The sequence below is a fragment of the Serratia sp. S4 genome (assembly GCF_000347995.1).
Lineage (GTDB): Bacteria > Pseudomonadota > Gammaproteobacteria > Enterobacterales > Enterobacteriaceae > Serratia > Serratia quinivorans.
In genome coordinates this window covers 1900221-2359258 of record NZ_KB661120.1, presented here as the reverse complement: position 1 = coordinate 2359258, position 459038 = coordinate 1900221, and the positions used below count along the sequence as shown (strand labels likewise).

451 protein-coding genes, 7 tRNA genes, 1 other RNA gene, 3 pseudogenes and 1 other annotated feature (2 of these 463 cut by a window edge) are annotated in these 459038 nt (G+C 54.3%); of the genes and pseudogenes, 191 read left to right on the top strand and 271 right to left on the bottom strand.

Translation table 11 applies throughout. The features are described 5' to 3' along the window. Positions 1-279, top strand: partial view of an AI-2E family transporter YdiK gene (gene ydiK / locus SERS4_RS0111870; protein WP_012144907.1) — the 3' end only. It extends 822 nt beyond the left edge of the window; 279 of the gene's 1101 nt are visible here — the last part of the coding sequence; the start codon falls outside the window, past its left edge; it ends in the stop codon at positions 277-279. Positions 280-529: 250 nt separating this feature from the next. Next, an RNA gene (gene rprA / locus SERS4_RS26310) (antisense sRNA RprA) lies at positions 530-641 on the top strand. A 111-nt stretch (positions 642-752) separates the two neighbouring features. Here rprA and ppsA read toward each other — a convergent pair. Next, positions 753-3131, bottom strand: a complete 2379-nt coding sequence (gene ppsA / locus SERS4_RS0111865; protein ID WP_017892648.1) for a phosphoenolpyruvate synthase — start codon at positions 3129-3131, stop codon at positions 753-755. A gap of 533 nt (positions 3132-3664) precedes the next feature. Here ppsA and SERS4_RS0111855 point away from each other — a divergent pair. From SERS4_RS0111855 to SERS4_RS0111815, 9 genes are all read left to right on the top strand, one after another. Then, on the top strand, positions 3665-4486 hold the full coding sequence (locus tag SERS4_RS0111855; protein WP_017892646.1) for a pyruvate, water dikinase regulatory protein: 822 nt from the start codon (positions 3665-3667) through the stop codon (positions 4484-4486). Positions 4487-4680: 194 nt separating this feature from the next. Further along, positions 4681-5727, top strand: coding sequence for a 3-deoxy-7-phosphoheptulonate synthase (locus SERS4_RS0111850; protein WP_012144904.1), 1047 nt, complete (start codon positions 4681-4683; stop codon positions 5725-5727). 301 nt (positions 5728-6028) lie between these two features. Beyond that, positions 6029-6514 carry a glutathione peroxidase gene (locus tag SERS4_RS0111845; RefSeq protein WP_012144903.1) on the top strand — a complete coding sequence of 162 codons (486 nt, stop codon included), beginning with the start codon at positions 6029-6031 and terminating at the stop codon, positions 6512-6514. 168 nt (positions 6515-6682) lie between these two features. Beyond that, positions 6683-6868, top strand: a complete 186-nt coding sequence (hemP, locus tag SERS4_RS0111840) for a hemin uptake protein HemP (RefSeq protein WP_012144902.1) — start codon at positions 6683-6685, stop codon at positions 6866-6868. A 93-nt stretch (positions 6869-6961) separates the two neighbouring features. Then, on the top strand, positions 6962-9046 hold the full coding sequence (locus SERS4_RS0111835) for a TonB-dependent hemoglobin/transferrin/lactoferrin family receptor (RefSeq protein ID WP_017892645.1): 2085 nt from the start codon (positions 6962-6964) through the stop codon (positions 9044-9046). A gap of 63 nt (positions 9047-9109) precedes the next feature. Further along, positions 9110-10144, top strand: a complete 1035-nt coding sequence (locus SERS4_RS0111830; protein WP_017892644.1) for a hemin-degrading factor — start codon at positions 9110-9112, stop codon at positions 10142-10144. Then, entirely contained in the window at positions 10141-10971 is an 831-nt protein-coding gene (locus tag SERS4_RS0111825) for a hemin ABC transporter substrate-binding protein (protein ID WP_017892643.1), read from the top strand. Before SERS4_RS0111830 ends, SERS4_RS0111825 begins: the two co-directional genes overlap by 4 nt. After that, positions 10971-11975 carry an iron ABC transporter permease gene (locus SERS4_RS0111820; protein ID WP_017892642.1) on the top strand — a complete coding sequence of 335 codons (1005 nt, stop codon included), beginning with the start codon at positions 10971-10973 and terminating at the stop codon, positions 11973-11975. The genes SERS4_RS0111825 and SERS4_RS0111820 overlap by 1 nt, the downstream gene beginning before the upstream one ends. Then, complete coding sequence (locus SERS4_RS0111815; RefSeq protein WP_017892641.1) at positions 11968-12753, top strand: heme ABC transporter ATP-binding protein; 786 nt, start codon at positions 11968-11970, stop codon at positions 12751-12753. Before SERS4_RS0111820 ends, SERS4_RS0111815 begins: the two co-directional genes overlap by 8 nt. A gap of 48 nt (positions 12754-12801) precedes the next feature. On the opposite strand, the gene SERS4_RS0111810 is transcribed toward SERS4_RS0111815, so the two are convergent. The 23 genes from SERS4_RS0111810 to SERS4_RS0111700 all read right to left on the bottom strand — a co-directional run bounded on the left by SERS4_RS0111810 (position 12802) and on the right by SERS4_RS0111700 (position 36893). Further along, on the bottom strand, positions 12802-14244 hold the full coding sequence (locus SERS4_RS0111810) for a protein adenylyltransferase SelO (RefSeq protein ID WP_017892640.1): 1443 nt from the start codon (positions 14242-14244) through the stop codon (positions 12802-12804). A 254-nt stretch (positions 14245-14498) separates the two neighbouring features. Beyond that, positions 14499-15236 carry an EAL domain-containing protein gene (locus SERS4_RS0111805; RefSeq protein WP_017892639.1) on the bottom strand — a complete coding sequence of 246 codons (738 nt, stop codon included), beginning with the start codon at positions 15234-15236 and terminating at the stop codon, positions 14499-14501. Between the two features lie 553 nt (positions 15237-15789). Then, complete coding sequence (locus tag SERS4_RS0111800; RefSeq protein WP_026142349.1) at positions 15790-16803, bottom strand: lipoate--protein ligase A; 1014 nt, start codon at positions 16801-16803, stop codon at positions 15790-15792. 57 nt (positions 16804-16860) lie between these two features. Continuing rightward, entirely contained in the window at positions 16861-17325 is a 465-nt protein-coding gene (locus tag SERS4_RS0111795) for an NlpC/P60 family protein (RefSeq protein WP_026142348.1), read from the bottom strand. Between the two features lie 173 nt (positions 17326-17498). Further along, the gene (arnF, locus tag SERS4_RS0111790; protein WP_017892636.1) at positions 17499-17891 is read right to left on the bottom strand and encodes a 4-amino-4-deoxy-L-arabinose-phosphoundecaprenol flippase subunit ArnF; all 393 of its coding nucleotides are present in this window, start codon (positions 17889-17891) and stop codon (positions 17499-17501) included. Further along, positions 17888-18235 carry a 4-amino-4-deoxy-L-arabinose-phosphoundecaprenol flippase subunit ArnE gene (gene arnE, locus SERS4_RS0111785; protein ID WP_012144891.1) on the bottom strand — a complete coding sequence of 116 codons (348 nt, stop codon included), beginning with the start codon at positions 18233-18235 and terminating at the stop codon, positions 17888-17890. Before arnE ends, arnF begins: the two co-directional genes overlap by 4 nt. After that, on the bottom strand, positions 18232-19899 hold the full coding sequence (gene arnT / locus SERS4_RS0111780; RefSeq protein ID WP_012144890.1) for a lipid IV(A) 4-amino-4-deoxy-L-arabinosyltransferase: 1668 nt from the start codon (positions 19897-19899) through the stop codon (positions 18232-18234). Before arnT ends, arnE begins: the two co-directional genes overlap by 4 nt. Continuing rightward, positions 19896-20801 carry a 4-deoxy-4-formamido-L-arabinose-phosphoundecaprenol deformylase gene (gene arnD / locus SERS4_RS0111775; RefSeq protein WP_017892635.1) on the bottom strand — a complete coding sequence of 302 codons (906 nt, stop codon included), beginning with the start codon at positions 20799-20801 and terminating at the stop codon, positions 19896-19898. The genes arnT and arnD overlap by 4 nt, the downstream gene beginning before the upstream one ends. Continuing rightward, positions 20798-22780 carry a bifunctional UDP-4-amino-4-deoxy-L-arabinose formyltransferase/UDP-glucuronic acid oxidase ArnA gene (gene arnA, locus SERS4_RS0111770; protein WP_017892634.1) on the bottom strand — a complete coding sequence of 661 codons (1983 nt, stop codon included), beginning with the start codon at positions 22778-22780 and terminating at the stop codon, positions 20798-20800. Before arnA ends, arnD begins: the two co-directional genes overlap by 4 nt. After that, positions 22780-23760: an undecaprenyl-phosphate 4-deoxy-4-formamido-L-arabinose transferase gene (arnC, locus tag SERS4_RS0111765; protein WP_012144887.1), complete on the bottom strand. Its 981-nt coding sequence runs from the start codon at positions 23758-23760 to the stop codon at positions 22780-22782. The genes arnA and arnC overlap by 1 nt, the downstream gene beginning before the upstream one ends. Next, positions 23747-24901, bottom strand: coding sequence for a UDP-4-amino-4-deoxy-L-arabinose aminotransferase (arnB, locus tag SERS4_RS0111760; protein ID WP_017892633.1), 1155 nt, complete (start codon positions 24899-24901; stop codon positions 23747-23749). Before arnB ends, arnC begins: the two co-directional genes overlap by 14 nt. A 400-nt stretch (positions 24902-25301) precedes the next feature. After that, positions 25302-26057, bottom strand: a complete 756-nt coding sequence (btuD, locus tag SERS4_RS0111755; RefSeq protein WP_017892632.1) for a vitamin B12 ABC transporter ATP-binding protein BtuD — start codon at positions 26055-26057, stop codon at positions 25302-25304. A gap of 25 nt (positions 26058-26082) precedes the next feature. Beyond that, positions 26083-26634 (bottom strand): glutathione peroxidase, encoded by a 552-nt coding sequence (locus tag SERS4_RS0111750; protein WP_017892631.1) that lies wholly within the window; start codon positions 26632-26634, stop codon positions 26083-26085. Positions 26635-26675: 41 nt separating this feature from the next. Further along, complete coding sequence (btuC, locus tag SERS4_RS0111745; protein ID WP_012144883.1) at positions 26676-27683, bottom strand: vitamin B12 ABC transporter permease BtuC; 1008 nt, start codon at positions 27681-27683, stop codon at positions 26676-26678. Positions 27684-27858: 175 nt separating this feature from the next. Further along, entirely contained in the window at positions 27859-28305 is a 447-nt protein-coding gene (locus SERS4_RS0111740; RefSeq protein WP_017892630.1) for a DUF2502 domain-containing protein, read from the bottom strand. 512 nt (positions 28306-28817) lie between these two features. After that, positions 28818-29114 carry an integration host factor subunit alpha gene (ihfA, locus tag SERS4_RS0111735; RefSeq protein WP_004943604.1) on the bottom strand — a complete coding sequence of 99 codons (297 nt, stop codon included), beginning with the start codon at positions 29112-29114 and terminating at the stop codon, positions 28818-28820. Between the two features lie 4 nt (positions 29115-29118). Further along, positions 29119-31506 carry a phenylalanine--tRNA ligase subunit beta gene (gene pheT, locus SERS4_RS0111730; protein WP_012144882.1) on the bottom strand — a complete coding sequence of 796 codons (2388 nt, stop codon included), beginning with the start codon at positions 31504-31506 and terminating at the stop codon, positions 29119-29121. 14 nt (positions 31507-31520) lie between these two features. Continuing rightward, on the bottom strand, positions 31521-32504 hold the full coding sequence (gene pheS, locus SERS4_RS0111725) for a phenylalanine--tRNA ligase subunit alpha (protein ID WP_012144881.1): 984 nt from the start codon (positions 32502-32504) through the stop codon (positions 31521-31523). A gap of 122 nt (positions 32505-32626) precedes the next feature. Further along, positions 32627-32749: a sequence feature (Phe leader region), on the bottom strand. A 116-nt stretch (positions 32750-32865) separates the two neighbouring features. Further along, positions 32866-33222: a 50S ribosomal protein L20 gene (gene rplT / locus SERS4_RS0111720; protein WP_004943595.1), complete on the bottom strand. Its 357-nt coding sequence runs from the start codon at positions 33220-33222 to the stop codon at positions 32866-32868. Between the two features lie 43 nt (positions 33223-33265). After that, a complete protein-coding gene (gene rpmI / locus SERS4_RS0111715; protein ID WP_004943591.1) occupies positions 33266-33463 on the bottom strand; it encodes a 50S ribosomal protein L35 in 198 nt (65 codons plus the stop codon). Positions 33464-33561: 98 nt separating this feature from the next. Next, on the bottom strand, positions 33562-34113 hold the full coding sequence (gene infC, locus SERS4_RS26300) for a translation initiation factor IF-3 (protein ID WP_013812633.1): 552 nt from the start codon (positions 34111-34113) through the stop codon (positions 33562-33564). 3 nt (positions 34114-34116) lie between these two features. Then, positions 34117-36045 carry a threonine--tRNA ligase gene (gene thrS, locus SERS4_RS0111705; RefSeq protein WP_026142347.1) on the bottom strand — a complete coding sequence of 643 codons (1929 nt, stop codon included), beginning with the start codon at positions 36043-36045 and terminating at the stop codon, positions 34117-34119. 221 nt (positions 36046-36266) lie between these two features. Continuing rightward, positions 36267-36893 (bottom strand): hypothetical protein, encoded by a 627-nt coding sequence (locus SERS4_RS0111700; protein WP_017892628.1) that lies wholly within the window; start codon positions 36891-36893, stop codon positions 36267-36269. A 219-nt stretch (positions 36894-37112) separates the two neighbouring features. On the opposite strand from SERS4_RS0111700, the gene SERS4_RS0111695 reads away from it, so the two are divergent. Both SERS4_RS0111695 and SERS4_RS0111690 read left to right on the top strand, forming a co-directional pair. After that, the gene (locus tag SERS4_RS0111695) at positions 37113-37403 is read left to right on the top strand and encodes a hypothetical protein (protein WP_017892627.1); all 291 of its coding nucleotides are present in this window, start codon (positions 37113-37115) and stop codon (positions 37401-37403) included. 127 nt (positions 37404-37530) lie between these two features. Continuing rightward, on the top strand, positions 37531-38220 hold the full coding sequence (locus SERS4_RS0111690) for a MarC family NAAT transporter (protein ID WP_012144877.1): 690 nt from the start codon (positions 37531-37533) through the stop codon (positions 38218-38220). 35 nt (positions 38221-38255) lie between these two features. Here SERS4_RS0111690 and SERS4_RS0111685 read toward each other — a convergent pair whose 3' ends face one another. The 6 genes from SERS4_RS0111685 to SERS4_RS0111660 form a co-directional block, all read right to left on the bottom strand. Beyond that, positions 38256-39383, bottom strand: a complete 1128-nt coding sequence (locus tag SERS4_RS0111685) for an ABC transporter substrate-binding protein (RefSeq protein WP_026142345.1) — start codon at positions 39381-39383, stop codon at positions 38256-38258. A 149-nt stretch (positions 39384-39532) separates the two neighbouring features. Further along, a complete protein-coding gene (locus SERS4_RS0111680; protein WP_017892625.1) occupies positions 39533-40816 on the bottom strand; it encodes a septum site-determining protein in 1284 nt (427 codons plus the stop codon). A gap of 260 nt (positions 40817-41076) precedes the next feature. Continuing rightward, positions 41077-42396, bottom strand: coding sequence for a cytochrome c (locus SERS4_RS0111675; protein WP_012144874.1), 1320 nt, complete (start codon positions 42394-42396; stop codon positions 41077-41079). Positions 42397-42408: 12 nt separating this feature from the next. Then, a complete protein-coding gene (locus tag SERS4_RS0111670) occupies positions 42409-44190 on the bottom strand; it encodes a GMC family oxidoreductase (protein ID WP_026142344.1) in 1782 nt (593 codons plus the stop codon). 2 nt (positions 44191-44192) lie between these two features. Next, on the bottom strand, positions 44193-44918 hold the full coding sequence (locus SERS4_RS0111665; RefSeq protein ID WP_017892623.1) for a gluconate 2-dehydrogenase subunit 3 family protein: 726 nt from the start codon (positions 44916-44918) through the stop codon (positions 44193-44195). A 309-nt stretch (positions 44919-45227) separates the two neighbouring features. Next, positions 45228-45893: a transglycosylase SLT domain-containing protein gene (locus tag SERS4_RS0111660; protein WP_017892622.1), complete on the bottom strand. Its 666-nt coding sequence runs from the start codon at positions 45891-45893 to the stop codon at positions 45228-45230. 109 nt (positions 45894-46002) lie between these two features. Here SERS4_RS0111660 and ghoS point away from each other — a divergent pair, with 109 nt between their 5' ends. The 5 genes from ghoS to SERS4_RS0111635 all read left to right on the top strand — a co-directional run bounded on the left by ghoS (position 46003) and on the right by SERS4_RS0111635 (position 49985). After that, positions 46003-46302, top strand: coding sequence for a type V toxin-antitoxin system endoribonuclease antitoxin GhoS (ghoS, locus tag SERS4_RS0111655; RefSeq protein WP_012144870.1), 300 nt, complete (start codon positions 46003-46005; stop codon positions 46300-46302). Between the two features lie 131 nt (positions 46303-46433). Further along, positions 46434-47378, top strand: a complete 945-nt coding sequence (locus tag SERS4_RS0111650; protein WP_017892621.1) for a metal ABC transporter substrate-binding protein — start codon at positions 46434-46436, stop codon at positions 47376-47378. Then, complete coding sequence (locus SERS4_RS0111645) at positions 47375-48265, top strand: manganese/iron ABC transporter ATP-binding protein (protein WP_017892620.1); 891 nt, start codon at positions 47375-47377, stop codon at positions 48263-48265. Before SERS4_RS0111650 ends, SERS4_RS0111645 begins: the two co-directional genes overlap by 4 nt. After that, entirely contained in the window at positions 48265-49125 is an 861-nt protein-coding gene (gene yfeC, locus SERS4_RS0111640) for an iron/manganese ABC transporter permease subunit YfeC (RefSeq protein WP_012144867.1), read from the top strand. Before SERS4_RS0111645 ends, yfeC begins: the two co-directional genes overlap by 1 nt. Next, positions 49125-49985 carry a metal ABC transporter permease gene (locus SERS4_RS0111635; RefSeq protein ID WP_012144866.1) on the top strand — a complete coding sequence of 287 codons (861 nt, stop codon included), beginning with the start codon at positions 49125-49127 and terminating at the stop codon, positions 49983-49985. The genes yfeC and SERS4_RS0111635 overlap by 1 nt, the downstream gene beginning before the upstream one ends. A gap of 37 nt (positions 49986-50022) precedes the next feature. Here SERS4_RS0111635 and SERS4_RS0111630 read toward each other — a convergent pair whose 3' ends face one another. Beyond that, the gene (locus SERS4_RS0111630; RefSeq protein ID WP_012144865.1) at positions 50023-50472 is read right to left on the bottom strand and encodes a GNAT family N-acetyltransferase; all 450 of its coding nucleotides are present in this window, start codon (positions 50470-50472) and stop codon (positions 50023-50025) included. A gap of 264 nt (positions 50473-50736) precedes the next feature. On the opposite strand from SERS4_RS0111630, the gene SERS4_RS0111625 reads away from it, so the two are divergent. Next, positions 50737-51597 carry a fructosamine kinase family protein gene (locus tag SERS4_RS0111625; RefSeq protein ID WP_017892619.1) on the top strand — a complete coding sequence of 287 codons (861 nt, stop codon included), beginning with the start codon at positions 50737-50739 and terminating at the stop codon, positions 51595-51597. Positions 51598-51646: 49 nt separating this feature from the next. Here SERS4_RS0111625 and SERS4_RS0111620 read toward each other — a convergent pair whose 3' ends face one another. Further along, on the bottom strand, positions 51647-52207 hold the full coding sequence (locus tag SERS4_RS0111620) for a YniB family protein (RefSeq protein WP_017892618.1): 561 nt from the start codon (positions 52205-52207) through the stop codon (positions 51647-51649). Positions 52208-52402: 195 nt separating this feature from the next. On the opposite strand from SERS4_RS0111620, the gene SERS4_RS0111615 reads away from it, so the two are divergent. From SERS4_RS0111615 to SERS4_RS0111600, 4 genes are all read left to right on the top strand, one after another. Beyond that, entirely contained in the window at positions 52403-53683 is a 1281-nt protein-coding gene (locus tag SERS4_RS0111615) for an HdeD family acid-resistance protein (protein WP_017892617.1), read from the top strand. Positions 53684-53748: 65 nt separating this feature from the next. Beyond that, positions 53749-54414, top strand: coding sequence for a hexitol phosphatase HxpB (gene hxpB / locus SERS4_RS0111610; RefSeq protein WP_017892616.1), 666 nt, complete (start codon positions 53749-53751; stop codon positions 54412-54414). 396 nt (positions 54415-54810) lie between these two features. Beyond that, positions 54811-55359 carry a metal-dependent hydrolase gene (locus SERS4_RS0111605; protein ID WP_012144860.1) on the top strand — a complete coding sequence of 183 codons (549 nt, stop codon included), beginning with the start codon at positions 54811-54813 and terminating at the stop codon, positions 55357-55359. A gap of 184 nt (positions 55360-55543) precedes the next feature. Further along, entirely contained in the window at positions 55544-56935 is a 1392-nt protein-coding gene (locus SERS4_RS0111600) for an L-cystine transporter (protein WP_012144859.1), read from the top strand. 131 nt (positions 56936-57066) lie between these two features. On the opposite strand, the gene kdgR is transcribed toward SERS4_RS0111600, so the two are convergent. Beyond that, positions 57067-57858, bottom strand: coding sequence for a DNA-binding transcriptional regulator KdgR (kdgR, locus tag SERS4_RS0111595; protein WP_017892615.1), 792 nt, complete (start codon positions 57856-57858; stop codon positions 57067-57069). Positions 57859-58091: 233 nt separating this feature from the next. Between kdgR and SERS4_RS0111590 the strand changes: the two genes are divergently transcribed. Continuing rightward, positions 58092-59486, top strand: a complete 1395-nt coding sequence (locus tag SERS4_RS0111590) for an MFS transporter (RefSeq protein ID WP_017892614.1) — start codon at positions 58092-58094, stop codon at positions 59484-59486. 48 nt (positions 59487-59534) lie between these two features. Here SERS4_RS0111590 and htpX read toward each other — a convergent pair whose 3' ends face one another. The 4 genes from htpX to SERS4_RS0111570 all read right to left on the bottom strand — a co-directional run bounded on the left by htpX (position 59535) and on the right by SERS4_RS0111570 (position 64073). Beyond that, positions 59535-60413 (bottom strand): protease HtpX, encoded by an 879-nt coding sequence (gene htpX, locus SERS4_RS0111585; RefSeq protein WP_012144856.1) that lies wholly within the window; start codon positions 60411-60413, stop codon positions 59535-59537. Positions 60414-60713: 300 nt separating this feature from the next. Next, complete coding sequence (gene prc, locus SERS4_RS0111580) at positions 60714-62750, bottom strand: carboxy terminal-processing peptidase (protein WP_017892613.1); 2037 nt, start codon at positions 62748-62750, stop codon at positions 60714-60716. A 19-nt stretch (positions 62751-62769) separates the two neighbouring features. After that, positions 62770-63480 carry an RNA chaperone ProQ gene (proQ, locus tag SERS4_RS0111575; RefSeq protein ID WP_012144854.1) on the bottom strand — a complete coding sequence of 237 codons (711 nt, stop codon included), beginning with the start codon at positions 63478-63480 and terminating at the stop codon, positions 62770-62772. Between the two features lie 95 nt (positions 63481-63575). After that, on the bottom strand, positions 63576-64073 hold the full coding sequence (locus SERS4_RS0111570; protein ID WP_012144853.1) for a GAF domain-containing protein: 498 nt from the start codon (positions 64071-64073) through the stop codon (positions 63576-63578). A gap of 246 nt (positions 64074-64319) precedes the next feature. Between SERS4_RS0111570 and yebS the strand changes: the two genes are divergently transcribed. The 7 genes from yebS (at position 64320) to SERS4_RS0111535 (ending at position 72370) form a co-directional block, all read left to right on the top strand. Continuing rightward, positions 64320-65567 (top strand): membrane integrity lipid transport subunit YebS, encoded by a 1248-nt coding sequence (yebS, locus tag SERS4_RS0111565; RefSeq protein WP_026142343.1) that lies wholly within the window; start codon positions 64320-64322, stop codon positions 65565-65567. Continuing rightward, the gene (locus tag SERS4_RS0111560; RefSeq protein WP_017892611.1) at positions 65536-68166 is read left to right on the top strand and encodes a PqiB family protein; all 2631 of its coding nucleotides are present in this window, start codon (positions 65536-65538) and stop codon (positions 68164-68166) included. The genes yebS and SERS4_RS0111560 overlap by 32 nt, the downstream gene beginning before the upstream one ends. A 102-nt stretch (positions 68167-68268) precedes the next feature. Continuing rightward, complete coding sequence (gene rsmF, locus SERS4_RS0111555; protein WP_026142342.1) at positions 68269-69705, top strand: 16S rRNA (cytosine(1407)-C(5))-methyltransferase RsmF; 1437 nt, start codon at positions 68269-68271, stop codon at positions 69703-69705. A 277-nt stretch (positions 69706-69982) separates the two neighbouring features. After that, a complete protein-coding gene (locus SERS4_RS0111550; RefSeq protein ID WP_017892609.1) occupies positions 69983-70522 on the top strand; it encodes a spore coat U domain-containing protein in 540 nt (179 codons plus the stop codon). Between the two features lie 2 nt (positions 70523-70524). Continuing rightward, the gene (locus tag SERS4_RS0111545; protein WP_026142341.1) at positions 70525-71028 is read left to right on the top strand and encodes a spore coat U domain-containing protein; all 504 of its coding nucleotides are present in this window, start codon (positions 70525-70527) and stop codon (positions 71026-71028) included. A 5-nt stretch (positions 71029-71033) separates the two neighbouring features. Then, entirely contained in the window at positions 71034-71582 is a 549-nt protein-coding gene (locus SERS4_RS0111540; RefSeq protein ID WP_026142340.1) for a spore coat U domain-containing protein, read from the top strand. Positions 71583-71605: 23 nt separating this feature from the next. Next, on the top strand, positions 71606-72370 hold the full coding sequence (locus SERS4_RS0111535; protein ID WP_017892607.1) for a molecular chaperone: 765 nt from the start codon (positions 71606-71608) through the stop codon (positions 72368-72370). A gap of 3 nt (positions 72371-72373) precedes the next feature. Here the strand turns inward: SERS4_RS0111535 and SERS4_RS27160 are convergent, their stop codons facing one another. After that, positions 72374-72523, bottom strand: coding sequence for a hypothetical protein (locus tag SERS4_RS27160; RefSeq protein WP_017892606.1), 150 nt, complete (start codon positions 72521-72523; stop codon positions 72374-72376). Between SERS4_RS27160 and SERS4_RS0111530 the strand changes: the two genes are divergently transcribed. From SERS4_RS0111530 to SERS4_RS0111520, 3 genes are all read left to right on the top strand, one after another. Then, positions 72522-74870: a fimbria/pilus outer membrane usher protein gene (locus tag SERS4_RS0111530; protein WP_017892605.1), complete on the top strand. Its 2349-nt coding sequence runs from the start codon at positions 72522-72524 to the stop codon at positions 74868-74870. The genes SERS4_RS27160 and SERS4_RS0111530 overlap by 2 nt on opposite strands. Positions 74871-74888: 18 nt before the next feature. Then, positions 74889-75821, top strand: a complete 933-nt coding sequence (locus SERS4_RS0111525; RefSeq protein WP_012144845.1) for a spore coat protein U domain-containing protein — start codon at positions 74889-74891, stop codon at positions 75819-75821. A gap of 137 nt (positions 75822-75958) precedes the next feature. Beyond that, entirely contained in the window at positions 75959-76198 is a 240-nt protein-coding gene (locus SERS4_RS0111520; protein ID WP_012144844.1) for a YebV family protein, read from the top strand. Between the two features lie 55 nt (positions 76199-76253). Here SERS4_RS0111520 and SERS4_RS0111515 read toward each other — a convergent pair whose 3' ends face one another. Next, positions 76254-76856, bottom strand: coding sequence for a C39 family peptidase (locus SERS4_RS0111515; protein ID WP_012144843.1), 603 nt, complete (start codon positions 76854-76856; stop codon positions 76254-76256). A gap of 1 nt (position 76857) precedes the next feature. Next, complete coding sequence (locus SERS4_RS0111510; protein ID WP_017892604.1) at positions 76858-77250, bottom strand: ASCH domain-containing protein; 393 nt, start codon at positions 77248-77250, stop codon at positions 76858-76860. Between the two features lie 328 nt (positions 77251-77578). On the opposite strand from SERS4_RS0111510, the gene yniD reads away from it, so the two are divergent. Together yniD and SERS4_RS26980 are read left to right on the top strand one after the other, a co-directional pair. Further along, complete coding sequence (gene yniD / locus SERS4_RS27330; protein ID WP_012144841.1) at positions 77579-77686, top strand: small membrane protein YniD; 108 nt, start codon at positions 77579-77581, stop codon at positions 77684-77686. An 18-nt stretch (positions 77687-77704) separates the two neighbouring features. Then, complete coding sequence (locus SERS4_RS26980) at positions 77705-77842, top strand: hypothetical protein (protein WP_017892602.1); 138 nt, start codon at positions 77705-77707, stop codon at positions 77840-77842. A 33-nt stretch (positions 77843-77875) separates the two neighbouring features. Here the strand turns inward: SERS4_RS26980 and SERS4_RS27155 are convergent, their stop codons facing one another. Next, positions 77876-78040 (bottom strand): hypothetical protein, encoded by a 165-nt coding sequence (locus tag SERS4_RS27155; protein WP_012144840.1) that lies wholly within the window; start codon positions 78038-78040, stop codon positions 77876-77878. Between the two features lie 165 nt (positions 78041-78205). Between SERS4_RS27155 and SERS4_RS0111485 the strand changes: the two genes are divergently transcribed. Then, the gene (locus tag SERS4_RS0111485; protein WP_012144839.1) at positions 78206-78415 is read left to right on the top strand and encodes a hypothetical protein; all 210 of its coding nucleotides are present in this window, start codon (positions 78206-78208) and stop codon (positions 78413-78415) included. A gap of 150 nt (positions 78416-78565) precedes the next feature. On the opposite strand, the gene SERS4_RS26295 is transcribed toward SERS4_RS0111485, so the two are convergent. Together SERS4_RS26295 and SERS4_RS0111475 are read right to left on the bottom strand one after the other, a co-directional pair. Further along, on the bottom strand, positions 78566-78778 hold the full coding sequence (locus SERS4_RS26295) for a M10 family metallopeptidase C-terminal domain-containing protein (RefSeq protein WP_256378009.1): 213 nt from the start codon (positions 78776-78778) through the stop codon (positions 78566-78568). 135 nt (positions 78779-78913) lie between these two features. Continuing rightward, positions 78914-80257, bottom strand: a complete 1344-nt coding sequence (locus SERS4_RS0111475) for a 2-hydroxycarboxylate transporter family protein (RefSeq protein WP_012144837.1) — start codon at positions 80255-80257, stop codon at positions 78914-78916. A gap of 488 nt (positions 80258-80745) precedes the next feature. Here SERS4_RS0111475 and pckA point away from each other — a divergent pair, with 488 nt between their 5' ends. The 5 genes from pckA (at position 80746) to aroQ (ending at position 86642) form a co-directional block, all read left to right on the top strand. Then, complete coding sequence (gene pckA, locus SERS4_RS0111470) at positions 80746-82365, top strand: phosphoenolpyruvate carboxykinase (ATP) (RefSeq protein ID WP_017892599.1); 1620 nt, start codon at positions 80746-80748, stop codon at positions 82363-82365. A 343-nt stretch (positions 82366-82708) separates the two neighbouring features. After that, the gene (locus SERS4_RS0111465) at positions 82709-84088 is read left to right on the top strand and encodes an aromatic acid/H+ symport family MFS transporter (protein WP_017892598.1); all 1380 of its coding nucleotides are present in this window, start codon (positions 82709-82711) and stop codon (positions 84086-84088) included. Between the two features lie 24 nt (positions 84089-84112). Then, on the top strand, positions 84113-85375 hold the full coding sequence (locus tag SERS4_RS0111460; RefSeq protein ID WP_017892597.1) for a gallate dioxygenase: 1263 nt from the start codon (positions 84113-84115) through the stop codon (positions 85373-85375). After that, complete coding sequence (locus tag SERS4_RS0111455) at positions 85372-86211, top strand: amidohydrolase (RefSeq protein WP_012006517.1); 840 nt, start codon at positions 85372-85374, stop codon at positions 86209-86211. The genes SERS4_RS0111460 and SERS4_RS0111455 overlap by 4 nt, the downstream gene beginning before the upstream one ends. A gap of 2 nt (positions 86212-86213) precedes the next feature. Further along, positions 86214-86642 (top strand): type II 3-dehydroquinate dehydratase, encoded by a 429-nt coding sequence (gene aroQ, locus SERS4_RS0111450; protein WP_012006516.1) that lies wholly within the window; start codon positions 86214-86216, stop codon positions 86640-86642. Between the two features lie 3 nt (positions 86643-86645). On the opposite strand, the gene SERS4_RS0111445 is transcribed toward aroQ, so the two are convergent. Further along, complete coding sequence (locus tag SERS4_RS0111445) at positions 86646-87872, bottom strand: LysR family transcriptional regulator (protein WP_017892596.1); 1227 nt, start codon at positions 87870-87872, stop codon at positions 86646-86648. Positions 87873-88000: 128 nt separating this feature from the next. On the opposite strand from SERS4_RS0111445, the gene galB reads away from it, so the two are divergent. The 11 genes from galB to SERS4_RS0111390 all read left to right on the top strand — a co-directional run bounded on the left by galB (position 88001) and on the right by SERS4_RS0111390 (position 99827). Beyond that, on the top strand, positions 88001-88741 hold the full coding sequence (gene galB / locus SERS4_RS0111440; protein WP_017892595.1) for a 4-oxalmesaconate hydratase: 741 nt from the start codon (positions 88001-88003) through the stop codon (positions 88739-88741). Further along, positions 88738-89451: a 4-carboxy-4-hydroxy-2-oxoadipate aldolase/oxaloacetate decarboxylase gene (locus SERS4_RS0111435; protein ID WP_017892594.1), complete on the top strand. Its 714-nt coding sequence runs from the start codon at positions 88738-88740 to the stop codon at positions 89449-89451. The genes galB and SERS4_RS0111435 overlap by 4 nt, the downstream gene beginning before the upstream one ends. 1 nt (position 89452) lies before the next feature. After that, on the top strand, positions 89453-90544 hold the full coding sequence (locus SERS4_RS0111430; protein ID WP_017892593.1) for a 4-oxalomesaconate tautomerase: 1092 nt from the start codon (positions 89453-89455) through the stop codon (positions 90542-90544). A gap of 13 nt (positions 90545-90557) precedes the next feature. Further along, on the top strand, positions 90558-91445 hold the full coding sequence (locus SERS4_RS0111425) for an NAD(P)-dependent oxidoreductase (protein WP_017892592.1): 888 nt from the start codon (positions 90558-90560) through the stop codon (positions 91443-91445). A 143-nt stretch (positions 91446-91588) separates the two neighbouring features. After that, positions 91589-92053: a heme-binding protein gene (locus SERS4_RS0111420; protein WP_017892591.1), complete on the top strand. Its 465-nt coding sequence runs from the start codon at positions 91589-91591 to the stop codon at positions 92051-92053. Positions 92054-92087: 34 nt separating this feature from the next. Then, the gene (locus tag SERS4_RS0111415) at positions 92088-92609 is read left to right on the top strand and encodes a sugar dehydrogenase complex small subunit (protein ID WP_017892590.1); all 522 of its coding nucleotides are present in this window, start codon (positions 92088-92090) and stop codon (positions 92607-92609) included. Then, positions 92602-94218, top strand: a complete 1617-nt coding sequence (locus SERS4_RS0111410) for a GMC family oxidoreductase (protein ID WP_017892589.1) — start codon at positions 92602-92604, stop codon at positions 94216-94218. Before SERS4_RS0111415 ends, SERS4_RS0111410 begins: the two co-directional genes overlap by 8 nt. Before the next feature lie 17 nt (positions 94219-94235). Continuing rightward, a complete protein-coding gene (locus tag SERS4_RS0111405) occupies positions 94236-95513 on the top strand; it encodes a cytochrome c (RefSeq protein ID WP_051071225.1) in 1278 nt (425 codons plus the stop codon). 132 nt (positions 95514-95645) lie between these two features. Continuing rightward, positions 95646-96956, top strand: a complete 1311-nt coding sequence (locus tag SERS4_RS0111400; protein ID WP_012006506.1) for an MFS transporter — start codon at positions 95646-95648, stop codon at positions 96954-96956. A gap of 172 nt (positions 96957-97128) precedes the next feature. After that, on the top strand, positions 97129-98388 hold the full coding sequence (locus SERS4_RS0111395) for an MFS transporter (protein ID WP_017892587.1): 1260 nt from the start codon (positions 97129-97131) through the stop codon (positions 98386-98388). Further along, complete coding sequence (locus SERS4_RS0111390) at positions 98385-99827, top strand: glycoside hydrolase family 32 protein (RefSeq protein WP_017892586.1); 1443 nt, start codon at positions 98385-98387, stop codon at positions 99825-99827. The genes SERS4_RS0111395 and SERS4_RS0111390 overlap by 4 nt, the downstream gene beginning before the upstream one ends. Before the next feature lie 51 nt (positions 99828-99878). Here SERS4_RS0111390 and SERS4_RS0111385 read toward each other — a convergent pair whose 3' ends face one another. The 3 genes from SERS4_RS0111385 to SERS4_RS0111375 form a co-directional block, all read right to left on the bottom strand. Continuing rightward, positions 99879-100880 (bottom strand): LacI family DNA-binding transcriptional regulator, encoded by a 1002-nt coding sequence (locus SERS4_RS0111385; protein ID WP_017892585.1) that lies wholly within the window; start codon positions 100878-100880, stop codon positions 99879-99881. Between the two features lie 67 nt (positions 100881-100947). Further along, on the bottom strand, positions 100948-101511 hold the full coding sequence (locus SERS4_RS0111380; RefSeq protein WP_017892584.1) for a HutD family protein: 564 nt from the start codon (positions 101509-101511) through the stop codon (positions 100948-100950). Further along, positions 101511-102881, bottom strand: a complete 1371-nt coding sequence (locus tag SERS4_RS0111375) for a formimidoylglutamate deiminase (RefSeq protein WP_017892583.1) — start codon at positions 102879-102881, stop codon at positions 101511-101513. The genes SERS4_RS0111380 and SERS4_RS0111375 overlap by 1 nt, the downstream gene beginning before the upstream one ends. Before the next feature lie 177 nt (positions 102882-103058). On the opposite strand from SERS4_RS0111375, the gene hutC reads away from it, so the two are divergent. The 4 genes from hutC (at position 103059) to SERS4_RS0111355 (ending at position 107803) form a co-directional block, all read left to right on the top strand. Beyond that, positions 103059-103814: a histidine utilization repressor gene (hutC, locus tag SERS4_RS0111370; protein ID WP_012006500.1), complete on the top strand. Its 756-nt coding sequence runs from the start codon at positions 103059-103061 to the stop codon at positions 103812-103814. A 158-nt stretch (positions 103815-103972) separates the two neighbouring features. Then, positions 103973-105196, top strand: a complete 1224-nt coding sequence (hutI, locus tag SERS4_RS0111365) for an imidazolonepropionase (protein ID WP_017892582.1) — start codon at positions 103973-103975, stop codon at positions 105194-105196. Next, the gene (gene hutG / locus SERS4_RS0111360) at positions 105193-105996 is read left to right on the top strand and encodes an N-formylglutamate deformylase (RefSeq protein ID WP_017892581.1); all 804 of its coding nucleotides are present in this window, start codon (positions 105193-105195) and stop codon (positions 105994-105996) included. Before hutI ends, hutG begins: the two co-directional genes overlap by 4 nt. Before the next feature lie 271 nt (positions 105997-106267). Next, on the top strand, positions 106268-107803 hold the full coding sequence (locus SERS4_RS0111355; RefSeq protein WP_017892580.1) for a serine hydrolase: 1536 nt from the start codon (positions 106268-106270) through the stop codon (positions 107801-107803). Positions 107804-107812: 9 nt separating this feature from the next. Here the strand turns inward: SERS4_RS0111355 and SERS4_RS0111350 are convergent, their stop codons facing one another. Both SERS4_RS0111350 and SERS4_RS0111345 read right to left on the bottom strand, forming a co-directional pair. Then, on the bottom strand, positions 107813-108343 hold the full coding sequence (locus SERS4_RS0111350) for a chorismate mutase (protein WP_017892579.1): 531 nt from the start codon (positions 108341-108343) through the stop codon (positions 107813-107815). A 276-nt stretch (positions 108344-108619) separates the two neighbouring features. Next, the gene (locus SERS4_RS0111345; protein WP_017892578.1) at positions 108620-109078 is read right to left on the bottom strand and encodes an anti-virulence regulator CigR family protein; all 459 of its coding nucleotides are present in this window, start codon (positions 109076-109078) and stop codon (positions 108620-108622) included. 459 nt (positions 109079-109537) lie between these two features. Between SERS4_RS0111345 and SERS4_RS0111340 the strand changes: the two genes are divergently transcribed. Further along, positions 109538-109717, top strand: a complete 180-nt coding sequence (locus SERS4_RS0111340) for a hypothetical protein (protein WP_017892577.1) — start codon at positions 109538-109540, stop codon at positions 109715-109717. Positions 109718-109772: 55 nt separating this feature from the next. On the opposite strand, the gene SERS4_RS0111335 is transcribed toward SERS4_RS0111340, so the two are convergent. From SERS4_RS0111335 to SERS4_RS0111315, 5 genes are all read right to left on the bottom strand, one after another. Next, positions 109773-110654, bottom strand: coding sequence for a nucleoside-specific channel-forming protein Tsx (locus SERS4_RS0111335; RefSeq protein ID WP_026142337.1), 882 nt, complete (start codon positions 110652-110654; stop codon positions 109773-109775). A gap of 396 nt (positions 110655-111050) precedes the next feature. Then, complete coding sequence (locus SERS4_RS0111330; RefSeq protein WP_012006493.1) at positions 111051-111323, bottom strand: hypothetical protein; 273 nt, start codon at positions 111321-111323, stop codon at positions 111051-111053. A gap of 72 nt (positions 111324-111395) precedes the next feature. Next, on the bottom strand, positions 111396-112289 hold the full coding sequence (gene yddG, locus SERS4_RS0111325) for an aromatic amino acid DMT transporter YddG (RefSeq protein WP_017892575.1): 894 nt from the start codon (positions 112287-112289) through the stop codon (positions 111396-111398). 91 nt (positions 112290-112380) lie between these two features. Then, positions 112381-113751 carry an APC family permease gene (locus SERS4_RS0111320; RefSeq protein WP_012006491.1) on the bottom strand — a complete coding sequence of 457 codons (1371 nt, stop codon included), beginning with the start codon at positions 113749-113751 and terminating at the stop codon, positions 112381-112383. A gap of 317 nt (positions 113752-114068) precedes the next feature. Then, positions 114069-115487: a glutamine synthetase family protein gene (locus SERS4_RS0111315; RefSeq protein WP_012006490.1), complete on the bottom strand. Its 1419-nt coding sequence runs from the start codon at positions 115485-115487 to the stop codon at positions 114069-114071. A 239-nt stretch (positions 115488-115726) separates the two neighbouring features. Here SERS4_RS0111315 and puuD point away from each other — a divergent pair, with 239 nt between their 5' ends. From puuD to SERS4_RS0111295, 4 genes are read left to right on the top strand one after another with little or no spacing between them, the layout of a single operon-like run. Further along, on the top strand, positions 115727-116488 hold the full coding sequence (gene puuD, locus SERS4_RS0111310) for a gamma-glutamyl-gamma-aminobutyrate hydrolase (RefSeq protein WP_012006489.1): 762 nt from the start codon (positions 115727-115729) through the stop codon (positions 116486-116488). Then, entirely contained in the window at positions 116485-117042 is a 558-nt protein-coding gene (puuR, locus tag SERS4_RS0111305) for an HTH-type transcriptional regulator PuuR (protein ID WP_012006488.1), read from the top strand. Before puuD ends, puuR begins: the two co-directional genes overlap by 4 nt. A gap of 15 nt (positions 117043-117057) precedes the next feature. Then, complete coding sequence (gene puuC, locus SERS4_RS0111300) at positions 117058-118554, top strand: aldehyde dehydrogenase PuuC (RefSeq protein ID WP_017892573.1); 1497 nt, start codon at positions 117058-117060, stop codon at positions 118552-118554. 11 nt (positions 118555-118565) lie between these two features. Next, complete coding sequence (locus SERS4_RS0111295) at positions 118566-119846, top strand: FAD-binding oxidoreductase (protein ID WP_017892572.1); 1281 nt, start codon at positions 118566-118568, stop codon at positions 119844-119846. A gap of 47 nt (positions 119847-119893) precedes the next feature. Here the strand turns inward: SERS4_RS0111295 and SERS4_RS0111290 are convergent, their stop codons facing one another. Beyond that, positions 119894-120649 carry an SDR family NAD(P)-dependent oxidoreductase gene (locus SERS4_RS0111290; protein WP_017892571.1) on the bottom strand — a complete coding sequence of 252 codons (756 nt, stop codon included), beginning with the start codon at positions 120647-120649 and terminating at the stop codon, positions 119894-119896. 448 nt (positions 120650-121097) lie between these two features. Between SERS4_RS0111290 and SERS4_RS0111285 the strand changes: the two genes are divergently transcribed. Continuing rightward, on the top strand, positions 121098-121778 hold the full coding sequence (locus SERS4_RS0111285; protein WP_012006484.1) for a hydrolase: 681 nt from the start codon (positions 121098-121100) through the stop codon (positions 121776-121778). 403 nt (positions 121779-122181) lie between these two features. Here the strand turns inward: SERS4_RS0111285 and cspA are convergent, their stop codons facing one another. Further along, positions 122182-122394: an RNA chaperone/antiterminator CspA gene (gene cspA / locus SERS4_RS0111280; RefSeq protein ID WP_012006483.1), complete on the bottom strand. Its 213-nt coding sequence runs from the start codon at positions 122392-122394 to the stop codon at positions 122182-122184. Between the two features lie 444 nt (positions 122395-122838). On the opposite strand from cspA, the gene SERS4_RS0111275 reads away from it, so the two are divergent. Then, positions 122839-123237: a hypothetical protein gene (locus tag SERS4_RS0111275; protein ID WP_017892570.1), complete on the top strand. Its 399-nt coding sequence runs from the start codon at positions 122839-122841 to the stop codon at positions 123235-123237. A gap of 35 nt (positions 123238-123272) precedes the next feature. Here the strand turns inward: SERS4_RS0111275 and SERS4_RS0111270 are convergent, their stop codons facing one another. From SERS4_RS0111270 to SERS4_RS0111260, 3 genes are all read right to left on the bottom strand, one after another. Beyond that, a complete protein-coding gene (locus SERS4_RS0111270; RefSeq protein WP_012006481.1) occupies positions 123273-123917 on the bottom strand; it encodes a Qnr family pentapeptide repeat protein in 645 nt (214 codons plus the stop codon). A 132-nt stretch (positions 123918-124049) separates the two neighbouring features. Further along, the gene (locus SERS4_RS0111265; protein ID WP_017892568.1) at positions 124050-124793 is read right to left on the bottom strand and encodes a DUF3658 domain-containing protein; all 744 of its coding nucleotides are present in this window, start codon (positions 124791-124793) and stop codon (positions 124050-124052) included. A gap of 246 nt (positions 124794-125039) precedes the next feature. Beyond that, complete coding sequence (locus SERS4_RS0111260; protein ID WP_012006479.1) at positions 125040-125249, bottom strand: hypothetical protein; 210 nt, start codon at positions 125247-125249, stop codon at positions 125040-125042. 174 nt (positions 125250-125423) lie between these two features. On the opposite strand from SERS4_RS0111260, the gene SERS4_RS0111255 reads away from it, so the two are divergent. Then, positions 125424-125774, top strand: a complete 351-nt coding sequence (locus SERS4_RS0111255; protein ID WP_017892567.1) for a GFA family protein — start codon at positions 125424-125426, stop codon at positions 125772-125774. A gap of 27 nt (positions 125775-125801) precedes the next feature. Here SERS4_RS0111255 and SERS4_RS0111250 read toward each other — a convergent pair whose 3' ends face one another. The 3 genes from SERS4_RS0111250 to SERS4_RS0111240 form a co-directional block, all read right to left on the bottom strand. Then, positions 125802-126974, bottom strand: coding sequence for a Gfo/Idh/MocA family protein (locus SERS4_RS0111250; protein WP_017892566.1), 1173 nt, complete (start codon positions 126972-126974; stop codon positions 125802-125804). A gap of 14 nt (positions 126975-126988) precedes the next feature. Next, positions 126989-127912 carry a TIM barrel protein gene (locus SERS4_RS0111245; protein WP_026142336.1) on the bottom strand — a complete coding sequence of 308 codons (924 nt, stop codon included), beginning with the start codon at positions 127910-127912 and terminating at the stop codon, positions 126989-126991. Between the two features lie 208 nt (positions 127913-128120). Next, on the bottom strand, positions 128121-129158 hold the full coding sequence (locus tag SERS4_RS0111240) for a LacI family DNA-binding transcriptional regulator (protein WP_026142335.1): 1038 nt from the start codon (positions 129156-129158) through the stop codon (positions 128121-128123). Between the two features lie 318 nt (positions 129159-129476). Here SERS4_RS0111240 and SERS4_RS0111235 point away from each other — a divergent pair, with 318 nt between their 5' ends. The 3 genes from SERS4_RS0111235 (at position 129477) to SERS4_RS0111225 (ending at position 131850) form a co-directional block, all read left to right on the top strand. After that, on the top strand, positions 129477-130223 hold the full coding sequence (locus tag SERS4_RS0111235) for an SDR family NAD(P)-dependent oxidoreductase (RefSeq protein WP_017892563.1): 747 nt from the start codon (positions 129477-129479) through the stop codon (positions 130221-130223). Between the two features lie 17 nt (positions 130224-130240). Then, positions 130241-130459: a 4-oxalocrotonate tautomerase family protein gene (locus tag SERS4_RS0111230; protein WP_017892562.1), complete on the top strand. Its 219-nt coding sequence runs from the start codon at positions 130241-130243 to the stop codon at positions 130457-130459. Between the two features lie 269 nt (positions 130460-130728). After that, the gene (locus SERS4_RS0111225; RefSeq protein WP_017892561.1) at positions 130729-131850 is read left to right on the top strand and encodes an AI-2E family transporter; all 1122 of its coding nucleotides are present in this window, start codon (positions 130729-130731) and stop codon (positions 131848-131850) included. A gap of 123 nt (positions 131851-131973) precedes the next feature. On the opposite strand, the gene tolA is transcribed toward SERS4_RS0111225, so the two are convergent. The 7 genes and pseudogenes from tolA to SERS4_RS26975 form a co-directional block, all read right to left on the bottom strand. Then, on the bottom strand, positions 131974-132414 hold the full coding sequence (tolA, locus tag SERS4_RS0111220) for a cell envelope integrity protein TolA (protein WP_017892560.1): 441 nt from the start codon (positions 132412-132414) through the stop codon (positions 131974-131976). A gap of 88 nt (positions 132415-132502) precedes the next feature. Next, a pseudogene (locus tag SERS4_RS26285) lies at positions 132503-132670 on the bottom strand (isocitrate/isopropylmalate family dehydrogenase); the annotation flags it as partial. A 255-nt stretch (positions 132671-132925) separates the two neighbouring features. Beyond that, a complete protein-coding gene (locus SERS4_RS0111210) occupies positions 132926-133804 on the bottom strand; it encodes a hypothetical protein (RefSeq protein ID WP_253275387.1) in 879 nt (292 codons plus the stop codon). 80 nt (positions 133805-133884) lie between these two features. Beyond that, the gene (gene umuC / locus SERS4_RS0111205; protein ID WP_017892558.1) at positions 133885-135153 is read right to left on the bottom strand and encodes a translesion error-prone DNA polymerase V subunit UmuC; all 1269 of its coding nucleotides are present in this window, start codon (positions 135151-135153) and stop codon (positions 133885-133887) included. Beyond that, positions 135153-135575, bottom strand: coding sequence for a translesion error-prone DNA polymerase V autoproteolytic subunit (gene umuD, locus SERS4_RS0111200; protein ID WP_017892557.1), 423 nt, complete (start codon positions 135573-135575; stop codon positions 135153-135155). The genes umuC and umuD overlap by 1 nt, the downstream gene beginning before the upstream one ends. 645 nt (positions 135576-136220) lie before the next feature. Continuing rightward, the gene (locus SERS4_RS0111190) at positions 136221-136919 is read right to left on the bottom strand and encodes a hypothetical protein (RefSeq protein ID WP_037410315.1); all 699 of its coding nucleotides are present in this window, start codon (positions 136917-136919) and stop codon (positions 136221-136223) included. Position 136920: 1 nt separating this feature from the next. Continuing rightward, positions 136921-137214: a hypothetical protein gene (locus SERS4_RS26975; protein WP_026142334.1), complete on the bottom strand. Its 294-nt coding sequence runs from the start codon at positions 137212-137214 to the stop codon at positions 136921-136923. Positions 137215-137550: 336 nt separating this feature from the next. Between SERS4_RS26975 and SERS4_RS0111180 the strand changes: the two genes are divergently transcribed. Next, a complete protein-coding gene (locus SERS4_RS0111180) occupies positions 137551-138483 on the top strand; it encodes a nucleoside hydrolase (protein WP_017892553.1) in 933 nt (310 codons plus the stop codon). A gap of 185 nt (positions 138484-138668) precedes the next feature. Here the strand turns inward: SERS4_RS0111180 and SERS4_RS0111175 are convergent, their stop codons facing one another. From SERS4_RS0111175 to SERS4_RS0111040, 28 genes are all read right to left on the bottom strand, one after another. Next, positions 138669-139796 (bottom strand): contractile injection system protein, VgrG/Pvc8 family, encoded by a 1128-nt coding sequence (locus SERS4_RS0111175; RefSeq protein WP_017892552.1) that lies wholly within the window; start codon positions 139794-139796, stop codon positions 138669-138671. A gap of 3 nt (positions 139797-139799) precedes the next feature. After that, positions 139800-140015 carry a tail protein X gene (locus SERS4_RS26280; protein WP_017892551.1) on the bottom strand — a complete coding sequence of 72 codons (216 nt, stop codon included), beginning with the start codon at positions 140013-140015 and terminating at the stop codon, positions 139800-139802. Further along, a complete protein-coding gene (locus SERS4_RS0111170) occupies positions 139990-140448 on the bottom strand; it encodes a phage tail protein (RefSeq protein ID WP_026142333.1) in 459 nt (152 codons plus the stop codon). The genes SERS4_RS26280 and SERS4_RS0111170 overlap by 26 nt, the downstream gene beginning before the upstream one ends. Continuing rightward, positions 140448-142067: a hypothetical protein gene (locus tag SERS4_RS0111165; RefSeq protein WP_017892550.1), complete on the bottom strand. Its 1620-nt coding sequence runs from the start codon at positions 142065-142067 to the stop codon at positions 140448-140450. Before SERS4_RS0111165 ends, SERS4_RS0111170 begins: the two co-directional genes overlap by 1 nt. Positions 142068-142169: 102 nt before the next feature. Further along, positions 142170-142469: a phage tail assembly protein gene (locus SERS4_RS0111160; protein ID WP_017892549.1), complete on the bottom strand. Its 300-nt coding sequence runs from the start codon at positions 142467-142469 to the stop codon at positions 142170-142172. Positions 142470-142527: 58 nt separating this feature from the next. Further along, the gene (locus tag SERS4_RS0111155) at positions 142528-143034 is read right to left on the bottom strand and encodes a phage major tail tube protein (RefSeq protein ID WP_017892548.1); all 507 of its coding nucleotides are present in this window, start codon (positions 143032-143034) and stop codon (positions 142528-142530) included. Beyond that, entirely contained in the window at positions 143031-144572 is a 1542-nt protein-coding gene (locus SERS4_RS0111150; RefSeq protein WP_017892547.1) for a phage tail sheath C-terminal domain-containing protein, read from the bottom strand. The genes SERS4_RS0111155 and SERS4_RS0111150 overlap by 4 nt, the downstream gene beginning before the upstream one ends. Before the next feature lie 53 nt (positions 144573-144625). Further along, positions 144626-145354 (bottom strand): tail fiber assembly protein, encoded by a 729-nt coding sequence (locus SERS4_RS25970; protein WP_017892546.1) that lies wholly within the window; start codon positions 145352-145354, stop codon positions 144626-144628. Continuing rightward, positions 145351-146697, bottom strand: a complete 1347-nt coding sequence (locus tag SERS4_RS25965) for a phage tail protein (RefSeq protein ID WP_017892545.1) — start codon at positions 146695-146697, stop codon at positions 145351-145353. The genes SERS4_RS25970 and SERS4_RS25965 overlap by 4 nt, the downstream gene beginning before the upstream one ends. Then, the gene (locus SERS4_RS25960) at positions 146697-147845 is read right to left on the bottom strand and encodes a phage tail protein I (RefSeq protein WP_017892544.1); all 1149 of its coding nucleotides are present in this window, start codon (positions 147843-147845) and stop codon (positions 146697-146699) included. The genes SERS4_RS25965 and SERS4_RS25960 overlap by 1 nt, the downstream gene beginning before the upstream one ends. Beyond that, on the bottom strand, positions 147835-148749 hold the full coding sequence (locus tag SERS4_RS0111125; RefSeq protein WP_017892543.1) for a baseplate J/gp47 family protein: 915 nt from the start codon (positions 148747-148749) through the stop codon (positions 147835-147837). The genes SERS4_RS25960 and SERS4_RS0111125 overlap by 11 nt, the downstream gene beginning before the upstream one ends. Further along, complete coding sequence (locus SERS4_RS0111120; RefSeq protein ID WP_017892542.1) at positions 148724-149083, bottom strand: GPW/gp25 family protein; 360 nt, start codon at positions 149081-149083, stop codon at positions 148724-148726. Before SERS4_RS0111120 ends, SERS4_RS0111125 begins: the two co-directional genes overlap by 26 nt. Before the next feature lie 32 nt (positions 149084-149115). Beyond that, positions 149116-149736: a phage baseplate assembly protein V gene (locus SERS4_RS0111115; protein WP_026142331.1), complete on the bottom strand. Its 621-nt coding sequence runs from the start codon at positions 149734-149736 to the stop codon at positions 149116-149118. After that, positions 149729-150283 (bottom strand): hypothetical protein, encoded by a 555-nt coding sequence (locus SERS4_RS0111110; protein WP_026142330.1) that lies wholly within the window; start codon positions 150281-150283, stop codon positions 149729-149731. Before SERS4_RS0111110 ends, SERS4_RS0111115 begins: the two co-directional genes overlap by 8 nt. A 7-nt stretch (positions 150284-150290) precedes the next feature. Continuing rightward, on the bottom strand, positions 150291-150947 hold the full coding sequence (locus SERS4_RS0111105; protein WP_017892538.1) for a hypothetical protein: 657 nt from the start codon (positions 150945-150947) through the stop codon (positions 150291-150293). Position 150948: 1 nt separating this feature from the next. Continuing rightward, complete coding sequence (locus tag SERS4_RS0111100) at positions 150949-151317, bottom strand: head-tail joining protein (RefSeq protein WP_017892537.1); 369 nt, start codon at positions 151315-151317, stop codon at positions 150949-150951. Positions 151318-151326: 9 nt separating this feature from the next. Next, positions 151327-151725 carry a DNA-packaging protein FI gene (gene gpFI, locus SERS4_RS0111095; protein WP_017892536.1) on the bottom strand — a complete coding sequence of 133 codons (399 nt, stop codon included), beginning with the start codon at positions 151723-151725 and terminating at the stop codon, positions 151327-151329. A 53-nt stretch (positions 151726-151778) separates the two neighbouring features. Next, the gene (locus tag SERS4_RS0111090) at positions 151779-152816 is read right to left on the bottom strand and encodes a major capsid protein (protein ID WP_017892535.1); all 1038 of its coding nucleotides are present in this window, start codon (positions 152814-152816) and stop codon (positions 151779-151781) included. 59 nt (positions 152817-152875) lie between these two features. Further along, positions 152876-153208, bottom strand: a complete 333-nt coding sequence (locus SERS4_RS0111085) for a head decoration protein (protein ID WP_017892534.1) — start codon at positions 153206-153208, stop codon at positions 152876-152878. 11 nt (positions 153209-153219) lie between these two features. Then, positions 153220-154497 carry a S49 family peptidase gene (locus SERS4_RS0111080; protein WP_051071224.1) on the bottom strand — a complete coding sequence of 426 codons (1278 nt, stop codon included), beginning with the start codon at positions 154495-154497 and terminating at the stop codon, positions 153220-153222. A gap of 19 nt (positions 154498-154516) precedes the next feature. Then, positions 154517-156118 (bottom strand): phage portal protein, encoded by a 1602-nt coding sequence (locus tag SERS4_RS0111075; RefSeq protein WP_017892532.1) that lies wholly within the window; start codon positions 156116-156118, stop codon positions 154517-154519. Further along, positions 156115-156321, bottom strand: coding sequence for a phage head-tail joining protein (locus SERS4_RS0111070; protein ID WP_026142328.1), 207 nt, complete (start codon positions 156319-156321; stop codon positions 156115-156117). Before SERS4_RS0111070 ends, SERS4_RS0111075 begins: the two co-directional genes overlap by 4 nt. A gap of 1 nt (position 156322) precedes the next feature. After that, a complete protein-coding gene (locus tag SERS4_RS0111065) occupies positions 156323-158248 on the bottom strand; it encodes a phage terminase large subunit family protein (protein ID WP_017892530.1) in 1926 nt (641 codons plus the stop codon). Further along, positions 158223-158777, bottom strand: coding sequence for a terminase small subunit (locus SERS4_RS0111060; protein ID WP_017892529.1), 555 nt, complete (start codon positions 158775-158777; stop codon positions 158223-158225). Before SERS4_RS0111060 ends, SERS4_RS0111065 begins: the two co-directional genes overlap by 26 nt. An 860-nt stretch (positions 158778-159637) precedes the next feature. Then, positions 159638-160096, bottom strand: coding sequence for a hypothetical protein (locus SERS4_RS0111055; RefSeq protein WP_371257889.1), 459 nt, complete (start codon positions 160094-160096; stop codon positions 159638-159640). Further along, on the bottom strand, positions 160018-160452 hold the full coding sequence (locus SERS4_RS0111050; protein ID WP_017892527.1) for a lysozyme: 435 nt from the start codon (positions 160450-160452) through the stop codon (positions 160018-160020). Before SERS4_RS0111050 ends, SERS4_RS0111055 begins: the two co-directional genes overlap by 79 nt. After that, entirely contained in the window at positions 160439-160834 is a 396-nt protein-coding gene (locus SERS4_RS0111045; RefSeq protein WP_172641811.1) for a phage holin family protein, read from the bottom strand. The genes SERS4_RS0111050 and SERS4_RS0111045 overlap by 14 nt, the downstream gene beginning before the upstream one ends. An 85-nt stretch (positions 160835-160919) precedes the next feature. After that, positions 160920-161273, bottom strand: coding sequence for a hypothetical protein (locus tag SERS4_RS0111040; RefSeq protein WP_017892525.1), 354 nt, complete (start codon positions 161271-161273; stop codon positions 160920-160922). A 940-nt stretch (positions 161274-162213) separates the two neighbouring features. Here SERS4_RS0111040 and SERS4_RS0111035 point away from each other — a divergent pair. After that, positions 162214-163101: a DUF6731 family protein gene (locus SERS4_RS0111035; RefSeq protein ID WP_017892524.1), complete on the top strand. Its 888-nt coding sequence runs from the start codon at positions 162214-162216 to the stop codon at positions 163099-163101. Positions 163102-163537: 436 nt separating this feature from the next. Here SERS4_RS0111035 and SERS4_RS0111030 read toward each other — a convergent pair whose 3' ends face one another. The 7 genes from SERS4_RS0111030 to SERS4_RS0111000 form a co-directional block, all read right to left on the bottom strand. Further along, positions 163538-163897 (bottom strand): antiterminator Q family protein, encoded by a 360-nt coding sequence (locus tag SERS4_RS0111030; protein ID WP_017892523.1) that lies wholly within the window; start codon positions 163895-163897, stop codon positions 163538-163540. Between the two features lie 53 nt (positions 163898-163950). Next, positions 163951-164949: a DUF968 domain-containing protein gene (locus SERS4_RS0111025; RefSeq protein ID WP_017892522.1), complete on the bottom strand. Its 999-nt coding sequence runs from the start codon at positions 164947-164949 to the stop codon at positions 163951-163953. Next, positions 164946-165317, bottom strand: coding sequence for a RusA family crossover junction endodeoxyribonuclease (locus SERS4_RS0111020; RefSeq protein ID WP_017892521.1), 372 nt, complete (start codon positions 165315-165317; stop codon positions 164946-164948). Before SERS4_RS0111020 ends, SERS4_RS0111025 begins: the two co-directional genes overlap by 4 nt. Next, positions 165314-165661, bottom strand: coding sequence for a hypothetical protein (locus tag SERS4_RS0111015; protein ID WP_017892520.1), 348 nt, complete (start codon positions 165659-165661; stop codon positions 165314-165316). The genes SERS4_RS0111020 and SERS4_RS0111015 overlap by 4 nt, the downstream gene beginning before the upstream one ends. Next, entirely contained in the window at positions 165658-166701 is a 1044-nt protein-coding gene (locus SERS4_RS0111010; RefSeq protein ID WP_017892519.1) for a helix-turn-helix domain-containing protein, read from the bottom strand. The genes SERS4_RS0111015 and SERS4_RS0111010 overlap by 4 nt, the downstream gene beginning before the upstream one ends. A gap of 198 nt (positions 166702-166899) precedes the next feature. Beyond that, positions 166900-167433, bottom strand: coding sequence for a YmfL family putative regulatory protein (locus SERS4_RS0111005; RefSeq protein ID WP_017892518.1), 534 nt, complete (start codon positions 167431-167433; stop codon positions 166900-166902). A 27-nt stretch (positions 167434-167460) separates the two neighbouring features. Beyond that, complete coding sequence (locus SERS4_RS0111000) at positions 167461-167670, bottom strand: Cro/CI family transcriptional regulator (RefSeq protein WP_017892517.1); 210 nt, start codon at positions 167668-167670, stop codon at positions 167461-167463. A 101-nt stretch (positions 167671-167771) separates the two neighbouring features. On the opposite strand from SERS4_RS0111000, the gene SERS4_RS0110995 reads away from it, so the two are divergent. Further along, positions 167772-168416: a LexA family transcriptional regulator gene (locus SERS4_RS0110995; RefSeq protein ID WP_017892516.1), complete on the top strand. Its 645-nt coding sequence runs from the start codon at positions 167772-167774 to the stop codon at positions 168414-168416. A gap of 297 nt (positions 168417-168713) precedes the next feature. Here SERS4_RS0110995 and SERS4_RS26265 read toward each other — a convergent pair whose 3' ends face one another. Further along, the gene (locus SERS4_RS26265) at positions 168714-169001 is read right to left on the bottom strand and encodes a hypothetical protein (RefSeq protein ID WP_071593008.1); all 288 of its coding nucleotides are present in this window, start codon (positions 168999-169001) and stop codon (positions 168714-168716) included. A gap of 524 nt (positions 169002-169525) precedes the next feature. Between SERS4_RS26265 and SERS4_RS0110985 the strand changes: the two genes are divergently transcribed. The 3 genes from SERS4_RS0110985 to SERS4_RS0110975 are packed head-to-tail and all read left to right on the top strand — an operon-like array spanning position 169526 to position 171496. Continuing rightward, positions 169526-170143: a 3'-5' exonuclease gene (locus tag SERS4_RS0110985; protein WP_026142326.1), complete on the top strand. Its 618-nt coding sequence runs from the start codon at positions 169526-169528 to the stop codon at positions 170141-170143. Further along, positions 170143-170388: an excisionase gene (locus tag SERS4_RS0110980; protein ID WP_017892513.1), complete on the top strand. Its 246-nt coding sequence runs from the start codon at positions 170143-170145 to the stop codon at positions 170386-170388. Before SERS4_RS0110985 ends, SERS4_RS0110980 begins: the two co-directional genes overlap by 1 nt. Beyond that, positions 170369-171496, top strand: coding sequence for a site-specific integrase (locus tag SERS4_RS0110975; RefSeq protein WP_017892512.1), 1128 nt, complete (start codon positions 170369-170371; stop codon positions 171494-171496). The genes SERS4_RS0110980 and SERS4_RS0110975 overlap by 20 nt, the downstream gene beginning before the upstream one ends. Positions 171497-171741: 245 nt before the next feature. Here the strand turns inward: SERS4_RS0110975 and SERS4_RS0110970 are convergent, their stop codons facing one another. Then, positions 171742-174993, bottom strand: a complete 3252-nt coding sequence (locus SERS4_RS0110970) for a hypothetical protein (RefSeq protein WP_017892511.1) — start codon at positions 174991-174993, stop codon at positions 171742-171744. A 55-nt stretch (positions 174994-175048) separates the two neighbouring features. Beyond that, positions 175049-175387: pseudogene (locus tag SERS4_RS27325) on the bottom strand (tyrosine-type recombinase/integrase); the annotation flags it as partial. Between the two features lie 229 nt (positions 175388-175616). Here SERS4_RS27325 and SERS4_RS26965 point away from each other — a divergent pair. Together SERS4_RS26965 and SERS4_RS26255 are read left to right on the top strand one after the other, a co-directional pair. Next, positions 175617-175904 (top strand): hypothetical protein, encoded by a 288-nt coding sequence (locus SERS4_RS26965; RefSeq protein WP_253275386.1) that lies wholly within the window; start codon positions 175617-175619, stop codon positions 175902-175904. Continuing rightward, complete coding sequence (locus tag SERS4_RS26255) at positions 175904-176344, top strand: hypothetical protein (RefSeq protein ID WP_071593007.1); 441 nt, start codon at positions 175904-175906, stop codon at positions 176342-176344. Before SERS4_RS26965 ends, SERS4_RS26255 begins: the two co-directional genes overlap by 1 nt. Positions 176345-176832: 488 nt before the next feature. Here SERS4_RS26255 and SERS4_RS0110965 read toward each other — a convergent pair whose 3' ends face one another. Beyond that, complete coding sequence (locus SERS4_RS0110965) at positions 176833-177732, bottom strand: HNH endonuclease (protein WP_017892510.1); 900 nt, start codon at positions 177730-177732, stop codon at positions 176833-176835. Positions 177733-177965: 233 nt separating this feature from the next. Next, positions 177966-179219 carry an NADP-dependent isocitrate dehydrogenase gene (gene icd, locus SERS4_RS0110960; protein WP_012006449.1) on the bottom strand — a complete coding sequence of 418 codons (1254 nt, stop codon included), beginning with the start codon at positions 179217-179219 and terminating at the stop codon, positions 177966-177968. Positions 179220-179351: 132 nt separating this feature from the next. On the opposite strand from icd, the gene rluE reads away from it, so the two are divergent. From rluE to purB, 5 genes are all read left to right on the top strand, one after another. Beyond that, positions 179352-179978, top strand: coding sequence for a 23S rRNA pseudouridine(2457) synthase RluE (gene rluE, locus SERS4_RS0110955; RefSeq protein ID WP_026142325.1), 627 nt, complete (start codon positions 179352-179354; stop codon positions 179976-179978). Positions 179979-180012: 34 nt separating this feature from the next. Further along, positions 180013-180459 carry an NUDIX hydrolase gene (locus SERS4_RS0110950; RefSeq protein WP_017892508.1) on the top strand — a complete coding sequence of 149 codons (447 nt, stop codon included), beginning with the start codon at positions 180013-180015 and terminating at the stop codon, positions 180457-180459. Between the two features lie 95 nt (positions 180460-180554). Beyond that, positions 180555-181658 (top strand): tRNA 2-thiouridine(34) synthase MnmA, encoded by a 1104-nt coding sequence (gene mnmA, locus SERS4_RS0110945; protein WP_017892507.1) that lies wholly within the window; start codon positions 180555-180557, stop codon positions 181656-181658. Positions 181659-181660: 2 nt separating this feature from the next. After that, complete coding sequence (gene hflD, locus SERS4_RS0110940; protein WP_012006445.1) at positions 181661-182287, top strand: high frequency lysogenization protein HflD; 627 nt, start codon at positions 181661-181663, stop codon at positions 182285-182287. 22 nt (positions 182288-182309) lie between these two features. After that, positions 182310-183680, top strand: a complete 1371-nt coding sequence (purB, locus tag SERS4_RS0110935) for an adenylosuccinate lyase (RefSeq protein WP_017892506.1) — start codon at positions 182310-182312, stop codon at positions 183678-183680. Between the two features lie 51 nt (positions 183681-183731). Here the strand turns inward: purB and SERS4_RS0110930 are convergent, their stop codons facing one another. The 3 genes from SERS4_RS0110930 to SERS4_RS0110920 form a co-directional block, all read right to left on the bottom strand. Then, a complete protein-coding gene (locus tag SERS4_RS0110930; protein ID WP_017892505.1) occupies positions 183732-184433 on the bottom strand; it encodes a GNAT family N-acetyltransferase in 702 nt (233 codons plus the stop codon). Positions 184434-184453: 20 nt separating this feature from the next. Then, entirely contained in the window at positions 184454-184906 is a 453-nt protein-coding gene (locus SERS4_RS0110925; protein ID WP_026142323.1) for a GNAT family N-acetyltransferase, read from the bottom strand. A gap of 123 nt (positions 184907-185029) precedes the next feature. Then, positions 185030-186547: a PLP-dependent aminotransferase family protein gene (locus SERS4_RS0110920; protein WP_017892503.1), complete on the bottom strand. Its 1518-nt coding sequence runs from the start codon at positions 186545-186547 to the stop codon at positions 185030-185032. Between the two features lie 294 nt (positions 186548-186841). Here SERS4_RS0110920 and SERS4_RS0110915 point away from each other — a divergent pair, with 294 nt between their 5' ends. The 6 genes from SERS4_RS0110915 to SERS4_RS0110890 all read left to right on the top strand — a co-directional run bounded on the left by SERS4_RS0110915 (position 186842) and on the right by SERS4_RS0110890 (position 194302). After that, positions 186842-187558: a gluconate 2-dehydrogenase subunit 3 family protein gene (locus SERS4_RS0110915; protein WP_017892502.1), complete on the top strand. Its 717-nt coding sequence runs from the start codon at positions 186842-186844 to the stop codon at positions 187556-187558. Further along, the gene (locus SERS4_RS0110910) at positions 187559-189337 is read left to right on the top strand and encodes a GMC family oxidoreductase (RefSeq protein ID WP_012006439.1); all 1779 of its coding nucleotides are present in this window, start codon (positions 187559-187561) and stop codon (positions 189335-189337) included. Between the two features lie 18 nt (positions 189338-189355). After that, positions 189356-190636 carry a cytochrome c gene (locus SERS4_RS0110905; RefSeq protein ID WP_017892501.1) on the top strand — a complete coding sequence of 427 codons (1281 nt, stop codon included), beginning with the start codon at positions 189356-189358 and terminating at the stop codon, positions 190634-190636. Between the two features lie 325 nt (positions 190637-190961). After that, a complete protein-coding gene (gene phoP / locus SERS4_RS0110900; RefSeq protein WP_012006437.1) occupies positions 190962-191633 on the top strand; it encodes a two-component system response regulator PhoP in 672 nt (223 codons plus the stop codon). Between the two features lie 5 nt (positions 191634-191638). Next, entirely contained in the window at positions 191639-193096 is a 1458-nt protein-coding gene (phoQ, locus tag SERS4_RS0110895) for a two-component system sensor histidine kinase PhoQ (RefSeq protein ID WP_026142322.1), read from the top strand. Positions 193097-193180: 84 nt separating this feature from the next. Continuing rightward, positions 193181-194302 (top strand): cupin domain-containing protein, encoded by a 1122-nt coding sequence (locus tag SERS4_RS0110890; RefSeq protein WP_012006435.1) that lies wholly within the window; start codon positions 193181-193183, stop codon positions 194300-194302. Between the two features lie 51 nt (positions 194303-194353). Here SERS4_RS0110890 and SERS4_RS0110885 read toward each other — a convergent pair whose 3' ends face one another. Then, entirely contained in the window at positions 194354-195442 is a 1089-nt protein-coding gene (locus tag SERS4_RS0110885) for a malate/lactate/ureidoglycolate dehydrogenase (protein WP_017892499.1), read from the bottom strand. A gap of 85 nt (positions 195443-195527) precedes the next feature. After that, on the bottom strand, positions 195528-196757 hold the full coding sequence (pepT, locus tag SERS4_RS0110880) for a peptidase T (RefSeq protein WP_026142321.1): 1230 nt from the start codon (positions 196755-196757) through the stop codon (positions 195528-195530). A 360-nt stretch (positions 196758-197117) separates the two neighbouring features. Between pepT and SERS4_RS0110875 the strand changes: the two genes are divergently transcribed. Both SERS4_RS0110875 and SERS4_RS0110870 read left to right on the top strand, forming a co-directional pair. Beyond that, a complete protein-coding gene (locus SERS4_RS0110875) occupies positions 197118-198677 on the top strand; it encodes a PTS transporter subunit EIIC (RefSeq protein ID WP_017892497.1) in 1560 nt (519 codons plus the stop codon). A 25-nt stretch (positions 198678-198702) separates the two neighbouring features. Further along, a complete protein-coding gene (locus SERS4_RS0110870; RefSeq protein ID WP_012006431.1) occupies positions 198703-200088 on the top strand; it encodes a glycoside hydrolase in 1386 nt (461 codons plus the stop codon). 16 nt (positions 200089-200104) lie between these two features. On the opposite strand, the gene SERS4_RS0110865 is transcribed toward SERS4_RS0110870, so the two are convergent. The 7 genes from SERS4_RS0110865 to SERS4_RS0110835 form a co-directional block, all read right to left on the bottom strand. Beyond that, positions 200105-200818: a MurR/RpiR family transcriptional regulator gene (locus SERS4_RS0110865; RefSeq protein ID WP_017892496.1), complete on the bottom strand. Its 714-nt coding sequence runs from the start codon at positions 200816-200818 to the stop codon at positions 200105-200107. Between the two features lie 114 nt (positions 200819-200932). Further along, complete coding sequence (gene cobB / locus SERS4_RS0110860) at positions 200933-201769, bottom strand: Sir2 family NAD+-dependent deacetylase (protein ID WP_012006429.1); 837 nt, start codon at positions 201767-201769, stop codon at positions 200933-200935. A gap of 11 nt (positions 201770-201780) precedes the next feature. Beyond that, on the bottom strand, positions 201781-202701 hold the full coding sequence (gene nagK / locus SERS4_RS0110855) for an N-acetylglucosamine kinase (RefSeq protein ID WP_017892495.1): 921 nt from the start codon (positions 202699-202701) through the stop codon (positions 201781-201783). Between the two features lie 55 nt (positions 202702-202756). After that, complete coding sequence (gene lolE, locus SERS4_RS0110850) at positions 202757-204004, bottom strand: lipoprotein-releasing ABC transporter permease subunit LolE (protein ID WP_012006427.1); 1248 nt, start codon at positions 204002-204004, stop codon at positions 202757-202759. Continuing rightward, complete coding sequence (lolD, locus tag SERS4_RS0110845; RefSeq protein ID WP_012006426.1) at positions 204004-204708, bottom strand: lipoprotein-releasing ABC transporter ATP-binding protein LolD; 705 nt, start codon at positions 204706-204708, stop codon at positions 204004-204006. The genes lolE and lolD overlap by 1 nt, the downstream gene beginning before the upstream one ends. Further along, entirely contained in the window at positions 204701-205903 is a 1203-nt protein-coding gene (gene lolC, locus SERS4_RS0110840; protein WP_012006425.1) for a lipoprotein-releasing ABC transporter permease subunit LolC, read from the bottom strand. Before lolC ends, lolD begins: the two co-directional genes overlap by 8 nt. A 118-nt stretch (positions 205904-206021) precedes the next feature. Then, the gene (locus SERS4_RS0110835) at positions 206022-206663 is read right to left on the bottom strand and encodes a transcriptional regulator (protein ID WP_026142320.1); all 642 of its coding nucleotides are present in this window, start codon (positions 206661-206663) and stop codon (positions 206022-206024) included. 86 nt (positions 206664-206749) lie between these two features. Between SERS4_RS0110835 and SERS4_RS0110830 the strand changes: the two genes are divergently transcribed. Together SERS4_RS0110830 and mfd are read left to right on the top strand one after the other, a co-directional pair. Beyond that, a complete protein-coding gene (locus SERS4_RS0110830) occupies positions 206750-207733 on the top strand; it encodes a threo-3-hydroxy-L-aspartate ammonia-lyase (protein ID WP_017892494.1) in 984 nt (327 codons plus the stop codon). A gap of 151 nt (positions 207734-207884) precedes the next feature. Next, positions 207885-211367, top strand: coding sequence for a transcription-repair coupling factor (gene mfd / locus SERS4_RS0110825; RefSeq protein WP_026142319.1), 3483 nt, complete (start codon positions 207885-207887; stop codon positions 211365-211367). Between the two features lie 33 nt (positions 211368-211400). On the opposite strand, the gene SERS4_RS0110820 is transcribed toward mfd, so the two are convergent. Further along, a complete protein-coding gene (locus tag SERS4_RS0110820) occupies positions 211401-212501 on the bottom strand; it encodes a GGDEF domain-containing protein (RefSeq protein WP_017892492.1) in 1101 nt (366 codons plus the stop codon). A gap of 200 nt (positions 212502-212701) precedes the next feature. Here SERS4_RS0110820 and SERS4_RS0110815 point away from each other — a divergent pair, with 200 nt between their 5' ends. Together SERS4_RS0110815 and dauA are read left to right on the top strand one after the other, a co-directional pair. Beyond that, positions 212702-213187, top strand: coding sequence for a heme-degrading domain-containing protein (locus SERS4_RS0110815; RefSeq protein WP_017892491.1), 486 nt, complete (start codon positions 212702-212704; stop codon positions 213185-213187). 230 nt (positions 213188-213417) lie between these two features. Continuing rightward, positions 213418-215106, top strand: a complete 1689-nt coding sequence (dauA, locus tag SERS4_RS0110810) for a C4-dicarboxylic acid transporter DauA (protein ID WP_017892490.1) — start codon at positions 213418-213420, stop codon at positions 215104-215106. A gap of 186 nt (positions 215107-215292) precedes the next feature. Here dauA and kdsA read toward each other — a convergent pair whose 3' ends face one another. The 6 genes from kdsA to hemA (SERS4_RS0110780) are packed head-to-tail and all read right to left on the bottom strand — an operon-like array spanning position 215293 to position 220654. Beyond that, positions 215293-216147: a 3-deoxy-8-phosphooctulonate synthase gene (kdsA, locus tag SERS4_RS0110805; RefSeq protein ID WP_012006418.1), complete on the bottom strand. Its 855-nt coding sequence runs from the start codon at positions 216145-216147 to the stop codon at positions 215293-215295. A gap of 33 nt (positions 216148-216180) precedes the next feature. Continuing rightward, entirely contained in the window at positions 216181-216990 is an 810-nt protein-coding gene (gene sirB1 / locus SERS4_RS0110800) for an invasion regulator SirB1 (RefSeq protein WP_012006417.1), read from the bottom strand. After that, a complete protein-coding gene (locus SERS4_RS0110795) occupies positions 216987-217385 on the bottom strand; it encodes a SirB2 family protein (protein ID WP_017892489.1) in 399 nt (132 codons plus the stop codon). The genes sirB1 and SERS4_RS0110795 overlap by 4 nt, the downstream gene beginning before the upstream one ends. 51 nt (positions 217386-217436) lie before the next feature. Next, positions 217437-218273, bottom strand: coding sequence for a peptide chain release factor N(5)-glutamine methyltransferase (prmC, locus tag SERS4_RS0110790; RefSeq protein ID WP_017892488.1), 837 nt, complete (start codon positions 218271-218273; stop codon positions 217437-217439). Beyond that, positions 218273-219358 (bottom strand): peptide chain release factor 1, encoded by a 1086-nt coding sequence (gene prfA / locus SERS4_RS0110785; protein ID WP_012006414.1) that lies wholly within the window; start codon positions 219356-219358, stop codon positions 218273-218275. The genes prmC and prfA overlap by 1 nt, the downstream gene beginning before the upstream one ends. Positions 219359-219391: 33 nt before the next feature. After that, complete coding sequence (gene hemA, locus SERS4_RS0110780; protein WP_012006413.1) at positions 219392-220654, bottom strand: glutamyl-tRNA reductase; 1263 nt, start codon at positions 220652-220654, stop codon at positions 219392-219394. Between the two features lie 716 nt (positions 220655-221370). Here hemA (SERS4_RS0110780) and lolB point away from each other — a divergent pair. From lolB to prs, 3 genes are all read left to right on the top strand, one after another. Continuing rightward, on the top strand, positions 221371-221994 hold the full coding sequence (lolB, locus tag SERS4_RS0110775) for a lipoprotein insertase outer membrane protein LolB (RefSeq protein WP_012006412.1): 624 nt from the start codon (positions 221371-221373) through the stop codon (positions 221992-221994). Beyond that, positions 221991-222857 carry a 4-(cytidine 5'-diphospho)-2-C-methyl-D-erythritol kinase gene (gene ispE / locus SERS4_RS0110770; RefSeq protein WP_017892487.1) on the top strand — a complete coding sequence of 289 codons (867 nt, stop codon included), beginning with the start codon at positions 221991-221993 and terminating at the stop codon, positions 222855-222857. The genes lolB and ispE overlap by 4 nt, the downstream gene beginning before the upstream one ends. A 170-nt stretch (positions 222858-223027) precedes the next feature. Then, entirely contained in the window at positions 223028-223975 is a 948-nt protein-coding gene (prs, locus tag SERS4_RS0110765; RefSeq protein ID WP_012006410.1) for a ribose-phosphate diphosphokinase, read from the top strand. Between the two features lie 185 nt (positions 223976-224160). Here the strand turns inward: prs and ychH are convergent, their stop codons facing one another. Further along, a complete protein-coding gene (gene ychH / locus SERS4_RS0110760) occupies positions 224161-224439 on the bottom strand; it encodes a stress-induced protein YchH (protein ID WP_012006409.1) in 279 nt (92 codons plus the stop codon). 313 nt (positions 224440-224752) lie between these two features. On the opposite strand from ychH, the gene pth reads away from it, so the two are divergent. Next, entirely contained in the window at positions 224753-225343 is a 591-nt protein-coding gene (gene pth / locus SERS4_RS0110755; protein ID WP_017892485.1) for an aminoacyl-tRNA hydrolase, read from the top strand. Positions 225344-225382: 39 nt separating this feature from the next. Here pth and SERS4_RS0110750 read toward each other — a convergent pair whose 3' ends face one another. After that, the gene (locus SERS4_RS0110750; RefSeq protein ID WP_017892484.1) at positions 225383-226912 is read right to left on the bottom strand and encodes a SulP family inorganic anion transporter; all 1530 of its coding nucleotides are present in this window, start codon (positions 226910-226912) and stop codon (positions 225383-225385) included. 331 nt (positions 226913-227243) lie between these two features. Here SERS4_RS0110750 and ychF point away from each other — a divergent pair, with 331 nt between their 5' ends. The 4 genes from ychF (at position 227244) to SERS4_RS0110730 (ending at position 232587) form a co-directional block, all read left to right on the top strand. Beyond that, on the top strand, positions 227244-228335 hold the full coding sequence (ychF, locus tag SERS4_RS0110745; protein ID WP_012006406.1) for a redox-regulated ATPase YchF: 1092 nt from the start codon (positions 227244-227246) through the stop codon (positions 228333-228335). A gap of 188 nt (positions 228336-228523) precedes the next feature. After that, a complete protein-coding gene (locus tag SERS4_RS0110740) occupies positions 228524-229681 on the top strand; it encodes a hypothetical protein (protein ID WP_017892483.1) in 1158 nt (385 codons plus the stop codon). Between the two features lie 65 nt (positions 229682-229746). After that, the gene (locus tag SERS4_RS0110735) at positions 229747-231150 is read left to right on the top strand and encodes a hypothetical protein (RefSeq protein WP_017892482.1); all 1404 of its coding nucleotides are present in this window, start codon (positions 229747-229749) and stop codon (positions 231148-231150) included. Positions 231151-231195: 45 nt separating this feature from the next. Next, complete coding sequence (locus tag SERS4_RS0110730; RefSeq protein ID WP_017892481.1) at positions 231196-232587, top strand: DUF6384 family protein; 1392 nt, start codon at positions 231196-231198, stop codon at positions 232585-232587. Between the two features lie 56 nt (positions 232588-232643). Here the strand turns inward: SERS4_RS0110730 and SERS4_RS0110725 are convergent, their stop codons facing one another. The 10 genes from SERS4_RS0110725 to ebgR all read right to left on the bottom strand — a co-directional run bounded on the left by SERS4_RS0110725 (position 232644) and on the right by ebgR (position 244207). Beyond that, the gene (locus SERS4_RS0110725) at positions 232644-233237 is read right to left on the bottom strand and encodes an ATP-dependent Clp protease proteolytic subunit (protein WP_017892480.1); all 594 of its coding nucleotides are present in this window, start codon (positions 233235-233237) and stop codon (positions 232644-232646) included. A gap of 44 nt (positions 233238-233281) precedes the next feature. Continuing rightward, positions 233282-233620 carry an SRPBCC domain-containing protein gene (locus SERS4_RS0110720; RefSeq protein WP_017892479.1) on the bottom strand — a complete coding sequence of 113 codons (339 nt, stop codon included), beginning with the start codon at positions 233618-233620 and terminating at the stop codon, positions 233282-233284. Beyond that, positions 233617-233931 carry a helix-turn-helix transcriptional regulator gene (locus SERS4_RS0110715; protein ID WP_012006400.1) on the bottom strand — a complete coding sequence of 105 codons (315 nt, stop codon included), beginning with the start codon at positions 233929-233931 and terminating at the stop codon, positions 233617-233619. Before SERS4_RS0110715 ends, SERS4_RS0110720 begins: the two co-directional genes overlap by 4 nt. Before the next feature lie 82 nt (positions 233932-234013). Next, positions 234014-235285 carry a NupC/NupG family nucleoside CNT transporter gene (locus SERS4_RS0110710; RefSeq protein ID WP_026142316.1) on the bottom strand — a complete coding sequence of 424 codons (1272 nt, stop codon included), beginning with the start codon at positions 235283-235285 and terminating at the stop codon, positions 234014-234016. A 125-nt stretch (positions 235286-235410) separates the two neighbouring features. Beyond that, positions 235411-236349 carry a pseudouridine-5'-phosphate glycosidase gene (locus tag SERS4_RS0110705; protein WP_017892477.1) on the bottom strand — a complete coding sequence of 313 codons (939 nt, stop codon included), beginning with the start codon at positions 236347-236349 and terminating at the stop codon, positions 235411-235413. Further along, positions 236346-237464, bottom strand: a complete 1119-nt coding sequence (locus SERS4_RS0110700; protein ID WP_017892476.1) for a PfkB family carbohydrate kinase — start codon at positions 237462-237464, stop codon at positions 236346-236348. The genes SERS4_RS0110705 and SERS4_RS0110700 overlap by 4 nt, the downstream gene beginning before the upstream one ends. A gap of 421 nt (positions 237465-237885) precedes the next feature. Next, on the bottom strand, positions 237886-239376 hold the full coding sequence (locus SERS4_RS0110695; RefSeq protein WP_012006399.1) for an amino acid permease: 1491 nt from the start codon (positions 239374-239376) through the stop codon (positions 237886-237888). A gap of 119 nt (positions 239377-239495) precedes the next feature. Beyond that, positions 239496-239948 (bottom strand): beta-galactosidase subunit beta, encoded by a 453-nt coding sequence (locus tag SERS4_RS0110690; RefSeq protein ID WP_017892475.1) that lies wholly within the window; start codon positions 239946-239948, stop codon positions 239496-239498. Continuing rightward, complete coding sequence (gene ebgA, locus SERS4_RS0110685; RefSeq protein ID WP_017892474.1) at positions 239945-243037, bottom strand: beta-galactosidase subunit alpha; 3093 nt, start codon at positions 243035-243037, stop codon at positions 239945-239947. Before ebgA ends, SERS4_RS0110690 begins: the two co-directional genes overlap by 4 nt. Positions 243038-243226: 189 nt before the next feature. Then, positions 243227-244207, bottom strand: coding sequence for a transcriptional regulator EbgR (gene ebgR, locus SERS4_RS0110680; RefSeq protein ID WP_017892473.1), 981 nt, complete (start codon positions 244205-244207; stop codon positions 243227-243229). A gap of 375 nt (positions 244208-244582) precedes the next feature. Here ebgR and ygjJ point away from each other — a divergent pair, with 375 nt between their 5' ends. Further along, positions 244583-245650: a protein YgjJ gene (ygjJ, locus tag SERS4_RS0110675; protein WP_017892472.1), complete on the top strand. Its 1068-nt coding sequence runs from the start codon at positions 244583-244585 to the stop codon at positions 245648-245650. A 17-nt stretch (positions 245651-245667) separates the two neighbouring features. Beyond that, a complete protein-coding gene (gene ygjK / locus SERS4_RS0110670; RefSeq protein ID WP_017892471.1) occupies positions 245668-248040 on the top strand; it encodes an alpha-glucosidase in 2373 nt (790 codons plus the stop codon). A gap of 50 nt (positions 248041-248090) precedes the next feature. Here ygjK and SERS4_RS0110665 read toward each other — a convergent pair whose 3' ends face one another. From SERS4_RS0110665 to SERS4_RS0110655, 3 genes are all read right to left on the bottom strand, one after another. Next, entirely contained in the window at positions 248091-248516 is a 426-nt protein-coding gene (locus SERS4_RS0110665; RefSeq protein WP_017892470.1) for a universal stress protein, read from the bottom strand. A 171-nt stretch (positions 248517-248687) separates the two neighbouring features. After that, complete coding sequence (locus SERS4_RS0110660; RefSeq protein ID WP_017892469.1) at positions 248688-250079, bottom strand: cytochrome-c peroxidase; 1392 nt, start codon at positions 250077-250079, stop codon at positions 248688-248690. A 334-nt stretch (positions 250080-250413) separates the two neighbouring features. Continuing rightward, entirely contained in the window at positions 250414-250932 is a 519-nt protein-coding gene (locus SERS4_RS0110655) for a hypothetical protein (protein WP_012006391.1), read from the bottom strand. A gap of 285 nt (positions 250933-251217) precedes the next feature. Between SERS4_RS0110655 and SERS4_RS0110650 the strand changes: the two genes are divergently transcribed. The 5 genes from SERS4_RS0110650 (at position 251218) to lhgO (ending at position 257118) form a co-directional block, all read left to right on the top strand. Then, a complete protein-coding gene (locus SERS4_RS0110650; RefSeq protein ID WP_017892468.1) occupies positions 251218-252033 on the top strand; it encodes a MetQ/NlpA family lipoprotein in 816 nt (271 codons plus the stop codon). Between the two features lie 183 nt (positions 252034-252216). Beyond that, positions 252217-253251 carry a TAXI family TRAP transporter solute-binding subunit gene (locus SERS4_RS0110645; RefSeq protein ID WP_017892467.1) on the top strand — a complete coding sequence of 345 codons (1035 nt, stop codon included), beginning with the start codon at positions 252217-252219 and terminating at the stop codon, positions 253249-253251. Between the two features lie 9 nt (positions 253252-253260). Further along, complete coding sequence (locus tag SERS4_RS0110640) at positions 253261-255219, top strand: TRAP transporter permease (RefSeq protein ID WP_017892466.1); 1959 nt, start codon at positions 253261-253263, stop codon at positions 255217-255219. Next, the gene (locus tag SERS4_RS0110635) at positions 255209-255925 is read left to right on the top strand and encodes a FadR/GntR family transcriptional regulator (protein ID WP_017892465.1); all 717 of its coding nucleotides are present in this window, start codon (positions 255209-255211) and stop codon (positions 255923-255925) included. Before SERS4_RS0110640 ends, SERS4_RS0110635 begins: the two co-directional genes overlap by 11 nt. A 2-nt stretch (positions 255926-255927) precedes the next feature. After that, complete coding sequence (gene lhgO / locus SERS4_RS0110630) at positions 255928-257118, top strand: L-2-hydroxyglutarate oxidase (protein ID WP_017892464.1); 1191 nt, start codon at positions 255928-255930, stop codon at positions 257116-257118. A gap of 33 nt (positions 257119-257151) precedes the next feature. Here the strand turns inward: lhgO and SERS4_RS0110625 are convergent, their stop codons facing one another. The 4 genes from SERS4_RS0110625 to SERS4_RS0110610 form a co-directional block, all read right to left on the bottom strand. Beyond that, positions 257152-258069 carry a sugar ABC transporter substrate-binding protein gene (locus SERS4_RS0110625; protein ID WP_012006388.1) on the bottom strand — a complete coding sequence of 306 codons (918 nt, stop codon included), beginning with the start codon at positions 258067-258069 and terminating at the stop codon, positions 257152-257154. Between the two features lie 62 nt (positions 258070-258131). Beyond that, positions 258132-259160 (bottom strand): ABC transporter permease, encoded by a 1029-nt coding sequence (locus SERS4_RS0110620; protein WP_017892463.1) that lies wholly within the window; start codon positions 259158-259160, stop codon positions 258132-258134. Between the two features lie 17 nt (positions 259161-259177). Continuing rightward, positions 259178-260662 (bottom strand): sugar ABC transporter ATP-binding protein, encoded by a 1485-nt coding sequence (locus SERS4_RS0110615; protein ID WP_017892462.1) that lies wholly within the window; start codon positions 260660-260662, stop codon positions 259178-259180. Positions 260663-260739: 77 nt separating this feature from the next. Continuing rightward, a complete protein-coding gene (locus tag SERS4_RS0110610) occupies positions 260740-261669 on the bottom strand; it encodes a sugar ABC transporter substrate-binding protein (protein WP_012006385.1) in 930 nt (309 codons plus the stop codon). 533 nt (positions 261670-262202) lie between these two features. Here SERS4_RS0110610 and SERS4_RS0110605 point away from each other — a divergent pair. The 3 genes from SERS4_RS0110605 to dcuR all read left to right on the top strand — a co-directional run bounded on the left by SERS4_RS0110605 (position 262203) and on the right by dcuR (position 265486). Continuing rightward, on the top strand, positions 262203-263045 hold the full coding sequence (locus SERS4_RS0110605) for a class I fructose-bisphosphate aldolase (protein ID WP_012006384.1): 843 nt from the start codon (positions 262203-262205) through the stop codon (positions 263043-263045). A gap of 122 nt (positions 263046-263167) precedes the next feature. Next, on the top strand, positions 263168-264769 hold the full coding sequence (locus SERS4_RS0110600; protein WP_012006383.1) for a sensor histidine kinase: 1602 nt from the start codon (positions 263168-263170) through the stop codon (positions 264767-264769). A 3-nt stretch (positions 264770-264772) separates the two neighbouring features. Then, positions 264773-265486, top strand: a complete 714-nt coding sequence (gene dcuR, locus SERS4_RS0110595; RefSeq protein WP_012006382.1) for a two-component system response regulator DcuR — start codon at positions 264773-264775, stop codon at positions 265484-265486. Between the two features lie 39 nt (positions 265487-265525). Here dcuR and SERS4_RS0110590 read toward each other — a convergent pair whose 3' ends face one another. Continuing rightward, complete coding sequence (locus SERS4_RS0110590; RefSeq protein ID WP_017892461.1) at positions 265526-266074, bottom strand: nuclear transport factor 2 family protein; 549 nt, start codon at positions 266072-266074, stop codon at positions 265526-265528. Positions 266075-266094: 20 nt separating this feature from the next. Next, positions 266095-267192 (bottom strand): NAD(P)-dependent alcohol dehydrogenase, encoded by a 1098-nt coding sequence (locus tag SERS4_RS0110585; RefSeq protein ID WP_017892460.1) that lies wholly within the window; start codon positions 267190-267192, stop codon positions 266095-266097. Positions 267193-267309: 117 nt separating this feature from the next. Here SERS4_RS0110585 and SERS4_RS0110580 point away from each other — a divergent pair, with 117 nt between their 5' ends. Further along, complete coding sequence (locus SERS4_RS0110580) at positions 267310-268242, top strand: LysR family transcriptional regulator (protein ID WP_017892459.1); 933 nt, start codon at positions 267310-267312, stop codon at positions 268240-268242. A 35-nt stretch (positions 268243-268277) separates the two neighbouring features. On the opposite strand, the gene SERS4_RS0110575 is transcribed toward SERS4_RS0110580, so the two are convergent. From SERS4_RS0110575 to SERS4_RS0110545, 8 genes are all read right to left on the bottom strand, one after another. Beyond that, complete coding sequence (locus SERS4_RS0110575; protein ID WP_017892458.1) at positions 268278-268628, bottom strand: hypothetical protein; 351 nt, start codon at positions 268626-268628, stop codon at positions 268278-268280. A 42-nt stretch (positions 268629-268670) separates the two neighbouring features. Then, on the bottom strand, positions 268671-268979 hold the full coding sequence (locus SERS4_RS0110570) for a hypothetical protein (protein WP_253275385.1): 309 nt from the start codon (positions 268977-268979) through the stop codon (positions 268671-268673). Positions 268980-269006: 27 nt separating this feature from the next. After that, entirely contained in the window at positions 269007-269327 is a 321-nt protein-coding gene (locus SERS4_RS0110565; protein WP_017892456.1) for a hypothetical protein, read from the bottom strand. A 176-nt stretch (positions 269328-269503) separates the two neighbouring features. Further along, positions 269504-269728: a hypothetical protein gene (locus SERS4_RS26250; RefSeq protein ID WP_071593005.1), complete on the bottom strand. Its 225-nt coding sequence runs from the start codon at positions 269726-269728 to the stop codon at positions 269504-269506. 220 nt (positions 269729-269948) lie between these two features. Next, positions 269949-270164, bottom strand: coding sequence for a helix-turn-helix transcriptional regulator (locus tag SERS4_RS0110560; RefSeq protein WP_026142313.1), 216 nt, complete (start codon positions 270162-270164; stop codon positions 269949-269951). 7 nt (positions 270165-270171) lie between these two features. After that, entirely contained in the window at positions 270172-270735 is a 564-nt protein-coding gene (locus tag SERS4_RS0110555; protein WP_017892454.1) for a DUF2975 domain-containing protein, read from the bottom strand. 142 nt (positions 270736-270877) lie between these two features. Further along, positions 270878-272077 carry an enoyl-ACP reductase FabV gene (fabV, locus tag SERS4_RS0110550; protein WP_017892453.1) on the bottom strand — a complete coding sequence of 400 codons (1200 nt, stop codon included), beginning with the start codon at positions 272075-272077 and terminating at the stop codon, positions 270878-270880. 219 nt (positions 272078-272296) lie between these two features. Beyond that, positions 272297-272647: a DUF4377 domain-containing protein gene (locus tag SERS4_RS0110545; protein WP_017892452.1), complete on the bottom strand. Its 351-nt coding sequence runs from the start codon at positions 272645-272647 to the stop codon at positions 272297-272299. Between the two features lie 442 nt (positions 272648-273089). On the opposite strand from SERS4_RS0110545, the gene SERS4_RS0110540 reads away from it, so the two are divergent. After that, on the top strand, positions 273090-273626 hold the full coding sequence (locus SERS4_RS0110540) for a DUF4136 domain-containing protein (RefSeq protein WP_017892451.1): 537 nt from the start codon (positions 273090-273092) through the stop codon (positions 273624-273626). 129 nt (positions 273627-273755) lie between these two features. Here SERS4_RS0110540 and SERS4_RS0110535 read toward each other — a convergent pair whose 3' ends face one another. From SERS4_RS0110535 to SERS4_RS0110530, 3 genes are all read right to left on the bottom strand, one after another. After that, positions 273756-274469: a GNAT family N-acetyltransferase gene (locus SERS4_RS0110535; protein ID WP_017892450.1), complete on the bottom strand. Its 714-nt coding sequence runs from the start codon at positions 274467-274469 to the stop codon at positions 273756-273758. A 447-nt stretch (positions 274470-274916) separates the two neighbouring features. Next, entirely contained in the window at positions 274917-275297 is a 381-nt protein-coding gene (locus tag SERS4_RS27240) for a hypothetical protein (protein WP_156816649.1), read from the bottom strand. A 411-nt stretch (positions 275298-275708) separates the two neighbouring features. Beyond that, the gene (locus SERS4_RS0110530) at positions 275709-275960 is read right to left on the bottom strand and encodes a hypothetical protein (RefSeq protein ID WP_017892449.1); all 252 of its coding nucleotides are present in this window, start codon (positions 275958-275960) and stop codon (positions 275709-275711) included. A 107-nt stretch (positions 275961-276067) separates the two neighbouring features. On the opposite strand from SERS4_RS0110530, the gene SERS4_RS25740 reads away from it, so the two are divergent. Continuing rightward, entirely contained in the window at positions 276068-277129 is a 1062-nt protein-coding gene (locus tag SERS4_RS25740; RefSeq protein ID WP_037410310.1) for an acyltransferase, read from the top strand. Positions 277130-277148: 19 nt separating this feature from the next. On the opposite strand, the gene SERS4_RS26955 is transcribed toward SERS4_RS25740, so the two are convergent. The 7 genes from SERS4_RS26955 to ftnA form a co-directional block, all read right to left on the bottom strand. Further along, positions 277149-277439: a hypothetical protein gene (locus SERS4_RS26955; RefSeq protein ID WP_156816648.1), complete on the bottom strand. Its 291-nt coding sequence runs from the start codon at positions 277437-277439 to the stop codon at positions 277149-277151. A gap of 268 nt (positions 277440-277707) precedes the next feature. After that, positions 277708-277911, bottom strand: a complete 204-nt coding sequence (locus SERS4_RS27440; protein ID WP_017892445.1) for a hypothetical protein — start codon at positions 277909-277911, stop codon at positions 277708-277710. A gap of 2 nt (positions 277912-277913) precedes the next feature. After that, the gene (locus SERS4_RS27435; RefSeq protein WP_261412950.1) at positions 277914-278084 is read right to left on the bottom strand and encodes a DUF2612 domain-containing protein; all 171 of its coding nucleotides are present in this window, start codon (positions 278082-278084) and stop codon (positions 277914-277916) included. Positions 278085-278454: 370 nt separating this feature from the next. Beyond that, on the bottom strand, positions 278455-278796 hold the full coding sequence (locus tag SERS4_RS0110505; protein WP_012006369.1) for a YebY family protein: 342 nt from the start codon (positions 278794-278796) through the stop codon (positions 278455-278457). A gap of 69 nt (positions 278797-278865) precedes the next feature. Next, complete coding sequence (gene copD, locus SERS4_RS0110500; protein ID WP_017892444.1) at positions 278866-279747, bottom strand: copper homeostasis membrane protein CopD; 882 nt, start codon at positions 279745-279747, stop codon at positions 278866-278868. Between the two features lie 3 nt (positions 279748-279750). After that, entirely contained in the window at positions 279751-280134 is a 384-nt protein-coding gene (yobA, locus tag SERS4_RS0110495; protein ID WP_012006367.1) for a CopC domain-containing protein YobA, read from the bottom strand. 323 nt (positions 280135-280457) lie between these two features. After that, complete coding sequence (ftnA, locus tag SERS4_RS0110490; protein WP_012006366.1) at positions 280458-280976, bottom strand: non-heme ferritin; 519 nt, start codon at positions 280974-280976, stop codon at positions 280458-280460. Positions 280977-281350: 374 nt separating this feature from the next. Here ftnA and SERS4_RS0110485 point away from each other — a divergent pair, with 374 nt between their 5' ends. Continuing rightward, positions 281351-281581: a DNA polymerase III subunit theta gene (locus SERS4_RS0110485; RefSeq protein WP_012006365.1), complete on the top strand. Its 231-nt coding sequence runs from the start codon at positions 281351-281353 to the stop codon at positions 281579-281581. 31 nt (positions 281582-281612) lie between these two features. Here the strand turns inward: SERS4_RS0110485 and pip are convergent, their stop codons facing one another. Together pip and dksA are read right to left on the bottom strand one after the other, a co-directional pair. Next, the gene (gene pip / locus SERS4_RS0110480) at positions 281613-282566 is read right to left on the bottom strand and encodes a prolyl aminopeptidase (RefSeq protein WP_012006364.1); all 954 of its coding nucleotides are present in this window, start codon (positions 282564-282566) and stop codon (positions 281613-281615) included. A 172-nt stretch (positions 282567-282738) separates the two neighbouring features. Next, positions 282739-283164 carry an RNA polymerase-binding protein DksA gene (gene dksA, locus SERS4_RS0110475; protein ID WP_012006363.1) on the bottom strand — a complete coding sequence of 142 codons (426 nt, stop codon included), beginning with the start codon at positions 283162-283164 and terminating at the stop codon, positions 282739-282741. Between the two features lie 437 nt (positions 283165-283601). Here dksA and exoX point away from each other — a divergent pair, with 437 nt between their 5' ends. Then, positions 283602-284270 (top strand): exodeoxyribonuclease X, encoded by a 669-nt coding sequence (gene exoX, locus SERS4_RS0110465; protein ID WP_017892442.1) that lies wholly within the window; start codon positions 283602-283604, stop codon positions 284268-284270. A 34-nt stretch (positions 284271-284304) separates the two neighbouring features. On the opposite strand, the gene SERS4_RS0110460 is transcribed toward exoX, so the two are convergent. The 6 genes from SERS4_RS0110460 to SERS4_RS0110435 form a co-directional block, all read right to left on the bottom strand. Further along, positions 284305-286338 (bottom strand): S9 family peptidase, encoded by a 2034-nt coding sequence (locus SERS4_RS0110460; protein ID WP_017892441.1) that lies wholly within the window; start codon positions 286336-286338, stop codon positions 284305-284307. A gap of 68 nt (positions 286339-286406) precedes the next feature. Continuing rightward, complete coding sequence (locus tag SERS4_RS0110455) at positions 286407-287060, bottom strand: tellurite resistance TerB family protein (protein WP_012006360.1); 654 nt, start codon at positions 287058-287060, stop codon at positions 286407-286409. A 169-nt stretch (positions 287061-287229) separates the two neighbouring features. Further along, entirely contained in the window at positions 287230-287817 is a 588-nt protein-coding gene (locus SERS4_RS0110450) for a molecular chaperone (RefSeq protein WP_012006359.1), read from the bottom strand. Positions 287818-287859: 42 nt separating this feature from the next. Further along, positions 287860-288597: a phosphatase gene (locus SERS4_RS0110445; protein WP_012006358.1), complete on the bottom strand. Its 738-nt coding sequence runs from the start codon at positions 288595-288597 to the stop codon at positions 287860-287862. 86 nt (positions 288598-288683) lie between these two features. Next, a complete protein-coding gene (ghrA, locus tag SERS4_RS0110440) occupies positions 288684-289625 on the bottom strand; it encodes a glyoxylate/hydroxypyruvate reductase GhrA (RefSeq protein ID WP_012006357.1) in 942 nt (313 codons plus the stop codon). Positions 289626-289751: 126 nt separating this feature from the next. After that, positions 289752-291254, bottom strand: a complete 1503-nt coding sequence (locus SERS4_RS0110435; RefSeq protein WP_017892440.1) for a peptide MFS transporter — start codon at positions 291252-291254, stop codon at positions 289752-289754. 411 nt (positions 291255-291665) lie between these two features. Between SERS4_RS0110435 and SERS4_RS0110430 the strand changes: the two genes are divergently transcribed. Together SERS4_RS0110430 and SERS4_RS0110425 are read left to right on the top strand one after the other, a co-directional pair. Further along, positions 291666-291755, top strand: a tRNA-Ser gene (locus tag SERS4_RS0110430). A gap of 221 nt (positions 291756-291976) precedes the next feature. Continuing rightward, positions 291977-292066: transfer RNA gene (locus tag SERS4_RS0110425), tRNA-Ser, on the top strand. 57 nt (positions 292067-292123) lie between these two features. Here SERS4_RS0110425 and SERS4_RS0110420 read toward each other — a convergent pair. Next, complete coding sequence (locus SERS4_RS0110420) at positions 292124-292480, bottom strand: helix-turn-helix domain-containing protein (protein WP_012006355.1); 357 nt, start codon at positions 292478-292480, stop codon at positions 292124-292126. A 295-nt stretch (positions 292481-292775) separates the two neighbouring features. Here SERS4_RS0110420 and SERS4_RS0110415 point away from each other — a divergent pair, with 295 nt between their 5' ends. Next, complete coding sequence (locus SERS4_RS0110415) at positions 292776-293963, top strand: efflux RND transporter periplasmic adaptor subunit (RefSeq protein ID WP_017892439.1); 1188 nt, start codon at positions 292776-292778, stop codon at positions 293961-293963. Between the two features lie 23 nt (positions 293964-293986). After that, the gene (gene sdeB, locus SERS4_RS0110410) at positions 293987-297133 is read left to right on the top strand and encodes a multidrug efflux RND transporter permease subunit SdeB (RefSeq protein ID WP_017892438.1); all 3147 of its coding nucleotides are present in this window, start codon (positions 293987-293989) and stop codon (positions 297131-297133) included. An 86-nt stretch (positions 297134-297219) separates the two neighbouring features. On the opposite strand, the gene SERS4_RS0110405 is transcribed toward sdeB, so the two are convergent. The 9 genes from SERS4_RS0110405 to hinT form a co-directional block, all read right to left on the bottom strand. After that, positions 297220-297705: an Rrf2 family transcriptional regulator gene (locus SERS4_RS0110405; RefSeq protein WP_012006352.1), complete on the bottom strand. Its 486-nt coding sequence runs from the start codon at positions 297703-297705 to the stop codon at positions 297220-297222. Positions 297706-297996: 291 nt separating this feature from the next. Continuing rightward, a complete protein-coding gene (locus SERS4_RS0110400) occupies positions 297997-298533 on the bottom strand; it encodes a glycine zipper 2TM domain-containing protein (RefSeq protein ID WP_012006351.1) in 537 nt (178 codons plus the stop codon). Between the two features lie 361 nt (positions 298534-298894). After that, a complete protein-coding gene (locus tag SERS4_RS0110395) occupies positions 298895-300199 on the bottom strand; it encodes an NAD(P)/FAD-dependent oxidoreductase (protein ID WP_012006350.1) in 1305 nt (434 codons plus the stop codon). Between the two features lie 332 nt (positions 300200-300531). Continuing rightward, positions 300532-301074, bottom strand: a complete 543-nt coding sequence (gene ycfP, locus SERS4_RS0110390) for an alpha/beta hydrolase YcfP (protein WP_017892435.1) — start codon at positions 301072-301074, stop codon at positions 300532-300534. 72 nt (positions 301075-301146) lie between these two features. Then, complete coding sequence (gene nagZ, locus SERS4_RS0110385) at positions 301147-302166, bottom strand: beta-N-acetylhexosaminidase (RefSeq protein ID WP_012006348.1); 1020 nt, start codon at positions 302164-302166, stop codon at positions 301147-301149. A gap of 31 nt (positions 302167-302197) precedes the next feature. Further along, positions 302198-303067 carry a phosphotransferase gene (locus SERS4_RS0110380; RefSeq protein ID WP_017892434.1) on the bottom strand — a complete coding sequence of 290 codons (870 nt, stop codon included), beginning with the start codon at positions 303065-303067 and terminating at the stop codon, positions 302198-302200. Next, positions 303048-303635: a penicillin-binding protein activator LpoB gene (gene lpoB / locus SERS4_RS0110375; RefSeq protein WP_012006346.1), complete on the bottom strand. Its 588-nt coding sequence runs from the start codon at positions 303633-303635 to the stop codon at positions 303048-303050. Before lpoB ends, SERS4_RS0110380 begins: the two co-directional genes overlap by 20 nt. 27 nt (positions 303636-303662) lie before the next feature. Further along, the gene (locus tag SERS4_RS0110370; protein WP_012006345.1) at positions 303663-304052 is read right to left on the bottom strand and encodes a YcfL family protein; all 390 of its coding nucleotides are present in this window, start codon (positions 304050-304052) and stop codon (positions 303663-303665) included. 12 nt (positions 304053-304064) lie between these two features. Then, positions 304065-304415 (bottom strand): purine nucleoside phosphoramidase, encoded by a 351-nt coding sequence (gene hinT / locus SERS4_RS0110365; protein WP_026142310.1) that lies wholly within the window; start codon positions 304413-304415, stop codon positions 304065-304067. A 254-nt stretch (positions 304416-304669) separates the two neighbouring features. Here hinT and SERS4_RS0110360 point away from each other — a divergent pair, with 254 nt between their 5' ends. Beyond that, the gene (locus tag SERS4_RS0110360) at positions 304670-305575 is read left to right on the top strand and encodes an ABC transporter substrate-binding protein (RefSeq protein ID WP_017892432.1); all 906 of its coding nucleotides are present in this window, start codon (positions 304670-304672) and stop codon (positions 305573-305575) included. Here SERS4_RS0110360 and SERS4_RS0110355 read toward each other — a convergent pair. Continuing rightward, positions 305572-305949, bottom strand: coding sequence for a helix-turn-helix domain-containing protein (locus SERS4_RS0110355; protein ID WP_017892431.1), 378 nt, complete (start codon positions 305947-305949; stop codon positions 305572-305574). The two genes, SERS4_RS0110360 and SERS4_RS0110355, sit on opposite strands and share 4 nt — an antisense overlap. A 99-nt stretch (positions 305950-306048) precedes the next feature. On the opposite strand from SERS4_RS0110355, the gene SERS4_RS0110350 reads away from it, so the two are divergent. Further along, on the top strand, positions 306049-306795 hold the full coding sequence (locus SERS4_RS0110350; RefSeq protein ID WP_017892430.1) for an SDR family oxidoreductase: 747 nt from the start codon (positions 306049-306051) through the stop codon (positions 306793-306795). Positions 306796-306847: 52 nt separating this feature from the next. Here SERS4_RS0110350 and SERS4_RS0110345 read toward each other — a convergent pair whose 3' ends face one another. Then, positions 306848-308152 (bottom strand): Nramp family divalent metal transporter, encoded by a 1305-nt coding sequence (locus SERS4_RS0110345; RefSeq protein ID WP_017892429.1) that lies wholly within the window; start codon positions 308150-308152, stop codon positions 306848-306850. Between the two features lie 229 nt (positions 308153-308381). On the opposite strand from SERS4_RS0110345, the gene mntR reads away from it, so the two are divergent. Continuing rightward, positions 308382-308852 (top strand): manganese-binding transcriptional regulator MntR, encoded by a 471-nt coding sequence (gene mntR / locus SERS4_RS0110340; protein WP_012006339.1) that lies wholly within the window; start codon positions 308382-308384, stop codon positions 308850-308852. Between the two features lie 56 nt (positions 308853-308908). Here mntR and ptsG read toward each other — a convergent pair whose 3' ends face one another. The 14 genes from ptsG to yceD all read right to left on the bottom strand — a co-directional run bounded on the left by ptsG (position 308909) and on the right by yceD (position 321240). Further along, positions 308909-310342 (bottom strand): PTS glucose transporter subunit IIBC, encoded by a 1434-nt coding sequence (ptsG, locus tag SERS4_RS0110335; RefSeq protein WP_012006338.1) that lies wholly within the window; start codon positions 310340-310342, stop codon positions 308909-308911. Between the two features lie 338 nt (positions 310343-310680). Further along, complete coding sequence (locus SERS4_RS0110325; protein ID WP_012006337.1) at positions 310681-311457, bottom strand: metal-dependent hydrolase; 777 nt, start codon at positions 311455-311457, stop codon at positions 310681-310683. Between the two features lie 14 nt (positions 311458-311471). Continuing rightward, complete coding sequence (gene holB, locus SERS4_RS0110320) at positions 311472-312479, bottom strand: DNA polymerase III subunit delta' (protein ID WP_017892427.1); 1008 nt, start codon at positions 312477-312479, stop codon at positions 311472-311474. Further along, positions 312479-313117 (bottom strand): dTMP kinase, encoded by a 639-nt coding sequence (gene tmk, locus SERS4_RS0110315; protein WP_017892426.1) that lies wholly within the window; start codon positions 313115-313117, stop codon positions 312479-312481. The genes holB and tmk overlap by 1 nt, the downstream gene beginning before the upstream one ends. Continuing rightward, positions 313107-314132, bottom strand: coding sequence for an endolytic transglycosylase MltG (gene mltG, locus SERS4_RS0110310; RefSeq protein ID WP_017892425.1), 1026 nt, complete (start codon positions 314130-314132; stop codon positions 313107-313109). The genes tmk and mltG overlap by 11 nt, the downstream gene beginning before the upstream one ends. A 13-nt stretch (positions 314133-314145) precedes the next feature. Continuing rightward, positions 314146-314943 carry an aminodeoxychorismate lyase gene (pabC, locus tag SERS4_RS0110305; protein ID WP_012006333.1) on the bottom strand — a complete coding sequence of 266 codons (798 nt, stop codon included), beginning with the start codon at positions 314941-314943 and terminating at the stop codon, positions 314146-314148. 178 nt (positions 314944-315121) lie between these two features. Further along, positions 315122-316363: a beta-ketoacyl-ACP synthase II gene (gene fabF, locus SERS4_RS0110300; RefSeq protein WP_012006332.1), complete on the bottom strand. Its 1242-nt coding sequence runs from the start codon at positions 316361-316363 to the stop codon at positions 315122-315124. Positions 316364-316444: 81 nt separating this feature from the next. Beyond that, positions 316445-316681, bottom strand: a complete 237-nt coding sequence (acpP, locus tag SERS4_RS0110295) for an acyl carrier protein (RefSeq protein ID WP_004719003.1) — start codon at positions 316679-316681, stop codon at positions 316445-316447. A gap of 154 nt (positions 316682-316835) precedes the next feature. Continuing rightward, a complete protein-coding gene (gene fabG, locus SERS4_RS0110290; RefSeq protein ID WP_012006331.1) occupies positions 316836-317570 on the bottom strand; it encodes a 3-oxoacyl-ACP reductase FabG in 735 nt (244 codons plus the stop codon). Positions 317571-317581: 11 nt separating this feature from the next. Beyond that, positions 317582-318511, bottom strand: coding sequence for an ACP S-malonyltransferase (gene fabD, locus SERS4_RS0110285; RefSeq protein WP_017892423.1), 930 nt, complete (start codon positions 318509-318511; stop codon positions 317582-317584). 17 nt (positions 318512-318528) lie between these two features. Next, a complete protein-coding gene (locus SERS4_RS0110280) occupies positions 318529-319482 on the bottom strand; it encodes a beta-ketoacyl-ACP synthase III (RefSeq protein WP_026142308.1) in 954 nt (317 codons plus the stop codon). A 6-nt stretch (positions 319483-319488) separates the two neighbouring features. Beyond that, positions 319489-320523 (bottom strand): phosphate acyltransferase PlsX, encoded by a 1035-nt coding sequence (gene plsX / locus SERS4_RS0110275; protein ID WP_012006328.1) that lies wholly within the window; start codon positions 320521-320523, stop codon positions 319489-319491. Between the two features lie 11 nt (positions 320524-320534). Continuing rightward, positions 320535-320702: a 50S ribosomal protein L32 gene (rpmF, locus tag SERS4_RS0110270; RefSeq protein WP_012006327.1), complete on the bottom strand. Its 168-nt coding sequence runs from the start codon at positions 320700-320702 to the stop codon at positions 320535-320537. A gap of 16 nt (positions 320703-320718) precedes the next feature. Next, positions 320719-321240 (bottom strand): 23S rRNA accumulation protein YceD, encoded by a 522-nt coding sequence (yceD, locus tag SERS4_RS0110265; protein ID WP_012006326.1) that lies wholly within the window; start codon positions 321238-321240, stop codon positions 320719-320721. Positions 321241-321381: 141 nt separating this feature from the next. Here yceD and SERS4_RS0110260 point away from each other — a divergent pair, with 141 nt between their 5' ends. Then, entirely contained in the window at positions 321382-321963 is a 582-nt protein-coding gene (locus tag SERS4_RS0110260; protein WP_017892419.1) for a nucleoside triphosphate pyrophosphatase, read from the top strand. Positions 321964-321970: 7 nt separating this feature from the next. Here the strand turns inward: SERS4_RS0110260 and rluC are convergent, their stop codons facing one another. Then, on the bottom strand, positions 321971-322933 hold the full coding sequence (gene rluC, locus SERS4_RS0110255; protein WP_012006324.1) for a 23S rRNA pseudouridine(955/2504/2580) synthase RluC: 963 nt from the start codon (positions 322931-322933) through the stop codon (positions 321971-321973). Positions 322934-323485: 552 nt separating this feature from the next. Between rluC and rne the strand changes: the two genes are divergently transcribed. Then, the gene (gene rne, locus SERS4_RS0110250) at positions 323486-326854 is read left to right on the top strand and encodes a ribonuclease E (RefSeq protein WP_026142306.1); all 3369 of its coding nucleotides are present in this window, start codon (positions 323486-323488) and stop codon (positions 326852-326854) included. Positions 326855-326914: 60 nt separating this feature from the next. On the opposite strand, the gene SERS4_RS0110245 is transcribed toward rne, so the two are convergent. Continuing rightward, positions 326915-327202 (bottom strand): putative quinol monooxygenase, encoded by a 288-nt coding sequence (locus SERS4_RS0110245; RefSeq protein WP_017892416.1) that lies wholly within the window; start codon positions 327200-327202, stop codon positions 326915-326917. Positions 327203-327426: 224 nt separating this feature from the next. Between SERS4_RS0110245 and pyrC the strand changes: the two genes are divergently transcribed. The 7 genes from pyrC to SERS4_RS26235 all read left to right on the top strand — a co-directional run bounded on the left by pyrC (position 327427) and on the right by SERS4_RS26235 (position 332012). Then, positions 327427-328473 carry a dihydroorotase gene (gene pyrC / locus SERS4_RS0110240; RefSeq protein WP_017892415.1) on the top strand — a complete coding sequence of 349 codons (1047 nt, stop codon included), beginning with the start codon at positions 327427-327429 and terminating at the stop codon, positions 328471-328473. 80 nt (positions 328474-328553) lie between these two features. Beyond that, the gene (gene dinI, locus SERS4_RS0110235; RefSeq protein ID WP_017892414.1) at positions 328554-328793 is read left to right on the top strand and encodes a DNA damage-inducible protein I; all 240 of its coding nucleotides are present in this window, start codon (positions 328554-328556) and stop codon (positions 328791-328793) included. A 137-nt stretch (positions 328794-328930) separates the two neighbouring features. Further along, positions 328931-329209 carry a hypothetical protein gene (locus SERS4_RS0110230; RefSeq protein WP_012006319.1) on the top strand — a complete coding sequence of 93 codons (279 nt, stop codon included), beginning with the start codon at positions 328931-328933 and terminating at the stop codon, positions 329207-329209. Between the two features lie 199 nt (positions 329210-329408). Beyond that, positions 329409-329663, top strand: a complete 255-nt coding sequence (gene bssS, locus SERS4_RS0110225; protein ID WP_012006318.1) for a biofilm formation regulator BssS — start codon at positions 329409-329411, stop codon at positions 329661-329663. A 143-nt stretch (positions 329664-329806) separates the two neighbouring features. After that, on the top strand, positions 329807-330922 hold the full coding sequence (solA, locus tag SERS4_RS0110220; RefSeq protein WP_017892413.1) for an N-methyl-L-tryptophan oxidase: 1116 nt from the start codon (positions 329807-329809) through the stop codon (positions 330920-330922). 226 nt (positions 330923-331148) lie between these two features. Then, on the top strand, positions 331149-331775 hold the full coding sequence (locus tag SERS4_RS0110215; protein ID WP_012006316.1) for a LuxR C-terminal-related transcriptional regulator: 627 nt from the start codon (positions 331149-331151) through the stop codon (positions 331773-331775). Positions 331776-331895: 120 nt separating this feature from the next. Continuing rightward, positions 331896-332012, top strand: a complete 117-nt coding sequence (locus SERS4_RS26235) for a DUF2770 family protein (RefSeq protein WP_012006315.1) — start codon at positions 331896-331898, stop codon at positions 332010-332012. Between the two features lie 109 nt (positions 332013-332121). Here the strand turns inward: SERS4_RS26235 and SERS4_RS0110205 are convergent, their stop codons facing one another. Then, entirely contained in the window at positions 332122-333174 is a 1053-nt protein-coding gene (locus tag SERS4_RS0110205) for an AI-2E family transporter (RefSeq protein ID WP_017892412.1), read from the bottom strand. A 425-nt stretch (positions 333175-333599) separates the two neighbouring features. Here SERS4_RS0110205 and SERS4_RS0110200 point away from each other — a divergent pair, with 425 nt between their 5' ends. Both SERS4_RS0110200 and SERS4_RS0110195 read left to right on the top strand, forming a co-directional pair. Further along, positions 333600-334154 carry a cytochrome b gene (locus SERS4_RS0110200; RefSeq protein WP_012006313.1) on the top strand — a complete coding sequence of 185 codons (555 nt, stop codon included), beginning with the start codon at positions 333600-333602 and terminating at the stop codon, positions 334152-334154. A gap of 23 nt (positions 334155-334177) precedes the next feature. Then, the gene (locus SERS4_RS0110195) at positions 334178-334756 is read left to right on the top strand and encodes a YceI family protein (RefSeq protein WP_012006312.1); all 579 of its coding nucleotides are present in this window, start codon (positions 334178-334180) and stop codon (positions 334754-334756) included. A gap of 42 nt (positions 334757-334798) precedes the next feature. Here SERS4_RS0110195 and SERS4_RS0110190 read toward each other — a convergent pair whose 3' ends face one another. After that, a complete protein-coding gene (locus SERS4_RS0110190) occupies positions 334799-335869 on the bottom strand; it encodes a rhodanese-related sulfurtransferase (RefSeq protein ID WP_012006311.1) in 1071 nt (356 codons plus the stop codon). Between the two features lie 175 nt (positions 335870-336044). Between SERS4_RS0110190 and SERS4_RS0110185 the strand changes: the two genes are divergently transcribed. Continuing rightward, positions 336045-337142 (top strand): NADH:flavin oxidoreductase/NADH oxidase, encoded by a 1098-nt coding sequence (locus tag SERS4_RS0110185; protein ID WP_017892411.1) that lies wholly within the window; start codon positions 336045-336047, stop codon positions 337140-337142. Positions 337143-337160: 18 nt separating this feature from the next. Here SERS4_RS0110185 and SERS4_RS0110180 read toward each other — a convergent pair whose 3' ends face one another. Beyond that, the gene (locus tag SERS4_RS0110180) at positions 337161-337322 is read right to left on the bottom strand and encodes a hypothetical protein (RefSeq protein WP_017892410.1); all 162 of its coding nucleotides are present in this window, start codon (positions 337320-337322) and stop codon (positions 337161-337163) included. Positions 337323-337598: 276 nt separating this feature from the next. Between SERS4_RS0110180 and SERS4_RS0110175 the strand changes: the two genes are divergently transcribed. The 4 genes from SERS4_RS0110175 to SERS4_RS0110160 all read left to right on the top strand — a co-directional run bounded on the left by SERS4_RS0110175 (position 337599) and on the right by SERS4_RS0110160 (position 342375). Further along, complete coding sequence (locus SERS4_RS0110175) at positions 337599-338519, top strand: Kdo(2)-lipid IV(A) acyltransferase (RefSeq protein ID WP_017892409.1); 921 nt, start codon at positions 337599-337601, stop codon at positions 338517-338519. 104 nt (positions 338520-338623) lie between these two features. Further along, complete coding sequence (locus SERS4_RS0110170; protein ID WP_017892408.1) at positions 338624-338908, top strand: YciI family protein; 285 nt, start codon at positions 338624-338626, stop codon at positions 338906-338908. Between the two features lie 201 nt (positions 338909-339109). Further along, a complete protein-coding gene (gene mdtG / locus SERS4_RS0110165; RefSeq protein ID WP_017892407.1) occupies positions 339110-340345 on the top strand; it encodes a multidrug efflux MFS transporter MdtG in 1236 nt (411 codons plus the stop codon). A 476-nt stretch (positions 340346-340821) separates the two neighbouring features. Further along, positions 340822-342375: a peptide MFS transporter gene (locus SERS4_RS0110160; RefSeq protein WP_017892406.1), complete on the top strand. Its 1554-nt coding sequence runs from the start codon at positions 340822-340824 to the stop codon at positions 342373-342375. Between the two features lie 48 nt (positions 342376-342423). On the opposite strand, the gene SERS4_RS0110155 is transcribed toward SERS4_RS0110160, so the two are convergent. The 4 genes from SERS4_RS0110155 to SERS4_RS0110140 are packed head-to-tail and all read right to left on the bottom strand — an operon-like array spanning position 342424 to position 343988. Further along, positions 342424-342822: a VOC family protein gene (locus tag SERS4_RS0110155; RefSeq protein WP_017892405.1), complete on the bottom strand. Its 399-nt coding sequence runs from the start codon at positions 342820-342822 to the stop codon at positions 342424-342426. Further along, on the bottom strand, positions 342822-343241 hold the full coding sequence (locus tag SERS4_RS0110150) for a YeeE/YedE family protein (protein WP_017892404.1): 420 nt from the start codon (positions 343239-343241) through the stop codon (positions 342822-342824). Before SERS4_RS0110150 ends, SERS4_RS0110155 begins: the two co-directional genes overlap by 1 nt. 4 nt (positions 343242-343245) lie before the next feature. After that, positions 343246-343680, bottom strand: coding sequence for a YeeE/YedE family protein (locus SERS4_RS0110145; RefSeq protein ID WP_017892403.1), 435 nt, complete (start codon positions 343678-343680; stop codon positions 343246-343248). Then, the gene (locus SERS4_RS0110140; RefSeq protein ID WP_017892402.1) at positions 343677-343988 is read right to left on the bottom strand and encodes a helix-turn-helix transcriptional regulator; all 312 of its coding nucleotides are present in this window, start codon (positions 343986-343988) and stop codon (positions 343677-343679) included. The genes SERS4_RS0110145 and SERS4_RS0110140 overlap by 4 nt, the downstream gene beginning before the upstream one ends. 141 nt (positions 343989-344129) lie before the next feature. Between SERS4_RS0110140 and SERS4_RS0110135 the strand changes: the two genes are divergently transcribed. Continuing rightward, a complete protein-coding gene (locus SERS4_RS0110135; protein ID WP_012006301.1) occupies positions 344130-344891 on the top strand; it encodes a helix-turn-helix transcriptional regulator in 762 nt (253 codons plus the stop codon). Here the strand turns inward: SERS4_RS0110135 and leuA are convergent. Then, positions 344876-346546 (bottom strand): 2-isopropylmalate synthase, encoded by a 1671-nt coding sequence (gene leuA, locus SERS4_RS0110130; protein ID WP_017892401.1) that lies wholly within the window; start codon positions 346544-346546, stop codon positions 344876-344878. The two genes, SERS4_RS0110135 and leuA, sit on opposite strands and share 16 nt — an antisense overlap. 207 nt (positions 346547-346753) lie before the next feature. Here leuA and SERS4_RS0110125 point away from each other — a divergent pair, with 207 nt between their 5' ends. Continuing rightward, positions 346754-347131 (top strand): MysB family protein, encoded by a 378-nt coding sequence (locus SERS4_RS0110125; protein ID WP_012006299.1) that lies wholly within the window; start codon positions 346754-346756, stop codon positions 347129-347131. 65 nt (positions 347132-347196) lie between these two features. Further along, positions 347197-347757, top strand: a complete 561-nt coding sequence (locus tag SERS4_RS0110120; protein ID WP_017892400.1) for a GNAT family N-acetyltransferase — start codon at positions 347197-347199, stop codon at positions 347755-347757. Here SERS4_RS0110120 and SERS4_RS0110115 read toward each other — a convergent pair. The 3 genes from SERS4_RS0110115 to mdoG form a co-directional block, all read right to left on the bottom strand. Then, positions 347748-347993: a YceK/YidQ family lipoprotein gene (locus tag SERS4_RS0110115; protein ID WP_026142305.1), complete on the bottom strand. Its 246-nt coding sequence runs from the start codon at positions 347991-347993 to the stop codon at positions 347748-347750. The genes SERS4_RS0110120 and SERS4_RS0110115 overlap by 10 nt on opposite strands. A 162-nt stretch (positions 347994-348155) precedes the next feature. Then, complete coding sequence (gene mdoH / locus SERS4_RS0110110; RefSeq protein ID WP_026142304.1) at positions 348156-350717, bottom strand: glucans biosynthesis glucosyltransferase MdoH; 2562 nt, start codon at positions 350715-350717, stop codon at positions 348156-348158. Further along, positions 350710-352278 (bottom strand): glucans biosynthesis protein MdoG, encoded by a 1569-nt coding sequence (gene mdoG, locus SERS4_RS0110105; RefSeq protein ID WP_012006295.1) that lies wholly within the window; start codon positions 352276-352278, stop codon positions 350710-350712. The genes mdoH and mdoG overlap by 8 nt, the downstream gene beginning before the upstream one ends. A 258-nt stretch (positions 352279-352536) precedes the next feature. On the opposite strand from mdoG, the gene mdoC reads away from it, so the two are divergent. From mdoC to SERS4_RS27400, 5 genes are all read left to right on the top strand, one after another. Continuing rightward, positions 352537-353667: a glucans biosynthesis protein MdoC gene (gene mdoC / locus SERS4_RS0110100; protein ID WP_017892396.1), complete on the top strand. Its 1131-nt coding sequence runs from the start codon at positions 352537-352539 to the stop codon at positions 353665-353667. 215 nt (positions 353668-353882) lie between these two features. Further along, positions 353883-354899: an acyltransferase gene (locus SERS4_RS0110095; protein ID WP_017892395.1), complete on the top strand. Its 1017-nt coding sequence runs from the start codon at positions 353883-353885 to the stop codon at positions 354897-354899. 318 nt (positions 354900-355217) lie between these two features. Then, positions 355218-355442 (top strand): hypothetical protein, encoded by a 225-nt coding sequence (locus SERS4_RS0110090; RefSeq protein ID WP_017892394.1) that lies wholly within the window; start codon positions 355218-355220, stop codon positions 355440-355442. Between the two features lie 286 nt (positions 355443-355728). Further along, positions 355729-357450, top strand: a complete 1722-nt coding sequence (locus SERS4_RS0110085) for a potassium/proton antiporter (protein WP_017892393.1) — start codon at positions 355729-355731, stop codon at positions 357448-357450. A 274-nt stretch (positions 357451-357724) separates the two neighbouring features. After that, positions 357725-357853: a hypothetical protein gene (locus SERS4_RS27400; protein WP_017892392.1), complete on the top strand. Its 129-nt coding sequence runs from the start codon at positions 357725-357727 to the stop codon at positions 357851-357853. Positions 357854-357934: 81 nt separating this feature from the next. On the opposite strand, the gene SERS4_RS27395 is transcribed toward SERS4_RS27400, so the two are convergent. From SERS4_RS27395 to SERS4_RS26950, 4 genes are all read right to left on the bottom strand, one after another. Next, positions 357935-358066, bottom strand: coding sequence for a hypothetical protein (locus tag SERS4_RS27395; RefSeq protein WP_017892391.1), 132 nt, complete (start codon positions 358064-358066; stop codon positions 357935-357937). A gap of 69 nt (positions 358067-358135) precedes the next feature. Further along, on the bottom strand, positions 358136-358639 hold the full coding sequence (locus SERS4_RS0110070) for a YlaC family protein (RefSeq protein WP_017892390.1): 504 nt from the start codon (positions 358637-358639) through the stop codon (positions 358136-358138). 127 nt (positions 358640-358766) lie between these two features. Then, positions 358767-359066, bottom strand: a complete 300-nt coding sequence (locus SERS4_RS0110065; protein ID WP_012006289.1) for a hypothetical protein — start codon at positions 359064-359066, stop codon at positions 358767-358769. 187 nt (positions 359067-359253) lie between these two features. Further along, positions 359254-359348: transfer RNA gene (locus SERS4_RS26950), tRNA-OTHER, on the bottom strand. A 254-nt stretch (positions 359349-359602) separates the two neighbouring features. On the opposite strand from SERS4_RS26950, the gene SERS4_RS0110055 reads away from it, so the two are divergent. The 4 genes from SERS4_RS0110055 to proP all read left to right on the top strand — a co-directional run bounded on the left by SERS4_RS0110055 (position 359603) and on the right by proP (position 365997). After that, entirely contained in the window at positions 359603-360784 is a 1182-nt protein-coding gene (locus tag SERS4_RS0110055) for an efflux RND transporter periplasmic adaptor subunit (protein WP_017892389.1), read from the top strand. Then, the gene (locus tag SERS4_RS0110050) at positions 360781-362721 is read left to right on the top strand and encodes a MacB family efflux pump subunit (protein ID WP_017892388.1); all 1941 of its coding nucleotides are present in this window, start codon (positions 360781-360783) and stop codon (positions 362719-362721) included. The genes SERS4_RS0110055 and SERS4_RS0110050 overlap by 4 nt, the downstream gene beginning before the upstream one ends. Positions 362722-362724: 3 nt before the next feature. Then, positions 362725-364089, top strand: a complete 1365-nt coding sequence (locus SERS4_RS0110045) for a TolC family protein (RefSeq protein ID WP_017892387.1) — start codon at positions 362725-362727, stop codon at positions 364087-364089. Positions 364090-364494: 405 nt separating this feature from the next. Continuing rightward, complete coding sequence (gene proP, locus SERS4_RS0110040; RefSeq protein ID WP_017892386.1) at positions 364495-365997, top strand: glycine betaine/L-proline transporter ProP; 1503 nt, start codon at positions 364495-364497, stop codon at positions 365995-365997. A 90-nt stretch (positions 365998-366087) separates the two neighbouring features. On the opposite strand, the gene eptB is transcribed toward proP, so the two are convergent. The 5 genes from eptB to SERS4_RS0110015 form a co-directional block, all read right to left on the bottom strand. Next, positions 366088-367740 (bottom strand): kdo(2)-lipid A phosphoethanolamine 7''-transferase, encoded by a 1653-nt coding sequence (gene eptB, locus SERS4_RS0110035; RefSeq protein WP_017892385.1) that lies wholly within the window; start codon positions 367738-367740, stop codon positions 366088-366090. A gap of 230 nt (positions 367741-367970) precedes the next feature. Further along, positions 367971-369332 carry a PTS cellobiose transporter subunit IIC gene (gene celB, locus SERS4_RS0110030; RefSeq protein WP_017892384.1) on the bottom strand — a complete coding sequence of 454 codons (1362 nt, stop codon included), beginning with the start codon at positions 369330-369332 and terminating at the stop codon, positions 367971-367973. Between the two features lie 55 nt (positions 369333-369387). Then, a complete protein-coding gene (locus SERS4_RS0110025) occupies positions 369388-370689 on the bottom strand; it encodes a 6-phospho-beta-glucosidase (protein WP_017892383.1) in 1302 nt (433 codons plus the stop codon). Beyond that, the gene (locus SERS4_RS0110020) at positions 370682-371008 is read right to left on the bottom strand and encodes a PTS lactose/cellobiose transporter subunit IIA (protein WP_012006281.1); all 327 of its coding nucleotides are present in this window, start codon (positions 371006-371008) and stop codon (positions 370682-370684) included. Before SERS4_RS0110020 ends, SERS4_RS0110025 begins: the two co-directional genes overlap by 8 nt. Before the next feature lie 111 nt (positions 371009-371119). Next, positions 371120-371425 (bottom strand): PTS sugar transporter subunit IIB, encoded by a 306-nt coding sequence (locus tag SERS4_RS0110015; RefSeq protein WP_012006280.1) that lies wholly within the window; start codon positions 371423-371425, stop codon positions 371120-371122. Between the two features lie 403 nt (positions 371426-371828). Between SERS4_RS0110015 and SERS4_RS25730 the strand changes: the two genes are divergently transcribed. Together SERS4_RS25730 and SERS4_RS0110005 are read left to right on the top strand one after the other, a co-directional pair. Beyond that, on the top strand, positions 371829-372971 hold the full coding sequence (locus SERS4_RS25730) for a MurR/RpiR family transcriptional regulator (RefSeq protein WP_017892381.1): 1143 nt from the start codon (positions 371829-371831) through the stop codon (positions 372969-372971). A gap of 216 nt (positions 372972-373187) precedes the next feature. Beyond that, positions 373188-373418: a biofilm development regulator YmgB/AriR family protein gene (locus tag SERS4_RS0110005; protein ID WP_012006278.1), complete on the top strand. Its 231-nt coding sequence runs from the start codon at positions 373188-373190 to the stop codon at positions 373416-373418. Between the two features lie 302 nt (positions 373419-373720). Here the strand turns inward: SERS4_RS0110005 and SERS4_RS0110000 are convergent, their stop codons facing one another. The 8 genes from SERS4_RS0110000 to uvrY form a co-directional block, all read right to left on the bottom strand. Beyond that, positions 373721-374014 carry a DNA-binding transcriptional regulator gene (locus SERS4_RS0110000; RefSeq protein ID WP_012006277.1) on the bottom strand — a complete coding sequence of 98 codons (294 nt, stop codon included), beginning with the start codon at positions 374012-374014 and terminating at the stop codon, positions 373721-373723. A 2-nt stretch (positions 374015-374016) separates the two neighbouring features. Then, on the bottom strand, positions 374017-374328 hold the full coding sequence (locus SERS4_RS0109995; protein WP_012006276.1) for a type II toxin-antitoxin system RelE/ParE family toxin: 312 nt from the start codon (positions 374326-374328) through the stop codon (positions 374017-374019). A 220-nt stretch (positions 374329-374548) separates the two neighbouring features. Continuing rightward, positions 374549-374634: transfer RNA gene (locus tag SERS4_RS0109990), tRNA-Leu, on the bottom strand. A gap of 10 nt (positions 374635-374644) precedes the next feature. Further along, positions 374645-374718 (bottom strand) — tRNA-Cys (locus SERS4_RS0109985). 57 nt (positions 374719-374775) lie between these two features. Then, positions 374776-374851: transfer RNA gene (locus SERS4_RS0109980), tRNA-Gly, on the bottom strand. A 145-nt stretch (positions 374852-374996) separates the two neighbouring features. Continuing rightward, entirely contained in the window at positions 374997-375545 is a 549-nt protein-coding gene (gene pgsA, locus SERS4_RS0109975) for a CDP-diacylglycerol--glycerol-3-phosphate 3-phosphatidyltransferase (RefSeq protein ID WP_017892379.1), read from the bottom strand. 58 nt (positions 375546-375603) lie between these two features. Next, positions 375604-377436, bottom strand: a complete 1833-nt coding sequence (gene uvrC / locus SERS4_RS0109970; RefSeq protein ID WP_026142303.1) for an excinuclease ABC subunit UvrC — start codon at positions 377434-377436, stop codon at positions 375604-375606. Further along, the gene (gene uvrY / locus SERS4_RS0109965) at positions 377429-378085 is read right to left on the bottom strand and encodes a UvrY/SirA/GacA family response regulator transcription factor (protein ID WP_012006273.1); all 657 of its coding nucleotides are present in this window, start codon (positions 378083-378085) and stop codon (positions 377429-377431) included. The genes uvrC and uvrY overlap by 8 nt, the downstream gene beginning before the upstream one ends. A 764-nt stretch (positions 378086-378849) precedes the next feature. Between uvrY and SERS4_RS0109960 the strand changes: the two genes are divergently transcribed. Beyond that, complete coding sequence (locus SERS4_RS0109960) at positions 378850-379074, top strand: DUF2594 family protein (protein WP_012006272.1); 225 nt, start codon at positions 378850-378852, stop codon at positions 379072-379074. 77 nt (positions 379075-379151) lie between these two features. On the opposite strand, the gene SERS4_RS0109955 is transcribed toward SERS4_RS0109960, so the two are convergent. Together SERS4_RS0109955 and SERS4_RS25725 are read right to left on the bottom strand one after the other, a co-directional pair. Continuing rightward, positions 379152-379583, bottom strand: coding sequence for a hypothetical protein (locus tag SERS4_RS0109955; protein WP_017892376.1), 432 nt, complete (start codon positions 379581-379583; stop codon positions 379152-379154). Positions 379584-379814: 231 nt separating this feature from the next. Then, entirely contained in the window at positions 379815-380174 is a 360-nt protein-coding gene (locus SERS4_RS25725; protein WP_012006270.1) for a hypothetical protein, read from the bottom strand. Between the two features lie 415 nt (positions 380175-380589). On the opposite strand from SERS4_RS25725, the gene SERS4_RS0109940 reads away from it, so the two are divergent. Next, positions 380590-380946: a hypothetical protein gene (locus tag SERS4_RS0109940; protein WP_012006269.1), complete on the top strand. Its 357-nt coding sequence runs from the start codon at positions 380590-380592 to the stop codon at positions 380944-380946. Between the two features lie 97 nt (positions 380947-381043). Here the strand turns inward: SERS4_RS0109940 and SERS4_RS0109935 are convergent, their stop codons facing one another. From SERS4_RS0109935 to SERS4_RS0109920, 4 genes are read right to left on the bottom strand one after another with little or no spacing between them, the layout of a single operon-like run. Beyond that, complete coding sequence (locus SERS4_RS0109935) at positions 381044-382306, bottom strand: FAD/NAD(P)-binding oxidoreductase (RefSeq protein WP_017892372.1); 1263 nt, start codon at positions 382304-382306, stop codon at positions 381044-381046. After that, positions 382299-382553, bottom strand: coding sequence for a (2Fe-2S)-binding protein (locus tag SERS4_RS0109930; RefSeq protein ID WP_012006267.1), 255 nt, complete (start codon positions 382551-382553; stop codon positions 382299-382301). Before SERS4_RS0109930 ends, SERS4_RS0109935 begins: the two co-directional genes overlap by 8 nt. After that, the gene (locus SERS4_RS0109925; RefSeq protein ID WP_017892371.1) at positions 382550-383674 is read right to left on the bottom strand and encodes an FAD-binding oxidoreductase; all 1125 of its coding nucleotides are present in this window, start codon (positions 383672-383674) and stop codon (positions 382550-382552) included. The genes SERS4_RS0109930 and SERS4_RS0109925 overlap by 4 nt, the downstream gene beginning before the upstream one ends. After that, positions 383674-384621, bottom strand: a complete 948-nt coding sequence (locus tag SERS4_RS0109920) for a 4-hydroxyproline epimerase (RefSeq protein WP_017892370.1) — start codon at positions 384619-384621, stop codon at positions 383674-383676. Before SERS4_RS0109920 ends, SERS4_RS0109925 begins: the two co-directional genes overlap by 1 nt. A gap of 285 nt (positions 384622-384906) precedes the next feature. Between SERS4_RS0109920 and SERS4_RS0109915 the strand changes: the two genes are divergently transcribed. The 5 genes from SERS4_RS0109915 (at position 384907) to SERS4_RS0109895 (ending at position 391190) form a co-directional block, all read left to right on the top strand. Continuing rightward, positions 384907-385752 carry an AraC family transcriptional regulator gene (locus SERS4_RS0109915; RefSeq protein ID WP_017892369.1) on the top strand — a complete coding sequence of 282 codons (846 nt, stop codon included), beginning with the start codon at positions 384907-384909 and terminating at the stop codon, positions 385750-385752. 207 nt (positions 385753-385959) lie between these two features. Next, positions 385960-386880, top strand: coding sequence for a dihydrodipicolinate synthase family protein (locus SERS4_RS0109910; RefSeq protein WP_017892368.1), 921 nt, complete (start codon positions 385960-385962; stop codon positions 386878-386880). 57 nt (positions 386881-386937) lie between these two features. Then, positions 386938-388548, top strand: coding sequence for an aldehyde dehydrogenase (NADP(+)) (locus tag SERS4_RS0109905; protein WP_017892367.1), 1611 nt, complete (start codon positions 386938-386940; stop codon positions 388546-388548). 44 nt (positions 388549-388592) lie between these two features. Further along, on the top strand, positions 388593-390158 hold the full coding sequence (locus tag SERS4_RS0109900) for an APC family permease (protein ID WP_017892366.1): 1566 nt from the start codon (positions 388593-388595) through the stop codon (positions 390156-390158). A gap of 18 nt (positions 390159-390176) precedes the next feature. Then, a complete protein-coding gene (locus SERS4_RS0109895; RefSeq protein WP_017892365.1) occupies positions 390177-391190 on the top strand; it encodes an Ldh family oxidoreductase in 1014 nt (337 codons plus the stop codon). Between the two features lie 46 nt (positions 391191-391236). Here the strand turns inward: SERS4_RS0109895 and SERS4_RS25720 are convergent. Continuing rightward, a pseudogene (locus SERS4_RS25720) lies at positions 391237-391665 on the bottom strand (universal stress protein). A gap of 177 nt (positions 391666-391842) precedes the next feature. Next, positions 391843-392559: an autoinducer binding domain-containing protein gene (locus SERS4_RS0109885; protein WP_017892362.1), complete on the bottom strand. Its 717-nt coding sequence runs from the start codon at positions 392557-392559 to the stop codon at positions 391843-391845. 347 nt (positions 392560-392906) lie between these two features. Between SERS4_RS0109885 and SERS4_RS0109880 the strand changes: the two genes are divergently transcribed. The 5 genes from SERS4_RS0109880 to SERS4_RS0109860 are packed head-to-tail and all read left to right on the top strand — an operon-like array spanning position 392907 to position 398768. After that, positions 392907-394436: a 3-hydroxyacyl-CoA dehydrogenase NAD-binding domain-containing protein gene (locus SERS4_RS0109880; protein ID WP_017892361.1), complete on the top strand. Its 1530-nt coding sequence runs from the start codon at positions 392907-392909 to the stop codon at positions 394434-394436. A 9-nt stretch (positions 394437-394445) separates the two neighbouring features. After that, positions 394446-395657: an acetyl-CoA C-acyltransferase gene (locus SERS4_RS0109875; RefSeq protein ID WP_017892360.1), complete on the top strand. Its 1212-nt coding sequence runs from the start codon at positions 394446-394448 to the stop codon at positions 395655-395657. A gap of 15 nt (positions 395658-395672) precedes the next feature. Beyond that, on the top strand, positions 395673-396884 hold the full coding sequence (gene hemA, locus SERS4_RS0109870; RefSeq protein ID WP_017892359.1) for a 5-aminolevulinate synthase: 1212 nt from the start codon (positions 395673-395675) through the stop codon (positions 396882-396884). Next, on the top strand, positions 396881-398053 hold the full coding sequence (locus SERS4_RS0109865; RefSeq protein WP_017892358.1) for an MFS transporter: 1173 nt from the start codon (positions 396881-396883) through the stop codon (positions 398051-398053). Before hemA (SERS4_RS0109870) ends, SERS4_RS0109865 begins: the two co-directional genes overlap by 4 nt. Then, a complete protein-coding gene (locus SERS4_RS0109860) occupies positions 398046-398768 on the top strand; it encodes an enoyl-CoA hydratase-related protein (RefSeq protein ID WP_017892357.1) in 723 nt (240 codons plus the stop codon). Before SERS4_RS0109865 ends, SERS4_RS0109860 begins: the two co-directional genes overlap by 8 nt. Positions 398769-398872: 104 nt before the next feature. Here SERS4_RS0109860 and SERS4_RS0109855 read toward each other — a convergent pair whose 3' ends face one another. Beyond that, entirely contained in the window at positions 398873-399172 is a 300-nt protein-coding gene (locus SERS4_RS0109855; RefSeq protein ID WP_012006252.1) for a putative quinol monooxygenase, read from the bottom strand. 156 nt (positions 399173-399328) lie between these two features. Here SERS4_RS0109855 and SERS4_RS0109850 point away from each other — a divergent pair, with 156 nt between their 5' ends. Together SERS4_RS0109850 and cycA are read left to right on the top strand one after the other, a co-directional pair. After that, positions 399329-399823 carry a DedA family protein gene (locus SERS4_RS0109850; RefSeq protein WP_017892356.1) on the top strand — a complete coding sequence of 165 codons (495 nt, stop codon included), beginning with the start codon at positions 399329-399331 and terminating at the stop codon, positions 399821-399823. Positions 399824-400511: 688 nt separating this feature from the next. Continuing rightward, positions 400512-401912 carry a D-serine/D-alanine/glycine transporter gene (cycA, locus tag SERS4_RS0109845; RefSeq protein ID WP_026142302.1) on the top strand — a complete coding sequence of 467 codons (1401 nt, stop codon included), beginning with the start codon at positions 400512-400514 and terminating at the stop codon, positions 401910-401912. A 43-nt stretch (positions 401913-401955) separates the two neighbouring features. Here the strand turns inward: cycA and rutR are convergent, their stop codons facing one another. Continuing rightward, positions 401956-402630, bottom strand: a complete 675-nt coding sequence (gene rutR / locus SERS4_RS0109840; protein ID WP_017892354.1) for an HTH-type transcriptional regulator RutR — start codon at positions 402628-402630, stop codon at positions 401956-401958. A gap of 285 nt (positions 402631-402915) precedes the next feature. Between rutR and rutA the strand changes: the two genes are divergently transcribed. The 6 genes from rutA to rutG are packed head-to-tail and all read left to right on the top strand — an operon-like array spanning position 402916 to position 407943. Next, positions 402916-404016, top strand: a complete 1101-nt coding sequence (gene rutA, locus SERS4_RS0109835; RefSeq protein WP_017892353.1) for a pyrimidine utilization protein A — start codon at positions 402916-402918, stop codon at positions 404014-404016. Then, on the top strand, positions 404016-404762 hold the full coding sequence (rutB, locus tag SERS4_RS0109830; RefSeq protein WP_017892352.1) for a pyrimidine utilization protein B: 747 nt from the start codon (positions 404016-404018) through the stop codon (positions 404760-404762). Before rutA ends, rutB begins: the two co-directional genes overlap by 1 nt. A gap of 48 nt (positions 404763-404810) precedes the next feature. Beyond that, entirely contained in the window at positions 404811-405197 is a 387-nt protein-coding gene (gene rutC / locus SERS4_RS0109825; protein WP_012006246.1) for a pyrimidine utilization protein C, read from the top strand. Positions 405198-405221: 24 nt separating this feature from the next. Further along, positions 405222-406025, top strand: a complete 804-nt coding sequence (gene rutD / locus SERS4_RS0109820; protein WP_017892351.1) for a pyrimidine utilization protein D — start codon at positions 405222-405224, stop codon at positions 406023-406025. Between the two features lie 14 nt (positions 406026-406039). Then, positions 406040-406567, top strand: a complete 528-nt coding sequence (gene rutF, locus SERS4_RS0109815; RefSeq protein WP_012006244.1) for an NADH-dependent FMN reductase RutF — start codon at positions 406040-406042, stop codon at positions 406565-406567. A 56-nt stretch (positions 406568-406623) separates the two neighbouring features. Next, complete coding sequence (gene rutG, locus SERS4_RS0109810) at positions 406624-407943, top strand: pyrimidine utilization transport protein G (RefSeq protein ID WP_017892350.1); 1320 nt, start codon at positions 406624-406626, stop codon at positions 407941-407943. A gap of 28 nt (positions 407944-407971) precedes the next feature. On the opposite strand, the gene SERS4_RS0109805 is transcribed toward rutG, so the two are convergent. Then, positions 407972-408889 (bottom strand): DMT family transporter, encoded by a 918-nt coding sequence (locus SERS4_RS0109805; RefSeq protein ID WP_017892349.1) that lies wholly within the window; start codon positions 408887-408889, stop codon positions 407972-407974. A gap of 67 nt (positions 408890-408956) precedes the next feature. On the opposite strand from SERS4_RS0109805, the gene SERS4_RS0109800 reads away from it, so the two are divergent. Continuing rightward, positions 408957-409532: a helix-turn-helix transcriptional regulator gene (locus SERS4_RS0109800; RefSeq protein ID WP_012006241.1), complete on the top strand. Its 576-nt coding sequence runs from the start codon at positions 408957-408959 to the stop codon at positions 409530-409532. Here SERS4_RS0109800 and SERS4_RS0109795 read toward each other — a convergent pair. Beyond that, positions 409529-410452, bottom strand: a complete 924-nt coding sequence (locus SERS4_RS0109795) for a LysR family transcriptional regulator (protein ID WP_017892348.1) — start codon at positions 410450-410452, stop codon at positions 409529-409531. The genes SERS4_RS0109800 and SERS4_RS0109795 overlap by 4 nt on opposite strands. Positions 410453-410519: 67 nt before the next feature. Between SERS4_RS0109795 and SERS4_RS0109790 the strand changes: the two genes are divergently transcribed. From SERS4_RS0109790 to SERS4_RS0109755, 8 genes are all read left to right on the top strand, one after another. After that, positions 410520-411137 (top strand): LysE family transporter, encoded by a 618-nt coding sequence (locus tag SERS4_RS0109790; protein WP_017892347.1) that lies wholly within the window; start codon positions 410520-410522, stop codon positions 411135-411137. A 78-nt stretch (positions 411138-411215) separates the two neighbouring features. Continuing rightward, the gene (wrbA, locus tag SERS4_RS0109785) at positions 411216-411815 is read left to right on the top strand and encodes an NAD(P)H:quinone oxidoreductase (RefSeq protein WP_012006238.1); all 600 of its coding nucleotides are present in this window, start codon (positions 411216-411218) and stop codon (positions 411813-411815) included. 239 nt (positions 411816-412054) lie between these two features. Further along, the gene (locus SERS4_RS0109780; protein ID WP_017892346.1) at positions 412055-412366 is read left to right on the top strand and encodes a hypothetical protein; all 312 of its coding nucleotides are present in this window, start codon (positions 412055-412057) and stop codon (positions 412364-412366) included. 137 nt (positions 412367-412503) lie between these two features. Next, a complete protein-coding gene (locus SERS4_RS0109775; protein WP_017892345.1) occupies positions 412504-413964 on the top strand; it encodes a TrkH family potassium uptake protein in 1461 nt (486 codons plus the stop codon). A 165-nt stretch (positions 413965-414129) separates the two neighbouring features. After that, entirely contained in the window at positions 414130-414927 is a 798-nt protein-coding gene (locus SERS4_RS0109770) for a DNA/RNA non-specific endonuclease (RefSeq protein WP_017892344.1), read from the top strand. 231 nt (positions 414928-415158) lie between these two features. Beyond that, the gene (locus SERS4_RS0109765) at positions 415159-415719 is read left to right on the top strand and encodes a sugar dehydrogenase complex small subunit (RefSeq protein WP_017892343.1); all 561 of its coding nucleotides are present in this window, start codon (positions 415159-415161) and stop codon (positions 415717-415719) included. A gap of 15 nt (positions 415720-415734) precedes the next feature. Next, positions 415735-417390, top strand: a complete 1656-nt coding sequence (locus SERS4_RS0109760) for a GMC family oxidoreductase (RefSeq protein WP_017892342.1) — start codon at positions 415735-415737, stop codon at positions 417388-417390. Beyond that, the gene (locus tag SERS4_RS0109755; RefSeq protein ID WP_017892341.1) at positions 417387-418796 is read left to right on the top strand and encodes a cytochrome c; all 1410 of its coding nucleotides are present in this window, start codon (positions 417387-417389) and stop codon (positions 418794-418796) included. Before SERS4_RS0109760 ends, SERS4_RS0109755 begins: the two co-directional genes overlap by 4 nt. A gap of 107 nt (positions 418797-418903) precedes the next feature. Here the strand turns inward: SERS4_RS0109755 and SERS4_RS0109750 are convergent, their stop codons facing one another. Continuing rightward, complete coding sequence (locus tag SERS4_RS0109750) at positions 418904-419119, bottom strand: hypothetical protein (RefSeq protein WP_012006231.1); 216 nt, start codon at positions 419117-419119, stop codon at positions 418904-418906. Positions 419120-419581: 462 nt separating this feature from the next. Here SERS4_RS0109750 and SERS4_RS0109745 point away from each other — a divergent pair, with 462 nt between their 5' ends. Next, on the top strand, positions 419582-421576 hold the full coding sequence (locus SERS4_RS0109745; RefSeq protein ID WP_017892340.1) for a choline BCCT transporter BetT: 1995 nt from the start codon (positions 419582-419584) through the stop codon (positions 421574-421576). A 328-nt stretch (positions 421577-421904) separates the two neighbouring features. Here the strand turns inward: SERS4_RS0109745 and SERS4_RS0109740 are convergent, their stop codons facing one another. The 24 genes from SERS4_RS0109740 to SERS4_RS0109630 form a co-directional block, all read right to left on the bottom strand. After that, positions 421905-423296 carry a VasL domain-containing protein gene (locus SERS4_RS0109740; RefSeq protein ID WP_017892339.1) on the bottom strand — a complete coding sequence of 464 codons (1392 nt, stop codon included), beginning with the start codon at positions 423294-423296 and terminating at the stop codon, positions 421905-421907. Positions 423297-423358: 62 nt separating this feature from the next. Continuing rightward, on the bottom strand, positions 423359-423448 hold the full coding sequence (locus tag SERS4_RS26225) for a DUF1283 domain-containing protein (protein WP_071593052.1): 90 nt from the start codon (positions 423446-423448) through the stop codon (positions 423359-423361). A 98-nt stretch (positions 423449-423546) separates the two neighbouring features. Beyond that, on the bottom strand, positions 423547-423996 hold the full coding sequence (gene tssE, locus SERS4_RS0109730; protein WP_026142299.1) for a type VI secretion system baseplate subunit TssE: 450 nt from the start codon (positions 423994-423996) through the stop codon (positions 423547-423549). Continuing rightward, a complete protein-coding gene (tssJ, locus tag SERS4_RS0109725; protein ID WP_017892336.1) occupies positions 423996-424541 on the bottom strand; it encodes a type VI secretion system lipoprotein TssJ in 546 nt (181 codons plus the stop codon). The genes tssE and tssJ overlap by 1 nt, the downstream gene beginning before the upstream one ends. Continuing rightward, positions 424519-425604, bottom strand: a complete 1086-nt coding sequence (gene tssG / locus SERS4_RS0109720) for a type VI secretion system baseplate subunit TssG (protein ID WP_017892335.1) — start codon at positions 425602-425604, stop codon at positions 424519-424521. The genes tssJ and tssG overlap by 23 nt, the downstream gene beginning before the upstream one ends. Further along, a complete protein-coding gene (gene tssF / locus SERS4_RS0109715; protein WP_017892334.1) occupies positions 425568-427322 on the bottom strand; it encodes a type VI secretion system baseplate subunit TssF in 1755 nt (584 codons plus the stop codon). Before tssF ends, tssG begins: the two co-directional genes overlap by 37 nt. Before the next feature lie 27 nt (positions 427323-427349). Further along, on the bottom strand, positions 427350-428942 hold the full coding sequence (tssA, locus tag SERS4_RS0109710; RefSeq protein ID WP_017892333.1) for a type VI secretion system protein TssA: 1593 nt from the start codon (positions 428940-428942) through the stop codon (positions 427350-427352). Beyond that, entirely contained in the window at positions 428942-432421 is a 3480-nt protein-coding gene (locus SERS4_RS0109705) for an ImcF-related family protein (RefSeq protein WP_017892332.1), read from the bottom strand. The genes tssA and SERS4_RS0109705 overlap by 1 nt, the downstream gene beginning before the upstream one ends. Before the next feature lie 43 nt (positions 432422-432464). Next, the gene (locus SERS4_RS27235) at positions 432465-432659 is read right to left on the bottom strand and encodes a hypothetical protein (RefSeq protein ID WP_216594073.1); all 195 of its coding nucleotides are present in this window, start codon (positions 432657-432659) and stop codon (positions 432465-432467) included. An 84-nt stretch (positions 432660-432743) separates the two neighbouring features. Then, a complete protein-coding gene (locus SERS4_RS27230; protein ID WP_017892331.1) occupies positions 432744-432986 on the bottom strand; it encodes a hypothetical protein in 243 nt (80 codons plus the stop codon). Positions 432987-433176: 190 nt separating this feature from the next. Continuing rightward, entirely contained in the window at positions 433177-433581 is a 405-nt protein-coding gene (locus tag SERS4_RS0109695) for a PAAR domain-containing protein (protein ID WP_017892330.1), read from the bottom strand. A 174-nt stretch (positions 433582-433755) separates the two neighbouring features. Next, entirely contained in the window at positions 433756-434052 is a 297-nt protein-coding gene (locus SERS4_RS0109690) for a hypothetical protein (protein WP_017892329.1), read from the bottom strand. Between the two features lie 185 nt (positions 434053-434237). Continuing rightward, positions 434238-435464, bottom strand: a complete 1227-nt coding sequence (locus SERS4_RS0109685; protein ID WP_017892328.1) for a hypothetical protein — start codon at positions 435462-435464, stop codon at positions 434238-434240. Between the two features lie 2 nt (positions 435465-435466). Continuing rightward, positions 435467-435961: a hypothetical protein gene (locus tag SERS4_RS0109680; RefSeq protein WP_156816646.1), complete on the bottom strand. Its 495-nt coding sequence runs from the start codon at positions 435959-435961 to the stop codon at positions 435467-435469. A 4-nt stretch (positions 435962-435965) separates the two neighbouring features. After that, positions 435966-436943: a hypothetical protein gene (locus SERS4_RS0109675; RefSeq protein WP_017892326.1), complete on the bottom strand. Its 978-nt coding sequence runs from the start codon at positions 436941-436943 to the stop codon at positions 435966-435968. Positions 436944-436961: 18 nt separating this feature from the next. Further along, complete coding sequence (locus SERS4_RS25710; RefSeq protein ID WP_017892325.1) at positions 436962-439460, bottom strand: type VI secretion system Vgr family protein; 2499 nt, start codon at positions 439458-439460, stop codon at positions 436962-436964. Next, on the bottom strand, positions 439457-442126 hold the full coding sequence (tssH, locus tag SERS4_RS0109665) for a type VI secretion system ATPase TssH (RefSeq protein ID WP_017892324.1): 2670 nt from the start codon (positions 442124-442126) through the stop codon (positions 439457-439459). The genes SERS4_RS25710 and tssH overlap by 4 nt, the downstream gene beginning before the upstream one ends. 172 nt (positions 442127-442298) lie before the next feature. After that, on the bottom strand, positions 442299-442790 hold the full coding sequence (hcp, locus tag SERS4_RS0109660; protein ID WP_012006213.1) for a type VI secretion system effector Hcp: 492 nt from the start codon (positions 442788-442790) through the stop codon (positions 442299-442301). A gap of 3 nt (positions 442791-442793) precedes the next feature. After that, positions 442794-444503, bottom strand: a complete 1710-nt coding sequence (locus tag SERS4_RS0109655; protein ID WP_017892323.1) for an OmpA family protein — start codon at positions 444501-444503, stop codon at positions 442794-442796. Beyond that, positions 444500-445189, bottom strand: a complete 690-nt coding sequence (tssL, locus tag SERS4_RS0109650; RefSeq protein WP_017892322.1) for a type VI secretion system protein TssL, short form — start codon at positions 445187-445189, stop codon at positions 444500-444502. The genes SERS4_RS0109655 and tssL overlap by 4 nt, the downstream gene beginning before the upstream one ends. Next, positions 445186-446526 carry a type VI secretion system baseplate subunit TssK gene (tssK, locus tag SERS4_RS0109645; protein WP_017892321.1) on the bottom strand — a complete coding sequence of 447 codons (1341 nt, stop codon included), beginning with the start codon at positions 446524-446526 and terminating at the stop codon, positions 445186-445188. The genes tssL and tssK overlap by 4 nt, the downstream gene beginning before the upstream one ends. Positions 446527-446541: 15 nt before the next feature. Continuing rightward, positions 446542-448089, bottom strand: coding sequence for a type VI secretion system contractile sheath large subunit (gene tssC / locus SERS4_RS0109640; RefSeq protein ID WP_017892320.1), 1548 nt, complete (start codon positions 448087-448089; stop codon positions 446542-446544). 34 nt (positions 448090-448123) lie between these two features. Next, a complete protein-coding gene (tssB, locus tag SERS4_RS0109635; RefSeq protein WP_017892319.1) occupies positions 448124-448621 on the bottom strand; it encodes a type VI secretion system contractile sheath small subunit in 498 nt (165 codons plus the stop codon). Positions 448622-449442: 821 nt separating this feature from the next. Next, positions 449443-449530, bottom strand: a tRNA-Ser gene (locus tag SERS4_RS0109630). 228 nt (positions 449531-449758) lie between these two features. On the opposite strand from SERS4_RS0109630, the gene yccA reads away from it, so the two are divergent. Continuing rightward, positions 449759-450418, top strand: a complete 660-nt coding sequence (yccA, locus tag SERS4_RS0109625) for an FtsH protease modulator YccA (protein ID WP_004942825.1) — start codon at positions 449759-449761, stop codon at positions 450416-450418. A 111-nt stretch (positions 450419-450529) separates the two neighbouring features. Next, positions 450530-450859, top strand: coding sequence for a sulfurtransferase TusE (tusE, locus tag SERS4_RS0109620; RefSeq protein WP_017892318.1), 330 nt, complete (start codon positions 450530-450532; stop codon positions 450857-450859). 4 nt (positions 450860-450863) lie between these two features. Here the strand turns inward: tusE and yccX are convergent, their stop codons facing one another. After that, positions 450864-451142, bottom strand: a complete 279-nt coding sequence (gene yccX, locus SERS4_RS0109615) for an acylphosphatase (protein ID WP_012006192.1) — start codon at positions 451140-451142, stop codon at positions 450864-450866. A 92-nt stretch (positions 451143-451234) separates the two neighbouring features. Here yccX and rlmI point away from each other — a divergent pair, with 92 nt between their 5' ends. Together rlmI and hspQ are read left to right on the top strand one after the other, a co-directional pair. After that, positions 451235-452425, top strand: a complete 1191-nt coding sequence (rlmI, locus tag SERS4_RS0109610; RefSeq protein ID WP_017892317.1) for a 23S rRNA (cytosine(1962)-C(5))-methyltransferase RlmI — start codon at positions 451235-451237, stop codon at positions 452423-452425. A 61-nt stretch (positions 452426-452486) separates the two neighbouring features. Continuing rightward, complete coding sequence (gene hspQ / locus SERS4_RS0109605) at positions 452487-452804, top strand: heat shock protein HspQ (RefSeq protein WP_012006190.1); 318 nt, start codon at positions 452487-452489, stop codon at positions 452802-452804. Positions 452805-452860: 56 nt separating this feature from the next. Here hspQ and SERS4_RS0109600 read toward each other — a convergent pair whose 3' ends face one another. After that, the gene (locus tag SERS4_RS0109600) at positions 452861-453274 is read right to left on the bottom strand and encodes a CoA-binding protein (RefSeq protein WP_017892316.1); all 414 of its coding nucleotides are present in this window, start codon (positions 453272-453274) and stop codon (positions 452861-452863) included. Positions 453275-453535: 261 nt separating this feature from the next. Here SERS4_RS0109600 and SERS4_RS0109595 point away from each other — a divergent pair, with 261 nt between their 5' ends. Together SERS4_RS0109595 and SERS4_RS0109590 are read left to right on the top strand one after the other, a co-directional pair. After that, positions 453536-454207, top strand: a complete 672-nt coding sequence (locus tag SERS4_RS0109595) for a DUF2057 family protein (protein WP_017892315.1) — start codon at positions 453536-453538, stop codon at positions 454205-454207. A gap of 125 nt (positions 454208-454332) precedes the next feature. Then, a complete protein-coding gene (locus SERS4_RS0109590; RefSeq protein WP_012006187.1) occupies positions 454333-454791 on the top strand; it encodes a methylglyoxal synthase in 459 nt (152 codons plus the stop codon). Between the two features lie 33 nt (positions 454792-454824). Here the strand turns inward: SERS4_RS0109590 and helD are convergent, their stop codons facing one another. After that, positions 454825-456879 (bottom strand): DNA helicase IV, encoded by a 2055-nt coding sequence (helD, locus tag SERS4_RS0109585; RefSeq protein WP_017892314.1) that lies wholly within the window; start codon positions 456877-456879, stop codon positions 454825-454827. A gap of 165 nt (positions 456880-457044) precedes the next feature. Between helD and SERS4_RS0109580 the strand changes: the two genes are divergently transcribed. Beyond that, the gene (locus SERS4_RS0109580; RefSeq protein ID WP_017892313.1) at positions 457045-457497 is read left to right on the top strand and encodes a YccF domain-containing protein; all 453 of its coding nucleotides are present in this window, start codon (positions 457045-457047) and stop codon (positions 457495-457497) included. A 26-nt stretch (positions 457498-457523) separates the two neighbouring features. Further along, a protein-coding gene (gene yccS / locus SERS4_RS0109575; RefSeq protein WP_017892312.1) for a YccS family putative transporter crosses the window boundary here: on the top strand, positions 457524-459038 show its 5' portion. The gene runs 621 nt beyond the window's last position; 1515 of the gene's 2136 nt are visible here — the first part of the coding sequence; it begins with the start codon at positions 457524-457526; its stop codon lies beyond the right edge, outside the window.

The following is a 459038-nucleotide window of genomic DNA, read 5'->3' as shown; positions in this document are numbered from 1 at the left end:
GATACCACCTGGGGCACCGTGCTGTTGGTATGGAGCTGCGTGGTCGCCACGCTCGATAACGTGCTGCGGCCAGTGCTAATCCGCATGGGTGCCGATCTGCCGATGATCCTGATCCTGTCCGGTGTTATCGGTGGCTTACTGGCTTTCGGCATGATTGGCCTGTTTATCGGCCCGGTAGTGTTGGCGGTGTCTTACCGTTTACTCACTGCCTGGATGAATGAAGCGCCAGAACCAACTGCCGACCTGGAAGAAGTTGCCAAAGATCTGGAACAGATGTAACCCCGCTTCTGCCCGGGTCACCGGGCAGAACTCCCCTTTCCCCTCGCTTGCTTCCAGAATTAGAACATCCGCAATAATAAAATTCGCCGCCGGTTTTCACCTGATGAACACTATTTAAACATACCGAATAAATGCATCTTTTTAGCACTGCGGTAAAAATAGCCGCTAGCAAAAATAAATTCCAATACGCCGGTTGATTAAGACGATTCTTAATGACTAATGACGCTTAAATACCTAGTATTATTGCCATATATTGCTTCAAATACCTGATTTAAAGCAAGATTTCCAAACAATGTAATGCCATACATGTGAATTGCTGTGTGTAGTCTTTGCCCGTCATCCTATGATGGGCTTTTTTTTATTCTTTTTTTGACCGCTTTTGTTCACTGCGCCTTTTTATTTACATTCAGAAATAAAAAAGCCGTAACCTGAGTTACGGCTTTCGCCTTAATAATTATTCCGTATCGCGAAAATTATGTTCTCTTCGACAGATTAACCCAGGTTTGCACCACGGTATCCGGATTGAGCGACAGACTGTCAATACCCTGATCCATCAACCATTCGGCAAAGTCTTCATGGTCAGACGGACCCTGGCCGCAAATACCGACGTATTTACCCTGACGCTTGGCCGCCTGAATAGCCATCGACAGCAGAATTTTCACCGCTTCGTTTCGCTCGTCAAACAGCTCAGAGACCACGCCCGAGTCACGATCCAGCCCCAGAGTTAACTGAGTCATGTCGTTGGAGCCAATGGAGAAGCCATCAAAGTGCTGCAGGAACTGATCTGCCAACAGCGCATTGGATGGGATCTCGCACATCATGATCACTTTCAGGCCGTTCTCACCGCGCTTCAGGCCCTGACGTGCCAATTCGGCCACCACCGCTTCCGCCTGCTCCACCGTGCGAACAAACGGCACCATGATCTCAACGTTGGTCAGGCCCATTTCGTTACGCACGCGTTTTACCGCGTCACATTCCATCGCGAAACAGTCACGGAAATTGTCGGACACGTAACGACCGGCACCGCGGAAGCCCAACATTGGGTTTTCTTCATGCGGTTCATACTTCTCGCCGCCAACCAGGTTGGCATACTCATTGGATTTGAAATCGGACAGGCGCACGATCACTCGCTTCGGCCAGAACGCGGCGCCCAGCGTGGCGATCCCTTCCGTCAAACGACCGACATAGAACTCGGCCGGATGGTCGTAGCCCTGCATCAGCGTCCTGATTTCCGCCTGCAGCTCCGGGGTCTGCTGGTCAAACTCCAGCAACGCCTTAGGATGCACGCCAATCATACGGTTGATGATAAATTCCAGACGGGCCAGACCCACACCTTCATTCGGCAAACGCGCGAAGTCAAAGGCGCGATCCGGGTTGCCGACGTTCATCATGATTTTTAGCGGCAGATCCGGCAGTTCGGTCACTTCGGAACTCTGCACGTTAAAATCGAGGATATCGCTGTAGACGAAGCCGGTATCGCCTTCTGCACAAGAAACGGTGACCTGTTGACCTTCTTTGAGCAGATCGGTCGCGTTGCCGCAGCCAACCACCGCCGGAATGCCCAGTTCACGCGCAATGATCGCCGCGTGGCAGGTACGCCCGCCACGGTTGGTGACGATGGCGGCGGCTTTCTTCATGATCGGTTCCCAATCCGGGTCGGTCATGTCAGTCACCAGCACGTCGCCTGGCTCAATGCGGTCCATCTCGCTGATGTTATGGATGACCTTCACCGGACCTGCGCCAATGCGGTGGCCGATAGCGCGCCCTTCCACCAGCACCGGGCTGGTCGCGTTAAGCTGGTAACGCTCCATCGTTTGCTCGTTCGAACGCACGGTTTCCGGACGGGCCTGCACGATCAGCAATTTGCCGGTATGGCCGTCTTTGGCCCACTCGATGTCCATCGGGCGGCCGTAGTGTTTCTCGATCAGCAGTGCCTGATGTGCCAGCCCCTGAACTTCTTCGTCGGTCAGAGAGAAACGATTGCGTTGCTGCTCTGGCACGTCTTCAATTTGTACCTGCTTGCCGTGATCCTGCGATGGCGCATACACCATGCGGATTTTCTTCGAGCCGAGGTTGCGGCGCACGATAGCCGGGTTGCCTCTCAGCAACGTTGGTTTGTGCACATAAAACTCGTCCGGGTTGACTGCGCCCTGCACCACCATTTCGCCCAGGCCGAAGGCGGAGGTGATAAACACCACCTGATCAAAACCGGATTCGGTATCGATGGTGAACATGACGCCGGAAGATGCCAGGTCAGAACGCACCATGCGCTGTACGCCGGCCGACAAGGCCACGCCGCGGTGGTCATAACCCTGATGCACCCGGTAGGAAATGGCGCGGTCGTTAAACAGGGAGGCGAAAACGTGCTTAATCGCCACCATGACGGCGTCAATACCCTGCACGTTGAGGAAGGTTTCCTGCTGGCCGGCGAAAGAGGCATCCGGCATGTCCTCTGCGGTAGCGGAAGAACGCACGGCAAATGACGCTTCCGGCTCGCCGTCGGCCAGTTGCTGGTAAGCCAGGTTAATCTCACGCTCGAATTCCGCATGGAACGGCGTGTCGATAATCCATTGACGGATTTGCGCGCCCGCCTTGGTCAATTGAGCAATATCGTCAACGTCAGTTTGATCCAGTAACTGATAGATGCGCTGGTTAACACCGCTTTGCTCGAGGAAATCGTTAAACGCCTGCGCGGTGGTGGCAAAACCGTTTGGCACGGCAACGCCCAAATCGGAAAGATTGGTGATCATTTCACCGAGGGAGGCATTTTTGCCGCCGACACGGTCAACGTCGTGCATGCCGAGCTGGTTGTACCAAAGCACATTACGCAAGTCTGGGCCATTGTTGGACATCGAGACAATCCTTATTGCTATCAGTAGGGTATAGACGGATTTAATTCGCTTGCTTTCTCAGCGCCGCTAAAACGGTGCCGAGTCAGACTAGCACAATGATCCATAGGAAATGGAAAGGTGAATCGATCAACCCGGTGAAGAAAGTGGATTTTAGGAAAACTTCCTGAAACGCAAAACCGGCCTGGAACCGTTCCCTGTCGCACTAATAGCTTAAATCTCAACAAATTAAGTATTTTTTAAACTTCAGTTTTAAAAACCCTGTTATTTACGCAGTCTTTGGTGGAAATTACGTCATCATGACTAATAATTCCTCACCGAAAATAAACGCCCGCTTTTCATAAAATTTGAAATAGTGTTTTACCCCAGTGTTTCTATCGCCAGCGTTTATTCCCTGACCGACCTGTTTATTCATCGACTCTGCCCGCATTATCACAATTTTTTTGCCCGCCCCTTTACCGTTGAATCATCTGCAGCCCATGATAAGGGCCAGCAGACGTGATAATGACGTCACTATTTCAGCTAAGGAGCCCCGGGTGGAAAGAAGCGTTTTTTATATTTCGGACGGTACGGCGATCACCGCAGAGGTTTTGGGCCACGCGGTGTTGTCGCAATTTCCGGTCAAGGCCACCACCTTTACGCTGCCCTTTGTAGAAACCGAAGCGCGGGCCCGTGGGGTTTGCCAGCAGATTAACGATATCTATCGTGATACCGGCGTGCGCCCGTTAGTGTTTTACTCAATCATTTCGCCAGAAGTTCGCAAAGTCATTACCCAGAGCGAAGGTTTCTGCCAGGACATCGTGCAGGCGCTGGTTGGCCCGTTGCAGGGGGAACTGGAGGTAGAACCTACCCCGGTGCCTAACCGCACCCACGGGTTGACCGCCAGCAACCTCGGCAAATATGACGCCCGTATCGCGGCTATTGACTACACGTTAGCCCATGATGACGGCATTTCGCTGCGTAATCTCGATCAGGCGCAGGTGATCTTGCTCGGCGTTTCGCGCTGCGGTAAGACTCCCACCAGCCTGTATCTGGCCATGCAGTTCGGTATCCGCGCGGCCAACTATCCGTTTACCGCCGACGATATGGACAACTTGCACCTCCCCGCCGCGCTGAAGCCGTTTCAGCACAAGCTTTTCGGCCTGACGATCGACCCGGAGCGGTTAGCCGCCATCCGTGAAGAACGGCGTGAAAACAGCCGTTATGCTTCCATTCGCCAGTGCCGGATGGAGCTGGCGGAAGTGGAAGCGCTGTTCCGTAAAAACCAGATCCGTTATCTGAACACCACCAATTATTCGGTGGAAGAGATCTCGACCAAAATCCTGGATATTCTGGGCATGAGCCGCCGCATGTTCTAGCCTTAACGCGGCGGGCCTGTCTCCTGCCGCGTGTTGTTTATTTCCCCACCGGCCACGTTTTTTGTGCTTTTTTTAGCGATTTTGATCAACAGAACACAGTTTCTCCGGTTGAATTCATCGGTTTTTACGTTATTGTGATCGCCATCACTTCCCGGCACTCCTGCCGCAGCGAAGAACAGTCTTTAGAGAAAATCATGCACAAAACAGATGAACTGCGGACCGCGCGCATCGACAGCCTCGTCACGCCGCAAGAGCTGGCGGAGAAGTTGCCAATCTCGGCGGAAATCGCGGACAACGTGACGGCCTCACGGCAGCGAATTGAAAAAATCCTGACCGGCGAAGATCGTCGCCTGCTGGTGGTGATCGGCCCCTGCTCTATTCACGATCTTGACGCCGCCATCGATTATGCCGGCCGTCTGAATGCGCTGCGCATCCGTTACCAGGATCGCCTCGAAATCGTGATGCGCACCTATTTTGAAAAACCGCGCACCGTGGTGGGCTGGAAAGGCCTGATCTCCGATCCGGCGCTGGATGGCACCTTCCAGGTCAATCGCGGGATCGAAATGGCGCGTAGGCTGCTGCTGGAAGTGAACCAGCTCGGCCTGCCAACCGCCACCGAGTTCCTGGACATGGTGGTCGGCCAATATATTGCTGATTTGATCAGTTGGGGCGCGATTGGCGCACGGACCACCGAAAGCCAGATCCACCGGGAAATGGCTTCGGCACTATCCTGCCCGGTGGGCTTTAAAAACGGCACCGACGGCAACACCCGTATCGCGATTGACGCCATTCGTGCGGCCCGCGCCGGCCATATGTTCCTGTCACCGGACAAGCACGGCCAGATGACTATCTATCAGACCAGCGGCAATCCTTATGGCCATATCATCATGCGTGGCGGCAAGACGCCGAACTACCACGCTACCGATGTGGTCGCCGCCTGCGACAGCCTGCGCGAATTCGATTTACCGGAGCAACTGGTGATCGACTTCAGCCACGGCAACTGCCAGAAATTGCATCGTCGCCAACTGGAAGTGGCCGAAAACGTCTGCCAGCAGATCCGCGCCGGTTCCGTCGCCGTTGCCGGCGTAATGGCAGAAAGCTTCCTGGTGGAGGGCACCCAGAAAATCGTTGCCGGTCAGCCGCTGACCTATGGGCAATCGATCACCGACCCTTGCCTGAGCTGGTCCGACAGCGAACAGCTGCTGGCCATGCTGGCCGATGCGGTAGACACCCGCTTCTGATCCCAGCGCCGGGGCGCCCGCCCCGGTTTTTCTGTCCGCCATCAAGGCATCTATACCCTATAGCTTTCAAGTTGCAACTAGGCGCCCAGCTCGCTCATTCCCAGGCGCTTACTTAAGTAAGTAACTGGGGTGAGCGACAAATCTGTCGGGAACAGATTTGAACGCTGCTTGCAGCGGCCCTGAAAGGGCAAGGACCATGGATGGGCCTTGTAAGCAGGTAACAACGCTGCAGCTTGAAAGATGACGGGTATATACTGGTAGCAATTCTTGTATCCCCCCTGAAAAGGATTTGGAGTCCGGCATGATCCACTCACTGTTATCCATCCCCTGCGTCACACTGCAAGGGGAACACAAAACCCTGGGTGATTTCCCCGCCCGGGCTTATCTGGTGGTCAACACCGCCAGCAAATGCGGATTTACGCCTCAATATCACGGGCTGGAAAACCTGTGGCAGTACTACCGTGAACGCGGCCTGATGGTGCTGGGCTTTCCCTGCAATCAGTTCGGCGCGCAGGAACCCGGCGATCCGCTGGAGATTGCCAACTTTTGCACGCTGAACTATGGCGTCAGCTTCCCGCTGTTCAGCAAGGTTGAAGTTAATGGCCCAGGCGCGCATCCGTTGTTCAATGAATTAAAACGCCTGGCACCGGGCGTGCTGGGCACTCAACGCATTAAATGGAACTTCACCAAGTTCCTGCTGACCGCTGACGGCCAGCGGGTGAAACGCTACGCGCCGATCACCAAACCCGAACGCCTGTTTGACCGCATTGAAACCCTGCTGAAATAACCCTGAATTTTACGGGCTGAGCCATCTCGGCCCGTGCCACATCCCCTTCCTGCAAAAAGCTTCCATTGGTAAGAAAATTTTCCTTGATGTAACCTTTCGTTCACATGATAATGATTCTCACTTTGATATTAATTACTATTTAATGGTCTGTTTTATAAACACATGACGATGGATAATCACCACCACAACACGCCTGCCCAGGCTGCTCACACCGCTGAAAGTGGCCTGGCCACGCCGCCTTGCTACGACAGTGCGCAACTGCTCGATGCCGATGGCGTGGCGATCATCATCCATCAGGGCCAGCGCTATCAGTTACGACAGACCAAAGCCGGGAAATTGATCCTGACCAAATAATTCCCATCCCTTAACGCCAGCCACCCAGATCCTTTTTGATCCAGGCAGCCAGCAAATCTATTGATATGTTTAAAACATACGGAGAGTTGCGACATGCCTCTGATCTATTCCACCCGGCTGCGTTTATCCGCATTGAGTCTGGCGATTGCCTGTACTCTGCCGACGGTGACTTTTGCACAAACCAGCGAAACCCCTTCTTCTTCCTCGGCGACGGCACCGGTTAAAAAGGACAAAGCCAGCGACGAAACCATGACGGTAGCCGCCACCGGCAATGCGCGCAGCAGTTTTGAAGCACCGATGATGGTCACGGTGATCGAGGCCGATACGCCGCAAAGCCAAACCGCCACCAGCGCCGGCGATATGCTGCGCCGCATGCCGGGCATTACCGTCAATGGCACCGGTCGCAGTAATGGCCAGGACGTTTTCATGCGTGGCTACGGTAAAAATGGCGTGCTGACATTGGTGGATGGCATCCGTCAGGGCACCGATACCGGCCACCTTGGCGCCACCTTCCTCGATCCGGCACTGGTGAAACGCATCGAAGTCGTGCGCGGCCCTTCCGCCCTGCTGTATGGCAGTGGCGCACTGGGCGGCGTTATCGCTTATGAAACCGTAGATGCTGCCGATCTGCTGTTGCCCGGCCATAATAGCGGCTACCGGGTGTATGGCACCGCCGGCAGCGGCGACCACAGCCTCGGCATGGGGGCCAGCACCTACGGCAGAACCGACAATCTCGACGGCCTGCTGTCATTTGGCACCCGAGACGTCGGCAATCTGCGTCAGGGCAACGGCTTCGATGCACCCAATGATGAAACCATCAGCAATCTGCTGGCCAAGGGGACCTGGACGCTCGATGAGAATCAGTCATTGAGCGGCGACCTGCGCTATTACAACAACCGGGCGCAAGAGCCGAAAAACCCGCAGGAATCGGCCAGCAGCAGCGGTAACCTGATGACCGACCGCTCAACTATTCAACGCGACGGCCAGCTTGGCTACAAACTGAAGCCTGTGGGTCAGGATTGGCTCGACGCCGAAGCCAAAATCTATTATTCCGAAGTGGAGATCAACGCCCACACCAACGGCAGTGAAGATGAAGCGCGCAAGCAAACCACTCGCGGTGCCAAACTCGAAAACCGCAGCCGTTTGTTTGCCGATACCTTCGCCTCTCACTTATTGACCTATGGCAGCGAGGCTTACAAGCAGGAGCAGACACCGGGTGGCGCGACAGAAAGCTTCCCACAGGCGAAGATCAACTTTGCTTCCGGCTGGTTGCAGGACGAAATTACCCTGCGCGATCTGCCGGTCACCCTGCTTGCCGGGACGCGTTACGATAATTACAAGGGTTCCAGTGACGGTTACGCCGATGTTGACGCCGACAAGTGGTCATCGCGCGGTGCCGTCACAGTGACGCCAACCGACTGGCTAATGCTGTTCGGTTCTTATTCGCAGGCTTTCCGCGCCCCGACCATGGGAGAGATGTACAACGATTCCAAGCACTTCTCTATCCCCATGGGGCCGACCACCATTACCAACAACTGGGTGCCTAACCCGAACCTCAAGCCGGAAACCAATGCCACCCAGGAATACGGTTTCGGGCTACGCTTTGACGATTTGCTACTGGCTGATGACAGCCTGCAATTCAAAGCCAGCTACTTTGATACCAAAGCCCGCGACTACATCACCACGGATGTCACCATGGAGCTGGGTCGTGGCCCTCGTGGCCCTTATTGCATCAGTTGCACCACTTTCTCGACCAATATCGACCGTGCAAAAATTTGGGGTTGGGACGCAACGCTGAGCTATAAAACTGCCATTTTTGGCTGGGACCTGGCGTACAACCGCACTCGCGGCAAAAACGAAAGCAGCGGCGAATGGCTGAACAGCATCAATCCGGACACGGTAACCAGCACGCTGGATATTCCACTGGGTGAAACCGGCCTGTCGACCGGCTGGGTGGCCACTGTGGCCCAACGAGCCACCCGCGTAGAAACCGGCACCGCAGAACAAGGCGGCTACGGCGTCAACGATTTTTACCTGAGCTATAAAGGCCGCGAACGCCTACAGGGCGTGACCACCACGGTGGTGCTGGGCAACGCCTTTGATAAAGAATATTACTCGCCACAGGGCATACCGCAGGACGGGCGTAATGCCAAACTGCTGGTCAGCTATCAGTGGTAACGTTTTAAATCCGGCGGGCATGAAGATTGCCCGCCGCTTGATTCACACACAGGAGAACCCGCAATGAGCAATACCCTATATGCACGCTACCAGCAGGCAAAAATTGATAATCCAGGCAAATATGCGCGTGACCTGGCTGAAATTCTTGGCGTCAGCGAAGCGGAGCTGACCCACGCCCGCGTCGGTCAGGACACCCGTCGTCTGCGGGCCGATGCCCGTACCCTGCTGACCGAACTCGAACAGGTCGGCATCACCAAATCCATTACCCGTAATAGCTACGCGGTGCATGAGCAAATGGGTCGTTATCGCAACCAGCACCTGAACGGTCATGCCGGGTTGATCCTCAATCCGCGTGAGCTGGATCTGCGCCTGTTCCTCAACCAGTGGGCCAGCGCTTTCGCCATGAGCGAAACCAACAAGCGCGGCGTACGCCACAGCATTCAGTTCTTCGATCATCAGGGCGACGCACTGCATAAGGTTTACACCACCGATGAAACCGATCTCCCAGCCTGGATGGCGCTGGTTGAACGCCACCTGAATGCGGAAAACCCGCCCCTGGAACTGCAACCGGCAGACGCCACGCTCAGTAACGCCTCGCCAGATGCCGACAAAATTGACCAGGAATGGCGTGCAATGACCGACGTTCACCAGTTCTTCCAGTTGTTGAGCCGCAACAAACTGACCCGCCAGCAAGCCTTCAGCGCCGTCGGTAACGATTTGGCCTATCGGGTCGATAACAGCGCCCTGAGCCAATTGCTTAACGCCGCGATGGGCCTGCAGAACGAAATCATGATTTTTGTCGGCAACCGTGGCTGCGTGCAGATCTTTACCGGTCAGATTGAACGCCTGATGCCGCAGGAAGGCTGGATTAACGTGTTCAATCGCCGCTTCACCCTGCACCTGATCGAAGATGCGATCGCCGAAAGCTGGATCACCCGCAAGCCCACCAAAGACGGCTTCGTCACCAGTCTGGAACTGTTTGCCGCCGACGGCACGCAGATAGCTCAACTTTACGGCCAGCGTACCGAAGGCCAGCCGGAGCAAACTCAGTGGCGTGAGCAGGTTGCCGCGCTTGAACCCAAGGACGTTGCCGCATGAAACCTTCATTGACCCGTCGTCTGGCGCTGTGCATTGCGCTGGCGTTGCCGTTCACCGCTGCTGCGGCGGAACGTATTGTCTCGATAGGCGGTGACGTCACCGAAATTGCCTTCGCCCTGGGCGCGGGCGATGAAGTGATAGCGCGAGACAGCACCAGCCTGCAGCCGGAAACCGTTAAAAAACTGCCGGACGTCGGTTACATGCGCCAGCTTAATGCCGAAGGTATTTTGGCGCTGAAACCCACGCTGGTGCTGACCACCGAATTGGCCGAGCCGGCGCTGGTGCTCAAACAGCTGGAAGAGAGTGGCGTTAAAGTGGTGCGCATTCCCGGCGATACCACCTTGCAAAGCGTGCCGGAAAAAATCGCTGTGATCGCCAGTGCGCTTCAGCGCACCGAGCAGGGCAAGCAGTTGAGCACCCGTTACCAGCAGCAATTGGCGGCGGTGAAAACCGATGCGTTGCCGGTCAGGGTGTTGTTCGTCATGAGCCACGGTGGTATTACGCCCATGGCCGCCGGGCAACACACGGCCGCCGACGCGGTCATCACCGCTGCGGGTCTGAAGAACGCCATGCAGGGATTCAGCCGCTATCGCCCGCTTTCGCAGGAAGGCGTGATAGCCAGCGCGCCGGATTTGCTGCTGGTCACCACCGACGGCGTAAAAACGCTCGGCGGCGAACAACAGCTGTGGAAATTGCCTGGCATGGCACTCACCCCTGCGGGCAAACAGCATCGCGTACTGGTGGTTGACGATATGGCGCTGCTGGGCTTCGGGCTGGAAACTCCCGCCGCGCTGGCCAAGCTGCGTCATGCGGCGGAGCAAAAGTAATGCGCTGCCGTACCTCTCCCCGCCTGGCGATGACCAGCCTGCTGGTACTGTTGGCACTATTGGCTTTGGGCGCGGCCAATATGGGGGCGCTGACGCTGTCATTCCGCACCCTGTGGCAACAGCCGTTCAGCGACACCTCCTGGCATATCTGGCTGAATATCCGTTTGCCGCGCGTGCTGCTGGCGGTAGTGATAGGTTGCGCGTTGGCGGTGTCCGGCGCCGTGATGCAGGGGTTGTTCCGTAATCCCTTGGCCGATCCCAGCCTGTTGGGGATCAGTAGCGGCGGCGCGCTGTTTGTTGCGCTGATTATCGTTATGCCGCTGGCCCTGCCGCCGGTGATTGCCCTGTATGGCCACATGCTGGCGGCATTTCTCGGCAGCATGCTGGTATCGCTGTTGATTTACGGTATCAGCCGCAGCGGCCACGGCAGCCTGTCGCGCCTGTTGCTGGCGGGTATCGCCATCAACGCCCTGTGCATGGCAGCGATTGGCGTGCTGTCTTACCTCAGTAATGACCAGCAACTGCGCCAGTTTTCACTGTGGATGATGGGCAGCCTGAGCCAGTCACAATGGCCCACCCTGGCCGTTTCCGCCTCGCTGATCCTGCCGGCCACCCTGCTGACACTATTACAGGCGCGCCGTCTGAATCTGCTGCAACTGGGAGATGAGGAGGCGCATTACCTCGGTGTGAATGTTCAGCGTGCCAAATTGCAGCTGCTGTTGTTGAGCGCATTACTGATAGGCGCAGCGGTAGCGATGAGTGGCGTGATTGGTTTTATCGGTCTGGTGGTGCCGCATCTGGTGCGCATGCGCCTCGGCGGCGACCACCGCTGGCTGCTGCCCTGTTCTGCACTGGGGGGAGCCTGCCTGCTGTTGGTCAGCGATACGCTGGCACGCACGCTGGTGGCTCCGGCAGAAATGCCGGTCGGTTTGATGACCAGCCTGATCGGCGGGCCTTATTTCTTATGGCTGGTGATGCGCCAGCGGGAGCGCGTAGGTGGATAACACAGCAAGCCTGACGGCGCAGCAGTTACGTTACAGCCTGGGTTCGCGGCGGCTGATCAACGATGTCTCACTGAGTATCAATAGCGGCGAAATGGTGGCAATTATCGGGCCGAACGGCGCGGGTAAGTCGACGTTACTGCGCCTGTTAACCGGTTATCTGGCCCCAGGCTGTGGCGAATGTCAGTTGCTCGGGCGACCGCTGGAACAGTGGCAACCACAGCAGTTGGCGAAAGTGCGCGCGGTAATGCGTCAACATAGCGATCTGGCCTTCCCCTTTACCGTAGAGGAAGTGGTCAGTATGGGCCGTGCCCCCCACGGTAAACGCGACGCACAACGGGCGGTACAACAGGTAATGGCGCAAACCGACTGTCTCGAATTGGCCCAGCGCGATTATCGCCAGCTCTCCGGCGGTGAACAGCAACGAGTGCAACTCGCCCGCGTGCTGGCGCAGCTTTGGCAACCGCAGCCAACACCGGCCTGGCTGTTTCTGGACGAACCGACCTCGGCGCTGGATCTCTACCACCAGCAACATACGCTCAGGCTGCTGCGTACGCTGACGCGGCAACAGCCGATTGCAGTGTGCTGCGTATTGCACGATCTCAATCTCGCGGCATTGTATGCGGATCGTATTTTATTGATGCATCAGGGGCAATTGGTCGCTACGGGCACGCCGCAGGAAGTGTTGCAGGCAGAGGTCCTCACCCGCTGGTATCAGGCAGATCTGGGCGTGGTTCATCACCCGGAAGTGGCGTTGCCACAGGTCTATTTGCGTCAGTAGTTTCTTTACCGGGCGCGCTGTACCGCGCCCGTCATCTTTCTTCGTCAATCAGCTAGAGCAAGAGATTTCCAGATGTTTTCCCCAGTCCGGCGGCAACGCGGCGAGATCGTCATACTCTGGGTTATCCGCAAACGGCGCCAGTAACGCCTGATGCAAACGCGCCAGCTTAGTGACATCATCTTGTTCGGCGCTTTCTATCGCCTGTTGCGCCAGATAGTTGCGCAGGATTAGCTTCGGATTCACTGCCTTCATCGCCTGCTGGCGCTGCGCGTCACTCACCTGTTCTTGCTGCAGGCGCTGGCGATACTGCTGATACCAGCCATCGAATGCGGCGCGATCGATAAATTCATCTCGCAGTGGCGACTGCGCCTGCTGCTGCTCCGTCTGGCTTAGCAGGCGGAATGTCCGGCTATAGTCCCGGCCCTCTTGCGCCATCAGACTTAGCAATCCGGTCAGCAAATCATTATCCTGCTGCGACTGGGTGAAAAAGCCGAGCTTGGCTCTCATCTGTTCCCCATAGGCACGCATCAGGGCCGGTTCATAGGCCGCCAGCGCATTTTGCAACTGCTCGGTGCTCATCAGCCCGGAAAGGGTTTGCGCCAGGCGGTGAAGATTCCACAGCGCCACCGCCGGCTGGTTATCATAGGCATAACGCCCCTGATGATCGGAATGGTTACAGATATAGTCGGGCTTATAATCGTCAAGGAAGCCGTAGGGACCATAGTCGATAGTGATACCCAAAATCGACATGTTATCGGTGTTCATCACGCCGTGAGCAAAACCGACGGTCTGCCAATGGGCGATGAGCCGGGCGGTGCGTTCGACCACATCGGTAAACCACAGCAGATAGCCATCGCTCTGATCTTTAAACTGCGGCCAGTGGCGGGCAATCACAAAATCAGCCAACTGCTGCACCTGCTCCGGCTGCTTACGGTAATAAAAATGTTCGAAATGGCCGAAACGCACGTGGCTTTCCGCTACGCGTAGCAGCATCGCCCCACGTTCAGCCTGTTCGCGATAGACGGGCTGATCGCTGGTCACAATGGTCAACGCACGCGTGGTTGGAATGCCCAGATGATGCAACGCCTCGGAAGCCAGGAACTCACGGATCACCGAGCGCAGCACCGCACGGCCGTCGCCCATACGTGAATACGGCGTCAGTCCGGCCCCTTTCAGATGCCAGTCCATGCTGCGACCATCCGCCAGCCGCTGTTCACCCAGCAAAATGCCGCGACCATCACCCAATTGCCCGGCCCAGACGCCGAACTGATGACCGCTGTACACCTGTGCCAGCGGCCGCATACCCGGCAGCAGCGTTTCCCCCGCCCAAATAGGGGTTTTATCCTGAGTAAACCAGCTTTCGTCCAGCCCCAGCTCACGCGCCAGTGGCTCGCTGTGATACAGCAGGCGAGTCCCCTTCAACGGCGTGGGGGTCAATTCGGTATAAAAACCGGCTAATTGTTGTTGGTAAGCATTTTCAAACTGCGGCATAGGCCCTCCGTTCCACCTAGTGTAGAGCCTGGGCGCGGGGATTAACACGGAAGAAATGCAGGGAGAACGCATCTGCCTGATACCAGGACAGATGCGAGGGGATTGGCTTTTATGTATACCGATATGGCTTAAAAGCCTTTTTGCGCTGATGTATAAAATACTTTATCAGCGAGAGAATGATAATGAATAACAGTACCGGGATAGCAGCCAACCTCATCCCGACCATTATTGGAACCATTGTGTGTGCAGTACTCTCAATTATTGTTTTTGAACTCATCGGGCGTTACCCGTAACGCTGCCAAATTATCCACACCAACGCTGGGCCATAAAAAACCTTGCAGGCCAAAAACACCGGCGTGTCTGAGCTTATTAAAATATTCCTCCCTCTCTATTCCTTCGACGATGACTCCCTTGCACAGCAGATTGATATTCTTTAATAGCGAGTCAATGACCACGTCATAACCCTGGTGGGTAAACAGCTGCCAGTAAAATCGCTTATCGATTTTCACGTAGTCGAATAGACCATCATACAATGCGGTCAGAGTTGCCTGACCAGAACCAAAGTCGTCCAACCACAGTGAGAATTTCTCACTAAGCAGACGAATTTTTTCATTGTTTTTCCCCGCCGAAAGATTCGGAAAACCCTCGCTGATTTCAAAGGCGATAAATGACCATTGTTTGATCCGTTCGCACAATTGATCGTCAGCAAGAATCAAATCGACCAGGATTTCTTCGACATCAAGCGTCAACATTACATCGTTTTCGACAAACCAGGCGGCATTCTGCTCCGCCAAACTCAATTGTTCATTAAATAACTCAATCCTTTGCTCGGTGGACAATAAATTAATCCCAATGTCAGCCGGCATCGCCAAATCACCGTCCAGGCTATTAAAACGGTTCAAGATTTCCACCGCCAACAGCCTGCCCTCCATTGAGTAAACAGGTTGAAAAACATAGCTACTAATAAAGTCAGCTTCGAGTTGGATTTTCATTTCAATGCCATAGGCTGAATGGCGAACATCTCATCGTATATCAATATATTTTATCGATCAATCCCTGTGAGATTAATCGGAAATATCAATACAGCCAGTCATAACTTATCATTTAATTGATAGATTAAAGCTATATTAGACGGACATAACGCGGATATGAAAACAATTTGGCTTAAGGCACCAACCGTGACCCACGGCATGAATTTGAGAAGTATTTGGCTTATGTGATAAGATAATTCTGAAAATTTGACTTATCGACATTGTTTTAATTAAAGAAATTCCTATTCCGCGTTAAATATCAAATCCGTATCTCTGGCCTATGTACAACGCAGTGAGCTTAACTGATTAAATTTAATAACGCATCAATTCCTGGCGTTATTCCTTGCATTGAATCGGCAAAAAAATGCCCACCTTGATTTTCGGGTAAAATATGCTACCTGAGTGTTTTTACTGCATTTTTTTGCAAGAAAGGATTACGACATGAAGGAGAGGGAAACTCGTGGCATAAAAAAGGGATGAGTTGCCTCATCCCGGAGCATTCAGGATCCGAACGTTATTTGATCGTTTCAAGCAACCATTGTCGCAGCTCGGTTAATTCTGCGGCCTGCTCTGGGTACTGCACAATCAAAGCATCGCAGCAATTAGCCAACGCCTCGCTGCGATAGGTGCAGCCCACCAGCATCTCGGCCAGCCGTTGAAACGGTGCCGGGCTGAGACTGTCGGTAAAAATCTGCGCCCGGCAAATGGCGCCTTTTTCCACGTCAAAGAAGATATCTACCCCACCCCAGACAAACCGTTCATTCAGCAGGTGACTGAAGGCCGGCGCCTTGCCGAAATTCCATTCCCAACTGCTTTGTTTGGCAAACTGCGCGGCAAAATCCGGCAAATCGGGATAAACGTCAGGCGAAATGATTTCTGCTTTCGCAGTCTCACCATAATGGTCAAAGAACGCCTGAGTTATTGCGTCGCACACCTGCTGGTGGCTGATATCGGCTTTAAATTCCGCCAGATTGGCAACGCGAGAACGTACCGAGGTGATGCCCTTGGCCTGCAATTTTTTAGGGTCCGGATTAAGGTAGTCGGCCAGGCGATTGAGATCCGCGTTCAGCAACAAGGTGCCATGGTGGAACCCGCGATCCTGAGTTTCCCGGTAGGCCGAGCCGGAGATTTTACGCACGCCCTCTGCGGTATCAATCACCAGATCATTGCGTCCCGATGCGGTGGCCGCAATGCCCAACTGAGCCAGAGCTTGCAGAATAATGCCGGTTGAGACGGTTTTATCATAACCGGGTTTGCCTGCCATAAAGGTAAAACAGCTATTGCCCAAATCGTGGAATACCGCACCACCGCCGCTGCTGCGGCGTGCCAGACGAATACCATCCTGCTCCATGCGGCGGGTGTTGCACTCTTTCCAGGGGTTTTGTGACTGACCAATGACCACGGTTTCGGCATTGCGCCACAGGAACAGAATTTTCTGCGTGGTCATTTCGCGGAAGATGCACTCTTCCACTGCCAGATTGAACCAGGGATCGTAGGAATCGGAAATCAACAGGCGTAAGTTACTCATGGCGGCCACCGTTAACAATGTGATACCGCCATGATACACCAAATCAAGAGGTTAGAGCTAAATGCGACGCGCCTGCCAGTAGACCTTCTTCCAGTACACGTTGTTCAGCGAGGAACGTATCACGCCGCGGCTGGTTGAGGCATGGATAAACTGATCGTTGGTGTCATAAATGCCAACGTGCAAACCATTTTCGCCGCCACCGGTTTTGAAAAACACCAGATCGCCTGGCATCAGCTCATCGCGCGAGACTTTGGTTCCCAGCGAGGTTTGCTCTTCAGTAGAGCGTGGTAATTGCATATCGAAACGATCGCTGAAGGTGCGATAAACAAACCCGGAGCAGTCGACGCCACCGCGGTCTAACCCGCCGTAGCGATAAGGGGCACCGTACCATTGACGCAGCTGTTCGTTTAACTGAGCGACAACCACAATCGAATCGGCCAATCTGCCGCTAGGTGGCGGCGCATGGCTGCTACAACCGGCAAGAATTAAACTGGCTAATAAAAACCAAATACGCATCCGCATAATATCCCTTCATTGAACAGATTGCCGCTTTATGCCTCCCGCTAAAGCATACCGCCTGCGAGGCAAAGCCGACACCAGCTAAGGAAAGCGCTATTTTGGGCTAATTTATCCCCCTGTAGGGGAAAAAGGCAAGCATGGTGAAGGAGATAATCGAATTGACGCCGTTTTTCGCGCTATTGGGGCGTTTTTACCTTGGCCTGACTGTTAATCAGCCACACGCCAAACAGGATAAACAGCGTGCCCAAGGTTTTCAGCAGCGTGGCGGATTCATTAAACCAGGGCAGGATCACCGCGGCCAGATAGACCAGCGCATAACTTACACTCAACAGCGGGTAAGCACGATTGAGTGGCAAATGGTGCAGCGCGAAGAACCAACACAGCATTGACAGCGCATAGCCAAAAATACCGCCGCTGACCGCCACTAACGGCAACCAATACTGCATAAACAGGTTCAGGGTGACATCGGCAAATGACATCAGTGGGATCTGCGCCATACCCCACTTCATCAGCAACTGTGCCAGCGTGACTAACAGCACGCTGGCCGCGCCCCAGGCATAACCTCTCATGGATTGATACTCATCAGCAGGATCCCCAGCATGATTGAAGCCACTCCGTACCAATGGCGTGCGGTAGTCGGCTCATTAAACAGCCAGCGGGCGGCCAGCGTCACCAGAACAAAATTCAGGCTGAGCGTCGGATATGCCAGGCTGAGCGGCAAACGTTGCAACACATTAAGCCACACCGCCATGCCCAGTCCCAACAGCAAAACGGCCAGCGCCAACCAGCGCAGCGTTACCCCCCGCCTGACTTCGGGAGGTAACTGCCAGCTCAGAGCGGCCTGTTTCTGGCACAGCTGCCCACCACAGGTGAGCAGACTGACCAGTACCACCAACAAATAGCCGACTATCATGGCTGCTGTTGGTACCAGAACAACGCCAGACGATTCATCACCTCAACCTTATCTGCTTTCGGCAGCTTTTGCTGATCAATGCTTTCTCCACGCGACAACTGCAACACCAGTGAGACATCGCCCTGTTTACGCGCCTGTGCCAGCCACTGCGGGAAATCGCTGTCGCTGATGAGATGGCTGCGGGCATCCGGATACTCCAAACCGTAGGACACCTCCCCCTTCTGGTTAAACATCAATACGTCGCTGCGCTTCAACTCCCAGGCCAACCCAGCCGCTACGCCAACGCTGTCGGTCAGCACGTAGCGGCTATGGCCTAATTCAGCCATATTCACCCGGATAAAGTTTTGCGGCAGCTTGGAGTCGGTCACCTGCTGCGGAATGGCGTAACCAATCAACAAACACAGCAACAATGGGCAAGCCGCTGCCCAGCTCCAGCGTTGCGCATTATTACGCACCGACACTACGGCAAACAACAACCAACCGGCAAAGGCGATAATGCCGATAACAATCTTCGGCCACTCTTGCGCGGTAAACAAATGCACTTTGGGTAACAGTCCGGAGCCCAGAACCACCAGCGCCAGGATGCAGATTAAGCCAAACAATCCGTTTAATACGGCGTTAACCTTGAATACCTTGCTGCGCAATGCCGCCACGCAATCTTCGGCATAGGCTGCCATCAGCAATGCCAGGGGTGCCATGCACGGTAAAATATAGGTCGGCAGCTTGCCCTTGGCGATGCTGAAGAAGATCAACGGCATCATTACCCAGCTAAGCAGGAAGAACAGTTCCGGACGCTGAACGCGTTCCCGCCAGCCCTTGAGCAAGGATCCCGGCAGTAGCGCCAACCAGGGCAACACCGCCGCCATCAAAACCGGGACGTAATACCAGAACGGGGCTTTATGTTGCGCGTTGTCCTCGGCGAAACGTTGAATATGCTCCACCCAGAAGAAGTAGTTCCAGAAATCCGGCTCACGCTGTGCGATGGCCAGCGCCCAAGGCAAGCTCAGCAGCACAGCCACCACGATAGCCACTGGGCCGTAGATCAGCAGGTCTTTAATTCGCCGTTGTTGAATGACGATCGGGATCACCGCGATCACCGGTACCGCCAGTGCCAGAAAACCCTTGGTCATAAAGCCCATGCCGCAGGCTAGCCCCAACAGCACGTAGCCGCCCAGCTTGCCTTTGGCCGTGGTCGCTTTCAGCGTCAGATAATAACTGACCATCGCGGCGGCCAGCCACAAGGAGATCATCGGGTCCAACACGCTGTAGGTACCGATACTGAATACCAGAACCATCGACAGGAAAATCAACGTCGCCAGGCTGGCACGGCGCGCATTGCGCCACATCAGCATTGCCAGTGCGAATACCAGCAGCGCCGTCATGCCGGTACTGAATACCGAACCGAAGCGCACCGCAAAGTTGGTATCGCCAAACAACCATTGGCTGATGTTATTGAACCAGTAGCCGGCCACCGGTTTTTCAAAATAACGCAGGCCAAGCAAATGTGGCACTACCCAGTCGCCACGTTGCAGCATTTCGCGGCTAATCTCGGCGTAGCGGGTTTCATCCGGTTGCCATAGCAGGCGACCGTTGAGCGGAATCAGGTAAACCAGAGCAAAAAAAATGGCCAACAAAATGGCCCATGATCCTTTTAGCGCCTTCATGAATCGTCCTTCACATCGGTTTGACAACCCAGCCAACCTTCGCGGCCAGGGAAAGGAGCGCGCTCGACGCGGCCCAATGGCAATGACGCCAAATCTTGAGGCAACAGTGCGCTTAACGGACAGAATTCTATGCCCTGCCGTTGCGCCCGCTGCAGTAACTGCTCGAACATTGCGGCCTGTGACATGCCCTCCACCTCGGTATGAATGGTATACACCGGCACACCACGATCGTTTTCAATCGCCCGCAGAATGTAATCGTTGAAATCATTCATACTCACTTCACTACCTATCACCTCATCAAAGGTAGGCAGCGTGACCGGGATTTGTACGGTTCCCAACCGACCATCGCTTAACACCGGACGGAAGGGATGGGTGCCACGACAGTCGCTGTTGTAGTGAAAACCAAAACGCTGCTTCACTTCCAGCACCCGCGTATCGGCACGCCAACCGGCAACCGCCGAACATTTGACAGGCTGACCGGTACTGTTGGCCAGCGCATCCACACCGAGCTGAACCTGCTGCATCAGTTGCGCTTCTGACCAACGGCCAACCTTGGCCTGCCAACCCTGGTGATCCCAGGCGTGCAGCCCCACTTCATGCCCAGCCTGGGCAGTCAGTTTCATCAACGGCCCCAGGGCACGGGCAATATTACGCCCCGGCCAGGCCGTGCCTGCCAGCAAAATATCCCAGCCGTACAGTGACGCGGCATTGGAGCGCAGCATTTTCCACAGGAATTTCGGACGCAAAAGGCGCCACAAATGGCGCCCCATATTGTCCGGTCCAACGCTGAAGAAGAAACTGGCCTGAATATTGTACTTGTCGAGCAGCTCCAGCAACTGCGGCACCCCCTCTCGGGTGCCGCTGAAGGTATCTACGTCAACTCGCAGACCGACTTTCTTCATGCACCGTCACCTTCCTGAACGGTCGTACGCAGGAAGTAATCCAACGTATCAGCGACGGTTTGCTGCATGGCGATGGTTGGCTGCCAATCCAGCAAGCGGCGGGCATTCTTGATGCTCGGCGTGCGGTGCTCAACGTCCTGATAGCCTTTACCGTAATAGCTGCTGCTTTCAACGTCCTTGAAGCCGGCAAACGGTGGGAAACGGTCACGCAGCGGATGGTTGTTGAAGCTTTCGAGCAGCATTTCTGCCAACTCGCGGATACTGGCTTCGTTGGTCGGGTTACCGATGTTGACGATCTGGCCATCGCACAGGCCATCACGGTTTTCGATAATGCGGAACAGCGCTTCGATACCGTCATTGATGTCGGTGAAGCAACGTTTTTGCGCCCCGCCGTCCATCAATTTAATTGGCGAGCCTTCCACCAGGTTGAGGATCAGCTGGGTAATGGCGCGAGAAGAACCGATACGTGCGGCATCCAGGTTATCCAGACGTGGACCCATCCAGTTAAACGGACGGAACAGCGTGAACTTCAAGCCTTCTTTGGCACCGTAAGCCCAGATCACTCGATCCAGCAACTGCTTGGATACCGAGTAAATCCAGCGCTGTTTGTTGATCGGGCCGACAATCAGGCGTGAGTGGTCTTCGTCGAATTCCTTGTCGTCACACATGCCGTACACCTCGGAGGTGGACGGGAAGATAATGCGCTTGTTGTATTTCACGCAGTCGCGGACGATTTTCAGGTTTTCTTCGAAATCCAGCTCGAATACGCGCAGTGGGTTGCGGGTGTATTCAATCGGTGTGGCAATCGCCACCAGCGGCAGGATCACGTCACATTTCTTGATGTGATACTCGATCCACTCGGAGTGGATGCTGATATCCCCTTCCACAAAGTGGAAGCGCGGGTTACCCAGGAAACGGCTGATGGCGTCAGAACCGATATCCAGACCGTAGATATCATAGCGGTCATCACGCAGCAGGCGTTCGGTCAGGTGGTTACCGATAAAGCCGTTAACGCCGAGGATCAGCACGCGGGTTCTGCGTTTCATCACTGCGTTTGGCTTGGCGGCCAGGCGCACGTCGGTGACGATCCCCATTTCCTGCGCCAGACGGCTGCCTTGCACGTACAAACCGACATCGTTTTGGCCGGCCACAATTTCCAGCGCACCTTCACCGCAGGCAATGATCAGCGGAGAGGTACTGAGCACGGTACCCGGTTGCTTGTCATGCCGGGTATCCAGCACGCGGGCACGCCAGACAATCAGTTTACGCTGGCCAAGGTAGCTGAAAGCACCAGGGTAAGGTTCGGTCACGGCACGGACCAGGTTGTTAATTTCCTGCGCTGATTTATGCCACAGAATTTCACCATCTGCCGCGGTGCGACGACCAAAATAGCTGGCTTCAGCTTCATTTTGCCTGGTGAATGAGGCCGTCCCGTTTTTCAGCTTCGGCAGTTGCTCTTTCAGCAGCGCCTGTGCCGCTTCCAGCACTTTTTTGTGCAGGGTCAGCGCGGTATCGTTAGCGGCAATCGCCACTTTGTGCTGGCCAACAATATCACCGGCATCCGCACGCTTAACCATTTTGTGCAACGTGGCACCGGTTTCGGTTTCACCATTTATCAGCGCCCAGTTTACCGGTGCGCGACCACGGTAATGCGGCAGCAGTGAGCCATGCAGATTGAAGCCGCCTTTTGGCGCCAGTGACAGCAACTCTTCACTCAGCATATTGCGGTAATAGAATGAGAAAATAATGTCAGGCTGCATCTCGCGGATACGTTCGATCCACAGTGGATGGTTAACGTCTTCCGGAGCATAAACCGGCAACTCCAATTCGGCACCCACACGGGCAACGGAGGAGAAAAAGTTGTTCTCACCAGGATCGTCGGTATGGGTGAATACCGCCTGAATATCATAGCCCGCGTCAGTCAGCGCTTTCAGACCAGCGCAGCCAATATCATGGTAAGCAAATACGATAGCTTTCATTATTCTTCTTCCTGAGTATTGTGGTTCGGCTGTTCACCGACCACTTTCTGAACAAAATAACGGGGGCGAGCACGAACATCGGTATAGATGCGACCGATGTACTCTCCCAACAGGCCCATGCCGACAAATTGGGCGCCGATAAAGGTAAACAGCACGGCAAACAGGGTGAACACCCCGCCGCCCGACCATTCAGGTCCCATAATCAAACGCAAGGCGATCAACAGCACCGCCAGCAAAAAACCTGACAGCGCCACCACACTGCCCACCACGCTGAGCAAACGCAGCGGCGTCGTGGTCAGGCAGGTGATCAGGTCATACATCAGGTTAATCAGCTTCATCAGGCTGTATTTGGAATCACCAAACTCGCGCTCCGCATGCAGCACTTCAATTTCAGTGGTGCGGCGGGCAAAGGTATTCGCCAGAATGGGGATAAAGGTACTGCGCTCGTGGCAGTTCAACATCGCCTCGATAATATGGCGGCGATAGGCGCGCAGCATGCAGCCGTAATCCCCCATCGATTTACCAGTGGCGCGTTGGATCATCATATTGATGATGCGCGAAGCGCTTTTGCGGAACCAGGAATCCTGACGGTTGGCACGCACGGTTCCCACCACGTCGTAACCTTCCTCCGCCACTTTCACCAGACGCGGGATCTCTTCCGGCGGGTTTTGCAAATCGGCATCCAGCGTAATCACCAGATCGCCACTTACCTGATTGAAACCGGCCATGATCGCCGAATGCTGGCCATAGTTACGGTTAAGCAACACGGCAATCACGCAGCTGCCCGGCTGTTCGGCCGCGGCGGTCAGCATATCGGCAGAATTGTCGCTGCTGCCGTCATCGACCAGGATAATTTCATAAGGTTGGGTCAGTTGTTTACAGGCGGCGGTGGTACGTTCGAGCAAGGCAGGCAAACTTTCCTGCTCGTTATAGACCGGGATCACCACCGAAACTTTTTTTATCGGTTCAACGCGAGACACGTAACGACTCCACAACAGAAGACAAGGCTTTAACCACGCGATCAACATCGGCGTCGGTCATATCAGGGAATAGCGGCAAGGTGCACAGACGTGCCGAGTTCCATTCGGTATTGGGCAAGGAAAGCTGCGGATAGCGACCACGATAAAACTTCTGGGTATGGGCGGCACGGAAATGCAGGCCGGTACCGATACCCATTTCTTTCAGGCGTTCCATCAACTGGTCGCGATCGATACCGCAGCGTTCAGCGTCAACGCGCACCATAAACAGATGCCAGGCATGGTCGTGCGGATAATCAGGTAATCCCAACGGCAGGAAAGGCGAACCTTCCAGAGCGGTGAGGTAACGTTGCGCCAGCGCCTTGCGGCGAGCATTAAGCTGCGGCAAACGGGCCAACTGCACCACGGCGATAGCCGCGTGGATATCGGAAAGATTGTATTTGTAACCAGGCTCGACCACTTCGGCCTGGGGTTTGCGCCCCAACTGCTGGCGATCAAAAGCATCAACGGCCAGGCCGTGGAACTTCAGACAGCGCAGGCGATCTGCCAGTTGGTCGTCGTCGGTGGCGATCAGGCCGCCTTCGGCACAGGTCAGGTTTTTAATCGCATGGAATGAGAAAATTGCCGTGCCGCGAGCCCCCACCCACTCACCGTTGTAACGGGCGCCCACCGCATGAGCGGCGTCTTCAATCAGGGGGAGATTGTGGCGTTTAGCCACCTCACGCAGTGCATCCATCTGCAACGGTGCGCCGGCGTAGTGCACCGGGACAATGGCTTTGGTTTTCGTCGTAATGGCGGCTTCAACATCACTGGCGCTGACCATCAGCGTATCGCGGTCAACGTCAATCATTACCGGCGTCGCACCGAGCAATTCAATCATGTTGAGGGTAGAAACCCAGGTCTGGGACGGGGTGATAACTTCGTCACCCGGGCCAATGTTCAACGCCATCAGAGTGATATGCATACCTGCAGTAGCGGAACAGACGGCGATGGCGTGTTTACAGCCGAAGGTGGCACAGAACTCACTTTCCAACTGCTGATTTTGCGGCCCGGTGGTGATCCAGCCTGAGCGCAATACCTTTTCTACCGCCGCGATCTCTTCATCGCCAATCGCCGGGCGTGAGAAAGGTAAAAATTGATCCATAGTTAACCCCAAACGTATCAAATTGCTTTAATGACACTGTAGATCTCTTTTATTTAACGAATATTAAACGCCAGAGAGAATCGTTCCTGATGGATTAACTGCCAATGTACGGCCACAAGCTTAACTAAACCTTAAGATGCGATTTATTATCAGCTAACTATCTGATTTGCGGGGGCCATCATCATTAAATTTAATTGATTTCAAAATCAATTAGTTATAGTTATATGTAATTATTTAATTATTCTGTTTGAACTTAATCATCGTAGCACGTCAGCGACGGTTTTCAAGATTGATGCGGTATTTTGGGGAAGCAAGGGGAAATAAAGCCGGTCGTTACCCGGCTATTTATATCAGGTCCGTTTATTTTTCGTTTAAGTCGCATTTTCAATGCGCTAACGCATTATGCCGTCCTGGTCATAATCCAGCGTTGATCGCCTACCGCCTGCAGGTGAAAATCCACGTCATAGATCTGTGAAAGCAATACCGGCTCCATCACTTCCCGCGTGGTTCCCTGCGCGACAAGACGCCCGGCATGCAGCAACCAGACCCGATCGGCCTGCTGCAAGGTATGATTAAGGTCGTGCGCGCAAACCAAAGCGCTACGTCCACTCTGACAAAACTCACGCAGTAACCGATCCAGCGCTACTTTTTGCGCCACATCCAGGCTATTGGTCGGTTCATCCAGCAGCAGCAGTTGGCTATGAGGATTGACCGTCGGCCAAACCTGCAGTAATACCGCGGCCAGGCGCACCCGCTGCCATTCCCCCCCGGACAACTGAGTCAGCATGCGCGGCAGCTTGTCCATCAGTTTAAAACGCTGGCACAGATAAACAATAGTGCTCTCCAGCGCCTGTTCCGTGCTACCTGCAGGCCGGTGCAGTTCCAGATACTGGAATACCGGCATCAGCGCCACTGGCGGCTGTTGCTGGCTTAAATAAGCACGGCGCAGAGCCAGTTCATTGCCCTGATAACCCGCCAGCGGCTGGTCTGCCAGCCGGATCTCGCCCGTGCCAGGCAGCATGCCTGCCAAACACGCCAGCAGTGTACTTTTGCCGGCTCCGTTCGGGCCAATAAGGTGAAACTGCAACCCAGCATCGACCTGTGCTGAAAATGGGGCCAGACGCCCTTCTACCCCAACCTGACTGAGTTGCAGCATTATGAATTATCGCTCCTTCTTTATATTACTTGGCCAACGCCTGTTTGACGGCGGCCACCAACGCAGGATCTTCCGGTGTCATATCTGGAGAGAAACGTTGGATCACATTGCCATCACGCCCGATCAGGAATTTCTCAAAATTCCACAGAATGTCACCGGTTTGCTTCGGTGCCCGGCCTTTACTGCTCATGCGCTCCAGGAATCCACTGTCCTGCGGCACCACGGCTTGCGGTTCGGCGGCAATCAGCGCCTGGTACAGCGGATGACGGTTTTCGCTGTTCACTTCAAGCTTGGCAAACATCGGGAACTCAACGCCAAAGGTGCCACGGCAAAACGCCAGGATCTCTTCGTTGCTGCCAGGCTCCTGCCCGAGGAACTCGTTGGATGGGAAGCCCAATACCTCAAAACCCTGGTCACGGTAGGTTTCGTACAGGGCTTCCAGCCCGGCATATTGCTTGGTCAGGCCGCATTCCGAAGCCACATTGACCACCAGCAACACGCTGCCTTTATATTTGCCCAGCGTGGTGGATTGATTCTCGATAGTGTTCAACGGAATGTCATAAATCGCTTGAGTCATGGAGCTTATCCTCTTGTTTTACTTGCAGGTGAACAGAGAAACTACCTTAAGCTTTTTACCCGGGTCAGTAGCCAGATAAATAGCGGTGCCCCCAGGGTGGCGGTTACCACGCCGATGGGTAATTCAGCCGACAGCAGCGTAATACGCGCCACCACATCGGCCGCCAGCAACACACCGGCGCCAGCCAGTGCGCAGCCCGGCAATAAATATCGCTGATTGGTCAGGCCACTGAGACGCAGCATGTGCGGTATGACCAGTCCGACAAAACCAATCACCCCGGCCAAAGCCACACTGACGCCCACCAGCCAGCCGATGGCCAGCACCAGTAGATTACGCCACAGATGCAGGGAAAGCCCAAGTTGACGCGCCTGTACTTCACCCAGCGCCATAAAGTTTAGCGCCTTGCCCTGGCAACACAGCCAAAGCAGCACCGGTAACAATGCCAGCACCAGCCATTTCTGCCGCCAGTCTACACCGCCAAAACCGCCCATCATCCAATACATCAGCTGGCGCAGGTCCAGGCTGGAACTAAAATACACCGCCCAGGTCATCACCGCGCTACACACAATGCCCAAGGCAACACCCACCAGCAGTAGACGCGCATTGGTCAGACGTTTGCGACGGGCAAAGCTCAGCAGCAGGAAGGTCATGACCAGCGCGCCGGCAATGGCGCTCAGGCTCATAAATGCTACCGGCAGCAGGCCGTTGCCCAGCAGCACCGTTAGCACCAGTGCCACCCCCGCGCCGTTGGCGACGCCCAGCAAACCCGGCTCAGCCAGCGGATTTTCAAACAGCGACTGCATTACCGCCCCGGCCACCGCCAGGCTGGCCCCTACCAACATCACTGCCAGCGCGCGCGGCAGGCGTAGTTGCCAGACAAACAGCTGCGCGGCCTCACCCGACCACTGTGAGGGCCAAAGCCAAACGTCGCCCGCACTGAGGCTGAAAACAAAGGCCACGGCAACGCCCAGCGTTAGCAGCAACAGATGGCGTTTATCGCGATGGCGCTGTTTGTGCAGCAATAAGGTAAAGGTCTGGCTGGCTGGCATAGGCGTGGCGATTCCCTGCTGGCCGCCAAGGCGGCCGAATAATTGACGTCTGGGTCAAATATTAGGGGGTTAGTGCCCGAAGGGAAAGCATTGCATCAGGAGAATCACAGGAAAACAGCAGCTAATCCTGCCGGTCACCCGTAAGTGATGGCAAAATCAGCCGCCGTTGAATCAATCAGCGACGCGGGTCGTTATCGTTTTGCGGGTAAGGTTTGCCATGGCCATTGTCCTTACCACGGTCATTGTTCTTACCACGGTCATTATCACGACCGCCGTTATCATGATGGTTGCCATTGTCATGGCGGTCGCCGTCGTTACGATTATCGCGTTCACCGTGGAACGGGTTACCGCCACGATGATCGTAACCCCGCGGCGGCGAGGATTGCCAGCGGCCACCATCCCAATACATACCCCGTTTGTTGCGTTCCCCCATACCTCGCCCCTGGTGCTCATGCCACCATTGCGGCGGACGCCAGTCATAACCATCCCAATAGTAACCCCGACGGTCCTGATCCCCCAGATGCACCGCCACGCCCGGCACGTTGATATCGATAGAGACATCCGCCTGCGCAGCCACCGGCAGCAACAGCGGTAAACACACCAGCAACAGGATCTTTTTCATTGTACGCTCCGACTTTATTTTCTTGCTGAGTGGGTTATATCAGTGTGCTTATTTTGCGCCTATCTCACCAACGCCTATTTTCGGATCGTTTTCATCTCCCTTACACATTCCATACTTTTTATTTTTTTGAATAAAACAGTCGCTAACAACCTTTAACGAATAGCTAAAAAACCGAATGCCGCACGCTATTTATAAGCACTGTAGTACTGAGCACGGCGCTAAGCGCCTGCTGCTTCGGGCCTCACGGTGGGGGTCATCGTGGCGGTAGCGGACCGGGGCACGACTACAATCACTATTAATCTCCAGGGGCTTCGGTCCCTGATTTATTCCCACCCCATCATAATATAAAATAAATATAAGAATAATCCGCAAGCAATATATTATTTAAGCATGAAGAGATGGCGTCAATTTTATTAGGTAGACGTATTTATTTTCTATGGTCTAAGAATAAACCGAAAATTTCCGCTAAAAAGAAAAAGGCCGCAAAAGCGGCCTTTTTGGTTTCACGCAACTTACTCTTTCGGGCTTGCGTTCTCTACCCGACTTTTCAGTTTTTGCCCTGGACGGAAAGTGACCACGCGACGCGCCGTAATCGGAATGTCTTCGCCGGTCTTCGGGTTACGCCCCGGACGTTGGTTCTTGTCACGCAAATCAAAATTGCCAAAACCTGACAGTTTAACCTGCTCACCGTTTTCAAGAGCACGACGAACCTCTTCGAAAAACAGTTCTACCAGGTCTTTGGCATCCCGTTTGCTAAGCCCAAGCTTTTCAAACAGGTGTTCTGACATTTCAGCTTTAGTAAGCGCCATAGGTTCAATCCCTCAAGGATGCTTGGAATCGCTGTTTTAGAGCCTCTACACATTTTGCAACGGTAACGGCTATCTCCTCTTCTTCCAGTGTACGAGCGGTATCCTGCAATACCAGACTGATAGCCAGGCTCTTATAACCCTCTGCCACGCCCTTGCCACGGTACACATCAAACAAGTTTACGCCAACTACCTGATTTGCGCCAACTTTCTTACACTCTGCCAAAATATCTTCTGCGGGGACGTTTTCAGCCACCACAACGGCAATATCACGGCGGTTTGCCGGGAAGCGAGAAATCTCCCGCGCCTGAGGTACGGCGCGGCTTGCGACCTTGTCCCACTCCAGTTCAAACACCACTGTGCGGCCGTTAAGATCCAGTTTACGTTCAAGTTCCGGATGAACCACACCGATGAAACCTACACGTTCACCCTGGAAATAAATCGCTGCGCTCTGCCCTGGGTGCAGGGCCGGATTAGCCTCTGCCTTGAACTGAATTTCGGATAATTTACCGGTCAGCTCCAGGACAGACTCCAGATCCCCTTTTAAATCATAGAAGTCGACTGGCTTACGCGCCAGATCCCAATGTTCTTCATGCGTATGGCCCGCAATCACCCCTGCCAGCATGACGTCCTGACGGATACCCAGATTTGCCGCAGTATCAGGGACAAAGCGCAGGCCGCTTTCAAACAGGCGCAGACGCGTCTGCTGGCGATTCTGGTTATAAACCACCGCGGACAACAAGCCAGTCCACAGCGACAAACGCATGGCGGACATCTCTACCGAGATTGGGCTTGGCAGGATCAGAACTTCTTCGCCCGGGTGCAGCAAGGCCTGTACTTTAGGATCAACGAAGCTGTAGGTGATCGCTTCCTGGTAACCGTGATCGACCAGCATGGTCTTCACGCGTTTCAGTGTCAGATCTGCTTCGCGATGCTTGGTCATGATCAGGTCAGCGCGGACCGGCACGTCAGGAATGTTGTTGTAGCCGTAAACACGCGCCACTTCTTCCACCAGGTCTTCTTCGATTTCCATATCGAAACGCCAGCTCGGCGCAACCGCCAGCCAGTTATCGCCCTGCTCGGTCACCTGGCAACCCAGACGACGCAAAATGTCACTGACCTGCTCGCTTGGCACCACATGGCCAATCAGGCGATCGAGCTTTTCACGACGTAAGGTAATGGTAGCGCGCTTCGGCAATTCACTTTCGGTGGTCACATCGATAACCGGGCCGGCCTGGCCGCCACAGATATCAATCAACAGGCGAGTCGCACGCTCCATCGCTTTGTACTGCAACGCCGGATCAACACCGCGCTCGTAACGATGGGAAGCATCAGTGTGCAGACCCTGACGGCGTGCGCGGCCGGTAATGGCCAGCGGGTTGAAGAACGCACATTCCAGCAGCACGTCCTGAGTTGATTCATTCACCCCTGAGTGTTCACCACCGAAGATGCCGCCCATCGCCAGAGCTTTCTGGTGATCGGCAATCACTAAGGTATCGGCATTCAGTTTGGCTTCGGTACCGTCCAGCAACGTCAGAGGCTCCCCAACGTTGGCCATACGCACCACGATACCGCCTTCGATGCGGCTCAGATCGAAGGCATGCATTGGCTGCCCCAGTTCCAACAGCACGTAGTTGGTAACGTCCACCACCGCATCTATAGAACGAATGCCGCAGCGACGCAGCTTCTCACGCATCCACAACGGGCTGGCGGCCTTGACGTCGATACCTTTTACTACGCGGCCAAGGTAACGCGGACACGCCTGTGGCGCATCTACGCGGATCGGCAGCGTATCGTTAATGGTGGCAGCAACCGGGCTCATGTCCGGTTCGGTCAGGGCAACCTGGTTCAGCACCCCAACGTCACGCGCCACGCCAATAATGCCCAGGCAATCGGCGCGGTTCGGCGTTACGCTGATTTCGATCGCGTTGTCATCCAGCTTCAGATATTCACGGATATCGGTGCCAATCGGTGCGTCTTCCGGCAACTCAATGATACCGTCGTGATCGTCAGTAATACCCAGCTCGGAGAACGAGCACAGCATCCCTTCCGAAGGCTCACCGCGCAGTTTGGCGGCTTTGATTTTGAAATCGCCCGGCAGCACCGCGCCCACGGTAGCAACGGCCACTTTCAGACCTGTACGGCAGTTTGGTGCACCACAGACGATATCCAGTAAGCGATCGCCGCCCACGTTGATCTTGGTCACACGTAGTTTGTCGGCGTTCGGATGCTGACCGCACTCAACCACATGGCCCACGACGACGCCATTAAAGGCACCGGCTACCGGCTCCACGCCGTCCACTTCCAGGCCGGCCATGGTAATTTGATCGGATAATGCTTCGCTGCTGATGGCCGGGTTTACCCACTCGCGCAACCAGAGTTCACTGAATTTCATGTAATATTCCCGCCTTACTTAAACTGTTTGAGGAAGCGCAGATCGTTTTCGAAGAACGCACGCAGGTCGGTAACGCCGTAACGCAGCATCGTCAGACGCTCCATACCCATACCGAAAGCGAAGCCGGAGTAAACTTCCGGATCGATACCCACGTTGCGCAGCACGTTCGGGTGAACCATGCCGCAGCCCAGAACTTCCAGCCACTTGCCGTTTTTGCCCATCACATCCACTTCAGCGGATGGTTCGGTAAACGGGAAATAAGAAGGACGGAAACGAACCTGCAAATCTTCTTCAAAGAAGTTATTCAGGAAATCATGCAGCGTGCCCTTCAGGTTGGTGAAGCTGATGTCCTTGTCGACAATCAGGCCTTCCATCTGATGGAACATCGGAGTATGCGTCTGATCGTAGTCATTACGGTAAACACGACCCGGCGCAATAATGCGGATTGGCGGCTGCTGCTCCTTCATAGTGCGGATCTGCACGCCAGAAGTTTGGGTGCGCAGTAAACGCGTAGCATCGAACCAGAAGGTATCGTGATCGGCACGCGCCGGGTGGTGACCCGGAATATTCAGCGCGTCGAAGTTATGATAGTCGTCTTCAATCTCAGGTCCGGTCTCTACGGAGAAGCCCAGTTCGCCGAAGAAGGCTTCAATTCGGTCGATGGTGCGGGTTACCGGATGCAGCCCACCGTTTTCCATACGACGGCCCGGCAAAGAAACGTCGATGGTTTCTGCCGCCAGACGCTCATTCAACGCAGCAGATTCCAGCGCATTCTTACGCGCGTTCAGCGCTTCCTGTACCGCCTGCTTTGCCTGGTTGATCACCGCTCCGGCCGCCGGGCGATCTTCTGCCGGCACGTCACGCAGCGATTGCATCTGTAAGGTAAAATGGCCTTTCTTGCCTAAATATTCGACGCGTACCAAATCTAACGCGGCAACATCCTGGGCATCTTCTACGGCTGCCTTGGCATTGGCAACCAGCTCTGCGAGATGTGGCATTGCTTTCCTCTTCCTCTGGCCGATATGGCTCTAAGTAATTGTTATCTATTATTCGAACACGCCTTTGGCTCAACTCCAAAGCATTTTAAGTTATAGCCCGGCGATGACTGGAGATGGCCAAAAACAAAAAAGCCTCCACAGGGGAGGCTTAGGCGCTACTTTTCGTTTCTTCTCTTACGCGCGAAGCCTCCTGAAATCAGGCGCTAAAGTAAAAAAAGAAACGAAAAACAACAGAGTTCATGATTGCGTTACCTTGTCGATGATTGCCCACCAGCGATACGGCGGCGGTCAATAAAAGCCAGTATTTGTAGCTGAAAAACAAAGATTAAAGAGGGAGCAAGCCCCCTCTTTAATAACTGACTTACGCCAGTGCTGCTTTCGCTTTCTCGACCAGTGCGCCAAAGGCCACTTTGTCGAAGACTGCGATGTCAGCCAGGATCTTACGGTCAATTTCAATAGAAGCTTTTTTCAAGCCGTTAATGAATTTGCTGTAAGACAGGCCGTTCACACGAGCAGCTGCGTTGATACGTGCAATCCACAGCTGACGGAACTGACGCTTACGTTGACGACGGTCACGGTAAGCATACTGACCTGCTTTGATTACTGCCTGGAAGGCAACACGATAAACGCGCGAACGGGCACCGTAGTAACCTTTCGCTTGTTTTAAAATTTTCTTGTGACGTGCGCGTGCAATTACACCACGTTTTACGCGAGCCATATGCTCTCTCCTAAAGTCTTATTCTAGATTCAAAAAAAATGGCTTATGCGTACGGCAGGCACGCAACAACCAGGACCATATCGTTTTTAGACACCATGCCTTTCGGACGCAGGTGACGTTTACGCTTGGTTGCTTTTTTGGTCAGAATATGACGCAGGTTAGCATGCTTACGCTTAAAACCACCGCTGCCGGTTTTTTTGAAGCGTTTGGCTGCACCACGTACAGTTTTAATCTTTGGCATTTTAATTAAATCCACTTCGCATTGTTAAACAACGAATCAGTTAGGCGAATAAAACCCACACAACGCAAGCGCTGCGTGAGTTTTATTACTTGGAGGCCTTACTGCCTCTTCTTCGGTGCGAGCACCATGATCATCTGACGGCCTTCGATCCTCGTAGGGAAGGATTCGACAATGGCCAAATCAGAATCTTCACACAGGTCTTTACGGACGCGGTTAAGCACTTCCATGCCGATCTGTTGGTGCGCCATCTCACGCCCACGGAAACGCAGGGTGATTTTGGCTTTATCGCCATCTTCAAGAAAGCGAATCAGGTTGCGTAGTTTTACCTGATAGTCGCCATCATCGGTACCAGGACGGAATTTGATTTCCTTGACCTGAATAACTTTTTGCTTCTTCTTCTGTTCTTTTGTCGACTTGCTCTTCTCGTAGAGGAATTTGCCGTAATCCATGATTCGACAAACTGGCGGTTCGGCATTTGGGCTGATTTCTACTAAATCAACGCCCGCTTCCTCAGCTTTTTCAAGAGCTTCATTCAGACTGACAATACCAATCTGCTCGCCATCGACGCCGGTTAGGCGAACTTCTTGCGCGCGAATTTCTCTGTTAATGCGATTAGGACGCGCCGGTTGAACTCGTTTTCCGCCTTTAATACTTTATTCCTCCAGTTGATGAAGACTACGGCTGCGAATCTCTTTTAGCAGCTTGTCTACGACTTCATTTACGTCCAGGCTTCCCAGGTCTTTGCCACGGCGGGTACGAACGGCAACTTTGCCTGATTCGACCTCTTTATCACCGCACACCAACATGTAAGGAACCCGTCGTAAAGTATGTTCGCGAATTTTAAAGCCAATCTTCTCATTTCTCAAGTCCGCTTTAACGCGAATACCTGCGTCCTGCAATTTTTTGGTCAATTGCTGGACATAATCAGACTGGCTGTCGGTGATATTCATCACCACCACCTGTACCGGAGCAATCCAGGTTGGGTAGAACCCTGCGTATTCTTCGGTAAGGATACCGATGAAACGCTCCATGGAGCCCAAAATAGCACGGTGAATCATTACCGGGACCACGCGATCGTTGTTTTCGCCAACATACGATGCGCCTAAACGGCCCGGTAAGAAGAAATCGAGCTGCACGGTACCACATTGCCATGCACGATCCAAACAATCATGCAGAGTAAATTCAATTTTTGGTCCGTAGAAGGCACCCTCACCCGGCTGATATTCAAACGGAATCCCGTTTTCAGTCAGCGCAGCGGCCAGATCCTCTTCCGCACGGGTCCACATCTCGTCAGTACCAATGCGCTTCTCAGGACGGGTAGAAAGTTTTACCGCAATCTTGTCGAAGCCAAAGGTGCCGTACACATCATAGACCATTCTGATGCATTCGTTCACTTCGGCACGCACCTGCTCTTCAGTACAGAAGATATGGGCGTCATCCTGGGTGAAACCACGCACGCGCATCAGGCCATGCAGAGAACCCGAAGGCTCGTTACGATGGCAACTGCCGAATTCGCCCATACGCAGCGGCAAATCGCGGTAAGACTTCAGGCCCTGATTGAAGATCTGCACGTGACCCGGGCAGTTCATCGGCTTGATGCAATACTCGCGGTTTTCCGACGAGGTGGTGAACATGGCGTCTTTATAGTTTTCCCAGTGGCCGGTTTTTTCCCACAGCACACGGTCCATCATAAATGGCCCTTTCACTTCCTGATACTGGTATTCCTTGAGCTTCATGCGCACAAAGGCTTCCAGCTCGCGGAAAATAGTCCAGCCATCGTTGTGCCAGAACACCATGCCCGGCGCTTCTTCCTGCATATGGTACAGGTCGAGCTGCTTGCCGATCTTGCGGTGGTCACGCTTGGCGGCTTCTTCCAGACGCTGCAGGTAGGCATTCAGCTGTTTCTTGTCTGCCCAGGCAGTACCGTAGATGCGTTGCAGCATTTTATTTTTGCTGTCGCCACGCCAGTAAGCGCCCGAAGTTTTCTGCAGTTTGAAATGATGACAGAAACGCATGTTCGGCACGTGCGGCCCACGGCACATGTCGACATATTCTTCATGGTGATACAGGCCAGGACGGTCGTCATGGCTGATGTTCTCATCCAGAATCGCCACTTTGTAGTCTTCACCACGCGCAGCAAAGGTATCGCGAGCTTCTTGCCAGCTAACCTTTTTCTTGATGACGTCATAATCTTTGTCGGCCAACTCATGCATCCGCTTTTCCAGCAGATCCAGGTCTTCCTGTGTCAGGGTACGGTCAATATCAACGTCATAATAGAAACCATTGTCGATCACTGGACCGATCGCCATTTTGGTGTCTGGCCACAGTTGTTTGATCGCATGACCCAGCAGGTGCGCACAGGAGTGGCGCATGATTTCCAGGCCTTCGGCGTCCTTGATGGTGATGATCGCCAGTTGCGCATCTGATTCGATCAGATCGCCGGCATCAACCAGTTCACCGTTTACACGGCCGGCAATACAGGCTTTCGCCAGGCCAGGGCCGATATCGCGGGCAACATCCAAAGGGGAAACAGGGTGATCGAAATGACGCTGACTTCCGTCAGGAAGAGTAATAACAGGCATTAATAATTCCTTATCTACAGTGGTGACCCACACGACAGATCACATGCAGTACGAAAATTGGGTTGGGATTTAGTCAGTTAGGTTTCAGATCTCGCCCACAATTGCCAGATTGATACCTAACCTGGTACACAGAATGGAAAGCATACCTTCACAGCCAAATTGGCTAAGTGGATACTATCACTAAAATTGTTCCGGATAAATAAACTGCAATTCAGATCCAGTCAGCGAATTGCCACATTACGCGACGATAAATAGCCTTTCAGGTAACTCAGGGTGGCAATCAGGCACAGGGAATACCCCAGGACTTCACAGCCCTCTTCTACCATATTCTTCACCACCCGGTTGTAACCATCGAGCATCAATGTCTGCCACAGTAAACTTATGCCGAACAGCCGTGAAAACACCAAGATACACAGCAGGCCGGCACACATCATGCCGTAGCTCGGGTGCGTCACAAAATGCGCCAGCCCCTGCAATGTGGCCGCGATATGACGTGATGCATACCCCAAACAAATCAGTGCAACCGCCACAGCAAACCAGATCCAGGAGCCATGCCAAAGCATATCAAAGGCAAAATCCATCTCTCGAATCAGCATGCACAGAAAGAACCCACCGATCAACATCCATGCTGGCCGATAAACAGCATCCCTGTATGCCACAATGAAAAAACAGGATGCTATGGCGGCAAGAATCAACTCCTGAGCTATTTCAGTTAACGAGGTTTCATAAACAAAATTATGCAACCAATGCACGTCGATAAAAATCAGGCCCACCAAGCCAGCCAGTAGCAGGCTGCAAAGCAGAAAGTGGCTTGCTTTTCCCAGTAAAATTTGCAGATTATGTTTCATAGTCACTCTCGTTATTATTTAAAGCGCGCCTATGGTATTCGTCTGTACCTGGGGATCGTGGCAATTAATGCGAAATGGAAGCAACTCGGGGCCAATTCGCGGTGAAAGGGCCATAAAAAACAAAAACAACCTGCAAAATACCCTATAACAGTGCCGTAAATCACCGTGCCGGAACACGATAAAAAGAGCGTCGAGGTATTTCCCACTGGCAAATCAGCTATGGCGTACATCATCCGCTCCCGCTATTCTGATGCCACTAACGGCAGAGTTGAGACAGCATCCCGCATCATGAATCGGTTATTGAAGTTACTCGTTGGCGTCTGCATCGTGCTGGTGGCTATTTTTGCATTGTTACACCTGGGGGCAGACCGCCATCCAAGAGCCATTGCGGTAAACGAACCGCCCATCGAGTGTGAATATACGCAGGAGATAACCAGCGATTGTGTGAATGACGATGATGCCAACACTGACGTGCTGCCCGAGCTGACCCCCTCCAGCACTCAGGGATAATGAGCTGCAAATACCATTCCTCTATATTTACAGCTCGCATCCCTGGCGTTGCCGCTGAGCGTGCGGCAAGCTAGGGTATGACTTTATGCTGCGTCACAACATTCACTGAAAACAGGAAGTCTGACCCATGACGAGTATTCTGCAGTTATTCCAGGCCATTGGGCTGGGTTTGGTGCTACTGCTGCCCCTGGCCAACCCACTCACCACGGTCGCGCTGTTGCTCGGTCTTTCGGGCAATATGACGCGCGAAGAGCGCAACCAGCAATCGCTGATGGCATCGGTCTATGTGTTCTTTATCATGACGGTGGCGTTCTATGCCGGCCAGTTGGTCATGAACACCTTTGGCATCTCTATTCCCGGTTTGCGGATCGCCGGCGGGCTGATTGTGGCGTTTATTGGCTTTCGCATGCTGTTCCCGCAGCAAAGTGCGGACGAAGCTCCAGAGGTTGAGAGCAAAAGCAAAGAGCTGCGCAAAAAAACCTCGGCCAATATCGCCTTTGTGCCACTGGCGATGCCCAGCACCGCCGGTCCGGGTACCATTGCGATGATCATCAGCTCGGCATCGAGCGTCAAAGAGAACACCCTGGGATTTGCACACTGGGTGCTGCTGGTTGCGCCAGTGGCCATCTTCCTGTCGGTAGCCCTGATTTTATGGGCTTGCCTGCGCAGCTCTGGCGCCATTATGAGGCTGGTGGGTCAAAGTGGCATTGAGGCGATCTCACGCCTGATGGGTTTCCTGCTGGTGTGTATGGGCGTGCAATTTATTATCAACGGCATATTGGAGATCATCTCCACCTATACCCCAGCCGTTGCCTGACCCATGAATACGGGCGCGACATGCGCCCGCTTCACTTACTTACCTGTTGGCGCCTGCGCGCCTAAAATGCCCTTGCCTTCCGGCACTTCGGTAAAACGACTGAGGATCTCGCTGTAGGTTTTCGCCGGATCCAAATCCTTGAACTGGTTCGGATAGATAAACTTCGCCAAATACTCCAGCCCAACGATATTGTACGGGTGGTTATAGAAATTGTGATAGATGCCGTAGAAGCGGCCGTCTTTCACCGCCGAAAGCTGGGCAAAGCCTGGGCGCTGTTTCATCCGGTTAAATGCAGCATCCACCTGCTGTTGCGTCACACCATAGCCAAAAGGCACCGCGGCGTTGGTTTTACTGGCCCACTGGGAACCGGAGACAATATACGCATCCGGCTTCATGCTGATCACTTTCTCAAGCGATACGTCGCCGGTCGCGCCCGGTAGCAGTGCAGAACCCACGTTGCGTGCGCCTACCGCTTCAATCATCCCACCCCAGCCGACGTGTGCATGGGTGAAACAGCAGGATTCCAGCCCGTTCAGGCCGGCTTTGGCTTCAATAAACACCAGCGGCTTGGGTTCTACCGTTTTGGTTTTATCGAGGATGCTCTGATAGTGCTGCTGATAAAAGTCCGTGTACTGTTTCGCTTCACTTTCACGGTTTAGCGTTTCCCCCAGCAAGGTAATGCTTTTCGGGGTGTTCTCCACCGGTTTCAGCATGGTATCGATAAACAACACCGGGATATTCAGCGTTTGCAGCTTGTCGAGTACGCCAGTCTGGCTCAGAGAAGGTTTAGAGCGTAGCTGCGCCACCATCAGGTCAGGGTGTTTGGCGATAACGCTCTCCAGGTTAATCTCGCCCTTGTCGCTAAACCCCATATCGATAACGTTTTTGGCTGCTGGCCACTTGCTTTGCAGAATTTTCCAGGTTTCACCATCGCTCTTCTTCAGCAGGTTGTTCCACGCCACCAGCCGGGTAAAGGGATCGGCACGGTCAAGCAAGGCCAACGTCAGAATATCGCGCCCATCCTGCACCACAATGCGTTTCGGCTCTTGTTTAATCGTCAGGGTTTGACCAGAGGTATCGGTCAGGGTGAGCGGATAAGTGGTCGCCATCACCTGTGTAGAAAAGGCGCAGGCGAAAGCCAGCAAGGTTATTCGACGGTACACGTAACACTCCTTAGCGTGGGAAATTAATCCAGAAATAATAATGAGAATTGCTCCCATTATCAAAGAGAACGCCGGGCGTGTTTTCGGTTAATTGAAAAGAGATGTGAACAGCAACAAGGTGGTGCGCCGGAACCGGCGCACCAGTCAGGTTAAATCAGGCCGTAAATCAGCGCCGACAGCGCAATCAGCCCCATCACCAGCACAAATACATTGCTCAGCGCGCGGTAACGACGCATGGCGGATACCCTACGCACCGCATACATCGGCAAAATAAACAGGATTGCCGCGATCAGCGGGCCGCTGATGGTTTCAATAATATGCAACGCACTCGGGTTCCAGACCGTCGCCGCCCAGGTCAGCAGGAACAGCAACACGGCAGAAATACGATGTGTAATACGTGAGCTTAGCGGTTTACCGACCGCGCGCGTCAGGCCGTCAATCAGGCTGGTCGCTCCTTCGGTCACCCCCAGTGAGGTGCCCAGATAGGACTTGGCCATTGCCAGCATCGCCATCATCGGCCCCAAATAAGCGATCAACGGGTTGGAAAATTTGTTCGCCAGCGTGGTCAGCACGGTAATGTTTTGATCTTTCGCCTGCTGCATATCCTCGTGGGACAGGCTCAGCACGCAGCTGAAGACAAAGAACAATACGGTGACGCAGATCAGCACGTAGCTGTAGCGCATAATTCGCGCGCAGCGGCGTTCAGCTAGTTCGCCATACAGGCTCTTTTGGGTCGAAGCGAAGGACGAAATAATAGGCGCATGGCTAAAGGAAAACACCATCACCGGCACCGCCAGCCACAACGAATGCCACAGGTCCGGGCTACTGAACTGAGTGTTGGCCAGGCCACTGACGAAATTGGCGGTTTGCCAGGTCGGCATCAGGTACAGCGAAATACCCATCAAAAATACCAGTAATGGAAATACCAGCATGCCCATCGCCGAAACAATGGCGTCTTTACCGCGCAGCAGCACCAGGTTCAGCACCACTACCACCGCCAGGCTCAGCCAGATACGCGGTAGCGGCGTCAGGTGAAACTGATGAGTCAGGAAACTGTCCAGCGCGTTGGTGATCGAAATGCTGTACACCAGCACGATCGGGAAGAACGCCATCAGGTACAGCACCATGATGATTTTACCGGCCAGCACGCCAAAGTGCTCAACCACCACATCATGGATATTGCCGTCACGGCTGGAGCCGGAAAGCACAAAGCGGCTCAGTGCGCGATGCGGTAAATAAGTCAGAGGGAAGGCAAACACGGCCATCAGCAACAGCACCAGTGGGCCGTTTAAGCCGGCATTGATCGGCAGAAACAACGTACCTGCCCCCACCGCAGTGGCGTAGAGACCAAACATCCAGACGGTGTCCGTCTTGTTCCATTTGCCCGGCTGGGCGGAAGCCAGCGTGCCTGAATCGGGAGAAATCGTACTCATAGGAAAGCTTACCTTAATCTGCAGCGACAACGATTGCGCCTAACGGGATATCCTTCTCCGCGAATTTTTAATAATAATCAGTTATTTAACTCAGAATTTCATTCTTATGCCTGGTAAAAGGACGGCAAAGGATAATTAAAAACGTTGCCCAGGTCTATCTTTCACTGGTTGAGTGGCTGTTTCGCGAACAATAATCGCTGTGAAAATCGGCTGAGAAGCACAAAAAACCAGGGCCTCGAATGAGGCCCTGGGAGGATGACTTACTTGTTGGCGTCTGGATGTTCCGGCACCGCGGCGCTGCCCATGTCCTTCTGGTCTTTACGCACGCTGGCCACGTCTGACGCGCTGACCGGCTTGGCGCTGTTACCCCAGCTTGAGCGAATGAAGTTAACCACTTCCGCTACCTGCTGGTCGTTCAGGCGCCAGCCAAACGGTGGCATGGTGAGGTTGGATACCGCTCCCTTCACCGCCGGCGTGGTGTTACCGGTCAGCACGATGTGGATCAACGAGGTTGCATCTTCGGTCTGTACCACCGGGTTGCCCTTCAGCGCCGGGAAGGCACGCTTGTAGCCCACGCCATCGGTACGGTGGCAGGCAGCACAGTTATCGACGTACAACGCCGCTCCGGGCTTGCTGTCGTCACCGCGCCACAGATCCTTGGCTACGCTGTCTTCTACCGGTGCGGCCTGTTGTTTGCCGTCTTTCGGCGGCAGCGTTTTCAGGTAGCGCGAAATTGCCGTCAGATCCTCATCGCTGAGATACTGCAGGCTATGCTCAACCACGTCGCTCATGCCGCCAAACACGATGGACTTATCGTTACGCCCGGTTTTCAGGAACTCGGTCAGTTCGGCTTCGCTCCAGGTTCCCAGCCCATCCTTGTTGTCACCGCGCAGGCTGGATGCCACCCAACCGTCGATCGGCGCATTGCTGCCGGACAGGTAGTTGTCGCCGTCGTTATTGCTCAGCGCTTTTTCCTGCATGGTAATGCTACGTGGCGTATGGCAGGCACCGCAGTGGCCCAACCCTTCCACCAGATAGCGACCCCGTTCAATCACCGGATCGGCCTTGGTGTCCGCCACAAAGTCCGCCGGTGATGGCGCAAACATGCCGCGCCAGATGCTCAGCGGCCAGCGCATTGACAGCGGCCAGGGGATGTCGGAATCCTTGTTGGCCTGCTCTACCGCCGGTACGCCGTGCATGAAGTAGGCATACATGGCACGCATGTCGTCCTCTTTCACCAGCGCAAACGACGGATACGGCATCGCCGGGTACAGGGTGCTGCCGTTTTTGGCAACGCCCTTGCGTACCGCGTTGTCGAAGTCTTCGAAGCTGTAATCACCGATGCCGGTTTTCTTGTCCGGTGAGATATTGGTGGAGTAAATGGTGCCGATCGGCGTTTCCATCGCCAGACCACCGGCAAACTCTTTACCGCTTTTGCCGTTGGTGTGGCAAGCCACGCAGTCACCGGCACGCGCCAGATACTCGCCGCGTTTGATCAACTCGCTGCTGACCGTGGCGTCCTGCGCCCAGACGGAAAAACTCAGTGCACTGAGAACCAGTGCGGGAACAAATGCTTTCATCAGTCGCCGTCCTTATGCCTGCACCAAAGGGCCTGGGTTTTTCAGATACTGCTCGCGAATAGCGCGTGCAGACCAGTAAGCCAACGCGGCCACGGTGCCGGTCGGGTTGTAACCCAGCCCCTGCGGGAAGGCCGACGCGCCGATCGAGAACACGTTATGCACGTCCCAGCTCTGCAAATAGCGGTTCACCGCACTGGTGTTCGGATCTTCGCCCATCACCGCACCGCCGTTCATATGGGTGGTTTGGTAGCTGGTGGTATCGAAATGGCTGTCGGCATTTTTTGGGCTGCCGGAGATCAGTTTCGGGTTCATGGCCTTGGCGATCGGCGCCATTTTCTCGTACATAAATTGCGACATCTTGACGTCGTTTTCCTGCCAGTCGAACGTCATGCGCAGCAGCGGCTGGCCGAACACGTTCTTGTAGGTAGGATCGAGATCCAGATAGTTACTGCGATAAGACTGGTGCGCGCCGTGGGCATCCATCGAGACATGATGGGTATAGGCATCGGCCACCGCCGCTTTCCACTTACTGCCCCAGGTCGGGGTGCCCGGAGGGGTTGGCAAGCCGGAGATCGGTTTGGTGCCCGCCTGGTTGACCCAGAACGGCGAACCGCCAACAAAGCCTGCCTCGGCATGGTCAAAGTTGTCGGCGTTGAAGTCGTCCACACCCACACCGTTACCACCGGCGCCGATGAACGGGTTAGTGAACACGTCCTTGTCGAAGAACGCCTTGATGGTGGTCATGTTCTGATAGGCGAAGTTACGCCCTACCACCCCTTCGCCGGTCACCGGATCGTAAGGTTTACCGATGCCGGACAGCAGCATCAGGTGGACGTTGTGGAACTGGAACGCGCCCAGGATCACCAGTTCGGCCGGCTGTTCAACTTCACGGCCCTGTGCATCAATGTAATTCACACCGGTCGCACGAGACTTGTCGGCGGTCAGGTTCACCTTCAACACGTTGGCGTTGGTGCGCAGCTCGAAGCGTTTCTCCATGCGCAATGCCGGCAGAATATTGACGTTCGGCGAGGCTTTGGAATACATATAGCAGGCGTAACCGCTACAGAAACCGCAGAAGTTGCACGGCCCCATCTGCGCGCCATACGGGTTGGTATAGGAGTCTGAAGTGTTGGCGGAAGGCAGGTTATAAGGATGGTAGCCCACGTCTCGCGCGGCTTTCTCGAACATTTGCGCAGAGAAAGTATTCTTCTGCGCCGGCAACGGGAAGTCATCGGAACGGTCACCGGCAAACGGGTTACCGCCCTTTTGGCCCACTTTCTGGCCTTTGATGGTCCAGGCGGTGCCGGAAGTGCCGAACACTTTCTCCGCTTTGTCGAAGAACGGCTCCAACTCGGCGTAGCTGACGCCGAAATCCTGAATGGTCATGTCTTTCGGGATAAAACTCTTGCCGTAACGTTCTTCGTAGTGACTGCGCATGCGCAATTCAATCGGATCGACCCGGAAATGCACGCCAGACCAGTGCAGGCCTGCGCCACCCACGCCGGTACCCGGCAAGAACGCCGCCAACTGACGGTAAGGCACCGCCGTCTGGCTGGTATTATGACGAATGGTCACGGTGCTTTTTGACAAATCCTGGAACAGCTTGCGGCGAATGTTATAGGTCAGTTCGTCGATCACCTGCGGGTAAGAACCGTCTGGATAGGTATCGCGCATCGGGCCGCGCTCCAGCGCCACCACGTTGAGCCCGGCCTCGGTCAGTTCTTTGGCCATAATGGCGCCCACCCAGCCGAAGCCGACGATCACCGCGTCTACTTTTTTCATTACCGTTGCCATTGTTACCCCCTCTCCCCGCGAATTGATACCGGGGGTAAGGGATAACGTTCCCCTCGCTCAACCCAGTCCATAAAGTCGGCGCGTGCGCCCGGAAAATTAATCAGCTTCCAGCCGACCATGTCTTTATTACCGCCATGGATCGGGTCGCTGAAGAAACCTTCGCGGGTGTTTTGCAGCAGGTAGGAGAAGAACAGCTTGGCAGGCAACTGCGCGAATTCCGCTTCGCCGGACTCAAATTTCTGCAACAGCGCGTCCTGCTGTGCGGCGTCCAGCTCGGCAAAAGGTTTACCGGCGGTTTTCTTGCAGTAGGCATCGGCATCGGCGATACCCAGGTTGTAGATCTGTTTCGGTACCAGCGGCAGTTGGTAACCCATTTCCTTCGGGACATCCGGGTTAAACGGCCCCTGCATATACCAGATGGACCCGGTCGCGTACGGAGTATTCATCTGCCGATCGATAAACTCCGGCACGCCGGCTTCCAGCGCGCCTGGGCCACGATCGTCGGCCGGGATCAGGCGTGCCACAGCCGCTTTGACGAAGGCCCACTCTTCCGGGGTAAAGAAGGTAGGCTGGTAGTCGCTTGGTTTTGGGGTGTCTGTTGCCGCGACCGCCGGTATTGAGGCTGTCAGCGCGCTAACGCCACTGCCGCCAATCACCGCTGCGGGGATTAAAGTCATCGATTTCAACAGGAAATCGCGCCGTGAATTGTTAGTTTTATCGTCCGACATATCACATTCCATCCAAAGATAATCACAACTATTTAACCTCAACCTTGCGGTCGATGCGGGTTTTAAACATAAATTGTTACTTATTTGTATATTTATTGAAGCCCACAATGTGACCAAATGCCACGATGTTACCGGTAACTTATTGAATGAACGTAAAGATTTGCGGGTTAATGTAAAATTAACTATTCGTGCGGTTTTTTAGGTAACAGGATGGGAAATAACGAAAAATGAGAAGTGCATCGCGATTTCACCTCGCGCCAATAAAAAAACCGGCCCCATTAAGAGGCCGGTTTAGCAAAGAAATCTGAACTAGGGTGACATTGCCTGGTAGGCGGTGGTCACCTTCCATAAATAGCGCGGCGCCTGCGGGGCCGGATGCTTTTTCTGGATATGCTGATAGAACTCATCCGGGCTCATCTGATTGATACGATTCACCGCTACGCGCTTGTCCGATGAGAAGGTCCGTAGCATGGCGCCCGCTCCATTCACATAAGAAACAATGGTGGCGTAACGTAACGTCTGTGGATCGTTGATCCCGGCTAGCTGCTGGCTTTGAAGAATATTGATATAGGCCGTTCCCAGATCAATATTAACCGCCGGATCCTTCAACTCACGCGAGCTTGGCTGCCCGCTTCTTCCTTTCAGACGATAGGCGTCACGCCCGGCGGTTGAAGGTTTCAGCTGCATTAATCCCACTGCGTTTGAGGTGCTGACTGCATTCGGGTTAAACCCGGATTCCACCTGAATAATCGCTTTAATCAGCGTTTCGTCAACGCCATAGCTGTTAGCGGCCTGACGAATGTAATCGTTATAGGCTATCGGTGTCCCTGTACGGTTAACCGGAGCCTGCGGGGGGGTCTTTAACCAACCGCCACGCGATGTGCCACTGCCTGAAATATTGGTTGCTGTTTGCGGGTCTTTGGCACAACCCGACAAAAGCAAAATTGCCGTCAGGCAACCTATTTTTGTTTTCACAGAATCCCTCACTCCTTTCAATGAGTTGCGTAGCATATACAACTTGTAAGGACGCCTGTACGCTTTTTTTGGTCTAATCTCAAGCTACTCGTATACCAAGAGGTGATTTATGAGTCAATCTGCAACAACGTGTTTTGTGGTGACTTTTCGCTATCAGGAAGAAGGATTAGCTGATTTGGCCAAGCTGACAGGACAATTAACCCTTCAGGGATTTGTCACGTCGGTGGCAGACGAAAATGGCGTTCCGCACGAACTGGGCAGCAACAGTTTTGCGCTGATAACCCCACTGGATCAACAGGATGTCCAGCTACTGGCACAGAAGCTTGGGCAGGTCGCGTTGGGTAAGACTCCGGAGGTCGATATTGTCACCTACGACGATTACGCTAAGCGGTTACATACTGATACATAAAATGCTATAACTCACCGGGTGGTATTATTTTTTCCATTGAGTAAATAACCGGCAGTCGGCCGGCAGGTGACGCTTGACTTTGCTCTAGTTGATATTGATAATCATTTTCATTTGAGCCAGGAGATGTCACCATGTTTATGAAACAAAGCGCTTTTCCCCGCCTATCCATTATTAAGCCCTGCGGCTTTTTCCGCCCTGTCGCCCTGCTGTGCCTGTTACTGACTGCCGGCCTCGCCAGCCAGGCCGCATTGGCAGAAAAAAAACTGCGCGTGGTAACCACCTTTACCATTATTCAGGATATCGCCCAGAACGTGGCCGGTGACGCCGCCGTGGTAGAGTCGATCACCAAACCGGGCGCAGAAATCCATGATTACCAGCCGACGCCGCGCGATATCGTCAAGGCGCAGCATGCCGACCTGATCCTGTGGAACGGCATGAATCTGGAACGCTGGTTCCAGCGCTTCTTCGAGAACATCAAACAGGTGCCGGCTGCGGTCGTCACCGAAGGCATCACCCCACTGCCGATCCGCGAAGGGCCTTATAACGGTAACGCGAATCCTCACGCCTGGATGTCCGCCAGCAACGCGCTGGTGTATATCGAGAATATTCGTAAGGCGCTGGTGCAACACGACCCGGCCAATACCGAGACCTATAACCGCAATGCCAAGGCCTATGCCGCCAAAATTGCCGCGTTGGACGCACCGCTGCGCGAACGTCTGGCACGCATCCCGGCAGCCCAGCGTTGGTTGGTGACCAGTGAAGGTGCCTTCAGCTATCTGGCAAAAGACTATCAGTTGAAAGAAGTGTATCTGTGGCCAATCAACGCCGATGAGCAAGGCTCGCCGCAGCAGGTTCGCCGGGTGATCGACGCCGTGCGCGCCAACCACATCCCGGTGGTATTCAGCGAAAGCACCATTTCCGACAAACCTGCCAAACAGGTCGCCAAAGAGACCGGTGCAAAATACGGCGGCGTACTCTATGTCGATTCACTGTCTGCTCAGGGTGGCCCGGTGCCGACTTATATCGACCTGCTCAATGTCACCGTACAAACCATTGCCAAAGGATTTGATCAATGACCACCGAGGTTTTTGTCCGCCCTGAATTGAGCGTGGACGACGTTACCGTCACTTACAACAACGGCCATACCGCGATCCACAACGCCAGTTTCACCCTTAGTGGCGGTGCCATCTGCGCGCTGGTTGGCGTCAACGGCAGCGGTAAGTCAACCCTGTTCAAAAGCATTATGGGGCTGGTCAGGCCCACCAGCGGCCGCGTACAGCTCAACGAACAGCCGGTCGCGCAGGCGCTGAAGAAAAACGTGATTGCCTATGTCCCGCAAACCGAAGAGGTTGACTGGAATTTCCCGGTGTTGGTGGAAGATGTGGTGATGATGGGCCGCTACGGCAAGATGAACTTCCTGCGTATTCCTTCCAAGGAAGACCGGTTGCGGGTCGATAAGGCGCTGGAGCGCGTTGGCCTGAGCGAACTGCGCTCTCGCCAGATTGGTGAGCTTTCCGGCGGGCAGAAAAAACGCGTCTTTCTGGCGCGGGCGCTGGCTCAGCAAGGCACGGTGCTGCTGCTGGACGAGCCCTTTACCGGCGTCGACGTCAAAACCGAGAATGCCATTATCGACCTGTTGCGTGCGTTGCGCGATGAAGGCCACCTGATCCTGGTTTCCACCCATAACCTGGGCAGCGTACCGGAGTTTTGCGATCGGGTGATCCTGATTAACCGCACGGTGCTGGCCGCGGGGCCGACCGAAACCACCTTTACCCAGAGCAACCTGGAACAGGCCTTCGGCGGCGTACTGCGCCATATCAACCTGTCCGGCCCGGATCTGCACGACGACAACGATCCGCGCACCCTGACGGTGTTGACCGATGACGAGCGCCCGGCGGTGTTCTACGGCCATACCAAGAGTGACCCACCTGCGCAAAGCCAGCCAAAGGAGAAACAACCCTGATGCTGGAACTTCTGCTGCAACCCTTCAGTTACAACTACATGGTCAAGGCCATCTGGGTCAGCGCCATCGTCGGCGCCGCCTGTGCGTTCCTGTCGGCTTACCTGATGCTGAAAGGCTGGTCGCTGATGGGCGACGCGTTGTCGCACTCGGTGGTGCCTGGGGTCGCGGGTGCCTATGCGCTGGGCCTGCCCTACGCCGCGGGTGCCTTCTTTACCGGCATGCTGGCCGCGCTGGCGATGACGCTGGTGCGCCACGTCACTCGCCTGCGTGAAGACGCGATTATCGGCTTTATCTTTTCCACCTTCTTCGCCGTCGGCCTGCTGATCGTTTCGCTCAACCCAACCTCGGTTAACGTGCAGTCGATTATCTTCGGCAATATTCTCGGCATCGCCGACGAAGACGTGTTGCAGGTCGAGATTATCATCGGCGTATCGCTGCTGATCCTGTGCCTGGTGTGGAAAGATCTGCTGGCGGTGTTCTTTGACGAAAACCACGCGGTGTCGATCGGCCTGTCGCCGCTGCGGCTGAAGATCCTGTTTTTCACCCTGCTCAGCGCCTGCACCGTGGCGGCATTACAAACCGTCGGTGCGATTTTGGTGATCGCCATGGTCATCACGCCGGGGGCAACCGCCTATCTGCTGACCGACCGTTTCAGTCGGTTGGTGATCATTGCCATCGTGATCGGCGCATTGACCAGCAGCTTCGGGGCCTACCTGAGCTTCTTCCTCGACGGCGCGACCGGTGGGGTGATCGTGACCCTGCAGACGCTGGTGTTCCTGGCCGCCTTTTTCTTCGCTCCGAAACACGGCCTGCTGGCATCCAAACGCCGCGTAGCGCGTGAACAGACCGGAGGCCACTGATGGAAACTCTGTATCAACTGCTCAGCGAACCGTTCGCCTATCCGTTTATGCAACGGGCGATCCTGGCCGCTATCGTCACTGGCGTAGTCTGTGCGGTACTGTCCTGTTATCTGGTGCTCAAGGGCTGGTCGCTGATGGGCGATGCCATTTCGCATGCGGTGCTGCCCGGCATCGTGCTGGCGTTCGTGCTTGGTATTCCGGTGGTGATCGGCGCGTTTTTCTCCGGTATTTTCTGCGCGGTCGCCACCGGATACCTGAAAGAAAACAGCCGGGTGAAAGAGGATACGGTGATGGGCATCGTGTTCTCTGGCATGTTCGCCTTCGGGCTGGTGTTGTTTTCGCGCGTCGATACCGATCAGCATCTGAGCCACATTCTGTTCGGCAATATGCTGGGCATTACCGATGCCGAACTGAAACAGACGCTGTTGATGGCCGGTATTACCCTGTTGGTGGTGCTGCTAAAGCGCAAAGATCTGATGCTCTACTGTTTCGATCCCAACCATGCCAGGGTGATTGGCCTGCCGGTGAAGCTGTTGCACTACGGGTTACTGTGCCTGCTGGCGCTGACCATTGTCGCTTCGCTGCAGGCGGTGGGGGTGATTCTGGTGATTGCGATGCTGATAGCTCCAGGGATTATTGCCTTTATGCTGTGCCGCAGCTTCGATCGCATGTTGATGGTCGCCACGGTGGTTTCGGTGTTCTCCTGCGTGCTCGGCACCTTGATCAGCTTCCACATCGACGGCGCTACCGGCCCCTGCATTGTGATCGTTCAGGCGATTCTGTTTGTGGTCGCCCTGCTCTACAGCAAGTTCAGGCCGTTACAACGTCACGATAACGATTTGCTCAACGCCAAGTCCTGAAACAGGCGGCGGTGCCCAAGAGCACCGCCGCCTGATGTTACTGCTGCTGGTAGATATCCGGCCGGACAATGTGCCAGACAAAATCCTCACGATTCACCGCTTCATAACCCACTTTCTGATACAGCCACGGCGCAGTGCCGGTCACCAACATTATCCGCCGCAGCCGTTGCAGCACAGGGTGTTCCAACGTGCAATCCATCAGCCAACGCGCCAGCCCTTGCCCCTGGTAATCCGGCGAGACAAACACATCACACAGGTAGCCAAAAGTGGCGTAATCCGTAACCAGACGGGCAAAGCCAATCTGTTGTTGCTGATGATACAAACCAAAACACAGGCTGTTGTCGATGGACAACTGCACCGTCGCCAGCGAAATGCCACTCGCCCAGGTCGAGGTGGTCAAAAAAGCGTGGGTAAAGACGATATTTAATTCACTTTTATCACTGTTGATTCGGTATTCACCGCGTTGCCACTGCTGGTTTTGCTCCATTAATTTCTCATCTCATTGATAGTAAAAGACATCAATAAAAACCCCCCTTGTCTCAGCCGCAGCTGGCCTGATAAACATCGCCCTCCCGCCGGCAAGTTGCAACATGCGCCGTACTTAAATTAATCAATAGCGTATATACTTTGAGCAAACGCGGGTGGCGAGAAAATCGCCAATTGTTGGTGCCAGCTGTGCGCCAGGTCGTGTTTTCTTCAGGCTAAAGACGCTAACCTAATGAATTCGCAGGCAACACAGAGGGGGTGTACCATGTGGCAAGCCGTTAGCCGTCTGTTAAGTGAACATCTTGGCAGCGCAGAAATCCGCGAAAGAACCGAACTGCCCGGGGGCGATATTCACCCGGCATGGCGTGTGAATTACGGCGAGCACCAGGTGTTTGTCAAATGCGATGCCCGGGAACTGTTGCCGATCTTTACCGCCGAGGCCGACCAGTTGGAGTTACTTGCCCGCAGTAAAACGGTGCGGGTGCCGCAGGTGTACGGCGTCGGCAGCGATCGCGACTACAGCTTCCTGCTGCTGGAATACCAACCCCTGAAACCCTTTGATGCCCACGGCGCCTACTGTCTTGGCCAACAACTGGCTCATCTGCACCAATGGAGCGAACAGCCGCAGTTCGGCCTCGACTTCGACAACGATTTGTCCACCACTCCGCAACCCAACGCCTGGCAGCGCCGCTGGTCTGAATTTTTTGCCGAGCAGCGCATTGGCTGGCAGTTGCAGATGGCGGCAGAGAAAGGCATGACCTTCGGGGATATTGATGAGATTGTTGACGCGGTGTATCTGCGCCTGCAGCACCATCAGCCGCAGCCTTCACTGCTGCATGGCGATTTATGGCCGGCCAACTGCGCTTTAACCGCCAACGGCCCCTTGCTGTTTGATCCGGCCTGCTATTGGGGAGACAGAGAGTGTGATTTGGCGATGCTGCCACTGTATCCGGAGTTGCCGCCGCAGATTTATGACGGCTACCAGAGCGTCTGGCCTTTGGAGAATGGATTTATCGAACGTCAGCCGCTGTATCAGCTGTATTACCTACTCAACCGCAGCAATCTGTTTGGTGGCCAGCATCTGGTCAAGGCCCAGCGCGCGGTAGAAGCCCTGCTGCATTCCTAACCGCAATAAAATCGAGGCGCTGAACCCAGCGCCTCAACCTCATCTCACCTTAAGCCGCGCCGGCCAGTTGGCCCAGCAGTTTGATCACAAACCAGGCGACTACCGCAATCACCACCGGCAAAATGTACAGCGGGAAGTATTGCAGCAAAATGGTGTGGTGCGGCAACGTGATACGTTCTTCCAACTGCGCGCGGGTGTGCCCCTCGCTGCCCTTGGCCTGTTCGAGGATCATCTGGTCTTCCAGGCCTTCGCGAATAAACTTCACCTGACGCGACATGCGCGCACCTGAAGCCTGTAGAGCCAGCCCGACGAAAATCAGAATATAAATCACGATAAACATGAAATTAGCGCCGCTGAACAGGCTTTTTTCTACGTCAGGAACCGGCGAGTTATACCAGAAGATATTCAGGAACGGCGTATTGAAGCGCACCATATCGACCATCACGTGGACAAAATCCAGCATTACCGCATTGATGCCTTTAGTCTTTTCGCTGTGCTGATAAACAAACATCAACATTGAGATCAGCGTCGACAGTAACGCAGGGATAAAAACCACCCAGCCAAGAATACGTTTGATAATGGCGATGCGCCCAGCCTGTTGATACGTCATGTGTTCCCCTTGTAAGCGACGTAACCGTAATTGGCTAAGTCTACCTGTAGTTACTGAAACTCGCCCACCGTTTTCTTCACCGTTACTGTGCTACAAGCGTAGCCGGGATTATCCGAAATCAACAGCTTAACGATGACCGCGCGTTACCATTAAATAGTTATATAGTTAAATCAATCCGTTTAAACAGGAGCCGCCATGATTCGGCTGATTATCTTATTGCTGGGCGCACAGGCGCTGCACGGCCAGCGCCGTCTGCTGATGCTGTTCGGCTGGTTGTGGATCTGCGTGGGCGTACTGATGCTGTTTGATGTGTTGCAAGATGGTCGTTCGGTGCTGGCGTTAGATGCCTTGGCGGTAATACTGGCGCTGGAGGGGCTGGTGGCGATATCCGCCGCGTTGGTGATTGGCTCTGCCGCCAGCCGACCGGTGCTGCTGAAAGGGCTGAGCTTCTTGTTTATGGCCTTTTTGATACTGGACGTGCCCGCAGACGATAACATCGTCGCCACGCTGGTGTTTGGCAGCGCACTGCTGCTTGACGGTGCGGTACGTATCGCCTCCTCCACGGTGATCCAGCACAGCCGATGGAAACCGGTAGCGCTGGCCGGCAGCGGCGAAATTCTGCTGTCGCTGATGATTTTCGTCGGCTGGCCGGTGCCGCACCGGATGACGGTACCCTTTTGCCTTGGCGTAATGATCCTGCTTTCCGGTTGGGCGCTGCTGCGTATTGCTCGGCGACTGGAAAGCTTTTCGCTGAATCAGAATCAGGGTCAGCCCGAATCACAATGGACGCATGATATCACCCCGCTCAACGTGTACGTCTGGACGCCAATAGGTTCGGCAAAGGACGCGCGCCGACGTTATATCGTCGACCGCTACATCGCTGCGGTAGACGGCGGCGGTAATATTTCCACCGGTCATGCCGCTCTGGCGCTCGAGCCGGATCTGTATATTAGCCACTATCCGCTTAACGATATCAGCCACTCCGCACAGGATTTTCGCCAGTTGCTGCATTCCGGCGAGCAAAACAACGTCGACGGCCGTTTTCTGCCGGGCCTGCCACAAGAGGTGGCGGCCTGGTGCCCACCGGACAAAAAAATCCAGTTTCACCGCTATAACCCGACGGCGCTGCGCACTTTCTGGCAGCACTATCAGCAGGACACCACCTACAACCTGACCCGTCGCAACTGTTCCACCACGGTGATTCGGGCACTCGACAGCGCGCTGGAGGGCGTTCTGGGCGATAAACATTTGTGGCGCCGTTTTCTGTTGCTGGTGCTCGATCCCAACCTGTGGATGCTGGCGGTGCTGCGCAGCCGTGGCGAAAGCATGACCTGGACGCCAGGATTGGTGCTGGACTATGCGCGCATGCTACAGCAGGTTACCGAGCGCCAACATCAGCGTTGGTGGTTAAAACTGCGGGAAATGTGGCGTATCCTGCGCTTTGGCCGGGCTCAGCCCGGCAGGCAAAAGTTTTAGTCTCGCCGTCAGCGATGATAAAGTGTTGGCCACATTCACCGGCGCCGGCAAGGAGTTAACCGCTAATGGCCTATTCGCAACGCATTGAAACCGCTATTTTTGATATGGATGGTTTATTGATCGATTCAGAACCCCTGTGGCTACAGGCGGAACTGGATATCTTTGGCGCACTGGGGCTGGATTTGTCTGACCGCCACAAGCTACCGGATACCCTGGGTCTGCGCATCGATCTGGTGGTGAAAATGTGGTACCAGGCCATGCCGTGGCAAGGGGTTTCGCAGGAAGAAGTCTCCGCGCGGATCATCGAACGCGCCATAGAACTGGTACGTGAAAAACAGCCGCTGTTGCCGGGCGTGCAGCAGGCGCTGGAGCTGTGCCGCAGTCTGGATCTGAATATCGGCCTGGCCTCAGCTTCGCCGCTGCACATGCAGCAACAGGTTCTGCAGATGTTTGGCCTTGAAGGCTACTTTGACCAATTGGTTTCCGCCGAATATCTGCCTTACAGCAAGCCGCACCCCGAAGTGTATCTGATTGCCGCCGAACGCCTCGGCAGTGATCCACTGCGCTGTATCACTTTAGAAGATTCATTCAACGGCATGATTGCCACCAAGGCCGCCAGAATGCGTTCGATCGTTATCCCGGCGCACGAGTATCGCAACGATGCGCGCTGGGCATTGGCCGACCATAAGCTCGAAACGCTGGAACAGCTGACACCTGAGCACCTGGCCTAATCTTCACGGCATCGGTCTGCTCCCGGTGCCGTTACTCATCCCCTTTAAGCCCCCATCAGCGCTTGATTTCAAAATAACGCACTGCGTCATAAAATAAATAAAACGTTATTTCATTTATATTGAGTTAGCCTGCCGCTCTCTCTATGCTAGGGCAATAAGAAAGCGCCGGGCGATCGGCACAGGCTGTCACTGCCACGCAACCTCACCCTGTCACCCGGTGCTTTCCCCCATTTTTTCAACAGGCCCTCTCAAAACGCACAACGATTAACCGCTTACGATAACAAGCCGTTGTAAAACCGTATAAAATAAACAATTGGTTACAGGGTAACTGCTTCCACTACTGTTAATTTTCCCATATACTGGATAAATTAACAGTTTATCAGCCGGAACTGCAGTATGACCGCGGAAGGACATCTTATTTTCTCTGTCGCTTGCGCGATTTTCGCCAAGAAGGCTGAGGTGACACCATCGCTTGCTACCGGCGACTGGTGGCATATTATCCCCGCCGCTCTGCTGACTTCGTTGCTGCCTGATATCGATCACCCCAAATCGGTGTTAGGCCAGCGCCTGCGCTGGATCGCCATTCCTATTTCACGCGCCTTCGGCCATCGCGGTTTTACCCATAGCCTGCTGGCGATCGCCGGTGGCATGGCACTGTTCCAGCTTGACGTGCCACGCAGTTGGCCGATCCCGCCGGATGTCCTGCACGCGATGATTATCGGTTACTTCAGCCACCTGTTGGCAGATATGCTCACCCCCGCAGGCGTACCCTTGCTTTGGCCCTGTCGCTGGCGTTTTCGCCTGCCGCTGCTAAATTCTCAGAAAGGCAACCAACTCGAGCGCGCCCTGTGCCTGTGTCTGGTGGCTTTTGCTATCTACTGGCAAGGCGGTTGCACCATTCCTGTGCAGTCCTATTTTGAACAAATAAAAAATATCAGACTGTGATCACAAAAAAATGGCCATTTAATATCCGTAAAGATTATTAATTAAACAAAATCACCAATAAAGTTATATAAAATTCCATTTGGATATAAGTGAGCCGTTACGCAAACTGTTACGATATTTAGTATCGCTACGCCTTGGTGCATAGCCATTTTTATATAATAAAAAATTATTGGAGACATTGGGGATGAATCTTCCGCTGGTTATTAACGTGGTGATTTTTGTCGCCCTCCTTTTGCTGTTGGCGCAAAGCCGTCATAAGCAATGGAGCCTGGCGAAAAAAGTACTGGTCGGCCTGGTCATGGGCGTGGTGTTCGGTCTGGCGCTGCAACTGGTGTACGGCTCGGACAACCCGGTACTGAAAGAATCCATCAGTTGGTTCAACATTGTCGGCAACGGCTATGTGCAACTGCTGCAAATGATTGTGATGCCGCTGGTGTTCGCCTCAATTCTGAGCGCGGTCGCCAAGCTGCACAACGCCTCTTCTCTGGGGAAAATCAGCTTCCTGACAATTGGCACCCTGCTGTTCACCACGCTGATTTCGGCGCTGGTGGGCGTGCTGGTGACCAACCTGTTTGGTCTGACCGCCGAGGGTCTGGTGCAAGGGGCGCAAGAAAGCGCGCGTCTGTCAGCGATCCAAAGCAACTACGTCGGTAAACTGGCCGACCTGACCGTACCGCAGATGGTGCTGTCCTTTATTCCTAAAAACCCGTTTGCCGATCTGACCGGGGCCAGCCCAACCTCAATCATCAGCGTGGTGATCTTCGCGACCTTCCTCGGCGTGGCGTCGCTGCAGTTGCTGAAAGACGACAAGCCTAAAGGCGAACGCGTGCTGGTGGCGATCGATACCCTGCAGGCCTGGGTAATGAAGCTGGTGCGTCTGGTGATGAAACTGACTCCGTACGGCGTACTGGCACTGATGACCAAAGTGGTCGCCGGCTCTAACGTCCACGACATCATCAAACTGGGTAGCTTCGTCGTCGCCTCCTATCTGGGTCTGGCGATCATGTTTGCCGTGCACGCCGCCCTGCTGGCCTTCACCGGCGTTAATCCGTTGAAGTTCTTCCGCAAAGTATGGCCGGTGATCACCTTCGCCTTTACCAGTCGCTCCAGCGCCGCCAGCATTCCACTGAACGTGGAAGCGCAGACCCGCCGTTTGGGCGTACCTGAATCCATCGCCAGCTTCTCGGCCTCGTTCGGTGCCACTATCGGCCAGAACGGCTGTGCCGGTCTCTACCCGGCCATGTTGGCGGTAATGGTAGCCCCAACCGTCGGTATTAATCCGCTGGACCCGGTGTGGATCGCCACCCTGGTCGGTATCGTCACCATCAGCTCTGCCGGCGTTGCCGGTGTCGGTGGCGGTGCGACTTTCGCCGCGCTGATCGTGCTACCGGCGATGGGCCTGCCAGTTACGCTGGTTGCGCTGCTGATCTCGGTTGAACCGCTGATCGACATGGGCCGTACCGCACTGAACGTCAACGGCTCTATGGCTGCCGGTACCATCACCAGTCAGTTGATGAAGCAAACCGACAAGTCCATTATGGACAGCGAAGACGAAGTGGAACTGGCTCACCAGTAAATTTCGTCGGCATTAAAAAACCGGGGCTGAAGCAGGCCCCGGTTTTTTTACGTCTGAAAAACCGCTAAATCTAAAATAAAAAAAGCGCTGCCCATAACTGGCAACGCCATGAATTATTCGAACCCGCGGGATCAGAATGGGTAGTGGTGATAACCCATTTGCTCGGAAATGTTGCGGGCGGCGGTATGCAGACGTTTGACGTAATCGGCTTTGGCTTCTTCCGAGTAACGAATGGACGGGAACGAAATACTCAGGCCGGCGGTTACCACGCCAAAACGGTCAAACACCGGCACCGCAATGCAGCGCAACCCTTCTTCCTGCTCTTCGATGTCTTCACCCACCCCCTGCTCACGCACCTGCTCCAGTTGCGACATCAAGGCCGCGGCATCGGTCAGGGTGTTCGGGGTGCTGCGGGTAAACTCAATTTTTGACAGGATTTGCGCCACTTCAGCCCAGTCGCGCCAGGCTAACAGCACTTTACCGATCGCCGTACTGTGCAGCGGGTTGCGACGACCAATACGCGAATACATACGCAGGTTATACATCGCATCGATTTTATGGATATAGACAATACTGTCCTCATCCAGCGCCCCGAGATGAATAGCTTCGCGGGTGTGGCTCGACAGTTCGCGCATCTGGATATCGGCGCTGCGGATCAGATCGACGCTTTGCAGTGACTTGGCCCCCAGTTCAAACAGCTTGAGCGTGAGCGCGTATTTTTCCGACTCCCCCTCCTGCGAAACATAGCCCAATGACTTCATGGTCTGCAGAAAACGGTAGACGGTGCTCTTGGACATCATCACCCGCTGGGAAAGTTCAGTAATGCCAATTTCGCGTTCCTCACCCAGCGCCTGCAGGATACCGAATACCTTCAGTACGGATGAAACTGCATCCGGTTGTTTATCTGAGTCTGCGTTAACCATAGTCAATATCCTATCGGGCATTTTCTGTTTTAAGAAATTTGAACAAGGGTTTCAGTATACGCGGTACCCCGGAAAGCACGCAATCTGCCCTGGGGATAAATGCCTGAGAAGGAAAGAATTGAGCGCCCAGCTCTCATCGGTTATTACAATTGAGCGGGAATCTGTGGATGCAATCGCAGACGAATATGATTAGCATGGTAATACTCCCCCGAATTAATACCTTCGAGATCAACATGCGTTCTTGTACTGACGGCCTGCCCGTCCCACAACGCTATGGGGCTATCCTCGCCATTGCCCTGGGCATCACCGTTTCGGTACTCGATGGCGCGATTGCCAACGTGGCACTACCGACCATCGCGCGCGATCTGAATGCCAGCCCGGCCAGTTCCATCTGGGTGGTGAACGCCTACCAGTTGGCGATCACCATTTCACTACTGTCGTTGGCCTCACTCGGCGACCTGATTGGCTATCGTCGCATCTATCAGGCAGGCCTGTTGGTGTTCAGCATTACTTCGCTGTTCTGCGCCCTGTCAGACTCGCTGACGACGCTGACCATTGCCCGCGTGCTGCAGGGCTTTGGTGCCGCCGCCATCATGAGCGTCAACACGGCGTTAATCCGCATTATCTATCCGCAGCGGTTTCTCGGGCGCGGTATGGGCATCAACTCGCTGATTGTCGCCTTCTCCTCGGCGGCCGGGCCTACGGTTGCGGCGGCTATCCTGTCGGTGGCTTCCTGGCAATGGCTGTTCGCGATTAACCTGCCGATTGGTATCGTCGCGTTGCTGCTGGGGATGAAGTACCTGCCCGGCAATAGCCAAAAAAGTACTAATCAGCGCTTTGATCCGACCAGTGCGGTGATGAATGCCCTGACCTTCGGGCTGCTGATCACCGCCATCAGCGGCTTTGCCCAGGGCCAGAGCCTGACGCTGATATTCAGCGAAATCGCCGCGCTGCTGGTGATTGGCTTCTTCTTTGTTCGCCGACAGCTGCGTCAGGAGTTCCCACTGCTGCCGGTGGACCTGCTGCGCATCCCGATTTTCGCCCTGTCGATGGGCACCTCGGTTTGTTCATTCACCGCGCAGATGCTGGCGATGGTATCATTGCCGTTCTTTCTGCAAAGCGCGCTGGGCCGCGACGAGGTCGCCACCGGGTTGCTGCTGACGCCATGGCCTTTGGCGATAATCGTCATGGCACCGCTTGCCGGACGCCTGGTGGAGCGCATTCATGCCGGATTGTTAGGCTGTATCGGTCTGGCGGTGTTTGCCCTGGGCCTGTTTTTGTTGGCGCTGCTGCCGCAAAACCCTTCAGACCTGGATATCATCTGGCGTATGGTGCTGTGCGGTGCCGGTTTTGGGCTGTTTCAGTCACCGAATAACCACACCATTATTTGCGCCGCCCCGCGCAACCGCAGCGGAGGTGCCAGCGGCATGCTGGGCACCGCCCGGCTGTTGGGACAGACCTCGGGAGCCGCGCTGGTGGCGTTAATGTTCAACCTGTTCCCCACCTCCGGCACTCATGCCTCATTGATTCTGGCCGGTACCTTCGCCACACTGGCGGCAGCGGTCAGCAGCCTGCGTATTACCCAGCCGCGCTCGCAGCCGGAGCCAAGCAGTCAGCAAGCCAAATAGCGGACATAAAAAAACCCCGGCGAGCCGGGGTTTTTTACTTTCTGAAGGTTACTTCAGGTACTGACCTGAACGCAGCGCTTCGATACGTTTATCGAGCGGCGGGTGCGACATGAACAGTTCGCTGAACGACTTGGATTTGCCGTTGATGCAGAACGCCATCATGTTGCCCGCTTCCTGCGGTTCATAACTGGTTTTCAGCCGTTGCAGCGCCGCGATCATCTTCTCGCGGCCCACCAGTTTGGCGGAACCTGCGTCGGCGTAGAACTCACGGTGACGCGAGAACCACATGGTGATAATGCTGGCCAGGATGCCGAATACCAGCTCCAGAACCATCGACACGCCGAAGTAGATCATCGGGTTGCCGTTGCCTTCCCCTTCGCCGTCACGGTTGCCCAGGAAGCCGGCGGCCGCCTGTGCGATCAGTCGTGAGATGAAGATCACGAAGGTGTTCACGATGCCCTGGATCAGCGTCATGGTGACCATGTCGCCATTGGCAACGTGGCTGATTTCGTGGGCAATAACCGCTTCCGCTTCATCACGGCTCATGCTTTGCAGCAGGCCGGTGCTGACGGCGACCAGTGACGCATTACGGCGCGCACCGGTGGCGAAGGCGTTAATGTCTGGTGCGTGATAAATAGCCACCTGCGGCATGGCAATGCCTGCCTGCTGCGACTGACGGCGTACCGTTTCCAGCAGCCAGTTTTCGGTCTCGTTACGCGGTTGTTCAATCACTTCCCCGCCGACGGAGCGCAGCGCCATCCATTTGGACATCAGCAGTGAAACAAACGAGCCGCCGAAGCCGAACAGACCGGCCATGATCATCAGGCCCTGAACGCTACTGGATTGGATTCCTGTCAGGCTGAGCACCAGCCCGAAAACCAACATCACCGCCAGGTTGGTGAGCAGGAACAGAGCTATACGCATCATAAAATGTTTACTTCCTCATAAATGTTAACAAAACGCTGCCTCGGATACCCTAGATGGTATGGGCATTCGTCACAGTTTCAAGAGTTGCACGCCATTAACCTACTAAAAATACGAAACTTTACAAAAACGGCGCTCAAGCAATACTTTTCAAATTGTAAACGATTGTTGCGCAAAACGGTGGGAATTTTTTTGCGTAAAAATAACTGTGTGGGTTATTCAATACCGCCAGAAGCGCCCATTAAAAAACGCACCCGAAGGTGCGCTTTTCATTTACTGAGACTCTACTGAGACTCGGCTGCGTTATTTCGCCGCCGCCGGCTGCGCCTGATCAAGGTGCGCCAGATCCAGTGCGATGTGCACGGTTTCATCCAGATATGGGTCAGGTTCCTGGTAATCCTTCGGCAAATCTTCCAGGGCCTTCAGCGGCTTTTTACCGGCGCGCTGCAGGCGATCATTAACACGTTGCAGACGGGTAGCGTCATCATCGTGGTTCTCTTTCTCGCGCTGAACCAGGTTGAGAGAGACGATGTTACGCTTGTCCTTCAGCGCCTTGTAATGAGCGATATCCTGCGCGATGTACTGGAACTCGGGATCCTTGGCGATACGCTGCTCATGATCCTTCAGCAGTTCAGGCTCAAACGGCTTCATGTCACCGGTTTTGGTGTAGGTCGCCGCATTGATGCTGTCCCACGGCATAGCGTTATCTTCAAACGCTTCACCGGTTTCCGCCGGATCAATGCCGCTCGGCATCAGGATATCCGGGGTAACCCCCTTACGTTGGGTACTGCCGCCGTTAACGCGGTAGAACTTCTGTATGGTGTATTGCACCGACCCCAACGCCGGCCACTCCGGACGCAGCATCTGATCGTAAATGCGGTTCAGCGAGCGATACTGCTGCACGGTGCCTTTCCCGAAGGTCGGTTCACCGACGATCAGCGCGCGACCATAGTCCTGCATTGCCGCGGCGAAGATCTCCGAAGCCGAGGCGCTGAAACGGTCAACCAGTACCACCAGCGGCCCCTTGTAATAGGTCACGCCGTCGGTGTCCGCGTCTTCACGCACTTTACCGTTGTTGTCACGTACCTGCACTACCGGGCCGCTCGGAATGAACAGACCGGACAGCGAAACCGCTTCGGTCAGTGCGCCGCCGCCGTTAGTGCGCAGGTCGATGATCAGGCTCTTGACGTTCTGCTTGGCCATCTTCTGCAACTGAACTTTCACGTCATCGGTCAGGCCCACGTAGAAGCCCGGAATGTCCATCACCGCGACTTTCTCTTTGCCGACGGTCTTGATGGTCATTTTCACCGCGCGGTCTTCCAGACGGATACGCTCACGGGTCAAGGTGACCACTCGGGTTTTAGTGCCCTTGCCGGCCGGCAGGATCTCCAGGCGCACCTTGCTGCCCTTCGGCCCTTTAATCAGGGAAACCACGTCGTCCAGACGCCAGCCGATCACATCGACCACAGGCTTGCCCGCCTGGCCAACGCCGACAATACGGTCACCCACGGTGATCGCCTTGCTCTTCGCCGCCGGGCCACCTGGCACCATGGAGTTGATCAGGGTGTAATCGTCATCCATCTGCAACACCGCACCGATACCTTCCAGTGACAGGCTCATCTCGGTATTGAACTGTTCGGTATTGCGTGGGGAGAGATAGTTGGTATGCGGGTCGATTTCATGCGCAAAGGCATTCATCGCCAACTGGAAAACGTCTTCGCTGTTGCTTTGCGTCAGGCGCTTGATGGCAAACTGATAGCGCTTGGTCAGCGTTTCACGAATTTCCTTGTCGGTCTTGCCGGTCAGCTTGAGGTTCAGCTCGTCATATTTGACTTTCGCATTCCACAGCGCGTCCAGTTCGGCCTTGTCTTTCGGCCACGGCGCTTTGCTGCGGTCGAGATCAATAGTGTCGTTGCCGGTGAAGCTCATTGGCTTTTCCAGCAGCGACAATGCATAGGTGTAACGCTCAAAACGGCGTTTCTGCGCCAGATTGTACAGCGCGTATGGCGTATCCAGCTTACCGTTTTTCAGTTCTTCGCCCAGCTGATTGCGCTTGTTGGCGAATTGCGCCACGTCGGAGGCCAGCAGCACGTTATGGCTGTAGTCCAGCATATTCAGGTAACGATCGAAGATCTTGCCTGAAAAGTCCGCGTCGAGGCTAAACTGACGGTAATGAGAGCGAGTGAAGCGCGAAGTTACGCGCTCACTCACAGTTGCATGTTGCGGTTCCTGCTGCAGCTGAGGCAGTTGATCGATGCGGATGTTGGCTGGTTCCGCTCCGTAACTGACACCCGCCCACAACAGACCCGCGACTGCTGTTAATCTGACAAATTTGTTCATGCCTTGGTTGGCCTCCGTATCAGAACTGCAAGTGTTCTGCGCGCACAATCATCGCCAGACCGGAAGAGAGCTGCACACGTACGCCATCTTTGGCGATTTCAAGTACGGTTGCATCCATCGCACTCTGGCCTGCTCTGACTTTGATTTCCTGGCCAATTTGCAGTTTAGAGATATCCGTGACTGGCACACGACGCTGCTGGCTTTCCTCTTTGACTTCACGAGGTTGGCGAGCGGGCTGTGGGCGAGTTTGTGGGCGCGGCTTGCGGTTCTCCGGAGCGGCTCCGCCTTCGCGACGTGCAGCAGGTTTTTTACCGGCTGGACGTGGACGACGAGGTTCCGCAGCGGCTGATTCACCGGCAGCTTCACGTTTTTTGGCGTTTTGCTCGGCACGCTGTGCCTGAACTCGCGCTTTGGCTTCTTCAAGCTGTTGACGGGCATGATCGACATGCTGCTGTTCCAGCTCACCGCACGGGTTGCCGTCCAAATCAACGCGCTGTGCGCCAACTTTGACGCCGTACAGGTAACGCCAGCTTGAGGTGTACAGGCGCAGTGCAGAACGCAATTGCGTTTTGCTTAGGTTTTCTTCCCCCTGAACACGCTCGACCAGATCCTGAAAAATACCGATTTTCAACGGGCGAGCTTCGCCCTCGGCGCTAAAGCAGAGCGGAAAACGCTCGGCAAGAAAAGCAATGACTTCTTTACTAGAGTTCAACTTAGGTTGATTTTCCATGAAATTTCCTGATTACAACGGGTTTGCCAACCAGCGCAGGCATGAACAGGCGTCATTATAATGACGCCATCGGTAAATGCCACGTTAACCGTAGATCAACTTGCCGTTACAGTGACATATTTCGCACTATCACACTGTTCCAGCTGCGCGCAAAGCCCCGCCACCACTGCTTCCAGGCCCCTTTCGTCCTGTTCGTCGAAACGTTGATAAACTGTGCTGTCGATATCGAGAACGCCGATAATCTGACCGCCAACGTTGAGCGGCAGCACAATTTCTGCATTACTGGCCGCGTCGCAGGCGATATGACCAGGGAACTCATGGACATCACCAACGCGCTGCACGCGATTTTCCGCCACGGCGCTGCCACATACGCCTTTGCCTACCGGAATGCGCACACAGGCGATTTTTCCCTGGAACGGACCCAGCACCAGTTGGGTGCCATCCATCAGGTAAAATCCAACCCAGTTCACGTCGTCAAGGCGCTCGTTGATCAGCGCACTGGCGTTGGACAACGCGGCGATAAAGTTGGTTTCCCCGTCGAGCAGCGCGCACAAATCACGTTTTAATTCCGCGTAGAATTGTTCTTTTGTCATGTGTTAACCATTAATACAGTGAAGAAGGCCACTAGCCCAAGTCTTAAGCCCTATAAAATAAGCATTAAATGCGTATAGCCACAAGGTTAATCATCTGTTGCTTCACAAAACCCTACCGGGCAGGGTATGTTTGCCGCTCAGAAACCCTGTTTTGCCGCCCGGTGCTTGGCCCTATAAGGCACGGACAGATTTATTTTTCAGCTACGCTAATCGATACGGCGAGCTCTGGGGCAGTTTTTTGTCATGATGAAAATACACGCGATCACCGGCCCGCTATCCAAAGCACGCCACCAACGCTGTTGCGAATGCGACCTGCTGTTTGTGTTGCCGCCACTGAGCGGCAAACAGGCGGCCTATTGCCCGCGCTGCGATGCCAAGGTGGTCAGTGGCCGTGACTGGTCGATGACCCGACTGACCGCCATGGCGGTCACCATGCTGCTGTTGATGCCCTTCGCTTTCAGCCAGCCGCTGATCAGCATCCGCCTGCTGGGGGTGCGCATTGACGCCAGCCTGCTGGAAGGCATCTGGCAGATGAGCCACCAGGGGGACCCTCTCACCGCCAGCATGGTGGCGTTTTGCACTATTGGCGCCCCGCTGACGCTGGCGTTGTCGCTGCTTTACCTGCGTTTCGGCCACGCACTGGGCATGAACCTGCGCCCGGTGCTGCTGATGCTCGATCGCTTGAAAGAGTGGGTGATGCTCGATATTTACCTGATCGGCATGGCGGTGGCGACAATCAAGGTAAAAGAATACGCCGATATCCAGGCCGGCAGTGCGCTGATCGCTTACCTGGCGCTCACCCTGCTCAGCATCCTGACGCTGATCCACGTCAATCTGGAACAGCTGTGGGAGCGCTATTATCCGCAGGAACAGCCGAAAGGCCTGCCAACGGCACTGCATATCTGCCTGTCCTGCCATTTCACCGGTTACCCAGACCAGCGTGGGCGTTGTCCACGATGCCACATTCCGATGTGCCATCGGCAGCCCTACAGCCTGCAAAAAACCTGGGCGGCGCTGATTGCAGCGATGATTTTACTGATCCCGGCCAACCTGATGCCGATCTCCATCATTTACGCCAATGGCGCACGAATGGAAGACACCATCTTCTCCGGAGTGGTCTCACTGGCGACCTCCGGCAATGTACCGATCGCCGCCATCGTGTTCATTGCCAGCGTACTGGTGCCCTTTACCAAGGTCATCGTGCTGATCACCTTGCTGCTGAGTATTCATTTCAAGACCTCGCACAGCCTGAGAACGCGTATTCGCCTGCTGCGCCTGGTCACCTGGATCGGCCGTTGGTCAATGCTCGATCTGTTTGTTATTGCTTTAATGATGTCGCTGGTGAATCGCGACCAATTGTTATCTTTTACTATGGGGCCGGCAGCCTTTTATTTTGGGTCTGCGGTTATTTTAACTATTCTTGCCGTAGAGTGGCTGGATAGCCGATTGATTTGGGATGCACATGCAACAGGAAACGCCGAATACACCGACTGAAGCGCGGGTCAAAAACAAGCGCCGTATTTCGCCATTCTGGTTACTGCCGTTTATTGCCCTGCTGATCGCGGGGTGGCTGGTCTATAACAATTTCCAGGAACGCGGCACCACGGTGACCATTGATTTCCAGTCCGCGGCGGGCATTGTCGCCGGGCGTACTCCGGTACGTTATCAGGGGGTGGAAGTGGGCACCGTACAGAGCATCAGCCTGAGCAAGGATCTGCGCAGTATTGTGGTCGAAGCCAGCATCAAGAGTGACCTGGAAGATTCCCTGCGCGACGGCACCCAGTTTTGGCTGGTCACGCCCAAAGCCTCGCTGGCGGGCGTGTCTGGCCTGGATGCCCTGGTGGGCGGCAACTATATCGGCATGATGCCGGGCACTGGGAAACCTCAGACCCACTTCACCGCGCTCGATACCCAGCCCAAGTATCGGCTGAACACCGGTGAGCTGATGATTCATCTGCACGCTGACGATCTCGGCTCGCTCAACACCGGCTCGCTGGTGTATTACCGCAAGATCCCCGTCGGTAAGGTCTATGACTACACCATCGCCGAAGGCAATAAGGGCGTCACTATCGACGTGCTGATCGACCGCCGCTTTGCCAATCTGGTGAAGGGCAGCAGCCGTTTTTGGAACGTCTCGGGCTTCAAGGGTGATTTCAGCCTGGCGGGCGCCTCGGTGCAGATGGAAAGCCTGGCCGCGCTGGTCAACGGCGCCATTGCCTTTGACTCACCGCTAGATGGTCAGCAGGCCAAGGCCGATCAAAGCTATACCCTGTATCCGGATCTGGCACACAGCCAGCGCGGCGTGAATATTACGCTTGATCTGCCGAGCGGCAATAACCTGAGTGAGAACCGCACGCCGCTGATTTATCAGGGATTACAGGTGGGTACCCTGACCAAACTAACCCTGCAACAGGACAGTAAGGTCACCGGTGAGCTGACCATCGACCCGTCGGTGGTGGATTTAATGCGCAGCGGCACGCGGATTGTCATGCGCAGCCCACGCCTGAGCCTTAACGACGCCAAACTCAGCCAGTTGCTGACCGGCAATACGCTGGAACTGGTACCGGGCGAGGGTGAACCGCAGCAGCATTTCAACGTGCTGGACAGCAGCGAAACCCTGCTGCAACAGCCGGGCGTACTGACCGTAACGCTGAACGCGCCGCAGAGCTACGGCATTGACGTCGGCCAGCCGCTGGTGGTGCATGGCGTTAAGGTCGGTCAGGTGATGAGTCGTGCCCTGACGGACAACGGCGTGGTATTTACCGCCGCCATCGATGCCCAATATCGCCGCCTGCTGCACAAAGACAGCAAGTTCGTGGTCAACAGCCGCGTCGACGTCAAACTGGGCCTGGACGGCATGGAAGTGCTGGGGGCCAGCGCGCAAGAGTGGCTGGACGGCGGCGTGCGCATCATCCCCGGCAGCAAGGGCGAGCCTGTCGGGCAGTATCCGCTGTATGGCAATAGTGAAAAGGCCGAGGCCGGTATTATCGGCAACAGCCCTACGCCAACCCTGACGTTGACCGCCGTCAGCCTGCCGGACGTACAGGCCGGATCGGTGGTGCTGTACCGTAAATTCCAGGTGGGCGAGATTGTTAACGTGCGTCCAAAGGCCAACGAGTTCGAAGTTGATGTTTATATCAGCCCGGAATACCGCAAGCTGCTGACCAGTGAAAGCATTTTCTGGGCCGAAGGCGGGGCCAAGGTGCAATTGAACGGCAGTGGCCTGACGGTGCAGGCTTCACCGCTCAACCGGGCGCTGAAAGGGGCTATCAGTTTCGATAATTTGCAGGGCGTCACGCTGAGCAAAGGCGCCAAACGCATGCTGTACGCCACAGAAACCGCTGCCCGCGCGGTAGGCAGCCAGATAACCCTGAAAACTTACGACGCCAGTAAAGTGTCGGCAGGCATGCCACTGCGTTATCTCGGTATCGATATCGGCCAGGTCGATTCGCTAAAATTGGCGCCAGAGCGTAATGAAGTCCTGGTCAAGGCCGTGCTGTACCCGGAATACGTGCAGACCTTCGCCCGTCTTGGCAGCCGGTTCTCCATAGTATCACCGGAGATTTCCGCCGCCGGGGTCAGCAACCTCGACACCCTGTTGCAGCCCTATATTAACGTGGAGCCAGGCCGTGGACGCGAGCTACGCAGCTTTGAGCTGCAAGAGGCCACGATCACCGACTCGCGCTACCAGGACGGCCTGAGCGTGATCCTCGACGCCGCCGAAACCGGCTCGTTGCAGATTGGGACTCCGGTACTGTTCCGTGGGGTCGAAGTGGGTACCGTGACAGGCTTCTATCTGGGTGCCATGTCCGATCGCATCCACGTCGCGCTGCGTATCAGCAAGAAGTACCAGTATCTGGTGCGTAACAACAGCGTGTTCTGGCTGGCTTCCGGCTACAACCTGCAGTTCGGCCTGACCGGCGGCGTGATCAAGAGTGGGACCTTCCAGCAGTTTATTCGCGGCGGCATTGCTTTTGCCACTCCGCCGAGTATTCCGCTGGCGCCGAAGTCAACGCCGCACAAGCACTTTATGCTGAATGCGGAAGAGCCAAAAGACTGGCGTGAATGGGGCACCGCCATCCCTAAAGAGTAAATTCCTCACCCTCTCAGGGGCTCGGCAATGCCGGGCCCCTACTTTTTTCGGTTTGTGGTAAACTCCCGCCCTTATTTTGATAGCTGCCAGAGAGCTCACCCCGTGGCCAAACCCGCCTGCGTTTTTTTGCCGCCCGCCTTTCTCGAGGCGACGCGCGCCATCATGCCCGCCGACCTGTCGATGGACGATTTCATTGCTGCCTGCCAGCGCCCGCTGCGCCGCAGTCTGCGAGTTAATACGCTAAAAATCAGCGTCACCGACTTTCTGACGCTGGTGCAGGATTATGACTGGCGTCTGGAGCCCATCCCCTGGTGCGCGGAAGGCTTTTGGATCGAACGCGGGGACGAAGAACTGCGGCTGGGCAGCGCTGCTGAACACCTGAGCGGCCTGTTTTACATTCAGGAGGCCAGCTCAATGCTGCCGGTCAGTGCGCTGTTCGCCGGGGCCGAAGCACCAAGCCGGGTACTGGACGTAGCGGCCGCACCAGGATCCAAAACCACCCAGATTGCGGCGCTGATGAACAATCAGGGCGGCATTGTCGCCAATGAATACTCCGCCAGCCGGGTCAAGGTATTGCACGCCAACATCAGCCGCTGTGGCGTGAAGAATGTGGCCCTGACCCATTTTGATGGCCGGGTGTTCGGCGCTGCGTTGCCGGAAAGCTTCGACGCCATCTTGCTCGATGCCCCCTGCTCTGGCGAAGGCGTGGTGCGTAAGGATCCGGACGCCATGAGTAACTGGTCACCGGAAAGCGTGACCGCCATTGCCGACACCCAGCGTGAGCTGATCGACAGTGCCTTCCATGCTCTGGCGCCCGGCGGCGTGATGGTTTACTCCACCTGCACGCTCAACGCGCAGGAAAACCAGCAGATCGTCAACGGGCTGCTGGCGACCTACGGCGACGCGGTCAGCATTGAACCGCTGGGTGACTTGTTCCCCGGTGCTAAACAGGCGTTAACCGCCGAAGGTTTTCTGCATGTGTTCCCGCAAATCTACGATAGCGAAGGCTTCTTCGTGGCGCGGTTGCGCAAGCACCACTCCGTCCCCCCGCTGGCAAAGCCAAGCTATAAGCTGGGCAAATTCCCGTTCACTCCGCTTTCCGCTAAGGATTCGGCCGAGATCGCTCAGGCCGCAGCGGCCTCCGGATTAGCCTGGGATAAAACCAGCCGTCTGTGGGCTCGCGATAAAGAAATCTGGCTGTTCCCTGCCGAACTGGCAGCGCTGGTTAATAAAATTCGCTTCTCGCGTATCGGGCTGAAACTGGCCGAGCGTTTCACCAAAGGCTACCGCTGGCAGCATGAAGCGGTTATCGCGCTGGCGGTTGCCGACGGCAAACAGCGTTTTGAACTGGACGCCACGCTGGCGCAGGAGTGGTTCCACGGCCGTGACCTCTACCCGGAGCCACCGCCGCAGACCGATGAATGTATTGTCACCTACCAGCAACAGCCGCTGGGTATCGCCAAACGCATCGGCAGCCGGATCAAAAACAACCTGCCGCGCGAACTGGTTCGTGACGGCGTGTTGGATTTCCATCAATAATCCCCTGTCACTGGCCGGAAAACTCCGGCCAGTTAATACCGCTAATAATATTCCGACAGGAGAATATTATTATTCTAATCATTTTCCCCTCTGGGTATTCTCGCCCTTTCCATTGAGAAGATAACGACGCCTTTCAAAATAAAGAAAATTTTCAGCCTCCCACCAAGACAATTCCGGGTTCTTACTCTATTAATTAAACTGTAAATACATTAATGCGTTTATCCATTTCCGGATGGCGTTTTTTGGGGCTCACCTTTAACACGGCAAGGAAAAAGACATGAAAAAAATTCTGATGGCATTGACCTCGGCAGCCACCTTGCTGTGCGCGAGTGGTGCAGCCAACGCAGCTGGCACTATTCAGGGTAACCTCGGGGTAACCTTAACCATTGGCGCAGGTTGCGTGGTCGGCGGCGGTAACAGCGCGGGGAGCGCCAACGACTTTGGCTCTATCGACTTCGGTACCTATTCTTCCCTGTCCAACATTATCGACGCCAGCGCAACCGGTTCCGGCGGTGCGGGGACTTTGTCGCTGACCTGTACCACAGGGACCGCCTACACCGTGGCATTAAACAACGGTTTGCATGTAGGTGCCGGTAACCAGCGCCAAATGGCCAGTACGGCGGGTTCCTTTATCAAGTACAACCTCTACCAGGATCAGGCCCGCGCTACCACCTGGTCCAGCGGTGCCAACGCCCTGACCGGCACCGGTACTGGCGCAGCGGTTCCGTTGATTGTCTATGCCCGTGTCCCGGCGGCGGTCACCACGCCCGATCCTGATACCTACAACGATACGGTGACCATGACGGTAACCTGGTAACAGTGCGGCAGGTTGTTTTGGGCTGTGGATTGCTGGCGTTAAGCCTGGCGGTAAATGCCGATAGCAAAACCGCCACTATTGGCGTCAGCGCCACCTTGTTGAAGGCATGCGAAGCCGGCAGCAGTTCGGGTGGCAATGTCAGTTTCGGCTCACTGGACTTCGGTACGGTCTATTTCCTCACCACCAGTGTCAGCGTAGCGGGTCAGCAAAACGCCGGAGCCATTCGCGTCAAATGCAACAATGGCACCAGCTACAATGTCCTGCTTAACGGGGGGCAAAGCGGCAACACCGCTGCCCGCTATCTGAAAAGCGCCGCCGGCCAGCAGGTGAACTACAACCTGTATACCAACAGTTCGCACAGCATCATCTGGGATAACCTGACCGGGGTGTCGCAAACCGCCAACGGTCAGGACAACTGGTTACCGGTGTACGGCATGATCCCGGTGCAATCCACCCCGCCGATCGGCAGCTACACCGATACCGTGCAGGTCACCATCAATTGGTAATGGCAATGCGTATTTTAAGCGGTGGTTTACTGCTCTGGATGATAACGCCACCGGTATTGGGCGACACCGGCGTCAACGATCAGCAAAAGACCCAGGCAATGACCGTCAATGCGACGGTGGTTAAAGGCTGCATCCTGGGTAGCGGCAGCAGCGACGTCACCACTTTCGGCAACCTCAGCTTTGGTCAGGTCTCTTCGTTAGCCAGCAACATCAGCATTGTTTCCAGCTCCGGGGCCGGTTCCGTGCTGTTTCGCTGCAATCCTGGTCTGAGCGTCACGCTGGCGCTTGGCATCGGCAACAACGTCACCGGCTCCATCTCCGCCGGACGCAAATTAAAAAACACCCTGACTCCAGAAACCCTGATTTATCAACTCTATCAGGACAGTAACTATTCCACCATTTGGGGCGATGGCACCAACGGCGGCAGCACCGAGATCGTCGCTGCCACCGGTAGCACCCAGGAAATAAAAGTTTATGCCCGTTTGTTCTCGACCAGTACCCTGCCCACCAGTGGCACTTACAGCGATACGGTCTTACTGACGGTCACTTATTAGTATTTTGAAATAAGGATTTAGCCATGCGTATACCCTTCCGACTGCCATTGACGGCAGCGCTGCTGATTGTCGGCCAACAACAGGCGCTTGCCGCCGCCTCGATCCTGATTTGGCCCATTGACCCGGTAATTGAAGATCAACAGCCTGCTACGGCACTGTGGCTGGAAAACCGCGACACTAAACCCGTCTATATGCAAGTTCGCGTACTCGGCTGGAAACAAACCGCCGGCAAAGACGATTACAGCAACCAGAGCGAAGTGATCGCCAGCCCGCCGGTAGCCTCTATTGCCCCAGGCAAACGCCAACTGATCCGGCTGGTTAAGCAAACCCCGCCGCCTGCCGGCCAGGAGCGTGCCTACCGTATTCTGATTGATGAAGTCCCGGTGAAAGATTCAGGCAACCCATCCGCACCAGATGGCGCACAAATGGGATTGAAATTCCAGATGCGCTATTCGGTACCGCTGTTTGTCAGCGGCAAGGGCGTCTGGACCAAGCAGGATTCAGAGAAGCCGCGCGATTATGCCACCGCCAGTCAACCGCAACTCAGCTACCGGCTGTTGCAGCAAAGCAGCCAGCGCTGGCTGGAAGTACGCAACCAGGGCACGGTGCACGCGCGCATCTCCAAAGTGACGATACAGGGGAAGACGCTCAATGCCGGCCTGATGGGTTACGTGTTACCCGGCTCGCAGATGCGCTTTGCCATACCGGCCTCTGGCAGCTTCAGCAGCGGTCAACTGCAAGCCACGGTCAACGACAATAAACAGCCAATAACCCTGCCTGCTTACTGAGTGTCAGGTGCCGTTAACCAGGATAGCGTCACCCAGGCGTAACGGGTTCGGGCTCAAACCGTTAGCCTTCGCCGTACTCTGCGCAGTGGCCACACCGTGGTCACCGTACGCCTGCGCCGATGATTTACCGCCCCCGCCCAGCGCCATCAGCATGCCGGACACCACTTTGTACCTGGAGCCGGTGGTCAATGGGCGTCAAACCGGAAAAGTAGTACCGGTCAACTACCGAGGCGGCCACTATTACCTTACGCCGCAGCAGTTGCTCGATGCAGGTCTGCCGGTGGCGGATAAACAGGCGAAAGAAATTGCGGTCGACCAATTGGAGAAAGTAGACGTCACCTACAGTGGCGACACTCAGCAGTTGATGATCAACGTCCCCAACGACTGGTTACCCAATCAGAAATTCAACGCTCAAAACCCGCTGGATCGCCTGCCGGCACAAAGCAGCCTCGGTCTGCTGTTCAATTATGATATTTATGCCAGCCAAAGCAGCGCCAACGGCCAGCCGGGCTATCTTTCCGCCTGGAGTGAACAGCGGCTGTTCGACGGCTTTGGCGTGGTGTCCAACACCGGTATTTTCCGCGGCAGCTTTAACGACGGTGCCAACAACAGTGACCAGGGCAACCGCTATATCCGCTACGACAGCCAGTGGCGCTATAACGATGATGAACGCCTGCTCAGCTATACCGCCGGCGATCTCGCCACCGGCGCTCTGACCTGGAGCAGCTCGGTGCGTATCGGCGGCGTCCAGCTGGCACGTAACTTTGCCTCACGCCCGGACCTGATCACCTATCCGCTGCCGCAGTTTTCCGGTCAGGCGGCACTGCCCAGCAGCGTCGATCTGTATATCAACAGCTATAAAAACAGCAGCACCAGCGTTAACCCTGGCCCTTTCACCCTCAATACCGTGCCTTACATTAACGGCGCCGGGCAGGCCACGGTGGTGACTACCGACGCGCTGGGCCGCCAGGTCAGCACCGTGGTGCCGTTTTATGTCGCCAGTAATCTGTTGCAGGCCGGCATGAGCGATTTCAGCCTGTCCAGCGGCGCGTTACGGCGCAATTATGGTATTAATTCAGCGGATTATGGACAGTGGGTGGCCAGTGGCAGCGGGCGTTACGGTGTCACTGACTGGTTAACCCTGGAAGGTCGAGCTGAAGGAGCCGCAGAGTTGGCGGTGGGTGGCGCAGGGGCCAATATTCGTGTTGGCCAGTGGGGGGTGTTCAATGCCTCTTACAGCTACAGTCAGGCCGGCGACAATGCCTTTAACGATTATCAACCTTCGCAGCAGCGCAACTACTACGATCCGCTGACCGGTCAACCCATCCCTCAGCCCGATCCGCAGCCGATCTATCAGTACAGCACCAACCATGGCGATCAGAGCAGCATCGGCTACACCTATAGCAATCGCTATTACAGCCTGAATGCCCAGCGCATTCTGCGCAGTGCGGGTTTTGGCGATATTTCGGTGTATAAAAGTGACTATCGCCTGAGCCGCCGTACCGATCAACTGACCGGCAGTATTGGTCTGAACCGATTCGGTAGCATCGGGGCCGGCTATTTCGATGTACGCGATGCCATTGGCCTGCGCACTCGCCTGGTTAACTTCTCTTACAGCATTTCACTGTGGCGCAATACCAGCCTGTATGCGTCAGTGAACCGCGAAATCGGCAGCAGCGGCTACAGCGCCCAGCTGCAACTGTCTATCCCCTTCGACAGTTGGGGGACCGCCAGCGTCAGCGCCTCTCGTGACAATGAAAACCGCTGGAACCAACGCGTCAGCTACAGCCGCGCCGCGCCGACCGACGGCGGTTTGGGCTGGAACCTGGCCTATGCCGATGGGCAAAGCAGCGAAAGCTACACCCAGGCCGATATCACCTGGCGCACCCGCCTGCTCGAAGCCCGCGGCGGGATGTACGGCAACAGCGATGATTACACCCGCTGGGGTGAAGTGAGTGGTTCGCTGGTGGCGATGCAAGGCGATCTGTACGCCACCAACACCATCAACGATGCTTTTGCATTGATCTCTACCGACGGCTATCCGGACATTCCGGTACGCTATGAGAATCAGTTAATCGGCGTGACCAACGCCAAAGGCTATCTGCTGGTGCCGACCGTCACCTCCTATTACCACGCCAAATTCCAAATCGATCCGCTCAATCTGCCGGCGGACGTGGCGGTTCCCAGCGTGGAGAAAACCGTGGCGATCCGCGATCACAGCGGCTTCCTGGTCGATTTCCCTGTCCAGCAAATCTCCGCCGCCGACATCAAACTGGTCGACGCCCAGGGGAAACCGCTGGCCAACGGCAGCGAAGTCGCGGTTATCGGTAGCAAGCAGCAAAGCTACGTCGGTTGGGATGGCATGGTTTATGTGGATCCGGTGCAACGGCAAAACCGCCTGAGCGTCATTCCGGCCGACGGCAGCGCCCCCTGTCAGGCGCAATTTAGCCTGACCAAAACCCAGGGGATCCAAAGCATCGGCCCCATTGTTTGCCAGTAATTCATGATGGAGAAAAATATGATTAGTGGATCCAAAGCGTTATTACTGGCGCTGCTGCTGCTCATCGGCCGACAGGCGCTGGCCGACTGCACCACCGCCAACGGCAGCGTCACCTTGCCAGGCAGCAGTACTTTCGCGGTTTACAATGGCTCGCTCAGCGCGCAGGGCACTGCCGGACTCAACTGCAGCGGCCTTGGCCTGTCATTGCTGACGCAAAATACCGTGACGGTAAAAATTAACTCCACCACGCACAATATGGCGCTGGCCAATGCCGACGGTTCCGGCGATACCATTCCCTATCTGATTTACCCCGATGCGAATTACCAATATCCCTATAGCGTCGGGCAAACCATCGATTACAGTTCATTGAACCTGTTGACGCTGATCCTTATCTCCCCAAACGTCAACTTTCCGCTGTATATCAAGACCACCGCCGGGGCTAACGTCCGTTCCGGCACCTATACCGATACCGTCAATCTGGTCTGGAACTACCATATTTGCGGCCTGGGTCTGATTGGGTTGTGTATTTGGTGGGATGGCACCAATAAGCCCAGTACCGTAACCATTAGCCTGACGCTCACCAAAGACTGCCTGTTTGGCACCGCGCAAAACGTCAACTTTGGCAGCATGGCGCTGGTCGGGCAGTTTAACCCGGTGAACCAGAGCATCACCCTCACCTGTACCAAAACCGAGGGCTACAACACCTACTTTACCGACGGCAATAACCCGGTGACCGGCTGGCGACGCATGAAAAGCGGCACCAGCAACTATATGCAATACCAAATTTACCTGCCCAACAGCACCACGGTATGGAACAGCACCAACAAGCAAGCCGGGGCGGGTACCGGCTTGGCACAAAGCATTCCTTACCTGGCGCGAATCAACCCGGCGCAAACCGAAGTACCGGTAGGAACCTATCAGGACAACATCAGTTTTGTGGTGGAGTATTAAGCCCGGCCGCTAGCCACGGATTGCCAATGTTGCCAGCTTGTATTTTTTATGTGGCATTTTTTGCTCATTTGACTATGCTGATGATGACGGCCTCAACTGGTCACACCTCATACCAGCAGATCAAGCAAGGAGTTCCAATGGGCAAAACCGTGGTAAAAATAGGCAGTTTCGAGGTCGACGATGCGCATTTGTCCTCCTCGCCCGAGCAGGCCAGTACGCTGGCGATCCCTTGCAAGTCGGATCCCGATCTGTGCATGCAGTTGGACGGTTGGGATGAGCACACCAGCATCCCGGCGATACTCGATGGCAAGCAATCGCTGCTGTATAAGCAACATTACGATCGGCAAAGCGATGCCTGGGTGATGCGATTGGAATGAACGATGACAAACTGAAGAACGCGCGGTGTCCCCACAGGAGCACGGCGCGTTTTTTTTATCTGATAGCAATACCACGGCCGGCGAAGAAACGACCAAAATGGCTCAGCGGCAAAGTCACCTGTTGGCGCGTAGCCGGGCTGTCACCGGAAGGATTATGGAAGGTCACGCCATTGCCCTCAACCGCGGTAACCAATACCAGATGGCCGCCCCGCTGCGGTGGCGTCTGTTCGGGCCGGCGAATGCCGGGATGTACCGAAGCGATAAAATAACGCCGCTGCGCCAGTAGCTGCGGCAACGTTTCTACCTCAACACCGACCCGCACCTCGGCCTCCAGCGCAAACTGCTCACGCACATAGTCGACAAATGGCGCGTAAATCAGCCCTTTGATACGTTCACCTTCCCGCACGTAAGCACCGTACGGCAAACTGCGGCGTGCCAGTTCCAGCAGTGGCGGCGCATCCCCGTCGCGATGGGTCAGCACCATTTTCAGGCAGGCCATGCCACAGACGTGATTGGCCCACTCGATATATTCCGCCCGATCGCGTGCGCCACTGAGCGCCCAGTTGGCATCATCGGCCAGCGTCGCTCGACCGGCAATCAGCGCCGCCGCCAGTTCGGGCGTCGCCCATTGACAGACGTAAGGGACCGAGGAGCTCAAATCAGAAAGTCTCTGCCACTTTGAAATTCATCAGCACCAGCGTCATATCCGGTGAGAACAGCTCATATTCTTCGAAGAAGCTTTGCAGCTCTTTGCGCCAGTAGGCCAGGGAACGGTCACCCTCACCTTCAGCAAAAGCATGGGCTTCATCAACCTGATCGTAGGTTTTCATTTCGACCGACGTCAGCTCTACCGCACACACCGGGTTGCCTTTACCATCAACCACCACAAACACATCACCGGCCAGCGGGATGCCTTCGCCGTCAAGATTGGCGCAGGTGGCCGTCTTGGTACCGTTGAGGATCAGTTTGACCACATCATCGGCCTGCTGCTCGGTGTTGCCAAACGCCCAACGTTCGGTGTTTTCGTATTTCTTCGGAATTTCGTTCGCCATTGCCATACCTTATTGAATGAATCATTGTGCAGACAGAATAGTACAACGTATTCCCCGCTGCCTGCACCTGCCGAATTCACCCTCAATCTTCTAATCCCGCAGCTTTACAGGCTATTTACGGTAAATCCCTGTGCCTATGTCGGGACAACAGGCATACTATGAACGCAATTTACTCCATGGCTATCAGCCCGGCGGCAAAATGAAGCATGACGACCAAAATTCCGATGACACCTTCAGCGCCTTATTAAAGGTGCTGGCAGTGGTGGTGATTGCTATCTTTATTATCGCCGTCTGGTATTTCATCTGATCGGCAAAACAGGAGGTCACATTGGCAACCAAACGCATGCGTACCAAGCACTGGAAGATGTTTTTGATACTGTTGCTGATCTGTCTCGCCCTGCTGTTATTGCGCTGGGCGGCGATAGTCTTCGGCTAATGGCAGGGAGCAAAACAGATGGCAAAACGAAACGGCAACGGGGTACAGATCGCCTTACTGCTACTGGCGCTGGTGATTTTGGTCTGCGGTATTTTAATGATCACCACTGAGCTGGGTCATCAGGTACTCGAAGAGATCGAAGATATTCTCGAATAACACCAGTCCGGCCGGATACTGGCTCACATCACCTTATCCTCGTTCCGCGGGTTGTTTGGTTTCCGGTTCCAACAGCTCGCGCAAATAGGCAATCCGCGCCTCTCCTTGCGGCAACCACAGACGACGCAGCCACTGTGGCACTTCTGCCGGCTGGCTCCGGCGATGGTACTCAGCCAGTTGTTCAATCAGTTTCATCATTCACCCTCCACAGTTTCGACACTGTCAGTATTGGGTGAAAAAACCAGAAGAAATACTGATGGCTTATCTTTTATGCTTCCTGATTTAATATTGTGCGATCGGTACGGTGGCGAACCCCAGGCTCAACTGCTACATTGACCAAAAATCACCCAGCCGAGGTAAACGATGATGTTCTCGGAGCAGGAGATAAAACCCGTGTGGGACGAAGTGGCGCGCTTGATCGGCGACAGCGTGATGCAGTTACGCCATCGTGGCGAGGTTTTATCGGTAGAAACGTTGGCGAAACATCTGGCGCAGCAACTGGCCGACAGTCACGATATTGAACGCCGGATCCTGATTGGTACCGCGATCAACATGCTGAAAGATGGAAAATGAATCGCCAACCGGAAAGGTTGGCGATTCTGCAGAAGCCCGAGGTATGCAAGCCCGGCCTTCTGTGCGCAATTATGTCAGGCTAACATGACGGAATTAATAGGAATTGTCGGGTTTTTCCTCAAAATACCGAATTTTTATTGCCATCTGGCCTCAAGCCAGCACGAAATCACTGGTTTCCAGCGGCTGCCCCACCACTTTCACCAGAAAATCGCTAGCGTCAAACCCACCGCCCAGATTGATGGCTAAATCGCTGACGTGCGCCTGCGCGTCGTAGCTCAGCATTGCCTCACCCGCCTTGCCGCTGAACTGGCTGACAAATTCGATGCCGTTGCTGCTGCCGGTATTAAACAGCGACAGATCAATTTCATCCTCATACAGAATTATCTGATAAAAAATAATCTCGGCAATTCTGACTCCATTTCAATGCTTATTATTAATCGATGACATAAATAAAAAAACCGGGGCAATCCACCCCGGTATCCATAATTCAGTCTGGACTCAGATTAACCAACCCAACAATAGCGTGGCGCCAATCACTGTGGACGCACCGCCGATACGGGTGGCGATTTGCGCAAACGGCATTAACCCCATACGGTTGGACGCGGATAGGATCGCCACGTCGCCAGTCCCACCTAACCCACTGTGGCAGCAGGTGACGATCGCCGCTTCAACCGGGTACATTTTCAGGTATGGCGCAATCAGGAAGCTCACCAGCCCCATCGACAGCACCACCGAACCGCAGACCACCACATAGCCTACCGAGAACACCGCCACCACGCTTTCCAGCGGTACGTACAGCATGCCCAGGCCAATCATCAGCGGCCACACCAGCGCGGTTGAAACAAACTTATAAAAACTGTGCGCACCGGTTTCCATTGAGGTCGGGATCACCCGGCAATATTTGCACAGTACCGCAAACAGAATCATCAGCACCGGGCCGGGAATATGAACGATGTGTTCGAACAACCCGCCGACGATAAAGAAGGCGCAGATCACCAGCAGCCCGCCGCCCATCAGTTGGAAATCCACGTTGCCGGTGCTTTCCTTGATGGCAAACACCGCGTTGTCCTGCGCCGACCGGATCAGCATACCGTCACCGCTTAGTGCCTTGCGCTTCATCCCCAGACGGGCCAATACGCCTGCCGCCACAATGGCGAAGATATTGCCCAGCACCGCTGCCGGTGCCAGTTGCGCCACGTACACGTCCGGCGTCGATCCAAGGATTGCTGAATAAGCCAGCGACAGCGGTAATATGCCCTCGCCGATACCGCCACCGATAATCGGCACAATGATAAAGAAGAAGGTGTGATAGAAGGTAAAACCAAACAGTTTGCCCACCAGCAACCCGGTCACCACCGCCGTCACCGTGCCGACCACCAAAGGCACGAACATGCGGATCATGCCCTGGATCAGGATCACCCGGTTCATGCCGAGAATGCTGCCGACCACCAGGCTGGCGATAACAAAATACAGCAGGTTGGCGTCTTTCATCAGCAGATGAACGGTACCCATCACGTTCGGCTGGAAGAAATTAAAATAGACCAGCACCGAAGGCACCATCAGGCACAGAATCGCCGGCCCACCGATATCACGCAGCACCGGGATGCTTTTGCCCAAATGCGCCAGCGCAAAACCCAGCGTCATAATCACCGCCAAACCGCCGATCATATTCTTTGGCAAGAAGTTGGCATAAGCCGAAATGGCAACAATGGCACAAATGGTAATAAACAACGCCACCGGCACGGCACCGATATTCATTTTCCGGATTTGATTAATCAGCCCTGATGAATCAGGCGACAACGCCTGTTTATCACAGGCCATTTCTGCATTTATCTGTTTCATTGTTCACCCTGCTGACAAGTGTTCAGTACGGAGCGGATCGCCCAACGATTTATGAAATAACTTAAACGGTTAAAAAAGTTCCATCATAAAACGATGAGGGGTTTTATTATTTATAATTAATTAAAATAGTAGACAGCCATGACGATATGATAAAAAATAAAAACACCAAACTAAATTCCGTCTTATTAATCCAATATTGTGAACTTCCACCGATGTTGGTTTTAATTAATTATCGTCAGCGTTTTGTAATTAAAATAATCAGGCTTGAATTCGCTGCTATGCTATAGATGGAAGTAAAAATCCGTGCGTTTATTAATGAGAACCGGAGCGGTAATTAGCTGAATCCGGTCAGCTGTACCCGAGCCTGCCCATGCACGCGGCACCGTGCAGAAAACAGGCAATAATATATGCCCCATGGCTTTCAGATTGTCGCCGACAGCGCGGCAGCCCGAAAGTCTGCAGGCATAGAACTAAGAAGGAAGTAGGATATGTCTTCAATCGCGATTACCCCACAAACACTGGCCCGTTACGGCATCCATCAGGCTACCGAAATCGTCCATAACCCAAGCTACGAGCAACTGTTTACCGAGGAAACCCGTGCCGACCTGCCAGCACTGGAACGCGGTACGGTAACAACGCTGGGCGCGGTCAACGTCGATACTGGTGAATTCACCGGCCGTTCACCGAAAGATAAATACATCGTGCGTGACGACACCACGCGCGATACCGTCTGGTGGTCCGATAACGGCACCGGCAAAAACGACAACCAACCGCTATCGCCAGAAGTCTGGCAGCATCTGAAAACGCTGGTGGGTAACCAACTTTCCGGCAAGCGTCTGTTTGTGGTGGACGCCTTCTGCGGCGCCAATGCCGACACCCGCCTGAAGGTGCGTTTCATCACCGAGGTGGCCTGGCAGGCGCACTTTGTCAAAAACATGTTTATCCGCCCGACGGATGAAGAACTGCAGAATTTCGAACCGGACTTCGTGGTAATGAACGGGGCCAAATGCACCAACCCGGACTGGCAACAGCAGGGGCTGCATTCAGAGAACTTCGTTGCCTTTAACCTGACCGAACGTATCCAGCTGATCGGCGGCACCTGGTACGGCGGCGAAATGAAGAAGGGCCTGTTCTCAATCATGAACTACCTGCTGCCGTTGCAGGGTATCGCCTCAATGCACTGTTCGGCCAACGTCGGCGAACAGGGTGACGTGGCGGTGTTCTTTGGCCTGTCCGGTACCGGTAAAACCACCCTCTCCACCGATCCCAAACGTCAGTTGATCGGCGATGACGAGCACGGCTGGGATCATGACGGCGTGTTCAACTTTGAAGGCGGCTGCTACGCCAAGACCATCAAACTGTCGCCGCAGGCCGAACCTGAGATCTATCAGGCTATCCGTCGCAACGCACTGTTGGAAAACGTGCAGGTGCTGGCCGATGGCAGCATTGATTTTGATGACGCCGGCAAGACTGAAAACACCCGCGTTTCCTACCCGATTGAGCACATTGAAAACATCGTCAAGCCAGTGTCCAAAGCAGGCCATGCGAAGAAAATCATCTTCCTGACGGCGGATGCCTTCGGGGTATTGCCGCCGGTATCACGCCTGACGCCGGAACAGACTCAGTACCACTTCCTGTCTGGTTTTACCGCCAAGCTGGCCGGTACCGAGCGCGGCATCACCACGCCAACCCCAACCTTCTCCGCCTGTTTCGGCGCCGCGTTCCTGACGCTGCACCCGACGCAGTACGCCGAAGTGCTGGTGAAACGTATGGAAGCGGCCGGAGCGCAGGCCTATCTGGTGAATACCGGTTGGAACGGCAGCGGCAAGCGTATTTCCATTAAGGACACGCGCGGCATCATCGACGCCATTTTGAACGGGGAGATTGAACACGCCGAAACCTTCACCCTGCCGATCTTTGGCCTGGAAGTCCCGACCGCGCTGCCGGGAGTTGACCCTTCCATTCTCGACCCGCGTAAAACTTACGCGGACGAATCGCTGTGGCAAGAGAAAGCTCAGGATCTGGCGCAGCGCTTTATCGATAACTTTGCCAAATACACCGTGACACCGGCGGGTGAAAAACTGGTCAGCGCCGGCCCTAAACTCTAACTAGCCTGCAGGACGCGCCAATGCCCTGCAGACCATCAAACTGAATTTACCGTATTATTGATCTATACCTCCATTCTCAGGGTGCCCCATGGCACCCTGTTTTTTTATCCAAATAAACAAAACTCATACCTCGTTAATCATTTTCCGGCAGACACCGGCAGCCACAGTCCCTAACGTGGTAACTGAGTCGTCAGTCAGGAATCACACAATTAGCTGTTTTTTATAAAATAAATGATATAAATATTCTGACAATGCCCACTGGCGCTCATTCAATACGTTTCCGGCCTGCAACCAAAGTTTTAATCCGATCACATATTAATAAAAAAAACAGAGAGCGTACCCGATGAGCAACCGCAACATTGTCGACGTCAAAGCGTGGATAGACTCCCGCCCGATTTCCCGCTATCAGTGGCTGGTATTAATTCTGTGTTTCGTGATCATCATGTTTGATGGTTATGACGCCGCGGTGATGGGTTTTATCGCCCCCGCACTGATTGAAGACTGGGGTATTTCGCGCGCCGAAATAGGCCCGATCCTCGGTGCTGCGATGTTTGGCGTCGCTTTGGGAGCGCTGATTGCCGGCCCCTATTCCGATCGTTTTGGCCGCAAGAAGGTGCTGCTGCTGTCCATTCTGTGCTTTGCGTTGTTCAGCCTGCTGAGCACCTTCGCCCGCACCCCGCTGGAAATGGCCTTGCTGCGTTTTCTTACCGGCCTGGGCTTGGGCGCGGTGATGCCCAACTGTGTCACGCTGGTGTCAGAGTATATGCCCGAACGCCGCCGCGGCCTGATGATCACCCTGATGTACAGCGGCTTTAATATTGGTTCCGGTGCCGGCGGGTTTATCGCCGCCGCCATGTTGCCGCACTATGGCTGGAAGGCGGTGCTGTTCCTGGGCGGCATCATGCCGCTGCTGATGTTGCCGCTGCTGATTTGGATCCTGCCGGAATCGACGCTGTATATGGTGGTGCGCAACCATCACAAAGAAAAAATTGCCCAAATCCTGCGCCGCGCCGGTGGCGTGTTCAGCGCCGGTACCACCTTCATACTGAAAACCCCGGTGATCCCAAAGAAAGCCCGCGTGCTGCAACTGTTCAGTAATGGTTACGCCAGGGGCACCCTGGTGCTGTGGCTGACCTATTTTATGGGGCTGTTCGTGATTTACCTGCTCAACGGCTGGCTGCCGACCATCGTGCGCGGCGCCGGTTTCTCACTGGAGCGCGCCGCGATAATCGCCGGTCTGTTCCAACTGGGCGGTACCCTGGGAGGCCTGCTGGTGGGTTACCTGATGGACCGCTTCGTCGCCAAACGGGTGATCGGACTGTTTTATCTGATGGGCATGTTCTGCCTGCTGTCACAGGGTATCTGGGGCTTTGGCCCGACGCTGTTGGCGGTGTTGGTCTTTGTTAGCGGCATGTGTATCAACGGGGCGCAGACCGGTCTGCAGGCATTCTCACCGGTATTCTACCCCACTGAAATGCGCGCGACCGGCGTCAGCTGGATGCACGGCATCGGCCGCAGCGGCGCCATTATCAGCTCGTCAATGGGTGGCGTATTGCTGGGTATTTTCCCCGGAGCCACCAGCATTTTTATCATTCTGGCGATCCCGGCGTTGCTGGCGGCGATCACTATCATTAATCATCAAAAGGCACATCCGGCAGAAATGGTTAAGGGCATCGACATCACCGATCTGCCCGCGTTGTCACGCACCATGAATAACCGGTAATTCTTATTAATACAGAGGTAGACGATGGCTAAGATCATTGGCGGATTGGCGGTGTCACACACCCCAACCATCGGTTTTGCAGTGGATCACAACAAGCAGAACGAAACGGCCTGGGCGCCCATTTTTGACGGTTTCGCCCCGATGCAGCAATGGCTGGAAGAGAAAAAGCCAGACGTGTTGCTGTATGTCTTCAACGACCACGTGACCTCGTTTTTCTTCGATCACTATTCGGCATTCGTGCTCGGCATTGACGACAGCTACGCGGTGGCCGACGAAGGTGGCGGCCCGCGTGATTTGCCGCCGATTCGCGGCCATGCGGCGCTGTCGCAGCACATCGGTGCCAGCCTGATGGCCGACGAGTTTGATATGTCGTTCTTCCAGGATAAGCCGCTCGATCACGGGCTGTTCTCTCCGCTCTCCGCCCTGCTGCCGTGGCAGAACGGCTGGCCGATGCAGGTGGTGCCGCTGCAGGTCGGGGTGCTGCAGTTCCCGATCCCTTCGGCTCGCCGCTGCTACAAGCTCGGTCAGGCGCTGCGCCGGGCAATTGAAAGCTTCCCGGAAGACTTGCGCGTCGCGGTGGTGGCCACCGGCGGCGTCTCGCATCAGGTGCATGGCGAACGTTGCGGTTTCAATAACCCGCAGTGGGATGAGCAGTTTGTCGACCTGCTGGTCAATGACCCGGAGCGCCTGACCGAAATCACGCTGGCAGAGTACGCCACCCTGGGTGGGCTGGAGGGCGCGGAGGTGATCATGTGGCTGATTATGCGCGGTGCCCTGTCGGCCAACGTCGAAAAACTGCATCAGGCCTATTACCTGCCGTCCATGACCGGTATCGCCACGCTGATCCTGGAAAACCAGGCGCGCGAGGCACCGGTAGATGTCCATCAGCGCCAGCGCGACAAAATCAACCTGCAACTGGCTGGGGTTGAGAAACTGCCGGGCACCTATCCCTTTACCCATGCGCGCAGCCTGAAAGCGATCCGCATCAACCGTTTCCTGCACCGGCTGATCCAGCCGGCCTGGCGCGAACGCTTCAATAACGCCCAGCAGGCGCTGTTCGACGAAGCGCAGCTCACCACTGAGGAACAGCAGCTGCTGCGCGAGCTGGACTGGCGCGGGCTGATCCATTACGGCGTCAGTTTCTTCCTGTTGGAAAAGCTCGGGGCAGTGGTCGGGGTATCCAACCTGCATATCTACTCGGCGATGCGTGGCCAGACGCTGGATGAGTTCCAGCAAACCCGCAATCAGCAAGTGTTGTATTCCGTTGCGGGGAAAGCGCCAAAATGAATATTTTTGACCAGCCGAAAATAGACTGTCACCACCATATTTTCGACCCACAGCGCTTTCCCTACGTGGCGGACAGTGGTTACAACCCGGAAGGCCACGAACTGGCAACCCTGGAACATTATCGCGCGGTGATGCAGGCCTACGGTATTCGCCACTCGTTGATTGTCGGCCCGACCTCGGCTTACAACACCGATAACCGTTACCTGCTGGCGGCACTGGCCGGTGGCGAAGGCCGTCACAAAGGCATCGCCGTGGTGCCGCGTGATGTGGACAGCCAAACTCTTGCCGGATTGCAGTCACAGGGCGTGGTCGGCATCGCGCTGAATGTGGCGATGCTCGGCGTCGAACCTTTCTTGCAGTTGGATCGGCTAATGGGGCAACTGGCAGAGCTGGAAATGTTCGCGCAAATCCAGGTGCAGGACGACCAGTTACCGGCGCTAATGCCGCTGCTGGCACGCACCCGCACCCGGCTGCTATTCGACCATTCGGGTCGGCCGGACGTTAGCGCGGGTCTTCAACAACCGGCGTTTCAGGCTCTGCTGTCGTTGGCGCAGCGTGAGCACACCTACGTCAAGCTTTCCGGTCTGGCCAAGTTTTCACGCCAACAGTATCCGTTCCGCGACGGTCAGCCTTACCTGCTGGCGCTGCTGGCGGCCTACGGCGGTGAGAAATGCATGTGGGGATCGGACTGGCCTTTCCTGCGTGCCACCGAACGCATGGATATGGGCACGCTGCTGATGCTGGCCGAACAGATGTTCCCCGACGCACCAACGCGCCGGCAAATTTTATGGCAGACGCCGCAGCGGCTGTTTGGTTTTAGCGAGTTATCGGAGTAAAGATGAAAACCATTTACGTGCTCAATGGCCCGAACCTGAACCTGTTAGGCACCCGCGAGCCTGAGACCTACGGCACAGATACGCTGGCGACCATCGAACAACTGTGTCGCAGCACCGCCGCCGAGCTGGAGTGCCGGCTGGAGTTTCGCCAGACCAACCATGAAGGTGAAATGATTGACTGGATCCAGCAAACGCGCGGCAAGGCCCATGCGCTGGTGATCAATCCGGCAGCCTGGACGCACACCTCGGTGGCAATACGTGACGCCGTCACGGCGGTAGCCTTGCCACTGTTCGAGGTGCACATCACCAACGTGCACAAGCGCGAGCCGTTCCGCCATCACTCTTATCTGTCCGACGTGGCCAACGGCGTGATTTGCGGCTTTGGCATTCAGGGATACCGGTACGCACTGATGCAGGCGGCACGGTTATAATCGCTACAGGTTAACCGCACAGACTTCCCGCAGGCAGGCGATCAGCGCCTGCGCCGCCGGGGAGTGCAGGCTGCCGGTGCGGCAACTCAGACCGATGGCGCGTCCGGTATTGGGCAGCGCTATCGGTAACTGAACCAGTTCACCGGAGGCCAGCTCATATTCCAACTGGTGGGCTGACACCGCCGCCAGCATGTCTGAATTCAGCAGCAACCCTCTCACCAATGCCAAATCGCCGGTTTCCACCACCGGATTAGGTACCGGAATATTCATCGCCAGGAAGCAATCGTCCAGCAAGCGTCGCGCCGGCGTGGCGGAGCGTGGTAAGACCCAGCGCGCCGCTCTCAGCTGTTCAGGCCTTAAGCCTGGTGTCGCCAGTGGGTGATCGCGGCGCGCCAGCAGCACCATATCCTCGGTAAACAGCGTTTCACTGTACACATCGGCGGCATAATCGCTGGCGCGCAGGGCACCAAAAATAAAATCGATATCCCCGGATCGCAGCTCGGTGGCCAGGGCGGCAAAGGCGCTTTCGTTGGTCACCACGCTGACGCCCGGATAGCGGGAGGTCAGTTGGATGATGGCCTGCGGCAACAGCCGGGTACGTCCCAACGGTAATGCCCCCACCCGCACACGCCCCTCCAGCACCCCGCGGCGAGCAGCGATATCCGCGGGAATATGTTGCAGCTCATTCAGCGCACGGCGAACGTTAGCCTCGATTTCACGGCCGGCCAGCGACGGTACCATCCCCTGTGGGGTGCGCTCCAGCAACGGCACCCCGGCACCGTTTTCCATCACCTTGAGCGCAGCACTGATCGCCGGCTGGCTTAGTCCGAGCAGCGTGGCGACGGTTTGCATATGCCGGGTTTCACACAGGCAGACGAAAATCTGCAGTCGTCGCACATTGAACAGGTACAAGGGTTCGGGATCGCCGCGCGTCTGCCCCCCCTTGCCCTGTAAGCGCTTTAGCAGCGCCGGTATCTGGTGCAATTCATCAATCGCCCGCCGGGCGCGCGGCAGCACGCATTTGCCAAAGTCGGTCAGCAGCATGCCGCTGGCATGGCGTTCAAACAAGGGTGCCGCCAGCTGCTGCTCCAAATCGCGGATTGAGCGGGTGACTGCTGACTGGGTTCGGAATAGCTCATCGGCTGCACGTGAGACGCTTCCCTGGGTCACTACCTGACTGAATGCCCTGATTTGCATCAGGTTTGTCAGCATATTCTCATCATAGTCCATCGCGTCATCTCCTTTCCCCGTGGCTGGCAATATAAATAAAACGCATACCTGCTGCAATCAAATGAATTATCCGTCACCCGCCTGAGCTGACAGCATGAAGTCATTACACCGACCCAAGGAATCCGATGATGACGAATACAGCCTCAAACAAAACCGCCCTGGTAGTCAGCGCCCATTCCGCCGATTTTGTCTGGCGTGCCGGCGGCGCGATCGCCCTGCATACCCAGCTCGGCTATCAGGTCCACGTGGTTTGCCTGTCGTTTGGCGAGCGAGGTGAATCCGCCAAGCTGTGGCGTAAAGGCCAGATGACCGAGGACAAAGTGAAAGCCTCCCGTCGCGAGGAGGCCCACGCCGCCGCCGAGATCCTGGGCGCCAGCATCGAATTCTTTGATATGGGTGACTATCCGCTACGGGCCGATAAAGAGGCGCTGTTCCGCCTGGCCGACGTATTCCGAAAAGTACAGCCGCACTTTGTGCTGACCCATTCGCAAAAAGATCCGTACAACTACGATCACCCGCTGGCCAGCCATCTGACTCAGGAGGCCCGTATTATCGCCCAGGCAGAAGGCTATCGCCCAGGTGAAACCATCGTCGGTGCGCCGCCGGTGTACCTGTTCGAACCGCATCAGCCGGAACAGTGCGAATGGAAGCCGGACGTGCTGCTGGATATCACCGAAGTATGGGACAAAAAATACCAGGCGATCCAGTGCATGGCCGGTCAGGAACACCTATGGGAATACTACACCCGCGTCGCCCAGCAGCGCGGCGTACAGGCCAAACGCAACGTCGGCATCACCAGTAGCAAAAACATCGTTTACGGCGAAGGCTACCAAAGCATCTTCCCGCGCGTGACGGGAGAACTGGCATGAGCCTGATCGGTAAAAAAGGCGTGGTGATCCGCAATATCCCACGGGCAAACGCCAATACTCTGGATGCCCTGGCCGAATTTGGTGTAGCCACGGTGCATGAAGCGCAAGGCCGCAAAGGCCTGCTGGACCCGGCAATCCGCCCGATCCAACAGGACCACGGCATTGCCGGCAGCGCGGTGACGGTGTTGGTCGCACCCGGTGATAACTGGATGTTTCACGTGGCGGTTGAGCAGTGTCGGCCCGGCGATATTTTGGTGGTCGCCCCCACTTCCCCCTGTGGTGACGGCTACTTCGGCGATTTGCTGGCCACCTCACTCAAAGCACGCGGCGTGCGCGGCCTGATCGCCGACCTCGGCGTGCGTGATACTCGCACCCTGCGGGCAATGGGCTTTCCGGTCTGGTCGCGGGCGGTGTATGCCCAGGGCACGGTGAAAGAGACGCTCGGTTCGGTCAACGTACCGCTGGTCTGCGCCGGGCAACTGATTTACCCCGGCGACGCGATGATCGCCGATGACGATGGTGTGGTGGTGGTACGACAAACCGAGGCAGAACAGGTACTGGCGGCCAGCCGCCAGCGTGCCGAGCTGGAGGAGAGCAAACGTCTGCGCATGGCCAACGGCGAACTGGGGCTGGATATCTACCAGATGCGCCCACGGCTGGCGGAAAAAGGCCTGAAATATTACGACTCACTGGATCTGCTGGAGGATTAACATGCGCCAACGCCGGATCCCCTGTTTACTGATGCGCGGCGGCACCTCCAAAGGGGCCTTCTTTCTCGCCGGGGATTTACCCGCCGACCCGAACCAACGCGATCGGGTGCTGCTGGCGGTGATGGGTTCCCCCGATCTGCGGCAGATTGACGGCCTCGGCGGCGCCGATCCGCTGACCAGCAAGGTGGCAATCGTCAGCCGTTCACCGCGTGACGACGCCGATGTCGACTACCTGTTCGCCCAGGTCAGCGTTGACCAACCGCAAGTGGACTACGGCCAGAACTGCGGCAATATCCTGGCGGCGGTGGCTCCGTTCGCCATTGAGCGCGGGTTGGTTAACCCCGGCCCGACGTCGACCGAAGTCCGGATCTTTATGCAGAACACCGGCCAGATTGCCCTGGCGCGCATCGCCACCCCCAATGGAGAAGTGCAATACGACGGGGACCTGGCCATTGATGGCGTACCTGGCCGCGCGGCTGAAATCGTACTGACCTTCAGCGATATTGCCGGTTCCAGCTGCGGCTCGTTGCTGCCGACAGGCAATCCGCAGGACAGTTTTGACGGCGTGGCGGTGACCTGTATCGATAACGGTATGCCGGTGGTGTTGCTGCGTGCGGCGGAGGTCGGCCGCAGTGGCTATGAAACCCGCGAACAACTGGATGCCGATCAAGAACTGAAAGCCCGCCTGGAGAGCATCCGCCTGCAGGCCGGGCCAAAAATGAACCTCGGTGATGTCAGCCGGCGCACGGTGCCCAAAATAACCCTGATTGCCGAAGCGCGTCACGGTGGCACCCTCAGCAGCCGTACCTTCATTCCGCACCGCTGCCATGCCTCGATCGGCGTACTGGGCGCGGTCAGCGTCGCCACCGCCTGCCTGATCCCCGGCAGCGTCACCCAGGGGCTGGCCCAGATCGGCGACGGTGCGGAACTGCGTCTGAGCGTTGAACACCCCAGCGGCGAGTTCGGCGTGTTGCTACAACGCGATCCAACCCGAAGCGGCGCCGCCTCGCTACTCGGTGCCGGTTTACTGCGCACTGCACGACTGATTTTTAGCGGTGAAGTCTGTATTCCCGGCGCGGTATGGCCTCAATAATCAAGGAGCATCCATGAGCTTAGCTCTCCCCTCGGTAGCGTTAATCGGCTTTGGCGAAGTCGGCGGCATTCTGGCGCAGGAGCTACGTGCGCAAAACATTGCCGTCTGTGCCTTTGACCCACAGTCTTCGCTGGCCATGGCGCAGAAAGCGGCCGCCTGCGGCGCCCACTTCGCCTCAACGCTGGTGCAGGCGCTGGAAGGTGCAACGCTGGTGTTTTCCGCCGTCACCGCCGCCAATACGCTGGCGGTTGCACAACAGTGCGCACCGTTGCTGCGTCCGGGCCAAACCTTTCTCGATCTCAACTCTGCGGCCCCCAATACCAAGCGCGCCGCCGCCGAGGCGATCAACGCCAGCGGCGCGGTCTACGTGGAAGTGGCGGTGATGGCGCCGGTGCCGCCCAAACGTTTGAAAACGCCCCTGCTACTGGGCGGAAACGGTGCCATATCGGTTAGCGCCCAGCTCAACGCCCTGGGGTTCAACAGCCAGGTCTACAGCCCTCACATCGGGGAGGCCTCGGCCATCAAAATGTGCCGCAGCGTGATGATTAAGGGGCTGGAAGCCCTGACCGCCGAGTGCCTGCTCGCCGCCCAGCGTTACGGTGTCGAACAGCCGGTGCTGGATTCCCTGCACGCCAGCTTCCCGTCACTGGGTTGGGACCAGCAGTTGCCCCACTACCTGATCAGCCGGATCGCGGAGCACGGCAAACGCCGTGCCGAGGAGATGCGTGAAGTGGTGCAAACACTGCGAGACGTTGGCATTGAGCCACACCAAAGCCTGGCGACCGTCGCCAGCCAGCAGGGGCTGATAGACGCCATGAACGCCCAAAGGCTGGCCTATTCGGAACTGACGCCTTTCGTTTGGCAAACCGCATTGAGCAAAATTTATCCGCTCGATGATTAACATCAAAAAAACCAAAATATTTCACACGCCGAACATTGTTAACAACCTGATAACGGCGTATTTTGTACCAAATGATTCATAGCAAGCTAATCATATACCTCTTCGGGGGCTACGCCGCCCCCTTTGCACTGGAAAACACTGTGATGAAACGTCTCTCTGCCCCCCTCTGCGCCCTGGCCTTACTGGCATTAGCCAACACCGCCACGGCAGCCCAAGCTCCGCAACTCAATAACACCCAGGCAAATCAGGTGATCGCCAGCGTGCAGTCAACGCTGAAAACGCAAAACAGCTTCGGCTGCGTGGCAGTGGTCGACAGCAGTGGCACGTTGCTGGCCTTCCAGCGTTTCGACGGTTCCCCGTTGGGTTGCGTCGATGCTTCCATCGGTAAAGCGCGAGCCTCCGCGCTGTATCGTGCACCCACGTTGAAATTTATGCAGCGCCTGCAAAACGGTGAAATCACCGTACTGAGCATTCCGCACGTGGTGGCGCTGGGCGGCGGTTATCCACTGACGCTGAACGGCGAAGTGGTTGGTGCTGTCGGTGTCAGCACGCCAAAACAGGAAATCGACAACCAGGCATCGCAAACCGCCGCCGGCGCGTTGAAATAACCGCGGCCTGACCTTCCCGTTCGAGGAACTCATCATGATTTCAATTTCACGCCGCCGGCTGGTGCTGGCTTCGGCGAGTCTGTGGGCGGTTGGCGTTGTCGGTCAAAACCTGCTGGGCCGCGCCGCATTTGCTCAGTCGCAACCTGGCACGATGCCGGACAACTTTCTGGCTATTTCGCGCCTGCTGACCGACATTCCACTACCGGATCCGCACCTGGCGCTGCGCCTTTATGTCGCGTTGCAGCCCCTGTTCCCACAGCTTGAGCAGCAGGTTGACACGCTGGCTACTTTGATGGCGCAGCATACCGATCTGGCCGGCGAAGCCTTCCACGCACTGATTCAGAGCCAGCCTAAACCCCTCGCTGCGCTGTACCAGTCACTCATCAGCGGCTGGTATCTCGGCGTGATCGGTGACCCGGCCAGGCCAATCTGTATCGCCTTTGAAAATATCGTCAGCTACCAACGGGTGCGCGACGCGTTGCTGCCGCCGAGTTATTGCCCCGGCGAACCCAATTTCTGGACTCATCCCCCGCGTAAGGAGACGGCGCATGTCTGATTCATTAAATGCCGATGTTGTGGTAATTGGCGCCGGTATCGCCGGTTCGCTGGCGGCATTGAAAATGGTGCAGGCCGGCGCTTCGGTGCTGATGCTGGAGTCCGGCCCTGAAATCAAACGCGACGAGGCAGTCGAGTTGTTTCGCAACTCGCCGTTCAAAGGCGATTTCACCGAACCCTTCCCGCCCGAACCCTGGGCACCACAGCCGAAATTTATTCCGACGGACAACAACTATCTGATCCAGAAAGGCCCGGATCCGTACCGCGCCCAATATCTGCGCGGCGTTGGCGGCACCACCTGGCACTGGGCCGGGCAGGCTTTTCGCCTGCTGCCAAACGACATGCGGATGAAAACCCTGTACGGCGTCGGCCGCGACTGGCCAATCGGTTATGAACAGTTGGAGCCTTATTATTGCGAGGCGGAGTACCAGATGGGGGTGTCCGGCGACAGCGAACTTGACTCGCCGCGCTCCCGCCCCTACCCGCTGCCCGGCATCCCTCTGCCTTACGGTTTTGAACGCCTTAAGCAACGCATAGCCGGGTTGGGTTACGAGGTAGGTATCGGCCCGCAGGCGCGTAACAGCGTGCCCTATGACGGCCGCCCGGCCTGCTGCGGCAATAACAACTGCATGCCGGTCTGCCCGATCGACGCGCAGTATCACGGCGGCATTTCGGCGAATAAAGCCCTGGCGGCCGGGGCGCGTATTATCGCCAATGCGGTCGTGCACCGCATCGAGGCCAATGACCAGGGACAGATCGTGGCGGTGCATTATCTCGACCGCAACAAGGTCAGCCACCGCGTTACCGGCAAGCGCTTCGTGCTCACCGCCAACGGTATCGAAAGCCCAAAAATTCTGCTGATTTCCACCAGTGAACGCTACCCGAACGGCATCGCCAACAGCTCCAGCATGGTGGGCCGCAACCTGATGGACCACCCCGGCAGTTCGGTGGAGTTCTACGCCGATGAACCGGTCTGGTTTGGCCGCGGGCCAATGCGCCCGGGTAGCATCAACAACCTGCGTGATGGCGCCTTCCGGGCTGAACGCTCAGCGCTGCGTGTTGACGTGTCCAATACCTCACCGGTGCGTTATCTGACCGAAAGACTGATCCGCCAGGGTTACTACGGCAAAGCGCTGAACGACAAACTGGCATTCCAGTCCGAACGCTATGTGCAGCTGAAATGCCTGCTGGAAATGCTGCCGGAACCGGAAAACCGCGTCCAGTTGAGTAAAACCGAGAAGGACGCCTGGGGCATTCCCAGACTGGAGGTGTACTACAAATTCCCGGAGTATGTTCACCGCGGCTACGACCAGTCGATGCTCGACTTTCAGCGGATCGTCAAGCAGATGGGCGGCAGCGAGGCGATTTACAGCAAACGTGGCCTGTATGACAACAACCAGCATATTACCGGCACCATGATCATGGGCCGCAGCGGCAGCGACTCGGTGGTGGATGGCGACTGCCGCAGCCACGATCACCCTAATTTGTTTATCGCCGGCACCGGCGTGATGCCCTCGGCCTCGACCGTTAACTCCACCCTGACCGGCGTCGCGCTGGCGCTGCATATGGCCGATCGGGTGTTGGACAGCCTGAAAGGAGGCATGGCGTGAAAAAAATCTTAACGGCGTTGCTGCCACTGTTGTTCAGTAACCCTCTGTGGGCTCAGCCTAATGGCGCAGACCTGATCAAGCGCGGCGAATATCTGGCGCGCGCCGCCGACTGTACCGCCTGCCATACCGCGCCGGGCGGCCCGGCGTTTGGCGGTGGCTATCCGGTGAATACTCCGTTCGGCGTGATTTATGGCACCAATATTTCCGCCAATAAACAGTTTGGTATCGGCAACTGGAGTGATGATGAATTTGTTGCGGCGGTGCGTGACGGCATCGGCAAAGATGGCGGCCAGCTATACCCGGCAATGCCTTACGATGCCTTCACCAAAATGACCCGCGACGACGTGCTGGCGATCAAGGCTTATCTGCTGTCACTGCCAGCGGTAAAACAGGCCACGCCGAAAACCGATCTCTCCTTCCCGTTCAACCAGCGCTGGGGAATGCGTTTCTGGAAATGGTTCAACTTCGACCAGGGTGAGTTAAAACCCGATCCGGCACAGAGTGCCCAGTGGAATCAGGGCCGTTATCTGGTCGAAGCCCTGGCCCACTGCGGCACCTGCCATACTCCACGGAACCTCACCATGGGCATGGACAGCGACAAAGCCTTCGCCGGTGGCGATCTCGGAGCCTGGACCGCCTATAACATCACCCCGGACAAAAACGCCGGTATCGGCAGCTGGTCGCAGCAGGAACTGGTCAGCTACCTGAAAACCGGCTATGCACCGGACCGTGCGTCGGCGTCCGGCCCAATGGCCGAAGCAATCGAACACAGTTTGCAGTACCTGCCGGAGACGGATCTGCAGGCGATGGCGGTTTATCTGCGCAGCGTACCGGCCATCGCCGATGCCCAACAAAGCAAGCCGCGTGATAGCTGGGGCACGGCGTCACAGGATTATCTCGACCGACGCGGTCGCGATAACAATCCGCAGGACGGTGCCGCGCTGTTTAACGGCAACTGCGCTGCCTGCCATGGTGCGGATGGCGGCGGCATCGGTAAAGGGTTCCACGCCTACCCATCGTTGTTTAACCATGGCAGCACCGGCGCGGCCGCAGGGAATAACCTGGTTTCGGTGATCCTGGGCGGCGTACACCGCAACATGCAACAGGGGGACATCCTGATGCCGTCATTCGCCAGCGAACTCAGCGACTCGCAGATTGCCCAGTTGAGTAATTACGTCAGCAAACAGTTTGGCAACCCGGCGGCGGCCAACGTCAGCGCCGAACAGGTGCAAAAACTGCGCGCTGACGCCGGACTGCCCCAGCCACCGGTGGTTTTACAGGGCGACAAACCCTGATTCCAACCCCACCAGGGTAATGCCGCTCTTACCCTGGTGATCCCCCCTCACAGTTCCTGCTGAAAATAATTGATTGTTTTGCCATAAGAATTTAGAACGGAGTAACAATAATTCAAATACCGGGGAATGGGGATGAGCACACCAACGACGGTGATTGACGCACGTCAGTCGCGGCAGGCATTACTGGCCGGATCGGTCGGCAACTTTATCGAGTGGTATGAATTCGGCGTTTACGGTTTTCTCGCCACCGTGATCGCCGCCAACTTTTTCAGCCTGCAGGGCGAAAGCGAAATCACCAGCCTGATCCTCACCTACGCCGCTTTTGCACTGGCCTTTTTCTGTCGGCCGATCGGTGCGGTGATTTTCGGCCGCATCGGCGATCGCATTGGCCGCCGACCGACGCTGATCGCGGTATTGCTGCTGATGACGGTAGCCACGGCGCTGATCGGCGTGATGCCCACCTATGCCTCTATTGGCGTCGCCGCCCCGCTGCTGCTGACCCTGTTGCGCATGTTCCAGGGGCTGTTTGCCGGCGGTGAGTTCGGCGGCGCGGTGTCGCTGATGACCGAGTTCGCGCCCAAGGGCAAGCGCGGCCTGTTCGGCGCCTGGCAATCGCTGACCGTCGCGTTCGGGCTGCTGGCCGGTGCCGGGTTGGTGGCGCTGTTGGCCGCGTTATTGACGCCGGAACAGCTGCACGACTGGGGCTGGCGCATTCCCTTCCTGCTGGCACTGCCGATGGGCGCGGTAGCATTGTGGCTGCGGTTGAAACTGCAGGAAACGCCGACCTTTACCCAGGCGCAGCAAACCCGTAGCTCGACGACGCAGCCACCGGCGGTAAAACTGAGCGGCGTAGCAAAAACCATTGCCCTGGGCATTGGCCGCATGATGGGCTGGTCCGCCGCCGGTTACACTTTTTTGGTCGTCATGCCCTCCTATCTGCAAACCTCGCTGCACGCCACCTTCCAGCAGGCACTGGTCGCCACGGTGCTGGCCAACATCGGCTTCGCTCTGACCATTTTGCCCGCCGGTATCCTCAGCGATAAGCTGGGACGCAAAACGGTGATGCTGACGGCAGTGGTGGCGGTTATCCTGTTTACCTTCCCGCTGCTGCACCTGTTGCAGGACCCGCAAAGTTCACTGCTGACCAAAGGCATCGCGGTGATGATTGCCGGTGCGGTGGTCGGCTTGCTGGCCGGCCCCGGCCCGGCGATGCTGGCAGAAATGTTCCCCACCCAGGTTCGTTATACCGGTTTGGGGCTGGCCTACTCGCTGTCCAATGCGGTGTTCTCAGGCTCCGCCGGGCTAATTATCACCGGGCTTATCAAGCAGACCGGCAACCTCGATATCCCGGCCTACTACGTGGTAGCTACCTCAGTGGTCAGCCTGTTCGCGCTGATGACTCTGCGCCGCGACGATCATCTGCGTTCACTTAACGAATCTTGATCCCTTTGGGCGCCCAGTGCGCCCTGTTTCCCCTTCGGTGATTTCGATCACACCCGCAAAATGTTAACGTTAACTTTTGTGATTAACATCGCAATCCCTCACTTTGATGGCTTTATCTGGTTTAAAGTTAACGTTAACAATAGTGCCAATTTCATCCATCAGGGCATTCCACATGAACCGCGAAACAAAAAAATATTATGTGCTTCTCAGCGGCCTGTTGTTTTTCTTCTTCTTTACCTGGTCATCCAGCTTTTCACTGATCTCCATCTGGCTGAACCAGAAAATCGGCCTGAAAGGGACTGAAACCGGGCTGATCTTCGCGGCAATGTCGATCATGGCGTTGTGCGCCCAACCCTTGTACGGTTTTATTCAGGACAAGCTTGGGCTGCGTAAGCACCTGCTGCTGTTTGTCGGCGTGCTGCTGTTGCTCACTGGCCCGTTCTTTATCTATGTCTACGCCCCGCTGCTGCAGAGCAACCTGGTGATCGGCGCACTGGTGGGCGGCGTGTTTGTCAGCCTGGCGTTCAATGCCGGTATTGGCGCGCTGGAATCCTATACCGAACGAGTCAGCCGCATCGTCGGTTTCGAATTCGGCCGGGCGCGCATGTGGGGGTCATTGGGCTGGGCCAGCGCCACCTTCTTTGCCGGCTTTAACTACAATATCGACCCCAATATCAACTTCTGGATCGCTTCGGCCTCGGCGGCAGTGTTTCTGCTGTTGCTGTGGCAAGTGCGTGAGCTGAAACCCAACGCCATGGCCGGTCTGGAATACGGCAAGCCGGAAAACCTGAAGCTGCAGGACGCACTGGCCCTGCTGCGCCTGCCGGGGTTCTGGGCGCTGGTGGTGTTTGTGCTGGGCACCAGCATCTACGGCGTGTTTGACCAGCAGTTCCCGGTGTATTTCGCCTCGCAGTTCCCCACCCACGAAGAGGGCAACCGCATGTACGGTTTCCTTAATTCGCTGCAGGTGTTTCTGGAGGCCGGAGGCATGTTCCTGGCCCCGCTGCTGGTTAACCGCATTGGCATAAAGCAAAGCCTGTTGCTGGCCAGCAGCGTGATGGCGCTGCGCATGGTCGGTTCCGGCTTTGCCAGCGGCGCCCTGATGATTTCCGCCATGAAACTGCTGCACGCCGTAGAATTGCCAATCCTGCTGGTGGCGATGTTCAAGTACATCACCACCCGTTTCGACAGCCGCCTGTCCTCCACGCTGTACCTGGTGGGCTTCCAGTTTATCAGCCAAATCGTCGCCGGTTTTCTGGCACCGCTGGCCGGTTATGGTTACGACCGCATCGGCTTTGCCGACACCTATTTGCTGATGGGTTGCGCGGTGGCTGGAACCACGCTGATTTCCTGCTTCCTGCTACGCGGCGAGACCGTCGCCAGTGCGCCTCAATTTCAATCCACGTTAAAATCAAGTGAGCCAACCCAATGAAAAATGCCTTAGCTCAAGCCGATCATGCGGTCGAAGCCCTGCGCGCTCAGCGTCAGGATCTCTACTACCCGCGCTTTCATCTGGCCCCGGCCGCCGGCTGGATCAACGATCCCAACGGCCTGGTGTGTATTAACGGCGTTTATCACGCTTTCTACCAGCACCACCCTTACGACCAGAACTGGGGGCCGATGCACTGGGGCCATGCCACCAGCCGGGATCTGGCGCACTGGCAGCACCAGCCGATCGCTCTGGCCCCCGGTGACGACTATGACAAGGACGGCTGTTTCTCCGGCTGCGCAGTAGACGATAACGGCGTACTGACGCTGCTCTATACCGGCCACGTCTGGCTGGGTAAAGCAGGTGATGACGATCAGGTGCGCGAGGTTCAGTGCCTGGCCACCAGCGAGGATGGGATCCATTTTGTTAAACACGGGCCGGTGCTGTTGCCGCCGGAAGGCATTCAACACTTTCGCGATCCGAAAGTCTGGCGCGCCGGTGACTGCTGGTGGATGGTGGTCGGTGCCAAAGAGAACGGGTTGGGACAGGCGCGGCTTTATCACTCCAGCGACCTGCGCAACTGGCTATTTGACCGAGTACTGAGCGGAGCGCAGACGCTGAATCAGGGCTTTATGTGGGAGTGCCCTGACTTCTTCCCGCTGGGCGAAAAACAGGTGCTGTTGTTTTCACCACAGGGGCTGGCGGCCCAGGGTTACCGGAATCGCAACCGCTTCCAGAGTGGCTATTTGCTCGGCCACTGGCAGCCGGGTGAGGATTTTGGCGTCACACAGCCCTTCTGTGAGTTGGACAACGGGCACGATTTCTATGCGCCGCAAAGCTTCACCGCCGCCGATGGCCGTCGCATGCTGTTCGCCTGGATGGATATGTGGGAATCTCCGATGCCGAGTAAAGCGCACGGCTGGGCCGGTGCACTGACCCTGCCGCGTGAATTGACGCTGGCAACCGATGGCAATGTACTGATGAACCCGACGCGGGAGCTGACGGCGTTGCGCGGTCAGCAACATTCGTTTGCGGCGGTCACATTAAGCAACCAACGGCAAGCTCTCGACGGCGAAGTGCAAGAATTGGCGCTGACGTTGAACCTGGCCAACAGCAATGCCGAGCGCTATGGCATCACTATCGGCAAAGCGGCAAGGCTGTACGTCGACAATCAGGCCCATCGCCTGGTGTTAGAGCGGTTTAGTGAGGAGCCAGGGCTGTGCGGTTGTCGCAGCGTTCCCCTACCGGAGGGGGACGAACTGTCGTTACGAGTCTTTATTGATCGTTCATCGCTGGAGGTGTTCGTCAATCAGGGTGTGGCCTGTCTGACCAGCCGCATCTACCCGGCCGACGGTCAGCGCGGCGTTAGCCTGTTTGCCGAAGGTGGACAGGCGCAGTTTGCTGCATCACAGGGCTGGGAACTGGAAAGTATCTGGGACTGACCGCCCGGTTAATGGTAGGGGCGCCGCATGCTGCGCCCCATCCCCCCTGAGTCACAGTGATTCGCGCAACAGCAGCGGGCAAGCCACTTTTCGCGTCTCCCGGTGATCCAGCTGATTAATCAGGTGCAGCGCCGCCTGGCGGCCCAATTCGTAGTGCGGCAGTTGTACCGTGGTCAGCGGCGGCAGGAACAGTTGACCAATGCCGACCATATTGTCATAGCCCAGCACCCCGACCTGCTGGGGGATTTTCCAGCCCTGTGCCAACAGCACCTGGTAGACCATAAACGCCACCCGATCGTTGCCGCACACCACCACATCGCAATCGCGCTGCCCCGGCGAGAAATGTCGTTGCAGCAGTTCCACGCTGTCGCGGTAGTGCTCGTCACCGTCGGTCAGATCAAGATGATATTGCCGCAACTGGTCAACGTCGCCCCCTGCCTCACGCCAGGCTCGCTCCAGCCCACGACGGCGCAACCCGGCCGCCAGGGTATTTTCCGGCAGGTGAATGCACAGCGGCGCACGATACCCTTTGGCGATCAGTGTACGCATAGCATCGTACTGCCCCTGCTCATCATCGGGGATGTAGCTGGCAACCGCATGTTCCGGACAGACACAATTGGCCAGCACCAGTTTTTTATCCAGCAATTTGGCAGGCAGAGTCACCTGCCGCAGCCCCATGGTGGTGAAGATCACCCCGTCCGGCCGATGCGCCAACAGCAGATCAATGGTGTGCTCCGCGCTGTCATCGGCGAACAGGTTGACGACAAAACTGTTCCAGCCGTGTTCACGCGCAGTTTTTTCAATCGACAGGATCATGTCAACCGAGAAAGGGGTGGTCGCGGTATCCAGCGCCAGCACGCCGAGGGTTTGCACCCGGCTGCTGTCACCGCGAATACGCCGCGCCGCGAGATCGGGCACGTAATCGAGTTGGTCAATTGCCAGCTTAACGCGTTGGTAGGTGTCCGGCCGCAGCTTGTCGGGCTCATTGATGGCGCGGGATACCGTCATTAACGATACCCCGGCAAGTTTGGCAACGTCTTTCAGCGAGGCCATGCGCCCTTCTCTGTGTCGGATAGAAAACCAGATAATCCCACAACTTAGCGCCGGACTCTAGCTCACTTTAGCCGGGTGTGATGTCGGCCCACAGAATAACGCTATCCTCCACCAAGGGCGTCAGTGAACCTGCGTGCTCACCTGCCGCCCACCAGCCTCCTTCACGCATTGCCAAAGTGACACCGTCACCCAGCACCCAGTTGCCCTGTAACACGTACAACACGCCCGCATGTTGCACCGGCAACCTGGTCGCCGCTGTTACGCGTTGCACCCTGGCAGCCCAGCGCCCACGCCGGGTCATGATATTGAAATCCTGACTGCTGCCCCCCAGCAAGGTCGCCTGCAATGCCACATCGCCAGAGAAAGAAAACGGCTCGCCGACCTGTGACAGGTGATGATCAATCTGCCCTTCGCTGAACAGGTGGACACCGTCACCTTCCAGCAGCGTGATAGAACGATCTATGCCGTTGAACGCCGAAAATGGGCCGTCCTGCGCGATGGTGGCGATGCTGGCGCGCCAGTCAAAATCCTGAGCCCCCGGCGGCCAGCTGGCAATCTCGCGGGTTTCCCCGCCGCCATTGCGCCACGGCGTGACCGGCAGTGCAGCAAAATCAAAACGCGTCAGGTTCATCATGCCTCCTGCTGGAAGGTTTTCAGCACCTGCAAGAACTCCGTGCTGCTCTGTTGCTGTAACGCGTGACGCCCCTGGTCGATCACCTGACGACCGCCGACAAAGACGTCGCGAATTTGTTCTTTACCCCCGGCAAACAACCAGCGATTCAGAATGGAGGCATCCGGTGCGGCGGCCAGGTAAGGATCGTCACCGTCCAGCACCAGCCAGTCGGCACGGTAGCCGCTTTGCAAACGACCGATCGGTGCGCCACAGGCCTGTGCCCCACCCTGAAGGGCCTGCTGGTAAAGCACGTCAGCCACCGCAGACTGCTCCGGCGTGGTCAGGCGGTTGCGCCGCTGGTCACGCAGGCGCTGGCCGTATTCGAACCAACGCAGCTCCTCTACCACGTTGAGCGACACATGGCTGTCGGAACCTATGCCCCAACGGCCCTGATGTTGCAGATAAGCGTCACCGGGGAAAATACCGTCGCCCAGATTGGCTTCGGTGGTCAGGCACAGGCCCGCCACCGCCTTGCTGCGCGCCAACTGCTCGAGCTCGTCGCGATCAAGGTGGGTAGCGTGCACCAGACACCAGCGGCTATCCACCGGCAGGTGCTCATACAACCAGGCCACCGGACGGCGACCGCTCCAGACCAGGCAGTCATTAACTTCTTTTTGCTGCTCGGCGATATGGATATGCACCGGCAGCGTTTGATCGGATGTCGCCAGGATCTGCTGCATCTGGCCCAGTTCCACCGCACGCAGCGAGTGGAAACACAAGCCCTGATTCTGCAGGGGTTGATCAGCCAATTGACGTGCGATCACCTGCTGCTGTTCCAGATAGCCGTCCGCATCCTGAATAAAACGTCTTTGCCCAGGCTGGGCGGGCTGGCCGCCGAACCCGGCGTAGCTGTACAGCACCGGCAACAGCGTCATACCGATCCCCGCCTGCGCCGCCGCCTGACTGAGCCGACCGGTCATTTCGCCGCGATCGGCATAAGGATTGCCGTCGGCACCATGATGCAGATAGTGGAACTCTGCCACCTGGGTGTATCCGCCTTTCAGCATTTCGATATACAGTTGGCGTGCAATGACCTCAACCTGCTCCGGCGTCAACCGCTGTACCAGGCGATACATCAGATCGCGCCAGGTCCAGAAACTGTCCTGCGGATTGCCCGCCACCTCCGCCAACCCGGCCATCGCACGCTGAAAGGCGTGAGAATGAAGGTTCGGCATACCCGGCACTACTTCGCCGTGCAGTCGGGTGCAGCCCTCAGGATCGGCATCGGCAGTCACCTGGGTCAGGTGACCTTGCGCATTAACGTCCAACCGAACGTTATGCGCCCAGCCTTCAGGAAGCAGAGCGCGTGAGGCAAAATAAGCAGGCATGGCAGAATTCCACTGTTAGTGTAAAGACTAATAACGCGCGATAATCGCGCATCCGAAAAATGCACTGGCCCATCGCATTGCTGTGGCGAACCGGCCCTTAGTTGTATATACATATACATACGCCGACACCAACAGTAAACTGGTGTTATTATTTTTTTATTTGACGAGGTTAACGTCTTGGTTGATCAACAGACCGTGCTGCAACTGGCTGCTGCCATGAGCGATACCCCCGCCCCGATCTATCAACGGGTCAAGCAGGCGATCGTAAACCAAATCCGTGCCGGCCACTGGCTACCGCACCAACGCGTCCCCTCGGAAAGTGAACTGGTGGCCGAGCTTGGCGTCAGTCGCATGACCATCAACCGTGCGCTGCGCGAACTGACCACCGAAGGTTTCCTGATCCGCATGCAGGGCGTGGGGACCTTTGTCGCCGAAGCCAAAGCGCACACCGCCCTGCTGGAAGTGCATAACATCGCCGACGAAATCGCCGCCCGTGGCCACCGCCACAGCAGCAAAATCCTGCAGTTAAAGGCCCGTCCGGCCAGTGAAGAAGAAGCGCTGGCGCTAGGCATTCAACCCGGCCAGCAGCTGTTCTATTCGCAAATCGTGCATTATGAAAACGACCTGCCGGTGCAGGTGGAAGACCGCTGCGTCAATCCTCTGATCGCCCCCGACTACATGCTGCAGGATTTCGATCGCGTCACGCCTTATATCTACCTGACGCAGGCCGCCCCGTTGACCGCAGGCGAGCACATCGTGGAAGCCGTGGTACCAACCCATCAGGAGCGCGAACTGCTGCAACTGGAGGACCACGAACCCGGCCTGCTGATCCATCGCCGCACCTGGTCCGGCAAAACCGTCGTGACCTCGGCGCGCCTGCTGTACCCCGGCAGCCGCTATCAACTGTTTGGCCGTTTCACCAGCGAAGTCTGACCCCGGCGGGTGCTGCTTTGGCACCCGTCCTTCCACAACGATCACATCCCGATAACAAATTTTTATCCCGCCTCTTGTGACAACTCAATGAATGCGCTAGGTTGTTTTTAATTGTATATACAACCATGTGGGAGCCAAGGCTCCGGCGGAGAAAAGCCATGACTTCTGAGATTCACTGCGACAGCCTGTGGTACGGGGCCGATATCGTCACCATGCGCGACGGCAAGTATCACACCCTCAGCAACGGCGCGATCGCCACGCGTGACGGCAAAATTGTCTGGCTGGGTGAATATGACGCGCTGCCGGCGACGCTGACCGCAGATGAAAGGGTAAAATTCGACGGCGGCATCATCACGCCAGGCTTTATCGATTGCCACACCCATCTGGTGTTCGGCGACAACCGCAGCGCAGAGTTCGAACAGCGCCTGAACGGCGTGAGCTATGCCGAGATCGCCGCTCAGGGCGGCGGCATCATTTCCACGGTCAAGGCCACCCGCGATGCCGACGAAGAACGGTTACTGGAACAGGCTCTGTTCCGACTGCGCCCTCTGCTGGCAGAAGGCGTGACCTGCGTCGAGATCAAATCCGGTTATGGACTGACGCCGGAAAGCGAACTGAAAATGCTTCGAGTGGCACGTCGACTGGGCGAACTGCTGCCGGTAGAGGTGAAAACCACCTGCCTGGCGGCGCACGCCCTGCCGCCGGAATATGCCAACCGCGCCGACGACTATATCGATTTGGTGTGCAACACCATTATTCCTCAGGCCGCCTCCGCCGGGCTGGCTGATGCGGTTGACGCCTTCTGTGAACATCTGGCGTTCTCACCGGCACAGGTGGCACGGGTGTTTGCCGCCGCAGAAGCCGCCGGACTGCCGGTGAAACTGCATGCCGAACAGCTTTCCGCGCTGGGAGGTAGCGAATTGGCGGCGCAGCACCATGCACTTTCCGCCGATCACCTTGAATATGCCACCGAACAGGATGCCAGGGCGATGGGCGACGCCGGTACCGTTGCGGTGCTGCTGCCGGGCGCTTACTACCTGCTGCGTGAAACCCAATGCCCACCGGTTGATTTATTCCGTAAACACAACGTGGCGATGGCGATTGCCAGCGACGCCAACCCTGGCACCTCTCCGGCACTGTCGCTGCGCCTGATGATCAACATGGCCTGTACGCTGTTCCGTCTGACACCGGAAGAAGCTCTGGCAGGCGTAACGACCCACGCGGCGAAAGCGCTGGGCCTGCAGGCGAGCCACGGCACGCTGGAAACCGGCAAGGTGGCCGACTTTATACACTGGCCGCTGTCGCGACCGGCTGAACTGGCTTATTGGTTGGGTGGACAACTGCCCTGCACGGTGATTTTCCGAGGAGAAATACGTCAATGACCATTCGCGATCCTTTTGATTTCCATGCCGGCAGCCTGCCGCTGCTGATCAGCATTCCCCACGCCGGGACCCGGCTCACTCCGGCGGTTGAGGCCGGTTTAACCGAGGATGCACGGCCGCTGCCCGACACTGACTGGCATATCCCTCAGTTATATGATTTTGCCCGTGCTATGGGTGCCAGCGTGCTGGTCGGCAATTACTCGCGCTTTGTCATTGACCTGAACCGCCCGGCGGACGATAAACCGCTGTATACCACCGCCACCACCGGCCTGTACCCTGACGTGCTGTTTGACGGCCGTCCGAGTTTTCAGCCGGGCAAGGCACCTTCTGACCAGGAACGGGCCGGCTATCTGCAGCAGATCTGGCAGCCGTATCACCAGCAGTTGCAAGACGAACTGGCGCGGTTAAAGGCTAAACACGGCTACGCGCTGCTGTTTGATGCGCACTCTATCGCCTCGGTGATCCCACGTTTATTCGACGGTAAACTGCCGGATCTCAATCTGGGTACCAACGGCGGCGAAAGTTGCGCCCCGGCGCTGAGCGACCGTCTGGTTGCCTGTTGTGAACAACAACAGCAATTCACCCACGTGCTTAACGGCCGCTTCAAGGGTGGGTATATCACTCGCGCTTATGGACAACCGCACCAGCAGCAGCACGCGATCCAACTGGAGTTGGCGCAGGTGAACTACATGTCCGAACAGTATCCCTTTGCCTTTGATCCACAGCGCGCCGCTTCCCTGCAACGCCTGCTGAAACAAATGATCGACAGCCTGCTGTCCTGGGGTGGCCAGCCGCGCTAACCCCTTTCGTCCCTGCTGCGGGGCCAGGTTATGGCCCCGCAGCCAGCACGCCCTCTGAACGATATTTCTTAGCCGGCTAATTTTCTGGCGCACATCTTGCTTCTCTCCCTCCACCGTTTCGATTTGCGTACTGCATCGCAGTTTTGATCGAAAATCTGCCTATCTGGTCGGAACAGCGCACAAAACAGCGGCACAGGGATTTCGCGGTACGCGACAATCTGGCGAAAAGCCCGCTGAGGCACAAATCAGGAACTTACTCTGGAGGCGATGTATGTCCGAAGTCCCACTAAACTGGCGCGCCGCACAGGCATGCGCCGAGCAGTTGCTGGCTGATTGGCAGCGCGACGGCGAGCCCGGCGGTGCCATTACCCTGTTCGACGCCGCACAGGTCCAGGCGTGCGCCAGCGCCGGTCTGGCTGACCTGGCACAAGAAACCCCTTTTACCGCCGACAGCGTGGTGCGTTATGCGTCGGTGACCAAACATATTTTTGCCGCGCTGGCGCTGAACGCCACCGACAACGCCCTGAACCTGGATGACCGGCTTGGCGACTTGCTGCCTGAGCTACAGGTCCCGCTGGCGGACGTTACCGTCGGTCAGGCGCTGGATATGACCAGTGGGCTGCCTGACGTGCGTGAAACCCTCGGGCTGCTGGGCATCTCGGTACATACCCGCAGCGAAGCGCAACCGGTGATGCAGTTCCTTCAGGAGCTTGGCGAGCTGAACTATCCGGCCGGCAGCGAAATCACCTATACCAATACCGGCTATCGCCTGGTTGAGGCGGCGCTGCAAGCCAAAGGGTATGACTTTGACCATCTGGTGCAGCAACACATCGCCCAGCCGCTAAAAGTGCAGCTACGGGCGCCAGAGAGCTGGTTTGACGTGGTGCCGGGGCTAACCCCCGGTTACTGGCGTTCAAAACAGGGTTGGCAACTGGCCAGTGCCGGCCTGCATCTCTCCGCCTCCGGCAGTCTGACCGGCAGCGCCAATGCCCTCACTCGCTGGTTGCAAACGCTGCTGGCCGATCAGGGGCCGGGGCGCGGCGTGCTGGCGCAACTGAGCGCTCCGCGACATCTCAATCAGGGTCAACTCAGCGCTTACGGGTTGGGGCTGGCGCAAACCCCGCTCGGCAAACATCGTCTGCTGGGACACGGCGGCTCCCACGCCGGTTACAAAACCTACTTCCTGCTGGCACCCGATAGGCAAGTCGGTGTCGCACTGGTGGCTAACCGCGAGGACTGCGACAGTTTCGGCATGGCATTGCAGGTGATGGCCGCCTTACTGGGCGCAACACTACCGCAACGCAGCAGCGCCATTCCCGATGGCATTTACACCACGGTAGCCGATCCCTATTGGCTGGAAGTGAAGGACGGTAATGTCGCCTATATGGGGAGCGATGAACCGCTGTATCAGGCCGATGACGGCTACGCGGTCTCGCTTTCCGCCCATATGCCGATGCGGCTGAAATGGACCGGCGAAGCGGTTGAGGGAGAAGTCTGCCACGTGGAACGCCGTTTCCTGCCGGTCACGGCCAACCACGAGTGTCTGAAACACGTGCAGGGTTTGTGGTATCACCCGCAATACCGCACCGCCTTTGAAATTTGCGGTGACCAGGTACACATCGGCGTTGGCCCCGCAGCGCAGTACGGCACTATCAGCTCACTGGGTCAGGGCCGCATGCTGGTCGAAAGCAGCGACGGCCCGTGGCAGAAGCGTTTTTGCCTGTACTTTCGTGGTTATAGCGTGAACTTGATTGCCAATCGTAGCCGAGTCCTGACCTTTCAGCGTAGCGGTGCCGGTGGCGATTAATCCTGCCGATCACCCCGGTTTGCCGGCCCGAACGGCCAGTAAGGCGGTAAACAGCCGCTGCTTGTCGGCCTCACTGAGGTTAGTCTGCGTTAGAGTGTGAATGAAACTGTTACGGGCGGCTTCGGTCAGCGGACCGGTTTTCAACTGCTGCGCCAGCCGCTGTAAAATGCGGCTGCTGAGTTCGGCAATTTGTGGCCGCACGCTATCCAGCGGGCGCGGCTGCCAGTCATTTTCCGGTTGTGCCAGCCAGTCGGCGCGGAAACGGTACTGAATTGCCTTGGCGGCATCCATTTGCGCCATGATAAATGGCCGCACCGTCAGCGGATCCAATCCCAGGCGTTCTGCCTCTGCTTGCGCGCCAGCCAACACTTTAGATTCCTGCGCCAAATCCTCGATCGGCAAATGCTGCTGCGCCTTGTAACCGGCAACGTCCTTCATATAAGCCAACCGCTGATTAACCAGCTCGCCGAGCGCCACACCGCCGTCCGCCAGCGCTGAAAAACTGACCAGGCAGCAGGCAATCAATAACGTCCTGAACATGACCATTCCTTATCTTCTCGAAAATAATCAGGAAAAGAGTTCACCACGTTCTCTGCTCTTCAGGCAAATAAAAAGCCTCGCCGAAGCGAGGCTTTAGACTGATGACAAACCCCATTCTTGCCCAGAGCGAGTAGATGTCGATAAATAAAAATCAGGAAAATCAATTTATTGATTTTCGGCTGATCGCTACAAAGCAGGAAAAACCACGTTTTTTCCTGCTTTGTCCGCAACTTTAAAGCCTCGCCGAAGCGAGGCTTTAAAACGGAGTGTGTAATCTTAGTTAAATACGCCGTTGATCACCGAGGCCACCAGGGCGGTACTCAGCGCCACCAGCACCAGATCGTCACCGGCAATACGCCACTCATAGCCCGGGTAGTAAGGCAGGTCTCGCAACATGGATGACGGCACCATTTTCTTGGCGATGCCCGGAGGCAGCGGCTTGCCGCGCGCCAGATTTTTTGCAATCCCCGGCGGCAATGAGCTGTAGCCGGTCAAACCATAGTTTCGTGCCAGTGAACGTGCACGATCGCGGGAAATACTGACGGAAACCAGCCCCTGGTCACTCTCGTTGCCTTTGGCTTTATTTCCATGATTGCCGTTATTACCATGATTACCGCTGTTGCCATGACCGTTACCGTTACCGTTGCCCCCTTTATCGGCAAATGCCGGGGCGGATGACAGGCCCATCGAAACAATCAGCGCCAGCACTGTGAGAGTAGTACGACGTTTGCTCATGATTTCACTTCCTGCATGGGTTATTAACATCACTATAAGCCTAATTCCCCACATAAAGCATGCGGAAAACTCTGAGAGTATGATCCCTTTAGAGACCTGTGGCAGGCAATGTTGAGAAATATTATTCCAGCGCAAAACTATTCGATAAAACCGAATTTTAAGCCCAGATTTTTCTTGCAGCAAAATAAGTCTTGCCGTAGTTTGGCAGTGTCACAAAAAAGAGTTAGCTTGCTCTTTTTCGTAGCACCTCAAATCATTTATTATCATCCAGAATGATAATTCGGACGATTTCCCGCCGCTCAGTGCGGGATTCTTTTTACCAATAATTAGACATCAGATGCACCGATTCAGTGCTTTTTGTTGAGATTTGGTTGCCAATACTTTAAATTCAGCGTCTGAGAAACCTTAACCTCCCGCGGTAGCCAGTTGGCGACGGGTGGGCGTTCAGGAGCAAAAGACATGCAAATGACCCTCATGGAATATATCACGCAGCACTTTAATGGCGATCTTCACCGCTACGCGCAATCCGAAGGCGTGAGCCGTGAACAAATCATCAGTTGGATTGATAATGAATGCCATGTAATCAAAGGACGATTATTTATGCCGGTACGACATTTACCCGGTGAACAAGCGCAGTGATGACGAAAAAAAACCCCGCCAAAGCGGGGTTTTCTGTTTCTGATACCACGGAAAATCAGAAGTTATAACCGGCGACCAGGTAGTAGCCCCAGCCGGTAGATTTGATTGGGCCCTGTGGGGTACCAATATCTGCCCCATCCTGCCATTGGCCACCGTTATGGAAATAACGAGCCACGAAGGAGTAGTGCCAGTGATCGTAGTTCAGCGCCAGAATATGGCTGGAAGCGATCGAGTTGCTGGTGCGAACCTGTTTGCCAGTGCCGTCGGTCCAGTTGCTGTCTTTGCCCAGATCGGAACCAAAGTCAAAGTTGGTGAAGCCGATGTAGCTCAGATTGCCGCCCCACAGTTGGGTCAGTGGCACAAAGTATTTCACCTTGAAGCGGTAACCATCCCAGCTGTTTTCGTTGGCAGCCTGATAGTTTTCCCACTGGTATTTTGCATAGATGTTCATCGACAGGCTCATCGGCAGGCCGGTCTCGATATCGGTGCCAAGACCCATGTACCAGGTGTTCTGACGGCCGTCGGTGTCGTGGCCCAGGTCATAAATGTAGTTGTTGGCGAAGTACCATTCTTTGAATGGACCAAAGCTCAGATCGGTACCGGTCAGTTTGTCGATAGAGAAACGAGGTTCGATCTCCATAAACATCGGTGAGCCCTTGTCCCAGATACCACGGTCCGGGGTGTTGCCAACGCCGAAGAATTTAGGCACATCGACGTAGCCATAGAAATCAAACCAATCTTTTTTAGCGAAGGCTTCGTACTCCAGGTAGACGTCGTTGTTCAACTGAGGTCCGAAACGGGTGTGGTAGCTGCCCACCACGTTAACGCTCTGGTGCCACCAATCCGAGACGTATTGGCTGTCTTTGCTATCAGCCATTGATGCTGCACTGTAAGACGCTGCGAGTAGTACACCTGCTGCGAGAGCTATTTTTTTCATTTTATTACCACATGCTTAAAGGGCCATTTCCTGCCCGTTAGAAAAGATGACAATGAGTCTGACGACACCTGGCGTTGCCTCCGCTTACAAACTTCTTGGGCGACGCGCGCATTATAGAAATCACCGGGTGTAAGAAACTGTGATCCAGTTATGCATTTCGCGAATAGGTAATCGATTGCGTTCACATTTGTCAAATTATGTTTCATGAAAATTCACGTTCGCTGTGATTTTTGTCATGCACGGTGATTTTTAAAGCAGTTTCTGTGCCAATTGTGCGCAACACAAAAAGTTACCGGATCTTTTCGCAGAAATGAAAAAGCCGGTGTTTTTAGCACCGGCATTTCTTGGGAATGCTACAGAGGAAAACGGAGGATACGGCGGAACACTTGCCAGGATTCAGCTAATTGAAGGTATTGCCTTGGCGATATTTTCCTTACGGAATACCACCTCTTGCCCCGGCTGGATCTCCCACTCCCTCGGCGGGATATCCACCTTCGGCGCGGCGGCGATCACCGAACCATAAATCAGTTTGTCTTCCCGGCGCAGAATGCTGACATCAAGCTGATATTCATGGCGCAGATTGGCGGTAGTCAGGCGCACGGTATCACCGCGCATATAACTTCCACCGTCAATCTCTGGCTGCTGAATGAATTGGATATCGTCTCTCATTTTTATGTTCCTTCATGTTTGTCTGCTAGTTAGATTCTAGTTCAACATTGGGCAACCGGCGGAGCATTTCCGTTAGTTTCCTCGGGTTGCCCGCCAACAAATTAACGATCCCAGAGTCACCATTACCACGCCCTGCCAGAAGCTGGCGGTCAGTGCGGTATTCAATACCAGCGCGGCAAATACCGCTGACAGCACCGGGGTAAAATAGGATACCGTCGCCAACAGCGTCATATTGCCGTGCAAAATACCCACATTCCACGCCGCGTACCCTGCCCCCATCGCCATGCCGGCACAGAGTAACGTCAGGGTCACCGGCAGGGTGAACTGCATGCCGCTTTCGTGGCTAAAGGCGTATTTCACCCACAGCGCAACGGCGGTCAGGGTAATAAACAGCACCACGCCGTTATGACCCTGGGCAATTCTCTTGGTCAGGTTGCAATATAACGCCCAAATTATCGCGCCGCCGAAGGCCAGCGAATAACTCAATGGATTACTGCGTACGTTAGCCAGCATTTGCGCCGGCGACCAGCCGCCCTCACCACTCATGATCCAACCGATACCGAACAATGACAGCAGTAATCCGGGCAGTAGCCACCACTTGGCCTTTTGTCCGTTAAACACCAGCGCCATCAGTACGGTGAAACAGGGCCAAAGGTAGTTGATCATCCCGACCTCGATGGCCTGCAAGCGGGTGTTGGCATAGCCCAGCGACAGCGACAGACAGATTTCATAGCTGACAAACAGCAGGCTGCCGAGGATCAGGTAGGCGCGCGGAAAATGGCGAAGATTCGGTAGCCGTAGCGCCAACAGCAGAAAAACTGCGCTGACGCTGTAGATCATCGCGGCACCGCCAATAGGCCCCAACCCTTCGCTGACGCTGCGGATCAGGCCAACCACGCTGCTCCACAGCAGGATCGCCAGCAGACCGAACAAAGTGGCTTTATACGAAACGGGGAGTGAAGACATGGAGGTGATCCAATCGGTTATTTTTTATCAGTATTTTCACTCTACTGTCCGACGGACAAAAAAGAAAGGCGGGAACCCCCGCCTGACTCAGTTATTGCTGCGGTTGTCGTTCCAGCTGTGGTGGCGGCTGGCGGAAACGCCGGGTGAGATACGCCAGGTAACCAAAGCCCATAACCGCCCAGATCAATCCCATGGTCAGCGAGCTTTTTTCCAGGTTTAACCACAACACGCCGACCGTTAACGCCCCGACCAATGGCAGGAACAGATAGTTGAAGCGATCCTTCCAGCTCTTGTTACGCCCCTCGCGAATGTAGAAATGACTGATCACCGACAGGTTAACGAAGGTAAAAGCCACCAGCGCACCGAAGTTGATCAATGCGGTCGCCGTGACCAGATCGAAAGACAACGCGGACAGTGCGACCAGCCCCACCAGCAACACGTTGAGTGATGGCGTGCGCCATTTCGGGTGGATATAGCCGAAATATTTTTCCGGGAACACGTTATCGCGCCCCATCACATACAACAGCCGTGAAACGCTGGCATGTGACGCCAGGCCCGAGGCCAGGGTGTTGATAAAGGTGACGCACAGGAAAATCGACTGGAACAACTTTCCGCCCACGTACAGCGCAATTTCCGGCAGTGCCGCATCTGGCTGATGGAACCGCTGAATCGAAGGGAAAAACAGTTGGATAAAGAATGACACGCTGATGAAGATCACCCCACCATACAGCGCGGTCAGGAAGATAGCGCGCGGGATCACTCTGGCGGCATCTGGCGTTTCTTCACATAGCGTGGTCACCGCATCAAAGCCGAGGAACGAGAAACACAAGATGGTGGCGCCGGTGATGATCGGCAGTAAATGCGCATTTTCGCTGACGAAGGGTTGCAGGCTCCATACCGTCCCCAGTCCTTCACCGTTGTGCAGGCCACGTACCACCAGGAAGATAAATACCACAATGATCGCCACCTGGGCCAGTACGAACAGGGTATTGAAGTTGGCCACCAGATTGACGCTTTTCAGGTTGATGGCAGTAATGATAATCACAAAACCCACCACCCATATCCACGGCGGTACTTCAGGGAACAACGCCGTCAGGTAAATCTTCGCCAACAGGGTATTGATCATCGGCAGAAACAGATAATCGAGCAGTGAAGACCAACCCACCAAAAAACCGACGTGCGGATTTATGGCTTTTTGCGCATAGGTGTAGGCTGAACCGGCGGTCGGGAACTGGCGCACCAGCTTGCCGTAGCTGATGGCGGTGAACAGCACGCCGGCCAGCGCCAGTAAATAGGAGGCCGGTACGTGACCGTCGGTAAGGCCGGAGACGATGCCGAAAGTGTCGAATACCGTCATTGGCGTCAGATAGGCCAGGCCCATCATCACCACTTGCCACAGCTTCAGGCTTTTACGCAGTTGCGGCTTTGCTGCCTCATTGATGTCAGTCACATTAGTCGTCATGGCTCTTCCCCTCGTTGTCCTCTGCTGGTAACCGTTTAACGTCATTCAGAGAGGCCGCGGGGAAACTGCTGCTCAGGCGGCGGGAAGTGCGGTTTAAAGACAATAAAACTCGGCCAGCGGCTGGCCCGTATTCACTGCGGTACAGGCAGATGCCTGCGCAGACGGATGAAACAGTTATGGCTGTCATGGTTATTTCCTCGCCGGCGTCCTGTACGCCAAAGTGGAAGCAATGCTTTACCGCAGCGCGCAGCATCGCAGGCCACAGGATAGCCGGCGGAATGCGCCATACGCGCGCGGTAGGATTGGCGTCGAGCGGGTCAGGCGTTTTTCAGCATCCACTCGATTTCGGTTTCGGTGATCAGGCGCTCAAACTGCACCAGCTCATCCGTTTTACAAGCCAGGTAAACATGGCTGAACCTTTCGCCCAGCAGGGCATTCAGTACCGGCTGATGCTCAAACTCATACAGCGCATCGCTTTGGCGGATCGGGAACGGTAGCCCCTCCTGCTCCAGCCCGTTGCCGGTCACCGGCTCTTGCAGCGGCAGGGTGGTTTCCAGGCCGTAGACAATGCCGGCCAGAATGGTCGCCATAACCAGATAAGGGTTGGCATCCGCACCGGCTACGCGATACTCCACGCGATGACTGTCGCGATCGCCGCAGGGAATGCGCAGCGCCACGGTGCGGTTGTTATGGCCCCAGGACGCCTGGGTCGGCACGTACATGCCCGGCTGGAAACGACGATAGGCGTTAACGTTCGGTGCCAACAACGCAATAGAAGAAGGCATCAGGGCAATCATCCCGGCCAGCGCCTGTTTCAGCAGCGCGGAGTCTTCACCATCGTCGTCTGCCAGTACGTTGTTGCCCTGCCGGTCCAGCATGCTGATATGCACGTGCATGCCGCTACCGGCGTGTTCTTCGTAGGGTTTGGCCATAAAGGTGGCCTGCATGTTGTGGTTTTCCGCCACCATGCGGATCAGGCGTTTTAATGCCAGCGCATGGTCACAGGCCTGCAGGACGTTGTCGGTATGATGCAGATTGACTTCAAACTGGCCGGGTGAAGCCTCCGCCACCGCACCGTCTGCCGGCAGGCCCTGCATACGCGCCAATTCGTCAATCTCGCTCAGCACGTCGGCAAAGTGGTTAAGATTATCGACCGAGTACACCTGGCTTTGGGTATTGCGCTCCTGAGTGCCCGGCGCACACGGCGGCTGCAGATAGCCTTCCGAATCGCGCTGGCGATCGATGAGATAGAACTCCAACTCTACCGCTACTACGGGGGATAGCCCGCGCTGACGCAAACGCTGCCACACTCGGTTCAGCACATTGCGCGGTTCAACGTCAAAGGGAGTACCATCTTCATCGAGCATGGTGAGCAGCACCTGGCCGATATATTGCGGATCCGCCGCCGACGGTGTCAGGGTGCCCAGCACCGGCACGCAGATATGATCCGGCTCACCCAGCTCCTGCCCCAGCCCGGCCTCCTCAACCACATTGCCGAGAATATCCATCGCAAACACCGACGCCGGGAAGTAACACCCCTTCTCCAGTTTGCTCAACCCAGCGACCGGAATACGTTTGCCGCGGAAGCTGCCGTTAAGGTCGGTCAGCAGAACGTCAACGTGCTGAGTTAATGGATAACGCTCCAGGTAGTTCTTCACTTCACGCTGGAACGCGCTACTTCGCTTTTCTTCATGATGCTGAACAAAGTTTTCCACTTCTACTATGTTGGTCTGCATGATTCACCCGCCATGTATGTTTTTGTCTGTGGTTCTCACACTTATTGCCGTCGATGTTTTTTGACCATCTTGCTCAATATAATGTCCACCAATGAAACATAGATGCAACAAAATTGTTTTGCAAGTGTTACTTTGAGTTTGAATATTGCCCATTTGACTGCTAGATTTATAAAATATTGAACGAAAACGGCAGTGGAGAAGCTTATCGTTCATAATTTCGAACATACCAAGGGGACAGCATGGGCAATATATTTAACAGACCAGTGGTCGGCGTAGTGATGTGCAGGTATAGGTTAAACGGGCACCTCACTCAGACCTTGCAAGAAAAGTACCTAAATGCCGTAGTCGCTGCCGGAGGGCTGCCCATCGCCCTGCCACACGCGCTGGCTGAGCCGAAACTGCTGGAAGAATTGCTGGAGCACCTCGACGGTATTGTGCTGCCAGGCAGCCCCAGTAATGTGCAGCCGCACCTTTATGGTGAAAACGGCGATGAGCCTGACGCCGATCCTGGGCGAGATGAATTGAGCCTGGCGCTGATCCGCCACTCGCTCGACAGGCGCATTCCCCTTTTCGCCATTTGCCGCGGTATGCAAGAAATGGTGGTCGCCAGCCAGGGCACCCTGCACCGCCGGCTGTTTGAATTACCCGAACTGCTCGAGCACCGTGAAGATCACGACCTGCCGCTGGAACAACAATACGCCCCCGCCCACGAAGTCATCGTTCAGGAAGGCGGCCTGCTCTCGCAACTGATACCGGATTGCAACAGATTCTGGGTGAACTCACTGCATGGCCAGGGGGCAAAAACCCTTGGCCCCGGCGTACGTATTGAGGCCCACGCCGCCGATGGGTTGGTGGAGGCCATCAGCCTGCGCGACCAGCCTTTCGCGCTGGGTGTGCAATGGCACCCGGAATGGAACAGTGAGGAGTACGCTCTGTCACGCCTGCTGTTTGAGGGTTTCATTAGCGCCTGCCGGAACTATCAAAAGGAAAAACGCCCATGAGCGATGTCAGCTTGGCACCGGGAAAACGCCTGTCGCAAATCCGCCAGCAATTGGGATTGTCACAGCGCCGCGCGGCCGAACTGTCTGGATTAACCCACAGCGCCATCAGCACCATCGAGCAGGACAAGGTCAGCCCGGCCATCAGTACCTTGCAAAAGCTGCTGACGGTGTATGGGCTGTCACTGTCGGCGTTTTTCGCCGAACCGGAAATACCGGATGAACCACAGATTGTGATCGACAGCCAGGATCTGATTGAGATTGGCAGCCAGGGGGTATCGATGAAGTTGATCCACAACGGCGACCCTAATCGCACCCTGGCGATGATGATCGAAACCTATGAACCGGGTACCACCACCGGCGAACGCATCAAGCATCAGGGGGAAGAGATCGGCACCCTGCTGGAAGGCGAAGTGGTTTTGCAGGTCAACGGGCAGGCCTATCACCTGTCGGCCGGGCAGAGCTACGCCATCAACACCGGCATTCCCCACAGTTTCAGCAACACGTCGGCGCGGATTTGCCGGATTATCAGCGCCCATACGCCGACGACATTCTGATCAACGGAGCAAGGTATGGACTTCCACCATTTGCAGTATTGGCAACACCGGGCGCAGGCCCTGAAAATTGAGAACCGACTGTTTATCAATGGCCGCTATCAGCAGGCCGCCGAAGGCCAAACCTTTGCCGTGGAGGATCCTGCCGGGCAACGTGAGTTGACCCAGGTTGCCCGGGGCACCAGCGTCGATATCGATCTGGCGGTCAGCGCAGCGCGTGAAGTATTTGAGCGCGGTGACTGGTCCAGGGCGGCTCCGGCACAGCGCAAAACCACTTTGTTGCAGTTGGCGAACCTGATGGAACAGCATCAGGAGGAACTGGCGCTGCTGGAAACGCTGGATACCGGCAAACCGATCCGCCACAGCCTGCGCGATGACGTACCGGGAGCCATCCGCTGCCTGCGCTGGTATGCCGAAGCGGTCGACAAGGTTTATGGCGAAATCGCCCCCACCGGCGGTGATGCGCTGGCGTTGATTGAACGCGAGCCTATCGGCGTGGTCGGCGCCATCGTGCCGTGGAACTTTCCGCTGTTATTAGCCTGCTGGAAACTCGGCCCGGCGCTGGCCACCGGCAACAGCGTGATCCTTAAACCCTCTGAAAAATCCCCGTTGACCGCCATCTATCTGGGCAAGCTGGCCCAACTGGCCGGATTGCCGGACGGCGTGCTGAATATTGTTCCAGGCTACGGTCACGATGCCGGCAAGGCATTGGCGCTGCACAACGACGTCGACGCCCTGACCTTCACCGGATCCACCCAGGTCGCCAAACAACTGATGATTTACGCCGGTCAATCCAATATGAAACGGGTGTGGCTAGAGGCCGGCGGCAAGAGCGCCAATATCATCTTTGCCGACTGCCCGGATCTGGACAAGGCCGCGCAGAGTGCCGCCGCCGGCATCTTCTATAATCAGGGACAGGTGTGCATTGCCGGCACCCGGCTGTTGGTGGAAGAGAGTATTCAGCAGGCGTTCTTACAGGCGCTACGACGACATGCGGCAGCCTTCACCCCAGGCGATCCGCTCGATCCGGCGACGGTGATGGGCACGCTGATCGATCAGGGCCACTGCGAGAAAGTGGCCGACTACATCGAACAGGGCCTGAGCCAGGGTGCCGACCTGTTCCTCGACGGCCGCGAACACCCACAGAGCGGCCATGTCGGCTACCTCGGCCCGACCATTCTTACCCAGGTGGATAACACCATGAGCGTGGCGCGTGACGAGATTTTTGGCCCGGTATTGGCCGTCACCAGTTTTAGCGGTGAACAGCAGGCCATGCAGTTGGCCAACGACAGCGACTACGGTCTGGGCGCCGCCATCTGGACGCGTGACCTGTCCCGCGCCCACCGACTGGCACGCCAGTTAAAAGCCGGTACGGTGTTCGTCAATAACTACAATGACGGCGATATGACGGTCCCCTTCGGCGGCTACAAGCAAAGCGGCAACGGTCGCGACAAATCGCTGCACGCGCTGGAAAAATTCACCGAACTGAAAACCACCTGGATTTCGCTGGAATAAGGGCAAATATCATGACTGAACATGTAAAAAGCTATTATGCGGCCTCGGCCAACAGCCACGCGCCCTACCCGCAGCTGAATGACTCTATTGAATGCGACGTCTGCATCGTCGGCGGTGGCTATACCGGTCTGTCTTCCGCACTGTTTCTGGTAGAAGCCGGCTATAACGTGGTGCTGCTGGAATCGGCGCGCATCGGTTTCGGCGCCAGCGGCCGTAACGGCGGCCAACTGGTCAACTCTTACAGCCGCGATATTGACGTGATTGAACAACGCTATGGGGCAGAAAGCGCCCGCGTTCTCGGCAGTATGATGTTTGAGGGCGCAGAGATCATTCGCAGCCGTATCCAAAGGTACGCCATCGAATGTGACTATCGCCCCGGCGGCATCTTCGCCGCACTGAACAACCGGCAATACCATGCGTTGGTCGAGCAGAAACAGAACTGGGAACGCTACGGCAATACTCAACTTGAGCTGCTGGACGCCGGGCGTATCCGTCAAGAGGTCAATAGCGAGCGCTACGTCGGCGCGCTGCTGGATCATAGCGGTGGTCATATTCATCCATTGAATCTGGCACTCGGGGAAGCCGAAGCCATTCGCCTGCAGGGTGGGCGGATCTTCGAACAATCGGCCGTGACCAACATTCGCCACGGCGAACCGGCCATGGTCAGTACCGCTAATGGGCAGGTGAAGGCGCGTTATGTGATCGTGGCCGGTAACGCTTATCTGGGCGATAAGCTGGAGCCAAGACTGGCCAAACGCAGCATGCCGTGCGGCACACAGGTGGTTGCCACCGAGCCGCTGGCACCAGAAGTGGCGCAGTCGTTGATCCCACAAAATTACTGCGTCGAGGACTGTAACTATCTGCTGGATTATTATCGTATTACCGGCGATAACCGCCTGCTGTACGGCGGTGGCGTGGTGTACGGTGCCCGCGATCCGGACGATATCGACAATCTGATCCGCCCGAAACTGCTGAAAACCTTCCCGCAGTTGAAAGGGGTAAATATCGACTACCGCTGGACCGGCAATTTCCTGCTGACGCTGTCGCGTATGCCGCAGTTCGGCCGACTGGAAAACAACGTTTATTACATGCAGGGCTACAGCGGCCACGGCGTGACCTGTACCCATCTGGCGGGTAAATTGATTGCCGAGTTAATGCAGGGCGATGCGGAACGCTTCGATGCCTTTGCCAAGCTGCCGCACCTGCCGTTCTTCGGCGGTCGCAACCTGCAAATCCCGTTTACCGCCATTGGCGCGGCCTACTACACTCTGCGCGATCGGATCGGGGTGTAAAGCACGCAGGCCCGGCGTTTAACCTTGCCGGGCCTGATGATTAACGCTTAAACAATTTTCGGTTGGCCGTCTGAGGCGGTCGCCCCACCGTCAACCGGGATATTGGCACCGTTGATAAAGCTGGCGTCGTCACTGGCCAGGAATGCCATCACCGCAGCCACTTCTTCCGGCTCTGCCGCCCGGCCCAAAGCAATACGTTCGTTGAATTTGTCGCGGATCTCCTGCGGCCAGCCGTTGGTCATATTGGTTTTTACCAGGCTCGGGCACACCGAGTTCACCCGCACGCCATCACCACCGTGATCGAGCGCCATGGCACGCGTCAGGTTTACCACTGCCCCTTTGGCCGCGCAGTAATATGCCGCACCCCAGTCGCCGCCCAGGCCAGAGACCGATGCGGTGTTAACGATGCAGCCTTTGGTTTTCAGCAGATACGGCATGGCAAATTTGGAACAGAACACCACGCCGTCAATATCGACCCCGGCGATGCGACGCCAGTCATCTACGCTGGTTTCCAGCACGCTACCCGCAACGTGCACACCGGCATTGTTTAACAGCACGTCGATGCGGCCCAATTTCTCCGCCACTTCGTACATCATTTTTTCAACCGCGACATGGTCAGAAACGTCGATATGCACCGCCAGTGCCTTGCCTTTCGGCAGCGAGGCCGCCACTTTATCTACCGCTTCCTTTGCCCAGTCGGCCAGCACCACGGTTGCGCCCTCAGCGGAAAACCGGCGTGCCGCCGCTTCCCCCATCCCGTTGCCTGCCCCGGTGATGATGACCACTTTATTGTCGAAACGCATAAGAACTCCTCCATGTGAATGTATTTTTATAAATCATACAAATACTGATTGAGTCCGAGGATAAAACTCATGGGCGGAGAGGAACAGTCAAAACGTGCGGTTTGCTAATCACAAAGAGGTATCCAATGCGAATTCAATGCGCTAAGTCAGGCATTATCGGAATTAAGCCAAGTGTTTGATAGGGTTAATAAAATTTATCACAGTGACTATTCCCGCTGTGCATTATCACCTATCAATAAGTCCCGTACCGGCGCGATAACGCAGTTGGCGTGCACAAAAAGCCATCGCCTTCACCTGCCTTTATCGTTCCTTAAATAGAACAATGCATCCTGAGTTAACCCTCTAGCGGAATTTTCTCTTGCCCCTACACTGTTTCCAAACACTGAGATTACATCTTGGTTAGGCAGCATTAATTGGTTTCAACGTCCCGATTACAGAGGAATAAAAGATGAGCACTCCAGCAAACTTTAATGGTCAGCGTCCTGTTATTGATGCCAATGACGCGGTCATGTTGTTGATTGACCACCAGAGTGGCCTGTTCCAAACCGTCGGCGATATGCCAATGACGGAACTGCGCGCTCGCGCTGGTGCACTGGCCAGTATCGCTACGCTGAGCAAGTTGCCGGTCATTACCACAGCGTCAGTACCGCAAGGTCCGAATGGCCCTTTGATCCCGGAGATCCACCAAAATGCCCCGCATGCGCAATATGTGGCGCGCAAAGGTGAGATCAACGCCTGGGATAACCCGGATTTTGTTGCAGCCGTTAAAGCGACCGGCCGCAAAACTCTGATTATCGCCGGTACCATCACCAGTGTTTGCATGGCCTTCCCGTCGATCAGCGCCGTTGCCGAAGGCTATAAAGTATTTGCCGTTATCGACGCCTCGGGTACCTATTCGAAAATGGCGCAGGAAATTACCCTGGCGCGTGTGGTGCAGGCAGGTGTGGTACCGATCGATACCGCCGGCGTGGCCTCTGAACTTCAGGGCAGCTGGAATCGTGAGGATGCACAACAATGGGCCGAGGTTTACACCAAAATTTTCCCTGCGTATCAACTGCTGATTGAAAGCTACGTTAAAGCCCAGGACGTAGTGAAAAATAACGAAGTGCTGGATTCCCAGCGCGACTAACGCTCCTTCTCTGGCTGGTCTGTTTCCCCCTGGGCCAGCCCTGCTCGCCTGAGCAATATGCATAAAAAAACCCCGGCTTTCGGCCAGGGTCATCAATGTTTGTCGGTCACTTTCCCGACTGTCATGTTATGGCGTAAGCGTCCGTCCAACACTCCAACCTTACGCAGCCTAAGCACAACTTTTTCACAACAGAAAAATAGACTCAACTGCGGTCGCTATTATTATTACGACGCCAATCTTTTTTGCTGTTGCCAATAACTATTGCTATTGGAATATTCTGAATATGAATATTTTAGATAAACTCCGGGTAATCCCGGAGTTTATTCAGGTAATTCTTTTATTTCTTAGCTGCTCCGGTTTACACCTTCTTCGCTATCGTAAGGAATAAAACACTACCTATAAATTATAAAACTACTACGTTGCCGGCAGAAGGACCCTTCTGACCATTTTCGATAGTGAATTCAACGCGCTGACCTTCATCAAGCGTTTTGAAATCATTGCTCTGGATAGCGGAGAAGTGCACGAACACGTCTTTGCTGCCGTCTGCCGGGGAGATAAAGCCAAAACCTTTACCTGCATCAAACCATTTTACCAAACCAGTCATTTTAGTAGACATAGATATTTCCTTTATATTTTTGAGACGCCATAAGGCGATTGAGGTCTGTTTTTATTGGAAACTTACTTGGGCACTAGAGAAGGAAATTCGCGGAAGAAGAGGTATCTATGGGATATCACTAATACTGAGAACTGCTTTACTAAAACTGCTTTCATAAGGTCTGTACTACAAACCGATGACGCTATTTATACACGAGGTATTTATTTAAGCAAGAGTTATTTAAATTTAAGTCTCTTCCCCCACCTCCGCATTGCGCCATTTATCTTCAATCTCTGTACCGGTGGCGTCAGCACAGGTTTTGTTATTGTATTGGTGTTTGATTGTAATAAAACCTTAACATAAACCTGACAAATCAATAAGTTCTCGACACCGGCATCGCCAAATTGCTAGGATCGCAATTGTGATCTTTCGGATAATGACTTGTGTGATTGTGACAGGATAGTTATGAATTTTAATAAAATAATGGCCAGTGCGGCCTTTATCGCAAGCCTGACAGGGTGTCAGCCAACCCCACCAAGTTTTGTGAAAAATGCTAACGCATTGCTTGAAAAGCAAATTTCCCAGATTGCAAACGACAAAGCTCACTGTCAATACACCAGTAATAGCGGTTTTTGGCTGTCCGCATGCTTGTTGCCTGACTCTCACCCCACCCCGCTATTCGCGTTGTTGGAGCCGGAAGGTGTTATGCAAGCTAATGATAACCTGGCGATATTTGTAGTACCGATAAACGACGATGCACGTCATTTTACCAAGCAACCCGGCTTCACCATTCCGGTAACGGTACGGAAAATGCCGATAGATGCCGATAAAGTGATTAAATCCTTACCCTCCGCCGGCTTGTAAATCAGGCGTGACAAAAGCAGGAACGCCAGTCACGCTTAGCCAATAACCGCAATGCCCAGCCGCTCCATCATCTGAAACACCTGATAACTGTCCAGCTTAACGCCCTGCAGATCGGTGCTGCGCAGATCCAGCTCACCCAATTCCGAGTTGGTCAAATCACAATGGGTAAAGTTGGCGGCACGCCAATCAAACGACGCAAACTCGCCACCGGAAAGATCCGAACCGCTAAAAGTCGCCCCCAGGATCTGCGCACTGTTCCAACGGTTTTCCCACAGCTCGCACTTCTCCAGTACCACTTTCGAAAAATTGGCATAGCTCAGGTTGCTTTTGGTGATGTATGCGCTGCAAAACCAGGTGCGTGGGGTGATCATATTCATAAAGCTGGTGCCGCGAAAGTCTGCGCCCTGTGCCCGGCACTCACGGATTTCGATACCTAATGCGCTGGCATTTCTGAAGTCCGCCATCGACAGGTCACAGTTTTTGAAGCTGGCATCTTTCAATAAGGCACGGCTGAAATTACCGCCCTGTTGGCTCTCGCGGTCATAAAACTGACAGTCGATAAATTCGGTCCCCGTCAGGTCGGTGCCCGAAAAATCGCAGTTGATAAAGCTGCCGTTTTCAATTTTTTCGCCGGTAAACCGGTTACGAGCAATCTTTTCACCATCCAACTTCAACGTCAACGTCATCGCACCACACCTGTTTATTTATACAGTCAGTGAGGCATTATAAGCAGATCTGCTGGCCAGTGAAAAACGTTTTGCCCGTTTTTTCCGCTGCACAGCACAAAAAACACAACGAGAGGAAAGTGAGGCTTAAACCTGCCGCACCTGAAGGCGGTTCATGTTTACCCCGCCAGTCTGCGCCTGCAACACTCCCTGTTCAATTAACGCGTACAGGCGGAAATTCAAAAAGGTGTCGTCCACCGAATAGGGAGTTTTCACCATGGCGTTTCCCACCACCCTTGAGCCCTGGGTATACTCGTTCGGGCAATGTTCCAGCAGCAGCGGATCGTAGTAATCCAACGCTTTCCCCTGCACTTCTCCCTGGGTAAAAATCCTCACGGGTGCTGTGTCCGCCAACAACCGCCGCCAGTCTTCAATAAGCGCCACTTTATCTTCTTGAGTCAATTCACGCCGACGGATCCACAGCGGCTCCAACATTTCAGCCGGACACCAGTTGGTGCTCATCCGCCCGGTGTGTTCGGTGACGTTAACCACAAAGACCTGCCGCTCGCCGATCAGCGGCAACAGCGCGCGCAACATCAGTTGCTCATCGGGGTTATCGCCAATCCACAGAGTCACCTGCCCGGTGACGACGGTTAGCTGTATTTTCAGGTTTTCCATCGCCGTCAAGCGCTGTGAAGAAGTGTCCCACTCCGGCGCGTAAACAGAATGATGCAGATCTCGAAACCAGCAGGACCTCGCCTGCTGTCCCTGATCATCATCCAGCGCACACAGCGGCCCGAATGACAGGTTATCGGTGAAATCCAGAACGTTTTCTCCCGGGTAGGCCAACCGAACGCAGCCACCCGACAGTGCGATATGCACATCCTTCATCAATGCTCTCCTCCGCCTGTTCCCAAAAATAATCCTGAAGGAATTCTGCCAACATTTCTGCGCAGTCACTAGACAAAAAATCCGAATTTGCCTGCCCGAATGACACAAAAAAACTGCACCTTACTCAGTTGGTATCCAACTTTTTGGGTGCAGTTCAGGTGCGCTAGGCCCGGGTATCTCGGATTCAAAGACAACTTTGTCATCACACTCAACCGCCCTCGGGCGGTTAATTATCGCTGGCGGAATTTATTTCAGCGCTTCCTGGATCGCATCAGCCATCGGGCCAATGTGCTTTTCAGCGGCCTTCAACTGAAAATCCACACCGTTGCCGTCGTTGGTATCAGACAGCGTGGCCTTGATCAGCTCCAGCGCCGCCTGCACCGCCACCAGTCTTTTATGTTGCTCATCCGTGATCGGTTTGGAGCTCATCGTGGTCGGATAGTATTGCTCTAACATCGTTCTCTCCTTGTGATTAGGCTAGTGGCCAACTTAACAGAATTTAAAGATATTTCTAATGGATCGAGCCACAGAATCCATATTCTTTGCGGTAATGAATTCCATGACCAAATCAACATGGTGAATAAGTGAACTATAATTGGGCGAACTGAGGTTTTCAGCAGGTAGTCGATTATGTCATTTCAAGGTAGCTGTCACTGCGGCGCCGTCACCTTTACGGTGAATGCCGAACTGCCCCATGAGGCTCTAAGTTGCAACTGTTCAATCTGCCGCCGTAAAGGCATGTTGCTGGCGTTTTTCCCGATCGGCAGCTTTGTGCTGAACAGCGGTGAAGAGCTACTTCGCGGTTATACCTTTAACAAACACATCATTCAGCACCAGTTCTGCCAGACCTGCGGCACAGAGGCTTTTGCCTACGGAAAAGGCCCGGACGGTGCAGCAATGTGCGCCGTCAATCTTCGCTGCGTGCCAGAATTGGCGCTGGATTCGTTGAAAATCCATCCGTTTGACGGCGCCAGCGCCTGAAAGGCCCAGACAGGAAACAGGCGTGAATCAGCGAAACTCCACCCAGCTGGCACCGGCATCGGCGGAGCGCACACAGTTTTCGACCCAACGCACCCCCATCGTCCCGGCAGCAACGTCGGGGTACCAAAAATCGGCCAGAAAATCCCGATCTCGCCGATCGGTAGCATCCATCGCCCGGGCAAAGCGTCGGTACAGATTCGACCAGGCTTCAAACAACCCCTCCGAATGACCACCACCAATCCGATCGTCCGCCAGTGCTATAGGATCCAGATAGGACATACCGCGTTCCAGAATGCGTACCGGTTCGCCCTGCACTTCAAATCGCAGTTGGTTCGGCTGCTCGTCCCACCACTCCAGGCTGGCCTTCTCACCGACAATTCTGACCTTCTGCCCATGCATCGAACCACTGTTAACCGCAGAGCACCACAGGGAGCCAACGGCACCATTGTCATACTCCATCAGCACATAGGCATTGTCCTCCAGCGGTGCCCGCGTTTTGACAAAACTCTGGCGGCTGCACATCAGGCGTTTGACCTTTAGCTGCGGCACCATGGTTTCCGCCAGGAACAAAGGATGGGTAGCCAAATCACCCAATACGTAGCTGGGGCCGACAAAACGGGGATCCACCCGCCAGCGGGTGCTGGGGTTATCCAACTCCACCGCCGCCGCATGGAATCCGTGCGCAAATTGCATGTTGATAATGCGGATCTCACCCAGCAGGCCGTCGGCGATCATCTGCCGGGCCTGAAGGATCAACTGGTGTCCGGCGTAGCCGTAGGTAACCCCGATAATTTTATGCTGTTTTTGGCTCAGTTCGACCAGCGCCTGCGCTTCTTCAACGGTGAAACACAGTGGTTTCTCGCACACGACATGCAGGCCAGCGGCCAGTGCCGCCTGACAGATGGCAAAGTGGGTATTATTGGGGGTGGCAATGGAAACCGCCTCGATGCCATCCACTCTGGCAGCCTCTTCGCGAAATAGCGTAGCGTAATCCGGGTAACAACGCTCCGCTGCGATCCCCAGGCTCTGTCCAAAAAGACGCCCTCGCTGCGCGTCAATATCAAACGCCCCGGCCAACAGGGAGAAAGTGCCATCGCGCAGTGCCGCAGAACGATGAATATAACCAATCTGACTGGTTCCGCCGCCGCCAACCATCCCCCAGCGCAAGGATCGTTCCAAAGGTTTAATGCCGTTGATCATCACGTTTCTCCTGATTAAAAACCGAGGGTTCGTAAATAGTTGAGGCTTTCTGTTACATCACTCAGGCTGCCCTGCGCATGACGGGGGTCGCGCTCCTGCTCAATGGTGATCCAACCCTGATAACCCCGCGTCATTAATAATTCTCGCACCGCCGGGTAATCGATCGCCCCCTTGCCCAATGGACACATCACTCCCTGCGCGCAGGCAGTGAAGAAATCCAGCCCACTCGCCAACACCTGGTGGAATACCTGCGGGTTAACGTCCTTGAAGTGCAGGTAATCGATGCGCGCAAAATAGCGGTCAATCCAGGTGGTCGGGTCCATGCCTGAGTAATACAAATGGCCGGTGTCCAGGCACAGCCCGGCGATTTGGTGAGGAATTTGCTCGACCAGTTGCTCAATTTCATCGGCGAATTCGATACAACCACCGGCATGCGGATGCACTACCGGCCGCACGCCATATTCCTGCCAGGCAATTTTGCCAAGCGTCATGATATGGCCGATCATCCGCTGCCAGTCCGCCTGGGTAAGTCGCGGTGCCAATAACGACTGCCCGGCAAATTTGGCACGCTGAGGATTACCGAAATCAATAATCACCAGATATGGCGGTGAGAAATTACCGGCATTGATAGACTGCGCCCTGGCAGTCTGCGACAAATTGCGACAAATGTTATGTGTCAGCTCAAGGAGATAGCTAAAGTTTTGTTCGCTGACCAGATCGTCGAAAATGGTGCCGGCCACCAGCGACAGTCCGTGCCGATGTAATTCGGCGCTCAGGATATCGGTATCTGTGGGCAGATAGCCCCAGGGCCCCAGCTCGATGCTGCGATAGCCGGCAGCGCTCGCCTCCTGCAGCACTTTGGTGTAAGGCGGAAGATGCGGGTTTTTAGGGTCATCCACACCCCAACTACAGGGCGCATTGGCAATCGGCAAACTCATCATTTTTATTCCGGGTCGAAGTCGAAGTGACCTCAGCATTAAATAAACGTTTCGAAATCAGCAATGATGAAACTTTCATTCTTTGATGGCGATCGCGTTAATTTTGATAGTTTAAATGATGGTTTTTTATCAAAAGCAGACAGGCCGAAGCGCCCGGGAGATTAGGATATTTATAATGAAAAACGGCTCCGCCAGAGGGAGCCGACTATCAGAGGTTTTCTTTGGTGATCAGATCAAAGCGGTTAATGGTGTGACTAAAACCGGAGGAGCCGCCACCGGTGGCGGCGACAAAAGTGCTGATGACTGACGCCGCAAACTCGGCAATACGATGCCTGAGCATCAGATCCAGCGTGCCATCGATCAGCGCCATTTCGCCGCCTGCAACCGGGCCATGACCAATCAGCATCACCTGATGCTGCCTGCCGCTTTCCCTCAGCGCAGCAATAATCCCTTCCACACCCCCGCAGGGTGCATACAGAGCTACCAGATTGGGATGTTGCTCCAGCAAGGTTTGAGTGACTTGTCTTGCGCTTTCGGCCCGTTCATGACTGCGTACCGGCTCAAGCACCCGCTGACCACTCAGGTGTTCGCGCAGGTAAGATCGAAAGCTGATTTCGCAGGTTTCCTGACACAGAAAACGGTTATCGCCGATAATGACCCCGACATCGCCCTGCCGATGGCACAAGCGCTCCACCGCCCAGCCGGCGGTACGACCTGCCTGCTGGTTATCCCAGCCGATATAACCGGCACGGCTGTGTACCGATAAATCCGATAGCAACGTGAATACCTTTACCCCCTGCCTGCCAGCCTCTTCCACCGCAAAACGGATCATCGGGTTATCCAGCGCCAGCACGCCGATCACATCCACACTTTGGCTTAACTGTGTGATGGCGGCAGCGGTGTCGCTGACCGCACTGATATCATGAAACATGAACTGTGGCGGCTGCTCAGCGTCGTAATAGGGTGCGGCCTGTTCCAGCAGGCTATCCGCCAATTGTGCGTAGAACGAATGTTCCTTGCGCAGCAGGATAAAGCCCATTTTAATCCGTGCGGCTGGTTGGCACACCGCCTCAAACAGTTGATGCGATTTCTCTAGTGCGAAGCCTAATTTGTGCGCCGCCGCAATGACCCTGCGTGCCGTTTCCGGCCGTACTGTTGCGCGCTGGTTTATTACCCGATCAACCGTAGCGATACCAACATGTGCCTCTCTGGCAATGGCGGCCAGGGTGGTTTTCTTGCCTGCCATAATCGTCTCCCTCATGATTTTGATAAAAACTATCATGTCCCAGCCGCCCATAGAAATCAGGCTGCCGTTTTTGTGTGATCGGGCGCGTTAATGCGTAATACGCTCAGCAATAAGGCTCGAAATCCGTTCTGGTGTTGGCCGCTGCGGTGCTGGGAAGCGTGCTGGCGTTGGCGCTGGTAGCCAAACCCAAAATCTAGCCAGCCCGTCGTGACTCATTACACCATGTATAAAATCAAATGACTCTGACCCCATTTTTCTCTTCATCTATAAGAATTATCGTTTCAGCCACGCAAATAATGACTATGCAGAGAACGGATAATGGACAGAGTAAAAACAGTAATTGTTACCGGTGCATCCAGCGGATTGGGCTTCGCTATTGCGCGGGCTTACCTGGCGCGTGGCTACAATGTCGTGGGCAACGCACGCTCACTGGAACGTTTGCAGGCAGCGGCCAACCAACTCGGTAATCCTGCGAACCTGCTGCTGGTTCCCGGTGATATCGCCCTGCCGGAAACCGCGCCCCGCCTGTTCGAACAGGCAGAGGAAAACTTTGGTCAGGTCGATATTCTGATCAATAACGCGGGGATCTTCATGTCCAAACCGGTGGCAGAGTATTCGGAGGAAGATGTCGACGCGATGCTGGCGACCAATCTGAAAGGTTTCTTCTATCCATCACAGGCCGCTGCCCGTCACATGGTGCCCAATGGCACTGGCCACATCGTCACCATCACTGCCGCTATCGCCATGCAGCCCATCAGCAAAGTCCCGGCCCTGCTGCCGATTATGGTCAAGGGCGGACTGAACCAGGCCACCCGTGGGCTGGCGCTGGAACTGGCACCGCATAATGTGATGGTCAACGCCGTTGCTCCCGGCATCATTGCCACTCCACTGACCATGAGCAACCCGGATGAACAAAGCCTGGCGTTTATGAAACAGATGGCCCCGACCCAACGCATCGGTCAGCCGCAGGATATTGTCGATGCGGTGCTGTACCTGACTGACTCAAGCTTTGTCACCGGCACCGTCGTTGCCGTAGACGGCGGCACTACCGCCGGCGTCTGGTAATTAAGGAGAACCTGCACATGCCCTATGTCAATATTAAAGTCACCGATGAAGGCGTCACCGCCGAGCAGAAGCGCCAATTGATTGAAGGCGTCACCGAGTTGCTGGAGCGCGTGCTGAACAAGCCACGATACGCCACCTCTGTAGTGATTGACGAAGTCGCTACCGATAACTGGGGCGTAGGCGGTGAAAGCGTCACGGCCCTGCGCAACAAAGAACGAAACTCGGGCCAGCGATAGCCCCCAACTCCCCTGGTCTGTTGTTAATCCGACGTTCATCCGCAAAGGGTGACGGGTTAGTCAGGCTGGGGGATTTTGTTGTAACAAGCCCGCATCTTCCACTCAAATACCCCCACTGAATAGATGATGACTAATAAGTTTCATTAATCGTTCATCTATAAAATCCACTACCTGTTACGCGTTTGTGATGATAGGGTTTAATCTTCAAGAAGTGTCAATGTCATTCAATACCGACATTGGCGGAGAAATCTATCATCAGAGGGACGGGTATGATGTCTAAGGGTATTTCAAAGGGATTCTTTATTCTGATCCTTTTCATAGTTACCGCTGCTTTTCTGGACGTTTTGGGTCCCTATTATTCGTCCGTTCTGTGGGCGATCATCCTGGCGGTGATTTTCCACCCGGTGAAACAAAAACTTAAGCAGTATTTGGGCGAACGAAACGGCCTGGTGTCGCTTTTGACGGTCGCAGTGATCTGTCTGATCGTATTTACTCCCCTGGCGATTATTGCGTCTTCATTGGCGATTGAGCTTAACGTGGTCTACACCAAATTACAGGGTAATAACGCGCAATTCCCGGTGGTGCTGGCCGATACCCTGCGGGTGCTGCCTGGCTGGGCACGCCATTTCCTTACCGAGCATAACCTCGACAACGCGGCAGAAATACAAAAGAAACTTTCACAGGTGGCGCTGCAAGGTGGGCAATATCTTGCCGGTAGCGTGTTCCTGATCGGTAAAGGCACCTTCAACTTTGCCGTGGGTTTTGGCGTAATGCTCTATCTGCTGTTCTTCCTGCTGAAGGACGGCCCTTATCTGGTTAACCTGACGCTGCAGGCGCTGCCATTATCCGAGCACGTTAAACATCATCTGTTTGTGAAATTCGCCGCGGTTTCCCGCGCGACGGTGAAAGGCACGGTAGTGGTTGCCGCAGTGCAAGGTGCACTCGGCGGCCTGGCGTTTTACATCACCGGTATCGAAGGCAGCCTGCTGTGGGCTGCGTTGATGGCGTTCCTGTCCATCATCCCCGCAGTGGGCTCCGCCATTATCTGGGTACCCGCTGCCATCTATTTCTTCGCCACCGGTATGTTGTGGAAAGGCCTGTTCCTGGTGGGCTTCTTCGTGGTGATCATTGGCTTGGTCGACAACATCCTTCGCCCGCTGCTGGTGGGTAAAGACACCAAGATGCCGGATTACCTGATCCTGATTTCAACCCTGGGCGGTATGGAGATTTACGGTATCAATGGTTTCGTCATCGGCCCGTTGATCGCCGCCCTGTTCATCGCCTGCTGGAATATTCTTTCCGGCCGCGACAGTGCCGAAACCACCGATGAGATTGATGAAGATTTTATCGAGGAAGGCAAGAATCATCCGGACGCCACCAAGGCGGAGTGAAACATTGCCCCTGTCGGGGTATCTGTAAAACGACAATAAAAAAGGGAGCCATCAGGCTCCCTTTCTCATTCAAAGGCTTAAACACAATTACATGCTTTAACGATAGTTTTGCCATTCAGCCGCTTAGGGGCGAAATTCCAGTACGGAATCTTTAAAAGCACCGTAAACCGCTTGTGACGGCGGCTTGGGGAAACGGGTATTTGTGATTGCCTTTATAACAGCCCGGCAAAGCGCAGGATCACCACTTTCAGAGCGGACAGCCAAAAGCATCCCATCCGGGGCAAACTTCATTCTGATAGTACATTGCTTGCCAGCATAGGCGTTGGCATCATAAAAATGACTTTGAATCGCCGCCCGTACCTGCCCGGCATAGTGGCTGACCTCATCCCCTGCTGCAGGAGTTGCTTTGCCGTCAAGGGCAGCAAAAAGATCGTCGACCCCCTCCGCAGACGGCCCAGCGTTAGCCACAGCGTTCGTCTTGGTACAGCCTGTCAGCCATAGTGAGACGACAATAAGCATTAATGCCGGCAGGTTTTTTTTAAACCCTAAATGAACTCTATTCATGATTCCCTTCTTTTAGAATAGTCACTGGAAAGAACAATAAAAAACGGGAACCATCAGGTTCCCGTTATCATTTAACGCTTAAACACGCTTACATGTGTTTAACGATAGCGTCGCCAAACTCTGAACATTTCAGCAGCTTAGCGCCTTCCATCAGGCGTTCGAAGTCATAGGTCACGGTCTTGGCAGCGATTGCGCCTTCGGTGCCTTTAACAATCAGGTCAGCCGCTTCGAACCAGCCCATGTGACGCAGCATTAGATTGATAGTATATTAGCAATATATTGATTATTATAGAGAATAAAACAAAAAACTTGCCATTATCGGTTGTCTTGTCATTATCGTAACTTATTGAATTGAAAACCTTAATGTTAGGTTTTGATAACTTGTTTTACCCGAATTCCAGCGTACATTACCCTCTTCTAACCTATAGCCAAGGTAGCTAAACATGTGTCGTCGCTTTGCTCAGATACAGACTCGAACCGATTACCTTATAGAACTACCTTTTTACCAATGCTAATCCACTGGTTTTAACTCAACAATAAACTCAGCGAATTCGTTATAGTACTCAAAATAGTTATTTAATTGTTCTTGAGTAACTTTTCTTACGGTTTTTCTTGGCCCATTAACCAATGGTGTTATTGTTGTTAAAAGATACTGCCTATTATAAGACTCATTTTCACATTCTTCATTTGAAATCTCGCACTCACTTATTATTTCTCCACTAGCATAATTAAACTCAATGTCATAACTCAACTCTTCAAGCAAAATCATTCCTGAGCTAATAACCCGTTCTTGGTCCTCTTCATCTATGTCAGCACCATGGATTGCTCTATTTGATATTGATATAACATCGAGTAATGGCCACCCCAAACTTTCGGCTATAACACCTTTTTCAATCAAAGACATGATTGATTGTTTTAGTGGCGGAATTTTAATGCCATCAGATTCACCCAGGTATTTTACATACATATAAATTCTTTTTTCAATCTCAATTCTAAGCTTCGCGAAAGCTAATGTTGGATCACGCCCCTTCAACTCATTTATTATCTCAATATCTTTCTCTAGCTTATATATTCTTTCGTTTGGATTCCTTTCTTGAGGCAACGACTCCTCCACTTTAAATACTAATTCATCAATTTCTTGACTATCTATTTTTTCAACTTCAAAATCACCATATTTTATTTTTTTTATTTCTTTCACATATGGAGATGACAGAATCACTAGCAATAAGAATACTGATATGACATCGACTTTTAAAAATGACAAGTTCAAAGTATTAATAATTAGCAACATGGCGGAAAAAAGGATAACTAGTTGCCATATCCTTAAACCCCGGATTTTCACTAAACCCCTTGAGGTTAAACCATTTAAATACGATTTAATATTGTTCATTATATCCATAAAATTCATCACCGATGTCCATTTTGAAATCTTCAAAATAAATGATTATGATACAGTTATAAATTATTTTCTCAATATACTTTAGCCATAGGGAGATCAGTTATGCGAGTTGTATAAGCTGGTGATAGTAGCTCACGCTTCATCGACCACATCTGTTGTGCTCCTTGTCCGGCAAAAAACAGCTTCCCCTTACCGGAGTTATTGATGTGGTCTAGTACCCCCATCAGCTTTTCGCTGTTATGCCTCGGTTGGTGCTCATCGAACAAACCCAATTGGGCAACGCCCTGGCTGAAGAAATCCTGCAGCATCACCCCGCCTTTCTGATACCGATGACCAGGTTGCCAAATCGCGTCAAGGCAGCGCATCGCGGCGGCGATAATGTCCCGCGTATCCTGCGTCGGCGTGCTCAGTTTTATACTGGCCGTATTGCCGTAGTATTCCTCATTGATAGAGAATGGACTGGTTTTAAGCCAGGCACTAACATGCCGGCAATACTGACGTTCTTCTCGTAATTTCTCCGCTGCACGTGTCGCATACATGCAGATTGCCTGATGCATCTGGTCATATTCAGTGATGCGATCTCCAAAGCTGCGGCTGCAAATGATCTGCTGCTTCGTCGGCGCGAATTCTTCAAGCTCAAGGCATGGTTGACCACGTAGTTCACGCACAGTCCGCTCTATCACAACGCTAAAGCGCTTGCGGATCATCGTCGTGCTGGCGTCGGCCAACTGCAGCGCGGTTTCGATACCCATCATGTTGAGTTTTTTCGATATCCGTCGGCCGATACCCCAGACCTCATTCACCGGCAGTAAGTCCATAAGTTTGCGCTGGCGCCCTTCGCTGGACAGGTCCACAACCCCGCCAGTCTTGTCCCACTTCTTCGCTGCAAAGTTGGCCAGCTTCGCCAGTGTCTTGGTTTGGGCAATGCCAACCCCGACTGTTAGGCCGGTATTGCGTAACACTTTAGCCCTCACCTGGCGGCCAAAGGTTTCAAGGTCGATACAGTTACGCACGCCGGTCAGATCCATGAAACTCTCATCGATGGAGTAAATTTCTACGCGCGGTGCCATCTCTTCTAAAACGGCCATCACTCGCTGTGACATGTCAGCATAAAGCTCGTAATTACTGCTGAACGCTATGCCCCCGACGCTCTCAAATTCGCGCTTAATTTTGAAGTAGGGTTCGCCCATTTTCAGGCCCAGAGCCTTCGCCTCTTTGCTCCTGGCAACCACGCACCCATCATTATTCGAAAGAACGACAATGGGCCGGCCGCGCAGGTCTGGACGCCACAAAGTTTCGCAGCTCGCATAAAAGCTATTCACATCAGCAAGCGCATACATTACTTAAGCCTCGTTATCGATGACACCACGACGCCTATCACCTCCAAATCGTCACCGCTGTCATGGAGTAGGATCGGCTCATACTTTGGATTCATTGGCTCCAGCTGCGCGCGCGGATGCAAGCAGAGACGTTTCACAGTGAACTCGCCGGCGATGCTGGCAATAACTATATCGCCATGAGCTGGGTTGATACTGCGATCGACAACGAGCATAGAGCCCTCCGTGATGCCCGCCTCCAGCATCGAGTCGCCGGTTGCATAGAGGAAATAGGTCGCGTTAGGGTGGCTGATGCAGTACTCGTTCAAGTCGATACGTGAACTGACGTAATCAGCCGCAGGACTGGGAAAGCCCGCTGGTACTTTATCGGAAAACAGCGGGATCTCTAGTTTGGTGGGGTTTGGTGTTGGATAAAAGAAAGTCATAATGTTGCCCTGATACTGTGTTTTTATACAGTATAAGCGCAAGTTTTTAGCGGGGGAAAGTTCGGAAATCTCTCAGAAAGGTAGGATATTGATCGGTAAAGAAAGATAGTTCTGATGAATGAAGATGAAGTTCTACCAGTATCTGGCCTACGTGAATAAGTACACAAGCACGATAAAAACTTAAGCCATTATACGTTCTCCCAACACAACTACAGTTCTGCCGCCCCTACCGAGACATTTCAATGTACCGACAAGTCTGTTAGTCACCTGGCTAATCGTAAGCGATCGTTTTCAACGATCAATCTGCAACTAATTGATCGGCAATATCCATTTGCAACCCCAAGATAATACCCGCACCATTAATAATGATTTTCATATGGAGGTGTATCATGTCTGCACACAACATGACGTTTTGCAGAACGTGCGGGTTATGGATAGCTGAAACCACTGGTTGGGCAAACGGCGAACCAAGCTACTGTGAGAAGTGCAAGCCACCATCAATTTTAAGACGTGCTGCGACAAGATTCGGAAACATTATCCGAACGATATTTATTGGTATGATTAAAAGATAAAAAATCCACCAGCACCAGGGATACTAAAAGAGGCAGATTAACTGCCTCTTTTTCTTTATAAACTTCAATTTGATTATGGTACCGATGGTGACATATCCCCAAACGTATATTTAACGCTTACCCCCCACGCTACTCCCTCTTTGTAATCTTCCAAAACCCCAGAAGCAATATCCATTAATTTAATGGGAGCGCCAACAATGGCCAATATCATAACAGAATGCTGGCGCCAGACTCCGCCGACCTTTTTACTTGTCGTCCCGACACTTAACGTATACTGCAAAGGGATCCCCGAGCTATCACAGGGTATTTTCCCCAGCGTGATATCAACAATGACCGCACCATTAGCCGTACTTGGTACTCGGCTAAGCATAAGGGTATTTTTCACTCTCCAAATGCCGCCCGTTTCACTAAAAGCGTTATCCTTAGTGAAGTCAGGCCCCGCACTGGTACTCACATACGTGCCGGTAATACCCACGCAAGGGGTCTTGTAACGGTCTAACAGAAGTCCCGCGTCACTCTTACTTAGCAGATTATTTGCGCTGGGATCTAACTTGATATCACTAGGCGATCCCCCACCAAGAAAATCAACGATATCTTTTATTTTCGCCGCCTCAGTCACCCCTTCATTAACCACGGGGACTAAAGCAGTGAGGTTTAATTTATCAGTAGGTGGCAGCTTGGATATTGACAATGACAATTCATTATCTTGAATATTTTGGCCACCTGATTTTAATTGTTCTGCAGAACGGACAAGCCTTAACTTTTCCATCATTTTACCTTACTTGAATAGCGTTAATCGAAATAGCCAATGCCATCGGATTTTTTTCTTTCTTCGCAGCTTTCGCTTTGCTCTCTGCAGGCGGTTTAATATCAGTGACTAGGTTAAACGCCATCGCCAGGCCCGAGCTGCTCAAAGAGAACGCTAGGGACTCGATTAACCAGGTGCGATCCTCCTCCTCACCAAATCCCGCCGTTGTTATCCGGCTTTCAGCAGTCAACGGCACATACTGCGGCCGGCCCGGCCCCCTTAGCGTCATTCGCCTTTCGTTCCGGTTGGCCTGCGTCATTTTTGACTTGGCGCTGCTGTCCGCCTGGGCTTTGCTCGGCTGCGTGAAGGGGGTGGCCTGGTCGGGTCCGTCATGCTCCAGCGATTGGGTTTTAGTTCGACCATCAGAAAGTAATAGGTGTAACAGCGATACATTTATTTCGAGATAGCTCCATAAACGAACCTAACATTATACTTATCCATAAACGGGATAGTTAACTTCCGGTTTTAGGTGATTTTGTGATAGTACTTACAGTATATACAGCAGAAAAATGTTATCTATACAGATTGCTGACCAAAAGCAGCACTAAACACACATATTTTAAAACACCAATAAAAACTAAAAAAGGATACATAAATGGAAAAAATAATAATTGATTGTGACCCAGGAGTTGATGATGCCATAGCCATACTATTAGCCATCGCAAACCCAAATTTAAAATTAATGGGGGTTACTACCGTCGCTGGGAATATTGGCATTGACAAGACATTTACCAATGCCATGAAAGTTATAGCGCTTTCTGGAAGAATTGATATTCCCGTATTTAAAGGAGCATATCGCCCCATAATGTTCCCAACAGGAAGTATAACTAACGTTCATGGTGAAAACGGCTTGTGTGGCATGGAATTACCAGAACCTACCCAAGTGGACTCTGGTTTTCACGCTGTAGACTTTATCATTAAAACTGTCATGGATAATCCTGGTGATATTACCATTTGTGCTATAGGACCATTAACCAACATTGCTCTAGCGATGATTAAAGAACCCACTCTAGCCAATAAAGTTAAAGATATTGTGTTAATGGGGGGGGCTGCGTTCTGCTCAGGGAATATTACTTCTCATGCCGAGTTTAATTTTTACGTCGACCCTCATGCAGCCCATATTGTTTTCGACACAGCAAGGCACGTCACCATGCTAGGGTTAGATGTCACGGAAAAGGTAGATATTCGTGTAGGCTTATGTGAAAGACTTGACACAGGGAACCATATAGCAAGGACAACCTCCAAAATGTCAAGAGCATATTCTATAAATGACCCTTTCTTGCATGACCCCTGTGCAATTGCCTACGTAGCAAACCCTTCACTATTTTCAAGTATAGAAGGAAACATTGAAATAGATTATCTTTCTAAAGAAAAATATGGACACTGCTTTGTCAGAACAAAGTCGACATCTACCAAGGAAGCCCCCCTTCCCTCTACTAGAGATTGTTTATATAAAGTTACTATAGTGCTGAATGTTGATAGCAAAGCTTTATTAGATCTTATTGCTTCTAGTATTGCATCACTATAATTTATAAAGAGACTGAGTTTAAATCAGTCTCTTTGTTAGATGCACCGCTTAGAACAATTATTTTAAAACAAACCACTCAGTAAGTCCTCAATCATACTCAAGCCTCACCAAATAAGAAACTAATAAATCGAAATTTTAACTTTAGCGAATATTGCCCACAAAAAATCACCTCGAATAGACTGGAGTTAATTGAAATAGCCAATGCCATCGGATTTCTTTTCTTTCTTCGCAGCTTTCGCTTTGCTCTCTGCAAGCGGTTTAATATCAGTGACCAGGTTAAACGCCATCGCCAGGCCTGAGCTGCTCAAAGAAAACGCCAGGGACTCGATTAACCAGGTGCGATCCTCCTCCTCACCAAATCCCGCCGTTGTTATCCGGCTTTCAGCAGTCAACGGCAAATACTGCGGCCGGCCCGGCCCCCTTAGCGTCATTCGCCTTTCGTTCCGGTTGGCCTGCGTCATTTTTGACTTGGCGCTGCTGTCCGCCTGGGCTTTGCTCGGCTGCGTGAAGGGGTTGGCTTGGTCGGGTCCATCATGCTCCAGCGATTGGGTTTTCGTTCGACCATCAGCGGGATCGAAATAAGACACGCTCACTTTGCCCTTTTTGCCTTTACCGTCTGCCGTCTTCGCCGGCTTTCCTGTTGTGGCCCCACGCTGGCCATCTGAATAGCTCCAGGAGGAAAGCGCCTCCCGGGTTATCGTGACGTTACTGAGGGCGCCACCGCTGGCGGTTGTTGCTTCCCCCTGCTCCAGAAACAACCAATAACCGCCGGCGGCCTTGCTCACCGCGTTATGCGCACGTGCCAGGCGGGTCATCAGCGCCGCGTCGGACTCCCTCACCTGGTCAATGTGTTCTATCGCGATGCCGGCCAGCTGCGCGGCTATCTTGGGGATAAGGCCGTTATCGGTTGCCACCGTTTTCACAATGTCTTCCAGCGTCACACCGTCCCAGCTTCGGCTTTTCTGGCTCTGCACATCGCCTGGCTGTTTTTGCGCGTTCATTGGGGCCGATGTGGCGTAAAGCTGGATCTTGCGTGGTGGCCCGCTACTGGCACGGCCAGACACCACAAACCAGCCCTTATCGACTAACTGGCCATTAAAGCCCAGGGCAACGCTCAGGCGGGCGCCTTTGGGCGGGAGTTTTAGCGTTTCAGACAGGAGGGTTATTTGCAGCTCGTCAGTTTTGCCCGTGGCGCCGCCGTTGTCCGTTAAGCTGATATCCACCAGGTTTTCGCGAATGATCGCGGTTATATCCTGCCCCTCCGCAATAATGCGGAATTCTGGCCGGAATTCGGCTGGCTGTTTTTGTTGCATCGGTTAATCCCATAGCTGGATCGGTGATTCAGGCGTTGGCGTCTCTATGTCCGGCAAGATGATGATTAACCCTGCCGGATAAACAGCCCCCAGCGCTGCCAGTTCGCGATTAGCGTCTAAAACCGTTACAACGGTCTGCGAAAGGTTCTCCGTGCCGTAGTGGGCCGCACAGACGGCATCCAGCACGTCACCCTCACGGGTTAGATAATTCGTCGGCATAGTGTTTTATCGTGATCGAGTAGGTTTTCTTGCGGGGAGCGCCGCCAGGCAAAAACGCCGGCGTCGTGTCGGTAAAATCGGTAATAACCCACCAGCCCAGCACATCGCCGGCGCTGCTCACCAGTTGCTGAGGCTCGGCCTTGTCGGCCAGGTCATAAAGCGAATCAATGCTGGCCACACCGTTTCGAAACTGGGAATGCGCTTCCCCGTCCATTTTGACTGTCCGGGCGGATTTCCCGGTGTACTGCAGCAAGTCCTGTTTGCCGATTCGCTCCTGCTCACTCCAGCGCCAACGGGCCTCCCGCGTCAGCTGGTTATAGGTCGCCGTGTCGATAGAAAACTCAAAGGTGCCGAGCATCATCATAATGCTGGCGCTGTCCGCCGGCCGCCGTGCATCATAGGCGTCCGTGATCGTGCCGATAATGTCCACCATTACCAGGCCTCCACTGGGTCATGCATCGCATTGTTGCCGTTGAATACATCCATATTTTTCATTGACGACACCACGCTATCCGCCACCGCTTGCGCATCCTGGCCAGGTTGAGCGATCACCGTCATGTTCACCTCTTGCCGGCGATTGTCTGTCATCGCCGGCTTGTCGCCGGCAGCGCCCTGATTGGTCAGTGAAGACAGGAAAGAAAAGGCCCCTTCTAACGGATCATCACCTTTGTCAGTTTCCCCGATAGCGGCCAGCATCCGATCGTCGGCCTTATCCCAATACGCACCAGGACTCATAATCCGCTCGCTGGATAATGAATATTGCGCATCGCTATAAATGCCCTGCAGTGCCTTCTGCTTCTCCGGGGCCTTCAAAATGGATTCCAGCCAGGCAGATTGGCCCCGCGTTTGGGCAAAATCACGCGCGCCCTCGATGTCCCCTTTACCGAGAGAGCGCACAATGGCTTTTTTGTCGCTCTGCTCATCAGGCAACAGCCAGGCTAATTTTCTGGCGATGGCCAGAAACAACTTTGTAACCGTCATTATCCCGTTGGCGAACTCCACCAGGTTCGGGATCCATTTGTTCCTTATCGTGGTGGAAATGATGTTGATGCCGCCATTTTTGAACCAGGCGGAAAGCTCATCCGCCAACTGCGTCACTTTCGGCGCCAACGAGCCGCCCAGTTTGCCGGCGATTTCCTCCACGGCCGATCCCCACACGCTGCGCAGATTACTAAAAGCAATATTGCCGCGAATGGCGCCATCAGCGCCCTCCTTCGTGACCAGGTTGTAACGCTTCTGCTGATCCATCATCTCCTTGTAGCTTTTGCCGGTCAGGCGCATGTACGTCAGGATTTTATTGGCCTCGCCCCCCATCAGCATATCGACCGCGGACGCCGCCTCCTGCTCGTCTTTGTGCGTTAGGGCGCGCTCCATGATTTTTTCAAACTGCTGCTCATTGGTCAGGCCGGCAAAATCGCCTGCGCCAAATTTCAGCATCTTGAAAGCATCGTTAAGCGAGGATTGCTCCCCGGTCGCCTTGTATTCGCCGACCTTGTTTTTCAGCTCCTCCAGGAGATCCCCAAAGTTCTCCCCATTCAGCCCCATCTGTTTCCCGAAACTGTCCCAGGCGTTATACGTCTCGATGCCCACGCCGTAGGTTCTCGCCTTGCCGACGGATTCAGCGGTCTGGGCGTTCATGTTCACGGGGGAAAGTATGGCGCCGGCCGCTGCCGCCAGCGCCCCACCGCCGAGGGTCATCCCGATCCCCGCTTTCAACGTTCGGCCAACCGCCGTTTTAGCTCCGGCGCCAAATCGGCGCAGACGTTCGGATCGTTGCAGGTCACGATTTAAGGCCACCTGCGCAGCATCCGCTTTTTTTATCTCACGCGTGACGCCGGCATAATCTCGTTTTAAGCCGGCAATATCCTTGCCGGCTAATTTGGCCTGCTTCATCTCTAAAGCCAGGGCCTTCTGTTGTTTGGTCAGCTTCTCAGACTGTTTTTCGACAGAACTCAGCCCCTTTTTCAGACCGTCCGTAGAACGACCCCAGGAGGAGTCGATATTGCCGCCGAAACTGATAACGGCCTTTAATTTTTGGCTAAGTCCGGCCACGATTGATTATCTCCACTTCAAGCACAAGAAAATCACTAAACACGCTGAAAGGCATGTTCAGCCAGTCGCCCAGCGTGTAATGCAGCCGGCGCCCCAGTAGCCTTAGGCCTCGCTGGATGTCGATTTCTCCCGCTTTTCGGGCGGTAGCAAAAAATCGTTAAACATATCCTCCAACTGGGAGAAGTCCGCCGAGGTTAGGTTCTCGACGTCCCTTACGTTCATATCGCAAAGGTTAGCGATCATGGCCACCTCGTTCTCCAGGTCATTCCCTTTCATCCGGGAGAACTCGATACGATCCCGCACCAGAGGCTCCCGCATGAAAACACGGGTAAGTGCGCTGCCGTCTTCGAGGGTCAGCGGGGAATAGAAAGTGATCTCTTGTTTGTTGGCGGGGTAACTCATAAATTGCTCCAATAAAAAAGCGGCCCGGGGGCCGCTTGATAGCGAGGATGATTAAGGATTAAAGGCGGATTTTGGCGGCAATGCCGCGCAACTGATCCACGCCATTCACACGGCGAATAAAGCGCTCCGTGTCGATTTCGAACAGCTCGCGGCCTTCAAACGTTTGTTTGTAGTAATTGATCGCGATTTCGACCGTGGTGGCCTTTTCTGACAGCGCCTGGTTATCCCGGGCGTCAGGCGTAATTTTCGAAACAAATCCCTCTATCTCGTCAATCGCCCCTAGCGCGCGGCCGTTGCTGAGATAGCCCTCATAGGCCGCAAAGCGATTACGATTGCCCGTCACAAAACCAAAGCGGGTCAGCATGTCCGTATCGATGCCATAAAACTTGATCTGGCAGGTTAGCGCCTCCATCCCGTCATCCATCGGCGTGGGCGCATCCTGCGCGCCGGTGCGCAGGTCTGTTTTGACGATCGACAGTTCCGGCGGCGTGTACTCATGCGCGCCCTGGATACGGAAACCGCCGGCAAAAAATGTCCAGGCTCTTACCGTTGCTTTATCGCTCATACCGTCCCCAGCTCCTCTACTGCATATTGGTTGTTAATGCGAACCCGCATCGTGATCCGTTCTGTCGGTGATTTCGGACCAAAGTCATAATCGATATAGACCTCACCGGCCGCCAGCGTTTCGGCGGTGTTCAGTTCCTCATCCAGCCAGGCCCGGCCGCCAAAAATGGCTTTGAGCTTGGTCAGCGTGCGCATGTAGGAGTTAATCGTGCCCAGGATGTCATCAACATTCTCCAGGTCGAGCGGCCGATCGACGTACAGCAAGGCAGTCTCCTGAATGCTGTCCTCGATAACGTCTGCAGTACGGCGCACCGATTCAAACTGCCATTGAGGATCCTGGATACAAAGGCGGTTCCCCCAATGCCGAAAGCCATCACGGCGGATAATGGTCGTGACGTTTTCCATATTCAATAAATTGGCCTGGCAGTTACGATCGCCGAGGATAAACTCGTCCACTTGTTCAACGCCGAGGATGTTCGCGATCGCCTGATTGGACTTGCTCCACCACCAGCCCTTTTCTAAATCAATCCGCGCGCGCAGACCTGCAGCCAACGCGGAATAAGGGCGAAAGGTGATTTCACCGTTGGCTTTCACTTTCGAGACTCGCGGGCGTAACAGCTCCACCCGGGCGCCATACATTTGGCGACGGGTCACAACCTCCTGAGCCGTGGCCATCGACTCGCAATCAACATAAGCCACCGCGCGCAATTTGTTTGCGGCCGTTTCCAGCGCCTTCCCGATCGCATCGTCTTCACTGAAACCCGGAGCAATCAAAATGCGCGGCCGGTAACGGGTGACAGATTCGCTTAATGACCAGGCGCCCATAGCGGCGACCAGACTGGCCCGCACATCTGGATCCACCGCAAATTTCTGCTCTGTGAGCAATTTCGCCCCGTCTTCGGTCGTTAACTTCACGCCCTTTTCCGTACTCAGCACGGCAGCGGCTTTACCTTCCGCTTTATCCGCCGCACGCACGACAATGATCAGCGCGTTCGTTTGGTCGGTGATGTCCGTGATCGCCTCGCCCAGGGTGCCGCCGGCGCCGAGGGCGCTTAGTTGGGTGCCACCAATCACGGCTACCGGCGTATTCAGCGGAAACGGCTCATCGGTCCCGCCGGCTAACAGGGCGGTGAATGGCGCCACAATCCCCGGCGCCGTGGTTTCAACGGCAATGATTTTGCTATCAGCCACCGCCTTCACCGATGCAGCCACCTCGGCCGCGGTCGCGGTTATCACGCCCTCAGTATCTGCGCCCAGGATGATCGACAGCACCCCGGCCGCATAGCTGGCCGAGGTTTTCGCCTCTGCAGCGCCGGCGACTGCCTTAACACTGTACTGATTGCCCATGCGCCCCGGCTCTGAGGCGTTAAACGTCAGCTCATTATCCAGCAACGGGGTGCCCGTGGTCCGGCTTGCTACCGTCCCTTTAGACGCGTTTGGCGCCGTACCCACCAGCCCGATAATCGCGGTCTGAATGGTTGTCACGGCTACCGAGCCGATATTCAGCTCTATTGTTTCCACACCATGTAAATCTGCCATTGTTATCTCCAGGCATAAAAAAACCGCCGGCGGCGGTCAGGGGGGTTGTTTTATCAGGCTGGCAACGCGGGCCAGGGGATATCTGGGGCCTGGCCGATATCAACACGGCTTAACAGCACGCGGTATTTTTTCCAGTTGGCCAGGCGTTGATCGTCGCCCTCTTCGCTCATTCCTGTCTCTGCAGCGTCGTTAAGCAATTCAATCTGCTGATCTGCCTGCTGCCGCAACTGCTGCCGGGTTTGCGCGGCTTGCTCTACAGCGGCCAGCTGTTTGGCGGCGGTATCTGTTACCCACTGCTCACCGTCCCACTGGTCCCAGGGCGTTACCGGCGGCGTAAAGGTACAGTCAGGGGGCAAGATAAAATAGGCGTCGGGCACAGCCTGAGGGCGACCGTCGGCGGTGTAATAAGTCTGCCCGGTCCAGTCTTCAATTTGCTGCCAGGCGTCGCCCGTATACAAAACAGCATGGCCAGGTTCTGCAGCCGGCGGCGCGACGGTCACAGCCCATTCAGGCAGCGCGGCCAGCTCCATCATGACAAACTGATTTCCACGCTGATCCCAATAGGTGGATCCGCGCACATCGGGAATATACGCCCAGTTCGAGCCGTCCCATACCCCCGCCTGGCCTGCCTTCGGATTGCACTTCAACGGGGTGCAATTCGCCGGCAATCCCGTGTGTGGTGCCACGTAAAAATTGAGGGAGCCGGTAAAAATGCCGGCATCATCAAAGCGATAAACCCATACCCAACGGGGAATATCCGAAAATTCAAAGCTCTCTGTCATGCCAGCCTCACAATGTAGTTAAATGCTATGTTATCAACGGTGTTTTTCGCGGCGCCAAAGGCATCAATGCGTAAACCGTGACCGTGCCACCCTAACGGGAGGTTGTGTTTATGCGGGGGAACACCTTCAATCAGCCCGTAATCAGTAAACCCGCGATCCTGGTCAATGGTGTGACGGCTACTTGTCCCACCATCCAATGAGGTATTGGAAGGGTAAGAGCGCAGTTTCGGGCTATATCCTCCGCTCTCTGTTGTTTCTGGTGAACCCAGGTCCGTTCCGACCACCTCACCGCCATGCCCGTGGCTTTTAACCTCACCATCAGCCAACGATAACGGGCCGCGATCATCCGGTTTCCCCAAAATGGTCCGGCCTCGCATGTCGGGAAAAACACCCGACGGGAACGCCTGCGCCGTGCGCGGATAGGCGTTTTTATCAAAGGCCTGTCCCAGCATTAAGGCATGGCCAGGCGGCGGGGAATCACCCGAAAACGGCAGAGGCACAATCGGTTGCTGTTCTTCTATCGCAAACGTCCCGGCTTTACTTCTTAGGCCTCCGGTTTGGGTATCAAACTCCCATATGCATTCCTGGCCACTGTCGCCAATTGCATGGATAACCGGATGGGCGTGCATATCAACGCCGGGCATGAGATAGCCAAAGCTAACGGCCGTTGGCCATCCCTTAGCCTTTCTTGTTCCGCGCCCCTTCACCAGGGGAACATACGCCCCCCCAGAATTAACGGGCCATTGATAATCAGGCGAATAAAATGGGGCGTGGTTGTTTAACTGGTCCTTATACATGCCAGAACCTTCCGGCACGCCGCTTGTGCCATTTGCCTGGAACATTGGCGCGCCCAGATCGCCCGTCGCCGTGTCGCCCTTCCTGAAAAGATAACGGGCGTCCGCTTCTTCAATCGTCAGCACCGATACATTCGGATCAATCTCCAGTACCACGCTTTCCGCGTGTACCAACGGCATAGCAAAGCTCACCACCAGCTCTTTTACTATTGAGTCGTTCTGCTCCGGTAGATAGGTATCGGGATAGGCGCCATAGGCAATCAGAACGCCGGCGCTACTCATCAGCCCAAACTCCCGGACCACTTTCCCTGGATAATCGCGGGCGTTTATAACTGCCTGGCCGGCAATCATGCCGCTACCCGATTCCCCCTGCGTAAAGGGCACATCCCCAAATTTATTGACCAGTTTGGTTACTGCAGGGTCAGGGGTCACAGATACGCCACCACCATCACCGAATGCGACGATCGGGATAGTGACCACCTCGCCGGCCTGATAAGCCGTCTCTATCGCCTCGGCGCCGACAGCGGTTAAAATTAATCCTGAGGCCATTATTTTTTCTCCACTTCAATCACTGCAGCCGTCGAATAATCGTTAGGGTCCCACGGCGAAACGCTGCCGGTTGTCGCAGAGGTCAACCGCACAAACCGGCTGAAATTTGAGGGACTCCCCGGGGAGGCACTGACCCAGCGAGCTTCCTCCGAGGTTGAACCCATCCAAAACTTGCGCCAACCGTAGGCAACCATGTTTCCCCACTCCCCCCACAGATGCCCCATTTCGCGGACCTTTGTTCCGCCGGCTTGCGGCCAGCGAATTAAATCCTCAACCAGGCACATTCTGCCGCCCTGTTTTTCAATAAACGCGGGCATCTCAGACTGGCTAAGCTGAATATCTGCCGGCGTGGGAACAAGGTAACGAACAGGGTTGATTGCGTGGTTGATCGAGCGGTTACGAGCATCTGTCCCCGTGATAGCGACTGCCCCGGGACCGGTGATTGTTACCGTTCCGTCACTGGCCACCGTCGCCGGGCCTGTTACGTGCCAGGTGATCGCGCCAAAGTTGCCTTGCGTTACCAGCGTATAAACGGCCCCAGCAAACGACGACGTAGGCGCAAACTCCGACGTCATCCAGCCGTTGATATGTACGCCGATAAACTCAAACACAGGGATGATTGAGAATGACTCAGATGCAATCATGTAGCCGGCTAAAATCGCCTTACCGTCCAGGCTGCCTTTAAACGACACATCGAACCAGGAGCGCAGGTTTTTACCTTTCATTACCGCGCTTTTCAGGTCCTGCACGTCCGTTAACGTGATCGGCCGGTCGTCCTGGGTCACATCGAGAGAGAACGTGTAAGGCTCTCCCCGGGGCGTTTTTTCGAACCACTCGACTACATCGCTAGCGAACGGTGAAGAGGATAACGACATTTCGATCGCCGCCCGGGTCCCCCTGTGTCGATGGATATACGCCGCCCGGGCGATTGCCGCCCGTTTCTCCGCCTCTGTCCAATCCGTGTTCCAGGTATCCACGCTGTACTCCCACGCCAGCCACGGCAGCAGTTCAACAGGGCACAACGCCGGATTTTTCACTATCCGGATCAGGTCAGGGATAGAGAGCACCTCCTCAATTGTCGCCTGCTCCAGGGCGCGCTCTGCCGGGATGGCATTGGGCGGGAGGAGGGTTTTAAATTTATTCGGCATTAATGATCACCTTACGCAGCGTCACTTTTGAGCATCGCGGCGCCTGCCCCATTGCCATGCTGATATCTGCAGCGGGTGAAGTGAGTTTTACCGTCACTATTCCGGCTTGATGCAATGCGCGGTCAATGGCCGAGCACGACACCAGCCGGCCGAGACGGTTAACAATGGCCAGGTACTTGGCCAGCTCATCCTCTGCCGCTTTCATCACCGTGTCAGTGTCCGGGCCGTAGGGGATTTGGATATCTGCAATGACTTCAAAATCCACCATTTCCGCCGGCTTCACCGTGACAAAATCGGTCAGCGGCCGGACCTCTTTTTTATTGACCGCTTCGGCAACCTTTTTCAGCACCTCCGCCGACGGGATCCCCCCATTGGTCCGGGACAACACATAGAGATAAACCTCACCCAGCAGCTGATGATCTTCGGGGCCGTATGCCCGAACATCTAAAACGTCAGGGTCTGCAGACGCGGCAAAAAAGGTGTAGGTGTTTTCGGCGCCGGCGGTACTTAACCGGGACCAAGCCAGTTGTATCCGGGTTCTAAACGCCTCGTCGTCTTCATAGACCGCCGCCACTGGCGGGACGGCGTTCGGGTCGCCCGGTGTTATCAGCAAGCGCAACACATCAAAATTAGCGCCCAACTGGTCCAGGTCGTTCCCTTGGGCGCTGGCCAACAGCACCGCACGAATAGAGTCATTCATGCCCTGGCGGATCAGTGTTGAGTGATACGCCAGGACCTCCCCTTGTTTAAACACCGGGTCAGACTCCAGCAAGGCATCATAATTCGGGTCCAGCTCGCGGAGTCGCGCCAGCCAGCCGGCAAAAATCAGCGCGGGGTCAGGGACTTTCACCGCGTCAGGAACGGGCAATTCTGAAAGGTTAATCGTCGCGGAATTGGTCGCCATTTATCGTTAACTCCTCCAAAGTGATCGGGTAGCCCGTTTCGGTGTTGATGCCGTAAATCGTCAAATCAAATTGCCCGGTGCCGGCAAACTGGACCGCCACCGTTTTCACCTGCAGACGCGGCTCCCACTTCGCCAGGGCGCTGGCCGTGGCGGCGATGATATGCACCCGCGTGCTTTCGTCCTGGGGGTTGTCCACCAGGTCCAGTAAATCGCTGCCGTAATCCCGGACCAGAACGCGGCTACCGATCGGCGTGGTCAGGATGTCAAAGACGGACTGGCGCAAGTGAGGCGTATCCGCCAGGCGTTTACCGTTGGCTGCATTAACTCCCTGCATAGTGCCCCCATAAAAAAACCCGCCGGAGCGGGTTACATTTCGTTGTTCGGTTTGTCGGTGTCCCCGCCATGCGGATCGGGATGTGTGTGGTCGTTGAAAATTTCCCGGATCCGGGCCAGCGTGCTTTTGGCGTCGGAAATTTCTCCCGTGGCGGACAGGTCCCCGGTGACTGCAGTATCCGCCTGCAGCTCCGTTTTTCCTTTCACCGTCAACGTGTCCGTTATCTCTACCGGCCCGCGCAACGTCCCTTTACCGATAATTTCATAGGTGCCGCCCTCCGGCAATGCCAGCGTAAAGGCGTGATCTTCGCGGTTGTAGCGAAGCTCGGCGCCGTCGCTGTATCGGGTGATGTGCTCCGCCTCGCTGCCTTCTGGCGCCGGCATGGCGCCCGTATTCCAGCCAGGGAAAACTCGGCCGTTATTCAGTTCGCCAGCCTCAGATAACACTGTCACCGGGTCCCCAACTGCGCAGGGGTTGGAGTCGCTGCGATGGGCGCCAGCGAAACCCTGGCACATCGGGAGCCAGGTTGTGATGTTATCGCCTATATCCACCCGGCAAAACGGCTGCTTGCCATGCTTTACCGAATGAATAACCCCTCGGCGGACCATATTGGCAACCCGGCGCTGCAGGTCTGATAACGCGTCATCACTCATCGCCGGGGCCCTCTTTTTTCTCGTAGATCAGCCGATAGCCGTCAATGTGCGCGCTGCCGATATTCGGAGCCTTGCCCAAAAATACCTTTTTCAGTGGGCCAGCTTTCGATTCAAACGGATCTTCACCCATCGCGGCCACCTGGGTGAAGGTGATCCGCCAGACGATGTAATCATCCATCGCCACATCAAAATCATCGGGCCCGGCTCTGATAAACTCCGCCGGCTCCAGCCCTTCAAGCCCAAACGTTTTACCCTCTATCCATTGGCTAAGGTCAGCTGCAGCCGTGCGAATATAAATCTGAGGTTTTGAAATGTCGGCCGTCGCTGAGCGGTCAACAACAACAAAGAGATCGTGCTCAAATTCAACGCGCAACTGACCATCAGAGCCGGGAGAATTCTCCCAGCCGGCGATAGACAAATACACCGCCGGCGTTTCCAACTGCGTGACCACTTCCGGGTAATCGTCAGCATTGACCACCCACGCAATTTCGCGCAGCGCAGACAATATCGCATCGTGATAGCTGGCCATTAAAATCGGTGTTGGCATACGTCCCTCACACGTTGATCCGCATCTTCACGCGGCCTTTTAAATCCGTTTCAAAGTGATGGAAGAAAATTCGCGAAACATCTGAAAAGGCGTTGTCCTCGATGTAGTCCAGCATCGGGGCGTAAATATCGACCTCGGCCTCTTTCGCGCGGCGGGTCTGCGGATCCCGAATTAATACCGTTCGCCAACCGGCGCGCGTTCGGCCCACCTCGCCATCAGGGAAGTTTTTGGCCGTCAGCAATTCACCTTTAGGCTCAAAACCGACCTCCGCCGATGCCCTACGCCTGGCGGCAATAAATCGCCCTGTCTGGGGGTCCCTGCGGTCATGGTGGGGACGGAGCCGGCCCTTAACACGGCCTTTGAGATCCTTAACCTTGATTGCATTCAGACCAAACCACAATTTCCCCTCGTCCAGCTGCGCGCCACGGGTTAAGCGAAACGACAACAGACGCTTACGAATAAGGGATAAGTTACGGGGCGCTATACCGGCTTTCATATCCCCAACAACGCGTTTTTTTAGCGTTGTCATGGTGCGATTTAAGGCCCTGCTATACGCGCGCATGTATTGCGTATGGTTGGCGCCGGCAGAAATAGCGATCCGCTGCAGTACCTGCAGATCGATATCAAAGGGTAAATCTCGCCTTAACCTGCTTGCTCGGGCCATATCATTTACTCCATTTGTCGATCGCCGGCGCGGGCTTCCCTGGTACTCCGCGCGCCAATGTAACAACACAGGTTCCTGTGTCGTCGGGGCCGACTTTCACCACCCAAAAGGCCTCCGCGCCAATCTCCACCCGACCTTTAGGTTTCAGGCCAGTAATCAGCGCCGTTTTAACAAATAACCGAGGGGCGACGTCCTGAACCGTTGCGGCGCCATAAGGCAGAGAAGTATCAGCGGCAGGCTCATCGAAAACGGCACGGACAGGCGTCGGCGCACCATTGATAAACACCTCCATTTCCCGCCCCATTACCTCAATAATTCGGCTGTCAGCATCGAAAAGGGCCTCATCAAAAAGGTTATCGAACCCATCCATGCCGCCCCCTTAAAGCTCTGTCACGTGGCCAGCGTCTTCCAGGTCGTCCACGTCCGAGGAAAGAACGCGGACCGTATCGCCGGCATACGCCATTTTCACGGGTTGATTTCGCGTTTCATGCAATGCGTTGATGTGCAACGTCGTCAGCACGCGGACCGTTACCCACTCGATTTCACCTTCTGATTTTGGCGGCATTGGCTGGCGTTGTTCGGTGGTCGTCTGCAGCAACGGACCGGAACCACCAGCACCGTCTGTACCGTCGCCGTCTTCCTCTAGTGCCTCGATTTCCTCTTCGGCTTCGCGGATCCGCAGTTGCAAATCTGCGATAGTCCCTTCCGTGCTCAGCTCACGGTCCAACACCTTGCCCAACTCGCCCAGCTTGGCGATCAATTCGTCTTTATTAGCCATTGTGTTCTCTCTATGAAACAGGGGAAAAGGGGCCGTAGCCCCTACGGGATGGGTTAAGCGACTTTCACCACCACGAATTCATTAGCATCAGCCAATAGCATCAGCGGCGCGGTTTGCGTCATGGTGTACTCACGCGCCGGATCGCCTTTCTGAACCCAGTTTTTCGGGTAACGGCGGGCTTTGGTAATGCCCTCCGCTAATGCCTCAATATCCTGAATGGCGCCATAAGTACGAATGCCTCGCGCCTCGTTATTACCCATCACAAAGGTGTTTTCAGGCATGTAGTTGGTTTTTTTCTGGGTCTTAGGGTCGATATACTGGCCAACGTAAACCACGATGGCCACATCGCCATACATGCCCTTAACCGAAACCGCTTTACCCAAATCCTTTAGCGCGGTTTCCAGGTAAGCCACAGATCCCCGGCGGGTATCGAGTTTTTTCTGCACAGCTTTGAAAGACTGGAAGAGGGACCAGGCTTTAGGATCCATCACAACCAGATTGACAATCCCGGACGCATTGAGCGCGTACTCCTCCAGATCTCCGGTCGGGTCGTAAGTTTCCTTGTCCTGGGTAGACCAGCGACCAGCGCCAGCCTGCGTGATGTTGTTGGCCGGGTCGCGCTGCAGGTCTACTTCGACCTCTTCGAACGCTTCGCCGGTCATGATGTATTTGCCACTGATCACAGCATCGACAGCCTGTTTTTCTTCAACCTGGGCGATAGCCAATTCTTCATCTTTCAGGTTCTGCAAGATGATGCGGTTACGACGATAAGCGGGGTCTTTCAACTGCTCCGGATCTTCATCTGGCAGACGACGCAGCACCATTTGCGGGTTAACTTCGTGCTTTGGCTTAACGTAACCCGGCTTAAATTGCGTGGTCAGGCCGCCACGCGAGCGCAGCACTTTACCCTCAACCGTTGGAGATATATAAACCGCCATTGCGACCTCGCCGGGGATCTTGGCCAGGTCTACGGTTTCAGTATCAAATTCGTAGCTTTCACGGTAGAAAACACGCAGAAACAGCGGGTCAAACTTGAATTTCGTCTCAGTGACGGCGATCAATTTGCTCGTCGAGTACATGGATTGCGACATGAGTTTTCCTCATAAAAAAACCGCGCCAGGCGCGGTTATAAAAGGGTGATCGGGAGTTGTTAGTTAACGCTGATAGCCGTCCCGGCAAAGGCGTTAAATTTCAGTTCATCAGTGGCCGCTGCTTCTGGCCATTGCACATCCTCAACCCGGAATGTACCGGATTTGTAGTACGTGATTTTTGGTTGAGGGCCATCGATGGCCAGCGCCAAAATAGCAACGGCCGTCCCGGCTTTTTCCCCATCCCATGCCACCAGCTTGTTAGTGTCTTCTTTCAACATTAGCGGGGTGAGTGCCGGTGTTGCCGCAGTAAGGCCACTAATGCCGTTCGCGGTATGTGCCGCATCGCTGCCACCAAGGGGCTGAACATGCTTAAACTCTTCTTGATTTACCATTCTGGGGTTCCTTACACCGGGGTGTTCATTAAGTCGTTTTCTTCGGCCTTTGCCGCTGCCCCTTGTCCCAGGGTTTCGGGAGAATCGGCCATCAGGCGATCAAGTCCGGTTTCAGTCCGCACCTGGGCACTTTCCGGCATGCTGGCAAGAATGCGCTGGGCATTTTCTACCGTCATACCTGGCGTGGCTGCGAGGGCGCGCGCGGAGGCGCCACGGCCTTTGGCCTCATCACAATCTAAAATCCCCATGATGCGGGCATTTTCGGCCTGAATGGCATCATTAACGGCCGCTGTTACACTTCCTGCGGGCTGAGCCGCTGTCGGATCCGCTGCCATTTGTGCTGTGGCTACTTCCGACCCGGTTGGCGTATCCGCTACGGTTTGGGTTTGATTTACTGACATTTGGCCTCCTATAGACCGGGTTACTTTTGAGTTACTGATAGCCTCACGCATGACCGCTAACGCATCGGTGTTGATAACCAGTTCATCAGACAGACCTGCGTCTATCGATTCCTGGCCGGTGTACACGGCCGCTTCGGTATCGAGCACCGCCTGAACAGAAATACCGGTATAGCCCGATACTTTTTCCGCAAAGGATTGCCGGATGGCGTTCATTTTTGCCTGAAATGTTGCCAGGACCTCCTTTGGCAAGGCTTCCCAGGGGTTCCCGTCCACCTTGTGAGCACCAGCAAAAATCAGGGTGATATCGACGCCGGCTTGTTCCAGATTGCCGGCGTAATTACTGTGGGCCATCAGCACCCCGATAGAGCCGGCTTTGGCCGTTTGCGTGACCAGGCGCCGAGAGCACGCGCTGGCCAGCAACTGGCCGGCGCTGCAGTTCATATCGTTGGCCAATGACCAGATCGGCTTTTGACTACGCAGACGGGCGATAATATCGGCCGCATCAAATCCGCCGGCGACCATCCCTCCCGGGGTGTCCATATCGAGCAAAATCCCGTCAACGTCGGGATCGTTAATTGCCGCTGTTACCCTGGAAACAATCCCGTTGTAGCCGGTCATGCCAGAATACGGACGCAAAGCGGCGGACTTGCTGACCAACGTCCCCGATATCGGGACAATGGCGATCCGACCCTGGATGTCATAGCCGTTATCCGAGATAGTCACTCGACCGGGACCATAGGACGCAGCTAATTCGGTCATTTGCGGCGGTGATAAGACCGTGTTTGTTGTGCCATCTATCAGGCGCCCCACGCCCAGCTCGTTACCCAACGCGCAAAAGAAAACCCGCGCGTAGGCGGGTTCTAATAAAAGCGGCTCATTGAGTGCCATACTGGCGATATGGGGCAAGTTACGCGCTTGATCCACGCTGACCTCCCTCGTTTTGTGTAGAATTCTGCAGCTGAGCCTGGAAAGCTGCAGCTACCCACGCAGGCTGTGTTAAGCCGGCTGCCTTGCGTTCTTCTGCCTCCCGAACCTGCTGCCGGAAAATTTCCTGATAGTCTTCGCCCAGCTTGCCGCATTCCTTTTCAAAGGTACTTAAGCCCGCCTCTATCAGCATGACGGACTCCTGCACCTCTTTCAGGCCATCAATGGCCATGCGGCCGGCGCCGATCCATTCTGAATTACTCCAGGCACATCGCGCCTCACTGAATGAGAAACGTGCGCGGGATGGCATTTTTACCACCCCACGGATCAATGCTTCTTCCAGCCAACAGGAAAACATCATGCTCGCCTGGCGTGACGCAATAAACTTGCGGCGACCAAGGAAGTAACGCCAGGATTCATTAGCCGATGCCCGGGCACTGGAGTAACTCACCTGCGAATAATCACGGGAAAGCTGCTCGTAGGACACCCCCAGGCCGGCAGCGATATATCTCAGCAGCGATTGTTCAAAGACTGAATAGCCGTTATCCGCGTTCTGCGCGGTTTTCAGTTCCAGTTTGTCCCCTGGGAACAGGTGCGGGACTTTCGCGCCGCCAAACTTCACTTGCGCGGCCTGGTAATAAATCAGGTATTGCTCCAGGAATTTATTCATCGGGGGTTCCTGGCCTTTCACGTTCCCCGCCCCCAGGATGTAATCAAACGCTTTTTCTGTATCCAGCTCCGACTCAATGGTTGCGGCATACATCGCCTTAACGATCGCACTCTGCAGCTGTGTGTTCTGCAGCGTATCGAGCATCTTCATCTGCTCCATCACGCTGTAAAACCGGTTGGCTCCACGTGTCTGGCCATCCTCCAGGGGTTCAAAAATGTGGATCATCGCCGGCCGACCATTTGCCAGCTCACGGGGCACATAAGAAACACGGCGGGTGCCCCAGCTCGGATAGCTGTCATCCACCACGTTGTAGCCAATGGCGGCGCCATATTTGTCCAGCGAAACACCGGCGCGCTGCGTTTTGCTGTCGAGCACTCCGGGCGCGTTTCGGATACGTTTGGGGCTGACCATTTTAAACTGTGTTCGAAACAGCCGATGCGGAGCACGATCCCAGCAAGGCTGGGTAAAGACCTCCCCGTTAAACGCGTGCATGGCCACGCCTTCACGGATCATCATCGTAAAGGTTCGTTTGCGCTCCACGTCCAGGCAACAATCAGGGTCCTCTGCGTACTCTCGCCAGGCCGCCTCTATCTCGTCAGAAAACGCCCGAGACTCTTCCTCAGCGATGCCGAGATATCGCCAGTTTGGCCGATAGCTAAGGCGAAAGAAGGAGCCGACGATATGATCCTGGTGCAACTGCACGCCATTGGCTGCGTAGCCGTTATTTCTCACCAGGTCATCAGCCCGGGCGTTCCCCCGTTCAAATTGCGGCAGTAATGCGGCATCCACGCTTTGAGAAGAGGGTTGCCAGCCGGCTATCTGGCCACCAAAACCCACACCGCCACCGGTATAACCGGCGTATTCACGCAGCGGCGTCGCGCCATCCGGGCCAAGTAAAGTTTGATTTTTATTCATACCCCGAACCCCGCCGGACCTCGGCGCCGACTGGCTAACCCCAGTTGAACCTCTAAATCAGAGATATAGGCGCGCAGCTCGTTTAACGTGGCGGAGGTGAATGTCACGGCGCGCCCGTCTTTTTGAATCGATGCCACACGTTTACCCGTTAGCAGTTCGTGTAAGGCTTTTCGGGCTTCTTCCAATTGTGCCAGTGTCGCCACGTTATCCTCCCAATTGAGCCGCCAGGGCGGCCAAGTCATTATTATTTCTGGCCTGCTGGCCGGACGGTGATTGTTGGCGGCTGGCCAGTAACACATCCAAATCCAGCTGCCAGCGCGAAACGCTGATACGCAAAGCCGCCAGGGCATAAACAAAACAGTCGAGGGCCTCGTTTCGGCGTTTTTTGGCGTCCCAGAGCAATTTAATTTTCCCTTTCTCATATTTTTCTATGAGTTCCTCTGCCGTCATCTGCTCGGCTTCGGCCAGGTCGAAAACCGCCGGATTATTCGGGTAGTGGATAAGCCCAGGAACGGGGGAGCCATCAGCGGAACGTTCTAGTTTGTAGCGGCTGTAAATGACTTCTTTGGCAACGTCTGTGCCGATTTCTGTCAGAAAAACGCCATGACTGTTTTTCTTTCGCGGCATGTTGGCCACAGGCTTCCCATAAACGCTGGCTCCCTTGATCGGTATTACCCGGAAGAGGCCCAGCTTTTTCGAACGGTTATAAACAATCGCCGGATCGATACCGCCGGAGTCCCAGCAAACGCGGCCAATGGTCATGATCGTGCCGTCGGCCAGCTGATACTGTTTGTTGATGGCCTCATCAACACGCAGCAACGTTTCCTCTTCATCGTGCCGACCCATGATAATCACGCGGTCGATCAGGAAGGCTTCTTCTCCCGGCGCCCAGCCCCAAACACGCATTTCGTAACGGTCGAGCTGGGAGTCAATGCCGGCAGTGAGGTAAACCACACGTTCAGGCACTTCTGCCCGGTAGTGTTCGGCCAGCTCGAGCAGGGTTTCAGGTAACGGCCGCTCCCCCACTTCCTCGGCCCAGGTTTCGCCAAGCGTCGTGTTGGTGAACGTTTTCAGCTTGCCCGGGTCGCCCTTCGTCTTTCTAAAGTCCTTAACGATTTGCGCCCAGGTGGTAAACGAGCTGTAAGCGGTCCAGATGTGAAAGGATACTGATTCAGGGGGATCAACCTCCTGCCCCGTCGATTCGAACCAGCGGAGGCCATCAGACGTGTAAAGGCCCGTGTTTTCACAGATATAACGCGCATCACTAAAATTAAGTTCCTGCTGGCGTATCACGCAGGCGTTATGCTCACAGAGATAAAAAACAGTCTTCGGCTTCCCTGATTCCCACTTAAAACCGTATGGCGTTTCACGATCGCCGAACTTTAAAAACTGTTCCTCGCCGCAATGTGGGCATTTCACATGAAAACGCATCAAATGCCCGGATTCACTGGCAGCGCGTTCTATCTGGCATATGCCCCGGATTTTCGGTGTAGATCCGCGTATCGACTTTGGCCACACTGAGCCTTCTATGCGCTTATCGCCCAGGAACGTCGGCGAGCCCTCTTTCTCCACATCCTCATCAAAGGCGGCCAGTTCGTCATAGCCAACATAATCGACCGATTTTTCACGGTAGTTTTTTGCCGCTTTACCTCCCAGGCACCAGAAACCCCGACCGTTCGAAAAACGCTTCATCGAAAGCGTGTTATCGCGGTGTTTTTTTCCGTACCAGGGCGCCATTGCCAAGAGACTGGGAACGTCGCGGATCGTCGGTTCGACGTGCGACTTCATAAAATTTTCAGCGTCGCCATCCGTCGGCTGCCACAACAGCCCGTTTCGCTGTTTGTGCTGGATAAAATACGCCACGACGGCCAGCAACATTTTTGAATAGCCGACGCGCGCCGACTTAATCAGGTTCACCTCCCGGATGTCATCGCTCCCCATTGCGTTCATGATCGCAACCTGGAACGGCATCGTTTCCCAGCGCCCCTCTTGATAGGAGGATTCTTTGGGGAGGTAATAAAATTCGTTAGCCCATTCGACCGCCGTCATAGGAACGGGGCGGAATAGCGAACGCAGACCGGCGGCAACCCAATAACGCAGCCGATCAATCCGTTTGTTCGATATACTCATTCAGCAACCCCGGAAGAATTTCATCCAGCGCAGCCGCTTTATTCATGGCTTTAACCACATCCCGCTTTAAAAATTCGATATGCCGATTTTCCAGGTCAGGAAAGCGCCGCTGCATTGAGAGAGGAATGCCGTCAAGAATGCCGGCAATCTCCCCCGCAACCTTTGACAGGACAAACATGCAGAAGCCGGTTTCCACTACCTCGGCGGAGTCTTTAGCATTCTTTAATTCCTGGCCGTCGGCCTGAGCGCGGGTTAAACGGTAGCGCTCATAATCGATAGTGCCGGGCTGCAAGGCCTCATCCCCGCTTTGCTGCAGGGCGTCCAGCTCTTTACGCAATATCTCGTTTTCTAGCGAGGCCTCGCGGTCGGCGTACCAGGTAATAACGCCCTTTGTCGAATAGGTATTTCCCCCGCCTTTACCGCCGTTCCCCTCGCCGGCCACTACCGGCATTCCTTGCGATTGCCATGTGGTGATCGTGCGCGTTGAAACTTCGAAGAGATCCGCCAGTTGTGCCTTTGTTACATTCATAAATCCCCCCGAAACTCCTTTTTATTAATATTTTTTTAACCGGGAAGTGATTTCCCGAAAATCGAGAGGATCTCGATAGGATCACTTCCCGCTCTGGCTATAGGTGAATTAAGTAAAAACAATGCGTTAGGTGTTAAGTGAGAAGGAAGTAGGATCCGCGTCCAAAAAGCTCATAAATAGCGACTTTTCGCGCGTCTCCCGCCCCTCGGTGTTTTCAGCTCCAGGAAGGACCCGTAAAATTGAGAGTGATTCTCACTTATGAGACGAGAAAGAACCACCAGCCTGCCGATGCTCTAGGAGCGCGGTAGGTGCAGGGTGATGGCTTTGGTTACAGCTCATTATGCAACGTCAGATTTGGCACTCTGTGATGGGCAATAAAAACCCGCCGTAGCGGGTCGTTAGAGATGTTGTGTTACCACTTACCGTTGACCTCAGCCATTTGCTGATTAATTCATCGGTAACAAACATCTGCTAAGATTGCTTTTCTTTACGATAGTCATGGAGGGCGCCAATGAAGATGTTTTTACTCACCGTAGTTTTACCACTCGTAGCTATTGCGGGATGCTCTGACAAGCAGCAAGAAAGTTTTAACCCATACCCCGATGAGACACCTGAATGCCGTAGCTACCGCGTTATGACTGGTGCACCGATGTTGCCTGATGCATACGCAAGACTCAGAGATAAGTGCGAAGCATCTATGAAAAAATAGTTATCTCTCGGCGGCCGGCCGCCATTGGTTCAGCGTGGTCACTTGGCCGGCGCAAATTGATAAAGCTGTTTGCAGCGCCAGCGCGTAGCTGAGTGCATCGCCCCAGGTGTCACCCTGAAGCGTTGGTTGCTCGCATGGAATGAATACGGTCTCAGGGGGTAACAGCACCAGCTGTTGCGGTGCCGGTGGCAACGTTTTGCTGCAGGAGGTCAATAACAGCGGCAGGCATAGGACTATTGCCACATTTATCGCTTTTAAGTGCATCGCGTAATTTCCTCTGGTACGTTTCCCCCTGCTGGCGCAGTTGCTGATTATTCTTTTCTTGTTCTGCCATCAGCGCGCGGTTACGGGCGTCCTGTTCCTGCATGGTGGCAATCAGTCCTGACTGCTGCGCCAGCGCCTCTTTCTGCTGCTTAACCTGGTCACTAGCCTCTACTGCGTTGCTGTGAAAGTAAAACGCCAGCCTGCCAACAATAATCAGAGCCACCAGCAATATACCTATCGGCATCGTACGGAAGCTGAATGAGGTGCTCATGACAAAAACGTCTCGCGTTCTGCCGAGCGACGCTTCACCAACCCAGGCATAATCTTGCCACCAGAGTTTTTCCATTTGGAAAATTCATCTGCCGCGCCTTTTGCATCACCGGCGTTGAATTTCTTCACCAGCGTTGAGCCTGCAAACGCAGATCCGCCGATGTTGAATGCCAGCGATACCATTGCGTCAAATTGGTTCTGCGTCATTGAGCGCTTAATGGCGCTGTTTACCGTCAGCTCAAACACGGCCAAGTCATCAGAGAGGAATTGCTCTGCCTGCTCCTGCGTGATGCGGTCACCCGGCTTCACTCCCTTAGTGTGGCCCCAGCCAATCGTCCATGGTTTGCCGCCAGTGCCGGGGTCTGGATACGCCATCAGGCGAAGGTCTTCAAACCCCTTTATGAATCCACGGCCCTTGTTACTTATCTGCATCACTCACTCCTTTCCTGTTCAAACCGCTGATGCGCTGCAATAGTGAAATCGCAGCCTCACGGATTACCCTGGCACCGATAACTCCCAGCACCGAGAACACAAACAGTTCGATTTTCATCGTCTCGGTTTTGGATAGCACGTCTCCCATGCCAGGCAGCATCTCAATGGACCGAACCAATAACGGGGAAAGGACTGGGACCGTAGTTACTGCAATCAGGCCGGTAAGTAATGCATCCACCAAGGCTGTGCGGATCTTGCCGCCGTAGAAAAGTACGCGACCAAATGCCAAGACTGATGTAATCACCATGCCGTTTATCCAGTTGGCATTGTTCGAATAGAGATTTGCCAACCAGCCAAGGAAGGCATTGTCATTGTGGGGCATTCTCATACCTCCCCCTTCCGGGGCGCTGTCCCGGTACCGGGTGATGAAAAAAAATCCCGACATAAGCCGGGATTGATTTATTTGTTTATGCCGGTTGGGAAACCGGAATGTGTTGAGTAATTACTTGGTCGGCGTAACTTTCGAGCAAGTAAAATGGATACTTGAATTCCCAGGAGTCTCCTGCTGCCGATACCGTCGGAGCACCTACACCAGAAAAACAACGCCCTTCGACAGAAATGGCCAGCGAGTATGCAGGTACGGTGTTCAGTACCTCATCGAATTCGGTACCTGGTTCCATTGGAACAGACATACGACCCAGGTATTTGTTCAGCAGTACAGCATTTTCAAACTGCCCTGCGACTTCAACCTTAGTAAGAGCCTTAGCTTGCTCTGGGGTCAAAGTAATTTCGTTGTTTTCGCTAATAATCAGATTTGCCATGTGAGGCTCCTTGTCATTGTTACTGTATCCATATACAGCACATGAACATTATCAATTTAGAAGCTAAGCATCACATGGTGAACGTTGTCTAAAAGGTCGCACAACTCAGAGTAATCACTATAAAAATGGGGTTCAGCCACCAGCCGTAAACGAGTCGGCTATACAGGGTGTGCCAAGTGTATGTCGGATATTGGCTGGGGCTGAAATGCAAAAAGGCTACACCGAGGTGCAGCCCTGTAGTTACCGTATCAGTAATCAGCCTTTCGATGATGAATGCCGCTAAATGGCATTACTGGCCAGATTACAGGTTGGTACATTTACCTGTGACATCACTAAGCCAAGATTTGCCCCGATCCTTGACCTTGCAGTTATGCGCGTCTCTTTTGCTTAAAACTTTTCCAGAACAGTTCTTAGCGCTGTAGCACTTGCCGGACGCCGCCGATGCGGTTAGAGGCAATAAGAGGCATGAAGATAGAACAACTAAAATCGACAAATTTTTCATAGCATGTGTCCTTATGCGTGAATTCATAAATTGGTCTTTTCGTTGCGCGCACAACAACTTTAAAATAGCCTCCTCACGCATCCTGTCACGCTCTTATGCCACTTCGTATATTGAATGTTTAGGTAAAATTCCGACAAAAATAGACATTTTGGAGTTTTCATCCACGAGCTCATTGCCAAAAATCACTGTATCCCTGCTACTTATGGCCCCTTCCCTCCGAAGTCACTCAGTGACAGGATGTGTTTGCGTTGTGGTTGGCTGTTTTGGCAAAAAGACTAAAACGAGAAAACCCCGCCGAAGCGAGGTTTCTGATTGGGTAAGCTACGTGACTGCGTAACCACTCTTATCACATTACAACTGTTTTTGCGTACGCGTTAGTTTTTTCGTATCCTATTATCTACCGCTCTAAAAATTAAAATAATTAACAGGTTAATTATTATGGCTGACAAGAATTATAAAATAGAGTTTTTCCAATTATCAATAACCCCAAATAGAGAAATTGATAATTTAACAACCCTCTTTGACCTTCTAAAAAACGATGATGATACCCAAACAGCCCTGAATCAAGGTGGTTATACTAGAGAGATCTGGGGGTTACGTAACAAAAGAAATCCTCGTGCAACTTATGGTCAATTTAGAAAGTTTAGAACCACTGACATCCCTGAAATAGGCCGAGTTGGTGGACAATCTCAGGAGATCGAGTTAGCTGATAACGAAGGTCTAATTGAAAGGAACTTTTTTGCCTACTATGTTGAAAATGACATCATTGCTTGGCACAAAAACAGTCACTCCAGCAGTATAAATCAGTTCGCGGGATTTCTAAGCGCTGTTGCAGACTGCAAAATATCAGCTGACCCAATATTGCAGGCAGATGCAATCGGGCGGTTGATGAGTGGGGATGTAACGTTAAAAAAAATCGAGTTCACACTTCCAAGACCAACAAATCCCGACTTATATCCTGATGATAACTATGGTCGCGAAATGATTGACCTTATGAACGGTGTTGATGCAGATAGCTTAAAGGTAACAATGGGAGTAGATTTGCGCCGAGCCGATACTGAGGGCAAAATGAGCAATCGCTTAAAAAACACTCTTCGAGCCTTGGTTCAGACAGGGGCTACGACTGCAAGAGCTTATGTTTTTGATGACGGAATTGAACACCCTATCGACCTTATAGCAGATCGTGTATTCTCTATACAACAAATTGAAACTGATGCTCATTTTCCCCCAGCCATAACCATGTATAATCTACTAGATACAGCGAAGGCTGAGTGCCAGGAGGGGATAGATGACTACTTTGGTGAAATGGGGAACGCTCTCGATTAGATCGGCAATAAGTGCTATTGCAGTTTATTTTTTTTGGAAATTCGATGCTCAGATAAAGCCAGAAACAGCGATAAGTGCATCTGGTGTAATCGTGGGGTTAGCTGGGACACTGTTAGGCTTCCTGATTACATCTATTTCACTTTTAACAGCACTCATTGATAAAAAACTAATCGCAAATATGATTAAGACGGGACATTATAGCAGACTAGTGTCCGATACAGTGCTAACCTGTTTATTTCTAATGATTGTGATTATTATAAGTATCATCACATTACTATCTCATGGGAAACTAGTTTTTTGTTTTTTTTCCAGTGTATTATTCTTTACATGCTTAAGCTTTCTCTATTTGATAGAAGCCGGACGACGTTTTTCAGTGATACTTATCCGCTTGCGATAACCCTTGCCTATCGAAATAATTTGGCAAGGGCTACTTTTTTTATTTGTTAAATATTTCAACCCCCAACATCGCTATACAACCACCAATGAACCCTTCTGCAGTCTGCATTTCCTTCCTAATGGTTCCATCCGAGCACTTACGTTTTCTAGCTATCTTGCGCAGAGGCATACCATAAACATGGTGCAATATCACAAGATCATACTCTTCAGGTTTGTACTTCTTCAGCCGACTAACGCACCCATCAATCACCAACCCATCATCATCACAGCATGATAGCTTTCCGCTCGATGTAGGCGGCAACAGCCCTTTGAATCCCGCTGCAATTGGTGAGTAATCGATGCCACTGTCCTCACGCGCCCACACGCCCCATCGTTCCAAAATTTCGTACATATCTCTCATGCTTTAATCTCCAGGCGTCTGGCCCGCATGCCAGCTCGCCCATTACTCCACACTTATGAAATGGCGCCGATCGATAACGAGTGGTCAATGAACCTGAACCACACCTCGATCTGAGTGCCGTGCTCCTCTTCCCACCGTGACATGTCACGATGCAAATCATCGTGATGTTTCCGGCAAAGCGGAATGGTAAAAAAATCGTGGGCCTTGGTACCCATGCCACCCTGTCCGTGGCCGATGATGTGATGTGGGTCATCTGATGGGTTGCCACAGCACGCACACGGCTGAGACTTAACCCAACGAGTAAACTTTTCACTCGTCCATCGCTCTCGCTTTGGGATCTTGAATAATGCCTTTGGGGGCTCCGGATCGATTACCAACACCTTCTCGGCCTTCTTAGCTATCTCCGCTATCTGCTGGGTAGGTGACAAACTGGGGGTAATATCTGCCTCTCTTCGGTGCCCAGTTGGGATGGTGCGCGGCTTAATGCGTAACGAGGCGGCAGCGACATCATTCGGGATCAGATCAATGACCTCATTCACCCAGGCCCACCAGCAGAGTTCCGGTAAAGTCAGTTGGTGACTCTCATCAAACAAGAAGTGAATTCTGGCCCGGTAGACCACGAAGTCAGCAATATTTTGATCTGCTATGGCTGATAGCTCATCCATGGACTTATCGCGGTACAAGTTCGCATGGTGCCAGCACAAACGAATAGCACCGGCGCCATAACGCATGGTCTCCATGTTCTTGTCGTGATAATCGTCCTCGGCGCACTTCCACTGGCATTCATTACGGCGACCTAGCCAACTCTCCAGGCTGTTAATGCCACCAGCGGCAGAAAGAACGCGCTCATGCTGGAAGAACGGACGGAAGCGCGGATCACTGGCCAACTGCTGTTCTGTTGCTGGTAATGCACCTGACGGCACTTCACGAAACTCAGCCGGTACCGTGGCCACCATCACCCGGTCACCGAACATCGGCATCAGTTCAACATCAGGCTGCAGGATGACCTGCCCCAGTTCGCGTACAACGATCGGCTTCAGTATTCCTCTCATACCTGCACCTCGCTGATCTGTAGTTCAACCTTGCCGCCTTTGATTACCGGCCCCCACTTGGCATCGATGTGTTTAATTTGGCTGTCATCGAGCCACACACCAGCCTGTGTCATCGCATCAAACAGAGCCTTGAAGAAGTTATCCAGGTCACGACGGGCATTAGTTGGCGGGTAGAACACCACCACTACGGATATTTCAGCACTGATTGGCTTCGGCCGGCGGCGTAGTTGCTCCATTACCTGGGCGATTGCTTCTGCCTGAAATGCCCTGCCGCGTTCACTGACCAGAGTTCTGCCTCTCAACGAGCCCTTGTTCGGCGAGCGCCAGTAGCCGTTAACGCTTGGGGGGAATGGCAACGTTAATTTCATGCTGGCTGCTCCTCTACGGCTACCAGGCGGTAGAAATAAACCAGCTTGCCCGTGTCCGGATCCTTCAACGTGCGTTTTTCTTTCACAAGGCCATGCAGTTTGGGGTCAACTTCACGCAGCCGGGCACTAATCGCCGCCTGGGTGTCAGCTACGAAAAACATCATGAAAACGGTTCGTTCCAGGTCGCGAAGCGTCATCCACTGGGCGCCGGCCGCGGCCTGAATAACTCGCCCCATCTGGTTTTCTGGGTTGTCCTTCAGCATGCCTGCCAAAATTAATCGGCGGATGCCGCTGTTAACGCGATCGCTTTCGAATACGTCCACCGGGATCGTTAATTTTTTCATGATGCCAACCTCGCTAAGTCGTTCTCGCTTGCCTTGGTGACCGCTTGAGCCCAAATGCCTACGAATGCCCGACGTGCGTCGTAATCACTCATGCGGCCCAATGACCCGGCCATTTCTTTCGCCAGACGCTCCACCTCGTTTTGTGGCTTACGACGCTGTGAGATCAGGCGGGTGTAAGCCTCGTCTCGCGCAGCGTTGTCAAACTTCTGAACTTTTGGCAGGTCGTTAGCCCGCTCCTCTTTCACGCTCAGGTAGCACGCCTCGGTGATCAGGTAGTCGAAGTCCTTTTTGCGCCAGGTCTTGCCTGTGTTGGTGTCTGCTCGGTCTTCCAGCATCCAACGGCATTTTTTAGCGATGTAGCGGAGGTAAGCGCCCCATTTCTCTTCGGTCAGGTCGTATTCTTTCCAGAGCTTGCGCAGCACCTTACGGCGGCTATCAGTGATTTTGATAACCTTGGGCAATTCCGGCAGCGTGGTGTGGAATGTTTCGAGAACAACCTGATAATCGATTTTCAAAGAATCGACGGGTTGCGGGTCGGCTGGCATAGCCGGTTGACCAACAGGTTTTATTACTGATGGATCTTGTTTTGAATTTACTGACGGATCCCCCCCAGATTCTGGCGGGTGAGAACTGCCCTTTTTCGTGTTTTCTGAACGGTCGGATTCTGAACGTTCAGATCCTGACATGTCAGATTTTGAATGGTCAGATTCTGACGTGTCAGAAACTGGACGGTGAGACTCGACGCTTAACGCCGCTGCTTTCAGCTTTGGCACATTCAGGGTGTAAATATTGCTGTCGTTGCGCTGCCCTCTACGGCGTTCCTTGCGTGTCAGCCATCCATCACTTTCTAATTCACCGATCGCAGTCGTAACCGTACTCCGGCCAGCACCGATCTCACGGGCGATTTTCTCAATCCCCGGATAGCAGATCCCCTCATCATTCGAGAAGTCAGCAAGACGAAGCATTACAAGCAGCTTGGTACCCTTCACACCGTGCGCAGCGCAGCCGTCCCATACATAGCTGGAGACTTTTACGCTCATGCCACAACTCCTGGCGCCGGCAGTGCCAAATATTTGCAACGGGCCACAACTTCCTGCAATGCAGTGTGGGTGACAGGCAACCAGCCGCCCGGTATTCTCATCACATAACGCAACGGCACTGGCGGTTTAGCGCAGCTCGCAGCTACACAACGAAATTGCCCACGCAAACGAGATTCTGTTACTCTGTTCATGCGTTAATTACTCCACACGTTTAATTGATGCACTCGACGCCCGGGACCGCATATCCTGGGCGTCACCCTCCCCAAACATCATCACCGTCACGGCGTATATCTCCGCCACCAGCGATTGGATCCGGTACCCCTTAGCTTTCAGTTTTTTACTCTCGTTATTGTCCAGTACCCCATCAGCTGTAAATTCGTTATGTGCCTTGGCGAACAGGCCCAGCGCTGACATCAGTTCGTTGAACTTGATCAGCAACTCTTCGTTGTCCACCTGTTCGATTTCCGGCAGCCTCACGAAAACTCCACCAGCGTGTTTACACATTGCCTCGGTGATATCGCTACGGCCTGAGATTGATTCCATTTCTACTGCCATGCCCAACGGCACTACCTGACCAGATACCTGGCGGACACGGTTACGTAGTGCGTTTTCAGTGCCGGTAACCGGATCCAACTCCTTTGCCATTGCGCTGTACTTGCCTGGGAACTGAGTGATCAGCTTGTGTATCGCTTCACTGATTTCGTCCTGGGTAGGAAAGTCTTTGTTGTCCACAAGGTTTCTCCGCTTCTGTGGTTTTGGTTACACCACCGAGGCGGTAGGCTTTTTGTAAAGCAATGGGTTAAAAACAAGCTGTCCGCCTGTTCGCGCAAAAGCCTCAGCCGCGCGCCCTTTCGGAATCAGCATTCCCGGTCTTTTCCTCCATTGATAAAATGCCTCCGGAGATATACCGAAGAATGCAGCAGCTTTATTTGGATTGCCGAAGTAGTCCTCCAGGTCTTTCGTTGTCATAACACCCTCCAATCTAAGAATACTTAGATGGTATTTCCTAATTTAATTTTGGTCAATAAAAACTAAGATAACTTAGCTTTAATTGATTAGGGGGTGATGCCTTGGAAACGCTCGGACAAAGATTGAAAAGGCTTAGGAAGGCCAAGAAACTTACCCAAGCTCAAGTAGCAAAAGCTTTAAAGGTTAGCGATGTAACCATTGGCTACTGGGAACGTGATCTTAATGAGCCAGGTGGTAAATCTCTTACGGGACTTGCCAGATACTTTGGTGTGGCAGAAGAGTATCTGCTCTATGGAAAAACTGATGTATCAAATGTAACCCCAGCCACTCTGGGCTCAACACGTGTTCCATTAATTAGTTATGTGCAAGCTGGTGTCTGGACGGCTGAAAGCGATGCAAGAAGTCTGGAGGGAAATATAGATTACCTGCTGACAGAGCAAACTCTGTCCTCTGGGACTTTTGCATTGAAAATTAAAGGAAAATCAATGGAACCTGAGTTTAAAGAAGGTGATTTGATTATCGTTGATCCAGAGCTCAATCCTCTCCCCGGTGATTACGTTGTGGCAAAAAATGGGGAGCACGAAGCTACTTTTAAAAAATACCGTGCTCGGGGTGTCACTCAGGATGGGCAAGATGTCTTCGAATTAGTGCCTTTAAATCCTGACTATCCCACTAAAAACTCACTAACAGAACACATTGAAATAATAGGCGTTCTTGTTGAACATCGTCGCTTATTACGCCGCTAACTCCTCATCAAAGTACCCCAATTGAAACCTGCACTCGCAGGTGTACGAATTAAAATCTAAGTTTTATTAGCTTTAATCTTGACGATAAAGCTAAGTTATTTTAGATTTATAATCAGTAGCGAGCAGACAGGATGCCCACGAAGTAGCCGCCCGAGGCACATTCGGGATGATTCGCTGAAGCAGGTACTCAATGAGAGGTTTAGATGATCAAAGGATCTGAAAGTGTTACCGCCAAAATTGAATTCTGGCGGTTTATCAAAGCAACTGCAGATGCGAATTTATGTGAGTTGCAAGTACTTAGTCTTCAGGGTGTTGATTGCCAAAAATGGCATCTTTCGGCAGTCGCCACCCTTTCATCTCAAGTTCAAGAACAAGGCGGATATCCTGCTTATCCATGCTGCGACATTGCTGAATAGTCCAACCGTATTTGCGACACAGATAGAGATAAACAGCATCGAAACCATCAACACCATTTGGGTAGGAGTTCTCTTTCGCTAAGTGGTCACCAAAGCACTCAAGGCTGTAGTTGAGGTCAGCAATGGCGTAATGCAGCTTACGGCGAATTGAATAACGTTCTCTGCTCACATTTAGATCCTTCTTGGTTAATAAGCATCGCCAAGATACCACACGCCGGGTGTGGACTAAAAATCCCGGCACACAACGGCATGCTCACTCGCCCTTTCCCTTAAGTCTGGAAGCGGTGGAGAATCTTGAAACTCATGAGTGAGCATACCGATGTGGTTAGGCTGGAAACTTCGGGGGCGTTGTTTACCAGCCGCCACACCGGCGGCACTGCAGCGAAAGCAAGCGCAGATATCCGGCAAGAATTTTGCTGTGTGTAGTGAAGCCTTTGCGGCTGCTCTTATTTGGGTTGGTGTCAGCCGCATTTTTTCACATATCTGGTGGCGTACTGTTTCGGGTTCCCCTTATCCCTTTACACAGTATAAAGCCCCGGCGCGGTGCGCCACCTGATGTGTGAGTAATTAACCGGGAGCCAGCGCTATGCGGGTGTCTGGCCTCCATTCTTAAAACCCGATTTTCTCTCTGCGAAAAGTTGCCAATTCTGGCAGGGCTTCGCTTTGCCGAAAATCAGTGTGGGGTAATAAACGATGATCAACACAATCACGATCGACACGGAAACAATGGACGTTCAGGCATCAGCGGTGATCTTATCTATCGGTGGTTTTGCATTTGATATCGAAGATGTCGATGGCGTGCAGGACTCAATCATGGAGGTGGTTCGGAATCCTGAGCTGGCCGACTATTCTAAGTCTGCATTTTATGGGTTGATTGATACCTTTGGTCAGTTAATGCAAGGCCGAACTGTCAGCGCCGAAACGCAACAGTGGTGGATAAAACAAGATGAAGATGCCCATGAGGCTCTGGCTGGAAATCGGGAACCACTGAGTCAAACACTCGTAAATCTGACTTCTTGGATTCAACAACACCCAGGCGCGCGTATCTTTTTCCGTGGCACCGATTTTGATGGGTCTATCCTCGAAAGTGCATACCGTTCTTGCGGTCTAACATGCCCGTGGCATTTTGCTGGCAAGCGCGATGTTCGCACCTACATTGATGCAATGGTCAAAGGCACCAAGGGTTATCTGCCTAAAACCCATCAACCATGCTTTGCTACGGTTAAACACCACTCTCTACATGATGCCATGAATGATGCAGAACAGATGGCCATTGCCTACCGTCTGAATAGCAGACAGGTAGGTGTCTAATGCTGCAGATGCTGACGTTAGAAGAATGGGCTGCGGAGCGATACCGCAGCAAACCGCCCTCTCTTAATACCTTGCGGCGTTGCGCAAAAGAGGGCCACTTCGCCCCTCCCGCTCGTAAAGAAGGCAAGTTATGGCGTGTGCGAGAAGATGCTGAGCTAGTTGGCCCACTCACCACTCCAGTCATTAAGCACAACGATAATCCGAAGCTTCGAAGGATATTGAACGATGGCAGCCCGACCGCGTAAGAACAATGTTGATATTCCTAACCTGTATCCCCTATTTAGCCGCAAAGCCAATAAGGTCTACTGGCGATACCGTCATCCGGTTACAGGGAAGTACCATGCTCTTGGTGACATTGAGCAGGAAGCTCGTGAGATTGCGATAGAAGCCAATAGCCGACTAGCGGAGCAACGTAGCCGGCAGATCCTGGCACTTAGCGATCGGGTGGCACAAATTAAGGGTAAAGATATAACTGTCAGTACCTGGCTCGATCGATATTGGAAGATACAGGAAGAACGACTGAGTACAGGTGATATCAAGCCCAACACGTATAAACAAAAACGTAAACCAGTGGATCTTCTACGCCAAAAATTTGCAATGAAATCCTTGCCCGAGGTGGATGCCAGAGATATCGCTTCGTTATTGGATGAGTACACCGACGCAGGACAGCCACGTATGGGCCAGGTTGTTCGCTCAGTGCTAATCGATGTATTCAAAGAGGCTCAGCATGTTGGTGAGGTTCCTCCGGGCTACAATCCCGCACTCGCAACAAAGCAACCGCGCAGGAAGGTTACCAGGCAGCGTTTGAATTTAGAGGAATGGCAGAAGATCTTCGACATTGCTAATAAACAGCATCACTACATGGGCAATGCGATGCTATTGGCCGTAGTTACGGGACAGCGCTTGGGTGATATCTCAGCAATGAAATTCAGTGATATCTGGGATGATCACTTACATGTTATACAGGAGAAAACTAGCGCCAAGCTAGCCATTCCCCTTTCCATACGATGTGACGCGCTGAATATGTCCTTGCGTGAAGTAGTAGCACGCTGCAGGGATTACTCGCTAAGCCAGTACCTGGTGCATTACTTCCGGGCAACATCGATGGCACAGCGTGGTGCAAAAGTGCCAGGAAACACACTGACAACCAACTTTAGCAAAGCCAGAGATAAAACTGATATTGATTGGGGAGATGGCTCACCAGCAACATTTCATGAACAGCGTTCGCTCGCAGAAAGGCTGTATAAGTCCCAGGGCATAAACACGCAGATACTTCTGGGGCACAAAACACAATCTCAGACGGACCGCTATCATGATGATAGGGGCAAGGATTGGATCAAAGTCAGCTGCTAGCTTTAGGTGTATTAGCTCAGACCTGAACTGACAGTTTCCGCAGATATACGCTATCTTATTTTTTGACAGTCTGCTTAGAGCGAGGAGCGGAAGTTCGGAATGCATACTTACTTCGATGCGTGTTAAGCAATGGGGAGCAGGTCAGCAATTTATTGTGAAAGCGATAACACTAATAGCATTAGTGAAGAGGCTATAGATTTGTTTAGAACCCGCCCCCTTAAGAGGCGGTATTCTTGGCAAACATTTTATTTACTGTTTATCAATTGCAATAATGGGATCTCAGCTACATCACTAGGAATATAGGGGTCATCTTCTTTTAAATTAACCCCAATACAATCAACATCATTTAACCCAATTTCCCAAGCCCACCTAACATCTAACGTACTCATTTCTATCCCTAAACTATCTCTTTGTGGATGCTCAGGAACAATATTTTTTAACATCGCATCACATCCAAGATAGAATTTTCCACAGGCCTGATACGCAGCAAGAAATCTTTCTAAGTTGACATTGCTATCAGGAGTCATCGTATTAATTCTACTGATCATTGTCATTCTTTTAGTTAATGGGGTTGTCATCATATTTTCAGATATCAGTACTCTATAATGAGTTGGGTTTTTAACTGAAATACCCTTGACAATACAAACCCGTAATCTGGCTTTACTATCTACCAAGCCTACTGATGATATAAGATCTTTAAAAATACCCTCACCTATATCGGGGTGTTTAAATAATAGATATAACCCTGGATAACACGATTTTAATTGAGCGAAGCCTACTCCTTGCCAGCGTGTTCTATCCCATAGACGAGGTTTGATTAGACTTTGTATTGAATAATCTTTATGTGTTATATTTTCGGAGTTAAGTTCCTCTTCAGGCATTTTTCCTTTACCAGGTGTTGGAGTATTTATATCCTCGTTCTCCAACACTTTCGGAAATTCACTATCCCAGGATTTATCTCTTAAAAGATGGTAAGTTTTCTTTTCAGCACTGGTGGAGTAAATTTTCTTAATTTGTTGATCAATATCATTTCCAAGAACATTTTCAATAGCTTTGATACAGGCTCCGAAACTAATTGCTCTATCAAATGCAGCATCTTCGAATATCATTTTTTCAATGTATTCTGTATTTTTTATAAAAAATAACTCAGGAAGCAGACCAAATACTATTTTTTTGAATTCATTGGTGATTTTTTGTTGAGCATCGATTCTAAAAGCACTTGTTTCAAAACCATTGCAATTTATAGTAAGGTTTAGCTTTCCACTATTGCTATTTATTTCATGTGATAAGGATAAGTCATCTTCATCATCTGCTATTACTTCAATAATTAAAAATGCTTCTTTCAAATGGATGTTATCAATCGTACAAGTTGCAAAAGCACTCTCTAAAAGTGCTAAGATACTAGTTGAAAACTCTATAAATGGTGACCGATTCGGAAAGTTAATTTCTATGGTGCATCCAGAAATAAAAGATGTATATATTCCTCGTTTATCATAGTTATCTTTTATGCCTTTACTATTGAATCCAGCATCAAAGTCACGTATTTTTTGCAAGAAATCATTATGATCTTTATCGGCAGTAACTTCGTACTCACGTTCAAAATCTTCAATATAACCTAAAGCATATTTAAGACATCCCGATGATACAAAAAGACCTAATCTATCGAGTTCATCGGGAGTATTACTCTGTCGATTTATTCCCTTTAGGTCAGTGTTAAAAATGAGTTGACTTATGTAAAAATCAACTTGCTGATTTTCTTTATCGCCGAACGAGCTATCACTGATATTCTGGTTAATTATTAAAAACAGTTCATACCATAAAAGGGCATGTGCTAATCTCCCTAATTTTATTTCTGTTAGGCATAAACTATAATAAATCTCAGCCTGCTTTAATGATATCTCATCATACTTCCAGTAGTTATCTGTAATCAAAGAAGCGGATAGAAGCAAGCATGAACGTGAACTCCATAGCAACCCAATGGATTCGTAAGCATAAGCAATAGCTTTTAATGCTAATATAAATTTATCTCGTGATTCCTCTTTATAGAGTGGAATAAAAGATTTTCCTAAATACTTGATTGCCTGATAAGGGTGACCATTTTGAATCCTCTTTATTCCTCTTCGTAGATTTAATAATGCCCCTTTAACTTCACCACCTCTAACAGCAGATTGCTCAGTCATATAGTCTAATAAATTTTCATATGCATCCACCTCGAAAAAAATGTCATCTAGTTCGTTCAAAAGTTGGAAGTGTTTCTCAAAAGGATAGCCTATTAAATTCCCACTATTTTTAAAAATTTCATGTAACTCTTCAAATACAACCGAAGCATCTTCTACATCTGAAAACGTTGTCAATTTATAAATAGCTTTGTGAGTTCTCGCTGTGAGTGCATTACTGGGACGTGATTCATCGTAAGCTATCTCATCTAGTTTAGCGAGCATATTACGTTCAATATTCTCAATGTCGATTGTAGATGTTGCGTTGTTAAGTCTAATATAACTTTTATGAACGGTTACTAAATTTAAAACCTTCTCCCATTTTGAGGAATTAGTTGATGATGTAATACTTTCATATGCAAATTGAAGATTTTCTTCGAAGAGATTAAAATCTTCCATCCAAAAATGAGACTTCCAGGCGTATTGATAATATGCATCTAGCAATTGTTGATTAGTCCCGAATTTTTTTGAGATTTTTATAGCTCTTTCAAATAGACCTTGTGTTTCAATTGGTGGTTTCTCAAGCTCAGCGCTTAACTCTGCAATTTCTAAAAATATATCCACCTCTTCATATGAAATTTCAGCAGGATTTATTTTCTCTCTAATATACTCGGTTAGCTCTTCATATTTCTTGTGTTTTTTATAATCATTTTCTCCAAAAATAACTTCTCTTTTATATTGTGTCGGAACTGACAATGAATCAATAGCCAATTGTTCAAAATTACTTTTGTAAATTTGATCTAATAGCCAATTAATATCTAATATACGAACATCTATTCCAGTTTTTGTTTTTAGTGTATCCTCAACCTCTGAACGAATATTGGACTTTGCAGATTGATTCGTTACGCAAAATACTTTAGCATACCCACGATCTGTTTCTTTTATCTTAAGTACATCTTCATGGCATTTTTTCTTCCAGTCTTTACGTGTACTTACCGCAAAGGCCCAACGTTCTTTATTTGATGCTTCATTAACACCTTCGAACCAAAGAAGCTTATTCTGTTCCGAAACAGGGAATGTTTGTGTGTCAGTTTTACCATCCCCCCCTGCTACAGGACCAGTTTGTTCAAGGAGATTAGGGCAAATAATTTTTTCGCATATTTTTTTTGCAAAATCTTCGAATTGTAATTCTTGACTTCTTGTATTTAGCGTAGAAAGGAAGTGTTCCAGTACAACTCTATCTAAAGTACCAGTCTCTCTGATTGTTGAATCAGAAAATTTTTCAGGGCGACGGCGCCTTAGAAATTCTTTAGATGAAAATTTGGTTTCCTGTACATTCATGATTGTGACGCTCCTCTTGCTATCGACAATAAACCTTTGTATGCATCAACTAGATTTATTGTTCATACTGCCTTTTTTTAAGAAAAAGTTGCGGAAGTTTATTTCTAGACAAGCTATCTATGTAATCACTATACCACTGCATCATCTGTTGTCTCCCTTCCAAATACTATGCATGATTGTAAGCCCCGTGAATAGCGTTCTTACCCACATGTGCAAGCTGTGTTTCGATCCATGCGGAGTTGAATCCTTCTTCATGCAGAATGGTACTCATTGTGTGACGAAAACCATGCCCCGTCAGCCTTCCTTTTTATCCTAATAGCTCAATTACCTGATTAATGCTTTCCTTTGAGATCGGCTAAGTACGATCATTACGTCCAATGAATACGATCGGATAGATGCACCTAATCTTATAACATCGTGTTTTCTATGTCCGTTCCTGGCACGAAACCGACCGTAGCGACATCAGCGAGCTGCTATGAGCGAGGAGCGGAGCTTGTTGCCTGCCTGCATTGGTCGTGACTTCCATGGACACTGAAGTTCGACAACTTACCAATTGATCTCTATACATAAAAAAGTGTAAATTACTGTATCAATTTCTGAAAACCAGCATCCGTGAGGAAATAATGAAAAAAAATCGTAGTTCACGTGGTCATGTGCATATATCAAATCCAAAGTTTACCGGAATCAGCATTACATTAGCCAAAAAAGATAACCCAGATAGAACGATAAAAGCCTCGATAAATTCAAAGTTTATTAATATAAAAAATGGGCGTGCATGTTTAAATCTCAAACAAATAAAAAAAGGTAGTTGGACAATAGTTTCAAGTGTAAATATTACCATTCCAGAAAACGTACCTAAAAGGACTACTAGCACAGGGCCTAAACGTGCAAACCTTAAGAAGGTACTGTAATGATTTTAGATAAAATACAGCAAACATACTATGCTGCAAGCAGTTCACTATCAAATATAAATAGGCAATCATGCTTAGGTGGGATTGCATTGATATGGTTATTCAAGGGAAGTATCGGCAAAAGTACATTAACAGACCCATCTGAATCTATCCTATTATTCCCTAATATATTATATTGGTCGTTAGTTTTCCTTGTTATATCTTTAATAATGGATTTTTTACAATATGCTGTAACCACTCTTATTTGGGGTGCATACGGCTACAGAAAGGAAAAATATCTTGAAAAGAATGGACTTGATAAGGAAACACATGTTTTAAAAGAACCTCCAGATTGTATAAATCACCCAGCGCTAATATTATTCTGGGTAAAGATAGCATTATCTTCCTTAGGATTTTATAAGCTAACTACATTTATGCTTACGATAACCATTGGATATTGAAAGATAATATAGTCATTTTTAACTCTTTCAACAGATTATCAAACTCATTAATAAACATATATTAGTAAGCCTGAAACGAAGAGTATGGATTAATAACCCTTGCTCTTCGTTTTCAGGAGTGTAGGAGTGTAATAGCAATGAACGTTAAAGTAGATATCATCGCGTGGCTTTTAAAGCAGCAGGACTGATTTAGGTAAGGTCCTTCAGGCAGTTGATAGTTACTGGACTTGCTGCATCGTCATATCCGATGGGGCGTCTGGGGTGTAGCATTGGAGCAGGCGACGACACTGCCTGCCATAATTAGGTGGCGGACGATTTCGGAAAAGTTCTAATCTGCGCCATGCAGAATGACACAAAGCATAATGTCGGCAACTTCCGCTTTTGCACAAAACTGCCCGTCAGATTGGTTTTGGCTCTGTCTCGTGTCGTGCCGTGCAAGATCAAGTCAAGCCTAAGCTAATATACTTGAGGGTTACCCCCTCAAGCTTTTACTCTTTCTCAAACCCAAAGGTCGCGCGATGCCGTTTTAAATATTTTTTATTCTCCCCAAACAACCCATCAATTTTTGAGTCCAAGGGGATTTTTAAATCTCGAAGCAGACTTGCAAATTCTTTCTTGTGCAATAAGAGCCCATTATCATCAAAACTGATCATGCCTCGGTCGAACAATCTGTCCAGATTAGGGATAAGGGGGAATCCGTTGTAAGGGTCAACTTTCTCTTTGTCATTTGAGATAGACCACGAAACAATATGGGACGCGGTTAGTATTGACTCAAGCGCAATGCCTGTTACCGCACATTTTCCGCCCCACTTCTTAAATAATTTATCGCGGTAGGGACCGTGACCAACGCGAGCCTGAATGACTGCTGCTTTAGTACTTCCTCTCGCCTCTTTCACCGTGGCAGTCTGTTTATTGAAGTCTATTGAAATGTTGTCGTTAATAAAACTTGCTATCAATTTTGCTGCAGCTTCGGGTATTTCGCACATGTAGGTCTGCGTGCAAAACCCGTTCTCAGCAAAAACCGTTGGCCGACTTAACTCATTAAACGCAGCCATAAACGTATCTCTGAACTGCAAAATATCGATTGGGTGCTCTAAAACGGTCAAATCTACATCTACTCGGGTTCCTTCACGCTCCCACTTATCAAAAGATCGATTAGGTGGCCGCGGTGCATCATCAGCATCGGCTGTAGCAATCGCTACATAGATAATCTCTCGATCCTTATTACAAAAGATGATGTCACCTGCTTTTACATCCTTCACTGTCTCCCAGGAGGCATAACTAAACTTTTTCCCATGCTTATTCATGCCATATTGTGGAGCCCAGAGAAAATTTTGTTCTTTAACCTCATTAAAACTGCTACCAATATTCACCCAGAAAAAGCTCATTAACACTCCTTGTAGAATTTTATCTCATGCCAAAAATGTAGTTGTAGGTAGTTTATCGTCCATTTCATCGCAAAGTTTAGACGCAGCTCAACCTTTAGATCTATACGTTCAAAAGCCCTAAAATGGCCGAGTTTTGATAACTAATTTTGATAATGTTTTGATAACCGTTGCAGTTTGAATAATAAAAAACGGGAACCATCAGGCTCCCGTTATCATTTAACGCTTAAACACTCTTACATGTGTTTAACGATAGCGTCGCCAAACTCTGAACATTTCAGCAGCTTAGCGCCTTCCATCAGGCGTTCGAAGTCATAGGTCACGGTCTTGGCGGCGATTGCGCCTTCCATGCCCTTAACAATCAGGTCAGCCGCTTCGAACCAGCCCATGTGGCGCAGCATCATTTCTGCAGACAGGATGATGGAACCTGGGTTCACTTTATCCTGACCGGCATACTTAGGTGCGGTGCCGTGGGTCGCTTCGAACAGTGCGCAATCGGAACCGATGTTGGCACCCGGTGCGATACCGATACCGCCAACCTGTGCGGCCAGGGCGTCGGAGATGTAGTCACCGTTCAGGTTCATACAGGCGATCACGTCGTATTCAGCCGGACGCAGCAGGATTTGCTGCAGGAAGGCGTCGGCGATCACGTCTTTAACCACGATCTCTTTACCGGTGTTCGGGTTCTTGATTTTCAGCCATGGGCCGCCGTCGATCAGTTCGCCACCAAACTCTTCACGCGCCAGTTCGTAGCCCCAATCCTTGAAGGCACCTTCGGTGAACTTCATGATGTTGCCTTTGTGAACCAGGGTCACAGAGTCACGGTCGTTGGTGATTGCGTATTCGATCGCTGCACGAACCAGACGTTTGGTCCCTTCTTCAGAGCATGGCTTCACGCCGATACCGCATTGCTCTGGGAAGCGGATTTTCTTCACGCCCATTTCGTCGCGCAGGAACTTGATCACTTTGTCTGCTTCGGCAGAACCGGCTTTCCATTCGATACCCGCATAGATGTCTTCGGCGTTTTCGCGGAAGATCACCATGTCGGTCAGCTCTGGCTGTTTAACCGGGCTTGGAGTGCCCTGGTAGTAACGCACCGGACGCAGACACACGTACAGGTCCAGTTGCTGGCGCAGGGCCACGTTCAGGGAGCGAATACCGCCACCGACCGGGGTAGTCAGCGGGCCTTTAATGGCAACGCGGTAGTCACGGATCAGATCCAGGGTTTCTTCCGGCAGCCACACGTCTTTCCCGTAAACGTGAGTGGATTTTTCGCCGGTGTAGATTTCCATCCAGGAGATTTTACGTTCGCCGTGGTAGGCTTTTTTTACTGCTGCATCAACCACGTGAATCATAGCAGGGGTAACGTCGACGCCAATGCCGTCGCCTTCGATAAACGGAATGATCGGGTTATTCGGAACAACCAGTTTACCCTGGGCATCGACCGTAATCTTTTTACCTTCTGCCGGAACAACTACTTTGCTTTCCATCAACCTCTCCTTCAAGCGCAATTTTTGTTAATGCTTTGTAAGATGCGTGTAGATACTACTGGAATTTTCTGTCCGCGCCAATCCGAAACGGATTCGGTTATAATGCGCCTATCATCCGTAATCTCAACTGTTATGAAAAAATTCCCTGTTAGAAATCACAAAGTTAAACGATTCAGCCAGCCTGCCTCCGCCAAACCCGCTGTCGCACAGGGGCCGCGTCGCGTGGTGTTATTCAATAAACCCTTCGATGTACTGCCGCAATTTACCGATGAGGCCGGCCGCACCACGCTGAAAGAATTCATTCCGTTTCCTGATGTTTACGCCGCCGGACGTCTGGATCGCGACAGCGAAGGATTATTGGTATTAACCAATGACGGCAAGCTGCAGGCGCAGCTCACGGAGCCAGGTAAACGTACCGGCAAAGTGTATTACGTGCAGGTAGAAGGCGCGCCGCAGGACAACGATTTAGTCTCTTTACGTAACGGGGTCACGCTCAAGGATGGCCCGACGCTGCCGGCCGGTGTGGAGTTGGTGGCCGAACCGCAGTGGCTATGGCCGCGCAATCCGCCGATCCGCGAGCGCAAGTCGATTCCAACTACCTGGCTGAAAATCACCCTGTATGAGGGACGAAACCGTCAGGTACGTCGCATGACTGCACATATCGGCTTCCCTACCCTGCGGCTGATTCGCTACAGTATGGGTAATATTTCATTGGGAGAACTGCAACCCGGTGAATGGAAATGCCTTGATTCACTTTAATCCGCCCGTCAATCCGTCGCTGTAAGGGTCCGTTATGTTTAAACCGCACGTTACCGTTGCCTGCGTGGTTCACGCCGCCGGCAAATTTTTAATCGTCGAAGAGACCATTAACAGTAAGGCACTCTGGAACCAGCCGGCCGGTCATCTTGAAGCCGACGAAACGCTGGTACAGGCCGCCGAACGCGAGCTGTGGGAAGAAACCGGCATCCGCGCCACGCCGCAGTCGTTCCTCAAGCTGCACCAGTGGATCGCCCCGGACAACACGCCGTTTCTGCGCTTTTGCTTTGTCATCGAGCTGGAGCAGCAACTGCCGACCGAGCCGCACGACAGTGATATCGACCGCTGCCTATGGTTGAGCGCCGAAGAGATTTTGCATGCGCCCAACCTGCGCTCCGCTCTGGTCGCCGAAAGCATTCGTTGTTACCAGCAGCCGGAACGCTACCCGCTGTCGCTGGTCAGCAGCTATGACTGGCCATTCTGAGATGAATAAGTGCCGTGCGCCGACGAGGGCAACGTGGTAAAATCCTGCGCTTGTTTTTTATCAGCACGGTTAGTGTTCAAGTTCGCGAGATCCCCATGTCAGACAACAGCCAGAAAAAAGTAATCGTCGGTATGTCCGGCGGCGTCGACTCTTCCGTTACTGCCTATCTGTTACAGCAACAGGGCTATCAGGTCGCTGGGCTGTTTATGAAGAACTGGGAAGAAGACGACGATGAAGAGTACTGCTCCGCAGCGACCGATCTGGCCGATGCACAAGCGGTATGCGACAAACTCGGCATCGAACTGCACACGGTGAATTTCGCGGCAGAGTACTGGGACAACGTGTTTGAACTGTTCCTGGAAGAGTACAAGGCCGGCCGCACGCCGAACCCGGACATCCTGTGCAATAAAGAAATCAAATTCAAAGCCTTCCTGGAATTCGCCGCAGAAGATCTGGGGGCGGACTTTATCGCCACCGGCCACTACGTGCGTCGCCAGGACGTGGACGGCAAAAGCCGTCTGCTGCGCGGTGTCGACGGCAACAAAGACCAGAGCTATTTCCTCTACACCCTGAGCCACGAGCAGGTTGCACAAAGCCTGTTCCCGGTCGGTGAGCTGGAAAAACCAGAGGTGCGCCGCATCGCTGAACAGCTGGAACTGGTTACCGCCAAGAAAAAAGATTCCACCGGTATCTGCTTTATCGGCGAACGCAAATTCCGCGATTTCCTCGGCCGTTATCTGCCGGCTCAGCCAGGGCCGATTGTCAGCGTCGACGGCCAGACCGTCGGTGAACACCAGGGCCTGATGTACCACACCCTGGGCCAGCGCAAAGGGTTGGGCATCGGCGGCATGAAAGACAGCAGCGAAGATCCATGGTACGTGGTGGACAAAGACGTCGCCAACAACGTGCTGGTGGTCGCACAGGGGCATGAGCATCCACGCTTGATGTCCGTTGGGCTGATTGCCCAGCAACTGCATTGGGTCGATCGCCTGCCGCTGAGCGGGCCATTCCGCTGTACGGTGAAAACCCGTTATCGCCAGCAGGATATTCCTTGCACCGTCACCCCGCTTGACGAACAACGCATTGAAGTGCGTTTCGACGAGCCGGTCGCCGCCGTCACCCCAGGTCAGTCAGCCGTGTTCTATCAGGATGAAATCTGCCTCGGCGGCGGTATTATCGAACAGCGTTTACAGGAGTAATCGTGGCGAAGAACTATTATGACATTACGCTGGCGATGGCCGGGATCAGTCAGACCGCACGTCTGGTCCAGCAGTTGGCGCACGAAGGCCAATGCGATCGCGAAGCCTTTCATACCTCGCTAAGCAGCCTGCTGCAGATGGATCCCCCTTCCACGCTGGCGGTGTTCGGCGGTGAAGAACGCAATTTGAAAATGGGTCTTGAGACGCTGATGGGCGTGCTCAATGCCAACAATAAAGGCCTGGCCGCCGAGTTGACCCGCTACACCATCAGCCTGATGGTGCTGGAGCGCAAACTCAACGCCAACAAACAGGCGATGAACCAGCTTGGCGAACGTCTCGGTCAGCTTGAACGCCAACTGGCGCATTTTGATCTGGAATCAGACACCATTATCAGCGCGCTGGCCGGCATCTATGTCGACGTCGTCAGCCCGCTTGGGCCGCGCATTCAGGTGACAGGTTCACCGGCTATCCTGCAGAACCCGCAGGTGCAGGCCAAGGTTCGCGCCGCACTGCTGGCGGGCATCCGTGCCGCCGTGCTGTGGCAACAGGTTGGCGGTAGCCGCCTGCAGTTAATGTTTTCCCGTAATCGTCTGTTTAAACAGGCGCAAAATATCGTTGCTCATTGTTAATAGATCCCAGGAGTTGCTACCGATGGAATTATCCTCACTGACCGCCGTTTCACCCGTTGATGGACGCTACGGTGATAAAGTCAGCGCACTGCGCACCATTTTCAGCGAGTACGGTCTGCTGAAATTCCGTGTGCAGGTTGAAGTACGTTGGCTGCAAAAACTGGCCGCCTGCGCAGAAATCAAGGAAGTTCCGGCTTTTGACGCCGACGCAAACGCTTTCCTCGACAAGATCGTCGCAGAGTTCAGCGAAGAAGACGCGCAGCGTATCAAGACTATCGAACGCACCACCAACCACGACGTGAAAGCGGTTGAGTATTTCCTGAAGGAAAAAGTGGAAGCGGTCCCTGCCCTGCAGGCGGTGTCCGAGTTTATCCACTTTGCCTGTACCTCCGAAGACATCAACAACCTGTCGCACGCGCTGATGCTGCAAACGGCACGTCAGGACGTGGTGCTGCCGTACTGGCGTAAAATCATCGATTCGATCAAGGGCCTGGCTCTGGAATACCGCGATATTCCGCTGCTGTCTCGTACCCATGGCCAACCGGCCACCCCGTCCACCGTCGGTAAAGAATTCGCCAACGTCGCCTACCGCATGGAGCGTCAGTTCCGTCAGCTTGAGCGCGTGGAAATCATGGGCAAGATCAACGGTGCAGTCGGCAACTATAACGCCCACATCGTCGCTTACCCGGAAGTGGACTGGCATGTGTTTAGCGAAGAGTTTGTTACCTCGCTGGGCATTATCTGGAACCCGTACACCACTCAGATCGAGCCGCACGACTATATCGCCGAGCTGTTTGACTGCGTTGCGCGTTTCAACACCATCCTGATCGACTTCGACCGTGATATCTGGGGCTACATCGCTCTGAATCACTTCAAGCAGAAGACCATCGCCGGTGAAATCGGTTCTTCTACCATGCCGCACAAGGTTAACCCAATCGACTTCGAAAACTCCGAAGGCAACCTGGGCCTGTCAAACGCGGTACTGGGCCATCTGGCCAGCAAACTGCCGGTTTCCCGCTGGCAGCGCGACCTGACGGACTCCACCGTGCTGCGCAACCTGGGCGTTGGCCTGGGTTATGCGTTGATCGCCTACCAGGCGACCATGAAAGGCATCAGCAAGCTGGAAGTGAACCAGGCACACCTGCTGGACGAACTGGATCACAACTGGGAAGTGTTGGCCGAGCCGATCCAAACCGTAATGCGCCGTTACGGCATCGAAAAGCCATACGAGAAACTGAAAGAGCTGACTCGCGGCAAGCGCGTGGATGCTGCCGGCATGCAGACGTTTATCGATAGCCTGGCGCTGCCGGAAGAAGAGAAAACTCGTCTGAAAGCCATGACCCCGGCTAATTACATTGGCCGCGCGGCGACCATGGTCGATGAATTGAAGTAATCGCTATACTGCTAAAACAAAGAGGCGGCCAAATGGCCGCCTCTTTGACATCTATCCCATCAACTCCTGCAGCCGTTGTTTCTGCTGCCCTTGCGCATTGAAGTTGTCAGGGTTCAGCCACTGCTCAAACCCCGCCTTGATCGTCGGCCAGCGGTCGGCGGTAATGGCAAACCAATCGGTATCGCGACTGCGGCCCTTGGTGATCAGCGCATACCTGAAAGTGCCCTCATAATTGAAGCCAAATCTCGCCGCTGCCCGTCTGGAGGGGGCGTTATGGCTGTCGCACTTCCATTCACAGCGGCGATAACCCAAGTCCTCAAACAGGTGTCGCAACATCAGATAAATCGCCTCGGTGGCGCTCGAGTGCTGCTTCATCGCCGGTGACCAACTGACATGGCCAATCTCCGCCACGCCGTTAGCTTCATCGATGCGCATATAGGCAACCGTCCCGACCGGACTCTGGCTTACGCGGTCAAACACCGTCAGGTTCACCAACGTGGGGTTCGCCTGCAGGGTGTTCAGATGCTGCAACATGGCAGCAAGGCTTTCCGGCCGTTCTATCGATAAATAGGTCCAGTCGCGGCCATCGGGTGCCTGCTGGAAAGCACTGAACAACGCGGCATGGTCGCGCTGTGGCTCAAGCCGTTCCAGGCGACAAAAGCGCCCGTCAAGCGTCTCACCGCCGGGCCGTTTCACCGCCTGCCAATCGGCTAATGGCTCACCCACCGGCTGGCCGAATTGATTGATCACCATAAAGCCTCCGCAACCTGCAGTTAACGTTCGTAAATAATAAACGAAGTTCTTTTGCCTATTTTATCGTACAGCGAACGGGCTGGAGAATTATATTCCTGCGTCGCCCAATAAACCCGATCGCAGCCCCTTTCATCTGCCAACCGATAAGCCTGATCAAATAATTTTTCAGACACTTTCTTGCCGCGCGCCGCGGGTGAAACATAGAGATCTTCAATATAACAATAACCGACAGAACTCCAGGTTGAAGGGTGGAATATAAGATTCATCAATCCCAACAGCTTGCCGTCTTTATCTTCCGCCACCAGGCCATAAACCTGCGATTCTTCACATAAACGCTCGAAGGTATGGTCGGTAACCTGCGCCGAAATATCCGCCCGATAAAAATGAAGATATCCCTGCCAAAGATCCAACCATTGTGACTTATCATCGGTTTGTATTCTGCGTACTACTACTTCATTGTTTACTGGATGCATGTTGCCTCACGGGTTTTTCTAAGAGAAAGTAACGTAATACCAACAGGATACACCGGTCAACGCAGCCTGAACACAGACCAATTAATAACAACGAGCAGACCAATTTTAGCGACCTGACTGCCTTTAGCCTGGCACCGGTAACGAATCAAAAATGCAGGATAACTTTTTGATAAATTTTACAATCTCGTCGGGTGTATAGGCAGCAAAGCCAAATACCAACGCCCCTTCACTTGGCGAATGGGTATAAAAATCAATCAACCCGTAGACCCTCATGTCCTGCGCTGCGGCAGCCTGAATCAACCGCCGCTCGGTAGCCGCGTCCTTCAATGGGCAAACCAATTGCAGCCCGCCCTGCGGTAACCGTGGTTGAGTCCAGGCGGCAAGATACTGATGCACCGCCGCATGCAAAATCTCCAGCCGGGCCTGATATATCTTGCGCATATTCCTTAAATGTTCGGCATAGAAATCTTCATTGATAAATTTAAATAACGTCATTTGCGGCAGGGCCGAAGTATATCCATCCTGGAATTGTTTGGCGGCCACCATGGGTTTAATTAGCTGTGGCGGAACAATAAGAAAACCAATGCGCAATCCTGGAAAAAGGCTTTTGCTGAAAGTACCGATATATAAAGTTCGCTGATATTGATCCAGCCCCTGTAAGGCAGCGGTAGTCAGGCCGTTATAATTGAATTCGGAATCGTAATCATCTTCAAGGATCCAGGCCTTTTCACGCTGCGCCCATGCCAACAGTTTTAATCTTCGTTCAATACTGAGTGAATGCCCCAGCGGATAATGGTGGGACGGCGTAATATAAACGCCCCGTCCGCCCTCTTCGGTGTTTATTAACGCATCAACATCCATACCGCAGGGATCCACCCCTATCGGCTGGGCGATTAATCCCGCCGACTGAACCAGCTTTTTAGCGCCCTGATAGCCGGGTTCTTCCACAAAAACCCGGTCGCCGGGATTAAACAGCACCTGAGTACACAGCGAGAGAGCCTGCTGGGAGCTGGTCACCACAATCACCTGTTCCGTGCCGGCTTTAACCCCTCTTTCGCGCCGCAGATACTCGATGATTTCCTCTCTCAACTCCACCAGCCCCTGTGGATCGGCATAGCCCAGCAGGTATTCCGCCCCCTGTCGCACCGCCTGTCTTTCCAGTTGCAGCCAGCTGTCGATGGGGAACAAGCGCAAATCGGGCAATGAGGGGGTCAATGAGCCGCTGCGGCGGGTATGCGGAGCATGGGCGGCAATCAGCAAGGAACGACCATGCGCACTCAACTCCCGCTCCACCAGCAAGGCCTGGTCGGTGCTGTCAGTGGCCAGCAGTTCACGACCGATCAGGGTATCTTGCTGGTAGCTGACAAAGCTACCGCGCCCAACGGCACGGGCAATATAGCCCTCCGCTTCCAGTTGGGCATAGGTCTGTTCGACGGTATCGCGTGAAACCGCCAATCGAGCCGCCAGAACCCGGCTGGGCGGCAGCTTTGCCAGGTAGCTCAATTCGCCCGCCGTCACCTGCTGTTTGATTGTCAGATGCAGCGCAGCCTTACGCGTCATTCCTTGTCGTAAATGCTGAATAAAGCTTGCCTGTATCGCATCTGGAGAAACGTCCTGCTGGCTGTCACCGCTGTGTTTCATGCTATTCCTGCTCAGAGATCTTCCCTACCGCTGGAGGATAAACCAGCGCTGGAGATGTTGAATAATTGATCTAAATCAATCTAGTTGTGAACAAAATGTTTTGAAACAGATCATCCATTGTTTCATTCAGAGCGCCAGCCCTAAACTAATACAACCATACCAGTAGCTTGCTACTAATGTGGTTATCTACTTTTAATTACCCATCCCCGCCTGTTTGCCGCTGCTGGATAGCAGCGGCGTAGGTCTGTATTGCCTGCGCGGGCATTTATTGTGAAGCATGTTCAAGGTGGAATTATGTCACAACAGCACAACCCTACGCCGCCCCGGCGTAACTTTCTCAAAAAGACCCTGGCGTTAATCCCGTTGGCTGCCGTCGGTAGCAGCATTCTGGCACTGGATGCCAAGGCGGCCCCCGCTGCCGGTGTAGCGGATCACTATGTGCCGGTCTATTTCAACGCCGACGAATGGCGTTTTCTGCTGGCGGCCTGCGATCGGCTGATCCCCACTGACGATAACGGCCCCGGCGCGGTCGATCAGGGCGTACCGGTATTTATCGATCGTCAAATGGAAACCCCTTACGGCCACGGCGGCTTGTGGTATATGCACCCGCCGTTCGTTCCCTCCCCGCCACAACTGGGTTATCAGTCCAAGCTGACGCCGCGCGAAACCTACCGAATCGGCATTCACGAAATCAATGCGCACTGTCAGCAACAGTTTCAAAAAACGTTTGCCGATCTCGAACACGCCGAGCAGGAACAACTGCTGGCGGCGCTGGAGCACGGCCAGTTGGATACCGAAGACTTGCCCGGCAAGGCGTTTTTTGACCAGTTACTCGCCAACACCAAAGAGGGCTATCTGGCCGATCCGCTGCACGGCGGCAACCAGACGCTGGCGTCATGGAAAATGATCGGTTTCCCCGGCGCGCGTGCGGATTACACCGACTGGGTCAATCGTCCCAATCAGCCTTATCCCCTTGGCCCGGTCAGTATCTCAAGCAAAAGGAATGCATAAATGAGCGCAATTAAAAAGCCACCGGTAGACGTGGTCATCGTCGGATTTGGCTGGACCGGCGCCATCATGGGGATGGAATTAACCGAAAGCGGTTTGAGCGTGCTGGCGCTGGAGCGTGGCGAGCAACGCGATACCTACCCGGACTTTGCCTATCCGCGCATTGCCGACGAACTGACCTACGGCATTCGCATGAAACTGATGCAGGCAATGGCCAACGAGACGGTCACCGTGCGCCACACCCCGGCAGATTTCGCCGTGCCCTACCGTCAACTGGGCTCATTTTTGCCGGGTAATGGCGTTGGCGGTGCCGGCGTCCACTGGAACGGCATGCATTGGCGGGCTTTGCCCTCCGACTTAAAGCTACACACCACCCTCAACGAAAAATACGGTGCCAAATGGATCCCGGAAGGCATGACGCTGCAGGACTATCCGTTGAGTTACCAGGAGCTGGAACCTTACTTCGACAAGTTCGAAAAGGTCTGCGGCACCGCGGGTAAAGCCGGCAATCTGCGCGGGCAAATCATCAAGGGCGGCAACCCGTTCGAAGGGCCGCGCAACAGCGAATATCCCACTCCGGCGCTGAAACGGCTCTATTCCGGTTCGCTGTTTGCCCCCGCGGCGGAATCACTGGGTTATCACCCCTTCAGCGTGCCAGCCGCCAACTGCTCCGAGCCTTACACCAATCCCTATGGCGTACAGCTCGGCCCCTGCAACTACTGCGGTTACTGCGAGCGCTTCGGCTGCTTTATGTATTCCAAGGCCTCGCCGCAGAGCACCATCCTGCCGGTGCTGACCCAACGTAAAAACTTTGAGCTACGTACCCAGTCGCAGGTAATCAAAGTGAATCTGGACAGCACGGGCAAGAAAGCCACCGGCGTCACCTACATCAACGCTCAGGGGCAAGAGGTGGAGCAACCGGCCGATCTGGTGATCCTCAGCGCCTTCCAGCTACATAACGTCCGCCTGCTGCTGCTGTCCGGCATTGGCAAACCTTATAACCCGGTGACCGGCGAAGGCGTGGTCGGCAAGAATTACGCCTATCAGATGAACAGCAATATTTCGCTGTTCTACGACAAGGATATCCACTTCAATCCCTTTATCGGTGCCGGGGCCGCCGGTACGGTGATCGACGATCTGAACGGTGAGAATTTCGATCATGCCGATTTGGGCTTTATCGGCGGCGCCTATATCTCCGCCACCCGCACCGGCGGCCGACCGCTGCAGCAGATGATGCTGCCGGCGGGCACCCCAACCTGGGGCAGCGGCTGGAAACAAGGCATCAAAGATAACTATCTGCACAGCATGAGCATCAACTCCGAAGGCTCGGTGATGCCGTACCGCGATTGCTATCTGGATTTGGATCCTACTTACAAGGACGGTTACGGCCTGCCGCTGTTGCGCATGACTTTTGACTGGAAGGACAACGAGATCAAGATGACCCAGCACATCACCGGCAAAATGGTGGATATTGCCAAAGTGATGAAACCCAAGCAGATGTCGGTCTCAGTGATGAAAGCCGGCGATCATTACGACGTGCGGCCTTACCAGTCGACCCATACCACCGGCGGGGCCATTACCGGCGATAATCCGGCCACCAGCGTGGTGAATAAATACCTGCAATGCTGGGACGTGCCAAACGTGTTTGTCACCGGTGCCTGTGCCTTCCCACAGAATCTGGCCTATAACCCCACCGGCATCGTTGGCGCATTGGCCTATTACTCGGCAGAGGCGATCCGCACCCAGTATCTGAAAAATCCCGGTCCCCTGGTTCAGGCCTGATAGCATAAGGAGCTTCACATGAAAGGACTTACCCCCTCGCTGCTGGCGCTGTTGATGCTGGGTGCCACCACGGTGCAGGCGAGCGACGATCCACAACTGGCGGCCCGGCTGCAACACGGGGAATACCTGGCACGCGCCGGTGACTGCGCCGCCTGCCATACCGGCCCCGGCGGCCAGCCCTTTTCCGGCGGCCTGAAAATGACCACCCCGGTCGGCGCTATCTATTCCACCAACATCACGCCGGACAAACAAACCGGCATTGGCGAATACAGCCTGCAGGAATTCAGTGACGCATTACGCAAAGGCGTTGCTCGCGACGGCACCCGGCTCTACCCCGCGATGCCCTATCCTTCGTTCGCCAAAATCAGTGATGGAGACATACGCGACCTCTACCTGTATTTCACCCGACAGGTTAAACCCGTGGTTCAGCAAAATAAGGACAGCGATATCCCCTGGCCGCTGAGTATCCGCTGGCCGCTGGCCCTGTGGAATCTGGCCTTTCGGGAGGACGGTGCCTATCGGCCGGACGTGACAAAAAGCCTCGACTGGAATCGCGGCGCCTATCTGGTTCAGGGGTTGGGCCACTGCGGCTCCTGCCATACGCCACGGGGTATCGGTTTCCAGGAAAAAGCGCTCAGCCAGAGTGACGACGCCTATCTGACGGGTGGCACGCTGGAAGGCTGGCATGCCGCCAACCTGCGGGCGGACGCCGTGAGCGGGCTGGGCAAGTGGAGCGCGGAAGATATCACCCGCTTCCTGAAGACCGGCCATAACCGGCGATTTGCCGCTTTCGGCTCAATGATTGACGTCGTGCAAGATAGCACTCAGCACCTGAGCGACGCCGATTTACGCGCCATCGCCGCTTATCTGCAATCATTGCCGGCCGTCAATAAGGAAAAACCGCTGGAGCTGGATGGAGGCGCGACCAAAATGTTGCTAAACGGCAACGTCAGCCAGCCGGGTGCCCAGACCTATCTGGATAACTGCGCCGCCTGCCACCGCAGCGACGGCCAGGGTTATCGCGATACCTTCCCACAGTTGGCGCACAACCCGGCGCTGTCAAGCGACGATCCGTCCTCGCTAATCAGCATTATCCTCAAGGGTTCCCGCACGCCGGTGACCGTCGGCGCGCCAACCGGGCTGACCATGCCGGACTTTGGCTGGCGCCTGGACGATGAACAAATTGCTCAGCTCGCGACCTTTATTCGCCACAGTTGGGGCAATGATGCATCGGCGGTGACCGCCGCTCAGGTGCAGGAGATCCGCAAAAACAGCGTCACCAAACCAGAGCATCCTTAAAATCTGCCAGGGGCCCAGCCGATTGGGCTCCTGTCTTTTTCTCACAGCCCTTCTCGTTTAAGTTTGGTTTAACTTCTCATGGGCATTGTTTATCCAACGTTTATTGGACGTTGCCGATAATGACCACGCACCAAAAATCGATAGCGCTTATTTCCTGCCAAGGCTCTGCGTCCCTTGCGGTAAATGCCGGTTATACCTACCATAACGTCAATATCACGATCAGATGGCCAAGGTTGTTGCACGCTATCCCTCACACGCTGCCGAGCGTGTTACCTTTACAGCGTGGGTGACAGGATGTTCACCCGCAGATTTACAGGAGTCCGCCATGCGAGTACTGGTTGTTGAAGATAATGGTTTACTGCGCCACCACCTCTCCGTACAGATGCGTGAAATGGGCCATCAGGTTGATGCAGCAGAAGATGCCAAGGAAGCCGATTATTTCCTGCAGGAGCATGCGCCGGACATCGCGATTGTCGATCTCGGCCTGCCGGGTGAAGACGGCCTGAGCCTGATCCGCCGCTGGCGCGCCCACCAAATGAAATTACCGATCCTGGTGCTGACCGCCCGTGAAAGCTGGCAAGACAAGGTAGCGGTGCTGGAAGCCGGTGCCGATGACTACGTCACCAAGCCGTTTCATTTGGAAGAAGTGATTGCCCGCATGCAGGCGTTGATGCGCCGTAACAGCGGCCTGGCTTCCCAGGTGATCGTCTTGCCGCCGTTCCAGATCGACCTTTCGCGCCGTGAGCTGAGCGTCAACGAACAGCAAATCAAACTGACCGCGTTTGAATACACCATTATCGAAACCTTAATCCGCAACGCGGGTAAAGTGGTCAGTAAAGACTCGCTGATGTTGCAGCTGTATCCGGATGCCGAACTGCGTGAAAGCCACACCATCGACGTACTGATGGGCCGTTTGCGTAAAAAGGTGCAGGCCGAATATCCACAGGAAGTGATCACCACGGTTCGTGGCCAGGGCTATCGTTTTGATGCGAAGTGAACATGATGTTCAACAAAAATAAAAAGCCTTTTTCCCTACGAGCCCGCTTTTTGATGGCTACCGCCGGGGTGATCCTGGCGCTGTCGCTGTCCTATGGTCTGGTCGCGGTCGTGGGTTATATCGTCAGCTTCGACAAAACCGCCTTCCGCCTGCTGCGTGGTGAAAGCAACCTGTTCTTCAGCCTGGCCCAGTGGAAAGACAACAAACTCACCATCGCCATTCCGCCCGATATCGATCTCAACTTCCCTACCCTGGTGTTTATTTACGACGATAAGGGTAAGCTGCTGTGGAGCCAGCGCCAGGTACCGGAACTGGAAAAACGGATCAACAAAGAGTGGCTGGAAGAGTCCGGTTTCTACGAAATTGACACCGATACCCGCATCAGTAGCGAAGTTCTGGGTAACAACCCCAAGGCGCAAGATCAACTCAAAGACTATGACGACAACGACCAGAATGCGCTGACCCACTCCGTGGCGGTCAACACCTACGCGGCGACCGCAAGATTACCGGCGCTAAGCATCGTGGTGGTCGACACTATCCCGCAAGAGCTTCAGCGTTCAGACGTCGTCTGGGAATGGTTCAGCTATGTGTTGCTGGCTAACCTGCTGTTGGTGGTGCCCCTGCTGTGGCTGGCGGCCTATTGGAGCCTGCGACCGATCCAGGCGTTGGTGAATCAGGTCGGCGAACTGGAAAACGGTGAGCGAGATCAGCTCGATGAGAACCCCCCCAGCGAACTGCGCGGGCTGGTACGCAATCTGAATATTCTGGTTCGCAACGAACGCCAGCGCTATACCAAATACCGCACCACGCTTTCCGATCTGACCCACAGTCTGAAAACCCCGTTGGCGGTACTGCAAACTACATTGCGCTCACTGCGCACCGGCAAGCAAACCACCATCGAGGAAGTCGAGCCGATTATGCTGGATCAGATCGGACGTATCTCTCAGCAAATTGGCTACTACCTGCACCGCGCCAGCATCAACTCCGGGCAAACGGTGCTGACACGCGAGATCCATTCGGTACCGGCCCTGCTGGACAGCCTGACGGTGGCGCTGAACAAGGTATATCAGCGCAAAGGCGTGGTGATCACGCTGGATATCTCGCCGGAAGTGACCTTTATGGGTGAAAAAAACGACTTTATGGAAGTGATGGGCAACGTACTTGAAAATGCCTGTAAGTACTGCCTGGAATTCGTTGAAATCACCTCCCTCCACTCCGATAAATATCTCACCATCGTCATCGATGACGACGGTCCGGGTATTCCGGAAAGCAAACGCGAGTTGATTTTCCAGCGCGGCCAGCGGGTAGACACTTTGCGCCCCGGTCAGGGCTTGGGATTATCGGTAGCGGCGGAGATTATTGAGCAGTACGACGGCTCCATTACCATCAGTGACAGTCCGCTGGGCGGCGCACGTATGCAGGTCACTTTCGCTCGCCAGCATGACTCCCACCATAACGAGTAAATTCTGTTGCTCAGGCCCCGATCCACGGGGCCAAACTTCCGTTATAATCGCACTCAGGCTCACTCCTCTATCCTGGAATAGAAAATGGATTATCAATTAGATCTGGACTGGAACGATTTTTTGCAACGTTATTGGCAAAAGCGTCCGGTGATTCTGAAGCGTGGCTTCAAAAACTTTATCGATCCGATCTCCCCGGATGAGCTGGCTGGGCTGGCGATGGAAAACGAAGTGGACAGCCGTTTGGTTAGCCACCAGGACGGCCGCTGGCAGGTCGCTCACGGCCCATTTGAGAGCTTTGACCACCTGAGCGAGAACAACTGGTCGCTGCTGGTGCAGGCAGTCGATCACTGGCATGAGCCTTCCAGCGCGCTGATGCGCCCGTTCCGCCAACTGCCGGACTGGCGAATGGACGATCTGATGATTTCGTTCTCGGTGCCGGGCGGCGGTGTTGGCCCGCATTTCGATCAGTACGACGTGTTTATCATTCAGGGTACCGGTCGCCGTCGCTGGCGCGTGGGCGAAAAAGTGCCGATGAAGCAGCATTGCCCGCACCCGGACCTGCTGCAGGTTGAACCTTTCGACGCCATTATCGATGAAGAAATGGAACCGGGCGATATTCTGTATATTCCGCCGGGCTTCCCGCATGAAGGCTACGCGCTGGAAAACGCCCTGAATTACTCGGTGGGCTTCCGCGCACCGAATGGTCGTGAACTGATTAGCGGCTTTGCCGACCACGTGCTGGCACGCGAACTGGGCAGCAAACGTTACAGCGATCCGGATATTCAACTGCGTGAGCATCCAGCACAAGTGCTGCCGCAGGAAGTCGACGCCCTGCGCCAGATGATGTTGGATCTGGTTGAGCAACCGGAACACTTCCAACAGTGGTTCGGCGAGTTTATCTCCCAGACGCGCCACGAGCTGGATGCCGCGCCGCCGGAGCCGCCTTACCAGGCAGGCGAAATCTACGAACTGCTACAGCAGGGCGAGCCATTACAACGTCTGGGTGGCCTGCGCGTACTGCGCGTTGGTGATCAGTGCTTTGTGAACGGCGAACTGATGGATACCGAGCATCTGCAGGCTGTCGATGCCATGTGCCAGAACTTCAGCGTTAATGCCACCCAGTTGGGTGACGCGGTGGACGATCCGTCGTTCCTGGCGCTGCTGACCGCGCTGATCAATAACGGCTACTGGTATTTTAAAGACTGAAGCTGAAGTCATTCTGATAAGGCCACCCGCCCCCAGGCGAGTGGCTTTTTTTTATGCTCGCAGCGCCTGCGTCAGGTAAGCATCAAGCTCCTCGTCCGGCATGCCCGCCTGTCTGGCTGCCGCACAAATCTGCTGCCAGGTATTGGCATCTATCGGGATCCCCTGTTGCAAGCGTTGCTCGCGATTCGCCTCTTCCCACTCCCCCGGCACCTCAATCGGCCGACCGTCACTTGGCGGTGAGGCTTTCACCCAGTCAATAAACGCCTCAGCCTCGCTTTGCATCTCTGGTGCCGCAAAGGCCTCAGGGTTGAGGATAATGGTGGTCATACAGTTGAAAATGGCGTCGCTGTTGGATTTCAGCGTAGCACTATGGGTAGTTCGCCCGCCCGACAGTGCACCGCCGAGGATCTCGCACAGGGCGGCCAGCGCATAACCTTTATGCGCACCAAAGGGCAGCAGCGAACCAAACGGCTGCTCGTGCATCACCTTGGGTTCGTCTGTGGGTTGTCCATGCTGGTCAATCAGATAGCCCGGCGCGACGGTGAGACCTTTGTTGTAGGCCACGCGGGTTTTACCAAAAGCGATGCCGCTAGTAGCGAAATCCAGCAGCAGCGGCTTTTTACCGGGACGGGGGAAAATAACGCAGAAGGGGTTAGTACCAAAGCGACGATCGCTGCCGCCAAAGGGTGCCACCATAGGGTCGCCCACGACATTGACGAAGTGAATAGAGATAAAACCGGCGCGTGCACACTGTTCAGCCCAGTGGCCAATACGGCCGATGTGATGCGAATTGTTTAATGCCACCGCCGCCAGCCCCAGTTGCCTGGCTCGTTCGATGCCTTTATCCATCGCCTCACTGGCGACCACCTGGCCGAAACCCTGACCACCGTCGATCGTCAGGACCGCACCGGCGTCGCGTACCACCAGGGCATGAACGTTAAGCTGTAAATGCCCCTGCGCCAGCGATGCCATATAGCTCGGGATCATGCCGACGCCGTGGGAGTCGTGGCCGGCCAGATTGGCCTGAACCAGATGTTCGGCCACTAGCCCGGCCTCTCGCTCGGTACTGCCGGCATGGCGCCAAATCGCCTGCACAAACTGCTCAAGACATTGGCGATCGATACGGTGTTCAGTGCTCATGATACGGCTCCTGGTGCGGAAAATATGTTCTACACTAGGAGCAAATCATTGTTACGGCAAGCAATTATAATAATCGCAATCGGGGCTATTTGGCGCGTTCTGCCGTCAGCGCAGCGATGCGCATAATCACGGCCACTGCTTGCTCCATCCCTTCAAGGGAAACAAACTCATGCTTGCAATGATAGTTATAACCGCCGGTAAACAGATTCGGACAAGGCAGACCGCGAAACGATAACTGAGCGCCGTCAGTGCCGCCGCGAATCGGCTTCATCACAGGTTCAATATCGCAATCGCGCATGGCCTGTTGCGCCAACGCAATCACATGGGGATGCTCTGCCACCTGTTCGCGCATGTTGTAGTAGCTGTCTTCTATCGTCACTTCGATATAACAATCCCGCGGCAGACCTTTGCCCACCTGCTTGGCTACCTCAAACATCCGGCGCTTGCGGGCCTCAAAACCCTCACGCTCGAAATCACGCAGAATATAGTGCATTTCGGCGCGCTCAACGCTGCCCTTGAGGCTGCTGAGATGATAAAACCCCTGATAATCGGCGGTGGTTTCCGGCGTTTCATCCGCCGGTAGCGCCTGCTGAATGCGGGTTGCCAGTGACAGGGCATTCACCATCACCCCTTTAGCGCTCCCAGGGTGAACATTATTGCCGACAATTTTCACCGTCACCGACGCCGCATTGAAATTCTCGCATTCCAATTCACCGACACCACCGCCATCTACGGTATAAGCCCACTCGGCGTTGAATTGTGCAACGTCAAAAAATCGTGCGCCCTTGCCCACTTCTTCGTCCGGCGTAAAAGCCACGCGAATATCGCCGTGGGGGATATTGCATTGCTGCAACCGCACCATGGCGGTCAGAATTTCGGCAATGCCTGCCTTGTCATCGGCACCGAGCAGCGTTTTGCCGTCGGTAGTGATCAACGTCTGCCCCAGCATCTGGTGCAGGATCGGGAACATCACCGGCGATAACACCTCATCGCCAATGCCCAATGCAATATCGCCACCGCGGTAACTTTCGACGATCTGCGGGTTAACGTGTTTGCCGGTAAAATCCGGCGAGGTATCCAGATGAGAAATAAAACCGATGGCCGGTACGGACCAGGCAACGTTGCCCGGTAAAGTGCCCATCACGCAGCCATGCTCGCTGAGCGACACCCGTTCAAACCCCAGTTCAATCATTTCTTGCTGCAACGCGCGCGCCAGCTTCATTTGCCCGTCGGTACTCGGCACATGTTTGACGTTCGCTTTGGATTGCGTGTCGAATGAGACGTAGTTAAAAAAACGATCTAGTAGTTTATCCATGGTATCCGCCCTCAGAATATCGCGTTTCATTATGCGGAACCGATCAGGATCAAATATTGCGACAGGTCATTTTTAGCCAGATTTAACGGAAATCATTAAACCTTGTGATGATTTCCTTCATTGACCGGCCGCTGCAGCCGAAGTTATCGCCAGCCACGGCTTCTGTTGTGTGATCCTCTTCACGACGGGTACCGGTTGTCAGCCACTGACCACCAGTACCTATTTCCGCTGACTAATTGCATCACCGGATCTTTCCTCCTATAACTTAGCCAAGGCAGAGTTTGCCCCTTTATCTTTCGCCATCCCAGGGAGCTTTATCGTCAACGTCGTTATCCATTAAAATATAAAAAAGGAACTGACATGAAAGGTATTATCGATAATATCTTAAGCAAGCTGCAGCTTTTTTCCAAAGCCATGATGGGGCCGATATTCTTCTTGCCGGTTATTGGTTTAATCCTGGCATTAAGTTCTATTCTTACCAACGCCACACTGGTAAATGAAAATTCCGGGATTTTCCATGTAGGGAAAATGCTCGGCGATACCTTCTGGCCATTATTTGGTAATCTCGGGTTAATATTCTGTATCGGTATTACCTATGGACTAGCCAGGGATAAAAAGAGCGAGGCCGCATTGGTGGCGGTAATGTGCTTTATCATGTTCCTCGGCGCCAACTCGTCTTATCTGCAGCTTAGTGGCCACGTAGCGCAAAAAATCAACGGCGAATTTTACGGCACCGGGCAAACCGAACTGCTGGGTTTCACCGTGGTGGATATGGGCATATTTCTCGGTCTTATCCTCGGCATCACTATCGCCTGGGTACATAACCGTCTGTGTAACGTCGAACTGAACGGCGTGTTATCGGTTTATGGCGGCTCCAAACTGGTACTGATCGCCATGACGCCGGTGATTGTGCTGTATGCCATCGCCTTCAGCTATCTGTGGCCGGCTATCTCGCACGGTCTGATCTCGCTGACCGGCTTTATGAAAAGCTCCGGTTCGCTTGGCGTATTCGTTTACGGTTTCTTCGAGAAATTCCTTATTCCCACCGGGCTGCATCACTTTATCTGGTCCCCATTCCAGCTCACCAGCATCGGCGGTTCGATCGTGCAGGATGGCCACACCGTTTCTGGCTCACAGGCGATTTTCCTGGCCTATATGCGCGACCCGAGTATTTCGCCGCTGATGAATGAAGCACTGCGTTTCTCGCAGCAGGGTATGGTGACCATCTTTGGCCTGTCAGGCGCAGCGCTGGCCTTTTACCACACCGCCAAACCGGAAAAGAAAATGCTGGCCAAGGCGATCCTGATCCCGGCCATCACCACCTCGATTCTGGTGGGCATCACCGAACCGATCGAGTTCACCTTCCTGTTTATTTCGCCGCTGCTGTGGGTGATCCATGCGGTGCTGACTGCGCTGTCGCAGGTTGCCTGCAATCTGTTCGAAGTGCGGCCCTGGGGAGCCAGCGGTCTGATTGAGTTCCTGGTGTATAACCTGCCGTTGCCGGTGGCCCTCACTCGCTGGCCGCTATATGTCGTGATTGGCCTGATTCAGTTCGCCGTCTATTACCTGGTATTCAAAACGCTGGTGCTGAAGCTTAATTTGAAAACGCCGGGCCGCGAGGATGACGACGAGGTCAAACTTTATTCAAAACAGGAGTATCAAAATAGTAAAAGCACGCCTAATGAATTGAGTGGAATAATTATTCGCGCGCTTGGCGGTAAAGACAACATTATTTCCGTCGACAACTGTTTCACCCGGCTCAGGGTTGAATTAAAAGACATGCAACTGGTAGATGAAGCGGCATTAAAAAGTACCGGTGCCAAAGGCGTGGTGAAAAATAGGCGTGAGGTTCAGGTTATTTATGGTGTCACCGTTGGCAAGGTCAAAAACCAGGTCGAAAAGTATTTAGCAGCACTCTGACATTTATTAATTTGGGAGATATTAAATGAAATTAACCGTTCTGGGCGGCGGCGGCGTGCGTTCGCCGTTCCTGGCCAAATCTATCGCCTACAACGCCCACCGTATCGGCGTCACTGAAGTGGTGTTTATGGACACCGATCAACATAAACTGGCCATCTACGGTGCCATCGCTCAGGGGGTATTCCAGCGTATTCGCAGCGATATCGCCTTCAGCCTGACCAGCGATGCGCATCAGGCATTGAGCGGTGCAGACTATATCATCACCACCCTGCGTATCGGCGGCGAAGAGGGGCGTATTGATGATGAACGCATCGCGCTCAACCATCAGGTTCTGGGGCAGGAAACCACCGGTGCCGGCGGCTTCGCCATGGCAATGCGTTCAATCCCGGCGATTATCGATTACTGCCGACTGATCGAACAGCTGTCGTCACCCGACGCAGTGCTATTCAACTTCACTAACCCTTCCGGCATGGTGACCGAAGCTATCATCAAGTCAGGCTTTAAACGCCAGGTGTACGGTATCTGCGATGCGCCCAGCGAGTTTATCCGCGAACTGGCCGAGCTGTTGGGTTGCCGCGAGAGTGAATTGAGTATCGACTGCTTTGGCCTGAACCACCTGTCCTGGTTCCGCAATGCCAGGGTCAACGGCGAGCCGGTAACCGAACGGCTGCTGGCGGACCCGCGCCTGTACCGCGACACCTGCATGAAATACTTCTCACCAGAGCTGGTCGAACTCTCCGATAACCTGATGCTCAACGAGTATCTGTATTACTACTACTATCGCGAGCAAGCGATCGCCGCTATCGTCAGCGCCGGAGAAACCCGCGGCGAGCAAATTGCGCAGATCAACCGGCAGATGCTGGCAGACCTGGCCGAGCTGGACATCCCGAACCAGCTGGATCAGGCCTTCAGCCTCTACTTCAGCCATTATCTGACGCGCGAAAACTCGTATATGCAGCGCGAGTCCAACCAGGGCAAGGTGAAAGAGCGCACCATGCTGACGCTGCAACAGTTTATCGAACAACCGGACAGCGGTGGCTACGCCGGGGTGGCGATCGATATTCTGGAGGCGGTGAACAGCGGCCAACAAAAACGCGTGGTGGTGTCGATGCAAAACAACGACACGCTGGACTTCCTGCATCCTGAGGACGTGATCGAAATCAGCTGTGAACTGAGCAGTGCGGGCATTCACCCGGTGAAAATGCGCGATATTCCCGATACGCAAAAAAACCTGATCGCTCGGGTGAAAGAGTACGAACGGTTGGCAGTAGAGGCTATTTTGGAAGGTAACCGTAAAAAAGCCATCAAAGCCTTGATGGTGCACCCGCTAGTGAATTCTTACTCGCTGGCAAAAACGCTGGTGGAGGAGTATCTGCAGGCCCATCGGCAATATGCCGAACACTGGCGTTAATCCCGGCGGCGCGGCCTCAGCGGCTGCGCCGTTCAAACCAGGCCTTGATCAGGTTTTCAAACCCCAGCAGACAGTGACCAAAGAACGGGTTGGGGTAATAGATATCGTGGTCATACTTCTGCCGATCTTCATAGATAAAACTCATATCGGCCTGCTGCGCCAGCGGGCTGTCACCGTCGCCACAAAACGCCGCCAGCCGGATATCGTTACGCTTCACCGCCTCGCTCCAGTTCAATGCCGAACCACTATTGCCCGATTTTGAAATCACGATCACCATATTGAAACGAAAACGCGTCTCCCGATCGAGAATATCGAAGTCAGGCCACAGCGACAGATAGCTGTCGATGCCCAGAGTCATAAACTTGTTGTACATGTACTGCGCCACCAGCTGCGAGAAACCGCTACCGTGGATCAGAATTTTCCCCTCATCGAGCAGATCGAGGAACTGCGCCTGCTGCTGCACGCTAACCGCCACGGGTGCCGATTTTTCAGCCAGATAGGCTGGCGCCATGGCCAGGTTGAATTTGATAAAATACACCAGCTCCAGATAGCCGCGAAATCCCAGTTTTTTGGCCAGCCGCACCACCGTTGACGGCGAGCTATAACAACGGGCGGAAAGCGCACGAATGCCCTCGTCGATGCAGGCATCGGGGTTATCGAGAATACAGTTGAGAATAGCCAGATCCGTTTTACTCAGATCCGCCTGGCTGAATACCTGTTTGAAGTTCACCGTCACCCCGTTGGCGCTATTATGACGAAAGAAGGTGGGTACTTTCTGGATGGCCAGCCCGTGGAGCGGCGGGTGTAACCCCAGGGGGCAAAAACTTGCCCCCTGGGGCCAAACTTATGGCTGGTCCGCTCGTGCTACCTTGCCGACCAGAAATTTATGCACAAACCGTGGCACCACTGCACTGGCCTGGCCATAGTGTTTTTCATCAAACTGGCTCTCCACCTGGCTGGGTTCCAGATTCAGCTCCATGGTATGCGCCCCGCCCAACCGGGCCTCATGCACAAAACCGGCGGCCGGGTAAACGTGGCCTGAGGTGCCGATAGCCACGAAAAAGTCGGCCTTGGCCAGCGCCTGATAAATTTCATCCATGCCCAGCGGCATTTCGCCGAACCATACTATGTGTGGCCGCAACGGCGCCGGGAACTGGCAGCAATGGCAGCGATCGTCGACGCTGAGATCTTCCGGCCAGTCAAATACCTGCCCGGAACTGGTGCAGCGCACTTTCAGCAGTTCGCCGTGCATATGCAACACTCGGGTGCTACCGGCACGTTCGTGCAGATTATCGATATTCTGCGTCACCAGCAGGAAGTTATCCCCCAGCCAGGCTTCGAGATCTGCCAGGGCACGGTGTGCGGCATTAGGCGCAATCTCCGGCGACTGCAGCTGGCGGCGACGCTCATTGTAAAACGTCTGAACCAGCTGCGGATCGCGCTGGTAACCCTCCGGCGTAGCAACGTCTTCTACCCGGTGCTCTTCCCACAGCCCGTCGGCAGCGCGGAAGGTGCGAATACCCGACTCGGCCGAGATCCCAGCCCCGGTCAACACCACGACAAACGGCTTTTTCAGCTCGGCGGCCGCCATGGTGTCGCGATGAAATATCCGCGAACGAAAGCGCTGATGCAGCACATGCTTACTCTTGCGAAACTGACACAGCCGATGGCGAGTGTGCATTAACTCTCTCCTTACTTTTCCCTGTTGTCCAAATTGAGGAACGCAGCTCCGCGCACCCCACCGGCATCGCCGTAGCGCGCCTTTTCAATCCGTGGCAACTTGGCCACCCGCAACAGATGCGCCGGCAAACGCTGCGGTAATTCCTGGTAGATCGCTTCAAAATTCGATAAACCGCCGCCAATCACCACCAGATGAGGGTCGATGATGGTCAGCAGATTACCCAGACATATCGCCAGCACGTCCATAAAACGTTCGACGTGAGCCACGGCCTGCGGCTCACCCGACTGATAATGCGCAATGATCTGCTGCGCAGGCAAGTGCTGCTGGTAAAAGTGGGCATACATCCACTCAAAACCGCGGCCGGAAATGTAATTTTCGATGCAACCCTGATGACCGCAACCACAAGGAACGCGAGGAATATCACTCCCCAGCACCTCAAGGGCATCTACCGGCAGGCGGAAGTGGCCGAATTCACCGGCGATATAATTACGCCCGGAGACCACCTTGCCATCGACGATTAACCCGCCGCCAACCCCGGTCCCGAGAATGATGCCCAACACCGTCGGATAGTGACGGAACTCTTCGTCCCAGGCTTCCGACAGTGCAAAGCAGTTGGCGTCATTATCAATGCGTACTTCGCGGCCAATCAGCTCGGCCAGGTCATGCGGCAGCTTCTGCCCCATCGCCGCCGGCACGTTGGCGGTGAACACCGTGCCGTCGTCATCGTTGGGCAGACCCGGAATGCCGATGCCGACCATGCCCTTCTGGCCGCAGAACGCATCCGCTTCAAAGGTCAGGTCGCGCAACGTCGCCAGCAGTTGCTGATAATCTTCACGCGGCGTTGGCACTCTTTTTTGCCAAATGCGCTGCAGGTCTGCGTCGAATACGCCCAGCTCAATCTTGGTGCCGCCCATATCGAAACCGTAGTACATAACCCACCCTCAGGCTAAAAAAATGGGGCGGCATCTCTGCCTCCCCTGATTTTGATTATTGTCCGCTCAACACTCGTGCCGGATCGATACGGCTGGCACGCCTGGCCGGATACCAGCTAGCCAATAGGCTGAGTACCAGCGCGGTCACCAATACAATCACCACGTCCAGCCAGTGCAGCTCGGAAGGCAGGAAGTCGATGAAGTAAATATCTCCCGACAGGAATGAGTGCCCCATCAGTTTTTCCAACCCTTTGATGATATTGGTCAGCTGCAGCGAGGCGATCACCCCGACCACCACGCCACTGACGCTGCCCACCAGCCCGGCCAACAGGCCGTACCAAATAAATATGGCGCGGATAAACCCGTCTTTGGCACCCAGGGTGCGCAGCACGGCGATATCGCCGCTCTTGTCCTTCACCGCCATCACCAGCGTAGAAACGATATTAAAGCAGGCAACGCCGATCACCAGCACCATCGCCAGATACATGATGGCGCGGATCATCTGGATATCGCGGTACATATAGCCGTAGGTGCCAATCCAGCTCTTGATGTAAACGTAGGAGTTGGTGACTTCACCGGCGTCACGCACCAGTTTGTTGGCGGCAAACACGTCGTTCACCTTGATGGCTATACCGGTCACGCTGTCGCCCATATCCAGATACTGCTGGGCATCGGCCAACGGCACCATCGCCAGGCTGTGATCGAGCTGCCCGCTGAGCTGCAAAATTCCGGTCACGTGCAGACGAATGCGTTTGGGTTGCAACAGCTTCATTTGCGGATCGCTGTTGGGGATCATCACCGTCACATAACTGCCCTGCTTGACGCCCAATGCATCCGCAACCCCCTTGCCGAGGATCACCTGTTGCTCACCGCTTTTGAAATTGGCCCAGGCATCGCCCTGCACGTATTTCGGCAGCGCACTGAGCTGGTTTTCCTGCTGAGGATCAACGCCTTTGACACCGACCGCACGCAGCTGCGCGCCATTTTCCATCAGGCCGGTAAAGTTGATATAGGGGGCGGCGGCGAGGATGCCCGGCACCTTCTCCACCCGTTGCAGAATCGACGACCAGTCTTTGAACGGCTGTTTCACCGGTTCGATTTCACCGTGCGGCACCACCGCCAGAATGCGGTTTTTCAGTTCGCGCTCAAAACCGTTCATGGCACTCAGGCCGACGATCAGCACCGCCACGCCCAGCGCAATACCGATAGTTGAAATCACCGAAATCAGTGACACCATACCGCCACGCTTGCGTCCACGGCTGAAACGCAGGGCCGTCAGAAAGGAAAGTGACGCGCCTGCCATTACTCAGCCCCCAACAGGGTCAACTGGGCCTGCAGATGGCCGTCAGCCATTTCCAGCTGGCGACTGAGGCGCTTGGCCAATTGCAGGTCATGGGTCACCACCAGGAACGCGGTGCCCTGGCGCACGTTCAGTTCACCGAGCAGATCAAAGATGCTGTCGGCGGTGCGTTTATCCAGGTTGCCGGTGGGCTCATCCGCCAATACCAACGACGGATTATTGACCAGTGCGCGGGCAATCGCCACGCGCTGACGTTCACCGCCAGACAGCTCTGAAGGCCGGTGCTTGCTGCGTTTTTCCAGCCCGACCGCGGTCAGCATTTCCAGCGCCTTTTCCTGCGCCTGCGCCGGTTTCATGCCGCCAATCAACAGTGGCATGGCGGCGTTCTCCAGGGCGGTAAAGTCCGGCAACAGGTGGTGGAACTGGTAGATAAAACCAAGCTGGCGGTTGCGCAGTTCGGCCTTGGCCGCCGAGGACAACGTATTCAGCGACTGCCCCTTGTAGACAACCTCGCCTGAGGTCGGTGAATCCAGCCCGCCCAACAGGTGCAGCAGAGTACTTTTACCGGAGCCAGAGCTGCCGACAATCGCCATCATCTCGCCCGGCTGCATGGCAAAACTGACATTACGCAGTACGTCGGTATGCAGGTTGCCTTCCTGATAAGTCTTGCACAGGTTGTCGCACTGCAACAAAAGATGGTTACTCATAACGTAAAGCCTCAGCGGGTTGTACGGCGGCAGCGCGCCATGAAGGGTAAAGCGTGGACAACAGGGAAACCGCCATCGCCGCTACGGCAATGACCGTCACCTGCAGCGGATCCACCGCCACCGGCAGCGATGCGCCGTCAATCAATGCGCCGAGGATCGGCATCAGGTTATTAAGATTGCTGGCCAGTAACACCCCGAGCAGCGTGCCGAGCAGCGAACCGATAATACCGGCGCTGGCACCCTGTACCATAAACACCGACATCACCTGTCGACGCGTCAGGCCCTGGGTCTGCAAAATAGCCACTTCGCCCTGCTTTTCCATTACCAGCAGGCCAAGGGAAGTAATAATGTTAAATGCCGCCACCGCCACGATCAGGCTAAGCAACAGCCCCATCATGTTCTTCTCCATACGCACCGCCTGGAACAGCTCGCCCTTGCGTTCGCGCCAGTCTTTCCATTCGGTACCCTGCGGCAATTTCTGTTGGCTGAGGGTATCCACCGTCAGCGGCTGCTGCAGGAACAGGCGCCAACCGGTGATATTACCGGCCGGATAGCGCAACAGGCGCGAAGCGTCCTGCTGATTGACCAGCATCTGGGTACCGTCTACTTCACTATTGGCGTGGAAGGTGCCAACCACGGTAAACAGACGCTGGATCGGAATGCGGCCCATCGGCGTGAACTGGCTGGCGCTCGGCACCATCACCCGCAGCGGATCGCCACGTTTAACGCCAAGTTGCCCGGCTAACTGTTCGCCGATGATGATGTTGTATTGGCCCGGCTGCAGCTGTTGCTGTTTGACGTTCACCAAAAACGGCGTCAGCGGATCGGCTTCGTCCGGGTTCACCCCCAGCATCACCCCCACCGCCACGCTGCGGGCGCTTTGCAGCACCACATCGCCGGTAGTCAAGGGCGCCACGCGGCTGACGCCCTGCAGGCTCTGCACCGCCGATGCCGGGATCTGTTGAGGATTGACTGACCCCTGGGGACTGGTAATCAACGCCTGCGGCATCAGGCCGAGGATGTTGTTCTCCAGATCCTTTTCAAAACCGTTCATCACCGACAAGACGGTAACCAACGCCATCACCCCCAGCGTAATGCCGATGGTGGAAAGCCAGGACACAAACCGCCCGAAGCGGTCTGAAGCTCGCCCGCGCATGTAGCGCAGGCCAATGAATAACGCGACAGGTTGATACATGAAATCCGTTTTGTTGCCGTAGCTTAAGCGAAAGTGATCAAGGATAATAAAGGCTATACCCCGTTTAGGGAACCACCCTGACGCCTTTTATTCCGCCGATCGCGCTAACGGCAGCACGTCACCCGGCGTCACGCTTTAACAGGTTGTAAACCGACACCCGCGAAATACCCAAGGCTTCCGCCGCCATGGTGGCTGCCCCGCGCAGTTGCAGATAGCCCTGCTGCTTTAACAGTTGGAGCGCCTGAAAACGTTGCTCGGAAGAGAGCGCACGCGGAGCGGTGGCATGCGAAGCCGCAAAGTTGTTGATCACCGAGGCGATGTCCGACAGCGAGCGCACACCTTCGGCAACCGGCTGCGGCGTGCTCTGCACCACTGCGGTTAACTGCTGCAAAATAGCGGTGGCACTGTTGAAAATCGAAACGTCCAGATTAAGACAAATCGCTGCCACAAAAACGCCCTGACTGTTGCGCAGACCTATTGAAGTGCTCTTGGCCGGTCGGCCGTCCGGGAAGGCATTGGCATAGTTTTGCACTACGTCTGGAAAATCCGGCGAGGCAATACGTTCCAGCCCCATTTCGCTGGCGGCGTCACCAATGTTGCGGTTAGACAGATTATTGGCGATGGCGACGATAGCATTCTCCGGCTGGGTCAGATCGTGCAGCACCACTTCACAACTGGGGGCAAACATCACGCCCAGCGCCTGGACAATTTTTTCCGCTTCGCGCAGTAACAGCGCATTTTCCTGTCTGAGATCGCTCATTAACTTAACCATTTGACAATAACTTAACAAAGAGTAAATTAAAATTTCCGGGTAATCAATCAACCTTTCACCAGCGCGAGGTCGCCATGAGTTCAACGCCCCACTGTATCACCGCCGCCGATATCTCTACTGCCGCAGAAATCCTGGCCGGACATGCCATCCGCACGCCGGTCATGACCTCGCAGCAGGCCGATCACCTCACCGGCGCGCAACTTTTCTTTAAATGCGAGAATTTCCAGCGCGTCGGCGCCTTCAAGTTTCGCGGCGCATACAATTCGATTGCTCAATTGAGTGATGCACAGCGCAAGGCAGGGGTGATTGCCTTCTCCTCCGGCAACCACGCGCAGGCCATGGCGTTAGCAGCCCGGGAATTAGGGGTTAGCGTAACCATAGTGATGCCGCACGACGCCCCTGCGGCCAAACTGGCGGCAACGCGCGGTTACGGCGCCAAGGTGGTGATTTATCAGCGCCACAGCGAAGACCGCGCCGCCATTACTCAGCGACTGGCGGCCGAACAGGGCCTGACCATAATCCCTCCCTATGATTACCCGCAGGTGATCGCCGGTCAGGGCACGGCCACCAAAGAACTGATTGAGGAAGTCGGTCCTTTGGATGTGTTGCTGGTCTGCACCGGCGGCGGTGGCTTGCTGGCCGGCAGCGCGGTCGCAGCGCACCACTGGTCGCCGGACTGTAGGGTGTTCGGCGTGGAGCCACAGGCGGGCAACGACGTGCAGCAGGCATTCCGCAGCGGTCATCCGGTACAGATCCCGGTCCCCAAGACCATCGCCGACGGCGCACAGACTCAGCAGGTGGGTGCGTTGACCTTCCCGATCATTCAGCAGTACGTCGAGGATATCCTGACGGTCAGCGACCAACAGCTGTGTCGGCAAATGCGCTTCTTTATGGAGCGAATGAAAATGGTGGTCGAACCGACCGGTTGCCTGGCCGCAGCGGCGGCGATGAATTCGCTGCTCGATTTGCGCGGCAAAAAGGTCGGGGTGATCGTCAGCGGTGGCAACGTTGACGTCGATAAAATCGCCGACTATCTCGCCATGGCGGCGCAAGAATAACGCCATCAGGTGGTTAAACATACGCCAATAGACCGCCGCATCGCGCTTTTACCTGTGTCAGTTTACTGCCCAGTGGGCTAGTATTAGCGGGTAAAGGCGCAGCGTGATTTGTGCCAGGGCGAAATTTAACACATTGATTAAAGATACCTTCATGAGCATCTCCGATAACCGTAACCGTTCTGCTTCTTCTTCATCCTCCCGTTATTCCCTGCCTGAGCGTGCGGGCGATTTGCGCCAGTTGGGGCAACTGACCGGCTCGGCCTGTGCCGTGGAATGCGCCGAGATTGTCGAACGTCACAACGGGCCGGTGATGCTGATCGCCCCGGACATGCAAAATGCCCTGCGTCTGCGCGACGAAATTCAGCAATTTACCGATCAAATGGTCACCACGCTGTCCGACTGGGAAACTCTGCCCTACGACAGCTTCTCGCCGCATCAGGAAATCATCTCCGCCCGTCTGTCGAGCCTGTACCATCTGCCGACCATGGTGCGCGGTGTGATCATTCTGCCGGTCAATACTCTGATGCAGCGCGTTTGCCCGCACGAATTCCTGCACGGCCACGCGCTGGTGATGAAAAAAGGCCAGCGCCTGTCGCGCGACAAGCTGCGCGCTCAACTGGAGCAGGCCGGCTACCGCAGCGTTGATCAGGTGATGGAGCATGGCGAGTTTGCCACCCGCGGTGCACTGCTTGATCTGTTCCCTATGGGTAGCGAAGAACCTTACCGCATCGATTTCTTCGATGACGAGATCGACAGCCTTCGCACCTTTGATGTCGACAACCAGCGCACGCTCAGCGAAGTCGATGCTATCAACCTGTTGCCGGCCCATGAATTTCCAACCGACAAAAATGCCATCGAGCTGTTCCGCAGCCAGTGGCGTGAGCAGTTTGAGGTGCGCCGCGACGCCGAACATATTTATCAGCAGGTCAGCAAAGGCACCTGGCCGGCCGGTATCGAATACTGGCAGCCGCTATTCTTCAGCCAACCACTGCCTTCGTTGTTCAGTTATCTGCCGGACAACACGCTAATCGTCAATACCGGTAATCTGGAGAGCGCCGCCGAACGCTTCTGGCAAGACGTCAACCAACGCTATGAGAGTCGCCGCGTCGATCCTATGCGGCCGCTGTTGGCCCCGGACAGCCTGTGGTTACGGGTTGATGCGCTGTTTGGTGAACTGAAAGCCTGGCCGCGCATGGCGCTGAAAACCGAAGAGCTGCCTGCCAAAGCCGGTAACACCAATCTGGATTACCGCACACTGCCGGATCTGGCGGTACAAGCCCAGCAGAAAGCGCCACTGGACAGCCTGCGTCACTTTATTGAAAGCTTCGACGGCAGCATTATTTTCTCGGTCGAAAGTGAGGGACGCCGCGAAACGCTGCAGGATCTGCTCGGCCGCATCAAGCTCCGTCCTTCACTGATCCAGCATCTCGATCAGGCCGAGGCGGCAGGCCGTTACATGATGGTCGGCGCCTCCGAACGCGGTTTCCTCGACGGCATGCGCAACCGGGCCTTGGTTTGCGAAAGCGATCTGCTCGGTGAACGCGTCAGTCGCCGTCGGCAAGACAATCGTCGCACCATCAATACCGATGTTCTGATCCGCAATCTGGCAGAATTGCACCCCGGCCAACCGGTGGTGCATTTGGAACACGGCGTTGGCCGTTACGTTGGTCTGACTACGCTGGAAGCCGGTGGCATCAAGGCCGAATACCTGATCCTGTCCTACGCCGGTGAAGATAAACTCTACGTGCCGGTCTCGTCGCTGCATCTGATCAGCCGTTACGCCGGCGGAGCGGACGAAAACGCGCCGCTGCACAAACTGGGCGGTGATGCCTGGTCGCGCGCGCGGCAAAAAGCCGCCGAGCGGGTGCGCGACGTGGCGGCAGAACTGCTGGATATTTACGCCCAGCGCGCCGCCAAAACCGGCTTTGCCTTTAAACATGACCGCGAACAGTATCAGCTGTTCTGCCAGGCCTTCCCGTTTGAGACCACCCCGGACCAGGAGCAGGCGATTAACGCCGTGCTGAGCGACATGTGCCAGCCACTGGCCATGGACCGCCTGGTGTGTGGTGACGTCGGCTTCGGCAAAACCGAAGTGGCGATGCGCGCCGCCTTCCTGGCGGTGGAGAACGGCAAACAGGTTGCGGTACTGGTGCCAACCACCCTGCTGGCACAGCAGCATTTCGACAACTTCCGCGATCGCTTCGCCACCTGGCCGATCCGCATTGAGATGATGTCGCGCTTCCGCAGTGCCAAGGAACAGCAACAGGTGATGGACGATGCCGTCGACGGCAAAGTAGATATCATCATCGGCACCCACAAACTGCTGCAGAGCGATCTGCGCTGGAAAGATCTGGGGCTGCTGATTGTCGATGAAGAACACCGATTCGGTGTGCGCCACAAAGAACGCATCAAGGCGATGCGTGCCGATGTGGATATCCTGACGCTGACCGCCACGCCGATCCCGCGTACCCTGAATATGGCCATGAGCGGCATGCGCGACCTGTCGATTATTGCCACCCCACCGGCCCGCCGTCTGGCGGTAAAAACCTTTGTACGCGAGTACGACAGCCTGGTGGTGCGTGAGGCGATCCTGCGTGAAGTACTGCGCGGCGGCCAGGTTTACTACCTGTATAACGACGTTGAAAACATCGAAAAAGCAGCAGCAAAACTGGCGGAATTAGTGCCGGAAGCGCGTATTGCCATCGGCCACGGCCAAATGCGTGAACGCGATCTGGAACGGGTGATGAATGACTTCCATCACCAGCGCTTTAACGTACTGGTCTGCACCACCATTATCGAAACCGGCATCGACATTCCCAGCGCCAATACCATTATCATCGAGCGTGCCGATCGCTTCGGGCTGGCGCAGCTGCACCAGCTACGTGGCCGCGTCGGGCGTTCGCACCATCAGGCCTACGCCTATCTGCTGACGCCGCCCCCGAAAGCCATGAGCACCGACGCCCATAAACGTCTGGAAGCCATAGCATCACTGGAAGACCTGGGTGCCGGCTTTGCCCTGGCCACCCACGATCTGGAGATCCGCGGCGCAGGCGAACTGCTCGGTGAAGACCAGAGCGGCCAGATGACCACCGTGGGGTTCTCGCTGTATATGGAACTGCTGGAAAGCGCAGTGGACGCACTTAAAAACGGACGCGAGCCTTCTCTGGAAGATCTCACCAGCAACCAGACCGAAGTGGAGCTGCGCATGCCGGCCCTGCTGCCGGACGATTACATTCCGGACGTCAATACTCGCCTGTCGTTCTATAAGCGCATAGCCAGCGCGAAAAACGACGATGAACTCGAAGAGTTGAAGGTGGAACTGATTGACCGCTTTGGCCTGCTGCCGGATCCGGCGCGCAACCTGCTGCAAAGCGCGGCGCTGCGTCAACATGCGCAGTTACTTGGCATCAAGCGCATCGAAGGTAATGAACGCGGTGGGTTCATTGAGTTTGGCGAAAAAAACAAGGTCGACCCAGGCTATTTAATTGGGCTGTTGCAAAGCAATCCGCAGATCTATCGCCTGGATGGGCCGAGCAAGCTGAAATTTATGCTGGATCTGACCGATCGCCAGAAGCGCCTGAAATTTACCGAAGAGCTATTGACCGCATTCCGCGAACATACGCTGGCCGCCTGAGCCAATAACCCCTTCTGAGTCCGTCAGGAGGGGTTATTGCTGCCGAAAGCCGGCCCCCAGAGGCGAAAACGGCATCAGCCGGCTGCAGACCACCTGATTTTTCCCGCCACGCTTGGCCTCATACAGGGCTTCGTCCGTCACCTCTATCGCTTTATCTACCGCCATACCGGGCAGATACAGTGAGGCTCCGATAGAAACGGTAATTTGTGTCTCGTTGCCTTCATCGAGCAAAAATATCGTTGTCTCCACGCTGCGACGAATGCGTTCCGCTACCCTGCCGATAATCTTCGGATCATAGCTGGCGGTGATCACCATAAACTCCTCACCGCCATAGCGACCGACAAAATCTTCACTACGCACGCTGTTTTGCAACAACTGTCCCATCTGGGTCAGCAACAGATCCCCGGCCAAATGACCGTAGGTATCATTGATACGCTTGAAATTATCCAGATCGAGGATCATCAACCCGCAGGGACGCCGCTCTGCATGTTGCATCATCAGGCGATAGTCGACGCTGGCACGGTTACCAAGATGAGTCAGGCTGTCGGTGGTGGCCTTATCACGCATCGAAAAATAGGCGTGAATATGCCGCTCTTTGAAGTTCAGCGCGTGATAGCAAATCGCCAGGCACAGGGCGGAAATGGCCTGATACAGCAACGCATCCAGCCACAGGGAGCGCATATCGACCAAAAAACAGACCACCAGGATGCGATATAACGCAATCAGACCCAGGGTCAGATAGAACACCCGGTTCGACTTTTTCAACCAGACTCGCGACAGCAACAAGGGAATGATGATCGAGCCGATAAACAGGTTATCGACGGTAAACCCGCCGCTCACGACCAACAACATCAGATAGCACGCCATTCCACTGAGCGCACCGCCAAAGAAGGTCACCAATATCATTGGGATCATCACGAAGCTGTAATGGACGTTATCAATCAGCTCCAGCCGATCCTGATTCAGAAACAGTATCGCCAGCCCGGCCAGCAGGCCAAAAAGCAGGCGTTTCCATCCTTCGGACTGATATGAAAAAGGAGCATTCTTGCTGAGGGCAACATAGCTGACCGACAGCGTGGCGTAGGTGATGCAAGCGTCGCTATAAAGATTGGGAATTGACGCAACGTAAGTCATAAATATTCGCTATGCTCCGCGGAAATTACAGGGTGATTAAGCAATAAATTTTGAGCACCAATCCCTGTCTCATCCATTCCGGCATGGAACATATTACTCGGATTAATAATAGACTAGCAGTTCTATGTTATTTCCAAGGTATCTATCCCACCTGCCCGGTTCAGGATAGTCTGTCAGTCACCTTGAGAGGAGCGACAGCTATGAATATCGATGATGATTTGCAAGCGCTGACCCAACAGGAAGCGACGTTGACCTTCAGTCACTTTGACCATAATACCGCCTGGGAACTGGGATCGGCATTGAAATCCGCTGCAGAACGTGGCCGCCTGTCCATCGCCATCGAAATCCAGCTTGCGGGTCAGACGCTGTTTTATTATGCCATGCCCGGCACCACGCCTGATATTGCAGACTGGGTGCGACGTAAACGCAACGTGGTGAATCACTTCCACAAAAGTTCTTACGCTATCGGCCTGCGTCTGCAGCAACGCCAATCGACGCTGGAAGAGCGCTATGGACTCAGCGTACGCGACTACTCGGCGCACGGCGGGGCCTTTCCGATTAATTTAGCCGGGCTCGGCTGCATCGGCACCATCAGCATTTCCGGCTCGCCGCAGCTGGAGGATCATAATCTGCTGGTCAGCACCCTGGCTCACTTTCTCGGCTTATCCCTGCCGGCAGTGCATTAAGCGATAAAACTCACGCTATTCTCTTTAGGCTGGCCGCCAGAGTCGCGACCAGCCTGCCGTCTGATATTTATCGCCGTTTTGAAAGATTCTACTTTCATTTTCCCGCGGCGCATTGATGTATGTCTAGGAAACAGCGCCACAACTGGCGTATGGTGTCTGTCAGCTATTCGAGACGGACCGCAACCGGCCCGCCATTCCGTTCTCTTTTATAGACTTGGTTTACACCCCAGATGAAAACGCATGAAATTAACGGCATTCGGCCGTTTAGCGCACTGATTGATGCCTGTTGGCGAGACCCCTATTCCCTGCAACGTTTGCTAAAAGACGCCATCGCCGGCGTCACCGTCGGCATTATCGCCATTCCCCTGGCGATGGCACTGGCGATTGCCAGCGGCGTTCCTCCTCAATATGGGTTGTACACGTCGGCGGTCGCCGGGATTGTGATCGCCATTAGCGGCGGCTCGCGCTACAGCGTTTCCGGGCCTACCGCCGCCTTCGTGGTGATCTTGTATCCGGTTTCACAGCAGTTCGGCCTCTCTGGCCTGTTGATCGCCACCCTGCTTTCCGGGCTGTTTTTGGTGCTCATGGGGTTGGCACGTTTCGGTCGACTGATTGAATATATTCCCCTTTCGGTGACGCTGGGCTTTACCTCCGGTATTGCCATTACCATCGCCACCATGCAGGTGAAGGACTTCTTCGGTCTGCAACTGGCGGAGGTGCCGGAACATTATGTGGGTAAGGTCTACGCCCTGTTGCAGGCGCTGCCCACGCTGGATATCGGCGATACGCTGATCGGTGCAGTGACCCTGTTGATCCTGATATTTTGGCCGAAACTTGGCCTGAGGGTGCCGGGCCATTTACCGGCGTTGCTGGCAGGCACGGCGGTGATGGGCATTCTGGCGCTGTTTGACCACCCGGTGGCAACCATCGGCTCTCGTTTCAGCTACCTGCTGGCCGACGGTACGCAGGGCCAGGGCATTCCGCCCATTTTGCCGCAGTTGATGCTGCCGTGGGATCTGCCGGCCGGGGACGGCAAGCCGATGGCGCTGAGCTGGCAGACAATTTCCGCCCTGCTACCGGCGGCATTCTCCATGGCCATGCTGGGCGCCATTGAATCCCTGCTGTGTGCCGTAGTGTTGGACGGCATGACCGGCAAGAAACACAACTCCAATACCGAGCTTATCGGCCAGGGAGCGGGCAATATTATCGCTCCGTTCTTTGGCGGCATTACCGCCACTGCCGCCATTGCGCGTTCCGCAGCCAACGTGCGCGCCGGGGCCACTTCGCCCGTGTCCGCCATTATCCATGCGTTGCTGGTGCTGTTGGCGCTGCTGGTGCTGGCGCCGTGGCTGTCCTGGCTGCCGCTGGCGGCAATGGCGTCGCTGCTGCTGATGGTCGCCTGGAATATGAGTGAAGCCCATAAGGTGGTTTATTTACTGCGGCGGGCACCGAAGGACGACATTCTGGTGATGCTGCTGTGCCTGTCGCTGACGGTGCTGTTTGATATGGTGATCGCCATTACCGTAGGCATAGTGCTGGCCTCATTGTTATTTATGCGTCGCATTGCGCGCATGACACGCTTGAGCGAACTGAGCGCCGAAAATGGCCGCCTGGTGCTGCGAGTGAATGGTCCATTATTCTTCGCCGCCGCCGAACGCATTTTTAACGAGTTGCTGGTACGCAGTGAAAGTTATGACGTGATTGTCTTGCAGTGGGATGCGGTACCGGTGCTGGACGCCGGTGGCCTGGATGCCCTGCAGCGCTTTATCGAAGCCCTGCCACCAGGCAAGCAACTGGCGATCACCGATATGCCGTTCCAGCCGTTGAAAACGCTGGCGCGAGCGCGGGTACAGCCGATTGAGGGGAAACTGCATTTCTACGCAACGCTACCCGAAGCCTTGGCCGAGCTAGACGCCTAAAAACTTAAAGCCCGACAAGTCGGGCTTTAAGTTGCTGACAAACCCGTATAAAGGTTGAATCGGTAGGGGTCGAACATGTTCGACCCGATTTAACTCGTTGATTATGCTATAGGGCGCAGCATGCAGCGCCCCTACCACTAAGCAACAGAGCTCTTTATCAACCGTCTGAGAGTTTGCTTATCGTACTTAGTTGCTGGTATCGAGCTCTGGGAAGCTCTTCACCAGATCGTCGATGGCTTTCATCTGCACCAGGAACGGCTCCAGCTTGTCCAGCGGCAACGCGGACGGGCCATCACACTTGGCACTGTTCGGCTCTGGGTGCGCTTCAATAAACAGCCCAGCCAGGCCAACCGCCATACCGGCACGCGCCAGTTCGGCAACCTGCGCACGACGACCGCCGGATGCGGCACCAAACGGGTCACGGGTCTGCAGGGCGTGGGTCACGTCGAAGATCACCGGATGACCGCCAGTGGCATTTTTCATCACGTTGATACCCAGCATGTCGACCACCAGATTATCGTAACCAAAGTTGCTGCCGCGATCGCACAAGATCACCTGATCGTTACCGCCTTCCTTGAACTTGTCGACGATATTGCCCATTTGGCCCGGGCTGACGAACTGAGGTTTCTTGACGTTGATCACCGCACCGGTTTTCGCCATCGCTTCTACCAGATCGGTTTGGCGTGCCAGGAATGCCGGCAGCTGGATCACGTCAACCACTTCGGACACCGGCTGCGCCTGTGAAGCTTCATGCACGTCGGTGATGGTTTTCACGCCGAAGGTCTTCTTGATTTCTTCGAAGATCTTCATCCCTTCTTCCAGGCCTGGACCACGGTAAGAGTGGATGGAAGAACGGTTGGCTTTATCAAAAGAAGCTTTAAAAACGTAAGGGATGCCCAGTTTTTGCGTCACGGTGACGTAGTGTTCGCAAATGCGCATCGCCAGATCGCGCGATTCCAACACGTTCATACCGCCAAACAGCACAAACGGCAGATCGTTCGCTACGTTGATGTCACCAATGCTAACTACTTTCTGTTTCATGCTTTCGCCTTTGTTGATGTTAAATCAAATGAATTAATGCAGCGTGACCTGTTTCGGTTCAATCGAGTGGATCTGTACTTTGATCACTTCGCTGACCGGATCTTCAGGACACTGTTCGACAAAATAATTGAGATCGGAAATAGCGATATGGTTGCATTCCAACTGGGCGTAAATCAGCCCACGGTCACGGATTTCGTACGGGTCATCCGGATCGAAACACAGCACCGTTTCGCTGGCCCGCAACGCCATTTCCATCTGTTGTTCTTCCATCAGGGCGGCTTTCAGCGTATCGAGCATCTTACGCACTACCATGACGTTTTCTGACTCATCGAGATCATCGTCTTCCAACTCGGCGCCCAGACCCAGGTTGCCCTTGATCCACACTTCCAGTTGATGCTCGTTGAGCGTCTCGCCGTTCAACGGATTGATCAGCCACATCTCTTCATCCAGCCAGTCTGCCCGCAGGATCAGTTGAGTGGGGAAAATCACCGGCAACAGCGGTAAATCCAGATGCGCAGCGATGTGCAGGAAAATGGTGCCAAGGGAAACCGGCGTGCCCTGCCGCCCTTCCAGCACCTTGTCGAGCCAAATCGCGTCGGACAGACGATACACGCCGCCGGCGCCGCCAAAACCCCAGGTTTTGAAGAACAGTTCAATGAGTGCGTCCAGTTGCTGTTCCTGGCTGAGATCCTTTGGCATCGCCGCACGTGCTTCATCGACCAGCTGTTGCAGCTTGCGTTCGACTTCGGCGGTAGGGAAATCACGCCGCACGGACTGCGAAACCAGGATCACGCCCGCGCTCAGCAGCGCGGTGTTAAATTCAAAATCAGCAATGCTACTCATAAGTATCCCATCAGAAAGGGTATTTTCGTCGTGGCAAGTTTAATTATCAGGTACAGACAGCCCAACGCCAGCACAAACGCCAGGGTGCGCAGGTTCTTACTTTTGGTCTTCTTGCCCAATGCGACGTAGCCAAGCAGGATATAGATAATAACGCCAAACAGCTTCTCGGTCAGCCACGAGTCCATACCCAGCAGCGGATAAAGCTTGAACATCACCACCAACGCGATACCACTGACGAACAACACCGTATCATTTATGTGCGGCGTTATCTTCACCCAGCGCTTGTTCATCATTGCCGAGTCTCGCCATTTCCAGAAAAATCGCAATACAAACAAGATAATACTGATGGTGACTGTCAACAGGTGCAGATGTTTTAACGCTGAGTAGACTGCCATATTGCTTCCTTTTGTTTATTCGCCGTGTGCTTTGTTTTTGTTAGTTCTCAGTTACTGCTGCGGCCATTGGCCAAAAGTCACGCGATCGTTATCACCGTAGTCACGGCGGGTAGCGATCGAAATAAAACCGGCGGCCTGCAGCAATGCGCGCACGCTCTCGCCCTGTTGCCAACCGTGCTCCAGCAGCAGCCAGCCCTGTGGCTGCAGATACTGCGGTGCCTGCTGCACAATAGCGGATAAATCCGCCAACCCGTGCTGCTGCGCGACCAGTGCGCTGCTGGGTTCGAAACGTACGTCGCCCTGCGCCAGGTGCGGATCGGCAGCGTCGATATACGGAGGATTACTGGCGATCAGGGCGAAAGTTTGCCCTGCCAGAGGCGCAAACCAACTGCCCTGAAGAAATTGTGCGTTGCCGATCGCCAGCTTCTGCGCATTATGTTGCGCCAGCGCTACGGCTTCAGGCTGTAAATCAACGCCGGTCACCCTGCAGTCCTGGCGTTCGCTGGCCAGCGCCAACGCAATGGCACCGGTGCCGGTGCCAAGATCGAGGATGTTGCAAGAGGATGACGGCAGGCGCTCCAGCGCCAGTTCCACCAGGCATTCGGTGTCCGGACGTGGGATAAGGGTGGCCGGCGAGACCGATAGCGGCAGCGACCAAAACTCGCGTTCTCCAATCAGATAAGCCACCGGCTCGCCACGTTCGCGGCGCACCAGCAGCCTTTCCAACTGTTCTTGCTGTTGTTGCGTCAGCAAAGTTTCGCCAAATGCCATCAGAAAGGTTCTGGCCCGGCCGGTCACGAAACCCAGCAGGATTTCCGCATCACGCCGGGCACTGTCACTCTGCGTCAACCGGGCAGCCGCGGCTTTCAGCCAGGATTGATAATCCATTACTCTGGCTCAGCGGACAGCGCGGCGAGCTGGTCGGCCTGATATTCCTGCACAATAGGTTGGATCAGCATGTCCAGCTTGCCCTCCATCACCTCGTCCAGACGGTACAATGTCAGGTTGATGCGGTGGTCGGTCACGCGCCCCTGCGGGAAGTTGTAGGTGCGGTTGCGATCGGAACGGTCGCCGGTGCCCAACAGATTACGACGGGTTGATGCCTCGGCCTGCTGGCGCTTGGCCATTTCGGCAGCGCGGATACGCGCCCCCAGCACTGACATCGCCTTGGCTTTGTTTTTGTGCTGTGAACGTTCGTCCTGACACTCCACCACAATACCGGTTGGCAAGTGGGTAATACGGATAGCCGAGTCGGTGGTGTTAACGTGCTGGCCACCGGCACCGGAGGAACGGAAGGTATCAATTTTCAGATCGCCGGCATTGATCTCCGGCAGCTCGGCTTCCGGCACCGCCGGCATCACCGCCACGGTACAGGCGGAGGTATGAATACGCCCCTGCGACTCGGTTTCCGGCACGCGCTGCACGCGGTGGCCACCAGACTCAAACTTCAGTTGGCCGAAAACGCCGTCGCCAGACACCTTGGCAATCACTTCTTTATAGCCGCCGTGCTCGCCTTCGTTGGCACTCATGATCTCGACGCGCCAGCGACGCGTTTCGGCATAGCGGCTGTACATACGGAACAGATCGCCGGCGAAAATCGCCGCTTCGTCACCGCCGGTACCGGCACGCACTTCCAGGAAGCAATCGCGCTCATCATCCGGATCTTTCGGCAACAGCAGCACTTGTAATTGCTGCTCCAGCTCTTCCGTTGCCGCCTTGGCGTCTTTCAACTCTTCCTGCGCCATTTCGCGCATTTCCGGGTCATCCAGCATCATTTCTGCCGTGGCCAGATCGTCTTGCACCTTACGCCATTCAAGGAAACAGCGGCTGACATCGGTCAACTGTGCATATTCGCGCGACAGCGCGCGGAACCGATCCTGCTCGGCAATAACGCCGGCATCGCCGAGCAGCGCCTGCACTTCTTCATGGCGCTCTTGTAACGCTTCCAGTTTGGCAACAATAGAAGGCTTCATGCGTGGTATTAAACCCTGTTAATAAAGAGAAAACTAATGCTGATCCAGCCCGAGGCTGTCGCGTAATAATTGCAACCGCTCCACGTCGCCATCGCCGGCGGCCTGTTGGAGGGATTTGGTAGGGGCATGAATAAGACGGTTGGTCAGCCGGTGGGCCAGCTCGTGGATAACCTGCTCCACGTCCGCGCCCTGCGCAATGGCGGCCAGGGCTTTGGCTTCCATTTCCGCACGGATCTGATCGGCCTGTGAACGGTAGTCGCGGATGGTTTCCACTGCGCCCTGCGAGCGCAACCAGGCCATAAAGTTGATGCTTTCCTGCTGGACGATTGACTCAGCCTGCACCGCCGCGGCCTTGCGCTGCGCCAGGTTGCTCTGAATGATGGCATGCAGATCGTCCACGCTATATAAATAGGCGTTAGCCAGCTTGCCCACTTCAGGTTCGATATCGCGCGGTACGGCAATATCCACCAGCAGCATTGGCTGGTTGCGGCGCGCTTTCAGCGCTCGCTCCACCATCCCTTTACCGATGATCGGCAGTGGGCTGGCGGTAGAACTGATAATAATGTCGGCGTCCGCCAGACGTTCGTCGATTTCCGGCAAGGTGATCACTTCTGCGCCGACTTCGTCCGCCAGCAGCTGGGCGCGCTCGCGGGTACGGTTGGCAATAATCATATGCCGTACTTTATGCTCGCGCAGATGACGCGCTACCAGTTCAATGGTTTCACCGGCCCCCACCAACAGGACGTTCAGTTCGGCAAGGGATTCGAATATCTGGCGTGCCAGGGTACAGGCGGCAAAGGCCACGGATACCGCACTGGCGCCGATTTCGGTTTCGGTACGTACGCGTTTGGCGACGGAGAAGGATTTTTGGAACAGACGCTCAAGCTCACCAGACAGTGACTGCCCGCGTTGGGACTCGGCAAAGGCTTTCTTCACCTGCCCAAGAATTTGCGGTTCGCCCAGCACCAGTGAATCCAACCCGCTGGCCACGCGCATCAGGTGGCTAACGGCTTCGTTGCCGTGGTGCCAGTACAGGCTTTTACTCACCTCTTCCGGGCGCAGGTGGTGGTACTCACACAGCCAGGAGACCAGCTGTTCGTGAATATGTTCCTGTTGCTCCACGCTAAGATACAGTTCGGTGCGGTTGCAGGTAGACAACACGACACCGCCCTGCACCAACGGTTGTTGGAGCAAGCTGGTTAGCGCCTGTTCGATAGACTCTGGGGAGAAGGTCACCCTTTCACGCAGAGAAACCGGAGCGGTTTTGTGATTTATACCTAACGCCAGCAGGGTCATTGCTTCGAGTAATACTTCTTTTGGTACGGGTTCTCGTTGAACGGCATTCTACTTGATGCGCGGGATCAATAAAAGGCACAACCGCATCTTCCGTCCAATCGCTGAAATAGACAGCATCAATGAGTGATTAGTAATAAATACAGCAAGATAAAGAATAATTTGACGACATAACATACTGAATTTTAGTGCAGTATGCGATATTCCGCACAGTATTGAGTAAAACTGACCAACCTGAGTATGGGGATAGCGATCAAATAACCGGCGTTTACCAGCCCAAAGTGCCGCAACGAAAGGTCGGATCCAAAATGAAGGAAACCTGTTGGCAAAAAACATGCTTCGCCTGCAGGTAAAAAAATGCCGAGCCCGCAAAACATAACAGCGAAATAACGATTCGAACTGCAAGCTTCATAATCCTCGGATCTCCCCACCGCGATAGACTCTGGCGATATTACAGAACGCTACATCAACTAAACGCCAACGGCAGCAACACCCGGCCCCAGAGATATTCTTGCGTCCAGAGCGCAGGTTGGAACGATTGTGTTAATCTTATCAGCGAAGACCGCACCTGGCCCCGTGCCCAAGAGCGGTGACAAAGCCGGGAAGTTTCAACGCGATGCAGCAAAAAATTGACGAGCCGGCGTTGCCCCGCTAGCGTAAATGCTGATACCAAGGTCTCGCTGTGCGTGCCCGCAAGGACAAAAGGACAAGAGAAAGTTATGCCAATCCGCAAAGTTAGTTTGCTCCGCCTGATCCCGCTGGCCAGCCTGGTGCTGGCCGCCTGTACTACCACCAAGCCGACCGGCCCGGCCACCAGCCCGACGTCGCCGCAGTGGCGTGCCCACGAACAAGCGGTGCAACAGCTGAGTCAGTATCAGACCCGTGGTTCTTTCGCCTACCTGTCAGATCAGAAAAAAGTCTACGCCCGCTTCTTCTGGCAACAGTATTCCCCAGACCGTTATCGCCTGCTGCTGACCAACCCGCTTGGCAGTACCGAGCTTGACCTCAACGTACAGAAAAACGTAGTGCAGTTGACGGATAACCAGGGCAAACGTTACGTCAGCGACAATGCCGAAGAGATGATCCGCAAGCTGACCGGCATGGCCATTCCGCTGGACAACCTGCGCCAGTGGATGCTCGGCCTGCCGGGTGAGGCCAGCGACTTCAAGCTCGATGACCAATATCGCCTGAACTCGCTGACCTACCAACAAGGTAGCCAGACCTGGACCGTGGATTACCAGGACTACAACAACAGCCTCAAACCACAGTTGCCAAGCCGTCTGGAACTGAAACAGGGTGACCAGCGCATCAAACTGAAAATGGACGATTGGACGCTTAAATGATTCGTCAATGGCCATCGCCAGCTAAACTCAATTTGTTTTTGTACATTACCGGCCAACGTGAAGACGGCTATCACCTGCTGCAGACGCTGTTCCAGTTTCTGGATTACGGCGACACGCTGACCATCGACGTGCGCCAGGATGACGCCATTCACCTGCTGACCCCGGTGGCCGGCGTGCCGGATGAGCAAAACCTGATCGTCCGCGCCGCCCGTTTGCTGCAACAGCATTGCGATCGTCATGGGCTAAACACCGCCCCGCGCGGTGCCGACATCAGCATCGAAAAACGTCTGCCGATGGGTGGCGGACTGGGCGGCGGTTCCTCCAATGCCGCCACGGTGTTAGTGGCGCTCAATGATCTGTGGCGCTGCGGCTTGAGCGACGAGCAGTTGGCAGAGCTGGGGCTGGCCCTTGGTGCCGATGTTCCGGTGTTCGTTCGCGGCCATGCCGCCTTTGCCGAAGGTATTGGCGAACGTTTGCAACCGGCCAATCCGCAGGAAAAGTGGTATCTGGTGGCCCATCCGGGTGTCAGCATCCCGACCCCGGTTATTTTTGGCGATGCCGATTTAAAAAGAGACACCCCGGTTCGCCCATTAAATGTGCTGTTACAGGCAACTTACGCAAATGATTGCGAACCAATAGCAAGAAAACGTTTTCGCGAGGTTGAACAGCTTGTTTCTTGGCTGTTAGAATACGCGCCGTCACGCCTGACTGGCACAGGTGCTTGTGTGTTTGCTGAATTCGACACAGAAACCGCCGCCCGTCAGGTGTTAAATCAAGCCCCGGAGTGGATACGTGGTTTTGTAGCGCGTGGCGTTAACGTCTCTCCACTACATCGCATTCGTTCCGGGCAGATTGAACCGTAGTTCTCGTTTCGCTGCGCAGAGTCGCTCACACCTGGCCCTGTCATCCCTGCGCCGCTGCGGTTTCAAATTTTTTTTACACACCCGTATGATATTGCGCCGGCGTCGCTAACTGCCCCTTAGCGAGGCCGAATGACAATATCTTCTCTGGACGCATGCCTGAGGTTCTTCTCGTGCCTGATATGAAGCTTTTTGCTGGTAACGCCACCCCGGAACTAGCACAACGTATTGCCAACCGTTTGTACACCAGCCTTGGTGACGCCGCAGTAGGTCGTTTTAGCGACGGCGAAGTGAGCGTGCAAATCAACGAAAATGTACGCGGCGGTGATATTTTCATCATCCAGTCCACCTGTGCCCCTACCAACGATAACCTGATGGAACTGGTTGTTATGGTAGATGCTCTGCGTCGCGCCTCCGCAGGTCGTATTACTGCTGTTATCCCTTATTTCGGCTATGCCCGCCAGGATCGCCGCGTGCGTTCTGCTCGTGTGCCAATCACCGCCAAAGTTGTCGCCGACTTCCTCTCCAGCGTTGGGGTTGACCGCGTACTGACGGTGGATCTGCACGCTGAACAGATCCAGGGCTTCTTCGATGTTCCTGTAGATAACGTGTTCGGTAGCCCGATCCTGCTCGAAGACATGCTGCAACAGAATCTGGAGAACCCAATCGTGGTTTCCCCGGACATCGGTGGCGTAGTGCGCGCCCGCGCTATCGCCAAACTGCTGAACGATACCGATATGGCTATCATCGATAAACGCCGCCCACGTGCGAACGTTTCCCAGGTGATGCACATTATTGGTGACGTGGCAGGCCGTGACTGCGTGCTGGTTGACGACATGATCGACACCGGCGGTACCTTGTGTAAAGCAGCTGAAGCGTTGAAAGAACGCGGTGCCAAGCGCGTATTTGCCTACGCGACCCACCCGATCTTCTCCGGTAATGCTGTGGAAAACATCCGCAACTCGGTGATTGATGAAGTGATCGTCTGCGATACCATTCCGCTGTCTGCAGAAATCAAGGCACTGAAAAACGTGCGTACTCTGACGCTGTCCGGCATGCTGGCTGAAGCCATCCGTCGTATCAGCAATGAAGAGTCAATTTCTGCGATGTTCGAGCATTAATCAGAATTCATTTCGGTGCGGCACCCTGCCGTACCGGATCGATTGATTGCCCGATAGCAGAAAAAGAAAAACCCGTTGGTGCATCAGCAACAACGGGTTTTCTACGGGTAGTCAAACATGACCTTAGACCTTAATGCGCGGCAGATCTCCTTTGCCGTAACGCGGGTTCCCTTTTGTTTTTTTAATCAATGTGACGAACGATGATTGTCGTTTCGGCAGCGTTTATCAAAATGTTTTATCCACCAGTAACGATCCGCCACCTGCTCACGCCCGCCGATACGCGCACCAACCAGCCATAACAGCGCGCCGACGAAGATACTCATGATGGCGCCATGGGCGAAAAACTGCGGCAAATTGAACTGCGATACTTCAGCAAGAATGTTGTATCCAACGCCGAAGATCATGACTACCAGCCCCAGCCCCATAAAAAAGTTGCCCATTTTGTTCACGTTTCTACGTTTCATATGCCACCTCCATAGTGCCATTTGCCAACCAGGGTAACTCAGTAAATGGTTAACCCACTTTGATAAGTTAAGTATAGGCCCTGTTCCGGCAAGGGGATTGCGTAGGCGATCACAAATGGTAAAGAAAGCATGACAAATCTTTACTTAAAGCAAGTAATTAGTTAACAAATTGAATGATTATGCTAATGAATTACTCCCCATTCTGAGGATATCCGCTGACTAACGCCACGCACGACATCAGGATTTTGTCATTCGCGGCGCAGGCAGGTAGACTAATGCCCTTTCCATTATCTCGATCATAGCGAATCTCCCCGTGAGCAGTATTAAATTGATAGTCGGCCTGGCGAATCCGGGCGCTGAGTATGCCCAGACGCGACACAACGCCGGCGCCTGGTACGTCGATTTACTGGCCCAGCGCCATAACCAGCAGTTGAAGGAAGAGAGCAAATTCTACGGCTACACCGCCCGCCTGAATTTGGCCGGTAATGACGTGCGCCTGCTGGTGCCTACCACCTTTATGAACCTCAGTGGCAAAGCCGTGCTGGCGATGGCCAGTTTCTACCGCATTGAGCCGGACGAAATTCTGGTCGCGCACGACGAGCTGGATATTCCGCCCGGTATCGCAAAAATCAAACTGGGTGGCGGCAACGGCGGGCACAACGGGCTGAAAGATATTCAGAACAAGTTCGGCAATAACCCGAACTTCTATCGCTTGCGCATCGGCATTGGCCATCCGGGCGATAAAAACAAGGTGGTGGGTTTCGTGCTCGGCAAGCCACCGGCCAGCGAGCAAAAAATGATTGATGAAGCGATTGATGAAGCCGCACGTTGCACGGAGATCCTGCTGACCGACGGCCTGGAAAAAACCGTTCGTCGCCTGCACAGCTTCAAAGCGCAGGCCTGATAGTGATTGCAGCGGGCCTCACGCCCGCTGCCGACCCGCTTAGGTTCGCAGCTTGAAGGTTTCCTCACCGACGTTGGCATCGTCGGTCTGATAGCCTTCTTCCGCCACATAATATTGCGGATCGTCCAGCTCATGGCTGCAAAACGGTCCGGCCTGCTTTAACAGACGTACGCAGTCGCCGCTCAGGTGGCGTAACCGAATGGTTTTTCCCGCCGCCAGATAACGTGCCGTCAGCTTATCAATCGCTTCTACTCCGCTGGAATCCATCACCCGGGTACCGGCAAAATCCAGCACCACGTTTTGCGGATCGTTTTTCGGTTCAAACAGCTCGGCAAAGGCCGTGGTAGAACCAAAGAACAGCGGCCCGTCCAGTTGATATACCGCAACATCCCCCTCCACCTGGTGCTGACGCACGCGAATGCGCGCCTGCTGCCAGGCGAACACCAGCGCCGAGATAATCACCCCGCTGATCACCGCCATCGCCAAATCGGTGAAGATAGTGATCACCGTGACCAGCAGCATCACCAGCGCATCGGCCTTCGGCATCCGCCGCAAGCGGCGCAGCGAACTCCACTCAAAGGTGTTGTAACACACCACCAGCATCACCCCAGCCAGTGCCGCCACCGGTAACAGGCCTATGTAACCTGACAGGCTGACCACAAACAGGATCAACAGTATCGCACCGACGACGCCGGAAATACGTCCGCGCCCACCCGAGGTGAAGTTGATAATCGACTGGCCAATCATCGCGCAGCCGGCAAAACAGCCGAACAGGCCGCAAATGGCATTGCCCGCGCCCTGAGCGATGCTCTCGCGGTTTCCATTGCCCTTTTTGCCGCCCATTTCGTCAAGCACCGTCATGGTCAGCAACGACTCAATCAACCCCACCAAAGCGATCACTAGCGCATACGGCAGCACCACTTTCAGCATTTCCAGGCTGAACGGGGCCATCGGCAGGCTGAAATGCGGCAAGGCGCCGGAGATATCGGCCAGATCGCCGACCCGCAAGGTATGCAGGTTAAAGCCAATCGCCAGCGCGGAAACCACAATCAGGGCCGCCAATGAAGCCGGGATCACCCGGGTCAGTCGTGGGAACAGCACCACCACCCCGATCGCCAGCGCCACCAGCCCGTACATCAGCAGCCCCTGCCCGGCAATCATATGCAGCTGCGCCAGCATGATGACGATCGCCAAACCATTCACAAAACCGTGGATCGCCGGCAGCGGCACCAGACGAATAAATTTACCCAGCCGGAAAACGCCAATCAGGATTTGGATCACCCCGGCGAAAATCGTCGCCCATAACACATAGGCCATGCCGTGTTGCGCCGCCAGGCTCATCAGCACCACCACTATCGAACCGGCCGCGCCCGACACCATACCCGGCTTGCCGCCAAACAGCGCGGTGACCAGACCGATAATGAAGGCGGTGTGCAACCCAACGATCGGGGAAAGCCCGGCGACCAAAGAAAAGCCGACCGCTTCGGGGATCATGGAAACGGCCACCACAAAGCCCGCCAGCACCTCGTTCTTGACGGTCGACAGCCTGAAATTGTTCAGGTTAAACATGGATTATTCACTTCTGACAGATAAAAAACCTTCCCGCAGGACGGGAAACACAGCCGCATGGCGCGGCAAACCTCAGGAGGGGGGCAACTCAGGGTGGACTGGGCAAGAAGTACATCCGGCGCGTTTCCTGTAGGTTAATCAGAAGTGTCAGTATGTGTAAATGTGATCCAAATCTCAATCAAAAACCGGCTTTGTGGCTGCATTTGCCCGCAGCACACAGCCAGATCGAGAAAAACGGCCATTACGTGTATAATGGCGCCATTATTTCGTCCTTTATGCAGTGGGTTAAACCTAACCGGCTGATAGTTAAGATATTTAAGGTGATAACAACATGGGATTCAAATGCGGTATCGTCGGCCTGCCTAACGTAGGCAAATCCACCCTGTTCAACGCGTTGACCAAAGCGGGTATCGAAGCAGCCAACTTCCCGTTCTGCACCATTGAACCTAATACCGGTGTGGTGCCGATGCCCGATTCGCGTCTGGACCAGTTGGCCGAGATCGTCAAACCCCAACGCATCCTGCCAACCACCATGGAATTCGTCGACATCGCCGGCCTGGTGAAAGGCGCGTCCAAAGGCGAAGGCCTGGGCAACCAGTTCCTGACCAACATCCGTGAAACCGAAGCTATCGGCCACGTAGTGCGCTGCTTCGAGAACGACAACATCATCCACGTGAACAACAAGGTTGACCCGGCTGACGACATCGAAGTGATCAACACCGAGCTGGCACTGTCGGATCTGGACACCTGCGAACGCGCTATCCACCGCGTACAGAAGAAAGCCAAAGGCGGCGATAAAGACGCAAAAGCCGAGCTGGCCGCACTGGAAAAATGCCTGCCACAGCTGGAAAACGCCGGCATGCTGCGTGCGCTTGATCTGTCCGATGAAGACCGTGCAGCCATCCGCTACCTGAGTTTCCTGACGCTGAAGCCAACCATGTACATCGCCAACGTCAACGAAGACGGCTATGAGAACAACCCGTACCTGGACAAAGTGCGCGAAATCGCTGCGGCCGAAGGTTCGGTCGTGGTTGCCGTGTGTGCCGCGGTAGAATCCGACATCGCCGAGCTGGAAGACGAAGACCGCGCCGAGTTTATGGCCGAGCTGGGTCTGGAAGAGCCTGGTCTGAACCGCGTGATCCGCGCCGGTTACGAGCTGCTGAACCTGCAGACCTACTTCACCGCTGGCGTAAAAGAAGTTCGCGCCTGGACCATTCCGGTTGGCGCTACCGCACCGCAGGCAGCCGGCAAGATCCACACCGATTTCGAGAAAGGCTTTATCCGCGCACAGACCATCGCTTTTGAAGACTTCATCACCTACAAGGGTGAGCAAGGCGCCAAAGAAGCCGGAAAAATGCGTTCAGAAGGTAAGGACTACATCGTCAAAGACGGCGACGTGATGAACTTCTTGTTTAACGTCTAAACCTCGGTTTCTGCACCAGTCTCCAAAATCCACGCCAAGGCGTGGATTTTTTGTTTTCTGATTGTTTGAAATCTAGAGCGAATATCGGCAAGGCATCTGACAACTGGGTCGGTAATTACAGATGCCCCGGCTGGCGCTATAATGCGTTTACTTTCAATGGCAGGATATGTCCCGATAAGGAATTAATCATGAATAATGCGCTGGCTTCGTACACCACCAAAGCCATTCAGAAGTTGCAAAAACTGGGGATTATCCTTTCGCCTGAAACAGATTCCCCGATCCTGTCCTTACTGGATGCAGTCTCCGATCTGGACAATAACCGCGTGATCGCCATTGGCCGTACTTTACAGCAGCAAAGCGCTTTTAACGCCGTGGTGCGCGATAACATCAGCAATATGGACGTAGCCAATCGGCAGGCAAAAGTCGTCTCTGCATTTGATTCAATCCGTAAAGATGCCACACAGATGGTTGGTTGGCTGGAGGACGGCAAGCTTGATGTTATTGAACGTATGAAATCGGGTTGGATGACTCTGCGCCGCGGATCCATCCCCGACCGTTTCAATGATATCAAACAGACCTATTTAGAAGTGGCCAGAGCGTCAGAAGAACAAACCAGCCGTGAAAAAGTCATTTTGGAAGCCTATCAGGATTTTCGATTTGGTCTGAAGCAGGCCTATGTCGATGCTCAAACTTTACTGACCGCAGCGCAGGATAATTTACAACAAAGTCGCCAGTTATTGCAGACGGCTCAAACTGCCACTGAGCAATCGCAGAGTGATGACAATATCACCCGAGCCCAGATGGAGCTGACACGTGATGAAGCATTAAGGACCATGCAGAAAGAAGACGAACGTTATCAGATAGTCAAAGATCTGGCGGATAATCTGATGATCGCCTATAACGCTGCCGAAGCCGTTTTTGCTCGTTTGCAGCAGACTAACGCCATTAAAGAGCGGGTCTACCGCCAAAGTGTCACCTTCTTCAGCACTAACGAAATTGTCTTTACCGCCCTGTCAGCCTCAATGACGTCGCTACAGGGATTGGCAGAAAGTACCGAAACGCTGGAGGCAATGAAAGCGGGTATCAATGATGGCCTCATCAACATCGCGACACAGGGTAGCAAGCAGCTTGAAGTTGGTCTGAGGGCCGGCTATGGCACTACCATCAAGGCCGATTCTGTACGCTCTTTGGTTAATGCCATTGTCTCATTCCAAGAGTCCAGCTACCGAATGATTGAGGAATTGCGTACCGAAGCGACAAACAATGCCAATGAGCTAGCCTCCGTCGTTGAAGATGGGAAACGTCGTTTTACCGAAGTCATTACCAAGGCAGAAACATCTCGCTAAATTTACCAGGGATCCCCTTATTGGTTCCAACCAGGATGATTAGGGGGTCTGACACGGAGTTATCGATGCACGCCTACGAACTTGGCCGAAAACTGGCAGCCCTATCGGACCGGGCCAGAGCGGCCCTCTCTGGAATTGAAATCAATCAGGCAGATGCTCGCCACCTGCAACTGGTGCTGAAACAGCAAATCGCCAGCCTCTATCACCAGATGGCCACAGTACTTCTGAAAGAATCTCCTCGCGTTGGCGAAATGGCAAACGTGCAGAAATTACTAAATAAACTTCAGCAAGAGATTGCCCAGTCTCAACAGGCCTTACAGCTCAGCGAGAAAGAAATCGAGAACCTACATGCTCAGTTGCAACAGTTGCATGTAGAAATAAATCGGCAAGAAGATGAACGAGATCGGCAACTACAACAAAATATTGATGCTGTAGCAGCCAGGCAGTTGATGGTTAAAAGCAGTCAGGATGTCGGCCAACAGGAAAACAGCCATAAGGAATTAATGGCTGAAACGACCACCAAGCTAGGGGAGTACCATCAGCAACGCATTTTCATGTTCCTGGAGAGAAAAGGCTATGGGCAACCGGGATATTCAGCCTGGCCGCTGTCGCGCAATCTCGATAGCTGGCTGGCACGAATTAGCCACTATCCGAACAACGCAGCCAATTACCGGATGCTCCTGGCACTGCAAAAGGAATCTACTCGGCGTCTGCTGGAGTTGCACAATCAAACCAAGCAACAGACCAATGAATATCAACAATATGTACAAGACGTCGAACAGAATCTACAGCTGCCCACGCTGTATCTGAATCTCAACGCGCTAGAAAAAATACTGAGTTCCACACAACAAGAAATCCGCAACCAGCAAAATAAGCTGCAGGAATACGCTCAGGGCGAAGGTGAGACTTACAGCCAGATAACAACACAGCTCTCGGCGCAAATGGCCTTATTGCCTCTGGATAAATTGGATATTCTGGTGGCGAAAACCGAGACGCCGACTGACGATCGCCTGTTGGAAGAGCTGAGAGAACTACAGCTTGAAGAGATAGCGGTCGAAGAGAACCTGCTACAGCAAGAGATCGAGGCTCAATTAGCCCAGCGCCGTGCCACTGCCGCCATCGAATTGAACAATCAATTTTCGGCGCAGGGATATGACAATCCGATTTATGAGTACCAATGGAGATGGTCAGATAAACCGGAGGAACTGTTTGAAAACTACCTGTCCGGTGCCATCAGTCTGAAAGCGGTATTGCATAAGTTGGATATGATTACCCACCGACTCCCACCACCATCGGTAACTGCCAGAGCCTCGTCCGGTTCGTGGGGAAATTCATCCGCACGGAGCTATTCGTCTGGCGTCGGATATAGTTCTTCATCTTCATCGTCCTCTTCCGGCAGCGGTGGTAGTGGCTTCAGTTCTTCTTCTTCAACCGGCGGTGGCGGGTTCCGCACTACGGATAGTTTCTAATGAAATATATCTATGCCCTAAACACAACCAGCGGGAGTGTGGCCCATGAGTGAGATTAAATTAAGCGACCAACTAGGTGCCATGGCCATTATTGACTCACTCTACGCACAGCGAATTGCACTGGACGAACATTTGGATCTGCCCAAATTACGCCAGAAAATTACACAACGCATCCGTGATTACTATCAGTCCAGCGGAACCGACATCGACGATAAACTGATTGAGCAGGGAGTTAAAAATTGGTTTTCACAGCGCCTGCGCTATCAGACAAACAAAATGAGCCTGAGCCAACGCGCTGCTGCATTCCTATACATGACCAGTAAGCAGTGGTTGACAGGACTTGCTATCATACTTGTTGCACTGGCCCTTGCCTGGAAACTGAGTCTTTACATAGGCCAGCACCAACTTGCCGCGCTGGAAAAGAACATTGCGACCCAAACCAGCCAAAGCAACCAAATGGCGGCGCAAGCGCAGACGTTATCTGACCAACTCAGCAAAATGAAACATGAGCCGTTCATCTATGCAAAAGTACCAGCCGACCAGATAATCACGCAGGCGGAAAACCTTTTGTCCAATTTCCAGTCCCGCCAAGCCGCACCGCTTGTCTCCACGGAAAATACACCACAAAGGTTGGACATCCTTACTGCGGTGAATCAGCAAAACCAGGCGTTACTCACGCAAGTGAGGACGCTAATGCTCCGCTGGCCACTACTGCAAAAATGGGATAGCACCCTCGGCAATATGGATAAAGATCCACAGCTGCAAACCTATCTCAAGTGGGCGCCCGACCTGACAGGGAAATTGGCCGAAGCCACCTCAGCGCTGTCGAAGAACGCCGCAGATACGCAGATCAAGATCGAGGCAGCCTTCAAGGCTTATGACCGTGAACGTATGCGTGATGGCTTATATTTCACAATGGACCAAAGAACCCAAAAACTGCGTAATCTCAAGCTTTCCCGCCAGGACCGAGTAAAAGTCGATAACGATATTAGCTATGCGCGCAATCTCATCGCTCGTGCAGACCTAAATGACCGGGTTATCCCCCCTCTTTGGCTCGAGGCCTTGACAGGGCTGGACTACACCTATGATCTGATCATGCAACCGCTGACGCTGACTATTGTCGATCGGGTGGGCGAGAAGTCGGGAGTAGAACGCACCTACGATAATTCAGGCGGTAAAAGCTGGTATTTGATCGTGGAAACACAAACGCCAAGCCATACACCTTTCCCAATATCAGTAAAAGACAGTGAAACCGGTAGGAAAACGCGAACAAGTCAATTCGGTATCCGAGTTTCGCAAAAAGAGTATAAGAAGTTGAAAAAAGACAAGCTGGATGACGGTCATATAGATCATGCTCTCGTCGGTAAGAAACCTGCTGGCCAACTGGGCTTTACCTACACCCGCCCAGTTCAGGACGGCGTAATTACCGAGTGGTAATCATTATTACCCGCCATTCCCCAAAGCCGCGCAACCGCGCGGCTTTAATTTAACCCTCACCGTCCCCGCAGCACCTTATCCACCAGCCCCCACTCCACCGCTTCGTCGGCACTCATAAAATGGTCGCGGTCGAGTGCACGCTCAACCTCTTCATAGCTGCGTCCACAATGTTTGGCATATAGCGTGATGACGCTGTGCTTGGTGCGTTTCATCTCTTCGGCGTGGATCAGAATATCCGACGCCTGGCCCTGAAAACCGCCCAGCGGCTGATGCACATGCAAACTGGCATTGGGCAGCACCATGCGATGCCCCGCCTCCCCGGCCATCAACAGGAAGGAACCCATCGAACGCGCAGTGCCCATACACAGGGTATGCACCGGTGCATTGATGTAATTCATGGTGTCATAGATGGCGAAACCGCTGGTGATCACCCCGCCCGGTGAATTGATATACAGATGGATCGGTTTCTCCGGATTTTCGGCCTCCAGAAACAGCAACTGGGCGCACAGCATTTCGGCAACCTGATCGTTGACCTCTCCGTTCAGGAAAACGATGCGGTCGCGCAGCAATCTCGAATAAATGTCGAAAGAACGTTCCCCCTGGCTGGTCTGTTCAACCACCATAGGGACGAGCAGCATCGATTCACGCATGAGTGAACTCCTGTTTTCAGGTGTGGAATGGGAAAGGTTGGCCGTCAGGCGGCGCGCATCAGGTGCCGTCCGCTGTCGTTCGCCGCCGTCAATCGGGCATCGTCCAACCAGTGGATAACGCGCAACAGGCTGCCACCAGCAGCGGTGGGCAAAATTTGCAAGGTCACGGTGCTTTCAAGGAACGGCGGCTGATCATCGCGCATCCGGTAACTGATCTCTGCGCCCGGCGTCACCGCAACCGGTTCTGCATCGGCCAATACGCAGGTTGGCAACCATTGTTCGCGCAATGCCGGGATGCCAATCGCCCGCCAGACTTTTTCGGGCGGCGCATCGAGTGAATATTCCAGCACTAGCGGCTGCGGGTTAGCGTCGGTCTGGTTCATTGATCCATGTCCTTTAGCAAAATATTCAGCTTATCGATACGCTCCGGCCAGAAGGCACGGTACTTGTCCAGCCATTGAGCAATCAATGCCAGGCCCTGCGGGTCCACCTGATAATTAACGAAACGCCCTTGTCGCTCCTCGCACACCAGGCCCGCCTGCCGCAACACTGCCAGATGCTGGGACATAGCCGATTGGCTGATCGGCATACCTTCACGCAGCGCACTGGCATTCATGCCGCCAGCCGCCAGTTTCTCGAAGATGGTGCGACGGGTGGGATCCGCCAGCGCCTTGAAGATGTCATTTTCATTCATAAATATACATTAGTACTCACTTATCTAATGCGCAAGTTTATAGCGAGAGATAATCCCCCAATAGCCAACAAACAGGCCATTATCATAATGATGCGGTCAACGCCCCAAGACCAATAAACAACCCGGCGATAGTGGCGCTCATCAGGTTAGATAACGTCGCTGCCAACAAGGCACGCAGACCCAGGCTAGCGATATCCGAAGCGCGCTCTGGCGCAACCGCGCTGAATGCTCCCACTACTACAGCGATCGATCCAAAATTGGCGAACCCACACAGTGCAAAGGAGATAACTGCGATGGTTTTTGTATCCAGCACTGCGACGGTATCTTTGAGGTAAGTTGAAAAATTCACGTAAGCGACAAATTCGTTGATCGCCAACTTCTGGCCTATCAGCCCGCCCACCAGGCCCGCGTTGTCCCAGTTAACCCCCATGATGTAAGCCAACGGCGCGAACACATAGCCGAACAGCCTTTCCAGACTCAGCTGTTCCCACCCCAGCAAGCTACCCACTCCGCCGATCAGGCCATTGATCAGCGCAATCAACGCCACAAATGCCATCACCACGGTGGCGACACCCACCGCAATTTTCAGGCCCAGCATGGCACCGCTGGCCGCCGCTTCGATAATGCTTGACGGGCGTTTGTCGCTAAACGACATCTGGCTGAATTCAACCTGCGAAACCTCGGTGGCCGGGCTGAGCATGCGTGCGAACAAAATCCCGCCGGGGATCGCCATCAATGAAGCCGCCAGTAAGTATTCAATCGGCACGCCCAGCCCGGCATAGCCCACCAGCATCGATCCGGCGATCGACGCCATTCCGCTGCAAATCACGGTAAACAGCTCATTGCGGCTCATCTTGTTAATAAAAGGCTTAAGCACCGCAGGCAGTTCGTTTTGCCCCAGGAAGATAGTGGTTACTGCGGCAAAAGCCTCGACCTTGCTGATCCGCAACATCTTTTGGAAAATATAACCCAGTACATTAATCACCCCCCCCATCACGCCGAGGTAATAGAGAATTGAGATCAGTGCGGTAATAAAAATAATTGTAGGCAGAACATGGAAAGCGAAAACAAACCCGGCACCGTCAAACAGTACATTCATTTTCGGCCCCACCAGCCCACCGAAAATAAATGAACTACCGGCATCGCTGTAAGAAATCACTTTATTGACCCCGCCGGCAATAGCATTAATCACCCACTTCCCCGCCGGTACATAAAGCATAATCGCGCCGAGCAAAATCTGTAGAATTAAAGCGCAACCTACGGTTCTCAGGCTAATGTGCTTTCTGTTATTTGAAAAAATAAAAGCAATAAGGAGAAGAATACAGATACCTATTATGCTGCGGAGTAAGTCCATAAATCCATCCCTTTATGCCCAGCGTTGAAAGGAGAAAGAGACAAGGCTGCCCCCTCCACCTTCCAGGCTGGAATTTTTATTTAATGTTGGTTATCAGGGTAAAAATTAAGGAAACTACTGTCGTCTCAGGCGGCCTCTTCCTGATAGCAACAGGCGATCTGCGCCGCCAGTTTGGCATTGTTGAACACCAACTGAATATTGGCCGTCAGGCTATCGCCACCGGTCAGTTCAGCCACCCGGGCCAGTAAGAACGGCGTGCTTTCTTTACCCTGAACCCCCTGTTCTACCAACTCGCGCACCGCCCGTTCAATAGCAGCATTAATTTTATCCTCCGGTACCGCAAATTGCGCCGGGATCGGGTTAGCGATCACCATGCCGCCCTCCAGCCCCGCCTGCCATTTGGTGGCCATTGCCCGGGCGATTTCCGCCGGGGCATCCAACTGAATGCTGACGGTGAATGGGCTGGTGCGGCAAAAGAATGCCGGCAGCGTTGGAGTCTGGTAGCCAATCACCGGCACCCCGTGGGTTTCAAGATATTCGGTGGTCAGCCCCAAATCTAAAATAGACTTGGCCCCGGCGCAGATCACCGCCACGTTGGTTCTGGCCAATTCCTGCAGGTCCGCAGAGATATCAAAGGTGTGCTCGGCACCGCGATGCACTCCACCAATGCCACCGGTGGCAAACACGTGGATACCCGCCATCTCGGCAATGATCATGGTTGAGGCTACGGTGGTGGCGCCGTGTTGACCGGCGGCGACGATAAAGGGCAAATCCCGGCGACTCACTTTCGCCACTTTGTGGCCTTCTTTGCCCAACAGTTCGATTTCCTCACGGCTCAGCCCCGCCTTCATGCGGCCATTGATAATGGCGATAGTGGCCGGTACTGCGCCGTTATCACGGATTTTTTGTTCAACCTCCAGCGCGGTCTGCGCGTTTTGCGGGTATGGCATACCGTGGGAAATAATGGTGGATTCCAGAGCCACAACCGGGCGTTTGTTGGCTAAAGCTTCGGCAACTTCCGGTGAAATATCCAGATAGTCATGGGAAATAACATTGTTTTTCATGATTGTAGCTCCAACAGTTTTTGAACGCTGCCGTTCGACAGGTTAGGGTTATTAGTCAATTCGGATGAGAGGGTTAATGCCGAGCAGCCCTGAGCAAAACGAATACTGTCTGTCAGTGTCATGTCCTCCAGCCAGCAGTGGGCCAGGCCTGCCATCATGGCGTCACCGGCACCGGTGACATTAACGATGTCGACGCTCAGTGGCCGCGACCAGCCGTTTTGCCCATCAATCTCGCTGTAATAAACGCCGGCTGGCCCCATGCTGAGGGCTAATCGTTGCACCCCCTGCTGATGAAACCATTGGGCAACGGGCTGCGCGTCCTGAGGCTCGTGGATCGCCATGCCGCTGAGAACTTCGGCCTCCAGCCGATTCGGCTTAAGCGTATGAATGTGTGAGAGCCAACGGCGTATTTTTGGCGCTTTAAACGCCGATACGGTGTCAACAAACACAGGTACATTGCCGGAATGGCCAAATAACCAGGCCAATGCATCCTCAGTGAGATTGCAATCAACCACCAACACGCCGGCATGCTGGATTAGATCTTTGGAAGTGGCTAATAAGGCTGGCGTGAGTTTCTCTAGGATCCGCATGTCGTTAATGGCCACCAGCATTTCACCGCTGTTATCGAGCAAAGAGACATAGATTGAGGTATTTTCGCCGTGCAGTTTATGGAAGTTGCCGATATGCACTCCCGCCAGCTTCGCCTGCTCCAACAGTGTTTCACCATAGAAGTCGTCGCCGACAACGGAAATAAGGTGACATTCCCGCCCTAATAAAGCGACATTCTGCGCAATATTTCTGCCTACGCCACCGGGCGTACATTTTATTTTTCCCGGATTAGAGTCCTCATACACTAATTTAGATGAGGCATAACCGCAGACGTCCATATTGGTCGAACCCACGGTCACCACATAGCTGTGCTCCGACAATATATAACCCTTGCCTTTTATATATCCCTTATTCATTAAATTCATTATGTGCCCGGCAACACCAGAGCGGCTAATACCTAAAACATCGGCAATTTCCTGCTGTGGGATCAAAGGATCACGTCTCAGAAGCTGCAATATCTGTTTTTCTCTGCTGGTCATATTGGACACTTGTTTGTTTTTAAACATGAGTTTGTTTTATAACGAGTCTGAAAAACAGTAAAGTTGGATTTATAGTTTTAGCGGGGAATTGGGAAGGCGATCGTAAGACGGATGAACGGAGTTTCAAGAGTAATTATGTGATAGCCATCAACTTATAAAATTGGTTATGACGCGTTAACTCAGCCAAAAATAGTCATTAGATCTAATGCAGCATTTTATTCTTTTAATAATCTTCATAAAACAAACGGATAGCACTTTCAGATTCATAACCTAACTTTTGTTTGGTTGCTAGAATGCTATCGATTTAGACGGCGAAAGGGGGAACCGAAGTTGCTGCCTAAAGCGACGGCTTTCACATATGTCTTGAAAACAAAAGGGCGGCCTGTGAGCCCGACCGCCCTTTAATGCCCCCAGCCAACGCCGAGGGGCGAGTGTTATCGATAGTGGATTACAAGGTGGTGCAGCGCAGATCGCCGGCGAGGTTCTTTTTGCCATCCTGTGCTTCAAGTTCGATTCTGGCCAACGGCGTGTCCTCGTCATAACGGGCCTGAGCATCCAGGGTCTTCGAGTATCGGTTGTACTTCCACCAGGCATAACCAAGGAAGATTACTAGCCCACCAACGTTATAAAACACAATGGTCATAATGCTGGCGCCGGTCGGGAAGGTTGAGGCGACAAAACCCACGGCAAAAATAACGATCAGCGTGCTGACAATGGCGATGCCCTGCAGCCGGGAACCCATCTTGAAGTCGCGCTGTACGCGGTCGTACTTCAAACGCAGGTTTAAGTAAGCCAGCATAATGAATAGCGGCGGCAGCATCGATGCGGCGGCGGTCATATTAATCAGCGTATTCATTAAATCCTGCACGCTGTCAGAGCCCAGCGTCGGGATCAGCATCAGTGGGATGACGATAAAGAATTGCAACCAGGCCGCGCGGGTCGGCACGCCATGCTTGTTCAGGCGGATGGTTTTCTCGCCAAAAATGCCTTTGGGGATCTCGGTGAAGAAGATTTTTACCGGGGCGGCAGTCCACATCAATAATGAACCAAACATGGCGGTAAAGGAGATCAGGCCAACGAAACGGTTCATCAGCACCGCCGGCAGGCCAAAGTGCGCCGACAGCCCTTCAAACACCTGAACCGTACCGCCGGTAAAGTGCAGATCGGCGCGGCTCACGAACACGTTAAGCAGCAGGGATGACACAGAGTACAGCACGCCGATCACCAGTCCGGAAAGGATGATCACTTTCACAAACGAGCGGCTGCCGCCCTTCACGTCATTGACATACACCGCCACCGATTCGGCCCCGCCCGCCGCCTGGAAAATCCATGCGGTGATACCGAGGAAGGCCCAGTTAAAGTTAGGGGTGATGGCTTCCACCGTGATCGGGTTCGCCGGTTCGATACCGCCAATCACCGCCGCACCGGCCAGGATGATGTAGGAGAACGTCAGCAACAGCATCAACGAAGAGGTGACCGAGGTCATCGGGCCCAACAGCTTGGCGCCGCTGTTGGAGATATAGGTCGAGAACGCGAACAGGAAGATACTGATGATCGCGGTGGTTAACGGCGTGAAGACGTAGTCATAGCCCAAAAACGCGTAAGAGGCGTAAGCGATAACCCTCGGCAACAGCGCGGTGAAGAAGAACAGGTTCACAAACCAATAGGTATAGGCGGTCATAAACGCCCAACGCCCGCCCAGGGCGCTTTTTACCCAGGCATACACCCCGGCTTCGGAGTTTTTGTTTAGCGAAACGAACTCGGCAATGATCAGGCAGAATGGAATAAAATAGATGATGGTCGCCACCAGGAACACCGGGGCGGAGGCAATGCCAAGCTGAATATTATTATTTATTACATTATTAAAGCTGAACACTGCCGCGAACGTCATCGCCAGCAGGCCGAACTTGCCGATAGTATTTCTATTCGACACAGCCATAGACACTCTCCGAAATATTGTAGGGTACTTAATCGGTTTATTTCCCCTGGTCTTTCAAGCTGCAGCCTTGCCGGCGGCAACCTGAAAGCAATGGGGCTTATTTTTAATTAGGAGTTCGGCTATTTATTAAGGAAATAGCTGTCTTCTACCGTCACTTTTAAAATGACTTTTTTTACCTGGTGACTTTCTTTAAAACGATAGGCCTGGTGATTCTCAAAGATAACGACATTCCCTTGCCCCACCCGGTGTGGCTCGCCCTGCCCGCTGAAAAACTCGCGGTCGGTTTCATCCTGATAGGCCACCACTGAAGTCAGCTCGCACTTATCGGCAATCTCGATGGTTTCCTGGCCGGCAAGGTAATAGTGCAGATCAAAATAGCGGCGATTCCCCTCCAGCCAGCCATGTTGTTGGCCCGGGCCGGACGCCAACCGGTAAACCAGCGAGTCGCCAACCGAATAAAAGACATCGGGCTCGATGCGTTCAATATTATTGATGGCCTCCATGCAGCGTTGCCATTTTTTCCCGGCGCGGTAAATAAGCTGAAACTCCGCTAATGATTCGACAATAATCATAAGTTCGCCTCTTCTGACTGAGCGTTATTAATGGCCGGTGAAAAACGATAGCTGGCAAGCGTAGCCGCCTCGGTTTCCTGCCGGTTAAACGGCACCAGCGTAAAGCCGTAGCTGAATGGCGACAGATAAACCCGATAGGAATCCAGCACCTCCGAACCCCAGGAGTTGGAGCCCAGCCCCAGAATTTGATCGTCGAGGTTTAACGTCAGGTAGTCGCTTTCTTCCAGTTCATTAATATGCTGAGCCTGGTGCAGCATCTCGGCGCTGTAGGGCCACAGGCTGAAATTGATCGGCCGCCGCGGCTGGATAAAGATGCCGTGGCCATTGGCGTCTTGCAGACTCAGCCAGCGTACCTCTTGGCGATTGCCGTTATCCTGCGGGAACGGATAGTGCTCAAACAGCTCGCCAACCCGCTGCTGATAGTGGCCGATCAGGTTAGCCTGGCAGCTGTCCTGATAGTTTTCCCCCGGCCCACGGCCGTAGTATTCCACCTGTTCAAAGCGGCGGCTGAGGCCGAAATCCAGGCCAATCTTCGGGATCACCTGTTGGAAATCGCCGTAAGGCTCGCCCGACAGATCCAGGCTGACATGGCCCTGCGCAGAGATCTGCCAGCGGTAACGGCAACGCATGCCAAAATCAAATACTGGCGGGGCAATCAGGGTGCGGACTTCAATCACCACGTCATCCCCCTGCCGTTCCCAGTGCAGGCTACGGAAATGCTGCTGCATGATCTGCAGATGATTCGGCAGCCAAATGCCCTCATACTCCTGTTTGTGGTTGTCGATCACCGGTTTGAAGAAGGTCAGGTGCGGTGCGCGGCCCACCACCTCCTCTCCTGCCACTTTCCACGACTGCAGTTCGCCACTCAGGCGCGAGAAGGTCAGGCTGAAGTTCTCGCCACTGACAATAATTTGATGGTTTTCGTCAGCGCATTGCAGCGCAGAAACAGGGATGGACTCCGGTGGGCTAACTAACGCGGTGGCAGGCTGCAACAGATGTTGATATTGCCCCAGCAGATCTCCACTTTCGCTGTAACGGGTGGCGCTATCTTTATACACTTCGACGTCGATGAAGGTTTCTTCCGCGCCCAGCGCCAATGCAGGCAAATGGACCTCTTCTGATTCCTCCGGCTGCAGGTGCGGCAGCTTAATCTCATAGCCGGTCAGTAGCCGCCCGCCGGCCTTAACGCTGACCTTCAGCGTAATATCGGCCAACGAACTGAACCAATAGCGGTTTTTGACCCGTAATACCGGCGTTTTCTCGCCCACGCCGCTCACCTCGACCGGACACAGCACCTGTTTATATTCACGCAGGCCGGGACCAGGACGTTGATCCGGATAGATCAGGCCATCCATGCAGAAGTTATAGTTATTCGGGTAATCGCCGTAATCGCCGCCGTACTGATAACGTTCCCGCCCCTGCTGGTCATGGCTGAGCAAACCGTGATCGCACCATTCCCAGATGTAATGACCCTGCAGGCTGGCATGGCGGTTAAACACCGACTGATATTCGAACAGCCCGCCCGGCCCATTGCCCATCGCATGGGCGTATTCACACAGGATCCGGGGTTTGGGGTGAGGATACTCACCGAACGCATTCATCATCGCCACGCGGGAATACATGGTACTGATCACATCGACCACTTCCGCATCCCGGTCTTCTTCATAATGCACCAGTCGGGTGGCATCGAGCGCCTTACAGCGTTTGGCCATGGCGCGAATGTTGCAGCCATAGCCAGACTCGTTGCCCAGTGACCAGATAATGATTGAAGGATGGTTTTTCTGCGCCTTCACATGGCGCTCAATGCGTTCTACGTAGGCGTTTTCCCAACGTGGATCATCGGTAATGCGGCTGATATCGCCAACGTTGGCAAACCCGTGGCTTTCCAGATCGGTTTCCGCCATCACAAACAGGCCGTAGATATCGCACAGCTCGTAAAAACGCGGATCGTTCGGATAATGGGCGGTGCGCACCGAGTTGATGTTGTGCTGTTTCATCAGCACGATGTCGCGCTCAACCCGCGCCATATCAACCGCCCGACCTTTGCGATGATCGTGGTCATGGCGGTTAACGCCGTGCAGTTTTAGGTAGCGCCCGTTGATGTGGAATAGCCCATCGCGCACGCTAATTTCACGGAAACCCACCCGCTGCGGCACTACCGATAACAGATTGCCATCGCCGTCGCGCAGGCTGAGCAGCAGTTGATACAGATAGGGATCTTCCGCATTCCACTGCCTGGGCTGGCTGACCGGGATCTCAAACCGGCAGGTGGCACCCGCCCCAATGCTCAGTTCGTTCGCCCACTGCTCACCGACGCAGGCTTCACCGTCAAAGAGCTGCGCCTGCAGACGATAACCGCCAGCCACGCCTTGCCCCAGATGCTGCAACTCGACGTCTATCGCCAGCAGCGCATCGCAATACTGATCGTCAAAGGTGGTAACCAAAGTAAGATCATGAATATGCGTGCGTTGCTGGCCGATCAGATAAACATCGCGGAAGATACCGGCCATCCACCACATGTCCTGATCTTCGATATAGGTAGAATCGGCCCATTGCAGCACGCGAACGGACAGCAGGTTGTCCCCGGCTTGCAGATAGTCGCTGAGATCAAACTCGGCTGACAGACGGCTGCCTTTACTAAAACCGACATAGTGACCATTGAGGTAAACCTCAAAATAGGTTTCCACGCCGTCAAATTTGATGATGACCTGCTGATCCTGCCACTCGTTATCGAGAGTAAAAAGGCGCTGATAGGCCCCGGCAGGATTATTGGTCGGCACATAAGGCACGTCGATCGGGAATGGGTAACCTTCGTCGGTATACTGCAGTTGACCATGCCCTTCCATCTGCCACATGCCCGGCACGGTGATTTCGCCCCATTCCGCCATCGGCTGGCGGTAAAACGCCTCCGGCACCAGGTCCGGGTGTTCGAAGTAGCGAAACTGCCAACGCCCGCTCAGCAACTGGAAGCCCAAACTTGCGTTACGATCAAAACTCAATGCCTGCCTGGCATCCGCATAGCTGAAGAAACTCGCCCGCGCCGGCAGGCGATTCTCCGACTGCTTTTCTATGTTTTCCCAATTGTTCACGTCACGTCTCCCGACAGCTTTCAATGGGAGAACGATAGTAAATATTTAGTAAAATTCACAGAACATATTTACCCAATGCCGACGGGATCACAAAAAATATTAAATATCTTTTTTAATCATGACGTTAATTTTTACTCTGGCGGGCCTCCCTGTGCAGTCGCCATCGGCGTGCCGCACAGGGAAGATTAATCAGGCTAGCGTGGTGTCGCGCAACTGAAGCGAGCTGGGAACAAAGATCGATAAAGGAATGGTTCGCTCATCGCGAATGCGCTCCATCAACAGGTTGACGGCCTGAGCGCCCAGGGTTTCTGATGGAATGCGAACCGTTGATAAGGCAGGGAAAATAAACCGGGCGGTGGGAATATCGTTCACACTGATCAACGCAATCTGCCCAGGGACCTGGATGCCCTTTTCATGCAGTGCTCGCAGGACGCCGATGGCAATAGAGTCGGTCGCCACCAACAGCGCCGGGGGATAATCGCTGGTGTCCTCCAGCATACGTTTGGCGCACTGGTAACCCGCCTGACTGCTGAAGTCACCGATGTAAATATCCTGGGGCTGCACCACATTTTTCAACCGGCCATACTCAACAAATGCCTGCTCGCGCTGATCGGCAAAGGCCGGATCGTCACGCCCGCCGATAAACCCAATACGTGAATAACCGCGTCCGATGAAATAGTCGATCACCTTCTGGCTGATCTTGTACAAATCAACATTGACGCAGTCGAACTGCGGGTCTTCAACCACACCGTCAAGGAACACCACCGGCACTTTCTGTTGGCCAAGTTGCTCGTACAACACCGGCTGAGGGCGACCGATAACCAGCAGCCCCTCCGCCGCAGGGAGCGCTTTTTCACCGTTGAAGTCGTAACAGGCCACCAGCGAAATACCCAGTTTTTCACATTGAGTTTCAATGCCATAGCGCATCGCCAGATAGTAAGGATCGTTAATCTCGATGCCCTGCTTATAGGTGAACAACGCGGCAAACGTCAGCCGATGCCCGCTTTGACGTTTTGAAGGCTGAACCTTGTATTCGAGACGCTCTGCGGCTTCCAGAATTTTTTGTCGGGTTTGCGCTTTCACGCTCAGAGTGGGGTCGTCATTCAGCACTCGCGAAACGGTAGCAACAGACACGTTCGCAGCTTCTGCGATTTCCTTCAGTGTGGCCATAGAGTCTCAATGGATAGACAAAACGCTAGCTTACCGGGACGGCTCAGCAAGGTATACGCCCTGATGCCCCATCCCCCCTTTTTATCCGCCAGAAGCATCCTTATCGCGCCCCGCGCGGCGCTTGCAGACGGTTCGCAATGCTTAATAGCGAAGATACCGATTTCACCCTTTGTGATCAAGTTAACGATTTACTGATGTTACGGTATTTTTTACTAAATATTTTACTAATATAACTGCCGCTTTACCGTCCTGTTTAAGACGGTTTTTTACCTCCTCCCAGGGAAAAGGGGCCGACCTACATGCGGTTAATGGAATGAATTGGCAGGTGTCACGCCGTGCCGAACGTCCACTAACCAAAAACAGATGCGTGTCCAAATGAAAATAATAGCCAATAATAGATTTTTACCCGTTTTACTCCTGATTTTACCCCTGGAACTGCCGGCGCAAGAGTCCGTGGTGCCGGCGGAACATAACGAGCTGCCGCCCCCCAAACTGACAACCACCGCCGCTACCGCCCTGCGCTTTTACGGTGAGCTGGGCATCGGTGGCAGCGTCTATCTCAACGGTGAACACCAACACAAATACAGTGACGGTACCTATATCGAAGGCGGGCTGGAGATCAAACACGGCCATTGGTTCGGCCTGATCTACGGCGAAGGCTGGACGGTGCAGGCGGATCATCAGGGCAATGCCTGGGTGCCAGACCACAGTTGGGGTGGATTTGAAGGCGGCATCAACCGTTTTTACGGCGGCTATCGCACCGACGATGGCACCGAAATGATGCTTAGCGTACGCAACGACTCCTCGCTGGACGATTTGCAATGGTGGGCCGACTTTACCCCGGAATATGGCTATGTGATCCTCAACACCCGGGATCTCTCCTACGCGGCCAAACTGCAGAATCTGACCGGAAAATTCCGTTACAGCGTCACCGCCGCACCGGAAAGCCGCATCGACGAAAGTAAGGCGTTACTGCACTTCGGTAAATATGACCGCTACTCGGACAAATATACCTACCGTGCCATGGTCAACGGCTATACCCAATACGATCTGCAGGAAGAACTGACGTTATTAAACGGCCTGGAAATTACCGACGGCATGGGGCAACTGTACCTGCTGGGGCTAAAAGGTAAAAACCTGGCCGGCCGCGTCTGGCACCACACCGGCAAGGGCGATGGCAGCCACCCGGGCACCGAGTCGGGCCTGATGTTAAGCGCCATGGTTGAAGCCACCAAAGGGCTGTATTTCTCGACCGCTTACAGCTACGCCCGCCACCGGCTGGACAATGCGCCGGACACCGCCACGTCTTACGCGCAGGCCGGTATCTGGTACGAGTATGGCGGCGGCAAATTCGCCACCGCGCTGGACAGTAAATTCTATATGACCAACGACAGCACCGACGCCAGCAACTCGGTGTTTCTGATGCAGTATTTCTATTGGTAACCGACAGGGCAATCCTAATGAATATGATTAATAAACTGCCGCCTTTGGCCATAGCTATCACGCTGGCAATATCAGGCTGCTCTTCTCACCCGGCGAATGAGAACGTCCTGCGGGCAGCTGCCTATAAAAACGTCATCAATCGCAGCGGCGCGCCACACTACATGCTCGACTACGATTTTGATGAACACCAACGTTTTAACCCGTTCTTTGATCTGGGGGCCTGGCATGGCCACTTGCTGCCGGACGGCCCGGAAGGTATCGGCGGTTTCCCCGGCCCGGCGCTGCTTACCGAAGAATACATCAACTTTATGGCCGACAACTTCGATCGGCTGAGCCTGTATAAAAATGGGGAGAAAGTAAACTTCAGCATGACCGCCTACAGCATCCCGGGGGCGCTTGTCCAACAACTCAGCGCGCCGGGGATCCAGGTCAATCTGACGCTGCGTTTCGCTACCGCACGCACCTCGCTGCTGGAAACCCAAATCATCACCGATACGCCGCTGGAGCTGGTGTGGGACGGTGCGCTGTTGGAAAAATACTACGCCAAGGAGCAGAGGCCACAGTCACCTGAGACCATCGAGCAGGCATTTCCGGGCTACACGCGGCACATTCTGCCGACGGCGGACGGCCTGCGGGTCACCTTTGGCAAGGTGCGAGCCTCTTCGCAACTGATGACCTCCGGCCAGTCTGAATATCAGATTCATAAATCACTGCCGCAGCAAACGACGGTGAACGGCCATCAGTTTATCGCCAAAGCCAATATCAAAGGCTCCACCACCCTCTACACCACCTACTCTCACCTGCTCACCGCCGCTGAGGTACAGCAGGAACAGGGCAAGATTGCCGCTATCCTCGCCAACCCGCAGCAGTATATGAATGCTTCCGCGCAACGCTGGGAAAACTATCTCAGCAAGGGGCTTACCAACCCACACGCCACCCAGGCACAGGAGCGCGTGGCGGTGAAAGCGATAGAAACCTTGAATGGCAACTGGCGCGGCGTGGCCGGGGCGATGAAGTTTGATTCGGTGACGCCTTCGGTGACCGGGCGCTGGTTCTCCGGCAACCAGACCTGGCCCTGGGATACCTGGAAACAGGCCTACGCCATGGCGCATTTTAATCCTGACGTCGCCAAGGATAATATCCGTGCGGTGTTCGCCTTCCAAATCCAGCCGGATGACCCACTGCGCCCATGGGATGCCGGCTTTATCCCGGATCTGATCGCCTATAACCCCAGCCCGGAACGCGGCGGCGACGGCAGCAACTGGAATGAACGCAATACCAAACCCAGCCTGGCGGCCTGGGCGGTAATGGAGGTGTATAACACCACCGGCGATAGACAGTGGCTGGCCGAGATGTATCCGAAGCTGGTCGCCTACCACAACTGGTGGCTGCATAACCGCGACCATAACGGCAACGGCGTGCCGGAATATGGCGCGACGCGGGATAAGGCGCACAATACGCCAGATGGTCGGATGCTGTTCACCGTTAAGCGCGGGCAGCAGGAGAAAACGCTCGCCGGACTGAACAACTATGACCGGGTTGTTCGCTCCGGGCACTATGACAACATCGAAATCCCGGCCCAGGTTGCCGCCTCCTGGGAGTCTGGACGTGACGATGCCGCTGCCTTTGGTTTTATCGACCCGGATCAGCTGACCCGCTACCTGGCACAAGGTGGAAAGCGGCAGGACTGGCAGGTGAAATTTGCGGAAAACCGTGCGGCAGACGGCACTCTGCTCGGCTATTCCTTACTGCAGGAGTCGGTGGATCAAGCCAGCTACATGTACAGCGACAACAAATACCTGGCCAAAATGGCCGATATTCTGGGCCACAGCGCCGATGCCGCCGCCTTCCGCAGCAAGGCCGACAAGCTGGCGAATTACATCAATAGCTGCATGTTCGATTCGTCCAGTGGCTTCTTCTACGACATTCGCATTGAAGATAAACCCCTGCCCAATGGCTGTGCCGGCAAACCCATTGTCGAACGCGGCAAAGGGCCGGAAGGCTGGTCCCCCTTGTTTAATGGAGCAGCCAGCCAGCAACATGCCGATGCGGTAGTGAAGGTGATGAAGGACTCGCGTGAGTTCAATACCTACGTCCCACTCGGTACGGCGGCACTCACCAACCCGGCGTTTGGTGCAGATATTTACTGGCGTGGACGAGTCTGGGTAGATCAACTGTATTTCGGGCTAAAGGGTATGGAAAGCTATGGCTACCGTGCCGACGCCGTCGCCATGGCACAGGCCTTCTTCAACCACGCCGATGGACTGATCACCGACGGACCAATCCGCGAAAACTATAATCCGCTGACCGGCATGCAACAGGGCGCACCGAATTTCTCCTGGAGCGCAGCTCACCTTTACATGCTGTATAACGACTTTTTCACCCGATAATCTCGCCGTTACCCTGCCAGAACGCTCAACTGGCAGGGGTTGCGCTCGGGCTAGGATTTAATCGGGACCACCAGTACGTCAACGTTCAACTGGTTGATCGCATGCTGAGTAGAGGAAAACAGCTTGTTCCACAGATCGTGGTGGTGGCCGAAGATCACCAGATCGATGCTTTTATCCACCACCGCATTTTGCAATTGCTCGGTGAAATCACCGCGCCCAATAATCACCTCGTTGATCGGGTAATTCACGTTTTGGGTCAGCGGCTCCAGCTCTTTTTTGATCTTGTCTTCAAAAGATCCACCGTCGTAACTCTTCTCAGAGAAACCAATCGCGGCATGATAGGTATCGTAGTAAATATCCACGTAAATAAGGGAAAGTTTAGCCTGCAGCGCAGCGGCCAAGCGCGCGCCTTTTTCCACCAGCCGTTTGCCGTCATCACTCAGGTCGGTGGCGATAACAATATGTTGATAACACATAGCGCCTCCTGTCATTGATTCAGTAGAGACCCCAGCTTCTGCGCTAACATCAGAGTTATAGCATTATGATTAATTTTAGTTCAGAAATGCGACGTTCGGGCGGGGATATCAGGCTGAAATAGCCCCGTTGCCGGGGCCTGATAAGAAGACATTGAATGAAAGCGTTATTCCTTATTCTGGCCGGTAAGGGGTATAGACCCCGCTCAGACTTTCGAGGAAGGCGACAATATCATCGACGTCCTGCTGAGGCAGCTCGCTACCCACCTGATAACGCAACATCAGTTTTACCGCCTGATCCAGCGTAGCGACGTCGCCACGATGAAAATAAGGCGCGGTCTGAGCGACATTGCGCAAGCCTGGCACCTTCTGACGTAACCGGTCACGCACAGCACTGGTGACGTTCATACGCCCAATATCTGCCGTGGTGATCTCGCCAAAATTAAAATCACGCTTCAGCCCCAAAGGCTCAAAGGAGCGGCCGCCTAATATGACCCCTGCATGGCAGGTGGCGCATTTGTTGTCTTTAAATAATTGATAGCCGCGTTTTTGCTGCATCGTCATGGCGTTCTCATCGCCGCGCAGCCAGTTATCGAAGGGGGCATTCGGGGTGATTAAGGTTTTTTCAAATTCGGCGATGGCATCGGTAATATTTTCGCCGCTGAGCCCTTGTGGATAGACCGCAGCAAAGTCGCGGGTCAGCAGCGGATCCTTGTCGAGCTTATTGATAAGTTCATCCCAGGATTTAGAGGCCATTTCTATCGGGTTTAATGGTGGCCCACCGGCCTGTGCCTGTAGCGACGGCGCACGGCCATCCCAGAATTGTTCGCTATTGAACACCGAGTTAAACACCGTTGGCGCGTTAATCGGCCCCACCGCGCCGCCTACCCCGACTGAGGTTTTTCTTCCGTCGACCCCGCCGGTATTCAACGAGTGACAGTGAGCACAGGAAAGAGTGTTATCCCCAGACAGGCGGGGATCGTGAAAAAGCCGAAATCCCAATGCCACCTTCTGCCCATCAACCGGCAATATTTTGGGGATCGGTTGAACCGGCTCATTACGATGGGGTTGTGCAGTATCTGCACTGGCGTAATAGCGCGCGCGTTGCTGCGCTATCCAGGCGAGAATCATTTCCCGTTCATCGGGATTGATCTGCCCAGCCCAGTGCAAAGCCACATAGCGGGCGGGTGGCATGGTTTTGTGCTGCATTACCCACTCAATTTTATTCAGGTCGCTTTGTGCCTGCGGCCTATCTTTAATCAGGGCGCTGCGCACAGGCTCCAGGTTGAAGGAGGAATAACCCAGGCGAATATCGTATTCCATCAACTGTTTGGCGATGGGGAAAGAGGCATAGAACGGAAGCGAAGCGGACGGGGTATGGCAGTAGTCGCAGCCCTTTTCCCTCAGCAACCCCAGCACCTGGTTATTCTGTTGCACTGCGGAACGCAGTACCGAGCTATTCTCCATTCGCTGGGTATCGAGATGCCAGACATAGCCGGCCAAACCGAAATAAACCAACGCAACAGCTGCAATGGAAATCGCCGCAATACGGGTGACTTTTTTCATTTCACTTTCCTTATGAAACATTGCCGACCAAATAATCGTCGTCAAACAAGACTAAACAGAGGGTAAATAATAATCTTGACGATAATCAATAATTCCCACAGCCATTACCTATAGCTGTAATAGCATTGACCTATCAATTAGGCGTTGCAAACTTTCAGGTAAATCACCGATTAGATTAAATCAGCAAGAATTAACCCTTCAGACATTCACTGAATTAATGAGTATTTAAATTATTATTAAAAATTAAAACGAGCAGCAGAAGATAAAAATGCTATTTGAATGGCAAGATTACTGCAGGCAGCGCTCGCACGCAATGATGAACGCTGCCGGGGTTTTAACGCACGCGTTGCACTTCAAACCAAACGTTGCACACCGACAGGATCAGCGTGTTGGCGTCTTTTTGCAGCACATTATCTCCAGGTACGCCGTCGGTGCCCTGATCGGTAATGCCTTTGATCTGCGTATCGGCATGCTGGATCATCACGCGTTCTACCGCCGGCGTGCTGATGCCCAGCATCGGGAAGTCGATATAAGAGCTGCTGCCGGAATTGTCTTCGACAAACTCCTGCGCCTCTACCGTGCTGAGGGTGGCGCCTTCATTTTTCAACTCAGTGCCATTCCAGCTGAAACCGTCGGCCTTGTAACTGATTTTTCCGCCGATCAGGCTTTTGGCCTGTTGCTCGTCCCAGCAACCGACGGTTTGCGTCGGCAAGATCTTGCTGACATGCCAGTTGCCCAGCAGCGTTTTAGGGATAGGTTCCACCACCGCATCCGCCGCCTGCACCTGAGTTGCAGATACACAAGTCAAAACCACCAATGGCAGCAGCGCCTTGCGCCAGATGTTAAATTGCATTTTATTTTCCTTTGACTATTCGCGCCCCTGTCGGGCTTGCCGTCATCATAATAAGTGGGTGGAACCTGCGTCAAAACAAACTGAATATCAGGGCACATATCGCCTGAGCGACCGCCCTTCTTTAACCCGCTTCCAGTACCGTCACCCAGCCTGTTTCTGCTCATAGCAAATCGCTATTAATCATAGTGAATCAGTATTTTATTTTAGTCATACGATTATCTACAGTCACTGCCACTCTTCAGTCTGCAATAACCAGCAGGCTATTTTGACAAGGACTCTGGGAAAATGACATTTACACTAAAAAAACTTGCCGCCACGCTGGCAGTAACCGGCACCCTGCTGCTGACCGCCTGCGGGCCGACCGCGCAAGATGCTCACCACATCAAGGTCGGCATCAGCTCCGGCATCGATCAGGCGATGTGGGCGGTGGTGCAAAAGGTTGCCAAACAGAAGTACGATCTGGATGTGGAAGTGGTGACATTCACGGATTACGTGTTGCCCAACGAAGCACTGAATAACGGCGATCTGGATATCAATGCCTTCCAGCACAAACCTTATCTGGAAAAACAGATCCAGGAACGCGGTTACAAGTTGGTGGCGGTGGGCAACACCTTCGTTTACCCGATTGCCGGTTACTCGAAAAAGATCTCTTCCCTCAGTCAACTGGCCGATGGCGCACAGGTCGCGGTGCCGAATGACCCAACCAACCTAGGTCGTTCACTGCTGCTGTTGCAAAAACAGGGGCTGATCGGGCTCAAGGACGGGGTCGGGCTGCTGCCTACTTCACTGGATATCGTCAGCAACCCGAAGAAGTTGAAAATTGTTGAGATTGAAGCGCCACAGTTGCCGCGTGCGCTGGATGACAAACAAATCGCACTGGCGATTATCAACACCAACTACTCCAGCCAAATTGGGCTGACACCGGGCAAAGACGGGCTGTTTGTCGAGGATAAAAACTCGCCGTACGTCAATATTTTCGCCAGTCGGGTGGATAACCAAAACAACGAAAACGTAAAAAACCTGGTCAAGGCCTACCAGACCGATGAAGTCGCCGCCAGCGCCGCCGAAATCTACAAGGGCGACGCGGTTAAAGGCTGGTAATTTGCACTTCCCCCCGTGGCGAACGTCGCGGGGTTCCCCCTCTTCTTGCCTCGTTATTTTGTTCACTTTTCACCCACCAAGATCACAAATCAAACAATGCACGCTAGGTGAAAAAAGCTGCAATGTTGTATACAAGTTTGCGTAAATGTTTTCTATTTGTTTCAAAAACCTCGGATGGAAATAATGAAAAATAGAAAAATCAAACTGTTACTCACTGTGGGGGCGATGGTCGCCGTGGCCGCACTGGCGGTAGCCGGCAAAGTGGAAAATGCCGACAAAACCTTCCTTTCGGTGGCCACGGCCTCTACCGGCGGAACCTACTACCCGATGGGCGTCGGGCTGGCCAACGTCTGGAGTAACCGGCTGAAACAAGACGGTATCCAGGTCAGCGGGCAATCCTCCGCCGGATCGATCGAAAATATCGACCTGCTGCAAAAGAACGAGGCTCAGTTGGCGATCCTGCAAAGCCTGATCGCCGTCGAAGCCTATGAGGGAGTCCGAAATTTCGAAGGCCGTGCCTACAGCCACCTGCGTTCAGTCTCCATGTTGTGGCCCAACGTAGAACACTTTGTGATGCTGGAAAACAAGGTGAAAGACGGCACGCTGAACGATATCGCCGGCACCCGCTTCTCGGTAGGCCCCCAGGCCAGCGGTACCGAACAATCGACGTTGATCATTTTGCAAGGGGTTAACCTGAGCAAGAAATCACTGACGGCGGAATACCTGGGTTACGGCGATAGCGTGTCGGCCATGCGCGACGGACGACTCGACGGGGGTGCCTTGCCCGCCGGAGTCCCCGCAGCCGCGGTAACCGATATGTATGCCAGCGGCGTGCCTTCACGCATTCTCAACGTCACCGATGAACAACTGGCCAGCATCAACGCCATCGCCAATTCCTGGTTCCGCTTTGATATCAAAGCCGATACCTATCCACGGCAAAGCAAAGCAGTAGCCACCATCGCCCAGCCCAATATTCTGGTGGCGCTGAATGGGCTGGATGAAAAGTTGGTGTATGACCTGACTAAAACCCTGTTTGAAAACCTGCCGGAAGTGCATCAGGTGCATAGCGCCGCCAAATACATTTCGCTGGAGAACGCATTGAAAGGGGTTTCGGTGCCGCTGCATATCGGAGCCTACAAGTATTATCTGGAGGCCGGAGTCAGCGTGCCCGACTATCTGATCCCCCCAGAAGCGGCGACGCTGACCGCCAATCGCTAAGGAGGCCGTATGAACACCAACAACCTGTCACCACAAGATGCCGGCGAACTGGATAAGGAAGCGGGTGCCGGTAGCAGACCGCTAAGCGGTATCTATTTGCAATTGGCCACCGTGCTGGCGATCGCAATTTCCGTCTATGCCATTTACGCCAACGCACTATCGAACACCCAGGAGTTCTACCGCAATACCACCTTCCTCAGTGGCATTTTGATCCTGGGTTTTATTTTGTTCCCGTTTTCACGTCGCTACGCCACCAGCAAGTTCAACCGCTGGGACTACCTGTTTATCATCCTGACGCTGGTCAGCTACGGCTATTTCTACGCCAGCTACCTGGATTTGCACGTGGTTCGCAAGAGCATTCCCAATACCACCGACTACGTGATGGCGGTAATTGGCATCGGCGTGCTGTTTGAGGCCGCACGCCGCACCACCGGCTATTTCATTCCCGGACTGGCGACCTTCGCGATAGTTTATGCCCTGTTCGGACAATACTTTATGGGCATTTTCGGCCATGGCGGCTTTTCGTTTGAGCGCCTGCTATACCGGCTGTTTATGACCAGCGAAGGAATTTTCGGTATCACCCTGTCCACCGCGTCTACCGCCATCGTGGTATTTATCCTGTTTGGCGCGTTTCTCAGCGTCAGCGGTGCCACCGCGCTGTTTAACGATCTGGCGCTGGCGATCGCCGGTCGTCGTCGCGGTGGCCCGGCACAGGTCGCGGTGATCTCTTCGGCATTAACCGGTTCCCTGAGCGGTAGCGCAGTGGCCAACGTCGCCACCACCGGTACCTTCACCATACCGCTGATGAAAAGCATCGGCCTGTCGCCACGCTTTGCCGGTGCGGTCGAAGCCACCGCCTCTACCGGCGGGATGATCATGCCGCCGATTATGGGCGCGGCGGCCTTTATCATGGCCGGCTTCCTCGGTATTTCTTACACCACCATCGTGATTGCCGCCATCATCCCGGCACTGCTGTACTACGCGGCGCTGATTATTGCCATCGATCTGGAGGCCAAAAAGCAGGGTCTGAAAGGCATCAGCAAAGAAAACATCCCCAAAGTGAAGGCGGTGCTGAAAGCGCGTGGGTTGCTGTTGCTGCCGCTGATCATTGTTATCGGTACCCTGCTGATGGGTAAAACACCGATCTACGCCGGGTTCCTCGGCATTATTTCGATCATCGTCGCCAGTTGGTTAGCCCCAGATACTTCGGTGCGCATGACGCCGAAGAAAATTGCCGAGGCACTGAATGAAGCCGCACGCGGTTCCATCCAGGTGACGGTGGCGTGCGCCGCCATCGGAGTGATTATCTGCGTAGTCACCATGACCGGTATCGGCTCGACGCTGGCATTCAATATTGTCGCCATGACCAACAACACCCTGTGGATGATCCTGCTGGTGGTGATGCTGGTTTGTATCGTGCTGAGCATGGGCCTGCCTTCAACCGCCTTGTACATTGTGGTGGCGGTTACCGTTTCCCCGATCCTGATCAAGGCGGGTGTAATGCCGTTGGCGGCACACTTCTTTGTGTTCTGGTTTGGGGCCCTGTCCAACATCACCCCGCCGGTCGCGCTAGCCAGTTACACCGCCGCCAGCATTGCCCGCGCCGATCCGATGCAAACTTCCTGGGACGCGGTAAGGCTGGCGCTGCCGGGCTTTATCATCCCGTTTATTCTGGTCTACAACCCAATGCTGTTGATGCAGGGTGACGATCTCAACGCGCTGTCGGTGATCCATATGGTGATCAGCGCGCTGGTAGGGATTTATGCACTGTCGATCGCCAGCGCCAATTTCTGGATGATGAAAACCCACTGGCTGGAACGGATATTGTTCACCATAGCGGCTATCCTGTTGATTAAACCGGGCCTGCTGACCGATCTGGGCGGCGCGGCACTGATTATCACCGCAGCATCGGTACATCTGTTGCGATTCAGACGAAGCACTGCGCAGGGGGCGCTGAATGGTCAATAAAGTCACGCGCCAGAAGGCCTCACATCAGGTGCTGGCGCAGTTAAAAGCAGGCATCAGCGACGGCACCTTCCCGGTCGGGGAAAAGTTGCCGTCGGAAAATACGCTGGCGGAGGCATTCGGCGTCAGCCGGGTGCCGGTGCGCGAGGCCCTGGGCATACTTGAAGTCAGCGGAATTATCTCTTCACGTCAGGGGGGCGGCCACCGGGTTGAACAACACTCGTTGCTGAGCCAATACCAGCCGCTGGTGATGGAAATTGCCGACCCCGACGAAGTAGAGGCACTGCTGGAAATGCGTGAGGTGATTGAACAACAGGCAGCACGCATGGCAGCCGAACGCCATACCGACGAGGATTTGCTGGCGATTGAGCAAGCATTTAATGATTTCGAACGCTGTACCCTCGACGACGGCTTGATTGGGCACCGACAGGATTACCTGTTCCACCGGGCCATCATGCAGGCCTCGCACAACCCGTTTTTCGTCCAGATCCTGGATAACATGCACGAGCTGTATCTGGGTGTGTTGGTGTATTCACTCAGCAGGAATTTGGGGCGGCAGGCCGAGCGTCAACGGGTGATCGACGAACATCAACGGGTGTTTCTGGCCATCAAGGCTCGCGACCCGCAGGCAGCCACTGCGGCTATGCAGAATCATCTCAGCAACGTACGCGGTAAATTGCGCCGCCTGGATAATGAGGAGTTAGGGTAACCATGCGAGACGTGATCATTATCGGTGCCGGTCTGGTCGGACTAGGCGTCGCCAATGCCTTACAGGAGGCCAACCCAGCGCTGAACATTCTGCTACTGGAAAAGGAGAGTGGCCCGGCGGCGCATCAAAGCGGCCATAACAGCAACGTGGTCCATTCCGGCATTTACTATGCTCCCGGCAGCCTGAAGGCGCGGCTGGCAAAACTGGGCAACCAAAGCATGTTCGCCTTCTGCCGCGAGCACGACCTCTATCATGACCAGTGCGGTAAGGTGATTGTCGCCACCCAGTTGAAGGAACTGGCCCTGCTGGAAAACATCTATCAGCGCGGACTGCAAAATGGGCTGGCCGTCAGCCGGCTGTCTCAGGCGCAGCTCAGGGAGCGCGAGCCGCACGTCAACGGACTTGAGGCACTGCTGGTGCCGGACGCCGGGATCGTCAATTACAGCCAGGTAGCGGCAAAACTGGCGGAGATTATTGAGCAACGCGGTGGCGAGATCCACTATGGTCAACAGGTCGAAGGCATCAACGAAAGCAATGACGACGTCAGCGTTCGCACGCAGCACACAGAGTACCAGGCTAAATGGCTGGTTAACTGCGCCGGGCTGTTCAGTGACCGTATCGCCGCCCTGGCCGGTTACCAGAGCGGCATGAAGATCGTGCCGTTCCGTGGGGAATATTTCGTGCTGAACGACGAGAAAAACTATCTGGTGAATCACCTGATCTACCCGGTGCCCAACCCGGACTTTCCGTTCCTCGGTGTGCATTTTACTCGCATGTACAACGGCAAGCGCGACGTAGGCCCGAATGCGGTGCTGGCATTCAAACGAGAAGGTTACCGCAAATGTGACTTCAGCCTGCGGGATCTGGGTGAGGTGCTTGGTTATCGCGGATTCTGGAAAATTGCCGGCAACTATCTGGGGGAAGGGTTAGCAGAAGTGCGGCGTTCCCTCTCGCGTCAACGCTTCACCGAAAATGCGCGCCGGTTGATCCCCGAACTGCAACCGGAAGATATTCAGCCCGGCCCAGCCGGCGTTCGTGCTCAGGCGCTGACCGCCGACGGTAAACTGGTGGATGATTTTCATTTTGTGAAAGGCCGCCGCTCGCTGCACGTCTGTAATGCGCCCTCCCCGGCAGCGACCGCCTCGCTGGAGATCGGCCGTGAGATCGTGCGTCAGCATCTTTCTTCACTTTAAGTTCAAAGGCCCGTCGTAACGGGCCATGGATGGCTATTTCGCCGCGTACTTTTGCATATTGGCCGGGGTCACCAGTTCAAACGGGATCCAATAATAGGGATCCAGCTTTTCGCCTTTGATCATACGCTGCGCGACATCGACCGAGGCTTTGCCCTGACCAACGGCATCCTGAAATACCGTCACCTGCATCTTGCCGGAAGATAACGCCTTCAGGCCGTCCGGCGTGGCGTCGATACCGCCAACCAGCACCTTGCTGCCCTGCTTACCGGCCTGCTGCAACGCCATGATCGCGCCAATCGCCATCTCGTCATTATTGGCGGCGACGATATCAATAGACTCGCCGTTGGTGATCCAGTTCAGCATCAGATCCATCCCTTCGCTGCGCGAATAGTTGGCGCTCTGCTTCTGCACCACCTTCATTTTCGGGTACTTCGCCACCACCTGCTCTACATCCTTGGTGCGTTGCAGTGCACCGGCGTCGGTAAGGTTACCGATCATCACCGCCACGTTGCCCTGATAGTTGGCCAGCCGCGCCAGTTCTTCCATTTGCAAGGTGCCGGATTGCTTCTCGTCGGAGCCAACAAACACCACGCCGGCAGGCAGTTTGCTGTCGCCCGGCGTACGATTCACGTACACCAGCGGAATGCCCGCTTTGGTCACCATTTTGGTGATGGCTGGCGTACCCGCCGAATTGACCGGATCGACAATAATCGCGTCCACCCCGGCGCTGATAAAGTTCTGCACCTGATCGGCCTGGCGACCTACGTCACCGCGTGCGTCTTCGAACTGCACGCTGATTCCGCGCGCCTTGGCCTCTTTGTCGATTGAATGACGAATAATGGTCAGGAAGTTCTGGTCAAAATAGGCCATCGACACGCCGATGGTTTCCGCCAACACTGAGGTGGAGCAGCCGAGCGCCGCCACCAGCACGATTCTTTTTAAGTATTTCATGGTGATTCCCCTGAGATAAAAAAAACCGCCGGGCAAAGTGCACCGGCGGCGGTTTACGGCAATCAGTGTTTTTTACGGTTACGGTGCATGTCGATAGATACGGCGGCGACGATAATCACGCCTTTGATAATGTCCTGAATATAGGAGTCTACGCCGATAAAGGTGAAGCCGCTTTTAATCAGCCCGAGGATCACCGCGCCAATCAATGTGCCGGTAATGCGCCCAACGCCGCCCATCAGGCTGCTGCCGCCGATCACCGCCGCGGCGATAGCATCCAGCTCGTAAGACATCCCCATGCTCGACTGGCCGCTGCTGACGCGCGCCGCCAATACCACACCTGCCAGCCCTGCCAGGCCACCGGCGATGGTATAGACCGTCACCAGGTATTTATTGACGTTGATGCCGGAGACTCTGGCCGACGTCATGTTGCCGCCGATGGCGTAGATGTACTTACCGTAACGGGTGTGTTTCAACGCAATGTGGAAGATCACCGCAATCACCAGGAAGATGATCACCGGCATCGCGCCCTGGCCGATAGAGGTAAAGCCGTCGGACAGGAAGCTGACCGGGTTACCCTGGGTGTAATACTGCGCCAGGCCACGCGCCGAAACCATCATGCCCAGAGTTGCGATAAACGGTGGGATGCCGGTGCGGGTAATCAGGAAGCCGTTGATGAAACCGCAGATAATGCCCACCCCGATCCCCGCGCCGATCGGGATCGCCGCCGGCAGGTCGAGCAACGCCGGGTACATCGGTGAAATGCTGTCCGAGGTTTGCGCCAGGCTGGCCGCCACCACAGCCGTCAGGGCTATCAGCGAGCCGGAGGAAAGATCGATGCCGGTGGTGATGATGACCTGGGTCACCCCCACCGCGATGATGCCGATAATCGCCACCTGCAGCACAATCAGCAGCAGGCGGTTAGGGTTCATCAGGAAGGACTGATCGCGGATGTACCAGCCAAGAATTTCAAACACCAACGCGATACCGATCATCACGATAAAGATACCGGTGTCTTTCGGCATTTTGCCACTCAGGCCAGCGAACAGCGGCGCTTTACCCGCAAGCGGCTTCTCGATTTTTACATTACTCATGGGGATTCACCTTTGCGTTATTCAGAGGCCAGCGCCAGGATTTTTTCCTGATCCGCTTCTTCTTTATCCAAAATGCCGGTAATACGGCCGCCGTGCATCACCATCACCCGGTCGCTCATGCCGAGGATCTCCGGTAATTCCGATGACACCAAAATAATGGCGACGCCACGGTTCGCCAGTTCGCTAATCAGGCGGTAGATTTCCGCCTTCGCGCCCACGTCGATGCCGCGCGTTGGCTCATCGAGGATCAATATTTTTGGCTGGGCCAGCAGCCAACGGGCAATCAGCACCTTCTGCTGGTTGCCACCGCTCAGGTTATTGATGATTTGATCCATGGTCGGGGTTTTGATGTTGAGCTTTTTGATCTGCTCCATGCAGTCCTTGGCCATTTGCACATGACTGACAAAGCCGTTCTTGCCGATGTACTCCGACAGGTTGACGATGCTCATGTTCTCGACCACCGACAACACCAGGAACAGCCCGGACTTCTTGCGGTCTTCGGTGAGAAACGCCAGCCCGAGTTCAATCGCTCGTGAGGGTGAATCGACCTTCGCCGCCTTGCCCTCAATGAAAATGCTGCCGCCGTCCGCCGGGTACATGCCGAACAGGCTTTCCATCACCTCACTGCGACCGGCCCCCACCAGCCCGGCGACACCGAGGATCTCGCCGCGCTTGACGCTGAACGAGATATCGTGGAACCAGTCGGCACGCCGCAGCCCTTCGACACGCAGCACTTCTTCGCCGATATTGTTGTTGAATTTGGGGAACATCTGGGTCAGTTCACGCCCCACCATCATGGTGATCAGCGACTGCTTGGTCAGGTTTTCGGTTTTATCGCAGGCGATAAAGGTGCCGTCACGGAAGATGCTCACCTCATCGGTAATGGCGAAAATCTCGTCCATCTTGTGGCTGATATAAATGATGCCTTTGCCCTGGTCACGCAGTTCGCGAATGATGGCGAACAGATGCACCACCTCGCCTTCGGTCAGCGCCGAGGTGGGTTCGTCCATGATCAGCACGTCCGCGTTGTAGGAAACCGCTTTGGCAATCTCCACCATTTGCTGATTAGCGATGCTCAGTTCACCGACCAACGTCTCCGGCTTGAGCTTGATGTTCAGCCGCGCCAGCAGCTCACGGGTTTTCTTGTTCAGTTGATCATGATTCACAAAGCCCAGCTTTGCCGGCTCACGCCCCAGCCAAATGTTTTCCGCCACCGTCATATAAGGCACCAGGTTGAGTTCCTGGTGGATCATGGAAATACCCGAGTGCAGCGCCTGCAGCGTGTCGCTGAAGGTCACCTGTTGGCCTTTTATTTTTATGGTGCCTTCATCGGGGTGATAAATACCGATTAAACATTTCATCAGCGTGGATTTACCCGCGCCGTTTTCCCCCATTAATGCGTGTACGCTGCCTGGCTTGATTTTAATTGAGACTTTATCCAGCGCCTTCACGCCGGGAAACTGCTTACTGATGCCTTCAGCCTCAAGAACATAAGGATACATACTGATAACCTCCGCCGTTCGTCAATGCATCCCTGCCGGGTATATACGGCAGGGATATAACCGCGCTGCCTTAACGCTTATTTTCTGTTCTTGTCGGCAAATTCTTGATAGTTGGCCTTGGTGATCAGCTGATACGGGATCAGTACGTTGCTTTCCACCTTCTCGCCTTTCACCAGTTGAATGGCCGTTTGCACCGCGCCCTCCCCCTGTCCTTTGGCATCCTGGAATACGCTCAGCGCCAGATCGCCCTTCTTGATGTATTCCAGTGCGTCCGGAGTGCCATCAACGCCGGCCACCAATACGCCACTTTTCTTCGCCTGCTTCAGTGCCAGGATCGCGCCAATCGCCATTTCGTCGTTGTTGGAGGCGATGGCATCAATCTGCTGACCGGTCAGCGCCCAGTCGGTAGTAATGTCGACGGCTTCTTTACGGCCCCACTTGGCGGTTTGCTTGTCGAGGATTTTGATGCCGGGATACTTGGCCGCCACTTCTTCCACGCCGCGGGTGCGGTCGCGGGTCGCTTCATTGGACAGTTCGCCCATCAGGATCATCACGTTGCCCTTGCCGTTCATCAGCTTGGCCAACTCTTCCATCTGCAGCTTGCCGGCCAGTTTGGAGTCTGAGCCTACGTAGGCCATGCCCGCAGGCAGCGTGACCTCAGGGCGGCGATTGACGAACACCAGCGGGATCTTGGCGCTTTCCGCCAGTTTGATCATCGGCTTCACGCCCTGGGTATCGACCGGGTTGAGGATGATGGCGTCGACGCCCTGGCTGACAAAGTTCTCAATCTGTTGGATCTGCTGGGCGATATCCCCTTTTGCATCTTCAAATTGACCGCTGACGTTGCCGTCCTGTTTCATTTTGCTCTGCATTGACTGGCGCAGGATGGTGAGGAAATTGTCATCGAAATAAGCCATTGAAACGCCGATTTTGATGTCTTTGGCCAATACGCTGGCCGGCAACATGCACATCAATACCGAGGTGACGATCAGTTTCTTCAGCTTCATGTTCTGTACCCTTAATAGTTAGAGTGAAGAGGCCTGTTGATTTGACAGCTAATGAAAAATATTTTTTACATTCAAACAACAATCCGGTCGGTGTTATCCCTTTGATACGGCAGATTTATCGCTTTTATTCCGTATTCAGGCGGTGTGGAAAACTTTGATCAATGTCTCAAATAAGATTAAAAACAACGCTTTAAAATAAATAACCTATCGAGGCATTGAAGTCACAAAGTCATTATCAAATGTTTATTTCATAATTGAGATTATTGAAACTTTTTAACTCAAACAAGCGAAACATGCGTTTTGGAATGGCCAAGTAACAAAAACATGACACGGATCTAACAAATGACGCAAAAACCACCATCGCGTTCGTGGCATAAGTGCGTTCGGCAAACAAAATGCTCCCGCCTGATGAAAAATGGCGCCGCACGTTCTCAGTAAATGTGCGAGCGAGCACGCAGTTTGTGGATCCGCTGTTTCATCCCCGGCGCTACTCGACAATACTGAATGGACGTGTATTTTCAGGAGGATCAGACATGCAGCTCAGCAGTAAGGTACGGATGAACCGGCTGTTTAATAACGGCAAATGCCTCGACGTGGCGATTGATCACGGCATCGCCAATGAGCCGGATTTTTTAATCGGTCTGGAAGACATTGAACGGGTGATGGACAGCCTGATCGTTGCCCGCCCCGATGCCATTCAGGTCAACTACGGTCAGGCGGATTTACTGCAACGCTCGGCACAACGCGATAAGCCGGCGCTGGTGATGCGTACCGACGTCGGCAATGCTTATAACGCCGCACGTCACCGTGAAATGTGGGCAGTGCTGCATAATCCAGAAGCGCCCATCCTCGCCGCACTGCAGATGGATGCGGCGGCGGTGGTGGTTAATCTGTATCTGATCCCCGATGAACCGGGCATTTTCCGCCAGTGCGTGGAGAATATTGGTCGTCTGCGTCATGCCTGCGACCGCTACGCCATGCCGCTGATGATCGAACCACTGGTGATGGCGCCGGCCGGCCAGGGCGCGGCCTACGGTTCGCTCGGTGACGTAGAAAAAATGGTGCCGTTAGTCCGACTGGCGCGTGAACTGGGTGCCGACATCATCAAGGCCGACCCGACGGAGCGAGTAGAAGACTTCCACCGCATTGTGGAGGCGGCGCGCTGCCCAACGCTGGTGCGTGGCGGCGGTAAAGGCGAACTGGGCGCGGTACTGGAAAAATCCGCCGCCCTGATGGCGCAAGGGGCATCCGGTATGGTGTACGGCCGCAATGTCTATCAACACAGCAACCCATCAAAAGTGGTCAGCGCGTTAATGGCTATCATTCATCAGGGTGCCAGCGGCCAGCAAGGACTGGAAATCTACCATCAGCCCTGATCCCCGCTTTTGTAATTAAAATAATCCCTCCCCCGGCGGCAGCATGTTATAACCTGCTGCCGGTCGCGGCCCCGCGCTCCAATCCCCGCTATTATCCTGACAGGCCCATTCGGAGAATCGCCATGCCAAAACAACGGATACCGCTTAAGCTCAGCACCACGCTCACGCTGATGGTGTCTGCCATCATCGCTTCGGTGCTATTGGTGGTGTATGCGCTGTTTTTTGTGCAGATGAATCACCAGGGACAAGATCAGCAACGCCAAAAAGCGATGGCGATTGCCGAAACGCTGGCGCTATCGAGTAATGTTATTGAGGGGTTGCTGCGTGAAGATCACAGTGGCGCGGTGCAGCGCTTTGCCGAGCAGGTGCGCCAGCGGAATGAATTACTGTTTGTCGTCGTGGTGGACATGAAAGGTATCCGCTACTCGCACCCCAAACCCTGGTTAATCGGTCAGCATTTTATCGGGGACGATTTGGAACCGGCGCTCCGCGGCGAAACCAACAGCGCCATTAATCGCGGCGCATTAGCCCCTTCGCTGCGGGTTTTTGCCCCGGTTTACGACAGCGAACGGCGGCAGATTGGCGTGGTCGCTCTCGGTATTGCGCTCGACACCGTTCAGCGCGTGGTGGGCGAAAGCCGCTGGATCATCTACTGGACACTGGCCTTCGCCGCGCTGGTCGGTACGCTCGGCATTTTCTTCCTGGTGAAGGCCCTGAAACGCATTATGCTCGGCTTTGAACCCTACGAAATCTCTAATCTGTTCGAGCAGCGCAACGCCATGCTGCAATCGATTAAAGAAGGCGTCATTGCGGTCGATAACCAGTCACGCATCACCATTGTTAACGACGAAGCCAAACGGCTGTTGCGCCAAAATGGGCCTTTCGAAAACCTGCTGTTGGAATCCGCCAGCAAATACTGGCCGACGCAGCTGCATCTGGCGGAGGTGCTGGAAAGCGGTCAACCGCTGCGTGACCAGCAGATCAGCTTTAACGGCAGCGAACTGCTGACCAATACCGTGCCGGTAATCGTTAAGGGCCAGGTGATTGGTGCTATCGCCACCTTCCGCGATAAAACCGAAATCAGCCAGTTGGTGCAACGCCTGAGTGGTATGGCGCACTATGCCGACGCATTGCGCGTCCAGTCACATGAGTTTATGAACAAGCTGCATGTGATCCTCGGTATGCTGCACATGAAGGCCTACCAGCAGTTGGAAAACTACATCATCAATACCGCCAGCACCTATCAGGAAGAGATCGGTGCGCTGCTGAGGAAAATCCAGTCGCCAGAGGTGGCGGGCTTCTTTATCGGCAAGATCAATCGCGCCCATGAAGCCGGTATTGAGCTGACCATTGACGAAACCAGCCTGCTACCAGAAACCGACGATGCGGAAACTACCCACGTGCTGATCAGCGTGCTGGGCAATTTGATTGAAAATGCCATTGACGCTATCGATGGCGTAGAGGGACACGAGATCAACCTGAGCTTTCATCACAATGAGAATCACTTACACTGTATAGTCAGCGATGACGGCCCCGGTATCGATCCGGCTCTCGGCGCACGTATCTTTGAACAGGGAGTTTCAACCAAAGGGCCGGGGCGCGGTATTGGGCTGGCGTTGATCCGCAGCAGCCTGGAAAAACTGGGCGGCAGCATTGACTTCGAATCTGAACCGGGTGAGCTAACCCAATTTTTTGTACATATCCCCTATCAGGCCAAGGGCTGAACCATGATTAACGTATTGATTATCGACGACGACCCGATGGTGGCGGAGTTAAACAAATACTACCTGAGCCAGGTGAGCGGCTTTCACTGCCTGGCGACGGTCGCCACCCTGGCACAGGCACGCGCACTGCTGGCCGACGCCGAAGTCAGTATCGATCTGGTGCTGCTGGATATCTATATGCAGCAGGAAAACGGACTGGACTTGCTGCCCGGCCTGCGCGAATTGGGTGAAAAAACCGACGTCATCATTATCTCTTCCGCCAGCGACGTGGATACGGTGCAACGCGCCCTGCATTACGGCGTGGTGGATTACCTGATCAAACCTTTCCAGTTTGGGCGTTTCAAAGAGGCGTTGAATAACTATCAGCAACAGTCGCAAATTCTGGCGCAGCGCGAATTCTCGCAGGGAGATGTGGACAGTCTGTTACGCCGCCAACCCGCCAGCACCGAAGGAAAAAAGCTGCCGAAGGGGCTGACCAGCATCACGCTGAGTACGGTGTGTGAATGGATTGAGCAACAGCACGACGGGGAGTTTTCGACCGACAATCTGGCGAACGCCATCGGCATTTCGCGCGTTTCCTGCCGAAAATATCTGATTTATTTAGCGGAAAGCGGCATTTTGGGCACCCGTATTCTCTACGGCACCACCGGCAGACCGGTCTATCTTTATCAGTTAAAGCAGGACGCGATTGCCCTGCTGAAAGAGTATTGCCGCTAGCCGATATCCCCCGGCGCAGACCGGGGGAGTCGCCGAGCATTATTTCGTTTTACGGATCAGACCAAAATCACGCAGTGCGACATACGGGTTCCAATATTCGCGGGCGCTGGCTATCTGCCCCTCATTGATAGTCACAATGGCGATAAACTGCTGATTATAATCGCCGCCGCTTTGTCTAATTTTACCGTCGCTGGTGTATTCGAATACAAACACGCCTGGTTCTGCCGTCACTATTTTTTTCCAATCTTTCCAGTCAGCGTATTTCAGATTACCCAGATATTCACTCATACCGGTAAAGTAGCGGGTCATGTTTTCACGCCCTTTGGAAGCCGTGGCAAAGAAGCCGAAGTCTTCTACCGGCGCATAAGGCAGTTCAAACACCCCCTGTGGCGTAAAGTATTTGGCCACGTTGGCCGGTTTTTCCGACCAGCCGTTCAGGCTGCGCCAGTAAAATTCAGCGACGTCGTTAACGCTGTATCCCGGTTGCAGGTAATACAGCCCCTGCTTTTCGATAATATGATCGTTGGCCTGCGCGGACGCAGCCGCGCCCATCAGCCCCAGCAGGGCCGCTGAAAAGAGTCGTTTCATGTTATTGACCTTATTGAGGGTTACATACGAATAACGGCTTTAATGGTTTCACCGGATTGTGAGTCCGCCATCGCCTGGTTGATCTCATTCATGGCATAAAAACGGATAAGGCGATCGATCGGGAACCGCCCTTGCTGGAACAGCTGCGCCAGCATCGGGATAAACATCACCGGTGCCGCATCGCCCATGATCGAACCCTGCACCGTGCGGCCGCGGATAAAGTGCATAATGTCGAGCGGCAAAGATTCGCCCTCCGGCACCACGCCGGTCAGTACGCATTTGCCATTTTCTGCCAACACCCGCACCGCATCGGCCATGACGCCCGCGTTCCCGGCGGCTTCAACGCTGTAGTCCGCACCGCGTCCCTCGGTCAGTTGATTAAGCACTTCATCCACATTCGCCGTTTTCGGGTTGATCACCTCTGTAGCGCCCAACTCCTTGGCTAACGCCAGACGGTTCTCCTTGATATCCACCGCGACGATGTGGCCGCAACCCACCACCCGGGCTGCCATCACCGCCGCCAGGCCCACCGCGCCAAGACCAAAGACCACCAGCGTAGAACCCGCATGCGGCCGCAGAGTGTTCATCACGGCTCCCGCGCCGGTCATCAGCCCGCAGGCCAATGGTCCAAGGTATTCCAACGGGATCGCCTTATCGACAGGCACAATGCTGCTGACATTGACCACGGCATACTGCGCAAACGAGGACTGACCGAAGAAATGGCTGTGCACATCGCCATTTTCATCATGCAGGCTGACCGAACCGTCGGTGCGCTGCGCCAGCCAGTTCAATGGCACATGTTGACGGCAATAGGTCGGCATGCCGATGCTGCACTTGTCGCAGACGCCGCATGAGGCCAGCGACAGCACCACATGATCGCCGGGCGCCACCTTACTGACCCCGGCCCCGACCCGCACTACGACCCCGGCGCCTTCATGGCCGAGTACCACCGGCGCAGGCATCGATATAACGCCTTTGTGCGCGGCAATGTCGGTATGACACAGGCCGGTCGCGACCAGTTTTACCAACACCTCATCGGCGCGGGGTTCTCCAAGCTGCAACTGTTTGAGGGAGAATCCCTCCGTCGCTTTTTCACTGACTGCTGCTGTTATTTCCATATCATCTCCCACTGGCCCTGGTACCGTTGTTTCGATGTGGGCCAGTATAAGATGGGTTATTGGGTGTAAAAAGATGCCATACTCTGACTCACTGTTCTCAAATTAAGGACAATATGAATGCAGAAAGGCATATTGAAAGACCTGAATGACCTCTATTATTTTGCCCAGGTCGCCCAGTACGGCGGGTTCTCCGCCGCCAGCCGGGCGCTGGATATACCGAAATCCAAACTGAGCGCCCGCGTGCTGGCGCTGGAGAATCGTCTTGGCGTGTTGCTGTTTCAGCGCACTACCCGACGGGTCAAGCTAACGGAGACCGGTTCGCTGCTGCTGCGCCATGCGCAGGCGGCAATCAACGAGGCCGAGATCGCCCAGGAACTGATCGACCAAAGCCGGGCTGAACCTTCCGGCCTGGTGCGCGTAAGTTGCCCGAAACTGGCCGCCGATGTCCTGCTTTCCCCCTGTCTGCCGGCTTTTATGGCCGCCAACCCCGGTATTCAGGTGCAACTGCTGGCGAACGATAACCGCTTTGACCCAGTGACCGACAAGATTGATGTGGCGCTACGTCTGCGCCAGCGCAAAGATATGAGTGAAGGCATGATTGCCCGTGAGCTGGGCCAAAGCGTGCGCATCCTGGTCGCCTCGCCGCAGTATCTGGCGCAGCACCCGTCGCTGACCGATCCGCAGCAATTGAGCGAGCATGCGCTGTTAACCCTGGTCGACGTTAGCGAACAGCAAACCTGGGATCTGGAAGGCCCCGATGGGGAAAAACGCGCGGTGCGTGTGCGCCCGCGGCTGATGTGCAGCGAATGGGGGATCCTCCGCGGTGCGCTTTATCAACACCTGGGTATTGCGCTGCTGCCGGATATCACCTGCCATCAGGCATTGATGCAGGGTGAGCTGGTGCGCGTATTACCGCAATGGGCCTGCGCCCCGCTGATTATGCATGCGGTCTTTCCGACCCGGCGTGGCATGCTGCCTTCGGTGCGCGCACTGGTGGATTTTTTGGCAGTACAGGTACCGCCACTGCTGCTGAAAGGCGCAGTTAAATAGCGCTTCAACACCAGAATTTCTCTCCGCTTCAGGCCTCAACGATGATGTTTAAAGTCCGGGGAATTAATCCCCCGCCCCGGAGGGTGGCAAAGTTTGCCAGGCTGTTTGTTTTTGCCACAGCGGTATTCGCCATACTGAGTTTTAAGCTGCTGCCGGTTCGCCTGCTCGGCGGCGGCATGCTGCCGTTCCAATTCAAGCGCCTTCTCATTGGCCGACGCCACGCCCTCGGCACTCCATACTTTATGTTTTAACCCGCTGCGCTTTTGCTGGTACTCCTCAGAGATTTTGTTATCCAACGGCTGTGCGGCATGGTATTGCCAGTCAACCGACGCCTGTAATGAGAAGCAAGACCACTGCGCCACGCAGGCAAGAAAAATCCGTTTCACTGATAGACTCCCGATATTAAATTCACCTGTTGACTCAAAAAACTATCTTCTGGCTATGGCACTCTTTCCGACTAAAAACAGCGGCACAGGTGTTGCCCGACATTCACGCGGTAACATGGCGGACTCCAGCGTTTTGCGTTCAAGGCGTATCGCGGCAAGCCGCGCCTGTTCCGAACGTAGTTGCTCTACGTACCACAGATGTTGCAACAGCCCGTTAAACCGTAACCGATAATCCACAGCGCTTTCCCCCGCCTCGAAACCGGCGCGCTGAGCGTGCTTGTCGACAAACGAATAGCAATAAGAAGACGCCAACAGGGCGAGTGCCGCTGTCATCAAAGAGGTCAATTTCAAAAGCAAAAACTCCATTAGTGCCAGAGGTCAGCAACCGTTGATAAGCAGCGGTTGTTCTTCGCGCGGCAATGCCGATGGATGCGGTTCACTCGCTGCGGCAGCCTTGCCCCTCAGCCCTTTGCAGGCTTTACGCTGGGCCAGCGTATTGTCTTCGCTTTGCGTCGATAACAGAGGCCGCTGCTTCTCATTGCCCATCTCGTCCCACAAGCCATGAGCCACCTCTTTCAGTTTTTTGCGAAACAGCACCGAAGAGACGCCTTCATACTCCCGCTCATAACGCGTGGCGGAGGCCTGATGACACCAGGGCAACAATAAAAATATGAAAATGACGGGGATGCCTTTTTCCATAATAAACTCCTGTAATAAGGCCCATAATGGCGCTCACTCCCATTAAATAAAGAAATATATTCAGTGCCGTCAAAACAAACAATGCGAGGAAATAAAAACATTACCCAAAAAATAATAAACCTAATAAAATGAGTGCCATTGGGCTTATAATTCGCAGTCAAAATATATTTAGTGAATTAACGATCCCACAATTTTGACCAGTCTATGGTTCCGCCGATACTCGGCCCACTCTCGTTCAGTACTGCAGAAGCTGACTCTCCGGCGCTGATGCGCTGCCTTTGCTCGCGGGTAGCGGGTTTTGGCTTCTCCCAGCCGGACCCTGAAGATGACAAACCGGATTGAATATGGCTGCAACCACTCAGCATAATTAATAGTACCGGGATCCATTGGCGTAATTTCATATACCCTCCTTTAAAATAAACGTTATCGTTAACCGCAGTAAATAAAAAATTACTTTTTTTAGTTTAATAACCCGTATTGAACCACGGGCAAAGCAAGGGCAACCTCATTTAATTTAAATAAGGCCGCTAATAATTTAACGTAAAATAAACCTATCCAGGGTGTCGGTAATAAATATCAATTCGTATATTGAAGATATGGCGTGCGGGGCACGCCACCGGGTTAGCCTTCGTTATCCGGTTGCCAGGCCAGAAGATCGCCAGGCTGGCAGTCGAGAATCCGGCAGATTTTGTCTAACGTTTCCAGTCTGACGCCCTTCACCTTGCCGTTCTTCAGCAGGGACAGATTTTGCTCGGTGATCCCCACCTGTTCCGCCAGCTCCTTCGAACGCATCTTCCTTTTGGCCAACATGACATCAAGACTTACTATTATCGCCACTCTATTCTCACACGAAAGAAAGCTGTTCTTCATTCAGCCGCAACGCTTCCAGAAATACCCGGCTAAACACCAGGATTGCGCAGCCTACGATCAGCGAGCGTACCGACTCGCTGTTGACGCCATAATAAATTATTAGCAGCATTTTTTCATTGGCTGTCAGTATCATCACTTGCAACATCCCGGCCAGCGAGGGGAAGAGCACGTCGACAATCAGCAGGATGCCGATGATCTGCAACAGCAGCATATTGTTGCGGTGCCACACGTTGCCGCGATAGAACTGGTAAAACAGCCCGGCGCCGCACAGCAGTGCGCTGTAATAAGGCACATAGGCGAACATATCCAACAACAGGGTTGCCACCAGAGCCCAGCGCTGCTTCGGAACGGCATAGGCGTTCAGTTCCGGGTAATAGTCGCGGTAGGACGCCACGATGCTGTTGAACGCCTCGCCCTGCACCCAGCCCTGGACAATCATAAACATCTCCACGCCGGTGCTGACAATCAGCATCGTCATGATCAACAAACACAAGCAACGTACATAAAGCGGAAGGTGGATCCGTGGCACAGCGCCCATAACGAGTTCATCCATAAAAACAGCAATAAGTTATCGTAAAACGATAACTTATTGCTGTCAACGATCAACTGGACTGATGAGCTGTTGGGTGACAGGCGTAAAAAAGGCCGGAAGCCCGGCCCTTTTTCAATGCTCGACGGATTTAGACCAGCTCAACCACATCAAACTTAACTTCACCGCTGAGGTCGGTTTCGTAATCAACACCTTGCAGACCAAAACCGAACAGGCGCAGGAACTCAGCCTTATAGCCCAGGTAATCGGTCAGTTCATTGATGTTGTTATCGTTTATCTGTGCCCAGATTTCACGACAGGTGTTCTGCACGTCGTCACGCAGTTCCCAGTCGTCCAGACGCAGACGGTGCTTCTCATCGGTATCCGGTGCAGTGCCACTGTACAGTTTGGTGGCAAACAGACGCTGGATTTGCTCGATGCAACCTTCGTGGATCCCCTGCGCTTTCATGATTTTGAAGACGATAGAGATATACAGCGGCATTACCGGAATAGCGGAGGAAGCCTGAGTCACCACCGACTTCAGCACGGCAACGTAAGCCGCGCCGCCTTTGGCCTTCAGTTTCTGATCGATGGCCAGAGCCGCGCGATCCAAATCTTCTTTGGCCTTGCCCAGCGTACCATGCCAGTAGATTGGCCAGGTCAGATCGGTACCGATGTAGGAGTAAGCCACTGCCTGCACGTTGTCCGCCAGCACGCCGGCTTCTTCCAGTGCGTCCATCCACAGCTGCCAGTCCTGGCCGCCCATCACTTTTACGGTATCAGCAATTTCCTGCTCGTTGGCCGGTTCAACCACGGCTTCAACCAGCACGTCTTTGTTGGTATCGAGCGCTACGGATTTGTACGGTTCGCCGATAGGTTTCAGCGCGGAGCGCACCACTTCACCGGTTTCCGGCATTTTACGCACTGGCGAAGCCAGCGAGTAAACCACCATGTCGATCTGGCCCAGATCCTGTTTGATCAGGTCGATAACCGTTTGGCGGCATTCGTTGGAGAACGCATCGCCGTTAACGCTTTTCGCGTACAGGCCTTCTTCTTTAGCTGCCTTGTCAAAACCAGCAGAGTTGTACCAGCCGGCAGAACCGGTTTTGGCTTCGCTGCCCGGCTTTTCAAAAAATACGCCGATGGTGGCTGCACCGCTGCCGAATGCGGCATTGATACGTGACGCCAGGCCGTAACCGGTGGAAGCACCGATCACCAGCACTTTTTTCGGGCCGTTTTTCAGTTCGCCACGTGACTTAACGTAGGCAATTTGCTCACGGACATTGGCTTCACAACCTGCCGGATGAGCGGTAGTGCAGATAAAACCACGAATTTTAGGTTTGATAATCATAGTAATTTTTTCTTGGTAGCTAAAAACCGAAGGACAATATACCTGATTTTCACAATATACTTAAGCTGGGTGCGTGGCAGAATCGCAACAAGTGCAGTGAACAGACCAGTTGTGTCAGTGAAAATCTTGTTACTGCGACAGGAACATGGGGATAGAAGCAAGAAACCCAGGGGGAGTTTTCAAGGCCAGGCGGTTGTGCGCCCAGCCCGATAAAACCACTCAGGCTTTATTCTTTTCCAACTGCTCAATCAGCGTATAACGCAGTGAAGAAGCGTCGGCCGGCGGGTTTTCCACCTGCGTCACCTGCACTTTCAGGCGGTAGTTGTAGCCCGATTCAAAAGTAAAACCTTCAATCCCGGTATAGAACAATCCCCACGGCTCTTGCGCGGAATGACGCACCTGCATGCACTTCATTGGGGCAACGCCCGTACAATTTACCAGCGCGCTGTTCACCAGCAACACTTCCGTATGGTTTCCGTCTTTATTCACGGGCTGACTCACTGTCGCTCCCTCCTGGCTGCAGCCGGCCAGACCGGCCAGGGCAACAAATAACAACGCTTTGATTTTCAATGTAATGCACCATTAAGTCTTTAGGTGCGGTGATAGTAACAAAGCTACGGCTGCTGGGGCCAGCGACGTGTTCCGAATTTGGGGTAAATGGACTTGCCAGCAGAAACAATCAAGGCAATAAAGTACAAAATCGGACCCGCTATTGATTGCTCAAGCGGCTCGTTAAGACAAAAATAACGGCAAGCATTACCGTACACTCAACGCCGATTAATGCTGGCGGGTCATAGTGAACACTCCATGTAGCGGAATTTTACTCTCACCATGACCCGTCAGCATTATCACCAAGATGCTGGGAGACCATCATATTAACTGAAACCTCAAACAATAATTTGATTGCTAATTTTTTTATTAAACCAAAGCAAACTCGGTGTTAATTCACCATTTGCTAACCACAACTTCTGGGTCTAAGTTTATGAAACCAATAATCCTAAAGGGGTTTTCCATGCGTTTACTTTCTTGCCTTTTCATCGCGAGTTCGATGGCTTTATTGTCGGGCTGTGCCAGCCAGCCGCAGGTGACCAGTGATTATGACCACAGCGCCAACTTCAGCCAATACCATACCTACGCTTTTGCTCCAGAGGCTGCAGGGCAATATCAAACCCTGACGGGTAAATACATTCAGACCGCGATTAAACAGCAGATGGAACAGCGCGGTTATAAGCCAAGCGCGACACCTGATCTGTTGGTCTACAGCAGCGCAATGAAACAAAACAAAGTGCAAGTGAACGATTCACCCGCACCGGTTGGCCGCTGGGGTTATGCCGGCTGGGGCGGTTATAATCAAACCGTTTGGAGCTATACCGAAGGCACCCTGACGGTCGACCTGGTGGACAGCAAGAAGAAACAGCTGGTTTGGCGCGGAACCGCCAGTAATACGCTGAATTCAGATGGTACACCGGCCAGCCAAACCCAAATTCAACAGGCGGTGACCGCGCTGTTTGCCACCTACTCTTTCCAGGCCGGCCCTGCAAGTCGCTGATTGCTTTGCATTGACCAGAGCGGCAGCCCTATTTCGGTAAATAGGGCTTAATGCAGCTTATAAATTCAGGATCTTTACCCATAAAAAGCGCTGTGCTCTCTGGTCGTCTTGCCAGCACATGGATTTACTTCATTCCGCTACCGCTGTTATTTTGAAAAATGCTTCAAGACTGCGCTTTTGAGTTCCACCTTCAGTGAAGTTATCGGGTGAAAGCCAACCTGATAGAGCCCTGTCTACCATTGGCCATTCTATATCGATAATAGATAACCAGTCCGTATCGCGGTTACGTTGTTTACGAGTCATCGCCTGACGGAAACGCCCTTCAAACGAGAATCCCAGCCTTTCAGCCGCCTTTCTGGATGCCACATTCAGTGAATCACAACGCCATGCAACCCGACGGTAGCCCAAAGAAAAGGTATTTTTGAGCAACAGGTGAATGGCCTCTGTACCCATGGTGGTTCGTTGCATCAACGGTGACCAGGTAACATGGCCTATTTCTAGTGCGCCGTTAACTGGATCAATGCAGCTATAGCAGACCACGCCAACCGGGCGGCCACTTTCCATCTCCGTCACGGCCCAGGCAACCAGGCTACTGTCGTTAATTTTATTTTTAATCCAAAGCATCATTTCTTGCAGACAGGCAGGTTTTTCTGCACCAAGCCAGGTCCAGTCTCGGTCATCTGTTGCTAATGAAAATGCATCGAAAAGCGCTTCGCAATGACCGATTTCAAGCGGCGAAAGTTTGCAGTGCTGCCCGTTTAACTCGCCCAATTGCGGAAAGGATGCGGGCTGCCATTCAGGCAAGGGAAAGCCTACAGGTTGACCATATTTATTCGTATTCAACGAGCATTCACCTTCAGCAAAAGTCTGTTATGGCCAGCATACAGGACGCTGTACAGACCCAACAATAGACTTAAATAAAAAGGGAAGAGAGTACGTGATGCAGTGAGTGGTCGAATATCGAGGTTCTATTTCATCTAATAAACACTTTAAAATCAAACACACAAAATGAGATTACCGGGTCGGTTTTAGTTGTCAATAAATAGCTCCCCCCTTTCTCAGTGCTTTCTGTTTTATCAGCACCAAACCAGATTTTTTTGGTTGCCTTTATAAAAAGTAATGTTGCTCTTGTTTCTTCCGAAGATCATGACTGAACTACCATGGCATTTCGTCACTGATATTGTCATAACATAAACCTCTTAAATTTTAGTAATTACTGCATCCATATCAAACAGGTTGTAACCAACGTAACTTCCACGTTGGTAAACAATCGTATTCATATCGTCTGACTTAAGAACGCCACCTGCCTGATAGAACTCTTTTAAAGTTAGCCGGGTCAAAGGTTGGCAATAACCAGTGCCGCAGCAGTGATGCATTGGTGCCATGATTCGCATTGAAAATCTGTAAAGGCCTCTCAGTATTAGGCCTCGTATCAAGCTGGATACTCGGTGCATCATGGTCATCTGCAAATGCAGAACCACCTGCATACAGGCTCTGGCCAAACTCGTACAGGCTGAACCGCCCACGCTCCCCTTGGCGGCGTGGCACCGCAAAGTTACTCAGGATACGCTGGGGATTTTGCGTGCCCAAGCGAACTGAGCTGAAAAAGTAATCACAGCCAAACTTAACCGCGATTTTATTTATCCACTGATTACATCCAATTTCTGACACTTGATTATTCTCATAAACCTCCGGAGAGATAGCCTGCAGGGGCGCTGTAATACGTGGTACTTCGCTTTCCCCTCCTGACGCCGGAAGAGTACCGGCTGATGGTTGAAAAACCGGAACTCTCAAAAAGTGCGTGGAACTAAAGCTGGGATACTTACAATCCGTATAGTCTATGCCATTATAAATTACACTTGAAAACCGTAGAAATTGTCATCAAGATACAGTCAGGATGTTAGATTATCACTTGCCTCATAAACATATATTTTATTTGGTTCAGAGTTAATTAATTCAGCGATTCCACCTTTATTTCTGTAATAATTAAATGGAACAGTAACGCCATCTGCATCTGGTATGGCAACGCGGAACCCCCCACCTTCAGCGGTACCAGCAAGGCTGGTTATCGTCCCGTCCGGGTCAGTTGGCAATGTGTACTGCGATGTTCTGAGCGTTATTTGCGGTCGCCTCGGCGCGATCTGCATCGTCAGATACCCTTGCTGCTACAGTCTTTTCCTCACGACTGAATTTAAACGATACATCGGCAGACTGCGCCGCGCTGTCTGCTGACAGGCTGCTCTTTGCTTCGTCTGTTGCTTGTTGTGTGCTGCGGGTGTTCAGCACCATGTTTGTGCCGACGAAGCCATCAACTGGCAATCCTTCAGATGACATAGGTGGTTCTCCGGATTGGTTTAATAGATTTCATTATTTTTATTGTGCTATGTTAGAATCTTGAGCATTGATATGAATGTATAGAATTGGTATGAGATTGATAAATTATGGAAAAGAAGTTAAACCCATGGCTTGATTTATGCAGATCACTCGCAATCATTATGGTGATACTTTCTCATGGCAGAGTATTTTTAATGCCGGCATTCCCTTCAGCTCAGCATTTAAAATTTGGCGGATTTTTAGGTGTGGAGTTATTTTTCGTTTTATCTGGTTTCCTCATCGGAAGGATAATATTCGATAAGATCGAAAAATCTGACACTGCGTTTGGCTGGATTCCTTCGTTTTGGTTTCGCCGCTGGATGAGAACATACCCAAGTTACATCCTGTTTCTAATATTGAACCTGCTTCTCATTGACAATATCAGACCAGATGCACAGCCTAACTTGCTTGCTTTCTCTACATTCACTCAGAGCTTAACGATACCCCATCCTTCATTTTTTGGTGAAGCATGGAGCCTCGCAGTGGAAGAGGTTTTTTATTTTTCATTCCCTATTGTTATATCTATTTTTTTATTTTCAAAAGCAAACAAAAGAAACAGCATCATATTATCTATTTCAACTATCATTGCGATATCGCTTGCATTTAGAATTAACGCAGCAATTAACACACCAATGACATTTAATGAAATACGCTCCACATCTTTATACAGACTTGACTCGTTAATGATTGGAGTTATTTTTTCATGGTTGTTTTTATCGAAAAAAATTAACATATTTTCAAAACTTGGAATATCACTTGTACCAGTAGCAATATATATAGCTGCAAAGCCAGATGCGTTTATGGATAACAGCGTATTACTAAAGATATTTTTATTTGATGTCGCAAACATTGGGTTCGCTTGCTTAATAACCGTTTTCTATCATATAGAAGTCAATCCAATGGTAAGGTTTGTGACGTCAAGAATAGCCAGGTGGTCTTATGCCGCATACCTTACAAACCTTCCTGTTCTGTACTTTATAAATCATTACATATCTAAGCCAACATCACTAATCGGATGCATATCCATTTGGTTGTTGTTTATAGTCATGACAATTTTCATTTCTAAACTTGTTTATGACCTATTTGAGGTTAAGGTCCTTCAATTAAGGGATCGGATGAAAAGCGCATGATCTACATATGCTCATTAGATTAAACCCCGATAGAAAACCACATAAAATTGTCTAATGCAATGGGGTCATTACCTAACCGACCAAAGGCGGTGACCCCATTATTACTCGGGTTGCCTACTGTTGCGAAACGTCCATCACCTGACGTAATTTTAGTAGCAGAGGCGAAGAATGTCCCTATTGAGTACGGCTGTGGGTAAGTGATAACTATAGATGTGTTTTCGGAATATTTAGACTCCCACTGAATAAATACATTTTTAATAACACCCGAGATATTAACTGGAATAGAGATAAACCCATTTTCATCAAGCACGCCAGTAACTGCCGTGACAGTGGCAATGCACTGCCAAGCTTCTCTGTTAGGTTCGCAACATCTCCGTCGTCCAGCACATCCTGCCCAATTTTGTCAGCGACAAACTGTCCCACCACGCCGCCATTGTCGAACTCTGGCGCCATACTATGTTGAGTTCCTCGGACTTCGCTACGCCGCCGCTGCCGCCGCGCGCACCGGCAGCTCCTGATAGTCAGCGTTAAGCAAAACGTTGGCATTAGCCACGGTGCCGAAGGGTAAAAACTCGTTCTTAGCCATGTGATGCTCCCGTCAATGTTCCCCATGCTCCGGTGCCGAAGCCTGAGATAAATTCATTATCAATATCGAAGCCGAACAGCGGCCCCAACTCGGTGGTGATGGTGTAATTATTGATACGGACGGTTGACGGCTTGATATACAGATAACCCAGCTCGATTACCGGCGTAATGCGATCACCGGTGATATAAACCGACATTGTCATATCGAAGTTATAGACGGCGAAAATCTTCGTTTTCCCGTCGGAGAAATGATCTGGTAGACATCGCTGAGCGTCTCGGTTGTACCGTCCCAGTGGTTGGCTGCGATTTTCGCGCGGATGATGGTTCTGTAGGTGTCATCGTCCAGCTCGGTGAAGCCACCAGTGCTCAATCCGCTGACACAGACGTTCAAGGACAGTGGCGGCAAAGTGGCGACAGAGGTAGAAAAAGGATGCAATACGGTAGAACAGAGGGCGTGATAAGTGTTTGCTTTACTTGTAACTCACTGTTTTAAAACGATAAACAAAAAAAGACCGAATACGATTCCTATATTCGGTCTAGGGAAATGGCTCTTGGGAGAGAGCCGTGCGCTAAAAGTTGGCATTTTGTGCAAAGCTTGTTCAGCCGTGCACTTTAAGAGTAGCCTACCGCGCTATTTTTGCCAGCCAGCCACACGGCAAGTGATAGTTTCGCAGTGAAATTAATTCAGCGCAATTTCCATCACCGGTTAACCCCAAACTAAGTCATTGTGTGATAAGCGATTAGTTCGCGCAGAGCTTCTCGGCGCGTTCGCGGTACGGCTCAACACTCATTTTATGACCCGGATTTGCGGCATCATCGAGCAGGATCACCTCCAGCGGCTGGGCGCGCTGCTGCCCTGCTTTCACCTGCGCCTCTGCGGCTTCGTTGAGCGGGTACTGCATCAGCGTGCTGTTGTTGAGTACGAACAGTGCACCGCCGCTGCGGCACTGCAACGTCACCTCTTCTTTGGTGAACGCCCACTGTTTGCCGTATTCCAGCTTGGTGATGTTCACCAGTTGATCTGCCGCCAGCGCGCCGGTCGCGGTTGCCAGCAGCGTTATGCCAAGTAATGCCGATTTCATGTTGTGGCCTTAAGGTTGCTATTTGATTCAATTTTCCCGCAGTTTGGGGGCATCCGGCAAGCCGCAATGTTACACCGGCGCATAAGTTGCAAATAAGCTGACCAGCAGCAGCACGCCCGCGCCCAACCCCACTTCAATCCAGCAGGCCAGCACCAGCCCGCGCTGTGCCAACTGCGGCATGCTGCTCATTGCCGGGACGATGGCGTAACGGTTGGCCAACGCCACCATCACCATCAGTGCCACCAGTGCGGTTTTGAACAGCAGCAGGCGCTGGTAAGGTGAATCGACATCCAGCGGCCAACGGCCGAGAATAATCAAACTGTTGATCACACCGGTCAACACCACCAGCGCAACCGCCAGGTGGCCCCAGCGCGAGAAGCGTATCAGCGTGGTGACCGCATCGCTGCGGCTTTGCGGTTGAGCCAGATAACGCAGGCAAACCAGCAACGGCAGCAGGCTGCCAAACCAGTAACCGGCTGCCAACAAGTGCAGTGCGTGGTTAAAACGATGCGCTACGCCGAGCGCTCCATCATGCATTGCTGCATGGCCGATGAATGCCATGCTGACCAGCAACAGTGTGGAAAGCAGTGCCAAAAACTGCGTGCGGCGCGGTTCTGCCAGCCACAGGCTCAGCAACGCCAATAATGAAATGCCCAGGTGCCAGCGCCAGACCTCACCGAAGGTGGTGCCCAGCACCGCCCACCACACGTCCAGCCGCCAGGTATCGGCCCAGCCGTCGCCCATCTGCCCGGCCTGAATAGCCAGCAGCGCCACGGCAGAAAGCCCGGCAAGCCAGGTGCAAGAGACCAGCAAAGGACGCACATCACGGGTGAGATACGGGGAAAGGCGCTGCGGCGACAATAAGGCGGTGAACAGGCTGGTGCCAAACATCAGCATCACCGCCGCAAAGTGCACAAAGCGACACAGGACAAACAGGGTCGCCAGACTCATGGTTTAGTTTACGGTGAAGCTGTACTGGCCTTTGGTTTTATGACCGTCGACCGAAACCACATGCCAGCTGACGTTATATTTTCCTGCGGCCAGGTCGCCTTCAATAGGCAGGTTAACCTGGGTGTTGTTGTTCGCATCAAGCTGCAACTTGCCGGTTTTCACTTCGGCGTTGTCTGGCCCGGTGATTTTAATGCCGCTAAAGTTAGGCTCGATGCCTTCGGAGAAGTTAAGCGTCAGCACTTTCGGTGCCGGGCTAACGCTGGCATCTGCCGCCGGCGTCTCAACTTTCAAATGAGCATGCGCCAGCGCCTGCTGTGAGGACAGCCCGACAAACAGTACGAAAATAGTGGAAAGCAGGCGATAAGAAGAACGAATTTTACCAATCACAGTGATATCCCTTAAAGCAATAATCGAGGGTGATAAGGATTAAGGCCAACCGCCAGGGCGATGTATCAGCAGCCCAACCCACCGCAGATGATTGCGCCACGGGTAAACAGAAGAAGGGATTAACCAGTAACCCACTGTTTTAACTCTCTACCATCCCTGTAGCGTATCGGGTCAAATGATAACGAGTGTCATTATGCAAGTCGAGCAGAACGCTGGTATTTTGCGATCTGGTAGCACATATCGCTGCATAACCGCGATAAACTCAGGGCATTAAAAAACCGCGCACCAGGCAAGGCCGGTACGCGGTTTTTTAACAAAGGTAATTAGACCTGGCCGTTAGCGCTTTCGCCGGCCGCACCCATTTTCTTCAGATCTTTATCAATGAAGAACAGTGCATTACCGCTGTTACCCACCAGCGCCAGTTTATCCAGCACGGATTTGAACAGCTTCTCTTCTTCGTGCTGCTCGGCAACGTACCACTGCAGGAAGTTGAAGGTCGAGTAATCGTGGGCGGTCATTGCAGCATGCGCCAGTTCGTTGATCTGACGGGTAATCAGTTGCTCATGTTCGTAAGTCTGCTGGAACACATCCGCCAGGGAGGCAAACTCAACCGGTGGTGCAGCGATGCTGCCCAGCAACGGCAGGGAACCGGTATCGCTCAGGTATTCGAACAGGCGTTGCATGTGCTGCATCTCTTCCTGAGAATGCTCTTTAAGGAATGAGGCGGCCCCTTCAAAGCCTTTATCGCTACACCATGCGCTCATTTGCAGGTACAGGTTGGCAGAGTAAAACTCCAGGTTCAGTTGCTCATTCAGCTTCTTGGTCATTTCAGGCGTCAGCATATTCATTCCTTTATTTGCAGGTATCAACTTAATTTTTCCGCATTATGCCTTGATGAAAACAAAATAAACACACCTGATTTACATCATTGATGATTTAATTTTTAAAACATTAACTATCAATAACTTATTAAAAACACAAATTATTCATTCAAATAATTATGATAACTATTTCCATCTGTACATTTAATCAAAAGGCGAATCATTCTTATTTAAAATAATAAATGGATTACATTGCCATCAGTTTAATAAATAACCCTTCATACCACCTGTCATTCTTTGTACTTAACTCCCCTTCTGCGCTTCAGGCTTGCCAAGCGCCGCCGGGTGCATTACCTTCTGCGCTGATCCAATGCGGTAACTGTAAGGAGAATACGGTGGGTTACAATCTGGCAGAGCTTTCCAAAGAAGAGATGGACAAAGTGAACGTAGATCTCGCGGCTTCCGGCGTGGCATTCAAAGAACGCTACAATATGCCGGTGATCCCGGAAATGGTTGAGCGCGAACAGCCGGCGCACCTGCGTGATTATTTCCGCGAACGCGTAGCGCATTACCGCGTCGAATCACACAAGTTTTCACGCCTGCCGTACGAGCCGAAGTCCAAATAGTAAAAAACCCGCCGAGATGGCGGGCTTAATGTCACTTGGCGGCAAACCTGTCGGTGGCCAGCATCAGCTGATGCAGGATACCCGGTTCATCAAACGAGTGTCCGGCCCCCTCGACGATATGCAGTTCCGCCTCCGGCCAGGCCTTGGCCAGATCCCAGGCGTTTTGCACCTGGCAAGCCATATCGTAGCGACCATGGATAATCACCGCCGGAATATGGCGGATCAGCGGGACATTGCGCAGCAGTTGATCGTCGCTCTCCAGGAAGCCCAGATGAGTGAAATAGTGGTTTTCTATGCGGGCAAACGCCAGCGCAAAGTCATCCTCACCAAAAGATGCCGACTCGCTGCTTGGCAGCAAGGTCACCGTCTCCCCTTCCCACACGCTCCACAGCTTCGCCGCCTCAAGTTGCACCTGCAGATCCGGTGAGGTCAGACGTTGGCGATAAGACGCAATCACATCCTTACGCTCTTCCTCTGACAGAATCGACAACACGCGCTCCCATTTCTCCGGGAAGAAGCGCGAAGCACCGTCCTGATAGTACCAATGCAGTTCCTGCTTACGCAGTGTGAAGATACCGCGCAGCACCATTTCGCTAACGCGCTGCGGGTGGGTCTGTGCGTAGGCCAAGGCTAGCGTCGAGCCCCAGGAGCCGCCAAACACCAACCACTGATCGACACCGGCCATTTCGCGCAGCCGTTCAATGTCCTGCACCAGATGCCAGGTGGTGTTGTTGTCCAGACTGGCGTGCGGCTTGGAACGGCCACAGCCACGCTGATCGAACAGCAACACCTTATAACGCTGCGGATCGAACAGTTGGCGATGATAAGGGGAAATGCCACCGCCCGGCCCGCCGTGAATAAAGACGGCCGGCTTACCCTGTGGGTTGCCGCTCAGTTCCCAGTAGATCCGGTGGCCATCTCCAGTGTCCAGCCAACCGCTGTCGTATGCTGCTAACGGCGGGTATAAACCTCTTAATTGTTCCATGGCGCTTCCGTCTCTGAGTGGGTCATACCCTCATAAAAGCCGAAGCCACTCATTTGGTCAACGGTAAAACCTGAAAACTCCTACCCTCCCCAACAAGTTAGGGTGCGTTTGCTTAAAATGAATACGAACTGACGGCAAAATACCGGCTGGCCACGCGTAGCCAGCCGCGAACTTAGCCCCGTTTACGCAGATGTGGCTCACGCATTTCCTGAGCGGTTTTGGCTTCAATGCTTAGCTCCGCCGTCGGCCGCAGCAACAGGCGCGCCAGTCCAATAGGCTCGCCGCTTTCACGACAATAGCCGTATTCGCCGTTATGTAATCGCGTCAGCGCCGCGCTGATTTTCGGCAGCAGGCGGCTTTCACGATCCAACTGGCGGAAAAGCAATCGCAAGTCTTCCTCGCGGGCGGCTTTGTCCGCTTCGTCGCCGGACACCTCGCCGCCGTCGATATCTCTCTTCAGCGCTTCAATGTGCTGCAACAGTTTTTGTTGCTCGTCCTGCAAGCGCTGGCGGAAAAATGCCCGCTGCGCCGGGTTCATGTAATCAGACTCCGGCATGGCCAGGAGCTGCTGTTGGTTTAGTAAGGTCACAACGTTCATAGCGCTCTCCGGTTAATATTTAATTGTTATATTATAACATATCATAATAATTAAGCAGCCATGCATAAGAAAACAAAATTGCACCTATAAACAATCGATTAACAAAAGCACTCGCTTTCCTGCTTGCATCCGACAGGCGTAAGGGGGTTAATGGCTGAGCAACCCACCCAACCATAGGTAACTGAGAGGCCATCATGAGTAAGGGAATGGATAGCAAAAAAAATGCGAAGAAGAAGCCGTTGAAAACCCCTGCAGAAAAACGTGCAGGCAAGCGCGCTAAGAAAGGCCAAACGACCGGCGAGTAAGCGAACTTCTAACCGTAATTAAACCCGCCAAGGCGGGTTTTTTGTTGCCTGAAATAACGCTCCACCTTTCAGCGGTTGGCAGGAGCAAGGCTGCCGGTTAAGCTAAACCTGTGCAGCCACTCTGAGGAAATCATGAATTTACGCGTAATAGACACTGAAACCTGCGGGCTGGAAGGCGGCGTGGTAGAGGTGGCCTCTGTTGATCTGATCGACGGACAGATCGCCAACCCAATGAGCGATTTAATCAGCCCCGACCGCCCAATTGGCATTGAGGCCATGGCCATTCACCATATCACCGAGCAGATGGTCGAAGGGAAACCGCGCATCGCGGTAGCGATTGGTCGCTATCAGGGCAGTCCCTACTATGTCGCGCACAATGCGGCATTCGATCGCGGCGTGTTACCAGAAATGCACGGCGCCTGGATCTGTACCATGAAACTGGCGCGCAACCTGTACCCGGACATCAAATACGGCAACCAATATCTGCGCTATGCTCTGAATCTCGATGTTCAATTGCCGCAGGACACCACGCTTTACCCACATCGGGCGTTATACGACTGCTACGTCACCGCCGCGCTATTGCAACGCATCATCAAGGATTCAGGTTGGACGCCAGAACAGATGGCGCAAATTACTGACCAGCCAGTACTGCTGAAGAAGTTTAAGTTCGGTAAGTATCGTGGACAGGAAATTGATCGCATCGCGCAAGAAGATCCCGGCTATTTACGCTGGATGCTGAAATCTATCGAAGACCTCAGTCCGGACATGAAGCACACGCTGAAATACTATCTGATTGGTTGAGAAAAGCGGGCAGCGCCAGCCGCCCGCCTGAAGGTTACTCCGCCAGCGCCAGAATAAAGGCGTACTCCAGCGCGATATCTTCATAGGCTTTGAAACGCCCGGACTTGCCGCCGTGGCCGGAATCCATATCGGTATACAGCAACAGCTGGCGATCGTCGGTCTTCAGCTCACGCAGCTTGGCTACCCACTTGGCCGGCTCCCAATACTGTACCTGAGAGTCATGCAAACCGGTGGTGACCAGCATATGCGGGTAATCCTGCGCCTTAACCTGATCGTACGGGCTGTATTGCAAAATGTAGTCGTAGTAGGCCTGCTCGTTCGGGTTGCCCCATTCGTCGTACTCGCCGGTCGTCAGCGGAATTGACTCGTCGAGCATGGTGGTGACCACATCAACAAAAGGCACCTGCGCCACAATGCCGTTGAACAACCTGGGTGCCTGGTTAATCACCGCGCCCATCAAGAGGCCACCGGCGCTGCCACCCATGGCAAATACCCGTTTGGCGTCACCGTAACCCTGGGCGATCAACGCCTCGGTCACGTCGATGAAATCGTTGAAGGTGTTTTGCTTTTTGAACAGTTTGCCGTCTTCATACCACAGTTGCCCCAGCTCACCGCCGCCGCGAATGTGCGCCAGCACAAACACAAAACCGCGATCCAACAGGCTTAAGCGGCTGGCGCTGAAGGCCGGATCCATGCTGCTGCCGTAAGAGCCGTAGCCATACACCATCAGCGGGTTGGTGCCGCGCGTAAATTTATCGTGGCGGTAGACCAGCGAAACCGGGACTTCAACGCCATCACGCGCCTTCACCCATACCCGCTCGCTACGGTAATTTTCCGGAGTGAAGTTTTTCACTTCCTGCTGTTTGAGCATCACGCGCTCACCGCTGTCGAGATTAAGCTCATACAGCGTGGTCGGCGTGGTCATCGAAGAATAGCCATAGCGCAGCAGCTCGGTTTCCGGCTCCGGGTTGTACGCCAGCCAGGTGGTGTAGGTGGGATCGTCGAAGGCAATGCGCTTCACTTCGCCGCTCTGCCAGTGGATCTGTCGCAGTTGGGTCAAGCCTTCGCTGCGCTCTTCCACCACCAGCCAGTCGCGGAACAGGCTAAAGCCCTCCAGCATCACTTCGATACGCGGAGCGATCAGCGTCTGCCACTGCACTTCATCCGCCTGATCACTTTGATACAGGCCGAAGTTCTTGCCGTCCTTGTTGGAACGGATATAGAAATGCTGGTGATAGTGATCGATACCGTATTCATGATCCTTACGACGCGGCACAAACATCTGCGGCTTGCTGTCGGCGCGATCGGCGTCCAGCAGCAGGATTTCCGAGGTGGTGGTGCTGCTCAGATGGATCAGAATAAAACGATCGGAGGTGGTCTTTTCCAACCCAACGTAGAAGGTGTCATCCTTTTCTTCATAGATCAGCTCATCGAGCTGCGGATCGGTGCCCACCACGTGGCGATAGACCTGATAAGGCAGCAACGTTTTGGCGTGTTTGCGTACGTAATACACGGTGGCCGAGTCGTTGGCCCATTCAAAGCTGCCGGAGGTATTTTCCAGCACTTCGTCGGTCCAGCTATCGTCGCTGAGGTTTTTGAAACGAATGTCGTACTGGCGACGAGAGAGAAAATCTTCCGCAACCGCCAGTTTTTGGTTATCGGGACTGACTTCCAGCCCGCCGAGGGTATAAAACTCACGCTGCTCGGCACGTTGATTGCCGTCGATCAGGATATCCCAATGCTCGCTCTCGGCCTGCGGTTGGCGGACGTAAATCGCGTATTCATTGCCCGGTTCAAAGCGGGTCTGATAGCGGTAGCCGTGTCGGACGTAAGGCACCGAATGTTCCTGCTGAGGAATACGCGCCACCATCTCTTCATACAGAGTTTCGCGCAGCGCCTGTTGCGGTTTCAATACCGCGTCGGTAAAGGCGTTTTCCGCCTGCAGATAGTCCAGCACCTGCGGGTCTGCGCGCTCGTCGTCGCGCAGCCAATAATAGTCATCTACCCGCGTGTCGCCGTGGGTAGTAATGGGATAAGGTCGTTTTTCTGCCTTAGGGGGTGTCATCATTGCTAAATCATCCGCTTACCTTGATTAAGGCAAGAGTGACACGATTCCCCCCGGCTTGCCAAGCGGCGCTATGCCAGCTCGCGCTTTTTCTCGTTGACGTCGTTTTCGATGCCCTGCTTAACGTCCGCCGGGATCTTCAACGACTGCGCCAGCGCGTCAAGATAACCACGCTCCATAAAGTGATCGACGTCGATCACCATGCAGCTCAGGTAATAAACTTCCAACGCTTCGTCTTCATTCTTCACGCTCTGGGCGATCAGATCCGGGTTCAGCGGTTGATCTATGGCCTCCTGCACCCATTTTTGCGCTTCCTCACCCACCTGCAGCTGTTCCAGGCTGTGGTCGATAGCGCGTTTTTCTTCCGCATCGATATGACCATCGCTCTTGGCGGCAAACACCAGTGCCTGCACCAACCGTTTGGCGCGCAAATCTACCGGCGTGGTTTGCAGACCGAACTGCGGTTCATCCTGATGGGTTTCTTTCACGCGCTGCTTGTACTTATTCCACAACACCGCGCCCACCGCCGCGCTGCCGCCGATAATCAACGCGTTCTTGCCGAATTTGCCTACCAATTTGCGTGATGACTTGTTCGCCAGCAAGACGCCCACCAGGCCACCCAGTGCGGTCGGGGCCAGCAGTTTGCCGATGCCTTCCGACCCGCCGATTGAACCGGCCTTTTGCCCAATCATGGATTGGATCTGCTGCATCCAGTTATTTTTCATACTTAACCCTTTGCCGAAGGAAACGAGGCGCGCAGGCACAAATTGGCCAAACCGCCGGTGAACCGCCAGATTAGGGGATTATTTGTCAATTTACGTATGGGGGATGAAAACCTGTGTAGCGGGGAAAGTGGCCGGCTCCGCCGTTAGGCGTAAACCGGCCGGCAAGGCATTAAGGCTGTTGGCCCTCTTCGCCCGGCTGTTCTTCGTCTTGTTCGTACTCCGCCAGTTCGTCACGCATCGCCTGAATTGATTCGCGAGCAAGTAGCGACAACGTACGGTAAAAACCGGTGGTGGCATGAGCTTCCACTTTGCCGAGGAAACGGCCGCACCAGGGCAGCAGATAGTCGTCAAACAAGGCGATCTGCGCCTGCGTTTCGTCTTCCTGTGCCTGATCTTCCAGCCATGAGGCGGCCAGCAGCAGTGAACCGAAGTGATCGGCCGGCGCTTCGCTTAATGGCATGCCCCGCTGTTGCAGGAAAGTACGCACTTCCGCTTCCGTCGCCCCTTCAACATAGGCAGAACGGAATGGTGACACGCTGCACTCGCTGCCGACAAACATCGCGTTGAAATCACTGGAGAGCTGGTTGACATCACAACCCTGCTGCAGCCGAACCAACAGTTCGTCCTGCTCCAGCGGCCAGTGTTGCTTCAGTTTGCCTTCTTTGATCAACGTAAACAGCGGCACCAGCAACGGATCTTGCGGCTGACGATAAAACAGCGTGCCCAGCACGCGGCAAACAACAGAAAACTCATTCATGGTAATGCCTTATACAATACGGAAAAATTTGCCGGGACGATGTCACAAATCGGCCAGTTCCGCAATCGCCGGCTTGCCGCGCCGTTCGAGAAAGTCCAGCAGGCGCCGTGGGCTAACGTTAAGGATGCGTTCCTGCGGGAACTCCACTTCGGCAATAATACGTTCGCAGTGTTCAAAGCCGCCGAGCGAGAAGGCAATGTGGGAATCCGAGCCCAACGCCAGCCAGCCGCCGGCATCACGCACCGCAGCAGCAATCGCACGGCAGTTGTCTTCACTGCCCTTGCGCGAGTGGGTGAACGACGAGTTGTTCAGCTCCAGCGCCACTTCATACCTGGCCGCCGCAGCGGCAACCGCGGCAATATCAATCGGGTATCTTGGGTTACCTGGGTGGCTGATAATGTGCACGTCCCCCTGCGCCATAGCAGCAATCATCGCTTCGGTATTGGCCGCCTTGTCCTGTGGCGCAAACACCGGCTCGTGGAAACCGGCAATAATCACGTCGATTTTATCCAGCATCGGACCGGTACAGTCGATATCGCCCTGCCGATTTTTGATATTGGCCTCAATGCCGCGCAGGATGCCCACCCCGTCCACCAGGCGCGGCCACACGTGCATGTTCATAAAGTGCCAATAATGCGGCGCATCGGCCATGTCCGGGCCATGGTCGGTGATGGCGAAAAGTTTGATGCCCTTTTGCCGGGCTTCGACGATGTAATCATGCAGCGTGCTGTAGGCGTGGGTGCTGGCGACGGTGTGCATATGTAAATCAACGGGGTACATTGCTTCTCCTTCTGAGCGGCCTGCCAGAATGCGGCGGCAGGCGCGGTTTGTTATTTATCGAGTTTAGCAGGTGCATCACCGGAAGGTCAGTAACCGAGCAGCACATCTACCACTCCGGCTGGTGTTTGTCCGGCCTCAAGCGCGAGAATGTTCGCCGCTATCTGATCCATCGCCGCTTGCGGCAAGGTGATGGCAGCAATATGCGGGGTAATGGTGACACGCGGATGACGCCAGAACGGATGCGCCTGCGGCAGCGGCTCGGTGACGAACACATCCAGCGTGGCGGCGGCAAGTTGGCCTTGCTCCAGCGCCTGCAACAGATCGTCCTCAACCAAATGCGCACCCCGTGCCAGGTTGATCAGATAAGCCCCCGGTGCCAAATGCGCGAACAGTTGCTGATTGAGGATCCCGGCGGTTTCCGGCGTATTGGGCAGCAGATTGATCAGCAATTGCACACCATCGAGAAACGCGGCGCGCTGCTCGGCTCCGGCAAAGCTCTGCACGCCGTCGATTTGTTTGGGGCTACGGCTCCAGCAACGCACGTTAAAACCAAACGCCGTCAGCTTCTGCGCCACGCTTTTGCCCAACACCCCGGCACCGAGAATGCCAATAGTGAAGTTATCCTGCTGATGGGGATCGAGCGGCCGCCACTCTTGCTGCTGTTGCAACAGTTGGTATTCATCAAAACGGCGGAAATAGCGCAGGACGTAGCTCAGGGCATATTCCTGCATCTGTTGCGCCATGCCGGTATCTTCAAGGCGCAGCAACGGCACACCTGCCGGCAGGGTACCGGGGTAAGCACGCTCTTGCTCCAGGATGGCATCGACGCCGGCACCGAGGGCAAACACGCCTTTCAACCGACCACGGTTAGCCAACATCTCATGGGGTGGCCGCCACACCAACGCGTAATCTGCCGGACGATCATCGCCCGGTTGCCAGGCACGAACCTGCGCTTGCGGCAGGCGCTGTGACAGGCCTGCCAGCCATTCCTCAGCATTAAAGAAAGGGTGGTAAAAAATGATGTTCATCTTCGCGACTCCGTCTGTTTTTATCTATTTCCATCCAGACTTCCGCGATTCGTCGGCAGATGCAAGCGTTAAAGCCCAAAACGAAAACAGCCCCGACCAGTGGGGCTGTGTTCATACGGCGGGCTCTCAGGCTGCGACCGGGGTGTCGTGCCTGATTAGGCGGCGCAGCAGCGGGATCAAAATCAGCATCACCACGCCGACACCTGCGGCTCCCCAGCCCAGTACGCTAAACACTTCGCTGTAACCGGGGTTGGTTAACACCGGGGTACTGCCGCTGTTTTCCGGCATCAGGCCCGAGACGTAGCCCGCCAATACCGAAGCGACGCCGGTGACCATCATCCAGCAGCCCATCATCACCCCCTGATAGCGCGGGGGAGCCAGTTTGCCGATCATCGCGTAGCCGATCGGGGAAATCATCAGTTCACCGATGCTCTGCAGCACATAACTGATGGCAATCCATTTAAACGCCACCAGCCCGTCACCGCCGGCCAGGCTGATACCCAACGGCAATACCAGCATCCCCAGCCCGATACAAAACAACGAACCGGAAAACTGCATGGGAATGTCTATTTTGCAGCCACGGGCGCGCAGGCGATTGAACCACCAGGCCATCAGCGGCCCACCGACCACGATCACCAACGTATTGATGTTCTGGATCCATTGCGGTGCCACCTGAATGCCGTAGACATTCAAATTGATGTTGTGCTCGGAGAACAGCATCAGCCCCATTGGCGCCAACTGATACAGCGACCAAAACACCAGCGACCCCAATGCCAGGATCAGATAAGCGGTCATCCGGCGACGCTCGTCACGCGGATGATGACGTAACGTGACCACGCACAGCATCAGGAAAATCAGCACGCCGAGGCCAATGACGAAGTGACCGCTGAACTCGGCGTGGGTCAGCATCACGCGGATAATAGGCACCAACACCACCAATACCGCTAACCCGGCCAGCATGCGCCAGCGATATTCTCCACGGCTGGCGTCATGCAATGGTGTGTTGAGATCGTCCAGAATGCGCCAACGGCTGACGGCGACGATGATTGCCGCCGCATTGCCCAGCGTGGCGAACAGGAACAGCGCGCGGTAGTTTTCGGTCAGTTGGAAATAGCCGGCGACGGTAAAACCGACAAAGAATCCCAGGTTCATCCCGGCATAGTTCCACAAGAAGGCTGATTCACGCCGATCGTCGTCCGGCTTAAAACGCTGGGTCAACATCATATTAATGCAGGTGACGTTCAGCCCACTGCCGGTCAGGAACATCGCCAGGCCCCAGTAGAGCCCCCAAACCCCGGCAACGGCGATCAACGCGCAGCCGATCACCTGCAGCACCATACCCAGTACGAACAGGTTGCGGTTACTGAGGAAGCGCCCACCCAGATAGCCGCCGAACATATGCAAGCCGTAGTTGAACGCCCCGAATACGCCCATCATGGCGTTAGCGTTCGTTTCGCTGAAGCCCAAACGCTTGGTGGCGTACAGTACCAACGTGGAGTACAGCACGGCAAAACCCAGCGTGGCGAAGATTTGGATAAAGAACAGTGCCCCGGCCCCCGGGGGGATGGCATGGCGTTGTGGCGCCGTCGGTGTGGAATCTGACGAAGTCAAAGTGAACCTCTGCTGCATTATTATTTGATAGATCAATCCCTGTCTGCTTATCGCCGGGTCGTTGCCCGGCAACCTGCGCGGCGGTGTGATAATCCTTGCCAAAACCCCGCGCCAGCACCTTTCCATTTAGCGACACATATGACTAATAATCCAGTATTAATGCATATAACAGCACTGTGAACTTCACTGTTGCTGATATATTGAGCTAACGCATACTGAAGCGTTCAAATATTAGCCTGCTATATAATTTTACGCTATGTCTCCCCCCTCAATTGATGCGACATGCCGGCCGATCGCTCGGGAAATCAGCAAATTGCTGCAAGTTTAGCTAAACGGTCATGGTTATGTCACAAGAGGGTTGACGCTGGGATCAGATTCTCCTACATTAGCGCCCGTCGACAGCGCAATGCGTTAGCGATGAAGTAAAACGGTGAGGTGTCTGAGTGGCTGAAGGAGCACGCCTGGAAAGTGTGTATACGCGTAAGTGTATCGAGGGTTCGAACCCCTCTCTCACCGCCATATTCCACGAGAAAGCCTGAACGCAAGTTCAGGCTTTTTTGTTGTCTGCGAGACAGGGAATTCTGCTGCCATCCCCCGCCCCTACTGTTCGCCGCAGTTTTCAGCAAAGCGAACACGGCTTAAGCGGACGCACCGAAACGCCGAAATTCTGCTTGACCGGATCGCCCTCTCTCCCTATAGTAGCGCCCCGTTGCACCAGTGAGCACGCAACGGAAAAATACGGTGAGGTGTCTGAGTGGCTGAAGGAGCACGCCTGGAAAGTGTGTATACGCGTAAGTGTATCGAGGGTTCGAACCCCTCCCTCACCGCCATATTTTACGAAAAAGCCTGAACGCGAGTTCAGGCTTTTTTGTTGTCGGCAATCCGCCTCAATGCGTGTGGCCAGCCGCCATGGATGGCTGCATCACGCCACGGCGCCAGTCGCCCGGGGTTTGACCATAGTGGCGTTTAAAACTGCGATTGAAGGACTGCTGCGAGTCAAAGCCCAGTGAGATCGCCACGCTGACGATCGGTTCGCCGCTGTTGGCCAGGCGCTCCGCCGAGACCCTCAGCTTCTGCATGCGAATATACTCCCCCAGCGCGTAACCGGTCTGGCGTTTGAACATTCGCTGCAGGTGCCACTTGGAATACCCCGCCCGGCCCGCGACGGTGTTGATGTCCAGCTTCTCTTCCAGATTGTTATCAATCCACTCAATCAAATCAGTAATAAAACCCGTGCTGTTCATGCTGACGCTCCCATGACTTGGCAGGTAGATCCGCTGCCCGATGCCATTACGTTGCAGCAGTTTCGCATTAAATGCAATTTTTATTATTGCATTTAACAGAGAGGCACTTCTATAATCCAGCCAATTAATGTAACCGATATTGATACATTAATGTGACAACAATGTGTTTCAAAACCTAACCGTTGCGCCGATGACCGGTGCAACCGCTCTGCCGCCGGTCACAGGCCAGGGAAGTTACCCGGATAACAGGGCCGGGTGTATCGCCAGATCGTGCTTACTACTGGAAAGAAAAATAATGCCAAGCCAGCCAAACTCATTGTTCCATTCACGCCGTCGCCAAAGCGGCATCGGTATCAGCACTCGCCTCTCTGCCGTCGCGTTGCTGGTCGCTCTGCTGGCCGGGTGTGACAACAGCGTCGCTCACAATGCGGCGCCCCCTCCACCGGCCGTCAGCACCGCCGACGTGGTGATAAAACCCATCAGCCAATGGGACGCTTTTAACGGTCGCATCGAGGCGGTGCAAAGCGTCCAGCTACGGCCACGGGTTTCCGGCTATATCGATAAAGTGAATTACACCGAAGGCGATGAAGTGAAAAAAGGCCAGGTGCTGTTCACCATCGACGATCGTACCTACCGCGCTGCTCGTGAGCAGGCCCAGGCCGAACTGGTTCGGGCACGCAATCAGGCGGCACTGGCCCGCAGCGAATCCGGACGTACCGAAAAACTGATCGGTAGCCAGGCAATATCGACCGAGGTGTGGGAACAACGCCGCTCCTCCGCCGCGCAGGCACAAAGCAACGTATTGGCGGCTCAGGCCCAATTCGACCTGGCGCAACTGAACCTCGACTTTACCCGAGTGATTGCGCCGATTGACGGGCGCGCCAGCCGCGCGATGATCACCGCCGGTAACCTGGTGACCACCGGCGACAGCGCCAGCGTACTCACCACGCTGGTGTCGCTCGACAAGGTTTATGTCTATTTCGACGTCGATGAAGCCACTTTTCTGCGTTACCAAAACGATGGGCGACGCACGACAAAACTGCCGGTGAAAGTCGGGCTGGTCGGCGAAGACGGTTATCCGCATCAGGGCATCGTTGATTTTACCGACAACCAACTGAATGCCGGTACCGGCACTATTCGCATGCGCGCCCAACTGGAAAACGCGGAGCGTCGCTTCACTCCAGGGCTATTCGCCCGGGTGCAGATGCCCGGCAGTGCCGAGTTCAATGCCATGTTAATCAACGATAAATCGGTAATGACCGATCAGGATCGCAAGTTTGTTTATATCGTCGATAAGGACGGCAAGGCGCAACGACGCGATATCGAAGTGGGCCGGGTGGCCGGCGGGCTACGCATTGTACAGAAGGGGCTGTCTGCCGGTGACCGGGTGATCGTCGACGGCATGCAAAAAGTGTTTATGCCGGGTATGCCGGTCGCTGCCAAAAACGTGGCGATCAACGCCGACGCTTCCGCGCTTAACTAAGCCCCAGTAAAGGATCCTGATCCATGGACTTTTCCCGTTTTTTCATCGACCGGCCGATATTTGCCGCGGTACTGTCGATTCTGATTTTTGTCGGCGGTGTTATTGCCATCCCGCTGCTGCCGATCAGCGAATACCCGGACGTGGTGCCGCCCAGCGTGCAGGTACGTGCTCAATACCCCGGCGCTAACCCGAAAGAGATCGCTGAAACGGTGGCAACCCCGCTGGAAGAGGCAATCAACGGCGTCGAAAACATGATGTACATGAAGTCGGTGGCCGGTTCTGACGGCGTGCTGGTCACCACCGTCACCTTCCGCCCAGGAACAGACCCCGATCAGGCACAGGTGCAGGTACAAAACCGCGTGGCGCAGGCCGAAGCACGCCTGCCTGAGGATGTGCGGCGGCAAGGGGTGACGACCCAGAAGCAATCCCCGGCCCTGACGCTGGTGGTCCATCTGGTCTCCCCTTCCGGTAAATACGATTCGCTCTACCTGCGCAACTACGCCACTCTGAAGGTCAAGGATGAGCTGGCCCGCCTGCCCGGTATCGGCCAGGTACAGATTTTCGGTGCCGGTGAGTACGCCATGCGTATTTGGCTGGATCCGAATAAGGTTGCCTCACGCGGGTTGACCGCCTCTGACGTGGTTTCCGCCATGCAGGAGCAGAACGTGCAGGTTTCTGCCGGCCAACTGGGTGCGGAACCGATGCCGACCCGCAGTGATTATCTGCTGTCGATCAATGCGCAGGGCCGTCTGCAGACCGAGGAAGAGTTCGGCAATATTATCCTCAAGAGCGGCGACAACGGCGAAGTCGTTCGCCTGCGCGACGTCGCACGCATTGAAATGGGCTCCGGCAGCTACGCGCTGCGTGCCCAGCTCAATAACAAAGACGCGGTGGGGATTGGTATCTTCCAGGCTCCGGGGGCCAATGCTATCGAGCTGTCCAACGCGGTGCGGGCCAAAATGGCCGAGCTGTCGACCCGCTTTCCGGACGGCATGAGCTGGCAATCCCCGTACGACCCGACGGTATTCGTGCGCGATTCGATCAGCTCGGTGGTGGATACCCTGCTCGAAGCGGTGCTGCTGGTGGTTCTGGTGGTGATCCTGTTTCTGCAAACCTGGCGTGCGTCGATCATCCCGCTGCTGGCGGTCCCCATCTCCATCGTCGGTACCTTTGCGGCGCTCTATTTGTTGGGCTTTTCGCTCAACACCCTGAGCCTGTTCGGACTGGTGCTGGCCATAGGTATCGTGGTCGATGATGCCATTGTGGTGGTGGAAAACGTCGAGCGTAATATCGAGGAAGGTCTGTCACCGCTGGCGGCGGCGCACCAGGCAATGCGTGAAGTGTCCGGCCCGATTATTGCCATCGCCGTCGTGCTGTGCGCAGTGTTCGTGCCGATGGCGTTTCTATCCGGCGTCACCGGCCAGTTTTATAAGCAGTTCGCCGTGACTATCGCCATTTCGACCGTGATCTCGGCTATCAACTCGCTGACCCTGTCACCGGCGTTGGCGGCGCTGCTGCTGAAGCCGCATGGCGCACCGAAAGACATGCCATCACGCCTGATTGATCGGTTGTTTGGTTGGCTGTTCCGTCCGTTTAACCGCTTCTTTGCCAGCAGCTCACAACGTTATCAACGTGGGGTTTCCCGGGCGCTGGGCAAACGCGGCGCGGTATTCGTGGTGTATGTGCTGTTGCTGTGCGCCGCCGGGGTGATGTTTAAAACCGTGCCCGGTGGCTTCATTCCGACTCAGGACAAGCTTTATTTGATTGGCGGCGTGAAAATGCCGGAGGGCGCGTCGCTGGAACGTACCGACGCGGTGATCCGCAAGATGAGCGCCATCGGCCTGAGCGTCGACGGGGTGACGGATGCGGTTTCCTTCCCCGGGCTGAATGCATTGCAGTTTACCAATACGCCCAACACCGGCACCGTGTTCTTTGCGCTGGAGTCATTAAGCACCCGTACCCGCAGCGCGGCGCAGATCAATGCCGAGATTAACGCCAAGATTTCACAGATCCAGGAAGGGTTTGCGTTCTCGATTATGCCGCCACCAATCCTCGGTATCGGCCAGGGTTCCGGTTACTCCCTGTATATTCAGGACCGTGCCGGTCTGGGCTATGGCGCGTTGCAAACCGCAATCAACACCATGTCGGGCGCAATCATGCAAACTCCGGGCATGGGTTTCCCAATCTCGTCTTATCAGGCCAACGTACCGCAGCTGGACGCGAAAATTGACCGCGACAAGGCCAAGGCACAAGGCGTGCCGCTCAATGCCCTGTTCAGCACCTTGCAAACCTATCTCGGTTCGTCTTATATCAATGACTTCAACCGCTATGGCCGCACCTGGAAGGTGATGGCGCAGGCCGACGGTCAATTCCGCGACAGCGTGGAGGACATCGCCAACCTGCGCACCCGTAACGATAAGGGGGAAATGGTGCCGATTGGCAGCATGGTCAGCATCAGCACCACCTACGGCCCGGATCCGGTGATCCGTTACAACGGTTTCCCGGCGGCAGACCTGATTGGTGATGCCGATCCGCGAGTACTGTCATCGTCGCAGGCCATGAGTGAACTGACGGTCATGGCCAACAAGCTGTTGCCGAACGGCATGAACATTCAGTGGACCGATCTGAGCTATCAGCAGTCCACCCAGGGCAATGCGGCCATTATTGTCTTCCCGGTGGCGGTGTTGCTGGCCTTCCTGGCGCTGGCAGCCTTGTACGAAAGCTGGACGCTGCCATTGGCGGTGATCCTGATCGTGCCGATGACCATGCTGTCGGCACTGTTCGGGGTCTGGCTGACCGGCGGTGACAACAACGTGTTCGTGCAGGTTGGGCTGGTAGTGTTGATGGGTCTGGCCTGTAAGAACGCCATTTTGATCGTCGAGTTCGCCCGTGAACTGGAGCTACAGGGCAAAAGCATTATGGAAGCGGCTTTGGAAGCCTGTCGTCTGCGACTGCGGCCGATTGTAATGACCTCCATCGCCTTTATCGCCGGGACTATTCCGTTGATCCTCGGGCACGGTGCCGGTGCCGAAGTGCGCGGCGTCACCGGCATCACGGTATTCTCCGGCATGCTGGGCGTCACACTGTTTGGGCTGTTCCTGACCCCAGTGTTCTACGTCACCCTGCGCCGTATGGTGACACGCAAAACGCGGCAACCAGTGGCGGAATAATTCGCCCACTATAGCCACAAAAAAGCCCGGTTTTTTTTAAACCGGGCTTTTCTTTGTCTTATGCTTTATACCGCATCTACCGCAGACTATTTTTCTGCTGTCTCTTCGTCTTTCACGTCTTGCATTGCATATGCCGCGCAGGCACGTTTATCGCCCCGCTCCAGCTCGGCCAGGGAATCCGCTACCGTGTAGCCCGCCAGCACGTTCAGCGATGCCTCTTCCGCTTCGTTCACCACCGACTTGAAATACCAACAGGCGTTGGCACTGACCAGACAACGCGCCGGCCCTTCCGGTCGGGCGGCCCAAATGCGTTTATCTTCGATAACGGAAAGGTAGATATCTCGCAGGGTGATCTGCTCCGCCGGGCGGCCCAGATGAATCGAGCCGTTACGGCCCAGGGTCGAAACGATGATGCCATTTTTGGTCAAGGGCACCATCAGCTTGCGGATAAAACTGGGGTTGGCTTCCAGACCGGCGGCAAGCACCGCGCTGGTCGAACGCACGCCCAGCTTCTCAGCCACGGCCACGCTAAGTACCATTTGCATTGCAGTCGGAAAGCGAAAATCTAACATGTTTTTATCTCTGTCTCCGGGAGACCAAATACCTGGACTGGGCCGGTGCGAGATGACGCCATCACACCCACTCAACTGCACAATAATATAACAAACACTGTTGCACTATTGAAGGTATGCCCGGATAAATCGCACGGATACATTAGGTCGGAAATCACGTCAGAACTGGCCTGGGGATAAAACGGTGGGGATTAAGAATACAGAAACCCGCGTCAATATTAATGCCGCTCGCTTAACTGCGTTAAACGATCAGAACTAACACTGTCCGCGGGTTTAATTCTTGTCTGTTGATTAGGCTTTATTCAGCACCAGTTGGCCGCTTTTATCCAGCGGGATCTGGGTGCCGGGATCGTGGTCCATACGGATCTTGCCCTGCTGAGTGCCAATCTTGTAGGTCACGTCGTAACCCAGCATTTTCTGTGATTTGTCGTAGACCGTTCTGCAACGCTGCTGCGTGCTGGTGGTGCTGTCGTTATTCTGCATCGCACCCTGCACCTGGTTACCGGCGTAACCGCCGCCCAAGGCACCCACCACCGTCGCCACATCACGACCGCGACCACCACCGAACTGATGACCAATAACGCCACCGGCTACTGCACCCAGAACCGAACCGGCAATGCGGTTCTCATCCTGCACTGGCGCACGATGAGTGACGGTTACATTGCGGCATTCCTGACGCGGTGTTTTGATGGTTTCTTTGATCGGCGTTGCGGCAAGAACCTGCGCGTATTGCGGACCCGAAGAAAAAACATCAAGACTGGCCACCGCAGCAATACCCAGAGCTGCTGCAATACCAATACCCACACCGGCTAACATTGACTTGTTCACAGGAAATCCTCCTGAAAGTGTTACCACGCATTTGTACCGGGGATTTTACCGACATTGCACCGCGCTTATTATTTTGCGCATTGGCGGCACGTGGTATTCCGGTTTACGGCGTGCGCGACGCGCCGTCTGTAAACAAGATAAAGTCTGCACAATGTTCCAGAACCTCGCAATAAGACAATGTGACCAAAGATGCTGGAAATCGCCCTTACCCCCAGTGTTTAGGAGGAATCTTAAGATTTTTACCCATAATCACGGGACATTGTGCTGAACAATCAGCCCGTAACTGCCCTATCGCACGGGGACCGGCATAAAAAAACCCACGCGGGCGAACCGGCGTGGGTGGGTCGTTCTCAGGAGACTGTCAGTGCATTTTCAACCGTGGGCGGATCACCCGGTTGATGCCACCGACCAGCATCATCAGGCCGGTTTTGATATAGCCGTGTAAAGCGACCTGGTGCATACGGTACAGCGAGATATAGACGAAGCGCGCAATGCGGCCTTCAACCATCATCGAACCGCGCATCAGGTTGCCCATCAGGCTGCCAACGGTGCTGAAACGGGACAGAGACACCAGCGAACCGTGGTCTTTATACACGTACGGCTTCAGCGTCTGGCCGTTCATCAGCGCCAGAATGTTGGTGAAGCAGCGGGATGCCATCTGGTGCGCCGACTGGGCGCGAGGTGGCACAAAGCCACCGCCCTCTTTCGGACAGGAAGCACAGTCACCGATAGCGAAAATATTCGGATCGCGCGTGGTCTGCAGCGTAGGTTCCACCACCAGCTGATTAATGCGGTTGGTTTCCAGCCCGGCGATATCCTTCATAAAGTCCGGTGCCTTGATGCCGGCCGCCCACACCATCAAATCGGCATCGATAAATTCGCCGCCCTTGGTGTTCAGGCCGTTGGCATCCGCACTGGTGACCATGGTGTTGGTCAGCACGCGCACGCCCAGTTTATTCAGTTCCTGATGCGCGGCAGCGGAAATACGCGGCGGCAGTGCAGGCAGAATACGCTCGCCCGCTTCGACCAGGGTCACGTTCAGCGCGCTGTTGTCCAGGCCTTCAAAACCATAGCTGTGCAGTTGCTTCACCGCGTTATGCAGCTCTGCAGACAGTTCCACACCGGTGGCACCACCGCCGACGATGGCGATATTCACCCGCTCTTTTTGCCCTGGCTGCGCCGAGAACTTGAGGAACAGGTTCAGCATTTCGTTGTGGAAACGACGCGCCTGGTGGGGGTTGTCCAGGAAGATACAGTGATCTTTCACGCCGGCAGTACCGAAATCGTTCGAGGTGCTACCCAGCGCCATCACCAGGATGTCGTAAGGCAGTTCGCGTGCAGGAACCAGTTCAGCACCGTGCTCGTCGCAGATTTGCGCCAACTGCAGGGTTTGCGTTTCGCGATTAATGTTGGTCAGCGAACCCAGCTGGAAATTGAAAGAGTGATTGCGTGCGTGTGCCAGGTAGCTCAGCGCGTCGACGCCGTCATCAAGGGAGCCGGTTGCTACTTCATGCAGCAAAGGTTTCCACAGATGGCTGTGATTGCGGTCCACCAGCGTGATTTCTGCTTTGTGCTTACGACCGAGTTTATGGCCCAGGCTGGTCGCCAGTTCCAGACCACCGGCACCACCGCCGACAATGACGATTTTTTTCTTTGGCGTTGTCAAAATAACCCCCTAAATGTGAACCAATTGTTACCTAAGGGTAAAGAAATAATATCCTTAGAATACATAGGGTTCGCTTAAAATAAACCTGCTATCTGAAGTCAGAATAGCATGTGGGGTTATTTGGTCATACCAAAATTGATGTACATCAAACTTTTTTGGTTAAAGCCTGGACGAAGCGAAATTTTGAGGATTGTGATTCAAATAGTTAGCGCGAGATCACAGTTTTAAATTTTGTCCCTCAACGGGAAAAACGGGGCTTTCAGGCAAAGAAATACCGCAATTCTTGTCTGTTCAGAACAATCATTGCGGCTCTTTCAGGCGTTATGAAACTGTTAAGGCAGGGTCTTGAATGCCTTGATGCGTTGCAGATGTGGCGACAGGTTTTTAAACTTGTGGGTCTGTTGTTCATCCCAGACAATTTCATAGTATTTGTGCAACAGTTCAGCACTGAGCTGGCTGTCCAGCACCTCGTCGTGGCGGGAAAGCACCGCCAGACAGCGATCGCGGTTTTTCTCACGGAAGTCCTCCACGCACTTGGTGGCGATATCGCGATACTCTTCCGGCCGATCGATTTTGCCTTGCATATGTTGTTCAGGAGACAAATTGGGGTTGAAGATCACCTGGCGGATACCGCACAGGAAGCCGATACGTTCGGCCCAAAAACCCCCGAGGCCCACTCCGCAGATCAGCGAATGTTTGTCGCCTCCCTGCTGAACCGCCTTGTCCACTTCTTTCAACAAATGCTGCATGTCATGGCGTGGGTGCAAGGTGCTGTAACTGATAAAGCGTACGTCAGGATCGATAAACTGTAGCTGTAATACCTTTTCATGATTGCCGGGACTGGTGGAATCAAAGCCATGTAAATAGATAATCATCTGGATCCTCGCAACAAACGGAGGGCCGCGCCGCAGCCCTCATCATTTACGCCGCACTACGACGTCCTGGGTTCACCCGGCATTACGCTGTTTGTGCTCTTCCCAGCGTTCGCTGAGCGCATTCAGTTCTTTATGCGCCTGTTGCCAGCGCGCAGAATCACGCAGCTCCTGACGGGTGAACTGACCGCGATGATATAACCGCTTCACCCGCTCTGCTTTGACCGGGGACAGGTTATCCAGCACGCTGACCGCCCCTGCGCGGTTATTACACACCAGGATCATGTCACAACCGGCATCCAGTGCTGCCTGGCCGCGCTCGGCATAACTGCCCATAATCGCCGCCCCTTCCATCGACAGATCGTCCGAGAAGATAACGCCATCAAAGCCCAATTCCTGACGCAGGATCTGTTTTAGCCAGTAAGGCGATCCGCTGGCGGGACGTGGGTCTGCTTCAGTATAGATGACGTGTGCCGGCATCACGGCGTCGAGCAGCTGACGGTTAATCAATTCACGGAAGATCGCCATATCATGTTCACGGATCTCAGCGAGCGGACGCGGATCGCGCGGGGTTTCTTTGTGCGAGTCCGCACTGACGGCACCGTGGCCAGGGAAATGCTTGCCGGTGGTTTTCATCCCGGCGCTGTGCATGCCCAGAATGAAGCGCTCGGCCATCGCCAGCGCCTGCTGCGGATCGCTGTGGAACGAACGCTCGCCAATCGCCGCACTGACGTGGCCAATATCCAGTACCGGGGCAAAACTGATATCGATATCCTGCGCGATCATTTCCGCCGCCATCAACCAGCCCGCTTCCTGTGCCAGACGCCCGCCCTCATGCACTTCGTTTAATGCGGCGAATGACTGCGCCGCCGGCAGACGGGTGAAACCCTCGCGGAAGCGCTGCACACGGCCACCTTCCTGATCCACCGCCACCACCAGCCGATCGTGAGAAGCCTCGCGGATTTGGCGTACCAGCTCGCGCAACTGTTGCGCATCGTGGAAATTGCGGGTGAACAAGATCAGGCCGCCCACCATCGGGTGTTGCAGGATCTCACGTTCTTCTGCGTCCAGCTCATAGCTGGCGACATCTAACATTACTGGGCCCACGGCCACCTCACTTCACTATTTATTCAGAACATGGGGATGTTAAACAAAAACGCCGGTGCAACACTGCGCCCCAGCGCAAAAATTCGGGATCGCCGGTTTGTTGCCAGCGCACTTCAAACCATAACAGCATCAGATAATCTACCCACGGCAACCAACGCTGCACCTGTGCGCTCAGCAAGGGTAAATTTGAGTAGCCGATGCGAGCATAATGCCGCAAAAATCGCAGTTGTTCGGCTGGCGACCAGGCATTGCCGCGAAACAGTGCGGCGATATCCAGCGCGATATCTCCGTCGGCCGCATACTCCCAATCAATCAGCCGCAAGCCCTGGCCCTGTGCAATCAGATTGCCCGGATGAATATCCATATGCAGGGGAGCCAGTTTTAGCGGCGTTGGGGGCCGACGACGCAGAAAACGCTGATGCAACTTTAGCCAGGCGGGTGTCAGGCGTCGGGGATCCAGCTGCTGCCAGTAGCGAGTAAACTGCCGATGCAGGCTCAGCGGGTAACCACTGGGCGACCGTTGATGCAAACCGGCCATCAACTCAGCCAGATTGCCGCCCTCATTCAAGCGGATAAAATTCGCCTCAGTGACAACGTCACCAGTGAGCCATTGCAAGATAATCCACTGATTATTCTGCGCTAAAACCTGCGGCCCAATGTCCTTACCGACACGACACAGCACCCGCGCCTCACGCCGGCGACTGACGCCCAACGCGCTTTTCTCTGCGCTTTGCTGGCGAGCTAATAGCTGCACGCCCTCGCCTTCAATCCGCCAGCTTTCACCGGTCAGTCCCTGCACCGGGCTGAAACGACAACCGGCGGTTTTCACCGCCGGCAGTTCGTGCTCAATCAGTCTTCGCAGTGCGGCTTCAGTGTGTAACGGCGCCATTGCCTGACCAGACGATTTCACCGCTTTGCACCAGCATCAATTGCATATCCAGCGTAGGTGACTTCACATCACCACTGACGTCGCTGTACAGCACATACTGCGCGCTAACGATACGCGCCAGACCAATCGCCTTGCTGCGTGAACCCAGGCTGTCATCCGCCGACAGGCCCAGCGTCTGTTTGGCGGTGGCCAACTGCGCTTCCGGCACGATGGAGAAGGTTTGATTTGAAGCCAAAGCCTTGTGCAGTGCGGAAGTCGCTTTCGCAGTCTGCAATGAACCGTTGGTGTTGTTCTTCACGCTGTCGAGCAGCAGCACGCTGCCCGGATTAACGCCATCGGCTTTCAGCATCTGATTCACCAGCGGCTGTACGCTGCTCAGCCAATCAAGCTGCTGGATCTTTGGCGGTTGCGGCACCGGTTCGGTCACCGGCGGCTGTGGCTCTTCGACCACCGGCGGCGTCACCGGCTCAACGGTTACCGGCGGTTGTGGTTGTTCCGGCTCCGGTGGGCGCGACAGACAACCGGTTAACACCAACGCGGCCAGCGCGACAAATAGATACTTTTTCATTAATCCCTCTCTCAATGAACCAAGAGTTTACAAGAATAGATACAGGCGCACGCGCTTGGCATCGAGGTTGCCATTGAGCGAGTAAATGGTGGCGTCTGAATTTGGCGCAATAGTGATGGTGCGCGGCGCTTCAAAAGGCCGTATATCCAACCCCTGATCGTCATACCAGTAGAAGCGATAGTGCACCGTGACCGGCGTTGGTTGACTGTTGCTGAGTTCCGAAGTCGCCATCACCCGCCCGGAAGCATTCGAAATCGACGGATTGTCTGCCAGAATGCCCGCGGTCAGCACCGGCGAATCCATCACTACCGTCTGGCGGTCGTTAACCGCAATGCCACGCGGGCTGCTACAGCCCATCAGTATGATAGCGGGTAACGTCAGCGCCATCAGACAACGCAGGGGTTTGCTATAGCGCATTATTTTCCTCGATTAGCGTGACAGCAGCGGCCCCAGGGAGCGGCCACCGACCAAATGCATATGAATATGATAGACCTCCTGGCCGCCATGGCGATTGCAATTGATAATCAGACGGTAGCCGTCTTCGGCGATGCCTTCCTGCTCGGCAATCCTGGCGGCGGCGGTGATCATGCGGCCCAGAGCGGCCTCGTGCTCAACGGTGACGTCATTGATGGTGGGGATCAGCACATTGGGTACGATCAGAATATGGGTCGGAGCCTGAGGTGAAATATCACGGAAAGCGGTGACCAGTTCATCCTGATAAACCACATCAGCAGGAATTTCGCGGCGGATAATTTTACTGAAAATCGTTTCTTCGGCCATCTGGCGTTCCTTGTAGAAGAAAATAAGCTGTACGCAGTATGAGTGACAAATTCTACTGCTTTCAACCTGATTGCGCACTTTCCGCGTTGAGTGATGCAGAATCAGACAACCGGTCAGGGTAATCGCGCCGCTGTCAGCGTTGCCCAGCGGCATTCATCTGATTTTTTTTACTTTGGTTATTCACTATTGTTGCTTTACTTGCCTGTTGCCGCCGCCAATAGTAACCCTATGATTAAAAAAGGATAGGTAACCACATGCGAGGCAAAACCCTGGTACTGAGCGCGCTGCTGCTGTGCGGCCACGTAGCGGCTGAAACCAAAAGCATTATTGACCTGCAGGCTAATCAGCAACATTTGCGTGCAGCGAAAAACCCGGCCGCGGTGGCACTGATCCCGGCGAATTACCCTTTTGCCGTACCGGGCAAGCTGACCGTAGCGGTGGCGTCTGAAAACTCCCCGCCGCTGGCGCTGTTTGCCGAAGACAATAAAACGCTGATTGGCAGCGACCCGGATATTGCACAACTGGTGGCGGACAGCCTGGGGCTGGAACTGAATCTGGTGCCCACTTCCTGGGAAGACTGGCCACTCGGGATCAGTTCGGGCAAGTACGATGCCGCCATTTTCAATATTGCCGTCACCAAACTGCGCAAGACCAAGTTTGATTTCGCCACCTACCGCGTGGATACGCTGGGTTTTTATGTGAAATCCACCAGCAAAATCACCTCAATCAACCAACCTGCGGACATTGCCGGGCTGCGGGTTATTGTCGGCTCGGGGACCAATCAGGAAAATATCCTGCTTGGCTGGGATAAACAGAACCGCGCCAACGGCCTGCCGCCGGTGCAGCCAATTTATGTCACCGATGACGCGGCCGCCAACCTGAGCATTCAGTCCGGACGCGTCGACGCCTACTTCGGCCCCCACTCTACCGGCGCCTACAAAGCGGCACTGACCGGCAAAACCAAAATGGTCGGCATTGGACCGAACGTGGCCTATGTGGCGGTGACCACCAAAAAGGATGACGGTCTGGTTGCGGCCATCAATGCCGCCATCAATGGGGTGATCGCCAGCGGCGAGTATGGTCAGGTGCTGGACCGTTGGGGCGAGCGCGATGAGAAGGTCCCACGCTCTACCATCAACCCGCCGGGCATTGGCGACTAATCTTCTATCAACTGGGGTGCGTGTGTGCGCATCCAGTTGGCCAACGAGTCGAGCGTCGGGCGCAGCGTTTTGCCCAGCGGTGTAATCTGGTATTCAACGCGCGGCGGGACTTCCGGGAACACCTGCCGCGTGACCAGGCCGCGCTGTTCAAACTGCCGCAGTTGGCGTGTCAGCTCTTTCTGGGCGATCGGTGCCACGGCACGCTGCAACTCGCTGAAACGCACCGGGCTGTCGATCAGTATCAGTCGGTAGAGGATCGGGATCGCCCATTTCCCCGCCACCAGATTCACAAAGCCCACCATTGGGCAAGGTTCGCCCGCGGCCGGTAACACCGCTAAATTTTTTTCCGCTATCGAACGCCCTGCATCGGTCATTTCATCCCACCTTGTCCCTTAGTATCCAAAAGGTGTCTACTATGCAAAAGGTACTATAGCGCAAATAATGCCTGCATAGACAACAAACGGGAGTGGGCTATGTCACGACTTAAAGGTAAATATGCGTTGATCACCGGCGGCACCAGCGGTATTGGTCTGGAAACTGCGCGTCAGTTTATTGCCGAAGGTGCCACCGTGGCGATCACCGGCCGCAGCCAAAGTGGTCTCGATGCGGCGGGGGCAGCTCTGGGCAAGGTTCTGTTGTTGCGCAGCGATGCCGGGGATATTGCTGATCAGCGTAGTTTGGCACAGCAGCTAGCCAGCCATTGGCCACGTCTCGATGTGCTGTACATCAACGCCGGCGACGTCACCCACCACCCGTTGCAGGAATGGGATGAGCAGAGCTATCAGCGGCTGATGGATATCAATCTCAAGGGGCCGTTCTTTCTGATCCAGTCATTGTTGCCACTGTTGGCCAATCCGGCGTCGATTATTTTGTGTGGCTCGGTCAGCGCGCATATCGGCCTGCCGTTAAGCAACGTTTACGCCGCCAGCAAAGCCGGCCTGCTGTCGCTGGCCAGAACGCTGTCCGGTGAATTGCATCCGCGCGGTATCCGGGTTAACGGCCTCAGCCCCGGTCCGACAGAAACCCCGGCGCTGGGCAAGCTCGGGTTGAAAGATGCCGATGAACAGGCACTGCGCGACGAGATCCGCGCACTGGTACCGATTGGCCGCATGGGCACGGCGCTGGAATTAGCCAAGGCGGCGGTGTTTTTGGCATCTGACGAGTCCGCCTTTATGGTCGGCAGTGAGTTGTTGATCGACGGCGGTGTGAGGAATTTGTAGCAGTGATGGATGGACGTCAAGCCGTGACAGCAACGACTGCACGGCTTGTCAGTTAGCCCAGACCGGGGATAGCAACGCCGAAGGTCTGCAGCAGTAATACCATATTGAGCAAAAGAATAATCACCGTCCCGATGATTGACACCAGGCTGGTCAGGCGACCGTTGACAAATTCGCCCATAATGTCGCGACGGCGGGTGAACATCACCAGAGCAATCATCGGCGCCGGCAGCGCCAGGCTCAGCACCACCTGGCTATAAACCAGGGCATCCGTGGCATTAACCCCTAACGCGACCACGATGAACGCCGGGATCATAGTCACCATGCGGCGGACCCATACCGGAATGCGGAAACCGACAAAGCCCTGCATGATCATCTGGCCCGCCATGGTGCCCACCACCGAGCTGGAAATCCCGGAGGCAATCAGCGACATCAGGAAGATACCGGCGGCGGCGGCACCAAACAGTGGCGTCAGCGTATGATAAGCGGTTCCGATCTCAGCCACATCGCTATTACCGGCATGGAAGGCGCTGGAGGCCATAATCACCATGGCGATATTCACCATCCCGGCGATAGATAGCGCAATCACCACTTCAATATTGGAAAAACGCAGCAGTTTACGGCGCTCGCCGCTGTCACTGGCCGGCGCACGGTGCTGGGTCAGGCCCGAGTGCAGGAAGATGGTGTGCGGCATCACAGTGGCACCAATGATACCGACGGCAATGGTCAACGCCTGTGCATCCGGCAACTGCGGCGTGACCATGCCCATGCCTGCTGCCGCCCAATCGACCGGCACGATAAACATCTCGACCAGATAACACAGGGCAATCACCGCGACCAAGCCGCCGATCATCAGTTCTACCGGACGGAAACCTTTCTTCTCCACCATCAGCAAGGCATAGGTGATCACCGCCGTCACCCCCATGCCTGGCAGCAGCGGCATATTGAACAGTAACGCCAGCGCTATCGCACCGCCGAGAAACTCAGCCAGATCGGTAGCCATTGCCGCCACCTCACTGAGCAACCACATGCCAATGACCACCGGACGAGAAAATTGATCGCGACACATTTCCGCCAGATTGCGGTTGGTGACGATACCCAGCTTGGCCGACAGCGCCTGAAACAGCATGGCGATCAGGTTCGCCATCACCACCACCCATAACAGGCTGTAGCCGTATTTCGAACCGGCCTGAATATTGGTAGCGAAATTACCGGGGTCCATATAAGCAATAGAGGCAATCACTGCAGGGCCGGCGAACAGTAGCGGCGTGAATGCACCACGCTTGCGCCCGGCAAGTGCGTTACCAATTGCCGTATTGGTTCGTTCGGTTAACGATGTGGTGGTTGCCGCATCACGCATGATTTACCCTCAATCTTTTTCTGGTTATTTTTCGCCCAACACTCACAGCAATGTAGCATCGGCTACACTTTATGCAAAATGGAAGATTAACTGCCTTTGTGTACAAATATTTCTTATTGTCATCGAATACGCCAGCCGAATTGATAATGCGTCGTCTTTGGACTAACTTATGGCGGAACTGCATTAACCTGCAACTTACTGGTTTATCGTTTAAAGGACGTCTCAGACTATGGCAACAAGCGCACCAGACGACGCAGAACGCCCCGTGGTGGCTGAAATGCCGGACGAGGCTGAACATGCCCTGCGCTTCACCCGCGCTCGTGAGGCGCAATCCAATGCGCTGATCGAGGACTATGTTGAGCTGATTGCCGACCTGCTGGTCACCACCCGCGAAGCCAGAACCACGGATATCGCCAAACGCTTTGGCGTATCGCACCCTACCGCGATCAAAAACATCGCCCGGTTGAAAAGTGCCGGTCTGGTGGAGTCACGCCCTTATCGTGGGGTTTTTCTGACTGAGGAAGGTGAACAACTGGCGCAGAAGGTACGGCGTCGCCACCGGATTGTGGTTGATCTGCTGGTTTGCCTCGGCGTACCGAATGAAACGGCGGAGCTGGACAGCGAAGGGATTGAACATCACATTTCTAGCGACACCCTGGCGGTGTTTGAACAGTATCTGCAAAAGCACGCAGTAAAATAAATCCTCACCAATAAAAAAGGGAGGCTTTCGCCTCCCTCAAAACTCCCCTGCCTGAATTAATGATTACGGATGTATTCGTCCATATCCGTTTTCAGGTTGTCAGATTTGGTACCAAAGATAGCCTGAACGCCCGAGCCTGCGACAACGACGCCGGCAGCACCCAGTTTTTTCAGGCCAGCCTGGTCAACCTTGCTCACGTCCGCCACGCTAACGCGCAGACGGGTGATGCAGGCATCCAGGTTGGTGATGTTGTCTTTACCGCCAAAGGCCTGTACCAGCGCCGCAGACATTTCAGAACCGCCCTGAGTAACCTGCTCAGAGGCCGTGTCTTCGCGCCCTGGGGTTTTCAGATCCAGCTTGGCAATCAGCACGCGGAAGATGGTGTAGTACACCAGACCGTAGATGATACCGACGATTGGGAACAGCCAGATTTTGCTGCTGTTGCCGCTCAGGACGATAAAGTCGATCAGACCGTGTGAGAAGCTGGTGCCGTCACGCATCCCCAACAGGATACAGATCGGGAACGCCAGGCCAGCCAGAATGGCATGGATTGCGTACAGGATCGGCGCAACGAACATGAAGGAGAACTCGATCGGTTCGGTGATACCGGTCAGGAACGAAGTCAGCGCAGCGGAAATCATGATACCGCCGACTTTAGCGCGGTTTTCCGGCTTGGCTGAGTGCCAGATGGCAATCGCCGCAGCAGGCAGACCGTACATTTTGAACAGGAAGCCACCGGACAGTTTACCCGCAGTTGGGTCACCCGCCATATAACGTGGAATATCGCCGTGGAACACCTGACCTGCTGCGTTGGTGTATTCCCCGATCTGCATTTGGAACGGCACGTTCCAGATATGGTGCAGACCGAACGGCACCAGCGCACGTTCAACCACGCCGTAGATACCAAACGCCACTACCGGGTTCTGATAAGCCGCCCACTGGGAGAAGGTCTGGATAGCCGTACCGATTGGAGGCCAGATAAAGGAAAGCACTACGCCCAGAACGATTGCCGCCAGGCCAGAGATAATCGGCACAAAACGCTTACCGGCAAAGAAGCCCAAATATTCCGGCAACTGAATGCGGAAGAAACGGTTAAACATATAGGCAGCGATGGAGCCGGAGATAATCCCCCCGAGCACACCGGTATCCGCCAGGTGTTTGGCCGCAATTTCTTCAGCCGGCAGGTGCAGCACCAGCGGCGCAACCACCGCCATGGTTTTCACCATGATGCCGTAAGCCACTACCGCAGCTAACGCGGAAACACCGTCGTTATTGGTGAAGCCCAGGGCAACACCGATGGCAAAAATCAGCGGCATGTTGGCGAAAACGGAACCGCCGGCTTCCGCCATCACGTGTGAGACTACCGCCGGTAGCCAGCTAAAGTTGGCGGAACCGACGCCCAGCAGGATACCTGCGATAGGCAATACGGATACCGGCAGCATTAGCGACTTACCTACTTTTTGCAGGTTTGCAAATGCGTTCTTGAACATAGTTGAGTGTGCTCCTGAGTAATAGTGCTTTGCTACTTTTCGCGATTCTTCGCGTTGCAAGGGGGGGAGAAAAACCCCTGCAATTCAGGGTGTCTGAGCACCCCTTGAATTATTACGCAGAGTAAAATAAATAGGCTGCGCAATGTTTGATGACAGTCACGTTTCGATGAACAAAACCGGGTATTTTTCTTACATCGCCCATTTTTTGTTAAAAATGAGCAATAAACGCCCGCACCTCGCCCGAAAAACGGGTGGGAACATTACCCGTTTCGGCGATTAATTACGAGCTTAAAAAGAATTCAGATTTCGTTAACCACAGCTATAGCCTAGGCCAAAGATTAGAGTTCGATGTGAAATAAGCGTGAAAAGTTGGCGGTGGTGGCTTCGGCCAGCGTTTCCAGGCTCACGCCCTTCAATACCGCCATGTATTCAGCCACATCGCGCACATAGGCAGGTTGGTTTTCTTTGCCGCGATGCGGCACCGGAGCCAGATACGGCGAGTCGGTTTCCACCAGAATACGATCCAGTGGCACATAGCGCGCCACTTCACGCAGTTGCTCTGCATTGCGGAAGGTCAGGATGCCTGAGAAAGAAATGTAGAACCCCAGATCCAGCAACGCCTCTGCGGTAGCGCAATCTTCGGTGAAGCAGTGCAATACTCCGCCACAGTCCTGGGCATTTTCTTCACGCAGAATAGCCAGTGTGTCTTCCCGTGCATCTCGGGTATGCACGATCACCGGCTTGTTCAGATCGCGGCCAATGCGGATATGTTCACGGAATGACGCTTGCTGCAGCTCAAGATTGTCTTTCTGATAGAAGTAGTCCAGCCCGGTTTCACCCAGTGCCACCACCTGCTCTGCTGCCGCCAAACGGCGCAGCTCAGCGTAGTCGTAGCCCCCCTCCAGATTGAGCGGATGCACCCCGCAGGAAAAGGCCACGTCATCGCGTTGGCCAATCAATTGCGTCATCGCCTGATAGCCCGGCAAAGTGGTGGCCACCGCCAGCACGTAACCGACATCGCGCGCCTTGGCCTTCGCCAAGGCATCATCCACATTTTGATGCAGAGTTTGGTAATCCAGGCCGTCGAGGTGACAATGAGAATCTACTAACAACATAATATTTAACTCTTTTACAGCGAATGAGGGTGGGAATAGCCGGTAGCGCCGAGCAACTGCTCCCAGCCAAGTAACTGTTCGGTCAGCAGCAGTTCGCGGTTAACGCCGACGACGCTAAGCAACTGATGGCGACAATGCAGCCATTGCTGCACGGCTTGCTGCAGCGACGTGCTGCTCAGGCGGCTGGCCAGCTGGTGCACCAGCGGTTGCTGATCCTGGTTCAGAACAAAGCCGGCGGCACCTTGCTGCCACTTCATGGCGTCCATCAACAACGAACATAGCCAGTGTAGCCGCTCAGCGACGTCTTCGTGATTCAATACCGGCAGCAGCGACAACATGTCGTGCTGCGGCAAAGCGGCACTCAGGGCCGCGCACAGCGCGCTACGTTGTTGCCAACGTTCCGGCTGGAGCAATTGCTCTGCGGCCAAGGGTGCGCCGTCATGCAAGCGCAAGGCGGTCAGGAGATCGATCTGATTACCCGGCGTCTGCCGATTCAGCCATTGCAGACTGAGCTGTTCGTCCGGACTGGCGAGATGCCAGTACAAACAACGGCTGCGCAGCGTTGCCAGCAGGCGTGAAGGCTCACGGCAGCTCAGCAGGAAATAGGTTTTTTCCGGCGGTTCTTCCAACGTTTTCAACAGGGCATTGGCGGCAGCCTCGGTCAGCAACTCCGCCTGCGGTAGCCAGATCACCTTGGCACCGCCCTGCTGCGCATGAGAATAAAGGATCTCAATCAGCTGGCGGATGGGCTCCACCCCCAGGCTGCTTTTGCCTTTTTCCGGCGTCAGCACGTGATAATCCGGGTGATTTCCTGCCAGCATCAACCGACAGCTATGGCATTCACCGCAGCTTTTCTCACCGTTGCGACGTTGGCAGATCAGCCAACGGCTCAGGCCATAGGCCAGCGCATCCTCACCATGGCCGGCAGCGGCATGCAATAACAGTGCGTGATGACCGCGCCCGGTAGCATATTGCCCGACCAACTGGCGGTAAGGGGTATTCAGCCACGGGTACCAGTTCATTACGCGCCTTCCTGCTGCTGTAACCATTGGCTGACGCAACGACGAATCGCCGCCGTCACCTGATCAAGCGATTGAGAAGCATCCACGGTGATGATGGATGCATCTTGCGCCGCCAACTCCCGATAACGTGCGCGGGTACGTTCAAAGAATGGCAATGCTTCCTGTTCAATACGATCCAGTTCGCCCCGTGCTCGGGCACGCTGTAGACCCACTATCGGCGGCAAATCCAGATAAAGCGTCAGATCGGGACGAAAATCTCCTAATACCGTGTCACGCAGCGAGGCCATAAGTTGTTGATCCACACCCCGGCCGCCGCCCTGGTAGGCTTGAGAAGACAGGTCGTGCCGATCGCCAACCACCCAGGCACCGCGCGCCAAAGCCGGTTTGATCACCGTTTCCACCAACTGTACACGGGCCGCATACAGCATCAGAACCTCGGCCTTGATGGTCGGCAGTTCGCCCTCCACGCCGCGTTTGAACAGGTCGCGCAGTTTTTCTGCCAACGGCGTGCCGCCGGGTTCACGGGTAAAGGCAATGTCGTTGATACCATGTTCGCGCAGTACGTCGACTACGGTATCGCGTGCGGTCGTTTTGCCCGCACCCTCAAGCCCTTCGATAACCACGAATTTACTTTTCATTCTTTTCCTTTAACGCCTGACGATAGGCACGCACCGCCTGATTATGGCTGGCCAGGTTGGTGGTAAATTGATGCCCGCCCTTACCGTCGGCAACAAAGTACAAATAAGGCGTCTTGGCCGGATTGGCAGCGGCTTCCAGCGAAGCCTGGCTCGGCATGGCAATCGGCGTTGGCGGCAGACCGTTGATCACGTAGGTGTTGTACGGCGTCGGCGTTTCCAAATCCTTGCGGGTAATGTTGCCATTATACGCCTCGCCCATGCCGTAGATCACCGTCGGGTCGGTCTGCAAACGCATGCCAATACGCAGGCGATTAATGAATACCGAGGCCACTTTGGTACGTTCCTCCGGTACCGCAGTCTCTTTCTCAATGATTGAGGCCATGGTCAGCAACTCTTCCGGCGTTTTGTACGGCAGGCTGGCCTCACGGCCCTGCCAGGCGCTCTCCAATGCTTTAATCATACGCAGGTGGGCACGCTTCAACAGCGCCATATCGCTCATGCCTGCGGTATACAGATAGGTATCCGGGTACAGGCGCCCTTCCGGATTGGTGCCTTCAGGCAAGCCTAGCGCCTTGGCAATTTCCGCCTCGCTTTTACCGGCCAGGGTATGTTTGAGGTATTTTGACTGTTGCAGCACCAGCAGCCAGTCCCGCAGGCGGGAACCTTCAATAAAGCGTGCGCTGAATTGGGCTTCTTTACCGCTGGCCAACAGTTTAAGCATTTGACGCACCGTCATACCCGGCGTAAAGCGATAGGTTCCAGCCTTAAACTCGGCCAATTCCGGCTCCAGGCGCAGCAACCAAGGGAACCACTGGCCATTGCGGATCAGTTTGTCCCTCACCAGCAGCCCCTCCAGGGCTACCCGACCGGTCCCTGCCGGCAGTTTGAAAATGGCTTCCTGCTGGATCGCCAATGGCGTATCCGCGAAGCGTTCAACCTTCTGGTAGCCCCAAAACAGCAGGCCCAATACCAGAACAACAATAATAGAAACGAACTTCAGCTTTCTTTTCTTCATCAATCAGCCATCGTTAACAGTGTGGGCGCAAAAAATCATAAAGTTGGCGTGAAGGGTAACGCCATGATTGCGCAGTATTGACCGGCAGCAACGGCATTAACGCATTGCTCACCAGCACTTCTTCGGCATCGGCCAGCGTCTCCAGCGGCTCACTGACGCAGTGCAGCGAGTATTCGCTGCCCGCCAGCAGCTCAATAACCCGGCGACGCATCAGCCCAGCCACGCCTGCCTGGCTCAAATCTGGCGTAAATACCGCTTTCCCCTTACGCCAGAACAAATTAGCCGCACAGCATTCCACCAGCATACCGGCAGTGTCAAGCACCAGCGCCTCGTCGGCGGTTGTCTGGTCAAGATGCGTGCGGATCAACACCTGCTCCAAACGATTCAAATGCTTTAGCCCAGCCAACAGGGGATTGCGTCCCAGCGCTACCGGACTGAGCGTCAGGCTGATGCCCTGCTCTCGCCATGGCAAATAGTGCATGGGATAGGTGCTACGAGAGACTATGCGTGTGGGAGCCTCACACCCTTGCGGGCTGTACCCCCTGCCACCGCTGCCGCGAGTCAGTATCGCTTTGACCACGCCCAATGGGATAGATTCTGCCGCGCGCACCATTTCATCTTCCAAAGCGTTCCAGTCGCAGGACGGCAGCATCAGCCGTTGCGCTGCCAACTGCAGCCGCTCGATATGCCAGGGCAGCAGGTCTATTTTCCCCTCAATCACCCGGGCGGTAGTGAAACAGCCGTCACCAAATTGCAAACCGCGATCGCTTGGCGCTAGCGCATCGTGCTGATGTCCATTAATCCAGTACATAGACTCCCCCTGACCGCGTTGGTATGACTACAGAATAACAGGCGCAGGTGCCGTTAGCAGCAGCTTGCCGTTTGGCCACAGTGTCGACAAGCAGAGCTTTCCGAGTAGCGGGTCAGCGCCATAAAAAAAGCCCGGTTTTTAAAAAACCGGGCTTTTTTACCGTCTGCCAGCAGAGGCATTACACCTTGCGGAAGATCAGTGAACCATTGGTGCCGCCGAAACCGAAGGAGTTACACAGCGTGTACTGCATATCACTCACCTGGCGAGCTTCATGCGGAACAAAGTCCAAATCGCAACCTTCATCCGGATTATCCAGGTTGATGGTTGGCGGAACGGCCTGGTCACGCAATGCCAATACGGTGAAGATCGATTCGATCGCACCTGCGGCACCTAACAGGTGGCCGGTCATCGATTTGGTCGAGCTGACCATCACGCGCTGTGCATCGCTGCCAAATACCGACTTCACCGCCTGCGTTTCGGCTTTGTCACCGGCCGGCGTTGAAGTGCCATGCGCATTGATATAACCAATTTGTGACGTAGTCACACCAGCATCAAGCAACGCATTTTCCATCGCCAGCGCTGCGCCCGCACCATTCTCAGGGGGTGACGTCATGTGATAAGCATCGCTGCTCATCCCAAAGCCGACGACTTCAGCATAAATCTTGGCGCCGCGTTTTTTGGCGTGTTCGTACTCTTCCAGCACCATCATGCCGGCACCGTCACCCAGCACAAAACCGTCACGGTCTTTGTCCCATGGGCGGCTGGCCGCTTGAGGATCTTCGTTACGGGTCGACAACGCGCGTGCTGCGCCGAAGCCGCCGACACCCAACGGAGTACTGGCTTTCTCTGCCCCACCGGCCAGCATGACGTCGGCATCATTGTAAGCAATGATACGCGCAGCATGGCCAATGTTATGCACACCTGAAGTACAGGCGGTGGCGATCGAAATGCTCGGGCCACGCATGCCGTACATGATGGTCAGGTGGCCTGCAATCATGTTTACGATGGTTGACGGCACAAAAAACGGACTGATTTTCCGTGGGCCACCGTTAACCAGTGAACTGTGGTTCTCTTCAATCAAACCCAGGCCGCCGATGCCGGAGCCGATAGCGGCACCAATGCGGCTGGCGTTAGCCTCGGTGATATCCAATTGTGCATCCTGCATGGCTTGCATGCCGGCAGCGATACCGTATTGGATGAAGGCGTCCATCTTGCGCGCATCTTTGCGTGAGATGAAATCCTCTGAATTAAAATTCTTTACCAGGCCAGCAAACTTGGTCGCATAGGCTGCGGTATCGAAATGGTCGATCAGGCTGATGCCACTCTGACCGGCAAGAAGAGCTGTCCATGTGGACTCTACCGTATTGCCGACAGGAGACAACATGCCCAGTCCGGTCACAACTACTCGACGCTTAGACACGTTTGTCCTCCAAGGAGGGAAAATATGACACTAGGGATAGAAAAAACTTAGGCGGTCGAGTGACCGCCTAGATATGTTCTCTTACTGCTGGCTGGCGTTGATGAAATCAATAGCTGCCTGAACAGTAGTGATTTTCTCAGCTTCTTCGTCTGGAATCTCTGTGTCGAACTCTTCTTCCAGAGCCATTACCAGCTCAACGGTGTCAAGAGAATCAGCACCCAGATCTTCAACGAAAGAAGCGTTATTTAAAACTTCTTCCTGTTTAACACCCAACTGCTCAACAATGATTTTCTTAACGCGTTCTTCGATAGTGCTCATACTCTTAAATTTCCTATCAAAACTCGCTTTCGCGATGGTTTTCGTAGTGTATAAAATGTTGAAAAAGATGCAACTAAATCCCGGCTGGTCAAACCACGATTTTACGCTATTCTGCGGTTTTTACCCCAAATAACGCAAATAGTTTTCGCATTTTTTAAATCATGTACATGCCGCCATTGACATGCAACGTTTCACCGGTGATGTAGCCAGCCTCATCAGAGGCTAAAAATGCAACAGCGCTGGCGATTTCTTTAGCATCCCCCAGCCGATTGGCTGGAACTGATGACAAAATGCCTGCACGCTGATCATCTGTCAACGCCCGTGTCATGTCCGTCTCAATAAAGCCAGGTGCCACGACGTTGACCGTAATGCCACGCGAAGCAACTTCGCGTGCCAAAGACTTGCTAAAACCAATCAGACCGGCTTTAGCCGCCGCGTAATTAGCCTGCCCTGCGTTCCCCATGGTACCAACTACGGAACCGATGGTGATGATACGGCCAAACCGCTTTTTCATCATAGCTCGCATTACCGCTTTTGACAGACGGAATACGGAAGTCAGATTGGTGTTCAGGATATCCTGCCACTCGTCGTCCTTCATACGCATCAGGAGGTTATCACGCGTAATACCGGCATTATTCACTAAAATGTCGATTTCGCCAAATTCAGCACGAATAGATGCCAGAACGCTGTCGATAGATTGAGCATCGACCACATTCAACGCAAACCCTTTGCCGCTTGCACCCAGGTAGCTGCTGATAGCCTCAGCGCCGCTTTCACTGGTGGCGGTGCCGATGACTTTGGCGCCACGTGCCACAAACGTTTCTGCAATAGCCCGGCCAATACCCCGGCTGGCGCCGGTGACCAGAACAACTTTACCTTCGAAGCTCATTGTTTTCCTCTTTATTGTTCAAGCGCCGCTGTCAGGCTGGCTGCGTCATTAACCGCCGCCGCCGTCAGGGTGTCAACAATACGTTTAGTCAGACCGGTCAGAACTTTACCCGGACCAACCTCTAGCAGCAAGGTAACGCCCTGTGCTGCCATAAACTCTACGCTTTCGGTCCAACGTACCGGGCTGTACAACTGGCGCACCAGTGCACTGCGGATCGCTTCTGGATCGGTTTCGGTGCTCACGTCGACGTTATTCACCACCGGGACCTGCGGTGCGTTGAAGGTAATCTCCTGCAACGCCACAGCCAGCTTGTCTGCGGCCGGTTTCATCAGTGCGCAGTGCGAAGGCACGCTCACCGGCAACGGCAACGCACGCTTGGCACCAGCGGCTTTACAGGCCGCACCAGCACGTTCAACCGCTTCTTTATTACCTGCGATCACCACCTGACCCGGTGAGTTAAAGTTCACCGGTGAAACAACCTGCCCCTGGGCAGACTCTTCACAAGCCTTGGCGATGGCGGCGTTGTCCAGGCCGATAATGGCGGACATCGCGCCTGTGCCTTCCGGCACCGCTTCCTGCATCAATTTGCCGCGCAGCTCAACCAGACGGATTGCCGCCTGGAAATCCAGCACGCCCGCACACACCAGCGCCGAGTATTCACCCAGGCTATGGCCAGCCATGATGGCCGGCGTTTTACCGCCCTGCTGCTGCCAGACGCGGAAAATGGCTACGGAAGCGGCCAGCAATGCCGGCTGCGTCTGCCAGGTTTTATTCAGTTCTTCCGCCGGCCCTTGCTGCACCAGCTGCCACAGGTCGTAACCCAGGACGGAAGAGGCTTCGCTGAAGGTCGCTTCAACGATCGGATATTGAGTGGCCAAATCGGCCAGCATGCCCAGAGTCTGTGAACCCTGGCCTGGAAAAACAAAAGCAAATTGCGTCATTTTTTCTTCCTGTTATATCAGAAACGAACCAGCGCCGAGCCCCAGGTAAAGCCGCCGCCAAAGGCTTCCAGCAGCACCAGTTGGCCGCGTTGGATCCGCCCATCACGCACCGCTTCGTCGAGCGCTGCAGGGACCGAGGCGGCAGAGGTGTTACCGTGACGATCGAGCGTCACTACCACTTTATCCATCCCCATACCCAATTTTTTCGCCGTCGCGCTGATAATACGCAAATTGGCCTGGTGCGGCACCAGCCAGTCCAGCGCGCTGCGATCCAGATTATTGGCCTGCAGCGTTTCATCAACGATGTGAGCCAGTTCGGTAACCGCAACCTTGAAGACTTCATTACCCGCCATGGTGACATAGGCCGGCTTTTCCTGATCCTGACGATCCTTGAACGGCAAGGTCAACAAACCGCCGTAGCTGCCGTCGGCGTGCAGATGGGTCGACAAAATGCCCGGCTCTTCAGAAGCCCCCAACAGCACCGCGCCTGCGCCATCACCAAACAGAATGATAGTGCCGCGATCTTCCGGATCCAGCGTGCGTGACAACACGTCTGCGCCGATCACCAGAGCATGCTTCACCGCGCCGTTTTTAACATACTGATCGGCGACGCTCAACGCATAGGTGAAACCGGCACAGGCCGCAGCCAGATCGAATGCCGCGCAGTCTTTGATGCCCAGCATCTGCTGCACCTGGCAGGCAGAACTTGGAAATGCGTGGGTCGAGGTGGTGGTAGCCACAACGATCAGCCCGATGTCTTCTTTAGCCACACCTGCCATTTCCAGCGCTTTTTCAGCAGCGTGGAAACCCATCGTCGCAACTGTTTCATCAGCGGCGGCAATACGGCGTTCACGGATACCCGTACGTGAGACGATCCACTCGTCAGAGGTATCCACCATTTTTTCAAGGTCAGCGTTGGTGCGCACTTGTACGGGTAAATAACTCCCCGTACCGAGAATCTTTGTATACATGTACGATCAGTCACTCTTAGGTAATACAGCTTCAAGGCGCGCAGCAATCCTGTCAGGGACTTGCCGCTGCACCGCCTGCACAGCCTGTTCGATTGCCACTGCAAACGCGTGTGGGTTTGCAGCGCCGTGGCTCTTGATTACGGTGCTGCGCAATCCTAACAGACATGCGCCATTATACTGGTCGGGGTTCAGGTGGCCGAACCGCTTTACCACCCGTTTTTGCAGCCAACGGCCCAACAATTTTAACCACCACGCCTGCTTGCCACCGTCTCCGGATGATTTCAGCAGCGATAAAAATACTCTTACCACCCCTTCCATGGTCTTCAGGGTTACGTTACCCACAAAGCCGTCGCAGACCAACACATCGGTTTTACCGGTGAGAAGATCGTTGCCTTCCAGGTAACCAATATAGTTGATTGCCGGAGTATTTTTTAGCACGGCGGCCGCTTCGCGGATATTATCCAGGCCTTTGGTTTCTTCTTCACCAATATTCAGCAGCGCCACGCGAGGTTGCGCAATCCCCACCACCTCTTCGGCCATAACCGCGCCCATCACCGCGAACTGCACCAGCATGGTACTGTCGCATTCGACGTTGGCACCCAGATCCAGCACCACGGTTTTGCCACCCAACTGATTCGGGATCACCGTCATCAGCGCCGGCCGTTCAATACCGTCCAGCGGCTTGATCAGCATTTTCGCCAACCCCATCAACGCACCGGTATTACCTGCGCTGACACAACCTTGCGCATCGCCGTTTTTAGTCAGTTCCAGCGCAATGCGCATGGAAGAACCGCGGCTGGCGCGTATCGCTTGTGAGGGTTTGGCGTCGCCGGCTATCACAGATTCAGCGGGCACAACTTGCAAACGTTCCAGAAGAACCGGATCGGCTTTGGCAAGTAAGGGAGAGAGGGTGTCGGGATTGCCGACCAGCAGAAGATGAAGCTGTAAATTAGAGGCCAGTGCCTGCAATGAAGCAGGCACTGTGACGCAGGGACCGAAGTCCCCGCCCATTGCATCTAACGCCAGGGTTAGACGAGTCAAGGTATCGCTACTTAGCCGATAACCTTGCGACCGCGGTAGAAACCGTCGGCAGTGATATGGTGACGCAGGTGAGTCTCGCCAGATGCTTTATCAACAGACAAAGTGGCGGTGGTCAGAGCATCGTGTGAACGACGCATGCCACGCTTGGAACGGGTTGGTTTATTTTGTTGTACGGCCATGGACCTTACTCCTTGATTACTTACGCTTTAAACTGGCTAATACGGCAAATGGATTTGGTTTCTCCGCCTCTTCAGGCAGTTTGCCAAACACCATATCCGCTTCGGACACTTCACAGTGTTCAGATTCATGTACCGGGACGACAGGCAGTGAAAGAATAATTTCGTCTTCAATCATAGCCAGCAGATCGACTTCGCCAAACTCATCGACTTCGATCGGCTCGTACGCTCCCGGTAATGCCTCAGCCTGCTCATCATTGACGACCGGGCTAAAACAATATGTTGTGTGAACATGATGTTCAAACGGAACTCCACAGCGTTGGCACATCAGCATTACCTGGACGTCCGCATGCCCTGTTATCACCGCGAGGCGCTGGTTATCAATATCAAAGGATAACGAGACCTCAACATCACTGTCCACACTGACCACAGAGGCGGCGACACGTGTAACCTGCTCAGGCGCATAGGAACCAACATAGTCCAGGCGTTTCTGAGCGGTACGTACCGCATCAATGGTCAAGGGTAATTTTACCTTTTGCATAGGGCGCGCATATTAACTTTGTAACGACTTAGAGTCAAAGAAAAAGGCCGTAAAACGGCACCTTTCACCAATATTCGCTTCCTCAGCGGCGGACAGTTTAAAATGCCTACTCTATTTACGCTACGGTTTACGAAAAAAATTATGCAAAGACTCCTGCTTGCCTCCACCTCGACCTACCGCAAGATGCTATTGGAAAAACTGCATCTGCCTTTTATCTGTGATGCTCCCCAGGTCGATGAAGCCCCACTGGCCGGGGAAAGCGCCGAAGCGCTGGTGCTGCGATTGGCAACGGCAAAGGCCCAGGCATTGGCCGCCGCCTACCCCGACCACCTGATTATCGGCTCCGATCAGGTCTGCGTGATCGACGGTAAAATCACCGGAAAACCACACACCGCAGAAAATGCCCGCGCGCAATTACGCCAGGCCAGTGGCCAAAGGGTCACCTTTTATACCGGCCTGGCGTTATACAACAGCCATAGCCAACACCTGCAGGTGCTTTGCGAACCCTTCCACGTGCACTTCCGTGCGCTGAGTGACGCTGAAATCGCCGCCTATATCTGCCTTGAGCAACCGCTCAACTGCGCAGGCAGCTTTAAAAGTGAAGGTTTGGGCATCGCGCTATTCGACAAACTGGAGGGACGGGATCCGAATGCGTTGATCGGCCTGCCGCTGATCGCACTGCTGGAGATGCTGCGGGCTGAAGGCATCAACCCGCTGGGATAAATAGGGTTTACTGCTGTTTGGACTGCTTGCGCAATACCTGCAGGCAGTGGCGCAACTCTGCGTCCATCGGAGCTTCGATACGCATGGTTTCGCCGGTGCCCGGATGTTCAAAACGCAGCGCCGCTGCATGCAGGAACAAACGTTTGAGCCCGGTCCCCGCCAATTGGCGATCGAACTCACGATCGCCATAACGATCGTCAAAGGCTATTGGATGCCCGGCGTGCAGCGCGTGAACGCGGATCTGGTGAGTACGCCCGGTGATCGGGCTGGCCTTGACCAGCGTCGCATGCTCAAAACGCTCTTCCACCTTGAAGCGGGTTTCCGACGGCTTGCCTTCGCTGCTGACACGCACGATGCGTTCACCGCTCTGCAGAATGTTTTTCAGCAACGGTGCCTGCACCGCCTTGCAATGCGACTGCCACTCACCGCGCACCAGTGCCAAATAATCCTTCTGCATCCCTTTCAAGCGCAGTTGCTCATGCAAGGAGCGCAGCGCAGAACGCTTTTTCGCCACCAGCAGCACGCCCGAGGTATCGCGGTCCAAACGGTGAACCAACTCCAGGAAGCGGGCTTCCGGGCGCAACGCACGCAGAGCTTCGATGACGCCAAAACTCAGGCCGCTACCGCCATGCACCGCAGTGCCGGAGGGTTTATTCAGCAGCAGCAGGTGATCGTCTTCATACAGAATGCAATGGGCCAGCGCGGCCACTTTATCCAATTTGGCCGAAACCGGCGCGTCTTCACGCTCAGCAACACGCACTGGCGGCACACGCACCACATCACCGGGCGCCAGCTTGTATTCCGCCTTGATGCGTCCTTTATTAACGCGCACCTCGCCCTTGCGCACGATGCGATAAATCATGCTCTTCGGCACGCCTTTTAAGCGGGCAAGTAGAAAGTTGTCGATTCGCTGACCGGCTTCGTCGTCAGAAATCGTGATTAGTTGTACTGCAGGAATGTTCGTTTTCATGGGGCAGGATTCTAAATAGAGCGCGTAAATAGCGCCACTTCTTTTTATGTGCTTAACTGTCTCTCTGACTGCAGGCGAAATCCCAGCGGACAATAAGGCAGCAAGCCGGTTTGAACGTTTGCGATTTCTTCCGCAGTTAAGGAAAAGTCACCTTGCTATAACAGTATCAGCAGTGGAATAATGCGTTTACTTTCCACGTTGATTCTCGTTAAACAGGGAAAACTGTGGAATTATAAAATTTGTCTGATGGCACAAAAACGCAGCAATGGCGTAAGACGTAATGTGAAATCAAACAATTAGCGGGCTGCGGGTTGCAGCTTGGCCGGCAAACGGAATCAGATCTGTCGACGTAAATCAGAGGCTATTCCCCTAGTAAAAGTGCTGTTTTTCACAAAGAAATACAGGCTTACCGAGATAATGCGCCCCTATGCAGGCGACAACCGTGAGGTTGACGGCTTTGCGAGAAGACACGGGGTTTTCGGTTTTAATCCGGCCATGAGGTTATTTTGCCCGCAGCTTTGTCGATAATGTAAAAATAACGAGTAAGTTAAGATGAAAAGAATGTTGATTAACGCAACTCAGCAGGAAGAGTTGCGTGTTGCCTTGGTAGATGGACAGCGGCTGTATGATTTGGATATTGAAAGTCCGGGTCATGAACAGAAAAAAGCGAATATTTACAAAGGCAAAATCACTCGTATAGAACCAAGTCTTGAAGCAGCGTTCGTAGATTACGGCGCCGAACGACATGGTTTCCTCCCTCTTAAAGAAATCTCTCGCGAATATTTCCCAAGTAACTACTCTTCTCATGGTCGCCCAAACATCAAAGATGTGCTGCGCGAAGGCCAGGAAGTGATCGTTCAGGTTGATAAAGAAGAACGTGGTAACAAAGGCGCTGCCTTGACCACCTTCATCAGCCTGGCCGGCAGTTATCTGGTGCTGATGCCGAACAACCCACGTGCCGGTGGTATTTCACGCCGCATTGAGGGTGACGACCGCACCGAACTGAAAGAAGCTCTTTCTTCCCTGCAACTGCCAGATGGCATGGGTCTGATTGTTCGCACCGCGGGCGTGGGCAAATCTGCCGATGCGCTGCAGTGGGATCTGTCATTCCGCCTGAAGCACTGGGAAGCGATTAAAAAAGCCGCTGAAGGCCGCGCTGCGCCATTCCTGATTCATCAGGAAAGCAACGTTATCGTGCGTGCATTCCGCGACTACCTGCGCCCGGACATCGGCGAAATCCTGATCGACAATCCAAAAGTTCTCGATCTGGCCAAAGAGCACATCGCTGCCCTGGGCCGTCCGGATTTCAGCAGCAAGATCAAACTGTACAGCGGCGAAATCCCTCTGTTCAGCCATTATCAAATCGAATCCCAAATTGAATCCGCTTTCCAGCGTGAAGTTCGCCTGCCTTCCGGCGGTTCGATCGTTATCGATTCCACCGAAGCGCTGACCGCTATCGATATCAACTCCGCGCGAGCAACCCGCGGCGGCGATATCGAAGAGACTGCGTTCAACACCAACCTGGAAGCGGCGGATGAGATTGCTCGCCAGCTGCGTCTGCGTGACCTTGGCGGCCTGATCGTTATCGACTTTATCGATATGACCCCGGTTCGCCATCAACGTGAAGTGGAAAACCGTCTGCGTGACGCCGTCCGTCAGGACCGTGCCCGTATCCAAATCGGTCGCATTTCCCGTTTCGGCCTGCTTGAGATGTCACGTCAGCGCCTCAGCCCATCACTGGGTGAATCCAGCCATCACGTCTGCCCGCGCTGTAACGGCACCGGCACCATCCGTGATAACGAATCGCTGGCACTTTCCATTCTTCGTCTGATCGAAGAAGAAGCGCTGAAAGAAAATACCAAAGAAGTTCACGCCATCGTGCCAGTACAGGTGGCATCTTACCTGCTGAACGAAAAGCGTGAATCGGTGAGCGCGATCGAAAAACGTCAGGGTGGCGTGAAAGCGATCATCGTGCCGAACGATCAGATGCAAACCCCGCACTACTCGGTACTGCGCGTGCGTAAGGGCGAAGAAACACCAACCCTGAGCTACCTGTTGCCGAAACTGCATGAAGAAGAGATGGCCCAGCCGCTGGAAGATGCACCGATGGAGCGCAAGCGTCCGGAGCAACCTGCACTGGCTTCGTTCTCTCTGGCTGCAGATGCCCCACCACCAGCAGAAGAACCTGTTGTGGCGCAAGCTACCGTCGCCGCTACTGCTACCAAGCAAACCGCACCAGCCGCTGCCAAGCCGGGCCTGTTGGGCCGTCTGTTCGGTGGTCTGAAAGCGCTGTTTGCCGGTGAAGAGCAGCCGGTTGTCGAAGCCAAACCTGTGGTTGAAGCGCCGAAGTCTGAAGGCAACGGTGAAAACCGCCGTCAGGATCGTCGTGGTCAACGTCGTCAGGGTACCGGTCGTAAAGATCGTGGTGAGCGCGGAGAACGTGGTGAGCGTGGCGATCGTCCAGAACGTGGCGAGCGTAAAGAGCGCGGTGAAGGTCGTGATAACCGTGAGCCGCGTGAAAATCGCGAACCTCGCGACAACCGCGAAGGCCGTGAAACACGCGAAGTGCGTGATGAGCAGCGTCGTAACCGCCGTAATGCGCCACAAACCACTGCTGCCGTAACCGAAGAGCCGCTGTCTGAAGAAGCCGCCAAGGCACAGCGCGAAGAGCAGCAACAGCGCCGTGACCAACGTGCCGAACGCCAGCGTCGTCGTCAGGAAGAGAAACGTCAGGCTCAGCAGGAAGTGGCCGCGCTGGAAAGCGTAGAAACCACAACCCCTGCCAACGCCAGCGTTGACGAAGATCTCGAAGAACGTCAGATGCAGAACATGCAGCGTCGTCAGCGCCGTCCTCTGTCACAGAAAGTTCGCGTGCTGTCTGCGGAAGAAGAACTGCATCGTGCAGCGGAAGAACTGCTGGCGCCAAAAGCACCGGTAGTGAAAGCCCAGGACGTGAAGCCGGCCCAGGTTGAAGACAGCGTTAAACTGCTGCCGGAAACCCTTGAAGCTCCGGGCGAAGATGATGCACAGGATAACCGCGCTAACGGCGAAAACGGCATGCCACGCCGCTCACGTCGTTCTCCACGCCACCTGCGTGTCAGCGGTCAACGTCGTCGCCGTTACCGTGACGAGCGTTACCCTACCCAGTCGCCAATGCCGCTGGCAGGTGCTTTCGCCTCTCCAGAGATGGCTTCCGGCAAGGTGTGGGTGAGTTACCCTGTCACACAAACCGCGCAAGTGATTGAAGAAGCAGAAGTTCAGACTGAAGCTGTTGAAATCGCTGCCGACAACGTCATGGCACAGGAAGCCGTCAGCGTAGCCGCTCCGGTTATTGCCCAAGCCGTTGCGCCGGTGATCGAACCAGAAGTTGTGGCCCCGGCAGAAGAACCAGCCCAACCGGTTGTTGAAACCGCTGAGCCGGCAATGGCTGCCCAGGCAGAAGAAACCCCGGCAGCACCGGTGGCTGAAGCACCTGCAGTGGTAGAAGAAACCGCGGTGGTTGAAGCTGCACCGGTGGTAGAGGAAGCCCCTGCGGTTGAACCTGCCCCAGTGGTTGAAGAAACGCCAGTCGCTCCAGCAGCAACCGTTGCTGAAGAAACTGTCGCTGAACCAGCTCCGGTGTTCGTTGAGCCCGTCGTTGAAGCCGCACCAGTGCAGGAAGTTGCTGCCGCGGTAGTGGTCGAAGAAAAAGCGCCGGTTGTGCAACAGCAACCAGTGCCAGTGGCAGATGTGCTGTATAAACACATCGCTACTGCGCCAATGACCAAGGCTCCTGCGCCGGACTATGTACCGGAACAGCAGCAGCAAAGTGATTGGCAGCGCCCTTCCTTCAACTTCGAAGGCAAAGGTTCTGCGGGTGGTCATGCGGCGGCAAACCAGGCTACCGCACCGGCAACCAAACCGCAGCCGGTTAACGATTAAGTTAATCTGCTCCGATAAAAAAACCCGCCTAGGCGGGTTTTTTATTGCCGAAAAATCGGCTCAGGCTATTTTCTTCAACTGTTTGATATCCAGCGAGTCCAGCTTGCCCTCTAACTGGCTGACGAAATGTTTGAAATGCTCGGTGGCATTGTGTTTTTCCAGTGCCTCAGCGCTTGCCCAACGCTCAAAAAATACGAAGGTACCCGGCTTTTCCAGATCGCGGTGCAGATCATATTGCAGGTTGCCCAGTTCCTGGCGGCTTGGATCGATAATCGCATGCACTACATCGCTGACGACGGACACAAACTCGGGTTTAGCCTGTAAGGTGGCAATAACACGTACTTCCATTTCTCTCTCCCATTCCACATGATTAACGTTGATAACCTGACAGTTATGACGCAGGTATCATTCAAATCCCTGTCACTATGCCCCCGATAGCCAACTGATTTCAACTTGCCGTGAACAAACAGATGCATCGCAAGCGCTTTACGCTTATCCTTACACCCCGGCGTGAATAACCCCCATTATTCGCTTTTACGTAGACCCGTTTCTAACCGCCGGAGCCTTGCAACATGACCGCACAACCTCAAGCCCTAAAAATTCGCCGCCCTGACGACTGGCACATCCATCTGCGCGATGACGACATGCTGAAAACGGTATTGCCTTATACCAGTCAGGTCTTTGGCCGGGCGATTGTGATGCCGAACCTGGCTCCGCCAATTACTACCGTCGCCGCGGCTTGCGCTTATCGTGACCGTATTCTGGCAGCGGTCCCTCAGGGACATGATTTCACCCCGCTGATGACCTGTTACCTGACCAATTCACTGGATGCAGCCGAACTGGTCAACGGGTTTGAGCAAGGCGTGTTCACCGCCGCCAAACTGTACCCGGCCAATGCCACTACCAATTCCAGCCACGGCGTCAGCGATGTGAAAGCCATTTACCCGCTGTTCGAGCAAATGCAGAAAATCGGCATGCCACTGTTGATTCACGGTGAAGTGACCGATGCCGCCGTTGATATTTTCGATCGCGAGGCTCGCTTTATTGAGCAGGTCATGGAGCCGATTCGTCAGCAGTTCCCAGAGCTGAAAATCGTCTTCGAGCACATCACCACCAAAGAAGCGGCGCAGTACGTGCAGGAAGGCAATCGTTTTCTTGGCGCGACCATCACCCCTCAGCACCTGATGTTTAACCGCAACCACATGCTGGTTGGCGGTATCCGTCCGCACCTGTTCTGCCTGCCAATCCTGAAACGCAATATTCACCAGGACGCACTGCGCAAAGCCGTTGCCAGCGGTTCGGATCGCTTCTTCCTCGGCACCGACTCCGCACCACATGCCAAACACCGCAAGGAATCAAGCTGCGGTTGCGCCGGCGTATTCAACGCTCCCAATGCGATCCCGGCTTACGCCAGCGTGTTCGAGCAACTCGGTGCACTGGATCATCTGGAAGCCTTCTGCTCATTGAACGGCCCGCGTTTTTATGGCCTGCCGGTCAATACCGATTTCATCGAGCTGCAACGCGTAGCGACGACTCAGCCGGAAGAGATCGCCATGGGCAGCGAAACGGTCATTCCATTCCTGGCCGGGGAGAGTCTGAGCTGGTCGGTGAAAGCATAATTATCTTTTTTTAATCCAGCCTCTTGCCCCCGCGTACGGTTAACTGTATAAATATCCAGTAAATCGCTTCGGGGGCAATTATGCGTGTTGAAGTCACTATAGATAAAACCAAACCGCTACCGTCAGGGGCCATCGAAGCTCTGACCAGTGAGTTGAGCAAGCGGGTAAACCGCCTGTTTCCAGACACTGTGGTTCAGGTCCGTTATGCCGGTTCCAATGGGCTTTCGGTACTGGGCGGCCTGAAAACAGATAAAGATCTGATCGCGGACATTCTCCAGGAAACCTGGGAAAGTGCTGACGATTGGTTTAGCGCAGAATAATACTGCAATGTAGTTTTTGCCGGGGGTCGCTCTCCGGCTTTTTTGTATTTGAAACCCGGCACAACGCGGTTTAATTTTTCGCTGGAAGAAAAGCCTTATCTGGTCTGTACTGAATGCTTTAACAGGAGGTATTTAAGATGGCCCCGGACAAGGTAAAAACCGAAGAAGCGATGACCTTTGGCGAACTGCTGGCGCTGATTGCCGACCAAAAACGGCGTTTGAGCGTGCTGGAGGTGGCATTTTCCTATCTGGCTTTTGGTCTGGACGACAAAGCCAATCAATTGCTAATTCACAGTTTGAAGCTGGAATCGCAAAACCAAAATCGTGATGCCGAAACCCAGCAGCACTTTGCCCATCTGGCCCTCGAGCTGGAAAAACGATTGCACAGTGTTCCACGCCCTCCCGATGTTGAATGAATGTGATGTCTCCGTTCCCACGTCTTTGCGTACCGACGTGTAGAATAATCACTCAAATAAATAATTATTTTTGCAAAAGAAGGCAGGAAAGTCTCCACCGCTGTAGCCAGATGCGTATACTGTAATTGCTCACATGATGATGGGCCGCATTGATCCTCGTTAGTCACTCACGGTAGTCACTACTCAATAAGGGGTCTTTATGGACAGAAATGATGAAGTAATTCAGACACACCCGCTTGTTGGTTGGGATATCAGTACTGTCGACGCTTATGACGCCATGATGATACGCCTTCATTACCTGTCTTCACGAGATCAGACACCCGAAGATGCCCAAGTAGACAGAACGCTTTGGCTCACCACAGATGTCGCACGTCAATTAATCAATATATTAGAAGCCGGCATCGCCAAGATTGAAGCAACGGATTACCAGGACCTTGATCGTAAAAAGCACTAATTCACTGTACCAAAATGCCTAAGGCGCCAGCGATTATCTCTGGCGCCTTTTTCTTTGTCTGCGAGCGGCACAACGGGTGCATTGCGGCTTCCAACCTTTTATCATAACGAAACAGCAACGTACTAACAGAGAGGGTATGGCACGTGGAATATGACTTAATTGTTGTGGGCAGCGGTTCGGTAGGCGCGGCGGCAGGTTACTATGCGACACGGGGCGGCCTGAAAGTATTAATGATCGACAGCGCCATGCCCCCACACCGTAACGGCAGCCACCACGGCGATACCCGCATCATCCGCCATGCTTACGGTGAAGGCGAAAAATATGTGCCGCTGATCCTGCGAGCCCAGGCCTTATGGAATGCCCTGATTAAACAAACTGGCGAAGAACTGTTCCAGGACTGCGGCGTTCTGAATATGGGGCCGCAGGATTCTGAATTTATCAACAACGCCCAGCACAGTGCACAAAAATTCCGCCTCAATACGCAAAGCCTTAGCGCAGAACAGATTAACCAGCGCTGGCCGGAATTCAATGCGCCGGAAGGCTACGTGGGGGTGTTTGAGCCTGACGCCGGGTTCCTGCGCTCGGAACAGGCCGTTGCCAGTTTCATCAAACTGGCTAAAGATGCCGGCTGCGGCCAGTTGTTTAATTGCCCGGTTAGCGCAGTCCAGCCGATTGACGGCGGTGTGGAAGTGATCACCCCAGAAGGCCGCTTTCAGGGGCGTAAAGCCGTGGTCACCGCAGGGACCTGGGTTAAAGCCCTGCTGCCACAGTTACCGATCGCGCCACTGCGGAAGGTTTTTTCATGGCATCAGGCGGATGGCCGTTACAGCGTCAACAACCGTTTCCCGGCATTCACCGTCGAAGCGCAGGACGGCAACCACTATTACGGGTTTCCCGCCGACAATGACGGCTTGAAAGTGGGTAAACACGATGGTGGCCAACCAATGGAGACACCGGATCAGCGCAAACCTTTTGGCAGTTTCACCACGGATGGAACTGAGGTTTTCCATTTTCTGCGCCAATTTTTACCGGGTGTAGGGGTATGTTTACACGGTGAAGCATGCAGTTATGATATGAGTCCTGATGAAGATTTCATTATCGATACCCTGCCAGGATGCGATCGCTTAATGGTCATCAGCGGCCTGAGCGGCCATGGTTTCAAGTTTGCCAGCGTGTTAGGTGAGATCGCCGCACTCTTTGCTGAAGATAAAACCCCACCGGTGGATATCACTCCTTTCTCACTGAAACGCTTCATTTAACCCTTTCTTGCTGACTTAATCGCAGCCGCCAACGCGCGCTGGCTGCGGTTTAGCCTTTTAGTTACATTCCGAAATCATCATAGTAATCTGAAATCTATCGTAAAAAATATTTCAACGGAAATTTCTGGCGTAAGTATCCGGATTTCCGAATTGATCCCCTGTGGTGTAAGTTCTATTTTACAGCTGATATACCCCTGCTAATTCTTCGAACAACAAGGACGTCACCATGAAACTGCTTGTCGTGGACGAATGCTGCTTCACTCGGGTCGGGATAGATAACTATTTTACGGACAATGTTTTCGCCCAGATAAAGTGTTGCCACAGCCTGGAACAGGCGACTCCCCTGCTGGAGCACTACCGCCCCAGTCATATCCTGGTCAACCTGACCAAACATTGCCGTCATAGTGAAGATGATGCCCAACTGCAGGCTTTTATTGAAGCCACCCCATCGGCATTGCTGTTCATTTACCTGGACACCCCCTATCCCTATAGCGAAGCGCCAATGCGTATCGCCGACCATGCTTTCCTGTTCAATAAAGCCACGCTGCCGGTGACATTACGCATGATGCGGGAAAAACCGGTGTCACTGATGGATTGCAGCGTTGAACATTCGCTGTTCAGCCCGCAGGAACTGACGGTAATGAAGCACTGGATGGCGGAAATGCCCAATTACCGCATCGCAAAAAAGCTGCAAATCAGCTCGCACACCGTCTATGTTCACAAGCGGCATATCACAGAGAAAATAAACGCCCGCAACCGGCTGGAATTTTATTCGCTGTATAACGTGCTACGTTACTTCTACCCGCCAAGTGTTTCTGCCAGCCCGATGTCATTGTCCTTACTGGCGGTATGATCAAGGTAGGCTGATTTTAGCGGTGAAATTAGCCTATCTACACGCTTTGCACTATCGGCAGTATTAACGCTGTCCGCAAAAATCTATACTCTGCCAGTCCCTATCTTTTGGCTGGTGAGAATGCTAAACAAAATACTGTCGGCGATCGTCAACAACGTACGCGAACATCTGGTGCTGTATATCTGCCTGTGGCTGGTGTTGTTGGCGCTGGACGTCTATTTCTTCTTTATGCCTTAATTCATGTTGCCCACTTTTCCCCGCTTGTGCTTTAACCGTTTTTGCCCCCCGGAGCAGGTCCCTGGCTATGAAGGCCTTGGTGTCGTGATAAGTCAGGGAAAAGTTTTCTTTACTCCGGAGTAAGCGGTTTACCCGGCTGGCCATCACCGAGAATCACCGCCAATTTATGCCCACCTTCGGTGGTCTCCAGCGCGATACGGGTAATAATGGTCAGGGGCACCGACAGCAACATCCCCACCGGCCCCATCAGCCATCCCCAGAAGATCAATGACAGGAACACCACCAGCGTTGACAGCCCCAGCCCGCGCCCCATCACACGCGGCTCCAGCATATTGCCAATCACCAAATTGATGGTGATAAAGCCTGCGGCCACTACCAGAGCATCGCCAAATCCGTTAAATAACAGAGCCTGAATCAGCGGCGGAACGGCGGCGATCACCGAGCCAATATTGGGAATATAATTCAGCAGGAACGCCAGAAGCCCCCAGATAAAGGCAAAACGCACATCAATAACCGCAAGGAAGGCCCATACGATAATCCCGGTCGCCAGACTAATCGCCGTTTTGATCAGCAGATAACGGGTAACGCCGTCCAGCGCTCGCTGTATATTGGCCATACCTTCACTTGGCTTATCCAACGCCTGCTGCAATTTGTAAGGTAATAGCTGCACTTCGAACAGCATAAATACCACAGTCATCAGCAATAGGAAGATATTGGTCATCGCGCCGGAAAACCGGCTCAACAGGCGAGTGATCAGATTCATCGCCGCACTGGGATCGACGTACTGCAACATCGCCTCGGTGGAAATGGTAATTTTGAAGCGGTCGGCGTAGTGCTGCAGTTCGCTCAATTTCTCCAGCATCAAACCGCGATACTGCGGCAATGAACGAGCAAACTCGTTCAGAGATGCCCCCAGCACACCGACAAATAACAACAGCAATACCACCACGACCACCACCAGCAAGCTCACACCCAGCACCCGGGGTATCCGCCAACGTTCGAGCTGTGCCACCAGCGGATTGAGCACCATCGCGAGGAACAATGCCAGCAGGAAGGGCACCACAACATCCACGGCCGCTTTCACACCGGCAAGAATAATCACCAACATCGCCAGCATAATGGCCAGCCGCAGGCTGCGATCGGTCAACAGGGTTCGGCCCATACATTTCCTTTGCGTTAATAGCGCAGGCCCAAAGGGCCATCAAATGAGTGTTATGTTAGCAAACTCTCCCCTTAGGCCGCAGAGGTATTACTCCGCGAAATAAAATCCCCGTGTTGCCAAATCCTGGCTGGAAATATTCGACAATCTTGACTAGGGTTTATTTGTTAAAAAAATTCACGGCACTTACGCAACATGACAAAAGTTGACAATAATATATAAATCCCTTTATTTTCAATTCATAACATAAAAAATAATACGTCCACACAGTAATCACTTCAACGATTTCACTGATTGACTTAACGCTATCTCAGCCAAATTCTCTGATTAATATCATTAAGAAGTAACATAGTTAAATTTATTATTGATTTTATGTTTCTTAAAGTTTAATTATTGCAGCCGGATAATGAGGATAGTAAGGAAACAGGATGCTGTGGAAAAATACCGCCAATCGTTTTGGTCATATTTCAGTGCTGATCCACTGGCTGGTTGCACTGACGGTGTACGGCATGTTTGCCCTGGGACTCTGGATGGTCACACTGGGATATTACGATGTCTGGTATCACCAGGCACCGGAGATTCATAAAAGCATCGGGACACTGCTGTTTATCGTTATGGTGGTTCGGGTCATTTGGCGTTTCGTTTCACCGCCGCCCAAACCTTTGGCCAGCTACGGTCGTTTTACTCGTGTCAGCGCGATCCTCGCCCATCTGGCGTTATATGTCGTGTTGTTCAGCATTCTAATCAGCGGCTATCTGATCTCTACCGCTGACGGTCAACCGATCAGCGTTTTTGGCTGGTTCGACATCCCCGCTACCGTCACCGGTATGGCGGAACAGGCCGATACGGCCGGTACCATCCATCTTTACCTGGCCTGGGTCGTGGTAGTGCTTTCGGTATTGCACGGTCTGGCTGCGCTTAAACATCACTTTGTTGATCGTGATGTTACTTTGAAACGGATGCTGGGTAGCAGCGCCGATTAACCTTTGGATTTATGGAGATTGCCATGTTGAAGAAAACCGTACTGGGCCTGACCGCAGGCGCAATGCTGCTGAGCGCCGGTTCCGCGCTGGCTGCCGACTACAAGATTGACAAACAGGGGCAGCACGCCTTTATCGAGTTCCGTATCCAGCACCTGGGTTACAGCTGGCTGTACGGTACCTTCAAGGATTTTGACGGCGGCTTCACCTTCGACGAAAAAGATCCGTCCAAGGACAAGGTTAACGTCACGATCAACACCGCCAGCGTCGATACCAACCACGCTGAACGTGACAAACACCTGCGCAGCGCCGAGTTCCTGAACGTGGAAAAGAACAAACAGGCCAAGTTTGAATCCACCGAAGTGAAAAAGAACGGCGAAGGTTATGCGGTGGTCGGTAACCTGACGTTGAACGGCGTGACCAAACCGGTCACACTGGACGCCAAACTGATCGGTCAGGGCAACGACCCGTGGGGCGGTTACCGTGCCGGCTTTGAAGCCAACGGTAAAATCAAGCTGAAAGACTTTGGCATCACTACCGATCTCGGCCCGGCATCGCAGGACGTGGAACTGATTATTTCTGTGGAAGGCGTTCGCGCGAAGTAATGCTTACTAAAGCGCGGCAATACTGCCGCGCTTATCAACAACTCAGTTTGCCGAGTCTTTATCTTCTTCCGGTGCCGGAATATGCATCGTGGTCTGCAATAACCCTTTCGACTTATTGAAGATCTTGATGCCATTCTCACGGCCTGCTCGCCGCGCACGCTGTTCTTCACGCGGTAACTTCAGCTCTTCACGGCAGATTTCGCTGCAGCAACCTTCAAATTTGGCCGCGCAGCTCGGGCACTGAATAAACAACAGGTGGCAGCCGTCATTCAGGCAGTTGGTGTGAGTATCGCAAGGCGCACCGCACTGATGACAATTGGCGATCACATCGTCAGAAATTCGCTCGCCCATACGCTCGTCAAACACAAAGTTTTTGCCAACAAACTTCAGCGGCAACCCCTGTTCTTTTGCCTTACGCGCATACTCGATAATGCCGCCTTCCACGTGATAGACGTTCTTGAAGCCGTTATGCAACATATAGGCACTGGCTTTTTCACAGCGGATCCCGCCGGTGCAGTACATGACAATATTTTTGTCTTTATTGTCCTGCAGCATCTCAACCGCCATCGGCAGTTGGTCACGGAAAGTGTCTGAAGGCACTTCGATAGCGTTTTCAAAGTGGCCGACTTCATATTCGTAATGGTTACGCATATCGACAAACAGCGTATCCGGATCGTCAATCATCTGATTAACGCGATCGGCTTGCAGATACTCACCGACATTCGCCGGGTTGAAACTCTCGTCATCGAGGCCGTCGGCAACGATGCGTTCACGCACTTTCAGGCGCAGCACCCAGAAGGATTTTCCATCGTCTTCCAGGGCGATATTCAGCCGAACCTGGTCCAGCGCCGGATGTGAGGCAAAGAGTGCGGCTTTGAACGCCTCGAATTTATTCTGCGGCACGCTGATTTGCGCGTTGATCCCCTCTTTCGCCACATAAATGCGGCCGAACACCTTCAGCTTGTCGAACTGAACGTACAGGCTGTCGCGAAACGCTTTGGGATCTTCGATGGTGAAGTATTTATAAAAAGAAACTGTGGTGCGCGGCTCGGTTTCCGCCAGCATGCGCGCCTTCAGTTCCTCATTAGAAATTCGGTTATGTAACACTGGCATGGTGTACTTTCCTGTCTTTCGGGAGGTGACTGATTTAAACACGCGCCGACCGCCGGCCCACGCGCGGCGCACATAATACCCGATGATGTGAAGCGCTGGCAACTTGACGCTGTTCGCAAATCCCTATACTCCTGACAGGAGTTCCCCCCCTATTATCACGGTTCAGGAGGATGTCATGAGTCAGCTATTTACCCCCATTACGCTGGGAAAACTGAATTTACCCAACCGTATTATTATTGCACCGATGTGCCAATATTCTGCCGACCACGGCAAAGCCACCGAGTGGCATACCCTGCACCTTGGGCATCTGTCCTTGTCCGGTGCCGGTCTGCTGATTGTCGAAGCCAGCGCGGTCGCCCCCGAAGGGCGCATTACACCCAGCGACCTCGGTTTGTGGGACGAGGCGACCGAACAGGCGCTGGCCGAGGTCGTGCGGGCGGTCAAAAAACACGCCACCATGCCACTGGGTATCCAGCTTGCCCATGCCGGTCGCAAAGCCTCCTGCGCAGTACCCTGGGCGGGCGGTGGCCAACTTAATGCCGCCAGCGGGGGCTGGCAGACGCTCTCTGCCTCTACCGTTCCTTTCGCACAGCAGGATGAGCCTCCAGCAGCAATGAGCCTGGAACAGATTAAACAACTGAAAGCGCAGTTTGTGGACGCGGCAAAACGCGCCGATCGGCTGGGTTTTGAATTAATTGAGCTGCATGGCGCACACGGCTACCTGTTGCACCAGTTCCTTTCACCAGTGGCCAATCAGCGCAACGACCAATACGGCGGTTCATTGCAAAACCGCATGCGCCTGCTGCTGGAGATTTTTACTGAAGTACGCGACGTATTTCCGGCGCACAAAGCGCTCGGCGTTCGGATTTCCGCCAGTGACTGGGTCGAAGGTGGCTGGGATGAACAGCAGTCGGTTACGCTGGCAAAAGCGCTGAAAGAGCTGGGTTGTGACTATATTCACGTTTCCAGCGGCGGCCTTTCCCCTTTGCAGAAGATCCCGGTGGGGCCTAATTATCAGGTCCCCTTTGCCGAAACCATCAAGCGGGAAAGCGGGCTGCCGACCATTGCGGTCGGGTTGATTACCGAGCCGGAACAGGCGGAAGCGATTGTCGCCACCGGCCAGGCCGATATGGTGGCGCTGGCACGCGGCATCCTTTATAACCCACGCTGGCCATGGCACGCCGCGGCGAAACTGGGTGAGAAAGTCAGCGCACCACCGCAATATTGGCGCTCTGAACCGCACGTATTGAAAGGCTTGTTTAAAAACGGCTAAAGCTACCGGGGCGGATGCTCAGCGCCCGCCCCGGCATTCGGTAAAACCGGAAATCACCGTTCCCGCAGCCAGGGCGATACCCGCCACCAGCAGCAACGGATTAAACTGCAGATGCGCCCCCAGGCTGCCCAGCAGTGCTCCGCTGACCAACAATCCCGCACTCAACCATGTAGCCAACATAAAAACCCCCTAACAAATTGCGCGAGATAATACGCGTCTGTCGAGTATGGATTTTATCCTTTAGAGCCATTTAGCTTAATTTCCGGCCACTTTATATCCGTTCATCATTAAAAATGATGTTTTAATGCGGTGCCTTTTCACGTTCTTCGATAAAAATGCCACAATAGCCGGTTATAAACGGCAGAAAATAAACGCTTGGTCAAAAATCCTTCGCAGGAGAGACCATTCGAGAACTCTGTTATTATCATTAAATGACTGCTTCTAAGCTGAGAACACATGACTCAAGTTCCTTCTTTTAATCGCTCTTTACTGCATCCACGTTATTGGCTCACCTGGCTCGGCATTGGTTTGCTTTACCTGTTGGTCTTGTTGCCTTATCCGATTATCTATCGCCTCGGCACTTCGTTGGGTCGTTTTTCCATGCGATTTCTCAAGCGCCGCGTGGCAATAGCCCAACGTAATCTGGTGCTGTGCTTCCCGGACATGCCGCAAGCCGAACGCGATGCGTTGGTGGTGCAAAATTTTGAATCCGTCGGTATGGGCCTGTTTGAAACCGGTATGGCGTGGTTTTGGCCAAACTGGCGTATCGAACGCTGGTTCCAGGTTAGCGGGCTGGAACATATTCAGAAGGCACGAGACAACCATCAGGGGGTTTTGCTGATCGGTCTGCACTTCCTGACGCTGGAACTGGGTGCCCGTATCTTTGGCATTCATAATCCAGGCATCGGCGTTTACCGGCCGCATGACAACAAGCTGATGGACTGGCTGCAGACCTGGGGCCGCATGCGTTCCAACAAATCGATGCTGGACCGTAAGGACGTGAAAGGCATGATCCGCGCGCTAAAGCAGGGGGACATCATCTGGTACGCCCCGGACCATGACTATGGCCCACGCAGCAGCGTGTTCGCCCCACTGTTTGCCGTAGAGAAAGCCGCCACCACCACCGGCAGCTACGTACTGGTGAGAATGGGCAAGCCGGCCATTATTCCCTTTACCCCGCGCCGCCTGCCGGATGCCAAAGGGTATGAGCTGATTATGCAGCCGGCGGTGGAAAACTTCCCGCTGGATAATGAGCTCGAGGCCGCCGCCTTTATGAATAAGGTGGTGGAGAAGGAAATCCTGATGGCGCCGGATCAGTACATGTGGCTGCACCGCCGCTTCAAAACCCGCCCGGAAGGCGAGCCTTCACTCTACTGACTTCTGACCCGCCGTTTGGCGGGTTAGTTTTTTATGCCGCAGATCTTGAGAATCGGCAGTAACGGTGGGATGGTAAAGTCTTCGTAGTTCATCCTGGAGCCGTTATGTACATCGTTAGCCTGACCTACCATCGCCCGATAGAAGAAGTCGACAGCCACCTCGAGGGGCATATCGCCTGGCTGAAAAAATATTTCCAGGACGGCACCTTCATCGCCTCCGGCCGTAAGAACCCGCGCACCGGTGGTGTGATCCTGGTAAAAGGTATCGAGCGCGCGCAGTTGGACATCATTGTCGGGCAAGATCCTTTCAACGCCGTAGCCCATTATGAAATTACCGATGTCGCCCTCTCCACCACCGCCAGTGGTTTTGAACTGCTTGCCGGGCTTTAAATTCGCCTTTTTTCCGCGCGTACAGCGCGGAATACTGCCAATATTCTATTTTTAAAACTTTATTTCATTTCCGGTATATCTCCCCCCACATCAATTGATGCCACCTATAATTAAGCGCATACTTACCAGGCTAACTTTTTTTGCTTTGCGCGACCGACTGCTCATGCAAACAAAGCCCTCTACCTTACGCAACAGGAACTTATGGCTCCGGCACCCGAACTCATCAACTGGAAACGCAATCTTTTTGTCGCCTGGCTGGGGTGTTTCCTCACCGGTGCCGCCTTCAGTCTGATCATGCCATTCCTGCCGCTGTATGTAGAAACCCTCGGTGTTACCGGCCACCAGGCACTGAACATGTGGTCTGGGCTGGTATTCAGCATTACCTTCCTGTTCTCTGCGATTGCCTCCCCATTCTGGGGCGGTTTGGCCGATCGCCGTGGGCGCAAGCTGATGCTGTTACGATCGGCGTTGGGCATGTCGATAGTGATGCTGCTGATGGGCATGGCGCAGAATATTTGGCAGTTTTTAGCGCTACGCGCGGTGCTGGGCCTGCTCGGCGGTTTTATCCCCAACGCCAATGCGCTGATTGCCACACAGGTGCCGCGCAATCGCAGCGGTTGGGCACTGGGTACCCTGTCCACCGGCGGCGTCAGCGGTGCATTGATTGGGCCGCTGATTGGCGGCCTGCTAGCCGACCAGTATGGCCTGCGGCCGGTGTTCTACATTACCGCCGGTGTGCTGCTGGCCTGCTTTGTTCTGACGCTGCTGTATGTCAAAGAACAGTTCACCCCGGTGCAGAAAAAAGACATGCTGCACGCCCGTCAGGTATTCGCGGCGCTAAAAAGCCCCAAGCTGATCCTCAGCCTGTTTGTCACCACCATGATTATTCAGATTGCCACCGGATCCATCGCACCGATCCTGACGCTGTACGTCCGTGATTTGGCCGGTGACATTCATAATCTGGCCTTTGTCAGCGGCCTGATCGCTTCAGTGCCGGGCGTCGCCGCGCTAATGAGTGCGCCACGGCTGGGCAAACTGGGCGACAGGATCGGCCCGGAGCGCATTCTGGTGTTTATGCTGATCGTATCGGTGCTGTTACTGATCCCGATGGCGTTTGTACAAACCCCGTGGCAACTCGGCGTACTTCGCTTCCTGCTAGGCGCTGCCGATGGCGCACTGCTGCCGGCGGTACAAACCTTGCTGATCTACAACTGCACCAATCAGGTTGCCGGGCGGATCTTCAGCTATAACCAATCGTTCCGCGATATCGGCAACGTCAGTGGCCCATTAATGGGGGCCGCCGTCTCCGCCAGTTATGGCTTCCGTGCAGTATTCTGCGTCACCGCTCTGGTGGTGCTGTTCAACGCCGTTTATTCCTGGTGGTGTTTGCAACGTCGCCCGACACGAATGAGAGAAGACACCCTGCAGGAAGAGTAATAGCCGTATTTATCACCACTTCCTTCACTAAAATGGGTCGACGGCCCGTTTACCCTACTTTTAGTATTGATACCTTTCACACCTGCCTTGCCGGCCACCCTCAGACAAATCTTAGTTTAATTGATTGTTTTTAAAAAAGTTATTAACTTTTAGCGCAATAAACCACCTGTCAATAACATTCCCTCCACAACCAACATAAAAACCAGGAAAGGAGATGTTTGTCGACTTTTCATCTAAAAAATGGGATACAGGGACTAGACAAAACCACCATCCAGTTATCAAATGGTTAAATAATATCACGCTCAATGTAAACCATTGGCCAAGTGAAAAAAGGCCGACGCGCTTTCCACGGTTAACGGGCGCTGCAGCTGCGGTTTTGTCGGGTAATCCGCACTGGGTGGATTACCTTCCTTAAATACACATACATACCACAGTATAAGCTGCATAAATGCGGCACATTTTATTGGGAAGACGTTATGCAATCCTCTGTTAATAACCAAGAAAGCCGGACCTTCTTCGGCCACCCTTATCCGCTGGGATCTCTGTTCTTTACCGAAATGTGGGAGCGGTTCTCGTTTTACGGCATTCGCCCATTACTGATCCTGTTTATGGCCGCGACGGTCTACGACGGCGGCATGGGGCTGGCACGTGAGAATGCCTCGGCAATTGTCGGTATTTTTGCCGGTAGCATGTATCTGGCAGCCCTGCCGGGCGGCTGGTTGGCCGATAACTGGCTGGGCCAGCAAAAAGCGGTCTGGTACGGCTCGATTCTGATCGCTCTCGGCCACCTGTCGATCGCGCTGTCCGCCTTTATGGGCAACAACCTGTTCTTTATCGGCCTGATGTTTATTGTGTTGGGTTCCGGCCTGTTCAAAACCTGTATCTCGGTGATGGTCGGTACGCTCTACAAGAAAGGCGACAACCGCCGCGACGGTGGCTTCTCACTGTTCTATATGGGCATCAACATGGGCTCGTTTATCGCCCCGCTGATCTCTGGCTGGCTGATTCGTTCCCACGGCTGGCACTGGGGCTTCGGCATCGGTGGTATCGGTATGCTGGTGGCGTTGGTGATCTTCCGCGTCTTTGCCGTACCGGCAATGAAGCGCTATGACAGCGAAGTAGGCCTGGACTCCACCTGGAACAGCCCGGTCGCCAAGAAAAACGGTGTCGGTGCCTGGTTGATTGCGCTGGCGGTCGGCGTGGCGGTGGTTATCACCCTGATTGCCCAGGGCATCATTGTGATTAACCCGGTAGCCGTGGCCAGCATGCTGGTTTATGTGATCGCGGCCTCGGTCACCCTGTACTTCATTTATCTGTTTGTGTTTGCCGGTCTGAGCCGTAAAGAGCGCGCCCGCCTGTTGGTCTGCTTTATCCTGCTGGTGTCAGCGGCCTTCTTCTGGTCAGCCTTCGAACAGAAACCGACCTCGTTCAACCTGTTCGCCAACGACTATACCAACCGTATGATTGGCGACTTCGAGATCCCGGCGGTGTGGTTCCAGTCCATCAACGCCCTGTTCATTATCCTGCTGGCACCGGTATTTAGCTGGGCATGGCCGGCTCTGGCGCGTAATAAAGTGCGCCTGAGCAGCATCACCAAGTTTGTTATCGGTATTCTGTTTGCCGCTGCGGGCTTTGGCCTGATGATGCTGGCCGCACAGAACGTGCTGAGCAACGGTGGTGCCGGCGTATCTCCGTTGTGGCTGGTGGGCAGTATTCTGATGCTGACGCTGGGCGAACTGTGCCTTAGCCCGATTGGGCTGGCAACCATGACCCTGTTGGCACCGGAAAGAATGCGTGGCCAGATGATGGGCCTGTGGTTCTGCGCCAGCGCACTGGGTAACCTGGCGGCCGGTCTGATTGGCGGCCATGTTAAAGCCGACCAGTTGGACATGCTGCCAGACCTGTTCGCACGCTGCTCGATTGCTCTGCTGATCTGTGCTGCGGTGCTGACCCTGCTGATCGTCCCGATCCGCCGGATGATGGAAAATACTCAGGGTAAAAGCGCACAGAAACCGGCAACCAACGCCTGATAACCGTTTCGCTTAACCCTTCAGCCAGCGCCCGGTGCGCTGGCTTTTTTATTGTTCCCACGCCCGCTGTTGCAGCACCACCCGGTAACCGTCCAGATCTTCGAACGTCCGTCCGCTATTGTCCCAATAGGGATTGTATGCCACGACATGCCGAAAACCTGCAGCCAGCATGCGCTGGCAACCGGCAAGCCATTCCTCCTCATTCGGCAAATAAAAGACCATCAGATGATCCTGTGTCGGCGCCTTCCCCACTTTCACACCGCGATGATGGGTAAACTCAAGGTGATAGCCGTGCTGCGGATGCCCGACCATCACGCCGTCGAATCCCTGATGATCGTCAAATTCACCCAATCGTTCGAACCCCAGTCCCTGACAATACATGGTAGCAATTTCCTGCAGACGGTCGGTCGGACGTGCAATACGCAGCACCGCGTTGGCTATTGGCATTATTTTCTCCGTATCAAGATGAATTCATACAGCGCCATGCCCACCAGCATGGCCGCCACGAACTGCCAGCCGGCCGAAGAACCGGCACCGGCGAGTACCCAGGCCGGTCCGGGGCAAATACCCGCCATGCCCCAACCGATACCAAACAGCGCGCTGCCTGCCAGCAAACGGCCATCGAGGCGGCGGTTGGCTGGGATCTGCATCTCTTCCCCCAACAAGGTACGCTGTCGCCTGCGCGCCCAGTAAAATGCCGGAGCGGCCACCGCAATGGCGCCCACCATCACCAGAGCCAATGAGGGATCCCAGTGGCCGGTAATATCGAGAAACGCCAATACCTTGGCCGGATTGGCCATCCCGGCAACGATCAGACCGAGGCCAAAAATGGCGCCACTCAGCAAAGCAAACAGGTATCTGAACATGCGATTAGCCTCCCACCCAGTGACGGACTGCCCATACCGTGGCAAAACCCAACAGCATAAATACCGCCGTGGCCGCCAGCGAACGCGGCGCCAGTCTCGCCGTGCCGCAAACCCCATGGCCGCTGGTGCAACCGCCACCCAACCTGGTACCCAAGCCAACCAACAAGCCGGCCAGCATCAGCCACAAACTGCTGCCGCTGACTGCCATGGCCGGTAAGGGTGCGGCGATACCATACAACCAGGGTGAAGCCAGCAACCCGACAAGAAATGCGACTCGCCAGGCTTTCTCTTTACCCTGGGGTGTCAACAGACCGCCGGTAATGCCGCTAATACCGGCGATACGGCCGTTAAACATCAGCAGCAGTACCACCGCGATGCCAATAATGCCTCCGCCGGCCAGGGCAGATACGGGCGTAAAATGCAGCCAGTCAATGGTCACGGTGTCTCTCCCGGTTGTGGGCAATAGAGTTGATACAGAGTGTTAAGTACTGCCAATGCCTTTTCATCACTCACGGCGTAGTAAATTTGCTTGCCTTCACGGCGTGTGGATACCAGCCCTTCCTGACGTAATACGCCCAACTGTTGTGAAAGCGTCGGCTGACGAATTTCCAACGCTTGCGCCAACTCCCCCACTGACATCTCGCCCTGGCTGAGCTGGCACAATAACAGTAGGCGATCCTCATTACCCAGCGTCCGCAGTAATGCTCCGGCCTGTGCCGCTGCCTGCCGCATGCTGTCGATATCCATGGCTTCCCCATACAATTTATAAAATAATATATTGTATATTTATAAACTATATTTCCCCACCGCACCATAGGCTGGTGTGAAAGGTTTCAGCATGGCATGCTGCCGTTACGATTTTTCCGCGGACAGGGGATGCCCCGAACAATGCTGCTTTTCCATGACGCTGTGCCCGCCAACCGGTCGATTGTGCCGGTTGCCAAAGATTATCAGCACGGCGATTTCGAGCCGCCCCACTACCATGACTGCGCGCAACTGATTCATAGCCTCAGCGGTGTGGTGCAGGTCAATACTCGTCAGGGAAGTTGGGTGGTGCCCCCCGGACGCGGCGTCTGGCTACCGGCGAGGGTTGAACACAGCCTGCGTATCACTGGCAAGGTGGCGGCAAGAGCGCTGTTGGTCGATCCGCTGGCGCGTGCCGATCTGCCGGCCTGTTGTGAAGTGGTACAGGTTTCCCCGTTACTGCGTGAGCTGATTATCTGCGCGATGGATATCACGGCTGATTACCCCGTAGGGGGACGTGAAGAGCGAATAATGGAGTTGATCCTGGATGAGCTGCGCGTGCTGCCTATCTTACCGCTGAATTTACCTGAGCCGCGTACTGAGGCCCTGCTGAGGCTGTGCCGGCATATTCAGCAATCGCTGGCCCATCCCTGGGAATTAGAGCAGGCGGCCGGTTATATCAGCGTTAGCGGCCGCACGCTGTCACGGCGCTTTCAGCGTGAAACCGGGCTGCGCTTCGGTGACTGGGTACGCCGCGCCCGTCTGCTGGCGGCATTGAACGCCCTGGCCGCCGGGCATTCTGTGCTGGAAGTGGCGCTGAGTCTGGGTTACGACAGCCCCAGTGCTTTCAGCGCCATGTTCCGTCGCCTGCTGGGCGTTGCGCCCAGTGCTTATTTTGCCAAATAGCGTGCGGCAACGTTGAACAGTGCCTGCAACGAGGCGCTGGCGGAATCGACGTCGATGCCCACGCCATAAGCCGCCTCACCGTGCGCTAGCGTACAACGGATATAGGCAACGGCGCGACTCTGGCTCTGATGTCCCAGCGTGTGCTCGTGGTAGTCCTCTATCGCCAGGCTCAGACCAAAGCGCTGGCGCAGTGCATCTACCGCGCTGGATAACAAACCGTTCCCTACCCCCAACAGCCGCTGCTGTTGCCCATCGAACAACACCCGGGCGCTGAAGCTGTAGGCTTCGACGCTGTGGCTCTCGGTCTGGTAGCTCAGCAATTGCAGGCGCGGTTGCTCAACCAGCCCATAGCTGAGGCGAAACAGTCGCCACAGCTCTGCCGTGGTCATCTCTTTACCGCTGCCGTCGGTAGATTGTTGCACCACCTTGCTGAAATCAATCTGCAGGCCACGCGGTAACGACAACCCATGGTTCTGTTCCAGCAGCCATGCCGCTCCGCTTTTGCCCGACTGGCTGTTAACCCGGATCACCGCTTCATAACTGCAACCAACGTCCGCCGGATCGAGCGGCAGATAAGGCACCTGCCACAGACCGTCCTGCCGTTGCTGTTGGGCGGCGAAGCCCTTTTTGATTGCATCCTGGTGCGAGCCGGAAAAAGCGGTGAAAACCAGTTCACCGGCATAAGGATGACGCGGATGTACCGGCAGCTGGTTGCACTGCTCCACCACCTCCACCACCTGCTTCAACTGACTGAAGTCCAGCCCCGGTGCAATGCCCTGGGTGTACAGATTGAGCGCCAACGTCACCAGGTCAACATTGCCGGTGCGCTCGCCGTTGCCGAACAGGCAACCTTCCACCCGATCGGCCCCCGCCAGCATCGCCAGTTCGGCACAGGCCACCCCGGTGCCGCGATCGTTATGCGGATGCACGCTGATGGTCACCCGATTTCGCTGACTGAAGCGCCGACAAAACCATTCAATCTGGTCGGCATAAACGTTCGGCGTACTGACTTCCACCGTCGCCGGCAGGTTGATGATCATCGGTCGCCCTGGGCCAGGCTGCCAGACATCCGCCACCGCTTCGCAAATCTCCAGCGCAAACTCCAGTTCGGTAAAACAGAAGGTTTCCGGCGAATACTCGAAAGTCCAGGCAGTTTCCGGCTGCTGCTCGCACTGCTGACGAATACGCAGCGCACCATTGACCGCCAGCGCCACCGTCGCCGCCTTGTCCTGTTTGAAGACAATGTCACGGAACATCGGTGCGGTGGCGTTATACAAATGCACAATAGCCCGTGGCGCCCCTCGCAGTGCCTCAAAGGTGCGATCGATCAGGTCGTCACGCGATTGGGTCAAGACCTGAATGCTGACATCGTCCGGGATCAACTGTTCATCGATCAACGAGCGGACAAAATCAAAGTCGGTTTGTGACGCCGAAGGAAAGGCCACCTCAATCTCTTTGAACCCGCACTGCAACAGCAGTTGGTAGAATTGGCGCTTGCGGGCGTTATCCATCGGCTCCGCCAGCGCCTGATTGCCATCACGCAGATCGCTGGAACACCAGCGCGGTGCCTGCTGCAAGGTGCGACCCGGCCACTGACGCTCCGGCAAAGCCACCGGTGGGAACGGACGATATTTAATTGAAGGGTTGGTTAACATGGCACTCTCCTGGGCTGTCATAAGCGATGCCTTATTATTTCCTACCGGGAAATAGCTTGCTCTCGCCTGGCAGACAACCATCGTCGCAAAACGGACAACAAAAAAATTTGCATCCTGCGCCAGTGCAGCAACAATTAGTTTTGACGTCAGTCATGGCGCTTTGGCCCTGCCAAAATCCTTTCGTTACCCTTACCACTGGAGACGACTATGAGCCTGTATGCAACCCTGGAAGATGCTATTGAAGCGGCGCGCGAGGAGTTTATTGAATCCGCCGAGAGCGGTAGCGACGATCAACCGCCGGCAGTGCAACAATTCAATCTGCAAAAATACGTGATGCTGGATGGTGATACCATGTGGCAGGCCGAGTTTTTTGAACAAGAAGGCGAGTCGGTCGAATGCCTGACACTACGCAGCGGTGCGGCGGCCCAGGCTATTTTTGACGGTGATTATGACGAAATCGAAATTAGTGCCGAATGGATAGAAGAAAACACGCTGCACGAGTGGGAAGAAGGTGATTTCCAACTCGATCCGCCGTTGGATACCGAAGAGGGCCAGACCGCCGCCGACGAGTGGGATGAACGTTGAATGATAGCGGGCGGGAGCGAGTAAAATCCCGCCCATAAACCCCCCATAATTTTCAGAGAGGCAGCATGATTATCCGCCAGGCGCAACCCGAAGATTACCCCGCTATTTTGCAACTGCAAACACAAAATACCCCCGCAAATTTAAGCGACAGCCAAAAGCGTCAGGGTTTTATTGTTTCGAGCATGAACGAAGCTCAGTTAGCCCACATTAACCAGGGCCTCGGTATTCTGGTGGCGGTTGAAGACCAAACGTTGGCCGGCTTTGTTTGCCTGATGACCACGGACGCGCAGCCGCGCCCGCCGGTAGTGGATGCGATGCTGGAAAAACTGGCCGGCGAGTCATTCAACGGACGGCCTTTGAGTGAACAACGGGTATTTATGTACGGGCCGGTGTGCCTGGATCCCGCCTGGCGCGGTAAAGGCGTACTGAAGCAGTTGTTCGCCGCCGTCAAAGCGCACACCCGGGAGAAATTCGACGTTGGCGCCCTGTTTATTGACGACAACAACCCGCATTCACTGGCTGCCCACCAGCAAGGATTAAAGATGACGGTGCTGGCACCCTTCCACTGCGGCCCACATGGCTACCAGCTGCTGGTGTTTACCACTCGGGAACAGACTTATTCGTAAGGCCCGTGCTGTGCATCAAACGGCAGCATAAAAGTATCCACCACCATCGACAGCGGCACATCGATCACCGTGACATAGCGCCAGGGAGTATCGCGCAGATCCCATTGCACACCCGGGTAATATTGATGGCCGTGCCCGGCGCCTGGCACTGTGCGGCTGATAATACTGCCGCAGCCGGTTAACACCGTCACGCCTGTTGCCAATAATGCCAGCCGAAGAAAAGAAGAGAGATTCACCAAATTGACTCTTAGCCCTGGTTGTTCTGAAAGTAAACAACGCCCGGCGCGAATGTTAACATAGTTTTTTCCTTGCAGATCGTCAGCATTGCGTCAGCGAAGAGCCAAAAAAAACGGGGAACACGCTGTGCGCATTCCCCGTTTGGGCTACCCGGTCAACGCTTAGCGCTGACCTTGCGGATGAGCCCGTTCATTGTGTGGCAATTGCTGGTAATGCTCACGCCAGGCGGCACCTTCCGGCAACAACCAGACACGTTGATGCAGGCGCGACAAGGCAACGGGATCGCTCAACAGTTCCAGGCGTTTGCCCTTCACCAATTTCTCCGGCCCCAGTTGCAACGCCTCATTCACCCGCTCTTCACGATTGCGCTCGATAGCACCACGCAGATGGTGACGCGCAGTCGCCAGCGCAGCCGCCAAAGCATTGAACGACGGGTTAACCACGGCGTGCATAAAGCCATTGGCCAGTGCACGTTCACGGTTAAGCTGCAGATACTCTTCGGTCGCCAGCAGTTCACGCGGAGGAGAATACTCTTCCGGGATCAGGAACAGTTTGGCGCGCTTGCTCTTGATCCCCAGCGTCGCACGGCTCGATAGAGACGAAACGATCGGTGACAGGATCAGTGAGAAGACGATTGGCGACAACCACCACAGGAAGCGCAGATCCAGCCAGGCCATACCCCCTGCCCAGACCAGACCGAGCAGCATCTGTGAACCATGGCGCTTAAAGGCTTCGCTCCATGGCGTGTCATCATCGTCACGCTGCGGAGAATTCCACACCACTTCCCAACCGAGGAAGGCGCTGACCACGAACACCGTGTGGAACAACATCCGTACCGGTGCCAACAGCACCGAGAACAGCATTTCCAACAGCATCGACAGGAACAGACGCACACCACCACCGTATTCTTTGGCGCCCTTCGCCCAGATCAGCACAATACTGAGCAGCTTGGGCAGGAACAACAGCACCAGTGTGGTAGAGAACAGCGCTATTGCCAGTTCAGGACGCCACTGCGGCCAGACAGGGAACAGCTGACGCGGCTGCAGGAAGTACTGCGGCTCCATCAGGGTATGCACCACCTGCAACGCGGTGGACAACGCCAGGAACATAAACCACAGCGGCGCCGACAGATAGGACATCACACCGGTCAGGAACACCGCACGGTGCACCGGGTGCATACCTTTCACCAGGAACAGGCGGAAGTTCATCAGGTTACCGTGGCACCAGCGACGGTCACGCTTCAGTTCATCCAGCAGGTTAGGCGGCAATTCTTCGTAACTGCCCGGCAGATCATAAGCAATCCACACGCCCCAACCGGCACGACGCATCAGCGCGGCTTCCACAAAGTCATGCGACAAGATGGAACCGGCAAAAGAGCCTTCACCCGGCAGCGGTGCCAGTGCGCAGTGCTCGATAAACGGCTTCACGCGGATAATCGCGTTGTGACCCCAGTAGTGCGACTCGCCCAATTGCCAGAAGTGCAGGCCAGCGGTAAACAGCGGCCCGTAGACCCGGGTGGCAAACTGTTGCACACGGGCATACAGCGTATCCATACCCGAAGCTTTCGGCGCAGACTGAATGATGCCGGCGTTCGGGTTGGCTTCCATCAGGCGCACCAAACCGGTGAGACACTCGCCGCTCATCACGCTATCGGCATCCAGGATCACCATATAGCTGTACTCGCCACCCCAGCGACGGCAGAAGTCGTCGATGTTGCCGCTTTTACGTTTCACACGGCGGCGACGACGGCGATAGAAGATACGGCCATGGCCATCTACGTCACGACACAGTTCCATCCAGGCCTTCTGTTCCGCCATGCAGATATCCGGGTCGTAGCTGTCACTCAGCACGTAGATATCGAAATGTTCAAGCTGGCCGGTGGCGGCAACCGACTCATAGGTCGCGCGCAGGCCGGCGAACACCCGTTCGACGTCTTCGTTACAGATCGGCATGATCAACGCGGTGCGGTGCGCCGGATTGATTGGCTCATCGCCCTTGATGGTGGAGGAGATACTGTATTTGTCTTTGCCGATCAGCAGTTGCAGGAAGCCCATCAGCGCAGTCCAGAAACCGGCCGATACCCAACAGAACAAAATGGCGAACAGGATCAGAATGCCGGTTTGCAAAACGTAAGGCAGCAGTTGCAACACCGACTGCATCAAGTCCTGATCCAGCATCGCCATAGGATCGATCAGCGCCCAGCCCTGATACGGCAAGATGGTTTTCATGTACCAGGTAGCGATGCCGGTCTGCACCAGCATCAGCACCAACAGCACATAACGGCGCATCGAACCGACCACGCGCCAGCGGTTTTCCGCGGCGGCTTCTTCTTTGGAAGCATGGCGGTTGTGCGGTGAACGCCCCAGCAGAGAATCCCAGAAACGTGCCACCGGATTGGTACGCCAAGCTTCAGGGAACATGCTGGTACGTTTAATCGGTGGCGTGGCCTTCAAAATACTGCGGCCTTCCACGTCATTGTCAAAATCGTCGTCGCTGACCGCATCCGGCCAGGCGCTTTCGATACGCGCCTTGACCGAGGCCAACGCCACGTCATCCGCCGACAGCGTATTAACGTTGGCATCGGCGGCACCCATCTTGCGATGCAGTGCCTCCAGTGCCTTGGCGTCATCCGCTCCAGGCTGGGGGTTAAGCGCCTCCGACCGCTCAGCGGTCAGAGGCATTGCCGCAAGATAATCCTGGGCAAGTTGAGTAGGCTTATTCATTGGCAGGTAGCTGATAGCTCCAGGTTTCCGACAGGGTCTTATCACCATTGACCAGCGCGGCGCGCATTTCTACCGGCTTCTTATCGTCTTTCACTTTCAGACGCAGCGTCAGGCGCCAACCTTTGGTCACTGGATTATAGCGGACATTGTTTTCTACCATTTCACCGTTATCACCGATGCTTACCTGAGCGGCAACCGGCGTAGCCCCATCCAGGCCTTTCAGTACCGGCCCGACGAAGTCAACCAGGAATGCCACGCTGCCGTCTGGCTCGCGGATCAGGTTAGACTGCTTCACGTCACCGGTAGAGCGCATGGTCTGGCTGACGTAGGCAATATCCTGTGAATGCAACTTGTCTTCGTCACGGGTGAAATGCAGGCGATAGTTCAGCGCCAGCGGTGTCTTGGCATCCGGCAACACGTCTGGAGTCCAGAAAGCAACGATGTTGTCATTGGTTTCATCCGCCGTTGGGATTTCCACCAATTCAACTTTACCTTTGCCCCAGTCGCCACGCGGCTCAATCCAGGCGCTTGGACGCAGATCGTAACGATCGTCCAGATCTTCGTAATCCTTGAAGTTACGACCACGCTGCAGCAGACCGAAACCTTTAGGGTTCTCGACCTGATAGGTGCTGACGGACAAATGCTTCGGATTATTCAGCGGACGCCAGATCCACTCGCCGTTGCCGGCATGGATAGACAGACCGTTGGAATCATGCAACGCCGGACGGTAGTTCAGAGTTGGTGAAGGTTGGTTCGGCCCGAACAGGTACATGCTGGTCAGCGGTGCCATGCCCAGTTTGCCGACCTTGTCGCGCAGGAACACTTTAGACTCGACGTCCACCGTGGTATCGCGGCCCGGATAGACCACAAAACGGTAAGCCCCGGTTGCGCGCGGTGAATCCAGCAGCGCGTAAATCACCAGGTGCTTGTCGCCCTGCTTCGGACGTTCAACCCAGAATTCGCGGAAACGCGGGAACTCTTCACCGGATGGCAAGGCGGTATCAATGGCCAGACCACGGGCGGAAATCCCGTAAACCTGCCCTTTACCTACCACGCGGAAGTAGCTCGCGCCCAGCAGGCTCATAATTTCGTCGTTCTTATCCGCACTGTTGATCGGATAAATCACCTTGAAACCGGCGAAGCCGAGGTTTTTTACCGAATCCGGATCGTGCTTCACCGAACCAAAGTTGAAGTAGTCCGGGCTGTACTTGATCTGCTTGACGGTGGTCGAGGTGACCTCGTTGATTTTCACCGGCGTGTCGAAGTACATCCCCTGATGATAAAACTCAAGCTTGAATGGGGTTTTCAGCTTGCTCCAATAGGCTTTATCGTGATTGAACTGAATTTGCTGATAGTCCGCGAATTTCATCTCACGGAATTGAGAAGGAAGGTTGCTTTTCGGAGCCTCGAAGCCTTTCCCTGCCAGATCCTGCGCCTGCTTGGCCACATCATCAATAGAAAAAGCCCATGCTGGCGAAGTCAACAGCGTGAACAATACGGTCGCACCTAACCAACGTACGCTCGCGGCGCGTGGTTTCTTGGATAATATATTAACTAGCACATCCCCCCCTATTCGTGTGCTCAAATCATTTAAATCCATATTAATGGATTATTCAGCTTTCCGACAACATGATAAATGGATGGTTCATGTTTATGGCTCATTGTTTAAGCAGCTGACTAAACACCAGCGTAGCAAGCCCCGCAACAAGACGCTATGGAAAAATGTGAAACGCTATAGTAGGGTTTGAGGTTCGATTTAACCATTGCCGACTTATTAAGCGTGTTAATGACCATTCGATAAAATCATCAGCGGTAAACTATGACTAAAGGCAGCAACCAACGCGAGTTTTTCCTCGATTCGATCCGGGCTTATTTGATGCTGCTCGGCATCCCTTTTCATCTGTCCCTGATCTATTCCAGCCATGCCTGGGCGGTGAACAGTGCTACCCCTTCCTTCTCGCTGACAGTGCTGAACGACTTCATCCATGCCTTCCGCATGCAGGTGTTCTTTGTGATTTCCGGCTACTTCTCATACCTGCTCTATGAGCGTTATGAACGCCATAAGTGGTTGAAGGTAAGGCTGGAGCGGGTGGCGATCCCGCTGCTGAGTTCGATCCCGTTAATAACGGTGCCACAGTTTTTCATGCTGAAATACTTCACCGATAAATTAAACGGCTGGGAAAATTTTTCGCTCTACCAGAAAATAAATGTAACAGTTTGGGAGCTGGTTTCTCACCTGTGGTTTTTATTAACGCTGTCATTACTGACGACCCTTTGCTTTTACCTGTTCAAAAAAATCAAGGCCATTAAAAGTAATACCCCGCCCTATCCAATAAATAAAATGACTGGATTAGGAAATATCTCACTGTTCTTTCTTGTTTATGCTTTATTCTATTCGGCCGGGCACCGTATTATTTTAATTTTTGCGCCGTATTTACTCTCCAATGGCCTGTTCAATTTCGTGGTCATGGAGACGATGTTCTACCTGCCGTTCTTCATCCTTGGCGCTTACGCCTTCAAGTACGTGTGGTTGAAAGAGATTTTCCTCAAACCCTCTGTCTGGTCACTGCTCGGTTCACTGCTGCTGTTCATTGCCTACATGCTGAATCAGAAGTATCTGGCCCACAGCAGCTATATGTTTGAACTGGAAGTGCTGATCAAAACCCTGCTGGGGATCCTGATGGCCAACGTGGTTTTCTCATTTGGACATAGCCTGCTGAATTATCACTCGCCACGAATCACTTATCTGGTCAACGCCTCGCTGTTTATATATCTGGTGCACCATCCACTGACCCTGATATATGGTGCGTTTGTGACACCACATATCGACAATAACCTGCTGGGCTTCGCGCTGGGTTTGGTGTTTGTCTTCTCCTGTGCCTTCGCCTTATATGAGCTGCACAAACGCGTCCCATTGCTCCGCTTCCTGTTCTCCGGAAAACCGCAATAACCGATTGGCATCGCCCTCTCAGGGTGATGCCTCATCTCCTGGCGCCAGCAAATTCGTCTTCGTTAACTTTTTGAATGTGTTACGCATCCTCACACATTGAGCATATTCCTAATAATCGTCCTATTCCCGCCATCACATTGCAAAACGGCAATCGCCTGTTACGCTCATTATGCAAATTTGTAAGTTTTTTGTTTTTTCTTGGGCTGGGTAATCATATGAGAGAAGCATGGGTCGACTATGCGAAGGGAATCGGTATCATTTTAGTGGTCTTTGGCCACGTTAATCGCGGTTTATACAGTGCGGGCATTCACCTTTCAGAATCGTTTTACCAACTGACTGACAGCGTTATCTACAGTTTTCATATGCCGTTGTTCTTTTTCCTCTCTGGCTTGTTTTTTGTTCAGTCATTAGAGAGAAAGGGAAAAGGTCGTTTCATCATCAGTAAAATTGATACTATCGTATACCCCTATATCATTTGGTCATTGCTGCAGGGCACCGTCGAGGTTGTGTTATCACGCTATACCAACAACTCGGCCAGTCTGAACGACATGCTGGCGTTATTTACTCATCCACGGGCACAATTCTGGTTCTTGTATGCCCTGTTTATGGTGTTTGTCCTTGCGACGCTGCTGTATAACAAAAATAAATTCAACTATATCCTGCCTACGCTGATCGTCATCAGCGCCGGGTTATACGTCTACCAGGACAGTCTTACCAAAGCTTTCCACTTTGGTTATATCACCAGTTTTATGATTTTCTTCCTGCTCGGTGCTTTGGCCATTCGTTACTCAGCCACTATTGCCAGAATCAGTATGACTTCCAGTCTGGTAGCCATGTTCGCCTTTGTGCTGCTTGAATGGGGTTTCCATGACTATCTTGGTCTGACCTATACCGATGCAGGTCTGTATTCCATGATCCTGGCCGTGGTCGCCATCACCTTTATCATTTGCCTGTCCGTTTTGTTGGCGAAGGCAGACATAACCTGGCTGAAACGATTGGGTGAGTTAAGCATGGTGATCTACCTAATGCACATCCTGGCCGCCAGTGGGCTGCGTATAGTGTTGACCAAGTTTCTGCATGTTAATAACTGGTCAACTCATATTATCGCCGGCACCTTGTTCGGTCTCATCGCACCGATGGTTGCTTACTATTTTATTCAACGGCTGCACCTCAATTTTCTGCTGGAACGTCCGAGTTTCCACCGGGCACACCCCAAAGAAAAAACCCTCTGAACATCCGAGGCGGCTCCGGCCGCCTTCACCTCAGATTTGGCTACCAAAAACACATTTCCGCCGCATGCATAACTGCCGGGCCACAGCCGCAGCACTGGATATAGAGCACACATTGCTCACCCTGCTGGTGAAAGTTAAGGCAAAGTTATGCTGGAGCATATTGCCGCTAGTTGTTATAACTGCAATGCATAAGTGGAAATCCACATCCCTGCCTTACGGTAGCGATTGGGCTCAATGAACCCTGAGGGACGGCGTTGTCGTTTTCATTGCGGCAATGTTTGCAGTATCTCCCTTCCGTCACGACAGAGAGGATTTTTAATGACTGATAAAGACACTTCGGCTCCGGAAGCCGTACCAGAAAATGCCACCCTGCTGAAAATTCTGGGTCGGTTGCTTTCCGCACTGGATGCATCAATCAGCGGCAAGGACCGCAGCATTCTGGTCACCGAGCTTTCCAGCCTTAACCTTGACGGTATTTCAGAGTCAGAACGAAAACTGGCTGCCGAGCTGATCAAGCGGGCTTTGCAATCACTCGATCATTAATAACACCACGCCTGCAAACCATTAAGCCTCCTCGCGGGGGTTTAATGGTTTTTCCTTCCCGACAGTTTATTGCTCGCATAGAACCACAGTAAGCTGATAACTATAGATAAAAGCGAGAAGTTCATCGTTTTCTCCCCACTTCATCACACTTTCTCTCTTAAATGACAATAAATGCCAAACTGTTTTCGAATCACCCTTGGCGTTTTACCTAAAAAACAGGCTATCATCATGGGGTCTCTGCGCCCGCGCGCAACGCCTTTCCCCCAGCCTGCAGGAGAACGTTATTTTGGATGCCAGCACCATTAACAGTTTGTTCATCATCGGTGCCGTGTTGGTGGGAGCAAGTATTCTTCTCAGTTCATTTTCTTCACGCCTGGGTATTCCCATTCTGGTGATCTTCCTCGCTATCGGCATGCTGGCGGGGGTTGATGGACCGGGCGGTATCGTTTTCAGTAATTACCCGGTGGCCTATCTGGTCAGTAACCTGGCTCTGGCCGTGATCCTGCTCGATGGCGGCATGCGCACCCGCGTCAGTTCATTTCGTGTGGCACTTTGGCCGGCACTTTCCCTCGCCACCGTCGGCGTGGTGATCACCGCCGGGCTGACCGGGCTGGCTGCCGCCTGGTTATTCAACCTTGATCTGCTACAGGGCATGCTGATTGGTGCCATTATCGGCTCCACCGATGCCGCGGCGGTATTTTCACTCCTCGGCGGCAAAGGGCTTAACGAACGCGTCAGTGCCACGCTGGAGATTGAATCCGGCAGCAACGATCCGATGGCGGTGTTTCTTACCATCACCCTGATTGCGATGATCTCCGCCGGCGAAACCACGCTAAGCTGGATGTTCCCCGTCCACCTGTTACAGCAGTTTGGTATGGGCATTGTCTTTGGGCTCGGCGGCGGCTGGCTGCTGCTGACCTTGATCAACCACATCAAACTGGCCGAAGGTCTCTACCCACTGCTGGCCGTCAGCGGCGGCATTTTGATTTTTGCGCTGACCACTGCGCTGGATGGCAGCGGCATACTGGCGGTGTACCTGTGTGGGCTGACGCTGGGCAACCGGCCAATCCGTAACCGACACGGCATTGTCCAAACCTTTGACGGTCTGGCCTGGCTGAGCCAGATCGGCATGTTCCTGGTGCTGGGGTTGCTGCTCAACCCGCATGAGTTGTTACCTATTGCCATCCCTGCCCTGCTGCTGTCGTTATGGATGATCCTGTTCGCCCGACCGCTTTCCGTGTTTATCGGGTTACTGCCGTTTCGCAGTTTTACTCTCCGTGAACGCAGCTTTATTTCCTGGGTCGGTCTGCGCGGTGCCGTACCGGTTATTTTGGCCGTATTCCCGATGATGGCCGGGTTGCCAAATGCGCAGTTGTTCTTCAACGTGGCCTTTTTTGTGGTGCTGGTTTCACTGTTGTTGCAAGGCACGACACTGTCGTTCGCCGCGAAGAAAGCCAAGGTTATAGTACCGCCGGCCCTGGCGCCTATTTCACGGGTCGGGTTGGACGTACACCCGGAAAACCAGTGGGAACAGTTCGTTTATCAGCTCTCGTCGGAAAACTGGTGTGTGGGTGCTGCACTGCGTGAATTGAAAATGCCACCCGGCACGCGTATTGCCGCACTGTTCCGTGGCAAAGAGTTGTTGCACCCTAGCGGGAGCACGCGGTTGCGCGAAGATGACATTCTGTGCGTTATCGGCCACGAGCATGACTTGCCAGTGCTGGGTAAACTGTTTAGCCAGGCGCCGGTGGTCACTATGGATGAGCGTTTCTTCGGCGACTTTATCCTGCAGTCGGACGCACGCCTGAGCGATATTTCGCAGGTGTATGGGCTTAATCTGCAAGAGGGTGTGGACGAACAACAAACACTGGGCCAATTCGTCATTAAACTGATTGGCGGCGAACCCGTGGTAGGTGATCAGGTCGAATGGGATGGCCTGACCTGGACCATAGCCGAGATGGATGGCAATGCCATCAGTAAAATCGGCGTAAGAATTGTGACTGACTGACCTGCCCTCAACACCGGTCGCTGTGTGGCAATCCCCGCAGCGACCGCCTCAAAACAGACGGAACTTATAGACCCGGAAAGGTTCTTAAACTCTGTGATTATCAAAACCGGGCGTTTAGCCCCGACGTTTTAACCTTTACTCTGGGAACGCTGCCTAGCGGTGATGGGTATTGATTTGAACAGTAAAACTCGATTTCTATCGGCCATGTTGGGGATCGCACTGACGGTCATTGTGCTGGATCTGAGTATCGCCGATTTGGTCCACAGGCTCTTAATTGGATAATTTTAACGTGGCACAGCAGCAGCAAGAAAAAGACATTCTGGGCAAGATACTGATTACCGTCTCCGCACTCTGCCTGATTACCGTGGCGGCGTTACTCATTTGGGGTTTTGTGCTGGATTAACGCCCCGCCTGACAAGCGCAATCTTCCCCAATTCGGACATAAAAAAAACCGCCGCAGCGGTTTTTTTATTGGCGATGGCGATCAGATCTTGCAGCCTTCGCAATCTGCCTCATCCTCAAGGATCTCGGGCAGTTCTTTTGCTTTCTGCGCCGCTTTCTCTTCTGCCTGCGCTAATTCGGCATCGATATCAAAATCGAAAATATCATCACTCATGGTCAATTCCTCACGCTTAACTGGCTTCAATGCGTGAGTATAATCGACAACTCTTCAGCCGCAAACCCTTCAGTTGAGCACCGCCACCTGCGGCTGTTCATCCTGTGGCTTCTTTGAATACGCCAGATCGTAAACGTCATAGAAATCGATTTCGCCTTTATTGGCGATGATTTCCTGCATACGTGTTTTCATCGCTGTCCCGATCGAGGGTTCATCCAACAACGCCTTCACCGACTGCGGTGACAATGCGCGAGTGAAATACCACTCGCCGTTATAGCATACGCGCAGATCAAGCACGCCGATGTCCTCAAAGCGATACACCGGTTTGATTTCAATCAGCAGCATGGCAAACATGAACAACACGAAGGCGGTGAAAGCCAGGAAGGAGATGAAGCCCATATAGGGAACCTGATACATCACGGCGATCACGGCAAAATAGCCGGCAAACATGGCGAGACACAGATAACGGTGATCGCGGGCAAACTCGCTGTTAAAACGCAGTTTACCGTCGCGCCCTTCCTGCCTGTTGATCCGCTCGATTTCTTTTACCAAGATGCTTTTAATCGCGTCCATCGCTACAACCTTATGCCTGGGGGACATTATTGCCATCAATAATCATTCCTCAAACTAACACAAGTACAGTTTGCGCAGGTAGATCAGTTAAGCAATTTTAAATGGGTAACTGTTATACCTCTAATGGCTAACGTTGCAGGGAATTTTTACCTTGGGCAAACATAAACATCCGCTGAGCAATATCGTCAGCCTGTTTGATTTTTTGCTTTTGCGGCTCGTTGCAACGCTGGATGGCACGAGCATAGGCCAGCTCATGCGCCTGGTCGATCATCGCGATAATCTTGTCGCGATCCTGTTTATCCAGATTGCCGAGCATGGTGGTGATAATCGCCTGATAGGCGTTGGAGGCGGCGGTCAGCGACTTTTCTCTGGCTTCAAGTATCGCTACGCGTTGCATTAATTCCTGCAGTTGATCGGACTCTGACATAGCGATCTCCTGTTGCCGGGCAGCATACCTGCCTGATTACAGTTTAGCAAAGATCGCTGGAACGGAAGAAAACATAAAGAAAGGAAGATAAACGGTTACGGTAAAGCACACCCGAAAAACCCAATAAGGAGCCGATAGTGCAAATCAACCCGGGTGCACTTTACGGTAACGGTTCACAAAAGGAAGCTGGCGCGCTATGCAGGACTCGAACCCGCGTCTATCAATTTTGTAGCCAATAAAGCATTTTAAAACCAACCACTCTGCCAACTGAGTTAATAGCGCATTCCTTTGCTTCGGGATGTCATTATCCATATTAATGTTATGGATTCAAGTTTTGGTACTATGAACCGCTGCATTTGCAGAGAAATCTTATATTTTTGACTATTTCGCACACAGGTGGGTGATTACTTTCGTTTTGTGATAGTTGAACATTGAAACTTTTCTTTGGCCGTCTGCGGCATGTTTATTGTTAGTTAATGCGCTGGATGCCACTATAGCGCCTTCTGGGATCATCGTTTTCTGTTACGGATAACACTATGAAAGTCACTCCGCGCCGCTTGGCGTTTATCCTGATCGGTGCTCTGCTGGTCATTATTGCCCTGGTGGTATTCTCTTTACAAAGCCCCCCGCAAGCCGCTTCGGTGACCGCGCCGGTTCGTCTGGGCGATATTGAAAATGCCGTACTGGCCACCGGCAAACTTGATGCGATAGAACGGGTCAACGTCGGGGCACAGGTCTCCGGCCAGGTCAAATCCCTGAAGGTCAAACTTGGCGACAAGGTCACCAAAGGCCAACCTATTGCCGACATCGACGATCTGCCACAGCGCAACGATCTGCGCAACGCCGAAGCGGCGCTGAACGTCGCCAAGGCAGATTTGCAGGCCAAACAGGCACTGTTGAAACAGGCCGAGTCCCGCTTTAAACGCCAAAAGCGCATGTTGAGTGATGAAGCCGGCTCCCGAGAAGATTTTGAGACGGCAGAGGCCACGCTCGCCGCCACCCGCGCCGAACTGATCGCGTTGAATGCTCGCATCGTGCAGGCACAGATTGAAGTAGACAAGAAAAAGGTCGACCTGAGTTACACCCGTATTCTGGCGCCGATGGATGGCATCGTTATCGCGGTGATTACTCAGCAAGGCCAAACGGTGAATGCCAACCAGAGCGCGCCCACCATCGTCAAACTGGCGCAGTTGGACGTAATGACCATCAAGGCGCAGATTTCCGAGGCCGACATTACCCGCGTTTCTCAGGGGCAAAAGGCCTACTTCACCATTTTCTCCGAACCCGATAAACGTTACGACGCCACGCTGCGCACCGTTGAACTGGCGCCAGAATCGGTGATGAAAGACGATTCAGTCTCCGGTAGCAGTTCGTCCTCCGGCTCCGGTAGCTCCAATGCTTCGGTGTATTACAACGCCTTGCTGGACGTCCCAAACCCGGATAACCGGCTACGGATTGCCATGACGGCGCAAGTTTCATTGCTGCTCGGCGAGGCGAAAAACGCACTGTTGGTACCGATCCAGGCGGTACATAAAACCGCAGATAATAAGCAACAGGTACAAGTGCTGACCGGGGACAACCGGTTGGAAATGCGCGAGGTGAAAACCGGCATTACCAATAACGTCGATATTCAAATCCTGTCCGGATTAAAGGCAGGTGAAAACGTGGTGCTGGTACAGGAAAATACCAAACCTGGCGCGGAAGGTCTCTCACTGTGAACGCTATCATTGAGCTGAAAGGCATCGGCCGCACCTACACCAACAGCAGCCAGCCGCTGACCGTCCTGAAAGACATTAACCTCAGCATCGCTGCCGGGGAGTTGGTCGCTATCATTGGTGCTTCTGGCTCCGGCAAATCCACACTGATGAACATCATTGGCTGTCTGGACGTGCCGGACCAGGGTGACTATTACATCAACGGCCAAAACGCGGCTCATCTATCGCCGGACCAACTGGCCAGGCTTCGCCGCGAACACATTGGTTTTATCTTCCAGCGTTATCATCTGATGCCGGATATCAGCGCGCTGGGCAACGTCGAGATCCCTGCGATTTACGCCAACAGCAAGCGAGACCAACGCCGACTGCGTGCGGCGCAACTATTGGCGCGGCTGGGGCTGGAAGGTCGTGAACACCATAAACCCGGTCAACTCTCCGGCGGCCAGCAACAGCGCGTCAGTATCGCTCGTTCGTTAATCAACGGGGCTGAAATTATCCTGGCGGATGAGCCCACCGGCGCCCTGGACACCCGATCGGGTAAGGAAGTGCTGGAGATCCTCAGCGAACTTAATCAGCGCGGCCATACGGTAGTGATCGTCACTCACGATATGAAGGTGGCGCAGCACGCACAGCGCATTATCGAACTGCAGGACGGCGAGATAGTCGCCGACAGTGGTCGTAAATCGGCACTTCCTCTGCCGGTAATGAAAAAGGCCCCACCGGTTGCTCAAGGCTACTGGCAGAGTCTGCTCGATCGCACCCGCGAATCGTTACAGATGGCGCTGAAGGCCATGAATGCCCATCGCTTGCGTACCGCACTGACCATGACCGGCATCATTTTCGGCATTGCTGCGGTGGTGACGGTGGTCGCGCTGGGTGAAGGTGCCAAGCAGCGCACGCTGGAGAGTATAAAAAGCCTGGGCACCAATGTGGTCAGCATCTACCCCGGCCGTGATTTCTTTGATGATGCCATCGACAGCATCCGCACTTTGGTACCGGCGGATGCCGACGCGCTGGCCCGCCAAAGCTTTGTCGATAGCGTCAGCCCTGAGGTCACTGCCTCAGACAGTATCCATTTTCGCAGTAAATCAGCCAACGCGTCGATCACTGGTGTTGGACGCGATTATTTACGCGTTAACGGGCTCACTCTGCTGCAGGGTCGCAATTTCCAGGACGACCGCAACGCTTTACAGGAAGTGATCATTGACGAAAACGCACGCCAGTCGTTGTTCGGTGATTTCGGCGTTGAGCCGCTAGGCCAGATCGTGTTTCTTGGCGCAGTACCGGCCCGGGTGATTGGCGTGGTTAAAAGTAATCAGGACTCTGCCCCCAACCGCATCAGAGTGTGGATGCCCTATACCACCGTCATGTACCGCATGGTGGGCCAAACCAAGTTGAGCAGCATTAGCGTAAGGTTGAAAGATGACGTTGCCAACGAAGCCGCAGTCACCGCCATTGAGCAGCTGCTGACCCAGCGTCACGGCGTTAAAGACTTTATGTTGTTCAACCTCGATAAATTCCGTAAGTCGATCGAACGAACTTCGATGACTCTCAGCCTGCTGATCCTGATGGTGGCCTCAATTTCCCTGATCATCGGCAGCCTCGGCGTGATGAACATCATGCTGGTCTCAGTGACCGAACGGACGCATGAAATCGGTGTGCGTATGGCCGTCGGCGCTCGTCGCAGCGACATTATGCAGCAATTTATGATCGAGGCGGTGCTGGTCTGCCTGATCGGTGGCGTACTGGGCATTTTACTGTCTTTCGCCGCCGGCTCGCTGTTCACTCTGCTGGCGGGCGGCATGCTCACCGCCATCTATTCCTGGCAGGCCGCCGCCGTGGCCTTTTGCTGCTCCACTCTGATCGGCATGATCTTCGGTTATCTCCCGGCCCGCAAAGCGGCGCGGATGGATCCGGTCATTTCACTGGCCAGCGAGTAACTTATGAAAATTTTATCCCCCCTGACGTTATGCCTGGCAGCCCTGCTCAGCACCGGCTGCGGCAATGCGTTGAAAAGCGAATATCAATCTCCGAAGGTGGACTATCCGACCCAATGGCAACCCAGTGCCGATGCCGCTACGTCAGTCCCTTTTGCCTGGCATGATTTCCACGATCCCCAGTTAGAGCGCTGGCTACAACAGGTGATGCTGGCTAATAACGATCTGGCCGCTGCCGCATTGCGTGTCTATCGTGCCCAGTTGGTGGCCCAACAGGTCGACATAGGCACCGCTCCCAGCGTAAACGCGACGCTCAATACCGGCGCCAGCACCGCCCTGTCCGATTCATCCCCGTGGAATAAAAACAGCAGCGCCAGCCTCGCCGTCAGCTATGAGGTCGATCTGTGGGGCAAACTGGCAAGACAGCGTGATGCCGCAGAATGGGCCAGTCAGGCAACTCAACAAGATTTGCAAAGTGCGCGTTTGGCATTGCTCGCCAACGCCAGCAAAAATTACTGGCGCCTCGGTTTTATCAATCAAAGGATCGGCGTCAGTCAGCAAAATATCGCTTACTCCAGGCAGACCTTAGAGTTGGTCAATGCCCGCTACCGTGCCGGCAGCATCTCTTCACTGGACGTGGTGGATGCCGAGCAGAATCTGATCAATCAGGAAAGCAGCCATCTGGCGCTGTTACGTGAGCGTCAGCAAGCCTTGAACGAACAAACCGTGTTATTGGGTTCACCACCGGGCAAGGCTTTGGTCGAACCCGCCCGTTTACCCACCGGCCCGCTGCCGCAAATCAATGCCGGTATCCCGGTCAACGTGCTGCGCCATCGGCCGGATATCAGCGCCAAAGAGTTGCGGCTGCGTGAAGCATTGGCCAATGTCGATGTAAAGCGTACCCAGTACTATCCGGCCTTCAGCCTGACCGGTTCATTGGGTGCCAGCAGTACCGCCTTGCTGGAATTTTTGCGCAATCCGTTGGCCTCGGTGGGGGCTGGGTTGTCGCTGCCGTTCCTTGAATGGCGGCAGATGGATGTGGATATCAAAATTGCCCGCAGTGACTACGAGCTGCAGGTGCTGGAATTCAAACAGGCGCTGTATAAGGCCATGGCCGATGTGGCCGATGCCCTGTCGTTGCGTAGCCAATTGATAGCTCAGGAAAAACACTTACGGGCTTCGTTAGCCTTGGCGCAAAAATCTGAACGCCTGAATGAGAGCCGCTACCGGCAAGGTGCCGTCCCCATCAGCTTCTGGCTGGATGCGCAAAATCGCCGCAGGCTGGCAGAACTGGCGCTGGATGAAAACCGTTTCGGCCAATATCAGAACCTGGCGCAGCTCTACCTGGAATTTGGCGGCTCAGCTCAATAACTCCCTCCAGCCTGACGTCTGCGTCAGGCTTTTTTTTCAGCCACAGAACGCATTAATTTTGCCGGTTTTTACCACAATTCTTCCTATACTTAATCCATCCCTCACCAGACAAAAAACCATCAACATGCACAATAGTTAATCTATTTATGCGCTAAATCAGTGCAAATCCATTAGATAAACTGCTAAATTTGATCGCCGCAAGATATAACGTTAAGCTATAAATGCAAAATAATTAGTCACCTAAATGACATATTCCCGGTGAAAATTGAAACATTACGTGATTCGCGTCACACAAAAAATGGCAATGGCCGATCTCTGCGTATAGCGCTTAGATTAACCAAATTGATAACTGGGCAGAAGGATCGCGAATTCACGTACGACTAAAATTGATTAAGGGATGATTATATGAAGTTAAGAAAAAAACGTCATAAGCCGATGCATATTAATGACATCACCATTATCGACGACAGCAAGTTGAAAAAGGCAATAACCGCGGCGGCATTAGGCAACGCGATGGAGTGGTTCGACTTTGGTGTTTATGGCTTTGTGGCCTACGCCCTCGGACAAGTATTTTTCCCTGGCGCCACGCCCGGCGTACAGATGATTGCCGCACTGGCAACCTTTTCCGTTCCCTTCCTGGTTCGTCCGTTAGGCGGCATCTTCTTTGGTGCGATGGGCGATAAATTCGGTCGTCAAAAAGTCCTCTCCATCACCATCATTATCATGGCGGTGAGCACCTTCTGTATCGGGCTGATCCCCTCTTACGCTTCGATCGGTATTTGGGCACCGGTGCTGCTGCTGTTGGCAAAATTGGCACAGGGCTTCTCGGTCGGTGGCGAATACTCCGGCGCGGCAATCTTTGTCGCCGAATACTCACCGGACCGCAAGCGTGGCTTTATGGGCAGTTGGCTTGATTTCGGCTCGATTGCCGGCTTCGTGCTGGGTGCCGGCGTTGTAGTGCTGATTTCCAGCATTGTTGGGGAAGCCAACTTCCTCGACTGGGGCTGGCGTATTCCGTTCTTCATCGCCGCGCCGTTGGGCCTGATTGGTCTGTACCTGCGACATGCGCTGGAAGAAACTCCGGCATTCCAGCAGCACGTGGAAAAAATGGAGAGGGAAGACCGCAACGCGATCGAAAACCCGCCAAGGACTTCGTTCAAAGAGATTGCGGCCAAGCACTGGAGAAGCCTGTTGGTGTGCGTCGGTATCGTGATTTCGACCAACGTGACCTATTACATGTTGCTGACCTATATGCCGAGTTACCTGTCGCATAACCTGCACTACTCGGAAGATCACGGCGTTCTGATTATTATCGCCGTCATGATCGGCATGCTGTTCGTACAGCCGGTGATCGGCATGACCAGTGACCGCATTGGCCGTAAGCCCTTTATTATTGGCGGCAGCATCGGCCTGCTGGCACTGGCGATCCCGTGTTTTATTTTGATCAACAGTAATGTGATTGGTTTGATTTTCGTCGGGCTGTTAGTCCTGGCGGTGCTGTTAAACTGCTTTACCGGCGTGATGGCTTCGATTCTGCCGGCAATGTTCCCAACGCACATTCGCTACAGCGCATTGGCAATTTCGTTCAATATTTCGGTACTGGTAGCCGGCGCAACGCCAACGGTGGCCGCCTGGTTGGTCGAGTCGTCCGGGAACCTGTATATGCCGGCTTACTACCTGATGACAGTCGCGGTAATAGGTCTCGCCACCGGTCTGTACATGAAGGAAACCGCCAATAAACCGCTGCGCGGTGCTACTCCAGCCGCTTCGGACCGCTCGGAAGCCAAAGAGTTGCTGCAGGAGAACTACGACAACATCGAACAGAAAGTCGAAGATATCAACGAGCAGATCGCCGAGCTGGAGAAGAAAAAACAGACGTTGGTCGACCAGCATCCAAAACTGGACTAAAACCATGCTCTAGTAAAAAGCCACCTCTTGAAGAGGTGGCTTTTTTATTGCGGAAAATGTGCTCCTGGTACCCCATCCCTGGCGGTTGGTTTAGTTAACCTGGCACCAGTTATGCTGTTTCACAATACCGCCATCCGGCGAGGTATAACCAATACAGCCGAGAATACTGTCGAACAGTTTCTCGTGGAATACCGGCGTTTTTGCCTTCTGCAGTGCTTTTAGCTGATTAAAGGCCGCCTGATGATCGGGCTGGCTAAGAAACTTGTCAGATGCCCAGACCATAATAGGAATGGTGCGCTGCGCCTGCGGCGCATGGTCACGCGGGGTACCGTGGAAATGCATATTTTCCGAGATCGACTCGCCGTGATCCGAGGCGTAAAACACGATGGCATTACGATCGCGCAACTGATTGAAAACCTGCTCGAGAACATAATCGGTATACAGCAGACTGTTGTCGTAAGAGTTAATCATTGATTGCGTAGAACAAGTATCATCAATACCCTGACATTCCGGCTGGTAACGGGCGAAAGCACGAGGATAACGCTCGGTGTACATATAGTGCGAGCCTTTGGTATGCAGGATCACCAAATGCTTGCCCTGCGGGTGGCGGTCTAACGAATCTTTTAACTCGTCAATCAACGCAATATCATCCACGGGTTTGCCGGCATTGCGTTTTTCCGCCTGGATGCTTTCTCTCAGCGCGTAATCATCCGCCTGGGTTTTGTTGTAAAACCAGGCTTCGCTCTGCATTGAAAACAGCTCCGAGGAAAAACCCTGCTTTTTCAGCACGGAAAATACGTTCATTTCCTTCAGGGTCCGCTGCGGTTCTTCCGACGCACCACCTTCTCTCACAAACATGCAACGTAGCGAGAGCTTGGTCGAGGTGTCGCAGGAATAGCCCTGCAGCACCGCAAGGTTGGTTTCCTTATCCAGGTTAGGCGTGTTGTCGCGCTGGTAGCCGTAAATACCCATATGATCGCGTCTGGCACTCTCACCAATCACAAACACCACATACAGATCATTCACGTCTTTTGGCGGTTGATAAGTAAAGTGCGCCGCCGGATCAAACAGATTACGGCTGTCTTCTGCCTGGCTGTATGAGCTGTAAGTCAACAATCCCAAGGCCGAGAGCCAATTGGACGGTGAATAACTGCCGGCCACCACCCCGCCATAGCTGGCCATCATTTGATTATTTTCCCGATCGTGACGATCCTGTACCTGCCCCATTAGCTTCAGGGGTAGCCAGCACAGCAGCCCGGCGGTCAGCATCACGCCACCTTTTTTGTACCATGCCAGATGGTTAGCGCGCTTATAACTGGCTTCGTGCATCGGCGCCAGCCAAATCAGCAGTAACGGCAACAGACTCACCAGCACCACCCACACGCCAAAATGCCAACCCACCGACTCCTTGGAAAGATCGACGTCAGTAGTCATCACCGCCGCCAGAATGCCGTAGCCAATATCAACGTGGAATAACACCATGTAGTAGCTGGCGGCAACCGAACTCAGCACCAATAACGATGCCAAAACACGGAACAACCTGCGCCCCAAAAAAGAGATCAGTAGCGTGATAAAACACACCAGGCAGAAGGCTGCGAGCACCTCAATGCCGATCGACAAGGAGTTGTCATAATGAAGTTGCTGATAACGGCGGTAAAATATGGGGATATTGAGCAACACACCGAGATAAAAAGCGATAAAGAAAGAGACCTGCAACTGGGTCCAGCGTCGGAACTTCTGCATTATTGATACCATTCTTGCCAAAGTGAATTCATAACCGTTTGCCAGATACAGGTTATTGTTGAGAGTTTTCTCTCTCCTGCTGCTGGATGGTTATCTGACAGGCAATTTAGGCGGGTGTTGCTACGAAGAAGAAATTTAACTTTGTTATAATGTAACAATTCATGTGCGAGACCTTTTTCACTCCCTTTCTGCGGCGGCAATAAATCAACACCGCCGCAGAAAGTGCACATTTATGGCGTCTGCGGTTGCTCATCAGCCACGGCATTTTGTACTGGCATCGCCGCCTGATTTTCTTCGCGGTATTTTTGCTTATCCCAGGCGCGGAAGAACGGATAGTAAATCGCCATTGAAATCAGCAAATTGACCACCTGGATCACCGTTCCTGAAATATGGCCGCCGGTTGCCAGATAGCCACTAATGAAAATCGGCGTGGTGAACGGCAAGGCAATACCAACCGGAGGCGTCACCAACCCGGTAGCCATCGCACTGTAGGTCACGATCACCAGCACCACCGGAGTCAGAATAAACGGCAGGAAGAAGTACGGATTCATCACCAACGGGATGCCGAACACCATGGGTTCACTGATGTTGAACAGACAACCCGGTGCGGCGATTTTCCCCAACTGTTTCATCTGGGCGCTACGGCTGCGCAACAGCATAAAGATCACCAGCCCCAGCAGGGCGCCAGTTCCACCGGGCGCAATCCACAAATCGTAAAATTGCTGGGTAATGATGTGTGGGATTGGCTGGTTGGTCTGAAACGCCACCAGGTTTTCTGACATATTCGCCAGCCACACCGGTTGAATAAACACCAGTACGATGGCGTCACCATGCAGCCCCAGCGTCCACAGCAAGCCGATCAGGATCACCGAGAAAATCATCCCCGGAAGTGTCCCACCCACGTGATGCATCGGGATACCGATAAGCGTGGCGATCATGGTGTTGATATCGCCAAACGGCGTAGCCTCAACAATCAAACGCAGCAGCAAAATCACTGCCAGCACGCAGAACCCCGGGATCAGGGCCAGGAAGGATTTGGCTACCGCCGGCGGCACCCCTTCCGGCATGTTGATCACCAGATTGCGGTTATGCACGAAACGGTAGATTTCCGTCGATAACAGCGCCACTACAATCGCCACAAACAGCCCCTGACTGCCGATAAAATTCATCGGCAGCACGCCTTTAACAATTTGCTCTGCGGCCCCTTTCACCGGTGCAAACAGCGTATGCTGGGGAATGGTCATGATAAACGCCACCAGCGAAACTGCACCGGTACTGAGCGGATCCATTCCACGGTATTTCTCCGCCAGCCGGTAGGCAATGCCAAAGCTGGAGATAATCGCCATGATGTCGTAGGTCGCCTTGACCGGGTACAACAATTTATCCCGCCACGCCGCACCAAACACCTCGCCCATCAGATTGGCGTAGCTGGGGATCGGTAAGTAAGCGAAGATCAGGAAAAATGACCCGATTAACATAAACGGCATGTTGAGAATTATGCCGTCCCGCACCGACAGAATATGTTTTTGCCCGGCAATTTTTAACGCCGTCGGCAACACGTAACGTTCCAGAATGCTATTTAAACCCGCCATCATCCCCCCTGCCCGGCAAAGCCGGCCGTCGTGATTGTTATTATGGAATATCGACTTAATTAAACTGCGGCAGATAGGCCTGGTTCAGGCTCAGTACCTCATCGAGCAAGGGCTGCGCAATGCCGACACCGCCAATCAGCGGGTTCACCACCAGCGCCAACAGCGCACTCTGACGATCGCCATGCACCGCAGCCTCTATGGTCAGGCGTTCAAAATCTTTAACCTGTTGAGTCAGCCCGTTCATGGCCAGTGGCAGCGGGCCGAAACTCAGCGGATGCGCCCCCTGGGCATCGATCACACAGTTGGTTTCAATCACCGCATCATCGGGCAGGCCCTGAATGGCACCGTTATTGCGAGTATTCACCACCAGCACCTTGCCGCTGTTATTGTGAATGGCACGGATCAATTCGACCGCCACCTCAGAATAGAAGGCACCACCGCGGAAACTCAGTTGCTCCGGTTTTTTATCCAGCGTCGGATCGGCATATAAGGCAAATAACTCCGCTTCTACCTTCATCACCTGCTCGGCACGGGTCCCCTGTGCGGCAGCCGCTTCCAGCTCTTCTTCCAGCATGCCGGCGGTCTGATAAAAATAGCGGTGATACGGACAAGGGATTGCCCCCAGCGCTTGCAGAAATGCCGGAGGCCACGGCAGGTCTTTGATGTTGTTCATCGACAACGTTTCGCCATTGCTTAACATTTCCAGCACTTTGGCGGTTACATCCCTACCGCTTTGTGTCACCTGATGCACCCACACCATATGGTTCAACCCGGCAAACCGCAGGTCTACCTGATCGTGTGGCGCTTTCAGCATATCGGCGATCATGTGATGCATGGTGATCGGCACGTTGCACAACCCAATAATCTTCGCCTTGCTGTAACGCGAAACCGCTTCGGTAACGATCCCTGCCGGGTTAGTAAAGTTGATAATCCAGGCATCCGGCGCCACCGCCTCCACCACACGAGCCACCTCCAGCATCACCGGGATGGTGCGTAACGCCTTGGCAAAACCGCCGACACCGGTGGTTTCCTGACCCAGACGCTGGTATTTCAGCCCCAGACGCTCATCGGCCGCGCGGGCGGCCAGTTGCCCCACTCGCAGCTGAGTCAGCACAAAGCTGGCACCGCGAATGGCTGGCTCCAGAGTGAAATGCACCGAAACCACGACCTGCTCCAGCCCATTGCGCTTGAGCATTCTTTTGGTCAATTCGGCAATGATGCCCACTTTCTCACGGCCGGACTCCACATCGACCAGTGCCAGCTCGGTTAATGGAACGTCCTGATAATGCGCAATCAATCCTTCGACCAACTCCGGCGTGTAGCTGCTGCCCCCGCCGATTACGGTGATTTTAGTCATTGCCTGCCCCCTGGGGTAAACGACGATAAAGTTCGATCATGTCAGTAGCCAGATCCTGGATCAGCATCGCATTCATCAAATGATCCTGCGCGTGCACCAGAATTAAACTGACCGGTACCTTTCCACAGCCTTCATCCATACCAATCAGCTCCGTCTGCATACCATGTGCCCGGCCAATACCGGCCTTCGCCTCTTCCAGCCTGGCGCTGGCGGCTTCAAATTCACCGCGACGCGCCAACTGCAATGCAGAAAGCAGCGAGCTGCGTGCGCTACCGGCATGAACCAGTAATTCCATTACGCTAGTTTCCAAATCCATCATTACCTCCCCCGGCCTGGTTCCAGACACGGCGATCCCACCGCAGGTTAATGAAATAACCCGTGGTAATTCAATAAATAAAGGAATATGGGGAACGGCGTCCCCAGAGTGTTATCAGGCCAGTAGGCTAAGCGCCTTGTCCAGCACCTTATCGCCGCGCATGGTGCCGTAATCCATCATGTCGATAACCGCCACGGCTTTTCCCAATGGTGCGGCCAGTTCGGCCAGCCGCGCATGTTCATATTTCACCTGCGGCCCCAGCAGGACAATGTCTGCCCGCCCCAGGATGCGTTCAAAATCTGCCACCGGAACGGCTTCGATCTCGATATCCAGCGCCCGTTTTTGCGCTTCGTTTTTCATTTTTTGTACCAACATGCTGGTCGACATTCCTGCAGCGCAGCATAAGACGATTGTTTGCATTTTTCAGTGTCCCGGTTGTTAGCCACCACGGCTGTTCAAATATAAAACAGCTCTGTAACACGCTTGTAAATACCCTGGAACCATACGATTTGATTATGCTTTTTACTTAATCATTCAAAAACAATCAGTTAACATAAAATTTTCATGAAAATTTTTTTCAACACTGTGATCGGCGATCTAATTCCTGGTCTACCAATAACAGGAATATTTTAAAATTCTTTAAAAACAAAAGGATAAAAACACAATAAATAAACACCGTGGTGAGTGTCGCGTTTTACAACAGAGCACATTGAAAATTATTTTCATTGGTTTATTCTGCCGGTCAGGGCTTTATAGCGTGCGAAAAACAGGCTAGTTTGAAGCACCGGGCATCGGTTGGCATAACAGAAGGGACACTGCAGTTATGGATCTCGTTTATCACATTCAATTCCGTCAGGATCCGTTCAACCGGCAGGAGGCAAAAATTGCCCGAACCATCCTGGACAATCCCGGATTCACTTCAACCGCGACTATTGAACAGTTGGCTGAACGGGCCGGCGTCAGTACCGAGATCGTCGCCCATTTTGCCCAGTCTCTTGGTTGTCAGGATCTTAACGACTTTATCTCGTTGATGCGCACTCAGACTGTGCCGGTAAACCCGCCGGCAGCCGTGGCGCAACCGGTACTGGGCGGCATGGATATCGCCTTCGCCTCCGCCGCCGGTATCGGCAAACTGCCCGGTGTCAGCCCCACGACTTTGAGTCGCTTCGCCAAATCCATCGGTTGTGAAGATATTGGCGACATCGTCTATCAAATCCGCGCACGGCAAAACCAACTCAGCCAGCAGGAAGCCAAGGTTGCACAGACCATTTTGGACGATATCGCCTTTGCCTCTTCCGCTACCATAGAGCTGCTGGCCAGTCAGGCAGGGGTCAGCCCGGCGACCATCACCCGTTTCGCCAAAACCATAGGTTGTGATGATATTCGCGATCTGCGCATGAAGCTGGCACAGGCCAGCGTCAGTGGATCACGCTATTTGACTGCCCAAACGACACCCAATGGGCCACCTCGTTTGTGGCTGCAACGCGTCAACGACGTGGAAACCACGCTGCATCAACAGCTGCAACAGGTAGAACATTCGGCATTAATCGACGCCAGCCAACAGGTAAGCCAGTGCAAAAGCGTGCATATTTTTGGCGTAAACAGCATGGGGCTGTACGTCAACGAGCTGCAACAACGCCTGGTGGGTTTGGGCTATCCCGCTTTTGCCTGCCAGGATGCGGCACTGATGCGCATGACGGCCTCCACCCTGAGTACGCAACAGTGTGTGATACTGCTCTCGCTGAGTGGGGAAAATACCGACTTGCTCAATGCCGCCAGGCTGGCCGGCGCCACTGGCGCTTATCGTATCGCGTTGGCCCCAGCAGGCAGCACTCTGGCATCACTGGCAGATAAGGTCTTGCCCCTGAGTGGTGGGAGTGCCGCACGCTACGGGCTGATGCTGACGCTGGACCTATTGCTGGCGCAGTTGCTGCCAGAAAGCCTCGGTGCGCAAGCGGAAGATTAAATCCACAGAGCAACCCTTAACTAGGGCGAACACCTGAGGTTTTTCCTAATTAGCCATCCAGATTGCCACTCCCTATTGATAGGAATATTCTTACTACGTTATCGTTAACATCCCACTTAGGTAGTGACCTAAGTGAAATTTGCACAACTTTAATTTTTATATGGCTTCTCTGCCAGCTTCGGCTGGCACTTTAAATTTCATCAGCGGTAAAATTCCATGATCGATTACTCCCTTTACGGTCTCAACGATAAAGATATCGAGACGTACCGTGAACAAATTTACAGCCTGCTCGGCAAGGGCGTTATTCAGGTGCTCTCCGCCAACAAGCCCATCAGCAAACAAAGCATTCTCGCTTACCTGATCAAAGAGATCGAAACACAACCCGATGACCATTGCCAAAAGCTGCACAGGGCCGCAATCGAAGTCATTGGTGTCACTGGCCGCTAAGGAACTGCATGCGAAAATCGGATCTATGCACCATCATCTCTATCATCGCCGTGGTGGCCCTGATGTGGGTGGCGAACTGTAGCGCTGAACCAGGCACCCACTAGTGGGGTAAGGACTTTGAGGAGGAATAGATAAGTACAGCCCCGGCTCAACAGCCGGGTATCCGAATGATTTCCCAACCGCAAATAGTAGATCCCGTCCAGCCTCACCCACAAAGCAGCGGCCAAACCGCATTAGTATTTGGCTAAATGCCTCAAACAAAAACGCCCGCAAATGCGGGCGTTAATGTGTGATAAATAAAGTCACTTAATAGAAAGCGCAGGCAGGACATGCTGAGGATCTCGCTCAATCGCACGCAGCAACGCTTTGGCCGGGCCGGTAGGTTCCCGTCTGCCCTGCTCCCAATTTTTAAGCGTACCCACGCTGACAGAAATCAGCGCGGCAAAAACAGGCTGGGATAAACCGGTAGCCTGGCGGATATTTTTTACTTGGACGGCGCTGACATTAAATTCACGGGACGGCACGCGCTCCCCATCAATGATTTCATTCATTTGCGTCATGCTTTCTTTCAAGCGATCGAACAGTTTAACGTCCATAGTTACCACCTCTCATTCAATGCGCGAAGGGCGCGTTTTTCATCCGCAGACAAATCATCTTTAATGCCCTTTTTGTAGATCACCAACAGGCGGATCTGAGATTCGGACAACTTATAATAATAAATGACCCGCACACCGCCACGCTTCCCTTTGCCGCCGCTAGCCCAACGAACCTTGCGTAATCCGCCGGTTTCTTTGATCACATCACCTGCGGTTGGGTTCTCGGCAAGATGAAGCTGAAACTCTCGATACTCTTCATCACTGAGTAGCGTCAGAACATCCTCTGTAAAAATCGGGGTTTCTATAAATATCATCTTATATGCGTCAGTGGCGTATACCGTAAACACATATTATCACCAGTGCGGTGTAAGTCAATGGCGCATAGTTGGATGTTGAACCGGGGAAGGATGAAAACCTTTGCTGCCACCATGCTGCCATTTTGCTGCCACTTGGCGTTTTTCAGGCACAAAAAAACCGCCTTCCGGCGGTCACGACATTACTACTTATTGCTTGTTATTCTTGAATTTATTTTCCTGGTACCCGGGGCGGGACTTGAACCCGCACAGCCATAAGCCGAGGGATTTTAAATCCCTTGTGTCTACCGATTTCACCACCCGGGCTCGGGAAAATTGGAGGCGCGTTCCGGAGTCGAACCGGACTAGACGGATTTGCAATCCGCTACATAACCGCTTTGTTAACGCGCCTAAATTCTGTTTGCCTTTTTCAGGCTAAAGCTCGTAAAACACCAGCTTTATCAAATTTGGAGCGGGAAACGAGACTCGAACTCGCGACCCCGACCTTGGCAAGGTCGTGCTCTACCAACTGAGCTATTCCCGCATTAATCAGAACTTACTGATTTTTTTGCTATCTTTCGGCAAATCACTGCTGCCGTCTGATGCGATGCATTCTACTTACCTGACGTAATGAGTCAATAAAATTGTTGGCTCATTACGTTTGTTTGACGATTTTTGCAGCGCTTTGATCAGGGTTCCAGCAAATCTTTGCGGGCAGCGTTCAAATATTGGAACATTGACCAGAAAGTCAGCACCGCAGCGATGTACAACAAACCAAAGGACACATACTCAACGGTACGGTCCGGGCGCCACAGCAGGCCGACCAGCGACATCATCTGCGCCATGGTTTTTACCTTGCCAATCCAGGACACCGCGACACTGCTGCGCTTACCAATCTCCGCCATCCACTCACGCAGTGACGAGATGATAATTTCACGAGCAATCATGGTCGCCGCCGGTAGAGTGATCCACCAAACGTGGTAGTGTTCAGCCACCAGCACCAGTGCCACCGCGACCATCACCTTGTCCGCAACCGGGTCGAGGAAGGCCCCGAAACGGGTAGTTTGCTTCCAGCGACGGGCGAGGAAACCATCAAACCAGTCGGTTATGGCAGCAAACACAAAGATGACGGCGCAAACCATCGGAGCCCAGGTGAACGGCAGATAAAATGCCAGAACAAAGAATGGGATCAGAACTACGCGAAACAGAGTAAGCCAAGTCGGTATATTCAATTGCATAATGCTAGGGTAACTATCTGGCTGGAGTGGGAATTAAGAGTATGTTGCTACATTGCCCTCAGTGTTTCAATGCATTGTAGATCTTTTCTGCCAATGCTTGTGAAATACCCGGCACTTTTGCAATTTCCTCAACGCTGGCGTTCAATAATGGTTGAAGTCCACCCATATACTTCAACAGCACCTGTCGCCGTTTTGGCCCAACGCCGTCGATCAGTTCCAACGCGCTGGTATTTCTTACTTTTGCCCTTCTCTGCCGATGCCCGGTGATCGCGTGGTTATGCGAATCATCACGGATGTGCTGGATCACATGCAGCGCCGGTGAATCCGACGGTAAAGCAATCCCCTCACCTTCAGGAACAAAGAACAGTGTTTCCAACCCGGCTTTACGGTCAGCACCTTTGGCGATACCGATCAGCAAGGGCTTGTTTTTATCCCAGCTCACATTCAGCGAGTTAAACACGTCAATCGCCATACCAAGCTGCCCCTTACCGCCATCAATAAAGATAACGTCGGGGATTTTTTTCTCTTCCAGAGCCTTACCATAGCGGCGTTTCAACACTTGCGCCATCGCCGCATAATCATCCCCTGGCGTAATGCCGGTGATATTATAGCGCCGATACTCGGAACGCAGCGGCCCATTAGCGTCAAACACCACGCAGGAAGCGACGGTTTGCTCGCCCATGGTATGGCTGATGTCGAAGCATTCCATGCGGTTAATCTCGGAAAGATTCAGCACCTTGGTTAATTCGGCCAGTCGCTGATGAATGGTCGACTGCTGGGAAAGCTTGGTGGTCAGAGCGGTCGCCGCATTGGTACGCGCCAGTTTAAGGTAGCGTGCACGGTCGCCTCGCGGTTTACTCTGGATCTGGATTTTGCGACCGGCCAGCTCAGACAGGGACTCGGCCAGCAGCTCTTTTTCCGGCAGAGTGAAATCCAACAGGATTTCCGCCGGCAAGGTTCGCATCTGGCTACCCTGTAAATAGAACTGACCGACAAACGTCTGCACCACTTCGCTCATTTCGGTGCCGCCTGGCACTTTGGGGAAGTAGCTGCGGCTACCCAACACTTTGCCCTGGCGGATAAACAGGACGTGCAGACAGGCCATGCCGGCCTCGAATGCCACGCCGATCACATCCAGATCGTCGCTGTTACCGGACACGAACTGACGCTCAGTCACCCTGCGTACTGCCTGGATCTGATCGCGTATCCGCGCTGCCTCTTCGAAGTTCAATGCCTTGCTGGCGGTTTCCATCCTTTCGATCAACTGATGCAGTACCTGTTGATCCTTACCAGACAGGAACAGGCGCACATAGTCCACCTGCTGACGATATTCGTCTTCACTCACCAGCCCGGCGACACAAGGCCCCAGGCAACGGCCAATCTGGTACTGCAAACAAGGGCGCGAGCGGTTGCGGTATACGCTGTTCTCGCACTGACGTATCGGGAACAGTTTCTGCAGCAGCGCCAGCGTCTCACGCACGGCATAGGAATTTGGGAATGGACCGAAGTATTCCCCCTTGGCATGTTTGGCACCACGATGCACGGCCAGCCGCGGGTGACTGTCCGCACTGAGGAAGATCAGCGGATAAGATTTATCGTCTCGCAAAAGAACATTATATCGCGGCTGGTATAACTTTATGTAGTTATGTTCCAGTAATAGCGCTTCTGTTTCTGTGTGCGTAACAGTAACGTCTATTTGCGCGATATTTTTAACCAGCGTCTCAGTTTTACGGCTTCCCACCTGCTGGCGGAAGTAACTGGCGAGGCGTTTTTTCAGATCTTTGGCTTTACCGACGTAGATAACCGTGCCAGTAGCGTCGTACATTCGGTAGACGCCAGGCTGGCTGGTTACAGTGCTTAGAAATGCTTTGGCATCAAAACGGTCACTCACTGCTTAACAAAGTCTCCGCATTGAACAATCCGTGTCGGATAGCCAGGTGTGTCAATTCAACATCACCGCTGATATTCAGCTTGCTGAACATGCGGTAACGATAACTGTTCACCGTTTTGGGGCTGAGACTCAGTTGTTCCGAGATCTCGTTAACCTTTTTGCCTTTGGTGATCATCAGCATAATCTGCAGCTCGCGCTCAGACAGGCAGCTAAACGGCGTTTCCGTCTGCGGCTCCAATTGGCTCAATGCCATCTGTTGGGCAATATCGGACGCGATATAGCGCTGCCCGGCCTGCACGGCGCGAATGGCATTCACCACATCCTGTGGCGCCGCGCCCTTGCTCAGATAACCTGCAGCACCCGCCTGCATCACCTTGGCCGGCAATGGATTTTCAGTATGGATAGTCAGCATGATGACTTTAACGTCGGGCGCATAACGTACAATTTTGCGCGTGGCTTCCAGCCCGCCAATACCCGGCATGTTCATATCCATAAGAACGATATCTACAGCATTGCCACGGCACCATTTCACGGCGTCTTCACCGCATTGGGCCTCCCCGACAACTTTTATACCTTTGATATCTTCAAGAATGCGTCGTATCCCTGCGCGCACCAGTTCGTGGTCATCAACAAGAAGAACGCTAATCAAGGAAAAATCTCCAAAAAGAAGGGAGTAACGCAATCAGCCTCTGTTATAGGCAGAGATATTACTTGTTTTTCAGCCAAGAATGAACACAGATTAATACTTACTCCCGATTAACTTTGCGCAATGGGCCAGATTTTTGAATTTTAGTCACCCAACGCAGCCCGATAAAACCGTTGTTTGTCGATAAAAACCGACGATGTGAATATTACAATGCAGACCTCTGGGCTCATCATAGATCGTCTAACCTAAACCGCAGGTAAAATCAGTGTAAGCAATCGCAACACAAATAATATCAACATCCGCATAACTGGCTTGTAATTCATTGAAACCAAACAAAATGGCAAGATTGTCTTTATCTCACATGGCGAAATTCATTGCAAAAGAAATTATTCAATCCATGCCAAGCCAACGTCAGACAAGAGACTAATGTTGATCATTTAAATAACAGGAACAAGTTAACAATAACCTGCCAGACAAATACTTATTAACTCAAAAAAAATAACTTGGCGGTATTGTTCAGCAAGCCGATTAATTCATCAATAGTGAGTATGCACTATAATGTGAAGTTGCTTAAACCCTGGAACTGACCTCAGCTAATGGTACGGACACTGCGACAGCGCTATCAGTGAAGATGGATACCTGCATGCTATGCTATACTCCGCGCCCAGTTAAATACGCATCTGCAGGTTCGAGTGAATGAAATCGATGTGGGTGCGCATCAAAATGCACATTGTTTCAGGCTTCGGCCTCAAAAATCAGGAGAGAAAATGAGCAACGTTGATTTCACTACGTCTGCAAACCCGGAAACGCTGGCAACAGAAGTTGCCTGCCTTAAAGCCACGCTGACGCTGATCCTGAAATCGATCGGTCAGGCCGATGCCGGGAAAGTCATTATCAACATGGAGCGCTTTATCGCGCAGATTGAAGACCCGAGCCAGGCCGAAATTTTTAAAAACAGCATCCAACAGATTAAGCACGCTTACCGTCAATAGTCTGCTGCCCTTATCGCCGGCCACCATTTTCCCTCCAGGAGAATGGTGGCTGCGTCGCTGATAGCCCCCCGCCAGGCTTAAGGCTTACCGGCCTGCAATACAAACCCACGCTGCATATCGCCGGCAACGCGGAAATAGCGGCTCTCACCGGCGCGTAGCGTCATTGGCAGTCGCCCGCTGGTATCACGCCAGATGCACAGGCTGTTTTCGATCATATCCTGCCCAATACTGATTTCGTTATTGCCTACCGGCACCCGAAACTCGGCCTTCTCTTTGGATGCCAGCGAGGCGGCGAACTCGCCGTTGATATATACCCCAGTCCGGCAACTTCCCGCCAGCATCCCGCTGTCGCGGACCACCACTATGGTGGCAAATGGCGTTTGTGGCACATTCTGATAAAGCATCAACCGGCTGGGCGGCGCTGATTCAGCCTGCTGCAACGGAACGGCCTGAGTAGCACAACCAGACAACAGCACGGTGGTAACAAGTAACGCGGCGTAATGCTTCATCCTTAGCTCCTGAAATAAACCAACCCTCATACTAGCAAGAGAATAGCCGCTGGCTGTAGCGCCGGGACATCACCAATAGAAAAATAAGATAACTTCCAGTGGGCTGAGGAAAATCAGGTCAGGAAAATTCCTATCTCTGCCGACGCTATTGCTACAGGGCAGGACAGCCCGCAGCAATAAGAATATTCTGTAGTTAGTATATTGAAAAGAATGAGATTTTTATGGTTTCCCTTAAATTTTGACCATGCGTTTTTGTATGTCATCGCGAAAGGCGTTACCCACATAGTTAAAGCCATCTTGCGTCACATAGACCCGCGAGTAACCGTTTTCAGACAGCGTAGTCACCATATAACCGGCGTTAATCATCTCCGTAGAGGGTGCATTCATCAGGGTAAGAAAACCGCGGCCACGGCACCATTGATAGAAGCGAGTACGGCCATAACCAAATGTATCACCGACATCAGAAAGATTTCTCAGCCGATCACAATCCTCTGATAATGAAGGTAAATTGCCATTATTTTCAGGTGTTTCAGGTTTATTCGCCAAAATATAACTCCCTTTAATGTCTTCATCATCATGACTGTCATTCATCGATCCTGAATCTAAAAAATTTACACCTGAATTGCAATCGCATTCCCGGCAAATTCAATAATGGTTTTAATTGTGAGCATTTATAAAAAGCAATATAAAGATACCTGGTTTAATTCCACAGAGTATAAATATCCTTATATAGCCAATAATAAGAATAAATCCTTAGGTAAATATCTTAATAAATAAACAAAAAACAAACACAGAAAAACCTTAGCATGAATATTATAACCAATAAGTATTATTCTACTTATCAGCAACGCCTCTTCCTCACACATGACCGCCAGCCTCACCTCAACCTCATCTAAACAATAACCATTATCATTTCCAATTTTAACAGCAGTTTATTACACTCAGGCTCCACCTAAGAAGATTCTTAGCGTGTGCATATAGGACGAAAGGAAGAGTCAGGGATACCATGAAGAAGTATAGAGTTTTGATTTTATTACCATTAGTAACATTGACCGCCTGTACCCAATGGGAACGAGCCGGCGCCGGTAACGCCACCCGCGAGGCGGAGTATGCAGAATGCAAGGGACGGGGATACGAGCGTTTTCCACCCGATGTCGTCCGCGACTTTGAGTTCAGCTACGAGAACCAATACCACAGCTGCGAGAAAGACAAAAAAGACTGCCCGAAAGGCTACCGTTACGATAAACAACCGTCGTTTAAAACGGTGCAAAACGATCGCAATGAAGGGGCACGAACGGCGACTATCGAATCTTGTATGTATGGCAAAGGCTGGCATGAGAAAACCTATTACTGGCCACAGTAGTCTCAGCGGCAGCAAGATTGACACTTGGCTCAACTGACGCAGTTTGCCGCCGGGGATTATTCATCATCACCGTGCGGCATGTCTGAGTGTTACGGGCTTATCCCTCGCTCTCGCCACCTCCCAACCGGGCCAGGGTGGCCGCCCTGGCTGGCGTTAAAGGGATCCGTGGGGCGGGCAGTGACCAGTCGAACAAATGGCGCGCTGCCGCCGCACAAATCTTGCCCTGGCAAGCGCCCATACCACAACGGCTGCTCAACTTGGCGGCCGTCCAATCAGCTGATCCACTTAACTGATGCAGCGGCACATCCTCACAACGACACAATAGCGTTTCCGGTGTCGCCAGCGTTTTCAGCACCGGATTAAGCACAAAGGTTCGCGCTACCGCGCCGGCAAATTGCCGCCACTTGTCACGTTGCGCCGTTAATGCCTGTACCTGCATCAGGTTGCCGGTGGCGGCATAACCGGCAATCGCCCCCTCAGCCAGCGCCAACTCGCTGCCGCCGATCCCGGTACATTCACCGGCGGCATAAACCTGCGGCTGACTGGTTTGCTGGTAAGTATCCACGTCAACCGCATCATTTTGGATACGGCACCCCAGCAACATCGCCAGTTCGATATTCGCCACCAACCCAAACCCACAGGCCAGACGATCGCACTCTAAGGTTACTTCACGCCGCCCTTTTTGCATCCTGATCGCCGTCAGCCGCGAGCCACCTGACGCCTCCAGCACGTAGCTGTCAGGACGATAATGCCGGTTGAACAGGCTAAAGGATTGACGTAACTTCACCGGCCAACGCCACAATCCGCCGGCAAAAACCGCCAGCCGAGCAGCGGGTGCCTGTTCCGCCAGCATCACCACTTCACCACCGGCTTTAACCACGCTGGCAGCAACGGCCAACAACAATGGCCCACTCCCGGCAATCGCCACCCGCTCCCCTTTAATAGACACCCCCTGCTTAATCTGCGCCTGCAGCCCACCGGCACCGGTGACTCCGGGCAGGGTCCAGCCGGGAAACGGCAACAAAAGTTCACGGGCACCACAGCACAGGATCAACGCTTGATAATCAACAACCCCGCTCCCCCCCGCATCTTCATAGAGAATTTTCTGCGCCCCGCACTGGGCTATAATCTTCACGCCGTTAAGCAGCGCCACATTATTCAGCACCCCTACCGCCTGTCGGAATTGCTGTGCCAGGCTCGGCAACACCACGTTCGGCCCGTCACGCCAGATCTGCCCGCCGGGACGCAGGTTATCGTCAAGCACCAACACGGACTGGCCACTCTGCGCCGCCGCACGGGCTGCCGCCAACCCTGCCGGACCCGCACCAATAATCAGCACATCGCACGCGAGATCACTCATTTTCTGTCCTCTCAATACGCATTCCAGGCTGGCACAGGGTCTGACACGCCAGCCGCCGCAGGCCATTCACCGTCACCCGGCACTCCTGGCAAATGCCCATACCGCAAAACGCGGCGCGGGGTTGCCCCGTGACCGAGATGCGGCAGCTATCCAGCCCGCTCAGGCTGAGCACTGCGGCGACGCTAAGTCCTTCGGGTACGCAGAGACTTTCACCGTTGAGGGTCAACGTCAGCAGGTTTTGTTTCATACCGACAACGCCTCCTTAGGGAACATTCGTGCAGCCAGGTAAGGGGTATCGTCAATCGCCGGTCGATGATTATGGATCTGCGCGGCAATCAACGCGGCGCTGCCCAGCGCGGTGGTAACCCCCAGCCCCTCATGCCCCAATGCCAGCCATAACCAGCGATGCTGGGGATGTGGCCCGAGTAGCGGCAGACCGTCGGCGGAGGCGGCACGCAGGCCGGTCCAGCAGCGGATAATGTTCATCTGTGCCAGGGCAGGAAGAAAGGTGGTGGCGCGTGTCAGCATGGCGGCCAGTAACGGCATGTCGATAGTGCTGTCTGGGGCGTCAAACTGACGGGAGGAACCAATCAACAGCTGACCGGTCGGCCGCGCCTGAACGTTAAACGCCACCGAAGTCCCGTCGCTGGCGTGTGCGCTGGCACCATAACCCAACTCAACCAATTGGTGGTGCACCCGTTGCGGGTAGCGATCGGTGATCGCCAAATGCCCTTTTTTGGCTCGTAACAAGGGTTGCTCCAGCAACCTGTCAGCCTGTAGACCACATGCCAGCACCACCGCCGGTGCGGTTAAACGTTCGCCGCTCGCCAGCACCAGCGCCTGCTGTTCCAGCGCGACGGCTTCACCCGCAATGACCTTGACCGAGGGTCCGGCGTCAGCCACTAACCAGCGGGCAACGTTGGGCGCATAAACAATGCCGTCCCCCGGCACGCGTAAACCACCGGCCAGGCCGGGCCGCAGCATGGGTTCAAGAACAGCGACCTGCGCAGTGTTCAGGGTTTCGCTGGTCACACCGTATTTGGCCATGCGTTGCCGCTTCGCTTCGGCAATCGCCATTTCGTCGTCCCGCTCCGCCAGCCACAGCGTACCGCAGCCACGCCAGGCGCAGCCTTCCGGCAGACGCGCCACCAGACTGCGCCAAAGTTGCAATGAATAGGCGCTTAAAGCCAGTTCGGCAGGATTATCGTCCATGCACACCAGGTGGCCCATACCGGCCGCCGTCGCCCCAGCACGCTGGTTGTCCACCAGCAAAACTTGTAATCCTTGCTGCGCCAGTCGCCAGGCGCAGGCAGCGCCGATAATGCCGGCCCCCACCACAATCGCATCCGCCCGCCTGCCGGCAATCATCAGCGGATCCCCCAAACGAAGGGATCGCGCTCATCCAGCAGCAGTTGGCTGTCGGCGCAAACGTAAGCTTGCCCACGAATAAACGGCGTAACGCGATCGCCACTTCGCTGGTAATAGCCGCTGAACTGACTGCCAATCACGCTCGCCTGGTGCCAAATCTCACCCGGCTGCAGTTTGCCGTCGGCCGCCAGACAGGCCAGCTTGGCGCTGGTCCCGGTGCCGCAGGGCGAGCGATCGTAAGCCTTGCCGGGGCACAGCACAAAGTTGCGGCTGTCGGCCTGCGGGTCGGCGGCAAACAGCTCGATATGGTCGATAACGCCGCCGTCTTCGCCATATATCCCTGCGCCCTCAAGCGCCTGACGTACCGCCCAGCTAAAGGCGGTCAGCGCATCCAGATTTTGCGTATTAATCGCCAGATGATGTTCGCCGATCAGAAAAAACCAGTTACCGCCCCAGGCAATATCGCCCACCACCGGCCCGTAGCCGTTGACCTCAACCCTGACCTGCCGACGATAACGATAGGCCGGTACGTTTTCCACCGTCACGCTGCCATCCTGATGCAAGGTGGCGTTCACCGTGCCCACCGGGGTTTCGATCAGGTGCTCACCGACGCCGATTTTCCCCAGATAGGCCAGTGAGGCCACCAGACCGATGGTGCCATGGCCACACATGCCCAAATAGCCACTGTTGTTGAAAAAAATCACCCCGGCGGCGGCCTGTGGTGAGCAGGGCTGGCACAGTAAGGCTCCCACCAGCACGTCGTTGCCACGAGGCTCCAGAATGATGGCGCTACGCCAGTCGTCATATTGTTGAGCAAACAGCGCCTTGCGTTCCGCCATACTGCCAGTGCCCAAATCGGGGAATCCTTCGACAATCAGTCGGGTGGGTTCCCCGGCGGTATGGGAATCGATCGCCCGCAGCGCGGTGAAGTGCGAAGAAAGTGCCATCGGAGTCTCCTGGGTTAATGAAATGTTACCGATGGAGCTAGACTGACCGAATCTGTTGACGGCGGCTTGATGCATTTCGGCGTAGCAAATGCCGAAATCAGCACAATCCCCTGAGCAGGGTTTAGCCGGATCGAGACAACCCGGCGAGCAAAAGTATGCGGTGATCCGCATAATTGGCAGCTACGCTTGAAAAGTTATAAGAAAGTTAATATTGATGAGGCGCTTGCCAAACGGCCGGTCCGGCCACCTCAGATTCAGTGCCACCCAGTGGGAAAAGGTATTGCCATGCGATTAGCCCAGGATCATCAGCTTGTTACGGCCTCCCGGCCGGTTATCGAGGAGCCGGAACAGGACATTTTTGCCGTTGAACAACTGTCACGCTGGTGCGATGGCCTGGCACAACAGCGCCCGAACACCCTGCACGACCTGCTCAACTCTCTGGCTCTGATCGCCCCGCTGCTCAATGCTATTCCCAACGTGGTGTTTTTTATCAAGGATCTGCAAGCGCGTTACCTGCTGGCCAACCTGACGTTGGCCAAGCGCTGCGGCTTTAAAACCGTCACGCCGCTACTGGGAAAAACCTCGGCGGAGGTGTTTCCGGCCCAGCTTGGCTCGGGTTATACCGAACAGGATCTGCGGGTACTGCAGCAGGGGGCATTGATTCAGGACCAACTGGAAATGCACCTGTACAGTGGGCGAGAGACCGGCTGGTGCCTGACACAAAAACTGGCGCTCTATGACGTTCAGGGCAAGATCATCGGTATGGCTGGCATCTCGCACGATCTGCAGGAGGCCAAAGCAAACCATCCTGCCTATCAGCGACTGGCGGCGATCGACGTCTATATCCGTCAGCACTATGCCCGACCTATTGCCCTCGAGGAATTAACCGCCCTCACCGCCCTTTCCGTGGCGCAGATAGAGCGCTACTGCAAACGTATTTTCCACCTCACACCACGCCAGATGATCCACAAGGTGCGGCTGGAAAAAGCCACCGAACTGCTGGCCGGCGATTTACCCATAACCGACATCGCCCTGCAGTGCGGTTACACCGATCACAGCGCATTCAGCCGCCAATTCAAAGCCATGACCGGCTCTACGCCACGTGACTTCCGCATTAGCATCATCTCATAACAAACTGATTTATTTTATAAAAAAATTTATTTCGGCACTTTGACGGCCAGATTTTTGCTTGCCTGATACTCTGCACCACTGTGCCAATTTCGTCATGGCATTCGGAGAAAACCGTCAAGCCCCTGCGGACAATACAGGTCAATCTGTGATTGGATTTTACCAATAATTCACCATTGATTAACAAACTTGGACGACAGGATAAACACTATGAGCCATAAAGCCATTAGCTGGAGCGGCGTGTTTCCGGCGGTCAGCACTCAGTTTCGTAGCGATTTCTCTCTGGATCTCGATGCCACCCATACGGTGATAAAAAACCTGGTCAAAGACGGCGTTTCTGGCCTGGTGGTGTGTGGCACCGTGGGCGAAAACACCTCGATGACCGTGCAGGAAAAATTGTCGGTGATTGAAGTGGCACGCGATGCCGCACAAGGCAAAGTACCGGTGATTGCCGGAATTGCCGAATTCACTACGGCCTTTGCTCGCAACATGGCGCAAGAAGCGCAAAAGGTCGGCGTCGACGGCATCATGGTCATGCCTGCGCTGGTCTACTCCGCCAAACCCCATGAAACCGCCGCCCACTTTCGCAGCGTTGCCGGTGCTACCGATCTGCCGATCATGGTCTACAACAACCCGCCAATTTACAAAAACGATGTGACGCCCGACATCCTGACGTCCTTGGTTGATTGCGAAAATATCGTGTGCTTCAAAGACTCTTCCGGCGACACTCGCCGCTTTATCGATCTGCGTAACGAAGTGGGCGATCGCTTTGTGCTGTTCGCCGGGCTTGATGACGTGGTGCTGGAAAGTATCGCCGTCGGTGCCGAAGGCTGGATCTCCGGCATGTCCAACGCCTTCCCGCGCGAAGGAGAAACGCTGTTCCGTCTGGCGAAGCAAAAACGCTTTGAGGAAGCCCTGGCGCTGTATAGCTGGTTTATGCCGTTGCTGCATCTGGACGCTCGTCCGGACCTGGTGCAATGCATCAAGCTGTGTGAAGAGTTGGTCGGCCGCGGCAGCGCCATTACCCGTCCGCCACGCCTGGCATTACAGGGCGATACCCTGGCAGAAGTCACCGCCGTAGTTAAAAAAGCGCTGGCAAACCGCCCTGAATTGCCGGACGTCGGCCTGTAATTGCCACTCTCGCCCGGCCGCCTGCCGGGCCTGAACACCAGCCAACCGGGGGAACCCATGTCCAACGTTTATACCATCCGTGGTCAACAATTTATCGGCGGTCAACGCCGTGCCAGCGGTGAGGCCGAACTGGTCAGCCTGCGTGCCGATAACGGCCAGCCAACCGGCCACCGTTTTTTCTCGGCCAGCATCGCAGAAACCGCCGCCGCCGCCGATGCCGCCGCACAGGCGTTCACCGCCTATTCACAACTCAGTGCCGAACGGCGGGCTGACTTCCTTGAGGCGATTGCCGGGCAGTTGGATGCACTGGATGAGGAGTTTTTTAACTACGCCATGCAGGAAACCGCTCTGCCATTAGCGCGTCTGAGTGGCGAACGCGCCAGAACCAGTGGCCAGATGCGGTTATTTGCCACCCTGTTGCGCCGTGGTGATGTGCACGGCGTACGCATAGACTGCGCCTTGCCGCAGCGCACACCGCTGCCGCGTCCGGATCTGCGCCAATACCGCACGGCACTCGGGCCGGTGGCGGTGTTTGGTGCCAGCAATTTCCCGTTGGCCTTCTCTACCGCAGGCGGTGATACCGCCGCTGCCCTGGCCGCAGGCTGCCCGGTGGTATTCAAGGCGCACAGCGGCCACATGATCACCGCCGAGCTGACCGCACAGGCGATTGAACGGGCCAGAGAGCAGCAACAGATCCCGGCCGGGGTATTCAACATGATTTACGGCGACCGCATCGGCGCGGAACTGGTACAGCACCCGTCCATTCAGGCGGTGGGCTTTACCGGTTCGCTGCGCGGCGGCAGGGCTTTGTTCGATCTGGCCATGCGCCGTCCGCACCCTATCCCGGTCTTTGCCGAGATGTCGAGCATCAACCCGCTGATCATCATGCCGCAGGCCTTAGCCCAACGTGGGCAGCAGATCGCACGCGAGCTGGTGGCCTCATTCACTCTGGGTTGCGGCCAGTTCTGTACCAAGCCGGGGCTGATCATCGGCCAACGCGGTGAAGTATTCAGCCAGTTTATCGGTGAATTAACCGAGCTGGTGAACGCCGCCGCCCCGCAACCGATGCTCAATACCGGCACGCTGGCACATTACCGCAGCGGATTGGCAGCACTGGATCAGCACGAAGGCATTCGTCATCTGGCCGGTAGCCGCGAGGAACATCCTTTTTTAGCCGCACCGCAACTGTATCAGGCCGATATCGGCTTACTGCTCAGCGGCAATCCCTTGCTGCAGGAAGAAGTGTTTGGCCCGGTAGCCATTCTGGTGACGGTGGAAAACCAGCACCAACTGACCGCCGCACTGGAAAGCTTGCAAGGCCAACTGACCGCCACGCTGCTGACCGACCCAGAGGATCTGGCCGACGCCGAACCGCTGGCGCAGTTGCTGACCCGCAAGGCCGGTCGGGTGCTGTTCAATGGCTACCCAACCGGAGTCGAAGTGTGCGATGCCATGGTACACGGCGGCCCTTATCCGGCCACCAGCGATGCACGCGGCAGTTCGGTCGGTACCCTGGCCATTGAACGCTTCCTGCGCCCGGTTTGTTTGCAAAATTACCCGGCCGCATTGTTGCCGTCAGCGTTACAAGACAGTAATCCACTGGGCCTGCTACGGCTGGTGAACGGTATTTACACCCGAGATCCGATCCACTCACCTGCCAACAACTAGCCCGGCCGCATCTGCATGCCACCTAATAACAAAAGGGTAAACCCATGACAACCCAAGGCAAATTCAAGAAGCAGCTTACGCTCACCGATTTGACGTTTATCGGCCTGGGCGCAATCTTTGGTTCCGGCTGGCTGTTCGCCGCCAGCCACGTCTCCTCCATTGCCGGCCCCGCCGGCATTTACTCCTGGCTGATCGGCGGGTTGGCCGTGCTGCTGCTCGGGATTGTTTATTGCGAGCTGGGTGCCGCGCTGCCCCGGGCCGGCGGCATTATCCGCTACCCGGTATTCTCCCACGGCGAACTGATGGGTTATCTGCTGGGGTTTATTACCCTGATCGCCTTCTCCAGCCTGATATCGATTGAGATCGTCGCGGCCCGCCAGTACGCCGCCGCCTGGTTTCCTTTTCTGAGCCAGCCCGGCTCCGGCAACCCAACGCTAATCGGTTGGCTGGTCCAGCTCCTGCTGCTGTGCTTTTTCTTCGCCCTGAATTACTACAGCGTCAAAACCTTTGCCAAATCCAACAATCTGATCAGCGTGATTAAATTTGTGGTGCCGCTGCTGGTGATCGTGGTGCTGTTCAGCTTCTTCAAACCCGAAAACCTGCACAGCCAGGGGTTTGCGCCCTTTGGCTCCGCCGGGGTGGAAGCGGCCATTTCTGCCGGGGGGATTATCTTCGCCTATCTGGGCCTGACGCCGATTATCTCGGTCGCCAGCGAAGTGCAAAATCCGCAGCGTACCATTCCTGTCGCGCTGATCCTGTCGGTGGTGCTGTCCACCATCATTTATGTGCTGCTGCAGGTGGCCTTCCTCGGCAGTATTCCCAGTGAGATGCTGAGCGGCGGCTGGGCCGGTATCAGTCAGCAATTCTCACTGCCTTACCGTGATATCGCCATCACCCTGGGGATGGGCTGGCTGGCGTTACTGGTGGTGAGCGATGCGATTATCTCACCGAGCGGCACCGGCAATATTTACATGAACGCCACCCCACGCGTGATATACGGCTGGGCTCGTGCAGGCACTTTCTTTAAGATCTTTACCCGCGTCGACGGTGAATCCGGCATTCCACGCCCTGCCCTGTGGCTGACCTTTGCGTTGTCGATCTTCTGGACGCTGCCCTTCCCCTCTTGGGAGAAGCTAATCGGCGTGGTTTCCGCCGCGTTGGTGCTGAGCTACGCCATTGCGCCGGTGACTGCTGCCGGTCTGCGCCGCAATGCGCCAGATCTGCCGCGTCCCTTCTTCGTGCGCGGCTTCTGCGTGCTCGGTCCGGTGTCATTTATCATTTCGGCGCTGATTGTCTATTGGTCCGGCTGGAACACCGTTTCCTGGCTGCTGGGCCTGCAGATCCTGATGTTCGTGGTCTATATCCTGTTCAAAAACAAGGTGCCAACCCACGCCGTCAGTCTGAAGCAACAGATTTGGTCGTCGCTGTGGCTGATAGCCTTCTACGCGCTGATTATTGTCGCGTCCTATCTCGGCAGCTTTGGTGGCATCAACGCTATTGGTCACCCGTGGGATACCCTCACGGTGGCGGTCATTGCATTGGCAATCTATTACTGGGGCGCCTATACCTGTTTACCTCAGGCAAATTTTGCCGGTGATGAGGAAGAGTAACCGTAAAGGAGATATGTAATGACGCAAACCCAGAGTCTGACGCTGAAAGAAGCCTATGAACTAGCATTGCGCGCATTGCGCAGCAACGGTTTCAGTGCCGAACATGCCGATGCCGTCGCGCAGAATGTGACGGCCGGTGAACGCGACGGCTGCGCCTCGCATGGTTTGTATCGGGTACTTGGCTGCGTGCGTTCGCTGCTGGCCGGTAAGGTATCCGCCGAGGCACTCCCGACGATTATCGATCAAGCCCCGGCGATCTTGCGGGTGGATGCTCACGATGCTTTTTCGCTGCTGGCCTACCGTACCGCGCTGCCGGCGTTTATCGATAAGGTGCGCACCAACGGCATCGCTGCACTGGCGATTAATCACTGTGTGCATTTCTCGGCGCTGTGGGCCGATATCGAACCCCTGACCGATCGGGGTCTGGTGGCACTGGCCTGTACCCCCAGCCATGCCTGGGTCACGCCGGCTGGAGGAACCCGGCCGCTGTTTGGTACCAATCCGATTGCCTTCGGCTGGCCGCGCCCGCAGCGCCCGCCCTTTATTTTCGATATGGCCACCAGCGCGGCGGCACGCGGTGAAATCGAGCTGCATCGCCGCGCCGGTACGCCGCTGCCGCCGGGCTGGGGTATCGATCAACAAGGGGAGCCTTCCACCGATGCGGCCAGCGTGTTGCAGGGGGCGATGCTGACCTTTGGCGGGCATAAGGGTTCAGCGCTGGCGGCGATGGTGGAGCTGATCGCCGGGCCGTTGATTGGCGATATGACCAGTAAGGAGTCGCTGGCCTACGATCGGCAGACCGGCTCCTCCCCTTACGGCGGCGAGCTAATCATCGCGATGGATCCCGATCGTTTTCTGGGGGCGGACAAGGCGGCACATTTGGCCAGGGCAGAAACCTTATTCGCGGATATGAAAGAGCAAGGGGCGCGTATTCCGGGGGAACGGCGTTTTGAGCGTCGACAGTACAGTGAGCAGCACGGCATTAGCTTGCCGCAGACGCTGTATGACGAGATTGTGGCGCTCTGCCGCTGAATGAGACAGGCCCGCAGTTCAATACTGCGGGCCTGATTTGAAAAGATTACCTGACCACCATCACCGAGATATTGGCGTGGCGCACAATGGCCGCCGCGTTGGAGCCCAGCAGGTAGGTTTTTACACTCGGGCGACGCGAGCCGATGATGATCAGATCGGCTCCAATCTCATCCGCCAGCTGCAGTACCTCATCGCGCGGTGAACCAAAGCTGATGGTGTAATCCAGGCGATCCAGGGGAATGTCGATTTCCGACATGATCTTCTTGAGCTTATCTACCGCTTTGACTTCCGCCTGATTCTCAAATTCCTTGATCCCGAAAGAATAAGCGGTAACGAATGCCTAAGCATCCGGCAGCGCATGGAAGAAATGCACTTTGGCACCGGATATTTTCGCCAGGTACTCAACATGCTCCAGCGCATGCTCGGTCAACAGATCTTCTTCAATATCTATCGGCACTAATATGGTCTTGTACATATCACATCCCTTCTATGCAACCTTGGTGCCTACAGGGTACTGCCGGGAAGGATAAGGGTGAAACGCTTTCTCGCGCTTTTGTGATCGGCGGTAAATACTGACCAGGATAATTCTTTATTTAACAAAATATAAACATCACATTTCTAACGGCTAGCCGATTAACTATTTCAAACGCGGTTAAATAAGTTGTAAATACACCGCCTTCGCCGTGGCGGCGGTTTTATTGGCCACCGACAACTTTTTAATCGAATTGCCAATGTGGAAATTCACCGTCCGCTCACTCAACCCCATTAGCAGAGCGGTCTCTTCCGAGGTTTTACCTTCGCTGCACCAGCGCAAAATATCTTTTTCGCGCAGCGTCAGCACATCTTTGATTGCCTCGTCGTTCACCGAGATTAATGCTTCACGCAGCGTTTTATGAACCATCTGTGCCAACCACAGGAAAAAGGTTTCGTTACGCGCACTGGCCTGCGGCGACTGAGCGGGAATGCTTTTTCCGGCAAAGGTGAGAATACCCAACCGGCCATAGCAATCCTTGACCGACTGCGACCAGCCTTCGCGAATACCAAACTGCGCCATACGCCACCACAGCTCTGGCTTGTCCTGGTAGAAATGTTCGTCCCAGTAAAATTGCAGCGTGGAGTGGTGGGCCTGCTCAATCACCGGATCCTGCAGGTAGACCCGCAGCTTGCGATAGTCCTCCAGGTAGGACTCGGGGAAATTGCCCTCTATCAGCATTTTGGGTCGGCTGGCCGGGTAGCAGGAAAAGACCGTGTAAGAAAAGTATTCAAAACCCAAAGCCTGGGCACAGGGTGCCAGTTGGCTTAAAAAAACCTCGCGGTCAGGCAGACTGGTCAGTAAGGCATCCATCAAAGGCTGAAGGTGGGTGTCCATAAAACAGATTCTCCAGAAGGCCGCACCGGGTTATCGATAAGTAAGATTAACTATAGTGGAGTGCCCGGAGCGGCAACAGCCGTTTCATAGTATAAAAAGTACCATGCCTATATCAAAAACAGCTATGCCTGCTCGGATATTAATAAATAACGCCTTTAAATGGCATTAATAGCGGAAAGTACGCGAATAACATAAAGCCGATTTATTGTAAACCTGTCACTTCTACCGTTAGACACTGGCAGCTATGCCCATTACCTTCGCCATAGGCACCTGGTGCTTTTTAAATCCGAATAAATTATAAGCATTTGCGAAATTCGCAAGGCAGAAAAATACTCACGGGGATTTTTATGGCAGAGAATAATTCGGCAATCCATTCGGTCGCTGTTATTGGTGCCGGGACCATGGGCAGAGGTATTGCCTATCTTCTGGCGCAAAACGGCATACGAACCCTGCTTTATAATCGTAGCGGTAATAATCTGAATCAGGCCAGGGACTATATTATCCGTGACCTGGATAAGAAAATAGATGGCGGTAAAATAAGCCTGCAGAAGAAAGGCGAGATATTGGCCAATCTGGTTTTCTCTCCTATTTTCGAGGCTATTGCCGACAGCGACCTGGTGATTGAAACCATCGCGGAACATGAGTCAACCAAGCATGAGATCCTCTCGGCGATTGCGGCCACGGTGAAAAAAGAGGCGATTATCGCCACCAATACCTCATCGCTGTCATTGAATAAGCTGGCGGCAGGCGTCGAAAATAACGCCCGTTTTATCGGCCTGCACTTCTTCAATCCGGCCCCGCTGATGAAACTGATCGAAATTATTCCGTCTTACTTTACCAGCCGGGCCACCAGCCTGCGTTGCCAGCAGTTGGTGACGGTGATAGGCAAACAGTTTGTGGTCTGCAAAGCCACGCCGGGCTTTATCGTCAACCGGATGGCGCGACCTTTTTATCTGGAAGGGTTTCGGCTGTTGGAAGAGAACGTGGCGCTGGCGCCGCAGATCGACCGCGCACTCAAGGCCGGTGGCCACTTCCGCATGGGACCTTTAGAGCTGACCGATTTTATCGGCCAGGATATTAACTATCAGGTCAGCAGCCAGATTTGGCAGGACATGCAGTACGACCCCCGCTATACCCCCGGTCATTTGCAACGTTCGCTGGTGGATGCCGGGCTGCTGGGGAAGAAAAACGGCCGATCCTTTTTTACCCCCTCTTCCGCCACACCCAGCTCCGCCGACGCAGGCAGCGGCACGCCGACCTCACTGAATTTTTATGGTGAACATCCCCTGTTCGACCTGTTGCAACAGCGCGCTTTGGCGCTCTGGCCAAGGTTGCAGATTAATCGCCAATCGGAACAGCCAACGCTGGGCCGCTTTATCCGGGTGAATGACGCAATGGCCATCAAAATTACCGATGGCCGCACCGCCAATCTGCTGGCTGAATTGACCGAACTCGATACCTTCGTGATCGACGCCGCGCTCAACTACGCCGATACCGCCTATCTGGCGGCTGCCCACAGCCAGGATGCCAGCACGGCCAATAAAGCGCTGTTTCTGACGCTGCTGCAAACGTTGATCCCACAGGTGGAGTTTATTAAAGACTCCCCGGGCCTGATTGTCGCCCGCGTCCTGAGCAGCCTGATCAATGAGTCGGTGATTATGGTGGAGAGCGGGGTTTGCAGCCGGGCGGACATCGATATCGCCGCGGTGGCCGGCGTTAACTATGCCGATGGCATCTTTAGCTGGCTGGCGCAGCTTGGGCAAAAAAACGTGAAGTCGACGCTGGACAATATGGCTCAACTGCTGCATTCCGCCCGCTATTACCCGCATTACTCTTTGCTCAATACCCCCCGGCCAGAGCTGGCCGTCGCGCCCTAAGGAAAAATGATGACGATTAAAGACGATGGAGTCTATCTGATCGACGGCACGCGCACGGCTATTGGCGCCTATGGCGGTAGCCTGGCGTTAACTCGTCCGGACGATATGGCGGCCTCGATTATCCGGGTGCTGCTGCAACGACATCCTGAAACCGAAGCGGATATTGATGAGGTGATCCTCGGCTGCGCCAATCAGGCCGGAGAAGACAACCGTAACGTGGCCCGGATGGCAGCGCTGCTCTCCGGTCTGGATCAGGGGGTGCCGGCGATTACCCTTAACCGTTTGTGTGCTTCCGGGCTGGATGCGGTGATCTACGCCAGCGCAAAAATAAAAAGCGGCCTCAGCGATCTGGTATTGGCCGGGGGTGTGGAAAGCATGAGCCGCGCGCCCTACGTGATGGGTAAAAGTGAAACGCCTTTCGACAAGGGGGTCAAACTCTACGACACCACCCTGGGCTGGCGTTTTATCAATCCGCAGTTGGCACAGCGCTATGGCAGCGATCCGCTGGGCATAACGGCGGAGAACGTCGCGCAGCAGTACCGGATATCCCGCGACGATCAGGATGCTTTTGCCCTGGCCTCGCAGCAGAAGGCCTGGCGGGCGATCGAAAATGGCCGCCTGGCCAGGGAAATAACGCCGCTTGAGGTCCAGGCCGACCGTAAAACCCGTAAAACCTTCGAACAGGATGAGTTCCCGCGTCAGACCACGCTGCAAAAATTGCAGGCGCTGAAACCGGCCTTTACCCCCGACGGCTCGGTCACCGCCGGCAACGCCTCCGGCATCAATGACGGTGCTGCGGTGCTGTTGCTGGCCAGCGGCCGCTATGTGAAACGCAAGTCGCTGCAGCCGCTGGCGGAGATAGGTGACAGCGCCAGCGCCGGCGTCGCCCCTTCGCTGATGGGAATTGGCCCGGTCGCCGCCACCGATCGGCTGTTGGCGCGGTCCGGCTTTACCCTGAACGATTTTGACGTGATTGAAATTAATGAGGCGTTTGCCGCCCAGGTGCTGGCGACGCTGCAAAGCTGGCGTATCGACTTCAAGGATACGCGGGTCAATCCCAACGGCGGAGCCATCGCCCTTGGGCATCCGCTGGGCATGTCCGGCGCGCGACTGGTGCTTTCCAGCGCGCTGGAGCTGCATACCCGGCAATTAAACCATGCGCTGGTGACAATGTGTGTCGGTGTCGGCCAGGGTGTTTCATTGGTCATTAAAGCCCTCTAATGCAAGGAATTCCGTATGAGCGTATTGAACATTCTTGAAGAAAAACTGGCCGAAACCAAAAGACAGGGCCGCTTCCGTGAGTTCCTCAATCTGGAACGCAGCGTGCTGGACAAACCCTGGGCAACCAGCCACGGTCAGGGCGGTGAGCGCCGTCTGAACGTCTGGTGCTCCAATGACTATCTGGCGATGAGCCATCACCCTAAAGTCATTCTGGCCACCACCGAAGCGGTGAACCGCGTCGGGCTGGGCACCTGCGGCGCACGCAGCATTTCCGGCACTTCTGTCTATCACAGTGAATTGGAAACCCTGTTGGCCAGCGCCTATGGCAAAGAGTCGGCGCTGCTGTTTACCACCGGCTTCGGTGCCAATGACGCCACCTTGTCCACCCTGTGTGATGCCATTCCCGATCTGATTGTGTTTTCCGATGAGCTGAACCACGCCTCGATGATTTACGGCATCCGTTACAGCAAGGCGGAGAAAAAGATCTTCCGCCACAATGACGTGGCCCATCTGGCCGAGCTGCTGCAGGCCGCCGACCCGCATCGGCCCAAACTGATCGCCTTCGAGTCGCTTTATTCAATGGACGGCGACTTTGCCCCACTGGCACAAATTGTGGAACTGGCTGAGAAATATCAGGCGCTGACCTATCTGGACGAGATCCACTCCGCCGGCGTTTACGGTCATCGCGGGTTGGGCTATGCCGAACAACTTGGCCTGTTGGACAAAATAACCATTATCCAGGGCGGTTTTGGCAAATCTTACGGCGCTGCCGGTGGCTACATCGCCGCCCCGCGCGTGGTGGTTGAAGCGGTGCGTAGCTGGTCGCCAGCGTTTGTCTTCAGCACCTCGTCCCCGGCTCCGGTGGTGGCGGCCGCGCTGGCCAGCTTCAAATACAACCTGGAGCATGACAATCAGCGCAAGCATCTGCTGGCGATCATCGACCACTTGAAGTCCGGCCTGCGCGACGCCGGCATTCCGCTGGTTTCGGAGGACAGCCACATTCTGCCGGTGCTGGTCGGCGATCCACACCGCAACAAGCACATCAGCAAACAACTGCTCGATGAGTACGATATTTACGTGCAGCCGGTGAACGCCCCAACGGTTCCGGCCGGTAGCGAGCGTTTGCGCGTTACGCCGACCTCTGCCCATACTCATGAGGACGTGGAATATTTCCTGGCGGCGTTAAGCAAAGTCTGGGCTGCCAATCAGTTACGGAGAGCAGGATGAAGTTGACGGACTATAACGGCCATTTTCTTACGCTGTGTCTGATGGCGACCGGTACCTTTGCCATCGGGACCGACGCGTTTATTGTCGCCGGTATCCTCGACGAGATATCCGGCACCTTTGCCGTCAGCCCCGCGCAAGCGGGGCAGTTAATCTCGGTATTTGCCCTGGCTTATATGCTGTTTGCCCCGCTGACCGCCTGGCTGCTGGGGAACCTCAATCGCAAACATATTTTGCAGTTGGCCCTGGTGTTATTTATCGCCGGTAATCTGGTCTGTGCCTATGCCGACAGTTTTTTGCAAATGTCTGCCGGGCGGGTGCTGGCGGCGCTGGGCGCGGCTTGTTATACGCCACAGGCCGCTGCGGCGGCGGTTGGGCTGGTGGCGGAAAAGCGCCGCGGGCTGGCGATATCTATTGTTTACGGCGGCATGACGCTGGCCATCGCCCTTGGCATTCCCTTCGGCACCTTCCTGGCAAAGTTGATCGGCTGGCGGGAAATCTTTTTGCTGATCGCCTTGCTGGGCGCGGTCTCACTGCTTGGGCTGTCGCTGGCGCTGAGCACCATCGCGGCACCGGGTAAACACACGCTAAAAGAGCGGCTTGCTCCGCTGCGACAAAAAGCGGTGCTGACCACCCTGCTGATTACCTTTTTCGCCGTCTGTTCCGAGCATATCGTTTACAGCTATGTGAGCGTATTGCTGAAAAACACCCAGTTTGGCCCGGAGGCCATTTTGCCGATTGCGCTGCTGGTGTTCGGTATCGGCGCCGTTATCGGTAACTTCGTTTCCGGCCTGTTAACCGATACCTTCGGCAGCAAGTTTGTGCTGCTGTTTTCGGTATCGGTGCAAACCGTTTCGCTGTTCCTGCTGGCCTTTTACGTCAGTTCCCCCTGGTGGGTACTGGCGATTTTTCTGGTCTGGGGCATTACCGGCTGGATGTATCTGGTGCCGATCCAGCACCACTTGTTATCGCTGTCCAAACGCTTTGGCGCACTGACCGTTTCACTCAACAGCTCGGTGCTGTATGCCGGCATCGCAGCGGGTGGCATGCTGGGTGGCCTGACGCTGTATGCGCTGCCGGCCTTTTATCTCCCCTTGTTCTCGCTGCCGCTGGGGGCTATCGCCCTGCTGCTGACGCTGTTGTTCTTCCAGGGGGAAAAAACCAATGAGTGATCTGCCCCTCCCGGTGCGGTATGAGCAGAATGACGGCATTGCCGTGATTACCCTGAACCGGCCGGAAAAAAAGAACGCCATCAATCTGGCGATGGCGCAACTGATCCAGGGCTATCTGCAACGGGCCGAACAGGATGATGCCGTTCGAGTGATAGTGCTGACCGGCCTGCCGCAAGTGTTTTCCGCCGGAATGGACGTTCGGGCCTTCCAGCAGGGAGAACTGCCGGTGGTCGAACCGGAAGGATTTGGCGGTCTGGTGCATGCCCAGCTCACCAAGGTGATTATTGCCGCAGTCGATGGCATCGCCTTCGGCGGCGGTTTCGAGATAGCGCTGGCCTGCGACCTGATCGTCGCCAGCCACAGCGCACAGTTCAGTTTCCCGGAAACCGGGCTGGGATTGATTGCTGCGCAAGGGGGCTGTTCACGGCTGCCGGCGCGCATCTCACCCTATATCGCTCTCGAGTGGTTACTGACCGGCCGAATCATCAGCGCGCAGGAAGCCTGGCAGCAGGGTGCCATTTCCCGCATCAGTGAGGGTAGCGCACGCGAGGAGGCACTGACTCTCGCCCGGCAGATTGCACAAAAAAATCCGCTGGCGAGTCAGGCGGTGAAGGCCATCGTCCGCCAAGGTTTGAACCGGCATGAAGCCGCTTCCTTTGACTATCAGCAAGGCTGGGTGGAGCGGGTGCGCCAGGCCGCGGCCAAATCCTTTTAAGAACATTCTTAGTGAATGGCAATCATTCGCAGTCTAATTTTTAATCACTACAAGACAGTGCTTGAGAAGCCATTAACCCCGCTCTGCGGGGCTTTTTTTGCTGATTAGGATTTTACGGCGGAAAAAGGCTGCATAAACAGGAAGGTACAGGGTTTACTCTGGTGCTGATTGATCAAGGGCACCAAACGCCTGAAGTGTTCCGTTTGGCAATGGGCGTCCAGCGCGGCGCGATCGGGCCACTCCTCGACAAAAATAAAATGCCCAGCATCCTGGTGATCGATAAACAACTCATAGGAGAGGCAAAGTGGCTCCTGCCGGGTTTTCTCCACCAGTTCCTGATACAGCGGCATCACCGTTTCAACACAATCGAGCTTGATAAAATCTTCAGCAATCACTTTTAACATTGTTACCTTCCTTGTTTTTATCTCAGGCGCATCACCATGGGTAACCACGCAATCTCATCAGGATGAACCTATTCAGTTAACAAAACCTAATTGACCATTTATTGAAGTTACGAATGGGACACTGGTCACCAGAGAATACATTTTCACAGGTGGCCGATGGAACAACTCACACAAATTATCGCCAAATACAGCCCGGAACCTGAATTCCTGTTGTTGATTATCTTTTTATTTTCGCTGGGAAAGTCAGTGATTTTTATTTCTTCGCTGTTGCCACCGGCTTCGGTCACGCTGATGCTGGGCATCGTCGCCGGTAAAAGCATGCTCCCCGACGTCCATGTCTGGGCGGCGATTACCCTGGGCGCCCTGCTCGGTTCCGTTTTGTCCTTCCATTGTGGCTCGCTGTTCTGCCAACGCGAACCCGGAAAGTGGCTGCCGACCCGATACCGGCAGGCACTGCTCAAAACAAAATCCGCATTGCAGCATAAAGGGTGGGTGCTGTTGTTTATGTCGCGTTTTTTGGCGGTAATGCGCTACACCGTACCGCTGGTCGCCGGCATCATTGCTCTGCCGCTCAGGCAGGTCTATTGCGCCAGCGCGCTGTCCGCCGGGATTTGGGCACTGGGGTTGATGTTGGTTAGCCGGGTGTTTTGAACCGTCTGGCCTCTGGCTTTCGAACTCCGGGTAGCCCGCGCGCCTATAGCAGCTCTGAAGAAGCACCGGGATCCCATTATCAATTTTGCAGGGAATCGGCTCTTGGTCATCGCGATAAATGGAGTAGTAATAGGCCCAGCCTGCGTCAGATCACTTAACTGAATATTCACGCCGGAAGGATGCCATTTTTGTGGGACGAGTCTCAATTAAGTATTATTCTTAAAAAACGCTGAAGAAAAAAAACCGCTAACAAATTGATTTGGTTGATAAGTAATACGCAAGCCAGCCTTGTAATCAATTGATTCCCCCCCCAGAGCACTTCCCGCCGAGCTTACGACCTTACTCGTCGACCTCTTCACTGCTAGCCCCGAATGTCAAACGCTTACACCCATTAGTTTTTCTCATGCGATGTTTTTAACCCTCTGTTTTATCAACAAGATAAGTCGCATCAGGGCTGTTAATCTGGCCAGACCCGGAGTAATCTTCCGCCCCCGAGACGTCCGATTTGCCTCCGCAGTGTAAAGAACAATCGACTTTTATCCCTCGCATAAATGTTGTAAACATGTTGCACAAAGGTGGCGTTATTGCACTACCTTACTAAATCTGGCACAACCAGATAATCGTATAAAAAAGAGCCACTTCAGAGCTCACTATTTCACTCATGACAGGTAAAACAGGACATCATCAGATGGTAGATCACTCTAAAATAGCCGCAGAGGCCGCGCCAGAATCAGAAGATCATCTACGTCGAAACCTAACTAACCGACATATTCAACTGATCGCCATAGGCGGTGCCATAGGTACGGGTCTGTTTATGGGTTCCGGCAAAACCATCAGCCTGGCCGGGCCTTCGATCATCTTCGTGTACATGATTATCGGCTTTATGCTGTTCTTCGTGATGCGCGCCATGGGCGAGCTGCTGCTCTCCAATCTGGAATATAAATCCTTCAGCGATTTCGCCGCCGATCTGCTCGGCCCCTGGGCCGGCTTCTTTACCGGCTGGACCTACTGGTTCTGCTGGGTGGTCACCGGTATTGCCGACGTGGTGGCGATCACCGCCTACGCACAGTTCTGGTTCCCCGGACTGTCACAGTGGATCGCTTCGTTGCTGTGCATATTGCTGTTGCTGGGCCTGAACCTGGCGACGGTGAAGATGTTTGGTGAGATGGAATTTTGGTTCGCGATGATCAAAATCGTCGCCATTGTCGGGCTGATCATCGCCGGGCTGGTGATGATCGCCATGCAGTTCCAGTCACCAACCGGCACCGTCGCGTCGTTCTCACACCTGTGGAATGACGGCGGTATGTTCCCGAAAGGCATCAGCGGCTTCTTCGCCGGCTTCCAGATTGCAGTGTTCGCCTTTGTCGGCATTGAGCTGGTGGGCACCACCGCGGCTGAAACCAAAGACCCGGAAAAAGTGCTGCCGCGCGCGATTAACTCGATTCCTATCCGCATCATCATGTTCTACGTGTTCGCCCTGATCGTGATTATGTCGGTCACGCCATGGAGTTCCGTGGTCGCCGACAAAAGCCCGTTCGTAGAACTGTTTGTGCTGATTGGCCTGCCTGCGGCGGCCAGCGTGATCAACTTTGTGGTGCTGACCTCCGCCGCCTCTTCCGCCAACAGTGGCGTGTTCTCTACCAGCCGTATGCTGTTCGGTCTGGCGCAGGAAGGCGATGCGCCCAAGTCATTTGCCCACCTGTCCAAGCGAGCAGTACCGGCGAATGGCCTGACCTTCTCCTGTATCTGCCTGCTGGGTGGCGTGGTGCTGATTTACCTGATCCCGAACGTGATGACGGTCTTCACGCTGGTAACCACCGTCTCAGCGATCCTGTTTATGTTTGTCTGGACCATCATCCTGTGCTCGTATCTGGTTTACCGTAAGCAACGCCCGGCGCTGCACCAGAAATCGATCTACAAGATGCCGGCCGGCAAACTGATGTGCTGGGTCTGTATGGCGTTCTTCGCCTTTGTGTTGGTGTTGCTGACGCTGCGCGAAGACACCCGTCAGGCGCTGATCGTCACGCCGCTGTGGTTTGTGGTGCTCGGTCTGTCCTACGTGTTCCTGCGCAAAAAGAAAACCGCTTAACATTCCCCGGGGGATAGCTCGCTATCCCCCTGCTCTCATCCGCCTAGCGCGGCCGAATACCCTCGATAATCACCCGCTGCACGTTCTCCACCGTCTGCTGAAAAAACGCCTCATCGTCCAGAGTCTTGCCGGTCACTGCCTCCACCTGCACCCAAAAATCTGCGTAGTGCTGAGTGGTCGCCCACAGCATGAAGATCAGATGGTGCGGCTCTACCGCCGCGATATGGCCTGCGGCGATCCAGCGCTCAATCATCGCGGACTTCTCGTCCACCAGCGCCTTCAACCCGCCCTGCAGCTCTTGTTTCAGCAACGGCGCCCCCTGGATCATCTCCAGACAAAACAGCCGTGAGGCCTGCGGGTGTTGGCGAGATACCTCAAGCTTCAGGCGGATATATTCGCGAATCGCCTGCAGGGGCTCCTGATCGGCGCGCAGCGCCTTCAATGGTGCCAGCCAGACGTCGAGAATATCTTTCAGCACCGCCAGATACAGTGCTTCTTTGGAGGGGAAGTAATACAGCAGATTGGTTTTGGACACGTCGGCACGTTCTGCCACCTGGTCCAGACTGGTGCCATGAATACCGTACAGCGAAAAAAACTCCAGTGCCGCATTCAAGATAGCGCCGCGTTTTGCGGCTACCGCACGCGAGCGACGCGTAGGGGGTTTAACGGCTTGTCGCTTCACTACGGCTCCTTGGCACAGCCAGATTTTGGCCAGCATAACAAAGCCATTGGGTGAAACCCACGCTTTTACCTACCCCTTCCGAGTGATTTTCTGCACCTTTAATGAGCAGTTACGCCTGTTTTTTGTGCATGCCGTTTTGACCAAATGGTCTGTTTTAGACCACTCGCTCAACATGAAAATCACGAAATAAAAATAATCCATTGATAAATAAACCATTTTAAAAACTGGCACCGCCTTTGCAAAAGCCTCCGTATCCAGCGCCGTCCACAGAAAGCATTCAGGCGACGCATGATCCGTTCCACTAGCAACCGAGGTGTTCAAATGAAAATTGGCGTATTCATCCCGATCGGCAACAACGGCTGGCTGATTTCCAGCAATGCCCCGCAGTATCAACCGACGTTTGAACTCAATAAAACCATCGTGCAGAAGGCCGAGCACTACAACTTCGATTTTGCCCTGTCGATGATCAAACTGCGCGGTTTCGGTGGCAAAACCGAATTTTGGGATCACAACCTGGAGTCCTTCACCCTGATGGCCGGGCTGGCCGCCGTCACCTCACGCATCAAGATCTACGCCACTGCCGCCACTCTGACCATGCCACCGGCGATCGTCGCCCGCATGGCCTCCACCATTGACTCGATTTCCAACGGGCGTTTTGGCCTTAATGTAGTGACGGGCTGGCAGAAGCCGGAATACGAGCAGATGGGCATGTGGCCGGGCGACGATTACTTCGGCCGTCGCTACGACTATCTGGCGGAGTACGTCAATGTGCTGCGCGATCTGTGGGGTACCGGTAAATCCGATTTCAAAGGCGAGTTTTTCCAGATGGACGACTGTCGCGTCAGCCCACAGCCGCAGGCGGACATCAAGGTGATCTGCGCCGGACAAAGCGACGCGGGCATGGCCTTCTCGGCCAAATATGCCGATTACAACTTCTGCTTTGGCAAGGGCGTCAACACGCCGACCGCCTTTGCACCAACCGCAGCACGCTTAAAAATTGCGGCGGATAGCGAAGGCCGCAGCGTGGCCTGCTACGTGCTGTTTATGATTATTGCCGATGAAACCGATGAGGCCGCCCGCGCCAAGTGGGAAAGCTATAAAGCAGGGGCCGATACCGAAGCCCTGGCCTGGCTGACCGAGCAAAGCGGCAAGGACACTAAATCCGGTGCCGACACCAACGTACGCCAGATGGCGGACCCCACCTCCGCCGTCAATATCAATATGGGCACGCTGGTCGGTTCCTACGCTAACGTGGCGCGCATGATGGATGAAATCGCCACCGTGCCCGGCACCGAAGGTGTGCTGCTGACCTTCGATGACTTCGTCACCGGGGTGGAAAACTTTGGCGAGCGCATCCAGCCGCTGATGAAAAGCCGCGCCGACGTTTGCCCACAGACTGCCGCAAGCCGCGAGGTGGCATAATGAAAATTGTTGAAAACCAACCGGTAGTACGCCGTCAGTCGCCGCAGGCCGAGGTTACGCTCACCCTGCCCGCCCGTCCGGAGGCTATCGCCTTTGCGCCGCAGGAAACCGCGCTGATTGTGGTGGATATGCAAAATGCCTACGCGTCGCAGGGCGGCTATCTGGATCTGGCCGGTTTTGACATCTCGGCCACCGCCCCGGTGATCGCCAACATCAAACGCGCTATCAGCGCAGCCCGTGCCGCTGGTATCAAGGTGATCTTTTTCCAAAATGGCTGGGACAACCAGTACGTCGAGGCCGGTGGGCAGGGTTCCCCCAACTGGCATAAATCCAACGCGCTGAAAACCATGCGTAAACGCCCGGAACTGATGGGCAAGCTGCTGGCCAGGGGCGACTGGGATTACGATCTGGTGGACGAGCTGCAACCGCAGCCCGGCGATATCGTGCTGTCGAAACCGCGCTACAGCGGCTTCTTCAACACCCAACTCGACAGTCTGCTGCGCTCGTATGGCATTCATCATCTGGTGTTTACCGGCATCGCTACCAACGTCTGTGTCGAGTCCACGCTGCGCGACGGCTTTTTCCTCGAGTATTTCGGCATCGTGCTGGCCGACGCCACTCACCAGGCCGGACCGCAGTTCGCCCAGCAGGCGGCGCTGTACAACATCGAAACCTTCTTTGGCTGGGTGTCGGACGTCGACAGTTTCTGTGATGTACTCGCCGCCCCGCTCAGCCAGACGGCATGAGTGTTGCTCGCCTTTAACCAAAATTAAATTTTCACCAGGAGCGCCACTATGCCAAAAACCATTATTACCCCGCCGGGCACCGGCAAACCGCTGGCCCCTTTCGTGCCCGGCACCCTGGCCGACGGCGTGGTTTACGTCTCGGGCACGCTGGCATTCGATAAAAACAATAACGTGGTGCACGTCGGTGACGCTGCAGCGCAAACCCGTCACGTGCTGGAGACCATCAAAAGCGTGATTGAAACCGCCGGTGGCTGCATGGACGACGTGACCTTTAACTCGATATTCCTCACCGACTGGCAAAACTATGCCGCCATCAATCAGGTGTATGCAGAGTATTTCCCCGGCGACAAACCGGCGCGCTACTGCATTCAGTGCGGATTGGTAAAGCCGGACGCCCTGATTGAAATTGCCACCGTGGCCCATATCGGCCGCTGAGTCATTATCCGCTGAGGACTGAGCATGTATTTTGAGATTTTGGGAAAAGACACGCCGTTGGCACCCACGCTGGTGCTGTCTGCCGGGCTGGGTGGCGCAGGCAGTTTTTGGCAACCACAGATTAACGCGCTGGGCGAGCACTTCCGGGTAGTGGTTTACGATCACTTCGGTACCGCTCGCAGCAAAGGGAGCGTGCCGGACGGCTACAGCATGGCCGATATGGCCGATGAAGTGGCGCAGTTGCTGCGTTCACTCAACGTCGACTGCTGTTACTTCGTCGGCCATGCACTGGGTGGCATGATTGGCCTGCAATTGGCGCTCACTCATCCGCAACTGGTCGAAAAACTGGTGGTGGTCAACGGCTGGCCGACGCTGGACAGCCAGACCCGCCGCTGCTTCAAAGTACGTCAGGATCTGTTGCTCAACAGCGGAGTGGAAGCCTATGTGCGCGCCCAGCCGCTGTTCCTGTTCCCCGCCGACTGGTTGTCGCAGCACTCCGCCTTGCTGGATGAAGAGTTGCAGCACCAGACCGCACATTTTCAGGGCACCGAAAACCTGCTGCGCCGTCTGACTGCGCTGATGAATACCGATTTTCGCCCACACCTGGCGGACATTACCACACCAACCCTGGCGCTGTGCTCCCGCGACGATTTGCTGGTGCCCTATCACTGCTCGCATCAGTTGGCGGCCAGCCTGCCGAACGGTGAACTGGCCGAGATGGCCTACGGCGGCCATGCGATGAGCGTGACCGACACCGAGCACTTTAACCACATCCTGCTGGGTTGGCTGTTGAAAACGCAAAACGCCCAAACCCGCCTGCAACCCTAGCCCGGAGACACAAAATGCAAAGCCAAACGCTGCTTGCCGATACGCCACTACAGTCGCCGTATGTAGAAAAACAGGACTTCCGCGACGCCATGGCGCGCCTGGGATCGGCAGTCAATATCATCACCACCGATGGCCCTGCCGGCCGGGCCGGTTTTACCGCTTCGGCTGTCTGCAGCGTCACCGACACGCCACCAACCTTGTTGGTGTGCCTGAACCGTTCCGCGTCGGTCTATTCGGTGTTCAAACAAAACCAGACGCTGTGCGTCAATACGCTGGCCGCGGAGCATGAGTCGCTGTCGAATCTGTTCGGCGGTAAAACCCCGATGGAGCTGCGATTCTCCGCGGCACGCTGGTCTACGCTGGCGACCGGATCCCCCATCCTGCACGGTGCAGTGGTCTCGTTCGACTGCCAAATCGGCCAGATTGTCAGCGTCGGCACCCACGACATTTTTTTCTGCCAGGCGCTGGCGCTGACGCGTAATGACGACAGCCACGGTCTGGCCTATTTCGACCGGCGCTACCACTCGCTGTTGAAACAATGATCGGCGCATAACCGCTCAAACACATTCACCTGCACCCTGAAATTTTGGAGATAACGATGGCGAATACCTGGTTTCCCCAATGGCGCATGAAACAAGGCAGTCTGGACGGTTCGATTGTCGCGCCCGATGAACGGCTTTCGCTGGCGCAAACGCTGGTGATGGGTTTGCAACATGCGGTGGCGATGTTTGGTGCCACGGTGCTGATGCCACTGCTGATGGGCTTTGACGCCAACCTGGCCATTCTGATGTCCGGCATCGGCACGCTGCTGTTTTTCCTGGTGGTGGGCGGCCGGGTGCCAAGCTATCTCGGTTCCAGCGCGGCGTTTGTCGGGCTGGTGATCGCTCTGACCGGTTACAGCGGCCAGGGCGCTAACCCGAACATTGCGCTGGCGCTCGGCGGCATTATCGCCTGTGGCCTGGTGTATCTGCTGATCGGCCTGGTGGTGATGAGCGTGGGTACCCGTTGGATCGAACGCCTGATGCCGCCGGTGGTGACCGGTGCCGTGGTGATGGCGATTGGCCTTAACCTGGCGCCTATCGCGGTGCGCAGCGTTTCAGCCTCCAACTTTGACAGTTGGATGGCGGTGACCACTATTTTGTGTATTGGCTCGGTCGCGGTATTCACCCGCGGGCTGATGCAGCGGCTGTTGATCCTGGTGGGATTGATCGCCGCCTATTTAATTTACGTGTTAGCCACCAACGGCTTTGGGCTTGGCAAACCGGTGGATTACAGCGCACTAAGCCAGGCAGCCTGGCTCGGCCTGCCACAGTTCACCACACCGGTGTTTAACCTGCACGCCATGTTGCTGATTGCCCCGGTGGCGATCATTCTGGTGGCGGAAAACCTTGGGCATGTCAAAGCGGTGGCGGGCATGACCGGCCGCGATCTCGACCCTTATATCGGCCGCGCCTTCGTCGGCGATGGGCTGGCGACCATGCTCTCCGGTTCGGTGGGCGGTACCGGGGTGACGACCTATGCCGAGAATATCGGCGTAATGTCAGTAACCAAAATTTACTCTACGTTGGTGTTTGTCGCGGCGGCGTTAGTAGCGATTGTGCTGGGGTTTTCACCAAAATTCGGCGCGCTGATCCACACCATTCCCGGCCCGGTTTTGGGTGGCGCCTCGGTGGTAGTGTTCGGTCTGATCGCCGTCGCCGGTGCGCGCATCTGGGTGCAAAACAAAGTAGACCTGGGCGATAACGGCAACCTGATTATGGTTGCGGTCACGCTGGTACTGGGTGCAGGCGATTTTGCACTGACTATCGGCAACTTCACCATGGGCGGGATAGGCACTGCCACTTTCGGGGCCATTATCCTTAATGCCCTGCTGCGCAGGCGTAAAGCGCTGCCGCTGGCAGACAGTGCCGTACGTTAATAAATGACTATGGCCCGCTAAACGGGCCTTATTCGACCAGCGCCGCCGCTTTCCCTTTGCGGCGAATACGCAGTTCGCTAACCAGCACCCCCAACACGATCAGTGCGCACCCCAACAGGGCGACAGCGGGCAAACGCTCGCCGGCAATACGCCCGACCAACCCGGCCCAGACCGGCTCCCCGGCATAGATGACCGTGGCACGCGTTGGCGAAACGCTGCGTTGCGCCCAGTTCATCGTTACCTGAATGATGGCACTGGCGAGCCCCAGGCCAATCGCGCTGTACAACAAATAGCTGCTATACGGCGGTACCGACTCGCCGGTAGGCACCATCATCAGGAACGAGGCCACTGAGGCGGTAGCCAATTGCACCACCGTCACCCGCTTGACATTGACCTTGCCCGCATAGGCACCAATCAAAATGATCTCGGCGGCCATGCCCAACGTGCCAATCAGCGTCAGTATCTCACCCACGCTGAGCGTCATATCGCTGCTGCTCGGCGCTGCCAGCAGCATCAGGCCGCTGAATGCCAGTAACACGCCGACCCAGGTCATCCCCCCGGGAAAACGTCCCAATACCAACCACTGCAACAGCGGCACCATAGGCACATACATGGCGGTAATAAACGCCGACTGGCTGCTGCTGATGGTTTGTAGCCCCACGGTTTGCAGACCGTAGCCGAACATAATGGCAACGCCAATAAACACGCCCGCTTTCAGCTCATACCAGGTCAACCCGCGCAAACTGCGCAGGGAGAACAGCATCAACACCAACGTGGCCGCGGCGAAGCGCAAGCCAACGAAAAAGAACGGCCCGCTGACCTGCATGGCAAGATGCACCGCCAAAAAGGTGCCGCCCCAGATCATGGTGATGAAAATCAGCACCGCTTCCTGCCGCTTTATCTTGGGAATATAGGTTGAAATAAAGGATTTTTTTACTGCGGACACCGGCTTGCCCTTCCTGCTGGGTGCAATATAATGCACAGATCCTGCCAGTATGAGGTAAAGCCTGCGGATGGGCAATACAGTGAACAACGGTAAACATGAAGCGCCCAAGGTACTGCAATACCTGAGCAGCAACCTGCGCGGTTATCGCCAGCAGGCGGGGCTTAGCCAGGTGGCGTTGGCAGAAAAATCCGACGTCAGCCGCCGCATGCTGGCCGGCATTGAGGCCGGTGACCGTAACGTTAGTTTGGCGGTGCTGGATAAGCTGGCCGACGCACTCAATATTTCCTTCACCGATCTGATCCAGGCGCCCGAAACGCGCGGCAGCCATCTGGTGGGGGAATTGGCCTGGCAGGGAGTACAACCGGCAAGCCAGGCGCTGTTCGCCGCCAGTGTGCCTGCACGCCAACGGGTTGAACTCTGGGAATGGACGCTGATGCCGGGCGAGCACTACGACTCGGTACCGGATGCCGAAGGCTGGAGCGAAATTATCTACGTGATCGCCGGTAGCCTGACGCTGCTACTGGAACAGCAAACCCTGACGCTGGAGGCCGGACAAACCCAGGTGTTCAACAGCGATCAGCACTATGCCTACGCCAACCGCAGCGAACAACCCTTGCGTTTTATCCGCAACGTTACCTTCTAGCCATCGGCACTGAGTTTCAGCCAATCGGCCAGCCGGGCCAGAGCACCGCCCGGCCGGATTTCCTGCGGCGTCAGCAAACAGTAACCACTGCCGTCTGGCATGAAGCCAAAAGGGGCGCTCAATAGCCCCGAGGCAACGTCATCACGCACCTGCTGCCACGGACCGATAGCGACACCTACCCCCGCGACCGCCGCCTGCAAGCTGAAGTAAAAGTGATCGAAACGCTGCTCCGGTTGCCCCTTGAGTGCCACACCCTGCGACTGCGCCCACTGCCGCCAAGCGTCAGGCCGGGTCGCTGAGTGCAGCAATACGGCGTCATGGTTCAAGGAGGGCTGGCCATCATTAACGGCAATAAAACGCGGCACCATTTCAGATTTGCACACCGGCCCAACCCGCTCATCGAACAGCGTCACGCTATGCAGCTTATCGCCCCAATCAAAATCGTTACGACGGATAGCGGCGCTAATACCGTCTTTAAACGAAAACGGCCCACCACCCGCAACCAACTGCAGGTTGATGTCAGGATGTGCCAGCTGAAAAGCCGGCAAACGCGGTATCAGCCAACGCATTAACAGCGTCGGCTCGCAAGATAATACCAGCGGTGCATCCTGTGCCTGCTGTCGCAGAGTTTGTGCCGTATGTTCCAGAATGCCAAACGCCTGTTGTGAAGCTTGCAGCAGCACTCTCCCGGCGGTGGTCAAATATACCCGCCGATGGCGACGTTCGAACAACGCAACGCCAAGTTCATCTTCCAGCGCCCTGACCGCTCGGCTAACCGCGCCGTGCGTCAGGCTCAGGCTGTTTGCCGCCTGGGTAAAGCTTTCCAACCGTGCAGCAGCCTCAAAACAACGCAAGCCCCCTAATGACAAAGGTCGGTTTATCTTGCGTGAGTTTTTCTCACTGATATCGTCAGTTTTCATCGTTTGTCACCGTCGATCATTCCTTTTATAAATCAGACACTCTCTTCTGATTTTTTATAGGATTACTATGACCGAACTCATCGCCGTCGTCACCATTACCTTACTCGCTGTCATCAGTCCGGGGCCAGATTTTGCCATGGTGTCACGCAACAGCCTGCTGCTTTCTCGTCGTGCCGGAGTGCTAACCGCCTGCGGTATTGGCGGCGGTGTTCTTATCCACGTCAGCTACACCCTGATCGGGGTCGGCGTATTGATCCAGCAATCGCTGTGGTTGTTCACAGTGTTGAAAGCAATCGGTGCCGCCTACCTGATTTACCTCGGCGTCAGCATGCTGCGTAACGCCGGTGCAAGTGCAGCCGCCTCTTCAACCACACCGGCTGCCGTTAGCGATTTCGCTGCCCTGAAAACCGGATTTTTAACTAACGTATTGAACCCCAAAACCACCATTTTTATCGTTAGCCTGTTTATGCAAGTGGTTAACCCGCAGACACCGCTCGGCGTGCAAATCGGTTATGGGTTATTCATTGCACTTGCCCATATCCTCTGGTTCAGCTCCGTCGCACTGCTGTTTTCGGCACCGGGCATCAATGCACGTCTGCTGCGACTGCGTAAAGGCATCGACAGAGCGTTTGGTGGCTTACTGATCACCTTCGGGGCGTTGCTGGCCATCGCCGGGATAAAATAAAGCCGTGAGGATAAGTTCAGTATTCACTTCTATGCTTAGGGGGGCATATCGTTCAATCACCAAAACGGAGAGTGGAACATGGCGAAAATATTGGTTCTTTATTACTCAATGTACGGACATATTGAAACCCTGGCGGAGGCGGTAGCGGAAGGCGCTCGCCGGGTCAGTGGCGTTGAAGTGACACTGAAACGGGTGCCGGAAACCATACCGGCAGAGGCCTTTGCCAAAGCCGGCGGTAAACAAGACCAAAAAGCACCGGTGGCCAGCCCACAGGAGTTGGCCGATTACGATGGCATTATCTTCGGCACGCCAACTCGCTTTGGCAACATGGCCGGGCAAATGCGCACCTTCCTCGATCAAACCGGCGGCCTGTGGGCCTCGGGTGCGCTGTACGGCAAAGTGGGCAGCGTCTTCTCCTCCACCGGTACCGGCGGCGGGCAGGAACATACCATTACCTCAACCTGGACCACCCTGGCGCACCATGGCTTTATTATTGTGCCGATCGGTTACGCCACCCCGGAACTGTTTGACGTCTCGCATGTGCGCGGCGGTACGCCTTATGGCGCAACCACCATCGCCGGGGGGGACGGCTCACGCCAGCCGAGCCAGGAAGAGCTGACCATTGCCCGCTACCAGGGCGAGCACGTGGCGAAAATCACCGCCAAGCTGAAAAGTTAAGCAATAACCTTCTGTTACCTGCACTGCGGGGTCGTTGATTCCTTCGGCCCCATCTTGTTGCCAACCCGCAGCAAGGTTAAAATGCCGCTCAGCCTGCCATTCACTACCTGAACGTCACGGTCGAAATTCGTTCTGCCCGTCAATCACCGCCCTGTGCCCTGATGACGGGCGTTGTGTTTTTGCGCATAGCGAAGGGAAATAAGTCAGTGTCTAAAGATTTTGATGAACTAATAAGAGACATGGATCTTATTATTGAAAATGTAGACAGTTTCAAGGCTCTGGCCCCACGCGCACCCGAACCTCCTGTGACGCCGCCCGCGGTTCATCACTACGATTCGTTCTGCGAGAATGTGGCGCTGAAAGTGGTGCTGAAGGTTCTGCTCTCGTCGGTGGATAAAATCGTCAAGGTACAGATTGCCAATAAGGTCGAGCAGGAAATTGCCCAGATAGAACAGCAGGTAGTCCGCGCCGGTGGCGGGCCGGTATCGCCCGAAGATCTGGCTCAGATGACACAATACGTGCGTCGCACCGTCAACAACCTGTTGGAATAAACACCACCTGGGTTAAAAAACGTGCCAACCTTCGCAGACGATATGAATTTTTACGCCTTTTTTATATCGTCTGCCTTATTCTTTATATACTTAAAGAATAAATTGACTCATTGCCGACAGGCAACTCGGGCGCAAGTATGGTCAAGAATAAGCAGATTCTGGTCGTTATTCATCTTTGCAGTTTTTTAGTTTTCCTTTACAGCCTGTCAATGATTCCCCCTCTGTTGGTGGCGTTGTTGTATAAAGAAAAAAGCGTTTTTTCTTTCTTCTATACGCTGGTAATTGCCGGTTCGCTCGGCGGTTTGGGCTGGTTTAGCACCCGTCAGTCCAGGGTACAGCTGCGCACGCAGGACGGTTTTTTAATCATTGTGCTGTTCTGGCTGCTGTTTTCCATGGTCAGCGCCCTGCCGTTATGGATGGACGACACGCTAAACATCAGCCTGACCGATGCCATGTTCGAAGGCGTTTCCGGTATCACCACCACCGGCGCTTCGGTGCTCAATGATGTTTCCGGCCTGCCTAAATCTTTCCTCTACTACCGCTCCCAGCTCAATTTTATCGGCGGCCTCGGCGTCATTGTGTTGGCCGTGGCGGTACTGCCGTTGCTCGGCATTGGTGGCGCCAAGCTTTATCAGTCGGAAATGCCCGGCCCGTTCAAGGAAGAACGCCTGACCCCGCGGCTGGCCGACACTTCAAAAAACCTGTGGCTGATTTATCTCGGTCTGGGGTTGGCCTGCACGGTGGCGTTCCGCATTGCCGGCATGCAGTGGTTTGATGCCCTCTGCCACGGGATTTCCACCGTTTCACTCGGGGGGTTTTCCACCCGCAATGAGAGCCTGGGCTTTTACGATAGCTCGGCGGTGGAAATGGTCGGCGGGATTTTCTCTATCCTGGCGGCGGTGAACTTCACCCTGTATTTCGTCGCCGTAGGGCGCCGCAGCCTGAAGCCACTCTACAGAAACCCGGAACTGCGCTTTTTCCTGCTGGTGCTGTCAATTATCGTGGCGATTGTCTGCTTCGAGCTGTACCGCTCTGGCATGTACGGCGCCAAAGACTCCTTCGTACACGGTTTTTTCCTCACCAGTTCGATGATGACCGATAACGGGCTGGCCACCGCCGACTATGCCAAAATGCCCTCTCACACCATTATGTTGCTGTTGGCGGCAAGCTTTTTCGGCGGTTGTGTCGGTTCTACCTGTGGCGGTATCAAGGCACTGCGTTTTCTGATCATGTACAAGCAGAGCCGGCATGAGATTAACCAACTGGTTCATCCCAACGCCATTTTCACCATCAAGGTTGGCAATGCGCCTATTCAGGATCGCGTGTTGCGTTCGGTCTGGAGCTTCTTCTTTCTGTATGTCTTCTTCAGCTGTTTCTTCGTTTGGCTGCTGAACCTGATGGGCTATGACCTGGTTACTTCCTTCGCCACCGTCGCCGCCTGTATCAATAATATGGGATTAGGCTTTGGTGAAACCGCCGCCGGGTTTGGTACGCTTAGCGATGCGGCCAAATGGCTGATGTGCTCGGCGATGCTGCTTGGCCGCCTTGAGATTTACCCTATGTTGATTTTGTGCTCCCGCGCCTTTTGGCGTTTTTGACACCTCGGCCCTGTCGCCGCACTGCCTGTTTTCATCAACTTCGCTGTATCAACGCTGACACATTCATAACGTGAATGTGTTGCATTGTTGTATTCGTTTCATTGCGATAAGTTAATTTCACTGTAAATACATACAGTATTATTTTAACTTATTGAGGATATGAATATGCGTTTTAACAAGATGTTAGCTCTGGCCGCCCTGCTGTTTACCGCTCAGGCTTCCGCCGAGACACTGGAATCGATCGACAACTGTGCAGTCGGTTGCCCAACCGGCGGCAGCAGCAATGTGTCAATCGTTCGCCACGCCTATACGCTGAACAACAACAGCACCACCAAGTTCGCCAACTGGGTGGCCTATCACATCACCAAGGACACGCCAGCCAGTGGCAAAACACGCAACTGGAAGACCGATCCGGCGCTGAACCCGGCGGATACGCTGATCCCGGCGGATTACACCGGTGCCAACGCGGCACTGAAGGTCGACCGTGGGCATCAGGCGCCGTTGGCCTCTTTGGCGGGGGTCTCTGACTGGGAGTCGCTGAACTACCTTTCCAACATCACGCCGCAGATGGCCGACCTGAACCAGGGTTCCTGGGCACGGTTGGAAGATCAGGAACGCAAGCTGATTGACCGGGCAGACATCAGTTCGGTGTATACCGTGACCGGCCCGCTGTACGAGCGCAATATGGGTAAACTGCCGGGCACCCAAAAAGCACATACCATCCCCAGCGCTTACTGGAAGGTGATTTTTATCAATAACAGCCCGGAAGTGAACCACTATGCGGCGTTTCTGTTTGATCAAAACACCCCGAAAAACGCCGATTTTTGTCAGTACCGCGTAACGGTTAACGAAATTGAGAAGCGCACCGGGCTGATTATCTGGGCCGGTTTGCCAGAAGACGTGCAGGCGTCGCTGAAGGCCAAGCCGGGCGTGCTGCCGGAATTGATGGGTTGCAAGAGCTAACGCATAAACCGGAAACCCGCTGCGGCGGGTTTTTTATTCTTTACGTGCTGTTTTGTCAGAATACCTAAGCAAGTTTATTGCCGGAAAGTTATCGCCAAGTTAATATCCCGCCAAATTATTAGAAATAAAACCATAAGCAATGGAGTTATTCCATTGTTGATTATTTTTTATCCCTCTTTACCTGATCCCTTTTGCCTTATTCGGCACTAACACCTGTTGTGAGAAAAACACATGGAAAATTTGTTATCAGATGATGGTGGGCTACCAGCCAAAAATGGAACCGGTTTCAGTCGACGTGAAGTGCTGCTGGGGCTGGCCTCAACCCTGCTGGCAAGCTCGCTGCTCAGTTATCCTTTCCTCAGCCTGGCTGAACAACAAACTGCCTCAGCCAATCCGCTGCAGTTTGCCCGCTTCTTCAAAATATCCCAGACGTTGACCGAACATAACGATATCGATCAGGGGATGTCTGCGCGTATTTTTACTGCGCTGCATAACCAGAATCCCCAGTTCACTGCACAGGTTGAGCAACTCGGCGGCCTGCTGCAACCGGGCCAGAGCGCCCAACAGCTGCAACAGCAGGCCGTTCAGGCCGGCTTGCAGGATGTGGTCACCGCGATTATCACCGCCTGGTATACCGGCACCGTCGGCCATGGCCAAACGGCGCAGCTGATTGCCTACAAAGATGCGTTGATGTATCGCCCCGCCAGCGACGCGCTAATCGTTCCCACTTACTGCGGCAATGGACCGCTGTGGTGGACCGCAGCCCCGCCTGCCGTCAATGTTTCCTTGTGATCTAAGAGCCTTCTGATGAAAAAACCTGTATTTACCGCCGATGGCAACGCCTCGGCCGATATTGTGATCGTGGGCTCCGGCATCGTCGGCGGCATGATGGCCGATCAATTGGTCAGCCAGGGTTATTCTGTGCTGGTGCTGGAAGCGGGCCTGCGCATCGAACGCGGCCAGGCGGTAGAGAACTGGCGCAATATGCCTTTTGACAACCGCGCCGGCTCAGATTACCAGGGGCTTTACCCACAATCTGAATTCGCCACCGCGCCGCTCTATTTCCCGGAAAACAACTATGTTGCGCTGAGCGGCCCGAGCGCCGGCAGTTTCAAGCAGGGTTATCTGCGCACCGTCGGCGGCACCACCTGGCACTGGGCCGCCTCCTGCTGGCGCCACCTGCCCAGTGATTTCCAAATGAAAACGCTGTACGGCGTGGGCCGCGACTGGCCGATTTCCTACGACGAGCTGGAACCCTACTATTGCCGGGCCGAAGAAGAAATTGGCGTCGCCGGCCCCAACGATCCGCAACAGCAGTCCCCGGTTGAGCGCAGCAAACCTTACCCGATGGATATGGTGCCCTGGGCTCACGGCGACATCCGCTTTGCCGAGGTGGTAAACCCGCATGGTTACCGCTCCGTTCCCATCCCACAGGGGCGCAGTATCCATCCGTGGAAAGGCCGTCCGACCTGCTGCGGTAACAACAACTGCCAACCCATTTGCCCGATAGGCGCCATGTACAACGGCATTCATCATATTGAACGTGCTGAAATGAAAGGTGCGGTGGTGCTGGCCGAAGCGGTGGTCTACAAGATCGACACCGATGAGCAAAATCAGGTGACGGCAGTCCATTGGCTGGACAACAAAAAACAATCCCACCGGGCCACGGCCAAAGCTTTTGCGTTAGCCTGTAACGGCATAGAAACCCCGCGCCTGCTGCTGATGGCGGCTAATGAGCGCAATCCCAACGGTATCGCCAACGCTTCCGATCAGGTGGGCCGCAATATGATGGACCATTCGGGCTTTCACTGTACCTTCCTGGCGAAAGAACCGCTGTGGCTGGGGCGTGGCCCGGCACAAAGCAGTTGTCTGGTTGGCCCGCGTGACGGTGAGTTTCGCAAAGACTACTCGGCCAACAAAATGATCCTCAACAATATCAACCGGGTGGTACCGGCTACCCAGCAAGCGTTGGAAAAAGGCCTGGTCGGCAAAGAGTTGGACGCCGAAATCCGCCGACGCGCCGCCTATGGCGTCGATTTATCCATCAGCCTGGAACCGTTACCAGACCCCAACAACCGCCTGACCCTGAGTAAAACCCGGAAAGATGCTCATGGCCTGCCTTGCCCGGACATCCACTACGACGTCGGCGACTATGTGCGTAAGGGCGCAGAGGCCGCGCATAAACAGTTGGAGCACATCGGCCAACTGTTTGATGCCGATGAATTCAATATCACCACCAGCCTGAACGCCAATAACCATATTATGGGTGGCACCATCATGGGCCACAGCCCCGAAGACTCGGTGGTAGACGGCAATTGCCGTACTCATGACCATGCCAACCTTTGGTTGCCGGGCGGCGGTGCCATTCCTTCCGCCAGCGTGGTGAACAGTACCCTGACCATGGCCGCATTGGGCATCAAGGCCGCCGATGACATTGCGCGCCAGCTGGCGGTGAAATCATGAAAAAACAGCTAAAGCTGACGCTTTTGTCCCTGCTGTTACTCGGCAGTAGCGCCGCACAGGCGACAGACGACGGTGATTTAAGCGGTGCGGCGTTGATTAAAAAAGGCGAGCAGGTTGCCATCGCCTCCGACTGTCAGGCATGCCATACCAAACCGGAGGGCGGTGCGCCGTTTGCCGGCGGTTATGGCATCAGTTCCCCCATGGGAATGATTTACGCCACCAACATCACCCCGTCCAACGTCGAGGGTATCGGCAGTTACAGCGAAGAGCAGTTTGCCCGCGCGGTCAGGGACGGTATCCGTGCCGACGGCACCCACCTCTACCCCGCCATGCCCTATACCTCTTATACCCGCTTGAGCGACGCGGACATCAAAGCGCTGTATGCCTACTTTATGCACGCGGTGAAACCGGTCGATCAGAAAAATACGCTGACCGATCTGCCGTTTCCGTTCAATCTGCGCTTTAGCATGGCGGCCTGGAATCTGCTGTTTCTGAAAGAGGGGCGCTTTGCGCCAGACGCCGGCAAAAGCGAACAATGGAATCGGGGCGCCTATCTGGTCAATGGTCCTGGACACTGCGATACCTGCCACACCCCGCGCAATCTGCTGATGGCTGAAGACGATAGTCAGCCCTTGGCGGGCGGTATGGTCGGCAGTTGGTATGCGCCCAACATCACCTCCGACCCAATCAGCGGTATTGGTGGCTGGAGCCAGCAGCAATTGGTGCAGTACTTGAAAACCGGCCAGGTGGCCGGTAAGAACCAGGCCGCTGGGGGCATGGCGGAAGCGATCGAAAACAGCCTGCAGTACTTTTCCGATGAGGATTTATCGGCCATCGCCGTTTACCTGAAAAGCACTGCCCCGATCAGGGACCGCCATGACAGCCAGGCGGCCGACAGCTATGGCAAGCCGGCAAACGTTGAGCCTCAGTTGCGCGGGCTACACCCTGCCACGGCCAATAACACTCTGACCGATGGCGCCGCGCTGTTTAGCGGCAACTGCGCCAGTTGCCACCAGCCGGACGGTAGCGGCAGTAAAAATCAGGCTTACCCTTCGCTGTTCAATAACACGGCCACCGGTTCAGGTAACCCGGCCAACCTGATCTCGGCGATTCTGTTCGGCGTTGAACGAAGGGTCGGCGGTGAACACGTGCTGATGCCGAACTTTGGCCCCCAGTCGTATGTTAATCCTCTAAACGACCAGCAGATTGCCGCTATCAGCAATTATGTCCTGCAGCAGTATGGCAATCCTGCGGTTAAGGTCAGCGCCACGGACGTCGCCGTATTGCGGCAAGGTGGCCCTATCCCGCTGCTGGCACGGTTACAGCCTTATATGGCTCCGGCAATCGGCTTGGCGGTACTGGCCTTGCTCATCCTGGTCTGGCTGGTAGGGAGAAAACGGCGTTAAATGCTGTGACTGCAGGCTGGGGAGCTATCCCCGGCTTGCAGGTTTGGCCGCAAGCCACGCAGGGATAGTTTTTGCCTTCATCCTGAGGAATTCGGCATGGGTCGCTTTTACTGAGTTTGATTTTCCACACGGGTGATACCGTGTTTCTTCATCACTTCTTCCATGGTCAGATTTTCATCATCCGGCGTTTCGTCAATGACAACATCTTGCGGACGAACATAAGGTTTGGTGGCACGTTTGAACATCCACCACCAAACGAACACCAGAAACGCACCGGACTTCAGAAAGATCATGGTCCACAATGCTATTTGATACCAGGTCATCTCTATCTCCATGAAAGAGTTAAACGCGATCGCGTCGCTCTATTTTACCCTCTGTATGACTCTGATCAAGCGCCAACGGCACATCCCTCTGGTTCAAGCCGCTGTTATAGGGGTTTCTCTCATGAACTGCTCTACCCAGCCGCTAAAAGGCTCTTTCCTACCACTGACGCCCGGCAGCCGCAGTCTGCGGTGGTATTGAAGTACATACAGGCATTACTCGGCCAAGCTGTCTTTTCTCTTCGAAAAGAGTGAATTGTCTTTTCTGAGCGCCCTCTTTTCATATAGCGAAAACATCTAATAAAACCACTTAAAATAGCCGTTTTAACCAAAAAATGTTAATTAGCTCGTTTTTTCGCTATACTCGCCGAGTTAAATTTCTCGGGCAGCCGTTCGCCCACTTTTTATGGAGCTGTTTTAAAGGATTAACCCCCATTCCCTAACGGACTAGCTAGAAGGTATTCTATGAGCCAAAACGACACTGAAATTGTGGCACGTCGTAGCCATATCAATCCTCCGGTATTTTTTATTTCTGCCGCTTTAATCATCGTCCTGGTGGCCTTTGCCGCCCTTTACCCCGAGTTGGCCGATCGCAAATTCAAAGCGCTGCAACTGGGTATTTTCACTAACGCCAGCTGGTTTTATATTCTGGCGGTGGCATTGATCCTGATGAGCGTGACCTATCTGGGTTTGTCGCGTTACGGCAATATCAAGCTCGGCCCGGATCACGCCCAGCCAGACTTTAGCTATGTATCCTGGTTCGCCATGCTGTTTTCCGCCGGGATGGGCATTGGCCTGATGTTCTTTGGCGTAGCCGAACCCGTAATGCATTACCTTTCTCCCCCAGTCGGAACGCCGGAAACAGTGGAAGCGGCTAAACAGGCCATGCGCCTAACCTTCTTCCACTGGGGCCTGCACGCCTGGGCAATCTACGCCATCGTGGCGTTGATCCTGGCCTTCTTCAGCTATCGCCACGGCCTACCGCTGACGCTGCGTTCCGCGCTGTATCCGATTATCGGCGATCGCATCTATGGGCCAATTGGCCACGCGGTAGATATTTTTGCGGTGATAGGTACCGTGTTCGGTGTCGCAACCTCGCTGGGCTACGGTGTGTTGCAGGTTAACGCCGGTCTTAACCACCTGTTTGGCTTGCCGATCAACGCAACGGTGCAGGTGATTCTGATCGTGGTGATCACCGGGTTGGCTACGCTGTCAGTGGTTTCCGGGCTGGATAAAGGCATCCGCATTCTGTCCGAATTAAACCTCGGCCTGGCGGTGTTGCTGCTGGTGCTGGTAGCTGCGCTCGGCCCGACCGTGCTGCTGTTAAAATCCTTTGTCGAGAATACCGGCGGTTATCTCTCTGACATCGTCAGCAAGACCTTTAACCTGTATGCCTATGAGCCGAAGTCCAGTAACTGGCTGGGCGGTTGGACACTGCTGTATTGGGGCTGGTGGTTGTCATGGTCGCCTTTCGTCGGCATGTTTATCGCCCGCGTTTCACGCGGACGTACCATCCGTGAATTCGTTACCGGCGTGCTGTTCGTCCCTGCCGGCTTTACGCTACTGTGGATGACCGTGTTCGGTAACAGTGCCATTAATCTGATCATGGCCGAAGGTGCGCGCGATCTGGCTAACACGGTGCAAAATGACGTAGCACTGGCACTGTTCAACTTCCTGGAACACTTCCCGTTTTCTAATATTCTGTCGTTTATCGCGATGGCCATGGTGGTAGTGTTCTTCGTCACTTCCGCGGATTCGGGGGCGATGGTGGTAGATACCCTGGCTTCCGGGGGTACCGACCAAACTCCGGTCTGGCAGCGGATTTTCTGGGCAGGCATGATGGGCCTGGTCGCCATTGCCTTGCTGCTCGCCGGTGGGCTGAGCGCGCTGCAAACCGTGACCATCGCCAGTGCCTTACCGTTCTCGATGATCTTGCTGGTATCGATCTACGGGCTGTTAAAAGCCTTGCGTATCGACGCCCACAAACGCGATAGCCAGACGACGACCACGATTGCACCGACTGCCGCACGCAATCCGATCTCTTGGCAACGGCGTTTACGCAATATTGCCTATTTCCCTAAACGCTCACAGGTCAAACGCTTTGTCGGTGAAGTGGTTCAGCCGGCGATGGCGCTGGTGGAAGCCGAATTGGCCAAACAGAACACCACCTCCTCGATTGACGATTCACAGGACGATCGCATCCGTTTCGAAGTCGATTTGGGTGAAGACCTGAACTTTGTCTATGAGGTTCGCCTGCGGGCCTACATTCAACCGGCCTTTGCGCTGGCGGGCTTGAAAGACGAAGAGCGTGATGAGGAACATAAGTACTACCGGGGTGAAGTCCACCTGAAGGAAGGGGGCCAGGATTACGATGTGATGGGCTGGACGCAAGAACAGATCATTCACGATATTCTCGACCAGTACGAGAAACACCTGCACTTCCTGCACCTGGTCCGCTAGTAGCCTGCGCTACTATTCTATTCAGCCGCCCCATCCGGGGCGGTTTAGGTTGCTGACAAAGCAGGAAAAAGCGTGGTTTTTCCTGCTTTGTGGTGATCAGCCGAAAATCAATGAATTGATTTTCCTTATTTTTTATTTATCGACCTCTACTCGCTCTATTCAGGAATGAGTTTGTCATCAGTCTGAACCGCCCCATCCGGGGCGGTTTTTGCTTCCAGTAAATCCCTGGCATGTGGTTCACTGTTATCGGGTTTGATGCCCCGCAGCCACTTTCAGAGGCTATAATTACGATAATAAACGGAATTTATTGCAATTTTTAGCACCGTTTTTATTTTGATGCTTTCAGTTTTATTTCAGCATAACGGGCGGTCAGCTGCTTCAGATGCACTTCCAGTTGGGCCCTGCCAGCAACAGGTAAAGGTTCTCCCGCAGGGTTTGCTGACAATGCTCGCAGTTGCTCTTCTGCCGGTATGGATTGGTTAAATGACTGCATGGTTGAAAATACCACTGATTTCAGCTCACTGACCGTCATGTATTTCCCCTTCTGCTCATCCAGCCCGCTCAGCCGGTCACTCAGTTGCTGTAGCTTCGTCATCCCTTGATGCCAGCCATTCAGGTTTTCTGTCGGTATGCCGGCAGCGTTCAACTGCCGTTGCCACTGTTGTACCAGAGGTTTAGCCTGCTCCGGCCAAAGCGCCTGAGCCTGTTCTACGAGCTGCCGACTGTAGGCAATATTCCAGTCAGGAGGCAATTTATCCAGCCGGGCAAGCTGCTGTTGTGTTTGTGCAATTCCAGTTTGTGGCAACGGAGATTGCTGACGCAACATATCCAACTGCTCAGGCGTGAGTATTGTGGGTAACGGTGCCAGAGATGCAGCAAACTGAGTCTGTAGCGGGTTCGAACGGTGTAAAACATGCCAACCCCACACCGTTGCCGCACTTATCACCAGCATGGAACACATCCCGGCGGCAAAGAAATACCACTTTTTTGCCGGAACCGGCACCGCTGCCAGTACTTCCACATTCGCCTGGTGTTCTGGTTGCGTTACGTACACCCATTTCACTGGACTGGCTGGTACGTCTTTCTCTGCAACCGGAATAGCAGAGTGGGCTTCAGATGATATTCCTGAATCATTCATTGTCGCAGCAGGCAGCACGCTACCGGGCTGAATAACAACGCCGGAACCTGATGCACCGTCACTGTTTTCCAGCCGAACGGCACTGTTATGCATCAGGGTACGCAAGGTATCGAACTGGCTCAAATGTTTGAGCTCCAGGCGCTGTAATATCGCCCCCAGGCTGGCAAGCTGCTGTTCTGCAAGATAAAGCTGGCTAAGGTCACTGTAATTCAGGGGGAGAGTACGCATCAGTTGTTGTATACGCTGGCTCAGACCGCTGAGGATTTCCATCCGCGCATGTACCGGCTGCGGCCAGAGCGCCCCCCACTGGTGGCTGATCAGGGCTTCCAGGATGGATAATCCTTCATTCAGACCAAACAGCCCGGCCAATTGCGTACGGGCCAATGTGTACCAGGCTGCCGTCTGTAGCTCCACGCCATTTTGTTCAAACAGCGAAAGACAGAGTTTTTCAGCATAACGCCAGTTCACATCCGGACGCGCCGGATGTGACAGTTTGCTCAGCTCATCGCGCAGGGCAGCATAATCCGGCAATGTTCGCGGATCGTTGCCGGTTTTAATTTTACGGGAGGGAATGTCATTCATGACCAGATATCCATTTGATCTGCATACAGAATTGGAGAGTTACCATATCGTTTTGCCCTCTTTCAGGGGGTAATCAGTTCTCTCCCCGTGCTTCTGTCCAGGCACCGCTTGGTAACAGCCTCCCAATAGGCATTGAAATTTTTGCTGTTGATACATGCAGAGCAACAGCGACAGCTTAAGGCCGGTTTGCAGTTTCATTTGGAATATCCCTATAAGTTAAAAGGCGCTGACCTCTTCTGTTTTCTTGAGTTTACGGCGAATTATCAAGATACTGCTGTTGTTTCAGATGGCGTAACACCACCCGCCCCTCAGGCATAAATTCGGTGCCATAGCGCACCAGACCTATGCCCTTCAGCTCTGCATCAATGGCGTAACGCAGTTCACCGGGCTGAGCCTGTTCCAGTATCACCACGGCAACGTTTTTCAGGCGGGGTTCATATTTCAGCAAAACGGATGTCAGCGTGCCCATCAGTTGATGTGAGGTACCCGGCATCCCCTGCAGGATTTTCGCCATATCAGGCAGGCCGTAATCGGGTAAATGAGCCAGCGTCCCGGCGCGACAGTTGAGGATGCGCTGCATATTGTCCAGCACCGACAAAATGAACTGATTTTCTTCGCTAACCTGATGGAGGCCGAGGCCGCCGGCGAAATTGCCGACCAGCATTTCATACAACGACGGGGGATTATGTCCCTGAGGCATTAATCGTCCTTAGCGGGTAGCAATGTCAGATAGTTATTCCCGGCCTCCAGGATGCGCGGCTTATCCGGGTCCAGCTCTTCACGCTCAATCACCCGCCTCCAGGTGTTATTAACCAAATCCGGATGACGGAACAGCCCCGCGACCGCCACAAACTTCGCATCGGCTTCCATGGGCATATTGAGGCTGGCATCGCCGCCCGGCTTCACCACCACATCGCGGGTGGCCAGCAAATCGGTTTTCAGGAGGGTGTCGCCGTCTTTCAGCAGTTGCTGATACACCGTCTTGTCGAAGGTTTTGCGGTCTTTCAGCTGGTAAACGCGCACCACAACCGGCTCAGACAGCGAATTGCTCTCTCGGGCATCGGTATTGAGCGCCTCGCGCGCGGTAAAATCCAGATGCAGGATTTTAATCTTCTTGTAAAAAACGGCGGTGAAGGCCGACTTTGTGCCGTCCGTGACGCTCTGCGTCACCCCACAGCCCGTCAGGCTGAACGCCAGCAGCGCGAGCTGCCAGCGTGCGGTTTTAGTCAAATTGGTAGGTAACACGTCGGTTTCCTTGTTGTGGTGTGGCGGGCTTCATGCCGTGGTAATAGCCCAGATCCGTCGTAAAGGTCTGCGGGATGTCGTCCGGGAGCAGGTCCCCTTCCGCGCCCAACACAGCATTCATCCCCAGCCAGAAAGGGCCATCACCCAGCGGCGGGACGGTCAGCAGGCGGGTACTGACTCTGAGCTGGATTTTTGCCTTAAACCGCCAGCCCAGATAGACCCGCAGCATCACCAGCAAATCCTGATACAGCAGACCATCCGGCTTCCAGCCCTGCGCTTCCTGCTCGTTATCCGTTGAAAGCACAATCAGCAACTGGCTGTTGGCATCCATAGCTTCATCACCGAGCGGCGTGTTGCCATCCAGCAGAAAGTCCTCATCACCGTAAAATCCCAGCGGCTGACTGATTTCCACCGGCCGCAGGCAATACGGACTGACCTGCACCGCCGTATCCGGTGCCAGCAGGCTCACCAGCGCCTGCATCCCTTCCTGGGTTTTGCCGGGCTGACGCAACACGCCCAGCAGCGCCAGAAAGCGTGACACCGGCGTGGCGATGTGATTTGCCGTCCCCGGAATACCCAGCCCCACCAGGCCCAACAGCGATTGCGAAATGCTGTCGGTTCCGCCGGGTTCGAACGCGGCCGGGTAAGAATGCTTTCGCCAGATGCGATAAAACTGCGTCAGGATGCGATGGCTGAAGATATCCAGAAAGCCTTGCAGCGCTTCGTGCCCTTCCCGGCGCTGGGTGATGTCATCGAGATAGGCCGTCGGCAACGGTGAGTCGACACCGTACATCCCCATAAAGGTGGTGCGGATGAGCGGTGGCTTACTGTCGTCGTTCTCGTCATATTCAACGGCTTTCAGTTCACTGACCGGAAATCCCATCCCCGGATGCGGCGCAAATCGCACCGGGTCATCCGCGGGATGACTGGTTGAACCCATCAGCGGTCTGCCCGGATTACGCTTCTCCAGCAGTTGGCATAAACGGTAAAAGTTAATGCGGTGAAGGTCGGCTTCCAGCCGCGGGGTCAGCCGGGAATGCGGCGGTTGTGCTTCTCTTCCCATTCCAGACGTTCTCCGGTCGGTTGCAGAATGATAATCAGGCGGTTAAACAGGTAAATATCGGTATAGAGGGCAAAAAAGCGGCTCAGCATCTCGCCGAACAGGCAGATATCACCCCGCCCGGCAAAACCGTGGCTGTCGAGGGTCACTTCAATCTGCACGCCGCGCACCAGATAGCCCTGCTCGAAGCGCTCGGTTTCGCTGTGCTTCACGTCGATGATGGCCTCCAGGCGACGGCGGTTCATCTCGCTGTCCGTCCACTCATACAGCGCCAGAGTACCGCGCAGCACGTCGGCGTTATCCATCATCGAGAGGAACCCGCTGCCGAGGTGGCTCAGCACGCGCCAGTGAAACCGGTCCTGCGCCGGTGGGTAACAGGGAAGCGTTGGCGCACACAGGTTGCGCACGGCGATGCTGGTCGAGGTGGTTTTCATCACCGTATCAAGCACGGTACTTTGCAACGTACGTCGTGGCAGCTGGCCGTTGGTGCCGGTGAGCGTCAGCGACAGGCTTTCATCTTCCGGCACAGTGTGATGGTCAAAGGCTTCGCCACCGAGGATCAGCCAGGTGTTATGCAACCCCGAAGGGCCACGGCGTACGCGGGTGTGGTAGTAATATTCCGGCGCTTGGTGGCGCATCATTCCGCCTTTGTGGCGAAAACTGGAGAACGGCACATAGGTATGCTGACTGGATGACGTCACCGAATCCACGGCGTAAATCTCGGTGTGGCCGTCCTGCACGCGCATCGGGCGCAGCATGTATTCTGTTTGCAGGGAGTTCAGCGCCAGCGGATCAGACTCCAGCGGGAAGAGGTTGATAACCGGCACGCAGTTAAGGCGCAGATGCTTTTCGGTAAAGCTGAAGTCATGTTCCCAACGTTCAGCCAGCACCACATCGATTTCAAACCAGGGGAGCGCAGCCGGAAAGGCGACGCTCTCCAGCCCTCGCAGGCCGGTGAACATGAATTTCTCGCGGAAGGTGAAGTACTCCAGCAGCAGTTGATAGCCACTGAAACTGCTACTGCCTTTTGGCCATAAGGCATCGTCATCGCCAAAGCCCTGCGCGGTGAAATGCCCATCCAGCGGTCTTCTGTCTATATCGCCCGGCATCCGCAGCCACATCCGGGCCACATTCAGGGTAAAGGCTGCGTGCATAGCGCAGGCCAGCGGCGCATCGGCGTTGAAGTAAAGTGAAATACTGCTGAGATCGATACGGCTCCAGTCTGCCAAATTACTGCAATTAAAACGCAGTGTGACAACCGAACGACCATCCGCGTCGGTGGTCAGTCTGGCCTGCTCCAACGACAGCGGCTGAAGGTTGAGCTCTTGGGTGGTGGTGTAACGGCAGCGCGTCCCTTTTTCGCCAATCGGACGCGACAACACCTCGAAACCTTTGGCGATCCGCATCTGCTCTTTCATTTCGCGCCAGTCCGGCGTGAATTCGACCACGGACATGGAAGGAATGGTGCGCAGGTAATGCGGCCACAGCAGGCTGACCAGCCCTTCGGTCAGCTCCGGCAAATCGTCGTCCAGCTTTTCGCGAAGCCGGCCCATCAGGAAGGCAAAGCCCTCGAACAGGCGCTCCACATAGGGGTCGCGTGCGCCAGATTTATCGAGGTTCAGCATCGCCGCCTGCTCAGGATGAGCGCGCGCAAACTCTTCACCAGCTTCCAGCAGGTAGCGCATTTCGGCGTCGTAATAACGCAGGGTTAAGTCGTCCATAGAGTTATCATCTTTTTGTTCGGTGTGTTAACCACACAGCACTGCGGCGCGTGCCGGATCGAGAGAAATCAACCCGGAGAGCAATATGTCCATCTCAGGCTGCAGACGGGTTTTATCCGCCTCACTGCGCCCGGCCTTGCCACGCAGCAGTTTGAGTCTGCGAGCTTTGACCTCAAACATCAGCTTTGGCACCCATTGTTCAAGCGTCAGCTCTCGGGCACTGACATCGAGTTCACCCAGCAGGTGCAGCGCCATTTCGTTTTTACCGTACTGCTCGCTCACCCGAGCCATCAGTAAGCGCATCAGCCATCGATCGCGGGAAGAGGTGTAACCCGGCTGAACCTGCAACCAGCTGAGCGCGGCTTCAATGCCTTCACTGTCTGCTTTCGCCAGGACCTCAGGTTCCAGCATCAGTACATCATCACTGTTGCTCGCCGTTGCCGTCACCGGTTCATCCTTCCAGCCCGGCATATCATCCAGCACGTTTTCTTTAATCCAGTTTAGGGTCACTTCATCAGCGAAAGGCGTGCCGTCATTGAAGGCCAGCGCTTCCAATCCCGGAAGGCGGGCCAGCAGCCCTTCCAGGCCACGGCAGAGGATGTCGGCACGCACGCTGTCGTTATCCAGCTTGACCAACGCCTGCCAGGCGTACCACTGCACATCCAGCCACAGATGGTTAACCCCCTGCGCCAGCAGGGTATCCGTATGCTCCAACAGCTCAGACCAGCTTTTTTGCAGGTACAGACGTTTGAGATGTGCCCTGTTATCTGGCTTGGGGGGAACCAGCCGGGTGCGCCCGGAGGCGTCCAGCGGCGGCAACTCCGTCAGCGTGTCCCAGCGCACACTTTTCAGCAGATGATGTCCGGCCAGCCAGCCACCGGGCTGATCGCGGAGATATTTCGCCAGCACTTTGGCCTGATCGAGCAAATCACGTCCTGACGTGACGGCGCTCATCACCGGCGCCGATAATGCTGGCCCCTTAGTAGCGGTTTCTTCACGACTGGTTTGCGGCACCAGACTGTTAGCGCCACCGCTCTGCACCAGCCGGTTATCCAGCGCCTGATGCAGCCCTGCCAAATCCGGACGAGCGTCCTCAGCAAACGTTTGGAGTGCCTGATCGGCCAATAACAACGCCGCCGTGATGCGTTGCATGACGGCCATATCCACTTCCGGGTACAAAGACAGGCTGTCTGTCACGCGGCTACTGCCAAGCCACTCCAGGGCAGATTTGCGGCTGCGCTCACGCCGAGGATGCAATCGGGTTCCGAACTGCGCCAGCATTGCCGCCAGCAGCTCAAGCCCCTGAGCAAGCCCGGACTCGCCATCCTGATGCAGACGCGCCCAAATGTAGAAGGTGATGACACGCAGATCCTTGCAGGTGCCGGTCAATAGCCTTTCCGCCAGTTGGCAAATCAACCCGGTATCAATCCCCGAGAGCTTGTTGACCTCTTCGCGAATACGCTGGAAATCATCGTCATAGCCCGGGTCTTCTCCGGTCGGTTCATTGTCATTGATGGGTGTCAGCCAGCGTTCCCAGTCAGCGCTACGTTCCCTTGCCATCGCCAGTAAGGCATTTTCATCTGCCCCACAGGCGCGGAGTATGTTCTGTAGTGCGCCCATTATTCCATCCCCTCCATGGCTGAATTCTCTGTGCCGGTCAGCGCCTGTGCAGTGGCGGCATCCACGCTGAATATCTGCTCAGGAAGCCTGAAACCGCGTAACGCCAGCAACGCCAGCGGCCCTTTGCCCAGTTGGGAACGCAGAACCCACTGCAGCGTGCGACCATCCGGAGCGGTAAAACTCATCATCCACTGGCTGCGGTCAAGCTGTTTCCGCTTGCCCTGTTCCAGCCAGCGAATGAAGCCCCAGGTGCCACTGTAATCCCCGAACAGACGTGTACCGGCGCTGGTTGAAGTCCAGGTCAGCATCGCACCGGGCTTGAAGGTATCCCCCGGCCAGCGGAAGGACTGCCAGTCGGCCATCTGGTTGAAGTAATGCAACTGCTGCCCGTCAATCGTTAGCTGGGTTTCCACCACCTGCGGTACCGGGCGGGCCTGTAATTCGAAGCTGATGCCCTGACTGCCGTCGGTAAACAGAATGTCGGATAACTGGCTCAACTGATTTAACGCTTTCAGAAACGCCGGGTTAAACGTCAGCCCCTGGCTGTTAGTACGGTTCGGCACCCAGCGGCTGCCTTCTTTATGCAACACACCGCTGAGTTCAGCGGTCAGGAAACGGTCGATACGCCCAGTGTCCTTGCGGATAAACTCCGCCAGCATCGGCAGGGAAGCGTCGCTTTTGCTCGCGGCAAACGGGAAGCGCCCCTCAAAGGCGGTATGCCAGTTTGCTACCACTGAACGGCTCCAGCGGGCGTTCAGGCTGGCTGCAGACGGTTGCAGTACGGTTTCCCAGGCCTGCGTCAGCGGCTGCACAAACAGGGTGTTGCCAAAACCGCTCCATTCCTCACCCAGACTGGCCGCCACCAGGCTGCCGTACTGCTGGGTATCGGTCAGATCCACACTTTTGCCCTGGAATACGGTCTGTGCCAGGGTCTGCATCATCTCCTGCGGATCGTTAGCACTCGCCACCTGTTGCAGGCGCAGACGCACACGGGTGATACGGGTGAGGTAGGTTTGCAGGCTCAGCGTGCTGTCGGCCGACATTAGGTTGCTGGCCTGGTTTTTCCCCATCAGGGTTAGCAGCGGCCCGAAGGTGTCATCCAGCGGTCCCTGCGGCCCGGCTGCACGCTGATCGATAACGGGCTTATCCTCACTACCGAGCAGATCTTTTGCCGACTTGATAATGGAATCCGACAGCCCTTCGCGCAGCTCGCCGGCTTGTCCCTGCCAGGCCAACGTATTCATCAGCGCAATCATCGGCGACTGACGCACATCGCTCATCAGTGTCAGTTGGTCAGTCACATCCGCAATGTTGTGCGCCGGATTCAGCCGCAGGCTGTTGAGGAAGTTCAACCAGCTGCCGGCAAAATCAGTGAAATAACGCTGCGTCAGACGCGCTTTCAGCGCTTCCGGAGAAAGGTCGGCAGAAACGGCCTTGCGACTGTCGCTCAACACCCAGTCAATCTCATCCCGGCGCGAGTTTGCCGCTTTCTCGATGGCCTGCTGAATGCCCCCTTCCCAGGCCTGACGGGTGAACATCCCCGGCACCACGTCATCGGTGGAGAACAGACGGCGGGCATCGGTCCCACTGGTCATGTCTTCCAGTGACACATCGGCAAAGTTACGCCGTACCGATTTGAGCATGTTTTCGTAGAGGGTTCCCTCCGCATTACGGCGACCAATCTGCTGCAACAGCACCTGGCGGCTCTGGCTGACCAGCGCCGCATCCGGGGTGATTTTCCACTGCGGCTGTTCCAGCAACCCAGATATAGAGAACGCCCACAAGTCTGGCGCAAGGCTCTGCCACAATCCGGTGGAAATCCCCTGCCGGGTGGGTTGCACCCTTTGCATGGTTTGGGCGTAGAACGCGCCATCCACTTTGTCCGGGCGGGACATCATCAACCAGGCTTTCAGTTGGTCATAACCGGATTTCGCCAGCTGTGCGCGCTGGTCGCTGTTAGGTGCCGAGTTTGTCAGCGCAGTCAGTTTTTGCATCAGGGCAACATTGGCCGGATCGCGGATCAGGCGATCATTCGCCACGCCATACCACGGGAGCAGCGCGCTCAACAGTTGCGGGTTATGATCGAGGCCAAAACGTTGATACCAGGGTGAACCGCCCTGAACATGATGTTGCAAGCGGCCGGCATCGTTACGCAGGTCATGCAGGGCCGTCAGTTGAGAGTCAGAAACTGAAGGATGCTCGACCAGAGAACGGGCTTTGCTCGCTACAGAAGAAATATGACTATAGTTCAGGGCAAAAGAGAGCAGCAGCCCGGCGCCCCAGATACCGAGCGCAGCCATAATGCCCCATGCCAGCGTCTGCTCCCAGGCCATACCGACACGGCGGCCACGTACGCGGGTGCAGTCGTCAACAATACCCTGCCAGGTCACCGGCAGGGTCAGCGCATGAAGTTGTGATTCAGGAACATATTTCTCAGCGTCGGCAAATGCAGCGCCGGCTGTTCCCTCTGACGTATCAGTGGGTTTATTCTCCGGCAGGCTGAACATCAGGCCACGCAGCGGAACGCGCTGCTGGGAGGCAGAGAACCATGGCACCAGTTGCTGAGCCCAACGGGCAATACCGCCGTCTTTAAGGTGCTGGCCCAGGCGCAGCAGGAAGTCGCGGCTGTTGTTCTCAGCGACCTGGCTCACGCCCTGGGCCCGTAGCGCCGGCAGCAGCAGCTCAAGCTGGCGGGTAACATCGTCTGCATTAGCGTGTTGCGGAAAGCTTGCCCCTACCGCCTGTTCAGAGCGCGTCGCCTGCGACCAGTTGCTGTCACACAGTTGCCACAGCCAGACCGGGGTGGAATAGCGCAGCAGTTCGCTGATTTTTTCCAGCCCGCGTAAATCGTTATCGCTTATCTTCGGTACCAGGTTGAGAGACTGAGGTATTACCCGGACAATCCCGTCCAGTGGACGACTCCGGCGCAGTTTGCGCAGGGCGGCGTATTTTCTCTTGTCCGGTTCAGTAATTAGACTACCACCGTAAATCAGAACGGTACGGTCGCTCTCAAGCCACTGACTTTCCTGCAGACCGGGAACCAGTTGTTCGATTGCCGCTTCGTCGCCGGTGACCAACAACAGTCGGGCTTTGCGGCGCCAGAAGAGTGTGTAGCGTCGGCGAAGGTGGGTGCGAATCTGTTGACTGATCGTCACTACAGCAGATACTGGAGTCATCTCTTTCTTTGGTGACACCTTAACATCATCACCCTGCGCATTTTTCCGCTCTTTGCTGAAGCTGCGCTTACCTTCAGCGTGCGCGCCAAAGAACAGAAATATTCCAATCACGGCCAGAGCAATGCCAGCTGCCACAGAACCGCTCAGCCAGGCATACCAGGCAGAAGTATCCCTGATGAGCTGTAATTTTTCAGGATGCCAGTAAACGATACCCGGAACAGCAATACTGCAGACCAGCGCAATTAACACCACAAGCCAGAATACAATTTCCGGTTTCTTAAACAGCGAGAGGAATCGCCTCATGCCTCGCTCTCCTTAGCGGAAGTCTCAAGGGATACAACCATATTCAGCCCTTTCCATGTTTGTGTTCACGGCATACCAGTAAATGGGGTGCCGGTTGTTGTATTGATTGTGTAGCACCTGCCACGGCAAGCCAGAGTGCAGCGTTACCTGCATCCCCCAGAAAATCATTAAAGTTGTGAAGCCCCGTCAACGGGTCAACACTTTCCAGGCCCGCTGCATCAATAGCTTTCATCAACATGGCATACACTTCGGTTTCGGCATCAACCCCACGGAGCCAAAGATGCTCCAGCTTTTAGGCGTTAACCGGTACCCAATCGAGTGCCTACTTTACGGCATAGTGCAGCGAATCCATCTCACCTTCACCAGCTTCCGGTCGATGCAGAAAGGCAAGCAGCGGGATAACGTCCTGCGTCAGGCGGTTCCCCAGCAGCACACCGCTTATCGCCTCCGTCGCCCCTGGCGTATTGGCTGGCGTGTATTGCCACAACACGATCAGAAGTACGGCCTCGCTGCGAATATAATGGTCGAGCCAGTAATCAATAGCCTGTGCGCCGTGACTACTCAAGGCAGAGGCCGCCTGTTGAATGTCTGACTGTTTCCACGCTTCCCGGAAAAGTGCGAATGCTTTCTCTTCAGAGACTTTCCGGTGGCGCACTCATGGCCGTGCTCTGCTGCGTTAGCCGCGTTCGTTTCCTGTCTTCTTCACTGGCAGGCTCGGACATATAAAACGGCATGTCGCCCATGTTCTCCTACGGCTATTCATGCGTACCGGCGTCTGTACAACCCACAGGCCTCAGGCAGTACTTTGCGAATACCGGCGGTCCGACATTGACAGGATTATCCAGATCGGTTGAGTTATTGCCGCCTTTGCTCTGTTGGGGAATAAATTCATAGGTGTCGGTGTATATCGACGGAATAAACTCAGCCCGGCACGGGCAGGTACTTCTGCTGTGCAGCGAACCGGCAATACGGCGGCCATGAATAAAATCGTCAGGTAAGCCCCCCATTATTTTAAAAAGACCTGGATGCTTACCGCAGGTTACGCTGTGCTCCTCGCAGGCCTGCAATCGCCCGAAATGCATATGATCGGGCATTCCTTCTGTGATCACCCCTCCGCAGCTTGTCTTGTCGTCCTGAAACAAAAAGTGTCCAACCGCCATCGCGTTATCCTTACTTGTTTTCCTTTCATGCGTTTCTGCACTTCGTCTGTTATCTGCGCATAACGCCGTTTCCGCTGCCAGCGGACCCATTAAGCCAGTGCGTGCAGTTTCATTTATTCTCGTGTCCGGCTCCGCTTTAAGGTCACCCCGGCAATCAGCACCGAGCCATGGCCTTCAGCCCAGCCGTGATCGCGCAGCTGCGGTGTCAGGGTGTCCACTGTCATCGTCACCAACAACCAGTAGCAAACGGACTTTCAAACGCCAGAAGAAGCTGTAAACGGAGCAGAGATGCTCGCGCACGTCACGGGCGATATTGCGTGAAATCGAGGGAGCCAGCTGTGGCGAACTGATCGATTTCGCTTCTTCATCGGTGGACGCATGGACAAGATGCTGGTCAAAATCACTGAGCCTGCCAAAGCGAGTTTGCAGGAACACCGGCACGGTGAGTGGAATCCCCAGTCCGGTAGCCACAAACAATCCCGTCGGCCAGTGGCCGTGCCAGCCACCAGACCCAGCGCATCAGGATGACGCCAGACAAGCCAGCACAGAAAAAGCGCCCCAGCCATTAAAAACGTGATGAAAATCCAGAGGAATAACCTGCTGTGAAGCAGGCGAAAAATATATTTCACGATTTACGCGCCCTGTTAACCCCGGACTCACGCGAGGGTAATGGCCTGTATCCAGAGTGTCCCAGTGCCACGATCGGCGCTGATAGCCAGTTGTGCGGAGCCAGTCTGCTGCGCAGCAAGTGTCGCCACGGCTGCGGCCAACCACGGGGACACGCAGCCGGTATGTCCTATGATAAGGTCGGTGTTATGACGACCTGCCGGTGACGGTACGCCGGAAAGAAGCGGTAGCGCCATCGCCGGGATAACGGCGGAAGCCTCCTCTCCCGTCAGACCACTGAGCCAGAGGTGTTTAACCTGCCCAGCCTCCAGGGGTACCCAGTCAGCTGCCTGCGCTATGCCTTCGTCGAGCAATTGTGGGCCGGCCCGTTCCGGGCGGTGTAACCACGCCAGCGGCGGTACAGAGTTCTGCGTAAGTCTATTGCCCAGCAGCAACGCTACCATTGCCTCCGCACTTCCCTGACGCATTTCAGGTGCGACCTGAGCAGCAATGACGAGCAGCAGTGATTTGTCGTTGATGCGGTTATCAAGCCACTCATCAATAAACTGCGCACCATGGCCATCAACATATTCAATCCGCTGTGCAATGCCGGCCGCCTTCAGGCTGTCGTGCCAAGCCGGGATGAAACGACGTGGCAAAATAGAGGTGTCAGCCTCAAACAGCACCGCGAGAGTTTGTTTCGGGGAGAACGGTGCGAGTGCGATTGCAACATCAGCCAGCAGCTTCTGAAGCCGGGCCTGAAACACCATTAGATCCTGCTGTTCGGGCTCAAGTGAATCATCACTCTCCTGCCCCTCAGGAGGGGTTGGGAGAAATGTATGTAAACAAAAGTCTTCCCGACCGCGACCGGGCTGGCTTTTGAGTATTGAGGGCCCTTCCATTAACAATGTCACCGGGGTCTGTCCCGGTTCCTCTGGTAACGGAATATCCACGCTTATATGCAGGATCTGGAGCGCCCGGCGGCCCCGGCGGGTTTCCCACAATAATGTTTCTTCACGCCTTCTGTCCCAGCCATCAGCATGATTGTGCTGAAACAGCCAGAACAGCAATCGCAGAACAAACACCAGTAACCAGACCAGCATGATGGCCGCAGGAAAGAGTATCCAAAATTTTGTACCCTCCCCCTGCTGTTCAAATGCCAGACCCACTATTGCAGCCACAACAGCCAGCGCCCCCAGAGCCGAAAACCAGTAGCCGAAACGGATGGGGGCCGGACGCCAAGCGGCGGGGGGAATAATTTTAAGATTTACCGGCATAATCAGGGCATAAAGACCAGTTCAGGTGAAACAGTATTAAGATTCAGTTGCGCGCGGAGGTTGGTAAATTTAGGCGGCACAATCCAGTCAAACGTAACTCCGTCCTTATTCCATGTAATCGATGAGAAATCTTCCAGCTTCTGCCAGCTATTTAATTCCAGTGAACGCCAGCAACTGACAACCATTATACGTTGTACCCTAGTCGCTTTTTTAGCTTCAACCTGGTAAATATCGGCATACATTTCCTGCCCGGCACCGCACTGGGCGGTGGGGTTCCCCGGGCGTGAGGGGAAACCATTAATTAAAAGGAAATACTGTCTGTTACCTACGGTATGCAGCTTCCCGTCACTGTATAGTGATACCAGTTCTTTTTGAGGTGTAATCGTTACACCTTCAATCGCTAACGGTTGCTGGCGGTTAAATATTTCTTTGATTTCTGACGCGGAGGCATTCAATGCTGCGCCAAGAAAAAACACAAGGAGTGAAGTATTTTTCATGTATTTATTGTCCATAAACTTTATCGGCATAACACAATCCTGAATAAACCCATGCATGCTCTGCAGACTGCCCTGCTGAGCCAGAAGCGTAGGTTGGCTGATCACGATTATGTAGCTGTTCTTCAGTCTGACCAGCATTCACGGGGTTATTCCTATTCCAGCCAATATTTCCGGTGGTACTGTCACACAGGTGATTGTATTTACGTACCCAGGCGCTTGTCATGTCATCCCATTTGTAATAGTACCCCCCGTTCCACAAAGCGATTGCTTCCCGCTCTACCATTTCGTCCGTATAGGTTCCGTGCTGGTTGAGATGACGTATTGCCTGCTCACGCTTAGTCTGGAACAGGTCGCGTCCAGCTTTAACATTTTCCTTCCAGCTCCAGGTTGTGGTGTAGTCCGGAGCCGGATTTGTCATTTGAGCCATACCATAACCCTGGTCAAAGGACACAACAGGTTCACCATCACGATTAATAAATTGCTTATTGTAGCTTTCGTGAGCCAGCAGTTTTTCAAGCCCGGATGAGTTTTCAAGGGTATCAATAAAAGCGTGCAGATCTGCAACAGCCGGATTCTGGCCTTTTATTTTAATATTACGCTTAATGGTCAACTCACCAATCTTGACCGCAACAACCAAATCACCCCCCAGTACTTTTCCTTCACCAAAATTTACCGTCCATTTTTTTTCAGTCGAAGAAAACTCACCGGCATCCGAATACGTTCGTAATACGGCGTTTCCCCGAGCTCTTTCCCTCAGACCACTTTTTTTGGCATTCCAACTAATCGCCCAGGACCATTGATAAGGGCCAGTAGCTTCCGTACTGAATTCAAACACAATCTCCGGAATCGTGGCATCAGCATTTAAAGTAAAATCCGCATTATCCGCCGGCGTAATCCAGGTCGTATTCTCCGCGGTGGCAACCACCTGGACGAGGCTGTCCGGGGTGGTATTAGTGGTTCCCGCGTTCTGTGCGTTATCCATTTTTTGGCTCCTTGCTCCTTAAAACTTCAGTGAAAGTTTTTCAGCAGTACGGGTAACCACCCGCTCCGTCATGCCGTCTTTGTCCGTTATTCCCTCCCATACCTGCCCGGACGCACTGCTGATGGTATAGGGAACGCCAGCGCGCGGTGTGACTTTATCTGCCTCAGTGATACAGAACTGTTCGTTAAACAGATCGCTCACCTTGCCAGGTGGCGTGGCAATGGTTTTTACATCACTGGCGGCATCTTTACGCCCATAACGACTCGCACGGGTGTAATAGTCGCCGGTCGTCGCCAGCTCAATCCTGCCGCCGTCTAGTGTGATATAACTGCCCCCGGCATTTAACGTGATACTCTTTGCTGCCGTGATTTGGATCTCATCTTCCGTGCTGACAATGCTGATCCCCTTTCGTGCCAGTAGCTCCATCGTGTCGTTCTGAGCCTGCACCTGTACTGGCCCCTGATTCGCAATAAGCTTGATCCCCAGCTTACGAACAAACACGCTCAGGGCATTGCCAACCCCGATAAACAAATTTTTCACCACACCGACGTCAGCATTTTTACCGGCAGTGGCTATCAGGTTCTGGCCCGCCGATACCTGCAGGTGCTGTCCGCTGGTTAGTGCCACGCCATCCGGCGCACTGAGCAGCAGCACCGATTTTTTGAGGTCCATCAGCTGCTGTTCCAGCAGTTTGATTTGCGCCTGGAGATCGGCCGGGTTCGCGGTGGCGGTCTGCGCATCATTCGAAATGGCCGTCATCTGCTCCAGGGCGTCCCCCAGATTGCTGACCGCCGGTTGCATTTCCAGCACCTGACCCTGTGCCTTTGCCTGGCCATCGGCACTGATGAAAATGCCCTTCTGCGCCCGAATCGCGCCCCAGCCGTCGGTTCTGAGTTCAAAACCCTCGCCCCGTTTTTGCTTCTCGCTGTCAACGAGATGTCCGAGATTCAGTTGGCTCTTGCCGCCGTACTCCGTGCTGACCTTGATATGCTCCTGGCCCCGGCTGTCGTCGAGGCGGATTTTGTTGTTGCTCGGTGTGCGCAGTACGTTGCGCTTGTAGTTACGGATGGTGACGTGGTCGCCGTGCGCCGAGTCGTGCAACACGCCGGAGATGTACGGCCTGTCCGGGTTGCCGTCTTCAAAGCCAATCGCCACTTCGGTGCCTGCCAGCAGCGGCAGGTGCAGACCATAAGTGTCGCCGGCGTACGGGCGGGACTGACGCACCCACAGGCTCTCGAACCCGGTCTCCCAGTTATCACGGTCAAACAGCATGTTGACGCGATAACGGCCGTCTTTATCGATATGCCCGTAGGTGTCGTTTTCCGTGGTGCTGGTCACGCGGGCGGGCAATGTGCCCGCCATCACCGGACGCTCACCGGGTTCCGGGCGGAAACAAAAATCGGTGCTGTCCGGGATACCGCTGATATGCACCTCAAAATCTTTATCACGGCGGGCCGCGCTTTTCATCCCGGTGATGAACACGCCCTGGCTGAACGCCTCCGCCACTTCATAACCGCCGGTGACTTTCAGTACCTGTCCGGGCGCCAGTATCGGGCAACTGGTGATGGCGCTGAGTTGGGTCTGGCCGTTCAGGTAGCGTTCGTGACGCACGCGGGCATAAAACGCGCCGGACTCCGGAGCCGGGTTAGGGTCATAAGTACTGCCCTGCGTCAGGTAGTTGTCGGCATAGTGGTAAGCCTCGCCGTAGGTGGTGCTGTCGCCGCGGGTCGCATCCACCTGGGTGTTCATGTCATTGGTGGCCTGGCGGTAGTTGTAATCGTGGGTACTGACCTGCTTTTGCACCACGTGGTGATGGCTCGCCATCCCCCATACCGAATCCATGCCTTGCGCGTGCTGGCCCGATGGCGGTACCGACGGCAGAATCAGGCCTTTTTCGTAGCCCTGGCGGCTGTCGTAAAACTCCACCACGTCGATGTTCAGGCGTGTGTCGGTGGTGAAACGGAACCAGATCCCCACCTCACCCAGCAGGCGGGTGATAAAGTGCAGGTCATCCTCGCCGTACTGCATCACCTGTTCACGCCGCGGGTATTCTCTGGTTAGCGAAAACAAAAAGTCCTGCCCGCGCAGGTTATGGCGCTCGCGCAGGATTTTTTCCACAATCTGCGGCACCGACATATCCTGATAAACCGCGTTCTGATGCGAGCGGTCGAGCAATGCCAGACGCGGCTGTAGCGTCAGGGCGTAATGGGTTTCATCTTTTGAGGTGCTGAGGCGTTCAAAGCCACTCACCACGCCCTGGAGAACCCGAAGCGGCTGCTGAATTTTAATGCCGTAGCCCTGGTCGACAGGTGCCTGCAACGTCAGAGCCCCCATTTTCATCAGCATCATTTCCTTGCTGATGGCGTGGTCGTTACTGGTGAACTCAATGCGGTAGCTGAACGGCTTGCTCAGGGCCTCGTTGCCTTCAAACGCCAGCACATCAAGTTCTGACTCACCTCCTTTTATCGCCAGCAGGTGGTGGTTATGGCTGAATCTTATTGGGAGACTGGTGCTCATACGCGCTCTCCTTGTGTAGGGTCAAACTCCAGCCCTATGCCCTCTTCCTCACTCCAGCCAAGACGTAACGACCGCGGTTTCTGTTTTGCAGCCATGCGAGTCAGCAACTGCTGGCTCAGCACCGGCAAAATTTGCTGATTGAGCAGGCTGTCGACGTTACGTGCGCCGGTATCCGGCAACAGGCAGGCGGCGGTCAGAGCATCGAAAAGACTTTCGTCAATATGCGTGGTCAGGCCATAGTGACGGTGCAGGCGTTTGCTGACCTGTCCGAGTTTCATTTCAACAATGATGCGCATCGCAGGCTCACTCAGCGGGCGGTAAATCACCGTCTGGAAACGGGCCAGCAGCGCGGGCTGGAAGTGGTCACGCAATATTGGGTGCAGCAGTTCGTGCAAATCGCCTTCGGTGGCTTCTGGCTGTTCATCCAGCCGTTGCATGATGGGGTCGCTGCCGAGGTTGGAGGTCATCAGGATCACGGTGTTACGGAAATCAATTTCGCGCCCTTCGCCGTCACGCATAAAGCCCCGGTCAAACACCTGATAGAACAGGTTCATCACGTCGCGGTGCGCTTTCTCCACCTCGTCGAGCAGCACCACGCTGTAGGGACGTTTACGCACCGCTTCGGTCAGAATGCCGCCCTGACCGTAACCGACGTAGCCCGGTGGCGAGCCCTTCAACTGGGAAACGGTATGCGGCTCCTGGTATTCGGACAGATTGATAGTGATAAGCGATTTCTCACCGCCGTACAGCACATCGGCCAGCGTGAGTGCGGTTTCGGTTTTACCCGTGCCGCTCGGGCCGACCAGCAGGAACACGCCCTGCGGACCATTCTCCGAGGTCAGGCCGGTTTTGGCGGCGCGCAGGCGCTGCGCAAAGGCGCTGAGCGCCACATTCTGGCCTACAACGCGTTTGCCGATTTCGGCTTCCAGACTCAACAGTTCAGTCTGCTCGTCTTTCATCAATGAAGAGAGCGGGACACCGGTCCAGTCGGCAATCACGTTGGCCACGGTTCGGGTGTCCACATCCACCTGAATCAACGCCTCATCCCGTTGCAGGTTTTTCAGCTGTTGCTGCAGGTCGTGGACGTCCGCCTGGCGGCTGCAGCCCTCAGAATGAGAAGCCTGACGACAAGCCATCAGTTGCTCTGCCAGTGCTTTTTCTTCGCTAAAACGTTGATCTAGCGTGCCGATATCCGCATCCAGCGCAAGGCACAATTTTTCAATCCCGGCCAACCGCTCACCATGGGAATGACCGCCGACAGCGATATCTTCCAGTAAGGCCTGCTCTTCCAGAACCAGTGCAATCCGCTGCGCTTTCAGACGGGTAATTTCTTCAGGCACGGTTTCGAGGCTCATGCGCACGCGGGCGCTTGCGGTGTCGAGCAGGTCAACCGCCTTGTCCGGCAATTGACGGCCGGTCAGGTAACGGCGAGAGAGCGTGACTGCGGCCTTAACTGCGTCATCGGTGATATGCACGCCGTGATGTTCGGCATAACGGGATTTCAGGCCTCTGAGCATCAGGCAGGCCGTGTCGTCGTCCGGCTCGTCGACCTTAACCATCTGAAAGCGACGCTCCAGCGCGGCATCACGTTCAAAATACTGTTTGTATTCGCTCCATGTGGTGGCAGCGATAGTGCGTAACTCACCGCGAGCCAACGCGGGTTTGAGCAGGTTGGCGGCATCGGCACCGCCCGCCTGATTGCCCGCACCGATAATGGTGTGTGCTTCGTCGATAAACAGCAGAACGGGTGTTGGCGACTGCTGCACGGCGTCGATAACGTTTTTCAGGCGCTGCTCAAACTCACCTTTTACGCCGGCCCCCGCCTGCAACAGGCCCAGGTCGAGGGTGCGCAGACTGACGGTTTTCAGTGATTCAGGAACATTTCCTTCGGCAATGCGCAGAGCCAGCCCTTCCACCAGCGCCGTTTTACCCACACCCGGTTCGCCGACCAGAATCGGGTTGTTCTTGCGACGTCTTGAGAGAATATCCACCATCTGGCGGATTTCGGTATCGCGGCCAAAGACCGGGTCAATGTTGCCCTCTTTCGCTTTAGCGGTGACATCAAGCGTGAACTTATCCAGTGCGTTCTGGAGCGCAGGATTGAGTTCACCTTCTTTTATCTCTGCACCGACCGGACGGCCGACGAATTCAACGTCTCCACCGTGCGTCTGTGCCAGCGCTTCTTCCTGCTGAACGTCCTCACGCTCGTCCGATTGTGCGTCCAGCAACGGGCGCAGACGCTCAAGCTGGCTCTGCCCCAGCGTCAGCAGCAGCCACACGCCATCACAGCGCAGCATTTTGGGCATTTCTATCATTGCGGCCAACAAATGCACACTACGGATGTGTTCGCTGCCTTCAAGCGAGGCAAACATCCACGCCTGTTTCAACAAGGATTCAATGGCGCCTGACAACTGAGGACGGCTGCGCACGGAACGCGGCAGGTTATCCAGCCAGCCGAGTAAATCCTGCCACAGAGCGTCCATATCCCACTCATAACGGCGCGCCAGCACCGTCAGGTCACCTTCGCCCTGCTCCAGCAATTTCAGCAGCCAGTGTTCGGGTAAAATTTCGGCGTGGGCGCGGGTCTGACACAGGCATGCTGCACCTTCTAACGCACGGGCACAGTAAGGATTAAGGCGACGTAACAAGGCGGCTGAATTTTCCATAATTCTCTCTCTTTATCGGTTCCCTGGCACGCTACCGCCCATCGCTATTTCCTGTAAAAGGAACCTAAAGCGCATAAGGTCAGGCGGGCAGATTGTGTTTTTCTTTGCTGAGTGCCCGCACGGCAGACACTCAGCAAAAAACTGCGGACAGGAAAACCTGCCCGCATCAGGCTTACGCCGTGGCGCGTTCGTTCCAGGAATCGGAATGAATGATGTTGCCGTCTTTGTAGGTCCAGGTGATTTTTTCGTAACGCAGCTCAAGCTGTTCGAGGTGGTTGTGTTTCTCGTACGCCGGGTCTTTCACGTCATGCATGACCGGATTCACCTTCACCACCTTCACGTTTTCCAGCTTGGTGTTGAAGTACTCCACTTCCTGACCGGCGTCGTTGATTTTGTACCACTTGAATTCAGCCGATTTCAGGGTCTGACCGGTGGTCACTGCCTTGTACAAATACGGGCTGGAAGAGTCGATTTCCTTGGTGAACAGGAACGGGGTATGGATACGTGTGCCGGTCAGCTTGCCGGTGTTGTTATCGGTCGGGATATACAGGTTGTGTTGCTGCGCCACCACTTCAATGCTGCCTTCGCGGTCTTTAACATCTACAGATCCTTTAATGTCCGCGCCGCCGTCGTCTTTCAGCCAAAGATAAACTGGAATTGCCATGGTTTACTTCTCCATTTCGTTTTTTGATACGTCACCATCCAGTGATGACGTCAGGGTGTTGCCCGGTATCCGGCAGGCATCTGCCTGAGGTACCAGACTGATTTCGACACGCCGGTTAAGCGCACGGCCTTCCGGAGTGTCATTGGTGGCAACCGGCCGACTTTCGCCATAGCCCTGCACCGCAAAACAACTTTCCGGCACATCGCCGGTATCACGCATCCAATCGCGTACTGCTGCGGCACGTTTCTGGGAAAGCGTCTGATTGAGTGCTGGATTGCCGGTGTTATCCGTGTGGCCTGCCACCACAATCAGCCAGCCCGGCTTGGCTTTGATGCCCACCAGGGAGTTAATGAGCATTTTGGTGGAGCCCGCCTTCAGCGCGTATTTACCGGAATCGAACAGCGACATGCTGTCGAGCCGCACAATTTTCGGAGCCGGCTTCGGTTGAGGTTTGGACGGCAGTGGCGGCGGAACATACGAGCGGATCGCATCCAACAGCGGCATACGCAGACGCTCGCCCTGATACAGGCCGAGGCTCATCCGGGCCGGTACGCCATTACGCGCCTGGTCATCCAGCTGTGCGGCATCCTCTCGCAGGACCGCGACGGCATCGGTTTTCGGACCGTAATCATCTATCGGGATATGGTCATACCGGGCAATATCGAAGCTTACGCAGTGCAGCAGCTGGCGATTGTTCCAGCCACTGCTGAGCAGCGCCGCAATGGCCGCCAGTGTGAAGATCCCGAGTGCACAGCGCCAGGCACGCCCCCGCGAGGTTAATCCTCGCCCTTCCGGCAGCAGCGGCAGGACGAAATCCGGGAATGGTGATATCACCGAGCTGTCCGTCCCCACCGGCTGCCAACCCGTCACCTGCTGCATCGCGGTGTGACGCGACAACCACGCCGTCCAGGCCGATGACGCCAGGCTCCCGGCAAGGATAGGTCCCATTCCCCACAGCACCGCTGTAGGTGCAATGGCCTGAACATCGGGGTTCTCATCCAAAAAGACGGCGTTGACGTGCTGATGGAACCAGCTCATCAGGCTGTTCATCAGCACCTGTTGCTGCATTGCTGGCGTTCCGCCGGTAGTGACCCATGCGGCGATAGAGCTCGGTGCTGAAGACTCCCGCCAGACCCTCACCCCTTCCCCCGGGATCGCCGCCTGCCAGAGCAGGTCATTCGTTATCGCGCTACCGACCTGACCATTCAGAACCAGCGGCACGGAATGCCCGGTATCCTTACGCAACTGGCTGATTTTCCAGCGCAGAGTCAGCAGGCGGCTGGTCAGTGCTTCGCAGTCAGCGTGTTTCTGCGGGCAGACACTGACCATCACCGACAGCTGACGCCCCCAGTCAGGGCGCTGCCACAGTACCTGTCGGGCCACCTGCTCCAGGTTCTGGTGGTCTTCCACCCGGATCCAACACCCCTGAGTAACAGTGAGTACCGGTGACTGATGCGGCCAGGCCAACGACAGATCGCCGCAGACCAACACCACCGGGTGGCGATATGCCGCCTCAGGGAGAGCTTGCAGACTCAGGGTGACGTCGCGCTGAACACGACGGCTGGCGACGTACCAGGACGCCGCAATCAGCCCCAGAACAACCAGAAAAACAAGAGCGGACACCAGCCGGGATGCAGGCAGAAAAACCAGGCAGACCACTGCACTCAGCAGGACGGCCCACAGCGCAAGCCCACGCTGTTGTGCAGGACTCATTTCACGGCTCCCGGCAACTGGGTCAACAGCATCTGATCTAGCCAGTGGTTCAGCCCCCACCACAGGGCGGCGACCACAATCACGCTCAGGCCAATACGCACGGACCATGACGCCAGCCATCCCCCCATTCCCCGCCCGGCACGGCTTTCCGCCAGTACAGGATGGGCTTGTGGATAGCTGATGGTCGGGACATGTTCACTGAGTGCGCTGACGAGTTTCTGGCGCTCCGGGTCGTTCAGTGAGCGGAAACTGCCGAGGAATCCCAGCATCATGACCCGCTGAAAGCAGGTCACGACAGCCTGGTCTGGAGCCGGTTCACGCAGCACATCGCGCATCCGATCGCACAGGGTGTCACCGGCATCCATGGTGCCGAGGAAATGCCCCTGCAGCGGAATGTCATACCACTGTACGCAGGCATCATCTTCCACACCGCGACCTTTGACCGCCTCGTCGAGCAGCGCACACTGTGCAGTGAGAATATGCTGACAGCTGGCCTCATCGAGTTCGCTCGCTTTCAGCTCACGCTGTACATGCTCGACATCAGTAATGCAGTGCTCCCACAGTTTGCGTCCTTCCCCGTCCTGGAATTTCGGGCCGTGGCGCAGGCTGACGACCTGTAGCCAGGTGTCTTGCAGCAGGGCATCAATATCAATGGACGCGGCTGTCCCGCGTTGACGTTCACTCATGTTCTCAGCACCGCAAAGAGTTCAAGCTCCGGCTCACCAAGCATACCCGGGACATAAAACATGCAGTTGCCGCTGTCGAGCATGTCAGTTGCCAGGGGATGGGAGACATCGAGGCTGAAATATTGGTTCTCCAGACGCAGTGGAATGGCCGCTGGCACATGGCGCAGCGGTGTCAGCGGAACCCCGACGCGTGAGGAATTCACGATACCCCTGACATGATCCGGGCTTCCCACTTTGCACTGACGCGGGAACTGCTCCTGCAGCTGCGCCACCGGCATCGGGGAGCGTACCGACAGGTAGTAGTCGGCACCTTCACGCAGACGGGGATCGTGCAGACGTGCCTGCCAGAAGTGCAGCCGCTTATCGTGCTCAAGCTCAATTGACACCACCCGTGACGGCAGGCTCGCTTCCAGCAAATCGCTCAGTAGATTAAACAGCGGTGGGAAAACGGCATTCAGTTGCTCGTGCTGATAGGCCGGTATCGCACTCACCTGATGTTCCAGGGAGAAGGTCAGCAAACTGCCGGCCAGGCGGGACAGTTCGGTATGAAGGCGTTCTGCCGGACTCTGCAGATTGCGCTGGAACTGGCCCAGCACCGGCTCAGCACTGTTGAGGGCATTCAGCAGCCAGAACAGGGATACGTCAGCCACCGCAAAATCCGCCATCCGCTCATTGCTTTCGCGGCGCATGGCCATCAAACGGATCAGACGGGCGCGCAGTTGGGTCATCAGCTGTTCGAGTTGGGTCGCCAACCAGCGGCTGCTCTGTACGGTCAGCAGCGGCGGGAGAAAACTGTCATCAATCCGCCAGACGCCCTGCAAATCCTGCTGCAGACGGGCCACCGGGCAGGTCAGATAATCACCGTTATTCTGATGGGCAAAGCGCAGCGTCAGTTCCGGCTGCATCACCGCTATCTGGCGGGTGTCTTCGCCAAGCTGGTTACGCACGTCCCGCCAACGCTGACGGTAACGCACCGGACGATCGGCCACCTCATCAGGTTGCAGGCAGTTGCCGCCATTCGCCCGCAGCAGGGGCAGCGCCAGTAGCACCACCACATCATGCGATTCGCTGTCCAGTGACAGAACCGGCGGCAGCGCATCGGCATTATCTGTATCGATAAGTGTCCCATCCGGGAAACGGACATGCAGCTTACGGGCCTGCAGACGACCGAGTTTCAGTGCGTCCGGTTCAAAGGCAGACTCAATCATTCCCCAGGGGTGATTGAGTCCCATTCGGGCAATGCATTCCGCAGACCAGGCCGCATACGCAGCCTGTTGCTGGAAATGCTGGGGAGAGATCATGATGCCCCTGCCCCATAACGGTTGTTCCGTTTTCATCGGCTTCCTGCCTTATTAGGCTTTCGCTTTTGGCATCTGGGAAACCAGCGAAAGATTCACGTCCATCCCTTCCACCTGGAAGTGCGGTACGGCATACAGCTTCACGCGGAAGAAGCCCGGGTTATCCTCGATATCTTCTACTGTCACTTTCGCATCACGCAGCGGGTGAGACGCCTGCAGGTCATCGCCTGGATCGGTCATTTCTGTCACCAGGCTACGCACCCAGGTATTGAGTTCCAGTTCCAGCAAGCGGCGGTCCTTGGTGGTACCGATATTTTCACGCTGAATAAGCTTCAGGTAATGCGCTATACGCGACAGCAGGAAGATATACGGCAGACGCGCGTTGATGCGGCTGTTGGCCGTCGCATCGGCGGTGTCATACAGCGCCGGTTTCTGGGTGGAGTTGGCGGAGAAGAAACAGGAATAATCACGATTCTTGTAGTACGACAGCGGGATAAAGCCGAGGTTGGCGAATTCAAATTCGCGGGTTTCCGGGATCATCACCTCACTCGGGATCTTCACCTGATTGCCGGTGCCCAGATCGTACAGATGGATAGGCAGATCCTGAACGGCACCACCGGCCTGCGGGCCACGGATTTGTACACACCAGCCGTTGTTGATGAAGCTGCGCACCATGTTGGCGGCAAACGCAAACGAGGCGTTGGTCCACAGATATTTGTCGTGATCCGGGCCTTTCACTTCTTCGACGTAGTTGAAGCTGCGCACCGGCACGGTGTCCGGACCGTACGGCAGGCGGCCCAGTACACGCGGCATCACCAGGCCGATATAGCGGGAGTCATCCGTCTCGCGGAAGGATTTCCACTTGATGTATTCGGCACGATCGAAGTAGTTGCCGATATCTTTAATCGCCGCCACGTCTTCCATATTGTCTTTGAGGAAGAATTTCGGGCCAGCAGAGCCGATAAACGGCATATGTGCTGCAGCAGACACTTTCGAAATGTTGCGCAACAGGGCAACATCCTGCGCAGAGGCATCAAACTCGTAGGCAGAAATCAGCGCGGCAATCGGCTCTCCACCCGGAGAATCGTATTCTGCGGTATATGTGTGCTGGTATAATCCGCTCTGAATAATCTCCGGCGCGTCTTCAAAATCCTGACGCAAATCGTCTTTCGACAGATCAAGCAGCTCGATTTTGACGTTCTGACGGAAGTCGGTTTTGTCGACCAGCGACTTCACCCCGCGCCACAGGGATTCTACCGACTGGAATGCCTCATGGTGCATGACCGCATCCAGTTGGCGGCTAATCTGATAATCCAGCTCCGCGATGTGGTGGTCAATCAGGGTTCTGTCCAGCTTTTCGACCCTGGAGCCCGCCTTGCTCAGGCACTCCAGAAAGACCTGCATACCGGCCGTCAGACGCTCGTCAGCCGTGGCATCAGACATTGCCTGGTTATCCTGCCAGATATCCAGCGCACTCAGCTCAGAGACCGGACTCAGATTGATTTTTTCAAACAGGGAAGCATACACGCTGCTCGCTTCCGGACGCTCCAGCACCACGCTCTCACCGCCAGCGGTATTCTCATTTTTTACAGACATCAGCATTTTCTCTTCGTTAATCCGTTAAACATCGCGACCGTTATGCTTGCTTCGGTGCCAGAGCAGACAGCTCACTGCGCAGTTCAGCGCTAAGCGCTGGGTCGAGCAAGATTTTTTCCAGCTCTTTGCGGAAAGCCTGGTTATCCAACAGGTTGGCTTTCAGGTCACGGAGAAGATTGCGCATGGCAAGCATGGCTTTAAGCTGGGGGATCTGGCGGGCTACCTGCTCCGGTGTGAAATCGTTCATCTCACGGAAAGTCAGGCTGACGTTCTCTTCGCTACTGTCACCGGCCAGGGTGTTTTCAACGGAAAGATTTATGGAGGGAGAGAATTCTGCCAACACGCTGTCAAAATTGTTTTTATTAACGTTGACCTTTTCACGCTCAGACAGCGGGCGTTGCTCGGCACCATTGCTGTAATCCCCCACCACCATCAGCTTAAGGGGCAATTCGGTTTTCTTCTGAGCACCACCAGTGTGCAGATCGAGTTTTATGTTGACGCGAGCTTTGGGGATCTCGGACTGATAGGAGTTAGACATGGCTGTCCCTGTTCTATGGAATGATAGAAATGGTCAATGCCACTGAGCAATTAATAAGAAATGCTTATCTTGCCAAAACAACATCCCTGCTCGTGCCATCCGGCACAAATCAAAACTGGGGTCAAAAGCGAGCGCATTCCATTCACTAGCGAGCATGACACAGTACTTTCAGGTCTTTATCTGAAAAGTGATGATTTCAGAATATTACCTATTGATTGGAGTTTAAAAATGTTAACGGCATGATTGGAAATTGAATTTTGTAACAAATAATTACAGTCAGGAAATTTAACAATAAAAGATCATCAAATTGATTTATAAGAACTTTCGCAGAAAGATACCACAAACCGCATGGGATAAGGGTGTGCGGTAAATGATCAATTAGACTTAAGGTCAGTGTTGGGTGAATTTCAACCGCCTTGCGAGAAAAGTCTGATTTTATAATTTTTAAAAAAAATGCGAGGCCGCGCATGACTGAACAAGCAAAAAGATAACGGCCCGCCTCGCTAGCAAGACCTTTGCCTTTCACTTAAATGATATTTACTTATTTTCGCAGAGTGGAGTTCGAGAAGAAATCATTGGTTGTACAACCCGGAGGACGTTTTCTGTTTCAGTTGATGGCAGTGAACCGATCGCCTTCAATGATGTGCTCTCGTGGGTTGGGGTAGGCAACGTGCACGTTGCCTGGGAGAAGCTGCGTAACCTGTCCGATGTATTCTCAGGGCTACCAGCGCAAACCAGCGGAATTCGCATGCTGGATGACATACCGAGGGGAAAACAAAATAAAAAAACCCCGCGCTCAAAGAGCACGGGGTCATAATTTATGGCGGAGGAGCAGAGATTCGAACTCTGGAACGGTTTCCCGTCGACGGTTTTCAAGACCGTTGCCTTCAGCCACTCGGCCACCCCTCCGCAACGAGCCGAACTATAAACATAGCCGATCCGCTTGTAAAGCCCATAACCGTTCAACCGAGCGAAAAAACAGCATTTGGCGAGTAAGCGTTGAATAAAGCGCCAACTCCGGCTCAAGGTTGCAACAATGATAACTAAGGGTAAAGATTGGTAAACAAACTTTAATCAAACGCTTGCGCTGCCTATCATCGTCACTAATTTTGTGATGACCTGATAAGAGAGATCATTATGGACCGCATTGTCGTCTCATCCTCCTCACGCGACTCGTTACTGAGCACGCATAAGGTTCTGCGTAACACCTACTTTCTGCTTTCGCTGACGCTGGCATTCTCGGCACTTACCGCTACCGCCAGCACCATGCTGGGGCTACCGGCACCGGGCCTGTTGCTGATGTTGGTCGGTTTCTATGGGCTGATGTTCCTGACCCATAAGCTGGCAAACAGCCCGGCCGGTATTCTGGCGGCCTTCGCACTGACCGGTTTTATGGGCTATGCCCTGGGGCCGATCCTCAGTTCATTCATTAATACCGGAGCCGGTGACCTGATCATGCTGGCGCTGGGTGGCACCGCGGTGGTGTTCTTCTGCTGTTCAGCCTACGTGCTGACTACCCGCAAGGATATGTCGTTCCTGTCCGGGATGATGATGGCCGGTTTTGTGGTACTGCTGGTTGCGGTCATCGCCAACCTGTTCCTGCAGATCCCTGCCCTGCATCTGGCCATTAGCGCGCTGTTTATCCTGTTCTCCGCCGGTGCCATCCTGTGGGAAACCAGCAACATTATCCACGGCGGTGAAACCAACTACATCCGCGCTACCGTTAGCCTGTATGTATCGCTGTACAACATGTTCATCAGCCTGTTAAGCATTCTGGGCTTCGCGCGCAGCAACTGATTTAACGCCTGAGAAAGACCCAAGGCCCCGCTCCGGCGGGGCTTTATTTTTTGCAGCGACAAAAGTTTGCTAAACTGACGGCCGTTCTGAATTATCCATTACCGAGGCAGTATGTTGGAGTATCAAGGTCAGGTTATTGAAACTGACGCACAAGGTTACCTGAAAAACAGCACCGATTGGCATGAAGCCCTGGCACCACTGCTAGCCGCACAGGAAGAGATAACGCTGACCGAAGCACATTGGGAAGTGGTGCGTTTCGTACGCGGCTTTTACCTGGAATTTAATACTTCCCCGGCGATCCGCATGCTGGTCAAGGCCATGGCACAAAAGTACGGCGAAGAGAAAGGCAACAGCCGCTATCTCTACCGTTTATTCCCCAAAGGCCCGGCCAAACAGGCAACCAAAATAGCCGGGCTGCCGAAACCGGTAAAATGTATCTGAAACGCTAATAGCGAATGCTGAAGCCTTGAAAATCGGCCGCGCCTCGCGGCTCCACCAGCACGCGATCGACCCGTGCACTACGCGGGCCGCCATTTTTCAGCCATTCCACCAGCTTGTCCACCTGCGGTTGTTCGCCGCAGGCCAGTACTTCAACGCTACCGTCATCAAGATTACGCGCGTAGCCGCTTAACCCCAACGCCGTCGCCTGATGCTGAGTGTTGTAACGAAACCCCACCCCTTGCACCACGCCATAGACATACGCAGCAATGCAAACTTGTGTCATAATCGGCCCCTTATCGACTTTCGTATATGGTATTGCCTGTGCATCTGCACGGCGACGCCACTCATTTTATCTAGCTGGCAGCATTCTTAATTATGACCGTACGCCTGTTTCTCGCCAAAGGACGTGAAAAGTCCTTACTCCGTCGCCACCCATGGGTGTTTTCCGGCGCTGTTCAACGTGTTGAAGGTAAAGCCCTTTCTGGCGAAACCATCGATATTCACGACGCCCAGGGTAAATGGCTGGCGCGCGGAGCCTACTCACCAGAGTCGCAAATCCGCGCCCGCGTCTGGACCTTTTTGCCGGACGAAGAGATTAACATCGAATTCTTCATCCGCCGTTTACAACAGGCGCAAAGCTGGCGTGATTGGGTTGCCAAACGTGATGGGCTGGACGGTTACCGTCTGATCGCCGGCGAATCCGACGGTATGCCGGGCATTACTATCGATCGCTTCCAGAACTTCCTGGTGTTGCAGTTGCTGTCCGCCGGCGCTGAATATCAGCGTGCCGCGTTGATTACCGCTTTGCAGCATTGTTACCCGGAATGTGCCATCTATGATCGTTCAGACGTCGCGGTACGTAAAAAAGAAGGTTTACCCTTGGCTCAGGGTCAGGTCGTCGGCGATCTGCCCCCTGCTCTGCTGCCTATCACCGAACATGGCATGAAGCTGCTGGTGGATATTCAGCAAGGCCATAAGACCGGTTTTTACCTCGACCAGCGCGACAGCCGTCTGGCCGCACGTAACTATTCCGCCGGCCGCCGCGTGCTTAACTGCTTCTCCTATACCGGTGCCTTCGCCGTGTCGGCCCTGATGGGCGGTTGTACTCAGGTGATCAGCGTTGATACGTCGCAAGCCGCATTGGATATCGCCAAACAGAACGTCGAACTAAACCAGTTAGACCTGAGCAAAGCCGAATTTGTCCGTGACGACGTGTTCCAACTGCTGCGCGCTTACCGCACGCAGGGTGAAAAATTCGACCTGATCATTATGGATCCGCCGAAGTTCGTCGAAAACAAGAACCAACTGGCCGGTGCTTGCCGCGGTTACAAAGATATCAATATGTTGGCGCTGCAGCTGCTGAACCCAGGCGGCATTTTGCTCAGCTTCTCCTGTTCCGGTCTGATGCCAACCGATTTATTCCAGAAAATTTTGGCCGATGCCGCTGTAGATGCCGGGCGTGATGTACAATTTATAGAGCAGTATCGTCAGGCTGCCGATCACCCGGTTATCGCGACTTATCCTGAAGGGCTGTATTTGAAAGGGTTTGCGTGTCGGGTGATGTAACTTGAAATACGCTGTTTTGCCCTCATATAGAGAGTAAGGCATTGTTTCTCAGGAGGTCATCATGATTGCCAGCAAATTCGGTATCGGACAACAGGTTCGGCATAAGCTGCTGGGGTACTTGGGGGTGGTGATTGATATCGACCCTGAATACTCGATGGAACAGCCTAAGGCTGATGAAATAGCGGCAAATACCGATTTACGTTTCGCCCCTTGGTACCACGTGGTGATGGAAGACGAAGAAGGCCAGCCGGTGCATACCTATCTTGCAGAAGCGCAGTTAGATGGGGAAGCCCAGGAAGCTCATCCTGAACAACCTTCGCTGGACGAGTTGGCGGAGTCTATCCGCCACCAGCTACAAGCTCCACGCCTGCGCAACTGATGCGCCAGGCCTGAGAAACAACGGATAAAAGCCTGGCACCATGCCAGGCTTTTTACTCAGTGCTCCAGCCCCAAACGCGGAATTTCGATTTTAGGGCAGCGATCCATCACTACCTTCAGCCCCGCCTCGTTTGCCAATGCCGCGGCCTGCTCATTAATGACGCCGATTTGCAGCCACAATACTTTGGCACCAATCGCAATGGCCTCTTGCGCAACCGCATATGCCGCTTCTGAATTACGGAACACGTCAACCATGTCCACCGGGTGCGGGATATCCTTCAACGTGGCATAGGCCTGCTGGCCCAGCAAGGTTTGCCCCGCCAGTTTTGGGCTGACCGGCGTAACCTGATATCCCTGAGCAAGCAGATAGGCCATCACGCCAAAACTCGGCCGCGCCGGATTATCACTGGCGCCCACCAGCGCAATGGTTTTCACCTGCTGCAGCAGGCCGGCAATATCGATGTCTTGCATTTTCCGCTCCCAATTATCGACGGGGGATTTCCCTGTTTCGAGTGTAACCCACTGACCTTAAATCGGCTAAACCCAGAGTCACGGAAACTCCCGGCGACTTTTGCGGTCTGATGCTGTCACTGCCAGCCTCTGCCGGGTTAAATGGTGTCAAAATAAATATAAATGTGTATATTTGTAACCAAAAAACGCAATACTGAAAAACTTTGACACAATCTATGGCGTGTTCAACACTAATAGCGATGCGCTTATAAGGAGATAACAATGAAATTTGGTCTGATGGTTGCGGCGCTGCTCAGCATCGGTATCAGCATGCCTGCCGTGGCTACGACCCTGAAACTCTCTCCTGACATCGACCTGCTGGTGGTCGACGGCAAGAAAATGACAGGTTCGTTGTTAAAAGGCGCTGACAGCCTGGAGCTGGATGGCGGACAACATCAATTACTATTTAAAGTGGCCAAATCTGTACGCTCAGGGCAAAACGAACAAACTGTCTATACTTCACCTCCACTGATCGCCACCTTCAATACGCAAAATGTCAGTTCCGTAGCCATTGAGCTGCCGCGTATTGAAAATGTCCGGGATGGCCAGCGTTTTGATAAAACGTTCAATTATCAGGTGATTGATAAGAACGGCAATGCGTTGGCCATGAAACACGACGTATTACGCCCCGACGACATCACGCTTAACATCGATCTGGAAAAGCTGATGGCGGATTACAACAGTCAGAAGCACCCGGCTTCCGTACCGGCGTTCACCCATGTTCGCGCCTCCACACCCGGCTCACCGCTGGCGAATGCCGCTTTAAACTCCCCCACAGTGACACTGAAAGGTGAAAACGTTTCCGAGCAAATGCTGCAATACTGGTTCCAGCAGGCAGACAAAGAAACGCAGAAACGTTTTCTTCATTGGGCAAATAAACAGGCAGTGCGTTAAGCAAGATTGATGACGCCTTTTATTTAAAGGCGCGTTTTCTTCGCATTTTCAGGTGTAAACGCTAGGCAGTGAAAAACAGTTTCAGTAATCTGTCGCACATCACCCGATTAGCGAAGGAACTCCAGATGGAATTTACTACCCGCACTATCGCCGCGCGCAAACACATTGCGCTGGTGGCGCACGATCACCGTAAACAAGCCCTGCTGGCATGGGTTGAAGACAATAAGTCCGTGCTGGAACAACACCAACTTTATGCCACCGGAACCACCGGCAACCTGATCCAGCAAGCCAGCGGTATTCCGGTAAATAGCATGCTGAGCGGACCTATGGGGGGCGACCAGCAGGTGGGGGCGCTGATCGCCGAGGGCAAAATCGATATGTTGATCTTCTTCTGGGATCCATTGAACGCGGTGCCCCACGATCCGGATGTGAAAGCCCTGCTGCGCCTGGCGACGGTATGGAATATTCCCGTCGCCACCAACCGCTCCACCGCAGACTTCCTGATTGACTCTTCGCTGTTCAAAAGCGAAGTAGAAATCGCCATCCCTGACTACCAGCGCTACTTGCAGGACCGTCTGAAGTAACCATCACGGCCTGGTTTCCGCCAGGCATTGGGTTTAGGGTTTCTTCTGCGAGGGTACGCCGAGATCCTGCAGTTGTTCAACGAACACCGACGGGCGCTCGCGATCCTGCAATAACCACACCTGATGCTTGGCGCGAGTTAACGCCACATACAGCAGTCGCCGCTCCTCGGCATCCGGGAAGTCTTCCGGCTGCGGCAACAGAACGTCTTCTAATATCGACTCACGTGCGACCGCAGGAAAACCGTCGTTTCCCTGGTGCAAACCGGCGATAATCACGTACTCGGCCTGCTGCCCTTTGCTGGCGTGGATGGTCATAAACTCGATGGTCAGTTTAGGCCAGCGGGTTGCCGCTTTTGACAACGCCTGCGGCTTCAGATGATGGTAACGTGCCAACACCAGAATCCGCTCTTCGGGCTTGGCATAGCCACTGAGCTTATCCAACAAATTTTCGAGTTGTTCATGCGCCAGCAGAACCACCGATTTCTTGTTGCCTTTGCTCAGGCTGTTCAGCGGTTTCTTCAACTGGTGCGGGTTCTGCTGTACAAAGCGGTTTGCCACCTCACCAATACGCTCATTGAAACGGTAAGTGGTGTCGAGCGCACATTGTGCCCCTTCGCCAAAGTTCTCGGCAAATGCTGTTGTCAGCGTCAGTTCAGCCCCGCTGAAACGGTAAATGGCCTGCCAGTCATCACCCACGGCAAACAGACAAGTCTGTTTGTTTTGTTTACGTAGCGCCGCCAGCAGTTGCGCCCGTTGCGGTGAGATATCCTGAAACTCATCGACCAGGATATGTTTCCACGGGCTGACAAAACGCCCTTTCTCCAGAATATTGACCGCCTGATGGATCAGGCCAGAGAAGTCTACTGCCCCCTCATCTTTCAGTGCGCCTTTCCATGCCTTGAGCAACGGTGCCATCAGCCGGATACGTTTTGAAAACAGGTCACGGACCTCTTCATCCGCCTGTTCGATCATTTCCGCCTGGCTACCGCCGTGCATTCGCATCAACCCCAGCCAACGTTCCAGTCGGCCAGCCAACCGTTCTGCCAGGCGTTTATCCTGCCAAAAATCACCTTCCGGCACTTCCCATTCCAGTTCTTCGAGCAACCACTGGCGCCAACCTTTAGCCTGTGCTTTTTTTTCTGCACATTGTTGCTGCCAATGGGTTATCAACAAAGCTCTTCGAGCCTTACTGTCGGTTTCCAGCTTACTGATCGCCGGTACCTTGCGGTTGCCCTGCTGGATAATCTGCAGTGCCAATGCGTGGAAGGTTTTGGCCTGGATCGCCACGCTGCCCAGGCGCTCCTGAATGCGCTCGTTCATCTCTTCCGCCGCCTGACGGCCAAACGCCAACAACAGTATTTGCCCCGGTTCAGCCTCCTGGCGACGCAGCAGCCAACCGGCTCGCGCCACCAACACCGAGGTTTTCCCACTGCCGGCCCCGGCCAGCACCAACACTGAATCTTCGCCATTAACTACTGCGCGGCTTTGTGAGTCGTTCAGCGGGGAAGTTTCGATGTTCTGGAAGAAGTCGTGGTAGCTCTCCAGCATTCGTTCGGTCCACTGCTGATTACGCTGCCCGACACTTTGCAACCCATGCTGCAGCCATTGCTGACAAAGGAGAAAATCATCCCGACAATTGTCAAATTGCTCCAGTCGCGCCACCGGCATAGGTAAGGCACCGAAAGACTCGCGAATTTGTTGCTGCAGCTTGCCCAGTTCGGATTTTTTAAACCACTTATCCTGCTGTTCAATACGCTGGATATGTTCAACCTGTTGCTGCAACACGCCGGCGCTAACTTCGCTCATTTCGGCGCTCCACTGTTGCCAGGCCTGCTGGAGATAGTGATAGAAGCGCTGGGTTTCCTGCCATTCGGTACCATGCAGGCGCACCACTTTCTCCTCCGGCAGCTCAAACTCCAGCTCGCCCCAGACAATGCCCCGCTTACACCGGACATGAATCAACTGATTGAAAGGAATAAGATATTCATGCTTCTCACCGCTCACCTCGACACCGGCGTGCAGCAACCGCACACGGTTGTAAGGATGCTGAGCCAGGTGTTTCCCCAGCGATGTCGCTTTAAGTTCCATATCGTCGCGCCATGACTATGTTGAGATTAAATAACGGATATCTGCCAGTTTACCTGCGATAAGCAGTGGCACTCTAGCGCTAAAAAAAGGGTAGAATAGATTTTGCGTTTTGATAGCAAACGCACCGCATCGCGGTTTGACCATCATTAGAGCAGAATGACGACTATGCGTACTGTACTGAATATTCTTAATTTTGTGTTAGGCGGTTTTTTCACCACCCTTGGCTGGCTGGTCGCAACGGTGTTTAGCGTGGTGCTGATCATCACCCTGCCGCTAACCCGCTCCTGCTGGGAAATCACCAAGCTGTCGTTACTGCCATTCGGTAACGAAGCCATTCACGTTAATGAATTGTACCCGGAAAAAAGCAATGCACTGCTTTCCGCCAGTGGTTCACTGCTGAACATTATCTGGCTGATCCTGTTCGGCTGGTGGCTGTGCCTGTCGCATATTGCCGCCGGGATTGTGCAGTGTGTAACGATTATTGGCATCCCTGTGGGTATAGCCAATTTCAAAATCGCCGCCATTGCCCTGTGGCCGGTCGGGCGACGAGTGGTATCCGTTGAAATGGCGCAACAGGCCAGAACTGAAAATGCCCGACGTCAGTATCAGCAGCGTTAATTTTTTCTCCGCCTGAGGAGTTTTTCGTGCTCTCTTTTGCACCAGCAATACGCCGTTATGCCTACAACAGCAATCTGCTTTATGATCTGCGCATCTTCATTGCACTGGCTGGTGCGGCCGCCGTACCCTGGTGGTTAGCCATTCCCAAGCTCACCATTCCCCTGACTCTGGGGGTGGTGGCAGCGGCGTTGACCGATCTGGATGATCGCCTGGCTGGCAGGCTACGCAATCTGTTGATCACACTGGTGTGTTTTTTGGTTGCTTCCGCCTCCATTGAGCTGCTGTTTCCTTATCCGTGGCTGTTCGCTCTTGGCCTCACCGCCTCCACCTGCGGTTTTATTTTGCTGGGTGCCCTGGGGCAACGTTACGCCACCATTGCATTTGGTGCCTTGCTGATCGCGGTCTATACCATGCTCGGCACCTCAATGTATGACGCCTGGTATCAACAGCCGACGCTGCTGATCCTTGGTGCCCTGTGGTACAACCTGCTGACGCTGATTGGCCACCTGATCTTTCCTATCCGACCTCTGCAGGAAAATCTGGCGCGTTGTTACAATCAATTGGCAAGTTATCTGGATGCCAAAGCCAACCTGTTTGACCCCGACGTCGAGCATGATGCCGACCTGCCGTGGATGGACGTTGCCATGGCCAATAGCGCTCTGGTGACCATTCTTAACCAGACCAAAGTTTCATTGCTGACGCGGCTAAAAGGCGATCGGGGGCAACGCGGTACCCGCCGCACGCTGCATTATTATTTCGTCGCCCAGGATATCCATGAGCGCGCCAGTTCCTCCCACGTTCAATATCAGGCACTGAGTCGACAGTTTCGTCACAGTGATATTCTGTTTCGTTTCCAACGCTTGCTCAGCATGCAGGCTCGCGCCTGTCAGCAGTTGGCGCAGTCGATTTTGCTGCGGCAAAAGTATCAGCACAATCTTCGTTTCGAACCGGTCTTTGGCCGTATTGAAGAAGCACTAACTCGCATTGCCATCACCCCGGAAAACCGTGAGCTGACCAAAGCACTCTCGCACCTGTTGAAAAATTTGCGCGCGATTGACGCCCAACTGGCAAATATTGAGTCCGAGCAGGCACTGGCCAGTGGCCTGGCGGAAGAGAATAGTCTGTCGGATGACCGGCTCACCGGCTGGAGCGATATCCGCCTGCGTATCAGCCGCCATCTGACACCTCAGTCTGCCTTGTTCCGTCATGCCATCCGTATGTCAGTGGTACTGTGCGTGGGCTACGCCTTTATTCAGTTTACCGGCATGCAGCACGGTTATTGGATCCTGTTAACCAGCCTGTTTGTCTGCCAACCCAATTACAATGCCACGCGCCGCAGGCTGGCGCTTCGAATTATCGGCACGCTGGCCGGCATTCTTGTTGGCCTGCCGATCCTCTATTTTGTGCCCTCTCTGGAAGGCCAGATGGTGCTGATCGTCATCAGCGGCGTTCTGTTCTTCGCCTTTCGAACCGTGCAATACGCACATGCCACCATGTTTATCACCCTGCTGGTATTGCTGTGCTTTAACTTGCTGGGTGAG

What these genes read in the sequence shown, in the direction of transcription:
- SERS4_RS0111520 (WP_012144844.1), top strand. Translation starts at nt 75,959, where the DNA reads ATGGGCAAAACCGTGGTAAAAATAGGCAGTTTCGAGGTCGACGATGCG.
- yddG (WP_017892575.1), bottom strand. Translation starts at nt 112,289, where the DNA reads ATGTCTTCACTCCCCGTTTCGTATAAAGCCACTTTGTTCGGTCTGCTG.
- aroQ (WP_012006516.1), top strand. Translation starts at nt 86,214, where the DNA reads ATGAAAACCATTTACGTGCTCAATGGCCCGAACCTGAACCTGTTAGGC.
- SERS4_RS0110600 (WP_012006383.1), top strand. Translation starts at nt 263,168, where the DNA reads ATGCCAAAACAACGGATACCGCTTAAGCTCAGCACCACGCTCACGCTG.
- SERS4_RS0111255 (WP_017892567.1), top strand. Translation starts at nt 125,424, where the DNA reads ATGTCATTTCAAGGTAGCTGTCACTGCGGCGCCGTCACCTTTACGGTG.
- SERS4_RS0110890 (WP_012006435.1), top strand. Translation starts at nt 193,181, where the DNA reads ATGGATTATCAATTAGATCTGGACTGGAACGATTTTTTGCAACGTTAT.
- rlmI (WP_017892317.1), top strand. Translation starts at nt 451,235, where the DNA reads ATGACCGTACGCCTGTTTCTCGCCAAAGGACGTGAAAAGTCCTTACTC.
- SERS4_RS0110280 (WP_026142308.1), bottom strand. Translation starts at nt 319,482, where the DNA reads ATGTATACAAAGATTCTCGGTACGGGGAGTTATTTACCCGTACAAGTG.
- SERS4_RS0111000 (WP_017892517.1), bottom strand. Translation starts at nt 167,670, where the DNA reads ATGACAACGAAAGACCTGGAGGACTACTTCGGCAATCCAAATAAAGCT.
- SERS4_RS0109900 (WP_017892366.1), top strand. Translation starts at nt 388,593, where the DNA reads ATGACAACCCAAGGCAAATTCAAGAAGCAGCTTACGCTCACCGATTTG.
- ihfA (WP_004943604.1), bottom strand. Translation starts at nt 29,114, where the DNA reads ATGGCGCTTACTAAAGCTGAAATGTCAGAACACCTGTTTGAAAAGCTT.
- SERS4_RS0110915 (WP_017892502.1), top strand. Translation starts at nt 186,842, where the DNA reads ATGTCACAACAGCACAACCCTACGCCGCCCCGGCGTAACTTTCTCAAA.
- SERS4_RS0109680 (WP_156816646.1), bottom strand. Translation starts at nt 435,961, where the DNA reads ATGAAAAATACTTCACTCCTTGTGTTTTTTCTTGGCGCAGCATTGAAT.
- SERS4_RS0110380 (WP_017892434.1), bottom strand. Translation starts at nt 303,067, where the DNA reads ATGGCGCCGTTACACACTGAAGCCGCACTGCGAAGACTGATTGAGCAC.
- SERS4_RS0110590 (WP_017892461.1), bottom strand. Translation starts at nt 266,074, where the DNA reads ATGAAACGACTCTTTTCAGCGGCCCTGCTGGGGCTGATGGGCGCGGCT.
- tssK (WP_017892321.1), bottom strand. Translation starts at nt 446,526, where the DNA reads ATGAAAACGGAACAACCGTTATGGGGCAGGGGCATCATGATCTCTCCC.
- SERS4_RS0110215 (WP_012006316.1), top strand. Translation starts at nt 331,149, where the DNA reads ATGAAACTGCTTGTCGTGGACGAATGCTGCTTCACTCGGGTCGGGATA.
- SERS4_RS0110195 (WP_012006312.1), top strand. Translation starts at nt 334,178, where the DNA reads ATGTTGAAGAAAACCGTACTGGGCCTGACCGCAGGCGCAATGCTGCTG.
- SERS4_RS0110415 (WP_017892439.1), top strand. Translation starts at nt 292,776, where the DNA reads ATGCCAAGCCAGCCAAACTCATTGTTCCATTCACGCCGTCGCCAAAGC.
- celB (WP_017892384.1), bottom strand. Translation starts at nt 369,332, where the DNA reads ATGGCGGGTTTAAATAGCATTCTGGAACGTTACGTGTTGCCGACGGCG.
- puuC (WP_017892573.1), top strand. Translation starts at nt 117,058, where the DNA reads ATGGACTTCCACCATTTGCAGTATTGGCAACACCGGGCGCAGGCCCTG.
- lolD (WP_012006426.1), bottom strand. Translation starts at nt 204,708, where the DNA reads ATGAGTAACCATCTTTTGTTGCAGTGCGACAACCTGTGCAAGACTTAT.
- SERS4_RS0109595 (WP_017892315.1), top strand. Translation starts at nt 453,536, where the DNA reads ATGAAATTTGGTCTGATGGTTGCGGCGCTGCTCAGCATCGGTATCAGC.
- hxpB (WP_017892616.1), top strand. Translation starts at nt 53,749, where the DNA reads ATGGCCTATTCGCAACGCATTGAAACCGCTATTTTTGATATGGATGGT.
- rutG (WP_017892350.1), top strand. Translation starts at nt 406,624, where the DNA reads ATGGCGAATACCTGGTTTCCCCAATGGCGCATGAAACAAGGCAGTCTG.
- SERS4_RS0110135 (WP_012006301.1), top strand. Translation starts at nt 344,130, where the DNA reads ATGCTGCTTTTCCATGACGCTGTGCCCGCCAACCGGTCGATTGTGCCG.
- SERS4_RS0110530 (WP_017892449.1), bottom strand. Translation starts at nt 275,960, where the DNA reads ATGTCATCTGAAGGATTGCCAGTTGATGGCTTCGTCGGCACAAACATG.
- SERS4_RS0110065 (WP_012006289.1), bottom strand. Translation starts at nt 359,066, where the DNA reads ATGTCAGAGTCCGATCAACTGCAGGAATTAATGCAACGCGTAGCGATA.
- cycA (WP_026142302.1), top strand. Translation starts at nt 400,512, where the DNA reads ATGGTAGATCACTCTAAAATAGCCGCAGAGGCCGCGCCAGAATCAGAA.
- SERS4_RS0110615 (WP_017892462.1), bottom strand. Translation starts at nt 260,662, where the DNA reads ATGTATCCTTATGTTCTTGAGGCTGAAGGCATCAGTAAGCAGTTTCCC.
- SERS4_RS0109930 (WP_012006267.1), bottom strand. Translation starts at nt 382,553, where the DNA reads ATGAAACAAAACCTGCTGACGTTGACCCTCAACGGTGAAAGTCTCTGC.
- kdgR (WP_017892615.1), bottom strand. Translation starts at nt 57,858, where the DNA reads ATGGTTAACGCAGACTCAGATAAACAACCGGATGCAGTTTCATCCGTA.
- SERS4_RS0111055 (WP_371257889.1), bottom strand. Translation starts at nt 160,096, where the DNA reads ATGGAAAAACTCTGGTGGCAAGATTATGCCTGGGTTGGTGAAGCGTCG.
- SERS4_RS0111050 (WP_017892527.1), bottom strand. Translation starts at nt 160,452, where the DNA reads ATGCAGATAAGTAACAAGGGCCGTGGATTCATAAAGGGGTTTGAAGAC.
- SERS4_RS26255 (WP_071593007.1), top strand. Translation starts at nt 175,904, where the DNA reads ATGATTTTAGATAAAATACAGCAAACATACTATGCTGCAAGCAGTTCA.
- dauA (WP_017892490.1), top strand. Translation starts at nt 213,418, where the DNA reads ATGAAAACGCATGAAATTAACGGCATTCGGCCGTTTAGCGCACTGATT.
- tssH (WP_017892324.1), bottom strand. Translation starts at nt 442,126, where the DNA reads ATGGAAAATTCAGCCGCCTTGTTACGTCGCCTTAATCCTTACTGTGCC.
- SERS4_RS0110730 (WP_017892481.1), top strand. Translation starts at nt 231,196, where the DNA reads ATGAGTGAGATTAAATTAAGCGACCAACTAGGTGCCATGGCCATTATT.
- SERS4_RS0110070 (WP_017892390.1), bottom strand. Translation starts at nt 358,639, where the DNA reads ATGGACGCGATTAAAAGCATCTTGGTAAAAGAAATCGAGCGGATCAAC.
- SERS4_RS0110930 (WP_017892505.1), bottom strand. Translation starts at nt 184,433, where the DNA reads ATGGTGATCAATCAATTCGGCCAGCCGGTGGGTGAGCCATTAGCCGAT.
- htpX (WP_012144856.1), bottom strand. Translation starts at nt 60,413, where the DNA reads ATGATGCGTATAGCTCTGTTCCTGCTCACCAACCTGGCGGTGATGTTG.
- SERS4_RS0111590 (WP_017892614.1), top strand. Translation starts at nt 58,092, where the DNA reads ATGCGTTCTTGTACTGACGGCCTGCCCGTCCCACAACGCTATGGGGCT.
- SERS4_RS0111805 (WP_017892639.1), bottom strand. Translation starts at nt 15,236, where the DNA reads ATGAAAATCCAACTCGAAGCTGACTTTATTAGTAGCTATGTTTTTCAA.
- acpP (WP_004719003.1), bottom strand. Translation starts at nt 316,681, where the DNA reads ATGAGCACTATCGAAGAACGCGTTAAGAAAATCATTGTTGAGCAGTTG.
- SERS4_RS0110140 (WP_017892402.1), bottom strand. Translation starts at nt 343,988, where the DNA reads ATGGATATCGACAGCATGCGGCAGGCAGCGGCACAGGCCGGAGCATTA.
- SERS4_RS0110230 (WP_012006319.1), top strand. Translation starts at nt 328,931, where the DNA reads ATGGCCCCGGACAAGGTAAAAACCGAAGAAGCGATGACCTTTGGCGAA.
- SERS4_RS0111460 (WP_017892597.1), top strand. Translation starts at nt 84,113, where the DNA reads ATGGCTAAGATCATTGGCGGATTGGCGGTGTCACACACCCCAACCATC.
- SERS4_RS25730 (WP_017892381.1), top strand. Translation starts at nt 371,829, where the DNA reads ATGGATCTCGTTTATCACATTCAATTCCGTCAGGATCCGTTCAACCGG.
- SERS4_RS26980 (WP_017892602.1), top strand. Translation starts at nt 77,705, where the DNA reads ATGGCAAAACGAAACGGCAACGGGGTACAGATCGCCTTACTGCTACTG.
- SERS4_RS0110185 (WP_017892411.1), top strand. Translation starts at nt 336,045, where the DNA reads ATGAGTCAGCTATTTACCCCCATTACGCTGGGAAAACTGAATTTACCC.
- SERS4_RS0110830 (WP_017892494.1), top strand. Translation starts at nt 206,750, where the DNA reads ATGAGTTCAACGCCCCACTGTATCACCGCCGCCGATATCTCTACTGCC.
- fabV (WP_017892453.1), bottom strand. Translation starts at nt 272,077, where the DNA reads ATGATTATCAAACCTAAAATTCGTGGTTTTATCTGCACTACCGCTCAT.
- SERS4_RS25965 (WP_017892545.1), bottom strand. Translation starts at nt 146,697, where the DNA reads ATGGCCTCAGGATTAATTTTAACCGCTGTCGGCGCCGAGGCGATAGAG.
- SERS4_RS27235 (WP_216594073.1), bottom strand. Translation starts at nt 432,659, where the DNA reads ATGTTGATGAAAGCTATTGATGCAGCGGGCCTGGAAAGTGTTGACCCG.
- SERS4_RS0110690 (WP_017892475.1), bottom strand. Translation starts at nt 239,948, where the DNA reads ATGATTATTGTCGAATCATTAGCGGAGTTTCAGCTTATTTACCGCGCC.
- SERS4_RS0110350 (WP_017892430.1), top strand. Translation starts at nt 306,049, where the DNA reads ATGTCACGACTTAAAGGTAAATATGCGTTGATCACCGGCGGCACCAGC.
- SERS4_RS0110505 (WP_012006369.1), bottom strand. Translation starts at nt 278,796, where the DNA reads ATGAAATCGGCATTACTTGGCATAACGCTGCTGGCAACCGCGACCGGC.
- SERS4_RS0110420 (WP_012006355.1), bottom strand. Translation starts at nt 292,480, where the DNA reads ATGAACAGCACGGGTTTTATTACTGATTTGATTGAGTGGATTGATAAC.
- phoQ (WP_026142322.1), top strand. Translation starts at nt 191,639, where the DNA reads ATGTTCAACAAAAATAAAAAGCCTTTTTCCCTACGAGCCCGCTTTTTG.
- SERS4_RS0111225 (WP_017892561.1), top strand. Translation starts at nt 130,729, where the DNA reads ATGATGTCTAAGGGTATTTCAAAGGGATTCTTTATTCTGATCCTTTTC.
- SERS4_RS0110820 (WP_017892492.1), bottom strand. Translation starts at nt 212,501, where the DNA reads ATGACTTACGTTGCGTCAATTCCCAATCTTTATAGCGACGCTTGCATC.
- SERS4_RS0109920 (WP_017892370.1), bottom strand. Translation starts at nt 384,621, where the DNA reads ATGGCACTTTCTTCGCACTTCACCGCGCTGCGGGCGATCGATTCCCAT.
- gpFI (WP_017892536.1), bottom strand. Translation starts at nt 151,725, where the DNA reads ATGGCTAATAAAGACGAATTGATCGCCAAGCTGGGCGAGTTGGGCAAG.
- yfeC (WP_012144867.1), top strand. Translation starts at nt 48,265, where the DNA reads ATGCTGGAACTTCTGCTGCAACCCTTCAGTTACAACTACATGGTCAAG.
- SERS4_RS0111020 (WP_017892521.1), bottom strand. Translation starts at nt 165,317, where the DNA reads ATGAAATTAACGTTGCCATTCCCCCCAAGCGTTAACGGCTACTGGCGC.
- SERS4_RS0111170 (WP_026142333.1), bottom strand. Translation starts at nt 140,448, where the DNA reads ATGGTGGACATTATCGGCACGATCACGGACGCCTATGATGCACGGCGG.
- puuR (WP_012006488.1), top strand. Translation starts at nt 116,485, where the DNA reads ATGAGCGATGTCAGCTTGGCACCGGGAAAACGCCTGTCGCAAATCCGC.
- puuD (WP_012006489.1), top strand. Translation starts at nt 115,727, where the DNA reads ATGGGCAATATATTTAACAGACCAGTGGTCGGCGTAGTGATGTGCAGG.
- SERS4_RS0110325 (WP_012006337.1), bottom strand. Translation starts at nt 311,457, where the DNA reads ATGTTGTTAGTAGATTCTCATTGTCACCTCGACGGCCTGGATTACCAA.
- SERS4_RS25970 (WP_017892546.1), bottom strand. Translation starts at nt 145,354, where the DNA reads ATGACAGAGAGCTTTGAATTTTCGGATATTCCCCGTTGGGTATGGGTT.
- SERS4_RS0110645 (WP_017892467.1), top strand. Translation starts at nt 252,217, where the DNA reads ATGAAAAATAGAAAAATCAAACTGTTACTCACTGTGGGGGCGATGGTC.
- SERS4_RS0109960 (WP_012006272.1), top strand. Translation starts at nt 378,850, where the DNA reads ATGAGCAACGTTGATTTCACTACGTCTGCAAACCCGGAAACGCTGGCA.
- fabG (WP_012006331.1), bottom strand. Translation starts at nt 317,570, where the DNA reads ATGAGCTTCGAAGGTAAAGTTGTTCTGGTCACCGGCGCCAGCCGGGGT.
- SERS4_RS0111035 (WP_017892524.1), top strand. Translation starts at nt 162,214, where the DNA reads ATGGCTGACAAGAATTATAAAATAGAGTTTTTCCAATTATCAATAACC.
- SERS4_RS0111695 (WP_017892627.1), top strand. Translation starts at nt 37,113, where the DNA reads ATGGCGTACATCATCCGCTCCCGCTATTCTGATGCCACTAACGGCAGA.
- SERS4_RS0111275 (WP_017892570.1), top strand. Translation starts at nt 122,839, where the DNA reads ATGAATTTTAATAAAATAATGGCCAGTGCGGCCTTTATCGCAAGCCTG.
- holB (WP_017892427.1), bottom strand. Translation starts at nt 312,479, where the DNA reads ATGAACTGGTACCCGTGGCTGAATACCCCTTACCGCCAGTTGGTCGGG.
- SERS4_RS0111390 (WP_017892586.1), top strand. Translation starts at nt 98,385, where the DNA reads ATGAAAAATGCCTTAGCTCAAGCCGATCATGCGGTCGAAGCCCTGCGC.
- tssC (WP_017892320.1), bottom strand. Translation starts at nt 448,089, where the DNA reads ATGCTGATGTCTGTAAAAAATGAGAATACCGCTGGCGGTGAGAGCGTG.
- SERS4_RS0110585 (WP_017892460.1), bottom strand. Translation starts at nt 267,192, where the DNA reads ATGGAAATAACAGCAGCAGTCAGTGAAAAAGCGACGGAGGGATTCTCC.
- SERS4_RS0110015 (WP_012006280.1), bottom strand. Translation starts at nt 371,425, where the DNA reads ATGCAAACAATCGTCTTATGCTGCGCTGCAGGAATGTCGACCAGCATG.
- SERS4_RS0110875 (WP_017892497.1), top strand. Translation starts at nt 197,118, where the DNA reads ATGAAAGGTATTATCGATAATATCTTAAGCAAGCTGCAGCTTTTTTCC.
- SERS4_RS0110665 (WP_017892470.1), bottom strand. Translation starts at nt 248,516, where the DNA reads ATGTGTTATCAACATATTGTTATCGCCACCGACCTGAGTGATGACGGC.
- SERS4_RS0110735 (WP_017892482.1), top strand. Translation starts at nt 229,747, where the DNA reads ATGCACGCCTACGAACTTGGCCGAAAACTGGCAGCCCTATCGGACCGG.
- SERS4_RS0111435 (WP_017892594.1), top strand. Translation starts at nt 88,738, where the DNA reads ATGAGCCTGATCGGTAAAAAAGGCGTGGTGATCCGCAATATCCCACGG.
- SERS4_RS0111810 (WP_017892640.1), bottom strand. Translation starts at nt 14,244, where the DNA reads ATGCCGCAGTTTGAAAATGCTTACCAACAACAATTAGCCGGTTTTTAT.
- SERS4_RS0110125 (WP_012006299.1), top strand. Translation starts at nt 346,754, where the DNA reads ATGAGCCTGTATGCAACCCTGGAAGATGCTATTGAAGCGGCGCGCGAG.
- SERS4_RS0109770 (WP_017892344.1), top strand. Translation starts at nt 414,130, where the DNA reads ATGCGTTTTAACAAGATGTTAGCTCTGGCCGCCCTGCTGTTTACCGCT.
- SERS4_RS0111630 (WP_012144865.1), bottom strand. Translation starts at nt 50,472, where the DNA reads ATGGAGCAAAACCAGCAGTGGCAACGCGGTGAATACCGAATCAACAGT.
- prfA (WP_012006414.1), bottom strand. Translation starts at nt 219,358, where the DNA reads ATGAAGCCTTCTATTGTTGCCAAACTGGAAGCGTTACAAGAGCGCCAT.
- SERS4_RS0111080 (WP_051071224.1), bottom strand. Translation starts at nt 154,497, where the DNA reads ATGGCACTCAATGAGCCGCTTTTATTAGAACCCGCCTACGCGCGGGTT.
- SERS4_RS0111550 (WP_017892609.1), top strand. Translation starts at nt 69,983, where the DNA reads ATGAAAAAAATTCTGATGGCATTGACCTCGGCAGCCACCTTGCTGTGC.
- SERS4_RS0110120 (WP_017892400.1), top strand. Translation starts at nt 347,197, where the DNA reads ATGATTATCCGCCAGGCGCAACCCGAAGATTACCCCGCTATTTTGCAA.
- SERS4_RS0111850 (WP_012144904.1), top strand. Translation starts at nt 4,681, where the DNA reads ATGCACAAAACAGATGAACTGCGGACCGCGCGCATCGACAGCCTCGTC.
- lolB (WP_012006412.1), top strand. Translation starts at nt 221,371, where the DNA reads ATGCCAATCCGCAAAGTTAGTTTGCTCCGCCTGATCCCGCTGGCCAGC.
- SERS4_RS0110005 (WP_012006278.1), top strand. Translation starts at nt 373,188, where the DNA reads ATGATCGATTACTCCCTTTACGGTCTCAACGATAAAGATATCGAGACG.
- SERS4_RS26235 (WP_012006315.1), top strand. Translation starts at nt 331,896, where the DNA reads ATGCTAAACAAAATACTGTCGGCGATCGTCAACAACGTACGCGAACAT.
- SERS4_RS0110580 (WP_017892459.1), top strand. Translation starts at nt 267,310, where the DNA reads ATGCAGAAAGGCATATTGAAAGACCTGAATGACCTCTATTATTTTGCC.
- mdoH (WP_026142304.1), bottom strand. Translation starts at nt 350,717, where the DNA reads ATGAATAAGCCTACTCAACTTGCCCAGGATTATCTTGCGGCAATGCCT.
- cobB (WP_012006429.1), bottom strand. Translation starts at nt 201,769, where the DNA reads ATGCACACTCGCCATCGGCTGTGTCAGTTTCGCAAGAGTAAGCATGTG.
- tssB (WP_017892319.1), bottom strand. Translation starts at nt 448,621, where the DNA reads ATGTCTAACTCCTATCAGTCCGAGATCCCCAAAGCTCGCGTCAACATA.
- SERS4_RS0111175 (WP_017892552.1), bottom strand. Translation starts at nt 139,796, where the DNA reads ATGCAACAAAAACAGCCAGCCGAATTCCGGCCAGAATTCCGCATTATT.
- SERS4_RS0109580 (WP_017892313.1), top strand. Translation starts at nt 457,045, where the DNA reads ATGCGTACTGTACTGAATATTCTTAATTTTGTGTTAGGCGGTTTTTTC.
- dksA (WP_012006363.1), bottom strand. Translation starts at nt 283,164, where the DNA reads ATGAACGTTGTGACCTTACTAAACCAACAGCAGCTCCTGGCCATGCCG.
- ychF (WP_012006406.1), top strand. Translation starts at nt 227,244, where the DNA reads ATGGGATTCAAATGCGGTATCGTCGGCCTGCCTAACGTAGGCAAATCC.
- SERS4_RS0111350 (WP_017892579.1), bottom strand. Translation starts at nt 108,343, where the DNA reads ATGTTCAGGACGTTATTGATTGCCTGCTGCCTGGTCAGTTTTTCAGCG.
- SERS4_RS0111155 (WP_017892548.1), bottom strand. Translation starts at nt 143,034, where the DNA reads ATGAGCGATAAAGCAACGGTAAGAGCCTGGACATTTTTTGCCGGCGGT.
- SERS4_RS25725 (WP_012006270.1), bottom strand. Translation starts at nt 380,174, where the DNA reads ATGAATGACAGTCATGATGATGAAGACATTAAAGGGAGTTATATTTTG.
- SERS4_RS0109705 (WP_017892332.1), bottom strand. Translation starts at nt 432,421, where the DNA reads ATGAGGCGATTCCTCTCGCTGTTTAAGAAACCGGAAATTGTATTCTGG.
- SERS4_RS0109655 (WP_017892323.1), bottom strand. Translation starts at nt 444,503, where the DNA reads ATGAGTCCTGCACAACAGCGTGGGCTTGCGCTGTGGGCCGTCCTGCTG.
- SERS4_RS0110815 (WP_017892491.1), top strand. Translation starts at nt 212,702, where the DNA reads ATGAATATCGATGATGATTTGCAAGCGCTGACCCAACAGGAAGCGACG.
- kdsA (WP_012006418.1), bottom strand. Translation starts at nt 216,147, where the DNA reads ATGAAACAGAAAGTAGTTAGCATTGGTGACATCAACGTAGCGAACGAT.
- SERS4_RS0111265 (WP_017892568.1), bottom strand. Translation starts at nt 124,793, where the DNA reads ATGAAGGATGTGCATATCGCACTGTCGGGTGGCTGCGTTCGGTTGGCC.
- SERS4_RS0110970 (WP_017892511.1), bottom strand. Translation starts at nt 174,993, where the DNA reads ATGAATGTACAGGAAACCAAATTTTCATCTAAAGAATTTCTAAGGCGC.
- proQ (WP_012144854.1), bottom strand. Translation starts at nt 63,480, where the DNA reads ATGGAAAATCAACCTAAGTTGAACTCTAGTAAAGAAGTCATTGCTTTT.
- SERS4_RS0111475 (WP_012144837.1), bottom strand. Translation starts at nt 80,257, where the DNA reads ATGAAACAGATAAATGCAGAAATGGCCTGTGATAAACAGGCGTTGTCG.
- btuD (WP_017892632.1), bottom strand. Translation starts at nt 26,057, where the DNA reads ATGCTGCAACTCAGTCAGGTTGGGGTAGAAGGGCGTCTGGCCCCATTT.
- SERS4_RS0111835 (WP_017892645.1), top strand. Translation starts at nt 6,962, where the DNA reads ATGCCTCTGATCTATTCCACCCGGCTGCGTTTATCCGCATTGAGTCTG.
- SERS4_RS0111700 (WP_017892628.1), bottom strand. Translation starts at nt 36,893, where the DNA reads ATGAAACATAATCTGCAAATTTTACTGGGAAAAGCAAGCCACTTTCTG.
- SERS4_RS0111410 (WP_017892589.1), top strand. Translation starts at nt 92,602, where the DNA reads ATGTCTGATTCATTAAATGCCGATGTTGTGGTAATTGGCGCCGGTATC.
- SERS4_RS0110715 (WP_012006400.1), bottom strand. Translation starts at nt 233,931, where the DNA reads ATGAATGAAAATGACATCTTCAAGGCGCTGGCGGATCCCACCCGTCGC.
- pgsA (WP_017892379.1), bottom strand. Translation starts at nt 375,545, where the DNA reads ATGCAATTGAATATACCGACTTGGCTTACTCTGTTTCGCGTAGTTCTG.
- rutD (WP_017892351.1), top strand. Translation starts at nt 405,222, where the DNA reads ATGTATTTTGAGATTTTGGGAAAAGACACGCCGTTGGCACCCACGCTG.
- SERS4_RS0111670 (WP_026142344.1), bottom strand. Translation starts at nt 44,190, where the DNA reads ATGGCAACGGTAATGAAAAAAGTAGACGCGGTGATCGTCGGCTTCGGC.
- nagK (WP_017892495.1), bottom strand. Translation starts at nt 202,701, where the DNA reads ATGTACTACGGTTTCGATATGGGCGGCACCAAGATTGAGCTGGGCGTA.
- SERS4_RS0109895 (WP_017892365.1), top strand. Translation starts at nt 390,177, where the DNA reads ATGACGCAAACCCAGAGTCTGACGCTGAAAGAAGCCTATGAACTAGCA.
- SERS4_RS0111010 (WP_017892519.1), bottom strand. Translation starts at nt 166,701, where the DNA reads ATGAGCGTAAAAGTCTCCAGCTATGTATGGGACGGCTGCGCTGCGCAC.
- wrbA (WP_012006238.1), top strand. Translation starts at nt 411,216, where the DNA reads ATGGCGAAAATATTGGTTCTTTATTACTCAATGTACGGACATATTGAA.
- SERS4_RS0110740 (WP_017892483.1), top strand. Translation starts at nt 228,524, where the DNA reads ATGAATAATGCGCTGGCTTCGTACACCACCAAAGCCATTCAGAAGTTG.
- SERS4_RS0111190 (WP_037410315.1), bottom strand. Translation starts at nt 136,919, where the DNA reads ATGATGGAAAAGTTAAGGCTTGTCCGTTCTGCAGAACAATTAAAATCA.
- sdeB (WP_017892438.1), top strand. Translation starts at nt 293,987, where the DNA reads ATGGACTTTTCCCGTTTTTTCATCGACCGGCCGATATTTGCCGCGGTA.
- SERS4_RS0110720 (WP_017892479.1), bottom strand. Translation starts at nt 233,620, where the DNA reads ATGAACCAGACCGACGCTAACCCGCAGCCGCTAGTGCTGGAATATTCA.
- SERS4_RS0111400 (WP_012006506.1), top strand. Translation starts at nt 95,646, where the DNA reads ATGAGCACACCAACGACGGTGATTGACGCACGTCAGTCGCGGCAGGCA.
- SERS4_RS0110045 (WP_017892387.1), top strand. Translation starts at nt 362,725, where the DNA reads ATGAAAATTTTATCCCCCCTGACGTTATGCCTGGCAGCCCTGCTCAGC.
- SERS4_RS0109590 (WP_012006187.1), top strand. Translation starts at nt 454,333, where the DNA reads ATGGAATTTACTACCCGCACTATCGCCGCGCGCAAACACATTGCGCTG.
- ycfP (WP_017892435.1), bottom strand. Translation starts at nt 301,074, where the DNA reads ATGATTATCTATTTACATGGCTTTGATTCCACCAGTCCCGGCAATCAT.
- icd (WP_012006449.1), bottom strand. Translation starts at nt 179,219, where the DNA reads ATGGAAAGCAAAGTAGTTGTTCCGGCAGAAGGTAAAAAGATTACGGTC.
- SERS4_RS0109875 (WP_017892360.1), top strand. Translation starts at nt 394,446, where the DNA reads ATGACGATTAAAGACGATGGAGTCTATCTGATCGACGGCACGCGCACG.
- SERS4_RS0110620 (WP_017892463.1), bottom strand. Translation starts at nt 259,160, where the DNA reads ATGAGTAATGTAAAAATCGAGAAGCCGCTTGCGGGTAAAGCGCCGCTG.
- pyrC (WP_017892415.1), top strand. Translation starts at nt 327,427, where the DNA reads ATGACCGCACAACCTCAAGCCCTAAAAATTCGCCGCCCTGACGACTGG.
- pepT (WP_026142321.1), bottom strand. Translation starts at nt 196,757, where the DNA reads ATGGATAAACTACTAGATCGTTTTTTTAACTACGTCTCATTCGACACG.
- SERS4_RS0110610 (WP_012006385.1), bottom strand. Translation starts at nt 261,669, where the DNA reads ATGAAGCTGAAGAAACTGATCGTCACCTCGGTATTGATGTGCATGTTG.
- tssA (WP_017892333.1), bottom strand. Translation starts at nt 428,942, where the DNA reads ATGGGCGCACTACAGAACATACTCCGCGCCTGTGGGGCAGATGAAAAT.
- SERS4_RS0111825 (WP_017892643.1), top strand. Translation starts at nt 10,141, where the DNA reads ATGAAACCTTCATTGACCCGTCGTCTGGCGCTGTGCATTGCGCTGGCG.
- arnD (WP_017892635.1), bottom strand. Translation starts at nt 20,801, where the DNA reads ATGAAGAAAGTCGGTCTGCGAGTTGACGTAGATACCTTCAGCGGCACC.
- SERS4_RS0109760 (WP_017892342.1), top strand. Translation starts at nt 415,735, where the DNA reads ATGAAAAAACCTGTATTTACCGCCGATGGCAACGCCTCGGCCGATATT.
- nagZ (WP_012006348.1), bottom strand. Translation starts at nt 302,166, where the DNA reads ATGTTAGATGTCGCCAGCTATGAGCTGGACGCAGAAGAACGTGAGATC.
- ptsG (WP_012006338.1), bottom strand. Translation starts at nt 310,342, where the DNA reads ATGTTCAAGAACGCATTTGCAAACCTGCAAAAAGTAGGTAAGTCGCTA.
- cspA (WP_012006483.1), bottom strand. Translation starts at nt 122,394, where the DNA reads ATGTCTACTAAAATGACTGGTTTGGTAAAATGGTTTGATGCAGGTAAA.
- sirB1 (WP_012006417.1), bottom strand. Translation starts at nt 216,990, where the DNA reads ATGAGTAGCATTGCTGATTTTGAATTTAACACCGCGCTGCTGAGCGCG.
- SERS4_RS0109740 (WP_017892339.1), bottom strand. Translation starts at nt 423,296, where the DNA reads ATGAATGACATTCCCTCCCGTAAAATTAAAACCGGCAACGATCCGCGA.
- hemA (WP_017892359.1), top strand. Translation starts at nt 395,673, where the DNA reads ATGAGCGTATTGAACATTCTTGAAGAAAAACTGGCCGAAACCAAAAGA.
- SERS4_RS0111820 (WP_017892642.1), top strand. Translation starts at nt 10,971, where the DNA reads ATGCGCTGCCGTACCTCTCCCCGCCTGGCGATGACCAGCCTGCTGGTA.
- SERS4_RS0110835 (WP_026142320.1), bottom strand. Translation starts at nt 206,663, where the DNA reads ATGAGCGATCTCAGACAGGAAAATGCGCTGTTACTGCGCGAAGCGGAA.
- hinT (WP_026142310.1), bottom strand. Translation starts at nt 304,415, where the DNA reads ATGGCCGAAGAAACGATTTTCAGTAAAATTATCCGCCGCGAAATTCCT.
- SERS4_RS0110625 (WP_012006388.1), bottom strand. Translation starts at nt 258,069, where the DNA reads ATGAAATACTTAAAAAGAATCGTGCTGGTGGCGGCGCTCGGCTGCTCC.
- arnA (WP_017892634.1), bottom strand. Translation starts at nt 22,780, where the DNA reads ATGAAAGCTATCGTATTTGCTTACCATGATATTGGCTGCGCTGGTCTG.
- SERS4_RS0111375 (WP_017892583.1), bottom strand. Translation starts at nt 102,881, where the DNA reads ATGCCTGCTTATTTTGCCTCACGCGCTCTGCTTCCTGAAGGCTGGGCG.
- SERS4_RS0109865 (WP_017892358.1), top strand. Translation starts at nt 396,881, where the DNA reads ATGAAGTTGACGGACTATAACGGCCATTTTCTTACGCTGTGTCTGATG.
- SERS4_RS0111830 (WP_017892644.1), top strand. Translation starts at nt 9,110, where the DNA reads ATGAGCAATACCCTATATGCACGCTACCAGCAGGCAAAAATTGATAAT.
- fabD (WP_017892423.1), bottom strand. Translation starts at nt 318,511, where the DNA reads ATGACGCAATTTGCTTTTGTTTTTCCAGGCCAGGGTTCACAGACTCTG.
- mntR (WP_012006339.1), top strand. Translation starts at nt 308,382, where the DNA reads ATGGCAACAAGCGCACCAGACGACGCAGAACGCCCCGTGGTGGCTGAA.
- SERS4_RS0111650 (WP_017892621.1), top strand. Translation starts at nt 46,434, where the DNA reads ATGTTTATGAAACAAAGCGCTTTTCCCCGCCTATCCATTATTAAGCCC.
- SERS4_RS0111455 (WP_012006517.1), top strand. Translation starts at nt 85,372, where the DNA reads ATGAATATTTTTGACCAGCCGAAAATAGACTGTCACCACCATATTTTC.
- SERS4_RS0110650 (WP_017892468.1), top strand. Translation starts at nt 251,218, where the DNA reads ATGACATTTACACTAAAAAAACTTGCCGCCACGCTGGCAGTAACCGGC.
- pheT (WP_012144882.1), bottom strand. Translation starts at nt 31,506, where the DNA reads ATGAAATTCAGTGAACTCTGGTTGCGCGAGTGGGTAAACCCGGCCATC.
- SERS4_RS0109600 (WP_017892316.1), bottom strand. Translation starts at nt 453,274, where the DNA reads ATGCAAGACATCGATATTGCCGGCCTGCTGCAGCAGGTGAAAACCATT.
- exoX (WP_017892442.1), top strand. Translation starts at nt 283,602, where the DNA reads ATGAATTTACGCGTAATAGACACTGAAACCTGCGGGCTGGAAGGCGGC.
- SERS4_RS0110700 (WP_017892476.1), bottom strand. Translation starts at nt 237,464, where the DNA reads ATGTTTAAAAACAAACAAGTGTCCAATATGACCAGCAGAGAAAAACAG.
- leuA (WP_017892401.1), bottom strand. Translation starts at nt 346,546, where the DNA reads ATGTTAACCAACCCTTCAATTAAATATCGTCCGTTCCCACCGGTGGCT.
- SERS4_RS0111510 (WP_017892604.1), bottom strand. Translation starts at nt 77,250, where the DNA reads ATGGCGAACGAAATTCCGAAGAAATACGAAAACACCGAACGTTGGGCG.
- SERS4_RS26280 (WP_017892551.1), bottom strand. Translation starts at nt 140,015, where the DNA reads ATGCCGACGAATTATCTAACCCGTGAGGGTGACGTGCTGGATGCCGTC.
- SERS4_RS0111330 (WP_012006493.1), bottom strand. Translation starts at nt 111,323, where the DNA reads ATGAGAGACGATATCCAATTCATTCAGCAGCCAGAGATTGACGGTGGA.
- SERS4_RS0111150 (WP_017892547.1), bottom strand. Translation starts at nt 144,572, where the DNA reads ATGGCAGATTTACATGGTGTGGAAACAATAGAGCTGAATATCGGCTCG.
- yceD (WP_012006326.1), bottom strand. Translation starts at nt 321,240, where the DNA reads ATGCAAAAGGTAAAATTACCCTTGACCATTGATGCGGTACGTACCGCT.
- lhgO (WP_017892464.1), top strand. Translation starts at nt 255,928, where the DNA reads ATGCGAGACGTGATCATTATCGGTGCCGGTCTGGTCGGACTAGGCGTC.
- yccX (WP_012006192.1), bottom strand. Translation starts at nt 451,142, where the DNA reads ATGACACAAGTTTGCATTGCTGCGTATGTCTATGGCGTGGTGCAAGGG.
- SERS4_RS0110245 (WP_017892416.1), bottom strand. Translation starts at nt 327,202, where the DNA reads ATGGAAGTACGTGTTATTGCCACCTTACAGGCTAAACCCGAGTTTGTG.
- SERS4_RS0110635 (WP_017892465.1), top strand. Translation starts at nt 255,209, where the DNA reads ATGGTCAATAAAGTCACGCGCCAGAAGGCCTCACATCAGGTGCTGGCG.
- SERS4_RS0110605 (WP_012006384.1), top strand. Translation starts at nt 262,203, where the DNA reads ATGCAGCTCAGCAGTAAGGTACGGATGAACCGGCTGTTTAATAACGGC.
- SERS4_RS0111100 (WP_017892537.1), bottom strand. Translation starts at nt 151,317, where the DNA reads ATGGATGGGTTCGATAACCTTTTTGATGAGGCCCTTTTCGATGCTGAC.
- SERS4_RS0111635 (WP_012144866.1), top strand. Translation starts at nt 49,125, where the DNA reads ATGGAAACTCTGTATCAACTGCTCAGCGAACCGTTCGCCTATCCGTTT.
- SERS4_RS0110975 (WP_017892512.1), top strand. Translation starts at nt 170,369, where the DNA reads ATGGCAGCCCGACCGCGTAAGAACAATGTTGATATTCCTAACCTGTAT.
- proP (WP_017892386.1), top strand. Translation starts at nt 364,495, where the DNA reads ATGAAGTTAAGAAAAAAACGTCATAAGCCGATGCATATTAATGACATC.
- SERS4_RS0111115 (WP_026142331.1), bottom strand. Translation starts at nt 149,736, where the DNA reads ATGAGTGATGACGCGTTATCAGACCTGCAGCGCCGGGTTGCCAATATG.
- pabC (WP_012006333.1), bottom strand. Translation starts at nt 314,943, where the DNA reads ATGTACTGGATTAATGGACATCAGCACGATGCGCTAGCGCCAAGCGAT.
- galB (WP_017892595.1), top strand. Translation starts at nt 88,001, where the DNA reads ATGACGAATACAGCCTCAAACAAAACCGCCCTGGTAGTCAGCGCCCAT.
- SERS4_RS0111600 (WP_012144859.1), top strand. Translation starts at nt 55,544, where the DNA reads ATGAATCTTCCGCTGGTTATTAACGTGGTGATTTTTGTCGCCCTCCTT.
- pip (WP_012006364.1), bottom strand. Translation starts at nt 282,566, where the DNA reads ATGGAACAATTAAGAGGTTTATACCCGCCGTTAGCAGCATACGACAGC.
- SERS4_RS0109910 (WP_017892368.1), top strand. Translation starts at nt 385,960, where the DNA reads ATGAGCCATAAAGCCATTAGCTGGAGCGGCGTGTTTCCGGCGGTCAGC.
- arnE (WP_012144891.1), bottom strand. Translation starts at nt 18,235, where the DNA reads ATGATAGTCGGCTATTTGTTGGTGGTACTGGTCAGTCTGCTCACCTGT.
- SERS4_RS0111535 (WP_017892607.1), top strand. Translation starts at nt 71,606, where the DNA reads ATGCGTATACCCTTCCGACTGCCATTGACGGCAGCGCTGCTGATTGTC.
- SERS4_RS0110170 (WP_017892408.1), top strand. Translation starts at nt 338,624, where the DNA reads ATGTACATCGTTAGCCTGACCTACCATCGCCCGATAGAAGAAGTCGAC.
- tssF (WP_017892334.1), bottom strand. Translation starts at nt 427,322, where the DNA reads ATGGACGACTTAACCCTGCGTTATTACGACGCCGAAATGCGCTACCTG.
- SERS4_RS0111285 (WP_012006484.1), top strand. Translation starts at nt 121,098, where the DNA reads ATGAGCACTCCAGCAAACTTTAATGGTCAGCGTCCTGTTATTGATGCC.
- SERS4_RS0110450 (WP_012006359.1), bottom strand. Translation starts at nt 287,817, where the DNA reads ATGAATGAGTTTTCTGTTGTTTGCCGCGTGCTGGGCACGCTGTTTTAT.
- SERS4_RS0110460 (WP_017892441.1), bottom strand. Translation starts at nt 286,338, where the DNA reads ATGATGACACCCCCTAAGGCAGAAAAACGACCTTATCCCATTACTACC.
- phoP (WP_012006437.1), top strand. Translation starts at nt 190,962, where the DNA reads ATGCGAGTACTGGTTGTTGAAGATAATGGTTTACTGCGCCACCACCTC.
- rutA (WP_017892353.1), top strand. Translation starts at nt 402,916, where the DNA reads ATGAAAATTGGCGTATTCATCCCGATCGGCAACAACGGCTGGCTGATT.
- SERS4_RS0109780 (WP_017892346.1), top strand. Translation starts at nt 412,055, where the DNA reads ATGGATCTTATTATTGAAAATGTAGACAGTTTCAAGGCTCTGGCCCCA.
- SERS4_RS0111015 (WP_017892520.1), bottom strand. Translation starts at nt 165,661, where the DNA reads ATGAAAAAATTAACGATCCCGGTGGACGTATTCGAAAGCGATCGCGTT.
- SERS4_RS0109855 (WP_012006252.1), bottom strand. Translation starts at nt 399,172, where the DNA reads ATGTTAAAAGTGATTGCTGAAGATTTTATCAAGCTCGATTGTGTTGAA.
- SERS4_RS0111690 (WP_012144877.1), top strand. Translation starts at nt 37,531, where the DNA reads ATGACGAGTATTCTGCAGTTATTCCAGGCCATTGGGCTGGGTTTGGTG.
- SERS4_RS0110405 (WP_012006352.1), bottom strand. Translation starts at nt 297,705, where the DNA reads ATGTTAGATTTTCGCTTTCCGACTGCAATGCAAATGGTACTTAGCGTG.
- SERS4_RS0110445 (WP_012006358.1), bottom strand. Translation starts at nt 288,597, where the DNA reads ATGTACCCCGTTGATTTACATATGCACACCGTCGCCAGCACCCACGCC.
- btuC (WP_012144883.1), bottom strand. Translation starts at nt 27,683, where the DNA reads ATGCCAGCCAGCCAGACCTTTACCTTATTGCTGCACAAACAGCGCCAT.
- hutG (WP_017892581.1), top strand. Translation starts at nt 105,193, where the DNA reads ATGACCATTCGCGATCCTTTTGATTTCCATGCCGGCAGCCTGCCGCTG.
- lpoB (WP_012006346.1), bottom strand. Translation starts at nt 303,635, where the DNA reads ATGAAAAAGTATCTATTTGTCGCGCTGGCCGCGTTGGTGTTAACCGGT.
- SERS4_RS0111210 (WP_253275387.1), bottom strand. Translation starts at nt 133,804, where the DNA reads ATGAACAATATTAAATCGTATTTAAATGGTTTAACCTCAAGGGGTTTA.
- SERS4_RS0111570 (WP_012144853.1), bottom strand. Translation starts at nt 64,073, where the DNA reads ATGACAAAAGAACAATTCTACGCGGAATTAAAACGTGATTTGTGCGCG.
- SERS4_RS0111160 (WP_017892549.1), bottom strand. Translation starts at nt 142,469, where the DNA reads ATGAGTTACCCCGCCAACAAACAAGAGATCACTTTCTATTCCCCGCTG.
- SERS4_RS0111125 (WP_017892543.1), bottom strand. Translation starts at nt 148,749, where the DNA reads ATGGCGACCAATTCCGCGACGATTAACCTTTCAGAATTGCCCGTTCCT.
- SERS4_RS0111345 (WP_017892578.1), bottom strand. Translation starts at nt 109,078, where the DNA reads ATGAGCAAACGTCGTACTACTCTCACAGTGCTGGCGCTGATTGTTTCG.
- bssS (WP_012006318.1), top strand. Translation starts at nt 329,409, where the DNA reads ATGGACAGAAATGATGAAGTAATTCAGACACACCCGCTTGTTGGTTGG.
- SERS4_RS0110000 (WP_012006277.1), bottom strand. Translation starts at nt 374,014, where the DNA reads ATGGACGTTAAACTGTTCGATCGCTTGAAAGAAAGCATGACGCAAATG.
- SERS4_RS0109880 (WP_017892361.1), top strand. Translation starts at nt 392,907, where the DNA reads ATGGCAGAGAATAATTCGGCAATCCATTCGGTCGCTGTTATTGGTGCC.
- SERS4_RS0109745 (WP_017892340.1), top strand. Translation starts at nt 419,582, where the DNA reads ATGAGCCAAAACGACACTGAAATTGTGGCACGTCGTAGCCATATCAAT.
- SERS4_RS0109800 (WP_012006241.1), top strand. Translation starts at nt 408,957, where the DNA reads ATGGGCAATACAGTGAACAACGGTAAACATGAAGCGCCCAAGGTACTG.
- SERS4_RS0110695 (WP_012006399.1), bottom strand. Translation starts at nt 239,376, where the DNA reads ATGGCTGTGTCGAATAGAAATACTATCGGCAAGTTCGGCCTGCTGGCG.
- SERS4_RS0111340 (WP_017892577.1), top strand. Translation starts at nt 109,538, where the DNA reads ATGCAAATGACCCTCATGGAATATATCACGCAGCACTTTAATGGCGAT.
- SERS4_RS0110155 (WP_017892405.1), bottom strand. Translation starts at nt 342,822, where the DNA reads ATGCCAATAGCCAACGCGGTGCTGCGTATTGCACGTCCGACCGACCGT.
- SERS4_RS0111075 (WP_017892532.1), bottom strand. Translation starts at nt 156,118, where the DNA reads ATGAATAAAAATCAAACTTTACTTGGCCCGGATGGCGCGACGCCGCTG.
- SERS4_RS0111335 (WP_026142337.1), bottom strand. Translation starts at nt 110,654, where the DNA reads ATGAAAAAAATAGCTCTCGCAGCAGGTGTACTACTCGCAGCGTCTTAC.
- SERS4_RS0110885 (WP_017892499.1), bottom strand. Translation starts at nt 195,442, where the DNA reads ATGAGCACTGAACACCGTATCGATCGCCAATGTCTTGAGCAGTTTGTG.
- SERS4_RS0111240 (WP_026142335.1), bottom strand. Translation starts at nt 129,158, where the DNA reads ATGGCAGGCAAGAAAACCACCCTGGCCGCCATTGCCAGAGAGGCACAT.
- rutC (WP_012006246.1), top strand. Translation starts at nt 404,811, where the DNA reads ATGCCAAAAACCATTATTACCCCGCCGGGCACCGGCAAACCGCTGGCC.
- SERS4_RS0109795 (WP_017892348.1), bottom strand. Translation starts at nt 410,452, where the DNA reads ATGAAAACTGACGATATCAGTGAGAAAAACTCACGCAAGATAAACCGA.
- SERS4_RS0111045 (WP_172641811.1), bottom strand. Translation starts at nt 160,834, where the DNA reads ATGCCCCACAATGACAATGCCTTCCTTGGCTGGTTGGCAAATCTCTAT.
- SERS4_RS0111795 (WP_026142348.1), bottom strand. Translation starts at nt 17,325, where the DNA reads ATGCGGATGCGTATTTGGTTTTTATTAGCCAGTTTAATTCTTGCCGGT.
- SERS4_RS0111295 (WP_017892572.1), top strand. Translation starts at nt 118,566, where the DNA reads ATGACTGAACATGTAAAAAGCTATTATGCGGCCTCGGCCAACAGCCAC.
- SERS4_RS0110435 (WP_017892440.1), bottom strand. Translation starts at nt 291,254, where the DNA reads ATGCAGCAGAGGTTCACTTTGACTTCGTCAGATTCCACACCGACGGCG.
- prmC (WP_017892488.1), bottom strand. Translation starts at nt 218,273, where the DNA reads ATGGATTATCAATCCTGGCTGAAAGCCGCGGCTGCCCGGTTGACGCAG.
- rplT (WP_004943595.1), bottom strand. Translation starts at nt 33,222, where the DNA reads ATGGCTCGCGTAAAACGTGGTGTAATTGCACGCGCACGTCACAAGAAA.
- copD (WP_017892444.1), bottom strand. Translation starts at nt 279,747, where the DNA reads ATGAGTCTGGCGACCCTGTTTGTCCTGTGTCGCTTTGTGCACTTTGCG.
- SERS4_RS0111485 (WP_012144839.1), top strand. Translation starts at nt 78,206, where the DNA reads ATGATGTTCTCGGAGCAGGAGATAAAACCCGTGTGGGACGAAGTGGCG.
- rpmI (WP_004943591.1), bottom strand. Translation starts at nt 33,463, where the DNA reads ATGCCAAAGATTAAAACTGTACGTGGTGCAGCCAAACGCTTCAAAAAA.
- eptB (WP_017892385.1), bottom strand. Translation starts at nt 367,740, where the DNA reads ATGCAGAAGTTCCGACGCTGGACCCAGTTGCAGGTCTCTTTCTTTATC.
- SERS4_RS0111675 (WP_012144874.1), bottom strand. Translation starts at nt 42,396, where the DNA reads ATGAAAGCATTTGTTCCCGCACTGGTTCTCAGTGCACTGAGTTTTTCC.
- SERS4_RS0109955 (WP_017892376.1), bottom strand. Translation starts at nt 379,583, where the DNA reads ATGAAGCATTACGCCGCGTTACTTGTTACCACCGTGCTGTTGTCTGGT.
- SERS4_RS0111230 (WP_017892562.1), top strand. Translation starts at nt 130,241, where the DNA reads ATGCCCTATGTCAATATTAAAGTCACCGATGAAGGCGTCACCGCCGAG.
- SERS4_RS0110180 (WP_017892410.1), bottom strand. Translation starts at nt 337,322, where the DNA reads ATGTTGGCTACATGGTTGAGTGCGGGATTGTTGGTCAGCGGAGCACTG.
- yccA (WP_004942825.1), top strand. Translation starts at nt 449,759, where the DNA reads ATGGACCGCATTGTCGTCTCATCCTCCTCACGCGACTCGTTACTGAGC.
- SERS4_RS0109885 (WP_017892362.1), bottom strand. Translation starts at nt 392,559, where the DNA reads ATGGACACCCACCTTCAGCCTTTGATGGATGCCTTACTGACCAGTCTG.
- SERS4_RS0111380 (WP_017892584.1), bottom strand. Translation starts at nt 101,511, where the DNA reads ATGAACCTGACGCGTTTTGATTTTGCTGCACTGCCGGTCACGCCGTGG.
- SERS4_RS0111085 (WP_017892534.1), bottom strand. Translation starts at nt 153,208, where the DNA reads ATGGTAAATCAAGAAGAGTTTAAGCATGTTCAGCCCCTTGGTGGCAGC.
- SERS4_RS0110710 (WP_026142316.1), bottom strand. Translation starts at nt 235,285, where the DNA reads ATGGACTTACTCCGCAGCATAATAGGTATCTGTATTCTTCTCCTTATT.
- SERS4_RS0110200 (WP_012006313.1), top strand. Translation starts at nt 333,600, where the DNA reads ATGCTGTGGAAAAATACCGCCAATCGTTTTGGTCATATTTCAGTGCTG.
- SERS4_RS0111315 (WP_012006490.1), bottom strand. Translation starts at nt 115,487, where the DNA reads ATGCAGACCAACATAGTAGAAGTGGAAAACTTTGTTCAGCATCATGAA.
- SERS4_RS0110920 (WP_017892503.1), bottom strand. Translation starts at nt 186,547, where the DNA reads ATGAAACACAGCGGTGACAGCCAGCAGGACGTTTCTCCAGATGCGATA.
- hcp (WP_012006213.1), bottom strand. Translation starts at nt 442,790, where the DNA reads ATGGCAATTCCAGTTTATCTTTGGCTGAAAGACGACGGCGGCGCGGAC.
- SERS4_RS0111800 (WP_026142349.1), bottom strand. Translation starts at nt 16,803, where the DNA reads ATGAGTAACTTACGCCTGTTGATTTCCGATTCCTACGATCCCTGGTTC.
- SERS4_RS25960 (WP_017892544.1), bottom strand. Translation starts at nt 147,845, where the DNA reads ATGCCGAATAAATTTAAAACCCTCCTCCCGCCCAATGCCATCCCGGCA.
- SERS4_RS0110640 (WP_017892466.1), top strand. Translation starts at nt 253,261, where the DNA reads ATGAACACCAACAACCTGTCACCACAAGATGCCGGCGAACTGGATAAG.
- SERS4_RS0111750 (WP_017892631.1), bottom strand. Translation starts at nt 26,634, where the DNA reads ATGACTCAAGCGATTTATGACATTCCGTTGAACACTATCGAGAATCAA.
- SERS4_RS0111645 (WP_017892620.1), top strand. Translation starts at nt 47,375, where the DNA reads ATGACCACCGAGGTTTTTGTCCGCCCTGAATTGAGCGTGGACGACGTT.
- SERS4_RS0110655 (WP_012006391.1), bottom strand. Translation starts at nt 250,932, where the DNA reads ATGCAATTTAACATCTGGCGCAAGGCGCTGCTGCCATTGGTGGTTTTG.
- SERS4_RS0110950 (WP_017892508.1), top strand. Translation starts at nt 180,013, where the DNA reads ATGTTTAAACCGCACGTTACCGTTGCCTGCGTGGTTCACGCCGCCGGC.
- umuD (WP_017892557.1), bottom strand. Translation starts at nt 135,575, where the DNA reads ATGACTTTCTTTTATCCAACACCAAACCCCACCAAACTAGAGATCCCG.
- SERS4_RS0111425 (WP_017892592.1), top strand. Translation starts at nt 90,558, where the DNA reads ATGAGCTTAGCTCTCCCCTCGGTAGCGTTAATCGGCTTTGGCGAAGTC.
- SERS4_RS0110205 (WP_017892412.1), bottom strand. Translation starts at nt 333,174, where the DNA reads ATGGGCCGAACCCTGTTGACCGATCGCAGCCTGCGGCTGGCCATTATG.
- SERS4_RS0111065 (WP_017892530.1), bottom strand. Translation starts at nt 158,248, where the DNA reads ATGAGTATATCGAACAAACGGATTGATCGGCTGCGTTATTGGGTTGCC.
- pckA (WP_017892599.1), top strand. Translation starts at nt 80,746, where the DNA reads ATGTCTTCAATCGCGATTACCCCACAAACACTGGCCCGTTACGGCATC.
- ftnA (WP_012006366.1), bottom strand. Translation starts at nt 280,976, where the DNA reads ATGCTGACGCCTGAAATGACCAAGAAGCTGAATGAGCAACTGAACCTG.
- SERS4_RS0110260 (WP_017892419.1), top strand. Translation starts at nt 321,382, where the DNA reads ATGCAAAGACTCCTGCTTGCCTCCACCTCGACCTACCGCAAGATGCTA.
- rutB (WP_017892352.1), top strand. Translation starts at nt 404,016, where the DNA reads ATGAAAATTGTTGAAAACCAACCGGTAGTACGCCGTCAGTCGCCGCAG.
- yebS (WP_026142343.1), top strand. Translation starts at nt 64,320, where the DNA reads ATGAAAATACACGCGATCACCGGCCCGCTATCCAAAGCACGCCACCAA.
- lolE (WP_012006427.1), bottom strand. Translation starts at nt 204,004, where the DNA reads ATGGCAGGCGCGTCACTTTCCTTTCTGACGGCCCTGCGTTTCAGCCGT.
- SERS4_RS0111105 (WP_017892538.1), bottom strand. Translation starts at nt 150,947, where the DNA reads ATGGCCCGAGCAAGCAGGTTAAGGCGAGATTTACCCTTTGATATCGAT.
- SERS4_RS0109850 (WP_017892356.1), top strand. Translation starts at nt 399,329, where the DNA reads ATGGAACAACTCACACAAATTATCGCCAAATACAGCCCGGAACCTGAA.
- hutI (WP_017892582.1), top strand. Translation starts at nt 103,973, where the DNA reads ATGACTTCTGAGATTCACTGCGACAGCCTGTGGTACGGGGCCGATATC.
- SERS4_RS0111245 (WP_026142336.1), bottom strand. Translation starts at nt 127,912, where the DNA reads ATGAGTTTGCCGATTGCCAATGCGCCCTGTAGTTGGGGTGTGGATGAC.
- SERS4_RS0111665 (WP_017892623.1), bottom strand. Translation starts at nt 44,918, where the DNA reads ATGTCGGACGATAAAACTAACAATTCACGGCGCGATTTCCTGTTGAAA.
- hemP (WP_012144902.1), top strand. Translation starts at nt 6,683, where the DNA reads ATGGATAATCACCACCACAACACGCCTGCCCAGGCTGCTCACACCGCT.
- prc (WP_017892613.1), bottom strand. Translation starts at nt 62,750, where the DNA reads ATGAACAAATTTGTCAGATTAACAGCAGTCGCGGGTCTGTTGTGGGCG.
- dcuR (WP_012006382.1), top strand. Translation starts at nt 264,773, where the DNA reads ATGATTAACGTATTGATTATCGACGACGACCCGATGGTGGCGGAGTTA.
- SERS4_RS0111250 (WP_017892566.1), bottom strand. Translation starts at nt 126,974, where the DNA reads ATGATCAACGGCATTAAACCTTTGGAACGATCCTTGCGCTGGGGGATG.
- SERS4_RS0111605 (WP_012144860.1), top strand. Translation starts at nt 54,811, where the DNA reads ATGACCGCGGAAGGACATCTTATTTTCTCTGTCGCTTGCGCGATTTTC.
- SERS4_RS0111620 (WP_017892618.1), bottom strand. Translation starts at nt 52,207, where the DNA reads ATGACGTATCAACAGGCTGGGCGCATCGCCATTATCAAACGTATTCTT.
- SERS4_RS0111025 (WP_017892522.1), bottom strand. Translation starts at nt 164,949, where the DNA reads ATGAGAGGAATACTGAAGCCGATCGTTGTACGCGAACTGGGGCAGGTC.
- SERS4_RS26250 (WP_071593005.1), bottom strand. Translation starts at nt 269,728, where the DNA reads ATGAAATTACGCCAATGGATCCCGGTACTATTAATTATGCTGAGTGGT.
- SERS4_RS0111060 (WP_017892529.1), bottom strand. Translation starts at nt 158,777, where the DNA reads ATGAATGTAACAAAGGCACAACTGGCGGATCTCTTCGAAGTTTCAACG.
- mdoC (WP_017892396.1), top strand. Translation starts at nt 352,537, where the DNA reads ATGACTAAAGGCAGCAACCAACGCGAGTTTTTCCTCGATTCGATCCGG.
- SERS4_RS0109755 (WP_017892341.1), top strand. Translation starts at nt 417,387, where the DNA reads ATGAAAAAACAGCTAAAGCTGACGCTTTTGTCCCTGCTGTTACTCGGC.
- ychH (WP_012006409.1), bottom strand. Translation starts at nt 224,439, where the DNA reads ATGAAACGTAGAAACGTGAACAAAATGGGCAACTTTTTTATGGGGCTG.
- SERS4_RS0109675 (WP_017892326.1), bottom strand. Translation starts at nt 436,943, where the DNA reads ATGGATAACGCACAGAACGCGGGAACCACTAATACCACCCCGGACAGC.
- SERS4_RS27440 (WP_017892445.1), bottom strand. Translation starts at nt 277,911, where the DNA reads ATGTCGGTTTATATCACCGGTGATCGCATTACGCCGGTAATCGAGCTG.
- SERS4_RS0109695 (WP_017892330.1), bottom strand. Translation starts at nt 433,581, where the DNA reads ATGGCGGTTGGACACTTTTTGTTTCAGGACGACAAGACAAGCTGCGGA.
- SERS4_RS0111430 (WP_017892593.1), top strand. Translation starts at nt 89,453, where the DNA reads ATGCGCCAACGCCGGATCCCCTGTTTACTGATGCGCGGCGGCACCTCC.
- SERS4_RS0110910 (WP_012006439.1), top strand. Translation starts at nt 187,559, where the DNA reads ATGAGCGCAATTAAAAAGCCACCGGTAGACGTGGTCATCGTCGGATTT.
- mltG (WP_017892425.1), bottom strand. Translation starts at nt 314,132, where the DNA reads ATGAAGAAAAGAAAGCTGAAGTTCGTTTCTATTATTGTTGTTCTGGTA.
- mfd (WP_026142319.1), top strand. Translation starts at nt 207,885, where the DNA reads ATGAGCATCTCCGATAACCGTAACCGTTCTGCTTCTTCTTCATCCTCC.
- SERS4_RS0111110 (WP_026142330.1), bottom strand. Translation starts at nt 150,283, where the DNA reads ATGCCAACACCGATTTTAATGGCCAGCTATCACGATGCGATATTGTCT.
- helD (WP_017892314.1), bottom strand. Translation starts at nt 456,879, where the DNA reads ATGGAACTTAAAGCGACATCGCTGGGGAAACACCTGGCTCAGCATCCT.
- SERS4_RS0111560 (WP_017892611.1), top strand. Translation starts at nt 65,536, where the DNA reads ATGCAACAGGAAACGCCGAATACACCGACTGAAGCGCGGGTCAAAAAC.
- lolC (WP_012006425.1), bottom strand. Translation starts at nt 205,903, where the DNA reads ATGTATCAACCTGTCGCGTTATTCATTGGCCTGCGCTACATGCGCGGG.
- SERS4_RS0110705 (WP_017892477.1), bottom strand. Translation starts at nt 236,349, where the DNA reads ATGAAAAACAATGTTATTTCCCATGACTATCTGGATATTTCACCGGAA.
- SERS4_RS0110925 (WP_026142323.1), bottom strand. Translation starts at nt 184,906, where the DNA reads ATGCATCCAGTAAACAATGAAGTAGTAGTACGCAGAATACAAACCGAT.
- SERS4_RS0111540 (WP_026142340.1), top strand. Translation starts at nt 71,034, where the DNA reads ATGCGTATTTTAAGCGGTGGTTTACTGCTCTGGATGATAACGCCACCG.
- SERS4_RS0111030 (WP_017892523.1), bottom strand. Translation starts at nt 163,897, where the DNA reads ATGAGAGATATGTACGAAATTTTGGAACGATGGGGCGTGTGGGCGCGT.
- thrS (WP_026142347.1), bottom strand. Translation starts at nt 36,045, where the DNA reads ATGCCTGTTATTACTCTTCCTGACGGAAGTCAGCGTCATTTCGATCAC.
- SERS4_RS0111465 (WP_017892598.1), top strand. Translation starts at nt 82,709, where the DNA reads ATGAGCAACCGCAACATTGTCGACGTCAAAGCGTGGATAGACTCCCGC.
- SERS4_RS0109905 (WP_017892367.1), top strand. Translation starts at nt 386,938, where the DNA reads ATGTCCAACGTTTATACCATCCGTGGTCAACAATTTATCGGCGGTCAA.
- rutF (WP_012006244.1), top strand. Translation starts at nt 406,040, where the DNA reads ATGCAAAGCCAAACGCTGCTTGCCGATACGCCACTACAGTCGCCGTAT.
- SERS4_RS27155 (WP_012144840.1), bottom strand. Translation starts at nt 78,040, where the DNA reads ATGATGAAACTGATTGAACAACTGGCTGAGTACCATCGCCGGAGCCAG.
- SERS4_RS0110980 (WP_017892513.1), top strand. Translation starts at nt 170,143, where the DNA reads ATGCTGCAGATGCTGACGTTAGAAGAATGGGCTGCGGAGCGATACCGC.
- SERS4_RS0111395 (WP_017892587.1), top strand. Translation starts at nt 97,129, where the DNA reads ATGAACCGCGAAACAAAAAAATATTATGTGCTTCTCAGCGGCCTGTTG.
- tssL (WP_017892322.1), bottom strand. Translation starts at nt 445,189, where the DNA reads ATGAGTGAACGTCAACGCGGGACAGCCGCGTCCATTGATATTGATGCC.
- mnmA (WP_017892507.1), top strand. Translation starts at nt 180,555, where the DNA reads ATGTCAGACAACAGCCAGAAAAAAGTAATCGTCGGTATGTCCGGCGGC.
- SERS4_RS0109925 (WP_017892371.1), bottom strand. Translation starts at nt 383,674, where the DNA reads ATGATTGCCGGCAGGCGGGCGGATGCGATTGTGGTGGGGGCCGGCATT.
- SERS4_RS27395 (WP_017892391.1), bottom strand. Translation starts at nt 358,066, where the DNA reads ATGAGTGATGATATTTTCGATTTTGATATCGATGCCGAATTAGCGCAG.
- SERS4_RS25710 (WP_017892325.1), bottom strand. Translation starts at nt 439,460, where the DNA reads ATGAGCACCAGTCTCCCAATAAGATTCAGCCATAACCACCACCTGCTG.
- SERS4_RS0110565 (WP_017892456.1), bottom strand. Translation starts at nt 269,327, where the DNA reads ATGGAAAAAGGCATCCCCGTCATTTTCATATTTTTATTGTTGCCCTGG.
- SERS4_RS0111320 (WP_012006491.1), bottom strand. Translation starts at nt 113,751, where the DNA reads ATGACGACTAATGTGACTGACATCAATGAGGCAGCAAAGCCGCAACTG.
- rluE (WP_026142325.1), top strand. Translation starts at nt 179,352, where the DNA reads ATGAAAAAATTCCCTGTTAGAAATCACAAAGTTAAACGATTCAGCCAG.
- SERS4_RS0110795 (WP_017892489.1), bottom strand. Translation starts at nt 217,385, where the DNA reads ATGGCAGTCTACTCAGCGTTAAAACATCTGCACCTGTTGACAGTCACC.
- SERS4_RS0111615 (WP_017892617.1), top strand. Translation starts at nt 52,403, where the DNA reads ATGATTCGGCTGATTATCTTATTGCTGGGCGCACAGGCGCTGCACGGC.
- SERS4_RS0110360 (WP_017892432.1), top strand. Translation starts at nt 304,670, where the DNA reads ATGCGAGGCAAAACCCTGGTACTGAGCGCGCTGCTGCTGTGCGGCCAC.
- SERS4_RS0109995 (WP_012006276.1), bottom strand. Translation starts at nt 374,328, where the DNA reads ATGATATTTATAGAAACCCCGATTTTTACAGAGGATGTTCTGACGCTA.
- SERS4_RS26975 (WP_026142334.1), bottom strand. Translation starts at nt 137,214, where the DNA reads ATGACGCAGGCCAACCGGAACGAAAGGCGAATGACGCTAAGGGGGCCG.
- SERS4_RS0110160 (WP_017892406.1), top strand. Translation starts at nt 340,822, where the DNA reads ATGCAATCCTCTGTTAATAACCAAGAAAGCCGGACCTTCTTCGGCCAC.
- ppsA (WP_017892648.1), bottom strand. Translation starts at nt 3,131, where the DNA reads ATGTCCAACAATGGCCCAGACTTGCGTAATGTGCTTTGGTACAACCAG.
- SERS4_RS0109915 (WP_017892369.1), top strand. Translation starts at nt 384,907, where the DNA reads ATGCGATTAGCCCAGGATCATCAGCTTGTTACGGCCTCCCGGCCGGTT.
- SERS4_RS0111740 (WP_017892630.1), bottom strand. Translation starts at nt 28,305, where the DNA reads ATGAAAAAGATCCTGTTGCTGGTGTGTTTACCGCTGTTGCTGCCGGTG.
- rutR (WP_017892354.1), bottom strand. Translation starts at nt 402,630, where the DNA reads ATGCTGGCCAAAATCTGGCTGTGCCAAGGAGCCGTAGTGAAGCGACAA.
- SERS4_RS0111420 (WP_017892591.1), top strand. Translation starts at nt 91,589, where the DNA reads ATGAAACGTCTCTCTGCCCCCCTCTGCGCCCTGGCCTTACTGGCATTA.
- SERS4_RS0110190 (WP_012006311.1), bottom strand. Translation starts at nt 335,869, where the DNA reads ATGCCAGTGTTACATAACCGAATTTCTAATGAGGAACTGAAGGCGCGC.
- ygjK (WP_017892471.1), top strand. Translation starts at nt 245,668, where the DNA reads ATGAATATGATTAATAAACTGCCGCCTTTGGCCATAGCTATCACGCTG.
- ghoS (WP_012144870.1), top strand. Translation starts at nt 46,003, where the DNA reads ATGAGTCAATCTGCAACAACGTGTTTTGTGGTGACTTTTCGCTATCAG.
- dinI (WP_017892414.1), top strand. Translation starts at nt 328,554, where the DNA reads ATGCGTGTTGAAGTCACTATAGATAAAACCAAACCGCTACCGTCAGGG.
- SERS4_RS0110150 (WP_017892404.1), bottom strand. Translation starts at nt 343,241, where the DNA reads ATGTTCAGATACCTGTTTGCTTTGCTGAGTGGCGCCATTTTTGGCCTC.
- rluC (WP_012006324.1), bottom strand. Translation starts at nt 322,933, where the DNA reads ATGAAAACGAACATTCCTGCAGTACAACTAATCACGATTTCTGACGAC.
- SERS4_RS0111120 (WP_017892542.1), bottom strand. Translation starts at nt 149,083, where the DNA reads ATGCAGGGAGTTAATGCAGCCAACGGTAAACGCCTGGCGGATACGCCT.
- SERS4_RS0109860 (WP_017892357.1), top strand. Translation starts at nt 398,046, where the DNA reads ATGAGTGATCTGCCCCTCCCGGTGCGGTATGAGCAGAATGACGGCATT.
- SERS4_RS0110965 (WP_017892510.1), bottom strand. Translation starts at nt 177,732, where the DNA reads ATGAGCTTTTTCTGGGTGAATATTGGTAGCAGTTTTAATGAGGTTAAA.
- SERS4_RS26965 (WP_253275386.1), top strand. Translation starts at nt 175,617, where the DNA reads ATGAAAAAAAATCGTAGTTCACGTGGTCATGTGCATATATCAAATCCA.
- SERS4_RS0111355 (WP_017892580.1), top strand. Translation starts at nt 106,268, where the DNA reads ATGTCCGAAGTCCCACTAAACTGGCGCGCCGCACAGGCATGCGCCGAG.
- SERS4_RS0111680 (WP_017892625.1), bottom strand. Translation starts at nt 40,816, where the DNA reads ATGAGTACGATTTCTCCCGATTCAGGCACGCTGGCTTCCGCCCAGCCG.
- SERS4_RS0110870 (WP_012006431.1), top strand. Translation starts at nt 198,703, where the DNA reads ATGAAATTAACCGTTCTGGGCGGCGGCGGCGTGCGTTCGCCGTTCCTG.
- purB (WP_017892506.1), top strand. Translation starts at nt 182,310, where the DNA reads ATGGAATTATCCTCACTGACCGCCGTTTCACCCGTTGATGGACGCTAC.
- rpmF (WP_012006327.1), bottom strand. Translation starts at nt 320,702, where the DNA reads ATGGCCGTACAACAAAATAAACCAACCCGTTCCAAGCGTGGCATGCGT.
- SERS4_RS0110725 (WP_017892480.1), bottom strand. Translation starts at nt 233,237, where the DNA reads ATGCGTGAATCGATGCTGCTCGTCCCTATGGTGGTTGAACAGACCAGC.
- SERS4_RS0110370 (WP_012006345.1), bottom strand. Translation starts at nt 304,052, where the DNA reads ATGCGCTATAGCAAACCCCTGCGTTGTCTGATGGCGCTGACGTTACCC.
- umuC (WP_017892558.1), bottom strand. Translation starts at nt 135,153, where the DNA reads ATGTATGCGCTTGCTGATGTGAATAGCTTTTATGCGAGCTGCGAAACT.
- SERS4_RS0110355 (WP_017892431.1), bottom strand. Translation starts at nt 305,949, where the DNA reads ATGACCGATGCAGGGCGTTCGATAGCGGAAAAAAATTTAGCGGTGTTA.
- SERS4_RS0110025 (WP_017892383.1), bottom strand. Translation starts at nt 370,689, where the DNA reads ATGACTAAAATCACCGTAATCGGCGGGGGCAGCAGCTACACGCCGGAG.
- SERS4_RS0110985 (WP_026142326.1), top strand. Translation starts at nt 169,526, where the DNA reads ATGATCAACACAATCACGATCGACACGGAAACAATGGACGTTCAGGCA.
- tolA (WP_017892560.1), bottom strand. Translation starts at nt 132,414, where the DNA reads ATGAATAGAGTTCATTTAGGGTTTAAAAAAAACCTGCCGGCATTAATG.
- SERS4_RS0110055 (WP_017892389.1), top strand. Translation starts at nt 359,603, where the DNA reads ATGAAAGTCACTCCGCGCCGCTTGGCGTTTATCCTGATCGGTGCTCTG.
- SERS4_RS0111040 (WP_017892525.1), bottom strand. Translation starts at nt 161,273, where the DNA reads ATGGCAAATCTGATTATTAGCGAAAACAACGAAATTACTTTGACCCCA.
- ygjJ (WP_017892472.1), top strand. Translation starts at nt 244,583, where the DNA reads ATGAAAATAATAGCCAATAATAGATTTTTACCCGTTTTACTCCTGATT.
- rne (WP_026142306.1), top strand. Translation starts at nt 323,486, where the DNA reads ATGAAAAGAATGTTGATTAACGCAACTCAGCAGGAAGAGTTGCGTGTT.
- arnB (WP_017892633.1), bottom strand. Translation starts at nt 24,901, where the DNA reads ATGGATCAATTTTTACCTTTCTCACGCCCGGCGATTGGCGATGAAGAG.
- SERS4_RS0111415 (WP_017892590.1), top strand. Translation starts at nt 92,088, where the DNA reads ATGATTTCAATTTCACGCCGCCGGCTGGTGCTGGCTTCGGCGAGTCTG.
- SERS4_RS0111235 (WP_017892563.1), top strand. Translation starts at nt 129,477, where the DNA reads ATGGACAGAGTAAAAACAGTAATTGTTACCGGTGCATCCAGCGGATTG.
- hemA (WP_012006413.1), bottom strand. Translation starts at nt 220,654, where the DNA reads ATGACCCTGCTGGCGTTAGGTATAAATCACAAAACCGCTCCGGTTTCT.
- tssG (WP_017892335.1), bottom strand. Translation starts at nt 425,604, where the DNA reads ATGGGAAGAGAAGCACAACCGCCGCATTCCCGGCTGACCCCGCGGCTG.
- arnT (WP_012144890.1), bottom strand. Translation starts at nt 19,899, where the DNA reads ATGAAGGCGCTAAAAGGATCATGGGCCATTTTGTTGGCCATTTTTTTT.
- ghrA (WP_012006357.1), bottom strand. Translation starts at nt 289,625, where the DNA reads ATGAACATCATTTTTTACCACCCTTTCTTTAATGCTGAGGAATGGCTG.
- SERS4_RS0110020 (WP_012006281.1), bottom strand. Translation starts at nt 371,008, where the DNA reads ATGATGGATTTGGAAACTAGCGTAATGGAATTACTGGTTCATGCCGGT.
- SERS4_RS0109750 (WP_012006231.1), bottom strand. Translation starts at nt 419,119, where the DNA reads ATGACCTGGTATCAAATAGCATTGTGGACCATGATCTTTCTGAAGTCC.
- SERS4_RS0111625 (WP_017892619.1), top strand. Translation starts at nt 50,737, where the DNA reads ATGTGGCAAGCCGTTAGCCGTCTGTTAAGTGAACATCTTGGCAGCGCA.
- SERS4_RS0110175 (WP_017892409.1), top strand. Translation starts at nt 337,599, where the DNA reads ATGACTCAAGTTCCTTCTTTTAATCGCTCTTTACTGCATCCACGTTAT.
- tmk (WP_017892426.1), bottom strand. Translation starts at nt 313,117, where the DNA reads ATGAAAAGTAAATTCGTGGTTATCGAAGGGCTTGAGGGTGCGGGCAAA.
- SERS4_RS0111445 (WP_017892596.1), bottom strand. Translation starts at nt 87,872, where the DNA reads ATGGACTATGATGAGAATATGCTGACAAACCTGATGCAAATCAGGGCA.
- tusE (WP_017892318.1), top strand. Translation starts at nt 450,530, where the DNA reads ATGTTGGAGTATCAAGGTCAGGTTATTGAAACTGACGCACAAGGTTAC.
- SERS4_RS25740 (WP_037410310.1), top strand. Translation starts at nt 276,068, where the DNA reads ATGGAAAAGAAGTTAAACCCATGGCTTGATTTATGCAGATCACTCGCA.
- SERS4_RS0109765 (WP_017892343.1), top strand. Translation starts at nt 415,159, where the DNA reads ATGGAAAATTTGTTATCAGATGATGGTGGGCTACCAGCCAAAAATGGA.
- SERS4_RS0110750 (WP_017892484.1), bottom strand. Translation starts at nt 226,912, where the DNA reads ATGTTTAACCTGAACAATTTCAGGCTGTCGACCGTCAAGAACGAGGTG.
- tssE (WP_026142299.1), bottom strand. Translation starts at nt 423,996, where the DNA reads ATGCCTCAGGGACATAATCCCCCGTCGTTGTATGAAATGCTGGTCGGC.
- SERS4_RS0111090 (WP_017892535.1), bottom strand. Translation starts at nt 152,816, where the DNA reads ATGTCGCAATCCATGTACTCGACGAGCAAATTGATCGCCGTCACTGAG.
- SERS4_RS0110555 (WP_017892454.1), bottom strand. Translation starts at nt 270,735, where the DNA reads ATGGGCGCTGTGCCACGGATCCACCTTCCGCTTTATGTACGTTGCTTG.
- SERS4_RS0110455 (WP_012006360.1), bottom strand. Translation starts at nt 287,060, where the DNA reads ATGAAAAATAACTGGATGCAGCAGATCCAATCCATGATTGGGCAAAAG.
- SERS4_RS0109790 (WP_017892347.1), top strand. Translation starts at nt 410,520, where the DNA reads ATGACCGAACTCATCGCCGTCGTCACCATTACCTTACTCGCTGTCATC.
- SERS4_RS0111525 (WP_012144845.1), top strand. Translation starts at nt 74,889, where the DNA reads ATGATTAGTGGATCCAAAGCGTTATTACTGGCGCTGCTGCTGCTCATC.
- pheS (WP_012144881.1), bottom strand. Translation starts at nt 32,504, where the DNA reads ATGCCACATCTCGCAGAGCTGGTTGCCAATGCCAAGGCAGCCGTAGAA.
- SERS4_RS0110660 (WP_017892469.1), bottom strand. Translation starts at nt 250,079, where the DNA reads ATGAAAAAAGTCACCCGTATTGCGGCGATTTCCATTGCAGCTGTTGCG.
- SERS4_RS0109935 (WP_017892372.1), bottom strand. Translation starts at nt 382,306, where the DNA reads ATGAGTGATCTCGCGTGCGATGTGCTGATTATTGGTGCGGGTCCGGCA.
- SERS4_RS0109775 (WP_017892345.1), top strand. Translation starts at nt 412,504, where the DNA reads ATGGTCAAGAATAAGCAGATTCTGGTCGTTATTCATCTTTGCAGTTTT.
- mdtG (WP_017892407.1), top strand. Translation starts at nt 339,110, where the DNA reads ATGGCTCCGGCACCCGAACTCATCAACTGGAAACGCAATCTTTTTGTC.
- SERS4_RS0110090 (WP_017892394.1), top strand. Translation starts at nt 355,218, where the DNA reads ATGACTGATAAAGACACTTCGGCTCCGGAAGCCGTACCAGAAAATGCC.
- SERS4_RS0109685 (WP_017892328.1), bottom strand. Translation starts at nt 435,464, where the DNA reads ATGCCGGTAAATCTTAAAATTATTCCCCCCGCCGCTTGGCGTCCGGCC.
- SERS4_RS0111180 (WP_017892553.1), top strand. Translation starts at nt 137,551, where the DNA reads ATGGAAAAAATAATAATTGATTGTGACCCAGGAGTTGATGATGCCATA.
- SERS4_RS0111845 (WP_012144903.1), top strand. Translation starts at nt 6,029, where the DNA reads ATGATCCACTCACTGTTATCCATCCCCTGCGTCACACTGCAAGGGGAA.
- SERS4_RS0109940 (WP_012006269.1), top strand. Translation starts at nt 380,590, where the DNA reads ATGAAGAAGTATAGAGTTTTGATTTTATTACCATTAGTAACATTGACC.
- ebgR (WP_017892473.1), bottom strand. Translation starts at nt 244,207, where the DNA reads ATGGCCACACTGAAGGAAATCGCAGAAGCTGCGAACGTGTCTGTTGCT.
- hspQ (WP_012006190.1), top strand. Translation starts at nt 452,487, where the DNA reads ATGATTGCCAGCAAATTCGGTATCGGACAACAGGTTCGGCATAAGCTG.
- SERS4_RS0110540 (WP_017892451.1), top strand. Translation starts at nt 273,090, where the DNA reads ATGCGTTTACTTTCTTGCCTTTTCATCGCGAGTTCGATGGCTTTATTG.
- SERS4_RS0110095 (WP_017892395.1), top strand. Translation starts at nt 353,883, where the DNA reads ATGAGAGAAGCATGGGTCGACTATGCGAAGGGAATCGGTATCATTTTA.
- ispE (WP_017892487.1), top strand. Translation starts at nt 221,991, where the DNA reads ATGATTCGTCAATGGCCATCGCCAGCTAAACTCAATTTGTTTTTGTAC.
- SERS4_RS0111530 (WP_017892605.1), top strand. Translation starts at nt 72,522, where the DNA reads ATGCCGGACACCACTTTGTACCTGGAGCCGGTGGTCAATGGGCGTCAA.
- SERS4_RS0111385 (WP_017892585.1), bottom strand. Translation starts at nt 100,880, where the DNA reads ATGGCCTCGCTGAAAGACGTTGCCAAACTTGCCGGGGTATCGTTAATG.
- SERS4_RS0111290 (WP_017892571.1), bottom strand. Translation starts at nt 120,649, where the DNA reads ATGCGTTTCGACAATAAAGTGGTCATCATCACCGGGGCAGGCAACGGG.
- SERS4_RS0111260 (WP_012006479.1), bottom strand. Translation starts at nt 125,249, where the DNA reads ATGTTAGAGCAATACTATCCGACCACGATGAGCTCCAAACCGATCACG.
- arnF (WP_017892636.1), bottom strand. Translation starts at nt 17,891, where the DNA reads ATGAGAGGTTATGCCTGGGGCGCGGCCAGCGTGCTGTTAGTCACGCTG.
- SERS4_RS0110345 (WP_017892429.1), bottom strand. Translation starts at nt 308,152, where the DNA reads ATGCGTGATGCGGCAACCACCACATCGTTAACCGAACGAACCAATACG.
- SERS4_RS0110905 (WP_017892501.1), top strand. Translation starts at nt 189,356, where the DNA reads ATGAAAGGACTTACCCCCTCGCTGCTGGCGCTGTTGATGCTGGGTGCC.
- SERS4_RS27160 (WP_017892606.1), bottom strand. Translation starts at nt 72,523, where the DNA reads ATGCTGATGGCGCTGGGCGGGGGCGGTAAATCATCGGCGCAGGCGTAC.